We start from the raw sequence: 461,373 nt of genomic DNA, 5'->3' as shown, positions 1-461,373 counted from the left end.
GAGGAAGAAACAGGCAACAGGATTAACGTCGCCAGGACAGAGCAAGCGCTCGCAGTCAACCCATCGGTGATCAGTTCCGGCTGTCCGTACTGTCTCACAATGCTTGGGGACGGCACAAAGGCGAAGGAAGCCGAAGACCAAGTCAAAACGTACGACGTCGTCGAGCTTCTGGCTCAATCCGTTTTAGGCGCTGATCTGAAAATGGGGGAGAAGCAATGAATTTTTCATTATCAGAAGAACATGAGATGATACGAAAATTGGTGCGCGATTTTGCGAAGCATAAGGTGGCCCCGACAGCGGCAGAACGAGACGAACAAGAACGCTTCGATCGCGAGCTGTTTCGGGAAATGGCAAATCTGGGGCTGACGGGAATTCCGTGGCCTGAAGATTACGGCGGAATCGGAAGTGACTATTTAGCCTACGTCATCGCGGTGGAGGAGCTGTCAAAAGTGTGCGCCTCCACCGGTGTGACGCTTTCCGCCCATATCTCTCTTTGCAGCTGGCCGCTGTTTGCCTTTGGGACGGAGGAACAGAAGACAGAGTACTTAACACAGCTGGCCCTCGGAGAGAAAATCGGCGCATTCGCTTTGACTGAAGCAGGGTCTGGCTCTGACGCCGGCAGCATGAAAACAACTGCTGAACGAATCGGCGATGACTATGTGTTAAATGGTTCCAAAGTGTTTATCACAAACGGCGGCGTTGCTGATATTTACATTGTTTTTGCCGTCACCGATCCCGAGAAAAAGAAAAAAGGCATTACCGCTTTTATAGTAGAAAAGGATTTTGAAGGATTTTTTACAGGCAAGAAAGAAAAGAAGCTGGGCATCCGTTCTTCACCGACAACGGAAATCATGTTCGAAGATTGTATAGTGCCCGCATCAAAGCGTCTCGGAGAAGAAGGAGAAGGCTTCAAAATCGCGATGAAGACGCTTGACGGAGGAAGAAACGGCATAGCCGCACAAGCCGTGGGCATCGCCCAAGGAGCGCTTGATGCGGCGCTTCAATATGCAAAAGAGCGAAAGCAATTCGGAAAATCGATCGGCGAGCAGCAGGGCATTGCTTTTAAACTCGCGGATATGGCGACAATGATAGAAGCTTCAAGGCTATTGACCTATCAGGCTGCGTGGTTAGAATCATCAGGCCTTCCATATGGAAAAGCTTCCGCCATGTCCAAACTGATGGCTGGGGATACGGCGATGAAGGTGACGACCGAAGCCGTGCAGATTTTCGGCGGCTACGGCTATACAAAAGATTATCCGGTAGAACGCTATATGCGTGATGCAAAAATCACGCAAATCTATGAAGGCACTCAAGAAATTCAAAGACTGGTCATCTCCAGAATGCTCGCGGATTAACGGAAAACATCTCTCAGTCGGATCACTCTTGTAAAATTATTTAAATTAACGCTGTTAAGGGTAGCATATTCTGTTTTATTTTGTTTATAATGAGAGGTATGGTTTGTATAAGAACGATACAAAATCGCTTACATTATTGATAAAACAGATACATATAAGTAATAGAAAGGGAGTGTCCGACCTTGGGTATCAAACAATATTCACAGGAAGAGCTAAAGGAAATGGCTTTAGTTGAAATCGCTCACGAATTATTTGAAGAACATAAAAAACCAGTTCCTTTTCAGGAGCTTTTAAATGAAATCGCATCTTTGCTCGGCGTGAAAAAAGAAGAGCTTGGAGACCGCATCGCTCAATTTTATACAGATTTAAACATTGACGGCCGCTTCCTGGCGCTTTCTGACCAGACGTGGGGGCTTCGCAGCTGGTATCCGTATGATCAGCTTGATGAAGAAACTCAGCCGACAGTCAAGGCGAAAAAGAAAAAAGCGAAGAAAGCAGTCGAAGAAGATCTTGATCTTGACGAGTTTGAAGAGATCGACGAAGACGACCTTGATTTGGATGAAGTTGAGGAAGAACTCGATCTTGAAGCTGACGATTTTGACGAAGAAGATCTTGATGAAGACGACGATGATCTTGAGATCGAAGAAGATATTATTGATGAAGATGATGAAGACTATGATGATGAAGAAGAGGAAATTAAATAGTATCAGATTTCATCTTCAAAACGATCTTGACTTTCATAGTCGAACTATGTAGTATGTATTTTGGGCTCTTCAAAAACGAAGAGAGAACATAGTACGTTATGCTCCCTTTCAAGAAATTGAAAGGGAGCTTTCTTATTTTCACCCCTCATTTTTCTTATAAATCATTTAAAAGGCTAAATGATTTTTTATAAAATAGTACATTTTAAAAATGTAGCTAAGAGCGAAGAGAGGAGCAAACGAAATGACGAAATATATTTTTGTAACCGGGGGAGTTGTATCCTCACTTGGAAAGGGTATTGTAGCAGCTTCATTAGGACGTTTGCTGAAAAACCGCGGACTGAACGTGACGATTCAAAAATTCGATCCATACATCAACGTTGACCCGGGAACAATGAGCCCGTACCAGCACGGTGAAGTATTCGTAACGGATGACGGCGCTGAAACAGACTTGGACCTTGGTCACTATGAGCGTTTTATCGACATTAACCTGAATAAATTCAGCAACGTGACAACAGGTAAAATCTATTCAACAGTTCTTAAAAAAGAACGCCGCGGAGATTACCTTGGCGGAACCGTACAGGTCATCCCGCACATCACAAACGAATTGAAAGACCGTGTTTACCGCGCAGGGAAAGAGACAAACGCAGATGTTGTTATTACAGAAATCGGCGGTACTGTCGGAGACATCGAATCACTGCCATTCCTTGAAGCAATCCGCCAAATGAAGAGCGACATCGGCCGTGAAAACGTAATGTACATCCACTGTACGCTTGTACCTTACATTAAAGCTGCTGGCGAATTAAAAACAAAACCGACACAGCACAGCGTAAAAGAATTGCGCAGCTTGGGCATTCAGCCAAACATCATCGTCGTTCGTACAGAAATGCCGATTTCTCAAGATATGAAAGATAAAATCGCGCTTTTCTGCGACATCGATACAAAAGCGGTTATTGAATGTGAAGATGCGGACAACCTTTACTCCATTCCGCTGGAGCTTCAAAAACAAGGGCTTGATAAGCTTGTTTGCGAGCACATGAAATTGGCTTGCAAAGAAGCGGAAATGTCCGAGTGGAAAGAGCTTGTTAACAAAGTCAGCAATCTGTCTCAAACGATTACAATCGGCCTTGTCGGCAAATACGTTGAGCTTCCTGACGCATACATTTCTGTTGTCGAGTCTCTCCGCCATGCGGGCTATGCGTTTGATACAGATGTAAAAGTGAAGTGGATCAACGCAGAAGAAGTGACAGAAAACAATATCGCAGAACTCACAAGCGGAACAGACGGCATCATTGTGCCGGGCGGATTCGGAGACCGCGGTGTTGAAGGCAAAATCGTCGCGACAAAATACGCGCGCGAAAACAACATTCCGTTCTTGGGCATTTGCTTGGGCATGCAGGTGGCGTCTATTGAATACGCACGAAACGTATTGGGCTTAAAAGGCGCTCACTCAGCGGAAATTGATCCGTCAACTCAATACCCGATCATTGATCTTCTTCCTGAACAAAAGGATGTTGAGGATCTCGGAGGAACGCTTCGTCTCGGCCTTTACCCTTGTAAGCTAGAAGAAGGTACGAAAGCCTTTGAAGTGTATCAGGATGAAGTGGTGTACGAGCGCCACCGCCACCGCTATGAGTTTAACAATGAATTCAGACAGCAAATGGAAGAGCAAGGCTTCGTATTCTCAGGCACAAGCCCTGATGGACGCCTTGTTGAAATCATCGAGCTGAAAGACCACCCTTGGTTCGTGGCTTCTCAGTTCCACCCAGAGTTCAAGTCAAGACCGACAAGACCTCAGCCTCTATTCAAAGGCTTTATCGGAGCGTCTGTCGAAGCTGCAAATCAGAAGTAATAAAAAAGACTTGCCGTTTGTCAAAAGCGGGCAAGTCTTTTTTATTTGTTTCCGGTAAGTTCCAGCATGTACAATAAGATATTATGCATACTCTTGCAGAATTTCTTTTAGTGTAAACGATAAAGCGTGATAGACATACAGTGCTGTCATTAAAGAGGGAAACCCGTAACGGGTGCCGTCTTCATCGGGAACAAGCGGCATTTTTAATTTAGAATCAATATGCACATCACAATACTGTTCTAATCCCGTACTGTCTTTGGCTGCGGGCGATACGCATACGACTCCCGCACCTTTTTCATAAAGCTCTTTTGCGAGCGCCTGTTCTTCGGCTGTGCCCGTCCCTGAGCAAAACATCAGCACCCTGTCGCTTTCTGTCACTTCCTCAGCGCTTTCTGGAAAGGCTTTGACAGATGGGAAGGGTTCTTTGCTTTCGGTGGCCTCATAAAAGACGCCCTGAAGCTCATTCGCTCCGTATAAATAAATGGAATGCCCGCTGATCACCGCTTGAGCAAGCAGCCGCGCCCCATCTTCAATCGCGTCAGATTCCTTATCCTGAATGCGGGAAAAAATACCTGTTAACTGCGTCGTGAATATTTTCAACATAAGTGAATCCTCCTTTATAACGTACAATATCAGTATACAACAAAAGAGAAAATGCTCAGAAAATGTCGTAAAGTAGACTATTATAATTAAAGGAAATAGGAAAATCAAACAGAATACATACAATACTGCTTACTTTTGACGAAAATCATAATATTGGGGTGTAAAATGATGAATGAAAAAATTTTAATCGTTGATGATCAATACGGCATTCGTATTTTGCTAAATGAAGTGTTCAATAAAGAAGGCTACCAGACGTTTCAGGCTGCGAACGGCCTGCAGGCGCTTGACATTGTGACAAAAGAACGGCCCGACCTTGTGCTTTTGGACATGAAAATTCCCGGCATGGACGGAATCGAAATCTTAAAACGGATGAAGGTCATTGACGAAAACATCCGGGTCATTATCATGACGGCATACGGAGAGCTCGACATGATCCAAGAATCGAAGGAATTGGGCGCTCTGACGCACTTTGCCAAGCCGTTTGACATCGACGAAATCAGAGACGCCGTCAAAAAATATCTGCCCCTGAAGTCTAACTGACAAAAAGAAGAAACAAATGAATCATGTCATTATGTTGCCGATTTGTCGAAAAGTTGGTATCCTAGTTATGGAGAAAAAGCGATCTGAGTATTTACATATGACAGCAATATATGGGTCATGCTAGGGTGGAAAGCTTTTTTCGCTAGAAGACAATCAGGCTACATAAGGAGGACATTCGACATGCCTTTAGTTTCTATGACGGAAATGTTGAATACAGCTAAAGAAAAAGGGTATGCTGTAGGACAATTTAACTTAAACAACCTTGAGTTTACTCAAGCGATTTTACAAGCAGCTGAAGAAGAAAAATCTCCAGTGATCCTTGGTGTTTCCGAAGGTGCGGGACGCTACATGGGCGGCTTCAAAACAGTCGTTGCTATGGTAAAAGCACTTATGGAAGAGTACAAAGTGACAGTTCCTGTTGCGATTCACTTAGACCACGGTTCAAGCTTTGAATCTTGTGCGAAAGCGATTCATGCAGGTTTCACATCTGTAATGATCGACGCTTCTCACCATCCATTTGAAGAAAACGTAGCAACAACTGCTAAAGTTGTTGAGCTTGCTCATTTCCACGGAGTATCTGTAGAAGCTGAGCTTGGAACAGTAGGCGGACAAGAAGATGACGTTATCGCTGAAGGCGTAATCTACGCTGACCCTAAAGAGTGCCAAGAGCTTGTTGAGCGCACTGGCATCGACTGCCTTGCACCTGCATTAGGTTCTGTTCACGGCCCTTACAAAGGTGAGCCAAACCTTGGCTTCAAAGAAATGGAAGAGATCGGAAAATCAACTGGTCTTCCGCTAGTTCTTCACGGCGGTACTGGAATTCCGACTGCTGACATCAAAAAATCAATTTCACTTGGTACAGCTAAAATCAACGTGAATACTGAAAACCAAATTTCTTCTGCAAAAGCTGTTCGCGAAACATTGGCAGCTAAGCCTGACGAGTACGATCCACGTAAATACCTTGGACCAGCTCGTGAAGCGATCAAAGAAACAGTTATCGGTAAAATGCGTGAATTTGGTTCTTCAAACCAAGCTTAATTCAATTGGAACTTTTTATAGCCGCCTGACAGCTTGACAGGCGGTTTTCCGTCTATCTTTAGAAAGCGCAATCATATTCGCAGTTCAGAAAATTTCTTAATCAGGGAGGCTTTTTGAAAATGTTATTCTTTGTTGATACAGCCAATATCGATGAAATTAGAGAAGCGAATGAATTAGGAATTCTCGCCGGTGTAACGACGAATCCTAGTTTAGTAGCAAAGGAAGCTAACGTATCATTCCACGACCGTCTTCGCGAGATCACAGACGTCGTGAAAGGGTCTGTAAGCGCAGAGGTTATTTCTTTGAAAGCTGAGGAAATGATCGAGGAAGGAAAAGAACTGGCGAAGATCGCTCCGAACATTACGGTGAAAATCCCAATGACGTCTGACGGTTTAAAAGCGGTAAGAGCACTTACTGACTTAGGCATCAAAACAAACGTTACATTGATCTTCAATGCCAACCAGGCGCTTCTTGCTGCCAGAGCGGGGGCAACATATGTATCTCCATTCCTGGGACGTTTAGATGACATCGGCCACAACGGGCTTGACCTGATTTCAGAAGTTAAACAGATTTTTGACATTCACGGCCTTGACACGCAAATCATTGCAGCGTCAATCCGCCACCCGCAGCACGTGACAGAAGCCGCTCTTAGAGGGGCTCATATCGGCACAATGCCGCTGAAAGTCATTCATGCGCTCACTAAACACCCGTTAACAGACAAAGGAATCGAACAATTCCTGGCAGACTGGAACAAATAATGAAAGGGGCGGCAAACAGCTTTATGCCTGTTTGCCGCGGCCTTTGTATTTCACCGACTGATAAAGCGGATCTTCAGATGCTGACGTCGCTTTACAGAGAAGGAATCATTGGGCTGCAGAAGCTGATATCGGAATGAAGGGTATGCGTACTGCTTTTGCCGGATGACGACGATGTCTCTCGAGCCGGCGGGTCTCTGTGCATCTTTTGAAACCTGTACCCCCCAAAGCTTCGCTATTTTCTTCCTGATATTTTACAATGTGTTGTATTCTTTCTCTTCGAATTGGCTAGATTTTGGACATGAGCTTTATTTGCAGAGACAGAATAAAATGACATTTTATTTAGCTCCGCAGCTATCTTCTTATGGAAGGAGACTATCATGGAAAAGTTGAATATTGCCGGCGGTGACTCGTTAAACGGTACAGTACATATCAGCGGCGCTAAAAACAGCGCTGTTGCGTTAATACCTGCAACCATTTTGGCAAATTCCGAGGTGACAATTGAAGGGCTTCCAGAGATTTCAGATATTGAAACGCTGCGTGACCTGTTAAAGGAAATCGGCGGAAACGTGCATTTTGAGAATGGGGAAATGGTTGTTGATCCTACGTCGATGATCAGCATGCCGCTTCCTAACGGGAAAGTAAAAAAGCTTCGCGCGTCATATTATTTAATGGGGGCGATGCTCGGCCGCTTCAAGCAGGCGGTCATTGGATTGCCTGGCGGCTGTCACTTAGGGCCCCGTCCGATTGATCAGCATATCAAAGGCTTTGAAGCACTCGGAGCTGAAGTAACCAATGAACAAGGCGCCATTTATTTGCGAGCTGAAAGGCTCAGAGGCGCGCGGATATATTTAGATGTCGTAAGCGTTGGGGCAACGATTAACATTATGCTCGCCGCTGTATTGGCAGAAGGGAAAACGATCATCGAAAACGCTGCCAAGGAACCTGAGATCATTGACGTCGCGACATTGCTTACCAGCATGGGCGCCAAAATCAAAGGTGCGGGCACCAATGTGATTCGAATCGACGGCGTGAAGGAACTGCACGGCTGCAAGCATACGATCATTCCGGACAGAATTGAGGCCGGGACATTTATGATTGCAGGGGCTGCAATGGGCAAGGAAGTCATTATCGATAACGTCATTCCCACTCATCTAGAGTCGTTAACGGCAAAGCTCAGAGAAATGGGCTATCATATCGAAACAAGCGACGACCAGCTTCTTATTGTCGGCGGGCAGAAGAAATTAAAGCCGGTTGACGTCAAAACCCTCGTATACCCGGGGTTTCCGACTGATTTACAGCAGCCGATGACGGCGCTCCTGACAAGGGCGAAAGGGACGAGTGTCGTCACAGACACCATCTACTCGGCAAGATTCAAGCACATTGATGAGCTGAGACGAATGGGTGCCAATATGAAAGTAGAAGGCAGATCTGCCATCATCACAGGTCCTGTCGAGCTTCAAGGCGCAAAAGTGAAGGCGAGTGATCTGCGTGCCGGAGCCTGCTTGGTGGTAGCCGGACTGATGGCTGATGGCGTCACGGAAATTACGGGACTGGAGCATATTGACCGCGGATACAGCAGCCTTGAGAAGAAGCTTGAGGGGCTTGGAGCGACAATTTGGCGTGAAAGAATGACTGACGAAGAAATAGAACAGCTTCAAAATTCATAATGGTTTCTTGTGAGAGGAGATCGTGTTGAAATGGAAAGAAGTTTATCAATGGAATTGGTACGTGTGACCGAAGCTGCGGCATTGGCATCAGCAAGATGGATGGGCCGGGGAAAAAAAGATGAGGCTGATGAAGCGGCAACAAGTGCAATGAGAGACGTTTTTGATACAGTGCCGATGAAAGGGACCGTTGTAATCGGTGAAGGGGAAATGGACGAAGCGCCGATGCTGTATATCGGGGAAAAACTCGGAAACGGGTACGGCCCTCGCGTTGATGTCGCAGTTGACCCTCTTGAAGGCACAAACATCTTAGCAAGCGGCGGCTGGAACGCGTTGACGGTGATCGCGGTCGCAGACCATGGCACGCTTCTGAATGCTCCTGACATGTATATGCAAAAAATCGCAGTCGGTCCGGAAGCGGTGGGCTGCATTGACATCGAAGCACCTGTCATTGACAACCTTAAAGCGGTGGCAAAAGCGAAAAACAAGGACGTTGAGGACGTCGTTGCCACAATTTTAAACCGTGAAAGACACGAAAAAATCATTTCCGAGCTTCGTGAGGCCGGCGCCAGAATCAAATTGATCAATGACGGCGATGTCGCAGGCGCCATCAACACGGCTTTCGACCACACGGGCGTTGATATCCTGTTCGGATCAGGCGGCGCTCCTGAGGGTGTGCTTTCCGCTGTTGCGCTAAAAGCACTCGGCGGAGAAATCATTGGTAAACTTCTTCCGCAAAGCGAAGAAGAAATCACACGCTGTCACAAAATGGGCCTTGATTTAAGCAAAGTCCTTCGCATGGAAGACCTTGTGAAGGGTGATGACGCGATTTTTGCAGCTACAGGGGTTACTGACGGCGAGCTGTTAAAAGGAGTTCAATTCAAAGGCTCTGTCGGTACAACTGAAAGCTTAGTTATCCGTGCAAAATCAGGCACTGTCCGTTTCGTTGACGGCAGACACAGCTTGAAAAAGAAACCAAATCTTGTAATCCGTCCATAACAAACAGAAAAAGCGGGTGTGAGCCCGCTTTAACTTTTGCAGAAAAGCGTCAACTCTATCAATTCCGTGTCAAAACCTTATTTCAGTTGAATAATTTTTTGAAATAAGGTAAAAATAAAGAGTGCTGCGAATTTTACTGCGTAATACCTTCTTTTAAGCACTAGGAAAGTTTCAATTTCTACCGCATACAGACGATATAAGTATTGATCTTCTCATGTTTTTGTCCTCGCTTCCTTCAAAACTCATTAAGACAATCCTTTTAACAAAAGCGCCGATCATGGGTGGAAGTGTTACCGATAGAAGTTCCTTTATGTTAAAAAAAGAATGTGCTTTGGCGGATGTTGTGCAAAAGCAGCAGATGACATGTTCAGAGTAAGATATTGACTATGAAAAGCGTGGTGTTTTTATGAAAGACGTATCTATTTCCTCTTTGGAAAATATGAAATTGAAAGAGCTTTATGAACTTGCAAGACATTATAAAATCTCCTATTACAGCAAACTGACAAAAAAAGAACTCATTTTCGCCATTCTGAAAGCGAATGCAGAACAGGAAGATCTGCTGTTTATGGAAGGCGTTCTTGAGATCATCCAGTCTGAAGGTTTCGGCTTCCTGAGACCGATCAACTACTCTCCAAGCTCAGAAGACATTTACATCTCAGCTTCACAAATCCGCCGTTTCGATTTGCGGAACGGAGACAAAGTATCAGGCAAGGTTCGCCCGCCAAAAGAAAATGAGCGTTACTATGGACTTTTGCACGTTGAAGCAGTAAATGGGGATGATCCCGAATCTGCAAAAGAGCGTGTGCATTTCCCGGCTCTTACGCCACTTTATCCAGATCGCCAAATGGTGCTTGAAACAAAGCCGAACTTCTTGTCTACAAGAATTATGGACATGATGGCGCCGGTCGGATTTGGACAGCGCGGATTGATTGTTGCGCCGCCGAAAGCCGGAAAAACGATGCTGCTGAAGGAAATTGCCAACAGCATTACAGCGAACCAGCCTGAAGCAGAGCTGATCGTGCTTTTAATTGACGAAAGACCTGAGGAAGTAACCGATATCGAGCGTTCTGTAGCTGGGGATGTCGTCAGCTCAACGTTTGATGAAGTGCCGGAAAACCATATCAAAGTGGCCGAGCTTGTGCTTGAACGTGCAATGCGTCTCGTGGAACACAAAAAAGACGTCATTATCCTGATGGACAGCATCACACGGCTTGCCCGCGCCTACAACTTAGTGATTCCGCCGAGCGGAAGAACGCTTTCCGGGGGGATTGACCCAGCGGCGTTCCACCGTCCGAAACGTTTCTTCGGCGCTGCGAGAAATATCGAAGAGGGCGGCAGCTTAACCATCCTTGCTACGGCTCTGGTTGATACTGGTTCACGTATGGATGATGTCATTTATGAAGAATTCAAGGGAACAGGCAACATGGAGCTTCACCTTGACCGCTCTCTTGCCGAGCGCCGCATCTTCCCTGCTATCGATATCCGCCGTTCAGGAACGCGCAAAGAAGAGCTGCTTGTGCCTAAAGAGCATCTAGATCGTTTATGGTCTATCCGCAAAACGATGTCTGATTCACCTGATTTCGCAGAAAAGTTCATGAGAAAAATGAAAAAAACCAAAACAAACCAGGAATTTTTCGATATTCTCAATCAAGAATGGAAACAGGCAAATCTATCATCTGCAAGAAGGTAAATTGTATTTGCAAAAGAAGTAAATCACTGATATAATTTTCTCATATGCGTTTCGGACAATGCTCCGAAATAATAACTCTGTTTCCACACGGGATTCAGGGCGGAAGGAGATGGATACAATGAAAGCAGGAATTCATCCTAATTTCAAAAAAGCAACAGTTAAATGCGCTTGCGGAAATGAATTTGAAACAGGCTCAGTAAAAGAAGAGGTACGCGTTGAGATTTGCTCTGAATGCCACCCATTCTACACTGGCCGTCAAAAATTCGCTTCTGCTGATGGTCGTGTTGATCGCTTTAACAAAAAATACGGTCTTAAGTAATAATAGATTTCTCAACAGGCAAGCAGCAGTCTTGCCTGTTTTTTATATTGTTTAAAACACAGCTGGCAGAGAGAGGGGAGCGAAGCCCATGTACATAATGAAACAAAGCGGGTGGCTTGAGCTGATTTGCGGCAGCATGTTCTCGGGGAAATCTGAAGAGCTGATCAGAAGAGTGAAGAGAGCGACTTACGCCAAGCAGGAAGTCAGGGTATTTAAGCCTGTAATTGATAACCGATACAGCGAAGCTGCTGTTGTCTCCCATAATGGAACATCGATGACGAGCTATGCCATTTCGTCTGCTGCGGACATTTGGGATCACATCAGTGAAAGTACAGATGTGATTGCGGTTGATGAAGTGCAGTTTTTTGATCAGGAAATTGTTGAGGTTTTATCATCTCTTGCCGATAAAGGCTACCGTGTGATAGCAGCAGGCCTTGATATGGATTTTAGGGGAGAGCCGTTCGGTGTCGTCCCGAATATCATGGCGATTGCGGAAAGTGTGACAAAGCTGCAAGCCGTCTGTTCTGTTTGCGGATCACCGGCGAGCAGAACACAGCGCCTCATTGACGGCAAACCTGCTTCTTACGATGATCCGGTCATTTTGGTTGGTGCATCTGAATCATATGAAGCAAGATGCAGACATCATCACGAAGTCCCAGGTAAATCTAAAAAATAGTCCAAAACATGGGTATAAAGATAGAATGCACCGGCTAAAACACCGGTGTTTTTTTTATATTCTGATAATATTCAATTAAAAAATTTAATTAAGTATATTAAAAAATTAAGTAATTTTCTTCCCTTGAATTTTGATTTTGACAGGCATACAATAGCTTACGTAATGTAAATAGTTTTGAGACATTGTTCGAATAATTGTCACAAAGTCGCATAAAGATCATGATCGGTCATATTTTAGATGGGTTATTACTTAACTTGGTTAACTATTTCAAGAAAGAAGGAGATTTGCTTGAATAACATAAAAAAAACGAAAGAAGGCCACTTAGAAACAACTCTTAGAGGAAAAGAAGTTTTATCTATTCCTACTTTAAATAAAGGCGTTGCTTTTTCACTAGAAGAAAGACAAGAACTCGGCTTAGAAGGGCTTCTGCCGCCAACTGTACTTTCTCTTGATCAACAAGCACAACGCGCGTACGAGCAATTCCAAGCGCAGCCTGACCGCCTTCGTCAAAATGTTTACTTAAGTGATCTTGCAAACCGTAACGAAGTTCTTTTCTATAAATTGCTGAAAAACCATCTTCGCGAAATGCTTCCTGTTGTGTACACGCCAACAGTTGGTGAAGCGATTCAGGAATACAGCCATGAATATAGAAGACCTCAAGGAATCTACTTGTCAATCGATAACATTGACGGTATTGAAAAAGCGTTTGAAAACCTTCATGCGACAGCAGGCGATATTGATCTTATCGTTGCTACTGACTCCGAAAGCATTCTCGGTATCGGTGACTGGGGTGTAGGCGGTATTAATATCGCAATCGGTAAATTGGCTGTTTACACTGCTGCAGCTGGTATTGACCCTAGCCGTGTTATCCCGGTTGTGCTTGATGTCGGTACGAACAACGAAAAACTTCTAAACGATCCTTTATATATTGGTAACAAGCATGAACGTGTTCAAGGTGAACGCTACGAAGCTTTCATTGACGCTTATGTAAAAGCTGCATTGAAATTCTTCCCTAAAGCGCTTCTTCACTGGGAAGACCTTGGCAACAAAAATGCACGCAACATCATGAAAAAATACAATCATGAAATCCTGACATTTAATGATGATATTCAAGGTACTGGCGCGATTACACTTGCAGGTGTGCTTGCCGCTATGAAGAAAACCGGCGCTTCTATTAAAGATCAGCGTGTTGTTATCTTCGGTGCTGGTTCTGCTGGTATCGGTATTGCTGACCAAATCCGTGACACAATGGTGCTAGCCGGATTATCTGAAGAAGAAGCTAACAAACGTTTCTACACACTTGATTACAGAGGCTTGCTGACTGAAGACATCGAAGGCATCCTTGATTTCCAAAAACCTTACCTTCGCAATGCGGATGAAGTGAAAGACTGGAAGCGCGACGAAAAAGGTCAAATTCCATTCGATGAAGTGGTTCGTCAAGCGAAACCAACGATCTTGATTGGCACTTCAGGGGTTTCAGGTGCATTCACAGAGGAAATTGTAAAAGAAATGGCATCTCACGTTGACCGTCCGGTTATCATGCCGATGTCTAACCCGACTCACCTTGCTGAAGCTGTTCCTGAAGATTTGTTCAAATGGACTGACGGAAAAGTGCTTATTGCAACAGGAAGCCCATTTGACAATGTAGAATACAACGGTGTTTCTTATGAAATCGGACAATCTAACAACGCATTCGCATTCCCTGGTCTTGGACTTGGTTCAATTGTAGCTGAAGCGCGTATCATTACACCTGCTATGTTTGCTGCAACTGCTGATGCGATTGCTGAAATGGTTGATCTTGAAACACCTGGAGCAGGATTGCTTCCAAGCATTGATAAGCTTCAAGAGGTTTCTATCCAAGTTGCGATTGCCGTTGCTGAAGCAGCAATTAAAGACGGCGTGGCAAATCGTCAGCCTGAAGATGTGAAACAAGCGGTACTTGAAGCAATGTGGACACCTGAATACAAAAAAGTCATCGCGAAATAATTAGCGAGTAAATTTTTCGTCCGAGGGAAAGCTTTTTGTAAAGCTAAAGTATACGGACATAGGATTTGGAGGAGAATATTTTGAGCATCTTAGATATCTTAATCCTCCTGGCGCCGATCTTCTTTGTTATCGTGCTGGGTTGGTTTGCAGGACATTTTGGAAGTTATGATGCCAAGTCGGCAAAAGGGGTAAGTACGTTAGTAACGAAATACGCACTTCCAGCTCACTTTATCGCTGGTATTTTGACAACTTCCAGAAGTGAATTTTTATCACAAGTACCTTTAATGATTTCTTTAATTATTGGGATTGTTGGTTTCTATATCATCATTCTTTTGGTTTGCAGATTTATTTTCAAGTATGATTTAACGAACTCATCTGTATTTTCTTTGAACTCTGCACAGCCGACATTCGCATTTATGGGTATCCCGGTATTGGGAAGCTTATTCGGAGCGAATGAAGTTGCGATTCCGATCGCGGTCACAGGTATCGTGGTTAACGCGATTCTTGATCCGCTCGCGATCATTATCGCTACTGTTGGTGAGTCTTCTAAGAAAAACGAAGAGAGTGGCGACAGCTTCTGGAAGATGACAGGAAAATCAATCCTGCATGGTCTTTGTGAGCCGCTTGCAGCTGCTCCGTTAATCAGTATGATCTTGGTGCTGGTTTTCAATTTCACTCTTCCTGAGCTGGGTGTTAAAATGCTTGATCAGCTTGGAAGCACAACATCTGGTGTTGCTCTCTTTGCTGTCGGTGTTACCGTTGGTATTCGTAAAATTAAACTCAGTATGCCGGCTATCGGTATTGCGTTACTAAAAGTTGCGGTTCAGCCTGCATTAATGTTCCTGATTGCTCTTGCTATCGGACTTCCGGCTGACCAAACAACAAAAGCAATCCTTCTTGTTGCATTCCCTGGTTCTGCCGTTGCAGCCATGATTGCGACTCGTTTCGAGAAACAAGAAGAAGAAACTGCAACTGCGTTTGTGGTCAGTGCGATTCTGTCATTGATTTCACTTCCAATCATTATCGCGCTTACTGCGTAACAAAAAAAGCTCCCGTAAAGGGAGCTTTTTGCTTTAGGTTTGAAATTTGAACAGTGACAGCAGCGGTTTTTTTCTTGTTTTGGTTGTTTCAGAAGCAGCAGCGGTCTCGGGGGTCGGCTGAGCGGTGAATTCTTTCATTTGTGAGGTCAGTGATTGCAGATCTGCAAGAATATCATCGATTTCTCTGCGGTGCTGAAGCAGCTGGTAAGATACACCTTCATCGGCTTTTTGTTTCAGCTGGCGTTCCAGTTCCGACAACCTTGCCATCAATTCGCTTTCGTCCTGCCTTTGCTGTAAAAGGGTGTCCAGCTTTTGTTCAAGCTGCTCGATTCTTCGTTCTGTGTCGCTATTTGTTTTTTGGACAAGGAAGCCTGTGCGCTTTTTAGCGCTTTTCGGCAGATGAATATCCTGAATCGCCGTGCCTTCAGAGATTTGTTTTTGAACGGATTTTAGAACCTTCACGTCATCTGCCGTGAACGAATAGTGTCCGAGCTCATTGCGTTCGGCCGGAAGATTCAGCTGCTTCACCCACCGCTGCACCGTTTTTGCGGAGACGCCGAGTTCACTTGCTACCATATTTGTATTCATGATCCCATACCTCCTTTTAAGCTAGGTATTCGACCATAGAATGAGGTTCCCTTCCCGTTAGACAAAACAAGAAAAGATTCGGCAAAGAAAGTGGGTATCTCCTTTTTTTCTTCAAAAACTGTTATTGTTCATACAGTTCTAATGGAAGTCGGTCAGGATCAAAAAAGAAGGTGAAACGCTTGCCGGTCAGCGGATCTGTTCTGATTGGCTCTGTTTCGATTCCTTTTTCATGAAGCTCCTGAACCGCTTTATCCAAGCTGCCGACTGTAAAGGCGAGGTGGCGCAGGCCTGCGGCTTCAGGCCGGGTTTGTCTTTCGGGTGGATCGGGAAACGAGAACAGCTCAATGACATACGAGCCGTTAAGCGACAAATCAAGCTTATAGGAGCCGCGCTCTTCGCGGTACGTTTCTTGAATCAACTGAAAACCAAGCTTATGTACGTAGAAAGCTTTCGACTTTTCGTAATCTGAACATATGATTGCAATATGATGTATGGATTTCAGCAACATCATCCCTCCTCGAATTCCAGTATAGCAGAGGGAGCTTTTCCAGCTGGGATTGAAATGCTTTTGACTGGGGTTAATCACTATACTATAATGAGAATGTTACGCACAGGAAAACAGAGGTGAAGACCGTGTTAGACCGTTTAAAATCAATTGAAGAACGATACGAGAAATTAAATGAGCTTTTAAGCGATCCAGAAGTAGTCAACGATCCGAAAAAGCTAAGAGAATATTCAAAAGAGCAATCTGATATACAAGAAACAGTTGACGTATATAGACAATACAGAGATGCGTCAGAACAGCTGGCTGATGCAAAAGCGATGCTTGAAGAGAAGCTGGATGCTGAGATGCGCGACATGGTGAAGGAAGAGATTTCTGAACTTCAGAAGGAAACGGAAACACTGTCCGAACGCCTGAAAGTGCTCTTGATCCCGAAAGATCCTAATGATGATAAAAACGTTATTATGGAGATCCGCGGAGCCGCGGGAGGCGAGGAAGCCGCTTTATTCGCGGGCAACCTGTACAGAATGTATTCCCGTTATGCCGAGCTTCAGGGCTGGAAGACAGAGGTCATGGAAGCGAATGTAACCGGAACAGGCGGCTACAAAGAGATCATCTTTATGATTACGGGAAGCGGCGCGTATTCTAAACTCAAATATGAAAACGGCGCCCACCGCGTACAGCGTGTTCCGGAAACAGAATCAGGCGGACGCATCCATACATCCACTGCAACAGTAGCATGTCTTCCTGAGGCAGAAGAGGTAGAGGTTGACATCCATGAGAAGGATATCCGTGTCGATACGTTTGCTTCAAGCGGACCGGGCGGACAAAGCGTTAACACAACAATGTCTGCGGTTCGTCTGACTCACTTGCCGACAGGTGTTGTTGTATCATGCCAGGATGAAAAATCTCAAATTAAGAACAAAGAAAAAGCAATGAAGGTTCTCCGTGCCAGAATCTATGATAAATTTCAGCAGGAAGCCCAGGCTGAATATGATCAAACACGGAAATCAGCAGTCGGATCTGGTGACCGCTCTGAACGTATCCGCACATACAACTTCCCGCAAAACCGTGTGACGGATCACAGAATCGGTTTGACGATTCAAAAGCTTGATCAGATTCTTGAAGGAAAACTTGACGAAGTGGTTGAAGCGCTGATTGTTGAAGATCAGGCAAGCAAGCTTCAGCAGTCGGAAGGTTAAGATGAAGACGATATTCGAAGCCCTGAAATGGGCTTCTTCTTATTTAACCGAAGCGGGAAGAGAAGAAAATGCTGCCGAGCTCCTATTGCTTTATGATACCGGAATGGAGAGAAGCAAACTGCTCGCAAGCTTACAGGAACCGATTGGTGAAGACGAACTGTATCGCTTTAAGCGTCACGTTGAGATGCATAAAGAGGGCGTGCCGGTTCAATACATTATAGGAAAAGAGTTTTTTTATGGACGGGAATTTATGGTGAATGATGATGTGCTGATCCCGCGGCCGGAAACTGAAGAAGTTGTCTTTCATTTGCTTGAAAAATATCGGAGTGTCTTTTCTGAAGACGGCAAGCTCGAAGTTGTTGACGTTGGTACAGGGAGCGGCGCAATAGCCGTCACGCTTGCGCTTGAAAACCAAAGCTTTTCTGTGTCGGCGGTCGATATTTCAAAAGAGGCGCTGCAAGTCGCCTCTGCCAATGCAGAAAAACTCGGAGCGAATGTACGCTTTTATCAGGGCGATCTGCTTGAGCCTTTTATTAAGGCGGGAAAAAAAGCGGATATCATTGTCTCAAACCCGCCATATATTTCAGAGGAAGAAATGGCTGATCTATCGGAAATTGTCCGTTTTCATGAGCCGCTGCACGCTCTCACCGATGGCGGAGACGGGCTGAAATTTTATAAGCGGTTTATGGAAGACATTCCGCTTGTCATGAAGGATAAAGTATTTGTCGTTTTTGAAATCGGATGGAAACAGGGAGCGGCGGTCAAAGACCTGATCCTCAAGGCGTTTAAGGGAGCGGAAGTGGAAGTGCTGAAAGATATTAATGGAAAAGACAGAACCATATGCGCTCTGATTCATAAAAATAAATAAGCAGCTTGCTGGCGAGTGGATGGATCAAGCTGTTTAACACCAGCAAAGGGGATGTAAACATGAAAAAGGCCCTGACAGCAGGAATCCTGCTCATTGCGATTGAGAGTATGATTGGCACCATTTTTCCGCAGTCTCTTTCATATGAAGCGATTTTTGGCGTTGCGTCTCTCGTTTTAGTGGGGCTCGCGATCATTACATCGGGTTTGGCTGTAAGCGGAAGCGATCAGCGGGCAAACTACCATTCAGAAACCAAAGAAGGCCGTACATCTCGCATGAAAATGGCGGCCGCTTTCTTTGTTGCGGCGATACCTTCCATTCTATGTTATTTGCTGACGATTTTGTTTTAATAAAAAAGGAAGCCTCTTAGGCTTCCTTTTTTTGCAGTAAAACAGAGTCCCATATCCAATAGATAAGAGCTGTTAATACAGCGAAAAGATAGAAGGCTGTATTTTGAAACAAAGATTGTCCCGAAGGCTGAAGCACGCCGAAAATGATCGCGTTGGCAATAAAAGCAGCGGCAAGGTAATACAGCAGATACAAAGGGCTGAACCGTTTCGGCTTTTTATTCATCATGATTTGAAGCGGCAGTGCGAAGATCAAATAAGGAAACAGAAAATAAAATGCCATTGTGATGAGAGCGGCAATGATAAATGATTGAATATAAATTACTGAATAAAGAACGGACATCGTGAATGCTGATAAAAGCACTGTATAATTGTATTTCATCTTAAACCTCCTAAAACACTATCGTACCATAAATAAGATTAACAGCTTGCTAGATTTTTTTCACCCTGCACGTTTACCCCCGTCTCTCCTTGTCCATAATAGGGTTAGAAACAAAGCACGGAGAGGAACGGTGGGGACCGATGAAAAAAACAGTAATCATTTGTATATATATCTTTCTTTTACTATCTGGAGCGCTCGTAGGGCTGGCAAAAGAAGAGACGGCACAGAAATCGGAAAATCAGCCGGTGGTCATACCGGATCAGGCGATTCGTTTGAGAATATTGGCAAACAGCGATAGTGACCAAGATCAGCAATTAAAACGTCATATAAGAGACGCGGTGAATAAAGAAATCACAACTTGGGTAAAGGATATTACTTCTATTGAAGAAGCGCGTCGCGTGATTCGTTCAAAGCTGCCTGAAATCAAAGCAATTGCAAAGGAAACAATGGAGAAAGAAGGAGCGAATCAGTCGATATCCGTTGATTTTGACAAAATTTCATTTCCGACAAAGCTTTACGGCAACATGGTATATCCCGCTGGTGAGTATGAAGCGATTTTGATTACGCTTGGAAACGGAGACGGCGCCAACTGGTGGTGTGTGCTGTTCCCGCCTCTCTGCTTTCTTGATTTTTCTAACGGGGAAGCCGTCAAAGAACAAGAAGATAAAGAAGCCTCAAAAAAGCAGACTGAAAAAGTGCTTGAGGACGTAACCGCTAAAGCGGAAAAAGCCAAAAAAGAAGAGAACGAAGAGAAAGAAGACGGCACAGAAGTGAAATTCTTTTTAGTCGAATGGATTTCCGACCTTTTTTCCTAATCATCTGGTCTAAAAATAGATTTGCCTCATAGATTGGAAGAAAGAACGCAAAAACGGGGTGAACGGATGTTTTATCAACTGCGGGTGGCAAGGGAAAAAGACGGAGATGTGCTCGAGGCATTTTTAAAACAGGCGAAAACCAGCTATGAAGGTGTGAAAGAAGGCTTCACTCAATTTCTTATGCTGGAGGACAGTGAGAAAAACATTGCCGGATGCCTCGGTATTGAAAAAATAAGCTGTGACCAGGGGCTGCTGCGATCACTTGTCATATCGGACAAGCTTCACCAAGGCCATATCGTCACGCTTTTTCAAAGCATGGAGGTGCTGTGCGAAAAGCATCAGATCAAAACCGTGTACCTAGTAGCAAATCAGCATTCCTCTGCGGACTTTCTGACGGCCATGGGTTTTGAAAGAGCTGAGAGTGTACCGGAGGAGCTGTTTTCTTCTGATCACTTCTGTGAATCGCGGCAAACAGAAGGAGCCGTTTTGATGAAAAAAGCGTCTGGATAAGTGCAGTTTATACACATACTTATCCACTTCTTTATTAGCGTTGTCCACAATTTGTGGATAACGCTTGTTTTATTACAGGACATCTTTTATACTTTCAAAAGGATTACACGCGTAAAACAATCGTTTTATTGTTGTGAATAAGGAGTTTGGTCAGAAATGAAAACGAAAAGATGGTTTGTGGATGTAACTGACGAGTTATCCACAAATGATCCACAAATTGCACAAGCAGCCGCTTTGCTCCGAGAAAATGAGGTCATTGCCTTTCCGACAGAAACAGTATATGGCCTAGGCGCAAACGCAAAAAATACGGATGCCGTCAAAAAAATATATGAGGCGAAAGGGCGGCCGAGCGATAATCCCCTGATTGTCCACATTGCGGATATCAGCCAGCTTGAGGATTTAACGGGCCCGGCGCCGGAAAAGGCGAAAACATTGATGAAACGGTTTTGGCCGGGAGCACTTACGCTCATTCTGCCTTGTAAACCTGGTGCGCTTTCACCTCGTGTAACGGCAGGTCTTGAAACGGTTGCCATTAGAATGCCGGATCATCCGCTTGCCCTTGCATTGATTCGCGAATCGGGACTGCCGATTGCAGCACCGAGCGCCAATCTTTCAGGCAAGCCAAGTCCCACAAAAGCGGAGCATGTGGCTCACGACTTGGATGGCCGCATAGCCGGCATTATGGATGGAGGCCCTACCGGAATCGGGGTCGAATCAACTGTGCTTTCATGTGCGGACGACATCCCTGTTCTTCTGCGTCCGGGCGGCATTACGAAGGAACAAATTGAAGCGGTGATCGGGCCGATCCATGTGGATAAAGGGCTCAGCGACCAAAACGAGAAGCCGATTTCTCCAGGGATGAAATATACACATTATGCGCCGACAGCCCCGCTTGCCATTTGCGAAGGCAGCCCAGAGCGCATTCAGCACCTCATTCAAGAATATCAACAGGGCGGAAGACGGGTCGGCGTCCTGACGACAGAAGAAAACGCGGGCGTTTATTCCGCTGATTATGTGAAGAGCTGCGGAAGACGTGCTCAGCTTGAGACTGTTGCGGCAGGGCTGTATGATGCTTTGCGCAGTTTTGATGAGAATCAGGTGGATTTCATTATCTCGGAATCCTTTCCGGACACAGGTGTCGGCCTCGCCATTATGAACAGGCTGATGAAAGCCGCCGGAGGAAGAGTGATTCGCTGAAAGCAGTCAGATGTTCTAACCCTTTTTGGACACGCATAGGCTAAAAAAGCGGGCGTGTCCAAGGGGGTTATTTATGTATGTCGGATTTGTTTATAGGCGAACTGATTACATTAAGCATCATGGCGTTTGCTTTAGGGATGGATGCTTTTTCTGTCGGCCTTGGAATGGGCATGGTCAAACTTAGAAAGAAGCAGATATTCTATATTGGTTTCATCATCGGCCTCTTTCACGTCATCATGCCTCTCGCAGGGATGGCGGCCGGTAACATGCTGTCAGGGCTCCTCGGCGTGTTAGCGGTTTATATCGGTGGGGCGCTGCTTTTTGTTCTTGGGGTTCAAATGCTTATGGCCTCTTTTAAACAGTCAGAAGAACGATTTATGTCACCGGCAGGGCCGGGCTTATTGCTGTTTGCCATCGGCGTCAGCCTTGACAGCTTTTCCGTCGGCTTGAGCTTGGGGATATACGGCTCGCATCCGCTCCTCACAATTACCCTGTTCGGGCTGTTCAGCATGATGTTGACATGGCTGGGCCTGCTGGTCGGAAAACAAGTGCAGTCATGGCTTGGCACATACAGCGAAGCGCTCGGGGGCATCATATTAATCGTGTTTGGACTAAAGTTGCTTTTGCCAATTTAATATACCAATAAAAGAAACGAAGTCGCCGTTTCTTTTTTCTTCATATATAATAGAGAAAAATAAGGGGTGACTGACATGGATATTATTTTTGTCTGTACTGGAAATACGTGCCGCAGCCCAATGGCTGAGGCGCTTTTTAAATCAATTGCAGAAATGGAAGGGCTGAATGTCAATGTCCGCTCGGCAGGCGTGTTTGCTTCGCCAAATGGGAAAGCGACGCCTCATGCAGTCGAAGCGCTGTTTGAAAAACACATTGCCCTTAATCATGTGTCTTCTCCATTAACTGAAGAACATATGGAATCCGCTGATTTGGTTCTGGCTATGACCCATCAGCACAAACAGATCATTGCCAGTCAATTTGGACGTTATCGTGATAAAGTGTTTACGTTAAAAGAATATGTCACAGGCAGCCATGGTGATGTCATCGATCCGTTCGGCGGCTCAATTGACATCTATAAACAAACGCGAGATGAGCTTGAAGAGCTTCTTCGGCAGCTGGCAAAACAGCTGAAAAAAGACCGCAGATAAGTTGTCAGAAAATCTGCAAACAGGTCATTTGCAAATCCTGCGTGAAGGAGTAGAATATAGTGAAAAGCACATCATATGGTGTGAATCAAAGAGCGGACAGGCTGCGCGGTCAATAAAGCGGGCGGGCCGCATCACACACGCTGGGAGGAAAAGCAGATGAAAGTAGCCATTGCATCGGATCATGGCGGCGTTCACATTCGAAATGAAATCAAAGAGTTAATGGACGAATTGCAAATTGAATATATTGATATGGGCTGTGACTGCGGCAGCGGCTCTGTCGATTATCCGGATTATGCTTTTCCGGTGGCCGAAAAAGTGGTTAGCGGCGAAGTTGACAGAGGCATTTTAATTTGCGGGACAGGCATCGGCATGAGCATTTCCGCTAATAAAGTAAAAGGGATTCGCTGCGCGCTGGCGCACGATACCTTCAGCGCGAAGGCGACGAGGGAGCATAATGACACAAACATCCTTGCGATGGGTGAACGGGTGATCGGACCTGGTTTGGCTCGGGAAATCGCAAAAATCTGGCTGACCACTGAGTTTACCGGGGGAAGACACCAAACGCGTATTGGAAAAATCTCAGATTATGAAGAGAAAAACCTGTAGGGGTGCTGTTTAATGAATGAGTTGAAACAAACGTGGAAGACGATGCTGTCTGAGTTTCAGGACCAAGCGGAATTGAAACAAGATCATCTCTTCGTCCTTGGATGCAGCACGAGCGAAGTGGCCGGCAGCCGGATCGGAACATCGGGCAGTGTAGATATCGCTGAAAGCATCTACAGCGGACTTGCTGAGCTTCGGGAAAAAACGGGAATCCATCTGGCGTTTCAATGCTGCGAGCATTTGAACAGAGCGCTTGTCGTCGAAGCAGAAACAGCCAAGCTGTTCAGGCTTCCAACCGTTTCTGCCGTGCCCGTTCCAAAAGCGGGCGGCGCGATGTCGTCTTATGCGTTTAAGCAGATGAAGTCTCCTGTTCTTGTTGAAACCATTCAGGCTGACGCCGGAATTGATATAGGCGATACGTTTATCGGCATGCATCTGAAGCCGGTGGCTGTCCCTGTGCGTGTCTCTCAAAACAGCCTCGGTTCAGCTCATGTGACATTGGCGCGTACACGTCCGAAACTAATCGGCGGAGTGCGGGCGGTTTATGAGTGCGAATGAAAGGACTGCATAGCCAGTCTTTTCTTTTATTTTAAGACAGTGGAATAAATTCCGAACTTTAAATTAAATTTAAGTTATTAATATTCGTTTTTACCAATAAAAATTTAGATTTTTTAAAAATAATCTTTTACATCGAGCTTAAAAACCATGTACAATAGTGATGGTAAAAACAAAGAACAGGATACGGATAGGAGAGGATCTCGCTGATGAAACATTTACCTGCGCAAGACGAACAAGTGTTTAACGCCATTAAAAATGAGCGTGAACGCCAACAGACTAAGATCGAATTGATTGCTTCTGAGAACTTTGTAAGTGAAGCGGTTATGGAAGCACAAGGATCTGTTTTGACAAATAAATACGCAGAAGGATATCCGGGCAAACGCTACTACGGCGGATGCGAGCACGTCGATGTCGTTGAAGATATCGCTCGTGACCGCGCGAAGGAAATCTTTGGAGCGGAGCATGTAAACGTTCAGCCTCATTCAGGCGCACAAGCAAACATGGCAGTGTACTTCACGATTTTGGAGCAAGGCGATACTGTACTTGGGATGAACCTCTCCCACGGCGGCCATTTAACACACGGAAGCCCAGTCAACTTCAGCGGTGTTCAATATAACTTTGTTGAGTACGGCGTAGATAAAGAAACTCAATATATTGATTACGATGACGTGCGTGAAAAAGCCCTCGCTCATAAACCGAAGCTTATCGTAGCAGGAGCAAGTGCGTATCCTCGTACAATCGACTTTAAGAAATTCCGTGAAATTGCTGATGAAGTCGGCGCTTACTTCATGGTGGATATGGCACATATCGCAGGACTTGTTGCGGCAGGCCTTCATCCAAACCCGGTTCCTTATGCTGATTTCGTTACAACAACAACACATAAAACACTTCGCGGTCCTCGCGGCGGTATGATCCTTTGCCGTGAAGAGTTTGGCAAGAAAATTGATAAATCGATCTTCCCTGGAATTCAAGGCGGCCCGCTAATGCACGTTATTGCCGCAAAAGCTGTTTCATTCGGTGAAGTATTGCAGGACGATTTCAAAACATATGCACAAAACGTCATTTCAAATGCGAAGCGTCTGGCTGAAGCCTTAACGAAAGAGGGTATCCAGCTCGTTTCAGGCGGAACAGACAACCACCTTATCCTTGTTGACCTTCGTTCGCTCGGACTGACTGGTAAGGTTGCGGAGCATGTACTTGATGAAATCGGTATTACGTCTAACAAAAACGCGATTCCATATGATCCTGAAAAACCTTTCGTAACAAGCGGCATCCGTCTTGGTACAGCTGCTGTAACTAGCCGCGGTTTTGACGGAGACGCATTAGAAGAAGTCGGTGCTATCATTGCGCTTGCATTGAAAAACCACGAAGATGAAGGAAAACTTGAAGAAGCAAGACAGCGTGTAGCTGCTCTGACTGATAAGTTTCCTTTATATAAAGAATTAGATTATTAAGATCCTAAAACCCGCTTGGGCTTATGCCCGGCGGGTTTTTTGACGATGTTCTTGAAACTCAATGTCTTTTTTTGTAGAATCAATAGAAGTGTGTAATTGTTGATGGGACAATAAAAAAGGAGCTGAAACACAGTATGGGAAAGGTTTATGTATTTGATCATCCTTTAATTCAGCACAAGCTGACATATATACGGAATGAAAATACAGGTACGAAGGATTTTAGAGAGTTAGTAGATGAAGTGGCTACACTCATGGCATTTGAAATTACCCGCGATCTTCCTCTGGAAGAAGTGGATATCAATACACCGGTTCAGGCTGCGAAATCGAAAGTCATCTCGGGGAAAAAACTCGGAGTGGTTCCTATCCTCAGAGCAGGACTGGGAATGGTTGACGGCATTTTAAAGCTGATTCCTGCGGCAAAAGTGGGACATGTCGGCCTTTACCGTGATCCAGAAACCTTAAAACCCGTGGAATACTATGTCAAGCTTCCTTCTGATGTGGAAGAGCGTGAATTCATCGTGGTTGACCCGATGCTCGCTACAGGCGGTTCCGCAGTTGAAGCCATTCACAGCCTTAAAAAACGCGGTGCGAAAAATATACGTTTCATGTGTCTTGTAGCAGCGCCGGAGGGTGTGGAAGAATTGCAGAAGCATCATTCGGACGTTGATATTTACATTGCGGCGCTAGATGAAAAATTAAACGAAAAAGGTTATATTGTTCCAGGTCTCGGAGATGCGGGTGACCGCATGTTTGGAACAAAATAAAAAATGAAATCCCCAAAAGGGGGTTTCATTTTTTTATCCAGTTTTTTGCTATTCGGTGAATCTGTATACAATTATAGGTGAAAATGTGAACATTCTGTGGAGACGTAAAGTATAAAAAGTTTTTTAACTTTAAACAGATTGACACATGTTAGGGGCTATTGTATGCTAAACGAGGGTATTATGAGAAGGTTTTCATAGCTTTCATTATAGTCCTCATCCTCAATGTAAATCCTCTCAGCAAACCCGTATTATGAGGATTTATTTAAGCGAATGAAACAGCATCCCTGCAAGGCTTGCGGATGAATGATTTTTTCGAACAGGCCCGTTTTGCCGGTCAAAAAAGGTCTTCTACTAAGGGTTAACCGCTGATTTTTGCCGTATCCAAGCTATACATTATTTTTTCATCAGGAGACAGATAATTGATGGACGATCCCAAGCTTACATTTAGCAGACAACGCAAATATTTATTGTTCATTTTGGCAGTGTATGTACTGGGTTATGGTTTAACAGCGTATAAAACCGTTTTTTTAGGCCTTATTCTGGGAACTGTTTTCAGTTTGTTTAATTTTTTACTGCTCGTCAGGAGAATGAATGCTTTTGACAGAGCTGTTGAGAAAGGAAAGTCCATACGATCTCTCGGGAGCGCAGCGCGGTGGTGCAATGCGATTCTTGCTGTGGCTGTTGCCTATAAAAATCCCGAATATTTTCATATGGCAAGTACAGTTATTGGATTAATGACAATATACCCTGTCATTATGATAGATTCCTTTATCCAGCTTAAACGTTCATCAATGGAAGAGAGGTGAAAACCCTTTGAATCATGGTTACAGAACTATAGAATTTCTAGGTCTTACTTTTAATCTGACAAACATTCTGATGATTACTGTGGCGAGTGTGATTGTTTTATTGATTGCTATATTGACGACAAGAACGCTTTCGATCCGTCCCGGAAAAGCCCAGAACTTTATGGAATGGATTGTTGATTTCGTCCGCAATATTATTGGCAGTACAATGGATTTAAAAACAGGGGCTAACTTCTTGGCACTTGGTGTCACATTGCTGATGTACATATTTGTGTCGAATATGCTGGGGCTGCCGTTCTCTATTACAATCGGACATGAGCTCTGGTGGAAGTCTCCGACAGCCGATCCTGCCATTACATTAACGCTAGCCGTGATGGTTGTTGCTTTAACCCACTACTATGGTGTGAAGATGAAAGGGCTCAAGGAATATTCCAAAGACTATTTAAGACCTGTTCCATTCATGCTCCCGATGAAAATCATCGAAGAGTTTGCGAATACGCTGACTCTAGGTTTGCGGCTGTATGGTAACATCTTCGCCGGTGAGATTCTTCTCGGCCTGCTTGCGGGATTAGCAACAAGCCATTATTCGCAAAGCGTGGCTCTCGGTCTTGTCGGTACAATCGGTGCCATTCTGCCGATGCTGGCATGGCAAGCATTCAGTTTATTTATTGGTGCTATCCAGGCATTTATCTTTACAATGCTGACGATGGTGTACATGTCTCATAAAATCAGTCATGATCATTAAAACATTATATCCAAACGGATAACATTTTAAAGGAGGAACTTTTTCATGAATTTAATAGCAGCTGCGATTGCAATTGGTTTAGGCGCACTTGGTGCAGGTATTGGTAACGGTTTGATTGTTTCACGTACGGTAGAGGGGATTGCCCGTCAGCCGGAAGCAGGTAAAGAACTGAGAACTCTTATGTTCATGGGTATCGCATTAGTTGAAGCCCTTCCTATTATCGCTGTCGTTATCGCATTCTTAGCGTTCTTTGGCTAAGCATAAAAGCCTTATATGAACTAAAAATGGCGAAGATCATTCCAAGAGAACCTTCGCCATTGCTTTATGTCTGATAAGCACCCCGCCTTGCCGGCTGAAAAGAGACAAGTGCGGCTGCTGGATCAGCAAAGAAAAACCTGCAGAAGGGAGTTGCCGTAGTAGATGTCTCAATTACCACTTGAACTAGGATTGTCGTTTAACGGCGGAGATATCCTGTTCCAACTGTTAGCTATGTTAATCTTATTAGCGCTTCTGAAGAAATACGCTTTAGGGCCGCTATTAAACATAATGAAACAGCGTGAAGACCACATCGCTGGAGAAATTACGTCTGCTGAAGAAAAAAATAAAGAAGCGCAGCAGCTGATTGAAGAGCAGCGCGTTCTTTTAAAAGAAGCAAGACAGGAATCCCAAACTCTTATCGAAAACGCAAAGAAACTGGGAGAGAAGCAAAAAGAAGAGATTATTCAGGCTGCACGTGCAGAATCTGAACGTCTGAAAGAAGCAGCAAGAACTGAAATCGTGAAGGAAAAAGAACAGGCGGTTTCTGCTCTCCGTGAGCAAGTAGCGTCTCTTTCTGTCATGATTGCGTCGAAAGTGATCGAAAAAGAACTGGATGAACAAGCTCAAGAGAAATTGATCCAGGACTATCTTAAAGAGGTAGGAGAAAGCCGATGAGTGGATCAGCTGTCTCTAAACGATATGCATCAGCTCTTTTTGATATAGCCAATGAGTCGGCTCAGCTGAATCAAGTAGAAGAAGAGCTAACTGTTGTAAAACAAGTATTTCAAAATGAAAAAGCGCTTAATGATGTGTTGAACCATCCGAAGGTGCCGGCTGCGAAGAAAAAAGAGCTGATTCAAAATGCATTTGGCTCTTTGTCACAGCCCGTGCTTAATACGATTTTTCTTTTGATTGACCGCCATCGTGCCGCGATTGTGCCTGAGCTCACAGATGAGTTTATCAAACTCGCAAACGAGGCCCGTCAAACAGAAGACGCAATCGTATATTCAGTGAAACCGCTGACGGATGCGGAAATTTTACCATTATCACAAGTGTTTGCAAAAAAAGCCGGAGTCGCTTCGCTGAGAATCAGAAATGAAGTGCAGACGGATTTAATAGGCGGCATTAAAGTCCGCATTGGAAACCGGATTTATGACGGCAGCGTAAGCGGGAAGCTTCAGCGCATTGAACGTCAATTAGCCGGGGAAAATCGATAGAAGGGGTGAAACCTAAGTGAGCATCAAAGCTGAAGAGATTAGCACGCTGATAAAACAGCAAATACAAAATTATCAATCTGATATTGAAGTTCAAGACGTAGGTACAGTCATCCAAGTCGGTGACGGTATTGCACGTGTGCACGGCCTTGACAACTGTATGGCCGGTGAACTTGTCGAATTTTCAAACGGTGTTTTGGGTATGGCTCAAAACCTTGAAGAATCAAACGTAGGTATCGTCATCTTAGGACCTTTCAGTGAGATCCGTGAGGGAGACGAAGTAAAAAGAACAGGCCGCATCATGGAGGTTCCTGTTGGTGAAGAGTTAATCGGCCGTATTGTAAATCCGTTAGGCCAGCCGGTAGACGGACTTGGCCCGATCCTTACAAGCAAAACTCGCCCGATTGAAAGCCCTGCACCAGGCGTTATGGACCGTAAATCCGTTCATGAACCGCTTCAAACCGGTATCAAAGCAATTGATGCACTGATTCCAATCGGCCGCGGCCAGCGTGAGCTGATCATCGGTGACCGTCAAACAGGTAAAACATCTGTTGCGATCGATGCGATCCTGAACCAAAAAGACCAAGACATGATCTGCGTATATGTTGCGATCGGTCAAAAAGAATCAACAGTCCGCGGCGTAGTAGAAACATTGCGTAAACACGGCGCGCTTGATTATACAATTGTTGTAACGGCGTCTGCGTCACAGCCGGCACCGCTTCTGTACCTGGCACCGTATGCTGGGGTTACAATGGCAGAAGAATTTATGTACAGCGGCAAGCACGTTCTTGTTGTATACGATGATCTTTCTAAACAAGCGGCTGCTTACCGTGAGCTGTCCTTGCTTCTTCGCCGTCCGCCAGGCCGTGAAGCGTTCCCTGGGGATGTATTCTATCTTCATTCCCGTCTGCTTGAGCGTGCAGCAAAGCTTAGCGACGCGAAAGGCGCAGGATCAATTACAGCTCTGCCGTTCGTAGAAACACAAGCCGGAGATATCTCTGCTTATATTCCGACGAACGTCATTTCCATCACTGACGGACAGATCTTCCTGCAATCTGATTTGTTCTTCTCAGGCGTACGTCCAGCGATCAACGCCGGATTGTCTGTATCCCGTGTCGGCGGCTCAGCGCAAATCAAAGCGATGAAAAAAGTATCAGGTACTTTGCGTCTTGACCTTGCGTCATACCGTGAGCTGGAAGCATTCGCTCAATTCGGTTCTGACCTCGACCAAGCGACTCAGGCAAAACTGAACCGCGGTGCGCGTACAGTTGAAGTGCTGAAGCAGGATCTGAACAAGCCGCTTCCGGTTGAAAAGCAAGTAGCCATTCTTTATGCGCTGACAAAAGGATATCTCGATGATATTCCTGTGGCGGATATCAGACGTTTTGAAGAAGAGTACTACATGTACCTTGACCAAAACCATAAAGACCTGCTTGACGGAATTGCGAAAACAGGAAACCTTCCTGCTGATGAAGACTTCAAAGCTGCACTCGAAGGCTTCAAACGCACATTTGCACCAAGCAACTAACTCGAATGCTGATGAGAGAAAAAGGTTCTCTTTTTCTCTCTTTTTACGCAGATGAAGAGAAAAGGTGGTGAAATCTTTGGCCTCATTACGCGATATTAAGTCAAGGATCACGTCAACGAAAAAAACAAGTCAGATTACAAAAGCCATGCAGATGGTATCTGCGGCTAAGCTGAATCGTGCTGAAAACAATGCAAAATCATTTGTGCCATATATGGATAAAATCCAAGAGGTTGTGTCAAACGTCGGAAGAGTTTCCGGCAACGTGAAGCACCCGATGCTTCTCAGCAGAGAAGTGAAAAAAACGGCATACCTTGTCATTACGTCTGACCGCGGTCTTGCCGGCGCTTTTAACAGTTCGGTTTTACGGAGTGCTTATCAGGCCATGCAAGAACGCCATCAGTCTAAGGATGAGTATGCGGTGATTGCCATCGGAAGAGTGGGCCGTGATTTCTTTAAGAAACGTGAGATTCCCATCATTTCCGAGTTAACAGGACTTGGGGATGAAGTAACGTTTACAGAAATTAAAGATCTTGCCCGTCAAACGATCCAAATGTTTATAGACGGTGCGTTTGATGAATTGCACCTTGTTTATAACCATTTTGTCAGCGCCATAACTCAAGAAGTAACGGAGAAAAAACTTCTGCCGTTATCTGATTTGGGCAGCGGCGGCGGAAAAAGAACGGCGTCTTATGAATTTGAACCATCTGAAGAGGAGGTTCTGGAGGTTTTGCTTCCTCAATATGCAGAAAGCTTAATCTTCGGTGCGCTTCTTGACAGTAAAGCAAGCGAGCACGCTGCAAGAATGACGGCGATGAAAAATGCGACAGACAACGCGAAGGAACTTATCGATTCACTTTCGCTTTCTTACAACCGCGCTCGCCAAGCAGCCATCACACAAGAAATTACGGAAATTGTCGGCGGAGCAGCCGCTTTAGAATAGAAAGATTTTGTCAGGAGGGATAGCGATGAAGAAAGGACGCGTTAGCCAGGTATTAGGACCGGTCGTCGACGTGCGTTTTGAAGACGGTCACTTGCCTGAAATTTATAATGCGATTAAAATTTCACAGCCAGCTGCAAGTGAAAACGAAGTAGGTATTGATTTGACGCTTGAGGTCGCTCTTCATTTAGGTGATGATACAGTCCGTACAATCGCAATGGCATCTACGGATGGTGTTCAGCGCGGTATGGAAGCTGTAGATACAGGAGCGCCAATCTCAGTACCGGTTGGTGATGTAACACTTGGACGTGTATTTAACGTTCTCGGAGAAAATATTGATTTGAATGAGCCGGTTCCTGCGGATGCGAAAAAGGATCCGATTCACAGACAGGCGCCTTCATTCGATCAGCTTTCAACAGAAGTTGAAATTCTTGAAACAGGTATTAAAGTTGTTGATTTGCTTGCTCCTTACATTAAGGGCGGTAAAATCGGATTGTTCGGTGGTGCCGGTGTAGGTAAAACCGTATTGATCCAGGAATTAATCAACAACATCGCGCAAGAGCACGGCGGTATCTCTGTATTCGCCGGCGTAGGAGAGCGTACTCGTGAAGGGAACGACCTTTTCTACGAAATGAGTGACTCTGGTGTAATCAACAAAACAGCCATGGTATTCGGACAAATGAACGAGCCGCCGGGCGCACGTATGCGTGTTGCTTTGACAGGCCTTACAATGGCTGAGCACTTCCGTGATGTACAAGGACAGGACGTACTGTTCTTCATCGATAACATTTTCCGTTTCACACAAGCGGGTTCAGAGGTTTCAGCCCTTCTTGGCCGTATGCCTTCAGCGGTTGGTTATCAGCCGACGCTTGCAACTGAGATGGGTCAGCTCCAAGAGCGTATCACGTCTACGAACGTTGGATCAGTTACATCTATCCAGGCGATCTACGTGCCTGCCGATGACTACACTGACCCGGCGCCGGCGACAACGTTCGCTCACTTGGATGCGACAACAAACCTTGAGCGTAAATTAACTGAAATGGGTATTTACCCTGCGGTTGATCCGTTGGCATCTACATCACGCGCCCTTGCTCCTGAAATTGTCGGAGAAGAGCATTATGCGGTTGCACGTGAAGTACAGTCAACGCTTCAGCGTTACAAAGAGCTTCAAGATATCATTGCGATTCTCGGTATGGATGAATTAGGCGAGGAAGACAAACTTGTCGTTCACCGCGCACGCCGTATCCAGTTCTTCCTTTCTCAGAACTTCCACGTGGCTGAACAGTTCACTGGACAAAAAGGTTCTTACGTGCCTGTAAAAGAGACGGTACAAGGCTTCAAAGAAATCTTAGCCGGTAAATACGACCATCTTCCAGAAGATGCGTTCCGTCTTGTAGGCCGTATCGAAGAAGTTGTTGAGAAAGCAAAAGAAATGGGTGTAGAAGTTTAATCTGGTCCTAGGAGGGTAAAAGCATGAAGACCGTTAAAGTCAATATCGTTACTCCCGACGGCCCAGTATACGATGCGGATATCGAAATGGTGAGTGTGAGAGCCGAAAGCGGCGATCTCGGTATTTTGCCAGGCCATATTCCAACCGTGGCTCCTCTTAAAATCGGCGCTGTCCGTCTGAAAAAAGACGGGCAGACTGAAATGGTTGCCGTCAGCGGCGGATTTGTCGAAGTCCGTCCTGATCATGTCACCATCCTTGCCCAGGCTGCCGAGACAGCAGAAGGCATCGATAAAGAGCGCGCTGAAGCTGCACGCCAGCGGGCGCAGGAGCGTTTGAATACTCAATCAGATGATACTGACATTCGTCGGGCTGAGCTTGCGTTACAGCGGGCTTTGAACAGATTGGATGTAGCAGGGAAATAAGAAAAAATCCTTCTCTTTATGAGAAGGATTTTTTTATGAACGCACAAGAGAATCAAACAGCGATAACAGCGGGCGATCCTCTTTTGGACGCAGGTATAAACCATCACAGGCATTCATTGTATGCCACAATTTGCGCTGTCTTCTAAAGCCAAGTGTATAAGCGCCGTCTTTATAGGGATAAGGTTTTACAACCCATTCAGCATCTTCATGGCGGGCAATCACGCAATCTATAAGATAAACACTGATCATTTTCTCGAATTCTTCAATAGGAAGATTCCAATCAGCAAGCAAAAGCTCTTGTATACTTTGAAAATAAAGGTTTTCAAGCTCTTCAAGGCTTTCTCTCGTATAGGTAAGAGAAATGTTAAAAAACTGACACAATTCATTCAGTTCTTCAATCTGTGACTGTCTATAATCATAATAGAATGCAATTGCTTCCCATTCCTGATCAAAAATTGGCAGGTCCTCACCATATTGCTTTTCAGGCTGAAAAAAAAGAATGATTCACATTTGCCAGCTCCTTTCCAATAAAGTATACCATGTAAAAGAATCGCACTTTAAGCGGGGATTAGCCCTAGATTTGGCTGATTATTCCGTTCTGTATAAAATGTATCATCTTTATCTGTGCTTCTTATATAATAAGAAAGGGTATGAACGCAGAGAAAGGAGTGTAATAGATGAGTGTATTGGGACAGCAGGCTGCAATCGGCATTGTCGTTCACCTGATTTTTATAGCAGTGACTTGGTGGGCGTTGCAAGCCGTCAATATAGATCCGTTAATCAAAAAAGGCAAAGTCGTGCAGGCAAGACTCCTGATGATTTTGCTGACAATCGCCATTGGAACGGCCGTTGCCAATTTCTTTTTAGATTATCTCAATTATTCACAGCAGCTTCCCTATCTATTTTAATAGGTTTTGAACATTATTATCATTAAATGGTTGGGAGAAGCGGGTTGAAGCGAATAGCTCGAGTTTTGACGAAGATTTTTACGTATGGCGCCTCTTGCCTCCGGTAAAACTGGGGATAAGGGGGAGAGATGAACATGAAGAAAAAACAAGTAAGCCACGCTATTATCATTTCCGTCATGTTAAGCTTCGTCATTGCTGTTTTCCATACCATTCATGCGAGTGAATTAACGCCGTTAGCACAGATGGCAGAGGGGATGGAACGCCAAGATGTGTCAATAGATAAGTGGACATTGCATGCAAAACAAAACATGTCACTGACCGAAAAAGAATTTTATCAAAAAGTGCAACGTTTAAAATCAGAGTATCGTCAATATGATTGGACGATTGCACAGGAAGATAAAGTCGTAAAGGCAATTGGCACATATACTGACAAAAAAAATCGTACTTCTTTTAGACTGCAGCTTGTCACAACCCTCAAAAAACACAATCCAACTTCGTATTTATTATATGAGCAAATGAGTCTAGAGACACCGGATAGCTGGAATGATACATATGAACAGTTTGAACGGGAGACACTTGGGATATTCCAAGAAAAAGTAGTTATTTTTACTTGTCTAAATGGTCACTTAGATGATAATATGAATATTGTTTTGCAAAAAAAAGCAAATCAGTTATTAAATGAATTTCAAGCAAGATCAGTAGAACATGTAGTTGAGCCAAATTTCGTTTCTATTTCTGCGTTTACAGATGAGTGGGAAGAGTACATTATGACCTCGAAACATAAAATGAATTTGCAAATTGCACTTAGAAGTGCAGGAATGGGCGGAAAACATACCGTTACGGTTGGCACACCAATCGTTACGACTGAATATTAATATAGAGAATTTAGGGACGCGGAGGGGAATACCTTGGAAAAAATCATCGTCCGCGGCGGTCAGAAGTTAAACGGCACAGTCAAAGTTGAAGGCGCTAAAAATGCCGTTTTACCTGTTATCGCTGCATCTTTATTAGCAAGTGAAGAAAAAAGCGTAATTTGTGATGTACCTACGCTCTCCGATGTATATACAATTAACGAAGTGTTGCGTCATTTAGGAGCAGATGTGCATTTTGAAAATAATGAAGTGACTGTAAATGCTTCATACGCTTTGCAAACTGAAGCACCTTTTGAATATGTTCGTAAAATGCGTGCGTCTGTGCTTGTCATGGGGCCGCTTCTTGCGCGTACAGGTCATGCAAGAGTTGCACTTCCGGGCGGATGCGCAATTGGTTCCAGACCGATTGATCAGCATTTAAAAGGTTTTGAAGCAATGGGCGCAGAAATCAAAGTCGGTAATGGCTTCATTGAAGCTGAAGTAAAAGGCCGACTGCAAGGCGCAAAAATTTATTTGGACTTTCCAAGTGTAGGAGCTACAGAGAACCTGATTATGGCAGCCGCTCTAGCTGAAGGAACAACAACGCTGGAAAACGTGGCAAAAGAACCCGAAATCGTTGATTTAGCAAACTATATCAACGGCATGGGCGGAAAAATCCGCGGAGCTGGCACCGGCACCATCAAAATTGAAGGAGTCGAAAAGCTTCACGGTGTAAAACACCATATTATTCCTGACCGTATTGAAGCGGGCACATTTATGGTTGCTGCTGCAATCACTGAAGGAAACGTATTAGTAAAAGGAGCGGTTCCTGAGCACCTCACCTCTTTAATTGCAAAAATGGAAGAGATGGGTGTAACAATTAAGGATGAAGGTGAAGGTCTGCGTGTCATCGGCCCGAAAGAACTTAAACCGATTGACATCAAAACAATGCCTCACCCGGGCTTCCCGACTGATATGCAGTCACAAATGATGGCGCTTCTGCTTCGTGCAAGCGGCACAAGCATGATTACAGAAACCGTTTTTGAAAACCGTTTTATGCATGCGGAAGAATTCCGCCGTATGAATGGTGATATCAAGATTGAAGGACGTTCTGTCATCATTAACGGTCCTGTACAGCTTCAGGGAGCTGAAGTTGCAGCGACTGATTTGCGTGCAGGTGCAGCGCTGATTCTTGCGGGGTTAGTGGCTGAAGGTCACACACGTGTTACTGAATTGAAGCACTTAGACCGCGGTTACGTTGATTTCCATCAGAAGCTTGCCGCTCTGGGCGCAGACATCGAACGTGTAAATGATGAGTCTGCTTCTGAGCAAGAGAATAAAGAAGTCGTTTCTGACTTAAATGCATAAACTTACTTGAAAATCAGTATGTCACTCTGGCATACTGGTTTTTTATTTTTTGTGTATTATCATCATTATGCGCAAAATAGCAAAAAAGAATACGTAAATGACAAATAAAGTTTCTGTCCAAAACGAGAGTCATATTAGCTTGTCCCTGCCCATAGACTAGACTAGAGTCGAATCCCGAGCAGGAGGCAGCTGAATATGAAACAATTCGCAATCACACTATCCGTACTATGTGCATTGATTCTCTTGGTTCCCACACTCTTGGTTATACCATTCCAGCATAATAAGGAAGCGGGGGCCAGCGTAGAATCAGAAAAGACAGCAGTCAGCACGAAACCAGCATCGAAAGGAGCAGAAACATTGAAAGCATCACCTGTTTCTATTCCCGTCTATCGAACCGCAAATCAATCCGTAGAAGACATTCCGCTTGAAGAGTATGTGATTGGAGTCGTCGCCTCCGAAATGCCGGCAACCTTTGAATCTGAAGCACTGAAAGCCCAAGCCCTCGCCGCCAGAACATTTATTGTCAGACTGATGGTGTCGAATTCAGCGGTTGAGGCTCCTAAAGGCTCATTGGTGGATGATACACAGATGTTCCAGGTGTATAAAAACAAAGCGGAGCTGAAAAAACAGTGGGGCACAAGCTATGAGACAAAACTGAAGAAAATCACAGCTGCGGTAGCCAGTACGCAAGGCAAAATCTTAACGTACAACAACCAGCCGATTGAAGCCTCCTTTTTCTCCACAAGCAACGGCTACACAGAGAATGCAGAAGCTTATTGGACAAGTGCTATCCCATATTTAAAAAGCGTCAAAAGCCCTTGGGATAAAAAGTCTCCAAAATATATGGCAACGAAAACCTTTACAGCGGCAGAATTTCAGCAAAAGCTTGGCGTCAAGCTGGATGGATCTAGCGCAGTAGGGAAGATTACCGGCGAGACACCGGGCCACCAGGTCGCAACTGCCGTCATTAACGGCAAGACGCTGAAAGGAAGAGACATACGTGAAAAGCTGGGTCTCAACTCCGCCGATTTTGAATGGAAGCGGAATGGAGACACAATTACAGTCACGACGAGAGGATTTGGCCACGGTGTGGGGATGAGCCAATACGGAGCGAATTTTATGGCCAAAGAAGGCAAAACGGTTGATGACATTGTAAAGTACTATTACCAAGGCACACAAATTTCTGAGGCAGATGCGTTTTTGAATAAATATATGGCGAAAAAGTAGAAAAAGACGCTCATTGGGCGTCTTTTTCTGTTCCTGAATATCTTTTATCTAAGAGCAGCTGAAACGGTTTAGAGGAGCTTCTGACCGTCTTTAAGGATCAGTCCTTTTTTCCTGATTTCAGGCTTTGAGATTGTGGTAAAGTCATCCACATTTGTCGACAGACTTCGACAGACTCATATAACGAAAGCCGAAAGGCGGACAATCTTCTCTTTTCATAGGGGCGTTAGGTGGAAATCACTAATAAAAACATAGGTTTCTATGCAAAAGTAAACAACAGCAATGGGGAAGCCCGCCCTATTTATTTCTCGGTTTTTGTTGATTACGATAGATTATGTTCAGCGTTGAACATCTGCACGCAGAAACAAATTGGTAAAGGGGTACGAACATGAAGAAAAGATTTTCACTGATCATGATGACAGGATTGCTTTTTGGATTAACTTCACCTGCTTTTGCAGCTGAAAAGACAGAAACGGAGGCTAAAGCGCCGGCGAACGTGGCGGTCTTGCTTGATGCCAGCGGAAGTATGGCGAAAAGAATAGACGGTGTATCTAAATTTAATTCAGCCAAAAAAGAAATTTCAAAGTTTGCGAGCTCACTGCCAGAAGGAACTCAGGTGAAAATGAGCGTGTTTGGCTCTGAAGGAAACAATAAAAATTCCGGAAAAGTTCAGTCATGTGAAGCCATTCGCAACGTATACGGCTTCCAAAGCTTTAACGAGCAAAGCTTCCTCAATTCTCTCAATACAATTGGGCCGACTGGCTGGACGCCAATTGCCAAAGCGCTGAACGAGGCGAAATCTTCTTTTGACCAGCTTGATGCAAAAGGGGAAAAAGTGGTGTATCTGTTGACAGACGGTGAGGAAACGTGCGGAGGAAACCCGATTAAAACAGCAAAGGAACTGCAAAAAGACAATATCACTGTTAATGTGATCGGCTTTGATTATAAAGAGGGATACAAAGGCCAGCTGAACGCAATTGCGAAAGTAGGCGGCGGTGAATACTTCCCGGCTTATACCCAAAAAGATGTTGAGAAAATTTTCACTCAGCAATCACTAATGTTATCTAAATAAGAAAAAAGAGGCTGGTGATGGTCAGCCTCTTTTTGTATGTAACAAAAACTTCAAAACTAATTAGCTGTCTGCCTGTAGCATAGTAGCAGATTTCCGTTTTTCTGTCATAATCAAGGCGAAAAAAGAATGAATGATCACACAATCTGTTTATGCTTTCTGGGTGGAAATGGCTAAAAATGAACGGCATTTCAAGCGATTTTGGACAGATCGTGAAAGCAGCACAAAAGGCAGCATGTCCTATATCTTTTTGCATTTTCGTATTCTAGCATAAAGAAGAATCCAACATATAGTTGGAAAATATGAAAAAGAAAGGAAGTAATCATATGAAAAAGTTGCTGGCTGCCGGTATCATTGGATTGTTGACTGTTTCCATTGCCTCCCCGTCTTTTGCCGCTGAGAAACAGGCTGATACAAATGTAGCTGTTTTGTTTGACGGAAGCGGAAGCATGGTTCAAAAAACAGGAGGAGAGCGCAAAATAGACATTGCCAAAAAATCAGTAAAATCTTTTGCCGAACTTCTTCCGAAGGATACAAATCTTATGCTTCGCGTTTTCGGGCATGCAGGGAACAATAAACTGTCCGGTAAAGCCCTTTCGTGCAGTACAACGGAAACCATTTACGGCCTTCATCCATATGAAGGGTCTCTGTTTGACAATTCATTGAGTGAGCTCAAGCCGACTGGATGGACACCGATTGCCAAAGCACTTGCAGACACAAGAAAAGAATTTGAAGCATTTGACGCAGACGGGAAAAACGTGGTGTATTTAATCACTGACGGTGAAGAAACGTGCGGCGGAGACCCTGCGGCAGAAATCGAAAAGCTCCGTGCATCAAATGTGGATACGATTGTAAACATCATTGGCTTCAACTTTGATGTCAAGGGTAATGAAGAGATGAAACAAGCAGCTGTCGCTGGCGGCGGAGAATATATTTCAGCGAACAGTGCGGATGAGTTCGAACAGGCTTGGGAAAAAGAAGCACAAAAATTTACTGAGTAAGGAACCTAAAGATCAGGCGCTCCCCCAGGCGCCTTTTTTTATTGGTTTAAAAACAGTTTGGGCGGGAATGATACCCTAAAAAGGGGTTGAACATATGAAATTATTCGGAATGATTTTTCTTATAGCCACCGTTGCATTCATATTGCTTGGTGTTCTTCTAAAACTGGCAGCCTTCTTTTTTGTCAGCATTCTCACCTTGATCGCAGCTATTGTGCTGTTTACGGTTCTGAAAAAGAATCAGCATAATCAAACATAGAGTCCTTTATACAGAGGTGTCTCAGCGTGTCGACAAACCCCGCGTTCGTTGTCAATGCACATTGGTGCTCACGTGTTATAAAAGGAACGGCGGCTAAATGCTTAGGCGCCCTGCCTAAACACCGCCGTCATCACATCCTGTGAAAGCCCTTTATATAGAGGGCTCTTTTTGTGTCTCAGAATTCGACAAAATCCGAGGAGTGTGAAAAAATATAAAGGCAGGAACATTGCGGAGGGGAAGAGACATTGAACGATAAAGTAACTGCGGTCAGGGATGTATGGCGCTATGAACAAGGGAAAATAAGCAAAGTAGAAGACCGGATGGTGACGGAATTCCCTTTGACAGTGATACTGAATGGCAGTGAATTTGTGACGCTCGTTTGTACGCCTGAGCATATCGAAGAGCTTGTCATCGGATTTCTCGCATCAGAGGGTGTTATACGATTTCAAAAAGAAATTAAAAGGTTTACAATAGATGAAAGTCTCGGTTTTGTATATGTCGACCTCGTTCACCCTGAGACATTGGATCAAAAGGATTATACGAAACGGGTGATCGGCTCATGTTGCGGAAAGGGCCGTCATTTTTATTTTCAGCAGGATGTCAAAACAGCCAAGACGGCTGTCAGCCAAATCAAGATATCGCCTGAGGCATGTTTGGCGCTTATGAAAGACATGCAGCAAGGGAGCGGGACGTTTCAGGATACGGGAGGCGTCCATAATGCGGCGCTTTGCGACACAGAGAAGCTTCTGTTGATGCGCACCGATATCGGTCGGCACAACGCACTTGATAAACTATACGGACACTGCCTTCTAAACGGGATGTCCGTACGTGACAAACTGATTGTGTTCAGCGGCAGAATCTCATCAGAGGTCCTGTTAAAAGCGGCCAAAATCGGCGTGTCGATTGTCATTTCCAAATCGGCCCCGACGGAGCTTGCGGTTCAAATGGCTGAAGAATTGAATATCACAGCGATTGGATTTGTCAGAAACGGATCATTTAATGTATATACACACCCTGAGAGAATCAGGGGATAGGAAGGGGCTGTAGCTATGATTACAGAGTCGCGTCAGATGTTGGATAAAAGAAACAGACCGCTGAGAGACCTTCGCATTTCTGTTACAGACCGCTGCAACTTCCGATGCACGTACTGTATGCCCGCCGAATTATTCGGTCCGGATTATCCTTTTTTAAAGAAAGAGGAGCTGCTTTCATTTGAGGAGCTGGAACGGCTTGCGACATTGTTTGTCACAAGATTTGGCGTTGAAAAAATCCGCCTGACCGGCGGAGAGCCCCTCATGAGAAAGGATATGCCGGAGTTAATCAAAAAACTGGCCCGCATACCGGGTATTCGTGACATCGCGATGACGACAAACGGATCACTGCTGCCTGTTTATGCAAAGAGGCTCAAGGAGGCTGGGCTGAAAAGGGTTACGATCAGCCTTGATTCTTTAGAAGACGAGCGTTTTAAGAAGATAAACGGGCGCGGTGTTTCTGTCAGCAAGGTGCTGGAAGGCATTGAAGCGGCGAAGCAAGCGGGGCTCGGTGTTAAAATCAATATGGTCGTTCAAAAGGGCGTCAATGAAAAAGATATACTGCCTATGGCCCGTTATTTTAAAGAAAAAGGGCATATCCTGAGATTCATAGAATTTATGGACGTAGGCAACACCAACCAATGGGAAAAGAAAGACGTCATGACAAAGGCGGAAATCATAGATTTGATCAATGAACACATGCCGGTTGAGCCGATAGCGCCTAATTATATAGGCGAAGTGGCTTCCAGATTCCGCTACTTGGACGGCTCCGGAGAAATCGGCGTCATATCATCTGTATCTGATGCGTTCTGCGGATCTTGCAACAGAGCCCGTCTTTCTGCGAGAGGAGAGCTGTTTACCTGCTTATTCGCTTCAAGCGGATTTGACCTCAGAGCTCCGGTTCGCCAGGAATTAAGTGATGACGAACTATCAGAAATGATCGGGACAGTATGGAAAAATCGGATCGATCAGTATTCAGTCGATCGTACGCTATCAAAAGCATCTGGCAAAAAGAAAGTGGAAATGTCTTATATTGGCGGTTAATTTGAAGTCAAAAGCTTATCGGCACTGTCCGATAAGCTTTTTTTATTAGAATCCGAGTGCAAAAAATACGTATAAAAACCGAAATATATAAGGATAGGCATAAAGAAGGAATCATTGTAAGAAAATTTAATTCCAAAGCCATACATTATGATAAAATATAACCAATTAGAAAATAGAAAGGGTTGGAGGGGCATGGCCGCGTACGAGATCCCGTCATCTCAAGTAGGAGTGAAAATCAATAAGTGGTATAAGCACATTTTAGCATTTCAAGTGGCTGATGCCGTAAAGCTGAAAGAAGAAATTGATCTAGATATCGAACAGATGGAAGAGGATCAGCTGCTTCTCCTGTATTATCAGCTGATCAGCTACCGGCACCAAATTATGCTGGATTATGTAAAGCCTGACCTGCACGAGGAATCTCAGCTTCAATATCGTGAATTGATCAAAACGCTGGAAAGCAATCAGGACAGCATCTCCGGATTATCTGAGTATTATTTTCACTTGTTTAGAGGAATGTACGAATTTGAACAGAACAATTACATCTCGGCTATATCCTTTTATCGGAAAGCTGAGAAGATGCTTGCGTTTGTAGAAGATGAAATTGAAAGAGCGGAATTTCATTTTAAAGTGGCGGAAGTCTTTTATATTATGAAGCAGACGCACTTTTCCATGAACCACGCCGTACAGGCGCTGGAGACGTATAAGGCTAATGATTTTTACAGAGTCAGAAGAATTCAATGTCATTTTGTCATATCAGGAAACTACATTGACTACAGAAATTATGAAAAAGCGCTTGAACATTTAGATGACGCGTATCGCCTTGCTTTATTGGAAGGACAGCCCCGTTTGATCGGATCAGCCCTTTATAATATTGGGAATTGCTATGATGACAAGGGGGAGCTGGATCAGGCCGCCGAATCCTTTGAAAAAGCGCTTCCTGTCTTCGAGGATTATCAGCTGGAACAGCTTCCAAAAGCGCTCTTCAGCCTGACTCGCGTTCTTTTCAAAAAACAAGATAGCGAAGCCGCGATGCGGTACTATGAAAAAGGGATTGCCATTGCCCAAAAACGAAACGACTTCTTCAGTCTGGCAAAATATAAATTTCTGCAGGCTTTATATGTGGAATCTGTCAATTTGGATATGATTCAAGAAGTATTTAATTATATGGAAGAAAAGGGCCTGTACGTATATATTGAAGAATTTGCTTTAGATGCTGCCTCCTATTTCAGTCATCGCGAACAATATAAAGAAGCGGTGTATTTTTATGAAAAAGCGGTCAGCATGAGAGAGATGATTCAAAGGAACGATTGCTTATATGAAGTATGAGACAAAACCATCTGCTGGCAGATGGTTTTTTTTATGCAAAAAAAGGGGAGCATCGGAACGTTTATTTCCGGGGAGAACAGGAAAAATCGCTACAGCACTGTTTTTTGAACAAAAGCCGTTTTGGGATGCAGATCTGCACGTGAGGGGGAATTCAATGTTTGGTTTTAATGATATGGTGAAGTTTCTGTGGTCTTTCCTCATTGTTCTGCCGCTTGTACAGATTATACATGTTTCAGGGCACAGCTTTATGGCTTTTATTTTTGGCGGAAAAGGATCGTTGGATATAGGCATGGGAAAAACGCTGCTTAAAATTGGACCTATACGGTTCAGAACGATTTATTTTATCGATTCTTTTTGCCGGTACGGGGAGTTGAAAATTGACAATCGATTCTCACATGCACTCGTGTATGCAGGGGGCTGCTTGTTTAACCTCATCACGATTTTTGCAATCAATCTGCTGATTATACACAGTGTATTAAAGCCGAATGTGTTTTTCTATCAGTTTGTCTATTTTTCTACGTATTATGTGTTTTTTGCCCTGCTGCCGGTCCGATATTCGGAGAAAAAGTCATCAGACGGGCTGGCGATATACAAGGTGCTCCGTTACGGAGAGCGCTACGAAATCGATAAATAACATTAGAATGTTTATTGCCTCTCAGATCGGGAAGGTAACAAGTACACACATAATTGAGAGGGGAGAATTAACATGGGTAACGATAGTGTAAAAGACAAAATGAAGGGCGGCTTCAATAAAGCCAAAGGAGAAGTGAAGGATAAAGTCGGAGATATGGCTGACAGAACGGACATGCAGGCTGAAGGCAAAAAAGATAAGGCGAAAGGCGAAATCCAAAAGGATATCGGGAAAGCCAAGGATAAATTTTCAGATAAAGATTAATCGTACGGAAGAGGCAGGAAACGAAATGTTTCTTGTCTTTTTTTGTTCGCTTTTTCTGATGTGAATAAATATAACAAAAAAAGAAACTGATTTGGTCAAGGTAACTAAATTTTTTAAATATTCTTTGAATTAATAGGCCTCTTCTATATAATAATGACATAAGTTGTAAAGTTTTATAACATCATTTGGAGAAATCAAACAAAGGGGTTTTGATGACGGAATGTACTGCACCGAAGAAAGTGTCGGAAGCCAGCGGGAGTGCGAAAAAACAGTTAATATCGACACAAGCGGGATTCAGTGAAGGTCGGGATTCTTCACTCGTTAAGCCGAACGGTGGCGATCAGCGAAGTGACCGTCTATGCTGCGGAGTAAATGGCAATAGTCGGGTTCTCGGTATCGTGGAGGACGGCGCCTCAGACTGGCCTCCATGCCATGCTTCCGGTTGCGGAGCAAAACAACGGGCTGCCATCAGGAATGTAACGTCTGGTTATGATCAATCGATGGTTTAGCACAGCCTCAGCATGGAGGTTCACCCGGGGCAGATTGCCGCTGTATTAGGCCGAAATGGAGTCGGCCAATCCACTTCATAGGCCTGCTTCCGGCTAAACAGGGGGGCTATTTGTTTTAATCAAACGTTTGTTCAAAACGAAAAGGCGGTCAACAGCAGCAGCTTGCAATCGCCAGAGCGCTGATGGTAAATCCGAAAAATATTTTACTTGATTAACCATTGGAAGGAATTCAGATTTCAATTGTCGAACTAGTCAGACAAGTTATTATAGAAATTTCCAGAAAAAAAGACATTTGTTATCTTAGTCGAGCACAGTCTGGAAAACGCGTTAATCTGTGCTGACTATCTTTCTGTAATCGACAGGGGAACGGTTGTTGACCATGGCAAGGCTGATGAAGAATCGGCATGCCGCTTTGAAAGGCACCCTACCGTATGACCCCCATTCTCGAAGAAAGGGAGGTGATGTCCCGCCTGCATGCTCCACAAATTCGTAGTAACCGCATCCGCTTTGTATGACAAAAGAAGGAGGATTACAGATGAAACTGACACCGGTTGAACAAGAAAAATTGCTCATTTTTGCAGCGGGGGAATTAGCCAAACAGCGAAAGGCGCGGGGCGTTCTGCTGAACTATCCTGAGGCTGCTGCTTATATCACCTGCTTTATTATGGAAGGCGCACGTGATGGGAAGGGAGTAGCAGAGCTGATGGAAGCCGGCCGCCATGTATTAACGGAAAAAGATGTGATGGAGGGTGTGCCTGAGATGCTGGACAGCATTCAGGTGGAGGCCACATTTCCGGATGGAGTAAAGCTTGTTACGGTACATCAGCCAATTTCTGCGGAGGTGAAGTCATGAAGCCGGGAGCATTTCAAATTGCTGTGGGAACCATTACGATTAATGAAGGCCGTGAGATACGGGAGGTAACGGTAAAAAACACCGGATCACGCTCCATTCAAGTCGGTTCGCATTTTCATTTTGCGGAGGCCAACGGGGCTTTATTATTTGACCGTGAGCTGGCGATTGGCATGCGTCTTGATGTTCCATCAGGCACGTCGGTCCGTTTTGAGCCGGGAGAGCAGAAAACGGTCTCACTAGTGGAAATTAGAGGGCGCAAGACAATTAGAGGGCTGAACGGAATGGCCGACACGTTTATCGATGAACGCGGCAAAGAAAAAACGTTGGCCAACTTAAAACAAGCAGGCTGGATGGAGGGTGTAATCCGATGAAAATGTCACGGGAGGAATATGCGGAACTGTTTGGCCCGACAACGGGCGATAAAATCAGATTGGGCGACACGGATTTATGGATCGAAGTCGAAAAGGATTTCACAGTATATGGTGAAGAAATGATCTTTGGCGGCGGAAAAACAATCCGCGACGGCATGGGCCAAAACGGCAGAATCACAGGGAAGGACGGCGCTTTGGATTTGGTTATCACCAACGTCGTGCTATTGGATTACACAGGCATTGTCAAAGCGGATATCGGTGTGAAAGACGGCCGGATTGTCGGTGTCGGAAAAAGCGGAAATCCTGATATCATGGATGGAGTCGATCCGCACATGGTCATCGGAGCGGGGACAGAGGTGATTTCCGGTGAAGGCAAAATTTTAACAGCTGGGGGAGTGGACACGCACATTCATTTTATTTGTCCTCAGCAGATGGAAGTTGCGCTTTCTTCAGGTGTGACGACCCTTTTGGGAGGCGGAACAGGACCCGCTACAGGAAGCAAAGCGACAACATGTACGTCCGGGGCGTGGTATATGGCGAGGATGCTGGAAGCGGCCGAGGAGTTTCCGATCAATGTCGGCTTCTTAGGAAAAGGGAATGCATCCGATAAAGCGCCGCTGATCGAGCAGGTGGAAGCGGGCGCCATCGGCCTTAAGCTTCATGAAGACTGGGGCACGACGCCAAGCGCCATTAAAACGTGTATGGAAGTTGTGGACGAGGCTGATATTCAAGTTGCCATCCATACCGATACGATTAACGAAGCGGGCTTTTTGGAAAACACGCTCGACGCGATCGGGGACCGGGTCATTCATACTTATCACATAGAAGGGGCAGGCGGCGGCCATGCCCCGGATATTATGAAGCTCGCCTCTTACGCGAACATTCTGCCGTCATCTACAACGCCAACCATTCCTTATACCGTTAATACGATGGATGAGCATCTTGACATGATGATGGTCTGCCACCATTTAGATGCGAAAGTGCCTGAAGATGTGGCGTTCAGCCATTCCAGAATCAGGGCGGCGACGATTGCCGCGGAGGATATTCTCCATGATATCGGTGCGATCAGCATGACATCATCGGATTCCCAAGCGATGGGGCGGGTCGGTGAAGTGATCATCCGAACATGGCAGGTAGCCGATAAAATGAAAAAACAGCGCGGCGCTCTTGCCGGCGAAAACGGGAATGACAATGTGCGCGCAAAACGGTACATTGCCAAATACACGATTAATCCGGCAATTACGCACGGGCTCAGCCATGAGGTCGGCTCGGTGGAAAAAGGGAAGCTTGCTGATCTCGTTCTGTGGGACCCGGTATTTTTCGGCGTAAAACCGGAACTGGTCTTAAAGGGCGGCATGATTGCACGTGCGCAAATGGGAGATCCGAACGCGTCCATCCCGACTCCTGAACCGGTTTTCATGCGCCAAATGTATGCGTCTTACGGAAAAGCCAACCGCTCAACATCGATTACATTTATGTCTCAGGCAAGCATAGAGCGTGGTGTAGCGGAAAGCTTAGGGCTGGAAAAAAGGATTTCTCCAGTCAAAAATATCAGAAAGCTGAGCAAGCTGGATATGAAGCTGAACTCGGCTTTGCCGAAGATTGAGATTGATCCAAAAACCTATCAGGTCTTTGCTGACGGGGAGGAGTTGTCTTGCCAGCCTGTCGATTATGTCCCCCTTGGACAAAGATATTTCTTATTCTGATAAGACGCGGCCGGAGTGCATCCGGCCGTTCTATTGACTAAAAACGGTGCACAAAACAAGTGTATTTAGTGTATATTAGATGTTGACAAACGAATCAAATGTAACTATTATAGTTACAACGGTGGTGAAAAAACATGATTAACAGCCGTCTTGCTGTTGCCATTCATATTTTATCCCTCATCTCGATGGATGAAAAAACATCTTCAGAAATCATTGCTGACAGTGTCAACACAAATCCGGTAGTTGTGAGAAGAATGATCAGCCTGCTGAAAAAAGCTGATATTCTCACATCACGCGCCGGGGTGCCGGGTGCAAGCCTCAAAAAAGATCCTGCTGATATTTCTCTTTTAGAAGTGTATCGGGCTGTCCAAAAGCAAGAAGAACTCTTTGCGGTTCATGAAAACCCGAATCCGAAATGTCCGGTAGGGAAAAAAATTCAGAACGCTCTGGATGAAACGTTTGAAAGTGTGCAAAGAGCGATGGAAAATGAACTGGCAAGCAAGTCATTAAAAGATGTTATGAATCATCTCTTTTAATCAAAAGGGATGACTTCTCACCGCTAACATGTAACTAAAATTGTTACAAATAAGGAGGAAATGAAAAATGAAAATTGGTATTATAGGCGCAAGCGGGAAAGCGGGAAACGAGATTTTGAAAGAAGCGAAAACAAGAGGCCATGAAGTGACAGCCATCGTCAGAAACGCTTCAAAAGTGCAGGAGCTGGACGTAGCGATTTTGGAAAAAGATGTGTTTGAACTGACTGCGGAAGACATCAAGTCTTTCGACGCGGTCGTAAACGCTTTTGGAGCAGCACCCGGCCAAGAACATCTTCATGTTGAAGCAGGAAGAGCACTCATCAGCATCTTAAAGGACGCGAAGCACACAAGATTGCTTGTTGTTGGCGGAGCGGGAAGCCTGTTTGTTGATGAAGCCAAAACAACCCGTTTAATGGATACGCCGGAATTTCCGAAAGAATATTTGCCAACTGCATCAAATCAAGGCGAGAATCTGAAAGATTTGCAGCAGACAGACTCCATTTCCTGGACGTTCCTCAGTCCTGCGGCATTTTTTGATCCAGCAGGAAAACGGACTGGCTCTTACCAAAAAGGAAAAGACAATGTCATCGTAAATGCAAAAGGCGACAGCTATATCAGCTATGCAGATTATGCCATTGCCGTGTTGGATGAGCTTGAACATCCTGAACACAAAAATGAACGCTTCACAGTGGTAAGCGAAGCGGAATAATAAAAAACCCGGAGCCAGCTCCGGGTTTTTCTCATTAATAAGTGCTGTACGTATCGCTGAAAAGGCCGTCAGCAATCCCAAGCATTAAAAAGATGAAGAAGGCGATAATCGCAAGAATGGATACAGCAATGCTTACGATCAAATAAATCCCTTGCATCTTTACGAATTTCGCGTAATTCTCCAGCATTAAGTCTTCAGACTGTCCGCTATTGTGTTCAGCCATTTGGCCTGCTTCCCTAGCTGACCTCATCAAAAAGATACCGGAAATAATTTGCAGTACGCCTGGCACGGCACCGATTAGAAAAATGAACGCGCCTGAAAGCGCGGTAATTGCGCCCATAATAATAAATAAAATGCCTGTAGCTTTTCCCCATTTCGAAATGCTGATGAGGGTTTTGTTCATTGTTTCAGGATTCATGTATACTGGCTCCCCTTTACAAAAAAATACTCACTTTTCTTTTATACACTATTTGTGAGAAGTTTTGTATATAGAAAATAACATTTTGGGGATTGACCCTAACGTTGCGTGATTGTTTACGATAAAAAAGAGGAGGTGTTATGTATGAAATATCAAGTTAAACAAGTGGCGGAGATATCAGGCGTCAGCATTCGGACGCTTCATCACTATGACAATATTGAGCTTCTGAATCCTTCAGCGCTTACTGATGCTGGGTATCGTTTGTACAGTGACGCAGACCTGGAAAGACTGCAGCAGATTTTATTTTTCAAGGAAATCGGGTTTCGTCTGGATGAGATTAAAGAGATGCTGGATCATCCGAATTTTGACCGGAAAGCGGCACTTCAGTCGCAAAAGGAGATATTGATGAAGAAAAAACAAAGAATGGATGAGATGATTCAAACAATTGACAGGACGCTTTTGTCCGTTGATGGAGGGGAAACGATGAATAAGAGGGATTTATTTGCCGGATTAAGCATGAAAGACATTGAAGAGCACCAGCAGACATACGCTGATGAAGTCAGAAAGCTGTATGGAAAGGAAATCGCAGAAGAAACAGACAAAAGGACATCTGCATACTCGGCAGATGATTGGCGCACGATCATGGCTGAATTTGATTCGATTTACAGACGAATTGCGGCGCGAATGAAGCATGGGCCCGATGATGCAGAGGTTCAGGCCGCAGTGGGGGCATTTCGCGATCATATTTGCCAATATCATTACGATTGCACACTCGACATTTTCAGAGGACTCGGGGAAGTGTATATCACTGACGAGCGATTTACCGATTCAATCAATCAATATGGAGAAGGTCTTGCCGCTTTTTTGCGGGAGGCAATCATCATTTACTGTGACCATCAGGAAAACCCCCGGCCGTAAAGGCCGGGGGTTTTTGGCGCATCTTATAAGATCGGCGACAACAGCCGCGAGACGGATTCTTTTATTCGAATCCACAACGGGCGCTGCAGATACTCCTCATAGGTGAATTTTCTGGATACTAGCAAATCTTCTTTAAACGTTGAAACCAGTTTTTTAGCAATGGTGATATCGTAAATAAATGCATTAACCTCAAAATTCAGCCTGAAGCTTCGGACATCAATGTTCGCTGTGCCGACTGAAGCGATTTCGTCATCCACCACGATGGTTTTCGCGTGAATAAAGCCGTTATCGTAAATATAGACAGTGGCTCCGGCTTTCAGCAGATCGCCGATATACGAAAGTGTCGCCCAGTATACAAAGGCGTGATCGGGCTTGTTCGGAATCATAATGTTAACGTCAATGCCCGAAAGGCAAGCGATCCTTAAAGCATCCAGCAGGCTTGCATCTGGGATAAAATAAGGTGTTTGTATCAAAATGGAACGCTTGGCGTTCGAAATCATTTTGATGTAGCCATTTTTAATTTGTTCCCATTCCGAATCAGGGCCGCTTGTGACAATCTGCATCCCGACGTTGCCTTTTGGGCCGTAATCAGGAAAGTGATTTGGAATATATGTCAGCGTATGGTGATGAGAAGCTTGGTTCCAGTCAAGGATGAACCGTGTTTGGATGGCGTGCACGGCCGTTCCTTGCAGCCGGATATGCGTATCCCGCCAATAACCGAATTTCGGATTAAGCCCTAGATACTCATCTCCGACGTTAAAACCTCCGACATAACCGGTCATACCGTCTATGATCACAAGCTTTCGATGGTTCCGGTAATTCAGCCGCAGGTTAATCGGCCTGAGCTTTGACGGGAAAAAGACCTCCACATGCCCGCCAGCCTCGCGAAGCTCTTTAAAAAACTTTTTTCTCAGCGTTCTGGACCCGAGTTCATCATAAAGCACTCTGACCTGAACACCTTCTTTCGCCTTTTGGATGAGAGCGTCGCGCAATTTTTTGCCTAATTCATCGCCTTTATAAATATAATACTGTAAATGGATATGATCCTTAGCCTTTGAAATGTCACTCAGCAGCCGCTGAAATTTATCCCGTCCATCTGTAATGACGTCAACTGAATTATCCTCTGTAAACACAGCATGGTTATTCATAATCAGCATATAAATTAAATCTTTGTTATCAAAGGTTGCCCGGTTGTTAAACTGAAATTGCTTGGTTTCTAAATCTTCAAGCTGATGCTTCAGCAGCCTTTCAATTCCAATCTTTTTCCGGTCTTCCCATTGAAACAAATGCTTGCGTCTGAGATTATGGCCGAATAATAAGTATAAAATAAAGCCTAAAACGGGAATAAAGAAAAGAACAAGCAGCCACGCCCAAGATGCACTGGCATCGCGCCGTTCTTTGAAGATGACAATGATGGCCAAAAGAATATTTAAAATGAAAAAAAGTGATAAAAGGATGGAAGAAATACTCACTTTGTAACCCCGCTCATTCATATTTATCAAGAAGATTGCCATTAGTATTCCATGAATAACAGTGATCTGATTCCCATTACAAATTATAACACTCACATTTTAAAAGAATAAAGAGCGGCGATCCAGATTCTTCGTGAAAAATACGGGCAGATTTCTTTAAAACCAGCTTGCACCTGCGTTAAAATAAACACATATGATAACGTTCGTGAAGCTTGAAACATCAAATAAAGGGGGAGGATTATATGAACTTTTACAGAGTCGAACAAATGCCGGGGTTCATCAAAACAGAAATGCAAAAAATTCAAAAGGCCGTACAGCCTTTCATGAAAAAAACCGTCATTTACCGTTTTCTTGCTATTCCGCTTGCTGCATTCTCTCTCTTTAATTTAGCTGCTTTTCTATTTCATGCTTCAGCTGACAGGGAGTCCCTGATCAGCGCAGGCATATTCGCCCTTTTGGCGGCGCTCGGGCTCGCATTTTTTAAAGAGGCAGGCTATCAGCATAAACAAATCCAAAAAACGGTTCACATCTATATGCTGAACAGGATCAAAAAGAGCGAAATCCTTTCAGAAGAGCGGAAAAGCTCCTACGCACGACAAATAAAGGAAGAGCCTTTTGCGATGCGGAGTTTTGTTGAATTTTTGACTGAGGAAGACAGACGCAAAAAAATGTATTAAAGAAGATCTGCACCCGGATTGTTGAGATTTTTCAGACGATCCGGGTGTGTTTTTTTGTATGACTTGGGATACGGACACGAGTTGTTATTTATTTCAAGGTAACAGCGTTGCTTTGTTGATTTCCTCTACTAATGATGCCTGATCGATCCATTTAGTCGACACATCTTGATTGATCTTTGAAATGTGCCGGTTTTCTGTTAAATAATCTCTTATCCGGCTGAAATAGAGCGGTTCGTTTTTGACATCCAGGTTTTGATATATTTGTTCAAACAATTCTAAGTCTTTAGGTTCATCTAGGGTTAATCGCCAAGATGGATAATGGAGTTCTTTCGGCAAGCTGACTTGATTGATGGTGAATAGGGAAGGATTGTTTACAAAATAAAAAGAAAGATATTCTGTATGGGTTAACGGTTTTGGCTGCTGTACAAGCCGCTGAAGAGCTTCAACAGTAATAATATTCCCGGAAATTCCTGCTGAACTTGAAAGTTCCTGAGTATAATCTGCTCCTTTTTGCAAGTGCTGTTCAATTAAATATTGAAGCACTTCAGGTGAAACCGCTGGGCAATCGCCGGTCACCCGGATAATGATATCGGCTTTTGTTAACGCCGCGGCTTCAAGCATTCTTTCTGCCACATTTTCGGGGGAACCCCTTACGATTCTGACCTTTCCATTTAGAGTGAAAGCTTCAAGCGGATCGTCATCAGGAAGATTTGACGTTGCCAACACAACTTCGTCAACAGAAGGGACAGCCAGACAATTGATTAAACAGCGCTCGACAGATGGAATTCCATAAATCGGGAGCAACGCTTTTTTTGGCAAACGGGTCGATTTTAGCCGGCATATTACCGCAATCGTAATTCTTGGTTTTTTAATATCGTTGGGTGTAACAGGCTGGTTTAACGATAAATCAGCAGTTGCGACTTGAGGGAAAGCGTCTTCGGCTTGTAAAGGCATCAGTGCATTTTCATTTCCGCATCTTTTGTAACTTGTTTTTTCCAGCGTTATAATTTCTCCTTTTTTTATATCCCGGTTAGCAGTCACACGTAAAGAGGAATCGTGCAAATACTTTCTTTCAGATTCATTTACTTCAGTTGACCCCGCTGCAATTTGGGCCTGCTTAAGCTTTTCTGTCATTAGTTTGAATTCGTTTGGCTCTAGTGAAGAATAATAATCAAACCCTTTAGCTGCCCGGTTTAGGGTTATATGTTTTTCAATAACAGAGGCCCCTGAGAAAAACGCATAGACAGGAAGGTCGGCTGCAAGCGGATGCTCTGCGTCAATGTGATCCGCAAATCCAATTTGAACCTTGTATCTTTCCTTTAGATGTTGAACCCGTTTTAGGTTAATATCCTCTAATGTTGTGGGATATCCTTGGAATCCGTGCATGAGTATGAGCTGATTGTCCATATGTTGTTTTACAAGCGGCATCAACTGATCAATCTCTTCTTCATACCATCCCCCAACTCCGATGAGCACAGGCTTCTCAGTCATACCTATCGTTTTCATGATCTCCGTGGATTGAAGGATGGTTGTTGGAAGCTTAATGCCGTCAATGTCACGCTGAAGGTGCGAAAAAAGCTCTGCTCCCCATAAATCGAAAATATCCACCCATATTTCTAATCCAAGGCTTTTTCCATATGCGACACAATTTTTCCATACGTCTTCATTCAAAAACAGCTCGATATACGACTCATAAGCAAAAAAACAAGGTGTTGCAATACAGTCATATTTGAACCACTGAAATTTCACACCATCTGCTCCGCTTTCAGCTGCAGCCTTGATGAGTGCTCTGAGGTTCTCCTCTTTTCCTTGATGGGCGTTTGCGATTTCAGCTATCACTTTTACTTTTTCCGAAGGGCTGTTATTTTCCAAATGTCCCACTCCTTTATGTTTATTGAGACAAACCTGCTGATGCCGCTTTCGAGTTGAAAGACCGAGTCATTTTAATAGATTGTATGCTTGCTTCAAGACTTGGTGTTTATGCCAGCCTGCTTTGACTGATAATTTTACGGAAAATAGACAAATAAAAAAGGCATGGTTCCGTTTGATCCGGAACTCATGCCCTGTCCTGTTTCATCATTATTCAAACACCGGATCATCCTCATAATAATAAGAATCCGGATCATCATACGAAGGCGTGTTCTCAAAAGCAGCAATGCCGATTACCACCAGCACGAAAATGGCTACAATAATCCCGATCAGGACAGTAACGATACTGGATGCTGCATAAAACAGCTGCATTTTTATAAATGTCCCGTAATTTTCAAGCATGCTTTCGCCAGCGCTGCCGGCTAGATTTCCTTCGGCTTCCGCGGCTGCTTTTGCTGAGCGCATCAAAAATACGCCTGATATAATGAGCAGTACGCCCGGGATGGCGCCAATCACTGTCATCAAAACAGACAGAGTGACAAGCGATCCCATAATGATTAACAAGATGCCAGAAATTTTGCCCCACTTGGCAATGTCGGATAGCGACTTGACAGCAGAGGCACTCAGCTGGCGGGTCTCCTCAACAGGTGCAGTCTCCTCTTCAACGAGGCTATTTTCTTCATTATGATTTTCAATTTCGTTTTCATCTTTATCCAGACTAATCATGAAAGCTCTCTCCCTAAAATTTTTAAATCGTATCTTTTCCCGTCCATTTCGGCGATGCCGGGGAATAGTCCCCATTCTGCAAACCCGTGCTTTTCAAACAGCTTCAGGCTTGGTTTATTATGCCCGAAAATGAAGGCCATAAGTGAGCGGATGCCAAGATTCGGGGCAATGCGGAGCGCTTCTTGAAGCAAATATGATCCAACACCTTTGCCGCGGCATGCTTCGTCAATGTATATGCTGACCTCCGCTGTTTTATTATAGGCTGGCCTTCCATAAAATGTTTCAAAGCTGATCCAGGCAGCGACGTTTCCATTTTCGTCCTCGGCCACATAGAGCGGACGTGCCTCTGTATGTCCTAAAAACCATTCCATCCGGTCTTCAGGAGTTACCGGTTCGGTATCGGCTGTTACCATTCGAGAAGCAATCGTTGAATTATAAATCGCAACAACAGCCTCCAGATCTTTATTTTCAGCAAGGCGCAATGTCATGTTCATACGTTTTTGGCACTCCTCTCAAAAAAAAATGACATATTTTCGTAACAGTCTGCGCAAACTACATCTAAAAAAGTTTTTTGGATAGGTGTATATATTTTCAGAAAAGTGTTCAGAATGTTGCTGAGGTGATGAAACAATGAGAGAGGAAGAAAAGAAAACTTCTCAAGTCAAAAAACTTCAGCAGTTTTTTCGTAAACGCTGGGTGTTCCCTGCAATTTACTTAGTCAGTGCGGCCGTCATTTTAACAGCTGTCCTTTGGTATCAATCAGTATCAAATGATGAGGTAAAGGATCAGTTGGCTGATAACGGCGGAAACGCCGCATATGACAACAACGACGATGCAGTTGAAGTAGGAAAGTCAATGGAAAATGTCGCAATGCCGGTTGTTGATTCTGAAAACGTTTCTGTTGTGAAAAAGTTCTATGAAACCGATGCCGCAAAAGAAGAGAAAGAAGCAGCACTCGTTACCTATAATAACACGTACAGCCTAAGCAAAGGAATTGACTTAGCTGAGAAAGACGGAAAAGATTTCGATGTCTCTGCTTCTCTGAGCGGTACGGTTGTTAAAGCTGAAAAAGATCCAGTGCTGGGATATGTTGTGGAAGTAGAACATGCCGACGGTTTATCGACTGTGTATCAATCTCTTTCCGAAGTAAGCGTTGAGCAAGGTGACAAAGTAAAACAAAATCAAGTGATCGGAAAATCTGGCAAGAACCTTTACAGTGAAGACAGCGGAAACCACGTGCACTTTGAAATCCGTAAAGATGGGGTCGCAATGAATCCGTTAAACTTTATGGACAAACCAGTTTCTTCTATTGAAAAAGCAGCAGCTGCTGAAGAAAAAGCTGCCACCCAAGAAACAGAAGAATCCATTCAGCAATCTTCCGAGAAAAAGGACGGATCAACTGAAAAAGGAACAGAAGAAAAATCCGGTGAGAAAAAGGATGATTCAACTGACAAATCTGGTTCCAAAGAAAGCAGCACAACAGAAGACACTGAACAGTCTTAATGAAGAAAACGTCTATCCTTGTGATGGGCGTTTTTTTCTGTTACTTTTTGCTTTGTTTTACCGTCTATGTAGTTACATGTAGGCACGTACGCTATAAAGGAGGTTATGTCATGAACCGCCTATTGCTAGCAGGCTGGATCTTTTTTATCCTGCTTTCTGTCTGTACGGAAAGCTTCAGCGGCATGGTCGTATCGCAAACGGTGGCTTTTCATTTTCAGCCGCACCCTGATCTGTCTCAATTTTTAGTTATGGATTTTACTGAGCTTACTGTACCTGAAGCGTTTATTCAAAAAATCGGACATGCGTTTTCCTTCTTTGTGCTGACATATTTGCTGTGGAAACAGCGGGGCAGCATAAGATCAGCTGCAGCCGGCTCATTCGCGTTTGCTTTTTTCACAGAAGTTCTTCAGCTCTTCTTCAGCAGGAATGGTTGTATCCGGGATGTGCTCATCGATGCTGTTGGAATTGGGTTGTTTTATGGTTTATATGTGTTGGCGAAGCGAAGAAAACAAGAGATGTATGAGAAATATTAAAGCCGGCTGTCTTGGTTAAAGACGCCGGCTTTTGTCTTTCTTAGAAATTTTGATCGGTTGGTTTTTTCGTCAGTTTATTGATAATGGCTTCATAGATCCTCACGACCAAATCGACGAACGGGCGAAGCAGATCTGAAAATCTAAAGAAAAGGAACCCGATAATGATGGCGACAACGAGGCTGCCCAATACATCTACCGGATAGTGATGTCCCACCCAAATTCTCGAAAAGCCTGTCAAAAGCCCAAAAATGACAAGCGGCCAGCCGATTTTGCGGTTTCTGAAAAGCATCGCAATAGAAATCGCTAATGCACCTGTCGTGTGGTCACTTGGAAATGAAGCATCCGCAGCATGCGGAATCAGTGTATGCACTGTATGCGCAACGAACGGGCGCGGTTCGAAATAAACAAGCGTAATCAAATAGTTGATCACAAGGCCTGCAATTCCTGTGATGCCTGCGTATAGCACATGTTTTCTGCTTTGTGTGTTCCCGAACAGCCAGATTGCCAATAGGATAAGGGCATAGGCGACAATGGCATATTCCGTGATGAAGACCATAATGGAATCGAGAACTGAATTGTGATGAGATAGTCCATGGATTGCTTTAAAAATTTCGTAGTTCAAATAATCACCTTTTACATTTTTATATTTAGTAGACTAATCTTACTCATGAAAAGTTTCAAATAAAAATAGAGATTGTCTGAAATAACGGCGCTTGAAGAGAATTCGAAGAGGAATCGCGGTTTCTGGGGGGATTCTGTGCACAAAAAAAGAGATCCGGAGTGTCCGAATCTCGTACCGATATTAAAGTGCTTCAGGTCCTTCTTCGCCTGTGCGGATGTTGATCGTATTGCTGATTTCATAGACAAATATTTTACCGTCACCCGGTGATCCCGTTTTCAGCACCCTTTTAGCGGTCTCAGTCACTTGATCAACAGGAACCTTGCTGACCACAATTTCTATTTTTAAACGCTCGTATACATTGCTTTCTATTTTTACCCCTCGATAGAGCTCCGTATGTGCTTTTTGAAGGCCGCAGCCGTGTACATTGGAGAAAGTCAGAGAGGTCACTCCGATTTTTCCGAGTTCCTGCTTCAGCTTTTCAAAATTTGCCGGACGCGTTACAATTTCTACCTTGAACATTTGACCGCTCATAGCGTCACTCCTCACATAGAATCTTGATATGCTTTTTCCCCGTGCATCGTTAAGTCAAGCCCAAGTGACTCTTCTTCTTCAGTTGCGCGAAGGGGAAGGAAGAGGCTTACAATTTTAATAATAACGAAAGTGACAATAAATACAAAAACATAAGTGGCGGCGATGGCGACGATTTGTTTCCAGATTAAGCTTGCATCACCGTAAAATAACCCATCTGCGCCCGCTGAGTTAACAGAGGTTGTTGCGAATAATCCTGTTGCGATTCCGCCCCATGTGCCTCCGATCCCGTGCAGGCCAAAGGCGTCAAGCGCGTCGTCGTATCCGAATTTCTTTTTAAGCGAGAATACTCCCCAGAAACAAACTGCCCCGCCGATGATGCCAATAATAATGGAAGCGAACGGTGTGACAAATCCGGCAGCCGGCGTAATGGCGACAAGCCCGGCGATTGCTCCAGATACCGCTCCAAGCATTGTCGGTTTTTTGTTAATGATCCATTCTACTAAGATCCAGCCGGCGATCCCGGCTGCAGCCGCGGTGTTTGTGTTGATGAAGGCGTACATGGCTACACCATCTAAGGTCAAAGCGCTGCCGACGTTAAAACCGAACCAGCCGAACCAAATCAAAGCTCCTCCTAAGAAGGTGTAAATGAGGTTATGCGGAGAAGACGCTGTGCCGTCTTTCCGTTTGCCAAGCACAATAGCAAGAACAAGTCCTGCCACACCGGAGGAAATATGAACAACATTGCCGCCAGCGAAATCGAGCGCTCCAAGCTGGCCGATCCAGCCGCCGCCCCATACCCAGTGCGCTACGGGTGTGTAAACCAAAGAGGCCCATAAAACCGAGAATAAAAGAAAAGCGCCGAATCGCATCCGCTCTGCGAAAGCCCCGGAAATAATCGCTGTAGTCAGAACGGCAAACGTCATTTGGAACATCATAAATAACGAGTGGGGGATGGTATCGCTGTAATCTCCCGGATCAAATCCGACCCCTTTGAGGCCGGCCCACTCCAGTCCGCCGATGATTGAATTGCCTGGTGCGAAGGCAAGTGTATATCCGAACAGCACCCAAACGATGGAAACGATGGCAATGGAAGAGAAACTGTGCATGGCAGTGCTCAGCACATTTTTGCTCTTTACCATTCCTCCATAAAATAACGCTAATCCCGGGGTCATCAGCCACACGAGTAAAGCGCAAAAGAACATAAAAACTGTATCGCCCATTTGCATGTCTCATTCCTCCGTATCTTTCAGAATAAAAAGCAATTATTATATTTCTTCATTATAGAGAAAAAAGAATGATAAAACATTTTCATGTAAGATTTCCTAACATGGTTTTTAAGGAGTGTTATCGAGGGATGGAAAGAAAGGAGAACTGCATTTTTTACGATATAAGACTTTATATCTATAAAAGAAGCTATTCATATGAGCGGAAAAGGGAATTGACATTAATTAGAATACTCTATACTGTATTAAGTGTACTATATCAAATGATACACTGAGGGGGATGTATGATGAATAAAGGCGGCAGGCTGAGGAAAGCGGTACGCAAGTCGATTCCCGCGACGTTCCGATTGTTTTTAGCCTTTAATTTTTTCGTGTACGGTCTGGCGAAAGTGGTGATTGGCCAGTTTGGCGAGGTGACGCCTGAAATCGAGGCGGCTGCCGGGAAGGGGTTTACGATCGCGTGGACATTTTTCGGTTATTCTCATGTCTATGAACTGTTTATAGGTTTTGGTGAAATCCTGGCAGCTGTTTTATTACTGATTCCGCGAACAGCTGCATTAGGGGCGGTTATTTTTATGCCCATTATTGTGAACATCGTCTTGATTAACTATTGTTTTGATATTGGCGTGCAGGATCTTAGCACGATATTAATGGTTATGTGTCTCATCCTGCTTTGGATGGACCGCCGCAAATTCATAGGCATTTTCAGGCAGGAACCGATAGACAGCAGGCAGGTGATGAAGCGATGACGCCCCTTATGATTACAGTGCTGGCCGGTTTGTTCGTATGCACAACCTGTTACTACTACATAAAAGAAAAATCATGAGAAAACGCTCCTTCTGAGAATTTCACAAGCATCATAAAAGAACCTAGGCAGTGTGAAGAGTAAAATATGCAATGTGAGAAACACTAACAGTATCAGGAGGAGACGTATGATGAATACACTCAACATTGATTTTCAAAAAACAGCATTGATTATCATTGATTTACAAAAGGGAATTGTACCGATTGATCAAAGCGGCCAGGTTGTCCCGAACGCGAAAAAGCTCGTAGATGAATTTCGGAAACATAACGGGTTCATCAGCTTTGTAAATGTAGCCTTTCATGATGGAGCGGACGCCCTGAAGCCGCAAACGGATGAGCCTGCGCAGAGAGGTTCAGGGGAAATGCCGGCGGACTGGGCCGAATTTGTTCCGGAAATCGGTGTGCAGGATGGCGATTATACTGTGACAAAACGGCAATGGGGTGCTTTTTTTGGCACAGATTTAGACTTGCAGCTGAGACGCCGCGGCATTGATACGATTGTATTGTGCGGCATCGCAACGAATATCGGGGTGGAAAGCACAGCACGGGAGGCATTTCAGCTTGGTTATCAGCAGATTTTTATTACAGATGCCATGTCCACATTTAGTGATGAAGAGCATGAAGCCACACTGCGCTTTATTTTCCCGAGAATCGGTAAATCGCGGACAACGGAAGAGTTTCTGGAACAAGTGAAATGATGTTATCGAAAAAAAGCCGGGCTGTTTTTTTAACAGCGGTGGCTTCGGGAACAATGCTGAATCCGCTGAACTCGTCTATGATCTCTCTTGCGCTCCATAGCATCCAGCATGAGTTTCACCTCTCGTTTACAACGGTTTCCTGGCTGATTTCCTCGTTTTACTTGGCGAGTGCCGTAGCGCAGCCCGTAACGGGAAAGCTCGGTGATTTGATTGGGCGGAAACGCTTGTTTTTATTCGGGCTTATTCTTGTTGCGGTTTCTGCCATCGGAGCGCCGTTTGCGCCGACGTTTATGACATTATTGGTCATGCGGCTGTTTCAATCGGTGGGAAGCAGTGCGATTTATCCGTCAGGTGTTGGCTTGATTCGGAATCATATTCATGAGCGCCAAGCTTCAGCCTTGGCTGTACTCTCTATTTTTGCGTCCGCCATGACGGCGCTGGGGCCGACAGTCGGCGGGTTTTTGATTGTATGGGGAGGCTGGCCGGCGATCTTTATCGTTAATTTGCCGTTTATTATCCTCAGCTTCTTATTGGGCCTGTATATGTTCCCGAAAGATCAGAAAAAAGGGGCAGGAATCAAAACCATTATTCGGCAGCTCGACATTCTTGGAATTGTTTTATTTGCCGGAGGAATCATTTTCCTTCTATCCTTTTTGCTGTCGTTCAGCACGTCGCCGCATGCGGTTGAAGGTGTGCTTGGCTTGCTTCTGCTCTGTGCGTTTGTCTGGCGCGAGCTGAAAACGGATAAGCCATTTATTGATGTCCGTCTGTTTAAAACACAACGTAACCTGTCAGCCGTGTATGTTCAGTTTATTTTATTGAATGTTTTCTTCTATTGTTTATTTTTTGGTCTGCCAAGTTACTTTCAGGATGAAATGCATCTTTCTGTTCAAACGAGCGGCCTGTTTATGCTGTTTATGTCTGGAATGAGCATCGTTGTGTCACCTTTAACTGGCAAATGGATCGACCGATCTGGTGTCGTCAAGCCGATCTTTGCGGGAGCACTTTTGATGACGGCTGGAGCCGTGCTCTTAACCATCTTTTTTATCAATGTCCAGACCATCGGTAAAGGCCTCATTCTGTCGCTCTTGGGTATAGGCTACGGACTGGGCAATGTCGCGCTTCAGGCAGCGATGCTGAAAACGAGTCCTTCCAACATGGTAGGAACGACTTCAGGCCTGTTTCAAACCTGCCGTTACCTAGGATCGATTTTGTCTTCGGTGATCCTTGGCGTTCTTTTTGGTAAAGAAATCACGGCAGCCCATTTTGATATGATGGGAATCATTATGATCATAGCGGGCGGAGCAAGCCTGTTAATGGCTGTTAGATTTGCTGCATTAATGAAAGCTGCAACTTGAGAAAGAGACAGACTCTGAGGTCTGTCTCTTTTTCTTGTTTAAGCTGTTCAAATACAAATGGGAAAATTGTATATCATAGCCAGTGTTATTGTCTGACTCTTCAGTTATATTAAGTGACATCTAATGTCAAAAAACATAACGTGTGACGACATATAGACAATATGGAAAGGGGAGCCGGCTATGAAATTAAAAGAGAGTCAGCAGCAATTCAACAGGCTGAGCAATGAAGATCTGGTGCCTTTGGGACAGGAAAAACGGACATGGAAAGCAATGAACTTTGCCTCCATTTGGATGGGATGTATACATAACATACCGACCTACGCGACGGTGGGAGGATTAATTGCGATCGGCCTTTCGCCTTGGCAGGTGCTGGCAATCATTATTACGGCATCGCTTATCCTATTTGGCGCTCTTGCCTTAAACGGCCATGCGGGGACAAAATACGGGCTGCCGTTTCCAGTGATCATTCGGGCTTCTTACGGGATATACGGTGCGAATATCCCCGCGCTTCTAAGGGCGTTTACAGCTATCATGTGGCTTGGCATCCAGACCTTTGCGGGTAGCACGGCATTGAACATTTTGCTTTTGAATATGTGGCCGGGCTGGGGAGAAATTGGCGGCGAGTGGAACATTCTCGGCATTCACTTATCTGGTTTGCTTTCCTTTGTATTCTTTTGGGCCATTCATTTACTCGTATTGCATCACGGCATGGAGTCGATTAAACGTTTTGAGGTGTGGGCAGGGCCTTTAGTGTATCTGGTATTTGGCGGCATGGTATGGTGGGCCGTTGATATTGCCGGAGGATTGGGCCCGATATACTCTCAACCAGGAAAGTTTCATACGTTTTCAGAAACATTCTGGCCGTTTGCTGCCGGAGTTACTGGCATCATCGGCATCTGGGCGACATTGATCTTAAATATACCTGATTTTACACGGTTTGCTGAAACACAAAAAGAGCAAATCAAAGGGCAATTTTACGGTTTGCCGGGAACATTTGCGCTGTTCGCCTTCGCAAGTATTACGGTGACCTCCGGCTCGCAGGTCGCGTTCGGAGAGCCGATTTGGGATGTTGTCGATATTTTGGCGCGGTTTGATAATCCTTATGTCATCGTCTTGTCCGTGATCACGCTCTGCATCGCCACGATCTCTGTAAATGTCGCGGCGAACATCGTATCGCCCGCTTATGATATAGCGAATGCCCTTCCGAAATATATCAATTTCAAACGTGGCAGCTTTATCACAGCGTTGCTCGCTTTATTTACGGTTCCATGGAAGCTGATGGAGAGCGCGACAAGCGTGTATGCGTTTCTTGGCTTAATAGGCGGCATGCTTGGACCGGTGGCAGGCGTGATGATGGCCGACTATTTTATCATTCGCAAACGTGAGCTCTCGGTAGATGACCTGTATTCCGAAACAGGACGGTATGTGTATTGGAAGGGCTACAATTACCGTGCGTTTGCAGCCACAATGTTAGGAGCGCTGATTTCGCTGATTGGCATGTATGTTCCTGTATTGAAGAGCTTATACGATATTTCTTGGTTTGTAGGTGTGCTGATTTCCTTTCTTTTCTATATTGTTCTGATGCGTGTTCACCCGCCTGCATCGTCGGCGATTGAAACGGTTGAACACGCGCAGGTCCGCCAGGCTGAATAAGGTATCTGCCGGTATATTTTCATATTTTTGAAATGGTTTTCCATAAATAGAGCATTTATAATGGTTTTAGAAATCTATTCTAAAACGAAATGGGAATCGAAAATGAGAAAATGGTATTTTATCCTTTTGGCAGGTATTGTAACGTTGGGCATCCTCGCTTGTGTTTTTGATAAGACAAAGGCAAATGAGGAAGGATGCGAAGACTGCTTATATGTTTCTCCAAATGGCAGTGATCAAAATGAAGGAACAAAAGAAAAACCGTTTCGTACATTGGCACACGCATCTGAGAAGGCTGCTGCCGGCACAACTGTCATGATTCGGGAGGGCACGTATCATGAAATCCTTGATGTAAATCACAGCGGTACGGACGGAAAGCCTATCACATTCCGAAACTATGAAAATGAAAACGTCGTGATTAGCGGTGAATCCCTTACGGACGCTGAATATGAAACACCTCTTATTCGTATTCACGATAAACATGACATTGCCATCAGCGGTTTAACAATTCAAGATCTTTCTGTTTCATCTGAGGAAGCAACTGCTATAGGGATTTATGTATCAGGGTCCAGCAGTCATATCGCCATTAAGAATAATCACATCCGGGGTATTAAGACAACAGCGGATGAAGGAAATGCTCACGGAATCGCAGTTTATGGGACTGGCAGCATGAAAGACATCCAAATCGAGGACAATATAGTTGAGAATCTGACGCTTGGAGCGAGTGAAGCAGTTGTGCTGAACGGTAATATCGACGGGTTCACTGTTGCAGGCAATCTGGTCCGCAACAATAACAACATCGGGATCGATCTTATTGGTTATGAGGGAACCGCGGATAAAAACGATTATGTGCGAAACGGAGTCGTAGAAAACAATACAGTTTATCAAAACTCGACTTACGGCAATCCTGCTTATGGAGATGAATACTCAGCGGGCGGGATTTATGTCGATGGAGGACACGATATCGAAATTAAGAACAACACAGTTTACGATAACGATATTGGGATTGAAGCAACGTCTGAACACAAAGGAAAGTATGCAAATGCCATTCAGATCACAGACAACAAAGTGTACAACAATGCGTACACCGGTATTTCAATCGGAGGATATGACAAAAAGCGGGGCGGCACCAGCAATTCTCTGATTGCCCGCAATATTATGTACCGGAATGACACAAAGGGACTGTACGGCGGACAGCTGCTGCTGCAGTACGATACGAAAAACAACACAATTGAAAAGAATATATTGACGGCCGGTGATTCCAGATTATTTATCGGAAACGATTTTACAGAAAATGAAGGAAATACGATCAATCATAACGTGTACCACAAGGAAGCGGATCAAGACGGCATATGGATGTGGAAAAAGAAAGAATATGATTCATTTTCTTCGTATCGAAAAGCAACAAAAAACGATCAGCAATCCATTTATGCCGATCCGATGTTTCGTGATGAAGCGTCCTATGATTTTTCGTTAGATCCTGATTCACCTGCGCGGAAAGTCATTGAATAATATGCCATAAGCGGCGTTCTCTCGTTCAACCGAGAGGGACGCCGTTTTTTATATGCAAAAAAGACTGCCGGGATTTCCCGGCAGCCTGAAATTTATTCTGCAATAGACACTTTTCCTTCAGCCTCTGCAGGTTTTTTCTGGCTCCACGTGTAGAGAAGCAGGGCAATTAAAACGAACAGCCCCGCTGTTAAATAAATGGCAGAGAAGCCGGCAGATGCTACAAACAATCCGAATACATACGATCCTACAGCAATTCCGCTGTCAAAGAAGGTAAAGAATGTTGCCGTTGCAAAACCGGAGCGGTGAGCCGGAGATTTCTGAATCGCCAATGTTTGCATGCAAGGAACGATTGATCCGTAGCCAAGACCGATAACCGCCCCTGAAAGCAGAAGCATTAAGCCGCTATGTGTGAAGGACAGCATGCAGAGTCCAACAGAGAAAATCAGGATTGATGGGTAAATGACAATGCCCGGTCCGACTTTGTCGAACAATTTCCCTGTGAACGGGCGTGCAATCATCATTGTCACCGCAAAGCAAACAAAGAAATATCCGCTGATATCCGAAAGGTCAACTGATTTGGCGAATACAGACAGATATGATGTGACAGTTGAATAACAGAAAGAAATAAACAAACCGACCGTCGCAATTTTGAGTGCGCCCTTTTCAAACATATCCGAGAACGCAAAACGGAATACAGTCGTGCCGCTGTCCTTACTTTGCGGCACTTTTATCAAGAACGAAACAAGTAAGCCCGCAACCATAAACAGCGCAAAGGCTGTAAAGAATACAGGAAAGCTTACCACTCTCATCAAATTCAGACCAAGGAAAGGCCCGATCGCCATAGCGAGGTTCATAGACATGGCAAAGTATCCAAGCCCTTCACCGCGCCGTTTGGCTGGAATAATATCAGCGGCAATTGCACCTGTAACAGTCGTTAAAATGCTGAACCAAATCCCTTGGAAGAACCGCAATCCGAGCAGCAGGGAAAAGTTATGAATCGGCATATACAGAAAAGATGATAGGGCGAAGAGCGCCATTGATACAATCGCCATTCTTTTCTTCCCGAAACGCTCAACGATGGCACCGGAGAAAGGCCGTGTAATGATCGCAGACAGAAGGAACAGGCTGATTAAAAGCCCGCCTTGTGATTCTGTGCCGCCAAGCTCTTGCAGTGTATAGATCGGCAATACAGTTAAAAATGTATAAAAGAACACAAACACAAATAAATTGACAAGCAGAACCATAATAAAATCCTTGGTCCATATCGCATCCGCTTTTTTCAAATGTATGTCACTTCCTTATTTTCATTGTTGTAAAAACATGCGGAATAAATGAGAAAAAGCTTCTTTATCTTCATCTCGGAAATCTGCAAGCAGCTCTTCCTCGAATTTCAGCATTTTCACATTGATTTCTTCGTATTTTTTCTCGGCTTCTTTTGTGAGGACAACAAGTTTTTCCCGTTTGTCTTCACCTTGCCGTCTCTGAACCCAGCCGTTCTCCTCCAGGCGTTTGATCGTCCGAGTCACAGTCGGCGCTTCCACATTTAAATAGGACCAAATCTCTTTTTGAGTCATTGGTCCGATCGTACGCAAACAATATAAAACTGACCATTGAGATGAATAAAGGCCGAATGGCTCTAGCTGTTCATTGGCTTTCTTGGCAATCAGGCGGGCGCTTTGGTTGATTTGATGAATGAGGTGTCTGTTGACGTAGGACATGTCGGTCTCCTTCTAAAAAACTTACCTAAGTAACTAATTGCTTATTTCATTTTACAGGAGCGATCAATAGTTGTAAAGATGAAAATTTAGTGACGCGAAATAGTTTGCTGAATCTGAAAAAGTTCGTTTCACCCCTTGTCCTTATTGAGTTTTTAGCATATTCCCAAAAGAATGCTAATACACTGTTACAAACCTAACAAAGAGAGTGTTTGAGGTGAGGGATCGTGGGCATATTTCACAAACTTACTTTTAAAACCATACAACGAAGAAGCGGCATAATGAACGACTCTTTACAGAATACGGATCTCATTTCACACTTCTCACATCCATTTTAGGGAGGTCGAGTGGTGTGCACGATTACATCAAAGAGCGAACAATCAAGATAGGGAAGTACATCGTGGAGACAAAGAAAACCGTTCGTGTCATTGCGAAGGAATTTGGTGTTTCCAAAAGTACAGTACACAAGGATTTAACAGAGCGTCTGCCTGAAATTAACCCCGACTTGGCAAACGAAGTGAAAGAAATACTCGATTATCATAAATCCATCAGGCATTTAAGAGGAGGAGAAGCGACAAAGCTCAAATATAAAAAAGATGAAATTCTCGAAGGAGAGCCTGTTCAGCAATCGTAATCACCTGGCATTGCCTTCTTGAAATCGTTCATAAAACATCCGCAAAAATTTGTAAAGAACTTATTGTGCTTCCAACTTTTTTTCTATATTTTATGATAATATATATAATTAGGGCACAATGTGGATATTTACTGTGAAACAGATTTTCAAGGAGGATATAAATAGATGTTTGCAAGGGATATTGGTATTGACCTCGGTACTGCAAATGTACTGATCCATGTTAAAGGTAAAGGAATTGTTCTGAATGAACCTTCCGTTGTTGCACTTGATAAAAACAGCGGCAAAGTGCTGGCGGTTGGCGAAGAGGCAAGACGAATGGTTGGACGTACACCTGGGAATATTGTTGCGATTCGCCCGCTGAAAGACGGAGTTATTGCTGACTTTGAAGTAACAGAAGCAATGCTGAAACATTTTATTAACAAGCTGAATGTAAAAGGCCTGTTCTCAAAGCCGCGCATGCTCATTTGCTGCCCGACGAATATTACATCCGTTGAGCAAAAAGCAATTAAAGAAGCTGCAGAAAAAAGCGGCGGGAAACATGTGTACCTTGAAGAAGAACCTAAAGTTGCCGCTATCGGCGCGGGTATGGAAATATTCCAGCCAAGCGGTAACATGGTTGTAGACATCGGAGGCGGGACGACGGATATCGCGGTTATTTCAATGGGCGATATTGTCACCTCCTCTTCTATTAAAATGGCTGGGGACAAGTTTGATATGGAAATCTTAAATTATATCAAACGCGAGTACAAGCTGCTGATCGGCGAACGTACTGCGGAGGATATTAAGATTAAAGTCGCAACTGTTTTCCCAGACGCACGTCACGAGGAAATTTCCATTCGCGGACGGGATATGGTTTCCGGTCTTCCAAGAACAATTACAGTCAACAGTAAAGAAGTTGAAGAAGCCCTTCGTGAGTCTGTCGCTGTTATTGTTCAGGCTGCGAAACAAGTGCTCGAAAGAACACCGCCTGAACTTTCTGCTGATATTATTGACCGCGGCGTTATTATTACCGGCGGAGGCGCACTCTTAAACGGCCTTGACCAGCTGCTTGCCGAAGAGCTTAAGGTACCGGTCCTCGTTGCTGAAAATCCTATGGATTGCGTAGCCATCGGCACAGGTGTCATGCTTGATAATATGGACAAGCTTCCTAAACGCAAACTAAGCTGATTTCACAAACCTCATTCTGAAAAAGAATGAGGTTTTTTTATGAAAAAGCCTTCACGAAAAGATGTTAAATGACGATAATAGGATAAAATACTGAGTTTTTATTATAGAACGAACGTTCCTATATGACAACTGGAAAAAATGCCATTTTTAGAGGTGGGAAATTTGTTAAAAGGATTATATACAGCAACATCCGCAATGATTGCCCAGCAGCGAAGAACGGAAATGCTTTCAAATAATATTGCTAACGCAAATACATCAGGATATAAAGCTGATCAAGGCTCTATGCGCGCGTTCCCTGAGATGCTGCTCAGCAGAATAGAATCAAAATCTCCGGCCGGGACATCAAGGACGGAAATAGGTTCCGTGAATACCGGAGTATATATGCAGGAGCTCAAGCCTCTCTTTACACAGGGAAGCCTGAAGTCCACAGACCAGCCTACAGACATTGCATTGATCGAAAATCAAGTTCCGATGAATGCGGAAACCAATGAAAAAGCTGCTCTTTTTTATCCGGTTCAAACAGCGGATGGAATCCGTTATTCAAAAAGTAGCACATTTTCACTAAATGAGAACAATCAGCTGACGATCAACGGACGCCCTATTTTATCGACGGATCGCCAGCCAATCACTGTTGATAATGAGAATTTCACTGTGTCTGAAAACGGTACTGTGACAACGAACGGACGCACAGCCGGCCAGATTGATGTCAGAATGGCGGAAGATGTCCGCAATCTCAAACGGGACGGAAATGATTTGTACAGCACGGCGGACGGTAATGATCTGCCAAGCGCAGCCGGAAATAATCAGGTATCCTATTCATTAAAACAAGGCGTCTCAGAGCTTTCAAACGTGGATGTGACAAGCGCCTATACAGAAATGACTGAAGCGTACAGATCGTTTGAGGCGAATCAGAAGGTTATTCAGGCTTACGATAAAAGTATGGATAAAGCAGCAAATGAAATTGGGAAAATTTAAGATAACGGAAGAAAAAACGGGGGACATCAACTATGCTCAGGTCAATGCTAACGGCATCAACAACCTTAAACCAGCTGCAGCAGCAGATTGACACAATCAGCAGCAACCTTTCAAACAGCAACACAACCGGCTATAAGGCAAAAGATACGAATTTTTCTGAGCTTGTCAGACAGCAATTCGATCAGGTTGATGAAAAAAACGAGGAAGTGGCAAAAGCCCGAAAAACGCCGCCCGGCTTGCGCCTTGGCGTCGGGGCGATGATGAATTCACGCCTTGTCTCTGATCAAGGGAGCATTCAGAAGACGGATCGCGATCTGGACATCGCATTTACGTCTCCATACCAATATCTTCAGGTAAATGTAAATGGAAACCGCCAGTATACGAGGGACGGGGCGCTGTATGTAACGCCGTCCGCTGCGAATGCCAACCAGCTGCAACTCGTCACTGGAAATGGGTATCCCGTACTTGATGAGAACGGCAATACAGTGAACATCAACAGCTCAATGAAGAATATCACCATCAATAAGAACGGCACCTTAACCGCATCTGACGGAAACGCGGTTCAGCGGTTTAATCTTGGCGTTGTCCAAGTGAATAACCCTCAAGAGCTGAAATCCGAAGGGAATAACCTTTTCTCTATTGATAATGCGGCAGCTTTTGAAGAGCTGAACGGCGCTAATAGACAAAACATCGGCATGCAGCAGGGCTCACTTGAGATGTCCAATGTCGATATTTCAGAACAAATGACAGATTTGATCACGTCCCAGCGTTCATATCAGCTGAACAGCAGAACGATCACAATGGGAGATCAAATGCTCGGTTTAATCAATTCAGTCAGATAATAAGAAAATGGGCGTTTTTCAATCAGCCGCGCATGATAAAAAAAGCGGCTTTTTCGAAATCGTCCTTTTTTTTGTAGTATTCCGTAATATCTTCTAACAGCACTTCTAAATCCACCCACGCCTCGATTTTTTCTAATTCAAGCACATATTCGAGCAGCTGCTCATAGGGGTCTTCGGCTGATGTGTAGAGGGCTTCAAGCGTTTTTAATTTTAAATAAATGGTTTGAATGTCTACCTTTTCAGATAATTCTTTTCCTTTTTGAAGGACGGCTTTAGCTTCTGTGATGTTTCCTGTTTTAAAAAGCGCTCTGACAGACTCGTACACACAATGAAGATATGAGACTGGTGAATTCATTTCAAATTCTTGATTCTTTAATACTTTTCTAAAGTAAAGAAGCGCTTCCTGGTCTTTTTTCTCGGTCGCTTTTAAAAAGCCAAGGTTATAATAAGCGTGGCATAGCAGGTTTTCGTCATGTAGTTGCTGGGTTTTCTTAATGATTTCTTTGAAAAGCTGTTCAGCTTTTTCATAGCGTTCTTGATCAATATAATTCACGGCGAGCAAAAGCTTACAGGTGATTACCTTTTTGATATAGCCGAATTGGTGCAAATAGATGTGTAATGCTTTTTTGACGTATTGGATGGAAAGCGGCGGTGATTTCATCAAGTAATAGGCACCGGCGGTTTGATAATATAAATCAGCGGCTTCAAACGTATTTTGAATGGCGGCCAGGTACTGTTCAGCTTTTTTAAAATGATGTACTGCATGTTTCGGAGCTGTTTTTACCATCTCATATAACCCAGAGAAAAAATACAGATAATATTTCAATTCATCATCCATTTTGTCTTCCAGGCCATATAGGTCATCGAACAATGAATCGAGTCCGTTCTGGTTTTCAAAAAGCAGCTGATGGCGGGCCTGAAACAATTGATAACGCATCCAAAGTTTTGTGTTCTTTTTGATCTTCGGAAGGTGCTGATCAATTTTCTCTTTCAGTGTGCAAACGTGATTCATTTTGCGTTTGCTCATTGCGGAATACCACTCGTCTAACATGTTTAGCATTCTTTTTTCAATAAACTTCGAAATCATTTTCCTACCTCTTTGCTATTGGTAAAATCTATAATTATCATATCATAACTTTTGACGGCTCTCATTGACAGTTGGTTACATTTTAGCGCGGTTGAAAAAGAGATTAATTCATAATATACTTTTCAAATGTACAGATTGGATCTTTGATGATTGCTATACATACTAATGCAGATGAAGGAGATGTCAAGACAATGCTTGATACTCAGCAAATTAAAGAAATTATTCCTCACCGTTATCCGTTTTTGCTTGTGGATCGGATTACGGAAGTTGAAGAGGGCAAACGGGCAAAAGGCTATAAAAATGTAACCGCTAATGAAGAGTTCTTTAACGGACATTTTCCTCAGTACCCGGTTATGCCCGGCGTATTAATCGTAGAAGCACTCGCTCAAGTCGGAGCTGTTGCGATGTTGATTAAAGAAGAAAACCGCGGCAGACTGGCTTTTTTTGCAGGCATTGATAACTGCCGCTTTAAAAAACAAGTCAAGCCTGGTGACCAGCTTCACCTTGAGGTTGAAATCATTCGTGCCCGCGGCACAATCGGGCGCGGAAAAGGCGTTGCCACAGTTGATGGCGAAGTCGTTTGCGAAGTAGAACTGACTTTTGCCCTCGGAGAATAATTGAAAAAAGGCAGATGGCCAGCGGCACATTTGTCTTTTTTTCTTTACAAATATAGAAAAGCAGGTGATTGTATGTGGAGTGAATTTAAAGCCTTTGCCATGCGGGGGAATATCGTAGACCTTGCGATTGGTGTTGTGATAGGCGGCGCTTTCGGAAAGATCGTCACATCTCTAGTAAATGATATCATTATGCCTTTGATCGGTTTGCTGCTGGGAGGGCTTGACTTTTCAGGCCTGTCGTTTACGTTTGGCGATGCTGTAGTGAAGTATGGCAGCTTTATACAGACGATTGTGAACTTCTTAATTATATCGTTCTCCATTTTTATCGTCATTCGGACTTTGAATGGGTTAAGGCGCAAAAAAGAAGCAGCAGAAGAAGAGGCTGCGGAGGAAGCGGTGGATGCGCAGGAGGAGCTGCTGAAAGAAATCAGAGACCTGCTGAAGCAGCAAGCAAAGTCGCCGGAATAAAAAAGATGCCGTTGGAAACGGCGTCTTTTTTTATCTCAATTTTCGTTTAAGTTCGTTCTATGTCCTTCAGTCCCGCGGGGCTTTCCGTTGTTTCAGCGAGATGAATGAGCATTGAGACAGAGGTGCCTGCATCCGGAGTGCTGCTGATCATCAACTCGCTGCCGCAAAAATGTTTCAGCCGCTGATTGATATTTTTCAATCCGACGCTGCGATCAAAATCCGTTGATAAGAGGTCTTTTTGTTTTTCCGGAGTCATCCCGGCACCGTTATCCTCTACTTTGATGTGATACTCATTTTTGCATTGTTTTTTAGCTGTCAGTTTGATCCATCCTCCGCCTCTTTTCTTGCTGACACCGTGAAGAACGGCATTTTCCACCAAGGGCTGAATCATTAAAGGCGGAAGGATAAAGTCAATATCTTCATCTATATCGAAAAGAACCTCAAGCCGATTACCGAATCGCGTCTTTTCTATAGAAAGATAGGAATTGATAATCGAAAGCTCATGTCTGAAGGAACTGATGGCTGATGTATTTTGAAAGTCAAAACTCATTCTTAAATAGTTGGTAAATTCCTCTGTTACCTCCCGGGCCTTTTCAATATCCAAATGAGTGAGAGAAATAATTGTGTTTAATACATTATAAAGAAAATGAGGCTTGATTTGCGACTGGAGAAATGCCATTTCCATTCTTGTGGCTTGATTTGCTGTATGTTTCATCATGATCAGATTTTGAATACGCGCCATAAATTCAGAGTAATGATAAGGTTTTTGCAAAATGTCATTCGCTCCGGCATGAAAAGCCTTGTATTTGTCATGGCCGATAATGGCAGCTGTAATGATCAGAACCGGAAGATCAACCATGCTGAATCGTTCGCGAATTTTCATACAGACTTCGAAACCAGTCATATCCGGCATCATCAAGTCCAAAATAACCAAATCAAGCTTTGTGCAAGAGATGATTTCTAATGCTTCCTTTCCGTTCTTCGCAGCAATCACATTGTAGGGCACACCTTCAAGCATATCGTTTAAAATTTTTAAACTGTCAATGTTATCATCGACAATCAGAATGGTTGGAGCGTCAATACTCTCAGAGTAATAAGGCGTGCTAAATGAGATATCTGATAGATCTCTCTCGGATTGTAATTCAGGAAGACGTTTCTTTGTTTCAGAGACAGATTCATTTTGGGCGATCGGCAAGGTGAAATGGAATGCCGAACCTTTTCCTTCTTCTGATTCGACCCAAATATCTCCGTTTTGGAGCTGAACCAGCTGTTTGACAATGCTGAGGCCAAGACCGGCACCATCGTCTTTATTCTTTTCGGCTTGCTGAAAAGACTCAAAGATGGTTTGGCGATCGGCTTCTGAAATGCCGCTTCCTGTATCTGCTACTGTCACTTTGATCATGTTATCGTTCAGTCTTGAAGCAGAAAGTGTGATTTGGCCCTCTGTTGTATATTTGATTGCATTGTCTACTAAATTGGTTAATATTTGGCGGAAGCGGTTTTCATCTGTGAGCACCAAAGGAAGATCGTCTGGGATATGGTTCATGATATTTAAGTTTTTATGTCTCGATAAGAGGTTGTAGAAATTCATTTCCGAACAAACTAAAGTATAAATATCAACAGGAACCGGGTGGATTTGAAGCATGCCTTGCTTTATTTTTTCTAAATCCAGGATGTCATTTACCAGATTGGACAGCCTGTAGCCCATGCGGATGACGAGCTGCATATTTTCTTTCTCTTCTTCTATCGTTCTTTTTCCCTTGCCGGCCAGCAGGGTCTGGCATATATTAATGATGCTGTTCAGCGGTGTTTTAAATTCATGTGATGTTTTGGCAATAAATTCATCCTTTAGCCGGTCAATTCTGAGCAATTTCCACGACAGCACTTCATTTTCACGGAATGCTCCGGCAAATTGCTGCGCCATCAGCAGAACGATCGCCAGCAAAGCGATAACTGTTGGCAATGAATAAATCGAATTAAAAGAAAAGGCTGTTTTGCCGCTGTAAGCTGAAATGGTGGTTAAAATGACAAAAGCACTCATTGATATAGAGGCGATGGTCAGATACAGACTTCCTTCCATTTTGCGGATCGCAGCAATCGTAAAAATATATGTAATATAAACCAGAGTCGAGACCGCTAGCACAGAATGTAAGATGTACGAGGCATGGCCGATAAAACCGACAGTTAAAAAATCTGTGACTAAGACCAGCCCGGAAGAAACGGTGGCTATGCGAATAAAACGCTTTGAAACAATCTCTCTGTAAGCAAAATAGAGATAAAGAAAAACCGCAATGCTGACAAGCACTGTAGAGATGGCCCTCAATGAATTTAGCAATGAAAATGAAATTGACGGATAAAGGAGAAATATAATCCGCTCTTTTCCGATCATCAGAATAATGAACGAAAACAGAAGACACATAACAGAAAAAAACAACAAATGTTTATCTTTTTTTCTTTGCAGGAAAAAGCCCAGAAAATATAATCCGGTAATGAAAAAAGCTGTAATCATGATTGTATCATTAAGAAAGGAAATTTTGTTTTCCCGGACTATTTGCTCCTGGGTGCCAAAAGTAATTGGCTTTGCGATTCCCCATCCCGGCGTTTTTCCGAAGTTCGAAAATTGTACGACAAGTTCATTGTCACCCTTGTGAAGCGTAAAAAAGCTCGTATATGGGCGGTTTTGTGCCGCAAAATCAGGTTTATCTGAAGGGCTGCCGCTTTGGCCAATGAATTGTCCATTAAAATAGATGCGATTGGCACTGTAAATAAACGACGTGCTGATCCCAAAAACCTGATTGTTTTGCTTTGATCTGATGGTCAGCTTGTACGTTCCGTAATCCACATTGATACCCTGCTTGGCTAGCTTCACATTGCTGGGGACATCAACGAAGAGAGAATCTTTTCCTTTTGCTGAAGCGATCTCTTTTGGTGACAGAATCTGATTTGGATACAATGTCCATTTTCCGTTCAGCTGTACATTCCCATCCTTCTGAAAATCCCAATTCTCCAAGTTCATGACCCCATGCCTTGCCGCAGGAAGCGTTGATCCGGAAAAATGGTCAATGGCTATGAAGCCCATAAAGAATGCAGCATAACCGAAAATAATCGAAGTGAAGATCAATTTCTCTTTCATATCATGGCTCCTTTATTCAAATAGGATCATTCTAAATTCCTACTTTTTTATAAATATTGTAAGTGCAAAATTTCAAAAACTACAATAGAAAGAAAAAGAATCCAGATAAAGGGGTTATTTGTCATGATATAATAGAAGTTATTTACTGATATCTCGATTTTACATATAGGGTGGGATGTTTTGTGAAAGCGTTAATTGTTGATGATGAGCACTTGGCATTGCTTCATTTTAAGAAAATGCTTGAACGAACAAACGCCTTTCAATCTATTATGGCGTATCAAGATCCGGTTGAGGCCTTAGAGCATCCTGAGACTCCTGCTGTAGATGCGGTGTTTCTTGATATTGAAATGCCGGGGGTAAACGGCATTGAGCTTGCTGAGGCGATTCAATCGATGAATGAAAACATCCAAGTCGTTTTCATCACGGCTTATAATGAGTTTGCTATCAAAGCGTTTGAGCTGAATGCCATTGATTATTTGCTGAAGCCTGTCATATACAAGCGGCTTGAGACAACTGTTGAACGAATCAAAACGAATAATATGCTCAGACAAAATGCAGAAAATACCGAGGCGCATTTTTCCATCCAATGTTTTGGGAGCTTGCAGTTTCATCAAACCTTAAAGGATGTCAAAACAAGCATTCCAGTCAAGTGGAGAACGTCGAAAGCACGTGAAATATACTTATTTTTGCTTCACAATCAAGGCCATGTGGTCAGTAAAGACATGCTAATCGATCTTTTTTGGCCTCATTACGATGTTTCAAAAGCAAGCACCCAACTTTACTCAACCATTTATCAAATACGAAAATTATTCAGCCAGATCCCTTTCAGCCAAACTATCGAGAAGACTGATACTGGATATATTCTTCGGCTTTCAGGCGCAAAAATCGATGTTGTCGAATGGGAAAAATCACTAAAAGGGGCGCCGCCGCTCAATACGGCTACATTACATCTGCACATGGATATTTTCATGTCCTATCAAAATCATTACCTAATGGAGCACGGTTATCTTTGGGCAGAACCGGAAAAGACGCGTCTTTCCCAGCTTTGGCTTGGAAAGGCCTATGAACTGATCGATTATCATATTCATGAAATGAACGATCATCAAGCGATGGACATTTGCCTGCAAGCGGAGAAAATTGAGCCTTGCGATCATAAAATTATGCAATACAAGCTGCAGCTATTCAACAAAAACGGGAAGGTAGAAGAGGCGATAAAAGAATATCAGCGTTATAAACAAATGAAGGATCAAATTAATTAAAGAACGCCAAACCAGTATGTGTCGATTGCCTTTCGATGCACACTGGTTTTTTTGTTCACTTAAAGGGAAGGCCCTCGCCATATGTCTCCTGGGTGAAACTTCAACTCTCTCCAATTCACTTCAATCATACATGATTTCTGAGTTGTACAGAAATTGTATAGTTCCATTTCATACAATGTAGTTTGGTTCGGATGGCAAATCTTAGTTTTGAAACTCATTCGGTATTAGCAGTTCTTTTTGGAGGATGAGACATGATGTTATGGTCTCGCGGATCAATCGGCAAGTGAAAGATAGATAAGAAAGGGAGGAATGAAAAGTTGAGAACGAGGAGTTTTCCCTTAGGGCTGAAAAAAAGCGGGCGGATCGTTATGATCATAAGCCTTGCCATCTTTTTCTTCTTCAGCCAGATCGCCAGCTATACTCTTACAGCACAGGCTGTGGACGTAACGTCAAGTGACAGCCAATTCTTCGATTCGGTAACAGTTAAGGACGCCAAGGGCCAGATTGTTGACGGATCAAAAGGAAACAAACCGGCACTAACACCGGGGGACGAAGTGAAACTGACATATGAATGGTCATTGAAAAAAGACAAAAAAGCAGATAGCGAACAGGATATCAATGTGGAGATACCTAAAAGCTTTACATTTGATAAAGGTGCAGAAGGTGAGATCAAATCTGCTGATCAGGTCATCGGCAGCTATCAAGTGCCGGCGGGCAGCAGCACCATGAAGGTAAAATTAACAACTGCATCTGCGGATTCTCCTGATGCCAAGGGGACCATTACATTGTCAGCTAAATTTACTGCAGATGTAAAAGACGATGAACATACAGCAGCAGCCCTTTTTCAGCTAGGGGGAGGCAAAACTCAGCAGGTGATCATCCCTGTTAAGAAAGAGGAGACACCAGATGCCGAGGCGGAAGATCCAAAAAATGACTCTTCTGATACTGCGGGTGATCAGGAAGGGACAGATGACAAACCTGCACCTTCAGTCAGCAAGGATCAAAAAGAGGAAGAACAGCAACCGTCAGACTCTAAGAGCGGCGAATCCTCTAAGAGTGATGATTCAAAAAAAGTGTCATCCTCAAGTCAATCAGCTTTCAAAAGCTTGCAAACTGAAGAAAAACAAATCACGCAAAACATTTTAACCGGCGTGACATTGACGGACGAAAACGGAAAGCCATATGACAAGGGCAATCGCGCCAATACGAATTCTCCGGTGAAAATTTCAATTGATTGGGCTATTCCTGACGATTTAGGAAAAACGATCAATGCCGGCGATAAATATGAATTTGATTTGCCTAAAGAATTTATTATGCATAATGACATTGTGAACCTGCCGTTAGGCGCCGGAGACACCACCTACGGGACATTTTCTATTGATACGAACGGACATGTGGTGATGACATTTAACGGCGAGGTAAAAGACAGTTCTAATGTCAAAGGCACATTGGTTATCAATACGCAGTTCAACGAGAAAAAAATAACGGGTTCGACAACACAAAAGATTCCATTCCCTGTAAATTCCGATACTCCTGAAACAACAGTTTATTTTAAACCCAATGTGAGTAAAACCATTGATAAATCAGGTGTGCTGGATAAAGGCATCAACCCTGGTAAAGTAACATGGACGGTCGATGTCAATAAAAAGTTGGATCAAGTCAAAAATGCCAAACTCACGGAAAGCCTTCCAGATGGCGTAATCTACCGTTCAGTTAAAGTGTATGAACTCAATGTGAACATTGATGGTTCTGTCAGCAGAGGAAATGAAGTTTCTTCCGGCTACAGTGTTGATTCAAAAGGAAATGTCACATTTGACGGGACAATTGATTCAGCCTACCGCCTTGTATACGAAACCGACATTGACAATAGTGCGAAGCCGAGTGAAGGCGGAAATATAACGCTGACGAATAAGGCGGCATTCAGCGGAGACAACCTGGAACCCATTTCTGCAGAAGCCACTGTTGCAGCCAAGTATGGAAAAATGATCGCGAAATCATCGACCGGCTATGATGGAGAATCTCAAACATTCAGCTGGGCTCTTGCATACAACTACGGTGAGAAACAGATCGACCAATCCAAGGCCAGTATTAAAGATTCTTTTGGAACTGGTGATTTGCATCTTGTGAAAGATTCTTTGAAGGTTATTCCTATTACCTTTGGTCAGAATGGCAGTGAGCAAGCGGGCACGCCTTTAAAGGAAGGCGAGGACTACACGCTCATCGATAATGGAAGCGGATTTGAAGTCAAATTTAATAAAAACGTAACGAGCGCTTACAAAATCATATATCAAACAAAGGTCAACAGCGGAGTGATCATTGATAAATCTACAACATACACCAATAGCGTTGTGACCGGAACAGGGGATTCAAAAGAGGCTTCCGGAATAGCCATTCAGCAAAACCTCATCAAAGGATATTCAAACGTAGATTATGAGAAGAAGACGGCTGATTGGACGATTACAGTTAATAAAAATAAATACTTGATGAACAATTGGACTTTGAATGATCAATTTGAAAGCGGCGGAATGGTTCTGCTTGATGAATCGTTCAAGCTTCAAGACACAACGAACAACAAAACATTGCAGAAAGACATAGACTACACGTTAATAAAAAAACCGGATCATAAAGGCTTTACTTTGGCATTGATCGGGGATTATGCAAAAACAGACAGTCAATTTAAGATCACTTATACGACAACGTTCAATGCCGATTATTCTAACGAAAGCGTTAAGAATACAGCTCAGTCGACATGGACTGATCAAAACGGCAATGAGCGCACGAATAAGGTATCAAGCGGTTTTACGCCGAATCATCAGACTTCAAATAATGGTTTCAAAAACGGATCATATAACGCGGTTTCAAAGGAAATCACGTGGAAAATCGGTGTCAACTATAACGGCGAGCCGACGAAAAACCCTTATATCAAAGATGCCATAACAGATCCTCAGCAATTTGTGCCAGGTTCCGTTGTCGTTAAGAGTTATACGATCAATAAAAACGGCTCGATCACAGAAGGAGACGCGCTTGATCCTTCCAAGTATGATGTCGAAGAGCCTTCTGCGAAAAATGAACGCACGCTGACGGTACACCTTAAAACAGGCGATTCTGTACCATATCTGATTGAGTTTAAGACATCACTCAAAGGACAGGTCATTGATCAGAATCAGTATACAAACAAGGCAACATACTATAATGACGGTTATGCAGACCGCACGTTGACAGGCTCTGTTTCAGTTACGAACGGAGGAAGCCTGGTTTTTAAAGGCGGCAAACAAAATGGAAGCTACATCGATTGGAACATCAATGTCAACTCCAGCCAATCAACGCTGGATGACGTAAAAGTTACTGATACGCCGGATGAAAATCAAATATTAGATGCGGATTCTTTTAAAGTGTATCAAGCAAAGTATGATGAAAACGGAGTGGTCAAAGACACCAGCGGAAATCTGACCGCGGGAGATGTCGAGCTTCAAAAAGACAAAGACTACACGTTAGACATCAAAACGGACAATACAACAGGTGAACAATCATTTGTCCTGACATTTATAGGCAGCTATAAACAAATTGACCGCGCTTATGTGATCAAATACCGGTCTCTGATTAACATAGCCGGCACGAGCGGCCATGTTAAAAATAAGGTGTCCATTTCAGGAACAAATGTGAAGGAGCAGACTCAAGAAAACAGCAGCTCGATCTTTGTTGCCATTTCAAGCGGCGACGGTTCCGGATCCGGAGAAAAAGGAAGCCTGACGATTTTTAAGACTGGAGAGGACGATAAAGCTCTTGAAGGAGCAGAATTCCAGTTATGGTCTGAGGACTCCAAACAGCTCCTCCGCACTGGTACGACGGATGCCGGCGGGAAGCTTACATTCGGAAATATTCGCTACGGTTCCTATGTATTAAAAGAAGTAAAAGCGCCTGACGGATATACCATCAGTGATGCTTATGCAAAAGGAGTTTCTGTAAAGATAGACAGCAACTCCTCCAAGCAAGGAGCGCTGTACAAAGTCGTAAATCAACAGAACAAGGTGACGCTTATCAAACAAGACGAACAAAACAATCCTTTGGCGGGTGCTGTTTTCAAGCTGGAGAAAAAGTCAAATGACGGCACCTATACTCTCATACGAACAGATATAAAATCTGATAAAGACGGAAAAGTAGAAATGAACGGTTTGCCGGCGGGCTACTATCGTTTGACAGAAACACAAGCTCCTGAAGGCTTTATCGTAAACACAAAAGCGATTCACTTCTCAATCGCAAAGAATGAAAAGAATCAAGTGTCTGACGTCAATTTGGGGGCAATGACCAATTATCAAGGAAAAGTCTCTCTGACGAAGGAAAATGCTGAAGGCCAGAAACTTGAAGGCGCAGTATTCAACATTGTCGATCAAGATGGAAAGATCGTTCAAGAGAAGCTGACTTCAGATAAAGACGGAAAAATTGAGGCTTCGGGCCTTGCACCGGGCCATTACGCTTTTGTGGAAACAAAAGCGCCAGCCGGCTATGTGCTGAATACAAAGAAAAAAGAATTTACCATCTCAGAATCAGCAGCAGGAAAGCCTGAAGCCGCAGATGCCGGAATCGCCGTTAACGATAAAGGCTCTGTTGAGCTGACGAAGGAAGATGCAGATGGCCAGAAGCTTGAAGGAGCCGTCTTTAAGATTATCGACAAGGAAGGTAATACGGTTCAAGAAGGACTGACCTCAGATAAAAACGGGAAAGTCACAGCTTCAGGCCTTGCACCGGGACAATACGCTTTTGTGGAAACAAAAGCGCCATCCGGTTATGTGCTGAACACTGAGAAAATAGAGTTTGAGATTTCTGATTCCTCTGAAGGAAAGCCTGAAGCTACAGATGCCGGGATCGCCATTAATCATAAAGGCTCCGTTGAGTTGACGAAGGAAAATGCTGAAGGCAAGAAGCTTGAAGGTGCAGTATTCAACATTGTCGACGAGGAAGGAAATACGGTTCAAGAAGAGCTGACTTCCGATAAAGATGGAAAAGTAAAGGCTTCGGGCCTTGTGCCGGGACGTTACGCCTTTGTTGAAACGAAAGCGCCATCCGGTTATGTGCTAAACACTGAGAAAAAAGAGTTTACCATTTCTGAATCAGCAGCAGGAAAGCCAAAATCCGCGGATGCCGGGATCGTCGTGAACTATCAAGGATCGGTTCAGCTGACGAAGGAAGATCAAGATGGAAAAGGCTTAGCCGGCGCGGTATTCAAAATCACGGACAGCAATGGGAAAACAGTGAGAGACGATCTAGTCTCAAAAGAAGGCGGCAAAATTGAAGTTGACGGGTTAGCGCCGGGAAGCTATCAATTTATCGAAAAACAGGCGCCAGACGGGTATCTATTATCCGCCATCCTTGTGCCATTCACCATTAAGGCAGAAAACGGCGGCAAACCTAAACAAGTTGAAGTAACAGCGGTTAATACGAAGAACCGGGTTGTCCTCACAAAAGTGGATCAGCATGATCAACATAAAGTTCTGCAAGGCGCAGAGTTCAATTTGACAGACGCCAACGGCAAAGTGCTGAAGTCCGGTTTGGTTACCGATGACAAAGGACAAATCACAGTGCATGGCCTCAAAGCTGGCGATTATCAGTTTGTCGAAACAAAAGCGCCTAAGGATTATGAGTTGGACCAAACTCCTATATCGTTCAAGATCACAAATACAGACACGAAATCAGTCGAAATCACTGCGGAAAACATATTGGCACCAGGTGACGTAAATGTGAAAAAAGTGGATCAAGACGATAAAAATACCGTTTTGGAGGGCGCTGAATTCAAGTTATTGGATGAAAGCGGCAAGCCTGTAAAAACTGACGGGTATGGAAAAGAGCTTTCTAAACTCTGGAAAACAGATCAAAATGGGCAGTTCACTGTAAAAGGCCTTGCGCCGGGAAGCTACCAGTTGATTGAAACGAAGGCACCCGAAGGTTACCAACTTGACGAAACACCGATTGAATTCACAATTGAGAAAGGACAGTCAAAAGCTGTTGAGATCGTTGTTTCTAATCAAAAAGTGAAAACACCAACGCCTGATAAGCATGATCATCCTGATAAACCTGCACCGGGTGGAAATGGAAAAGACGATGGAGATCATCCGAATACCAATGGTACAGATGGCAGCTCGGATGGTCAGTCGAACACAGACAAAACCCTCCCAAAAACCGGAGATACAGACAGCATGCTGACAGCAATGATCGGTATCCTGCTCCTTATGGCAGGCGGAGGCTTAGCTGTTGCCTCAAGAAAGAAACAAAGAAAAGGATAAAGTTGAAGGCACCTGATCATCGAAGAATCGATCAGGTGCTTTTTTGAAAAGTGACACGAAGCGTTTTTAGAAGGTTGCATAAGAAAGGGTTTTTTGCATGTACAAGAAAATGATCATTACGGTGTTCATCCTTTTCGGACTGCTGCTGCTCTCTTCTCCTTATATCAAAGGTGGAATTATAGCTTATCTTAGCAAAAGCCAGAGTGAATCGGCCTTAACTGTGGAGCAGCTGAAAAAAAATAATGAGAGAGAAGCGGAATTTGAATTTGATTCAATCGAGCCGCCTGAGTTAATGGATGCTGTAAAGGCCGGCTTTGATCACGATCAAAAAGCGGTTATCGGTCGGATAACAATTAAAAGTGTTGATCTGGAGCTTCCGATCGTAAAAGGCACAACCAATGAAAATCTTTTGATAGGGGCGGCAACAATGCGCCCGGATCAAAAAATGGGTGAGGGAAATTATCCGTTGGCGGGCCATCATTTGAAGCAAAAGAATCTTCTGTTCGGACCTCTGGAAAACATAAAAACAGGTGCCCAAATTGTCATCACGGATTTTAAAAAGGATTATATCTATTCTGTAACATCGAAAGACATCATATCGGAAATGGATGCAGATGTAGTTGAGGAGACAAACAAAAAGGAGATTACGTTAATCACATGTGACAAGGCGGTCAAAACCGAAGGGCGCCTCGTTGTGAAAGGGGAATTGGTTGATTCTTTTGGCCATACAAATTAAATATGGAAAAGAAAAGCTGCCGTTTAAAACGGCAGCTTTTTTCATGCAGAACATATCTATTCTAAATGTCTATTGTGATGCTCTTCGGTTCTGAGTCTGTTTTGGGGAACATGCCCCCTCATATTTATAATTTTTGCTTAAATGCCTCAATGAGTTTTGTTCCTGTATAGCCCTCTTTTACAAGGGACTCGAGAATGGTTTCAGTGCCCTGCTGTTTTCTTGTGACCATTTGTCCGTAGAGTAAAACCTGGATGCTTTCTTCCAGCTTGACGATATTTTTCACTGCTGCTGTCAGCTGGGCGGGGCGATTGCTTTTTTTCGTGATCGTTACAAATACTTTGGCTTCAGATTGGCTGTTTTGAAGCTGTTCAAAAAAAGACAGATGTTCTTTCTGTACAAGCGCCTCAATCAGCCAGTGATTTTCACCGTCTTCTTTATTTATAATCAGTCCGTCAATAAGGGGAAACTGTTCAATTGATTGTTCTTCCTTGTCCACTCGTTCCACATTCAGGTCAACCAGTTTAAAGGTTTTCATTTCTTCTCACCCCGATTACTTCCAAAGTTTTCTTGCCTTCCATTATAACATAAACGTTTTCGAGGAAAAAATCCTGCAATGTTGGGGCTAAAGAATTTTGTATGAGCGAAACATTTAATAATTTCTATTTTTTCATTATACTGTAACTGACTATGGATTACGGAGAGATGTGGTATGAATCAATTTCGTTTAAAAGAAATTTATATTGACGGCGTTCCTTCTGAAAGTCATTTGATTCAAAAGGAAGTAACATATATGTTAAGCCGTAAAGAAGTGTTTGAGGTTCATCTGAACAAAAAAGGAAGAATAAGTTTTTTATACGAAACACAAGATGGCATGGAGCAGTATAAAATCAAGCTGTCAATGCCGGAAAAAAAATTGAGCTTTCAGTGGTTTGCGTGGGATGGCTCTTCCTATGTGCGCATGAATACGCAAAACTGGCTGACAAAGCAAATCTTTTTCCGATTTTTAAAAAGTACATATTTCTTCAAAGGAAAAAAGCAAAAGATGTTTTTAGCTGAAGGAAAAATGAAAACGAAAGATAAAAACAGAGGCTGAAAGCCATTTTTAAGCGTTTTTCTTTTCTTGTTGCATCATTTACAATACATACAACCGCAAGGAGAGGAGGAATTGCATGTTCAATCAGGTCATGCTTGTCGGACGTCTTACAAAAGATCCTGATCTTCGCTACACTTCCGCCGGTGCGGCAGTTGCACATGTTACGCTCGCGGTGAACCGCAGCTTCAAGAATGCTTCAGGTGAAATCGAAGCTGATTACGTCAATTGCACACTTTGGAGAAAAACAGCTGAAAACACGGCGTTGTATTGCCAAAAAGGTTCTCTCGTCGGCGTAAGCGGACGGATTCAGACAAGAAGCTATGAAAACGCGGAAGGCGTTAACGTGTATGTAACAGAAGTGTTGGCTGACACTGTTCGTTTTATGGACCCTAAACCCCGGGAAAAAGCTGCTGATTGACACCCCCTGCTCCTCCCGTTATCTATCCATTCACTATTATCCGGATCTTCGCATCATCCCCTCAAAATTGACCAGTCGACCAGACTGGTTCTTTCTTTTTGTCTACTTAGGAAAAATTGGTTCTCTCGACGCATTTTTACTTAAAATCACTTATTAATGTTGAATAAATTTAGATAAAAACTTATAATTGCTTATAAATGATTGCTGAGAAAAGGAATGAGGGCGTGTACCAAGAAGAAAGATTAGTAGCGATTTTGGATTTTTTAAAACAGCATAACCGAATTACAACGGAGCAGATCTGTACGCTCCTGCAAGTGTCAAGGGATACAGCGCGACGAGATCTTGTGAAACTTGAGGAACAGAATGCCATCATCCGCACAAGAGGCGGCGCCATTTTGCCGACTGCGCATCAGAAAATTCAAAGCTATTCCGGCCGCCTGAAAACAGTGTCTGAGGAAAAAAATAAAATCGGCAGGCTTGCAGCATCGCTTATTCATGATGGTGACCGGGTGATTTTAGACGCCTCTACAACTGTTCAGGCATGTGCAAAGCATTTGAATGCGGTTGATTGTACGGTAATCACCAATTCGATTAATCTTGCGGATGTGCTGTCCGATAAAGAGGGAATTGAAATTTATCTGCTGGGAGGCAAGCTGGAAAAGGAGCACCGCTTTCTGTACGGGTCCTCTGTGATTGAAAAACTCTCAAGCTACCATGTTGATAAAGCGCTGATTGGTGTGGTCGGTATTTCCGAACATGGCATTACAATTGCGCATGAAGAGGATGGCATGGTGAAGCGGAAAATGATACAGCAGGCAAAGCAGGTCATCGCGCTTGCAGACCATTCGAAGCTGGGCAGCACCAGTTTTTATCAGTATGCGGAACTGAATGAAATCGACCTCTTGATTACAGACAGGCTGCCGAATCAGGCATTTTGTGACTTGCTTGACCGAAACGGCGTTGAGCTTCTCGTGACAGAGCAGGATGAAGGAAAGGACTGACAAACGTGAAATTAATTGCGATTGACTTAGATGGAACCTTACTCAACAGCAAGCATCAGGTAAGCTTGGAAAATGAAAACGCACTGCGGCAGGCGCAGCGGGATGGCATTGAAGTGGTGGTGTCAACTGGGCGCGCTCATTTTGACGTCATGTCAATCTTTGAACCGCTGGGGATCAAAACATGGGTCATCAGTGCAAACGGCGCCGTCATTCACGATCCCGACGGCAGGCTTTATCATCACGAAACGATTGATAAGAAACGGGCGTATGATATTCTCTCATGGCTTGAGTCGGAAAACTATTATTATGAGGTATTCACAGGTTCAGCGATTTATACTCCGCAAAACGGCAGAGAACTTCTTGATGTTGAGCTGGACAGATTCAGAAGCGCAAATCCGGAAGCGGATCTTTCTGTCCTTAAGCAGGCGGCCGAGGTGCAATACAGCCAATCGGGCTTTGCTTACATTAACTCCTTTCAAGAGCTGTTTGAAGCCGATCAGCCAATCGATTTTTATAATATTCTCGGCTTTTCTTTCTTTAAAGAAAAGCTTGAGGCAGGCTGGAAAAGATATGAGCATGCCGAAGATTTGACGCTTGTCAGTTCGGCTGAGCACAACTTTGAGCTTTCTTCCCGCAAAGCTTCCAAGGGGCAGGCGCTGAAGAGGCTTGCAAAACAGCTGAATATTCCGCTCGAGGAAACCGCTGCTGTAGGTGATAGTTTAAATGACAAATCGATGCTGGAGGCTGCGGGAAAAGGTGTAGCGATGGGCAATGCCCGGGAAGACATCAAATCGATAGCCGATGCTGTCACCTTAACCAATGACGAACATGGTGTCGCACATATGATGAAACATTTGTTGTAAGTATATGTGCTGCCACAAAAGCGCATCCTGTTGATAACCGGCGTAACGGATTTTTTGGAAATTCGGCGTGACGGCTATGTACGGAAAAAAGCTGGCTCTTTTAGAGCCAGCTTTTTTAGTCATGATTATTGCGCTGTAGCGCTTAATGTAAACAGTTCTTCGAGCTCCTGTGTGGAAAGCTCGGTAATCCAGTTTTCACTTTGGATAATTTGATCGTTCAGGGTTTGCTTGGATTCAAGCATGACATCAATTTTTTCTTCGATTGTTCCCGTCGTAATCATTTTATGAACGTGGACAAAGCGCTCCTGGCCTATGCGGTATGCACGGTCAGTCGCTTGATTTTCAACCGCCGGGTTCCACCATCTGTCATAATGGATGACGTGATTGGCGGCGGTCAAATTAAGTCCGGTGCCTCCAGCTTTGAGTGAAAGAATCAGTGTCGGATATTCTTTCCTCTGAAATTTCTCAACAAGTGTATCCCGCTCTTGCTTGGAGAGACTCCCATTTAAAAATTGCACAGGTTCCCCGAACGTTTTTTCAAGCAGCCGCTTCATCATGTTCCCCATCTGAATGTATTGCGTGAAAATTAGGCAGCTTTCGTTTTGGGCGCGGATCGCTGTCATCAGTTCCAGCAATTTTTCGAGCTTGACTGATCTGCCGGCAAGCAGCTCGGTTTGCTCCTCCTTTAAATAAAGCGCGGGATGATCGCATATTTGCTTGAGCCGTCCAAGCATGCTGAGGATCAGCGCTTTTCGCTGCATGCCGGTCAGGGATGTCATATGGTCAAAAGTGTCTTTAACGAGCTGCTCATAAAGGGATGCCTGCTCGGCTGACAGCGGGATAAATTCTTTTTCTTCCAGCTTCTCAGGAAGATTAAGCGCGACCTCTTCATCCCGTTTCGTCCGGCGGAGAAGGAATGGCCGGATTAATTGCTGAAGCTGTCCGATTCTCTTTTCGTCCCGGTCTTTTTCGATCGGCAGCACATAGCGTTTATGGAAGCCGGTCAAACTGCCGAGGTAGCCTTTATTCATAAAGTCAAAAATGGACCACAGCTCAGTCAGTCGGTTTTCCATCGGCGTGCCGCTCAGCGCGATATGGTGAAGCCCCTTCAGCTTCCTGATTGCGCGTGATTGCTTCGTATGCGCGTTTTTAATATTTTGCGCTTCATCAAGGCAGATCGTGTTCCATGTCACAGAAGAAAGCTCTTCAGTATCGGCATGTGACAGTCCATATGAAGTGAGCACCACGTCTGCGTTTTCATAATGCGCGGCGAAATCATCACCCTTTGGCCGGCGCGGCCCATAATGGAGCGCGACAGACAGATCAGGGGCAAAGGTTTGAAGCTCCCGCTGCCAGTTGCCAAGTACGGATGTCGGCGCAATAATCAAATGAGGCGTTTTTTGCCGGCCGCTTTCCTTCACGTGAAGGAAATAGGCGATCATTTGAATCGTTTTCCCAAGCCCCATATCGTCAGCCAGACAGGCGCCAAAACCGCTTTCCCGCAGAAACAACAGCCAGTTCATGCCGTATTTCTGATAAGGGCGGAGCGTTCCTTTGAAAGAAGGACTGACTTCGTGTTCCGGCAGGTTTTCCGCGGCAGTGAGCTTTCGAATCAGTGACCTGAGCTGTTTAGACAGATCAAACTGAATGCCGGCGAAAGCGGATGTATCAATCAGATCCGAATCCTCAAGTCCGCCCTCCTGCTGATCCATTAGCTCGCGCGCCAGAATATCAGACATGTGGAGTCCCTCTGATTCTGCTTTTTCCATCAGGCGTTTCATCTGTTTGATAAACTGCGGATCGATTTTAACCCATTGCCCGCGGATATTAACAAGGCGCCTGTTGCTGGCGACAAGCTCATTAAATTCAGCCTCAGTCAGTTCAATTCCATTTGTCGCAAACCGCCAGTTGAAATCAAGCAGTGCATTCATGCCGACAAATGACTCGCCGCGCGGGGAGGAAGACACCTTTGCTTTCAGCATCATGTTGCTGTCTCTGACAATCTGCCACCAGGACGGCAGGAGGATTTCTACCCCCATATCGACAAGCGTCTCACTTGCTTCTGACAGGAAGATCCAGGCTTCTTCCTCCGAGATCAGCGTTGTCCCAGAATCAAACGACAGCCACGGAACCGTTCTGTGAAAGCGGTCCTGCTCACGCGCGATTTTATCGCTGTACGCCTGCCACGATTTTTTGAGGCTTTTCAGTCCGTCAAAGAATTCTACAGCGCCGCTCTTTTTATCGCGTAAAAACATCTCGATCTTCCATTCGTCTCCGTCAAAGTCTGGTTCATTTAAGCGCAAGCCGACAGTAAATGGAGATTGGTCGTCAATCCAGCCAATGCCTTCCAGAAAATCCTCTTCATCAAGAAAATGGCCGCGGAATGACGTAACCGCAGGCGATTTCTCCTTGATATGTTCCCATTTCTCCCGCAGGTCATCGTCGTATTGGATGTAATCCTGCACGGCAGCGGAAAACCATTCCGCAGTAAAGCCTTCCAGTATATTATCGCGGTCCTTCCAGCGAAAAACACCGTTTGTCCATGCGTCATAGTCAGGCAGAAAATCGCCGTCCGCGATAAATTCATAGATGGTCGATGCCGCCTCGATCAGCGGCTCCGTTTCTTCTGTAAGCTGCACGGAGCTGAATGAGTTGAACGAGTTTTTGCCGAGAAGCTCTACAGTCATCCATGGAGATAGCAGGACAGCAGTCGTCCCGATGAAGCTGACATCCTCTAGAAAGGTTCCGTAAAATGAGGATTCATGCCATTGGAACAAATGCTTTTTCATATGGCTGTAGGGAAGAGGCTGCTCATTTTCATCAAAGGCTGAGAGCGTAAATGACCCATCTTCCATTTGTTCGACGTGGATGAGAATTTCTTTAAGACTCGCCATCAATCAACTTTCCTTTCTGCAGTTCTTCTTGAAGCGCACGCAGGCGCTTGTAATGCGAGCTCAGCAGCTGAATATACCGCTCCCACACCTTCTGCTTTTTCGCTTTTTTGTACAGGGTGCGCAATTTTTTCAAATACCGGGCGGCTTCCTTGTACGAGCTGCGGTTCTTCTGATCAATGAAAAAAGCCACTTCTCTATGGTAAGCCGGTATAAGCGCCTCAGGGTCGCTCGCTGCAATTTCCTTGAGCATCATTTTATCCATTTCATTGATGGAAAAGCCGACAAGGCTATGAATTTCAATCCACTCGGCATAGCGTTTTTTTTCATATAAATGATGGCTGTATTCTGTGAACGTATACGGCAGACAGCCCGCGGCAAAGCGCTCAAACAGCGCTTGATCATTGGTTTGCTTCACATAGGCATTCAACAGAAGGAACAGCTCGCCGATCACATCGCGAATCTCTTTAAACGGCTTATCAAGCTTCGTATAACCCATCGCAATTGGCTCAATTTGCTGGTACCATTTTTTAAGCCGTTTCCAGTCCTTCTTGGCAGTCATTTCACTCAGCCATTGGAATGTATAAGGGAGCGCTTCTGGCGGGAATTGATCTGTTTCCGCAAAAATAACGTCATCATTCTTTTGCAGGAATTCCAAATGCAGGCGGCCGAATTGTAATTCAGGAGAAAAACGCCGTCCGGCTTCTTTTTTCAAAATCTCCTGTTCGCGCGCCACCCATTTTGGCCGTGGCAGAAGTGCACTCCAAATTTCACCGAAGATGCGGATGCGTTCATATTGAAAAATTTCTTCTTTCAACAGCAAGTTTCGGATAACATCCGGTGTTTTATCCAAAAACGGATCAAGCGCAAAAGACAGCGCGTATGTTTTTAATTTATCAATAGAGCTGTAGATTGTATCCATCAGCTGTTCAACGTACGGATTGAGGGAATAAAAATCTTGTTCGGGGTTCAGCTTGCCCGCTTCAATCAATGTGAACATGCGAAGCCAAACCGCAATCGCGGAATGAATCTGGTATAGGCTTTTCAGCTCCGGCTTGTTCGGCGCATGTTTTTTTAATGCGGACAGGTAGCCGTAATAGAGGCCCTGCATGTTTTGGCTGCCTTCTGGCGTACGTGCCTGCCAGAGAGAAAACTCTGAATCAAAAAAAGCAAGCCAGCTTGAAAGCGATTCTTCATTAGGCAGCACCTTTTCCTGAAACTGGCGGCGGACGAGCTCTTTGCTTTCCTCAAGCTTTTCCCTCTCCAGCCAATACTCTGTAAAAGTACCCACTCGCTCGAACATTGCATATACATATAAAAACACAGCCAGCATATGGCGGCAGATTCTTCCGGACGGACATGAACAGCCGCTTTTGACTATGACAAACAAGTTCAATGTGACCCGCACAGGCACAACATCCTGCACGTAAGCCGTAACTTCCGTCGGACTCACTGCTTGTAAACGATAGACTGAATCCTGCCGATATAAAATAAGGGCTTTTTTGATCAGCTGAACATTTTCCTCATTGTAAGGAAGAAGTTCTTTTAGCTGTTCAGCAGACGCCAGCACATCGTCTTTGGAAATCATATTCTGAAGCATGATTATCGCTCCTAACCGAGTCACGTAATAAAAAGATCCAATTTCTCTATTATATCGCAACACATCGGCCTTAAAAAGTTTTTCCTAAAAAAGGACATAAAAAATGGAATGTGTCGAATGATGTATTAGAGATTGCAAATTGATAACCAGCATCATATAATAATCGTGTTTTCAACTTAATGGAAGCTGAAAGGAAAAAAAAGATGAGTGAAAAGAAATTGAATCAAGAAGAATTTCTGAAAATTTTGATGCATGCACATGAAATTGGTGAGCAGTCATCTGAGATGACGACGAAGGAAATGCTTGAAAATTTGATTTCTCATATTAAAAATGGATATGCAACATAAAAATCCCGCACGCCTTTAGCGGGATTTTTTTATGCGAGATTACGTGACTGCACGAATAAGAGAAAAAGAGACAGCGCTGTCAACACAGTGAATATAGCGCTTACATAAAAAGTACTAACATAACGAATTGTAAAAAAATGTCGAATTATGTCACGTGAAAAGCTGGAGAAATGCGGTTTCAACGTTGTATAATCATAAATGGAAAAGGATGTTATAAGAGATTTGGAGGTATCATGGGAGAATCTACTAGCTTAAAAGAGATATTATCAACGTTAACAAAACGCATACTTTTGATTATGATTGTAACCGCAGCTGCCACTGCTGCCGGCGGACTCATTAGTTTCTTCGCACTTACACCCATCTATGAAAATTCAACTCAGATTCTGGTCAACCAATCGAAAAATGAACGAAAAGAAGTCCAATTTAACGATGTCCAAACCAATCTTCAGTTAATCAATACGTACAATGTCATCATTAAGAGCCCTGCCATCTTAGATGAAGTCATTAAAGAAATGGGCCTGTCGATGACATCCCAAGAACTGAATGACAAAATTACCGTATCCAGCGAACAGGACTCCCAAGTGGTCAACATATCAGTCAGGGATGAAAACGCGGAAACAGCGGCTCATATTGCCAATACTATAGCATCTGTTTTTCAAAACAAAATCACATCCATTATGAATGTTGACAATGTCAGCATTCTGTCAAAAGCCGAGGTTTCAGAACATCCGTCCCCTGTATCGCCAAAGCCGCTTCTAAACATTGCCATCGCGTTTGCAGCCGGATTGGCGGGAAGCATCGGACTGGCCTTCCTGCTTGAGCATTTGGATAATACGATCAAATCGGAAGAGCAGCTCGAATCCTTGCTGGACATACCTGTTTTAGGGACAGTTTCCACCATTGCGAATGAGCAGAAAACAACAAAGACCTTACAGGGTTTCCAATCTGAAAAAACGGGGAGTGGACATTTTGGCGCTTAGAAAAAGCAGAGACTCGTGGATGCGGAGAAATGTCATTGCAATGACAGAGCCGAAATCCTTGAACTCTGAACAATATCGGACGATTCGCACGAATATAGAATTTGCTTCAGTGGACCGGCAAATGAAATCAGTCATGATTACATCGGCTTGTCCGGGGGAAGGAAAATCGACAACGGCCGCCAACCTGGCTGTCGTATTCGCCCAACAGGGAAAAAAAGTGCTCCTGATTGATGCTGATTTGCGAAAACCAACAGTACATACGGCCTTTTTTCTTGAAAATACGGTTGGCTTAACATCTGTTTTATTAAAGAAAAGCTCTATGGAGCAGGCTGTACAAGCATCGAATGAAAAACATCTTGACGTGCTGACGAGCGGCCCGATCCCGCCAAACCCGGCCGAGCTTCTCTCCTCGAAGTGGATGAAGGAGCTTGCATACGAAGCGTGTGCGGCATATGATATGGTCATTTTTGATACGCCGCCTATTCTTGCCGTAGCAGATGCACAGATTTTAGGCAACGTGGCAGACGGTTCTGTTCTGGTTATTTCAAGCGGGAAAACAGAAAAAGAACAAGCCGCAAAAGCGAAAGAGGCGCTTGAAACGTGCAAAAGCAAGCTCCTTGGGGCGATTATGAACGGCAAAAAGCTTTCGAAGCACTCTGAATACGGATATTACGGAAACAAGGACAATTTCATGCAAAATAAATAACGTGCATCGTGCCCGTTATTTATTTTTGCGAAAAAAGGGGGGCTAGGACATGATCGATATTCACTGTCACATTCTTCCTGCAATGGATGACGGGGCAGGTGATTCGGCTGACAGCATAGAAATGGCAAGAGCCGCTGTTCGTCAGGGAATCCGGACGATCATTGCGACACCTCATCATAACAACGGTGTGTATAAAAACGAGCCAGCCGCAGTCAGAGAAGCAGCAGATCAGTTAAACAAACGTTTAATCAAAGAAGACATTCCTTTACATGTGCTTCCGGGACAGGAAATCAGAATCTACGGCGAGGTGGAACAAGACCTTGCCAAACAGCAGCTGCTTTCGCTTAATGATACAAAATACATCTTGATTGAGTTTCCGTTTGATCACGTTCCCCGATATGCGGAGCAGCTTTTTTATGATTTGCAGCTGAAAGGATATATTCCGGTTATCGCCCATCCTGAACGCAACAGGGAAATTCGCGAAAACCCGTCCTTGCTGTATCATCTTGTGGAAAAAGGAGCAGCATCTCAGATTACTTCAGGAAGTCTTGCGGGGACCTTCGGCAAGCAGCTGAAAGCATTTTCTCTCCGGCTAGTTGAAGCCAATTTGATCCATTTCGTAGCCTCAGATGCCCATAATGTGAAAACGAGAAATTTTCACACTCAAGAGGCTCTTTATGTTCTAGAGAAAGAATTCGGCTCGGAACTTCCTTATATGCTGACGGAAAATGCAGAGCTTCTCCTGCGGAATCAGACCATCTTCAGACAGCCTCCGCAACCGGTCAAAAGAAGAAAATTGTTTGGTCTTTTTTAACAGCCGATTCTCATTTCACCACTTTCTTTTTGAGAGCGATATAATAGTGTATTGTATGGTTGAATCACATTTCAGAAATCTGTACAGGCTGTACCCGACAGGCTATGCGGGAGATCATTCGCATTCATGATAGGATGTTCTCATACGATATTACGGAAGCTGCAAAGCAGCAATTTAACTGTTGGAGGGAAACAATGAATATAACAGTCATCGGAACAGGCTATGTCGGTCTTGTGACAGGTGTTTCTCTTTCTGAGATTGGACATCATGTAACCTGCATTGATATTGACGCTCACAAGATTGATGAAATGAGAAAGGGCATTTCCCCCATATTTGAACCAGGTCTTGAAGAGCTGATGAGAAAAAATACAGCTGATGGACGGCTGAACTTTGAAACGAGCTATGAGAAAGGCTTGGCACAGGCAGACATCATTTTTATAGCGGTCGGCACACCGCAGAAAAGCGACGGGCACGCCAATCTGGAGCAAATTACAGATGCGGCCAAACGCATCGCAAAGCATGTCAAACGAGATACAGTCGTGGTAACGAAAAGCACAGTGCCCGTTGGGACAAACGATTTGATTAATGGACTGATCACTGAACATTTAGCGGAGCCTGTCAGTATTTCGGTCGCATCCAATCCGGAATTTTTGCGTGAGGGGTCGGCGATCTATGACACCTTTCATGGTGACAGGATCGTGATCGGGACGGCCGATGAGAAAACAGCAAATACGCTTGAAGAGCTCTTCCGTCCGTTTCAAATCCCGATTTACCAAACGGATATCAGAAGCGCCGAGATGATCAAATATGCCTCAAATGCTTTTCTGGCCACTAAGATCAGTTTTATAAACGAAATTTCGAATATATGTGAAAAGGTCGGCGCCGATATTGAAGCAGTCGCATACGGGATGGGACAGGATAAGCGGATCGGGAGCCAGTTTTTAAAAGCGGGCATAGGCTACGGCGGCTCTTGTTTTCCAAAGGACACAAACGCCCTCGTGCAAATTGCCGGCAATGTCGAGCATGATTTTGAACTGCTGAAATCGGTTATCAAAGTCAACAACAATCAGCAGGCGATGCTGGTTGATAAAGCGCTGAACAGGCTCGGCGGGGTGACGGGAAAAACGATTGCCCTTTTAGGCCTGTCATTTAAACCGAATACCGACGATATGAGAGAAGCGCCGTCAATTGTTATTGCAGACCGTCTCGCTGCGCTCGACGCCCGTATCAGAGCCTACGATCCCATTGCAGTTGGCCATGCAAAGCATGTTCTCCCGCAAGCTGTTGAATATAAAGAGACGATCGAGGAAGCTGTCAAAGGGTCTGACGCCGTCATGATTTTAACCGACTGGGCTGACATTAAACAATTTCCGTTAGCGGCTTATCAGGATTTGATGGAAACGCCGCTCATATTTGACGGCAGAAACTGCTACACATTGGATGAAGCTCTGGCTTCAGGAGTGGAGTATTATTCTGTCGGTCGGAAGGCGGTTGTTCCGTCAGGTGCAATTCAATAGTTGAACAAGAAAGGCTGGTTGCGCACCAGTCTTTTTTTCATCTATTGCGGGGTGCTGAATACATTTGCTACTATTTAACTATTGTTTGGATAATTATACAGAAGTAGGGCTTCTGTAAACAATAGCTTGAGAAAGTGGAAAAAAACATTAAAGAACAAAAGAAAAACTAGAGAACAAGATCTGCCAAATTCAATTGGAGATGCCGGAAAAGGAGAGAATCTGATGAATCATCTGCCCGAAAAAATGAGACCGTACCGCGACTTGCTGGAGAAATCAGCGAAAGAATACGTGAAATTGAATGTCCGAACAGGGAAAACAGGACGATATGACAGCAAAATTGCGGGTGATCCCTATTTTCCCAAGCATGAAACATATCCGACTGACGAAAATGGACAGCCGATGAAGCTTCTGGCGCAGATTAATTTCTCGCAAATTCCCCAGCTTGACGGCTACCCTTCTTCAGGTATCCTGCAGTTCTCCATTTCTCTTCATGATGACGTCTATGGACTGAATTTTGACGATCGATGTGAACAAAAGAATTTCAGAGTGATCTATTTTGAAAATATCATAGAAAACGAAGACGAGCTTGTTTCAGATTTTTCATTTATTGGCACAGGCGAATGTGATTTTCCGATTTTATCAGAAGCGGCAGTCGAGCCTGTGAAATCTTCGGAATGGGTGCTGCCTACAGATTTTCAATTTGAGCAGTATACGGACATGGAAACAATGGAGTTCTTTAGTCAGTTCGGCGAGGATGAAGAAGACATTTATAATGAACTGGCTGAAAACGGATTTGGCCATAAAATCGGCGGATACGCTTCTTTTACCCAGCATGATCCGCGGGAATACGCATATAAAGAACACACTATCATGCTTTTACAAATTGATTCAGACGATGATATCGATTCAATGTGGGGAGACGTCGGCATCGCCAATTTTTTCATCACACCTGAAGATCTAAGGAAAAAAGATTTTTCAAACGTTCTGTACAACTGGGACTGCAGCTAATACAAGCTTTTGATCCAAAGGGTCAGAAGGGGGGAATAATAGAAGCCAAAGACAAAATCAGACGTGATCGACCTGATGAACAATAAGCTCAGCACGGTAAGAGACAGGCCAACAAAATCTGTCTCTTTCAAGTGTCTTTTTAACTATGACTTTAGGTGATTTTATTTTATAAAACGTTTTCATTAACTGTATAACGAACAAAAACAAGATCAAATACCTACATTTCAAGAGCGTTATATGCCTAAATTAAGCCATTTACCCTATTTAAGCCACCTTCTGGCTATTTTAAAATATAATATATGGAAATAAAGTATGGAAAAGTCTATCTTCATCAGCCCCTCCATACGACTTTTTGAGTATTAAGAGGTGATTCAGATGGGTTATGAAAGTATGCTAGCGGATATCAAAAGTTCGCTCAACGGAAAAATTTCCGACGTGGAAGACAAGATCGAAAAGCTGAAAAAAGCAAAAAAGGACATAGACACACTGCAAGAAGAGGCAATCACTGAAATCAAAGAAATTGTGAAACCGGAATTGGGCAAGCATTGGACGGGAACAAAAGCCGATGATTTCGACAAGGGAAGAGAAGAGGCGAAATCGGAAGCATCTAAGATTGTGAATGATAAATATAACGAGTATATGGCTTCGATTAACGGTAAAATTTTTGATCTTGAATGGGATAAAGCTCAATATGCATCGGAATTGTTCATAGCAAATGGTGCAGCAGATCTTCTGAAAAAGGGAGAAGAGTTCGCGGAAGAAGTCGGAAATACAATTAGTAAACTAAAATGGTGGTGATCTTTTTTTATGTCAGAAATTAAGCTGAAGTACGACACAGTCATCAAAACATTAGATTCTGTCAAAGATGCGCTTGCTGACGTATCAATCGGCGCCGCAGGATCCAACGGAAAAAACAGCCTCGATTATACGAAAAAATATCATGAGCGTGAGGAGAACATCAAAACCATGCTCGGAGACTATAAAAAAGCGGTACAGAAAAATATCGAGGATACAAAGGATAATGTAGATTCACTTAAAGAGCAGGACGAGGCGATAGCGGTAAAATAGAAAAGAAAGGGCAGTGCGATGAGCAAAGTATTTGAATCTAAATCTTTAATCGAAGAAGCGAAGAGCAGAAAAAAGCAATATGAGACGCTTGAGGAGCAGCTGAATACGCTGAAAAAAGCGTTTCAGGGAGTTGCAGATTTAGGCGACAATTTTAAAGGAAAAGGCGCGGATAATATTAAAGATTTTTTTCAGGGACAGGCGGAAATCGTTGACAGCTGGCTGACGCTTGTCTCTGCTCAAATTGCGTTTTTAAATGGCATTTCAGGAGATATTAAAGATCAAGAACTGAATGATTCATATGTGGAAACTTCTTTTTTAGATCATGAGCTGCCCAATGGAGACCTGAAAGCCTCAGAGATAGTCTCCGCTCATAAAGAAGAAATCGATTCTATTTTGTCAGGCATCAGCGATATTATTGATCTCGACATGTATACGCTTGACGACTATGCAGATAAGATGGGCGATGCCCAAAAAACCAGACGTGACACGATCACAGCTGTCGATAAGCTTGATGAATCCCTGACAACTGAATATCAAAATTTAGAATCTCTGGACAACGCAGTGCTCACCAAATATTCCGTTCTCATGCAGGCCACCAGCAACGGGAAGAGCGCTTCTCCTATGTACTATGACAAAAAAGCCTTCCACAGCAATGAAGTCTACAAAAGCGTCATTGAAGTAGAAAATCAAGGAACAACCTATATCGATGCAAAAACCCAGCAAGCAGAAGCAAGACGGCTCCAGGAAAAAGCCGAGGAAGAAGCAAACAAACCGTGGTACGAAAAAACATGGGATGGAGTTTGCAACTTTACTGGAGAAGTCACTGGCTATTATGATTATAAAAGAGCAACCGAAGGCGTTGATCCGGTTACCGGAGAAAAACTCTCCACCGCAGAACGTGTGACAGCAGGAGCTATGGCCGCAGCCGGATTTATACCAGTCGTCGGCTGGGCAGGCCGGGCCTTCAAAGGCGGAAAAGCCATCTACAAAACCGGAAAAGCAGCTATCGCTGCTGAACACGCATTAGACGCCTACAAAACAGGCAAATCCTTAGACATTCTCAAAATGACAGAAATGGGCGCATACGGCCTTGTTGCGTCAAACGGATTCTCAGAAGCCGTCACGGGACGGGATATGTTTGGAAACAAAGTGTCTGAGGAGAAGCGGAAAACGGGTGCGCTGGAAGCGGCATTGAGTTTGGTTGGTGCTGGTGCATTGGCGAAGTCGGTTGACAATACGCTATCGATGGGAAGAAATCTTGATAAGAGTTATTCTTTTTCTAAAATTAAGCAAAGTGGTCATATAAATAAAGAACAGATTGTTACTTCGACTGGCCATACATTTGACTTAAAGCCAGAGAAGAAACAATTATATACGAAGAAAGTAAATAATGATAAGTTACAATCAAGTAAAAAAGCTGTCGATCCTGTCGAACAATCAGTAAGTTATTACAGAGTTCAAGGAGGAGGAGCGGGAAATAAAACAAGTCAGTATAGAATTAAAGTAAATAGTGATGGAAGCATTGCTATTCCTATTAAAAATGCTGATTTAAACATAAGTGCTTACAATTTAGAACACGCTAAATATTATCGAGATGTAGCAAGACCAGGCGGAGAAATTGTAGAATTTAAGGTACCTAAAGAGGTTGATGATTTAATCAAGGAGACAGTAATTGATCAGTATGGATATACTAAAAACCCTCGTAACCAGGGGAGAACTGCTCCAAAGCTTGTTGATCCTACGACACCGGGAGTTAGTTATGAACTTCCGGCGGAACCATGGATAGAGTGGTTAGAGGAATATGGGCATTCAGCCAAAAAAATAGAATGAGAAAGTGGTGTTTTCGTTGTTATTAAAACCGGAGTATGCCCAAAATATAATAGTCGGGGTAAAGACTTCTTCTCAATTCTCATGGTATCTAACAGAAAGAGATGTTTGGATACTAGATATCATAAAATATAAAGAAGCCTATGAAAAAAACGGGTTTAGTTTTGATATGGACTTTGCTCTTTCTCTAAGAAATAACATTTCAGTTGTAAATGAAGATAATTATCGTCTTTATTTAAAAGAATATACTGACTATATTATCCCGTCTTCAGAATTAAAGAAGTTAGTTGAACATCAGGATTATGAAAGTACTATTCTAGAATTAAGGCCATCATTATATATAGACTTTAATCAAAAAATGCTTCTTTCGCTGTATCCTGAGTTATTACCTTTTGAAAATTATGTTCCTAATAATTGGACAGGGGTTCGGGAAGACTTTACTAGTTATATTCCTGAAGAGGATAGATACTGGATTTTTGATGATGTAAATTATATAGACAAAGTTTTTAATGAGAAAGAAAGAGAGTAAAGGAGAAAATAAAATGTCAAAAGATGATAGCTTGGTAATAATAAATGAAAGTTTTAAAAAGGAGGGTAGTGAAGAAGATATAGAAGGATTAACAATAATGATTGATGGGGTTATAAAGCAGGTTTTTAATAAAATTAGAAATGAAAGAAATTATAACAGTAATAATGAAGTTATGAGAGATATTATATTTGAAGGAATTAATAGTATTGTTAAAAAATCTTAAGGCATTATTAAAAACAAATAAACGCTTCGAGTTGGTTTGATTTTCTACCTTGATTGGCACTGAAGCCTTTCAAGGTTTTTTTATTAGTTTGTTGTCCACTGTTTTATATAGCGTAAATAAGTATAGGCTTTGAACGCGTCACAGTCGGCACCATGGCAGCCGGGTTTATACCAGTCGTCGGCTGGGCAGGCCGGGCCTTCAAAGGCGGAAAAGCCATCTACAAAACCGGAAAAGCAGCTATCGCTGCTGAACACGCATTAGACGCCTACAAAACAGGCAAATCCTTAGACATTCTCAAAATGACAGAAATGGGCGCATACGGCCTTGTTGCGTCAAACGGATTCTCAGAAGCCGTCACGGGACGGGATATGTTTGGAAACAAAGTGTCTGAGGAGAAGCGGAAGCAAGGGGCGCTGGAAGCTGTGCTGAGTTTGGTTGGAGCCGGTGCACTGGCGAAACATATTGATAAAGGCATCCCGCTTGCAACCCATTCAAAAGTTCAAACAGCTAACAAGACATTAGAAAAAGTAAAACAATTCAAAGTCCCAACAAACGTCCGCGTGTACGCAGAACGCCCTGTAACTCCGGATGGCTTCACATTCGGAATCCCGACAGTCCGTGTAGATGTGGAAAAGACGGCTGTTAAGGATCTTGGGATTGTGAAGATGGTTAGTGATGGCGGTCGTAAGGGAAGTTCTCATAGTCCTAACATTTCTGAAAATCACGATAAAGTAGCGCACGATGGATATTATGGTCGTAAAGAATTTAGAACGATGCTTAATAATGCTTCGTTTACTCCGCATGGCCATAAACATGTTAAGGCTAAAACACCTGAAGAAGCAAAACGTTTTAGTATGACAGGTAAAAAAGCTGCTCAATACTTACCAGATGTGAATAATAAAGCTTTAGAAAAAAAGGCACTTCTAAAAGGTCATATTATTGATAATGGAAATAACAACTATTATTTCATTTATGATGCAGGAAAAACAGTCGGTTATGATCTAGGTACGCCAACAAGCTGGATTAGAGCGGAGTTTTCTGGTGGTGAATATCATGGTCATCCGATTGCTGGAAGTCGATTAGATAAGTATTTAAAACAACTTGGTATTGATAAGTAATAGGAGGCTTTTATGAGAAAGATAAAAAAAATGCCAGAAATAAGTTTACAACCCTTAAGGATTCCAAAAGGATGGACCATAAATCAAAACAGTTTTAGAGAAATTGATCCGAAAAAACTAGCACCAGACGATGAAAAATGGTTGTTTTTTTCACAAGATTTAATGCAATTAACATACTCTCGTAAAAATTACTTACTTGATTTAGGTTGGTATCCAGATGCGGATGCTAATGGATTTTATCAACTAGTTATGATGCAAAATGAGGATTGGGATCAACCCATGTATGAATTTCAGACAAATAGCCATATTGAAATAGTTAAAAATATAGAATTTATATTAAACAAAGTTACGAATAATGAAATGTAGTTAAACATTTAATTAAAACTATTAATAAAGTTTGTAGAACCTGGAGTTGTAAGTTTTCAAACAATTTTCAAAGTGAAAATGAATACAAAGAAAAACAGACACTAGTTAACAGGAGGTAGGATTGATTTTAGATGCATGTTAAACAAATACATTCTTTCAACCTAAACAGAGAAGAATTTGTAAAAACACAACAATCCCTTATCCATAAAATCAACCTATCCCACACGATCCATCCCAACTCCATCAACACCTGCGCAGGCGTCGACCTGGCCTATTGGGAGCAGGATGGAGAACCGTACGGGGTGTGCTGTATTATCGTGATTGACGCTGATACAAAAGAAATCATTGAAAAAGTGCACAGCATGGGGAGAATCAGCGTGCCGTATGTTTCGGGTTTTCTTGCGTTTCGCGAGCTGCCTTTGATCATCGAGGCGGCGAAAAAGCTGGAGACGGAGCCGGATGTCTTCTTGTTTGATGGCAACGGATATCTGCATTACAACCATATGGGCGTTGCCACCCATGCGGCTTTTTTTCTGGGTAAGCCGACGATTGGGATAGCGAAAACCTATCTCAAAATCAAAGGCTGCGATTTCGTGACGCCTGAAAATGAAGTAGGTGAATACACTGATATTATCATTGACGGCGAGGTATATGGACGGGCGCTGCGAACGCGGCGGGATGTGAAGCCTATTTTCTTGTCTTGCGGAAATAACATTGATTTAGAAAGCAGTTATCAAATTACGTTGAGCCTGCTTAATCAAGAAAGCAGACTGCCGATTCCTGTCCGCCTGGCTGACCTTGAAACACATGTTTTGCGAACGTTTTATCAGAAAAATCACGTGTAAAACTTGCAGGCCGGAATCTGCAAGTTTTTTTAATGATTCCTATATACAGGACAATCTGTGAATGAGAGGAACCATATATCAAACGACATTTCTGGACCAAAATAAAAAAGCACCTGTCCAGGTGCTTTTTTCTATAAATGAGGGATCACAAGGCCCCCATATAAAAACGCCGCGATAATCAAAAATGCCGGATGCATTTTGAATTTTGTCATGGCAAGGAGCGAAATTCCCGCAATCACGATCGATTGGCCCCAGCCAATCGCTTTGATGCCGTCTGCGCCGATTTGCCAGGTAAGAATGAGCATCATGACCGCGATGACAGGCTGGACGGACAGCGTCATGCCTTTGATGACAGGTGATTGGCGGAAGCGCTGGATGATGCGCAGCAGGACGATCAATGCGAGCGCCGACGGTACGACGGTTGCGATCAGGGCAATTAGGAAGCCGGGCCACCCGCCTGCGCTGTAGCCGACATACGCAGCGATTTTCGTGGCGATCGGGCCCGGCAAAGCGTTCGCAAGTGCGAGCATATTTGAGAATTGATCGTTTGAGAGCCAGCTGTATCTGTTTACGACTTCTTCAAACATTAGCGGGATAGACGCAGGTCCGCCGCCATATCCCAGTAGGTTTGCGATAAAAAACGCCATAAATAAATAGATCGATATCATGACGCTGACATTCCTTTATCTTTTGAATGTTTATTTGTGATTTTGTCTTTCAGTTTAAAATGAAACGCCCCGTACGCTAAGAAAATGATAATGACAAGGCCGGGATTAACCTGTAAAGTTTGCAGGCCGATAAAAGCGATGATAAAAAACAGGATGCCGGTGAGCCAGCCGAAACCTTTTAGCACTTTTTGGCCAAACTCGTACGCCATGATACCGAGCATTACTGCAATTACCGGCGTGACGGCACCAATCATGCCTGCAACAATTGCTGAATGGCTTAACACATTTACAGCCGCAAACAAGCCCACCATCGCAAGACATGTAGGCAGAATGTGGGCGAGGGTCGCCACAATTGCACCTAATGTGCCTTTTAGCTTAAAGCCCAGATAAGCAGCCATTTTGGTGGCAATCGGTCCGGGAAGCGCATTAGCGATTGCTAATATTTCTCCGAATTCATCATCGTCAATCCATTTATACTTATTGACCGCTTCATGGCGGATCAGTGGAATCACGGAAGGTCCGCCGCCGAACCCTAATATGCCGGTGCGAACCATTGCGGCCGTCATATCCCGATAAGGATGGTTTTTCATTCGTTTCTCTCCTTTACAGCTTCATTCCCATACGGCTTTTGTATCGTTTGATCAGCATCTGGCAATCAACACTGACGACGCCTCGCAATGGATACAGCCGTTTTGTTAAAAATTCTTCCATTTCTTGATCGTTGGCAAAGATCCCATGCATATGCAGCTTGCTCGGGCCTGTCATGTGATAAAGGCTGGTGACCGCAGGCTCTTCCTCAAGCTTAAGAGCGACCTCTTCTAAAAATTGCGGTTCTACCTCGACATTGAAAAACACGGAAACATGAATGCCGATTTTAGCGGGATTGATGACAGCGGTGAATTTTTCAATAACACCGGCTTCAATTAATTGGTTGATACGGGCCTGGACGGCGACCCGTGACAAATCGACTCTTTTGCCAAGATCCGTATAAGAAATTCTGCCTTCTTCATGCAAAATCGTGAGAATTTGTTTATCAGTCTCATCAAGTACAAGGTTGGGGATTTGATATTCATGACTCAATTGCTCCACCTGCTTTCGTAGCCTTTTAGACATCATTTTACCATAAAAATTACGTTTCGAAATTATAATTTTTCATTTGTTTTCGAAATGAATGTAAAAACATCTTATCATTTGCGAAAGGAAGAAAGTTCGTCAGTTTTTCTGCCGGATCAGTAGATGTAAAAAATCAGGCTCCCTATACTGAAGAAAATTTCTTAAAAAAGGGGACTTGTGATGAACAAATCTGTCATCGGTACAAAGCAAATGGTCGTCAGTCCGCATTACCTCGCTTCTCAAGCCGGAAACCGCATACTGGATAAGGGAGGCAACGCGTTTGACGCCGCTGTTGCGGTGAGTGCTTGTCTTGCGGTTGTGTATCCGCATATGACTGGACTTGGCGGGGATTCCTTTTGGCTGACCTTTCACCAGGAAACAAAGGCAGTAAAAGTCTACAATGGCAGCGGCCGTTCAGGAAAAAACGTAACGAGAGATGTATATAAGGGAAAAAGCGCGATTCCGCTGCGGGGAATTGACAGTGCCATTACCGTGCCGGGAATGGTTGATAGCTGGGATGCGGTCCTGAAGGAGTACGGGCGTCTGTCTCTTGCAGATGTACTGGAACCCGCACGCGATTATGCCCAAAATGGGTTTCCTGTATCAGCTGATCAGTGTCGTCACACAGAAAAGAATATTGAATTGCTGGCCTCCACGTCTTACACGGCTGACATCTTCACGAGAAGGGGCAAAGCACCTGTCCCGGGAGAGCGGTTTGTGCAAAAAAAGCTTGCAGACAGTCTGAACTTGATTGCTAAAAAAGGAAGAAGCGCATTTTATGAAGGAGATCTCGCTCAGCGGATTGTCTCACATTTACAGAATAACGGCAGTTACATGACAATCGATGATTTTAAAGCGCATCGGGGTGAGTGGGCAGCGCCTGTATCAAGTGATTATCGAGGATACAGTGTGTATCAGGCGCCGCCGAATTCTCAGGGATTTACCGGTTTATTGACACTGAACATTTTGGAAAACTATGATTTCACCCAAATCGAACACGGTTCATTTGAGTATTATCATGTGCTTGTGGAGGCATTGAAAAAGAGTTTTCTAGATCGGGATGCCGTCCTGACTGATCCGGCGTTTGCAGACATTCCGCTTGAAAGGCTTTTGGACAAACGTTATGCAAAACAATTGGCAGAAGAAATCGGCTATCTCGCAGTACCGGCAGAAAGCAGGCCGGTGGGAAGTGATACGGCATATGCGGCCGTAATCGATGCGGATGGCAACGCAGTGTCATTCATCCAAAGCCTGTACTTTGAATTTGGCTCGGCAATCACTGCCGGTGATACAGGCATATTACTGCAAAACCGCGGATCATTTTTCTCACTGGATGAAAATCATGTCAACATGCTTGAACCGAGAAAGCGTACCTTCCATACGCTGATGCCGGCTATGGTCTGTAAAGGCGGAAAGCCGAAAATTCTGTACGGTACACAAGGCGGCGAAGGCCAGCCGCAGACCCAGACGGCCATCATTACCCGAATGCTGGACTACGGAATGCATCCACAGCAGGCAATCAGCGAACCGCGCTGGGTATGGGGCAGAACGTGGGGAGAGGAATACGAAGGTCTCAGAGTTGAGGGCAGATTCACAGACAGAACAATCCAAAAACTGAAAGACAGCGGACATCTCGTGGAGGTTGTCGGTGACTATGATCCGCTGATGGGACACGCGGCTGCAATCAAAGTTGATGAAGAAGGCTTTCTCCAAGGCGGAGCCGATCCTCGGGGAGACGGAGCGGCTGTGGGGATTTAAATAACTAGAGGATACAAATATAAATCAAAAGCGCAAACATTAGGGAGACCTCTACAATGTGGTACATATACTTTTTATCTTCAGGTCTATAATGCCACTCCATAAAAATTCGTATTGAGTCAATCACAATAAAAAATAAAAGAAGCAAATATTCAACTGGAAAAAAGGAGAGTGAAAACACAAACAAAATAAGTAAAGTGATTTCGATCCATTTGTGTGTATTGCTGACATGCTTATATCGCCAGCCGGATTTATCAATACCGTATTTTTTCTTTATAAAAAATTGAGAGACGAGACTGATGGTAATAGCGATCAGCATTAAAATCCAAAAGTTTGTCATTCCAATTCCTCCTAATCTACCTTTATACGAAGAAAAAGGAAAAACGTTTCACAAAAGAACACCCCGAGCTTACTCTGGGTGTTCTTTTTTTGATATTTTTTCAGTTTTTTACAGACGATATTTTGTAATCATAAGGTCTTTTTGACTAGTTTCTTCTATTTAAATAGTCCTTCTCTTCAGCTGGGACGAATCAGTGTGAATTCTTCTCCGAGCTTGGCATAGTGATTTCCCGCCAATCGTGAGGCAGGCTTTAATTCGTCCGTTAAAATATATCCCTTTTCTGCATCATACACCTTTTCATCTAGGTGGAAGCAGACAACTCTTCCGATGAGCAGATCTGCTGTAGTGACGCCATGATCATTGTCAAAGGTAATATGCCGCTCTAATTTGCACTCAAAGCGAACGCGGGCTTCCTTAATGCCGGGAACTGAAACAGCTTTGCTTTCAACAGGATGAAGCGAGGTGCGTGTAAGCTCGCTTTCATCCGGCCTTAAGCTTGCAGCTGTTTCATTGATATCTTCAATGATGGCTTCATCACTGACATGAACGACAAATTCTCCGTTCTCCACTGCGTTTCGCGCTGTATCTTTTTGGCGTCCTTCCGTCCTGTTAACAGAAATACTGAGAAGCGGAGGATCTGAGCTGACGACGTTATAAAAACTGAAAGGCGCGGCATTGACCGCTCCTCCTGAAGAAAGTGTTGTCACAAATGCAATGGGGCGGGGAATAACGGTACCTGACAATAGCTTGTATGTGTCTTTGGCACTAAGCTGATCAGCTTGAAATATGTACATAGCAACAACCGCCTTTATCGTTAGGATACCTCGATTATAACGAAATGGTTTAAAGGAAACCAAATGATGCGGGTTGCATATGTTATGTCATGACATATATCTAATACAGGGCAAATAAAAAAATAGGCTTCCGTACCTCCGCCGGCAGCCTATTGAAACAATGAAAACTTAGATTATTTGTATTTCTTTTTGACTACCCAGCAATTGCCGTCTTTCCAGTATTCTTTTTTGCTGTCATAATCATCGTGTTTTTTGTAGTCGTCGCAGTGGTGGTGCGGTTTTTTGTAGTACTTCTTATGGGAACGATAAGATTTTTTGTGTGTGCGGCATGACTTCTTATAGCTGCGAGATTTTTTCTTGTGAGAACAGTATGACTTTTTGTAGCTGCGAGATTTTTTGTAAGAACGGCAAGATTTTTTATAGCTGCGAGATTTTTTGTAGGAACGGCAAGATTTTTTATAGCTGCGAGATTTTTTGTGAGAACGGTACGATTTTTTGTGGCTGCGAGATTTCTTGTGAGAGCAGTATGATTTTTTGTGGCTGCGAGATTTTTTGTGAGAACAGAATGATTTTTTGTGGCTGCGAGATTTTTTGTGAGAACAGAATGATTTTTTGTGGCTGCGAGATTTTTTGTGAGTGCGGTGCGACTTTTTATGACTGCGTTTTTTTCCATGAGGCTCTTGGTATAAATAATCCTTTAAACCTTCTTTTTTTGCGGATTTCACCGCTTCTTTGATGTCAGAATGGGAATAGTGGCCCAATTTGAAATCCTCCTTTTAAAAATGATGTTAAGGATGAAGATCCTTACTACCCTCATAGTACGCGCGGTTTTAAAAAGTGTATAAGTGTTCCGCTGAGATCTTATAAAAAATAAAAGCCTAAAATTTGTAAGGAGGATTATGGATGAAGAATCAATCCAATTTACCGCTTTATCAGCTGTTTGTTCATCCAAAAGATTTGCGTGAATTAAAAAAGGATATATGGGACGATGATCCGGTGCCAGCTGTGATGAAGGTAAATCAAAAAAGGCTGGATATTGATATCGCTTATCGGGGATCACATATCAGAGACTTCAAAAAGAAGTCATACCATATTTCCTTTTATCAGCCGAAAACATTCCGCGGCGCGCGAGAGATTCACTTAAATGCGGAGTACAAAGACCCTTCCTTGATGAGAAACAAATTGTCTCTGGATTTTTTCTCGGAGCTAGGGACACTGTCTCCAAAAGCAGAATTTGTGTTTGTAAAGGTGAATGGGAAGAATGAAGGGGTTTATCTTGAACTTGAATCCGTTGATGAATATTATTTAGCGAAAAGGAAGCTGGCTGATGGCGCGATTTTTTACGCGGTGGATGATGATGCTAACTTTTCTCTGATGAGCGATTTGGAAAAGGAAACGAAGACGTCGCTGGAGCTTGGATATGAAAAGAAGACAGGGACTGTGGAAGATGATTTTTATTTACAGGATATGATTTTTAAAATTAATACTGTCCCTAAAGCTCAGTTTAAGTCAGAAGTGACAAAACACGTGGATGTCGATAAGTATTTGCGCTGGCTTGCCGGTATTGTATTCACCTCGAACTATGACGGGTTTGTCCACAACTACGCATTATACAGAAGCGGGGAAACCGGATTATTTGAGGTGATTCCTTGGGATTATGATGCGACCTGGGGCAGGGATATCCATGGAGAGCGGATGGCTGCCGATTATGTAAGAATTCAAGGATTTAATACACTAACCGCCCGGATATTGGATGAATCCGATTTTCGCAAGTCCTACAAGCGGCTGTTAGAAAAAACGCTTCAATCTCTTTTTACGATAGAATATATGGAACCGAAAATAATGGCTATGTATGAGCGGATTAGGCCTTTTGTCCTGATGGACCCATATAAAAAGAATGATGTTGAGCGTTTTGACCGTGAGCCGGATGTGATTTGTGAATATATTAAAAACCGTTCACAATACCTCAAAAATAATTTAAGTATTTTATGAATGTGTGAAAATAGGTATTCTACTGAAAAAGCGACAATTAGGCTATTGAATTAGTTCAACAAATAATCGTGACACGTATATATGCAATATGTTTATCATCTATGTATAAGTGACTAGGAGGAACTTGAATGAGCAAGAGGAGAATGAAGTATCATTCAAATGATGAAATATCTTATTATAACTTTTTGCATTCAATGAAAGATAAAATTGTTACTGTATATCGTGGAGGTCCGGAATCTAAAAAAGGGAAATTAACTGCTGTAAAATCAGATTATATTGCTTTACAAGCTGAAAAAAAAATAATTTATTATCAGTTGGATCATGTGAAAAGTATTACTGAGGATACCAATAATAGCACCACAGCAATTGAGACTGAGGAAATGCCCGACGCTGACGATTTTCATAGCTTAATCGGACAATTAATGAACCAATCAGTTCAATTTAATCAGGGGGGGCCGGAATCTAAAAAAGGAAGATTGGTCTGGCTGGGAGATGATTACGCTGCGTTAAACACAAATGAGGATGGGGTAGTGTATTTTAATATCCATCACATCAAGAGTATAAGTAAACATGAGCCCGATTTGAAAATAGAAGGACAGACGCCAGCGGGTGTCTTGGAAGCTGATTATTTAAGCGAGGTTTTTAAGAGTCTGACTCATAAATGGGTTTCAATTAATCGTGGAGGTCCGGAAGCCATTGAGGGTATCCTTGTAGATAATGCCGACGGCCATTATACTATAGTGAAAAATCAAGAGGTGCTTCGCATCTATCCTTTTCACATAAAAAGCATCAGCTTAGGCCCAAAAGGGTCGTACAAAAAAGAGGATCAAAAAAATGAACAAAGCCAGGAAGACAATAATGATAAGGACAGCAATTCATTCATTTCTTCAAAATCATATAGCTCATCAAAATCATCTAAACGATCACTAAAATCTTCAGATTATCAATCATCCAAATCTGGTCGTTCGTCACGTTCAAAAAGTTCATCAAAATCATCTAAACGATCATCAAAATCTTCAGATCATCAATCATCAAAATCTTACAGCTCATCAGGTTCAAAGAGTTCATCAAAAACATCTAAACGATCACCAAGATCTTCAGATTATCAATCATCAAGATCACCAGGTTATTCAAGTTCCTTAAAAAGTTCAGGAAAACAAAAGGAAGATTATAGCTATGAAACGATTGTCAGAACGATAGACTATCACTGGAAACGTAAATTTTAATAGATAATGGAGGAGCATCAGATTAAGTGATGCCCTTTTTCAGTTAAAGGAGGAGAATCGTGAAAGGTTTGAATCAATTCCTTAACACAGATGTTGAGGTTGTCATTTCAGGAGATACAAGGTTTGTCGGCACCCTCATAGATATCGGACAGGATATTTTTGTTATTTTTGATGGCTGCAATTATCTTTATATTCCCTTGTTGCATCTTCATCAAATGAACAAGGCGAAAATAATGACCAGTACTGAGAAGCCATTTTTGATCAATCCGGAAGATCCAATGATAGAGGCAGAAACTCAAGCTTTTTCATATAGAAATACATTAAACAAGGTCAAAGGCCAGTTTATTGAAGTTTATGTAACTGGGGGTCGATCGATCCATGGGTATGTTACAAATGTTTTAAACGATTATATTGTATTTTTCTCACCCGTATTTAAAATCCTTTTTATATCTATGCATCATTTAAAATGGTTTACCCCTTATTCAACTGAACAAACACCGTATACTCTTGACAACTCACAATTGCCTGTCGTGCCTTCCAAAGTTCCTCTTGTACGTAATTTTGAGGAGCAGATCAAAAAAAATATTGGTGAATTGGTCATATTTGATATGGGAGAGGTGCCAGAAAAAGTTGGTCTATTAAAGGATGTCTCTAATAATATAATTGAGCTTATTAACGCAAGTGGAGAGCCAGTCATTTGGAAGTTAAATCATCTAAAGACAATGCATCTTCCCTAGTGTATACAAAACTGCCCTCTTGAATAGCAGAAGGCAGTTTTTCGTTTCATACTGTACTAAAGAAATAACCAACTGATCCAAAAATATAAACATGTTAACGTAAAAAGAACAGTCAGCGGAATGATGATAATGGTCGTTTTTATATATTCGCCCCATGAAATACTTTCATCATGCTGTTTTAATATATGCATCCAAATAAGCGTTGCTAAGGTTCCCATAGGTAATAATAATGAACCGATATCACTGCCGATAATATTTGCCAAGTAGATGATTTTTGTGGTTGAAGGATTCAGGGTCATTTCAGTTAAGGTAAAAGTACTGATCATTAACGCTGGATGATTGTTAAAGAGATTAGAAAAAACAGAAGTAGAGATACCTGATGCGAAAGTTGCATGGGCGAGGCTTCCAGAAACCACGGGTTCAAAATAATTCACAAGTAACTCAGTGAATCCAATATTATGCAAACCATAAATTAAGACATACATAGTAAAAGCGAATATAAAAATGTGCCAAGGCGATTTATATAACAAGTCTCTTGGGGAGGTTTTGAAATAAATCCATCTCCAGCTCAACAGGATAAAAGATCCGATGACAGCGACTAGAGGAACAGAAATACCGGTATATGATGCTGCAAATAGACTCATTCTGACGAGAAAAACAAATGCAAGCACAAACAACATGATTTTTGTTTGATTTTGTTCTGGTAAAGGAGCTGATGGCGAATGAAGAGGATGGTACCTTCTATGCCGCAGAGACTGAAAATGGCTCGGTATATCTGGCAGGTTCTTGGGAAGACGTTTATAAAAGAACATAAACAGTAGACAAGTCATAAAAATGAGTCCCATCATACTAGGGACAAACATCATGGCAGTGTGAAGATATAGATCCATTCCAATTATTTTGAGAGAAATTAAATTAACAATATTACTTACGCCAATCGGTGCGCTAGAGGCTGTGGCTATTAAAACACCGCTTAATAAATATGGGGCTTTTTGATGTTTTTTTAAACCTAAATATTTTAGTACAAGCAAAAGGATTGGAGTTGTGATCAAAATGCTCCCATCATTATTCAGGAAAATGGTCATGAGAAAGCAGAGCAAATTGGTTAGCCAAAAAAGCTTGATGCCTGAACCCTTGGATTGTTGGAGCAGTTTTGCAGCCACCCAATAAAAGAAACCAAAGCTTTCTAGTGCAATGGCCATAATCATAGTGGCAAGGATTGTAACCGATGCACCCGTGACTTTTGTTCCGATTTCCCCTAAGTCTGCCAATGACACACTTCCGCACAATAAAACCATTAAAGCGCCAAATGTGGCGGGGATAGCTTCATTTAGTCCTTTTGGTCTCCAGAAAATAAAAATCATTGTTACGAAAAAAACGAGCAATGTGAATATGCCGGTGAACTCAATAATTTACTTCACCTCTCTATCTTTCATTTTTAAAATCAAACTAATGTCCTGCGCTTACTAATGTCCTTGCCAACTATTTGTACTGTATGTATACGTATACTGATATAAAGTTGTACTAAGCGATTATATTAAATTAATAAAATTTCCATAAGAAACCCAAAAGAAAAAAGAGATTGCAAGTATCGTTCATGTACCTGCATCACTCTCTTTAGTTCTTGTCTGCTGACAATTTGAAATATGAATAAAATGCTTTATAAGCGGATTATGATTGTCTTTGCGGTAAGCAATAACCCATTCTGCATTAAGCTGTATTTGGTCCATTTTTCGATAAGTAACATCCAAATTAAATAATTTTTTGGCTGAGGAAGGAACAAATGTCATACCAATTCCGGCACTGACTAAACCAATCACCATTTGATATTCTGTGGCTTCCTGGACAATGTTGGGTCTGAAGCCCGCTTGTTCACAGAACTGAATAAAATCCATGTATAGAGTAGGCCATGCTTCTTTAGCAACAGTAATAATTGGTTCATCTCTTAAATCCTCAATCGTAATTGATTCCTTAGAAGTCAATGGGTGTTGCTTAGGCAAAGCTAAAACACAAGGGCTGCTTTGGGCGGTTTCGATATGTAAAGCTGTATGCTGTAAGGGAGGATGAAGTATACCAATATCAATGTTGCCCTTTAGTAGCTCCTCCTGCTGCCTAGACGAGGATATTTCACGCAGTTCTATTTTCACAGATGGGAATTTTTTACGATATTCCCGGACAATCGGCGGCAGAAATTCATATGTAGCTGATCCGACAAAACCGATTACGAGAAGGCCTTGCTCGCCGCGGGCCGTCCGCTGTGCCAGTTCAATTCCTTGTCCGATTTGCATCAATGCCATCCGGCAATGATTTAAAAAGATTTCTCCTGCTGCGGTAAGCTCGACAAATCGTTTTGTCCTTTTCAGAAGCGTAACTCCGACTTCTTCCTCCAGCTGTTTGATCTGCTGGCTGAGAGGAGGCTGCGTCATGTTCAGCCGCCGGGCAGCCTTTCCGAAATGAAGCTCTTCGGCTACTGCGATAAAGTATTGAAGATGGCGAAGCTCCATTCAATATGCATTCCTTTCCATAGGTTAATAATTCGTATTACATATTAATCATAAGGCGAATCGATATTGGAGGTCAATTTCCAAAGAGTGTATAGTGAAACTTATCACAAGATATTTAAAATTTTACGTTTAAAATGCATAATAAGGAGTGAGGGTGTTGACAAAAGCAACAAAAGAACAAAAATCCCTTGTGAAAAACAGAGGGGCGGAGCTTGTTGTTGATTGCTTGGTGGAGCAAGGTGTCACACATGTATTTGGCATTCCAGGTGCAAAAATTGATGCGGTATTTGACGCTTTACAAGATAAAGGACCTGAAATTATCGTTGCCCGGCACGAACAAAACGCAGCATTCATGGCCCAAGCAGTCGGCCGTTTAACTGGAAAACCGGGAGTCGTGTTAGTCACATCAGGACCGGGTGCCTCGAACTTGGCAACAGGTCTGCTGACAGCGAATACTGAAGGAGACCCTGTCGTTGCGCTTGCTGGAAACGTGATCCGTGCAGATCGTTTAAAACGGACACATCAATCTTTGGATAATGCGGCGCTATTCCAGCCGATTACAAAATACAGTGTAGAAGTTCAAGATGTAAAAAATATACCGGAAGCTGTTACAAATGCATTTAGGATAGCGTCAGCAGGGCAGGCTGGGGCCGCTTTTGTGAGCTTTCCGCAAGATGTTGTGAATGAAGTCACAAATACGAAAAACGTGCGTGCTGTTGCAGCGCCAAAACTCGGTCCTGCAGCAGATGATGCAATCAGTGCGGCCATTGCAAAGATCCAAACAGCAAAACTTCCTGTCGTTTTGGTCGGCATGAAAGGCGGAAGACCGGAAGCAATTAAAGCGGTTCGCAAGCTTTTGAAAAAGGTTCAGCTTCCATTTGTTGAAACATATCAAGCTGCCGGTACCCTTTCGAGAGATTTAGAGGATCAGTATTTTGGCCGTATCGGTTTGTTCCGCAACCAGCCTGGCGATTTGCTGCTAGAGCAGGCAGATGTCGTTCTGACGATCGGCTATGACCCAATTGAATATGATCCGAAATTCTGGAATGTCAATGGAGCCCGGACAATTATCCATTTAGACGAAATTATCGCTGACATTGATCATGCTTACCAGCCTGATCTTGAATTGATCGGTGACATTCCGTCCACGATCAATCATATCGAACACGATGCTGTAAAAGTGGAATTTGCAGAGCGTGAGCAGAAAATCCTTTCTGATTTAAAACAATATATGCATGAAGGTGAGCAGGTGCCTGCAGATTGGAAATCAGACAGAGCGCACCCTCTTGAAATCGTTAAAGAGTTGCGTAATGCAGTCGATGATCATGTTACAGTAACTTGCGATATCGGTTCGCACGCCATTTGGATGTCACGTTATTTCCGCAGCTACGAGCCGTTAACATTAATGATCAGTAACGGTATGCAAACACTCGGCGTTGCGCTTCCTTGGGCAATCGGCGCTTCATTGGTGAAACCGGGAGAAAAAGTGGTTTCTGTCTCTGGTGACGGCGGTTTCTTATTCTCAGCAATGGAATTAGAGACAGCGGTTCGACTAAAAGCACCAATTGTACACATTGTATGGAACGACAGCACATATGACATGGTTGCATTCCAGCAATTGAAAAAATATAACCGTACATCTGCGGTCGATTTCGGAAATATCGATATCGTGAAATATGCGGAAAGCTTCGGAGCAACTGGCTTGCGCGTAGAATCACCAGACCAGCTGGCAGATGTTCTGCGTCAAGGCATGAACGCTGAAGGTCCTGTCATCATTGATGTCCCGGTTGACTACAGTGATAACATTAATTTAGCAAGTGACAAGCTTCCGAAAGAATTCGGTGAACTCATGAAAACGAAAGCTCTCTAGCACTCTGCGCATCACGACACTGTTTTATGAACAGCACTAAATAAAAGGAGTGAAGGGAATATGAAACGAGAAAGCAACATTCAAGTGCTCAGCCGCGGTCAAAAAGATCAGCCTGTGAGCCAGATTTATCAAGTATCAACAATGACTTCTCTATTAGACGGAGTATATGACGGGGATTTTGAACTGTCAGAGATTCCGAAATATGGAGACTTCGGTATCGGAACCTTTAACAAGCTTGACGGAGAGCTGATTGGGTTTGACGGCGAATTTTACCGTCTCCGTTCAGACGGAACTGCGACACCAGTCCAAAACGGGGATCGTTCTCCGTTCTGTTCATTTACGTTCTTTACACCGGACATGACGCACAAAATTGATGCGAAAATGACACGCGAAGACTTTGAAAAAGAGATCAACAGCTTGCTGCCAAGCAGAAACTTATTTTATGCAATTCGTATTGACGGATTGTTTAAAAAGGTGCAGACAAGAACGGTAGAACTTCAAGAAAAACCTTACGTGCCAATGGTTGAAGCGGTCAAAACACAGCCAATTTTCAACTTCGACAACGTGAGAGGAACGATCGTAGGTTTCTTGACACCAGCTTATGCAAACGGAATCGCCGTTTCTGGCTATCACCTGCACTTCATTGACGAAGGACGCAATTCAGGCGGACACGTTTTTGACTATGTGCTTGAGGATTGCACGGTTACGATTTCTCAAAAAATGAACATGAATCTCAGACTTCCGAACACAGCGGATTTCTTTAATGCGAATCTGGATAACCCTGATTTTGCGAAAGATATCGAAACAACTGAAGGAAGCCCTGAATAAAAGAAAAAAAGAAAGCCCCTTTTAGCAGGGCTTTCTTTTTATTTGGCTCTTTTCCTGATTTTAGATAAAATAACATCAAAACAGTAAAGGTGTGGTCTGATGAAAATATTGGTTTTGGCAGTGCATCCTCATATGGAGACCTCAGTTGTTAATAAGGCGTGGGCTGATGAATTGAGTAAACATGACAATATCACAGTACGGGATCTTTATAAGGAATACCCGGATGAAGAAATAGATGTTGCGAAGGAACAGCAGCTGTGCGAGGAATACGATCGGATTGTCTTTCAATTCCCGCTATATTGGTACAGCTCTCCGCCGCTCTTGAAAAAATGGCAGGATCTTGTGCTGACTTACGGCTGGGCTTTTGGTTCAGAAGGAAATGCCTTGCATGGCAAGGAGCTGATGCTGGCTGTATCAACAGGGAGCGAAGCGGAAAAATATCAAGCGGGCGGAGCAAATCATTACTCGATCAGTGAGCTATTGAAACCATTTCAGGCTACAAGTAATCTGATCGGCATGAAGTATCTGCCTCCATATGTGTTCTATGGCGTGAATTATGCAGCTGCAGAGGATATTTCTCTCAGTGCAAAACGGTTAGCCGAATACATCCAGCAGCCTTTTGTTTAAAATACAGCCCTGTCGAACATACGGCAGGGCTGTATTTGCTTAAAAATCCGGCAGCTCAGACAGGTTATTTTCCTTAATGCCGTCCGGTTCACTTCGCAAAATGTCACGCCCGTATTTATGGAAGACATCAACATGAGCGAGTTTTCCTGCTTTTGCTTCTGACAGCGCGGTAGGGTAGTCGAGCTCTCTTCCTGTATTGGTTTTCACTGCGATAATATTGTCTTCCTCATTTCTTCTAACCGCAATAATTTCTTCTTTTCCAGATGGAACATTTTCTTGATCGACAGTTGTTTGCCGGGCTTTATACGATTCATATGCTGCTTCAAATTGATCCATATTTACACCTCCGCTTTTTAGCGTGAACAAAAATGTCGATGATCATGTAAGGTTTCGACACAGCATACGACAATATTTCCTGAGAAATATCTTGGGAATGTGACAAATCCATTCATAATAAAAGGGATTCCGCATAGATACGGAATCCCTCTCAGTTATTTTGTCATGTGTAAATCCTTTGTTTTCATATAACCTGTCGCACCGCCGTAATCAACGAATACCCAATCAAAATCAAAACCGCCTTTATTCGTTTTACTCCAGCCTAAAAAAGAAACGCTTGTGTCTGCTGGAAGAGTCTTAATGCTCTTTCCATCAGCGGATGTATATACTTTTGTTTTTGTTTTGGTTTTTACCGTTGTCGCTGCTTTTACAATGTAATGAGTGGATACAAATCCTATCTTTCCGTTTTTATACTGAACCTTTGCCCAGTCAGCATTTGAGAAGGAAATCAGCTTTAGGCTATCTCCTAAGTGCAGCGTATCGGCTTTCTGGCTTGATGCGGAAGGCTTCGTTCTGACATTTAGAGCCTCTGCTGATACCAAATAAGAATCAATCGGATAACTGTATAAATCATCAATGCTTACCGTTGTTTCTGGCTGTTGGGCATGGATCGTTCCAGCGCCCCCTGCAGTAGCCGCAGTCATTCCAGCCGCAAGTGCTAATGTTGAAAATATTTTTGTTGGTTTGTTCATGCCGTTCCTCTCCTCACGTAAGAGAAATAATTCATTCTATATCCCTATTCACGTTATCGCAGGTTCCTAAACATGAAAAAGGATCAGATAAAAATCTGATCCCGTGACAATTATTTTTGTGTTTCTAGTTTGAGAGGCGCGGATATTGTTTTTTTTACTTTTTTTCCGTGCAAAATATCATCTGCTGCTTCTGTAGCCAGTTTACCGATTAACTCAGGCTGCTGAGCGACGGTGGCCGACAGCTTTCCATCTTTAATGGAAGCGAGCGCGTCTTTATTGCCGTCAAAGCCGATCACCAATATGTCTTTTCCCGAGCTGTTAATTGCCTCGAGAGCACCGAGCGCCATTTCATCGTTGTGAGCAAAAACAGCTTGGATATCAGGATGTCCCTGCAGCAGGTTTTCCATGACAGTCAGGCCTTTCGTGCGGTCAAAGTCAGCTGATTGTTTTGTGACAACTTGGAGCTTTTGGTCTGCGATGTTATGGAATCCTGAGCCGCGTTCCCGTGTGGCAGATGCGCCGGGGACGCCTTCAAGCTCTGCCACCTTTGCTCCTTTTCCAAGTTTGTCGGCAATAAACGCCGCGGCCATCTCACCGCCCTTTACATTATCGGAAGCAACGAGGGTTTCAACTTTTCCTTGTTCGGCAGATCGATCGATTGTTACGACGGGCACACCGACTGCGTTTGCAGATTCTACTGCCGTTGAGATCGCCGAAGAATCAGTCGGGTTGATTAATAATGCATCAACACCTTGCTGAATTAAATCTTCCACGTCACTCGTCTGTTTCGATGAATCATTTTGTGCATCAACAATGATGACTTTCATTCCCCGTTTTTTAGCTTCTTTTTCGATACCCTTTTTTAATGAGACAAAAAAAGGATTATTAAGCGTTGAGACGGACAAGCCAATGGTGAATTCCTTTTTGTTCCCCGAGTTTGACGGCTTTGCCCATTGGGGAGGCTCAAGCGAACAGGCGGTTAACAAAAATAATGATAACGTTAAAATGACGGATACAGCCTTTTTCATGTGAAACCCTCCTAAGCTGACTTCTTGCGGTCTAATAATACCGCAATTAAGATAACAATCCCTTTGACAACCAGCTGATAAAATGATGAGACGCCAAGCAGATTAAGTCCGTTATTAAGTGTGCCGATGATCAGCACCCCGATTAACGTGCCGACAATGCGTCCTCGGCCGCCGGAAAGACTTGTCCCGCCTAAGACGACTGCCGCGATAGCATCAAGTTCGTACGATTCCCCCGCAGTCGGCTGGGCCGAATGCAGGCGGGAAGTCAATATGGCACCTGCAAGAGCGGATAAAAGCCCGGCTAAAGAATAGATCATCACTTTCACGCGCGTCACTTTGATGCCTGAAATGAGCGCGGCTTTTTCGTTGCCGCCGATAGCGTACGTTCGGCGTCCGAATGGTGTTTTATGAAGAAGCACCCAAAGGATGACAAAGGCAAGAACCATCGTAATCGCCGGTACAGGAATGCCTAAAAAGTAACCGCGTCCGAACATCTGAAAAGCGTAGTTTGTGCCAAGTCCTGTAATCGGATTTCCATCTGTATACACTAGCGTCAGTCCGCGAAACACAGTCATGGTCGCAAGCGTGGCGATAAAGGGCGCCATTTTTCCTTTAGTAATCAATAATCCGTTGATCATGCCTAGTACGGCACCAATGATACAGCCAAGGATGATCGCGAGAACCGGATCGACACCGGACACAATCATCCCCGCAACTAAAGCACTGGAAAGGGCAAGAATAGCGCCGACAGAAAGATCAATGCCGCCTGTCAAAATGACAAAGGTCATCCCGAACGCGATTAATCCGTTAATGGCGACCTGGCGAAGCAGGTTTAAAATATTCAGCGGTTCAAGAAAGCTGGGATTTAAAATAGATACAATGATAACGAGAATAAATAAACCAAGAAACGGGCCGAGTTTTTGCATGACTCCGTCGAAGTGAATCCGTTTTTGTTCTGTTTGCAGTTGTTCCGTTTTCATATTACCGCCCTCCCGTGGCAAGTGTCATAATTCGTTCTTGTGTTGCTTCTCGTGCATGGATCTCTCCGCTGATTCTGCCTTCATGGACAACGATAATCCGATCGCTCATTCCCAGAATTTCAGGCAGCTCTGATGACACCATGATGATAGCGACGCCGCGTTCAGTCAGCTCATTCATCAGCGTATAAATCTCTCGTTTGGCGCCAACATCCACACCTCTGGTTGGCTCATCCAAGATAAGCACTTTCGGTCCGATGCCGATCCACTTGGCTATCACCACTTTTTGCTGGTTTCCTCCTGATAAATGGCGTGCGTGCGTTTCCGGTGATGCTGTTTTGATAGTGAGGCGTTTGATTAACAGATCGACAAATTCAGCCTCCCGCTTGAAATCAATGAGACCCTTTGGTGAGAAGCTGGACAGATTGGGCAGGGCAATATTTTCGCGGATCGAGGTGTCGAGCAGGAGCCCTTCATCCTTGCGATTCTCTGTAATAAAGCCGAGACCTTTTTTCACGGCTTCCTGCGGGTTCTTAATAGCCGTTTTTTTCCCAGCGATCCATATCTCACCCGTGTCCAGCCTGTCAACGCCGAACAGCGCTCTCATCATTTCTGTCCGGCCAGCTCCCATCAATCCTGAAACACCGACGATCTCACCGGAACGAACATAAAAGCTGACATCTTCAAAACTCCCTTTTACGGAGGCATTTTTCACCTCGAATACTTTGTCACCGAGAGAAGGAGTGCGTTTTGGATATCGTTCAGTCAGCTCCCGTCCGACCATTTTTTTGACGACTTCATCAAAATCAGTTTCTGAGATGTTTGTTGTATCTACCGTTTTTCCGTCACGCATGATGGTAATTCTGTCGCAAATCGCAAAAATTTCTTCCATGCGGTGCGAAATATAGACAATGGAGACGCCGTTCTTTTTTAACGCTGTAATGACCTCAAAAAGCTTGCTGATTTCGCGTTCAGTCAACGCTGCGGTCGGTTCATCCATAATGATTACCTCGGCATTTGTCATAAGCGCTTTTGCGATTTCGATCATTTGCTGCTGTCCGACGGAACATTCGCCGGCTTCTTGATCAAGAGAAAGAGAGACGGAGAGTTTGTCAAATTGCTCTTTTGCTAGCGCTTTCATTTTTCTTGTTTGTAAAACGCCCAGCTTGGAGGATATCTCTTTACCGATAAATAGATTCTCAAGAACGGTCATTTCCGGCCAGATATTCAATTCCTGATGGATAAAGGCTATTCCATGCTGTTCCGCTTCTTTTGGATTGGAAAAATACGTTTCGTTTCCGTTTATGCTGATTTGACCTTTATCTGCTTTGTGCAGGCCTGTCAAAATGTTCATAAGCGTGGACTTGCCGGCGCCGTTTTCTCCCATCAAAGCATGTACCTCGCCAGGCACGAGCTGAAAGGAAACGCCTGACAGCACCTGGTTTTTTCCGAATGCTTTATGAATGTCTTTCATTTCAATCTGCATGTTTCATCCTCCTTTCTAGAAAAGCACACCCGCCTGCAGGATGCAGTTGGCATATGGTGTGAATTCTCCTGTTCTTATGACTGCCTTTGCTTCATTTGTCAGCAGCTTAAACTCCTCATGAGAAAGGTATTCAATCTCTTGTTCAGAGAAAAGATTTTCTAGAAATCTCGCATTGTCCTGATTGGATGCTTTTATTTCAGCTGCAGCAATGACTTTTTCGACCGCCATTTCCTCAGCCAGTACTGCCGTTGTATCTTGGAAAGCCGGAAGGCCCGGCTTCAGTGAAAGATCAATTTTCAAAACACCGTCGGGAACAGGCAGTCCGGCATCCGCGATGACAATTTTATCAGTGTGGCCAAGGTCGGCTAAAATCTTGGCAAGATGGCTGTTCAGCATACCGTGTTTTTTCATGACAGCAGCTCCTCTACTTCATTTCTTGTCGGCATTCCGCCTTGGGCACCGAAGGAACAGACAGAAAGGGAAGCGGCACGGTTGGCAAACCGCAATGCGGCTTCAATGTCTTTTCCCTCAGCCAGGGCCACGGCAAATGCTGCGTTAAACGTATCACCGGCTCCGGTTGTATCAACGGGCTCAACAGGAAAGGACGGGATGAGCACTTCTTTGCTGCCAGCCGAATAGCGGACGCCTTGTTTTCCTTCTGTAATAAAGAGCTTTGCCGGATAAAGCGCCAGAGCTTCAGAAATGGTAAGCTCAGGGAATAAAATCGATGCCTCGTGTTCATTCGGCGTCAGATAGGTGGCGTGATCAATTGTTTCCTGCTTGAGCGGGCGGGCCGGTGCCGGGTTTAGCATGATCGGGATATCGTGAGAATGGCAGTATTTGCACACCTCATCAACCGTTTCTTCTGGGATTTCCTGCTGAATCAGCACCATATCGACCTTTTCAATCTGTTCGAGCGCGTTTAACGCATACGCTGGGGTGATGTCATCGTTCGCGCCTTTGACAACGACAATGCTGTTATCACCTTCAGCAAGCACAATATGAGCGGTTCCGCTTTCCGTATGTGTAACCGGTTCCATATAGTCAGTGCGAACGCCGTTAGCTTTGAGATTATTCAAAATAGCTGTTCCATAATGATCGTCTCCAACCTTGCCGACCATAAACACTTGAGCCCCAAGTCTGGCTGCGGCAACGGCCTGATTTGCTCCTTTGCCGCCCGGCACAGTCTGAAAGGACGTGCCAAGAACCGTTTCACCGGCTTTTGGGCGTTTATCCGAGGTGACTACTAAATCCATAGAACAGCTACCAACCACACAAATATTACGCATCTTAATCTTCCTTTCTTGTCGTCTTTCTTCCTATATAGGTGACAGGCATTTGAATTGCCGTTTCTGCCAGCGGCCGTTTTTTGATGATACCCAAAAGCAGTTTGGCAGCTTCTTTCCCCATATCATATGCAGGCTGTCTAATTGTAGAAAGTGGCGGGAACAGAAGTCCGCTTTGCGGAATGTCATCATAGCCGATAATTTGAATGTCCTCCGGCACGTTTTTTCCGCGCCGCAATGCTTCATGTAAAACGGCAGCGGCTTGAATATCATTACTCGCGATCACACCATCTGTCGCTGGATAAGCGGCAAACAGCTCCTTCGCCATCGATTGTGCATCTTTAATTGAAAATGAAGCCGTCTCAATGACCTGAAACTCAACTTCAGCCTGCTTTAAGATTTCCAAAGCGCCGTTAAAGCGGTCTTGAGCGGTCGGCAGGTGAGCGGGTCCTCTCAAGAGTGTAATGCGCTGGCTTTTTCCGTGAATGATAGCCTTGGCGGCTAACTTTCCTCCTTTATAACCGTCACTGGACACAGAAGGGGCTCCTTCTAGTGTTCTGTCCAGAAAAACAACTGGATAATTCATGCCGCTGTATTCCTCGAGATCCGGGTAATTCGTTGCGGCAATAATGCCTGCGACATGATTTTGTTTAAAGGTTTGAAGGTATTCAAGTTCTTTTTTCAATTCCTCGTCACTGTTGCCGAAAATAAGGCGATAGCCTTCCCGGTTCAATTCATCCTCCGCACCGCGGGCAAGCTGGGGGAAGAAAGGGTTTGTGATATCCGGGAGCAAAAGTCCGATCAGTCGGGATTCTCTTTTATATAGAGATCTGGCGACTTCGTTCGGGTAATAGTTCAGCTTCGCCATCGCCGCTATGACACGCGTTCGCGTTTCTTCGTGTACATAGCCGTTATCATTCAGGACGCGGGAAACCGTCGCAACTGAAACGCCCGCCGCTCCGGCGACATCTTTAATTGTAGCCAAAACAGCTCCTCCTTGTTTATGTAACCGTTTACATAGATAGATTATCATGAACAATCCGAAGTTGGCAATAAAAATATCAAAAGAAATCTACTTGTAAATTGTATATATAATTGAAAAATTTAAGGTTTTCACTCTTTTTTTGACAAAGTCTTCACAAATATGGATGAAGATTTCATGAACAAATATTAAGTTTTATTAAAATTGTTTCAAAGTCATGCGTTTAGACCTGTAAATGGTGAGAAACAGAAAAGACTATCATCCCAGAAAATGTTTAATTATGTTAGAGAATTCGGACTCGTATGTTTAGCGTTTTCATCTGGAACCTCCTTAGTCATTTTGGAATGGGCCTAATATTGCTTATTCCATGCAGAAAGGATGACATTATGACCTTGTCCTTAAGAAACAGGATAAAACTATTTTGTGTTCATAAGAACCGGAAACACGCATGATAGCAGGAGATGCTTGATAACACAGGCTGAAAAAAAGATTGATTTGAAATGCATATTAAATACAAACAGCAGGATGTGACTATACGTCCAGAAGGATATCAGGAGAAAAATGAAAGCGCATTCTCTTCGATTTTTTAAAAAAGTGATAAGGTATAAGTCCTGCTGTTTTCCAAAAATAGAAAACAGTTTGTAGGTATAAAATCTCTTTCAAACGAGAAGTTTGGCTTAGTCGATTAGGGAAGATTATGTTACATAATGCCGATTGAGAATTCATAGTGATTCTATATACTGATGAATGAATTTACAACAATATAGAAGGAGATGTCGAAAAGCAATGTGGTTACTCATTATAGCCTGTGCTGTCATACTGGTCATCGGAATATTAGAAAAACGACGACATCAGAAAAACATTGATGCCCTCCCTGTTCGGGTGAATATTAACGGCATCCGAGGAAAATCGACTGTGACAAGGCTGACAACCGGAATATTAATAGAAGCCGGTTACAAGACTGTTGGAAAAACAACAGGAACAGATGCAAGAATGATTTACTGGGACACACCGGAGGAAAAGCCGATTAAACGGAAACCTCAGGGGCCGAATATCGGAGAGCAAAAAGAAGTCATGAGAGAAACAGTAGATAGAGGGGCTAACGCGATTGTCAGCGAATGCATGGCTGTTAACCCAGATTATCAAATCATCTTTCAGGAAGAACTTCTGCAGGCCAATATCGGCGTCATTGTGAATGTTTTAGAAGACCATATGGATGTCATGGGGCCGACGCTTGATGAAATTGCAGAAGCGTTTACCGCTACAATTCCTTATAATGGCCATCTTGTCATTACAGATAGTGAATATACCGAGTTCTTTAAACAAAAAGCAAAAGAACGAAACACAAAAGTCATCATTGCTGATAACTCAAAAATTACAGATGAGTATTTACGTAAATTTGAATACATGGTATTCCCTGATAACGCTTCTCTGGCGCTGGGTGTGGCTCAAGCACTCGGCATTGACGAAGAAACAGCATTTAAGGGAATGCTGAATGCGCCGCCAGATCCGGGAGCAATGAGAATTCTTCCGCTGATCAGTCCGAGCGAGCCTGGGCACTTTGTTAATGGGTTTGCCGCAAACGACGCTTCTTCTACTTTGAATATATGGAAACGTGTAAAAGAAATCGGTTACCCGACCGATGATCCGATCATCATCATGAACTGCCGCGCAGACCGTGTCGATCGGACACAGCAATTCGCAAATGACGTATTGCCTTATATTGAAGCAAGTGAACTGATCTTAATCGGTGAAACAACAGAACCGATCGTAAAAGCCTACGAAGAAGGCAAAATTCCTGCAGACAAACTGCATGATCTAGAGTATAAGTCAACAGATGAAATTATGGAATTGTTAAAGAAAAGAATGCACAACCGTGTCATATATGGCGTCGGCAATATTCATGGTGCCGCAGAGCCTTTAATTGAAAAAATCCACGAATACAAGGTTAAGCAGCTCGTAAGCTAGGGGGAAATGCAGACATGTTCGGATCAGATTTATACATCGCACTAATTTTAGGTGTACTACTCAGTTTAATTTTTGCGGAAAAAACAGGGATCGTGCCGGCAGGACTTGTTGTACCGGGATATTTAGGACTTGTGTTTAATCAGCCGGTCTTTATTTTACTTGTTTTGCTAGTGAGCTTGCTCACTTATGTTATCGTGAAATACGGTTTATCCAAATTTATGATTTTGTACGGACGCAGAAAATTCGCTGCCATGCTGATAACAGGGATCGTCCTAAAAATCGCGTTTGATTTTCTATACCCGATTGTACCATTTGAAATCGCAGAATTTCGAGGGATCGGCATCATCGTGCCAGGTTTAATTGCCAATACCATTCAGAAACAAGGTTTAACGATTACGTTCGGAAGCACGCTGCTATTGAGCGGAGCGACCTTTGCTATCATGTTTGTTTACTACTTAATTTAATGTAAGGTGTGTCAAACGATGAAAAAAGAACTGAGCTTTCATGAAAAGCTGCTAAAGCTGACAAAACAGCAAAAAAAGAAAACCAATAAGCACGTATTTATTGCCATTCCGATCGTTTTTGTCCTTATGTTCGCTTTCATGTGGGCGGGAAAAGCGGAAACGCCGAAGGTCAAAACGTATTCTGACGACGTACTCTCAGCCTCATTTGTAGGCGATATTATGATGGGACGCTATGTTGAAAAAGTAACGGAGCAAAAAGGGGCAGACAGTATTTTTCAATATGTTGAACCGATCTTTAGAGCCTCGGATTATGTAGCAGGAAACTTTGAAAACCCGGTAACCTATCAAAAGAATTATAAACAAGCAGATAAAGAGATTCATCTGCAGACGAATAAGGAATCAGTGAAAGTCTTGAAGGATATGAATTTCACGGTTCTCAACAGCGCAAACAACCACGCAATGGATTACGGCGTTCAGGGCATGAAAGATACGCTTGGAGAATTTGCGAAGCAAAACCTTGATATCGTTGGAGCGGGATACAGCTTAAGTGATGCGAAAAAGAAAATTTCGTACCAGAAAGTCAACGGGGTAACGATTGCGACGCTTGGCTTTACCGATGTGTCCGGGAAAGGTTTCGCGGCTAAAAAGAATACGCCGGGCGTGCTGCCCGCAGATCCTGAAATCTTCATCCCTATGATTTCAGAAGCGAAAAAACATGCGGACATCGTTGTTGTGCAGTCACACTGGGGCCAAGAGTATGACAATGATCCAAACGACCGCCAGCGCCAGCTTGCAAGAGCCATGTCTGATGCGGGAGCTGACATCATCGTCGGCCATCACCCGCACGTCTTAGAGCCGATTGAAGTATATAACGGAACCGTCATTTTCTACAGCCTCGGCAACTTTGTCTTTGACCAAGGCTGGACGAGAACAAGAGACAGTGCACTGGTTCAGTATCACCTGAAGAAAAATGGAACAGGCCGCTTTGAAGTGACACCGATCGACATCCATGAAGCGACACCTGCACCTGTAAAAAAAGACAGCCTTAAACAGAAAACCATTATTCGCGAACTGACGAAAGACTCTAATTTCGCTTGGAAAGTAGAAGACGGAAAACTGACGTTTGATATTGATCATAGTGACAAACTAAAATCTAAATAAACGGAGTGATAAAGATGAAATTTGTCAAAGCCATCTGGCCGTTTGTTGCCGTAGCCATCGTGTTCATGTTTATGTCAGCTTTTAAATTCAATGATCAGCTGACAGATCAGGAAAAACAGAAGATTGATATGGAAATGAATAAAATCCAACAGCAGGAAGAACCGGTAAACGCCAATAAATAATTCAAAAAAGAGAGTGTCTGATGAGACACTCTCAGGCTGTCGAGAAAATCTCGACAGCCTTTATTTTTTCTTAAAATATCCATTCTTCTGTAATAAAATAAAAGAAAGACTTCAAAAGGACGGTGTCTTTCCCATGTTCCACACAAGAAATTCTTCTCAAAACGCAGCCGAATTTGTTCTTCTCGACCAACTTGTCGAAGAGGATCATCTGCTTCGAAAAATCGATAAATACATAGACTTCTCTTTTATCATTGAAAAGGTTAAGCCTTACTACAGTGAAAACAAAGGCCGCCCCTCACTTGATCCGCTGATTTTATTCAAAATGATGTTTATCGGATACCTCTATGGTATCCGTTCAGAAAGACAGCTCGAAAAAGAAATTTACTACAATATGGCGTACAGATGGTTTCTCGGATTGAACATAAACGATCCAGTTCCGCACCACTCCACCATCAGCTGGAACAGACGCACACGTTTTAAAGATACAACCATCTTCCAAGATATTTTTGATGAGATCGTTCTTCAGGCCATCAATCATGACATGGTGGGCGGACGTGTCCTATTCACCGATTCCACTCACCTTAAAGCCAATGCCAACAAGCATAAATACACAAGAAAAACGATTGAACAGGATACACAAAACTATATCAAAGATTTAAATGAAGCCATCCAAGAAGATCGAGAGGAACACGGAAAAAAGCCACTAATAGTCAAAGAGGAGGTGAAAGCTGAAAAAGAGATCCGCCACAGTACAACTGATCCCGAAAGTGGATATCTGTATCGCGAAAACAAACCAGAAGGTTTTTTCTATTTAGATCACCGCACAACGGATATGAAATACAACATTATCACCGATGCCCACGTCACACCGGGAAATCTCCATGATTCTGTGCCTTATCTTGACCGATTAGATCACCAAATCGCACGATTTGGTTTTCAAGTAGAAGCTGTCGCCCTTGATTCCGGATATTTAACAGCTCCTATCTGTAAAGGATTATCTGACCGTCATATTTTTGGCGTCATTGCCCACAGACGATATCACCCTACTAGAGGCTTGTTTCCAAAATGGAAATTTCATTACGACATTGAAAAAGACAGGTACATTTGCCCGAACCAGCAAACACTCACATACTCAACAACTGACCGAAAAGGATACAGGTCATATAAATCAAATCCTGAAACATGTTCCTCATGCCCTTTTCTTGAAAACTGCACAAAATCAAAAAAACATCAGAAAGTCATCACCCGGCATGTATGGGAAGACCACAAAGAAAAGATCAGGCAAAATCGCTTGTCTGTTTCAGGAAAAAACCTCTACAAAAAAAGAAAAGAAAAAATAGAGCGAAGCTTTGCAGATTCAAAACAACTGCACGGGCTTCGCTATTGCAGGTTGAGGGGAAAACGGAATGTGAGCGAACAAGTTCTCCTCACAGCCGCATGCCAGAACATGAAGAAGATTGCCACATACCTAGCCAAGCAGAGCTAGGTATGTGGGAGCTCTTTTTCTGTTTTTGAAATCAGCTGAAAATCTAAAGAAACAGCACACAACAAAAAAGCTTGTAGAAAAAACATCGTTTTCTCTACAAGCTGAGAGTGTCTGATGAGACACTCTCTTTTTATTTGCCCAGCATATTCATTCTGTAAAAATATTAAAAAGTCTCTTAACATATTCAAAAAAATACCGATGTTAAAACTGCAAAAAGAGGAGGAGATAGTAAAAGTGAACACACTGGCAAACTGGAAGAAGTTTTTGCTTGTGGCGGTTATCATTTGTTTTTTGGTTCCAATTATGACAAAAGCGGAGATTGCGGAAGCTGATACATCATCAGAATTGATTGTCAGTGAAGCAAAAAAACTGCTTGGATATCAGTATAAATATGGCGGGGAAACGCCGAAAGCGGGTTTCGATCCATCAGGATTGATACAATATGTGTTCAGTAAGGCTGATATTCATCTGCCGAGATCTGTAAACGACCAGTATAAAATCGGAACAGCTGTAAAACCGGAAAACCTGAAGCCGGGTGATATTTTGTTTTTCAAGAAAGAGGGAAGCACCGGCACTGTTCCGACACATGACGCCCTTTATATCGGAGACGGCCAAATGGTTCACAGTACACAGTCAAAAGGGGTTATCATCACCAATTACAAAAAAAGCAGCTATTGGAACGGAACTTATATCGGGGCGAGACGAATCGCTGCCGATCCGGCAACGGCTGATGTTCCTGTCGTTCAGGAGGCCGAAAAATATATCGGTGTCCCATATGTGTTTGGCGGAAGCACGCCGTCAGAGGGCTTTGATTGCTCGGGGCTTGTGCAATATGTGTTTCAACAGGCACTCGGCATTTATCTGCCGCGATCAGCCGAACAGCAGTGGGCAGTGGGCGAGAAGGTAGCCCCTCAGAACATAAAGCCTGGTGATGTCGTCTATTTCAGCAATACGTATAAAACGGGAATTTCACATGCAGGCATTTATGCGGGCGCAGGCAGGTTCATTCAGGCGAGCCGGTCAGAAAAAGTAACCATTTCCTATTTGTCAGAAGATTACTGGAAATCGAAGATGACGGGTATTCGACGATTTGACAACCTGACAATCCCGAAAGAAAATCCGATTGTTTCCGAAGCGACGCTTTATGTCGGTGAAGTACCTTACAAACAGGGCGGAGTAACACCTGAGACAGGATTTGATACAGCTGGATTTGTCCAATATGTATACCAGAAAGCAGCCGGTATTTCCCTGCCTCGATACGCAACAAGCCAGTACAATGCCGGAACTAAGATTGAGAAGGCGGATCTGAAGCCGGGAGACATTGTGTTCTTTCAATCAACAAGTTTAAATCCCTCCATCTATATCGGAAACGGACAAGTTGTTCATGTCACATTATCAAACGGCGTGACCATTACCAATATGAACACGAGCACATATTGGAAGGATAAATACGCAGGAAGTATACGGGTGCAATAAAAGAAAAAGACTCCAATCTCTGGAGTCTTTTCTTTATGCATATTGCCCTGAAAGAAGCTGGTCTATAAAGTAGGCCACACCATTTTCGTCATTGCTTTTTGTGACAAAGGTGCTTTTTTCTTTTAATTCATCAATCGCATTTTCCATGGCGATACGGTGTCCGGCGACTTCAAACATGGACAAATCGTTTGGACTATCGCCGATCGCATAGATATCCTGTGTTTCAATTCCGTATAGATCAGCCAGCTTTGTTAACGCGCGTCCTTTTCCTGACGAGGCCGGCAGGATTTCGATAATATGTTTTCCTGAAGAGGTTTGCGCCAGTTTTTTATGATGCTTCAGTTCTTCCTTCGCTTGTTTCAGCTTGTCCATATCAAAGGAGAAGCAAAGAAGCTTATAAATGTTTTCACCGCCGTCAAAAACCGATTCGATATGAGGGATTGGTTTAATGCCAAACTGTTTGAATTGAGTCATGGCTCCTTGCCACAATTCATCCGTCTGCTCGTTTGGGTTTGCGCTCTTTAGAATGTCAAGCTCCGCGTGCAGCTTAGCTTCGCCGTCAAAAGGAGAAAGCAGATGGTCATCTGTATATACCTCAAAGTAAATGTTTTTTGAAAGTAAGTAATCAGCAATCGCTTTACCGGCTTCCTGATCCATTAATGTCCGGCTGATCAAACGGTAACCCGTGTCATGGATCGTACCGCCATTAGCTGCAATGATAGGGATGTCCAAGTCATCCAGCAGCGCTTTTACATCAAATGTCGCTCTTCCCGTGCAAATGGTGACGAGAATGCCGGCATCAACGGCCCGCTTGATCGCCTCTCTGTTTTCCGCAGAAATGACGCTTTCTTTATTCAGTAATGTTCCGTCTAGATCAATCGCAATACATTTCATATGTAGGGGAACCTCCTTAAAAATGAAGCTGCTTCGTGTAGTATGTTCAGCTTGCCTGTGAAACATAATCCATATAAATTAAGGCTAATCGTTACTTTGATAATTTTCAATAAGGAAATATGTAAAACGGGATGGCGTAATCGCCATCCCGTTCATTATACACCTAAATCGTTTTGCAGCTCTTCTTTAACTTCCTGCAGCTTTTGCTGATTCAATTTGAAATAATAAACTCCGGCAGGTTCATAATCATAACCCGTCAGCTGAATAGACTCAACTGATTTCAATGAAGTGATGAACGGGAACAGGCCGATGGCATCTTTAAGAGATAAGTTCATTTTTAAATTTTGCCCCATCGTATCCACAATATCATCATAAGCCGGAATTGAGCTCAATGATTTTGATTTATCTATAATGGCGCTCAGCACTTCCATTTGTCTTTGCCCGCGTAAAAGGTCACTGTCCGCTTTACGTGTTCTTACGTAAGCGAGCGCTTCTTCCCCATCAAGCGTATGTGTTCCTTTTTGAAGGACGACTTTACCTTTTGTATCTTTTTTGATTTGCTGAATGACTTTATCGCTTTTTACAGTTACTTTGACGCCATTTAACTCGTTTACGACGTCTTCAAAAGCCGTGAAATTGCTTTCTACGACATAATCGACGGGAATATCCAGCATTTCTTCAACTGTTTTCACAGTCAAGTCAACGCCGCCGTAAGCGTGAGCATGTGTGAATTTATCATACCCGTGGCCTGGGATGTTTACATAGGCGTCACGCGGAATGCTCAGCATTTTAGCTGTTTTTTCTTTCCGATTAAATGTAACCAGCACATTCGCGTCACTTCTTGCCTGATCGACGGTCTCGCCGTTTTTCTCCCTGGCATCAATTCCTAAGAGCAATACAGAAAAAGAATCTTTTCCAGGATCAAATTCTTTGATCCGTTTTACAGATTGTTCTCCGCGTGCAAGGCTGACATGAGCTTCTTTAGAAGCATTGTTCAGCTTTACAAAAGCATAGGCGCCGACAGAGCCTGCCGCAATGACTAAAAAAGCCATTAATCCGGCAACGACTTTCACCCATTTTTTTAGTTTTCTTTTTTTCTTTCTGCGCTGTGATCGTTCTTCCATATATCAATACCTCACGTTTCTTTAATATTTGAAGCGTACCATTCTATTTGCCATGGGGCAACTCCCCGAAAGACATTTTTCGATAAATATTCCTATATTTATAAGTTCTTGTTTTTGAAAATTGATAACGATGATGTGCTGAATCACCTTATATTGGACGCCGCAGCAGGTAAAATGTTTCGGCGACATTGAAAAAAATACAAGTAAATGATTGGAAAACTTAAGATCAGCAAAATAAAAAGGTTTAATGGCTGGAAAAAGAGGCTAAAAGATTTCTAAAAAAATCCCACAGACAATGTCATTGCAGCTGATGGAGAAAGGGAGTCATCTTTATGAAAAAGCAGTCAAATATATGGCTTTATTTTTTCGGAGCTCTTGGAGGCGCGTTATATGGCTATGATACCGGAGTGATTTCCGGAGCTATTTTATTTATGAAAAAGGAGTTAGGCTTAAACGCGTTTACAGAAGGTCTTGTTGTCAGCTCCTTACTGGTTGGGGCGATATTAGGCTCAGGAGCGGCTGGTAAGCTGACTGACCGTTTCGGAAGAAAAAAAGCAATTATGGCGGCCGCGCTGCTGTTTTGTATAGGCGGTCTTGGTGTGGCACTGGCCCCAAATACGGGAGTCATGGTGCTGTTTCGCATCATTTTGGGACTTGCAGTCGGAACATCGACGACAATCGTGCCGCTTTATTTATCTGAACTGGCGCCAAAACATAAACGCGGGGCGCTGTCATCACTGAATCAGCTGATGATCACGGTCGGCATCCTTCTTTCTTACATTGTCAATTACATATTTGCCGATGCCGAAGCGTGGCGCTGGATGCTTGGATTGGCTGCTGTGCCGTCATTGCTCTTGCTCATTGGCATTTTGTTTATGCCTGAGAGCCCGCGGTGGCTGTTCACGAATGGCGAAGAAAGCAAAGCGAAGAAAATTCTTGAAAAATTGCGTGGCACAAAAGATATTGATCAGGAAATACATGATATAAAAGAAGCGGAAAAGCAGGATGAAGGCGGCCTGAAGGAGCTGTTCGATCCATGGGTGCGCCCAGCGCTTATTGCCGGTTTGGGACTCGCTTTTTTGCAGCAATTTATCGGAACGAATACGATCATCTATTATGCGCCAAAGACCTTTACAAACGTCGGATTTGGAAACTCCGCTTCGATTTTAGGCACGGTCGGAATCGGCACAGTCAATGTTCTCATGACATTAATAGCGATTAAAATCATCGACAAGATTGGAAGAAAGCCGTTACTGCTATTCGGGAATGCGGGCATGGTGATCAGCTTGATCGTTCTCGCTTTAGTAAATCTCTTTTTCGATAACACTCCGGCTGCCTCATGGACGACCGTCATTTGTTTAGGCGTGTTTATCGTTGTCTTTGCGGTCAGCTGGGGACCGGTTGTGTGGGTGATGCTTCCTGAATTGTTCCCGCTTCACGTCAGAGGAATCGGGACCGGTGTTTCGACCTTAATGTTGCATGTTGGGACACTGATTGTTTCACTAACCTATCCAATATTAATGGAAGCGATCGGAATCAGTTATTTATTCCTGATTTATGCCGCGATCGGTATCATGGCGTTCTTATTTGTCCGATTTAAAGTGACAGAGACAAAGGGAAAAAGCCTTGAAGAAATTGAACAGGATTTACGGGACAAAAACGGACAGGGAGTATCGGACGGAAAACAGCAGACTGTTGGAACATAAAAAAAGGTGCGCGATCATGCGCACCCTTTTGATTGCTTACTTTCCCACCGTGCCAAAGTTAATGATTTTAAAAGAAATATCGTACTTAAAATCAGCCTCAGAAAATATTTCATCCCAATGTCCTTTTACTTTATTCCAGTAGTCAGGGTGTTGAATCCTTATGTGGTCTGATAAAAAGACCGGATCGGTTTTATACTCGTGCTGCAGTTTATCCATCACCTGCTTTACATCTCGTTCAAGCTTTTTCTCAAAAATGTTCTCCAGCCTGTGCAAATATCTTTTGCTAAAGGAGTTTTCATGCGAGTTTTGGTCTTCTGTCAGGATGCCCTTCGTTTTAACAGAAATCTGAAAGACAGGCTTTCCGTTTTCAATGATCGGCTTAATTTTCGTTTTTGACTTTTTGAGTTCAAACGTAATCGGATGTCCTTTATCTGTCGTTGGCATGACACCGCCTTGGATCGTCCCCATGACCCATGTCAGTGTCTGGGTTTCATCAGCTGAAAGAAACCCAACGAGTTTATTGCTTCCTCTTTTGATAACGCCTGAACCGTCATACTTGGCTTTTCCCTTTTGGTTTTTCACGGCTTGAATAAGATAACTGTACCCGTTCTGAGAGTATATAGATGCTCTGCCGATGCGCAGCGGTATCATAATCTTACCGTTATATCCACTGTGAGTTGTCAAATCAATCAGTTTTTCTGAGGGCATCGGCTGCTGCTGATTGGGGTTTCCTTTTGTGAAAACATCAGCTGCATTCCCTCTGGCTGCCATCAAATAGCTGCTTCGCCGCAGCTCATCATCCCGGATAAAGTGGTTGAAGACTTGGTCTACATTTTGATTCCTCATCAGTTTTTCTCCCAAGAGAATCACTTTTAAATGATCGCTATAAACAGGAGGGTCCTTGATGGATACATCACTGACTGCTTCCAGGATCGTTTTCCCGTAGGACGTCACATTGACAAATTCGGGTTTTCCGGATGCTTGGCTGTCTTCGCTTTGGGGAAGAAGGTTTTGATACGTCAGTTTGTACTGGTGATCATCTGTCTCATCGATCGCCAGCCCTCTGGCGAAGGATAGTTTCTCAATATTTTTGACATCCCAGCACCCGCAGAGAACCTGCAGCATAAGAAACATGACTGCGAGTTTTGTTGCTGTTTTCATTGCAGCTGACTCCTCCCAAGTTTTTTCTGTACCCAGCTTAAAAGCCAGACGAAGAATGGAATTGCAATCACAATTAAGAAAGCATATCCAAGAAGCGTCCCGTAATAAAACACGTCATTCAAGTCCTTGGGATACATCGTTATGAAAAACGTCGCAACCAGCATTGCAGTCAGCAGCCAAGCATTGTTTTTATTTTTTAGATGAAAGATTTCCGTTAACCCGATATGGGCGCCTTTGAAGGATCCGAGCATACAGGTAAATTGCTGAGCTGTCCAGGTCAGCTGTAAAAACAGATCAAATCGTTCAATAAAAATACCCGGAACCTCTAATGCGTGGATGAGGGAAATGGTCGGCCATGTCACCGTTTTTGCCTCAGCCACAGTCATACAGCCAATCACAATGAACAAAGTAATGCTGTAGAACACTGTAGAAGTCCCGATCCCAAAAGCAACAGCCTTTTTCGCTTGCTTCGGATCTCTCATAAATGGGACGAGATAAAAAATAATTTCAAATCCTGAGAAATATAATAGTGTTTTAGGGAATAAAGAGAAAAAACTTTGATAGCCTCCCTCAAAAACAGGCCGGATAAAATCGAACTGGAACAAGCGAAAGCTGAACATCAGAAGCATCATAAAAATAATAAGGGTTATAGGAAAAATATAAGCGTATACTTTTGCAATTGAATAAACGCCTCCGCCTACATGATAGATGGCAACTGCAAGAAATATAAACACAACAACTGCCATTGGCGTGTTTTTCAACAAAAAGAATCCGACAACCTCTCCCAAAATCCGAGCTTGAAAGCAAACAATCCCAATGAAATATAGACAGATATATAAATTCAATAGAAAGCCGATGAATTTTCCAGCTACCATGCTGTTGAGCTTAAAAAGAGTTTTTTCGCTGTTTTTTTGAAGGAAAGGCAAAAAAAGCAGAACAATGATAATAAAAATAACGCCCTGCAGCAGTATCATAAGCCATCCGCTCGGACTGCCGGTTTCGGCAGCTGAGCGGGGAAGGGTTAGGACCCCGGCACCGATCAGTGTGCTGCTGATCATAATGAGCGTCTGCATAAATGTCAGTTTATGCTCTGATTTCCTCATAGCCATCACCTTTGTCTGATGTTATCTTCAGGATCGTTTCGTGTCGGTCTTCTTTTTAAAAATATAGTAGGAATGCGGATCACCGTGTCTTTTAAATCCTGTCCGGGGATTGCCAACATTGGAATAATATAATCCTGTCCAAAGCTTTTCAGGCGCATGAGATGGCCAATCACAAACAGATAAACCATTATAACGCCATACATGCCAAGCGCTGTTGCACTTATCATAACCCCGATCCGAATGATCCGCAGCGGAAAGTTATAGGCGTATGAAGGAACGGTAAAGGATGCCAGTGCTGTGACAGAAACGACAATGACCATAAGCGCACTGACAATTTGTGCCTGAACAGCTGCCTGTCCGATGACGACCCCGCCGATAAGGCCAATTGTCTGTCCAATCGGCTTAGGCAGCCTTAACCCGGCTTCTCGAATCAATTCGATCGTAAAGATCATGATAAAGGCCTCTATAAAAGGCGGGAACGGTACGTTAAGCCTGCTGCCTGCAATGGAAATGGCCATTCTAGTCGGCAATAGCCCGGTGTGAAAAGAAACGAGAGAAATATACAGACCGGGCAAATAAATGGTGATCAGGATGCTGGAATAACGAAGAAGGCGTACAAGTGACATTGGGATCCAGCGCTGGCTGTAATCATCGGGCGAATGAATAAATTCGTCAACCGTAGCCGGTACAATCAAAGCAAACGGCGTACCATCCACTAATATGGACACTCGTCCTTCTAACAGTGCAGCCTCTACACGATCTGGTCGTTCTGTGCTTAATATTGTGGGGAAAATTGAAAATGGTTCGTCTTCAATCAGCTGTTCAAGCGTCCCCGATTCCGGCAAATTATCTATATTGACTGATTTCAGCCTTTTAAACACTTCTTTGACGACATAATCGGGGGCGATATCCTGAATATAAGCGACAGCGATTTTCTTTTTCGTCCTTTTTCCGAGTGTCATTTCTTTGATGACGAGATTAGGATCACTCGTCCGTTCACGCAAAAGCGCCGTGTTTGTCCGCAGTTTTTCAATAAATCCTATTTTAGGACCGCGTTCCACGACTTCGGAGGAGGGTTCATCAAGACTGCGTGTTGTGACTGACTTAGTGTCGAAAGCTAATCCTCCGCGATAGCCATCAGCGAGCAAAATGGCTTGCCCTGAAAAAACGAGCTGCTCTATTTCTTTCATTGTAGAAACAACGCTGTGGTGAAAGCCGAAAAAAAAGGCGGATAAGTCTTCAATCGAGCATTCCTTATGGGCTAACGCCTCTTTTTGTAAAGGAGAAATGACGTATTGCGCCAGCATTTTATTCTCTGTCAGACCGTCAATATACAGTAAACACGCCTTTTGTCTGCTATCTCCGAAAGCAAATGTATAAAACATCATATCGTCGTTTTGTCCCAATGTTTTTTTCAGTGTGTCTAAATTGTTCTGGAGATCAGAGTCGATTTGCATAGTTTCTCTCCTTCGTAAACAGATTGACGGTTTTATTAATTTGTATCAAAAAAGGAGAATTATTCTTATCGAGGAAAAGGCTGAAACAAAGCTTCTTTTCGACGTGATATAATAGATAGGAAGCGTTTTCTTTGAAGGGGTAATGAAAAGATGATGCTTTGTACATATGTTGTCATCGGAAAAAGACAGCTTATACGGGCGTTTGTAAGAGGGGCGCACCGGGAAAATGATGATCAGTTATTTACAGGGGAGGGGTACGGATCATGACGCAATCACCGATTTTTCTAACGCCTGTGTTTAAAGAAAAAATCTGGGGCGGAACCGCTTTACGAGATAGATTTGGATACAGTATTCCTTCAGAATCAACGGGGGAATGCTGGGCCATTTCCGCTCATCCAAAAGGACCGAGCACTGTTGCAAATGGCCCGTATAAAGGAAAGACATTGATCGAGCTTTGGGAAGAGCACCGTGAAGTATTCGGCGGTGTAGAGGGGGATCGGTTCCCGCTTCTGACAAAGCTGCTGGATGTGAAGGAAGATACGTCAATTAAAGTTCACCCTGATGATTACTATGCCGGAGAAAACGAAGAGGGAGAACTCGGCAAGACGGAATGCTGGTACATTATCGACTGTAAGGACAACGCAGAAATCATTTATGGGCATACGGCCCGCTCAAAAACCGAACTTGTCACAATGATCAACAGCGGTGACTGGGAGGGCCTGCTGCGAAGAGTCAAAATTAAACCGGGTGATTTCTATTATGTGCCGAGCGGAACGCTGCACGCATTGTGCAAGGGGGCCCTTGTTTTAGAGACTCAGCAAAATTCAGATGCCACATACCGGGTGTACGATTATGACCGTCTTGATAGCAACGGAAGTCCGAGAGAGCTTCATTTTGCCAAAGCGGTCAATGCCGCCACGGTTCCCCATGTGGACGGGTATATAGATGAATCGACAGAATCAAGAAAAGGCATAACCATTAAAACATTTGTCCAAGGGGAATATTTTTCGGTGTATAAATGGGACATCAATGGCGAAGCTGAAATGGCTCAGGATGAATCCTTTCTGATTTGCAGCGTGATAGAAGGGAGCGGTTTGCTCATGTATGAGGACAAAACATGTCCGCTCAAAAAAGGCGATCACTTTATTTTGCCGGCTCAAATGCCCGATTTTACGATAAAAGGGACTTGTACCCTTATCGTGTCTCATATTTAAACTTAATCTCACTTCGAGATTAAGTTTTTTTATTAGAAAATGGAAGTGATTCACCTATAAATGAAGCATGCGCGTGCCGATAAATAAACTAGTTTTATATACTCATAGAATAAGAAAGAGGAGAAGGAATGAAAAAGAGACTAATCGCACCTATGCTTCTATCCGCCGCGTCCCTTGCCTTTTTTGCCATATCTGGTTCTGCCCAGGTAGCCGCGTATACCGACTACTCACTATATAAAGTAGAGCCGTCGAATACGTTCAGTACAGAAAGCCAAGCCTCACAAGCTGTCGCCAAACTGGAAAAAGATACTGGTTGGGATGCATCCTATCAGGCTTCAGGCACAACAACGACCTACCAAATTTCCGCCTCAGGCATTCATAGCGAATCAGAAGCGAAAGCAATACTGAGCGGACTCGCCAAACAGACATCGATTACAGGAACGTCAAGTCCTGTTGGAAGCAAACAGCCATATGTCACCATCTCGTCAGGTGCCATCTCCGGAGAAAAACAGGCCAACACTATCCTAGCAAAGCTGAAACAGGAGACGGGAGTGGCTGGCGCTGTAAAAGCTTACGGAGCAGCTCAGCCCTATATGAACGTCAAGACATCAGACATTGCTGATGAGACAAAGGTCAAGGCGCTTATCCAGAGCCTGGCTAAGCAAACGGGGATTAAAAGCTCGTATCAGCCCATCACACACACGGTGTCTGTCACAACCATTCAGTCTGGCACAATCGTGGGAGACAGCAGAGCTGCGCAGATCAAAAACGCCTTTCAAAAGGAATCGGGGCTGCAGGCATCATTAAAGGAAACCGTGAAAGGACAAGCCTATTATACGTTCACAACTGCCTCCATTTCAGGTGAAGCGAATGCCAAGACTCTATTGCAGCAGCTGAAACAGAGCACTGGCATCACAGGCAGCTACAAGTCCATCAATCAAAAAACAACCGTTGAGTCATACAATGTCCAATCAGCTTATTTCAAAGGGCTGAATACAGTAAAGGATGCCATCAGCCAAATCAAGAAAAACACCGGCGTATCCGGCAGTTATCAACAGGTTGGAAAAAGCACATCATATACCGTGAATATGAAGGGTATAACAAAACAGCAGCTTCAAAAAGTAAACACTTTCTTTAAAAAGAAAAAATGGCATTACACGTCATCCAGCGTCAAAAAAACGGCAACGTCTGCCGCTTATCAAATCACGACGGCAAAGATTTTAGGCGAGCAGCAAGCAAACAAAGCAGCAGCCTTCTTTGCTCAGAAAAAAGTAAAAGCTGCAAAAACAGCAGCTGGATCAACAGCAGAAAATCAATATCAGCTCATCTCAGAAGAAACATCAGATCAAGCAAAAGTCACAAAGGGTTTGAACATATTAAAGAAAAATCAGCTGAGTGCTTCTGCGAAACCCGTCAAAAAACAAATAGCTGACACGTTTAAAATCACAACCGAATCTCTGCTTGATCAAACGAAAGTCAATCAGGCACTCACGTTTTTCAAATCAAATCATATATCAGCAGCAAGCCAGAAAACCGGTCAGACAGCTGCGAGCAGCTATCAAATCACAACTGAAGCTATCATCAGCCAAGAAGAGATTGACCGCGTTTTAACATTTTTTAAACAAAATAAAATCGCAGTCACAACATCAAAAACAGGCCAGACTGCATATACACAATACAAAATCGTGACAACACAGCTCAGCAGCAAAACAGCATTGAACAATGGGTTAACCTATCTTAAATCGAAAAGGGTAACCCCCAGCTACACAACGAAAAGCAATACGCTTTATAAAATCAACGTAAATGAGCAGTTCACAGGCAATGATACAGCTGCTGCGGCATCAACAAGGTTAAAACAATTATACGGATGGACATCATCTATCGTGAAGATCAAAAATGGCCCGCAAATCATGAAAACAAATTACAATCTCTCGCTTCGTGATATGGTCCAAAAACAAATGACAGTAAGTCCGCAAACAGACGGAGCGGCTTACGTATCGCTCACGTACATTAATACAGCAACATCAACCGTTACGGCTGATGTACTAAATATCCGGTCAACGCCGGAAGTCAGCCAGGCAAACGTGATCGGCCAATTTAAAAAAGGCGATAAAGTGAAAATCATCGGACAGATAAACGGCTGGGCTAAGATCAATTTGGGCTGGCGAAACGCAAGCAGTGGTGAAGTAGTTCAATACGTGGATCCGAATAACTTTTCCAGAGACAGCAAATACTACTTCCAATTTCTCAAGCTGTCACAGACAGCGGGCCTCAGCGTTACTGAGGTCAATCAGAAAGTGCTTGCGGGTAAAGGCATCCTGACAGGGAGAGCAAAGGCATTTATCGATGCCGCCAATCAATATAGCATCAACGAACTGTATTTAATCTCACACGCTCTTCTTGAAACAGGAAACGGGACATCCGCCTTAGCCAATGGATTAACCTATAACGGAAAAACCGTATACAACATGTATGGAATTGGAGCATACGACAGCAATCCGAATTACTACGGAGCCAAATATGCGTACGAGCAGGGCTGGTTCACACCAGAAGCGGCCATTATCGGAGGAGCTAAATTCATAGGCTCATCGTATATCCACAACACAGCTTACAATCAGGACACACTGTACAAAATGAGATGGTCAGCTACAGCGACACACCAATACGCAACAGACATCGGCTGGGCGTACAAACAAGTAAACCGCATGTACAGCCTGTATTCATTGCTGGACGGTTATACACTTTACTTTGATGTTCCGGAATATCAATAAAAAAAACACCTTTTGCGGCTGCAAAAGGTGTTTTTGATTTATCTTTTAAGAACTTTATCCTCGGATGGCTCTTCTTCCTGAGGGAAAACAATTTGATCGACGACTCGCTCACTTGCTTTTCCATCAAGATCATCGAAGAAATAATGAACAAATGAATCAATTTGCTCAAAGTTATACTTCTCTTCTTTAATGATCGAAATCATTTGCTCAGACGTTTTCGCAAGAGGGCCAGGAATAAAGTCAAAGTAATCGTAATAGAAATCACGTTTGCGAATATAATCATCTACATCATAGCTGAAGAAGATCATTGGTTTATTTAATAAAGCATACTCAAAGCAAACAGAAGAGTAATCCGTTATCAGAATATCTGTTACGAGCAATAGCTCGTTAATTTCCCTGAACGAAGAGAAATCATAAAAGAAATCGCTGTACTGATAAGGAATATTGGCATCGTTTCGTACGAATGGATGAATTTTGAATAAGAAGATATATTCATCCTTTAACTCACGATACAGACGGTCAAAATCAAGCACTTCAAAAGGATAATGAGCTGATTGCTGACCGTTTCCGCGGAAGGTTGGAGCAAAAAGAATGACCTTTTTGTCCTTTAGAAACGGATATTCCGTATAAAGGCGTTCTTTTACAAATGCCTTCTTCGCTTCATCAAAGAAAAAGTCTGTCCGCGGTACGCCCGTAGCAATGACGTTTTCAATGTCTACGCCAAAGCCCTCTGCGTAGTGCTTCCGTATATTTTCAGAGCTGACAATAACCTTCGTGTAGTTTCTATGGTTTTTCGAATGCGGTGACGGTCCTCCCGGCAGACCGATTCGGCTGTAGCCGAATGTCTTAAAGGCACCGACAGCATGCCACAGCTGGACAAGGTCCGCATTTTTACGGATTTTTAACGGATAAATAATCGGATAAAAATCATCTATAAAAATGATTTTGCTTGTCGCAAAATGATAAGCCATAGACATCAGTTCAGACAGGCTTTTTCTATCTCGAATGCTGCTCTTTAAGAAAAATTTGAAATCAAAATTTTCTTCACGTTTCAGCAGCTCTTCATAAACAAATTCGAAGTTTCCTGTCATATCAAGCCGGCTGTCAGAAGCAAAGACAATTTTATTAGACTTAATTGGAAGCAGGCGGAATACATCATAAGCAAAATGGAATAAGCTTGTATTCAGCTTGCGCAAAAAGCGGTTTGCCTCTTTTCCAGTATCCAGCTCCAAAAGGCTTGGATCAATTTCCTGCAGTTTGTTGCAAGACAAATTAATCGTCTTTTCGCCCTCATCATAATTAACGATTAAATTGAACTTCATCAGCTTTTTAGCAGAATGAAATTCCATTTTTGTGGCATACACATCATTAGAGAGGAAATTACTAACATTTCCGACTGTATGCACTTCCTGATGTTTTACATTTTGATCATCTACAGCTTCAATCTCGAGAAACAGCTTATACTCGCCCTGCGGAAGAGGCTTGTCATTCATCAGCTTAGAAAAGTTAATCTGCTGTGAAAATCCTGCCCACTTATAGGCTCCAGGCACATTTGAAGTATCAATTGACAGCTTATCTACCGGAACATCCCGCAGTGAAACAGCTGTAAATAAAATACCATTGTTCACCAATAATAAACGTTTTCGAACCTGATCCTCTTTTTGAAGCGGCAGGCCCTTGATATACATATAACCCGCAATTTTTAAAATTGACCCATTCCAAGAAAACTCAGAAATCTTTCTGACAGGGACTTGCTGGTTTTCTTCAATTCGCTTCGTTTTATCAAAAAGAGAAAAAACCCTGTTATCAGCTGGATGGACAATGACAGCTGCATTTTCTTTTTGCGTTTTCTTTTTTGATCTGAAAAGTCTGTTCTTGATCTTTCTTGCCAGCTTCACTTTGTACCTCACTTTCTCCTAATCGGCACCAGATGTTAAAAATGATGAAATAAAATCGGCCACCCGCTCTGAAGATTTGCCGTCCTGATGGGTGATAAATGCCTGTGAAAAATCTTCAATACGTTTCGTATCAGCCTCGTGATCACTCTCGATATCGTATACAAGTGATGCAACGTCTTTAGAAATCGGCCCGGGTACAAACGATTCAAACGGGTAGTAGAAATCACGTTCTTCCAAGTAGTCTTCTAAATCCGGGCAGTAAAAATACATCGGACGATTCAGCAGGCTGTACTCGAAAATAACTGAAGAATAATCGGTTATCAGCCCATCAGAGATTGCCATCAAATCGTACAAAGAGTACGAATCAGTTAAATCCAGCACAAAATCATCCTCTTCCGTGTGCGCATGTTTGCGCATATACGGATGAAGATGGAGGATCACGACATAATCTTTATGGTTTAGCGCCGATTTTAATTGTAGCAGATCAAGCGGTATAGCGTCACCCTCTTGATGATGTCCGCTGCCTCGAAAAGTAGGAGCATACAAAAGCTTTTTTTTATGCTTCAGTTCAGGATAAACCCGATGAAACTCATCCAGTACAGTGCGAATATGTTCCTTATGATAAAAATAATCCGTTCTTGGAATGCCGAGCGGCAAAATCTGCTTTTGCTCCATTTGAAAGGCTTCGGCGAAATGCGGAACGGCAGCGGGTGCACTGACAATGGCATAATCATAGTTTGAATGCACGGGAACAATCTTCAAATAATCAGAAGAAGGGCCGAACGGCTTGTTCACAATGCTGTAGCCAAATTTTTTAAACGCGCCGCAAGCATGCCAAAGCTGGATGGCAACAGTTTCCTTTCGTTTTGGCACAACATACAAAGGAAAATAATAATCATCCAACAAAAGCACGCGGCATGTTGCAAGGTGATATAACGAGCTGAAAAGATGAAGCAAATATGCAGCTCGTCCGATCAGCCCTTTATCCATCTTGCGGAACAGCAGGGTGATGCGAAGAGACGGATCTTGCTTCAGCTTTTCATAGACACCTTTAAAATTATCACTTAAATGATCCTCACGATAGGAAGCTATGACAATTTTGTTGTGCTGTACTGGTAATAAAGCGCTCAATAGTTTATAAGCAGTGCCGAATACTCCTTTTACAATTCGTGTAAGGAATGTTTTCACTGTTTAAATTTCCCATTCAATAACAGTTTTTCCCCAAGATGAAGTCAAATCTGCTTCAAACGCGTTTGTAATTTCCTCAATACTGCGTACCGGGAAGCGTCCGCCAACTAATGTTTCTAAATAATCAACGACTTCAGGGTATTGAGCTAAAAAGTCTACAGTACGGGCAAAATCCTCGCGTCCGCTGCGGCTGCTGCCGATCAGCGTAATCCCTTTTTCAAGCACCATTCTTGTTTCAATTTCAACAGGGTATTCAGACACGCCTAAGAGCGCTACACACGCTTCAGGATGGACATGGGCAATGATTTGCTCAATTGCGCTTTCACTGCCGCGTCCGCCCACGCATTCAAAGGCATGATCAATTCTGACATCTTCAGGAATGTCGTTAATTTGATAAGCTGCATCAACAAAAGAAAAATGATCAAGCTTGTAAGGTGTTTTTCCGAAAATAAACACCTTGCTGTCTGGATATTTTTTCTTCAGTAGAAGCGTCATGATAAATCCGAGATTTCCGTCCCCCCAGACACCGAATGTGTCACGCTTCTTATGCGCCATGCGCTCAAAGCGGGAAAGCGCGTGAACTGCAATTGTAATAAGCTCAGTGAAGGCTGCGACATGCGGATTAATGCTGTCTGGAAGCTCAACAAGCCGATCAGGCGCCATGAACATATAATCCTGCATAAATCCATCATAACCGCTTGAACGGAATCTGCTGGACCGCAGGTAATTCTCCGCGATGACTTCATGCTCTTCAACCGGTGTATTTGGCACCATAACAACCCGGGTTCCGACTTTAAATGTGCCTGTCGGATCAAACATGACTTTTCCGATCCCTTCATGGATCAGAGCCATCGGCAGTTTTTTGTCCATCGCTTCTTTGCCGCGTGAGCCAGTATAATAACGCTGGTCTGCAGCACAGATGGATAAATGGGTAGGACGGACGACGACCTTATCTGAATGGACAACTTTATCTTTATATGTCACTTCAAATTGTCGGGCAGAAACTAAACGATATGTTTGATTAATCATTGTGAAATTCGCTCCTGTAAAATGGCATTAGCCACTTTTAAGTCATATGGTGTCGTTACTTTAATGTTAAAGACTTCACCGCGGACCAGCTTCACTTTTTCACCTGCTAACGAGCAGATCTTGCAAGCGTCAGTAAGGACAGCTTTTTGCTCATCGGACAGTTGATTATAAAGCTCGACCAATTTGCTGATCCGGAAGCTTTGCGGTGTTTGCCCCTGATACATGTTATCGCGGACAGGGATATCAGAAATAAATTCCTGGTCTTCTGAAGCAATAATTGTATCAATGGCTGAGATAACAGTATCAACCGCGCCGTATTGAAGAACAGCATCAATGTTTTCATCGATAATGCGATGAGTGAGAAACGGACGCACAGAATCGTGAGTGATGATCACGTCATCATCCTGAATACCGAATTCTTTTTCAATATAGCGGATGCCGCTCATAATAGATTCATTACGGTCGCTGCCGCCTTCAACGACAATCAGGCGATCATCCTGCCCGATAAATTTCTTTAAAATGTCTTTTGTATGGTTAATCCACTCTTTAGGGGAGACGATTAAAATCTTATCGAAACGGTCATTTAATAAAAACTTTTCAACCGTATGAATGATAATTGGGCGTTTATTTAACGGCAAAAACTGTTTTGGCATATTGACGTTCCCCATGCGGGAACCTTTTCCACCGGCTAGAATCTCAGCATAAATCATAAAATGACTCCTTCCTTACTACAACTCATAATGTTTTATAAAAGGTTTTCATATTATTTGCAATACCGATCTCTATTATATATAAAGATCAGTTTGATTTCTCATTTACATAGCTTAAAAGCAGCTTGCTGGCATTCCCTCTCGAGTACAGATTCCATTCACGTGAAAAGCGCTCCACTTCAGTTTGAAGCCTGTTCATATCTTTCAGCTGGTCCAAGAGCATTCCTGAATCACGGCAAGGAACCCCGGGGATTACCTCTGTATAATGGCGGATTAAACCGCGGGTTCTGTTGTAAGCCTCCATATCATACGTATAAAACAAAATGGGTTTGTCCAGCAAAGCAAATTCAAAAGGGACAGAAGAATAATCTGATATTAACAGATCACTCATTTTTAAAAGGTCTGCAAGAGGGAGGTCTGATACGTCTTTTATCCACGCACTATCCCCATGCAATTGAGCAGATTGCTTCATAACAGGATGAAGTTTTACTGCAAGTAAATATTCTCCTTTTAAATCATGCTGCAGCTGTTTTTCTGAAAACGGCAGCGAAAAGCTTTCAAACTGATGATCCCTAAAGGTTGGCGCATACAGGATGATTTTTTTCTCTGCCGGCAGGTGATATTTGCTTTTAAGGTCATTGCTGTTTTCCTTCACCTCATAGTAAGCATCGGTTAAAGGCACGCCAAACCGAAGAAATTTATCACCTTTTATATCGAAGAATTCCTTGAATATGTCAGCCATATGTTCAGAACCGACGACAATCCGGTCAAATGAAGCATACACTTTGCGAAAGCGTCTCACGTCAGCCCGCGAACGATTCTGTGTGTTGATATCCTTTAACCCAAATCGTTTAAACGCTCCATTCGCATGCCAAACTTGGATACACTCGATATCAGGTCTGCAGGTCAAAACGGTTGTCAAAACAAAATAGTTATCAACAATCACAGCTTTACTGCTCAGCATAGAAAAGACCGCTTTATATATATGAAGCGGGTGTTTTTCGTTAATAACTGAAACAGTAAGCTCAGGAAATTCTGTTTCCAGCGATTTGGCATGCTGGGTCAAAAGTACATGAATGGGAAATGAGTAGTGTCCCATCTGATATTCCTTTAATATTGCCCGGGCATTATCAGGAAAGGAAACAAGAAGGGTCACTTGACTTCCCGGTTTGACCCAAAACAGCAATGCGCCGATGACTTTGATGAACAAATAGTAAAAAAACGCAAACCAGGATTTCAATCTGTCATCAGCTCAAAACGGCTGCCGCGGATTGTCGGCAGGCACAGCGAAAGGTTCATGCATTTCATTACATACCATAGCTCCTTTAAGGCCCATTACAGATGGCGTGATTGATCTTTGACCTGTCCTGTATATTGCGGCTTTGCTGAAGTTCGTTCATGTTTCAGCACGGCTGTAACATACTTAGGAATGCTAAGCATTCTTCTCCAGCGCGCAGGGTTTGTGATCAGCCTGTACATCCATTCAAGGTGAAAACGGATAAAAAATGAGGGCGCTCTTTTGACATTGCCGCTGAACACATCGAAGCTTCCGCCCAGCCCTACAGAAACAGCCTGAGGGAATAGATGTCGGTATTTATGGATAAAGAACTCCTGATTAGGATAACCTAAAGCAACAAATACCATGTCAGGATTTGAGGCTGCAATCTTGTCTGCCACCTCACGTTGATTCTTCACATAACCGTCAGAATATCCGGCAATTTCAATCCCAGGATAATCACGTTTGACTCGCTCGATTGTCTGAGCAATCACATGCTTAGCTGCACCGTAAAAGAAAACCCGTTTTTTCTTTTGATCAGCCTTCTCAAGCAAAGACGTAAACAAATCATAACCGGCGATTCTGGATTGAAGCGGCTTACCAATTAGCTTGGAAACCAACACTACACCAATGCCATCCGGCAAAATAAAATCAGCAGATGAAAGAACCGCTTCATAACGCGGATTTTGCATCGCTTCAAATCCGATTTCAGGATTCGCTGTTACGATGAACGCACCTTTATTCTGGTCCAAAAATGACGTTTCTAAATGTGATACAAATGAAGTCAGTTCACCGTCTACAAAATCTAATTGATTAATGGGTTTCGTTTGCATCGTATCAACCCTCCTTTTCATCTATATGTCTATAAAAAACACGTGTCATTCGTATAGTTTGATTAAAGACTCTTTGTCTGAAAACATTTTACTCTATCTTACCACAAAAATCTTTAGGAACTTTTAACATTCACATTACAATTCCTTCACGTTTTGACGATGAATTAATATGAGGAGGGCGTACAAAATAAATGACGCAGCAGAAAGAAAATCGTTTCACTTAAAAACGCGACAAAAGATTCGATTTTTTCGAAAAAGAAAACTTGTTATAATGGGTATGGGTGAGACATTAGACCTGTAAAAATTATACATCAATACAACGATGATACCAAAAAATGCTGGTGATTGACATTTTTAAAGAGCCTTAACTTTTATAGGAACTTATGCTATTATTGTTCAATATTAATGGTACGTAAAAAATGTGTCGAAATTATAAACAATCTGTTAAGGTTTTTGGTTTTTTTCTGGTACTCTCAGTTGAAAACGGTTGGAAGGTGATGTTATCTGATGAAGAAAGTGATAACGTACGGAACATTTGATTTATTTCATTATGGACACATGAAGCTGCTGCAAAGAGCAAAAAATCTGGGTGATTACTTAATCGTAGGATTATCTACAGATGAATTTAATCTTCAAAAACAAAAAAAATCGCATCATTCCTATGAACATCGAAAATTCATTTTAGAAACAATTGATTTTGTGGATGAAGTGATTCCCGAAAAAAACTGGGAACAAAAAATTTCAGATATTCAAAAGTACGATATAGATACATTTGTCATCGGTGATGATTGGAAAGGGAAATTTGACTTCTTAAAGGAATATTGTGAGGTCATTTACCTTCCGAGAACAGAAGGCATTTCAACTACCCAAATCAAAGAAGACATGGCTAGTTTATAGAAGCACTAACTTAAAGAGGCTTGAAGTAATTCAGTTGCTTCTTTTTTTCTTGTTTGCTGAGATAAGTATTTAATTGTTCGAACATTTAAGGAGTCTAAAATGAAATCAAAGATTTTAATGAATTATAGAAGTCTATTGGTCAGAGTATACTCAATTGCTTTTAGAACAATTGGGCTTTTGCCCAGGAATGAAAAATTAATCATCTTCGAAAGCTATTCCGGCAAACAATTCAGCTGTAATCCACGAGCAATTTTTGAGTATCTTGAGGAAAATAAAGATAAATATGATTACCGATTAATCTGGAGTATAGATAAAAGAAACAAAGATTTATTTGATAATTTAGATGTGAAATATTTAAAAAGATTCTCTCTCAAATGGCTATGGTATATGGCTACAGCGAAATATTGGATAACAAACAGCCGCTTGCCGTTATGGATCCCAAAACCGAGAAAAACCACATATGTGCAGACTTGGCACGGAACTCCCCTAAAAAAACTTGCAAATGACATGGACGAAGTACATATGCCCGGCACGACGACTGAACAATATAAAAAAAACTTCCTGAAAGAAGCTAGTAAATGGGATTATCTCATTTCACCTAACGCTTACTCTACGGAGATTTTTAGAAGTGCTTTTCAGTTTAAAAAAGAAATTATTGAATCTGGTTATCCGAGAAACGATTTATTATATGCAGAAAATAGAGACGATATTAGTAAAAGGATTAAAAGAAAACTAAATATTGACGATAATAAAAAAATCATTTTGTATGCACCTACATGGAGAGACAATGAATTTTATGGTGTGGGAAAGTATAAATTTGACTTACAACTTGACTTAGAAGAATTACAAAAAGAATTTGAAGATTCTGCTGTTTTTTTATTAAGGATGCATTATTTAGTGCGAGAAAACTTTAATTTGCAAAAATATCATCATTTCATTAAAGATGTTTCTTTGTATCAGGATATCAGAGATTTGTACTTGATAAGTGACATATTAATTACTGATTATTCATCAGTTTTCTTTGATTTTGGCAATCTAAAAAAACCTATCATTTTTTATACCTATGATTTAGAACTGTATAGAGATAAATTAAGAGGCTTTTATTTCGATTTTGAGCAAAATGCCCCAGGTGAAATTGTAGTAAATAAAAAAGAACTTTATTTGAAATTGAAAAATATTATTCAAATGGGCTCTATACCAAATAAATACAATCAATTTTATAATGAATTTTGCTCTATTGAAGATGGTTTTGCTGCTAAAAGAGTAATTGAAAGGATTTTTTAGAGTCAGGAAGGAGGTTAGTATTATATTCTCATTAATTATTCCAGTTTATAATGCGGAAAAGTACTTATTAGAGACGATAAATAGTGTCATTAACCAAACGCTTGATTTTGAAAAATATGTTCAAGTCATTTTAATTGATGATGGTAGCACAGATGATAGTAAAAAAATTTGCGAAGAACTGCAAAAAAAGTACCCAAACAATATAAATTATAAAAGGATAAATAATACTGGCCCATCTGCAGCGAGAAATATGGGACTGAAACTAGTCAATGAAACATCTGAATATATTGGATTTCTTGACTCTGATGACAAAATATCTCTTGAGGCCCTCTATCAAGTAAAATCTTTTTTTGAGGCAATGGGAAGTAAGGTAAACATTGCAGTCTTACCGATACATTATTTTGGTTGTAGAGAAGGCGAACATAAATTGAATTATCGCTTTCTTAAAGGAAATAGGGTAGTTAACATTTTGAATGAATATGACGCTCCTCAATACTTTATAGGGGGAAGTTTTTTTAAAAAATCTCTTCTGCAAAAATATGGTTCAAAATTCAATGAAGATTTGGACTTTTGGGAAGACGCCCTTTTTATGAATAAATTGATATTAAACGAGTCTTGTTACGGGGTTGTAGCAAACGGAAAGTATTTTTACAGAAAAAGGTTCGAAAGCAATTCGTTAGTTGATACTTCTTGGTCATCAAAAAAACGTTATACAGATTTTTTGAAAAATTCTTATTCAGTTTTATTTGAATGGTCTAAAGAAATTTATGGTGAGATACTTCCTTATGTACAATATTTAACTGCTTATCATATTAAACTATATTTATACCCTAAAAATAGAGATCAACCTATAGATATTTTGAATACTAAGGAATTTAATCAATTTATTCTTGAGTTTAAATATATTTTAAGTGAAATAGAATCTAAATATATTCTGTGTCAAAACATGAATAGTTACTATAAAGAGCTAATGTTAGAGTTTAAGAATGAGAAATATTTATATGCTCACGGTGTTGAAAAGCTAAAAAAGAAAAATATCACTATAAATGATGTTAAATATAAAGGATACTTTTTAGTTTTAAAAGGCCATTTTATTAATGAACTTTATGAGATGAAAAAAGATGACAGAATTTATCTAAAATATTTTAATAAAAAAATATATGCCAAACAAATACAACTAGATGAAAAAATAATTATATGGGGCCATAAAGTTAGAGATTATAAATATGCAGGTTTTAGTTTAAAACTTCCCATTTGGATTTTAAAATTTTCAATCGGATTAGAGGGAGAAAATTTTTCAGTAGTACTCAATGAAGTTAATTTATTAAAAACTCTTCATAAAAAACTATTATGTATGAATAGTTTAATTGGAAAGGCGAAATGACATGAGTATATTAGATGTAAAATATGATGAGATAAAGGGAAGTTTGAAGATACTTTGCGAATTTAGTAAAGATGAAAATTTCCATGCTTTTTACTTAGAAAAAAAAGTAAATCATCGAGATACAGAGCTTCTTGAAAGAATAAGAATTGAATATGAAGAAATCAATAGTACCTCACTATGGTTAAACGTTGATCTTAACATAATTTTCACTTCCTGTAATATAAGCGAAAGTTTCTGGTCAGTATATATGATGACATCATCGGGGAAGAAATTATTAAAATTTGATCATGGCGAAAAAACTACTTTTCCCTATTTTATACCTCATCAATATTCTATATACAAAGTTAGACCTTATATTGCAAAAGATTGTTCTTTAGCATTCTTTATAAGGCCCATTGATTTTATACCGGTTTTAAATGAATTTAAACAAAACGTAAATAATCAATTTCAATTAAATATTGAATGTGTGGGAGCTGACTACAAAAGCCTTTTGAATAGTCAATTTTCGTTATCTCTTTTAAGACGGGATCAACCTGATTTATATTTTTACTCAGATGAGATAAATATAGCAAAAGACGATAATTCATCGGAAAATTTACATTTCTGTATACCAAAAGATTTATTAATAAATAATGATTTGTATGATGTATTTTTAAAAGCAGAAGTGCCCTTAAATAATGATAATGAATTATTATCCAATCAAAAAGAAGTATATTTAAAAGTTAATATAGAGAAAACTATAATAGGAGTACTCCAAGAAAATAATTATCCTATAAATGAGTTTTACTCTTTAAAGGCAAGTGAAAATGCTTTAAATCAACTTTCTTTTCAAACAGTCAAAAAACTTTCTGCAAATATTAGTAAAGTTGATAACGATGAGGACGAGCAGAAATTTACATTGGAAATAAAAGGAGTAAATCTGTTTGTAGACACTCATTCCCAGCTGTTTTTTGTGCTGAAAAGAAGAAGAAAACTTGGAAAAGAAGTTGAATATTATGACGAGATTGCACTTCCATTAGAATTTAATGAGAGTCATTTTACAGCAAAAATATTAAAATCAACTACTTTTTCTGAGTCTATTCTTAAAGGAAATGAAGTCTGGGATGCTTTTATTCGCATAAATAAAGAAAATTACTTTATAGAAAGCGAAGTTAGCGTAAATAAAGAAACAACTTATTCATTTAATTACTTTAAAACAAACTCAAAGCATTTAATAAATTCAGATGCTAAATTTTTTATAAACGGAAAATCTAATCTATCTCTTTTTATTTCAGACCGACAAACAGTAGGAACTAAACCGATCAGAATTGCTGTAATGGGCACTTGCTTCAGTAGAAACCCTTTTAACTCCAGAGATTATTTCAATCCTGGATATAAGAAGATTTATGAGTGTGTTTATACTCAATTCCACTCTTCAATAGTGAGCTTGGTTTCTGAGCCAACCCCTTTTACTCGTGATGATTTTAAAGATATAAAAGAGCAAGATATCAACTTTGTTGAAACAGATTTCAAAAAAGATTTTTTTGAAAAACTTAAAAATTCACAGCCGGATTATCTCATTATTGACCTATACTCGGACGCTGCAAAATCACTTATTCAGTTTAGCGAACAACAATTTGTCAGTGCAAGTTTTATTATAGAACAAAGCCAGTTTTTTAAGAATTTAAGAAATGTAACTATTATTAACCATACTAATAACAAAAAATATTTTGAAATATACAAAAAATCCCTTGATAATTTTATCAACAAATTGACAGAGGTCATACCCGCATCAAAAATCATTTTAAACAAAGGTCGTTTTACGAGTAAATATAAAGATAGTAATGGGGAAATTAAACCTTTTGGAGATCAGGATTTAATTAATAGGAATAATTATTTTTGGGACAAAGTTGATAATTATTTTGAATATAAGCTACCTAGCGTTAAAATTATTGACTTGACAAATACACCATTTATTGGTGATGAGAGATATCCTTTCGGAAAATCATTCTCTCATTACGAATCAGCATATTATAAAAAATTTATGGATCGTTTAAATTCGATAGTACTTGAAGATATACAAACAGAACTAAGGTGATTATAAATCATTTTAATAAGGAGAAATTAAGTTGAAACATCCATTAATCAGTGTAGTCTTACCTGTTTATAATGTGGAAGCCTATGTAGAAGAATGTCTTCAATCTATAATTGGCCAAACATTGGGTTTTGAGAAAATTGAAGTTATTTTAGTCAATGATTGTTCAACGGATGGCACAGCGGCTATTCTAGATCGATATGCCGAGCAGTTTACAAATATAAGAGTAATACATTTGGAACAAAACTGCGGAGCACCTGGAAAACCAAGAAATATTGGAATTAATAAAGCTAAAGGTGAATATATTATATTTTTAGATCCTGATGATTACATTCCAAAAGATGCTTATGAAAAATTATATAAGGTCATGGAAAAAAACAAATCAGATTTCGTTATGGGCAAAATGCTAAGCTTTAATGATGAAACTGGAAATACACATGAACATATAACATTTAAAAATTATTTTATGCATAAGCATTATAATAATGTAAATATTGAAACTGTTCCATTTTTCCTTCAAGTAAAAACAGCTGTCTACTTAAAATTAGTAAAAACAAGTTTTTTAAAAAAGCATAGTATTTTATTTCCAGAGGGTATGAGAAATGGGGAAGATAAAATTTATGATATGGCTCTCTTCACAAAAGCCGAAAAGTTCAGTTATATACCTGAGTATATTTATTATTATAGGACAAGAAATGATGCAAACAATCTATCGTTGACACAGCAAAATATTAAAAATACCTTAAAAAATGATGTAACTGCTGCATTAAAAATAAAAGAATTTTTAAATGAAGAAGAATACTTTTATTTTCAAATAAATGCTTTTAGGTCTCTATTGTGGAAAATTTGTGATCCTGATTTCAACAATATGTCTGTAACTGAGAGGCTTGAGATATTTGAAATGATTAGACCTGTTGTACAAGGATTTAACCCTGATATTACCGGAAAATATTTTTCTATTGAGAAACCTTTACTTAGTTTGATTGAAAAAAATTTCTTACTAGAAGCTTTAGAATACAATTCTATGATCGTCTCAAGAAGATGGTGGTACAATACAGGAATAGAATTGCAAAAAATGTTTAAGCGGCAGCAAGCCATCAAAAACTCACTATCTTGGAGAATAACTAAAATCTTCAGAAGCAAAATAAAAGCAACTAAGTTGAAATATAAAATTAAGGAGAAATTGGTTAGTGATTGAAACTACATTATTGATTCCTGTTGGCACCCAAGATAACAACTTAATGCAAACATACATTGATTTTGTTAAAGGTCAAAGTATGAATTGGAATAGATTGGAGATATTTTTTGTTGTAGACGACAATGATATAGCTGATCAAAATCTAGATGAGAATGTACATTTAATTAGTAGTAAAAATTTTAATATTTCATTGAGTAAAGGAAAGTATGTATTCCTTTCAAATATTGAATATCGCTACGATTCAAATTTATTGAAAAGACTTTCTGAAAAGATGAATATAAATGGGGTATCTGTAATAAAAGCATATAGATTGTTAAATAACAATTTATATGAAAATATAATTGCTTCGAGGATAATGCCAAAACAATATTTGGTTGAGACCGGTTTCTTCTCAGAAAATACTTTTAATCGTGATAATTTAGTTCAATTCTTTTTTGAGCAAGATACAAAGAATATTGAAATGGATTATTTGGGAGAGTGTTTTGTAGATAATGAATTTATTGAATATAGTTATCAATGTCATATCCAATCTTTTAAAAAAATCGTCAGCTTAAATAATGAGCAATTTCTTACGGAATTTGGAGAACTGATATTGGAAACATTAATGTCTTATGTAGATACGAATGTTTTTTTGAATAATTTACTTGATAAAGATCATAGGGATGCGTACGATACAATAAAAAAGATAAGTGAAATTGTTAAGGTAGAGGAGATTTATAACTTTAATGAAGTAGGTTATGGAACCTTTGTTAAATTGATCCAGAAAAATTGTTATTATGAAGCAACAGAGTTTATGAAATTGTTAAAGAGTAAAAGACATTGGTTCAACCAATCAAGAACTTATAAATCTTATTTTGCGAGAGTTCCGTTGTTTGAAAAATCGTTATCTTGGAAATTAACGAAGCCTTTGAGAGACTTAAAGTATCAATCCGGCCATATCAAGCAGATGCTATATAAATATCTTCTTATTTCTTTTACATATATAGTGAAGCTGTTATATAGAAAAGATGTATGGTTAGTCGGAGAGAGATTTGATCAAGCTGAAGACAATGGATACGCCTTCTTTGAGTATTGTAGAACAAATCATCCAGATAAAAAAATCTTTTATATTATTGAAAAAGGTTCCCCGCATGCTGAAAAGGTAAAACGCTTAGGAAATATACTTTATCACTCCAGTTTTAAACATAAATTATATATGTTTTTAGCTAATGCATATATAAGTGCATGGACATTTCAAGAAGGTTTGTATCCATGGCCTTTAAAGGTGTATAACAAGTATTATAAAAAAGTTTTAAGCAACAAATATAATATCTGTCTGCAACATGGTTTAATTATGTATAACATTTCACCTTATTTGCATAAAGAGAAGTATAATCAAGATCTCGTTATTAGCAGTTCAGAAAAAGAAAAAGAGATTATACTTAATACCCTAGGTTACAATAGTGATGAAGTTGTCGTAACTGGTCTTTCGAGGTTCGATAGGCTGTCAAAAAATAAATCAAATAAAGACCAGATTTTAGTTATGCCGACCTGGAGAAGAAGTTTAGTTCAAATGAATAAGCATAACTTTTTAAAATCTAAGTACTTCCTCTCTTACCAGAATTTGCTTAAAAATGAGAAGTTCCTTAATATGATAGAGGATAAGGGAATTGAAGTCAAATTTTATATACATTATCAAATGCAGAAGTATATAAAAAATTTCAATGTTGATCATCCACAGATTGAAATTTTAACCAAAAGTAATGCAATAGTATCTGATTTGATTGGAGAAAGTTCTTTATTGGTTACAGATTATTCATCTGTTTCTGCTGATTTTTTGTTTATGAATAAACCAGTTGTTTTTTATCAATTTGATCCTTATGATAATCATTCCATCAGAGTAAAGGAGATTAAATCTGAAGACATTGGAATAGTTGCATCAGAAGAAGAAACTGTTGTAAATAACATAATTGAGATATGTCATAGAAACTTTGAAATAGATAAGCAATTTAAAGAGAATTCTAAGAAGATCTTTAAATTTAAAGATGATAAAAATAATGAACGTATCTATAATACGATCTTAAACACTGTAAAAAGAGCAAATAGATAAGAACATTGTAGAAAAAACCGATGGATTAAATCTGTCGGCTTTTTCTATACATTAAATTTAGACAGCTACAATGTGAAAAAAAACTTAATATCTGTTACAATATTCACCGGTGCTTTCAAATTTCTTTAACCGAAAGATCCAAAAAATCATTTAAGTCTAAGGAAGATAAACAATGAATGCATTAGTAAGAATCGTAAAAGAGCAAGTGACATCGTTTCCTTTAATTTTGCGCTTAGCTTCGTATGAGACAAAGTCTCAGTATCAGATGAATTATCTTGGCGTATTATGGCAGTTTCTCAATCCTCTCATTCAAATGCTGGCGTATTGGTTTGTATTTGGTATGGGGATTCGTAACAGCAAGCCAGTCATAACAGGTATTGGAGAAGTGCCTTTTATTGTTTGGATGCTGGCTGGTTTGATTCCGTGGTTTTTTATTAGCCCGACGATTCTGGATGGATCAAACAGTGTATTTAAACGGATCAATATGGTGGCGAAAATGAATTTTCCGATCAGTTCACTGCCTTCTGTTGTGATTGCTTCAAATTTATTTAGTTATTTTGTAATGATGGGTGTTTATGTCATTGTCCTTTTAGCAAGCGGTATTTATCCTAGCTTGCATTGGATACAATATATTTACTATTTAATCTGCATGATTGTGTTTATGTTTTCATTTAGCTTGTTTAACTCTACAATCAGTGTGCTTGTCAGAGATTATCAATTTCTGCTGCAGGCCGTAACCAGATTATTGTTTTTTTTACTTCCGATTTTTTGGAATATCTCAGAGCAGCTCGGGAAAAACCACCCGAATCTTCTGCCTGTGCTTAAGCTGAATCCAATTTATTATTTGATAGATGGATTTAGGAACAGCTTCTTAGACGGAAAATGGTTTTTCCAAGACATGAAGTACACGCTGTATTTCTGGCTGTTCACATTCCTTTTATTGTTAGTGGGTTCTATTCTGCATATGAAATTCAGAGACAAGTTTGTTGACTTTCTTTAATACGTAAGGAGATTGTACGATGAAACTAAAAGTTTCGTTTCGAAATGTTTCAAAGCAATATCATTTGTATAAAAAACAATCGGACAAGATAAAAGGATTGTTTTTTCCGGCTAAGGATAATGGTTTTTTTGCTGTGCGGAATGTCTCCTTTGACGTGTATGAGGGAGAGACAATCGGCTTTGTAGGGATAAATGGATCAGGGAAATCAACCATGTCTAACCTGCTGGCTAAAATTATTCCGCCGACCAGTGGTGAAATTGAAATGAACGGCCAGCCGTCGCTGATTGCGATTGCTGCCGGTTTAAATAACCAATTAACGGGCCGGGACAATGTCCGGCTCAAGTGTTTGATGATGGGGTTAACCAATAAAGAAATTGATGATATGTATGACAGCATCGTTGAATTTGCCGAGATTGGCGATTTTATTAATCAGCCGGTTAAAAACTATTCCAGCGGGATGAAATCGCGTCTCGGTTTTGCGATTTCCGTGCATATTGACCCTGACATTTTAATTATTGACGAAGCGCTTTCTGTAGGGGACCAAACGTTTTATCAGAAGTGTGTAGACAGAATAAATGAGTTTAAAAAGCAAGGAAAAACGATTTTCTTTGTCAGCCACTCAATCGGTCAGATTGAAAAGATGTGTGACCGTGTTGCTTGGATGCACTATGGCGAGCTTCGTATGTTTGATGAAACAAAAACGGTTGTCAAAGAGTATAAAGCGTTTATTGACTGGTTTAATAAGCTGTCTAAAAAAGAAAAAGAGACATATAAAAAAGAGCAGACGGAAGAGAGGAAGAAAGAAGATCCTGAAGCGTTTGCCCGTTTCCGCCAAAAGAAGAAAAAGCCGAAATCATTGGCTAATGCGGTTCAAATTGCTATTTTGTCTATCCTGACTGTATTCATGGCAGGAACGATGTTCTTTAATGCTCCGCTTCGTACAATTGCTTCGTTTGGTGCTATCCCGCAAAATGAAGTGAAGAATCATCATGGCAATGCAAAGGGCAAGTCAGAGGAACGCTTAACCGCAGTCAATAAGCAAGGGTTTATAGCAAATGAAAAAGCGGCTGCTTATAAGGATCAGGGTTTGAAACAGAAGGCTGACGTTACACTGCCATTCGGTACAGAGGTGTCGGTAGCTGCAAAAGGCAAACAGGCATCGAAAATAAAGTTTAACGGACAGTCTTATTTTGTGAAAAAGAGCGCTGTTGCAGTTAACATGAAACATGCTGAATTGCATGCCGCTGCATTTACGTCTTATGTATCGCAAACCGCAGCATCTTCCTATGAATACTTTCTGAAATTCCTGGGAGACAGCAGAACCAGCATTCAATCCAAATTGAATGGATACACTGAAGGGGATACGGCTGACGGCAGAAAAACGTTAGATTTTGATTATGAAAAAATCAGCTATGTGCTGGAGAATGATAAAGCAACAGAGCTTATTTTTCATAACATTTCTCCTATCAACCCGGCGTCACTATCCTTAAGTGATAGCGATGTATTGTATGACAGCAGCAAGAAGCGTTTTCTTGTGAATACAGATGATCAGGTTTTTGCAGTTGATAATGAAGAGCATACACTGACTTTGATGTTGAAATAAAAAAAGGCTATTGGATGAATGTCCAATAGCCTTTTTGTTTAGATTTCTTCTTTGTTTAGTAATCCTTCCATAAATGGAACGAGCTGATCGCGAAGCTCTTTATCCTGCATCGCAAATTCTAGAGTTGTTGTGATAAAGCCGAGCTTTTCACCAACATCATAACGCTTGCCTTCAAAGTCGTAAGCAAACACTCTTTGAATTTCATTCAGTTTTTGAATGGCGTCTGTGAGCTGAATTTCTCCGCCGGCGCCAACCTGCTGCTCTTCTAAATACATGAAGATCTCAGGCGTGAATACGTAACGGCCTAAGATGGCAAGATTAGAAGGTGCTGTGCCTTTAGGCGGTTTTTCAACGAAGTTTTTCACCTGATAACGGCGGCCTTCACTTGTCAGCGGGTCAATAATGCCGTAGCGGTGTGTTTCTTCTTCAGGCACCTGCTGAACACCGATAATAGAAGAAAGCGTTTTTTCATATTCATCCATTAATTGGCGCAACCCTGGTGTTTCAGCCTGAACAATATCGTCTCCAAGCAGTACCGCAAACGGCTCATCGCCGATAAAGTTGCGCGCGCACCAGACAGCATGTCCGAGACCTTTAGGTTCTTTTTGGCGGATATAGTGAATGTCAGCCAGGTTAGAAGCCTTTTTCACTTTTTCAAGCAGCTCAGTTTTTCCTTTTTCTTCTAAGTTTCTTTCAAGCTCAGGAGAGTAATCAAAATGATCCTCAATCGCACGCTTGCTTTTTCCTGTTACGATAATAATATCTTCAATACCGGCTTCAACAGCTTCTTCAATTATGTATTGAATGGTAGGTTTATCAACGATAGGAAGCATTTCTTTCGGCATTGCTTTCGTAGCCGGCAAGAATCTCGTTCCGAGACCTGCGGCAGGGATTATGGCTTTACGTACTTTTTTCAATTTCAAAGCACCTTCCTTAAGAACAGATTTAGGGTCACTCTTTTGAATGCAGAGTATTTAAAATGTTTGAGTTTCTTTTCTCATCAATACCCTATTTTCATTCTGTTAAACACATTTAATCATATAAGAAAAACCAATATTAAACAAGAGTCAATTCAGTGACTTTGGGGTTGAGGAAATGCAAAAAAATATCATTAATTGATAGATAAAACAGTTTCACCTGATCCGGTATTTCAAGAAATATAACAGCTTCTTCATCTCTAGAGCCTGCTCAGCAAAAGTGATATAATGTAGTTCTGAAAATGTGACTGTACGAATTTATTCGAAAGGTAATAAATAGATGATGACGATTAAGGTTTCTACTCCAAAATTAGCATTTGTTTGTCAAGAGCTGAATGCTGCAAAAAAGTTTAGTATCAATACGATCGATTGGAATTATCCAATGGAAATTGTCACTTTACATCATGAGCCCAATGGGCCTTCTTCTTTTAAAGATACTGCTGTTATTAATATGTACAGCTACTTTAAAGGTTCTGAACCTCAGAAAGATAAAATCAAGCATCCGATTGAACAAGACGGTTTAACATATATTCAAGAACCAAATAAGCCAATTTATCGTTATTACAATAATGGACGTTATATCAAATATCAAAGGTTTACAGCATCAGGAGAACTTGCTGTCATTGATTACTTTAATGAAAGCAGGCAAAGATTTAAAAGGGAAGAATATGATTTGTCTGGATATGTACACAGCTTAATGTACATGGATCTGGACACTAACAAACCGAAGCAGCATCTTTATTTAAGGGCAGATGGCACTTGTTATATGACAAAATGGTATAAGAATGATGGAACAACTGAAAAAATTGTCATTTTTGACGAAAAAGAGAATATAGTCAGTGTATTGTATTCAGAAAATGAACTTTCCCGTTATTTTCTGAGCCGCTTGATAAAGGAAGCGGATTATTTATTTATGACTTCTGAAATTGAGTTATATACTACATTAAAAACTCTTTCAGTTGAATATTCCTCCATGTATCTAGGTTTTATAGAGACGAATGAGATGTTGGAAAACCCTGAAAAGGAAATAGGCCACCTTGATGCTTTCGTGGTTCCTTCCTTGAAGAGATATCATGACATAATTAAAAATACGGGGCCTCGCACAAATATTTATTACGTTTCTGAAGAGCCGTTTACCCGCAAGCGTTTTGTGGACAAACTAATAGATCAGGTGCCATTTAATAATCAATTGAAGGATATGAATGTTGAGCTGTTAATGGCAGAATGGCAATCAAAATCCGATTTATATTTGTCATCCAAGGTTGAATTTAAAGGCTGCATTCCTCCCCATTCTGTGGGCCGCCATAAAATGTATTGGAAGTTAAAAAATAAAAAGAGCGGCACTGAAAGCACGTTTAACGCAAAAGTAAACAGCGAGGAAGAACTAATATTTACCGTAAGCGGTACACTTCGTATTCACTCTGTATTAGATCAGTTGTCCACCATTGAATTGTATCTCTGTTCCGAGTGGGATAATAGCTTCTTTGCATCAGGTGTGCGAATAACCGATTCAAAGGAAATTCCATTATCAGAACAAAGTATTTCAGGCTGGCAAGTTACTTTAGAAAAAGAAAATAATTATTTGAGTGTTCAGACTGCCGAGGGATTTCGGAGAAAATTAATGAAACGGCTGTTTGTGAAAAAATAGCAGACAAGGTTTTACCAGAAGAAGGAGCTTGAAGATGAGAAGGATCTTTTCACTAATATATGAAATAGACATTGAAAAAGGCGGCATTACAAGCTCTATGATGTCAAGATCTTTTACATTTGCGGAGCGCGGCCATAAAATCGATTTGGTTACACTTGATTATAAAGACAATTATGATCAGATTGAGCAAGTGCTGAAGAGCGCTGGAAGGCTGCATGCTGATGTGAATATCCTCAATATTTATGATGACTATAAAAATCAGCATAAGCATATGAAAGTTGGGGAAGTGCAACAAAGTTACTATGATCAAAATCGTAATCGCTTTGAAGAACCATACGCTGCGTATCATAATAAGGAAAAATTAGAAACGGAATACTTCAAGAATGGCTTATATATAAAAAAGAAAAAATGGGATGAGTCGGATAATCTTTTATATGTAGATCATTTCAATGAAAATATGCAAATGACAAAGCGAGAATTCTTTCATGGCGGTTATGTAAATAAAACTGTGATTTTCGATACAAGAAGCGGAAAAATCAATCAAATTCACTACACAGCACCCGACGGTTTCTGTTATTTAACAGAATGGTACCATTTTAAAACAGGAGCCAGTCAAGGAGTTATGCTGTTTGGCCGTGGTGAAAAGGAAGCTGTATTTTTCAAAAACAAGCACCAGTTTCATACACATTGGCTTGAAACGTTATGTGAGAAAGAAAAGGACCCTATTATCATCTGTGATGGAGTCGGAAGTGCTTCAAAAGTAAATGAAATGCGTGCAGGATTGGCAAAACGATTTTACTGTGTTCACTCAAATCATTTAGATTATCCTTATACGTTAGGCAGCAAAGTTCGAAACAATCATCAATATGCGATGGAGCATATTAAGGATTATGACGGGCTGATCGTATTAACGAATGAACAAAAAGAAGATATCATGAAGGATTTTGAGTCGAACAATAATATTTTTGTTATTCCTCATGCACCAAGAAGGCTTGAAAAATTACAAACGTATGAAAAAAAGAAAAACGAGTTTGTCATGGTGGCCAGATATCATGAGGAAAAAGGGATCGATAAGGTCATAAAAGCAATGGGAATCGTAAAAAAATCCCGGCCGGATATTGTCCTGAATATATATGGCAGCGGTCCCGGCTATGAGGAATACCAGCAATTGATCGATGATCTTAAGTTAGATAATGTACATTTAAAAGGGTATGTCGCAAATCCCGCTCCATTTTATCAGCAGGCGCTTGCCACATTATTAACATCAAAATTTGAGGGGTTTAGTCTCGCGATTTGTGAATCGTTTTCGTGCGCAACCCCTGTTATCAGTTTTGATGTGAAATACAGCCCGAGGGAGCTCATAAAAGAACACGAAACGGGAATGCTTGTAGAACCTGATCATATTGACCTGCTTGCTGAAAGTATCATTTATTTGTACGACAACCCTGAGAGAGCCATTCAATACGGAAAAAATGCAAAGAACTTAATGGATACTGAATATAGTGAAGCCCGATTATTTGAAAGATGGGAAGAAGTATTTGAAATAACGAAATAGTACGTTTTTGCACCATTTTTGTTCATTATATGAGCTTTATGTGAAGAAATAGAAGCGGATAAGGATAGAGGTGTCATGGTGAAAATCACTGCAGCAGTACCCACATACAACTCAGAACATTTTATCTCCCGCTGCCTGGATAGTCTGGTTCAACAAACCATGCTGAATAATGAGTACGAAATTATTTGTGTAGATGATTGTTCACAGGATGGCACGGTTTCAATATTAAAAAAGTACAGTGAACAGTATTCTAATATAACGGTTATAGAACGAGAAAAAAATTCGGGAGGGCCGGGGGAGCCGCGAAACCAAGCGATACGTGCTGCGAACGGTGAATACATTTTTTTTATTGATTCCGATGATTATGTAGGAATCGAAGCGTTCGAGAGAATGTATCAATTTGCAAAACAGCATGATTCAGATATTGTGCTTGGGAAAATGGTCGGTGTAAACGGCAGATCGGTCCCGCAAGCTATTTTTAAGGAAACGAAACCTGAGGCGGATCTTGTAAAATCTCCGCTTGTTTACTCAATAGGACCGACAAAACTTTTTAAAGTTTCACTGCTTAGAATGCATGACATATATTTCCCCTCTAATATACAGGCTACAGAGGATCAGGTATTTGTCATGCAAGCTTATTTAGAAGCGGACAAAATTTCTGTCCTGGCCGATTATGATTATTACTATGCTGTACAGCATGACGGCGAGCATATGACGTTTGCATACGTTGCGCCTCAAAGCTACTATGGCGCAATGAAGGTAATCATAGATATGATTCGTAATAGCCGTCTTTCACATAATCGCAAAATGAAGTTTATGGCGAAGTTTTTGAATCGTCATTTTGATTTTTCCAGAACAACGGACTTTACCGTAACAATCGAGGACGAACGGGAGCAGCAAAAATGGATGACAGAGCTGCATCATTTTGTTGAACAAAATATACCACGGGAAATTGATAAACTTGTTCATTCTCATACGCGGTTAAAATTACACTTTGTACGCCATAATGACCTAAAGGGCTTAAAGCAGTTTGAAGCTGATAAAGAAAATATGGCACAATATACGTCAGTTAAAAATGGTCATATCATAGCAAACTATCCCAGCCTTATCTCATATCATTTGGCAGAGAATGAACGGATTGTTGATGACAGAAACAAAATCAGTCATTACGTGAGCGAATTTCAAATGAAGGACAACACTTTCACATTAAGAGGGTCGGTTACCCACACGGCTTTACAACCAGAGCATCAAGCTATGCAAACTTTATACGGCATTTGGGTGCACCGTGATAGAAAAACTGAAAAAATCATTTCCCCAGTGTATTCTAAGGACGGAGAATTTGAATTTCTCACGAAGTTTACTGATTTGGCTATTCATGAAGAAGATATTGGTGTTTGGGATTTCTTTATTGAATCGGGGATAGACGGCTATAAAAAACGCGTCCGAATTGGCAGCAGCAGAGAACCGTATCCTTATTCAAAACATGCTAAATATATTGGGAATAACGGGGAATATGCTTTCAGCGCACGGCCGTACTTTACTAAAACCTATGATAATTTGTCGGTGGATATCAGAAAGCAGGAAGTTCTGAAAGTCGAATTCAGAGATAATGATTCGGACCAGCATTTAACGTTCGTATTTCCTGGAAGCCAATTGTTTTTTCCGAAGCAATCTTTATTATTGCTCGAATGCAATAACCAAGAGTTTTTAATACCAATAAAAAATCAAATCAGTTCAGCTGATGGGACAGTGATACAGGTTGATCGGAATCTCGTTCAGCAAAAGTTTGCTCCGGCTTATTTACAAAACACCAATATTGTTTTATCCATTAATTCTTATAAAACCACATTGGTTCCGAAAAAGGATGTCAGTGTGTACTTTTGCAGTAAAAATATTGAAAAAAAGCTATGGTGCTTTAAAATAAAGAAGAAAGTAGATCTATTTATACAATCGGACCAATCGAAATTCTATCTAACAGCCCGTTAAACAAAGAAACCAGGTGACAAATATGAAAAAACTAAAAGTTATGACCGTTTTCGGGACCAGGCCTGAAGCGATCAAGATGGCACCGCTTGTGCTTGAATTGAAAAAATATCCTGAAATAGATTCCTATGTAACGGTCACTGCACAGCACAGACAGATGCTCGATCAGGTGTTAGACGCGTTTCACATCAAGCCTGACTTCGATTTGAACATTATGAAGGAGCGCCAGACACTGGCAGAGATTACGTCCAACGCACTTGTGAAATTGGATGAGCTGTTTAAAGATATCAAACCTGATATTGTGCTTGTCCATGGTGATACGACGACGACGTTTGCCGGAAGCCTAGCCGCTTTTTACCATCAAATTGCTGTCGGTCATGTGGAGGCGGGGCTCCGTACAGGGAATAAGTATTCCCCGTTTCCGGAAGAGCTCAATCGACAGATGACAGGGGCGATTGCTGATTTGCATTTTGCTCCGACAGGCCAGGCGAAAGACAATTTATTAAAAGAAAACAAAAAGGCCGCCTCTATTTTTGTAACGGGCAATACAGCGATTGACGCACTCAACACAACGGTTAGGGATGGTTACTCACATCCTGTTCTCGATCAGGTGGGTAAGGATAAAATGATTCTCTTGACCGCTCACCGCCGGGAAAATTTGGGTGAGCCAATGGAAAATATGTTCAAGGCCATCCGCAGAATTGTAGGGGAATTTGAAGATGTACAAGTCGTTTACCCTGTGCACCTGAATCCTGTTGTCCGGGAAGCGGCTCAGAAGCATTTTGGTGATTCTGACAGAGTGCATCTGATTGAACCTTTAGAGGTGATTGATTTCCATAACTTTGCAGCGAAATCGCATTTTATATTGACAGATTCGGGCGGCGTGCAGGAGGAAGCCCCATCTCTCGGGAAACCGGTGCTTGTTCTGCGTGATACGACGGAACGGCCTGAAGGAGTGGAAGCGGGAACGCTGAAACTTGCAGGGACGGATGAGGAAAACATTTATCAGCTGGCAAAACAGCTGTTAACTGATCATGATGAGTACAAGAAAATGTCCCAGGCTTCTAATCCGTATGGAGATGGAGAGGCTTCCCGCCGGATTGTGGAAGAATTGCTGTTTCATTACGGGTATCGGAAAGAACAACCGGATTCATTTACAGGCAAATAAAAAAGAAGCTTTGCACATTGTGCGAAGCTTCTTTTTGTTTTACTTTTCGAGGCTTTCCTTCAGCTCTTTTGTAATATCGGAAAGGGCGCTTTCATCAGCTTGGTAGTAGTAAATTCCATTGATTTTCGTGCCTGTACCTTTTAGTTCGTGCTGTTTAATATGTTTCCGGGCACCTTTGTAATCGGACTGGATATCCCACATGTTATCGAAGGTCAAGTTCGTTTTCACATTATCTTCAACAACTTTAAACATATCTCCGAATTTCGTGATAGAAGAAATATTAGCGCCTTTATTAATAATACCTTGGATGACTTGGCGCTGGCGGTCCTGGCGTCCGAAGTCGCCTCTCGGATCTTCTTTTCTCATCCGGGTATAAGCGAGTGCTTCTTTTCCATTCAGCGTGATTTCTCCTTTGCCGAACGAATAACCGTCATAACTAAACGCGAATGTGCTGTTAACTGTAATGCCGCCAAGTGTATCAACAACGTCTCTAAAGCTTTCCATGTTCACTTTTACAAAATAATCAACCGGGACATCGAGGAAGTTCTCAACAGTGTCTACCGTCATCTGCGTGCCGCCGAAAGCGTATGAATGGTTGATTTTATCCATTGTGCCTTTTCCGATAATTTTTGTATACGTGTCACGCGGAATGCTGACCATGTCGGTTGTATTCGTTTTTGGGTTAACGGTCATATAAATGAGCGTATCGGCACGGCCCTTATCGCCGTCGCGTTCATCCACACCCATGATTAAGACGGAAAAAGGATCTTTTTTATTGATACTGACTTCTTTATCCCTCTTTTTCGATTTATCAATGCTTTCATGAATACTTGCCACGGTTGAAGCTGCTTTATGCCATAAGTAGTATGCATAGCCGCCTGTTCCGAGTACAAATACGGCCACAATGGCTAAAATGACAAGTAACGCCTTTCTTTTTTTCTTTCTTTTTTCAGCTCTCATAATAAAGTCCTCGCTTTTTTGTAATCTAGTACGATTATAAGTTTCTTAATATTTGAAAACAACTAAAATTTGTCTGATTCTTTACAATAGACGGCTCCTTGTAACAAATGTTTCGGTATTTTAAGAAAATCCGCAAAAATTTTTCGTTGTTTTGAAAGAAATCTTAAAATAAGCTTAAAATTGTCGATAAAAAGTGGAGAGGTGATATAGGAATGAAAAAAATTGCTATTTTAATGTTCTCAATGCTGCTTCTTTTGTCTGCGTGCGGCACAGCTCAGAACTCATCAGGAGCAGAAACAAATTCAGACAGCCAGGATGCGGCTGCAGAAGAGACAGTAACGAAGGAAGGCACTTTTGCCGGTTTGGCGGACAGCCATACAATTGCAGTCACTATTGATGATAAAGAGACGTCGATTCAGGTTGGTTCAGACCTTCAGGACAAAATGAACAGCATTTCAGAAGGGCAAAAAGTTGTTGTCAAATATACAAAAGATTCAAATGGCGCTTTAATGCTTAAGGATCTTGAGACAAAGTAATAAAAAACTCTTAGGGGGTTCCATGTTTTGAAAAAAATGAAGCTCTTGCTTCTATCGTCAGTCACTGCGGCGGCTGTAGCATGTCCGGCGTTTATGCAGACTGCGAAAGCCGCTGATAAAACCATTTCGGTTAAGCTGAGTAATTATGTAGGCAGCAAATCAAGTTTGGATGTCGATATCATAGGCGGATATGAAATTCCCGGCTCAAGAATTGCGGATACGGAGCGATATGGAGGAGCAACCCGTTTTGATGTTGCCAATAATGTCGCCTCTGCCGGATGGACAAATCCAACTACTGTGGTCATTGTGAATCGGGACGCTTTTGCCGATGCGCTCTCAGCAACCCCGCTTGCCAAAAAGTACGATGCACCGATTTTATTAACAGATGCAGATTCGCTAACACCAAAAACAGAAAGCGAAATTGCAAAATTAAATCCTGACAATATTCTCATCATTGGCGGGACAATCAGTGTTTCTAAAAATGTAGAAAATACATTAAAAAAATATGGTTCTATCGATCGGATTGGAGGAGCAACCCGTTACGAGGTTTCTAAAAACATAGCCGATCGGATGGGGAATTACAGCCAGGCAGTAGTGGCCACAGGCATGGTCTTTACGGATGCCCTGTCAATCGCGCCATATGCTGCAATGAACGGTTATCCGATTTTACTTGCGGGAGACAATAACATCCGCAGTGATTACAAAATTCCAAGCAAGGTTACAATTGTCGGCGGTCCGTTGAGTGTCAGCACTGGTGTGGAAGCTGCATTAAAAAAGAAGGCAACTGTGAAACGGATTGGCGGCGTTTCCCGATATGAGGTATCTGCCAATATCGTTAAAGAATTAAATATGAAAGCAACAAAGGTATTTATGTCAAACGGCCAAACATTCGCGGATGCATTAACGGGATCTGTGCTTGCAGCAAAGCAGGGAAGCCCTTTACTGCTGGTTGAATCAGGCAGCCTGCCGTCACCAGTCGCTGATGTAGTAGCGTCAAAAGGAACTCAGTCATTTGCGCTGCTTGGAGGAAGCATTTCCATCAGTGATACGCTAAAGAACAAACTGGCAGATACTTTTGCAGGAACTGGATATACAGTCAAGTTAACCGGCGGAAACCTAGTGCTTTATAAAAACAGTACTGCAATCAAGACGCTTGGAACGTCTTTTACAGCACAGCCTAAAAAATATGCAACTGCAAATTCTATCAGTCTGAACGGAACGCCATATCTCGGAAACATGAAATTTACAATAGAGTCAGGCAAATATGTTCGGCCAATCAATGTGAATATCCCCTTTGAAGATTATTTAAAGGGTGTTGTTCCTCATGAAATGCCGGCCAGCTGGCAGAAAGAAGCGCTTAAAGCCCAAGCTGTCGCAGCGAGAACTTATTCCATCAGTTCGGCCGGAAAAGAAGTACAAGACACCACCGCTTTTCAGGTATATGGCGGATATGACTGGAATTCAAAAACTTCAGAAGTGGTCGAAGCTACAAAAGGAAAAGTTTTGAAATACAATGGGAATTTGATTTCAGCTACGTATTCCTCAAGCAACGGCGGCTACACAGAAGCGAGCGGTGAGGTGTGGAGCAGCCAGCTTCCTTATTTAATCGCCAAAAAAGATACGTACGACCCGCAAATCAGCTGGTCTCTGTCTTTAAATAAAACCCAGCTTGATAAGAGCAGTCTGAATCTGAAAAGCCCGGGTTCTTGGTGGAGCTCTAAAAATGAAACAAACTCATCATATTTGAGCGGTTTGAAAAGCTGGTTTATTAAAAATAAATACAGCAATGCCGAGTCTATCAAAATCACGAAAATATCCAGTGTGAAATTCAGCACGGAGAAAACTGCCGGTCAGCGGCCGGAAACAGCAAGCGTCACATTCTCATATTTCGTGAAAGAAAAATCAAATGGCTATATTCTGTCAAATGGAAGCCTCAGTGAAAAAACAGCAACAATTACTGTACCTGCAGCAGAGCTGAGAACGATGCTTGGCGCTTCCAATATGAAGAGTACATATGCTTCTGTCTCAAGCAATACAAACGCCTTTCTCATTAGCGGTAAAGGATACGGACACGGCATAGGCATGAGTCAGTACGGAGCCAATGCCAGAGCAGCTGCCGGACAATCTTATACAACAATTTTAAGTTTTTACTATCCGGGAACAACTCTATCAAGCTATTAAAAGATTGTTAGAGTCAAAGGAGGCGAGATGCCTCCTTTGTTCGTTATTTGATTTATGAATCATTATGAATCTTTGGAGGGACTATCTTTGCGGATCTTTCTTAAAAGCATACCTATGCTGATACTAGGAGTCGTGTTATTTGTACCAAATGCGTTTGCGGCCAACTCTGTTACAAGGCTGGATGGAGCAAGCAGATATGAGGTTGCAGTAAATGTATCAAAACAAGGCTGGAGCAGTGCAGGCACGGTTGTTATAGCAAACGGAACAGCATATGCCGATGTATTAACTGCTGCACCTTTGGCTTACAAATACAATGCCCCGATTCTATTGACGGAATCATCTAAACTGACTGCACCGACGAAAGACAGAATCAGCCAGCTTAAACCGAGCAAGGTCATCGTCATTGGCGGAACGATCAGTGTTTCTAACAACGTTGTAAGCGACATTAAAAAATTGGGTATTTCCAATGTGGAACGGATCGGCGGAAGAAGCCGCTATGAAGTTGCTCAAAATATTTCTAAAAAATTGTCTTCAAATTCAAAAGCAGTAATCGCAAATGGAACGGCATATGCTGACAGTCTGGCAATCGGTTCTTATGCTGCCCGTAATGGTATTCCAATTCTTCTGACGACTGAAAGCTCTATTCCCGAACCAACGAAAAATGCGATGAACAGCAAAGGAACAACATCGACTATTGTGGTCGGGGGAGAAATCAGTGTCTCAAAAAGCGTTTACAGCCAGTTGCCATCACCAACAAGGATCGGCGGGAACAGCCGTTTTGAAGTGGCTGCCAACATAGCGAAAAAGTATTATTCTTCATCAAAAGCTGCATTTGTCAGCAATGGCTATCAATATGCAGATGCTTTAGCGGGTTCTGTGCTGGCGGCGAAGCAAAATCGCCCAATGCTATTTACTGACGCCGGTTCATTGCCGACTGCGACAAGAACAGTCATCGGATCAAATAGCAAGAACACTTTCACAGTTCTTGGGGGAACCATTTCAGTTACCACAAATGTTGTGAATCAGCTGAAAAATGTGATTGTTGGCAAAAAGGTATTTGTGGATGCAGGACATGGTGGTTATGACAGCGGCGCGGTAGGTAATGGTTTAAAGGAGAAAGATGTTAACCTTGCCGTTGCTAAGCTTGTAAACAGCAAACTTTCCAATGGTGGAGCCATTCCGATTATGGCCAGATCTACAGATGTTTTCTTGGAGCTTTCAGAGCGGGTTGCAAAAGCAAAAAGCAATAATGCAAACCTGTTTGTGAGTATTCACGCCAATTCAGCGAGCCCAGCAGCAACCGGTACTGAAACCTACTATTATACAAAATATGAGTCAGAAAACAGCAAACGGCTTGCGACAGAAATACAAAACAGACTCTATAAAGCACTCAATACTCAAAACCGCGGCGTGAAAATCGGGAATTTCCATGTCATCAGAGAATCAACGATGCCGAGTAGTTTAGTGGAGCTGGCGTTCATTTCAAATGCGAACGACGCAAGTAAGTTAAAGAGTGCTTTGTATCAAGAAAAAGCAGCTCAAGCAATATATGAAGGAATCATTGGATATTATTAGGGGATTAAATTAGTAGACATCAATAGCGGCTTGCCGGCAGAACCTATCAGGAATTGCCGGCAAGCTTTTTTATACGATAAAATGAGAAAAATTTTAAACCACATATGCTATGTAAAAGTTTAACAAAATTTAAGGTTAGGCCTATTCTTATTGACAGATGTTTTTGATATAATTATCAGGCAAAAATATAACCGATCCATTAGGGTAGTGAGGTAATCGATGAAAATAAGCATTGTTATCCCTGTATATAATTCAGAAGATCTTATTTCCGAATGTCTTGATAGCTTAGTTAACCAAACGATGCCAAAAGAGGATTATGAGATTATATGTGTCGATGATAAATCTACGGATTCATCTTTAGACATTTTGAATCGATATAAAAAGAAATATGACAATATTGTTGTTGTTGAAAGAACCGTAAATTCAGGCGGTCCAGGTGCGCCGCGGAATGATGCAATAAAAATTGCCAAAGGTGAATACATCCTGTTTGTTGATTCCGATGACTATCTAGGCAATGAAGCATTGTTAAGATGGTACAATTTCTCAAAAGAGAATGATTCAGATATTACTTTAGGTAAGTTAAAAGGGATAAACGGCCGAGGTGTTCCCAAATCAATGTTTAAGGAAACAAACCCAGATGTTGATTTGGTTGATTCCAAAATTGTTTTCACATTGGGACCCCAAAAACTGTTTAAAGCCTCACTTTTAAAAGAAAATCAAATCATCTTCCCTACTCACATAAAAGCAGCGGAAGATCAAGTCTTCACAATGAACGCTTATTTAAAGGCAAAGAAGATTTCTGTTTCAGCTGACTATGATTATTACTATCTGGTCAAAAGAGACGGTGAACATATGAGTGTTGCTTATGTTCCCCCAGAGAACTTTTATGGAGCAATGGAAGATATTATTTCTGCTATCAAGGCTAGTGACCTGGAAGAAGGAAGAAAAATTAAACTGATGGCAGTATTTTTAAACAGGCATTTCGATTTTTCGCGGACAAAAAATGTCACAATAAAAATGAAGACCGATGAAGAAAGAGCTGAATGGTTTAAATATTTGTCTTCATTTATTCATGCAGTACCTGAAGAGGCTGATCAATTTGTGCTTCCGCATATCAAATTGCGTCTGCTGTTTATTCGGAATAATGATTTGCAGGGGTTAACCCAGTATGAGCGTGAGGAACAAGACATTAAAAAGTTCTGTGTTGTATATAACGGGGATTTAATTGCACGTTATCCGAGCTTAGAGCGATATCCAATTTCTGAAGAACTATTAAAAGTGAATTATAAAAATAAGCTTGAGCATTATCTGCAAAATATTGAATTTAACGATCGCAGCCTCAGCATTCAAGGAACCATTAAACACAAATTGGTTGATGATGAAATGAATCAAAATCAATCTCTGACAGGAGTATTTGTTCATCGCGATACAAAGGCGGAAAAATACATTTCGCCGGCTAAGTATGAAAATTCAACATTTACATTTGAGTGCAAGTTTGATGAACTGGCATCTGCAGAAGAAGATTTAGGCGTTTGGGATTTCTTTATTGAATCGTCGATAGACGGCTACAAATTAAGGGCGAGAATCGGAAACAAGCGTGCTGCGTATAAGTATTCTACAAAAACGATGTATTTAGGGCATAATGCTTTGTTTGTCTTCAGTGCAAGACCATATTTCACAATGAACTACGATAATCTTTCGATTGATATAAAGAAACATGCCTATACAGAAGCAGAACTTTCATATGAAACAGAATCAAAAGATTTATCATTTATTTTTAAAGATAAGCAAATCTGTTTGCCAAATCATTCAAAAATCATTGTGAATACCGGACAGTCTGAAATCTCATTACCGGTAAAACGTATAGAGTTAGAGCCTAATTGTACAAAATTGACGGTAAACGTGCAGAGTTTGCTTGAACAGCTAGTTCATGTAAAGAAAGAGCGATTAATTGAATTTGCGATAAATACTTCCCAAAATAAAATCAGTGCAAAAGTGGATAACCAAACAATTGTCCTGGACACACGGAACGTGGAACGAAAATCCATGTTATTCTTTAGTAAAATGGTTGAGGTTCAATACAAGCTGTTAACCTCTAAATCAAAGTTTTATTTTCAATATTAAATGCTTCTCAACGAAAAGAGACAAATCAGTAAAATGATTTGTCTCTTTTTTTAAACAATATGCTTAATTTTTAAAAAAAGTGTCTAAAACAATAAAAAGTTTACGGATAAATGTCAGAAAAAATAACAAATTCACACTTCTTAACATACCATTTACATCCAATTAACATCCGTCTGCTAAACTGACTGGCATAGGTCATCATAACATCCCAAACAAATCGTGAGGTGTGTGTCAGTGAGTGCAGAGAAAAGCATGAATGTGAGTCGTGAATTCTCAGTTCAGCAAATACATTCTTTTACATTATCTGAAAAGACGGCTCGTTATTTGGCAATAAAGCGCGTAATGGATATTTGGTTTGCGCTCATTGGGTTGGCGATTGCGCTGCCAATGATTGCGGTATTTTCAATATTGATTTGTTTGGAGACGCCGGGGCCTGCCATTTATACGCAGGAACGCGTAGGGAAAGGCGGGAAACCATTTAAGCTTTATAAGCTTCGTTCCATGAAAATAGATGCCGAGAAGTCTGGGGCGGTTTGGGCACAGAAGCAAGATCCGCGGGTGACAAGGATCGGAGCTTTTATCAGAAGAACGAGAATTGACGAGCTTCCTCAGCTGTTTAATGTGCTGAAAGGCGATATGAGTATGATTGGCCCTCGTCCGGAACGGCCTGTATTTACGGAAAAATTCCAGAATGAGATTCCAGGCTTTACACAGCGTCTGGCTGTTAAACCGGGATTGAGCGGCTGGGCTCAGGTGAACGGCGGTTACGATATGACGCCGAAGGAAAAGCTGATATTTGATTTATATTACATTCGCAATCTGACTTTCACTTTAGAATTAAAAATTATGTTAAAAACTTGTAAAGTAGTTTGGACGGGTGATGGTGCAAGATAAAACAGAATTCCATTATTTACCATCAATCTGAGCTTAAAAAGAAGTAGGGAATATGATGCCAAGTATTACAAAACAAATCATGAGCGGTGCAAAGTGGACAAGTATTTCAACCATGTGTATTACAATCATACAAATTGTTCAGTTTGCCCTGCTTGGAAATATGATGACCTTAACAGAATTTGGGCTTGTCGGCATGATCACAACGGTTACAGTTTTCGCCCAGATTGTGCTCGATATGGGTTTTGGCGCAGCATTAATTCAGAGAGACGACGCGACGGAGCGCCAGCTGTCAACATTGTATTGGCTTAACATTATGACGGGCGTTTTGCTGTTTGTTCTTTTATATGTGAGCAGTCCTGTCATTGCGGGATTTTATCAAAGAGAAGAGCTGGTGTTTCTGGTTCGGATTCTGGCGATTATGTTTTTGATCGCGCCAATTGGACAGCAATATCAGTATATGCTGCAAAAGCAGCTGCAGTTTAATACGTTAAGCAAAATAGAGATTTTTTCAAATGTATTTTCATTCGGATATTTAGCGATAGCGGTTTTTATGATGGATGCGATTTTGGCGTACGTGATTTCTCAAGTCCTGCTGCAGTCCAGTAAAGGGATTTTATATTGGGCTGTATATCGAAAAAAGTGGCATCCTGCTTTTGTTTTTGATTTGAGAGGCATGAAGGATTTCTTTTCTTTTGGAGCCTTTCAGCTTTCATCCCGTCTTGTGAACAGGCTGGGAGCAAATATCGACATGATTTTGATCGGCCGGTTTATTGGTGCTGAAGCATTGGGAATTTATAACCTCGCTTATCAGATTGTCACCATTCCGGTTTTGAAGATCAATCCGATTGTCACACGGGTGGCATTCCCTGTTTTCGCAAAAAACAAATATGAAAACAGCGTGATCAGAGAAGGCTTTCTGAATATGACAAAAATGCTGGCGCTTGTTTCGTTTCCGCTGTTAATCGGGCTCGTGTCTGTGTCAGACGCCTTTATCACAGCGGTTTTCGGAGAAAAGTGGCTTGCTGCTGTTCCGATCCTGAATGTTCTGGCCATTGTCGGGATACTAAGAGTGCTCATGAATCCAAATGGATCTGTACTGCTGGCAAAAGGAAGAGCTGACTTAGCGTTTTATTGGGATTCCGGCGTACTGCTGCTGTACGTATTATCACTGTTTGCAGCTGTACAGACGGGAAGTCTGCTGACAGTCGCATGGGTGTATGCCATTATCAGCGTTGTTAATTTCCTGATCGGGCGCTGGCTCCTGGCATATGTCATCAAGCTTAACCTTTCAGCTTATTTCCAGTCGATTATGAAGCCATTTCTGATTACTGCGGCGATGGGCATCATCGCGTTTGGTGTAAGCCTCAGTACCGAACACTTCAGTATGCAGGCAGAAATGCGGCTGGCCATTTCAGTTGCGGCCGGGGCGCTGTGCTATCTCTTTCTTTTGGTAAAAGCGTACCCTCAAACGAAAAACAAACTACTAAGAAAAGGGCGTTTGTCATGAAGATTTTGTGGATCACAAGCGTATATCCGAGCAGTATGAAACCCGGAGAGGGTGTGTTTCATGAGACACAGGTGCAAGAGCTGCAAAAACTCGGGCTTGATATCACTGTGATATGCCCACGGCCTTTTCATTCAGCACCTGTCCGCATGCTGAAAAAGACATATCGAAAAAAGGATGCCAGACCGGAGTATGAGATTAGAAAAGGGATACCGGTTTACCGGCCTTTCTATCGGGCAGTTCCCGGCCAGCTGAAGTGGGCGCAGCCTCATCGGAGAATCGCATCAGCCGTTTTAAAAACAATGAAACAGCGCGACCTATATCCGGATCTGATCCATGCTCATTTTGCCATGCCATCGGGCGGGGCTGCGGCAGTCGTGTCAGAGTCAGCGCAAATTCCTTATATCCTGACCTTGCATGGCAGTGATGTGAATGTCTATCCGCATTATAGCAAAGGAGCGTTTAAAGCCTTCAAGCGTGCCGTAGGTTCTGCGTCAGTTGTTTTAGCAGTCAGCCACAAGCTTCAGGAAGAAGCCAAAAAGCTTTCGGGCTTTGACAGCTCGGTTTTGCCAATTGGCATACAGCTCAGCCGTTTTCAGGAGAATGAGGAGACGAAAGAGGAAATCAGAGAAAGACTCGGACTCCCGCTTGATCAGCGTCTGGCTGTCTATGTCGGCCGGCTGGTCAGAGAGAAAGGCATTTTTGAACTGTCTGAAGCGATCGAATCGCTGCAGGACCCACCTCAGGCAGTCTTTGTCGGGGATGGTCCCGCAAAATCGACGCTGACGCAGAAGGGGCATATCGTCACAGGCCAAGTGCCGAATCATCATGTAAGAGACTATTTACTTGCGGCAGATCTATTCGTGCTTCCTTCTTACAGTGAGGGGATGCCGACTGTTGTGATTGAGGCGCTGGCGCTAAGGGTTCCTGTTATCTGTACGGATGTTGGCGGAGTGTCGTCTTTATTCGGAAAGCACCAACATCTGCTGATTAAACCGAAATCCGCTCAAGCCTTGGCGGAAGCGATCACTCGGTACGAACATGAGCAAATATGGAAGCCGGAAGTAGCAGATGACTTGTATGAAACCGTGCAGGCTCAATTTGACGCAGGAAAAAACGCCAAGGCTTTGCATCATCAGTATCAGACGGTCACGAAAACGTCCGTTTAATCGTAAGAAACTGCGACCAATATAAATAGGAAGATCATTTTACAGGAGAGGGATGAGCGCTGTGAAAAAAATAGCTGTCATTGGAACAGGTTATGTAGGACTCGTATCAGGCACTTGCTTTGCGGAGATCGGCAATAAAGTTGTTTGCTGTGATATCGATGAATCAAAAATCAGAAGTCTGAAAAATGGGGTAATCCCAATCTATGAACCAGGGCTTGCAGACTTAGTTGAAAAAAATGTGCTGGATCAGCGCTTGACCTTTACGAACGATATCCCGTCTGCCATTCGGGCCTCAGATATTATTTATATTGCAGTCGGAACGCCTATGTCCAAAACAGGTGAAGCTGATTTAACGTACGTCAAAGCGGCGGCGAAAACAATCGGTGAGCATCTTAACGGCTACAAAGTGATCGTAAATAAAAGCACAGTCCCGGTTGGAACAGGGAAACTGGTGCAATCTATCGTTCAAAAAGCCTCAAAGGGGAGATACTCATTTGATGTTGTATCTAACCCTGAATTCCTTCGGGAAGGGTCAGCGATTCATGACACGATGAATATGGAGCGTGCCGTAATTGGTTCAACAAGTCATAAAGCCGCTGCCATCATTGAGGAACTTCATCAGCCATTCCATGCTCCTGTCATTAAAACAAACCTAGAAAGTGCAGAAATGATTAAATACGCCGCGAATGCATTTCTGGCGACAAAGATTTCCTTTATCAACGATATCGCAAACATTTGTGAGCGAGTCGGCGCAGACGTTTCAAAAGTTGCTGATGGTGTTGGTCTTGACAGCCGTATCGGCAGAAAGTTCCTTAAAGCGGGTATAGGATTCGGCGGTTCATGTTTTCCAAAGGATACAACCGCGTTGCTTCAAATCGCAAAATCGGCAGGCTATCCATTCAAGCTCATCGAAGCTGTCATTGAAACGAACGAAAAGCAGCGTGTTCATATTGTAGATAAACTTTTGACTGTTATGGGAAGCGTCAAAGGGAGAACTATTTCAGTCCTGGGATTAGCCTTCAAACCGAATACGAACGATGTGAGATCAGCTCCAGCGCTTGATATTATCCCAATGCTGCAGCAGCTGGGCGCCCATGTAAAAGCATACGATCCGATTGCTATTCCTGAAGCTTCAGCGATCCTTGGCGAACAGGTCGAGTATTACACAGATGTGTATGCTGCGATTGAGGACACTGATGCATGCCTGATTTTAACGGATTGGCCGGAAGTGAAAGAAATGGAACTTGTAAAAGTGAAAACCCTCTTAAAACAGCCAGTCATCATCGACGGCAGAAATTTATTTTCACTTGAAGAGATGCAGGCAGCCGGATACATTTATCACTCTATCGGCCGTCCCGCTGTTCGGGGAACGGAACCCTCTGACAAGTATTTTCCGGGCTTGCCGCTTGAAGAATTGGCTAAAGACTTGGGAAGCGTCAATTTATAAAAAGAAAAAGTGTTACTTGGTTGAAGCTGCCGGCTGCTAGGCTCGGCCGCCGGCTCCTGAAACATCAGGAAAGGGGTTAAACATGTGAGTATCAAACGATCAGCGGTCCATACGCTAGCGTTACTGGCCGCTGCTATATTTGGAGTCGTCCTATTGCTGGGAGCCATCCATAAAGATATAGGTTTCATGCAGATGGCTGCTGTGCTTGCGGTGTTGGCAATTGGCCTGTTTTTACTGACGCTTGCAACCGCATTTACAACAAAAGAACGGCTCTTTATGGCTGTAATCTATATTTTGATCGCCTGCACTTTTTTAAATAATGCATTTTTCGCTATACATCTTGGATTTTTCAGTTTGTTCCTTTACCGGCTTCTGCTCATTGCAGCGGGTTGCCTTCATATTTTCGGCATGGTTCGGAATCGAACCCATATTGAAAGATGGCATGGGCTGCAAGTAAAAGGGATATTGCTCTTTTTCGCCTTTTGGTTTATATATGGCCTTGTTTCTCTGCTGTGGGCCAAGTCGGTAACAGTTGGCCTCAAGTATTTAGCCTTATTGGCAATGGGAATTTTCTTCATTTATCTTATTGTCATGTACGTGCAAAAAATGGAGCGGCTGATGATTGTTTATGCCATTTGGCTGGTGATGACGGTATTTCTGATGATCATTGGTTTTTACAATCATATCACCCACCATCATCTTGCGAGTTCCACATTGTACAGCGGACCGGAGTATAAGCAGCATTATCCGACATCGGTCTTTTTTAATCAAAATGACTTTGCGACCTTTTTATCCATCAGCTTCTTTTTTTACATCACGATGATGAAAAACATTAAGAATGGATACATCAAGGCAATTGGCCTTGTGCTCTCGCTCTGTGCGTTGTATTTAATTTTTGCCACTGGTTCAAGAGCCAGCCTTCTGGGGATTTTTGCAGGTATTGCTGTCTACATCTTCATTGTATTGCCGCCTGTTTTAAAGAAAATGGCTATATGGCTGTCGGCGGCAGGAATTGCTCTTTTCGCAGTTCTTTTCGCCAGCAAAATCTATTCAAAGTTTTGGGAGCTGTTTCTGGCCCCGCAGACGCTGCATTCATTTCATGACAGGCTTCCATCAAATGTGGCTCGGGCAAATCTGCTGAAAAACGCTTGGCATTTTTTCCTTGATTCATACGGATTCGGAGTCGGGGCAGGAAATGTATCCTATTATCTTGAGCATTATGCTGTATATGATACTGACAATGTGGCAGAGGTTCATAACTGGCTTGTTGAAATTCTTGCTAATTTTGGCTTGTTCATCATGCTGGGATATCTGTCCGTTTATGCCTACCTCATATGGGTGCTTTACAAGTTTTATGAAAGAAAATTAGAAAATCAGTCAAAACTGATCACAGAAGGACTTATTACCGCTATGGTCAGTTTCCTGGTATCAAGTATCAGCCCAAGCTCTGTTTCAAATTTATTTTTCCATTGGGTGTTTATGGCGCTCGTCATCGCCGCCGTGAATGTGTTAAGGCGGTCCAGACAAATGCCTGAGCCGATGTACAGATAAACAGACTACAAAAAGCAGGGAGACTTATATGAACGATATATTGATAAGAATAGCCCGTCGCATAAAAAAAAATATCATTTGGATCATAGCGGTGCCAATTATATTAGGTGCGGCGGGGTATATCCTGCCGTCACAGATCGCTGATCAAAAGAGCTATACAGCTGAAGATACTTTGGCTGTGGGGAGCTATGATCATCCGATTTATAACAGCACAGAAGAGATTCCGCTTCTGCTAAAGAGCGACTCTTTTTTGAAGGAGGCGCTTCCTGATGAAAAGGATGAAGATGTAGCAGAAATCAAAGAGAAGCTTACCATCAAAACGGAATCCAAATCGTTACTGACTTTAAGCTATAGCGACGAGGATAAGGATAGAACGGAATCTGTCTTAAACGCCATATCCTCCACCTTTCTCAAAAACGATCAAAAGCTGTATGCAGAAAGAGAAGCCGTCATCCGCAGCAGCATAGACGCGCTTGAAGGCGAGTCTGTGAGCGAGGATTCCAAAGTGGATAAAGAGAGATTTTTGTATGAGCTCAAAAACACACAGCTTAACCTGAAAGCGGCAAGTGTTACTGATTCCGAAACCGTAAGTGAGACAGCAGGCGGCGGAATGTCTCCGAAAAAGAAAGCAGTTCTCGGCGTTATGATTGGCCTTACGATTGCCTTTATGTTCGTTGTCATTCCTGAATTTTTCAGAGAATCCTTTTAAAATCATACGATGGAGATGTGATCATGACCAATTGGAAACCTCTCGTATCTGTCATTACACCTTCCTATAATGCGCGTGACTATATTGAAGACACGGTTCATTCGGTATTAGATCAGAGCCATCCTCATTGGGAAATGATTATCGTGGATGATTGCTCAACGGATGGGACCCGCGACATTTTACAGCAGTATGAAAAAATAGACGAAAGAATTCATGTGGTGTATTTGGAAGAGAACTCCGGAGCTGCGGTTGCTCGCAACAAAGCGTTGGAACGCGCTCAAGGGCGCTACGTAGCATTTTTGGACAGTGATGACAAATGGAAAAAAGACAAACTGGAAAAGCAGCTTGAGTTTATGATGGAGCGCTCCTGTGCGTTTTCTTTCACGGGCTACAGCTTAATGGCGCAGGACGGGACCCCACTCGATAAATTTATTCATGCGCCGGAAAGCCTGACGTACGATGACGCCCTGAAAAATACAATTATCGGCTGCTTGACGGTGATGATTGACAGGGAGCAAACGGGACAGATCCAAATGCCGAATATCAGAACGAGACAGGACTTAGCCACATGGCTGTCTCTTTTAAAAAAAGGATTTACTGCCTATGGAATGAATGAATGCCTGGCTGAATATCGGCTTGTCAATAACTCAATTTCCAGCAACAAATGGAAGGCTGCGAAAAAAACGTGGTTTGTCTACAGGGAGATCGAACGGCTTCATTTTATGAAAGCAACATGGTGTTTTGTTCAATATGCAAAAAACGCGGTAAAAAAAAGATTATAGCCGCAAACAGAGAGAATAGGTGATGAAGGTGGAAACAAAAGAAGCAATCATTCATGTCATCGTTGCCACTGCTGAATGGGGAAAAGACCAATTGAGATACAGAAGGCACCGGCTGGCAGAATTTTTAGCTGCTCAGGAGGAAACGAAGGAAGTTATTTGGGTATGTCCGGCTTCGCGTGCCCAAGGGAAAGAGTTTCAGGAAGTCCATTCTGGCATCAGGCAATTCGCTGTCAAAGACCTGCTGCAGAAAAAAATGTTTCGTTTCGGACGATATACAGATGTCTTTTACAGACATAAGCTCTCCCCATTACTCGATGAGCTTACATTAGCTTCTGCAAACGGTGAACGCTGCTGTTTATGGTACACGTTTCCCGGATTCCCGCTGCTGTCTTCGCTGTATCCTTGGGATCAGGTCATTTATGACTGCAGTGACTTATGGGCGGCGCCGATTAGCGGCCGATCAAATCTGCTGTCTGAATTCCGGCGAAAAGTCATTAAATCGGCAGAGCTGAGAATTATACAACGAGCAGATTCAATAACCTGTTCATCAGATTATCTTCACAAGGAAGTAGACAAAAAACTGACTGCAGGACGAGAGAAGGTTCATACTGTGGAAAACGGAGTGGAGTATGAGCTGTTTTCTGCAAATAAACAAGCTCCCGATCGCAGTATACTGCAGGGGAGAGAAGGAACAGTGTTAGGTTTTATCGGCGGAATTAAACCGAAGCTCGATTTTAAAATGATTGAAGAAGCCGCCCTGCAAAAGCCTGATTGGACATTTTTATGGGTTGGCCCGGATGCCACCAATGGTGACGTTTCGTTTCAAGAGCTGCTGAGGCTTCCAAATGTCATATGGACCGGCCCGGCAGATCCGAAAGAAGTTCCGCATTTTATGGAGCTTATCGACATTGGCATCATGCCTTATAAAAAATCATCGTATAATCAAGCTGTATTTCCGCTGAAACTATTTGAATTTTTAGCGGCAGGAAAACCTGTCGTCGGCTCTAATCTTCCGTCAACCTCAAAAATGCAAAAGCCGTATGTATACGAATATGTAGAAGGTGATCATCCAATTGATTTTATAGCAGCTTGTGAAAAAGTTCTCGAACAAAACGGAGACGAAACCTATAAAGAAATGCGCCGAAACATCGCTCGCACACAAGATTGGAATTGCTTATTTAGACAAATTATGAAATATACAGGGATTCAAAAACATGCGTAGTCCTATAAATTGGGATGCGCGTTTTTTGATTATACGTGTTTCTTTTTGATGAAGCTTGTTATAATAACTAAGGAGAAGGTATAATGGAAGGAACGGTTCTCTATATAAATAAAGACTTCATTTAATTCCAAAGGAGACTTCTTTATGCTTGACGAACGCATGATTCGCATTGTTGTTGCGTTTATTGTCTCGCTGCTGACAGTTTTAATCATAACCCCAATCGTAAAAAGGATTGCGATTAAAATAGGTGCAGTTGACCAGCCCAGCAATCGAAAAGTACATGACAAAATCATGCCCCGCATGGGCGGGCTGGCCATATTTATCGGGGTGGTTGCAGGCGTGCTTGCATCCGGTATTTACACAGAAACAAGGATGACGGCAATTACAGTCGGAGCATTCATCATTATTGTGTTAGGTATTCTTGACGATAAATATCAATTAAGTGCAAAAGTTAAGTTTTTGATTCAATTAGGTGTAGCCATTATGATTGTAAGCACTGGCTTAAAAATGGATTTTTTCTCAGTACCTTTTTTAACAGAACGGTTTGAGTTAGGGTGGATGGCTTATCCGCTGACGGTATTATGGATTGTCGGCATCACGAACGCAATTAACCTGATTGATGGATTGGATGGCCTTGCTGCCGGTCTTTCTGTTATCGGCCTGTCCACGATCGCTGTCATGGCGCTATCCGGCGGAAAAGTGCTCATTCTGTCACTCTCATTAGTCGTTATTGCCAGCACGCTGGGGTTTTTGTTTTACAACTTCCACCCGGCAAAAATCTTTATGGGAGATACGGGATCACTTTTTTTAGGGTATAGTATTTCGATTCTTTCATTATTAGGCCTGTATAAAAGTGTCACATTGTTCAGTATCGTTATCCCGATTATTATATTAGGCGTACCGATTTTTGATACAACATTTGCTATCATCAGGAGAATATTAAACAAACAGCCGATTTCAGCGCCTGATAAGTCGCATATTCACCATAGACTGATGGCCTTTGGCCTTTCACATCGGATGTCGGTCTTAGTTATTTATTTGATTGGATTTATTTTCAGTATCAGTGCGATTGTACTTAAAAGTGCCACAATTTGGCTTTCTTTGTTTATTATCTTCATTTTAATTATTTTTATGCAAATCATAGCAGAAGTGACAGGACTCGTGAATGAAAAATTTAAGCCGTTTACAAAGTTTTATAAACGGCTGGTGAAAAGGAATTAAAAATTCCGGCTTATGTGCCGGAGTTTTTTTCTGCGCAAAAATGCCCGATCCTCTAAAAGGACCGGGCATTTTTTAATAGGATGAATCAGTTGTTGAATTCGTTGTACTGTTGTTTGAGCTTGTGCTGCTGTCATTCGAATAGCTGCTTCCGCTCGTCGTCCCATCAGTTGTTGTGCCAGTGCTGTCAGAACTGCTTGAGCTGTCAGTCCCGTCTGTTGCATTTCCGGTACCGGAAGTGCCAGTGCTTGTATCAGGAGTATAATCTAAATGCTCTTGAAGCGTTTTTCTGACTTTCTCGAGATTTGTAGCATCAGGTTCAAAGTAATATGTGTTGTTAGGCCCTAAATACAAATCAGAACCTGTAATACTCAATGTGTCGATTTTTTTGCTGGTAAAGCCGCTGTAAATCTGCTGAAGCGCTAAACCTTCAGTAATGCGAATATTGGTTTCAACGTTTTCGCTGGCTTTTTCTGCGATTTTATCAATTTTAGCAATGTTGCTTGCACTTGACATTCGGTCAATCAGCGCGTTTAAGATTTGTTTTTGTCTGTCATTACGGCCAAAGTCTCCGCGTTTATCCTGTTTTCTCATCCGGGCATATGCCAAGGCTTCTTCGCCGTTTAAATGCATCTCGCCTTTTTTGAAGTAAATCCGTTTGCTTTCGTCTACATCACTTTTTTCATCGAAATCGAAAGGCACGTCTACATCAATACCGCCGACTTCATTAATCACATCTTTAAATCCGTCAAAATCAACTGTGACATATTTATCAATCGGGATTTGCAGGAAGTTTTCAACAGTTTCAACTGTTTCATCTTTACCGCCTTTGCTGTAAGCGGCATTGATCTTCGTCTTGCTTCCCGTTGTGTCACCAGCTAATTGCACACGTGTGTCACGCGGAATGCTCAGCATTTTCATGGTTTTATTTTTGGGATCCAGGGTAACAACAATAAGAGAGTCTGATCTCCCTTTTTGTCCTTTAGTCGCGTAATCCTCTATTCCCATAAATAAAATAGAAAACGGTTTTTTCTTCATGTCTACAACTTCGTTGCGAAGATTTGATTTATTCCCGCGGGATAGGGCATCGTACGATTCATCCGCAGCGTTAATGGTTTTATAAAGTTTATACCCGCCAAGCCCTACAACTACCAATAGTGCAAGGGCGAACAATAACATAATTCTTTTTAAAATTTTCCTGCGTTTGCTCTTTTTCTTTTTTCGCACACGCACTCTAACGCGTTCAGCCATTATTCAGTCTCCTTTATGTGATTGACGGCTTTTTCAAGATACGTCAACTCTCCCTCTTTAATATCACTCTTTCCATTTGTCAGTTCTGTCATCCATTCAGAAAAAGCGTTTGTTTCTTTTTCTTCGACGTATGTTTCGAATTCAACATTTTCTGAATAATGGATTTCCTTTAACAGAAATTGTGACTCCCTTAATTCATTTTCAATCTTGCCAAGCCATGTGTAATCTGCAGAAGTATGCATGATTCGCATAAGCTTCCGTTCTACAACACCTATATGATTTAATCCTTCAGACACTGATTTCCCATAAGCGCGAATTAATCCGCCAGCACCAAGCTTAATGCCTCCGAAGTAGCGTGTAACGACGGCGCAAGTATCTTTCAGCCTGCGTTTTTTTAAAACCTCAAGCATCGGCACTCCCGCTGTACCGCTTGGTTCCCCGTCATCATTGGCTTTTTGGATATGATCATTCTCGCCAATAACATAAGCCGAGCAATTATGAGTCGCATTCCAGTGCTGTTTCTTTATTTTCTGTATAAATTCCTGTGCCTCTTGTTCGGTAGAAACACGGCTTAAATGACAGATAAAACGCGATTTTTCTATAACAATCTCGTGTTCTCCTGCTTCTTTCACAGTAAAATAGCTGTGCAGCATGCTAGCTGACCCTCCTGCTAAGCATAAAAGACTGCCTATACAAATTCGTACAGTCTTTAGAATTTTTGTGCGTATTTTGGTATCATAAAGAGTAGATAGTATATAAAAATGTTTTTTTCTAGAATATACGCATTCTTTCATTATAATTCGACATAATTTGCAGATCAATTACATTTATAATAAAAATATATGACAACGCCGTGACGGAGGGAAATTATGAATAAAACAAAGATGGATTCCAAAGTGCTGGATTCTATTTTGATGAAGATGCTGAAAACCGTTGACGGGAGCAAGGACGAGGTTTTTCAAATTGGGGAGCAGTCACGCCAGCAGTATGAACAGCTGGTCGAAGAACTGAAACAAATTAAACAGCAGGTGTATGAAGTGATCGAGCTTGGCGATAAACTTGAAGTGCAAACCCGCCATGCGAGAAACCGTTTATCCGAGGTCAGCCGTAATTTTCATAGATTCAGTGAAGAGGAGATCCGCAATGCTTATGAAAAAGCCCATAAGCTGCAGGTAGAATTGACGATGATCCAGCAGCGTGAGAAGCAATTGCGCGAACGGCGGGACGATTTGGAGCGCAGATTGCTAGGGCTTCAGGAAATCATTGAGCGGTCAGAATCATTAGTAAGCCAAATTACAGTTGTGCTCAACTACTTGAATCAGGATTTGCGCGAAGTTGGACTGCTTCTTGCTGATGCTCAGGCAAAACAGGATTTCGGCTTAAGAATTATTGAGGCGCAGGAAGAAGAGCGAAAAAGAGTCTCAAGAGAAATCCATGACGGACCCGCTCAAATGCTGGCGAATGTTATGATGAGATCGGAATTAATCGAGCGGATTTTCCGTGACCGGGGCGCAGAGGACGGATTCCAAGAAATTAAAAATCTACGCCAAAATGTTCGGAATGCCCTTTACGAAGTGAGAAGGATTATATATGATTTAAGACCGATGGCCCTTGATGACCTAGGCCTGATTCCAACTTTAAGAAAATATCTATATACAACCGAGGAATATAACGGGAAGGTCAAAATACATTTTCAGTGCATTGGAGAAACAGAGGATCAGAGGCTAGCGCCTCAGTTTGAGGTTGCGCTCTTCAGGCTCGCACAGGAAGCTGTGTCTAATGCGCTAAAGCATTCTGAATCTGAAGAAATTACAGTCAAAGTTGAGATCACAAAGGATTTTGTGATTTTAATGATAAAAGATAACGGTAAAGGGTTCGACCTGAAGGAAGCGAAAGAGAAGAAAAACAAATCATTCGGCTTGCTGGGCATGAAAGAAAGAGTAGATTTATTGGAAGGAACGATGACAATAGATTCGAAAATAGGTCTTGGGACATTTATTATGATTAAGGTTCCGTTATCTCTTTGACTATGATTTGTAAAATAGAGCCAAAAGGCATATTGACCGAATGCTAGAGTATATAGAACAATAATACAAGGAGGCGTGGCTTGTGACTAAAGTAAACATTGTTATTATCGACGACCATCAGTTATTTCGTGAAGGTGTTAAACGGATATTGGATTTTGAACCTACCTTTGAAGTGGTAGCCGAAGGTGATGACGGAGACGAAGCGGCTCGTATTGTTGAGCACTATCATCCTGATGTTGTGATCATGGATATCAATATGCCAAACGTAAATGGTGTGGAAGCTACAAAACAGCTTGTAGAGCTGTATCCTGAATCTAAAGTAATTATTCTTTCAATTCACGATGACGAAAATTATGTAACACATGCCCTGAAAACAGGTGCAAGAGGTTATCTGCTGAAAGAGATGGATGCTGATACATTAATTGAAGCGGTTAAAGTAGTGGCTGAGGGCGGATCTTACCTCCATCCGAAGGTTACTCACAACCTCGTTAACGAATTCCGCCGCCTTGCAACAAGCGGAGTTTCTGCACACCCTCAACATGAGGTTTACCCTGAAATCCGCAGACCATTACATATTTTAACTAGGCGGGAATGTGAAGTGCTGCAGATGCTTGCAGACGGAAAAAGCAACCGCGGAATTGGCGAATCATTGTTTATCAGTGAGAAAACCGTTAAAAACCATGTCAGCAATATTTTACAAAAAATGAATGTAAACGACCGGACGCAAGCCGTTGTGGTCGCCATTAAAAATGGTTGGGTAGAAATGAGATAGTATAATAGGAGACTTGCCTTTTTCTAGGCAGGTCTTTTTTTAGGCTGCCGTTTCCCTTACAATAGAGTTATAAAGCAATAAGGCAGGTATCGAAGCTATGAATATTGCAGTCGTAACAGACAGCACGGCATATATTCCGAAAGAAATGCGTGAACAACATCAGATACATATGATCCCTCTCCAGGTTGTTTTTGGGGAGGAGACTTACCGTGAAGAAATTGAGTTGGACTGGAAAAGCTTTTACGAAGAAGTGAAAAAACATAATGAGCTCCCGACGACTTCTCAGCCGCCAATCGGCGAGCTGGTTGCGTTGTATGAAGAGCTTGGCAAGTCTTATGATGCGGTTATCAGTATCCATCTTTCCAGCGGGATCAGCGGAACATTCAGCAGTGCAGCAGCGGCTGATTCGATGGTCGACAATATTGATGTGTATCCATTTGACTCAGAGATCAGCTGCTTGGCTCAAGGCTTTTATGCCCTTAAAGCTGCTGAATTAATCAAAAACGGAGCATCATCGCCGGAAGATATTATAAAAGAACTGGAAGAAATGAAAAAAACAGTTCGAGCTTATTTTATGGTAGATGACTTAGCTCATCTTCAGCGCGGCGGGCGATTAAGCAGCGCCCAAGCCTTCATTGGTAGTCTTCTAAAGGTAAAGCCTATCCTTCATTTTGACAATAAGGTAATTGTGCCTTTTGAGAAGATTCGCACACGTAAAAAAGCAATTTCGCGTATTTATGAGCTTTTAGACGAAGATGCGAGTAAAGGGTTGCCTATGCGAGCTGCTGTTATCCACGCTAATCGAGAGGAAGAAGCAGCGAAAATCATTGAAGAGCTTTCTGCAAAATATCCTCATGTTGAATTTTATAACAGCTATTTTGGCGCGGTAATCGGCACTCATTTGGGTGAAGGTGCGTTAGGAATTTGCTGGTGTTTTAAATAATGTAAAATCTCCGTTTTTTAGAGCGGAGATTTTTTATATTCTTATTTTAATAGTTGGACAGAAAATATTCATTCAGGCATACTGTCTCGAAAGGAGGCGTGCTATGTGAATGTGCCAGTTGAAAAAAACAGTTCCTTTTCAAAAGAATTGCAGCAGACGCTTCGGAGCCGTCATTTGCTCAGGACTGAACTCTCATTTTCCGATGAGATGATTGAATGGCATATCAAGAATGGATATATCACTGCTGAAAATTCTATATCCATAAATAAACGGGGATATAGATGTAATAGGTGCGGCCAAACTGATCAGCGGTATTTTTCTTTTTATCACTCATCTGGAAAGAATAAGCTGTATTGCCGTTCCTGTGTCATGATGGGCAGAGTGAGTGAGGAGGTTCCTTTATATTCATGGGAAGAGGAAAATGAACCAAACTGGAAGTCAATTAAACTGACATGGGATGGCAAGCTTTCAAGCGGACAACAAAAAGCCGCCAATGTATTAATTGAAGCAATATCAAAAAAAGAAGAGCTCCTCATCTGGGCGGTTTGCGGCGCTGGCAAAACAGAAATGCTGTTTCCTGGTATTGAATCAGCGTTAAATCAAGGACTGCGTGTATGTATTGCAACACCTCGCACCGATGTTGTATTAGAGCTTGCTCCAAGACTCAAGGCTGCCTTTCAGGGTGCTGACATTTCAGCGCTTTACGGAGGAAGCGATGACAAAGGGCGGCTATCTCCGCTTATGATTTCCACTACGCATCAGCTTTTGCGATATAAAGATGCAATCGATGTTATGATCATTGATGAAGTTGACGCTTTTCCATATTCTGCTGATCAAACCCTTCAATTCGCTGTTCAAAAAGCAAGAAAGAAAAACAGCACCCTCGTTTATTTAAGTGCAACACCTCCTAAAGAATTAAAAAGAAAAGCACTGAACGGACAGTTACATTCAGTTCGCATCCCCGCAAGACACCACCGGAAACCTTTACCCGAACCGCGCTTTGTATGGTGTGGAAACTGGAAGAAGAAATTAAACCGAAATAAAATTCCGCCAGCGGTGAAAAGATGGATAGAGTTTCATGTAAAAGAAGGGAGGTCTGTTTTTTTATTCGTTCCTTCCGTTTCTATTCTGGAAAAGGCTGCTGCGTGCTTTAAAGGTGTTCATTGCCGAACCGCATCTGTGCACGCGGAAGACAAGCATAGAAAGGAGAAAGTGCAGCAATTCAGAGATGGTCAGCTCGATCTATTAATCACTACAACAATACTGGAAAGAGGCGTCACAGTCCCCAAGGTGCAAACGGGTGTACTAGGAGCGGAATCGCCTATCTTTACGGAAAGCGCACTTGTTCAAATTGCAGGAAGAACCGGCCGGCATAAAGAATATGCGGACGGCGATGTCATTTTCTTTCACTTCGGCAAAACAAAGAGTATGCTCGATGCAAGAAAGCATATAAAAGAAATGAATGAATTGGCAGCAAAAGTTGAATGTACAGACTAGCCATTATTTGAAAACGTGGTACAGTATACTCATATAACCGATGATGAGGAGCTGTAAAAATGCTTGTCAATTCAAAAGAAATCGTAATGAAAGAACTGCTCGACCGATATATGGACCAGCTTCATATGGCCTGTACTTGCCAAGTATGCCAAAACGATGTATTGGCACTTTCTTTAAACAAAGTGAGTCCATCCTACGTTACTGATCTTAAAAAGATCGCATATACGAAAGCTGAGCTGGTAGATAAACAAAAAAACACAGCAATGCTTGTCATTTTGGCTGAATCTGCTGCTGTAGTTTCAGAGAGTCCAAGCGATTTATGTCAAACGAAGCAGGAGGAGGCATTCATAAACTGATCTGTTTATTATGTGATTCGCAATTTTCTCAAGATGTTACATGGAGAGCCCTTTTTTTATTAAAGCCTGATGAAAAGGTTTGTTATTCTTGCAGAAGCAAATTAAAGAAAATCACAGGACATATCTGCCCCCTGTGCGGCAGACCTCAATCTGTTCATGCCGTATGCAGGGATTGCGAGGTGTGGAGAACAAGGATCAGAGACAGTTTGCTATTGCGTCAAAACCGTTCAGTTTACACATATAATGATATGATGAAAGAAACGCTCTCCCGTTTTAAATTTAGAGGAGATGCAGAAATCATAAATGCATTTAAAAGTGATTTTTCTTCAACCTTTTCTAAGGTTTACCCCGATAAGCATTTTGTTCTTGTACCTATTCCGCTGAGCAAGGAACGGGAAGAAGAGCGCGGATTTAACCAGGCACAGCTCTTGGCAGAATGTTTAGACCGGCCTTCCCACCATCCCCTCATTCGCCTGAATAATGAGAAACAGTCAAAGAAAAAGAAAACAGAACGCCTGCTGTCAGAGCGCATTTTTGATACAAAAAATAATTCAGCAGAAGGTATGAATATCATTTTAATAGACGATCTTTATACAACAGGCGCCACCTTGCACTTCGCAGCCCGCTGCTTATTAGAAAAAGGAAAAGCCGCTTCAGTGGCATCTTTTACCTTGATCAGAAGCTAAATGATTCTGTTTTTATGCCGATATAATCACTAGAAATTGACAAAGGCATATTATCTAATAAGGAGAAAAAAGATGGGAGAACTGGCGAATTGTCCGAAATGCAATGCTTTATTTTTAAAAACAAAGCTGCAAACCGTATGTCAGGCGTGTATTAAGGAAGAAGAAAAATCATTTGAGACTGTCTATAAATTTTTAAGAAAACAGGAAAATCGGCAATCAACTTTGAGCCGGATAACTGAGGAAACAGGTGTGGAAGAAGAGCTGATATTGAAATTCATCAGGCAGAAGCGAATTCAGATCACTCATCTTCCTAATTTGGCATACCCTTGTGAAAGGTGCGGGACATCGATTAGAGAAGGCAAGTTCTGCAAGGCTTGCCAGTCCGATATTAAGGATCAAATGGATCATTTGAACCACGAGGATACTTTGAAAATCGAGAAAGAAAATAGTAAAAAAGACACATACTATGCCTATAATACCAAAAACAGCTGATTCCCTAAACTAACTGAAAACGCAGTCGATAAAAGGGTTAAGATTGTTTAAAGACTGCAACGGAAAGCGAGAGGAATCCTATGAAAATCAATCAATTTGGAACACAATCCGTTAATCCATATCAAAAAAATTATGATAAGCAAGCGGTTCAAAAAACTGCTGCACAGCCTCAAGATAAAATTGAAATTTCATCACAGGCTAAAGAAATGCAACATGCATCCGACGCAGTCGCTGGTTCACGACAGGAAAAAATTGCGCAGCTTAAAGCGCAAATTGAAAACGGGTCATACAAAGTAGACGCAAATCATATCGCGAAAAATATGATTAATTTTTATAAAAAGCAATAAAAAAGGAGAAAGCCCATGTCAGCGAAGGCAATTATTGAACAATTGAAGCGACTTTGCGTTCTGCATGAGCACCTGCTCACGCTGTCTGAAGAAAAGACGGAAGCGCTCAAAGCCGGCAAAACAAAAGAGCTTTCTAACATTTTGACAAAAGAGCAAAAATATATTCAAGCGATTACGCAGACAGAAGATGACCGGATCAAAACAACTTCGGCCTTTCTCGGATATAGCGAAAATAATACTATTTCCGCATGTATCGCCAAAACCTCAGGCAGTGAAAAGGAAGAGCTGGAACAACTATACGAATCTCTTTCTCAAGTTCTCGGACGTCTGAAAAAAGTAAATGAGATGAATAGGCAGCTGACAAGAGACGCGCTGCAATTCATCTCTATTTCGTACGATATGCTGGTTCCTAAGGAAAATAACTTCAATTACAGTAAATCAATTAAAGCTGAGCTGCCGAAAAGCAGCCAAATGAAACTGTTTGATTCAAAAGCTTAGCAGAAAGGAATTCAGAAAATGACATCTACCTTTATGGGGCTTGAAACTGCAAGGCGGGCGTTAAGCGCTCAGCAGGCAGCGTTAAGCACTACTGCAAATAACGTGGCAAATGCCAATACTGATGGTTATACAAGACAGCGGGTCTCATTGGAGGCAACTGACTATTTCCCTGCTGTATCTAAAAACGCAGAAAAAACAGCGGGACAAATGGGTACGGGCGTTCAAGGAAAATCAGTTGAGAGAATAAGAGATATCTTTCTTGACTACCAATACCGTCTTCAAAACAACAGTGCCGGATACTATGACACGAAGGCCAAAGCTCTGTCCCAAATGGAAGGCGTTTTAAATGAAGCGGATGACAGCGGCTTGAACAGTGTGCTCAATTCGTTTTGGAATTCTCTGCAGGAATTATCGAATAATACAAATGAAGAAAGTGCACGTTCTGTTGTTGCTCGAAAAGGACAAGCTGTAGCTGAAACGTTTAATTATATTTCTGAATCACTTACAAATGTCCAATCGAATTTAAAAGCAGAGCTAAATACAACTGTGTTGGATGTCAATTCTCTGCTTTCTCAATTAAACAGTTTAAATAAGCAAATTGCACAAGTAGAGCCGGTCGGGCTTCTTCCGAATGGTTTATATGACCAGCGAGATTTGCTGATCGATAAATTATCCTCAATGGTTGATATCAAAGTCAGCTACAACAAATCAGGCGGGAATGCACTTGCATCTGCTGAAGGAACTGTATCAATTGAAATCCTTGATAAGAATAAACAGTCGCTAGGAACTGTTTTGGACGGTAAAAATTACGAGGTTTCAGAACTTGCAGCCAACTATGATAATGAAACTGGGTTAGTATCAAGTATTTCAATCGGAGATACAGCTGTGCAGGCGGAGTCCTTCAGCAGCAAGGGATCCCTTTTAGGATTTATAGAGTCTTACGGGTATATAACAGCAGATGGCCAAGAAAAGGGCGTATACCCGGAAATGCTTTCTGATCTTGACAATATGGCGCTTGAATTCGCGAAAGCTTTCAATGAAGTGCACAGAAATGGTGTGACCAAGAGCGGTGAACAAGGCGGAGACTTTTTTGATTTTACTGGCGGTGAAACTGAACCTGCCAAGGGCGCGGCGGGCAAGATCAAAGTGGCTGACAGCATAATAGATTCAAAAGGCGCAAACATTGCTTTCTCACTGACTGGTGCAGCCAACGATAACGCAAATGCTACAAAATTAGCAAATGTTTTAACCGGTAAAATAACCATTAACGGTAAAGAAACTAGTGTTTTAGATTATTATGCGGGTCTGATTGGCGAGCTAGGGATCGAAGCTCAAGAGGCTAATCGACTGGCGTCTAATACAGAAACACAGCTAAATGATGCTGACATAAACCGTCAGCAAATGAGCGCAGTTTCTTTAGACGAAGAAATGACGAATATGATTCAATTCCAACACGCATACAATGCAGCTGCAAGAATGGTGACTTTACAAGACGAATTACTTGATAAAGTGATCAACGGCATGGGTGTTGGAGGAAGGTAGGTAGAGTCACATGAGAGTAACACAAGGCATGATACAGCAAAACTCACTGAGATATATCGGTTCGAGCTACTCGAAGCTGGATAAACTCCAGTCGCAGATTTCTTCAGGGAAAAAAATCTCAAAAGCTTCCGACGATCCTGTAGTAGCAATGAAAAGCTTAAAGTATAATACGCAACTGTCTCAAGTGCAGCAGTACAAAAGCAATGCTTCTCAAGCCTTTACCTGGCTCGAAAACACAGAAACAAACATTACAGAAGGAATTGACATCTTGTCAAAGGTCAGAGAATTAGCGGTTGAAGCTCAGAATGATACAAACGGCGAGTCGGAGCGGCAAGCGATTGGCGTAGAGGTAAAGCAGTTAAAGGAACAGCTTTTAAATATTGCGAATACACAAGTGAACGGCAGATATATCTTTAATGGCACAAATTCAGATAAGCCTCCGGTTACAGATAACGGAGACGGAACTTATACAATTTCTGATACAGCTGATGTCGTAGTCAATATATCAAATAATATGTCATTGAAAGTGAATTCAGATCCAATCTCAGCTTTTGGAGGCACTTCTGAAAGCGGGCAGAATGTATTTGAAATGCTTGATTCTTTTGAGAAAGCACTAAATTCTGGTTCGCTAGATGGCATGGACAGTGTTTTAGATGATATTGATCATTTTTCTGACGGCATGAGCGCTGAACGATCTGATCTTGGAGCGAGATATAATCGTCTTGAACTGGTTAATACAAGACTGTCAGCGCAAGAAGAAACAGCTACCAAAGTGTTATCAGACAATGAAGATGTAGAACTGGAAGAAGTAATAACTGAATTTATTGCGCAGCAAAGCGTTCACAGGGCTACTCTGGCCGTTAATGCGCAAATTGTTCAGCCTACATTGATTGACTTTTTAAAGTAAGCGGCTCTTAGGAGTTCGCTTTTTTTATAGTTCAGGAGGTAGAGTGATGCAGATTCCCAGATTGATTATGCATAGTGTTCAAGGAAAAATTGGTTTAACAACGACGCCTGCCAGCGTAAAAATGGAGCAGCCTCAAGCAGATCTAGAGATCGAACAGCCGAGTGCGGAAATGGAAATATCGGTGACACCTGGAAAACTCACGATTGACCAGACACAAGCATGGGAAGAATTAGACAGAAAGCATGTTTTCAAGAGAATTGAAGAAGCCGCCCAACAAGGGCTTGAGGATGTAATGGAGGGAATAGCACGCACTGCAGAAGAAGGCGACGAGCTTATGAGGATTGAAAATAAGGGGAACCCAATCGCTTCACAAGCAAGGAGGAACTCTGAAATGCACCAAATTCAATTAGGCGAAAATTATGCTCCTTCTCTATCTAGGGTGAAAATACAATATACTCCGTCACAGCTTGATGTTCAGATTACGCCGCGAAAGCCTGTTATTCAGGCTGAGCCGCATAAGCCAATTGTTGAATATACGCCAGGAAATGTTAAGGTTGACATGCTCCAATACCCTGATTTAAATATAGATGTAGAATACCCGAAAGAATCACCCGAAAAGTAAAAAGAAAAGGATCGTGAACAATGATCATTCATACGAAGTACCATGGCCAAATGAACATAAAAGAAGAGCAAATCATTCTTTTTGAAAGCGGGATTCCAGGCTTTTTAGAAGAAAAACAATTTGTCATACTTCCGCTTTCAGAAGACTCTCCATTCGTGGCACTGCAGTCCGTCACTTCAGAAAATCTTGCATTCATCGTCGTAAGTCCGTTTATCTTTTTTAAGAATTATGAATTTGACCTTGATGAATCAACTGCTGAACTTTTGGATATCGATAATATTCAAGACGTAGAAGTCATGACGATATTGACTATGGCAGAGCCATTTGAAAAGTCTACTGCGAATTTATTGGCTCCCATTATTGTGAATCGCAAGAACATGATGGCTAAGCAAGTCGTTTTACACGACTCCTCATATACGACAAAGCATCCGATTGGAGGAGAATCATGCTAGTTTTATCGCGGAAAATAAACGAAGCGATTCAAATAGGTGCTGATATTGAAGTAAAAGTGATTGCGGTTGAGGGGGATCAAGTGAAGCTTGGAATTGACGCCCCAAAGCATATTGATATTCACAGGAAAGAAATTTACTTGACCATTCAGGAAGAAAATAACCGTGCAGCAGCGTTATCCAGCGATGTGATCTCCGCATTATCCTCACAAAAAAAGTGAGGATTTTTTTATTTTTGTATTAACAAAATCAGAGACAATCCGATATTAATGATGTAGCCGGAAGGAGGCGCAAATGACTCCGCCAGTTACAAAAATAAGGCACAAGGACGTGCCTAAACAACATATTCAGGGAGGAACAAAACAATGAGAATTAACCACAATATCGCAGCACTTAACACACTGAACCGTTTGTCTTCAAACAATGGTGCAGCACAAAAGAACATGGAGAAACTTTCTTCAGGTCTACGTATCAACCGTGCGGGAGATGACGCAGCGGGTCTAGCGATCTCTGAAAAAATGAGAGGACAAATCAGAGGTCTTGATATGGCTTCTAAAAACTCTCAAGACGGAATCTCTCTTATCCAAACAGCTGAGGGTGCATTGACTGAAACTCATGCGATTCTTCAACGTATGCGTGAACTTACTGTTCAAGCTGGTAACACTGGCACACAGCAACCTGAAGATTTAACTGCAATTAAAGATGAAATGGATGCTTTAACTGAAGAGATCGATGGTATTTCTCAACGTACTGAATTTAACGGAAAAAAACTTCTAGACGGTAGTGTAACAGCAGGTTTTACATTCCAAATCGGTGCAAATGCTACCCAAAATATTAATGTTACAATTGGCAACATGGATGCGACAACTTTAGGAGTAAAAGGTATTGATGTGTCATCAGCTACTTTTAGTTTTGACACTGAGATCGCTAAAATCGATACTGCAATTACAAGTGTTTCAAGCCAACGTTCAAAACTTGGTGCGGTACAAAACCGCCTAGAGCACACTATTAACAACCTTAGTGCTTCTTCTGAAAACTTAACTGCTGCTGAGTCTCGTATCCGTGACGTTGACATGGCGAAAGAAATGAGCGAGTTCACAAAGAACAACATTCTTTCTCAGGCTTCTCAAGCGATGCTTGCTCAAGCAAACCAACAGCCGCAAAACGTACTTCAATTGTTACGTTAATTTTAAAAAAGACCTTGGCGTTGCCAGGGTCTTTTAATTTATATTTCTATCTCTATCTCCGAATCATTCCTCATCCTGTCACTAACTCATGATATAATAACCGGATTCTCCACTAACTTTTTATAAATGTATTTCCAAACAAGAAATCTAAAACAGAAGATTTTTTTCCAAAAATATGTGTAATCTTATCTCCATTTAGTCGATATAAACGATAGATTGGGGCATAGGGGATGATCAATTGAACATTGAAAGGCTCACTACGTTACAACCTGTTTGGGATCGTTATGATACTCAAATACATAATCAGAAAGATAATGATAACGAGGTTCCTGTTCATCAAGTTTCATATACCAATCTTGCTGAAATGGTGGGGGAAATGAACAAGCTGTTGGAACCTTCGCAAGTTCATCTGAAGTTCGAGCTTCATGACAAGTTAAATGAATACTATGTAAAGGTAATAGAGGACTCTACAAATGAAGTGATCCGCGAAATTCCACCAAAACGGTGGCTTGATTTTTATGCGGCTATGACTGAATTTCTTGGGTTATTTGTAGATGAAAAAAAGTAGAATAGGAGTGGTTTGAGATGGTCACAAGAATAACAGGTCTGGCGTCAGGAATGGATATAGATGATATTGTATCAAAGCTGATGCAGACAGAAAGAGCGCCGCTTGATAAGCTGACACAAAAAAAGCAGACTCTTGAATGGCAGCGTGACAGCTATCGTGAAGTAAACTCAAAAATAAAAGAATTACAAGATTATATGTCTAATAATAAGCTGACATATCCGAGTACGTTTCAGAGTAAAACTGTAACAAGTTCAAACGAATCTGTTTTAACTGCTACAGGAACTGCAAGTGCAGCAAACTCTTCTTCTACTGTTGAAGTGGCGAGCTTGGCAACCGCAGCAACGTATAAGGCAAACAATTATACGGGATACACTCAAGGCGATTACAATTTGGCATTTAACGTTGTTGCGCCTGGCGAAACAACGGCAAAAACAGTGAACATTAGTGTGACGAGCGCCGATACGATTGATAATGTGATTTCTAAACTTAACAGCTCAGATCTAGGAGTATCAGCTTTTAAAGATAAAATTTGGAATGGTACAGAGTACGTAGAAACAATTGCGTTTTCTTCTAAAGCAACAGGTGCAGGAGGCAGTATACAGGCAGCAGACTCTGCTACAGCTGACTTTATGTCCGGTCAGCTTGGTTTTTCTTTGGATGCTGATAATAAGCTCACTGCTTACAAAGAAGGCACAAATGCCAAAGTCACAATTAACGGCTTTGAAATGGAGAAGCTGACAAACAACTTTACAGTTAATGGTGTTACCTACACAATTAAAAATACAACTGCAGCAACAGGCCCTGTTACCACATCTGTATCTACTGATGTTGACGGGATTTATAACCAAATCAAAGAGTTTGTAGATAAATACAATGAACTGGTTGACAGCCTGAATGGAAAGCTGAAAGAAGAAAAATACCGAGACTATGCGCCGCTGACGAGTGAACAAAAAGAAGCAATGACCGATAAAGAGGTAGAACTCTGGGAGGAAAAGGCAAAAAGCGGTTTGCTGAAAAATGATACTAGTATCAGCACTGGTACGAACCAAATGCGGACTGATTTTTATTCTCAAGTTAATGCGGATGGAAAAACCTATCAATTAACTGAATTTGGCATCACAACGTCAGGTGCTTACCAAATGCGAGGACATCTAGAGATTAATGAAGACAAACTGAAAGCTAAGATACAAGAAGATCCGCAAAGTGTCGCCGCTTTATTTACAAGTGGGTCGAACAGCAGCGCCTATAGTGATAAAGGGATTATGAAACGCATCGGTGACACCCTGAAAAGTACGGTGAAAAGCATTGAAGCAAAAGCCGGTAACTCGACAATGGGAACCAATGATTATTCAATCGGTAAAAATTTAAACACGATCAGCACTAATATTACCAAAATGCAGGACCGGTTGACCACAATAGAAAACCGCTATTATTCAAAATTCAGTGCAATGGATTCTGCGATTCAAAAAATGAACGAACAAGCGTCCTATTTATCACAGCTTCTTGTACAATAAATGTAATTTGGAGGATGACACATGGCGATCCAAAATCCATATACAGCCTATCAGCAAAATTCAGTGAATACGGCTACACCCGGGGAGCTGACGCTTATGCTGTATAATGGCTGTTTAAAATTTATAAGACTTGCCTCTCAGGCCATTGAGAATGATGATATGGAACGTAAAAATGAGAATCTGATTAAAGCGCAAAATATTATTCAGGAATTAAATTTTACACTTAACCGTAACATAGAGCTTTCCGCTTCCATGGGTGCGATGTACGATTATATGTATCGAAGATTGGTACAGGCAAATATCAAAAATGATACGGGCATGCTGGCTGAGGTTGAAGGCTATGTAACAGATTTTCGCGATGCTTGGAAACAAGCCATTCAAAGTGAACGGAAGGACCGGCACGGATCAGGCGGGATCGCATGAATAACATAGATCAACTATACACTGAGACGAAGAGTATGCTGTCACACATACAAAATACGCCGGAAAGCGATGAGCTTTTAAAACAAATTGAAGACTTTGTGGCTAAACGGTCTGAACTGATTCAGGAGATATCTCTGCCGCTTTCAGAAGAAGAGCGAAAGCAGATGAAGCTAGTGCTGACATGGGATCAGCTTATTGTGAAGGAAATGGAACGACTGAAGCAGTCAATCGCAGCAGAACTTCAGCAGATGAAAAGAAAACGTGTGATGCATACCACGTATTTAAATCCTTATAACAACATTACGATTGACGGCACATATTATGACAAGCGTAAATAGGTGAGTGCCTTGAAGAGCATTGAAGATTATACGCTTTTATCAGCTTATTATCATCTTCTTTTTACCATTGAAGAAGGGTTGTGTTATTTGATAGAGGCTGAAGAGAATTTATCAAAAACAGAAGGGGATCGGATCTACCAAGATCTGATCCAAGCCTTTTTTTATTTGGATTCAACACATTCAACACTTCTCTTCATTATGGATTCGCGGTGTGCTGAAATTTGTGTGAAAGCATTTGACCAAATTTTTGCGGAGTTTGATCAATTGGTCTCTTTCTCTTTTCCCTCTCATGAGTTCTGTGAGTATTTAAAGGAACATTTTCTGATTCATTATAGAAAATGGATGCTGTCTATTCATCAATGTATGGAACCCTTTTTAATCAATTAGGCGTGTGTGAGGTATTTGTTTCGTTCAATCAGCATATACATATACCTCCGAACCGCCAATAACAGAGCAAATACAAACAAAATTCGACAAAGTTCACTGAATTTTCACAAAAGATTTATGTTTCAGCAGGAATTGTAAAGGGTAAAAGAGAAATAGATACATATCCTTAATAAAAGGGAGGCGTTCTTTGATGAACTATAACATCAGAGGAGAAAATATTGAAGTGACACCCGCGTTAAAGGATCATGTCGAGAGGAAGATCGGCAAGCTGGAGCGCTATTTTGACCATAGCGTGGATGCTGATGTGAACGTCAACTTGAAGTTTTACAATGACAAGGAGTCTAAGGTTGAGGTTACGATTCCGATGACAGATCTGGCGCTTCGGTCCGAGGTGCATAACGAGGATATGTACAACGCAATTGATCTCGCAACAAACAAACTGGAACGTCAAATCCGTAAGCATAAAACGAAAGTAAACCGTAAATTCCGTGAGCAGGGCTCTCCAAAATATTTATTGGCAAACGGTCTTGGCTCTGATACAGATATTGCGGTTCAGGATGACATAGAAGAGGAGGAGAGCTTGGACATCGTCCGTCAGAAACGCTTTAATTTAAAGCCGATGGATAGTGAAGAAGCGATCTTGCAAATGAATATGCTCGGCCATAATTTCTTTGTTTTCACAAATGCGGAAACAAACCTTACAAATGTCGTGTATCGCAGAAATGACGGGAAATATGGCTTAATTGAACCGACTGAATAATGAAGAGAAGCCTTCCGTGATGTCCGCGGAAGGTTTTTGTTTTTCTTATTTGCAAATTCTTTGGAAATAACAAAAGGTATGATATGATAATGAGAGGTATACATGGACTAGTAAATTATTTATACATGCCTCTAAAATAGGCATGTGATGATAGAGGAGCGTTATAAATGCTTGGAATTTTAAATAAAATGTTTGATCCAACAAAACGTACGCTGAATAGATACGAAAAAATTGCTAACGATATTGATGCGATTCGCGGAGACTATGAAAATCTCTCTGACGAAGCGTTGAAACATAAAACAATTGAATTTAAAGAGCGTCTTGAAAAAGGGGCGACAACGGATGATCTTCTTGTTGAAGCTTTTGCTGTTGTTCGAGAAGCTTCACGCCGCGTAACAGGCATGTTTCCGTTTAAAGTCCAGCTCATGGGGGGCGTGGCGCTTCATGACGGAAATATAGCGGAAATGAAAACAGGGGAAGGGAAAACATTAACGTCTACCCTGCCTGTTTATTTAAATGCGTTAACAGGTAAAGGCGTACACGTCGTGACTGTCAACGAATACTTGGCAAGCCGTGACGCTGAGCAAATGGGGAAAATTTTCGAGTTTCTCGGTCTGACTGTCGGTTTGAATTTAAACTCAATGTCAAAAGACGAAAAACGGGAAGCTTATGCCGCTGATATTACTTACTCTACAAACAATGAGCTTGGCTTCGACTATTTGCGTGACAATATGGTTCTATATAAAGAGCAGATGGTTCAGCGCCCGCTTCATTTTGCGGTAATTGATGAAGTTGACTCTATTTTAATTGATGAAGCGAGAACACCGCTTATCATTTCTGGACAAGCTGCAAAATCCACTAAGCTGTACGTACAGGCAAATGCTTTTGTCCGTACGTTAAAAGCGGAGAAGGATTACACGTACGATATCAAAACAAAAGCTGTACAGCTTACTGAAGAAGGAATGACGAAGGCGGAAAAAGCGTTCGGCATCGATAACCTCTTTGATGTGAAGCATGTCGCGCTCAACCACCATATCAACCAGGCCTTAAAAGCTCACGTTGCGATGCAAAAGGACGTTGACTATGTAGTGGAAGACGGACAGGTTGTTATTGTTGATTCCTTCACGGGACGTCTGATGAAAGGCCGCCGCTACAGTGAGGGGCTTCACCAGGCGATTGAAGCGAAGGAAGGGCTTGAGATTCAAAACGAAAGCATGACCTTGGCGACGATTACGTTCCAAAACTACTTCCGGATGTACGAAAAACTTGCCGGTATGACGGGTACGGCTAAGACAGAGGAAGAAGAATTCCGCAACATCTACAACATGCAGGTTGTCACGATCCCTACCAACAGGCCAGTTGTCCGTGATGACCGCCCGGATTTAATTTACCGCACGATGGAAGGAAAGTTTAAGGCAGTTGCGGAGGATGTCGCACAGCGTTACATGACGGGACAGCCTGTTCTAGTCGGTACGGTTGCCGTTGAAACATCTGAATTGATTTCTAAGCTGCTTAAAAACAAAGGAATTCCGCATCAAGTGTTAAATGCCAAAAACCATGAACGTGAAGCGCAGATCATTGAAGAGGCCGGCCAAAAAGGCGCAGTGACGATTGCGACTAACATGGCGGGGCGCGGAACGGACATTAAGCTTGGCGAAGGAGTAAAAGAGCTTGGCGGACTCGCTGTTGTCGGAACAGAACGACATGAATCACGCCGGATTGACAATCAGCTTCGAGGTCGCTCCGGACGTCAGGGAGACCCGGGGATTACTCAATTTTATCTTTCTATGGAAGATGAATTGATGCGCAGATTCGGAGCTGAGCGGACAATGGCGATGCTGGACCGCTTCGGCATGGACGACTCTACTCCAATCCAAAGCAAAATGGTATCTCGCGCGGTTGAATCGTCTCAAAAACGCGTCGAAGGCAATAACTTCGATTCGCGTAAACAGCTTCTGCAATATGATGATGTTCTCCGCCAGCAGCGTGAGGTCATTTATAAGCAGCGCTTTGAAGTCATTGACTCTGAAAACCTGCGTGAAATCGTTGAAAATATGATCAAGTCTTCTCTCGAACGTGCAATTGCAGCCTATACGCCAAGAGAAGAGCTTCCTGAGGAGTGGAAGCTTGACGGTCTAGTTGATCTTATCAACACAACTTATCTTGATGAAGGTGCGCTTGAGAAGAGCGATATCTTCGGCAAAGAACCGGATGAAATGCTTGATCTCATTATGGATCGCATCATCACAAAATATAATGAGAAGGAAGAGCAATTTGGCAAAGAGCAAATGCGCGAATTCGAAAAAGTTATCGTTCTTCGTGCCGTTGATTCTAAATGGATGGATCACATTGATGCGATGGATCAGCTCCGCCAAGGGATTCACCTTCGTGCTTACGCGCAGACGAACCCTCTTCGTGAGTATCAAATGGAAGGCTTTGCGATGTTTGAGCATATGATTGAATCAATAGAGGACGAGGTCGCAAAATTTGTGATGAAAGCTGAGATTGAAAACAATCTGGAGCGTGAAGAGGTTGTACAAGGCCAAACAACAGCTCATCAGCCGCAAGAAGGCGACGATAACAAAAAAGCAAAGAAAGCACCGGTTCGCAAAGTGGTTGATATCGGCCGAAATGCCCCATGCCACTGCGGAAGCGGGAAAAAATATAAAAATTGCTGCGGCCGTACTGAATAGTTCGCTCCGGCAAGTTTACTGACCGCGGCGCCTGCAGGCGCCTGCGTATATTTTAATGAGGTGAATGAAATGGAATTATCAGAAATCAGAGCAGAGCTCGAAAATATGGCTTCTCGTTTAGCGGACTTTAGGGGGTCTCTTTGACCTCGAATCAAAGGAGGCTCGCATTGCTGAGCTAGATGAACAAATGGCTGATCCGGAATTCTGGAATGATCAGCAAAAAGCTCAAACGGTTATAAATGAAGCAAACGGTTTAAAGGATTATGTCAATTCGTATAAAAAATTGAATGAATCTCACGAAGAATTACAAATGACTCATGATCTTTTGAAAGAAGAGCCGGACACTGATCTCCAGCTTGAGCTTGAAAAAGAACTAAAATCATTAACAAAAGAGTTCAATGAGTTTGAGCTTCAGCTTCTTCTCAGCGAGCCGTATGATAAAAATAACGCGATTTTAGAACTGCACCCTGGTGCTGGCGGTACAGAGTCACAGGACTGGGGCTCTATGCTTCTTAGAATGTATACAAGATGGGGAGAGCGCCGCGGCTTTAAAGTAGAAACACTCGATTACCTTCCAGGTGACGAGGCTGGAATCAAGTCAGTGACATTGCTCATCAAAGGACACAACGCTTACGGGTATCTCAAAGCAGAAAAAGGTGTCCATCGTCTTGTGCGGATCTCACCATTTGATTCATCAGGCCGCCGCCACACATCTTTCGTTTCATGTGAAGTCATGCCTGAATTTAACGATGAAATTGATATTGATATTCGTACGGAGGATATTAAAGTTGACACGTACCGTGCAAGCGGCGCGGGCGGACAGCACGTCAATACGACGGATTCAGCCGTTCGGATTACTCACTTGCCGACGAACGTAGTTGTGACATGCCAAACGGAGCGCTCACAAATTAAAAACCGTGAAAGAGCCATGAAAATGCTGAAGGCCAAGCTGTATCAGCGCAGAATTGAAGAGCAGCAGGCAGAGCTGGATGAAATTCGCGGTGAACAAAAAGAAATCGGCTGGGGCAGCCAAATCCGTTCTTATGTATTCCATCCGTATTCCATGGTAAAAGACCATCGGACCAATACAGAAATGGGGAACGTTCAAGCTGTAATGGATGGTGACATTGATACGTTCATTGATGCCTACCTCCGTTCTAAGCTTTCATAAGCTGAAAAACACACCTGATGCATACGGGTGTGTTTTTTTATTCCTTATATCCTTGATTTCACTGCTGCTTTAGCATATTACCACTGTATTTGGGTGTTATTTACATCTAATCAGGGAAGGATTAAAATGCTATCGGAGAGCATTGGAAGAAACGGAGGATATATGATGGACGTACGGAATAAAACATTGTGGATTTTGCGGGATTATGTATACATATTGTTAGGAGCAGCGATTACGGCCGTGTCCTTTAATGTATTTTTGCTTCCGAACAAGATTGCCGCCGGCGGTGTCAGCGGGATCAGTACGATTTTACAATCATATGGTTTTGAAGCAGCGTATGTACAGTGGATTATTAATATCCCTTTATTTATTGCTGGCGTCATTTTGCTCGGCGGGAAATTTGGACTAAAGACACTTGCAGGTTCTGTGTTTTTGCCGCTAGTAGTGTTTTTGACAAGGGATATTCAGCCCGCCACTCATCATGAACTCTTGGCGGCGATTTTTGGCGGTGTCGGGATAGGTATCGGAATTGGTATTGTGTACTTAGGGAAAGGTTCGACGGGAGGTACAGCCTTGGCTGCACAGATCATTCATAAGTACTCCGGTCTGTCATTGGGGAAGTGCCTCGCCATCATTGACGGAATGATTGTTGTTACGGCTATGATCGTATTTAATATTGAGCAAGGCTTATATGCCATGCTTGGCGTCTATGTGTCCAGCAAAACCATTGATGTTGTGCAAGTCGGCTTTAATCGCTCAAAAATGGCACTCATCATTACAAAGCAGGAGCAGGCTGTCAAGGAGGCTGTCTTACAGAAGATTGACAGAGGCGTGACAAAAATTTCTGCAGTCGGCGGATATACTGACGATGACCGTCCGATTTTAATGTGCGTGGTTGGGCAAACTGAATTCACCAAATTGAAACAAATCGTCAAACAGATTGATGAGTCAGCTTTTGTGATTGTAGCAGACGCGAGCGAGGTGCTGGGCGAGGGTTTCAAACGCGCTTAAACGAGGTTATAATATGGAAGAGATCGTAAAGGAGTTGTGCTTCTCAACATGAAATCAAAGTTATCGATACTAATGCTTGGATTTGCGCTTTCTGTTCTGTTGGCTGCCTGCGGATCAAACGATGCAAAAGAAGAGAAGACAGACACCGGCAGCAAGACGGAAGCCACTGCATCTGAAGGAGAAGAATTATATCAGCAAAGCTGCGTAGGCTGCCACGGCAAGGATTTAGAAGGTGTGTCAGGGCCTAATCTCCAAGAGGTCGGAGGCAAATACGATGAACACAAAATTGAAGGCATTATTAAAAACGGCCGCGGCAATATGCCAAAGGGGCTTGTAGATGATAACGAAGCCGCTGTTATTGCCAAATGGCTGTCAGAAAAAAAGTAAGATAAAAACATCCTTGCTGAGTGCCGGCAAGGATGTTTTTATGCTTTGACAATATGAATGAAAAGAAACTGTAATAGTATTATGTCTAAATTTGACGTATAATGAAGTGTATTGAAAAAGGGAACTTTCAGATTTTTCATCTTTTTACAAATGAATGGGTCATAAATTGTCGAATGCATTCGAAGAGTATGACCGTGTGATAGATAAAATGATATAAAAGATTAGGTGATTTCATGATAGAGATGAAGGAAGTATATAAAGCCTATCCGAACGGCGTAAAAGCGCTCAATGGGATTTCTGTTACCATCCATCCCGGCGAGTTTGTGTATGTTGTTGGTCCGAGCGGAGCGGGTAAATCTACTTTTATTAAAATGATTTACAGAGAAGAAAAACCGACAAAAGGACAAATTTTAATCAATCATAAAGATCTCGCGACAATTAAAGAAAAAGAGATTCCTTTCGTGCGCCGCAAAATAGGCGTTGTCTTTCAGGATTTCAAGCTTCTTCCGAAACTTACTGTTTTTGAAAATGTGGCATTTGCCCTTGAAGTGATTGGAGAACAGCCGTCTGTCATTAAGAAACGGGTGCTTGAAGTGCTTGATCTCGTGCAGCTGAAGCATAAAGCGCGACAATTTCCTGACCAGCTTTCAGGCGGGGAGCAGCAGCGTGTATCTATTGCCAGATCAATTGTGAACAACCCTGATGTTGTCATTGCTGATGAACCGACAGGAAACCTTGATCCGGATACGTCCTGGGAAGTCATGAAGACGCTGGAGGAAATTAACAACCGCGGGACAACAGTCGTGATGGCGACACATAATAAAGAAATCGTAAACACCATGAAGAAACGTGTCATTGCAATCGAAGATGGTATCATTGTGCGTGATGAGTCAAGAGGGGAGTATGGTTCATATGATTAAAATTCTCGGGCGCCACTTGCGTGAGAGTTTTAAATCTCTCGGTAGAAACACATGGATGACATTTGCGTCCATTAGTGCTGTAACCGTTACGCTGATTTTAGTCGGCGTGTTTTTAGTGATTATGCTGAATTTGAATAACATGGCCACGAATGCAGAAAAGCAAGTCGAAATCAAAGTGTTGATTGATCTGACTGCAGATCAGAAGGCACAGGACAAGCTTCAGAACGATATTAAGGAACTGAAGGGTATTCAGAGTGTCACTTTTTCATCTAAAGAAAAAGAGCTTGACCAGCTGGTTGACAGTTTTGGTGACAGCGGAAAATCCCTGACAATGAAGGATCAGGAAAACCCGCTTAATGATGCGTTTGTCGTCAAAACGACAGATCCGCATGATACGCCGAACGTGGCGAAAAAGATCGAAAAAATGGATCATGTTTATAAAGTCACTTATGGAAAAGAAGAGGTCAGTCGTTTGTTTAAAGTGGTCGGCGTTTCCCGCAACATTGGAATCGCGTTAATTATCGGCCTGGTATTTACGGCGATGTTCTTAATTTCCAACACCATTAAAATTACAATTTTCGCAAGAAGAAAAGAAATTGAAATCATGAAGCTTGTCGGCGCGACAAACTGGTTTATTCGCTGGCCGTTTTTCCTTGAAGGATTGCTGCTAGGCGTATTCGGTTCTGTGATACCGATTGCACTGGTGCTGAGCACTTACCAATACGTCATCGGATGGGTCGTTCCAAAGGTTCAAGGATCATTTGTCTCTCTTCTTCCTTATAATCCATTTGTATTCCAAGTTTCGCTAGTGCTGATTGCAATCGGCGCAGTAATTGGAGTATGGGGAAGTCTGACTTCCATCCGCAAGTTTCTGCGAGTATAAAGTGAAAAAGCCGTCCCGCTTTCGGGACGGCTTTTCATTTGCCTTCTTTTTCTTCTATGATTACATGAAATCTCCATCCTTTACATATACTATCTCTAGGTTTTGGTAAAGACAGTCTGGCATACAGGAGGAGTAAAGGATGAATCAAAAAATAATGGCTGTGATAGCAGCAGGGAGCATGCTGTTCGGAGGCGCCGGTGTATATGCGGGAATCAACCTGCTTGAGATGGATAAGCCCCAGACTGCAGCAGTTCCCGCGACGGCCCAAGCTGACTCTGAACGGGATAAAGCTATGGACAAAATCGAAAAAGCGTATGAGTTAATTTCGAATGAGTACGTAGAAAAAGTAGATAGAGAAAAGCTGCTCGAGGGAGCCATCCAGGGAATGCTGTCTACGCTAAATGATCCTTATTCTGTTTACATGGACAAGCAGACAGCTAAGCAATTTTCTGATTCTCTTGATTCCTCATTTGAAGGCATCGGGGCTGAGGTTGGCATGGAAGACGGCAAAATTATTATTGTTTCCCCATTCAAGAAATCGCCAGCGGAAAAAGCCGGGTTGAAGCCTAATGATGAAATTATCAGCATCAATGGAGAATCGATGGCCGGCAAGGATTTAAACCACGCTGTGTTAAAAATAAGAGGAAAAAAAGGGTCCAGCGTTTCAATGAAGATTCAGCGGCCTGGAACGAAGAAGCAGCTGTCATTCCGGATCAAGAGAGCTGAGATTCCGCTCGAAACGGTTTTTGCATCAGAGAAAAAAGTACAGGGGCATTCTGTCGGATATATTGCCATCTCTACTTTTTCTGAGCACACCGCAGAGGATTTTGCAAAAGCGCTAAGGGAGCTTGAGAAAAAAGAAATAGAAGGACTTGTCATTGATGTACGCGGCAACCCGGGCGGATATCTTCAAAGTGTGGAAGAAATTCTTAAGTATTTCATTACAAAGGACCAGCCGTATATTCAGATTGCTGAACGCAATGGAGATAAAAAACGTTATTTTTCAACATTGACCCATAAAAAAGCGTACCCTGTCAATGTGATTACGGATAAAGGAAGTGCCTCTGCATCAGAAATTCTTGCCGGCGCATTAAAGGAAGCTGGCCATTATGATGTTGTAGGCGATACGTCTTTTGGAAAGGGAACGGTTCAACAGGCTGTCCCAATGGGGGACGGCAGCAACATCAAATTAACGCTTTACAAGTGGCTGACGCCAAATGGAAACTGGATTCATAAGAAAGGAATTGAACCGACCATTGCGATTAAGCAGCCCGATTATTTTTCCGCCGGGCCCTTACAGCTGAAAGAGCCGCTTAAAGTGGACATGAACAATGAAGACGTCAAGCATGCGCAGGTATTGTTAAAAGGTCTCAGCTTTGATCCGGGACGTGAGGATGGCTATTTCAGCAAAGACATGAAAAAAGCGGTTATGGCTTTTCAGGATCAAAACAAGCTGAATAAAACCGGTGTGATCGACACTCGCACTGCAGAGACATTAAATCAGCAGATAGAAAAGAAAAAATCAGATGAAAAAAATGATTTGCAGCTTCAAACAGCATTGAAATCATTATTTGTCAATTAAAGGAGATGGTATCCCATCTCCTGTTTCTTTGTGCTTAAAGAGATTATGGATCATAAGTCACATAAAAAATGAGTTTTTGACAAGAAATTAAAAAAATTTTCACAAATAAACATTTATAAAGGACTGTTATTACCCGATATCAATATATGAGAGAGACTTTCTAACGAGTTAATATGCATTTAAAATGAAACTTTTGCAAGTTGCCTAGTCTTTGTTTACTTCATACAATATAAGAAGGTTCTAAAAAGAACAGTAATCAGGTTAATGGCAGCTGAACGACAGGTATTTAAAGAGTAACGTTAGCGAGAATGCTTGTTAGCACTCCAGTACTGCTGCTTATACTGGCCCGTGCTTATCTGTATAAAGAAAATGGGGGTTCACAATTGAAGAGGGCAAGTATTGTGCGTGAAAAAAAATATTATGAATTAGTGGAACAATTAAAAGACAGAACACAAGACGTAACATTTTCAGCTACAAAAGCACTAAGTCTTCTTATGCTGTTCAGCAGATATTTGGTCAATTACACCAATGTCGAATCAGTAAATGACATTAATGAGGAATGCGCCAAACATTATTTTAACTACTTAATGAAAAACCATAAGCGATTAGGAATTAATCTGACAGATATAAAAAGGTCGATGCATCTAATCAGCGGGTTATTGGATGTGGATGTCAACCACTATTTAAAGGATTTTTCACTATCGAATGTCACGCTGTGGATGACGCAAGAGAGATAAACTCTCCTGAGGATATCCAAGCCATTTAATATTTGATAGAATATGAGTAACATGTTTGGCTTGAGGCGGTGAGAGATAGTGTCTGTTCAATGGGGAATTGAACTGTTAAAAAGCGCGGGCTTGTTCTTCTTACACCCGCTTTTCTGGTTTTTTATCATCATAACCCTGGCTTTCGGCTATGTAAGAATCAAACGGGAACGAAAAACCTTTCATACAAGAATAGCAGATATTTATGATGATCTGAAATTTACATATACAAAGGGACTGATTCCAGGTCTTCTTTTGTCAGTTATTTTAGGTGGACTCGGAATATCGATTCCTCTCGGTTTACTTGCGATTATTGCCGTTATCACTGCAGCGGCAGCGTTCACTCTTCGCGCAAACTGGATGTCTGCTGCATATATCGTCAGTGTGAGTATGCTGATAGGTTTTGGACTGCAAATATATCAGGCGGAGCCCTTTCTGGAGAGATTTCCGCAAGGATTTGCAGTTGTTTGGCCGGCTGTGGCTGTGTTTCTAGGTTTGCTGATTATCACTGAAGGAGCGGTTGCTTATCGTTCTGCGCATGTGAGAACATCACCGGCACTTGTCGTAAGCAGCCGCGGTTTGCCGATCGGACAGCAGCTGGCAAACCGGGTTTGGCTTTTGCCGCTGTTCCTTCTCGTGCCCGGTAATGGTTTAGAATCGCACCTTAGCTGGTGGCCCGTGTTTACTGTTCCCGGCGGCTCATTCCATTTTCTATGGGTTCCTTACTTTGTCGGATTTGGACAAAGGGTACAGGGATCGCTGCCCGAAACGAGTATAAGGGTCACAGCGAAACGCGTTTGTATTCTCGGTCTTGCCGTCGCAGTTCTCGGTGCAGCGAGCTTACTGTGGACGCCGCTTGCGGGTGCAGCGGTCTGTACTGCTTTGTTAGGGCGCATTTTTCTGTCCATAAAGCAAAGAGTGAATGATAACGCGGCTCCGTTTTATTTCTCGAAAAGGGATCAGGGCTTAATGGTGCTTGGAATTATCCCAAATACGCCGGCTGAGGATCTGGAATTGAAAATCGGGGAAATCATAACGAAAGTCAATGGCATACCGGTTAAGAACGTTTCTGATTTCTATGAAGCGCTTCAGCATAATCGTGCATATGTGAAGCTTGAAATTATCGGTTTGAATGGAGAAATTCGTTTTGACCAACGAGCTTCTTATGAAGGAGAACATCATGAATTGGGCATCCTCTTCGTAAAGGATGACCGTGAAGACGAAGCAGCCGCTTCTGGATCATAAAAGGCAGCCCGGCACCGCAGGAAGATGCGATGCCGGGCTGTTTTGTGTTACGCTGAGTTTTTTTCTATCCGTGCCGTTTCATCAGATTTGATGCCCAATGAAACAAAAACGCCGATGATGGATACAGCAAAGAGAATCATAAATAGGATGTGATATCCCGAAATCAGGCCAATTAAGGCTGATGAAATGATGCTTCCGAAATAACGGAAGGTCGAGAAAATCCCGGATGCCACTCCTGACATACCGGGGTCTACTGTGGCAAGGGATGAAACCTGCATGCTGGTCAGACCGACTCCGGAAGCGAGCCCGCCAAGGATAAGAGAGAGCATGAGGAACAAGACAGAATGCGAGCTGCTTAACAGAAAAAATAATAGATTCGCACCAGCCATCATGGCAAATGAAAGAAAAATGATTTTTTTTGCTCCCCATTTGTGATGGAGCTGCGCGCCCACCCAGTTGCTGGCTGACATGAAGATCGAAAATACAGAAAGCGCCATCCCGCTGTTAGACGTATTAAGCCCAAATTGGCTCGTCATAAATAACGGCATAATCAATAAGACGGCATACATCATCAAATTGCTTAACAAGACTGATAGATTCGCATTTGTAAAGGTTGAGCTTTTAAACAGTTCAAAGTCAATGATGGGGTGCTGGGTACGTTTTTCTCTTCTGAAAAAAAGCGGAACAAAAAGAAGTATCAATACACTGTATACCGCATATCCCCATGGAGCCTCATTTTTCGTCAGCAGGATAATTGAAACGATGCTGCCTGCAAGCAAGAGAGAGCCGATGATATCCAGCGGCGCGTCAGATTTATTTTCTTTATATTGAGGAAACATCGTTAATGCCGTAAATAAAGCAATGGCGAGGAACGGGATGTTGACCCAAAAAATCGAATGCCAGCTGAAGCTGTCAATCAGTATAGAGCCGATAAAAGGCCCGAGTGCTGCACCAAGTCCCGCACCCAGTCCGAAAAATCCAAACACTTTCGGTAGGCGTTTTTCAGAAACAACATGCCGGATAATGGCAATGCTGTTTGGCGTAAGCAATGCCCCGCCGACAGCCTGCAATGCCCGAAAGACAATTAACAGGAGCAGACTCGGTGAAAGGGCGCAGCCTAGAGATGCGATTAGAAAAAGGCCGACTCCCCATAAGTACATTGTTTTATTGCCGTACATGTCACCGAGCTTTCCTGCAATCGGCTGTGTGACTGCCATCACGATTAAATAAACGGTAACCACCCAAGTGATGCTTGCGATGGACTCGTTATACGTATGGGAGATAGATGAGAGCGCGACCGCGATCATCGTTGAATTAATGGGAACCAGAATGGCCCCCAATAATAGCGAGACGATCAGCGCCCATTCTTTTCTTGAGCTCATTGGGATCCTCCTTTTTATTATGCCAAGGAGTTAATCAGCAGAAATTCCTTTGACAAATAGAGCTGTGCTGTGCTCCAGCATTTTTTCCTGGGGCATTGATATGACCCGGTCTCCTAAGTGGAGACGGTGAATGAAATAACCGAAGATAATCGACATGAACACGTCGGCATGCTCCGCTTCATTTCCTGTCTGAATAACCCCTTTCTCACCCATCGTTTTGAGATAATCAACCAATAGCTGTTTCATAGATTGGGGATATTCAGTGACGTGGTTAATGACATCCTGAAACATGGCCGGTTCACGAAAGCTGATTTTAATGATATCTTTTCTATGTTCGAGCTCCTCCAAGAGACAGGTTCCGATATGAAGCAGGTCTTTGTACAAATCCCCTTCTGTTTGTTCCAAAATGCTGCCTCTGTTTGAAGAATGCTGAGAAAGCAAAGCCTCAACTAGTCCTTGTTTGTTTTTAAAGTTCCTGAAAATCGTCGCTTCACTTACATTTGCTTTTTCTGCAATTTCTTTTGTAGTCGTTGCGCGATATCCTTTTTTGACGAGCAGCTGCATGGCAGCGTCAAGGATTCTCTTGTTTGTCGGTCTCAATACGTTTCACCTCACGAATATACTGGCAGGACAAGTATACACCCGCCCCGCTTGTATAAGAAAGAGGGGGACGCATCAGGACCGGCTGACAACTGTGATTTTGCCGCTGCTTCCGTCAACAGTGATGATGTCACCGTCTCGCAGTCTTTCGGTTGCCGTGCGTGTGCCGAGAACGGCTGGAATGCCGTATTCACGGGCAATAATCGCAGCGTGAGACAAAATGCCGCCTGTGTCTGTAATTATTGCTTTGGCGTCTTGAAACAGGCTGGTCCATAGCGGTGTGGTCATCTTGCAAACGAGTACGGCCCCAGGCGCGAATTGAGAAAATTCATTGGCGTCCCGAATGATTTTCACCGGACCTGTCGCAATGCCGCTTGATGCCGCAATGCCAAAAATATGATTCTCTGTGTTTTTTTCATCCTCTATCACAGCGCCGACAATTTCTTCAGCAGCTTTGAGCTGTTCTTTTGTCGGGGTGCCGAGATAGGCCGGGGCTTGGGCTAGCTCATACTCATGAAAAATCTGTCTGCGTTTTTCAGCCTTTTCTTGCAGGGATACAGGGTGAAGAAGCGCTTGTTCCACTTCGTCGTCATATAAGAACCAAAGGTCCTCACGATCTTGAATGACACCGTTTTCCGCCAGCAATTCACCTATCTTCAGCAGAAAGATTCTCGCCTTGGCATCCAGCATGGCATCAATATAAAAGTGGTGATCATCTTTTATATTTGCAGAGTTCAGTGTCCATTGATAATAGCGGTCAAATTCGGTGCGTAAACCGGGATCTTCTATGTTTTCCAAGAATTCATTGTATAATTTCTCTCGTTTTTCTTTCGTTTTCTGAAATTCATTGTCAAAATGATAGCCATTACGGACATAATTTTGAATATTGGCCAGAGCGAAATACGGATTTTCCACCCAGATTTGTTCAATCAGATCATGACTTTTAACAGATCTCCATCCGTATTCTTGCAAGAATTCATGGACGTTCTTCAGGAAGTGTCTTCCCTCACCTGTTTGTTCCAATTTCTCCTGGAGCTGTTCAGGCTTGTTGTTTTCAAAAATGGCCAAAAGGTTCGGGTTCTCCTGAACTTCCACAGAAAATAACCATAAGCAACGGTCCGTTTCCAGTGATTTGTTCATTTTTCCTGTCAGCATCTCGTAAAAATGAGCGTTTTCGGACTCTCCTTGAATGTCCTGATACATCGCTTGCAGTTTGTTTGTTAAAAGGATTTGCGGGAAAACGATATTGAAGTGCTCTTCATAAGCCGTGAGATAAAAGGCCTTTAGTTTTTGAAAAGCATCCAGTGCGCTTTCTGCGGTATGCTCAGTTTGTGCGAGCTGGTCCAGTGTCCGGTAAAAAGGGAGGTATGTGTGATTGATGATGTCATACATATGCTCCGATAAAATCGGGAAAAGCTCTTTGCCACAGTCTTCAGAAGGAGGCTGCTGTCCGCCTTGGTTTTTGGAATAAATATGTCCGCGATAAAGTTTTACTTCATCAACAACTACACCAATCGGAAACTTTTGCATGCTCTTCTTCAAGCCATATTCCAATGCCGGCACGATGAAGGATGAAAATAACGGACTCACCGGACCTTCAATATTAGACTCCATGTTAAGCCAGAAATCATTCATATCAGCGTCGGTAATCATGAAGCTGCGTTTTTCTTCTGCCGCCTTTTTGTCCTGATCAATGGTTGTAATCGGACGAGCTTGCAGAAGGTATATTTGATGATCAGCAATTCCAAATTCTATATCGACAGGATATCCGTACAGGTCTTCGGTTTTTTTTGTGATTTCAGCCAATTCAATCACTTGTTCATCTGTAAGGCAAAAACGGCTGCGCATGTCTTCACTCGTTTCTTTTTCAGCAATTCCTTCTGCCGCAGACTCCATGTAGATTTCCTTTGCACCTATTTCTTTCTGAATCTCAAACGAAGATTTATTAACAATGAACGTGTCTGGGGTAACACTTCCTGAAACAACAGCTTCACCCAACCCGTAGCTGGCGCTGATTAAAAGCTCTCTATCATCATGGGTAACAGGGTTGCGGCTGAAGATAACACCTGACATTTCTGAATCGATCAGCCCCTGAACGACTATTCCCATTAACGGCTCTGCGATTTGATTGTTCATTTTTTTCTTATAGCTGCTGACCCGCCCAGAAAAAAATGAGGCCCAGCATTCTTTCACTTTAGCCAGAAACTCTTCCTCTGTTTTGATATTTAAGTAGGTTTCATATTGACCCGCGAATGAGGCGCCTTCTAAATCTTCCGAGGCAGACGAAGAACGCACGGCTACGGATCGATATGATTCTCTAAGCTTATAAAAGGAACTAGTCAGCTCATTTTTCAGCTCATCCGAAAATGTTCCGGAAATGATCTCGCTTTCGACGTTTTCGCTAGTCTCTTGAAGCTGGTTGTCCTCCATAAAACGTGCGAGCGCATTCGTTTGAATAATAAACCCGTCCGGAACAGGAAGACCGTGTTTGGTCAATTTAATCAAATTCATTCCTTTTGCTCCAGCCAGCTGGCTGGACTCTTCTGCCTGGCGAAATAAAACAGAATACATATTTGAAACCCCTCTTTCCTTCATTTTGTTTTTCTCTCTAGTTTTTATGACGGAGCCAGTGTTCAAAAATGATAGTGAACACTATCGTTCAATTGTAGGTTTTCAGGAAAATGCTGTCAAACGCAGAAAGTCCTAAATAAAATGAATAGTTAAGTTAGTTAGATTATCATGAAAAATGCGGCCGTACTGGTACTGTATGCCTATTTTCTTTTATTCTCGGAATCTGGCGGCGGACTTGATGATGTAATAAAAAAAGTGCCGCTGATTAGAACAGCAGCACCATGGAATAAGTTTTGACCGGCACCAAAATGCAAATATGGTGATTGATTTTGGCTGAAAAGGGGTATGGTGTAGCAGAGGGAGCGAATGCACGATTGTCCGATTCTTCATTTTTTACTATAATCAGATCAGATGAAGAATCCCTGAGGAGGGTTTTTGTTGATTACAAAAGCCGTTTTTGCATTGTTTTTCCCTTTTATGCTTGTTGTTCTATTTACTAGAGTCACCTTTAATCATTATGTGGCGATCGCTTTAACAGCTGCATTGCTGTTTGCCTCTTATTTAAAAGGCTATACAGAAACGTATTTTATTGTAGGATTGGATGTTGTGTCTCTTGTGGCTGGGGGACTGTATATGGCCAAAAAAGCTGCAGAGAAAAAAGAAGAATAAATCGGACATAATGAATATAAAGACTGAATACCTGCTTTTACGTTTTAAAAGCAGGTTTTTTATACACAAAAACAGCTGGAAATAAAAAACCACCGAACTTTAGTTCGTATTTTTGGTGATTTTGCTTTCCATTGTGTTACTATATCTATAGGAAGATTTCGTTAAAGAAACGGAGGCTTATTTTTGTGAAAGATCGCTTTGAGTTAGTCTCGAAATATCAGCCCCAGGGAGATCAGCCGAAAGCCATTGAAAAGCTTGTGAAAGGAATTCAGGAGGGCAAGAAGCATCAGACTCTGCTGGGTGCGACAGGAACTGGGAAAACATTTACGGTGTCTAATTTGATTAAAGAAGTCAATAAGCCGACTCTCGTGATTGCCCATAACAAAACCCTTGCTGGACAGCTTTACAGTGAGTTCAAGGAATTTTTTCCGAACAATGCTGTCGAGTATTTTGTCAGCTACTATGATTATTATCAGCCGGAGGCGTATGTGCCTCAAACGGATACATTTATAGAGAAAGACGCTAGTATTAATGATGAAATTGATAAACTGAGACACTCCGCCACATCAGCTTTGTTTGAGCGCAGAGATGTCATTATTATTGCGAGTGTGTCTTGTATATACGGCCTCGGTTCGCCTGAGGAATACCGGGAAATGGTTGTGTCACTGCGGACTGAAATGGAAATTGAGCGCAACGAGCTGCTCAGAAAACTTGTAGACATCCAATATGCCCGCAACGATATCGACTTTCAGCGCGGTACATTTCGTGTGCGCGGGGATGTAGTGGAAATCTTTCCGGCATCTCGTGATGAGCATTGTATCAGAGTTGAATTTTTCGGTGACGAAATCGAACGGATTCGGGAAGTGGATGCGCTGACAGGAGAAATTCTCGGCGACCGAGATCATGTTGCGATTTTCCCGGCTTCCCACTTCGTAACGCGGGCCGAGAAAATGGAGAAGGCGATTCAAAATATCGAGAAGGAGCTTGAGGAGCAGCTGAAGGTCATGCACGAAAACGGAAAACTCCTTGAAGCGCAGCGTTTAGAGCAGCGGACAAGATATGATCTTGAAATGATGCGTGAAATGGGTTTCTGCTCCGGCATCGAGAACTATTCAAGACATTTGACTCTGCGGCCTCCAGGTTCAACGCCGTATACGCTTCTTGATTATTTCCCAGACGATTTTATGATCGTGGTGGATGAGTCGCATGTGACAATTCCTCAGGTGCGCGGCATGTTTAACGGAGACCAGGCGCGGAAACAGGTGCTCGTGGATCACGGCTTTCGGCTTCCATCAGCGCTTGATAACCGTCCGCTTCGTTTTGAGGAATTTGAAAAGCATATGCACAATATCGTGTATGTATCAGCAACACCAGGGCCGTACGAGATTGAACATACAGATGAAATGGTCGAACAGATCATTCGTCCGACGGGGCTTCTTGACCCACTTATTGACGTACGTCCAATCGAAGGCCAGATTGACGACTTGATCGGCGAAATTCAAGCAAGAATCGAGCGGAATGAACGGGTGCTTGTGACAACTTTGACGAAGAAGATGTCAGAGGATCTGACCGATTATTTAAAGGAAATCGGCATTAAAGTAAACTATCTGCATTCTGAGATCAAAACGCTTGAACGGATTGAAATTATCCGCGACCTTCGCCTTGGCAAGTACGATGTGCTTGTCGGCATCAACCTGCTGAGGGAAGGTTTGGACATTCCCGAAGTATCCCTTGTTGCGATTTTGGATGCGGATAAGGAAGGTTTCCTTCGTTCGGAGCGTTCGCTGATCCAGACCATTGGACGGGCAGCGAGAAATGCGGAAGGCCGCGTCATTATGTACGCCGATAAAATAACGAAGTCTATGGAAATTGCGATTAATGAAACAAAACGCCGCCGCGAGCAGCAGGAGCGGTTTAACGAAGAGCACGGCATTACGCCGAAAACGATAAATAAAGAAATTCGCGATGTCATTCGTGCCACAGTAGCAGCTGAGGATAAAGCGGAATACAAAACAAAAGCCGCGCCGAAGCTGTCGAAAATGACGAAGAAAGAACGCCAGAAAGTCGTTGAACAGATGGAGCATGAAATGAAGGAAGCCGCCAAGGCGCTTGACTTTGAAAGAGCCGCGGAGCTTCGCGATTTACTTTTAGAGCTAAAAGCGGAAGGATGATGAACAAATGGCTATGGATCGGATAGAGGTGAAGGGAGCCAGGGCGCATAACCTGAAAAATATAGATGTAACGATTCCGAGAGATCAGCTTGTCGTTGTCACGGGTTTGTCCGGATCAGGTAAATCTTCCCTTGCCTTTGACACGATATATGCTGAAGGACAGAGACGGTATGTCGAGTCGCTGTCTGCTTATGCCCGCCAGTTTTTAGGGCAAATGGATAAGCCTGATGTGGATGCAATTGAGGGGCTCTCTCCCGCCATCAGCATCGATCAGAAAACAACGAGCCGCAATCCGAGGTCTACTGTCGGTACGGTAACTGAGATTTATGACTATCTGCGTCTTTTATATGCGAGAGTAGGGAAGCCTCATTGTCCGGAGCACGGAATTGAGATTACATCCCAGACCATCGAGCAAATGGTGGACAGAATTCTGGAATACCCGGAACGGACGAAGCTTCAGGTGCTGGCGCCGATTGTCTCGGGCCGAAAAGGCGCTCATGTCAAAGTGCTTGAACAGATTAGAAAACAAGGCTATGTCAGAGTCAGAATTGACGGCGAGATGGCTGAGCTTTCCGACGATATCGAATTAGAAAAGAACAAGAAGCATTCCATTGAGGTAGTCATTGACCGGATTGTCGTGAAAGAAGGCGTGGCAGCACGGCTGTCAGATTCATTGGAAACGGCGCTCCGTTTAGGTGAAGGACGGGTTATGATCGATGTCATCGGTGAGGAAGAGCTGATGTTCAGCGAGCATCATGCCTGTCCGCACTGCGGATTTTCAATTGGTGAACTTGAGCCGCGTCTGTTTTCGTTTAACAGTCCGTTCGGGGCGTGTCCGACGTGTGACGGTCTCGGAATGAAGCTTGAAGTGGATGCCGATCTTGTCATCCCCAATCAAGATTTGTCATTGAAGGAGAATGCGGTCGCCCCTTGGACACCGATCAGCTCACAATATTATCCTCAGCTGCTTGAGGCAGTCTGCACCCACTACGGGATTGATATGGATGTGCCGGTCAAAGATTTGCCGAAGCATCAACTGGATAAAGTGCTGTACGGCAGCGGAGATGACCTGATTTATTTCCGATATGAAAATGATTTTGGACAAATCCGTGAAGGTGAAATTCAATTTGAAGGCGTATTGCGCAACATTGAAAGACGATATAAGGAGACAGGCTCCGATTTCATCCGTGAGCAAATGGAGCAGTATATGTCTCAGAAATCTTGTCCGACGTGCAAAGGCTATCGGTTAAAGAAAGAGGCGCTTGCCGTACTGATTGACGGCCGCCACATTGGAAAAATTACCGAGCTGTCTGTCGCAGACGCACTTGCCTTCTTTAAAGATCTCACCCTTTCTGAGAAGGATATGCAGATCGCCAATTTGATTTTGCGCGAAATTGTGGAGCGCTTAAGCTTTCTGGACAAAGTCGGCCTCGATTACCTGACATTGAGCAGGGCAGCGGGTACATTGTCCGGGGGAGAGGCGCAGCGCATCAGGCTGGCGACTCAAATTGGCTCGCGTTTATCCGGTGTGCTTTATATTTTAGATGAGCCGTCTATCGGTCTGCATCAGCGTGATAACGACCGCTTGATCAGCGCTCTGAAAAATATGAGAGACCTCGGGAACACGCTGATTGTTGTCGAACATGATGAGGACACGATGATGGCAGCAGATTATTTAATAGACATTGGACCGGGAGCCGGCATTCATGGCGGACAGGTGACATCTGCGGGTACGCCGGAAGAAGTGATGGAAGATCCAAACTCATTAACGGGCAGCTATTTATCAGGGAAAAAGTTTATCCCATTGCCTCCTGAAAGAAGAAAGCCGGACGGACGTTACATTGAAATTAAAGGTGCTTCAGAAAACAACCTGAAAAAAGTGAATGCCAAGTTCCCGCTTGGGACGTTTACAGCAGTTACAGGTGTTTCCGGTTCAGGAAAGAGTACACTCGTTAATGAAATTTTGCATAAGGCGCTGGCGCAAAAGCTTCATAAAGCGAAAGCGAAGCCCGGCAGCCATAAAGAGATTAAAGGTTTGGATCATTTAGACAAAGTCATTGACATTGACCAGGCGCCAATCGGAAGAACGCCGAGATCCAACCCTGCGACATACACCGGTGTATTTGATGACATTCGTGATGTATTCGCGCAGACAAATGAAGCGAAGGTCCGCGGCTATAAAAAAGGCCGTTTCAGCTTCAACGTGAAGGGCGGACGATGTGAAGCCTGCCGCGGAGACGGGATTATTAAAATAGAAATGCACTTCCTTCCTGACGTATACGTTCCATGCGAGGTGTGTCACGGCAAACGCTATAACCGTGAAACGCTTGAAGTGACGTACAAAGGAAAAAGCATCTCTGATGTGCTTGATATGACGGTTGAAGATGCTCTTTCTTTCTTTGAAAATATCCCGAAAATCAAACGTAAGCTCCAAACCCTTTATGATGTTGGTTTAGGTTATATTACGCTCGGCCAGCCGGCGACGACCTTGTCAGGCGGAGAAGCGCAGCGCGTGAAGCTCGCATCAGAGCTGCACAAACGCTCGACCGGACGCACGCTCTACATTTTAGATGAGCCGACGACAGGTTTGCATGTCGACGATATCGCCAGGCTTCTTGTCGTGCTGCAACGGTTGGTAGACAACGGAGACACTGTACTGGTTATTGAGCATAACCTTGATATCATTAAGACGGCCGATTACATTGTGGATTTGGGCCCGGAAGGCGGAGCCGGGGGCGGAACCATTGTCGCGTCAGGAACGCCTGAGGAAATCACTGAAGTGGAAGAATCATATACAGGCCGTTATTTGAAGCCTGTTATCGAACGTGACAAAACACGCATGAAATCGCTCTTGAAAGCGAAAGAAACAGCTACATCTTAAAACCCTCTGTTAAGAGGGGACAGCTTGTCAGCAAGTCCATCCTTGGACTTAGCAGGCAAGCTTTTTCTTTACGGCATAATAGGTTTAGAATCGTCTTTGGGTAAAATTTCTTTGGGAAAACGCCTAAACATTTACAAATTGCTGTCGATATATGAATTGAAAGGCGGATGAAGATTTCCAAATTAAGCAGACAAACCCTATTAAGGGGCTTAAAGGCATCCTTAAGCAATAACTGAATCTACATAGGTTAGAAGCTTTATTGGAGTCTGATACGCCAGAAATCAAAGAAAAGGAAGTCTTTGATTTCAAAAACATATACACATGGAGGTATTTTTCACATGAGAATCAACCACAATATTGCAGCGCTTAACACACTAAACCGTTTGTCTTCAAACAACAGTGCGAGCTCAAAAAACATGGAGAAACTTTCTTCTGGTCTTCGCATCAACCGTGCGGGAGATGACGCAGCGGGTCTTGCGATTTCTGAAAAAATGAGAGGACAAATCAGAGGTCTTGAAATGGCTTCTAAAAACTCTCAAGACGGTATTTCTCTTATCCAAACAGCTGAGGGTGCATTGACTGAAACCCATGCAATCCTTCAACGTATGCGTGAACTTACTGTTCAAGCAGGAAACACAGGTACACAGCAAACTGAAGATTTAACTGCAATTAAAGATGAAATGGATGCTTTAACTGAAGAGATCGATGGAATTTCTCAACGTACTGAATTTAACGGAAAAAAACTTTTAGACGGTAGTGAAACAGCAGGATTTACATTCCAAATTGGTGCAAATGCTGGCCAAAATATTAATGTTACAATTGGTAACATGGATGCAACAACTTTAGGAGTAAAAGGTATCGATGTTTCAGCAGATGATTTTAGTTTTGACACTGAGATTGTTAAAATCGATAGTGCAATTACAAGTGTTTCAAACCAACGTGCTAAACTTGGTGCGGTACAAAACCGTCTAGAGCACACAATCAATAACTTAAGCGCTTCTGGTGAAAACCTGACTGCTGCTGAGTCTCGTATTCGTGACGTTGACATGGCGAAAGAAATGAGCGATTTCACAAAAAACAACATTCTTTCTCAAGCTTCTCAAGCGATGCTTGCTCAAGCAAACCAACAGCCGCAAAACGTGCTTCAATTGTTACGTTAATTTTGAACGGCTATCTCTTTCTGTTAGTTACAGCTTGCCGACAGAGTCCATTAACTGGATGTGCCGGCAGGCTTTTTTTGTTACAATCATTTTGTGACAGCCAGGGAATCACTTGTTTTTTCAAAACAAAAAAGGCAAGATATTGTCATCTAACCTTTAACTTTGTTTCAGTTATAATGAATGATATGTTTTCCGCAATTACAAAGTCTTCTTATACAGCTGCTTACTTACACTCATTAAATCTTGAACAATATGCGTGTTGCTGCTGTCGAGCAGCACTTTTATATATTGGATATCGTGAGAGATCGGGAAGGGTCCGTGAATCTGCTCAAGCTCGGCGATCATTTCACGATTCATTCTTTTTTGTTCATGAATCAGCTTTAACACTGATTCTTGTGTTACTGTATAGTCACTGGGATCTTTCTCCATTGCTTGTCCAGCCTCCTTGGTTGCCGTAAGCTTTTTACATATTGTAATCGGTATAGCCGGAAGATTCTACTTCTAAAACTTTTTAAAATCCAATTTCCGTAAATCGGAGCATGTCTAAAGAATGAATTTGAAACCTGAAGAGATTTTAAACGTATAAATAAGTAAAACGTCCCTGATCTTTTGTCATGGACAATCTACAATAGGAGTGTGGAATGAATTGAACCGTAATCAAGCTATTATTGCATCACTTTGTTATTTCAGTGTGTTCATTGCGCCAATCATTGTGCCGATTGTCGCTTATTTTGTTGTAAATGAGAAAGAAACAAAACGCCATGCGATACGCTCTCTTATTTCTCACATTGTTCCGTTTGTCGGCTGGCTGTTCCTTTTTATTGCTTTACTTGGCGGAGCCGTTGCGATTGATGGAGACAGCTTGCTTCCTGTATTTGTAATCATTGGGGGAGCGGTTATTTATTTCTTAGTTGTCATTGGCATTATCATTTGGAATGTGATTCAGGGCATTAAGGTCCTGCGTGCAGCATAAGTAGACAATGGGGAGGAGATCGTAATGAAGCAAGAAAAGGAACGAATCCTTAAGCTTGTTGAGGAAGGAAAGCTTACAGCACAAGAAGCTTTGACACTGATTGAAAAGCTTGACAGCGACTACAAGGAAAAAGAAGAGAAAATCACAGCGCTCTCAGTTCACGTTCATGACGAGGAAGAGCCATTTACAACGGCAAAAAAAGAAAGCGGCAAGCCGTCTTTAGGAGCCAAGCTGTTTGACTGGATTGATTCTGCTGTGAAAAAGGTCAAGGAAGTTGACCTTGATTTAAACTTTGGCCATGCGTATGATGTTCAGCACATTTTTCAATTTAAAGATACTGACTTTTCCAGTGTTGAGCTTCAAATTGCCAATGGCAGCGTGAATATCGTCCCTTGGGAAGATGACGATATCAGAGCGGAATGCCAGGCGAAGGTATATCGCGCTGACAGCCAGGATGCGGCGAGACACGCATTTCTTCAGCATATTGAATGTGAAATCAAAGGTAATAAATTTTTTATCCGTACTGAGAAAAAGACGATGAAAACGAATGTCACTTTGTATATTCCTCAGAAGGAGTATGATAAGATTCGAGTGAAGCTGTTTAACGGTCCGGTCAGAGGGGAACATTTACATGTAAAAGAGTTCTCAGCGAAAACGACAAACGGCGTGTTGTCGTTCTCGCACTTAACAGCCGAAAAAGCCATAGCTGAAACGGCCAACGGGCAAATTAAGCTCGCCAGCCACAGCTGCGGAACGATAGAAGCGGAAACCATTAACGGATTGATCGATCTCCGAGGGAAAAGCGAATCCATTGACGTTCAGAGCTTTAACGGAAATATTGCGATTAACGTTACAGAATCGGACTGCCGCTCCATTTATGCAAAAACAACGACTGGAAGTGTGGAGCTTGCGATTCCGGACGATCTCGCAGTGAAGGCAGAGCTGAAAAGCAATCTTGGTTCGCTGTCCCATGAATTAATGGATGTTGAGATGCTGAAGGAAAAAAATGATACCATTCAAAAAGAAATGATGTTCACTTCAAATCAGGCACATGATCAAAACATCACCGTCTTCTCAGAATCACTAACAGGCGCCATCAAACTAAAGTACTCACAGAGGTGATCGAATGAATAAGCTTTATCGCTCAGAAAAAAATAAGAAAATCGCCGGTGTTATCGGAGGTCTCGCGGAATATTTCAATTGGGACGCATCACTCCTCAGAGTCATAACTGTCATCTTAGCCATTATGACAAGTGTCTTCCCGGTTTTGCTCATTTATATCATTTGGATTTTTATCGTCCCGTCAGAAAGGGATATGAAATGACATGGTAAAATGGGCAGTCAGCATTTTAGTCAATGCATTGTTATTAATCGTCATTGATGGATATATTGACTCCATCCATATCAGCAGCATTGGGGCAGCGATTATCGCCAGCCTCATTTTATCGATCTTAAACGTGCTGATTAAACCGCTTTTAATTATCTTTACACTGCCGGTCACCATGGTGACGCTTGGACTCTTCTTGTTTGTGATTAACGCCATCACGCTTATGATGACCGCGTCCATTATGGGTGACAGTTTTCAAATCGACGGCTTCGGCACAGCGATATGGGCATCCGTTATCCTGTCGGTCTTCCATTTGCTGATTCAAAAAGGCATTTTAGAGCCTCTTAGAAAAAAATAAAAAAAGCTGCCCGCAAAGGCAGCTTTTTTACATGTTCTGCAGCCTCCTTAAAAAATTGTGAAGTGAAGTGTTCGCTTTTTGTCAGCAGTCCCGCGTATATGTCGTATACCATCTGCTTTGTCAGATTGGATATTGTTTAAAAATGAACTCATAAGCTTCCCTGTTCAGACGCAAAATACATGAAAAGGGAGGTGCTTTGATGAGGAAATACACGGTTATTGCTTCTATATTACTGTCTTTTCTTTCCGTTTTGTCTGGCGGCCATCATGAATCGAAAGCTTTTCCTGTTGTACAGCAGGAACTATTTCAAACGCCTCATTACATACCCTTGCTTGAAAATCCTCCTCAAATTGATGTGAAAGCTGAAATGAGAAACAATCTAATGATTGAGGCTCAAGTTCGCGATAATTCGTATCAAGCATTTTCCGCCTTTCTTTTTTATAAACAAAGTAATGAGCTGGGCTACAAAATGGTGCCGATGGACCCAACCCCCGGAGCGGTCCGCAAGTTTTTGGCACAAATTCCGAAACGTTTGATTTGGAACAGCGAGCTTGAGTATTACATTGTGATGTCGAATGGGAAGCAGCGGGTGAAGTCGGAGACGAAGAAACTGAAGCTTGAAGGATACCAGGCTGACCTTGCCCATATTCCGGAGCTTCTGATCACAGAGCTGGCGGTTGATACGAAGAACATAGGACGCGCAGACGGTTATGAATTTATTGAGATTTTTAATACGACTGACAGAACGATTGATTTTAAAGACTACCATATCCGTTACCGCTACCCAAAAGAAGGGCCTGACTCCGATCTGATTTGGAGGCCTGATGAAAGGATCTTGATACCATCCGGCGAAACGTTTGTCGTCTGGCTGAAGCCTGCCGGGCATCCAGAATTGACGTCAGAGGATTTCAATCGTTATTATCAGACACAACTAAAAGAAGGAAAAAATCTCGCGGTGATAGACGAGACAGAGGGTATGGCCAATACGAGGCCGCGGGCCGTTGTGATATCAACGAATACAGGAAAGGACATTTCGGTTGCGCATTATCGGAAACATGCGCTGCGCCGGCTGTCATCAGTGCTTTATAAGTATCCGCTGAACGGAACCGCAGAACTTCTGAACATTTCAATCGGGGAAAAGAATCCGTCTCCTGGAACCGTATTACAGGCACAGGTGCCCGAGCAGAAACGGAAAATCAAGCTCGATAAAGAAAAGCCGGTCATTGAGGATTTGACTGACCGCAAGCCTGTCCGCCCTGCTGAAAGCATTGAGCTGCGGGCTGACATACGGGACCGAAGTCTAGTGAAAACAGCGGCCTTTTACTACCGGACGGATGAGAACAAACCGTTTAAGCGAATTCTTGCTGAAAAAGACCGCAACGATAATCTCTACCATTATATTGTGTATTCGCCTGAATTGATCGGGAAGGATCAGCTAGAGTATTATGTGGCGGCCGGGGACGGGATCAATGAAGCGAGAACGCCGGTCAAAATGATTGATATTAAACAAACAAGCAAGTCGCACGGCCTGCGGATGAATATTGAAAACAGAGACACGCTGTCGGGAACTCAGTTTCTCAAAGCCACGACAGAAGGGCGAGCTGACCGCATTAAGCTATGGGTTGACGGGAAAAAACAAGTGACAGAGCCCGCGATGGAAAAAGAAGTATATTTTGCATTCGATACGAGGAAAACGAACCTTTATTTTAAAAACGCGGTAACGATGGAAGGCAAAGTGCTGAAGGTGTTCGATGATACAACAAATAAATACCGCACCTATTCTGTTCCATTGCCAGAGACACTGCTTCGGAAAGGGAAGCAGCTGCAGCGTATTACAATACGATCGGGTTCGAAGGTGTCTCCGTTTGATACGGCTGAAAACCGTGATGACTTCTTAGTCAAAAACGCCCGATTGGTGTTATCGGATGGAACGGTGATCAGGGATCAGAGGGTGTCCCCTGAGAAGGAACTTTTTATTGGCGATAATCAGCGCTCGAATAAAAGCTGGCAATTCCAGTTCAATCTGCCTGACGGACTGTTTACATCACAGCTGCTGGAGTGGGATACATCAAAGCTTTCTGAAGGCGCTCACCATATTCAAGCAAGCGACGGCAAGGAAAATGTCAGCCTGGTTGTACGGGTAGATAATTCAGGACCTCACATTGAGCCGAATATCACCGAGGGGCAAACGTATAAAGGAAACCTTATTCTGCAGGCGGATATGTATGATAAATGGAGCAAAATTGAGGAAGCGGAAGCGTCTTTAGATGGAGAAAGCGTTACACTCCCATATCATACGTCATCTTCTGACCTTTTGCCGGGAAAACATTCTCTAAAAGTGACAGCAACGGATCTCGCGGGCAATAAAACAGTGATTGAGAGGATATTTAAAACCGAACGAGAGCATCCGGACCAGCCGGAGGTTATAGACAGCGAAGCCGACACGCATAAGGCCAAGCTTTCTGTACGGGTGAAAGATCCGACGAATGATGCCATGGATGTTGGTTTTTATAGGGGATTTCAATATACAGCGCGCAATCATGTGAAAATATTTAAGCACGCGTCACTGACTGAACCGCCGAAAAGCTTTGTGCCGGAAAGGGAGACCCCATTTACGAATAAAGAATTGGAGCGGGTATCAGCTGTTGATGGAAAAACAGTATCGACAGAAAACAAAGAGCTTTTCCCTTATCATCGCTTTGAAGTGACGGTTGATCCATCAATTGATGAGAATGATCTGGCTGAAGCAGTCTGGAAGGGCAGTTCTTTGCCGGGGAGAAAGGTGACGATGTATGCTTGGAATTATCGGACAAACGAATGGCAGCCAGTTGACAGCTTCGTCGCGAAGGATGACAAACCGTTTACGCTGAAAGCGTCTGTGATTGCCGCCGATTTTGTACGGGAGTCGAAAATGAATGTGATTGTACAGGATGAAATTCCCCCTGCGAAGGATATGTACACATTTGTCTGGATGTCTGATACACAGTATTACGCCGAAAGCTATCCGCATATTTTTGATAAACAGACCGAATGGATAAAAGATAATCAAAAGCAGCTCAATATCAAATATGTGTTCCACACGGGTGATATTGTAGATGATTCCGCTGATATCAGACAGTGGAAAAACGCTGATCGGTCAATGTCCGTTCTGGATAAGAGCGGAATTCCTTACGGCGTGCTGGCCGGCAACCACGATGTCGGGCATAAGGACGGCTCCTACAGGGCGTTTGGCAAATATTTTGGCAGCGATCGTTTTGATAAAAAATTGCATTATGGCGGTTCCTATAAAAACAACCGCGGACATTATGACCTGATTTCTAGCAACGGCAATGATTATATCATGCTGTACATGGGATGGGGCATTACGGATGAAGACATCGCGTGGATGAATCAGGTGTTGAAGAAACACCCTGACCGGATGGCAATTTTAGCTTTTCATGAGTATTTGCTGGTCAGCGGAAACAGAAGCCCAATCGGAGAGAAAATATTCAAAGAAATCGTAAAGCCGAACCCGAATGTCGTGATGGTGTTGAGCGGGCATTATCATAGTGCGATGAGAAAAACAGATGAGCTGGATGATGATGGTGATGGGAAACCGGATCGTCTTGTGCATCAAATGCTGGCCGATTATCAGGGCGGGCCAGAAGGCGGTCAAGGGTATTTGCGTTTGCTTCAATTTGACCAGACCAATGACATGGTGCACGTATCGACGTATTCTCCGTATGTAAAGGATAAGAATTACTATGATACGGATATCTATGGCAACAAGGATGAATTTTCCCTTTCGCTTGATTTGAAGCCAAGAATCAAAAAGGTGGAAACGGATTATTTTGAATGTAACGTATATACCAATGAAGAGCTCGGAAAACGGGAGCAAGTGAAGAGCGGGGATACAGCTGAATTCCGCTGGGATCATCTTGAACCGCAGTCTGTTTATTATTGGTACATTATAGTGGAAGACAGTTTTAACGGCAAAACGAAATCACCGATCTGGAAGTTCAAGACGAAAAAAGAAACATATCGTCCGGCACCAGACCAGTTTGATTTTCGCCATGTCTCCAATCCTTAAAAAGGGTTGGAGGCTTTTTTTATGAAAGACGATCCATATAGTGGACAAATGTATAACGGTCGCCTCTGTATACGGATTTTGCATGCTCAAAAGCAGTTCCGTTCTGCAGATATGTTGTTCGTTTGATTAATAGGACCGGCGCTCCCTTTTGAATACCAAGAATGTTCGCTTCTTCCGTGGTGGCAGCGCTTGGCTCAAGCTCCTGTTTTGCACGGGAAATCGGTATGCTGTTGTACCTTTCAATATGATCATAGATCGACGACTGAAAATGCGATTCGTTCAATTCACCCGCAAGCTCAAGCGGAATATGTGAGGACTCAATCGCCATTGGAATATCATTTGCCAGCCGCACCCGAGTGATTTTATGGATAGAGGAGGGGTGCCCGCAGCCTAATATAGCCGCGAGCTCCTCAGTTGAATCAATAAGCTGATAATCAATGAGCCTGCTGCCCGGTGTCATCCCGCGGCTTTTCATATCCTCGGTAAAGCTTGTCAGCCCTTGAAGTGCTTGTTCCATTTTTGGCTTGCTGACAAAGGTGCCCCGCCCTTTCAGGCGATAGAGCAAGCCTTCATTAACTAAATTAGAAAGCGCCTGGCGAACTGTCATCCGGCTGATCCCGAATTGTTCGGCATATTCGCGCTCCGAAGGAAGAGGCATATCCGGCTGCAGCTCTCCGCTCTTAATTTGTTTTTTTAATTGCTCCATAATCTGATAATAAATTGGAATAGGCGATTGTTTATTGATATTCATAAGTCAGCATGTTCCTTTCAAGGTCTTAATGACGCGGCTTCACGATCAATCAAAACCGTAACATCGGAATGCAGGTGCAAAGCAGATGCGGGAAAATCTTCGCTTATGTTTCCTTCTAACAGCTTACGAACAGCTTCCGCTTTGCTTTTTCCAGAAATAAGCAGCAGAATGCGCTTGCTTGAGAGTATCGTTTGAATTCCCATTGTGAGCGCTTTTTTCGGCACGCTGTCTATAGAAGGAAAATATCTGGCATTCGCTTGGCGGGTTTGCTCATTTAATGTCACAACATGAGTTCGCGACTTGAAAGACGTTCCCGGTTCGTTAAAGCCGATGTGTCCGTTTCGGCCGATGCCGAGAACCTGAATGTCAGTGCCGCCGAGGGACTCGACTAGCTGTTCATACCGTCTGCATTCGGCTTCCAAATCGTCTGCATTTCCATTCGGAATAAAATGCCGGCTAGGCTTGCTATCGATATGCTGAAATAAACGGTCATTCATATAGAAGTGATAGCTGTTCGGGTCATCGCTTGAAAGTCCGGCGTACTCATCCAAATTAACTGTAGTGACGTTTTGAAATGAGAGATTCTCAGTTTGGTGCAGGCGGATCAGCTCGCGATACGTGCCTTCCGGTGTGCCGCCCGTCGCTAACCCGAGAACGGCATCAGGTTTTTCTTTGATTGTATCTGCCGTTATTCTGGCTGCTTTTTGGCTTAGCTCTTCATATGTTTGACATTCCATTACTTTCATATCTGGTCAGCCTCCTTGGATATAAATGCAATGTTTCCGCGGCAAATGGTGAGAATCACCTCGCAATCACTGCTGACAATCACCAAATCTGCATCTTTTCCCACAGTCACACTGCCTTTTCGGTCAAAGATGCCCAGCTGTTTGGCCGCGTTTGCAGAAGTTATATTAGCTATATCCGTCCAAGAGCAATTTGTAAACTCACGCATATGCCGTGCGCCTTCGTTCATTTTGAGGATCGAACCGGCAAGGGTTCCGTCTGAAAGAAGAGCTGTTCGTCCTCTTACCGTCACACTTTGGCCGCCGAACTCATATACGCCGTCTTTCAGGCCTTTTGCCCTCATGGAATCGGTAATTAAAATGAGCTTGCTGCTGCCTTTCGCCAAAAAAGCAAGCTTTGCAGCTAAAGGATGGGAGTGAATGCCATCGGCGATAAGCTCTGTCACAAACCCATCATGGGCCAGCGCCGTTCCGATCACTCCGGGCTCTCGGTGATGAAACGGGCTCATCGCGTTGTACAGATGAGTCATATGGCTCGCCCCTGCTTTTGCGGCATCCGACAGCAATGCGGAATCGGCATCCGTGTGCCCCATGGACGCGATAATCGATTCGTCTTTCAAATGGCGGATCAGTTCAAAATGCTGATCCTCCTCCGGCGCAAGTGTAACAATTTTGATCAGTCCGCCCGCCTCCTGCTGCCACTTTTTGAAAAGCGCAACATCCGAAGGCCTAATCCACTCCTTTGGCTGCGCTCCGGCTCTTTTAGGCGAAACAAAGGGGCCCTCTAAATGAATGCCGAGCAGTTCTGCACCTAATAAAGAGGACTCTTCAGCCGCTTTCCACTCTCTTGCGTTCACCAAAGCTTGAGAAATGTTCCCATGTTCCTGGGTAATCGTTGTGGCTAAAAAGCTCGTCGTGCCTTCTTCGGGAAGTCTTGACGACATGATGTCGAGCGTGGAAAAGCTTGCATCCATCGTATCTGCGCCATAGCCGCCGTGGATATGAATGTCAATCATGCCGGGAAGCAAAACGGAATCCGCAGGTGCTTGAATTTCTTTTGAATATGGCTCCTTGGGCCGTTCTGCTGAAACTGTGCTGATTTTTCCGTCATTGATTCCGACATAGCCGTTTTTAATTACTTCATTTTCTGTCACGATCGCAATGTCTTTGATAAGAAGACTCTCTGCCATAGATGATCCGCCTTTCTGGAATTTGAATACCTTTATTTTACTCTTTTTCAGACTAGTGATCTAGACCAGCTGAGGTGTTTTCCCCCCTTTTATAAAATCTGTTTTAGGTTCAAGCCCGAAAGTGATAAAATGAAAGTATTGTGAGCAAGCTCGGGGCAGCCCGGAACAGGAGGAACATATCGTGGCAAAGGTTCGCACTAAAGACGTAATGGAACAGTTCAATTTGGAATTAATCAGCGGAGAAGAAGGAATTAACCGCCCGATTACAATGAGTGACCTATCAAGACCAGGCATTGAAATTGCCGGATATTTTACATATTACCCGAGAGAGCGCGTGCAGCTTCTCGGAAAAACAGAGCTTTCTTTCTTTGAACAGCTTCCTGAAGAGGAGAAAAAACAGCGAATGGATTCTCTGTGCACTGATGTAACACCAGCTATTATTCTTTCTAGAGATATGCCCATCCCGCAGGAGCTGATTGACGCCTCCGAGAAAAATGGGGTGCCTGTCCTCAGATCGCCGCTAAAAACGACAAGACTGTCAAGCCGTTTAACCAACTTCCTTGAGAGCAGGCTGGCGCCTACCACAGCAATTCATGGCGTTCTTGTCGATATATATGGTGTCGGCGTGCTGATCACAGGAAAAAGCGGCGTCGGAAAAAGCGAAACAGCGCTGGAGCTTGTGAAAAGAGGGCATCGCCTTGTTGCCGATGATTGCGTTGAAATACGGCAGGAGGATCAGGATACTCTTGTGGGAAACGCTCCGGAATTAATTGAGCACCTTCTTGAGATCAGGGGCCTTGGCATTATCAATGTGATGACGCTATTTGGCGCTGGCGCGGTCAGAAGCAATAAACGAATCACGATTGTCATGAATCTTGAACTCTGGGAGCAGGGCAAGCAATACGACCGGCTCGGACTTGAGGAAGAGACCATGAAAATCATTGATACAGAAATTACAAAACTGACGATTCCCGTCCGTCCAGGCCGAAATCTTGCAGTCATCATCGAAGTGGCAGCAATGAACTTCAGATTGAAGCGGATGGGGCTGAATGCCGCTGAACAATTTACCAACAAGCTGGCGGATGTCATTGAAGACGGTGAACAAGGAGAATAGGAGTTGGCGTTAAATGAATGAAGCGATAGAACCACTCAATCCGATAGCTTTTCAGTTGGGGCCGTTAGCCGTCCATTGGTACGGAATCATTATCGGTCTCGGCGCTTTGCTCGGGCTGTGGATTGCGATGAGGGAAAGTGAAAAGCGGGGGCTGCAGAAAGATACGTTTATTGATCTTGTCCTGTTTGCCATTCCAATTGCGATTATTTGCGCACGAATTTATTACGTTGCCTTTGAATGGGATTATTATGCGGCACATCCGGGAGAAATCATTAAGATTTGGAAGGGCGGCATTGCCATTCATGGCGGATTAATCGGCGCCATTTTAACGGGTTATGTGTTTTCGAGAGTGAAAAACCTTTCGTTCTGGAAGCTTGCGGATATTGCCGCGCCAAGCATTTTGCTCGGCCAGGCGATCGGCCGCTGGGGGAACTTCATGAATCAGGAAGCGCACGGCGAGGCTGTCAGCAGAGCCTTTTTAGAAAACCTGCACCTGCCTGAATTTATCATCAATCAAATGTACATCAATGGGCAATATTATCATCCTACTTTTTTATATGAATCACTATGGAGTTTTGTCGGCGTCATTGTTTTACTGCTGCTGCGCAGAGCGAATTTGCGTAGAGGCGAGATGTTCTTGATCTATATCATTTGGTATTCAATCGGAAGATACTTTATTGAAGGAATGCGGACTGACAGCTTAATGCTGACTGATTCACTTCGCATCGCTCAGGTGATTTCAATCGTATTGATTGTTTTGGCTGTGGCAGCCATCATCTTCAGACGCGTCAAGGGATACTCGAAGGAGCGGTACGCGGAGTAGACGTCAACAAAGGGGGATGAGGGATGAAGAAGATCTTTCTGGCCGGTCTTGCAGCAGGTCTTCAAACAACATGGACGCTCGGTAAAGTGATTTTCCCGGTAACGCTATTGGTCACTTTGCTTCAGCATACCCCTGTCATGGATTGGCTTGTACGGCTGATCACACCGGTAATGGGTCTCTTCGGGCTTTCTGGTGAAGCGGCCATTCCGCTTGTACTGGGAAATATGCTGAATCTGTATGCGGGAATTGCCGCGATTTTGACATTGGATTTGTCTGTAAAAGAAGTCTTTATTTTAGCTGTTATGCTTTCATTCTGTCATAACTTGATTATCGAATCGACAGTTGCCGCAAAGGTTGGTATCAGAATTGGCGTTATATTGGCGGTGCGCATCGGTTTGGCCGCTGTGGCAGCCATCGTTATCAACCTCATTTGGCATGGCGGACAGGAAACGGCGCAGTACGGTTTTATCGCTGCGAAGAGCGCGGCGCCAGACAGCTGGCTGGCAATGCTGGCAGAAGCCTTAACGAAAGCCGGACTTGGTGTTTTGCAGCTGGCGGCAATTGTCATACCGCTGATGATCATCATCCAGTTTTTAAGAGATTTAGGCTGGCTGCTTCGGTTCTCCAGGTGGCTGTCTCCGTTTACGCAGCTGCTTGGCATGAATAAAAATACGTCTATGACGATGGTGGCGGGACTGACGATTGGTCTGGCCTACGGAGCGGGTGTTATGATCAAAGCTGTTGAGGATGACGGCGTGAGCAGGCGGGATATGACATTGGCATTTATATTTCTCGTTGCCTGCCACGCGGTCGTAGAAGATACACTTGTCTTTATTCCGCTCGGCATACCGGTCTGGCCGCTTCTTTTGATTCGTGTCACCACAGCAGTTCTGCTGACAATGGCTATTGCGCACACGTGGAAAAAATGGAAACCCTCAGCGGTTGGAAAGGAAGCAATATGAGTGATAAACAAGTAACGACGATTCTGTTTGATTTAGACGGAACGCTTATTAATACGAATGAATTAATTATCGCGTCCTTTTTGCATACACTGGAGCATTATTATCCGAGCAAGTATAAACGAGAAGATGTCCTTGCATTTATCGGGCCGTCTCTTTTTGAAACTTTCTCCTCGATGGATCCTGAAAAATGCGATGATATGATCGCCATGTACAGAGCGTACAATCATGACATGCATGATTCACTCGTGACTGAATATGAAACGGTATATGAGACCCTGGATGCATTAAAAAAAGCCGGCTTTACATTAGGAATTGTGACAACAAAATTAAGAGATACTGTCAATATGGGCCTCAAGCTCACGGGAATCGGCGAATTCTTTGAAACAGTTGTCACCCTTGATGATGTGACGAATGCAAAGCCTGATCCCGAGCCTGTGCTGTTAGCGCTGAAACAGTTAGGAAGCAAGCCCGAGGAAGCCATTATGGTCGGAGATAATTACCACGATGTGCTGGCAGGCAAAAACGCCGGTACAAAAACGGCAGGAGTCGCATGGACGATTAAAGGGCCGGAAATGCTGGCGAAGCATGAGCCGGATTTTATGCTTGAGAAAATGAGTGATCTATTACAAATCGTTGGAGTGAAGTAATCTGTGAGAAAAACAGATCGTCATCCGGTCTCGGGGGCCAACTCACTGTGGCATGTCTATCAAACGGTACCTTTTTTAAAGGTCGTCAAAAATTTCATTGTCATTCAAATTGCGAGATATACGCCGTTTATAGGGATGAAAAACTGGCTGTACCGTACATTTCTGCGGATGAAGGTTGGAAAACATACATCCTTTGCCCTCATGGTGATGCCAGATATCATGTTTCCGGAAAAGATCTCAGTCGGAACAAATACAATCATCGGGTACAATACGACCATTCTGGCCCATGAGTATTTGATTCACGAATACCGGATCGGCAAAGTTCTGATCGGAGACGAAGTGATGATTGGTGCCAACACGACCATTCTGCCCGGGGTGAAAATAGGAGATGGCGCAGTTGTGTCCGCCGGAACGCTTGTCCATAAGGATGTGCCTGACGGGGCATTTGTCGGCGGAAATCCGATGAGGATCATCTATACGAAGGAAGAAATGCAAGAAAGATTGAAAAAGTCCGCTGAATAAAATCAACGGACTTTTTTGGTTAAAATTGAGTGTTGTTGTTTTCGTAAATATGCTGAACACCAATCCATTTTTGACCGACATTAGAGTAGCGTGTATTTGTCATTCTGACCGTGCTTGTTTTGCTGTCCGTCCGGAATATCGCTTCCTTCATGTTTGTGATGGTGCACTTGTCGATGATCACATCAACGTGGAAGGTTGAACCGCCAAGCTGTCTAATGAACTTCCCGCCATTGTCCGCCGTGAAGTTTTTCACTGTGAATGTACTGGCTTTATTGATTTGGAATATCTTATCTGACGCTTTTTGAGCAGAACCGCCGTCGATCGTCACTTTTCCTTCCTTCTTCACCGTTAACGCATCCTCACCAACATCTTCCCATTTCACATTCTGAATGTTAACGTTTCCATAAGTGTGTACGCCATCAGCAGCAGGGGCGCCAAGCACCACATTTTTCAGGGTTGCACCATCCTCCACACGAAAAACAGGGTCTTGGTTTTCTGACTGGCTTCCGTCGCCTAATTCTTTCCCTGCCACAAGCCGCTGTCCTTTCCCGTCATATGTTGTATTTTTTGGTACGATAATTGTTTCGTGCACCACTTTGTCTGCTGCAAAAGCGGTTGATGACTGAAACTGGCTGAACACCATAACCAAACCGAACATAAATAGGATAGACACGAATTTTTTCAATGATAAATCCTCCCCGGATATCTTTCATTTTTTGCAAGAGAAGCGTCAGCGACTTGCACCGGCTTCTCTCACATAGATCGGGGCAAGGCTGAATCTGCTTTAATCATAAAAACAGATAGCCTGAAAGTAAAGACAATTCTGGATGATAAATGGAAAATGAATCGATCTTACCGATTGAAACAAAAAGCATGAATATTGTCGTATTTGCTCAGGATAGAGCATAGTGAGGCTTCAGGTGTTTACTTTTGAATAACTACGGCCTGGCTGCCCATTTGTTTCCACGCTTTTTCAAAGCTTGTTCTATCGGTTTTTCTGTTTTTATAGCCATACGGATCATTGAGATACACATATTTATCATCATATCCCGTAACGGCGACGCTGTGTTCGCTGTACGTAATCTCTATCGTTCCGTTTGGCGTTTTCCATGTCTGCATGTTGTCAACTGGCGTAAAGTTGGCTGTCGTAATAACCCAAACTGGATTGCCTTTTTCAAGCTGTTCATAAACAGCAGAAATGCTTTTTCCAGTCAGATCAGACACTTTGTCTCCCGCATAGGTTTTCGCCAGCTGATAGATCGGTCGATGGTAGACACCGAGACCAGGGCCATTCGCCATATCCCCGACAAATCCGTCATTCGGATCACCCTTTAATCCGCTGCTGTATGTCAAAGGCACTGTGGCAACCTGATTTGCCAGGGTGTTTTTTGTCACGTCGTATCCTGCGTAATTCAGCACCATCGCAAGGCTTGTTACTTCACAGCCGTTATAGAGCCGGGGTGCGTCCATTTGATTGTAAAGGATGACATCCAGCGGTTTTGCGCTTCCCTTCAGCTCCTTTTTGCTATTCGCACCTGTATCTGTATCGCTATCAGAAACCACTTTTTTAAGGCTGTTCAAAAAAGGAATATCTATATCTTTTGCATCTATTTTAAGTCCGAAAAAAATAACGCCTGAAAGAATCATCAGGACACATAGAGTTCGCAGTGTTTTCATCTTTATCTCCTTGTTCTCTATTTGATTTGTATTATAGCATGCCAAACATAAAGAATTTGAGATATTACGTACCTTTAATACATTGTTCATGATTTTTTCATAATGAGGAGAAGGATATTTGAACTAAAAAAATCCTTACTGAAGTTAAGCGTTGATTTTCACTCTTTCATCTGCTAACATATTATCATATTAGCGAACTAAAGGATTCGGAATTTTCCTTCATAAGATAACAGCGGAGGTGCTCGGGTTGATGTTTATGTTTGAAAAACCGCACGGCATGAGAGATACACTGCCCGGTTTATACGAAACGAAAAAAAAGGTGAGACGATCGTTAACCGATTTGATCAATAAATGGGGATATCAATTTATGGAAACGCCGACACTGGAGTTTTACGATACGGTTGGCGTCCAGTCAGCAATTGAAGAGCAGCAGCTGTTTAAGCTACTTGATCAGGACGGCAAGACATTGGTGCTTCGCCCGGATATGACGGGGCCGATTGCAAGGGTGGCGGCATCGAAGCTTCTGAAACACGGTCATCCGCTAAGAGTCGGCTATTCGGCAAATGTATTCAGGGCTCAGGAGCGTGAAGGCGGACGTCCGGCTGAGTTTGAGCAGGTCGGAGTGGAGTTAATCGGTGACGGCACGACGAGCGCGGATGCGGAGGTCATTGCTTTAGTCGTCGGGGCATTGAAAAACGCTGGGCTGGCATCCTTTAAAATTGCCATTGGCCATGCCGGCATTGCGGATGCTTTGTTTGTTGAGGTGCTCGGGAACGTTGAACGAGCTGATGTGCTGCGGAGGTTCTTATATGAAAAGAACTACGTCGGCTACAGAGAGCATGTCAAGTCTCTCCCGCTTTCCTCCATTGATAAAAGCAGGCTGCTTGAGCTCCTTGAACTGCGGGGCGGTATAGAAGTATGCGGACGTGCAGAGGAAATCGTCGATTCTGCGCAAGGAAAAAGCGTGGTTGATGAGCTGAAGGCGCTGTGGGACATTCTTGAGGATTACGGATGTACGGAAAATGTCCGCCTAGATCTGAATATGGTCAGCCACATGAGCTATTACACAGGAATTTTATTTGAAGTGTACGCCGAGAATGTCGGTTTTGTCATTGGAAGCGGCGGCCGTTACAACAAGCTGCTGGGCCATTTTGATTCACCTGCACCGGCAACAGGCTTCGGGCTTCGGATCGACCGGCTGATTGAAGCCCTTCATATGAAAGACGAACCTTGTGATATAGACGCTGTTATTTTCAGCAAAGAGCAGCGGGCGCAAGCCATCGCTTATGCGAATGAAGAACGCATGAAAGGGAACAAAGTGGTTCTTCAAGATTTATCGGGAATAGAAAATATCGACCAGATGACAAAATCTTTTGCAAACGTCACTTATTTTATCGGTGCCAGAAAGGAAGAGCAAAATGGGTAAGTTACTCACAATGGCGATGCCAAAGGGCCGGATATTTGAAGAAGCGGCAGGGCTGCTGAGGCAGGCAGGATACAGGCTGCCTGAGGAGTTTGAAGATTCGAGAAAACTGATCATCGATGTGCCGGAGGAAAATCTCCGTTTCATATTAGCGAAGCCGATGGACGTAACCACGTATGTGGAGCATGGCGTGGCAGACGTCGGAATTGCGGGCAAGGATGTCATGCTGGAGGAGGAACGCGATGTGTATGAGGTACTGGATTTAAAAATCAGCAAATGCCACTTAGCTGTCGCCGGACTTCCGAATACAGACTGGAGCGGCGTAGCGCCAAGAATCGCGACAAAGTATCCAAATGTGGCTTCCAGTTATTTCAGAGAGCAGGGAGAACAAGTCGAGATCATTAAGCTCAACGGTTCAATTGAACTGGCTCCGCTCATTGGGCTTGCAGATCGGATAGTGGACATTGTTTCCACAGGACAGACGCTGAAAGAAAATGGGCTTGTTGAAACGGAGCACATTTGTGACATTACCTCTCGCTTTATTGTCAATCCGGTTAGCTATCGCATGAAAGACGATGTGATTGACGAAATGGCATCCCGCCTATCTCTCGTTGTGGAAGGAGAGACGGCAAAATGAAGATCAAAACCATCAGCGGAACGGAACGGCTTTCTCTCAAGCGTTCCATCGATGCCGGAACGGAAGAGCAAAGAAAGACGGTCCGGTCCATTATTGAAGATGTTAAAGCAAACGGTGATCAGGCGGTTCGCAGCTACACGGCGAAATTTGACGGCATCGAAATAGACAGCCCGCTGGTCACAAAAGAAGAATTTGAGGAGGCATACACCTCACTGGATTCACGTCTTCTTCAGGTGATTAGGCAGGCAATCGAAAATATTAGGGAATATCACGAAAGACAGCTGCAATCCTCCTGGTTTTATCACAGAAAGGACGGCACAATGCTGGGGCAGAAAGTGACGGCGCTGGATTCCGCCGGTGTATATGTGCCGGGGGGAACGGCTGCATATCCTTCATCTGTTTTGATGAATGTCATTCCGGCGCTTGTAGCGGGCGTTGAAAGAATCGTTCTCGTCACGCCTCCGGGAAAAGACGGTCTGCTGTCTCCTGGAGTTTTGGTTGCTGCAGCCGAGCTGGGCATAAAAGACATTTACAAAATGGGCGGCGCTCAGGCGATTGCAGCGTTAGCATACGGAACAGAAACCATTGAGCCGGTGGATAAAATCACGGGTCCGGGCAACATTTATGTCGCGCTTGCCAAACGAGAAGTGTTCGGCGATGTCGATATCGATATGATTGCCGGACCTAGTGAAATCGTCGTGCTGGCTGATGAAACAGCGATTCCGAGCGAAATTGCAGCCGATCTGCTGTCACAGGCGGAACACGATAAGCTCAGCTCATGTGTGTTTGTCACAGATTCCATGGCGCTGGCCGAGGCGGTTTCAGCCGAGGTAAGTAAGCAGCTGAAAACCTTGCCGCGTAGAGAAATAGCGGAAGCTTCAGTGAGAGATTACGGTTGTATATATGTGGCGGAAACAATGGTGGAAGCGATTAATACTGTCAATACACTCGCGCCAGAGCATTTAGAAATCATCACACAGTCTCCGGAAGCTTTGCTTGGGAGTATCAAACATGCGGGTGCCATTTTCTTAGGCAGATACAGTCCCGAGCCTGTCGGTGATTATTTTGCCGGACCGAACCATGTGCTTCCGACAAACGGAACAGCCAGATTTTCAAGTCCATTAAACGTAACAGATTTTCAAAAGAAATCGAGCATTATTTCTTACAGTCAATCAGCCTTTGAAGAACATGCCGAAAGCATCGCGGCTTTTGCCAGACTGGAAGGGTTAGAAGCCCATGCCAGATCAATTGAAGCGAGAGAACGGAGGATTTCTAAATGAGAAAAGCGGAACGCGTCAGGAAAACAAACGAAACAGATATTGAGCTGGCATTTACAATAGACGGCGGGGGACAAGCGGATATCAAAACAGATGTGCCGTTTATGACACATATGTTGGATTTATTCACGAAACACGGGCAATTCGATCTTTCGATTAACGCAAAGGGCGATGTTGATATAGATGATCACCACACGACCGAAGACATCGGCATCTGCTTAGGGCAGGCGCTGCTCGAAGCCTTGGGTGATAAAAAGGGAATCAAACGCTACGGATCGGCGTTTGTACCGATGGATGAGGCACTTGCTCAAGTTGTGATTGATTTAAGCAACCGGCCGCACTTAGAAATGCGCGCTGATTTCCCGGCTGCTAAAGTCGGAACTTTTGATACGGAGCTTGTACATGAATTTTTGTGGAAGCTGGCGCTAGAAGCTCGAATGAACCTGCACGTCATCGTTCATTATGGCACAAATACCCACCACATGATTGAAGCCGTTTTTAAAGCGCTGGGACGCGCGCTTGATGAAGCGGCAACGATCGATCCGCGTGTTAAAGGAATACCGTCAACGAAAGGGATGCTGTAAATGATCGGCGTAATAGATTACGGAATGGGCAATTTATACAGTGTCTCAAAGGCGCTTGAGCGTGTCGGCGTACCGTATTTTGTTTCTGAAAAGCCGGAGGAGCTGAAAGAAGCTGATGCCTTCATTTTGCCGGGAGTCGGTTCATTTGGAGACGCGATGGACAATTTGCGCCACACGAAGCTTGATCAATTGATTCACGATATGGTCTCAGAGGGAAGGCTGCTTCTCGGGATCTGCCTTGGCATGCAGCTTTTATTTGAAGAAAGCGAAGAAAACGGCACCGCTTCAGGGCTCGGGCTGCTAAAAGGTAAAGCAGTCAGGCTAAAAGCAGAAGATGAAAAAGGAAACAAGCTGAAGGTTCCGCATATGGGCTGGAATCGTCTTTCCTTTCATAACGAATCTCCGCTGCTGTCTGAAACAGAACAAGGCTACGCTTACTTTGTTCATTCTTATTACATTGACGGGATGGAAGGGGATGCGCTTCTGGCAAGCGCCGATTATGGTGTGCGAGTGCCAGCAGTAGTCGGAAAAGGGAACGTCTTCGGCGCCCAATTTCACCCGGAAAAAAGCAGCACGGTCGGCATGTCTATTTTAACCCAATTTACGAAAATGGCAGCAGAACAGAAGGTGAAAAAATGAGTGCTTTTACATTATATCCGGCAATTGATATGAGAAACGGCAAATGTGTCCGCCTTGTTCAAGGGGATTATAATAAGGAAACGATATATGGCGATTCACCGTACGACATGGCTGAGTTATTTGCGAAAGAGGGTGCCGAATGGATCCATCTCGTTGATCTCGACGGAGCCAAAGAAGGGAAAAGAGTGAATGACCGCCATGTGATTGAGATTGCGCAAAAGCTGAACCTGAAAGTCGAAATCGGCGGCGGGATCCGTTCCGAAAAAGACGTCTATGAATATTTATCAGCAGGAGTCGATCGGGTGATCCTGGGAAGCTCAGCAGTTTCTAACCCTCCGTTTGTCAAAAAAATGCTGAAACAATATGGCGAGAAAATTGCAATCGGACTGGATGCGAGAAACGGCTTTGTTTCAACAGAGGGATGGCTGGAAACATCAACCCTTAAGGCAACTGAACTGGGCAAAGAGCTAGCCAATGAAGGAGCGGAAGTCTTTATTTTTACTGACATCGCGACAGACGGAATGCTGTCAGGCCCTAATGTTAAAAGCACGGTCGAGCTTGCGAAGGAAACGGGGAAATCGGTGATCGCTTCAGGCGGAGTCAGCTCCGTCACGGATCTCGAAGCCCTCGCCCGCTATGAGGCGGACGGCGTCTCTGGAGCGATCATCGGAAAAGCGCTGTATACCAATCAGTTTACGCTTTGTGAGGCGCTTGAAAGGGTGAAGCGCAAATGATCACAAAACGGATTATTCCATGCCTTGATGTCAAAGAAGGACGCGTTGTCAAAGGAATTCAATTTCTCGAATTGAAGGATGCCGGTGACCCAGTTGAACTCGCCGAAGTGTACGACCGGGAAGGTGCGGATGAACTTGTTTTTCTTGATATCTCCGCCTCGCATGAAGGACGAAAGACGATGGTTGACGTTGTGGAGCAGGTTGCCGCGAAGCTTGCCATTCCGTTTACAGTCGGCGGCGGCATCAATCAGCTCAGCGATATGAAAACGATACTGCGTGCCGGAGCGGACAAAGTGTCGGTGAACACGGCAGCTGTTCTCCGCCCTGAGCTGATTGCAGAAGGAGCCGAGTTTTTCGGTTCTCAATGCATCGTTCTTGCCATTGATGCCAAGTATGATAAAGAATCTGACACATATAAGGTCTATACGCACGGCGGCAGAAAGAAAACAGATTGGGAAGTCACCGCGTGGGCAAAAGAAGGCGTCAAACGCGGTGCAGGAGAAATATTGCTGACAAGCATGGACTCTGATGGTGAGAAAAAAGGCTTCGACCACACGCTGACAAAGCTTGTTTCCGAAGCTGTCCCCGTCCCTGTTATCGCTTCGGGAGGCGCGGGAAACGCACAGCATATGCTTGAGGCTTTTACAAAAGGAGAAGCCGATGCCGCGCTGGCCGCCTCAATTTTTCATTATAAAGAAACATCGATTAAAGAAGTGAAATCATACTTGAAAGAGTACGGGGTGAATGTGAGATGAAACAGGCAGATGAACTGCGTTTTAACGAGGAGGGATTAATTCCTGCCATCGTGCAGGATGCGGCAAGCAAAGAAGTGCTGACACTTGCGTATATGAACAAGGAATCGTACGAAAAAACGCTGGAAACGAAGGAAACATGGTTTTACAGCCGCTCACGCCAAGCGTTATGGCATAAAGGAGAAACCTCAGGGAACACGCAAGCCGTCAAAGGTATCCGGTATGACTGCGACCAGGACGCATTGATCGTACTTGTAGAGCCGTCCGGCCCGGCATGCCACACTGGCAGCTACAGCTGTTTTACGAAGGAACAAACAGAAGAACAGGCCGCAAGCCGATTCGACATCATGAACGAACTGGAGCGCGTGATCGCGGAACGCCAAGCGGAGATGCCTGAAGGAGCTTACACCACTTACCTTTTCCGTGAAGGCGTCGATAAGATTTTGAAAAAAGTCGGAGAAGAAGCATCCGAAGTCATCATCGCCGCGAAAAATCGGGACCGCGAGGAACTCAAATGGGAAGCGGCAGACCTGCTGTATCACCTGCTTGTCCTGCTCAGAGAACAAGCCCTGCCGCTGGATGATGTGCTTGACGTATTGAAAAAACGCCATTCTGGGAAAGAAGAGTAAAGAGCCGTATGATACGGCTCTTTTTGTTTTGTGAAAAAAGTAATAGGTATTTAGAGGTATATGAGGTGTTATACATGATTAGTTAATAAAAGGAGATCAAAACCGAGTCTCATTTCCTATTTATCCAAATTCCGCCATGATGTAACATGAAAAAGGATGAAATAATCATCCCTTAACCAGGTCAATAGAATTATTTTTGGTATAAAAATAGAATACTATTCTCACAAAACCCGTGGAGGTTCGTAATGAAAAAGATCATCTTTATTTGCTTCAGCTTATTACTTGCCCTGACAGGAGGATGCAGTATGAATGACAATGATAAAAACACCACAAATGACAATAAAACAGAAGCGGTAAAACCAAAAGACATGGATCCCAAGGATCTGCCTCAAGTACCTGCGTTTCAGGACGAGAAAACGAGAGAGTACATGGTGTCAACAAAAGAAGAGGAACCGGGGTATTATTTGCTGGAATCTAAGCTGAAAGGGTTTAGGATGCTGTTTCCGGAGGATGGGGAGTATCTCCCTGATTATTCTGCGTCAAATGGAGAAAATAGTGAATCAATTGGGTTTCAAAGCTATAATGAAAAATCAAATATTCTCTTAGATGCGCAAATAAGCTACTATAACAAATCTTCATTTATTAATGATCCAGAGACAATGCTGGACCAAATTAGTAATGAGAATGGTTACAAAGGAAATTTTAAGAAGCAACAAACTGACGGAAAAGTAGTTTACGCAGCAACAAAAAAAAGCAATTTTAAAAACAGTGATCGTAAATACAATTTTTCCTATCGTTATTTTGGATATATAAAATCCAATGAAGAAGAGTATCTAGGGATAGTATATTCTTTTATAGTCCGCTGTAAAAAAGATGATAAACCTTGTACTTTGGATGAAGCTCGAGCAAAAGAAAAAACTGATAAACTAATTAATTCTATAACCTTTTTAAGAAATAACAAGGAGGTTAGAGATGGAAAATAATAATGTTTTCGGAAATGAAAATGTAAAGCTCCGTTTAATTAACTTAGAGTATGCCTATAAAGAAAAGTTTGCATCGAACAATCCGGAAAAAGTAAAAAAAGCCAAGGAAGAGTTTGAAACTGAAATACGGAGGATCTATAAAGAAGAAACTAACTCGGAGCTTCCTAAAGAAATAGAGATATATACTTCACACGAACTTATTCAAGAAAATAAGAACATAGATAAACGGATTAGAGATTCTGGTTATGATGGTACAGCGATTTATATAAAGGAAAAGAAAAATGATATAGAGCAGCTTCATATTATTTCTGAGGGGAGTGCTGATAACGCAGATTGGTCTTATAATTTCTTTGGTTTGTTTTTAGGTATTGATGATAACCAATACAGAGCTACGAGAGAATTTGTAAAGAATTCAAAGAAAAAAGCAGGTAATTCCGAGGAATTAAGAACATTTGCGCTAGGACATTCTCTTGCTAATAATAACCAAGTATTAGCTCAATTAATTGATGGAGAATTTGATGAAGTATATGGAGTGAATGGGGCACAAATAAGTATCGACCAACTTTTATTAGCTGATAGAAATTTGGTAGATTTTTTATTAAATAAATATGATCTTAGTCGTCAAGAGCTTAAAGAGCTTCCACGAGAACAGCTAAAAAAAGCAATCACCCAATACTACAATGACAAAGGCGTCACAGCAAACATCACCCAGCGTATTTCTAAAGATGACCCGCTTTATGGCGTCAGCGGAAAGGCCGATTTTATTACATTTGGCAATGTAAAGATGAAAGATACAAATACAGATGTCAAAGGAATCAGAAGTATTATAGATAAGATTCCTGATGAGGAAGTCCGTTCTATCCAAACTTTTTTACGAAAGTATTCGGATGAATATAAAAAAGGCGGGCTAAACGGATTTATCATGGCTTCGACCGGGATAGATGCAGAGCTTGTCGGCAGTATATTTAGTGCTGATGGAAATGTGGCGAAAGGGAAAATAGTGAAAGACCGGTTTGGTGATATACAGGTAATGGTTAAAAATATCGGGGAAAAAATGCCGGCCTTTATCAAATTCTTTCATACAATCTTGAATAATAGCGGAACAGTTGTGGATCAGCTTGAAGAGAATGGGTATATTGATGAGGCGCAAAGGAAGAGTATCGAAAAACAGTTAAAAATTGTTAATAGTAAGATAGGCGATATAGAAATTCAATATCAACAGTTAAAATACGCACTTTCTACTAATAATGTAGTTGCAATTGTTTATTATGTCTGTGAGTTAATAGGCAGTGTTAATGAATTAAAAGATGCATTTGAAACACTCGACACAGAAACAAAAGACGCACTAAAACTTATCGTCGACGGCCACAGTATCGTTCAAATGCTCAACGCCTTGTCAAAGGAAAAAGGCTTCAGCTATAAAGGCTCCGATATTTATTTTACAGGGAAGAGCGGCTCGGGAGAAACGATTCAAGTCAATCTCTCATCCGCTGTCAGAATCTATCAAAACGGTATGAAAATCGTTGAAGATATGGAAGATGCGATTTCTAAGTACCAGAAGGTTTACAGCCAGGAAATCGATGAAGACTTCATAGACAAAAAGCAGGCGATCATCACGGCTATTCATCATATGGAAGAAAACCCTTCGCATTATGCCTTCGATCTTCAATTCCGGCTTGCAGCTGGTTTCAGCCACACATTCGATAAATTGGAGAAAATCTCAGTTCATGAATCATTCCACACAGGTGCGCTTCCTGCTAATGATGGAATTGTTGCTGAATTAAAAAAACAGACAACAGAAAAAAGAGATTTTATCAAAAATATCCGCGAGAGTTTTGAAAAGCTGTTTGAAAAAGAAGAAATGATTTCTCAGTTATTTGATTTTCAGCCTTAGGAGGAATATGAAGAGTGACTTCCTTATTTTCAGAAAGTGAAACAGAAATTGTATCAACGACCTATATGTTTCTTACCCAAGATGAAATGAAGGGGAAAGCGGGCACCCTCAATCAACCGATCAACGACTTTCTCAGCCTGACAAAAAAATTTGAGTCTTCATTAAAAGAGGAAATCAAAGGGCAAAAAGGGTTGATTGTAAAAAAAATAAAAAAAGAGCTTGAGTCTAAAAGCGAAAAACGAAAAGCCGCCCTTGAGATGATAAAAGAAGAACATACTGCAAAAGTTGATCGATACAAAATGATAATAGAAGACCTGCGACAGCAGGAGGTAACATTGACTTATAGAAAAAAGAAGCCTGTGAAAGATGTCTAACATAAAAATCTCCTATTCAAACAATGAGTGGGAGATTTTTATTTTGATCACCGCAAAAATATACTGAAAAAGTCTTTCTCCATTGATATGATTGAGAAAGAGTAAAAATCATCCTTTTGCTATACATTTCACCTTTCTGAACGCTGAAACAGGAGGAAAAATATATGCCAACCAAGAAACAAAAATCTAAAAGTAAATTGAAACCCTTTTTTGCATTAGTAAGACGGACCAATCCTTCTTATGGAAAGCTTGCCTTTGCGCTGGTCCTCAGTATTGTGACCACACTGGTCAGCCTGCTCATACCATTATTAACAAAGCAGCTTGTCGATGGCTTTTCTATGTCAAATCTGTCAGGCACGCAAATCGGTTTGATCGCGCTTGTGTTTTTCGTTCAGGCCGGTTTAAGCGCTTATGCCACCTATGCGCTTAACTATAATGGACAAAAAATCATCTCCGGGCTGCGGGATTTATTATGGAAGAAATTAATTAAGCTTCCTGTCTCTTATTTCGACACAAATGCTTCCGGGGAAACAGTCAGCCGTGTAACGAATGATACGATGGTGGTCAAAGAACTGATTACAACCCATATCAGCGGGTTTATTACAGGCATCATTTCTGTCATTGGATCATTGACAATCTTGTTTATTATGAACTGGAAGCTGACACTGCTTGTGTTAGTGGTCGTTCCGCTGGCCGCTCTCATCTTGATGCCGATTGGCCGGAAGATGTTTTCTATCTCACGGGAAACACAAGATGAAACGGCTCGTTTTACAGGCCTGCTGAATCAAATTCTCCCGGAAATCAGACTCGTTAAGGCTTCAAATGCGGAGGATGTCGAATATGGACGCGGGAAGATGGGGATTTCCTCATTATTTAAGCTTGGAGTTCGTGAAGCCAAGGTTCAATCGCTTGTCGGCCCGCTTATTTCACTCGTGTTAATGGCAGCGCTAGTCGCAGTGATCGGATATGGCGGCATGCAGGTCTCATCAGGCGAGCTCACAGCCGGAGCGCTCGTGGCTTTTATTTTATATTTGTTTCAAATTATTATGCCGATGGGCCAGATTACAACGTTTTTCACACAGCTGCAAAAATCAATCGGTGCAACAGAACGAATGATTGAGATTTTGGCAGAGGAAGAGGAAGATACAGTGACAGGAAAACAAATTGAAAATGCGCATTTGCCTATCCAGCTTGATCGCGTGTCTTTTGGATATAAGCCTGATCAGCTGATTTTAAAAGAGGTCAGCGCTGTCATTGAAGCAGGTAAAGTCACAGCGATTGTCGGTCCGAGCGGCGGGGGGAAAACGACGCTGTTTAAGCTGCTTGAACGTTTTTATTCTCCGACTGCAGGGTCCATTCGGCTGGGGGACGAGCCGATTGATACTTATTCGCTTGAATCGTGGCGGGAGCACATCGGGTATGTATCGCAGGAAAGCCCGTTAATGTCCGGGACAATCAGAGAAAATATTTGCTACGGGTTAGAACGAGATGTGACGGATGCTGAGATCGAAAAAGCCGCGGAGATGGCATATGCGCTCAATTTTATAAAGGAGCTGCCGAATCAGTTTGATACAGAAGTGGGCGAACGCGGCATTATGCTGTCAGGCGGACAAAGGCAAAGAATCGCGATTGCGAGAGCGCTTCTCCGTAACCCAAGCATTCTTATGCTCGATGAAGCTACCTCAAGTCTCGACAGCCAATCTGAAAAATCAGTTCAGCAGGCGCTGGAGGTGCTGATGGAGGGCCGCACAACGATTGTTATCGCTCACCGATTATCTACCGTTGTAGATGCGGACCAGCTTTTGTTTGTTGAAAAAGGGGAAATTACCGGCCGTGGAACACACCATGAGTTAATGGCTTCCCATGGACTTTATCGGGATTTTGCTGAACAGCAGCTGAAAATGAATGCGGACTTAGAAAACAAAGCCGGGTAAATTCTGGTCGAATCAGCCAATAAAAAAGAGGAGGGATTTTCCCAATCCTTCCTTTTGAACTATTGAGGGGCTTACGATTTATGGTATACTACTGACGGTAATATTGTATAAAACGGAGGGTAGTTGTGGGAAAACACACTTCTGAACATAAAAATCACGCACAAATTGTCCAGCTGCTTCAAGATGGACAATATTTTTTTCATAAAGGCTTGAAAGCGTATAAAGAGCGCAATCTAAAACGGGCAAGCAAACTGATTCAGCGCGCGGTTCATTTGGAGCCGGAGGATTCAGAGATGCTTTCACAGCTTGCGGTCATTTATTCGGAAATGGGCCAGTATCAAGAGTCGAACGATCTTCTTGACTATATCATGGCAAATCTGGAGGCCGAAATGCCGGAGTGCCATTACTTTAAAGCGAATAACTTTGCCCATCTGGGGCTCTTCCAGGAAGCTTATAAAGAAGCGGCCGCTTATTCTGATGCGGACCCGGATGGTGAATTCGCCGAAGAAAACGATAGTCTGCTTGATTTGCTCGATTTAGGAGACGACGGCATTGAGGATTCGTTGTATGACCAGGATGAACTGCTGGTGAAACAGGATCGGGCAAAGTCATTGCTGGAAAGCGGCCAGCTTGCTGAAGCGGTTGCGGCGCTTGAGGAAATCACAGCTGAATATCCGGAGCTTTGGTCAGCATACAACAATCTCGCGCTTGCCTACTTCTATTCAGGAAACGTTGTAAAAGCGAAGCAAACCGCTTATGAAGTGCTTTCTCATAATGAAGGAAATCTTCACGCCTTATGCAATCTTCTCGTTTTCTACTATTATGAAAGAGAAGATGAAAAAGTGGCGGAATTGAGTGATCAGCTCTCCAATGTCTATCCGATGCTAATGGAGCAGCGTTATAAATTGGGTGCTACTTTGGCGCTTGTCGGCCGCTACGAGATCGGATATAAATGGCTCAAATCATTATATAAAACCGGCTTTGAAGGTGACGACACCTTCTTTTACTGGCTTTCCTGCTCTGCTTATTTTACGGGACATACCGACTTTGCCGAGACGATCTGGAGAAAAGTCGAGTCGCAATATCCCGGCGAAGACCGCCCGGCGCCTTGGATAGAGCGGAGGGAAGCTCTTCCTTCATCTGTGGAGCAGCGTCTCGCAGCCTATTATATCAGCAGCACAAAGGGAGAAACGGAGCATCTTGAAGCGGTGATACGCTCAAAGAGAATCACCGCTTCTTTTGAAAATCATTTTGTAAAGCTGCTTCTAAATGGAGATTCTGGGGCTGCTGACGTTTCAGAGGATGCACTTTTCGCCTATCAAACGGTCAAACTATTAGAGCAAGCTGAAAAAGAAGAGATGAAAACAGAAGTCATGAGCTGCTGGGTTTTCCATGTCATCCAGCAAATTCGTGCAGCCGCTCCGTTGAAGAATGAGAAAGGCTGGGCAGCAGCCATCTGTTATATTTGGAAAGAAGCCCATGGCAAGCAAGACACGAAAAAAGACACAGCGGCCCGATTCGGCATCTCTCCGGCAACTTTGACGAAATATATGAAATATATTGATGATATTCTAGAATAGTAAATTTTAAAGAGTCGATTTATTTAATCGACTCTTTTTTTGTTTGATAGATTATATTAAGAAAATAATATCGACAGTTTTTTTACACGCTTAAGAAAAATGACAAATGATGTGTGACTTGACATCTGTTTGAAACATAAATGTAATAAAATTTATCGCTAATTTGTCGAAACTTGATGGTATAATGATTCTCGTACATAAGGAATTAGTGTTTTTTACATATGATGTGAAATAAACGCTATACAACCAGAATAAGAGATGCACAGAATAATTAACCATAAACAACCATCATTCCTCGTAGAGTATGAGGAACGAAACTTGATGTTCAAAATACGATTCCAAATGAGGACAGGTTCACAGTAAAAGGGAGGATATAAAAAGTGAGAAAGAGTTTAATTACACTTGGTTTGGCTTCCGTCATCGGGACAAGCAGTTTTTTGATCCCATTTACAAGTAAAACTGCATCGGCGGAAACATTAGATGAAAAGAAACAAAAAATCGAAAGCAAGCAATCTGAGGTTGCTTCCAGCATTGAAGCGAAGGAAAAAGAATTAACTGAGCTTCAGGAAAATCAATCAAAGATTGAAAAAGAACTGAAAGACATTAACGCTAAGGCGCTTGATACAAGCAACAAGATCGAAGATAAAAAAGAAGAAAATGATAAAACAAAAGAAGAAATCAAAAAACTGAAAAAAGAGATTAAAGAAACAGAAGCGCGTATCGAAAAACGCAATGAAATCCTGAAAAAACGCGTTCGTTCTTTACAGGAAAGCGGCGGATCTCAAGGATACATAGATGTTCTTCTAGGATCAACAAGCTTTGGTGACTTTATCTCTCGTGCGACTGCGGTTTCATCTATTGTGGATGCAGACAAAGATTTAATCAAACAGCAAGAGCAGGATAAAGCGAAGCTCGAAGATTCTGAAGCGGATTTGAATGAAAAGCTGAAAGAAGTTCAAGCTGCATTGGCTAAATTAGAAACAATGCAAAAAGACCTTGATAAACAGCTTAATGAAAAAGACAAGCTTTTCGACGAAGCAAAAGCAAGCCAAAAGAAAACGGCTAAAGCGATTTCTGAATTGAAATCAGAGGCGTCTGAACTTGCAAATCAAAAAGCAAATACTGAAGCTGAACAAGCACGCATCAAAAAAGAACAAGAAGCAGCGGCTGCTTTGATCAAAAAGCAGGAAGAAGCACAAAAAGCATCTGATGAAACACAAACAGATGACAGCCAAACGGCTACAACTGAATCAGCAAAAGCAAGCTCATCTGATGATTCTTCAGACAATTCTTCTAACGGTTCATCAAACAGCTCGTCTAACGGCTCATCTTCTAAGAAGAGCAGCGGCTCAAACAGCAATTCAGGCGGCACTGTTATCAGCAACTCTGGCGGAATTGAAGGCGCGATCAGCGTTGGTTCAAGCATTGTAGGACAATCTCCATACAAGTTTGGCGGCGGACGCACTCAGTCTGATATCAACAACCGTATTTTTGACTGCTCATCATTCGTACGCTGGGCATACGCTTCTGCAGGTGTTAACCTTGGACCTGTCGGCGGAACAACAACTGATACGTTAGTTGGCAGAGGACAAGCTGTCAGCGCGTCCGAAATGAAACGCGGAGACCTTGTGTTCTTTGACACTTACAAAACGAATGGACACGTAGGAATCTACTTAGGTAACGGTACATTCCTAAACGACAATACATCTCATGGTGTATCTGTTGACTCTATGAGCAATCCTTACTGGAAAAAAGCATTTAAAGGCGTTGTAAGACGTGTTGTTCAATAATAAATATGACAAGGGCCTTCTATAAACAGAAGGCTCTTTCTTTATTAACATATACCCTTTTCGAATACATTTAATCGTGTTGAGCAAAAAAATAGCGTATCACCATGAGATTTTATAGGATATGGGTAAGGAATACGTTTGATGGGGATTCTTATCATATAAGAAAGAGCCCAAACTTGAAAAGATGGTTTAAGGAGTGAATAGTGTGTCAGAAGAAAAAATTTATGACGTGATTATAATCGGCGCGGGCCCTGCTGGGATGACGGCCGCTGTATACACATCAAGAGCGAATTTATCGACATTAATGATTGAAAGAGGAATTCCTGGCGGACAAATGGCCAATACGGAAGATGTAGAAAACTATCCTGGATTCGAAAGTATCCTTGGGCCTGAGCTTTCTAACAAAATGTTTGAACACGCGAAAAAATTCGGCGCTGAATACGCTTATGGCGATATTAAAGAAGTCGTTGACGGCAAAGAGTACAAAGTAGTCAAAGCCGGTTCAAAAGAATATAAAGCCCGTGCTGTCATCATTGCTGCTGGTGCGGAATATAAAAAAATCGGTGTGCCTGGCGAAAAAGAATTGGGCGGCCGCGGTGTATCTTATTGTGCAGTATGTGACGGCGCTTTCTTTAAAGGCAAAGAACTTGTCGTTGTTGGCGGCGGAGATTCCGCGGTTGAAGAAGGCGTGTATCTGACTCGTTTCGCTTCAAAAGTAACAATTGTTCACAGACGAGATAAACTCCGTGCTCAAAGTATTCTTCAAGCGAGAGCATTTGATAATGAAAAAGTTGACTTCCTGTGGAACAAAACCGTGAAGGAAATTCATGAGGAAAACGGCAAAGTCGGTAACGTAACGCTTGTCGATACGGTAACCGGTGAAGAAAGTGAATTCAAAACAGACGGCGTATTCATTTACATTGGCATGCTTCCTCTGTCTAAACCGTTTGAAAACCTGGGCATTACGAATGAAGAAGGCTATATCGAAACAAACGACCGCATGGAGACAAAGGTTGAAGGGATTTTCGCTGCCGGAGACATCCGCGAAAAATCACTGCGCCAAATCGTAACGGCTACAGGAGACGGAAGTATTGCGGCACAAAGCGTACAGCATTATGTCGAAGAGCTTCAAGAAACGCTGAAAACCTTAAAATAAAAAGGGTTGTCATACGAGTTTCACATTACGTTACTGGGTTTTAATTCCGCTGTAACACATGTGTAATGCTTTTCGGTTATGATTAATAAAGTAATTGACCCCCTTTTTATAATGAATACACTTTTTTGGCACGGATTCTCCAGTTATCCGTGTCCTTTTTTTGTCCATAAATAAAAGATGAATGCCAGTTACAGCAAAATCATCTGAATTAAGGAATGAATATGCTGTAAAATAGAAGAAAAGATTGTCAATGTCTCTTCATTGTGGGAGGCATCTTGAAGCGGTATAATAAAGAGACGATGACAGGACGAAGGTTAGGTGACGTACTTGCAAAGAGTGACAAATTGTGTGCTTCAGACGGATGACAAAGTTCTTCTGCTTCAAAAGCCGAGACGCGGATGGTGGGTCGCGCCGGGAGGCAAGATGGAGAGCGGAGAATCAGTCAGAGACTCCGTCATCAGAGAGTACAGAGAAGAGACTGGTATCTATATCATAAATCCTCAATTAAAAGGCGTTTTTACCTTTATTATTAAAGACGGTGACCACATTGTCTCCGAGTGGATGATGTTTACGTTTGTCGCGGATTCTTATACAGGACAAAATGTATCAGAATCAGAGGAAGGCAAACTGCAGTGGCACGATGTCAATGACATTCAGAACCTGCCTATGGCCCCTGGAGACGGCCATATCCTTGATTTTATGATGAAGGGACAAGGGCTGCTGCACGGCACATTTACGTATACACCGGAATTTGAGCTGCTCAGTTATCGTTTAGACCCGCAGCACATCAAATAGAAAGACAAGTCAGGGGGGAGAAAGATGAGTGTTAGTGAATCACATGATATTCAGCTTGTCATTATAACCGGAATGTCGGGAGCGGGGAAAACTGTCGCGATCCAAAGCTTTGAAGATCTCGGCTATTTCTGCGTCGATAATCTTCCGCCTTCATTGCTTCCGAAGTTTTTAGAGCTGATGAAGGAATCAAATTCGAAAATGAGCAAAGTCGCGCTCGTGATGGATCTGCGCGGCCGCGAATTTTTTGACCGGCTGATTGAAGCGCTGGATGAAATGGCCGAAAATCCGTGGATCACACCGCGAATTTTATTCCTGGACGCGAAGGATTCCATTCTCGTCACAAGATATAAAGAAACGAGACGCTCGCATCCGCTGGCAGCGACTGGCCTGCCGCTTGAAGGCATCGCACTGGAACGAGAGCTGCTTGAGGAATTAAAAGGCCGCTCTCAAATCATTTACGATACGTCTGACATGAAGCCGCGTGATTTGCGTGAAAAAATCGTGAAGCACTTTGCGACAAACCAAGGAGAGACATTTACCGTGAATGTCATGTCATTTGGTTTTAAATACGGTATTCCAATTGATGCAGATCTCGTCTTTGATGTCAGATTTTTGCCGAATCCGTACTATATCGAAAGCATGCGGCCGCTGACTGGTAAGGATAAAGAGGTTTCCTCTTACGTCATGAAGTGGAATGAAACGCAAAAGTTCAATGAGAAATTAATTGATCTGCTGAGCTTTATGCTTCCATCTTATAAAAGAGAAGGAAAAAGCCAGGTTGTCATTGCGATCGGCTGCACAGGGGGCCAGCACCGCTCTGTGACATTAGCCGAGAATTTAGCTGATTATTTCAAAAAGGATTACTATACTCATGTTACTCACCGGGACATTGAAAAGAGAAGCCGGAAATAAGATGGGACAAAAGCCGAAAATCGCAATCTTTGGCGGCGGTACAGGTCTTTCTGTATTGCTTCGGGGCCTAAAGCATAAACCTGTTGACATCACGGCCATTGTAACAGTTGCCGATGATGGCGGAAGCTCTGGCCGTCTGCGGAATGAACTGAAAATTCCGCCTCCCGGAGACATCAGAAATGTGCTTGCCGCTTTATCCGATGTGGAGCCGCTTGTTGAAGATCTTTTTCAGCACCGCTTCAATAAAGGGAATGACTTAACAGGCCATTCTCTCGGGAATTTGATTTTGGCAGCGATGACAAATATAACCGGTGATTTTTTTCACGCTGTCACTGAAATGAGCAAGGTGCTGAATGTAAGAGGAAAGGTTTTGCCGGCTGCCAATGCCAGTGTCGTTTTGCATGCTGAGATGGAAGACGGCCGCGTGGTCTCAGGCGAGTCAACGATCCCGGAATACGGACAGCGTATTAAGCGTGTTTTTCTCACGCCTGAACAGATTGATCCGCTGCCGGAAACAATAGACGTGATCAGGGAAGCGGATTTGATTATTATCGGCCCGGGAAGCCTCTATACAAGCATTCTTCCCAATTTGCTCGTCCCAAAAATCGGGGAAGAAGTGATAAAGGCGCCGGCGAAAAAAGTATACATTTGCAACGTGATGACTCAGCCCGGTGAAACGCTCCATTACACCGCTGCTGATCATGTGAAAGCGCTCAATCAGCATATGGGCTGCGGTTTTATTGATACGATATTAGTGAACAGTGAAGACATTCCCGACGAAATAAAACGTAAGTACGAAATGGAATCTGCGCGTCCTGTTGATTTTGATATTGAAGAGCTGAAAGCGATGGGGCTTGAAGTCATCAGAGATCAAATTGTAACGTATAAAAATGACGTAATACGTCACGATACACATAAAGTGGCCTCTCTTCTTGTTGATTTACTGAAAGAATGAAGCCTTGAAATGAGGTGGCTATATGTCATTTGCATCAGAAACAAAAAAAGAATTAACGAATCTGGAAGTGAAGGACTGCTGCATTAATGCCGAGCTGTCTGCACTCATTCGGATGAATGGAGCCTTATCATTTACAAACCGCCATCTCGTACTCGATGTTCAAACCGAAAACGCGGCCATTGCCCGCCGCATCTATACATTGCTGAAAAAACAATATGATGTGTCGGTCGAGCTGCTGGTCAGAAAGAAAATGCGGCTGAAAAAGAATAACGTCTATATTGTGCGTTTTTCAGAAAATGCAAAAACGATCTTAGAGGATTTAAAAATACTCGGGGAGAACTTTGTGTTTGAACGAAGTATTTCGAAAGAGCTGGTTAAAAAGAGGTGCTGCAAGCGTTCTTATATGAGAGGAGCATTTTTGGCAGGAGGTTCGGTCAATAACCCGGAAACCTCCTCGTATCATTTAGAAATCTTCTCTCTTTATAAGGAGCATAACGATTCATTATGTGACCTGTTAAATGAGTTTCAGTTAAACAGCAAAACGCTCGAACGGAAAAAAGGCTATATTACCTATTTAAAAGAGGCTGAAAAGATTACAGAGTTTCTGAACGTAATCGGTGCTCACAATTCGCTTCTGCGATTTGAGGATGTCAGAATCGTTCGGGACATGAGAAATTCGGTCAACCGCCTCGTCAATTGTGAAACAGCCAACTTAAACAAAACGATCGGTGCATCGCTGAGACAGGTGGAAAATATTAAATACATCGATGAAAGAATCGGCCTGGAGGCGCTGCCTGAAAAACTTCGGGAAATTGCGCAGCTTCGGATTGATTATCAGGAAGTGACGCTGAAAGAGCTGGGGGAAATGGTAGCAAGCGGGAAAATCAGCAAATCAGGGATCAATCACAGGCTGAGAAAACTTGACGAAATCGCAGAACAGCTGCGGACAGGGCAAACCGTCACTTTAAAATAACCGTAAAGAAAAGGGGAGATCTTATGGTTCAACAGAAAGTGGAAGTTCGATTAAAGACAGGACTGCAAGCACGTCCTGCTGCTTTGTTTGTACAAGAAGCAAACCGGTTTACGTCAGATGTGTTTCTTGAGAAGGATGGGAAAAAAGTAAACGCCAAAAGCATCATGGGGCTGATGAGCCTTGCGGTAAGCACAGGCACTGAGGTTACCTTGATTGCCCAGGGAGAAGATGAACAAGAGGCGCTGGAGAAGCTGGCTGCTTACGTTCAAGAAGAAGTTTAGGTGATAAAAATGAGTGACTTTCTAAAAGACTGCTTTCAGAAAATCGGCTGGGAGAAAGACCATGTCAGCTTCGGCGATCTTCCCCTTTTTCTCAAAGCAATGGCATACCGTTTTCCATTCGAAAACCGTGCCGTACTTGCAAAAGAGAATTATAGGGTAACAAAAGAAGATCTATGGCGCCGTCTGGTCAAAGAACAGCACGGCGGCCTATGCTACGATTTAAATGGCTTCCTTTATTTTGTCTTGCGTGAGGCCGGGTTACATGTGAAGCTTATTCGAGGAACGGTTTATGCAGGCAATCAAGAGGGATGGGCACTAGAAGGGACGCATGCTGCTGTATGGCTGTCTGCGGAAAACGGCGATTACCTCGTTGATATCGGCTTCGGCATCAACCTGGCGCTCCAGCCGATACCGCTTTCCGGAGAAACGGTACAGTCACCAGTCGGGTCATTCCGAATCAAAAGAGAAGAGACAGAAAAGGGCAGCCATGTTCTGCTGATGGACAAGGGAGAAGGCTGGCAAATTGGGTACGCCTTTACCCTTGAAGAGAGTGATCTCGGTGATTTAGATAACATGAAGGACATCATTCACTCTCATGAAAAATCTCCTTTTAACAAATCCCCGCTTGCCTCAAAGCTGACGCCGAGCGGAAGGATGGTCATGTCAGAGCGCCATTTTACGATTTATGAAAACGGCGGTAACATTCAAAAAAGCGACATCGGCCCTTCAGGATTTGAAGAAGAATTAAATACTCATTTTTTGTAACGTGAAAAGCTTGCAGGTTATCTGCAAGCTTTTTCTTATGAACAAGTGTAGATTGCTGTATCAAATGCGTCTTCAGGGATATACAGTTTTCCCTTTTCGTATTTATAAGGAATTTCATTCTCTTTAAAGCACTCTTTGGTATAGTCAGTTAGTGTATCCCCAATTTCTATGTATTTCCCGGTATAGTTGGGCTGACATGCTGAAAGAATTGACGTCATTGCCAGAAACAGCATGATTTTCTTCATCACGACACCTGCCTATTATGAAAATTTTACCTTTATCATTCTATTATAACAAAAAGAAAAAGTCCGATTTACTATTCCGCACATGCTATAATAATTTTGGAATCTTCTAGAAAAATCATCGTGATGTACATATAAGGGGGATCAACGTGTATCGGATTTTGCTTGTGGAAGATGATGAGCGGATTGCTTCTTTGCTGGGCGGTCATCTTCAAAAATACGGATATGAAGTGAAAATTGCTGAACAGCTGAATGATATAAAATTGGAATTTGCAGAAATGAAGCCTGATCTTGTGCTGCTTGATATCAACCTGCCTTTTTTTGACGGATTTTATTGGTGCAGGCAAATCCGTACCATTTCCAATGCGCCGATTATCTTTATATCGGCACGGACCGATGAGCTGAATCAGGTAATGGCGATTGAAAATGGCGGCGATGATTATATCACAAAGCCGTTCCATCTGGAGGTAGTGATGGCCAAAATCAAAAGCGTCCTGCGCCGCACATATGGTGAATATTCGCCCTCTTTGCCGCAGGAATCTAGAATAGTGGAGCTTGGTGGGCTGACGATTTATCCTGATCAAAATGAGGCCGAATGGAACAGCTCCCGTATTCTGTTTTCCCAAAAAGAATTTCAGCTTCTCTCTATTTTTGTGAGGGAGCATAAAAAAATTGTTTCTCGTGATGAACTATTGGAGGCGTTATGGGATGACGTTGATTTTGTCGATGACAATACGTTAACGGTCAATGTCAACCGGCTGCGGAGAAAACTGGAGAATGCCGGACTGAAAGATTGCATTTCCACAATCAGAGGACAAGGCTATCAATTTCAAGTCAATCGGAAGGATGAAGCGGAGTGTTAAAGACTTACCTCATCGACCGCTTAGCCATTATTCTATTTTCATTATTAGGGATAGGATCCGCCATGCTGATTGCGTATTTAAGCATTGTAGAGAGCGGCGCAGAACCTTCCAAAGAAAATATGATGTACATATGGATTTTGCCCGGTACTCTTTTAGCCGCAGGTTTTGCTGTTGATTATGTTCGGCAATTTTCCTTTCTCACATATGTTAAAAAGCTTGCAGAACAAGCCTCTTCTTCGAATGACATCGGACAGTCTTTGAAAGCCAGAAAGCCAAGAACAGGAGAGCAAGCGCTTTGGACGAAAATGATCAACGCACTCGGGCAGCAATACGAAAGCAGGCTCTCACAATATATCAATCAGCAAAAACAGCATTATACCTTCACCAACCAATGGGTCCACCATATGAAAACACCGGTATCCGTCATATCCTTAATGATTCAGGAAGGAAAAAACGGAACCTCATCCTCTTTTCCGACGTTTTTAGAGGAGCTAGAGGATGAGAATGAGAGATTTCGCCACGGTCTTGATATGATGCTGCAAACGGCTCGGCTGGAGGAATTTGCATTTGATGTAAAACCGCAAACCTTTGATTTGGCAGAAATGGTTCGTTCACTGATCAATCAGGAAAAACGTCAGTTTATCAAGCGGCGCCTTTTTCCAACATTACATGTGCCGCCAAATGCCGTTCAGATTTCCAGTGATCAAAAGTGGCTTTCCTTTGTTGTCGAGCAAATCCTTTTCAACGCCTTAAAATATTCAAAGCAAGGTGTGGGAGACTCTATTACAATCCGGATTGAAACACAGGGACATGAGACGCGATTGTCGGTTGCCGATGAAGGAATCGGCATACCGCCGCAGGATCTGCCGCGGATTTTTGACGCGTTTTTTACCGGAGAAAATGGACGAACCATGAAAGAGGCAACTGGAATGGGCCTTTATTTAGCAAAACAGGTGTGCAGCCGTCTCGGCCATAAGCTGTATGCGGAATCAAAAGAAGGGGCTGGCACTGTGATGACCATCGTGTTTTCAAGTGACACCCTCGTGAATGTGACAGCATTGTAAGGTTGGGGAGCGGAATTGCAAGAAAGTTCGATGGGAGGATGCTGACTTCCTTTTTATAATAAAGAAAAAGGAGGAGCAGAACATGAACGTGTTGCAAACAACGAACCTATCGAAAACGTACTATTCAAATAAAGGAACAATATCATACCAAGCGCTCAGCGCCTTTGATCTCAGTGTGTCAAAAGGAGAATTTGTCGGGATTATGGGGCCGTCGGGAAGCGGAAAAACCACGCTTTTGAATTTGCTGGCTACCATTGATAAGCCGACCCAGGGCGAGATGATGATCAACGGCATTCAGCCGAAAACGTTAAAGGACCAAGAGCTGGCTTTGTTTCGCAGAAGAGAACTCGGCTTCGTCTTTCAGGATTTTAATCTGCTTGATACGCTGACGATTCGTGAAAATATTCTCTTGCCGCTCGCATTGGATAAGGTAAAGCTGAGAGAAATGGAAGCCCGATTGGATGAACTGGCGGATACGCTGCAAATCAAGCATATTCTCGATCACCGCACATATGAGGTGTCGGGCGGACAGCAGCAGCGGGCAGCCTGTGCCAGAGCGATTATTCACAATCCGGCGCTCATTCTTGCCGATGAACCGACAGGAAACCTCGACTCAAAATCGGCAAAGCAAGTGATGAACACACTGGCTCAGTTGAATGAGGAAAAGGAAGCGACGATTCTGTTGGTTACGCATGATGCGACAGCAGCAAGTTTCTGTAAACGAATTGTTTTTATTAAAGACGGACGTTTCTTTTCAGAGATTCACAGAGGAACAAACAGGCAGGTGTTTTATCAAAGTATATTGGATACCTTGAGTGTGTTGGGAGGCGATTTTCATGAATTTGAGAACTATCGCCCGTAAAAACATTCTTGGGAATCTGCAACGGTATGTGGCCTACTTTTTAAGCTGTGTGTTTGCCGTTTCGGTGTTTTTTGTCTTCACATCATTTATTTTTCATCCTGATGTCAATGAAGACAATATATATGGCGGAAGCCTTGTCAAAACATGCTTGAGCGCAGCTCTTGTCGTCATCATTGTGTTTTGTATATTTTTCATCACATATTCCAATTCAGCGTTTTTGCAGGCAAGAAAGAAAGAGTTTGGGCTGCTGACACTGTTTGGCACATCAAAGCAGCAGCTTCGCAAGATGATTTATTATGAGCAGTCACTTATTTCTCTTGCGGCGATTGCGGCCGGCATTGGAGCAGGCCTGTTATTTTCAAAACTGTTTTTTATGATCATGACATGGATGCTCAGCGTGAAGGTGCCGATTTCGTTTGCCATTGTGCCGAAAGCGTTTGTGATGACAATTGCCGGCTTTCTCATCCTGTTTCAGACGCTGCTCATTTTATCACTGGGACGGATTCGGAAGCTGGAAATCATTGAACTGATTAAATCGGCCAAAAAGCCGAAAAGCTTGCCGGTTTATTCGAAATGGCTCACTGTATTGTCTTTGCTATGTCTTGGCAGCGGTTATTATCTATCTGCAACAGCCAATGCAATTGACATGATGTTTCGGGTATTTCCAATTTTGATTTTAGTGTTAATTGGCACGTATTTCTTTTTTACACAAAGCAGTGTGGCGTTTTTCCGCATGCTGTACCGAAAGAAACACAGCTTCTACAAAGGCACAAATATCATTGTGCGTTCCAACATGATATTCAGGCTGAAGGATCATGCACGCATGCTGTTTTTAACCTCTGTCATTACAGCGGTCATACTAACAGCTACAGGTGTCATCTATATGTTTTATTCCGATTTACAAAGGCAGGAGGAGCAAAGCATTCCTCAGTCTGTTTCCTGGGTGGAAAAGGATGCTTCCCGCTTTCAGGTCATGAAGCCTGAGACGGCTGAGAATACATTGAAAAAAGCTCATGCTGTTATCAAGTATAAGGTGGATGCCACTGGGATTCCTGTCACTTTTCAGTCAGACTTGCCGTATGGAAATAAGAAGATGGAAGCGGAAGCTTTGCTGATTTCAGAAAAGGTCTATAATCAAGTCGCAAAGGAAAAAGGGTTCCCAGTTATTCATTTACAAGAAAATGAAGCATTTATTAATGTTTCTTTTCAAATGATGGTGAAAGACACATTTGGAGAAGGGGAAACAGCAGCATTTCATATGAAGTCAGGAAAAACCCTTTCCTACGTCATGAAAAAGCAGCAAAACAAAGGGATATTGATGTCTGTCGATGGAGTCAGCCGTTTATTGGTTGTCAGCGAAAAGAGCTTTGACAGTCTGTCACAGGATGTGCCGCTGAAGGAACAGATGAGAATGGTAGGTTATGAGCTTGAGCATTGGCAGGAGACGGTGGATGTCTCTGAAAAGCTTGAAAACATGGTGCCGAAAGAACATACATCTGATTTTCAAACACGTGCTCCTAGTTATCAAATTGTGAAGCAGGGAGTTGCATTAATGCTGTTTATTGGTCTGTTTGTCAGCGTGCTGTTTTTTATCGTGCAAGGAAGCATGCTGTATTTGCGGATGTTTACGGAAATAGAAGATACGAGAGTGCAGGTGTTAGCCTTAAAAAGGATAGGGGTTACGGACAAAGAGATTCACTCGATCCTTGGAAAGCAAATAGGATTTTTATTCTTCATCCCATTTATTGCAGGTGCGATTCACGCCGGCTTTGCGTATGCAGCGTTAAGTAATATGCTGAATTCCAATTTGTTTCTTGAGGCCGTAATTGTCATCTTCATTTATTTTGTATTCCAGGCTGTTTATTATATCGTCACCCGCCATATTTATAAGCGTGCTGTTCTTCAGCGTATGTAATAGAAATCCGGTCTGTTATCAGACCGGATTTTTGATTTATTGAAATTCTCTTGTGAGATTTTTCGGTGTTTGTCCTTGAATGGCTGCAATCATATTTTCGGCGGCCTGTTTGCACATGTTGAAGCGCACTTTAGCTGTTGCTGAACCGATATGAGGAAGCAGCGTGACATTATCCAGGTGCAGAAGCGGATTATCTCGGGTGACAGGCTCTTTTTCGTATACATCTAAGCCGGCTCCCCTGATCCAGCCTTCCTGAAGAGCGCAAACCAGTGCTTTTTCATCGACTGTCTTTCCCCGGGAAATATTGACGAAAATTGCTGAATCCTTCATCAACTTAAATTCACGTTCTCCTATCATGTGATAGGTTTCATCAGTCAGCGGCGTAATGAGAAGAATAAAATCAGATTGCTCCAGCAATGTATCAAGCTCTGCATATTTAACGCCGATGCTGTCTTCTGTTTCTTGTTTGCGATGTCGGTTATGATAAAGCACTTCCATATCAAAACCAAATTTGGCGCGTCTCGCTGCTTGTTCTCCAATTCTGCCCATGCCGATAATGCCTAACGTTTGATGATGAACATCAATTCCGAAAAGCGCTTCCTCTTCCACGGTTCCCCATTTTCCTGCTCTGACAAAACGGTCCAGTTCGGCAACACGTCTGGCGGAAGACAGAATCAGTGAAAAAGCCAGATCTGCAACTGTGTCATCCAGTGTATAAGGTGTATGAGTCCCGACGACTCCTCTTTCTTTCATTGCTTCTATATCGAAGTTATCGTAGCCTACTGATTGGTTGCTGACTACTTTGAGCTTAGGCGCGTGTTCCAGCAACTCACGATTGATTGACGGTCCGGACGTCCCTGATGTTAAAAGCCCCTCCGCTTCTTTTAATTTTTCAAGTAGCACGTCACTCGGAAGCGTATCCTCCTGCCATACTTCATAACGGCAATGTTCACCGATGAATGCTTCAATCTCTTCAGGAATCGGTTTTGTGATAAATACAAATGGTTTCAACAAGGCTCCCCCTTTATGGCTGTTGTCTATTTCATTATATCGGAAATAAATAGATGTTAAAAATATAGCTGCGTTTTTTAGTTTCTGGTTCTTTTGAACTTAAAATGAAGATCGAACAGCTAAATCTGCTTAAAAAAGTTTTTTAATTATCAGAATTCACCCATATTTTTTGTCAGACAAATCATCAATATGCGAGCTGCAGCCGGATTATAGGATTCATTAAATATAAATTTTATTATCTTTGAAAGATATAAATGTTTATGTTTTGATTCTACAGTCCAATTATAGTGTCTTTTTTTGAAAGCCTTTTCTTGGCTTATTCCTATGCTATAATTCCTTACTGTAAGCTGGGTAAGAAGGCTTGCAAAATCATATGGATGGGAGATGAATCAAATGGTTTCTTTAACATCAATTTTGGAACACAATCAGCGGTTTGTCAGTGAGAAGAAGTATGAACCGTACAAAACGACAAAGTTTCCTTCGAAAAAGCTCGTCATTGTCACCTGTATGGATACAAGGCTTACAGAACTTCTTCCGCAAGCAATGGGGCTTAAAAACGGTGATGCTAAAATTGTAAAAAACGCGGGAGCCATCGTTTCTCACCCATTTGGAAGCGTGATGCGAAGCATACTGGTCGCGATTTATGAATTGCAGGCTGAAGAGGTATGCATTGTCGGCCATCATGAATGCGGAATGTCAGGGCTGAATGCGTCCTCGATTCTTGAGAAAGCAAAGGAACGCGGGGTGGAGGATAGCTGCCTGAATTTGCTGACAAGTGCCGGACTCGATTTGAAAACGTGGCTGACTGGTTTTCACAGCGTGGAAGAAAGCGTTTCCCACAGTGTGAACATGATTAAGAATCATCCGCTGCTTCCGAAAAAAGTGCCGGTTCACGGACTTGTCATTCATCCTGAAACAGGAAAACTTGATGTGGTCATTAACGGTTATGAAACTGAGCTTATAAACAATCACTCATAAGGGAGGTTATAACAAAATATGCGATTCTCAGGGAGATTCAAGGGGTACAATTTGCAGAAATTTCAGAAAGACTTGATTGCAGGTATCGTAGTAGGTGTCGTGGCAATTCCTTTAGGAATGGCGTTTGCCATTGCCTCGGGAGTCGAGCCTGAATATGGGCTATACACTGTTGTTATAGCAGGGATTTGTATTTCTTTGTTTGGAGGATCAAAATATCAGATTGGCGGTCCGACGGGCGCCTTTGTCCCGATTTTATTCGGCCTTATCATGCAGTACGGCTTGGAAAATCTGCTGATTGCGGGGTTTATGGCAGGAGTGATGCTGGTACTGTTTGGGCTGTTTAAGCTCGGAAAAATAATGAAATTCGTGCCCAAACCCGTTATCGTCGGTTTTACAGCCGGAATTGCCGTGCTGATCTTTACGGAACAAATCGCTAATTTTCTCGGATTGAGAAATGTTGAAAAACATGAGAACTTTCATCACAACATGTTTGAAATTGTGCAGCAGCTCGGCACCTTTAACGTGTATGCCATTTTGACAGCTGTGATCGGGCTCGTCATTTTACTTGTATCCGCCAAGGTGATGCCTAAAGTGCCGGGCGCTTTGTTGGCGCTTCTTATTTCCACAGTGGTCGCGGTTGTCTTTTTCCCTGACCGCATGGCAACGATTGGGTCAACTTATGGAGAAATCCCCCGCCATTTGCCTGAATTTCAGTTTCCTGAGCTTACTTTGGATAAAATGGTTATGCTGTTTCCAGCTGCGCTTGTCATCGCGCTTCTTGGAGGACTTGAGTCGATTTTGTCCGCAATGGTCGCTGATAACATGAAGGGCTCAAAGCATGACAGCAACAAGGAGCTTGTCGGCCAGGGGATTGCGAATATGGCAGCGCCCCTGTTTGGCGGAATCCCGGCTACAGGAGCGATTGCGAGAACGGCGACCAATATAAAAAACGGAGCGGTTTCCCCAGTTTCCGGCGTCGTTCACGGCGTAGTCGTTCTCCTTGTCCTGCTTGTATTTGCGCCTTATGCGTCCCATGTGCCGCTCGCCAGTATGGCACCGATTCTCATGGTGGTCGCATGGAATATGAGTGAGCGCAAGGAAGTCGCAAACATGCTGAGACTGAAAAATGCTGATTCCTTTATTTTGGCGGCGACCTTCGCCCTTACGGTTCTGTTTGACTTAATCATCGGTGTGGCAACCGGATTGCTGCTTGCATTTGTGTTCTTTATCAGAAGAATGAGCGAAGCGACCCGCATCCACAATCAGGAATCGCATCCTGTTCTGGCGAAGAGAGAAGATCCATCTGTCAGCATGTATGCCATAGAAGGGCCGCTGTTTTTCGGATCAATTGATTCCCTTGAATCGTCATTGCTGGAGCATGTACAGAAAAAACCGAAAACCCTCATTCTGCTCATGAATAAGGTGCACTATATGGATACGTCAGCTGAAGCGGTGCTTGGGAACATTATGAATCGAATTAAGCGCCACAATGGAAAGCTGATGATTGTAGGATTGCAATCGCAGCCGAAGGAGCTGCTGCATAAAACAGGCCTTTTTCACAAAATAGGAAAGCAGCATTTCTTTGATCACCATGATGAAATCACAGGTTAAAAAAAGCGGCCATCGCGGCCGCTTTTTTATGCATGCTCAAATCGTTTTGTCAGTTTTTCTTGGTGGGCCTTCATGACGTCTTCTAAAGAGACACCATACATATCAGCAAGAATGGCGATATTTCCGATGACATCTCCCATTTCTTCAATCAATTCTTGTTTTAGCTCAGCGCGTGACGATTCTTTCTCATCCGGCCGGTCTCTGCCGATTTCATACGCCCTGACAGCCCGGGCCAGTTCTCCGGCTTCCTCCATTAAAAAGCCGACGCGAATAAAAGGTCCGTATTCTGTCCAGCCTCTTTTTTCGTAAAACTCTTTCATCCATTTTTCTGCATCAGCCAGTTGCAACCTCATCACTCCTGCATTCTTTATGTATTTCATATTGATATTATCACATGAAGATGGGACAATATATAGTGTGTTTTTGAATATTCAACACGATATATAGATGCGGAGATGACAAGATGAAAACCATTTGTGTATTTGCGGGATCAAACCCTGGGGGAAATGAAGCGTATAAAAGAAAAGCGGCAGAGCTTGGCGTGTATATGGCTGAGCAGGGAATCGGCCTTGTCTATGGGGGCTCCCGCGTAGGCTTGATGGGCACGATTGCTGACGCGATTATGGAAAACGGCGGAACTGCAATCGGGGTCATGCCGAGCGGTTTGTTCAGCGGGGAGGTTGTCCATCAAAATCTGACTGAGCTGATTGAAGTAAACGGGATGCATGAACGAAAGGCTAAAATGAGCGAGCTGGCGGACGGCTTTATCTCGATGCCGGGCGGCTTCGGTACATATGAAGAATTATTTGAAGTGCTGTGCTGGGCACAGATCGGCATCCACCAAAAGCCAATCGGACTGTACAATGTAAACGGATATTTTGAACCAATGATGAAAATGGTGAAATACAGCATTCAAGAAGGGTTTTCTAACGAATCGCACCTAAAACTGATTCACAGCTCGTCACGGCCGGATGAGTTAATTGAGCAAATGCAAAGTTATTCTTATCCGATTTTAGAAAAAAAGTGGACAGAAATTTAAAAAACAGACTTTCTCGTGGAAGTGGAGAGAATGAGTCTGCCACCTAGCGTATGAATTCATGAAAAATCGAGTGTTTTTAACAAATTGAGGTTTCCTTAAGGGAAATCTCTTTTTTATTTCTCTTTTGCCTGCATCGTATATTTAGCAGTAATAGAGGACTTTATCACTAGTTTGGATAATAAGCACAGATAAGGAGGGGATGAAAATGGCAACATTGTCAGATGTGGCGAAAAAAGCAAATGTTTCGAAAATGACGGTATCACGAGTGATCAATCACCCTGAGACGGTGACAGATGAATTGAAAAAGCTTGTTCATTCTGCGATGAAAGAGCTGAATTACATCCCTAATTATGCGGCGAGAGCGCTCGTGCAAAACAGAACACAGGTTGTGAAACTATTGATACTTGAGGAAATGGATACGACAGAACCATATTACATGAACCTGCTGACAGGAATCAGCAGGGAGCTGGATCGCAATCACTATGCTCTCCAGCTTGTGACAAGAAATTCTCTTAATATTGGCCAATGTGACGGCATTATTGCCACCGGCTTGAGAAAGAACGATTTTGAAGGTGTAATAAAAGCTTTTGAGAAGCCACTCGTCGTATTTGGACAAAATGAAATGGGCTATGACTTTATCGATGTGAATAACGAGAAAGGCACCTTTATGGCAACCCGCCATGTTATGGGGCTGGGGGAGCGGGAAGTTGTCTTTTTTGGCATTGATTTAGATGAGCCTTTCGAACGTGCAAGAGAACAGGGGTATATACGGGCGATGAATAAAAGCTTTAAAAAATCGAATATGTTTCGGATCGACAACAGTTCTAAGAAAAGTGAATGCCTTGCAAGAGAACTGCTGAAATCCATGGACAATCAGGCCGCATTTGTCTGCGCATCTGATCGAATCGCGCTCGGCGTCATTCGTGCGGCGCAATCCCTTGGAAAGCGAATTCCAGAAGACGTTGCGGTTACCGGGAATGACGGTGTGTTTCTTGATCGCATCTCCTCGCCGCGCTTGACTACGGTCAGACAGCCTGTTGTTGAAATGGGGGAAGCCTGTGCGAAAATGTTGCTGAAAAAAATGAATGAAGACGGTGCTGCACAAGGAAGCCTATTTTTTGAACCAGAGCTAATTGTACGACAATCAACGCTGTAAGCGCCTTATTCTGTTATCGGTAACAGGGTGAAAAGGATTGTTCCCACAATTTCATCATGATAATTTCAAACTATGAGCCGGCTTCAATATAACGGAAATCAAAGGGGGAAACATGATGGAATATGCAGCGATTCACCACCAGCCATTCAGCACCGATGCTTATTCTTATGATGGGCGGACTGTGCATATCAAGATTCGGACGAAAAAAGGTGATGCAGATCACATTCGATTCATTTGGGGTGATCCCTATGAGTACAACGACGGCAAGTGGTCGGCAAACGAGCAGCCGATGAGGAAAATTGCTGCTACAGAAATGCATGACTATTGGTTTGCTGAAGTGGTGCCGCCATTTAGGCGTTTACAATATGCGTTTGTTGTAACAGACGATCATGAAGACATCTTTTTCGGAAGTTCGGGTGTATGCCCTTATAACGAAAAAACACTGGAAACGATTCATTATTACTTTAAATTTCCGTTTGTTCACGAGGCTGATACATTTCAAGCGCCTGAATGGGTCAAGTCAACGGTTTGGTATCAAATTTTTCCGGAGCGTTTTGCAAATGGAAGAGAAGACTTGTCACCGAAGAATGCATTGCCGTGGGGGAGCAAGGACCCGGACGTCAATGATTTTTTTGGAGGGGATTTACAAGGGATTGTTGACAAGCTTGATTATTTAGAGGATTTAGGGGTGAACGGAATTTATCTGACACCGATCTTTTCCGCACCTTCTAATCATAAATACGACACGCTGGATTACTTTTCTATTGATCCGCATTTCGGGGACCCTGAGCTTTTTCGTACATTGGTCAGCCAGCTGCATCAGCGGGGGATGAGAATTATGCTTGATGCGGTTTTTAACCATATAGGAAGCGCGTCTCCGCAATGGCAGGATGTCGTCAAAAATGGAGATCAATCCCGCTATAAGGACTGGTTCCATATTCACTCTTTTCCCGTTACAGACGACAATTATGACAGATTTGCTTTTACAGCTGATATGCCGAAGCTAAACACGGCTAATCCCGAGGTGCAGAAATATTTGCTTGATATTGCTTTGTACTGGATACGCGAATTTGACATTGACGGCTGGCGTTTGGATGTCGCAAATGAAGTGGATCACGCTTTTTGGAAGACATTTAGGCAGGCTGTATCTACTGAAAAGCCTGACGTTTATATTTTAGGTGAGATCTGGCATTCTGCCGAACCTTGGCTTAGAGGGGATGAATTTCATGCGGCGATGAATTACCCTTTTACAGAGCCTATGATTGAATATTTTGCTGACCGGACGATCTCAGCCTCACGTATGGCCTACCGTGTCAATGCGCATTTGATGAATGGGATAAAGCAAGCCAATGAGGTGATGTTTAATTTACTGGATAGCCATGATACAAAGCGCCTTTTGACCAGATGCCGCAATGATGAGAAGAAAGCACGTGCGTTGCTGGCCTTTATGTTTGCCCAGACAGGCTCACCATGCATTTATTACGGAACGGAAATCGGGCTGGACGGCGAAAATGATCCTTTATGCCGGAAATGTATGGTTTGGGAAAAAGAAAAGCAAAATCAAGAAATGCTTCTATTTATGAAGCGGTTAATTGCTTTACGCAAACAGGAAAACACTTTATTGACTGAAGGACATCTTGAGTGGAATCTGCTGGATGACCAAAACGATTTTATTAGCTTTTCACGGACTCTTAATGAAAAAATACTGATTTATTTCTTTAATCAAGGGAATGCGGTTCAACATGTCAGTTTACTGGATTTGAATATTGAAAGGAATAAGAAAATCTGTGATGCATGGACAGAGCAGCAGCTTCAGCATCACGATGTCATTGCCGTTCAGCCGGGAGAATTTTTGATTTTGAGTGCTGCCGCCCCTGTATAACATTCTGTTATCGGTAACAAATCAAAAGTTGTTGTAACCGCTTTCTACAGGACAATACAATTGTTATAGTTTCGTAAATAGAAGGGGGAAAAGAGATGGTTCTTTTTAAAAAGGGGTTCGCCATATTGGCGGCATCATTCCTGGCAATCGGCCTTGCCGCCTGCTCAAGTTCAAAAAATCCAGCAAGCGCTGATGGCAAAAAGGTGCTGACTGTGTCTGTCGAAGAAACGTATAAAGAATACATTGAAAGCATAAAAACAAAGTTCGAAAAAGAGAATGATGTCACAGTAAAAATTATTGAAAAGCAAATGTTCGAACAGTTGGAGGCGCTTCCCCTTGATGGCCCGGCGGGTAATGCGCCTGATGTTATGCTTGCTGCATATGACCGGATCGGCGGTTTGGGACAGCAAGGACATTTGCTTGACATTAAGCCATCTCATACAAAAAGCTTTGGTGATAAAGAAATGCAGCAGGTGACAGTTGACGGCAAAGTGTACGGAATGCCGCTAGTCATTGAGACACTTATTTTGTATTACAATAAAGATCTTTTAAAAACAGCGCCAAAAACATTTAAAGACCTTGAAAAGTTAACGGAAGATCCTCGATTCGCGTTTGCTTCGGAAAAAGGAAAATCAACCGGATTTTTAGCAAAATGGACTGACTTTTATATGTCGTACGGCTTATTGGCTGGATACGGCGGATATGTATTTGGAAAAAACGGCACAGATTCCGGGGACATCGGCCTGAACAACAAAGGGGCTGTAGAAGCGGTGAAATATGCGGAGAAATGGTTTAAAACATATTGGCCGAAAGGGATGCAAGACAATTCAAGCGCAGACGACTTTATTCAGCAGATGTTTTTAGAAGGCAAAGCGGCTGCGATCATTGGCGGACCGTGGTCAGCTGCCAACTATAAAGAAGCTAAATTGAACTACGGAGCGGCTCCCATTCCGACATTGCCAAATGGAGAAGAATATGCCCCTTTTGCGGGCGGGAAGGGCTGGGTAGCTTCAAAATATACAAAAGAACCCGAGCTGGCTGAAAAATGGCTGGAGTATGCTGCAAATGATGCCAATGCTTACGCTTTTTATCAGGATACAAACGAAGTTCCGGCCAACACTGCCGCAAGGAAGAAAGCCGATGAGCAAAAGAATGAACTGACGTCAGCTGTGATTAAACAATATGAAACAGCGACGCCGACTCCAAATATTCCGGAAATGGCTGAAGTATGGACAGGAGCGGAAAGTTTGATTTTTGATGCAGCTTCAGGAAAAAAATCGACACAAACATCAGCGAATGATGCTGTAAACGTCATAAAGGAAAATATTAAAGAAAAGTATGTGAAATAAAACGGCGGGATAGCGTCCGGAAGAATAGAGGGCGGAAAAAAATGAATAAACATCACACACTTGCAAAGCAAAAACGAAAGGCAGGGCTTTTATCGATCATTCCAGGACTTGGGCAGATTGCGAATCAGCAATTGTCAAAGGGGCTCTTATTTCTTGCCATCACAGGCTTGTTTGCTTTTGAATTATGCGTTTTCGGTATACAGGCGCTAACCGGATTGATGACATTGGGAAGTGTTCCCGGTGAAGACCACTCGCTGTTTATGCTGATTGAAGGCACGCTGCAATTGATCGTGACGGTGATTTTCCTCATGTTCTATATCTTTAATATTCATGATTCGCGTAAGACCGCCGCCATGAAAGCGGCGGGTTTGGAAGTCAATACAACAGCCAAGGATATGATCTGTCATGCGGGCGATAAAGGGTTTCCATATCTATTTACACTTCCGGCATATATCATGATGGTGTTTGTGATTATCTTTCCGGTTTTGGTGACTCTGTTTGTTGCATGTACAAACTATGATTTTTATCATATTCCGCCTAATCGTCTGATTGACTGGGTCGGGTTTAAAAATTTCTTAAATATTTTTTTCCTTGGCTCCTATCGTGAAACATTTGTGAATGTACTGGGCTGGACGGTTATCTGGACAATCTGTGCAACAACGCTGCAAATCATTTTAGGTATTGTGACGGCACTTTTCGTCAATCAGGATTTTATAAAAGGCAAGCGGATATTCCGAATGATTTTCTTATTTCCATGGGCTGTTCCGGCTTTTATTACAATCATGAGTTTTTCTAACATGTTTAACGACAGCATAGGAGCGGTGAATGCACAAGTGATTCCACTATTCAATCACCTGCCGTTTGTTGAGCTGCCTGCGATCGCGTGGAAGACCGATCCTTTCTGGACAAAGACAGCCCTCATTATGATTCAGACGTGGCTCGGCTTTCCATATATTTATGTCATGGTAACGGGAGTGCTTCAGGCGATTCCAGGTGAATTGTATGAAGCGGCAAAGATTGACGGGGCCACATTTATTCAGCGTTTTCGGCATATTACATTTCCGATGATTTTATTTGCGACAGCACCCGTGATGATTACTCAGTATACGTTTAATTTCAATAATTTCTCGATCATCTACTTATTTAATGAGGGAGGGCCAGGCAGTGCGGGAGCCGGGGCCGGATCGACCGATATCTTAATTTCGTGGATTTATAAACTGACAACAGGCACATCACCCCAATATTCCGTTGCGGCGGCTGTGACACTGTTAATTTCTTTCATTGTCATTGGAATTTCACTGATTGCTTTCAAAAAATCGAATGCTTTTGGCAATGAGGAGGTTATGTAGGTGAACGCGAGCACTGCCAGAATGCTTAATAAAATCTGTACGTATTTCTTTTTGACGCTTTTAAGTATTGTCATTATATATCCGTTGCTGATTACGGCATCATCAGCATTCCGTGTGGGGAATTCGGCGGCTTTTCAGCTCGATTTTTCGGGTTCTTGGACATTGGGTCATTTTAAGCGGCTATTTGACGAGACGCTTTATCTCAATTGGTACAGCAATACACTTGTCATCGCGCTATCGGTCATGGTTTTGCAGGTTACAATCGTGACACTTGCCGGATACTCGTACAGCCGCTATCGGTTTGCAGGCAGAAAAAAGAGCCTGGTATTCTTTTTAATCATTCAAATGGTGCCGACAATGGCGGCGCTGACTGCTTTTTATGTCTTGGCGATGCTAATAGGCGCACTCGATCAATACTGGTTCTTAACAGCGATCTATATCGGCGGCGGAATTCCGATGAACACGTGGCTGATGAAAGGTTATTTTGATACTGTGCCGAGAGAAATTGATGAAGCCGCGCGAATTGACGGAGCGGGACATCTGAGGATTTTCGCTTCAATTGTTCTGCCGCTTGTTAAGCCAATGCTCGCGGTACAAGCGCTTTGGGCGTTTATGGCACCGTTTGGCGACTATTTGCTGGCGAAGTTTTTGCTTCGCTCACCGGAAAGGCTGACCATTGCTGTAGGATTACAATCCTTTATTTCTAATCCGCAGCAGCAAAAAGTAGCTCTATTTGCGGCTGGTGCCATCCTTGCCGCACTGCCGATATGCGTTCTATTCTTTTTTCTCCAAAAGAACTTTGTGTCCGGTTTGACAGCCGGCGGAACAAAGGGGTAATTCAATGAAGAATCTGGAGAATAAAAGCTTTATCATCCGCTGCCTGAAAGCGGCTGCATCTCCATCAGGTGTTTGCCGCTACGGGAATACCTTCAGCTGGCTGCAGCTCTCTTTTCTCTTTATGTTTTTAACGGCCTGCTTAATGGCGCCGTTAACGGTTTCGTTTGTGAAAATGGATCGCTTCAGCGTTTCATCTTTCATGCCGTCAGCGATTCAAGGGGTTAATGATCAATTTGCTGATCAATTACAGGGTTTTAAAATCAGGAACGGAAAACTAAAAGGCGGGAAGAGCTCTGAGAGGATTGAAGATGGGCAGAATGTGATGGCAGTCGATATGAAGCATGAATATGAGACAAGCGGTGAGAATGGGCGATTGAAAGTAACTGGATTTGAAAACGCCATCATATTTCAACCTGATCAACTGGTGATCACCGATCAAAACGAAACGGGGTTTTCTGTTGGCTATGCGAAAATGGACGTTAAGCTCGAGAAACCAAACGTCCATGATGTAGAGGTTTTGATCGATACATTATGGTTGGCACAGTATAAGCCGATGATCATGATGCTGGCATATACGGTGGTTTCTATGATCCAGCTTTTGTTAACGTTTGTTCTTACCGGAGGCCTCTGGATCACAAAAATATCAAACATGGTCTCTATTGCATCATTCAAGGAAGCGGCCTCTATAGCGATTTGCGCATCAGCACTGCCGGCATTTGCGGCAGCTGCTATCGGCATGGTTCATTTTGATTTGATTACTGTATTGATGATCCATTCGTGTGGCGTTACTTTGATGATCTCTTTTGCATTTAGATATTTGACCAAAACCCGCCGTGATAATGGAAACTTACATTCGGGAGGAAATGATGATAAATCAGCGGTTATTTGAGATTGATGAATGGAAAATCAAAACAAATACATTTAATAAGGAGCATACACGGCTGCTGGAAAGCCTGACGTCTCTTGCCAATGGTTATATGGGGGTCAGAGGGAATTTTGAAGAAGGCTATTCAGGCGACAGTCACCAAGGCACATATATTGCAGGCGTGTGGTTCCCCGACAAAACGCGAGTAGGCTGGTGGAAAAACGGGTATCCAGAATATTTCGGAAAAGTGATCAATGCAATGAACTTTATGGGCATAGGCTTATATGTTGACGGTGAAAAAATCGATCTCCATCAAAACCCAATCGAATCATTTGAGGTAGAACTCAATATGAAAGAGGGGATTCTGCGGCGAAGCGCTGTTGTCCGCATTCAAGATAAATCCGTCAGAATCAGGTCTGAGCGGTTTCTTAGCCTTGCTGTAAAAGAACTCTGTGCGATTCATTATGAAGCGGAGTGCCTGACGGGAGATGCTGTCATTACGCTTGTTCCTTACCTGGATGGAAATGTGGCAAATGAAGATTCTAACTACCAAGAACAGTTTTGGCAGGAGGAAGCGAAAGGTGCTGATTCTCACAGCGGCCATTTAGCGACAAAAACAATCGAAAATCCATTTGGAACACCGCGCTTCACGGTTTTAGCCGCAATGGCAAACGAGACGGAGGGTTTTGTCCATGAAAGCTTTAAAACGACTGAAATGTATGTCGAGAATCGCTACAGTTATCAAACGAAGGCATCATTGAAAAAGTTTGTGATTGTCACGACTTCCCGTGATTTTCGGGAGGAAGAGCTTTTAACGAAAGCCAAAGAGCTTTTGGCGGATGTGGTTGAGAACGGCTATGAAAAAGCAAAACGGAGGCACACTGATCGATGGAAGGAAAGATGGGCAAAAGCGGACATTGAGATTAAAGGAGATGAGGAGCTACAACAAGGAATCCGCTACAATATCTTTCAGTTATTCTCGACGTATTACGGGGGCGATGCCCGTTTGAATATCGGGCCGAAAGGATTTACTGGCGAGAAATATGGAGGTGCAGCATATTGGGATACTGAGGCGTACGCCGTTCCGATGTATTTGGCGACAGCCGAGCCGGAGGTGACGAAAAACCTGCTTTTGTATCGCTATCATCAGTTGGAGGCTGCTAAACGCAACGCGGCAAAATTGGGGATGAAGGGGGCACTTTATCCGATGGTGACGTTCACCGGTGATGAATGCCACAACGAATGGGAAATCACCTTTGAAGAAATTCACCGCAATGGCGCGATCTGTTATGCGATCTACAATTATATCAATTATACAGGCGACCGTAACTATATGGAAGAATACGGGATAGACGTTCTTGTGGCAGTCAGCAGATTTTGGGCCGACCGTGTTCACTTCTCGAAACGAAAAAATAAGTATATGATCCATGGCGTCACAGGGCCGAATGAATACGAAAACAACGTTAACAACAATTGGTATACGAATGTCATTGCGGCTTGGACGTTGGAGTATACTCTACAAAGTCTCGAAAGTATCTCAGCGGAGAAACGCCGCCTTCTGGATGTGCAGGAAGTAGAATTGAAAGTCTGGAGAGAAATCATCCAGCACATGTACTATCCATTTAGTGAAGAACTGCAAATTTTCGTTCAGCATGACACGTTCTTGGACAAAGACCTGCAAGCAGTTGACGAATTAGATCCAGCGGAGCGGCCTCTTTATCAGAATTGGTCATGGGACAAGATTCTCCGCTCCAATTTTATTAAGCAGGCAGATGTTCTCCAAGGCATTTATCTTTTTAATGACCGTTTTACAATAGAAGAAAAACGGCGAAATTTTGAATTTTATGAGCCGATGACTGTTCATGAATCAAGCCTATCGCCCTCTGTCCATGCGATTCTCGCAGCCGAACTCAAGCTGGAAAAGAAAGCGCTCGAATTATATAAGCGCACAGCAAGGCTTGATCTTGATAATTACAATCATGATACGGAAGAAGGCTTGCATATTACTTCAATGACGGGTAGCTGGCTGGCAATCGTTCATGGCTTTGCAGGCATGCGCACCGCGAATGAGACGCTGTCATTTGCTCCGTTTTTGCCGAAAGAATGGGACGAATATTCATTCAACATCAATTATCGAAATCGATTAATCAATGTGACGGTTGACGAAAAGCGCGTTATTTTTGAGCTTGTAAAAGGCGAGCCGCTGCACATGAACGTTTATGAGGAACCAGTTGTCCTACAGGGACGATGTGAAAGGAGAACGCCTAATGAGTGAATGGTGGAAAGAAGCTGTCGTTTATCAAATTTACCCGCGCAGTTTTTATGATGCCAATGGAGATGGATTCGGGGATTTGCAAGGTGTGATTCAAAAGCTGGATTACATCAAAAATCTCGGGGCGGATGTCATCTGGCTCTCCCCGGTATTTGATTCCCCGCAGGATGACAACGGATATGATATCAGCGATTACAAAAACATGTATGAAAAGTTTGGGACAAATGAAGATATGTTTCAGCTGATTGATGAAGTCCATAAACGCGGAATGAAAATCGTCATGGATTTGGTCGTGAACCACACATCAGATGAGCATGCTTGGTTTGCTGAAAGCCGCAAGTCGAAGGACAATCCTTACCGGGATTATTATTTTTGGAAAGATCCTAAACCGGACGGCTCAGAGCCGAATAATTGGGGATCGATCTTTTCAGGCTCAGCGTGGACATACGATGAAGGAACAGGGCAGTATTATTTGCACTACTTTTCGAAAAAACAGCCTGATTTAAATTGGGAAAACGAAGCCGTTCGCCGGGAAGTTTATGATGTAATGAGATTCTGGATGGATAGAGGCGTTGACGGCTGGCGGATGGATGTGATCGGCTCTATTTCTAAATACACCGATTTTCCGGACTACGAAACGGATCATAGCCGCAGCTATATTGTCGGCCGTTATCACTCTAACGGCCCACGTCTTCATGAGTTTATTCAAGAGATGAACAGGGAAGTGCTTTCTCATTACGACTGCATGACAGTCGGAGAGGCAAACGGCTCTGATATTGAAGAGGCGAAAAAGTACACAGATGCAAGCAGGCAAGAGCTGAATATGATCTTTACATTTGAACATATGGATATTGATACAGAACAAAACTCGCCAAATGGGAAATGGCAGATCAAGCCGTTTGATTTGATTGCTTTAAAAAAGACGATGACAAGGTGGCAGACCGGGTTAATGAATGTCGGCTGGAATACCCTTTATTTTGAGAACCATGATCAGCCGAGGGTTATTTCCCGCTGGGGCAATGACAGGAAACTGCGTAAGGAATGTGCGAAGGCATTTGCAACGGTTTTGCACGGCATGAAAGGAACGCCGTTTATTTACCAGGGAGAAGAAATCGGCATGGTCAACAGCGATATGCCGCTGGAGATGTATGATGATCTTGAAATAAAGAATGCATATCGTGAACTAGTCGTCGAAAACAAAACGATGTCAGAAAAAGAGTTTGTCAAAGCCGTGATGATAAAAGGAAGGGATCATGCGAGAACACCTATGCAGTGGGATGCCGGAAAACATGCGGGATTCACAGCCGGAGACCCATGGATACCGGTAAATTCCCGCTATCAAGATATCAATGTGAAAGAGTCCTTGGAAGATCAAGATTCGATTTTCTTTTACTATCAGAAGCTCATTCAATTACGAAAGCAATATAAGATTATGATATATGGCGATTATCAGCTGTTGCAGGAGAATGATCCGCAGGTCTTTTCTTACCTCCGAGAATATCGAGGGGAAAAGCTTCTTGTCGTTGTGAATTTATCGGAAGAAAAGGCTCTGTTCGAAGCGCCTCCAGAACTGATTCATGAGCGTTGGAAAGTGCTGATTTCAAACTATCCGCAGGAGCGGGCTGACTTAAAGAGTATTAGCCTCAAACCTTATGAAGCTGTGATGGTCATTAGTATATGAAAGCGGTCATTTTTGATTTAGACGGAGTGATAACAGATACGGCTGAATATCATTTTCTCGCTTGGAAGCACATCGCAGAACAAATCAATATCCGCTTTGACAGAGACATGAATGAAAGGCTAAAAGGAATCAGCAGAGAAGAGTCACTTGAAAGCATATTGATCTCTGGCGGTGCGGAAACAAAGTATACAAATGCGGAGAAACAAGAACTTATGCATCAGAAAAATCACGATTATCAAACGTTGATCAGCAAATTGACGCCGGAAGATCTTTTACCGGGGATTGGCAGGCTCCTATGTCAATTGAAAAACGAAAATATAAAAATCGGGTTAGCATCTTCAAGTCGCAATGCCCCCGAGATTTTAAGACGATTGGCAATTATCGATGATTTTGATGCCATTGTTGATCCGACGGCTCTTGCGAAGGGGAAGCCTGATCCTGACATCTTTTTAACAGCTGCAGCGATGCTCGATGTTTCCCCTGCTGATTGCGCGGCAATAGAAGACGCAGAAGCAGGCATTTCTGCAATCAAATCTGCGGGGATGTTTGCGGTTGGTGTCGGTCAAGGACAGCCGATGCTTGGTGCTGATTTGGTTGTGAGGCAGACGAATGATTTGACGCTTGAGCTGTTACATGAGGAATGGGAGCAGTATAGAATAAAAAGTGTTTAAGGGAGTCAATTCCTTGAAATGAAAAAAACCTGCAAGAGACGCAGCTCTTGCAGGTTGTGTTATTACTTTTTGTCTTCTGTGTGAGTCAAAATTTTGTCAATCAGGCCGTATTCAAGCGCTTCTTCAGCAGACTTGAAGTTATCACGGTCTGTGTCGCGTTCGATCACTTCAAGCGGCTGGCCAGTACGTTCAGCAAGGACTTTGTTTAATTTGTCGCGAAGCAAGAGAATGCGTTTCGCGGCAATTTCAATTTCTGTCGCCTGACCTTGCGCACCGCCAAGTGGCTGGTGAATCATGACTTCACTGTTTGGAAGCGCATAGCGTTTGCCTTTTTCGCCGGCTGCAAGCAGGAACGCGCCCATTGACGCAGCCATACCGATACAAATTGTAGAAACCTTCGGCTTAATAAACTGCATGGTATCATAGATCGCCATACCGGCTGTAATAGAGCCGCCCGGGCTGTTGATGTAAAGAGAAATTTCTTTTTCAGGGTCTTCTGCTGCTAAGAATAAAAGCTGTGACACGATGGAGTTCGCAACGTTGTCATCAATCGCAGATCCAAGCATGATGATACGATCCTTTAATAGACGAGAATAAATGTCATACGCTCTTTCCCCGCGGTTCGTTTGTTCAATGACTGTAGGTATTAAATTCATAATGCTCCTCCTTCACCTTTTAGGTAAGTATGTAGTTACATGATACATTTTTGGTCAATAAAGGTCAAACAAAAAGCTGGCTTGATATGCAAAGTCGTCTCTTTTTCCCATTTTCCCCAAAAATACAGGGGTTCAAACCATCGTATGTCAGATTGCCAATTAAGATGCTTTGTCTATTTAAAAAACGGCCTCTCGAAATAGAGGGTTGTTATTTGAATGGAATTATCGTATAATTAGTTGTGCTGACGTTCTCATAACGCAGTCATTCTGCGCTCGTAGCTCAGTTGGATAGAGCGGTGGTTTCCGGTACCACGTCTGTCGGGGGTTCGAATCCCTCCGAGCGCGTCCAATAGAACAACAGGAAAGACAAGGGTTTGGCGATTTGCCGCTCTTGTCTTTTTTGTGTGAAGTAATGAAAAACTAAGGATTCTGTTTCCTGTATATATTATAGGAGTAAGAGCTTTCTGATGTGTCAAATATCTTCAGCAGATGTTATAGAGTGCGTACAATCCTAATGCCCTTGAGTGCTTATATAATTTTCGAAATCATTTTTTATACGAAAAAGAGGTTAGAGATCTATAAAAAAGGTTTAAATAAGTTTAATATGAAAAAATAAATACTATCCCTTACAAGTTTAACAGCTCACTTTTCGGCAGTGGCTATCAACTAGTAGGGGATTTTTTATGGCGCGAAAAGGACAACATTTTTACCACTATATGAAAGAAATTAACATGAAAGCCGTCAACTTGCATGTAGAAGGAACTAAAGCGCTGTAACGCGTTATCTGAAGAATAAGGGCTTCAGAGTTCAAACCAGCTCAAAAAATTGGGTAAAAAACGCCGTGGTATTTTGAAGAGCAACGGGGAAAGAATAAAAAGTCAGACAACCTTTTTATAGGATGCCCTAAGACAACGTTTAAAAGCGTTGAGGAAGAACGAGATTATCTAAAGGTACAGGTTGAATAACTAAAAAAACGTTATCCGATTACATGGCTGGCGGTATCGCCAAGGTGTCAAGATAAGGATACTAAAAATGGTGCAAGACTCAAAGGGTTCGAATGGCAAGGTATCAGAGAGATCAGTTGATTAAAGAACACATTATGGCGAATCACCATTCGCGCCCCTTCTATGACTATCCGAATTACTGTAGCTGTTAAAGAAAGAAGGCTTTTCCGTCAACCATAAGCGTGTTGACAGGTTGATGAAAGAGATGAACATCCATCGATCATTCGAAAAAAAGGGACGTTATTCTGGAAGAAAGGCATCGATTGTTCAATCAAACTGACTGAACCGAGAATTTTAAACCAATCGACCTAACCAGCTATATGTAACCGGTATTACCTATATTGTAGTGGACAGCTCCACTCTCTGATCAAGGATCCCAATACACAACAAAAACATATCATAAGCGATTCGAAACCGTTTGTTTGAAGGGCAGTCATTCTCGTAAGGGTAACGGTCTGGATAATGTATGCATCGAATTGTTTTTCTCACACCATACTTTTCTTCATGCCAAATTGAAATAGAGCTACACAAGAACATTAAAGATTATTCAGTTATATCAACGATTCCAGAAAAATTTAAACCAGTGTGCTCCGATAGAATACCGTAACACACTGGTTGCTTAGTTTTTTTATGCTGTCTACTTGACAGGGGTAAGACTAACTAACCTATCGGGTATCTTTTTTACGATTATTTTTATTTTTCGGTGCTATGTAGGTTGGGCCACAAACAAATCCTACAACCATAATAACGACTCCTACCCACCGGACAGCATAAAAATCAGTATCACGTAGGAAGACGAATGAAAATAAGGTAATGATCGTCCCAATAATCACTGCAACTGCCCAGATATTACTTGATTTCCTCATTTAAAAGCTCCTTTATAACTTAATGTTTCAGCTGAGTATTGCGATGTAAAATATAACATACTGTGGATTAAATGGAAAATCCTAAAGGTAATGAATTGATAGCACTATTTTTAACGAATAACAACTCTATTGAATTAATATCTGAATAAAAAAGTTCTTAATACCCATTTTTTTTTTTTGAACTCTATTTACAATACAAAATCTAGTCAAAAAAACTTTACTTTAGTTTAATATTAAACGAATCGTAATAGAATGAATTCGTATAAATGAGGTCATTTTCACCTATAAAATAATATTTTCACATTAATTATAATAATTTGACATATTAAACTTTTATTCCTAATATTGGATTTGAATACAAATAAAAGGAGGAGTTTTGTGAAGCTTAAAAGATTTGTTATAGCTGTTACTATTGGAACTGGAATTCTGGGGTCTGTAATGTATTCGTCGGCTTCGGCAGCAACATTAGAAACAAAAAAAGTTGAACTGGAAAATGTCTCTCAGGAAGGCAAAGATGCTAATGCAGCAGGCATTGGGAACCTAGCTCAAAAAGCCTGGGTTTATGGGACTGAAGCTGCAAAGCATTATGGAGGCAAAGCTTTGAATATGTTTTTAGACAATGGAGGGTTAGGTATAGCTAAGCCTTCAAACGAAGAGGTACAAGATATGGATGTTATTTTTGACAAAAAATAATTTATAAGGAAGGGGGATTATTATAGTCCCCCTTTTTTTAATAGAGGGGATTTTGATGAATAAAAATAAAACTTTTATTATTGGTTTGTTGTTTATTTTATTAGTTACTTTCGTTGTACATTTCTTTTTAATTTTGTCTACTGTATTACCCCCTAATCCGTTAGCTCTTGCGGTCAAACCTGTTTCTGATCGTTACACAAATACTTTATTCCAACAGAATTGGCATCTATTTGCGCCGGATCCTATTACAACTAATACAAATATATATATGAAGGTTGATACTGGAAAAGCGAGGGGAAAGAACGAGTGGATTGACATTTCTACCCCCTTAAAAGACCAAAATCACACTAAAATCGTAACCCCTTACAATCGAATTGTTAGAATTATAGATGGGCTTTCTTCTGATATTTTTGGAACTAATCAAGATGATGTCATTTTTCAATACTTAAAAAAAGCAGCTGAAAATGATAAACAGGTAAAAGCTATAACAAAAGAGATAGAGAAGAGCCAAAAGATTGGCGAGGAAAATGTGTATCGTTATGCAAGTTCGTATGCTAAATCAATTTATAATCCTAAAACAATAAAAAGAATAAGAGTAAGAATAGATACAGTGAAACCGATTCCGTTTTCTCTACGGGATAACAATGATAAAGGTGAGAAATTAGAACAAAGCACTACATTTAAATGGAAAACGTTCAATAATAAAGTGGTTCCATTTTTTTAATGAGAGTGGAGGAACAATATTATGAATAACAGTATCACTAACAGAGTTATCTCCTATTTTGCAAAAGAACGTTTTTATATTGGGGTGAGCTTGCTTCGTATTGTATTTGGTTTGCTCATTTTATATTTTTATTTAATTCATTATAATCAAAGGTATTTCTTGTTCTCCGATTATGGTATCAATACATTTCATAATGTTATGAAACCAACTACATATTCATTGTATAATGTAACTTCATCCTTAAAATACTTTGATGCGATATATCACGTTGGCATTGTGTCAGCAATTCTATTTACTCTAGGTTTTAAAGGCCGGCTCATGGGCATCTTGAATTATGTTTTGTTCTATTCATTATATGTTCGTTTCTCATATATTGGGGACGGTGGCGACAATTTAATGGCAATTACACTTTTTTATCTCTTGTTTGCAAATACTACAAAGTATTTTTCTATAGATGCAGCGTTACGAAAAAAAGTGGCTTATGTATCTGACTGTAGGAAAACTACCGCTAATATTATTCAGTACTTTGTTGTTTTGTTTTGTATAATGCAAGTTTGTATTGTATATGTTACGTCTGCTATTTATCAAATTATGGGTGAAACTTGGAATAATGGAACAGCTTTATACTATATATCACAAGTTAAAACGGTTGCGATGCCTTTTCTTCAGTCAGTAGTTAGTCAACACATCTATTTAAGCGTCGTGATTTGTTATTCTAGTGTATTATTAAAAATTGCTTTTCCTTTTCTTATTATAAACAAAAAAACAAAATGGCTTGCTGTCTTAATGGTTTGTTTACTACATTTAGGTATTGCATTTGGAATGGGTTTATATTCATTCTCTATTGTCATGATTGCGATTGAATTGGTGATTTTTACCGATAAGGAGTACAATCGCTTATTCTTTAGTTATCAGCAATTGAGACATAAGCTTAATTGGATGGTAAGGAAAAAATTAATGCGAAAATTTCAAGCTCACTGGAAAATGACTGTATACTATGATGCATGGTGCCCGTTATGTACTAAAACGAAAAAACGTATCAAGAGGGCGGACTGGCTCAATTTAATTGTTTTCGAATCCTTTCGTGATGAGACATCAACTATTAATGATGAGATAGGTATAGAAGAATTAGAAAAACGAATGCATGGAAAGACGTTGGAAAAGGGCATCGTCTCTGGTGCAGATACTTTTATCGAAATAAGCAAGCGGGTTATTCTGCTATGGGTATTGTATATGATACTCCTCTTGGCTAAGTTGTTTCATGTTAGCGATAGGATATATGATTTGATTGCCTCAAAAAGAAAAATAATTCCTTATGGGCAATGTAATCATGGGGCATGCGGCCTCAATCAGAAGCAGAGAAAGGGGTAATAGTTTGTTCCTCATTGTTTTAATACTAATAGTAGCTGTTTTTATATTCGGTTTTTTTGGCCTAGCGGCATTTTTGAAAAGAAAGGATCGAAATAGAACGGTTGAGGATTTGACACGTTTTATGTTATCTCACCCTGAGCGCTTTTCGCTGACTGTTATACAAAATGATCAAATCCTTTTAAATCATAATGGAAGTAAGATGTTTCCCTTAGCCAGTACAGTGAAAATCCTTTTTTTGCTAGCATTTGTACATGAGGCAAGAAAAAATCAGATAAGTTTCAATGATACTGTCAGTATCATTGAAATAGATAAATTTTATATTCCGAATACCGACGGAGGAGCACACGATAATTGGAAGAGCAAAGAGAATATTGGTCAAATTGTGACGATGAAAGAAGTGCTCATTGGTATGATGAGATACAGTTCAAATGCATGTACTGATTATATTTACTTAAGGATCGGTAAAGACAATATCCAAAAAATAGTTGATATATATTTACCTGATAATCACACGCCTGTTTTTTCTATAAACTCTTCGATGTTAGTCGCTCCTTATCTAAAAAAATATGAAAAGAAAAAAACGAAAGAAATCTCTGGTTATATGAAAGAGATGAAGCAAAAATATTTCATGGATATTTCAGGAGAAACTTTCGATGCCCTTGTGCATGGTAAAGCTGATTCGTTAATATCCTCACTTTCTTCTGCTAATCATATTGATATACAAAGGGAGTTCACGAAGAAACTTCCATCTTCATCTAGTGAAAACTACGCCAGATTAATGTATCGTCTGGGAACCGGGGACCTTTTAAGTGAAGTGGAAAAAGGAATATTAGATGAGATAACAGGACCGCCGAACCTTCAAGAAAACCGTATTTGGTATAAAGGAGGCTCTACCTTATTTGTTATGACGTCGGCTATTTTTAAAGAAACTGCGTCAGATTCCATCTCATTGGCCTTTTTTATTGAGGACATGACTCGTTTAGATATGTTATGGATTGATCATGTTTATCAGCCATTTCTTCAAAAGATAACTAACGACCCCTTATTTCGACAACAATTAATAGCTGATTTAAAGGGAAAATTATAATAATGTTGAATAACGGTACTTTAAAATAAAACCGTCAAATTTACAGATTTAATGTAAAGGAAAATCACAATACGCAAACATTCAATTCATTTTAATTTTGGTTAAACTTGTAAATCAATATGGGTAACATAGTAATTATAACTAATGAAAATGAAACGTTTAGAAAAGTGTATTATATATTTAAGGATAATAAATATATAATATGAAGTTCTTTAATGGTTTCCGGTACCACGTCTGTCGGGGGTTCGAATCCCTCCGAGCGCGTCCAATAGAACAACAGGAAAGACAAGGGTTTGGCGATTTGCCGCTCTTGTCTTTTTTGTTTTGTTTCATAAATCTTTCTTGCTGAAACATAAATTTTCCTCCTACCGGGCACGTTATGGAATGTATGCGATATTGAATTTGCGAGGAGGATGAACATGGGTATTTTAAGCGGAAATCCGCAGGATGAACCGATGCATTATGGTGAGGTATTCGGCTTGTGGAGTTATGTGATGGCGGGCAATAAAATGGTCGGCAATTACCAAATGCTATTGAATCATGTCGGTGATGACGACCTGAAGAAGCTGCTTCGTGAGTCTATTGAAAAATGCCAAGATGAAATCAAACAGGTCAGCACGCTCCTGAAAGAAAACGGGGTGGCGCTGCCGCCGGCTTCTCCTGAACCGCCGACAGCAGATCTTAACGATATTCCGCCTGGCGCACGGTTTCTCGATCCGGATGTGGCGGCCTCCGCGGCAGCAGCAAATGCTGCAGGTCTTGTGACATGCAGCAAAATGATGGGGCAATCGATTCGTGAGGATATTGCGATGATGTTTGGGCAATTTCATATGTCGAAAGCGGCAACCGGCGCAAAATACTTAAGGCTGCTAAAAAACAAAGGCTGGCTCATCCCGCCGCCGCTTCATCTTCAAAAACATCACGAAGCTTAATAGCAAAGGCATATACAGCTGTATATGCCTTTATTTTATGAAGATGACGTAAGACGCAGGCCGATGACGCCGGCTAGAATAAGGCAAAGTGAAATCACCTGTGAAAGCTGAAACCGCTCCTTAAACCAGATGAACCCGACCGCCGAAACGCCAATGCTTCCAATGCCAGTCCAGACGGCATAAGCGACTCCGGCAGGCAGGACCATCATTGCTTGGGAAAGGCAGTAAAAGGATAAGCCGAATCCAACAGTCATCACAATGATCGGCCATTTTTTTCTTGTTCCGTCTATATATTTCATGGCAATGGCAGCTATAATTTCTTCTATGCCGGCAATCACTAATAAAAACCATGCCATTATTGTTCACCTCCCGGCTGAGATTTGCTTTCTTTCGTAAATAATTTCATTCCTAAAATGCCAGCCAGCAATAAAGCTAAAAAGAACATTTGGGCTGCTGAGAAGGATTCGCCCAGAACAATTCCAGTCAGATATGTTCCGACGGTTCCGATTCCCACAAACACAGTATACGCCGCGGCCATCGGGATTTTTTGATAAGAGCGGATCAACAGGATAAAGCTGACCGCGATTAAGATAAAAATGATGATCCAATCCAAAAGCGAATCAGCATGTTTGAGGGAAGAGGCCCAAACAACTTCTAAAAGCCCTGCAATAAAAACAAGAACCCAATTCAAATGAAACACCTCTCTATTTTATGAATGAACGTCAGTCATTTTTAGAACATTAAAAAATGAGCGGTGTTACCCAGTCATTTTTTAAGCAGTGCCTAAGCTCCGTTTTAAGAAAGTAAAAATTTCCTTTTTATACACTTCAACATTTTCATCTTGTTCAAATCCGATATAGAATCGTTCCGCAGTGTTCTCGACCAAGTTGATAATTGTTCTGGCCGTCCATTTTGAATTGATTCCTTCCGTTACCTCATGGTTTGCAATGGCCTTGTTGATAATTGTTTCAAGCCAGGAATAATAAGGCTGATAGATCGTCTCCCATTTTTCCATGGAGTGGTCGATCGCAAGCCCGGAATAACAGAGGACAATAATATCCTTATGGCGTTCTGTAATGAGAAAAGTCTCATCAATTAATATATCTAAAACGGTCCAAAAATCCTCTTCCCCATGCAGCCTACTTTTGATTTGATCAAGTGTATGGGTGAGAAGATTTTCTGCAATGGCCGGTATGAGGGCATTTTTAGATGAGAAATACAAATAGAATGTTCCTTGGGCAGTGCCGGCCTTTTTGACAATATCAGAAATAGAAGCCTTGTCGAGGCCTTTTTCAGAAATGACTTCTATGGCAGCCTGCAGAATTTTTTCATATTTGCCCGATGTTTGTTTTGGCATGAGGAACACCTCCAATAATGACTGACTCTCATTCATTTTATCGCGTGTATGTATGTTTGTAAAGAATAAAGAAGCAAGAAACCTCTTGCTTCTTTATTTATCGTAATCAATGGCGGCTTTTGGGAGCCCGGTATACTTTGCCCAGTAATAAATCGCAAGTGAGCCGATCGCGACTAAAATGAGGTCGACGGGATTGCTGATAATCCCTAAACCATGTCCGAAAGAACCGATGTAGGAAAAGATCAGCATCATAATATAAAACCCGATAAGCCACCAGGCTGATTTCAGCTGCTGAGCGAGGCTGACATCTTCTTTAGGCGTATATTTGCTGAAACAGAGATAGATCAAAAACATCACGAGCTGTGAACCGAGCAGCCAGGAGACTGTTTTCCATCCTGACCAGTACACGATAAACGCTGTAAATATAAAGGAAAGCGGCCCGATAATGCTCATTCCCTTTAAATAAAACGGCCTGTTTAAGTCCTTCGCGTTGACCCTCAGCGCAGCTGAAGAAATGGGTGCAATCGCATATGAAAGAATGAGCGCGACTGAACAGACATTGACGAGCGCGTTCCACGAAGGAAAGGGAAGTGTCCAGAAAATGGACAGGGCAAACGAAAGCCAAAGCGAAGCGCGGGGTGTCCCCGTATCTTTATTGACCTTTGAGAATATGCCAAATAATGTGCCGTTACGCGCCCAGGCGTAAACAAGGCGGGATGTCGTATTCATAAAGATATTCCCGTTTCCTCCGGGAGACAGAATGGCGTCTAAAATGACAAGCGTTGCAAGCCAGCCTAACCCGAGCATGACCGCAATATCCTTAAACGGCAATGAGAACTCCCGGCCAATTGCCGGCCAGCCATGTTTCAGTGTTTCTGTCGGGATTGCACCAATAAAGGTGACCTGCAAAACAGTATAAATGATGGTTGAAACGATGATGCAAATGATTAAAGCGATCGGGATATTGCGTTTTGGATTTTGGACTTCACCTGCTACAGATACAATCGGATGCAGGCCGAGATACGCAAACATGACGCCGCCTGTCGAGATGGCAGCCTGAATACCTGTAAATCCAAACGGTGCAAATCCTTGAACGGATAAATTCTCCGGCTGAAAATGAAAGATCAGCACAATAATGATGGTAATCGGCACAATATATTTAAAAATCGATATGATGAAATTCGCCTTAGCGAAGGTTTTGACGCTCCAATAATTCAGCAGGAAAAACAAGCATAATAGGGCAAACTGCAAGATCCAGCCGGAAATGGTCGGCGAATCAGACCCTTTAATGGTCAGGCCGGGAAACCAATAGGCCACATACTGGCGCACAGCTGTCACTTCAATTGAAATCAAGCTTGTATAAGCGACAATTGTGACAAACGAAATTAAGTAGCCGACAAGGTGGCCATGTGAATAAACGGGGTATCGAATGATGCCTCCGGTACGGGGCAGAGCGGCTCCGAGCTCCGCATATACAAGCCCGATTAACAAAATAATGGCTCCTCCGAGGATCCAGGAAAAAGCGCCGGAGGGCCCTGCTTTTGAAGCGACATTACTGACAGCGAATAGCCACGCTGATCCAAAGATGGCTCCCATCCCAATCAAAATCAGATCAAACAGCGACATTGATTTTTGAAAATTTCCTTGTTTAGACATTCGCTTCCTCCTTTGAAACCAGCCTTATATTTCTTACAATGCCCAATATGTAACAGAGAATACCGCTCCTAATAAAAAAACAGGGCAGCCTGCGCCGCCCCTGTTTTTATTCATGAATCGAATCAAAGTGTTTCACTGTTATATTTTTGAAGGAGGCTGTGCCGCCGTCAGAATAAAGGGTAATTCCTTTATCTTCAGGCTTTGGGAAGACTTCATTTGAAAAAACGGTTTTCCCGTCGCCAACAAATACTTCTATCGTTGTTTTATCGACAAGTATTTTCAAATGCACCTTACGTTTGTTTACATCATAAGGAGCTTTGCTTTCGACATAGGTATTGCTTTTGTCAGGCTGATTTGTGGCTGCTCTATTGACATAAGCATAGCCGCCTTCAGCGAAAATACCGACATCAATATGGCGTTTTTGGTCTTCTGATTCTCTGAGCCTGACGCCTGCATTCTTTAGCTCTGACCAAGAAAGATCCGTATCAAGCTGGTACGTATCACCTGTTATCGACAATGTTTTTGATCCGTTCACATCCTGATCCTCTATTTCGTCAGTTGAAACAGTCAGCTGCTCCAAAGCTTCAATCGGCTGTGAGACGAGGCTGTATGTTCCATCCTGCTCCTTCAGCCGGAGTTCGCGTATGACAGAATCTGTGCCGTTAAAGCCGTTCTTCATTGTCGGGGTGTTGTTGGCATAATCCCAATTGTTCATCCAGGCAAGCGCGTACCGCTTTTCTAATGGATCTGTGCTTTTGCTGTCTTCGAATGTCACACCGCCATACCAGTCGAAGCCATAGTCAAGCCATTGGGCTTCAGTCTGATCCGCTTTGAATTCTTTTCCGTCGAAGCTTCCGGTCCAGTAGGCGTACGTATTTGGTTTGCCCCACGGTTTGCCATTCGCGCTGGCACCGAGAACCCACTTATTCGTTCCGTCGCTTGCCCGCATCATGTAGAGGTCGGGACATTCCACCATTCCCGCCTGTTCTGGGAAGAATCCGCTTGTGTAATGCCAGTCCTTAAGATTATCGGATTCATAAAAGCCGATTTTTGATCCTTCAGCCATGACCATGACCCATTTGTTATCCTGGTCATCCCATATGACTTTCGGATCTCTGAAATCGTCTGTACCCGGATTAGGCATAATGGGGTTGCCACTGTAGAATGTAAATGATTTTCCTTTATCTGTGCTGTACCACAAATATTGCTCCTGTTTTTTGTCTTTGGCTGAGGGCTGTGTCACAATCGCGATAAGCGCATTTTCCCCGAAGCCGGCTGTGTTCTCTTTATCCACCACGACGGAACCGGTCCAAATGTCACCGTCCGGGTTCGTATATTTCGGAATCGCCACGCCTTCATCGGTCCAGTGCACCAAATCCTCTGAGACGGCATGGCGCCATTCTGTGCCGTTGCCTTTTGGGTAATCCCGGTTATATAGATAGAAATAATGATACTTGCCATCAAAATAGATCGGTTTTTGAGGGTCATTTTTCCATTTATCCGGCGTCGTAAAATGATATGCCGCCCGGTAGTCCGGCTTCTGTTTTGATTTTGTTTTTTGGTCATGTCCTTCTTTTGGAAATAAGTCGATAAACAGCAATATTCCTAAAAAGGTTAGGAATACGGTTAGCCATTTGCCTGCTTTTATATAGTTCATATGGGATTCACCTTTATGTTGATAAGAAATAAAAGAAAATGCCAATAGGATATCGGCATTTTTCTTTTGCGTTTTTATTTGTTAACTGTTAATTGTCCTTGTTCAAGGATGCTGTCTTTGACAACAGATGTTTTCTTGCCTTTGATGTTCAGCAGGAAGCTTGGCGCAAACGTTGATTGTTTGTCTGCGTAGAATCCTCTGTTTGTCATATAGCTTGTAATCACGACATTGTTTCCTTTCGCTTGAGGTACAGCGAAGTGTGAGTAAGTAAAGGTTACATCGTTAGGATCAAGATCCATTTTTAATACAAGGCCAGTTTTGTTCAGCGGCTTGTATGGGCCAGTTAAAGAATTAGAAACATAGCCAAGCATGTAAATATCGTTAGACGTGATGCCGTCAATCGTCATTTTTGACCCGCGGGAGTCAGTGAACAGATACCATTTGCCGTTCATTTTAAAGACGTTCGCGCGTTCAATTTCATCTGTTACTGTGTTAGATGCAATCAGCGGTTTCATCACTTTTTTCAGTGTGTAGTCATCGTTTAGCTCGATCATGCCGAGGGCGCCGTTTGCTAACTCAGCCGTGCGTTTTTTATCGCTTTGCAGAAGCTTTTGACTTTCTTGACGGAAGAACGATGTGCTTTTGCCATAGTATGCTTTGTTAAATAAAGATTCTTCGCCTTGGTAGCCATCTTCAGTTCCAGTGTTTGCTTCAAATACTAAGTATTTGTGGCCTTTATCTTCTACGTAGTGAGGATCTCTCAGCGTATGGTTGTCGCCTGAGCTGTAGTTGCCTTCATCGATGAACTGCTGTACATTTTGATACGTTTTGCCGTCACCGTCAAAGATTGATTTATAATCCTCTACACCGTTGATGTTCAAAGAGCTGTCTGATGCTGATACGTTAACCTGTGCAGTTGTCAGTGTTTGTTTGCCGTAATGTTTACCGGAGAAATCAGTGTAGAATAAACGGATGTGACCGTCAGATGTGAATGTCGCTGAGCCAGACCATTCTTGTGTTTGGTCTTTCAGGATTGAATCATTTGCATCGAATTTGTCGCTGTCTTTGAAGACGCGGCCAGCGTTTTTCCAGCTGTCAATAGAAGTTTCGCCGACTTTTTGATAGAACATGTAAATCGATGTGTCATCCGCGTTTTTAGGATCTCCGGCTAATGCAAAGACGATGTGGTAGCCGTGATAGTTTGCGACAGTGCCGTCAGCGTTTTGTAATGGCCAGCTGTCCCAAACGTCCAGGCCTTTTGCAGAAGAGATATTTTTAATTGTGGACGGATCGAATTCAGGTACTTGATATTTTTCATTTTTTTGCTGTTCAGGGATTTGCAGCATATCATGGCGTGTAATATGGGAAATGCCGTACGTTTCCTTATATGGTTTTTGGTTCGTTTCTTTCGCAAACGCTTGAGTAGCGCCTCCTGCCAGCAGTGCGGTAGTAAAGGTTAATACTGTTGCTTGTTTTGCAAACTTTTTGATGTTCATCGTTCATGTCTCCTTTTTTATGTACTGTGTTAGCGGTCTGCTTCTTCCAGCCCTCCTGTTTGAAGATGGCAAGTTAGTTACGCACAATAAAAAAAGACCTAAAATATGTAAGGGGTGACGCCAAAGTATACACTTTGCCCTTTACACATTTTAGGTCTTGCCTGCTTTATCAGTAACAAACCCGCGCGATTTACTTTTCGACCTCATTCTATTAGACTCTCGTTTGGATTGCAATTGGTCTATTTTCCTCTTTTGTTTGATAGTAAATCATAAAAGGATTTGCGGACTACGGGCCTAAAGAACTAAAAAATCTATCTGTTTCTTTTCATTCTCTGTATTTTTTATAGCTTCTGTTGCATGGGCATAAAGTTGCCTTTTTCATCATAATTCAGAAAATATGACAATATCTCATTTTCCTATTGATCGATTAAAAAGGATCTCTAACTGAGGTTTTTCATATAAGATTAGCTGATGCCTTGGTGAAGCATGCCTCTTGGATTAAAAAGCAGTAATTCGTTTTGGGAACATGCTGCTGTTATTTCTATTTTTGAGTACAGTCCGGGCAGATACCGTTTCAATGTCTGTAACGATCAATATAATAATGTATTAACTAGCAAAAAAAGATAGAAGCTTAAGGCTTATAAGGAGGAAAAAGTTATGCCGCCACGGCCAACTAAATGGATTATGAGGAACGATCGACCGGAACCTCTTTTATCACCAAGTGTCATGCAAGGCAGAAATGGAAATACCCCGCCAGCTCAACAAAACCAGCTCTTCGCACCAATTACGGCAAATAGTAACCAGCCTATTTCTGCTTTCCGAGCTACCAGCAATGCGAATCTGTCAGTGGCTGCAAATGCAGCTAGCGGAGTCCTTTTTCAAAATGTGCAATTTGATTTGGCGAATGAATATAATCCCGGCACATCTACATTTTCACCGAGAACAGCAGGCGTGTATTCTCTTAATGCATCAGTTGAGTTTCAACCGAATGCAATTGTTGACTTCAACTTAGAAGTCGTATTTCTCGTAAATCAAAATGTGGTAGGCGGAAATAACAAATCTCAAGCAGGGAACATCCCGGCAGTCGTAGCAATAACTGAAATTCTTCAGTTAAACGCCGGAGATACGGTGACAGTTGCAATGAGGAGTACTGCCGCCGGAGTCATTCAAGCGACTACGAGAACCCATTTTGCAGCCGCTAGAGTTCCTTCTCCGACTTCATAAAAGGGGATTTTTTGATTCATGCAGATCTAATACCGCTATATTAAAGTTGATTTTTCCTGTTTGAGGATTGATCAGCTTTTTTATTATTTTCAAAATATTTGAAACGCCAATAGCTTAGTAACGTACATAGAAATAGGAGGTGGAGGAATGAAGCAGAATAAAAGAAAGCATCTTCAGACGTTATTTGAGACATTAGGCGAAAAACATCAGTTTAACGGGACGGTTCTGGCTGCGGAGGGTGGCGATATTTTATATCATCACTCTTTTGGTTATGCGGAAATGACGGAAAAACGCCCGTTGAAAACCAACTCTTTGTTTGAGTTAGCGTCTTTGTCAAAGCCTTTTACAGCATTGGAAATCATCTTGCTGGAGGAGAAGGGGATTCTTGGCTATGAGGATAAAGTGGATCGCTGGCTGCCCGGTTTTCCGTATCAGGGCGTAACGATTCGGCATTTATTGAACCATACGTCAGGGCTTCCTGATTATATGGGATGGTTTTTTGCCAATTGGGATTCACACAAGATTGCGGTGAATCAGGAATGCTGATGAATGAGGGGCTATCTGGTTATTTTGAGCCGAATGAAGGCTGGATGTACAGCAATACGGGGTATGTGCTGCTGGCGGTTATCATTGAAAAAGCATCTGGCATGAGCTATGCGGATTTTATGAAAACAAGTATTTTTTTACCGGCCGGCATGAATGAAACAAGAGTGTATAACAGGAGGCTTTCGCCTGAGCGAATTGATCATTATGCATATGGATATGTGTATGATGTACATTCCGAAACATACGTCCTCCCTGATGATTTAGAGGAAACGGACTATGTTGTGTATCTCGATGGCATACAGGGAGACGGGACTGTGAACTCTGTCACAAGTGATTTGTTTCGATTTGATCAGGCTTTATATGAGGACGATTTAATCAGCAAGGCTTCTAAGGAATCTGCGTTTTCTCCAGTGCACCTCAACAATGGAGAAACAATTGATTATGGCTTTGGCTGGGTACTGCAAAACAGTCCTGAAAAAGGGCGGATTGTCAGCCACAGCGGAGGATGGCCCGGCTATTCGACGATGATGATCCGATATATCGATCATCGTAAAACGCTGATTTATTTGAGTAATAAGGAAGAGGATACTGAATATGAACAAGCGATTCTGAAGGCGGCGGAACATATTCTATTTGGCCAGCCATATGAGGTCCCGGAACGTCCTGCTGATAAAAAGAAAAAAGCTATTGATACGGCGATATACAGCCGCTATGTTGGCAGCTACCTGTTGCAGGATGGGACGGCTGCACAGGTGACAGCCGAGAATGAACGGCTTTATTTGGAGATCACCGGACAGCTGAGACTGGAGTTATTTCCTTTCTCGGAAACACGTTTCTTTCTGCGATCATTGTCTGTTGAAGTCGAGTTTACGTTAGGTGAGGATGCTGCGAAAAGCTTTATCCTCTATGAGGATGGCTCAGAGGAAGAAGCAGTCCGTACGAATTAGAAAGGAATGAATTTGATGATCGGAATATTAGCCGGAATGGGGCCGAAATCGACCTCGCCGTTTATTGATAAGGTGATTGATTACTGTCAGAAGCTGTATGGGGCTTCAAACGATATTGACTACCCGCACATGATGATCTATTCATGCCCGACGCCCTTCTATGCAGATCGTCCAATTGACCATGCTGAGATGAAAAAAGCGATTATCGACGGGGCGGTAAAGCTCGAGAAAACAGGCGTTGATTTCATTGCGCTGCCTTGTAATACGGCGCATGTCTACTATGAAGAGATTCAGCAGGCACTGTCGGTTCCTATGTTACATATTGTTGAGGAAACGATAAAAGAGATTCCGCAGCCTGCAAAAAAAGCGGTTGTTTTAGGAACAGAGCCAACCATCCAATCCGCCATCTACCAAAAAGTTCTGAAGGAAAATGGAAAAGAAGTTGTTCACAAGGACCATTGGCAGCAGGCTGTGAACCAGCTAATCGCCGCAATCAAACAGCCAAATCATATGCAGCATACACCAGTATTGTGGCAGACGCTATATGAAGAAATCAGTCAGCATGCAGACATCATCATTTCAGCCTGCACGGATTTAAATGCGTTGTTAAATCATATTCAAAGTGAGATTCCGATGATAGATTCCTCTGCCTGTCTTGCCAAAAGCACTGTCAGCACATATCTTGCTTATCAAAGCTAGCTTCAGCCAAGGACTGTCTTCAAACAGTCCTTGTTTTTTTATGTTCCTATTGTTTGACAGTTAACTGCAATAGTGTTAAAGTAAACATGTAAATAGTTACATGATTTTTTTCTGGAGGTGAGGTGGTTCTCGTGAAGAAGCCGGCTTTAAAACCATTCGCCTCTTTAGAAATCAAGGTTGATCCGCCTATCACGATTGGTGAGACAGGCCTGGGACTGAGACGATTCATTCCGATTCGTTCGGGAACAATAACCGGGGAAGTAAAGGGACGTATTTTGCCGGGCGGTGCCGATTCACAAATGATTCGCGCTGACGGCAGAACCGATTTATCTGCCAGGTATGTGATTGAAACAGCAGATCATGAACTGATTTACATTGAAAACAATGGACTACGGCAAGTCAGCGAGCCGTTTCGAAAACAAGCGGCAGCCGGGGAAATTATTGATCCTGAGCATGTTTATTTCCGTACGGTACCGACGTTTGAAACAGGCAGTGAAGCCTATCAATGGCTCCATGACCGCTTGTTTATCGGTTCCGCAGAAAGAACCCCTGATTACGTTCGACTAGACATTTATGAAGTACAGTAAAAGACTAAGGAGAGTGTGAAAAATGGAAAACTTTATCGGAAGCCACATGATTTATACGTATGAAAACGGCTGGGAATACGAGATTTATATTAAAAATGACCATACAATTGATTATAGAATTCATAGCGGAATGGTTGCCGGACGCTGGGTTCGAGATCAGGAAGTGAATATTGTCAAACTGACAGAAGGCGTATATAAAGTGTCTTGGACAGAGCCGACTGGCACGGATGTTTCATTAAACTTTATGCCAAATGAAAAACGCATGCATGGCATTATTTTCTTCCCGAAATGGGTGCATGAACATCCTGAAATTACGGTTTGCTACCAAAATGACCACATTGATTTGATGAAAGAATCCCGCGAAAAATATGAAACGTATCCAAAATACGTTGTACCTGAATTTGCGGAAATTACATTTCTGAAAAATGAAGGAGTCGACAACGAAGAAGTGATTTCGAAGGCTCCTTATGAGGGGATGACAGACGATATTCGCGCGGGAAAATTATAATAAACATAAAAACCCGGAAAAGAGAATTACTTCTCTTTTCCGGGTTTTCTTTTTGCTGAGTATGCGGGAACCATCACAATTCCCGTGAAAAACAGTATGATGCCAGTCCAGCGCATAGGCTGGTAATAGACTGTGTCCCGTAAACATACCACGGCCGATAAAATAATGATACAAGCGGCCACAACAATGGCAGCACCAATGTATCCTGTTTTCCCCATGTTTATTCTCCTTTTGGAGGGAATAGTTTCTGCCTTTTTTCAGATTCGGGATCGTTTTCGATCGTAATCTCTGAATCTAAAATCAGCGTCTCTCTTGTTTCTTCCTGATACGCCGGCCAATTCACAGCTTCGGTGCTTGGGTTTCCTGTTTTGGCGAATGTGATCCATGCTGTTTGTATCGAGCGAGAAAGCTGTTTCACCTCATCCGTAACCTCCGCTTTTGCCATTCGTTCTAATCCGTCCAGATTTCCAAAGACAAAAGGAAGCTCTAATGCGTGAAACGCTTTATTGTACGGCGGCTTCTCCGGGTGCCAATCGAACCGGTACATCCAGACAGGGGCGTAATGAGACTGTGCGGATGCATAGGCGACAGCAGGGCGCCAAAATAATAAATCAGTCATCATATGAATTTGGCTTTCCAAAGAACGCGGATACAAATCGGCAGCTTTCTCTGCCAGCGGCTTCCCTAGTAAATACTCGAGCGCTGCATCAAGCGTTTCCTGAGAATGAACGTCTGAATCCGGGGTGAAAAATAAATATCCTTCATCACGGGTTGTTCCGATTAATAGCGGAATGCCGGAAGCAGCCCCTTCTGCGATCGCTTTTTCTGGTTCAGCAGGAAGCGTTTTCGGATCAAGGGCGGGCTGGAAGAACAGCTGAAAGATATTTTCTTTTTCTGCGATCCGAAGCTGATCGGCCGCTTTAAGCAAATCTTCCGCTGCTACAGTATGCAATCTGTCCATCTGGCTCTCATTAATCCCAAGGACCTGTAAAAAGGCAGCCGCAGTGCTTGCCGCTTGTTCTTTTGTCATTGTTCGAGAAGCGCCGCTTTCCATGATCGCTTTCTGGAACAGGCCTTTTGCCGCAGGCATAGCGAGCAGCGCGGCAATGCTCATGCCGCCGGCGGATTCTCCAAATACTGTTACGTTATTGGGATCACCGCCAAACGCTGAGATATTCTCTCGCACCCATTTCAGTGCGGCGGCTTGGTCTAAAAGCCCAAGGTTATCGGAATACGCCTCATCAAATGAAGACAAGTGCAAAAAGCCAAACGGCCCCAGCCGATAGTTCAGTGTGACGACAATGACCTCTCCCTGCGCCGCAAGTTTTGATCCGTCATATAATGGCTCACTGCCCGCTCCAAGATAAAAAGCGCCTCCGTGAATCCACACCATGACAGGCATGTTTTGACTTGGAGTGTCAGGCGCAAATACATTGACATACAAGCAATCCTCGGACTGGCGGGGCAGCTCGGCATACGACAGTGAGAGCAAATCAGACGGCTGCGGGCAAACAGGGCCGTACGCTGTGGCATCAAGGACATCTTCCCACACTTCAGGCGGCTCAGGTGCTTTAAAACGCCATTGTCCGACAGGCGGCTTGGCATAGGGGATGCCTTTCCACTTATGCACGCCGTTTTCCGTTGTGCCTTTTATTTTGCCGTATTGAGTCGTTACTATTTGATGAGTCATTGTGCTCTCTCCCTTTTTCCCCCATTATAAACAGATTTACCCTATAGATGCGAACGTTAGCCCTTAACTGATCATCATCTTCCCATTGTTTTTAAAAAGGATTTGACTTCATGGACAGTCAAGCCGATTTCTCTTGCTTCCGCCATCAGCGCTTTCCATTCTTCTATATTGGATTCCGTCAGTTTGCGGTTGCGGTAAGAGGCAGTTTCAGGCTGTTCTTTCTTCAGCCTGTTCGTAAAAGTGAACAATTCTTCTTTTTCCATCCCGGCTTGTACGGCTTGCACTAAATGTACGCGCCATTCTTCTTCACCGCCGCTGATTTTTTCATACATCATTGTTTCTGCGTCAAATAATTCTGTTAATTCAACTTCCAGTGTGTCAGAAACCTTTTTTAAAAATTGAACGGACGGATTCGTGTGAACGCCTCTTTCAATCTTGCTTAAATAGGATTTGGATACGCCTGACTCAACAGCCAGCTGATTAATAGAATAGCCTTTTCTTTTACGGTACAAACGGATAATTCTTCCAATCATAATATAAAATTCTCCTCTATTCCTGTCATTATTTCGTTCATTATAAGGAATTTTTCGTTCTTTATAAAATTTAAAATAATAAGGGAAGTGCAGTAAATTAGAGGAAAATCATGATTTTGTTCTCTAAAGAGAACTTATTGGCTTATTTTGCAATTTTTAAATAATAACGTTTTCTTTTATAATCCAATCATTAACAGAAAGGGGCGCGGGAAGCCAGCCGCGGGAAGGCTGAAGGCTATGAATACATGAATGAGAATATGAGTTTCAAAGAATTATATGCGATTGTCAGACACAGATTCGTGCTGATTCTGCTCATCACAATCGGCGTCACCCTTATTATGGGTTTTGTGCAATTTAAGGTCATTTCACCGACCTACCAGGCGTCGACACAGGTGCTGGTTCATGAATCAGACGGTGAAGAAAACTCGAATCTCAGTGACATCCAGCGAAATCTTCAGTATAGCAGCACGTTCCAATCGATTATGAAAAGCACTGCCTTGATGGAAGAAGTTAAGGCGGAATTGCACCTATCTGAATCGGCTTCCTCGCTGAAAGGAAAAGTGGTTACCAGCAGTGAAAATGAATCAGAAATAATCAACGTTGCCGTTCAGGATCACGATCCGGCGAAAGCAGCTGAGATTGCGAACACATTAGTGAACAAGTTTGAAAAAGAAGTAGATGAAAGAATGAATGTACAAGGCGTACATATATTATCAGAGGCGAAGGCTTCTGAAAGCCCGATGATCAAGCCGGCCAGGCTGCGAAATATGGTCATGGCTTTTGGCGCTGCTGTCATGGGCGGCATTACACTGGCATTTTTTCTGCATTTTCTCGATGATACGTGCAAAAGCGCACGGCAGCTCAGCGAGAGAACCGGATTGCCATGCTTAGGCTCCGTTCCTGATGTCCACAAAGGGCGGAATCGCGGGATAAAACATTTCGGGGAGTGAAGCGAGTGATCTTTAGAAAAAAGAAAGCAAGGCGAGGTTTGGCTCAAATATCTGTTTTACACAATAAATCAGTTGTTGCGGAACAATATCGCACCATTCGGACAAACATTGAGTTCTCATCTGTCCAGACCAACTTGCGATCTATCCTCGTCACCTCCTCTGTGCCTGGTGAAGGTAAATCGTTCAGTGCTGCGAATCTTGCGGCTGTCTTTGCGCAGCAGCAGGAAAAGAAAGTACTGCTGGTGGATGCCGATTTAAGAAAGCCGACCATCAATCAGACGTTTCAGGTTGATAATGTAACCGGGCTGACAAATGTGCTGGTCGGCAATGCTTCACTCAGTGAGACGGTGCAAAAGACGCCGATCGATAACTTATATGTACTGACAAGCGGGCCGACCCCGCCAAACCCGGCAGAACTGCTGTCTTCAAAAGCAATGGGAGATTTAATATCTGAGATCTATGAACAATTCAGCCTCGTCATCTTTGATTCCCCTCCGCTTTTGGCTGTTGCGGATGCTCAGATTCTAGCAAATCAGACAGACGGCAGCGTGCTCGTCGTTTTAAGCGGAAAAACAAAAACCGATACCGTTCTAAAAGCAAAGGATGCACTGGAACAATCCAATGCGAAGCTGTTAGGCGCTCTTTTAAACAAAAAGAAAATGAAAAAATCGGAACACTATTCCTACTAGTTTTTGTAAAGGTGATGTCTCCTGACCTGTATCAATGGAGGCACTCGGCTCTGCTGTGGGCAGCTGAAGTTGCTGCCTTAGATGCTGGTCGTCGCTGGCGGGGCGTGAGGATGGGTTAAATGCCCACTTATCTGATATATACATAGGACGTATTGTCGGTTTAGCTGCTGCCGATTTTTTGGAGAGACGAAAACCGCCGCAGCTAAACCGATAAAAGAATTAGGGGGGAAAAGGTTGAGTTACCGGAGAAGACTGTCAATGATTATTGCGCTGGATACTTACCTCGTTTTAAATTCAGTTATTGCAGGATATCAATTTTTAAAAGATTCCTATCAATTTTATGACTCCGGAGCATTACTGCTTACCGCTGTCAGCTTGCTCCTCAGCTATCATGTGTGTGCTTTCCTGTTCAATCAGTATAAACAGGTGTGGACATACACCGGACTCGGCGAGCTGATTGTCCTGCTTAAGGGCATTACGCTTTCAGCCGCTGTGACCGGCGTCATTCAGTATGCTGTGTATCACACGATGTTCTTCCGTCTGTTAACCGCGTGCTGGGTGCTTCAGCTTTTGTCTATTGGAGGGACCCGTATTTTATCCAGAGTATTAAACGAAAGCATCAGAAAAAAACGCTGCGCCTCGTCCCGCGCGCTGATTATCGGGGCGGGTTCAGGTGGGACTCTGATGGTCAGGCAGCTGCTTTCGAAAGATGAACCTGATATCATACCTGTCGCTTTTATTGATGACGACCAAACGAAGCATAAATTAGAAATTATGGGGCTGCCCGTAATCGGCGGAAAAGAAAGTATCATGCCTGCGGTGCAAAAGCTCAAAATTAATTATATTATTATTGCCATTCCTTCACTCCGCACCCATGAGCTTCAGGTGTTATATAAAGAATGTGTGCGAACCGGAGTAAGCATTAAAATTATGCCTCATTTTGATGAAATGCTGCTTGGCACACGAACTGCCGGACAAATCAGAGATGTAAAAGCTGAGGACTTGCTCGGCAGAAAGCCGGTAACCCTCGACACTAGCGAAATTTCGAACCGCATCAAAGGAAAAACAGTTCTCGTCACGGGAGCGGGGGGATCAATCGGCTCGGAAATCTGCCGTCAGATCAGCGCGTTTCAGCCTAAGGAAATCATTCTGCTCGGCCATGGGGAAAACAGCATTCATTCGATTTATACAGAGCTGAACGGACGATTCGGCAAACACATTGTGTTCCATACGGAAATCGCTGATGTGCAGGACCGCGATAAAATGTTTACCTTGATGAAAAAGTACGAGCCGCATGTTGTCTATCATGCAGCTGCCCATAAGCATGTGCCTTTAATGGAACACAACCCTGAAGAGGCGGTCAAAAACAATATTATCGGAACAAAAAATGTCGCGGAAGCAGCCGATATGTCGGGAACAGAGACATTCGTGCTGATTTCATCGGACAAAGCGGTGAACCCAGCCAATGTAATGGGGGCGACAAAACGATTCGCAGAGATGATTATTATGAATCTTGGGAAAGTCAGCAGAACCAAATTTGTCGCTGTTCGCTTCGGCAATGTACTCGGGAGCCGCGGCAGCGTCATTCCGATTTTCAAAAAACAGATTGAAAAAGGCGGCCCGGTGACAGTAACACATCCGGCAATGACCCGCTATTTCATGACGATTCCCGAGGCATCAAGGCTTGTGATTCAGGCTGGGGCACTGGCGAAAGGGCGTCAAATTTTCGTTCTCGATATGGGAGAGCCCGTAAAGATAGTGGATCTTGCCAAAAACCTCATTCATTTGTCCGGCTACACGGCTGAGCAGATTCCGATTGAATTCACAGGCATTCGTCCGGGCGAAAAAATGTATGAAGAATTACTGAACAAAAATGAAGTCCATGCTGAACAAATCTTTCCAAAAATTCACATCGGTAAAGCGGTGGACGGCGATTGGCCGGTGCTGATGCGCTTTATCGAGGATTTTCATGAGCTGCCGGAAGCCGACCTGAGAGCGAGGCTGTTTGCGGCAATCAATACATCAGAAGAAATGACGGCTGCCAGCGTTCATTAGGGGGAGTGAAGATGACGAAAAAGATATTGTTTTGCGCGACTGTTGATTATCATTTTAAGGCCTTTCACCTCCCTTATTTTAAATGGTTCAAGCAAATGGGCTGGGAGGTTCATGTCGCCGCGAACGGACAAACCAAGCTGCCGTATGTGGATGAGAAATTCTCCATTCCGATTCGCAGGTCACCTTTTGACCCTCAGAACCTGGCCGTTTATAGGCAGCTGAAGAAAGTGATCGACACCTATGAATACGACATTGTCCATTGCCATACACCGGTCGGCGGTGTTCTCGCCAGGCTGGCGGCGAGGCAGGCACGGCGGCACGGAACAAAGGTGCTGTACACAGCGCACGGATTTCACTTCTGCAAAGGAGCACCAATGAAAAATTGGCTTCTTTACTATCCGGTCGAGAAATGGCTTTCAGCATATACGGACTGTCTGATTACGATTAATGAAGAGGATTACACACGGGCGAAAGGACTTCAAAGGCCGGGCGGAAGGACGCAGAAAATTCACGGCATTGGTGTCAATACCGAGCGTTTCCGGCCTGTCAGTCCGATAGAGCAGCAAAGACTCAGAGAAAAGCACGGATTCCGTGAAGATGATTTTATATTGGTTTATCCGGCTGAGCTCAATCTGAACAAAAACCAGAAGCAGTTAATTGAAGCCGCAGCCTTGCTAAAAGAAAAAATTCCTTCGCTTCGCCTTGTGTTTGCCGGGGAAGGGGCCATGGAACAAACGTATCAAACGTTAGCTGAAAAGCTTGGCGCTTCCGCCAATGTCTGTTTTTACGGCTTTTGCAGCGACATACATGAGCTGATTCAGCTTGCGGATGTATCTGTCGCATCCAGCATTAGAGAGGGCCTCGGCATGAATGTGCTTGAGGGAATGGCGGCAGAAAAACCGGCGATCGCCACAGATAATCGCGGGCATCGGGAAATCATCCGCGACGGAGAAAACGGTTTTCTGATCAAAATCGGTGACAGTGCTGCTTTTGCCCGCCGGATTGAACAGCTTTACCATAAGCCGGAACTCTGCCGAAAGCTGGGACAGGAAGGCCGAAAAACAGCCTTGCGCTTCTCGGAGGCGCGAACGGTGGAAGAAATGGCAGATATTTATTCCGCCTACATGGATATGGATACAAAGGAGAAAAGCGTATGAACTCAGGACCGAAAGTTTCTGTCATTATGGGCATTTATAATTGCGAACGCACTTTGGCAGAAAGCATAGAATCCATACTCAGCCAATCCTATAAAAATTGGGAGCTGATTTTGTGCGATGATGCGTCAACAGACGGCACGCTCCGCATCGCGAAGCAGTATGCCGCTCACTACGACGACCGCATCAAACTGATTCAAAACAAAACAAATAAGCGGCTTGCCGCATCATTAAATCATTGTCTTTCGCATGCGACAGGCGATTATATCGCACGTCAGGATGGAGATGACCTTTCGTTTCCGCGCCGTCTGGAAAAGCAGGTCGCGTTTTTAGAAAAGCACCGACATTATCAGGTGGTTGGCACCGGCATGCTTGTGTTTGATGAATTTGGCGTAAGAGGCACCCGCATTCTGCCTTCTGTTCCGGAGCCGGGCATCATGGCAAAAGGGACCCCATTTTGCCACGGCACGATTATGATGAGAGCGAGTGCCTACCGCACGCTGAAAGGCTACCGGTCGGTGCGGCGGACGAGACGAATGGAAGATATTGATTTGTGGCTTCGCTTTTTTGAAGAGGGCTTCAGGGGCTATAATCTTCAGGAAGCCTTGTATAAAGTGAGGGAAGACAGCGATGCATTCAAACGGCGGTCATTTACGTATTCAATCGACAATGCCATTCTTGTCTATCAGGCGTGTAGACGCTTGAAGCTTCCTTTATCTGATTACATATATATCGCAAAACCGTTAATCCGCGCGTTTATGCCTGCAGCCGTGATGAATCGCTACCATAAAAAAAGAGTGATGAACCAAAAGGAAGGGCTTGTCAAGCATGAATAGCAGCCAAAAGCGCGTGCTCCATGTTCTCAGCGGCATGAACAGGGGCGGCGCGGAAACCATGGTGATGAATTTATATCGGAAAATGGACAAAAGCAAAGTGCAATTTGACTTTTTAACGCATCGAAATGATCCGTGCGCTTACGATGAAGAGATTTTATCTTTAGGCGGGCGGCTTTTTTATGTCCCGAGTATTGGGCAAAGCAATCCCCTTACATTTGTGAGGAATGTGAGAAACGCGATAAAAGAAAACGGGCCGTTCAGCGCCGTTCATGCGCACACGGATTTCCAAACGGGTTTTATCGCCCTTGCGGCAAGGCTCGCCGGAGTGCCGGTCAGGGTATGCCACTCCCACAATACGTCTTGGAAGACCGGCTTCAATTGGAAGGATCGCTTGCAGCTGATGGTGTTCAGGCGGCTCATTTTGGCAAATGCGACAGCGCTGTGTGCCTGCGGAGAGGATGCGGGCAGGTTTTTATTTGGACAGTCCAACATGGAGCGGGAGCGTGTTCACCTTCTTCCTAACGGGATTGACCTTGAGTTGTTCGCCCCAAATGGGCAGGCGGCTGATGAAGAAAAAGCAGCACGCGGCATTGCAGCTGACCGGCTCATCATCGGCCATGTGGCCCGGTTTCATGAAGTGAAAAACCACGCGTTCCTGCTGAAACTTGCCGCACATCTCAAAGAAAGAGGCGTTCGCTTTCAGCTCGTTCTGGCGGGAGACGGGCCGTTGCGCGGGGAGATAGAGGAGGAGGCGCGGCATCAGAATTTGCTTTCAGACGTCCTCTTTTTAGGCACGGAAGAACGGATCCATGAACTGATGCGAACATTCGATGTATTTGTCATGCCGTCTCTGTACGAAGGCTTGCCGGTTGTGCTTGTGGAAGCGCAGGCGTCGGGGCTTCCATGCATCATTTCAGACAGCATTACAGAAAAAGTCGACGCCGGTCTCGGGCTTGTCACAAGATTAAGCCTTTCTGAGCCGGTCAGCGTCTGGGCTGAAACCATTGCGAGGGCGGCCGCCGCAGGCAGGCCGAAGCGTGAGTTCATCAAAGAAACACTCGCTCAACTTGGCTACGATGCACAGCAAAATGTAGGAGCGTTGCTGAATGTATACAACATCAGCACGGAAAAGGACCATAACCGATGATTGTATATGCCGTCAATATGGGGATTGTATTTATTTGGTCTTGGTTCGCTAAAATGTGCGGCGGCCGTGACGATTCGCTTGCCACGGGGTATCGGCCGAATAAGCTTTTGATCTGGATTCCGCTCGCTTCACTTGTGCTCGTGTCAGGTCTCCGCTATCGAGTCGGCACGGATTTTCAGACGTATACGCTGCTGTACGAATTGGCGGGCGATTATCAAAGTGTGTGGCAGATATTCGGTTTCGGCACAGCAAAAACGGCGACCGATCCGGGGTTTACCGCACTCCTTTGGCTGATGAATTTCATCACGGAAGATCCGCAAATCATGTATTTTACGGTGGCGGTCGTGACCTACAGCTTTATTATGAAGACACTCGCCGACTATGGCAGGCCGTTTGAGCTGAGTGTCTTTTTATTTTTGGGAACCTTTCATTACTACGCGTCTTTTAACGGCATCAGGCAATACATGGTCGCAGCTGCTTTGTTTTGGGCGATCCATTATATCATCAGCGGGAACTGGAAGCGATATTTCCTGATTGTGCTGGTCAGCTCGCTCTTTCATTCGTCGGCGCTAATTATGATTCCAGTGTACTTTATTGTCAGAAGAAAAGCCTGGTCACCGGCGATATTTGGCCTATCCGCTTTATTTCTCGGCATGACATTTTTATATCAAAAATTTATTTCTGTGTTTGTCGTTGTACTTGAAAACAGCTCATACAGCCATTATGAAAAATGGCTCATGACGAACACAAATGGAATGAATGTGATCAAAATCGCTGTTTTGGTTCTGCCGCTGTTTCTTGCATTTTGCTATAAAGAACGACTGCGGCGTCTATGGCCGCAAATCGATATTGTCGTAAATTTGTGCCTGCTTGGTTTTTTATTCGGCCTTTTGGCCACAAAGGACGTGATTTTTGCCAGATTCAATATTTATTTCGGTCTGTATCAAATGATCTTAGTCCCTTATTTCGTCAGGATATTTGATGAAAAATCGAATGCCCTTATCTATATTGCTATCATTGTTTGTTATTTTCTTTACAGTTATTTGCTTATGCCGGTTGATTCATCCGTTCTGCCTTACAGAACGATTTTTTCCCGGTAATTTATGCAAGAGGAGCCGGTCATTATGGAAACACCTGCGGTTAGTCTGTTAGTCGCTGTTTATAACACAGAAACATATATCAGAACGTGTCTCGAATCACTGCGGAACCAGACAGTGGACAATATAGAAATCATCATTGTTAATGACGGTTCAGCAGACGCCAGCCCGGATATCGCAGAAGAATACGCCAATATGGACAACAGGTTCAAGGTGATTCATCAAGAGAACCAGGGTCTCGGTGCGGTTCGGAATAAAGGCATTGAGGCAGCACGCGGCGAATTTATCGCGTTTATCGATTCAGACGATTGGATCGAACCTGATTATTGCGAGCAGATGCTCCGAGCAGCAGGCGATGAAACTGATCTGGTCATTTGCAATTACGCCGCAGAGTTTGAGGACACTGGCAAAACCATGGACTCAGACATTGCCCAAACCTATCAGAATCAGCCGAAGGAGCACTATATCAAGGCGTTATTCGAAGGGAAGGTCAGAGGGTTTTCATGGAACAAACTGTACAGAAGAAGCATGATTGAAGCCCATCGGCTGTCGTTTCCGCTCCGAGGCGAGCTGGAGCATGTCGAGGATCAGTTTTTCAGCTTCAGGGCTCATTTTTTCGCCCGCTCAGTATCCTACGTAAAAACGCCGCTCTATCATTACCGAATTCACCTTTCCTCCATTGTGCAGCGCTATCAGAAAAAATTGTTTGAATCAGGACTTGCGCTGTATGAGGCGAATGCGGCGTTTTTACAGGAGAATAACAAACTGGAGGAGTATCGCAAGGAGCTTGATACCTTTATCGTTCTTCACAGCAGCATCTGTATGCTGAATGAATGGAAAACGAGCGGCAGCCGCCGGCTGTTTGAAAAGCTTAGAAATGTTGGCGTGATATGCGCGGACCCGGTGTTTCAAGAAAGTCTTTCAAAAACGGGTACTGCTCCTTTTGACGCAAAACGGTCATGCCTGCTTCTGATGGCGAAATACAGAATGATTCCGTTCGTCGCTATGGCATCGGCTGTGTATCAGCGGGTGATCGAGTACAAAATGAGAAACAGAGGGTGAGGACATGTCGTTACAATCGTTGAAAATCAATTTTGCAGAATGGCTGCTGCTAAAGGTCAAATACCCGTCCCAATATTGGCTGGGACCGGCAGATCAGCCGGTAAAGGCCGCAGCACATCAGAAAAAAATCATACTGACCCTGCTGCCGTCCCATGACAATTTGGGAGATCATGCAATTGCTTATGCCAGCAAGGCATTTCTTGAGCAGGAATACTCGGACTTTGACATCGTCGAGGTCGATATGAAGGACATTTACAAATCAGCAAAAAGCCTGATCCGCTCGCGCCATCCGGAGGATATGGTCTTTATCATCGGCGGCGGAAACATGGGGGATTTATACCGTTATGAGGAGTGGACGCGCCGCTTCATCATTAACACATTCCGTGACTATCGGGTTGTCCAGCTTCCGGCAACGGCCCATTTTTCTGACACGAAAAAAGGGCGCAAAGAGCTGAAACGGGCACAGAAAATTTATAATGCGCACCCCGGCCTATTGCTCATGGCACGGGATGAAACAACGTATCAATTTATGAAACAGCATTTTCAAGAAAAAACAATTTTGAAGCAGCCGGACATGGTGCTGTATTTAGACAGAAGCAAGACCCCCGCAGAACGCGAAGGGGTTTATATGTGTTTGCGCGAGGATCAGGAAAGCGTGCTTCAGGAGGACCAGAGGAACCGGGTCAAGGCTGCGCTATTTGAGGAATTCGGCGAGATCAAATCCTTTACGACAACGATCGGCCGCCGGGTCAGCCGGGATACACGCGAACAAGAACTTGAAGCACTGTGGTCTAAGCTGCAAAGCGCAGAAGCCGTCGTCACTGACAGGCTTCATGGCATGATTTTTTGCGCGCTGACAGGAACGCCGTGTGTTGTCATTCGCTCCTTTGACCATAAGGTGATGGAGGGCTATCAATGGCTTAAAGACATCCCGTTCATGAAGCTGATAGAACATCCGGAGCCAGAGCGCGTAACAGCCGCAGTTAATGAGCTTTTAACAAAAGAAACACCCCGTGCAGGCTTTCCGAGAGATGTGTATTTTAAAGGTCTGCGTGACAAAATCAGCGGTGAAGCGCAATGACCCCGCTCGTCAGCATTATTGTCCCGATGTATAATGTTGAACCATTTATAGGGGAGTGCATTGATTCTTTGCTTCGTCAAACGCTTTCTGATATTGAAATCATCCTCGTGAATGACGGAACACCGGATCGTTCAGGCGAAATTGCAGAGGACTATGCACAACGGGATGCGAGAATCCGGGTCATTCATCAGGCAAACGGCGGGCTTAGTTCAGCGCGAAATACGGGAATAAAGGCCGCGCGGGGCACTTACATCGGCTTTGTAGACGGAGACGATTATGTATCATCCTCCATGTTCCAGAGGCTGGCTGAAGAAGCGGAGCAAAATCGGCTCGACATCGTCGGATGCGGTTTTTACAAGCAGTCATCGGACAGGCGGACATATGTGCCGCCGCAGCTTGAGGCAAACCGCGTGCTGACAAAACGAGAAATGACTGAACGGCTTAAACATGCTCACGAAACGAGATTTATCTGGTATGTATGGCGTTATCTTTACCGCCGTGAGCTTTTTGATAGGGCGAATCTGATGTTTGATGAAGACATCCGTTTTGCTGAAGACTCTCCCTTCAATTTGTCCGCTTTTTGCGAAGCGGAGCGGGTAAAAATGCTTGATGAAGGATTGTACATTTATCGTGAAAACCCGAACAGCCTGACAGAAATTCCTTATAAGCCGGCGATGGATGAACATCTTCAAAAACAATATCAGGCTAAAATCGCATTCTACAATCACTACGGCTTAGCAGGCGCATGCAAAGAAGATTTGAATGTGTACATTTGCAGGCACCAGCTTCCAATGCTTTTGGCAAATGCCTGTGCTTCTCCGAATTCGCCGAGAGACATCAAAAAGAAGATCAGACAGATTTTATCCTATGACATGGTGCGGCAGGCTGTCAGACATACACCGTTTCAGCATGAGAAATTATTAAGAGGAGAGCGTTTGGTATTAGCACTGTGTAAATGGCGGCTCACTTTTCTCATCAAGCTGTTTTTCGAGCAGCGGGGGACAATGAAAGGCAGTGCGAAGCAGGCATGAAATTCACGATAAATTTCAGCGCTAATCTCACGGCTTTTCTCTTGTCCGTTTTCCTGTCGGTTTGGATGACGCCTTTTATTGTCAAAACGCTCGGTGTGGAAGCGTTTGGCTTTGTTCACTTGACACAAAATGTGATTAATTACTTTTCGGTTATCACCGTGGCGCTCAGCTCGGTTGTCGTTCGGTTCTTTTCTGTTGCTGCCCACAGGGGAGAGCGGGAGAAAGCAAATGCGTATATCAGCAATTATTTAGCGGCCTCTGTTTTGATTTCATTGCTGCTCTTGCTGCCGCTTGCGGGTTCGGCTTTTTTTATTGACCGCGTCATGAATGTGCCGCAAGCGCTTTTGGCAGATGTGCGTTTGTCGATTTTGATCGGCAGTGTGCTGTTTATTTTAACATTTCTGATGGCCGGCTTCGGCGCTGCACCATTTTATGCCAACCGCCTTTATATCACCAGTTCCATTCAGGCGGTGCAAATGCTTATACGGGTGCTGTCTGTGCTGCTCCTGTTTGCATACTTTGCGCCGAAAATCTGGCAGATCCAGCTCGCAGCTTTAGCTGGTGCTGTTATTGCGTCTGTGCTGTCTTTCTATTTCTTCAAAAAGCTGATTCCATGGTTTTCGTTTCGTATGAAGGATCTTTCATTCCGCACTAGCAAGGAGCTGTTTCAAGCGGGCGCATGGAGCTCCGTCAATCAAATCGGCGTCCTGCTTTTTTTGCAGATTGATCTGTTAACCGCCAATTTGATGCTGGGGGCGTCCGCCTCCGGGAAATACGCGGCGATTATCCAGTTTCCGCTGCTTTTGCGCAGCTTGGCCGGAACGGTCGCATCCCTGTTTGCGCCTATCATGACTTCATATTATTCAAAAGGCGATATGGAAGGATTGATGAATTACGCAAATAAGGCAGTAAGGCTTAATGGTCTTTTGCTTGCACTTCCTGCTGCCTTATTGGGCGGATTGGCGGGTCCTTTTCTGACAATCTGGCTCGGACCGTCCTTTTCGTCGATAGCACCGCTTTTATTTATTCATGCCGGATACTTGGTTGTCAGCCTCGCCTTTATGCCGCTGTTTTATATATGGACCGCTTTTAATCAACAAAAAACACCGGCAATTGTTACCCTGCTGTTAGGTGCGGTGAATGTGGTGCTGGCGGTCACGCTGAGCGGGCCGGCTCATCTCGGTCTGTACGGCATAACATTGGCAGGGGCCATTTCTCTTATTTTAAAAAATGCCATCTTTACGCCGCTTTACGTATCCCGCATTACAGGCTACAAAAAGCACGTGTTCTTTAAAGGCATAATCGGGCCTCTTTCAGCCGCTGTATTTGCCTGGACGGTCTGTAAGGCAATTCAGTTCGTTGTGAAGATTGACGGCTGGCCGTCACTGATAGCGACGGGAGTGACAGTCAGCTTTTGTTACGCTGTTTTCGCTTTTATGCTCGTTTGTACAAAAGAGGAAAGACAGCTGGTATTAAAACGGTTTCGAAAAACGAAAGGAGCTGTGAATCTTTGATCCTGAAACGACTTTTTGATCTGACGGCCGCCATTTTTTTGTTGTGCTGTACGAGTGTGATCATTCTGTTCACCATCGCCGTTGTCAGGCTGAAAATAGGATCACCTGTCTTCTTTAAGCAAGTAAGGCCAGGCCTGAACGGCAAACCGTTCACCCTATACAAGTTCCGGACAATGACGGATGAACGGGACAGTGAGGGAAATCTGCTGCCCGATGAAGTCCGGCTGACGAAAACGGGCAGGCTGATCAGAAAGCTGAGCATTGATGAGCTTCCGCAGCTCCTGAATGTCCTGAAGGGCGATCTTAGCCTTGTCGGGCCGCGGCCGCTTTTGATGGACTATCTGCCTCTTTATACAGAAAAACAGGCACGGCGCCATGAGGTGAAGCCGGGTATCACAGGCTGGGCGCAAATCAATGGCAGAAACGCGATTTCCTGGGAAAAGAAATTTGAATTAGATGTTTGGTACGTTGACAACCGGTCATTTTTTCTCGATTTGAAAATTTTATGTTTGACGGTGCGAAAGGTCCTTGTTTCAGAAGGGATTCAGCAAACCAATCATGTGACCGCGGAACGGTTTACCGGAAGCGGAGATGTGTCCTCATGAAAAACGTGGCCATTGTGGGTGACGGCGGACACGGAAAGGTGATCAGAGAGCTGATAAACGCCCGCTCAGATACGCGCTTAGCCGCGGTGCTGGATGATAAATTCAAAACGTTCGAAGGCGGAAAAGAATGGTACACAGGACCGCCGGAAGCCGTTACTGAACTACGCAGGCTCATTCCTGATGTGCTGTTTCTGATTGCTGTTGGGAATAACAGTGTCAGAAAACAGCTGGCGGAGCGACTGGGACTGAGGAAAGATGATTTTATTACATTGATTCACCCGTCAGCCATCGTCAGCAGGTCGGCTGTCATTGGGGAAGGGACAGTAATTATGGCGGGCGCGATCATTCAGGCGGATGCGCGCATCGGCGCTCATTGCATCATCAATACGGGTGCAGTGGCAGAGCACGATAATCAAATCAGCGATTACGTTCATCTGTCCCCGCGTGTCACGCTGTCAGGAGCGGTTTCCGTTCAGGAAGGCGCTCACGTCGGAACTGGTGCATCCGTCATACCGCAGATCACAATCGGGGCTTGGAGCATTGTCGGAGCCGGCTCCGCGGTGATCCGTCCCATACCGGACAGGGTAACGGCGGCCGGTGCTCCGGCACGCATCATTTCTTCCATTCAAACATCAAACAAAGGATGATTCTATGCATAAAAAAATCTACTTATCTCCCCCTCATATGAGCGGCAGGGAGCAGCACTATATTTCAGAAGCCTTTCGCTCAAACTGGATTGCGCCGCTTGGGCCGCTCGTGAATTCATTTGAAGAACAGCTGGCAGAACGAGTCAGTGTAAAAGCAGCAGCTGCGGTCAGCTCAGGAACGGCGGCGATTCATCTCGCGCTGCGTTTACTCGAGGTAAAAGAAGGTGACAGCGTGTTTTGCCAGTCCTTCACATTTGTAGCAACCGCCAATCCGATTTTATATGAAAAAGCGGTGCCCGTCTTTATTGATTCTGAGCCTGATACGTGGAATATGTCGCCGACAGCCCTTGAAAGAGCATTGGAGGAAGCGAAAAGAAACGGAACACTGCCAAAAGCGGTTATTGCCGTCAATCTATATGGGCAGAGTGCGAAAATGGATGAAATCGTAAGCCTGTGTGATGCATACGGAGTTCCTGTCATTGAGGATGCAGCCGAATCTCTGGGTACACTCTATAAAGGGAAGCAAAGCGGAACTTTCGGGCGCTTCGGCATTTTTTCATTTAACGGGAACAAAATCATTACCACATCAGGGGGAGGGATGCTCGTTTCAAATGATGAAGCAGCAATTGAAAAAGCAAGATTTCTCGCTTCGCAGGCACGAGAGCCGGCTGTTCATTATCAGCACAGTGAAATGGGACATAATTACAGGCTAAGCAATATCTTAGCCGGCGTCGGCATTGCCCAGCTTGAGGTGCTGGATGAACGTGTGGAGAAAAGAAGGACCATTTTCACGAGATACAAAAATGCGCTTGGTCTCATAGACGGCGTCCGCTTTATGCCGGAGTACGCAGCCGGCGTATCCAATCGCTGGCTCACCACGCTCACACTTGATAACGGGCTCAGCCCATATGACGTAGTTCAACGTCTTGCTGAAGAAAACATTGAAGCCCGTCCGCTGTGGAAGCCGCTCCATACCCAGCCGCTGTTCGATCCGGCTTTATTTTATTCTCATGAAGATACAGGAAGCGTATGCGAAGATTTGTTCAAGCGGGGAATCTGTCTCCCTTCAGGGTCAAATATGACAGAAGATGAGCAAGACCGGGTCATTGATGTGCTACTGCACTTATTCCAAACTGCCGAGGTGAAGAAATGGACAGCAAGCATTCGATGATCGGCCTGAAACAGAAACTGTCCGGGCTGCTCGACGTCATTCCGAAACAATCAGAGATTATATATGCTGACTATCCTCTATATGGGAATGTAGGGGATTTATTTATTATGAAAGGAACAGAAGCCTTCTTTAAAGAATACGGGATTCGGGTCAGAAAACGCTGGAATCCTGACAATTTTCCAGTCGGGCGAAAGCTGGATCCTAATCTCATCATCGTCTGCCAGGGAGGCGGAAACTTCGGGGATCTGTATCCGTATTATCAAGGCTTTAGAGAGAAAATCGTCCAAACCTATCCGAACCACAAAATTGTGATCCTGCCGCAATCGATTTATTTTCAAGACAAAGACAACCTCAAACGGACGGCAGAGATATTTTCTAAGCATGCGAACCTTCACATCATGACAAGGGAAAAAGCCTCCTATGCTACGGCGCAGGCTTATTTTACAAGAAATCACATTCAGCTTCTGCCTGATATGGCTCATCAGCTGTTTCCCGTCGTTCCCACGCAGCAGCCGTCCAATCAAAAGCTGAGATTTATCCGAACAGATCATGAAGCAAACCAGGCGCTCCAGGAACACGCAGAAGCGGAAAGCTACGACTGGCGCACGGTCCTGTCAGCTTCAGACCGCCGGACGATCGCTTTTCTCCAAACGCTGAACGTCCTGAACAAAAAAGCGGGCAACCCTCTGCCGATCGCGTTTATATGGGAAAAATACTCGGATTATATCGTCCAAAAAGCGATTCGGTTCTTCAGCCGTTACGAATCGGTGGAAACGTCAAGGCTGCACGGACACATCTTGTCCTCTCTTCTTCAAAAAGAAAATACGGTCATTGATAATTCCTATGGGAAAAACGCCAATTATTTTCATACCTGGATGGAAGGAGTGCCAAGCACCCGGCTCATCCAGAACGCCTCAAAGAAGGAAAACCTTCCTGCTCACATGTGAGCGGAAGGTTTATTTTGATTCTCCACGTTTGACTTTGTTGTATGCTTCATCTAAATGCTGAATCCGTTTCAGGACAACTGCGTTTTTCGTCAGCTGGTCCTGCACGAGTGTTGAGACGACGGAACGGTAGTAGCTGTTCATCGCGTGGATTTTATCCTCAGACTGATTCATTTCAATATGCTGTTTTAAATTCTCAATAAAATAAGGGACGGAAAAAAGTTCAGACATTTCTTTGGCAGCTCCTTTTTCATAAATGTATACGGTGTGATCTCAATCATGTACAATGAAGAAAGGGGAGTGAGCAAGATGGATATGAAACTTCAGCAAGTACAAGTATTAAAGCCTCAACTGACACAGGAGCTCAGGCAGGCCATCACGCTGCTTGGCTATCATTCGGCAGAACTCGCCGAGTACATTGATGAGCTCTCACTGGAAAACCCTCTTATTGAACGAAAGGAAACAGACACACCGCCACTATCTTACCATAAAACAAACAAAAACAGGATGAATGCACAGGAAGCGGGCCTTCAATTAAGTGATCCGCAAAAAACATTGCAGGATGCGTTAAAACAGCAGTCACTCGATATGAATCTGACAAACACTGAAAAAAAGATTTTTAATTATCTGATTCATTCGCTTGATTCAAACGGGTACTTGGAAGAAGATATAGAGGAGGCAGCACGGCGATTATCTGTATCGGCCAAGGAAGCGGAGGCTGTTTTGGCAAAACTCCAGTCATTAGAACCGGCTGGAATCGGCGCGAGATCTTTGCAGGAATGCATCCTTCTTCAATTACAGCGGCTGCCGAACAGAAATGAACAAGCGGAAATGCTGGTTTCAGCTCATTTTGATGCTTTTGCGCAAAAAAAATGGAAAGCGCTTTCAGTGGAGACAGGAATTCCGCTTCATACCATTCAAGATATCTCAGATGATATCGCGGCTCTTCATCCTAGACCTGGTCTTCTGTTTGCCCGGCCAGAGCAAGATGTGTATATTGAGCCTGACATTTTTATCACTGTAAAAAACGGGCACATCGCAGCGGAACTGAATACCCGCTCGTTTCCCGAGATCGATTTGCATCCGCAGTACAGAACGCTTTTATCATCCGGCTCTTGTCAGGATACTGTCTCCTATTTATCTGCGAAATATCAGGAGTGGCGCTGGCTGAGCCGCGCGCTGCGGCAGCGAAAACAGACAATCACGAGAATTATCAATGAACTGATCACACGCCAAAAGGATTTCTTTATGAAAGGGCGAAGCGCAATGAAGCCGCTGACTCTCAGAGAGGTGGCGGACTGTCTAAGCCTTCATGAATCAACTGTGAGCCGGGCCATTAAAGGGAAAACAATACAAACGCCTTACGGGCTGTTTGAGATGAAACTCTTTTTCTCAGCAAAAGCCGAGGCTTCTGGAGAGGGAGATGCGTCGAATTATGCAGTCAAAATGCATCTTGAAGACCTGATCAATCAAGAGGACAAAACAAAACCGCTTTCAGATCAAAAGCTTGTCGATTTGCTGTATGAACAACACGGCATCCAAATCTCGAGACGCACCGTGGCAAAATATCGCGATCAAATGAATATTCCGTCATCGGCAGCGAGAAAGCGATATAAATAAAATCCTCCCTAGACGGGAGGATTTTTTTAAGGAATCATCCAGCTGAATACGTGATGCTGCAAAAAGGTGATGATACAAACGAGCAGCAGCAAAAACAGACTGTGTTTAATGGTAAAGCGGAAAAGATCTGACTCCTTTCCGGCGAGTCCTACGGCGGCACACGCCACCGCTATCGACTGCGGTGAAATCATTTTTCCTGTGACACCGCCTGAAGAATTGGCGGCCACAGACAGAACGGGGTCCATGCCGACTGATAATGCGGTGACTTTCTGCAGGTTGCCGAACAGCAGGTTGGCGGAAGTATCCGAGCCGGTAATGAAGACGCCGAGCCAGCCGAGAACGGGCGAAAAGAAGGTAAACATCGAACCTGTCAGCGCGAGTGTCATCCCGAGTGTCGTGCTCATTCCCGAGGAGTTGGTGACATAGGCAAAACCAACGACAGAAGCGATGGTCAAAATCGGAAGCTTCAATTCCTGGACTGTTTCTTTAAAAACGGCTCCCCAGTCTTTCCACGAAATCGCCGTGATGAACTTTGACAGCACTGCGGCAATCAATATCGCGGTGCCGGCCGAACCAAGCACCTCAAGCTTGTAAACCGCCTCAATCGGCGTACCGTCAGCATTGACAATCTGATTGTTCAAAAAAGGCACACCGGGGGCAAAAGTCAGTTTTTCTCCAACAGCATTCAGCCATTTCAAGAACACCGCAGAGCCTTCATAATGCCCGGTCAGTGCAGATTTGACAGATGGAATGCCCCATACGGAAATCATCGCCGTCAGCAGCAGAAATGGCGACCAAGCCTTAAAAATCTGTCCGCCGCTGTATGCAGGCGCTGCCGGATTTGTGCGCGCCGTTTCAATTGAGGCGGCCGACTCTTGTTCACCGGCAAACCGGAATGTTGTTTTCGGCTTCCACCATTTCAAAAACACAGCAAGCGCAGCCATTGAAACAAGAGCTGACAAAACATCGGGCAGCTCAGGCCCTAAAAAATTGGAACTGAGATATTGAACAACAGCAAAGGAAACACCGGATACGAGAATCGCCGGCCAGATCTCCAAGGCTTTCCTGAACCCGCTCATGATGATGATTAAATAAAGAGGAATAAATACGGATAAAAACGGCAGCTGCCGCCCAACCATTTGCGAAATCTCCATCGCCGGAATCCCTGTCGGCCCTTCTACGGCTGTAATTGGAATCCCAATTGCCCCAAAGGCAACCGGCGCCGTATTGGCGATCAAACAGATCCCCGCAGCATAAAGAGGATTAAAGCCGAGACCGACCAGCAGCGCGGCAGAAATGGCGACCGGCGCTCCGAAGCCTGCTGCCCCTTCTAAAAAAGCCCCGAATGAAAAAGCGATCAAGAGAGCTTGAAGCCGTCGGTCATCAGTAATCGAGAGAACAGAGCTGCGAATGATATCAAACTGTCCCGTTTTCACAGTGATTTTATACAAAAAAACAGACGTCACAATGATCCAGCCGATCGGCAACAATCCGTATACGGCTCCTTGTGTCGCGGACATCAGCGCTTTTTCCGCCGGCATCCGATAAACCAATACAGCAATAATAAGGGCGATCCCCAATGTGGCCAAGCCTGCTGTATACCCCTTCATCCGTTTAATCGCGAGTGCCCAAAAAAAGAAAATAATCGGTACAAGTGCGGCAAGCGCTGATAATAGCAAATTTCCCCCTATAGGCGTATATGCCTGTGTCCATTGCATCCCAAACCCCTCCTTGAAACATAAACTGGCGCCATATGTAAGCGGTTTCTATAGATGATATGATCATCTGATGACTGGGTAATAAGACCAGTTACCTAGCATTATATTTTGAAAAAAATCAAAGTACAAGACTTTTTGACAAAATAGTCAAAATCTTTTGGCGGCCCACAAAACAGAGTATAATAGATCGTAAACAGCCAGACCTACAAGTTACGGGGTGAATTGCATTGAAATACAAACAGATTAAAACAAAAAAAATATATGAAGAAGTAGCGGATGCACTATTAGATATGATCAAAAACGGCGAATTGAAGCCGGGGGATAAACTGGACTCTGTTCAGGCGCTTGCTGAGAGCTTTCAAGTCAGCCGTTCAGCGGTTCGCGAAGCACTTTCTGCGCTAAAGGCGATGGGGCTTGTCGAAATGAAACAGGGAGAAGGCACGTATCTGAAGGAATTTGAGCTCAATCAAATTTCTCAGCCGCTCTCAGCCGCCCTTCTGATGAAAAAAGAGGACGTCAAGCAGCTGCTCGAGGTCAGAAAACTGCTTGAAATCGGCGTGGCTTCACTAGCGGCTGAAAAAAGGACAGAAGCAGATCTCGAAAGAATTCAGGATGCACTAAAGGAAATGGGCAGCATTGAAGCGGACGGGGAGCTGGGAGAGAAAGCAGACTTTGCATTTCATCTTGCGCTTGCGGACGCTTCTCAAAATGAACTTCTTAAACACTTGATGAATCACGTGTCATCATTGCTGCTGGAAACAATGAGGGAAACGAGGAAAATCTGGCTGTTTTCCAAGAAGACCTCCGTTCAGCGGCTGTATGAGGAGCACGAACGGATTTACAATGCTGTGGCTGCCGGGAACGGTGTACAGGCGGAAGCCGCCATGCTGGCGCATTTGACGAATGTGGAAGATGTGCTTTCGGGATATTTCGAGGAAAATGTGCAATAACCAACTCATTTCCCGGGCAATTCCGCCGGTTCCGAATGATACGAACAACTGAGACTGAGCCGCAAATGGTTCAGTCTTTTTACATGAGGCAGCCAGAGAGCTTTGTGCACTTGACATTTGTGAAAAAGAAAGTAAAATATTTTACTAAATCAATGCGAGCTGAATAATGGAGGCAGATGCAATGGCGACAATTAAAGATATCGCGCAGGAAGCGGGATTTTCAATCTCAACCGTTTCCCGCGTTTTAAATAACGATGAAAGCCTTTCTGTTCCTGATGAGACACGGGAGAAAATCTATGAAGCGGCGGAAAAGCTCAATTACCGCAAAAAAACAGTAAGGCCGCTGGTGAAACATATTGCGTTTTTATATTGGCTGACAGATAAAGAAGAATTAGAAGATGTCTATTTTAAAACGATGAGATTAGAAGTAGAGAAACTGGCGAAAGCATTCAATGTCGATATGACCACTTATAAAATAGCGGATGGAATCGAGAGCATTCCTGAACATACGGAAGGGTTTATTGCCGTTGGCACATTTTCAGATGAAGAGCTGGCTTTCCTCAGAAATCTCACTGAAAATGGCGTGTTCATCGATTCAACTCCTGATCCCGATCATTTTGACTCGGTAAGGCCCGATTTGGCACAAATGACAAGGAAGACGGTAAACATCCTGACTGAGAAGGGGCATAAGAGCATCGGTTTTATCGGCGGCACATACAAAAATCCGAATACCAATCAGGATGAAATGGACATCCGTGAACAAACCTTCAGATCCTATATGAGGGAAAAAGCCATGCTGGACGAGCGCTATATTTTTTGTCATCGCGGATTCTCTGTAGAAAACGGCTACCGCCTGATGTCAGCAGCGATCGACACATTAGGCGATCAGCTTCCGACTGCTTTTATGATTGCAGCGGACCCGATTGCAGTGGGCTGTCTGCAAGCCCTGAACGAAAAAGGAATTGCCATACCAAACAGGGTAAGCATTGTGAGTATCAACAACATCAGCTTCGCGAAGTATGTCTCGCCTCCTCTGACGACGTTTCATATTGATATACATGAATTATGTAAAAATGCTGTTCAATTACTGCTTGAACAAGTGCAGGACAAGAGAAGAACGGTAAAAACATTATATGTGGGCGCGGAATTAATCGTCAGGAAGAGTATGAATGAAGGATGACTTAGGACAACTAAGTCATTTTTTATTTAGGTAAAAAAATTTACTCAAAGAGGTAAAAAGTTTGTTTACACATTTTCTCGGGCGTGCTATATTATCTTTAAAGCGCTTTCATTCCTACCGAAAGGGTGACAATCAATGAAAATGGCAAAAAAGTGTTCCGTATTCATGCTCTGCGTAGCTGTCAGTTTATCCTTGGCGGCTTGCGGCCCAAAGGAAAGCAGCAGCGCCAAATCGAGTTCAAAAGGGTCAGAGCTTGTTGTATGGGAGGATAAAGAAAAGAGCATCGGCATTAAAGACGCAGTTGCTGCGTTTGAAAAAGAGCATGATGTGAAGGTCAAAGTCGTTGAAAAACCGTATGCCAAGCAGATTGAAGATTTGCGAATGGACGGACCGGCCGGCACAGGCCCTGACGTGTTAACAATGCCAGGGGATCAAATCGGAACCGCTGTCACGGAAGGATTACTCAAGGAATTACATGTCAAAAAAGACGTTCAATCACTTTATACTGACGCTTCCATTCAGTCTCAAATGGTAGATCAAAAGCTTTATGGACTGCCAAAAGCGGTCGAAACGACTGTGCTTTTTTACAACAAAGATCTCATCTCCGAAAAGGAATTGCCCAAAACACTGGAAGAGTGGTACGGCTATTCCAAAAAGACTGCTGATGGCAGCAAATTTGGCTTTTTAGCCCTATTCGATCAAATTTATTATGCAGAAAGTGTGATGAGCGGATATGGCGGATACATTTTTGGAAAGGCCAAAGATGGGAGCTATAACCCGTCAGACATTGGAATCAATAATGAAGGAGCTGTCAAAGGTGCGGCGCTGATTCAGAAGTTTTACAAAGATGGTCTGTTCCCGGCTGGCATTATTGGAGAACAAGGGATTAACGTATTGGAATCGCTGTTCACAGAAGGAAAAGCCGCCGCAATTATTTCTGGTCCATGGAATGTAGAAGCTTTTTCGAAAGCAGGAATCAATTATGGCATTACGAAACTGCCGAAGCTGGAAAATGGGAAAAACATGAGCTCCTTTATCGGCGTCAAAAGCTACAACGTCAGTGCATTTACAAAGAATGAAGAGCTGGCGCAAGAATTAGCCGTTTTCCTGGCAAATGAAAAAAATTCTAAAACACGATATGAAGAAACGAAAGAAGTTCCTGCTGTGAAATCCCTAGCCAATGACCCGGCTATTATGAAAAGCGAGGCGGCACGGGCTGTTACTGAACAATCCCGTTTCTCAGAGCCAACACCAAATATTCCGGAAATGAATGAAATATGGACGCCGGCTGATTCAGCATTACAGACGGTTGCAACAGGGAAGGCAGATCCGAAACAAGCATTGGATCAAGCAGCTGAAACGGCCAAAGGACAAATTAAGGCAAAGCACAGCGGAAAATAAAGAGAAAGCTAGATTTGTATTGTAAGAGAGGTGAAAACGGTGCAGCATCGTCAAGTCGCTTTGTTGCTTTCTATCATTCCGGGACTCGGGCAATTTTATAACAAGCAATGGATAAAAGGTATTGTCTTTCTTTTCTTAGGCGCATCGTTTTTTGCGGTCTTTGGAGATCTGCTCAATATGGGGTTTTGGGGAATCTTTACACTGGGAACAGAAGTGCCGCGGGATAATTCCGTTTTTCTGCTGGCGGAAGGGATTATTGCTGTCATCGTGACCTGCTTTGGCCTTGCGGTGTATTACGTGAATCTTCGCGATGCGTTCCAAAGCGGAAAACAGCGTGATGAAAACAAGCCATTAAGTTCCTTAAAGGAACAATACCAGCATATCATTTCTGAGGGCTATCCATATGTCGTCAGCGGCCCATCTTTGTTTATTTTAATTTTCGCCGTGATCTTTCCTATCTTATTCAGCTTTGCATTAGCGTTTACAAACTATGATTTGTATCATTCTCCTCCTGCAAAATTAATTGATTGGGTCGGTTTTCAAACGTTCGCAAATATTTTCACAGTTGATATTTGGAGGTCGACTTTTTTTGATGTACTGGCTTGGACGGTGGTTTGGACACTTGCTGCATCCACACTGCAAGTCAGCTTGGGGATTTTTCTCGCGATCATTGTTAACCAAAAAGACCTTCGGTTTAAACGTTTTTTTCGGACGATTCTGATTTTGCCATGGGCCGTTCCCGGTTTTGTGACGATTTTAATTTTTGCGGGACTGTTTAATGATAGCTTCGGTGCGATGAATCACGACATCTTGGCTTTCTTCGGGATAGATCCGCTTCCGTGGATGACAGATGCCAATTGGTCGAGGCTTGCGTTGATTCTCATGCAGGGCTGGCTTGGGTTTCCGTACATCTTTCTCGTCTCAACAGGCGTATTGCAATCCATCCCGGACGATCTGTATGAAGCAGCTACGATAGATGGCGCTTCTGTCTTTTCAAAGCTGAGATACATCACGCTTCCGATGGTGTTCATTGCAATGGCTCCGATTATCATTACCCAGTTTACGTTTAATTTTAATAACTTTAATATTATCTATCTATTCAATGGCGGAGGTCCGGCTGTAACCGGATCAACAGCCGGCGGGACAGATATCCTCGTTTCATGGATTTATAAATTGACAATGCAGTCCAGTCAATATTCTCTTGCTGCGGCTTTAACGATTTTATTATCTGTGTTTGTCATCTCCATCGCATTGTGGCAGTTCAGAAAGACAAAGTCTTTTAAAGAGGAGGCATAAGGCATGCTGGCAGATATGAAGGTCAGGAAATATATCCGTCTCCTTTTCTCTTACTTGTTGTTAGCCTTTATGGCGGTCATCATTGTTTATCCTCTCCTTTGGACGGCAGGCGCAAGCTTTAACCCTGGCAACAGCTTAATCAGTACATCCATCATTCCGAAGCATCCAACATTCGACCATTACAAAGCATTATTTGCGGGCAAAGAAAGCCTTCAATATGTGCAGTGGTATCTCAACTCAATGAAGATCAGCCTGTTTACAATGGCAGGGTCTTTGCTCTGTGTGACGTTTACAGCCTATGCGTTTTCGCGCTTTCGCTTCAAAGGCAGGAAATACGCTTTAACGCTCTTTTTATTGCTGCAGATGATTCCTCAGTTTTCAGCTTTAATTGCCTTGTTTGTGTTGGCGCAAATCTTGGGAATGATCAATAGCCACTGGCTGCTAATCTTGCTTTATATCGGCGGCCTGATCCCTATGAATACATATTTGATGAAGGGGTACATGGATTCCATTCCGATGGATTTAGACGAAAGCGCCAAGATTGACGGAGCCAGCAGCACCAGAATCTTCTTCCAGATCATTCTGCCATTATCAAAACCGATGGCGGCAGTCGTGGCCATGAACGGCTTTACCGGTCCGCTCGGAGATTTTGTGTTGTCCTCAACCATATTGAGAACGCCTGAATCATATACATTGCCCGTCGGTCTATTCAATTTAGTGAATGATGTCATGGGGGCCAGCTATACGACATTTGCGGCCGGAGCCCTGCTTATCAGCATACCGGTTGCCGTCATCTTTATCATGCTGCAAAAGAATTTTGTGTCCGGATTAACCGCAGGCGGAACGAAGGGCTAAAAGAACAAGGAGGAGAATGTGATGTCAAAGCTTGAAAAAACGCACGTAACAAAAGCAAAATTTATGCTCCATGGGGGAGACTACAACCCCGATCAGTGGCTGGATCGGCCCGATATTTTAGCCGATGATATCAAGCTGATGAAGCTTTCTCATACGAATACGTTTTCTGTCGGCATTTTTGCATGGAGCGCACTTGAGCCGGAGGAGGGCGTATATCAATTTGAATGGCTGGATGATATTTTTGAGCGGATTCACAGTATAGGCGGCCGGGTCATATTAGCAACACCGAGCGGAGCCCGTCCGGCCTGGCTGTCGCAAACCTATCCGGAAGTTTTGCGCGTCAATGCCTCCCGCGTCAAACAGCTGCACGGCGGAAGGCACAACCACTGCCTCACATCTAAAGTCTACCGAGAAAAGACACGGCATATCAACCGCTTATTAGCAGAACGATACGGACATCACCCGGCGCTGTTAATGTGGCACATTTCAAACGAATACGGGGGAGATTGCCACTGTGATCTATGCCAGCATGCTTTCCGGGAGTGGCTGAAATCGAAATATGACAACAGCCTCAAGACATTGAATCATGCGTGGTGGACCCCTTTTTGGAGCCATACGTTCAATGACTGGTCACAAATTGAAAGCCCTTCGCCGATCGGTGAAAATGGCTTGCATGGCCTGAATTTAGATTGGCGCCGGTTCGTCACTGATCAAACGATTTCGTTTTATAAAAATGAAATCATTCCGCTGAAAGAACTGACGCCTGATATCCCTATCACAACGAATTTTATGGCTGACACACCGGATTTGATCCCGTATCAGGGCCTCGACTACAGCAAATTTGCAAAGCATGTCGATGTCATCAGCTGGGACGCTTATCCTGTCTGGCACAATGACTGGGAAAGCACAGCTGATTTGGCGATGAAGGTCGGTTTTATCAACGACCTGTACCGAAGCTTGAAGCAGCAGCCTTTCTTATTAATGGAGTGTACGCCAAGCGCGGTCAATTGGCATAACGTCAACAAGGCAAAGCGCCCGGGCATGAATCTGCTGTCATCCATGCAAATGATTGCCCACGGCTCGGACAGCGTTCTCTATTTCCAATACCGCAAATCACGGGGGTCATCAGAAAAATTACACGGAGCGGTTGTGGATCATGACAATAGCCCGAAGAACCGCGTCTTTCAAGAAGTGGCCAAGGTAGGCGAGACATTGGAACGGCTGTCCGAAGTTGTCGGAACGAAGAGGCCGGCTCAAACCGCGATTTTATATGACTGGGAAAATCATTGGGCGCTCGAGGATGCTCAGGGGTTTGCGAAGGCGACAAAACGTTATCCGCAAACGCTTCAGCAGCATTACCGCACATTCTGGGAACACGATATCCCTGTCGACGTCATCACGAAAGAACAAGATTTTTCACCATATAAACTGCTGATCGTCCCGATGCTGTATTTAATCAGCGAGGACACCATTTCCCGTTTAAAAGCGTTTACGGCTGACGGCGGTACCTTAGTCATGACGTATATCAGCGGGATTGTGAATGAGCATGACTTAACATACACAGGCGGATGGCATCCGGATCTTCAAGCTATATTTGGAGTTGAGCCTCTTGAAACGGACACCCTGTATCCGAAGGATCGAAACGCTGTCAGCTACCGCAGCCAAATATATGAAATGAAGGATTATGCAACCGTGATTGATGTAAAGACAGCTTCAGTGGAAGCGGTGTATCAAGAAGATTTTTATGCGAGCACGCCAGCGGTCACAAGCCATGAGTATCAGCAGGGCAAGGCGTATTTTATCGGCGCGCGTTTGGAGGATCAATTTCAGCGTGATTTCTATGAGGGTCTGATCACAGACCTGTCTCTTTCACCTGTTTTTCCGGTTCGGCACGGAAAAGGCGTCTCCGTACAAGCGAGGCAGGATCAGGACAATGATTATATTTTTGTCATGAATTTTACGGAAGAAAAACAGCTGGTCACGTTTGATCAGAGTGTGAAGGACATAATGACAGGAGACATGTTGTCAGGCGACCTGACGATGGAAAAGTATGAAGTGAGAATTGTCGTAAACACACATTAGGCTGATGCTCCGCTCGATATGGGCGGATTCTTTTTTCTATAGAATGAAAACGCTCACTAAGTATTAGGGGGATGAAATCATGAAAAGCAAAGTGAAAATGTTCTTTGCGGCTGCCATGGTGTGGAGTGCATGTAGTTCAACAGGATACGCCGCTGCTATTGAGAAGGAGAAGCACGTGTCAGAGCTTCGGGCAGAGGATCTTTTTGTTAAAAAAGTAGAGGGAATGAACAAGGACTTTATCAAAGGGGCAGATGTGTCCAGCGTTATTGCTTTGGAAAATAGCGGTGTCACCTTTTACAATACAAGCGGAAAACGCCAGGATATCTTTACAACTTTAAAACAGGCTGGGGTCAACTATGTTCGCGTCCGCATCTGGAATCACCCGTATGATTCAAATGGCAATGGGTATGGCGGGGGGAACAATGATGTTCAAAAAGCCATCGAAATCGGAAAAAGAGCGACAGCGAACGGAATGAAGGTGCTGGCCGACTTTCACTACTCTGATTTCTGGGCCGATCCAGCGAAACAAAAGGTGCCCAAAGCCTGGGCGAATCTCAGCTTTGAAGCAAAAAAAGCAAAGCTCTATGAGTATACGAAACAAAGCCTGCAAAAGATGATCAAGGAAGGCGTTGACATCGGCATGGTTCAGGTTGGAAATGAAACAACAGGAGGATTTGCCGGTGAGACTGATTGGACGAAGATGTGCCAATTATTTAATGAAGGAAGCCGAGCGGTCAGGGAGACAAATTCAAATATTTTGGTCGCCCTGCATTTTACCAATCCTGAAACGGCTGGAAGGTATTCATTTATTGCAGAAACACTCAGCAAAAACAAAGTGGATTATGATGTGTTTGCGAGCTCCTATTATCCTTTCTGGCATGGGACATTACAAAATTTGACCTCCGTGCTGAAGGCTGTTGCCAATACGTACGGCAAAAAAGTCATGGTGGCGGAGACATCGTACACCTATACCGCTGAGGATGGCGATGGGCATGGAAATACAGCACCAAAAAGCGGGCAGACGCTGCCATATCCAATTTCTGTTCAAGGCCAGGCAACTGCAGTAAGAGATGTAATGGAGGCAGTGGCGAATACGGGCAAAGCAGGACTTGGTGTTTTCTACTGGGAGCCGGCGTGGATTCCAGTCGGGCCGAAGACACAGATAGAGAAAAACAAAGTGTTATGGGAAACATACGGGTCAGGGTGGGCCTCCAGCTATGCTGCTGAATACGATCCTGAAGACGCCGGGAAGTGGTATGGGGGAAGTGCTGTAGATAATCAAGCTTTATTTGATTTTAATGGACACCCGCTGCCTTCCTTGCAAGTGTTTCAATATGCGGAGTCAGGACATATTCCAAAGAAACGCTGAAACAAAAAAATCCATGAGATGTAACAAATCATTGTTATGTCTCATGGATCATTTTATTTTACATCAACTAATATAAAACATTCGTCATCACTCTTATGATGAGCTTCCTTTTGATGCTGCAGTGATGTAAGGATTTTCTCCTTCAGGTCAGCGATTGGCGAATCAGGATGATCCTTTAGTAAATCAAATAAATAACATGAAGCCGTAGGATCCATCACGCCATCCGTATACAGAAGCAATCTTCCATCCTCCGTGTATGAAAGGCTGCTTGACTGAAACTCTAAGTCTTCAAACATCCCGATCGGAGGTGAAGTCGCGTGAAGCAGATGTTGAGTTCCGCTATCGTCCTGCCAAAGTGCCGGCGGATGCCCTGCGTTGACATAATCAATTCTTTGCCGTGCTATATCAATCTCGAGATAAATAGCAGTGCAATAATGTCTTGCTTCCTCATCATTTTGAAACAAGCTGTGAAGGTGCCGGTCCAATTCCTTCATAACTTTAACGGGGCTGAGACCTTGCGTGATCTGACGCTGGAACAAAGGATGAAGAGACATCGTAATCAATGCAGATGAAATTCCGTGCCCCATCACATCAAGGATAATAATGCCGTAACGGTGTTCATCGATTTGATAATATCCGTAAAGATCACCTGACAATTCACTCGATGCATTGTAATAAGAGTCAATCTGAACCTGATCGTTTACAATCGGTTCAGTCAACGAGTTTTTCTGGATCTTTCTGGCGAGTTCAAGCTCTCTTTTGGTGTTTAATTTAAATTGTTGATTTTGTTTATTGATCTCAAGAAGTTCTTCTTGTTTTGCTTTCAGCGTTTCCAAGGCAATTTCTAACTCCGCATTGGCTTTCTGTTTGGCAAGCAAAGCTTCCTGAGCCTCATTTCTGGCTATCAGCAGCTCATTTTCATATTCATTTCGCTTTCGCATTGGAATCAGAACACAATCAAAGACAGAAGCCTCGCTACCGTGTCTCGAAATAGCATTGATAAGAACGGGAATTTCTTCTCCATCTCTAGCTTTCAGGGAAATGTATATTTCTTCGATGTGATGCTCTAATTTCAAAAGCGGAAAAAAATAAAGCTGGCAGAAAAGCTGTGCGGGAATGGTCAACATCATATTCATATGCTGGCCGATAACCTGCTCCGGCTCATAATCCAGAATCTTGATAAGGGTACGGTTGGCAGCTATGATCGACCCCTCTTCTGACAAAGCGAGGAAACCGCATGGTGCATCATTCAATTGTTTGTCCATCTAAGAGGGTCACCTCTATCCCTTTCGTTCCTATATCACACGTGTGCTTTTAAATAATTGCCGATCAGCTGTATCGTCTCATCTGGATGGCTCATATGAGGGCAATGTCCGCGAGCCTCCATTTGTTTCAGACTGCTATAAGGCAGATGCTGATGCATATACTTACCTACTGTTGCAGGTGCGATGATATCATCTGCACATTGGAGAATAAGAGAGGGAACCGTTACCTTCGAAAGATCCTCTCGGTGATCAGAAAAAAACGCCGCTTTCGCGAATTGGCGGGCAATGACAGGATCAGTAGAACAAAAACGGCTTTCAAGCTCTTCCTTAATTTCAGGCCGATCTGGCTGATTCAGAACGGTTGCCGCAAATACAGTTGCCCAGCCGATATAATTTTTCTCCATCATCTCCAGCAAGCCAAGGAGCTGCTCCTCTTCAAATCCTCCGTAATACTCAGGCGGATCATTCAAATAGCAAGGAGAAGGCCCCACCATCACCAGATGGGAAAAAAGCTCCGGGCGGCGGATGGATGCAAGCATCCCAATCAAGGCCCCGACGGAGTGCCCCACAAACACGGTTTCCTTCAGATCTAAAGCTTCACAAACATCAAGAACATCCTGGGCATAGCCGTCAAGTGTCTGGTAACGATTCAGGTCATATGCGCGCAAATCTGAATGTCCCGAACCGACGTAATCAAATAAAATCACCCGATGATCTTCTTCAAAGGCAGGTGCCACGGCATTCCACACGCTTTGATCGCATCCAAAACCAGGTGCGAACATGATAGATGATTTGCCGCTGCCTTTCACCTTCACATGATTTCTAGACAAAATCGCTTCGTTCATGATTGGCTCCTTTCAGCCGGAAAGTAATATAAAGTTCAATATGTCTATCATAACACTCGGATGGTTTGAAGAGTGTATCTTTCTATGAATGTCACAGCAGTTTAAAAGAAAGAGGACATGGGAGATAGAAAAGATGGATGAATTGGAAGATGCAGGAGAAGGATTGCCTAGACACCGGCGGTGAGAAAGAAAATGACATTTGTCACTCCATCATCATGACACCCCATACTAACATCGTCTTCTCCATCATTTTACAATCAATGTAAACGATCAGGAGGTGCTCATGTGATGAAAGAAGCAGTAACAGTAAGCAACGTGACAAAACATTTCCATCGAAAAACCGCTGTAAACCACATCAGCTTCAGTATTGAAAAAGGAGAAATTGCAGCCATTCTCGGGCCAAATGGGGCAGGGAAGACGACCGTCATCTCTATGATATTAGGATTGCTGAAACCGAGTGAGGGAGAAATCAAACTATTTAACCGGGTTCCTGATGATCAACAGGTTCGTGAAAAAATAGGTGTAATGCTTCAGGAAGTGAGTGTCATGCCGGGCCTTAAGGTGGATGAAATCCTTGAACTCTTCCGGAGCTATTATCCGAATCCATTGTCCATAAAAGAACTCGTTTCGTTAACAGCACTCACCAAAGAAGATTTGAAAACAAGAGCAGAAAAATTATCCGGCGGACAAAAACGCCGTTTGAGCTTTGCTTTGGCTCTTGCCGGGAACCCGGAGCTGCTTATACTTGATGAACCGACAGTCGGCATGGACACTTCATCAAGACACCGATTCTGGCAGACCATTCACGGACTGTCGGACCAAGGAAAAACGATTATTTTTTCAACTCATTATTTACAAGAAGCAGACGATGCCGCACAGCGAATCCTATTTTTTACTGAAGGACAGCTTGTTGCAGACGACTCACCAATGCAAATCCGCTCAAGAATTCAAAAACAGTCTGTTTCCTTTACGCTTCATCCAAGTGAATCATTGGAAAGGCTGTCTTGTCACCCGGAAGTCGAGAGAGTGATCCACGAGCATGAGAGAACCATCATCCAGACATCAAATACAGACAAAGTGTTGGCGCTGATCTTTCAAGAAAACATCCCAGCACGAGATATTCGAATTGAGCAAGCGACGCTCGATGAGGCATTTCGCCAGCTGGCTGACGGCAACAGGGAGGCGATGTGAGTGAACATGCTGCAAAAGCAAAGCATCGCTGAAATGAAAAGGGTGCTTAGGAACAAGTACTTTGTGCTTTGGTCTCTGATCATGCCGATTGCCTTTTATTATTTCTTTACAAATGTAGTGAATACCAACGTCCCTGATCAACGTGCATGGGAAGCCCATTACCTGATGTCGATGACAGTCTTCAGCGTGATGGGTTCCTCTATCATGACGCTTGGCATCCGAATGGTACAAGAACGGTCACAAGGCTGGGCCGCCTTTATCCGCCTTACGCCTCTTCAGGATCATATCTATTTATCAGCTCAGATGATCGGCCAAAGTGTCATTCACGTTTTATCGATTACCGTCATATTTCTGTTCGGCGCAATCATCAATGATATTGCCTTGTCACCGTTTGAATGGATGATGAGCGGACTGTGGATTTTGTTTGGCGCATTGCCTTTTTTAGCATTAGGCACACTAATCGGCCTCATGAGAAAAGTAGAAACAGCGGCCGGAATCAGTAATGTGCTTTATATGCTGCTGGCTTTAGGCGGAGGGATGTGGATGCCATTTGAGGTCATGCCTGACATGATGCAGAACATTGGGCAGTGGCTTCCGTCTTATCATTTCGGGAGCGGAGCGTGGGAACTTGTCCGGGGTGGGAGTCCGACCTGGAAAAATATTCTGATATTAATCGCTTATATGATGCTCTTCATGCTACTATCTAAATATATAAGAAGAAAACAAGAAGCGGTGTAATACATGAAAAAGGCAATATCTATTTTCCCGAAGGAATTCGGGTTTTTCCCTTATATCTTTCTGGTGTATACGATTATGCCGTTCCTCTCTTTATTAAAAGAATCAGGTGTCAAACAGGGGATCGGATATGGCATGCTGCTCCTTTTTGTAGCGGCATATCGCCAGTTATTCTGCAGCGTGGGCAAAGCTTCGTTTACATATTGGCTTATCGTGCAAATGGCGGTTATTTTGATGTATAGTGTGTTTTACAATATCACCTATATATACTTAGGTTTTTTCCCGGCAAACTTTGTTGGTTATTATAAAGAGAAAACGAATTTTAACCGTGCGTTCTGCGCTTTAATCTTTATACTGCTTTTTCCATGCCTATACCAATTTATCGCGAATTCGGTCTCGCTCCGGGAGCTTTTTTCTGTTCTCCCGTTTCTCGTCATTATGCTCATTTCTCCATTCGGCATTCGTTCTATGTTTCGGAGAATTGAGCTTGAAAATAAGCTTGCACAAGCCAACGAACAGATAAAAGAACTCTCTAAAAGAGAGGAGCGTGTTCGAATCGCCCGTGATCTTCACGATACTCTTGGTCACACCCTGTCGCTGCTTACATTAAAAAGCCAGCTCATTCAGCGGCTGGCTGCATCTGATCCAGAACGGACCAAGCTTGAGGCAAAAGAAATGGAAACCAGTTCACGCTCCGCACTCAAGCAAGTTCGAGAGCTGGTTTCTGATATGAGAACGGTCACGATAACAGAGGAGCTCATAAACATTCAGCACATATTAAGAGCGGGGAACATTACCTTTCAATACGAAGGAGCCGACGACTTTTCAGCGATATCTCCCGTCACTCAAAATATTATCAGTATGTGTATGCGGGAAGCCGTGACTAACATTATCAAGCACAGCAAAGCAACCCACTGTGCCATCACCATTTCTCAGTTTGCTGACAAAATGAGGATCGTGATACGGGATGACGGAAAGGGAGCGCCGAAGGAGAAAATGTTTGGGAATGGCCTGCGGGGAATGGAAGAACGGCTCATGCTTATTGAAGGGGGATTAACGGTTTCAGATCATAACGGAACGGTTGTGGCACTTACGATTCCGCTTATTAAAAAAGCAGAATGATTGGAGGACGAAAAGAATGATTCGTCTGTTTATTGCTGAGGACCAGCGAATGCTTTTAGGCGCTTTGGGATCTCTGCTTGATTTAGAAGAGGATATGACAGTCATCGGACAAGCATTGAACGGGGAAGAGGCGCTACATGCTATTTTGAAGCTGGAGCCGGATGTATGCATCATGGACATTGAAATGCCGGTTCGAAGCGGGCTGGATGTGGCAGAGGAATTAATGAAAAAAGGCTGCGTCAGCAAGGTCATTATTTTAACCACCTTTGCCCGCCCCGGATATTTTGAACGCGCCGTAAAGGCCGGTGCACATGGCTATCTGCTGAAAGACGGCGAAATTGACGATCTGGCCGATGCCATTCGAAAATGTGTAAAGGGAAAACGTGTCTTCAGCCCTGAGCTGACGTTTAATATGATGCGAGACGAAAATCCGCTAACCGTTAGAGAGCAAGAAATTCTGAGGCTTGCGGCTTTAGGCAAGACAACAAAAGACATTACGCTGGAGCTCTATTTATCTCAAGGCACAGTTCGAAACTATATCTCAGAAATCATCCAAAAGCTTAATGCGAAAAATCGAACAGAAGCCGCCAGCATTGCTGAGGAAAAGGGCTGGATTTAACCATATACTGCACTCCTGGGAGATCGGGAGTGTTTTTGATATGCTACAAATGAAAATATCCCTAGAAAACTCTTTCCTTCCATTGTCAGAATAGTGTACGATATTCATATAGTCATTTTAACTCAGGTCATCAGATGACCTGATCATATATTGGGGATGAGAGAGGGGTTCATCATGAAAGTCTCACTTTTTGTCACTTGTCTTGTTGATATGTTTCAAACAAATGTCGGAAAAGCAACGGTTGAGCTGCTGGAGCGGCTTGGGTGTGAGGTTGATTTTCCGGAAGGGCAGATTTGCTGCGGACAGCCGGCTTACAACAGCGGCTATGTACATGACGCCAAAAAAGCAATGAAACGGATGATCGAAACGTTTCAGGATTCCGAATATGTTGTCAGTCCTTCCGGTTCCTGCACAACGATGTTCCAGGAATACCCGCACTTATTTGCGGATGACCCGAAATGGGCCGATAAAGCGCAAAAGCTGGCGGATAAAACGTATGAACTGACAGATTTTATCGTGAACGTCCTTGGGGTAGAGGATGTCGGCGCGACCCTTCATACAAAAGCGACCTTACATACGTCGTGCCATATGACTAGGCTGCTGGGTGTTCGGGAGGAACCGATGAAGCTGTTGAGCCATGTGAAGGGCCTGCAGTTTACAGAGCTTCCGGGCAAACATAACTGCTGCGGATTTGGAGGAACGTTCTCCGTCAAGATGGCGCAGATTTCCGAGCAGATGGTCGATGAAAAAGTCGAATGTGTGGAGGAAACGGGAGCAGAGGTGCTGATCGGTGCTGACTGCGGCTGTTTGATGAATATCGGGGGACGGCTTGGCCGAAAAGATAAAAATGTCAAAGTGATGCACATCGCCGAAGTGCTCAACAGCAGATAAAACTGGATACAGAGGGGGAAAGGATCATGGCGATGAAAATCGGTACTGACGCTTTTAAAGAGCGGGTATCACAGGGGATTGATAATGAATTTATGAGAGGCGCTGTTTCGGGTGCACAGGAACGTCTGAGGACGCGGCGCCTAGAGGCAGCAGAAGAACTGGGAAACTGGGAGGAGTGGCGCTCATTATCAGAGGAAATCAGGCAGCATGTCCTTGAAAACCTTGATTTCTATCTCGGACAGCTTGCCGAAAATGTGGCGAAAAGAGGCGGACATGTCTATTTCGCGGAAACAGCGGAAGAGGCGTCTTCTTATATTCGTGATGTCATTCAAAAGAAGAACGGGAAAAAGATTGTGAAATCTAAATCAATGGTCACAGAGGAAATCAATCTGAATGAGGTGCTGGAGAAGGAAGGCTGTGAAGTCGTAGAAACCGATCTCGGCGAGTACATTCTGCAGATTGATGATCACGATCCGCCGTCACATATCGTAGCGCCCGCCCTTCATAAAAATAAAGAGCAGATACGCGATGTGTTTAAAGAAAGACTGGACTATCAACATACAGAAAAACCGGAAGAGCTGGTGATGCATGCGCGCGCCATTCTCCGGAAAAAGTTTCTGGAAGCGGATATCGGCATTACCGGCTGTAACTTCGCCATCGCTGACACGGGTTCCGTCAGCCTTGTGACAAATGAAGGAAATGGACGGCTTGTGAGCACCTTGCCGAAAACACAAATTACCGTCATGGGAATGGAGCGGATTGTCCCGTCATTTTCTGAATTTGAAGTGCTAGTCAGCATGCTGACAAGAAGTGCTGTCGGACAGCGGCTGACAAGTTATATTACAGCTTTGACGGGTCCGAAGCTGGAAGGTGAAGTGGACGGTCCGGAAGAATTCCATCTTGTCATCGTTGACAATGGACGATCCAATATCCTTGGAACGGAATTCCAGTCTGTGCTGCAATGTATCCGCTGTGCCGCCTGTATCAATGTCTGTCCTGTGTACCGCCATGTCGGCGGACATTCATACGGCTCAATCTACTCGGGGCCGATCGGAGCGGTTTTATCGCCGTTGCTCGGCGGTTATGACGATTATAAGGAGCTGCCGTACGCATCTTCACTGTGCGCTGCTTGTTCAGAAGCCTGCCCGGTCAAAATCCCGCTTCATGAGCTGCTACTCAAGCATCGTCAGAATATCGTCGAAAAAGAAGGCAGAGCGCCGATCAGTGAAAAGCTTGCAATGAAAGCATTCGGACTTGGCGCATCCTCTTTATCGCTTTACAAAATGGGCTCAAAATGGGCGCCAGCCGCCATGACGCCTTTTACAGAGGACGAAAAAATTTCGAAAGGGCCCGGCCCGCTTAAAAATTGGACCCAGATCCGCGACTTCCCTGCACCGCATAAATCGAGATTCAGAGACTGGTTTGCGGACAGAGAAACAAGTGAACGCACGAAGGAGGAGCAGTGATGACGAAGGGAACCATTCAGAATCAAGAGAGCTTTTTAAACCGAATCGCATCCAGCCTGGGCCGTGAAAGAAGAACAGGAGGCGTGGCAGTCCCTGAATGGGCGCATCAGCCGCAATATAAAACACTTGAAGGTTACTCAGCGGATGACTTAGTCACAGTGCTCAAAAACCATTGTGTCAAAATCCATACAGAGCTGATTGAAACGGATTCAACCGGCCTTTACGATGCCCTGCGTGAGCAAGTCAGCCGCTTTTCCGGAGGCCCTGTCATCATTCCGAAGGACCCCCGCTTTGAAGAATACGGACTGAAAAGCCTGCTCAACAAGGACTGGCCGAGTGAAGGAACGCCGGTCTGGGAGTGGGATGCTGACAAAGGCGAGGACAATATCAAAAAAGCGGAGCAAGCCAATGTAGGGATTACATTCAGCGAAATGACATTGGCTGAGTCGGGGACGGTTGTCCTCTTCTCCTCAAAAGACATCGGCCGATCTGTCAGCCTTCTGCCGACGACTTATATTGCGATCGTGCCGAAATCAAGCATTGTACCGAGAATGACACAAGCCAGTGATATCATCCGCCAAAACATTGCGGACGGTGTCACTGTTCCTTCATGTATCAACTACATTACCGGACCGAGCAACTCAGCAGACATTGAAATGGATTTAGTTGTAGGAGTGCACGGACCTGTAAAGGCAGCATATATTCTCGTCTCTGACCGCTGAACTCAGGAAGCCCGGCAGGCATATGCCGGGCTTTTTGCTTGAAAAAAACTTCAACTTCCAATTTTTTGGCCGATGAGAAGAGTATGACTTGAAATAGGAGGAAATGCGATGAAAAAATGGCTGATCATAGCGGTTTCACTGGCGATTGCGATTGTTCTGTTTATGTATACAAAAACAGAAGCGAAGGCAGCCGGAATGACACTAGGCTACACGACTGGGGATACGGCTTCATACAATTCTCTTACGAAATATCATACATACATGAATGCCATCGCAACCGATACGTTTGCGTTTGAAAAAAACGGACATGTGATTGGCGATGCCCCAACTAAGCAGCTGACATATGCGAAAAAGAAAAAAATCAAGACATGGGCTGTCATTTCAAACTATAATGATGCCATTTATGATTTTGACGGAGATTTGGCGAGTCGAGTCATGAGTAATAAAACAGCGAAAAAACGATTCGCAGATCAGTTAATTACACTGGCCAAAAAGCACTCATATTACGGAATCAATATCGATTTTGAAGCAGTAAATCCAGAAGACCGCGCTGGGTACTCGAGCTTCATTCAATATGTCTCACAGGCTTTGAATAAGAAACATATTAAAACAATGGTATCCGTTCCGGCCAAAAGCGCCGATGATAAAAATGATGACTGGAGCTGGCCGTATGATTATGCGAAAATCGGCAAATATGCCGACTTCGTACAAGTCATGACCTACGACGAACATGGCATTTGGGGTGAGCCGGGGTCAGTGGCAAGCACAAACTGGATCAAAAGCTCTCTGCAGTTTTCAGTCAAAAAGATCAAAGCCAATAAAGTCATCATGGGAATCCCTGCGTACGGCTATGACTGGGATGTAAAAGACGGAAGTACCAGCACAATAAGGGAATGGAATGAGCTTAAATCCCTCATCAAAAAACAAAAAGCAAAGCCGGCATTCAACAAAAAATCAAGCTCGATGACGTTTTCTTATGTTGACAAAAAGAAGCATAAACATGTTGTGTGGTATGAAAACGAAAAAACCGTTCAAACGAAAAGCCATCTGGCAAAGCAATATAAAATAGCAGGTGTTTCAGTTTACGCATTAGGAAACGAGTCAGAATCCTTTTGGAAAGCCATTCGAAAAGGGACAAAATAACAGTTTCTTTTTTCTCTGAAGTTATTGACAGTTAAAAGAGAAGCACGTATATTATGTTAATATATTCAGATCATAAAATTTGAGTTTTTCAGAAAACTAAAACACATAGATTGGGAGCAGTAAAAGAAAGTGATCAGAACAGAGAGCTGCGGGGTGGTGCGACGCAGCCTGATTCTTCTTTGAACTCGCCCGGGAGTGGTAAGACGGAACGGAATAGATTGAATATTCCCTATGTTTTAACGGCTAACCTTCGTTACAGGTCAAAAGCAGGATTCTTCATGAAGAATCAACAAGAGTGGTACCGCGGTCAGCCGAAGGCTCGTCGTCTCTTTATCTATTAGATTAGGTAGGAGACGGCGGGCTTTTTTGTTTTTGAAAACGAGAAGGAGAGGTAGAAGAGGATGAAAAACGACAATCAAACGTTAAAACGCACGATGACGTCCCGCCATATTATGATGATGGCGCTGGGCGGAGCAATCGGCGCAGGTTTATTTAAGGGGAGCAGCTCAGCGATCGATGTGGCAGGGCCATCTGTCATTATCGCATACCTGCTCGGCGGGATTATTTTGCTGTTTATTATGCAGGGGCTGGCGGAAATGGCTGTTCGAAACCGTAACGCCAGAACCTTCCGTGATCTTGTCCAGCAGGTATTGGGAAATTACGCCGCTTACTTTTTGGACTGGATCTACTGGAAAATGTGGGTGCTTAACATTGCGGCTGAAGCTGTTGTAGCTGCGATTTTCATTCAATATTGGCTGCCGGGCTGCCCGATCTGGGTGTTGGCATTAGGAATTTCTCTTATCGTCACGATTGTAAACTTGCTTTCTGTTAAAATCTTCGCCGAAACTGAATATTGGCTGGCAATGATCAAGATTACCGTTATTATTATCTTTATTATTCTGGGATTGCTGCTCTTATTTGTATCTTTCGGTGATCATACAGCATCCGGATTTTCCAACCTGACAGACCACGGCGGATTTTTCCCGCACGGCGGCACAGGGCTGATCACGGCGATGCTTGTCGTCATCTACTCTTACGGCGGTACAGAAATTATCGGTGTAACGCTTGCAGAGACAAAAAATCCGGAAAAGGTTGTTCCGAAAGCTGTCCGCAGCACACTGACACGGATTGTCGCGTTTTACCTGCTGCCGTTTTTCATCATCGTCAGCCTGATTCCATGGAACCAAGTCAATTCCGTTCCGGAAAGTCCTTTCGTGATGGTCTTTAAAATGGTAGGCATTCCGGGCGCGGATCATATCATGAATGCAGTCATCCTGTTGGCGATCATTTCTTCTATGAATTCAGGTTTATACGGATCATCACGCATTTTGTATACACAGGCAAGTGACGGAAGGCTTCCAAAGGTCTTCTCTAAGCTTTCATCGAAAAACGTACCGATGTTTGCGATTCTGATGTGCACTTCTTCTCTCTATATTGGCGTATTGATTTCTCTGTTCGCAGGAAGCCAAACATTTAATTATTTAATGGGATCATTGGGATATACCGTTTTATTCATTTGGCTGATCATCGGATTCGCCCATTTGAAATCGAGAAAACAGCAAACGGAAACACCGGCCTATTATGTAAAATGGTTCCCGTACACGACATGGTTTGCGATTGTGGCACTACTCGCCATTCTGATCGGGGTCATCATGACAACATCAATTGTCATTACCGGCATTACTGCGGCGATCTACCTTTTGATTACAGTTGCATATTTGGTTAAAGGACGCAAGCATCAGTAAATAAGAAACCCTCTTGCCGCATCCGGCAAGAGGGTTTTTATTATTGTGCAGCTTTCTCGTTTATACCAATGGCCGCTGCTTTCTGCGCTTTTGATTTTGTATTCACGAGACAGATGCTCGTGACAATCAGCAGCAGCCCTGCCAAGAGGCTAAGGGTGAGCGGTTCATGCAGGAAAATGGAGCTGGCCACGATTGATATGAGCGGAATCAAAAAAGTATAAGATGCGACCTTGCTTGCTTCTCCTGAACCGACAAGCGTAAAAAAGACAAGCCAGCCGAGCGCGATAACGAATACGGAGATGAACAGCAGGCTCGTAATAAACGGAGCTGTCCATTGGATCGCCGAAAAGCTTTCTGTCCAAAAGCCGGATATAAGCAGAAACACGCTTCCGATCGTCAGCTGCAGAGCGACCATCCAGATGGAATCGACGCGGCTGCCTGTTTTTTTCATATATACCGTCCCGAGCGCCCAGCTGATTGCGGAGCCGAGAGCCAGCAGAACCCCAATGACAGAAATATGCCCGCCAAAGCCCGCAGCACTAATGACGGCTACTCCCGCAAAACCGAGGATGAGGCCGATCACTTTCATTACAAACATGGATTCGCCGAGCCACAGCCAAGAAAATACACCCATCAGAACAGGCTGGAAGAAGACGATTGCAGAAAACAAGCCGGCCGGAAGATAATTCAGCCCGATCGTTTGCAGGCCGTAGAATAACGTAATATTTAAAAGAGCAGAAACAAGATAAATCGGCCACGTTTCTTTTAAGCGTAATTTATGAATACGCGGCAGTGCGACAATGACTAATAAAAGCCCGCCGATCAGCGTTCGGATGCCCGCGAACAATAACGGCGGAGAATAGGCGAGCGCGGCTTTGGACAGCGGCCAATTGACGCCCCACATGATGACGAGAAATGCGAGCAGGAGAGCTGTCCGCGTTTTTGAGAGCTGCTTCATTGTTCATTCACTCCTTGTAGAACTTTTCCATCATATGATACGGTAGAACATAAGATAAATAAAATGAATCTTTTTTATAAGGAGCATAAGTAAATTGTTATGACCATTACACAATTAAAGGTTTTTGTGAAAATAGCTGAAACGGGAAGCTTTACAAAAGCGGGTCAGGCGCTGAACATGACACAGCCGGCTGTCAGCCATGCGATTTCTGCGATCGAAGCTGAGCTTGATGTAAAGCTGATCATACGTGACCGCCGCAATGGCCTGATGCTGACAGATACGGGAAAACAGATCTTAGTACACATCAGAGAAGTCTTAAAAGGCATTGAAAAAGTTGAGCAGGTAGCAGCAGCGGAAAAAGGGCTTGAACTGGGAACGATCCATATCGGCACATTCTCAACAGCTTCGGCTTATTTTATGCCGAAGCTGATCAGTGCATTTAAACAAAAATATCCGAAACTTGAGCTCGTGCTGCACGAGGGAACTGTAAATGAAGTCAAGGAATGGCTTCATACGCGGATGATAGATGTTGGGATTCTTCTGTATCCAACAGAGGAGATGGAGTACATTCATTTGAAAAAAGACAAAATGGCTGTCGTGCTCAGGGACGATCACCCGCTTGCCAGTCATTCGGCCATTACGCTGAAAGATCTTGACCATGAACCGATGATCGTCTGTGACGGAGGCTATGAATCACCATTTGTCGATATGTTCAGGCAGGCGGGCGCTACGCTGCACCCAGCTTTCACGGTCTATAACATCAACACCTCGATCAGTATGATCAGAGAAGGCTTGGGCCTGGCCATTTTATCAGAAATGTCCATGTCGGGGATGCCGCTTCCGGAGCATGTGGTGACCCGGGACTTGGACCCGCAGGTATATCGTGATGTGCAGCTTGCTGTTCCGTCGCTAAAGGAGGCTTCTCTGGCGGCTAAGCTCTTTATTGAGATGGCTAAGGAGCTGTTTGGAGCAGAATAGCGGTCCAAAGCGTTCGTTTTATATTGTTCGAATTTCATCGAATCAAATTCTTTTATTCCTGAATGCAGTTGTGTTATGGTGTGATAGAAGTTCTTTCAATCATGACCTGACAGCTTTGGGCTGTTTACTGATAACACATTTGCAAAGGAGAACAATATGTCTAACAACCAACGCAAAGATACCTTGCTTTCTGTCTTGAATTTATCTCCGGTTGTTCAGGGAGGAACGATTGCAGAATCATTCCGAAACAGCATGGACTTGGCGCGCCGGGCAGAGGAATGGGGCTATCACCGTTACTGGCTTGCTGAACATCATAATATAGAAGGTGTTGCAAGCTCCGCCACTGCAGTTTTGATTGGCCATATTGCCGGAGGCACGAAGAAAATCCGCGTCGGTTCCGGCGGCATTATGCTCCCGAACCACTCTTCATTAGTCATTGCTGAACAATTCGGCACACTGGAAACACTGTATCCCGGGCGGATTGATCTGGGGCTTGGACGTGCGCCGGGAACAGACCAATTGACAGCCAGAGCGCTCCGCAGAAACATCAACAGCGGTGAGGATTTTCCAGAACAATTAGAGGAACTGCGCAATTATTTTAAACCGTCAGGAAATGTGCGCAATCAAGTTCGCGCCATTCCCGGAGAGGGCATAGATGTGCCGATTTGGCTACTGGGCTCAAGCGGCTTCAGCGCCCGTCTGGCAGGGGAACTAGGTCTTCCGTTTGCCTTTGCCGCTCATTTCTCACCGGCGAATACGGTTCCTGCATTGGAGCTGTACCGCGATTCCTTCACGCCGTCAGACGTGCTCGACGAACCGTATGCGATGGTCGGTGTCACCATTATCGCGGCAGATACAAACGAGAAAGCGCAGCACCTTGCGACTTCGCATTATCAAAGGTTTCTTGATCTTGTCCGGGGTACGCCGAACCAGCTTAAACCGCCTGTTGAGGATATGGATCAAATCTGGAGCCCGTATGAAAAAGCGATGGTCAATGAGCAGCTGAGCTCCACGATTGTCGGGGGTCCGGAAGAAGTGAAGGCGAAGCTTGAAGATTTCGTCAAAACGACACAGGCTGACGAAATTATGGTTAACTCAGAAACCTTTGAACACGCAGACAGAATGCGTTCGTTTGAAATCATCGCTGACGTTTGGAAAAACAGATAACAGCTATAAAAAAAGCAATGTAGCGGGGAGACCCATACATTGCTTTTTTTATTCATTCAGTTTTCGTGCGGACTGGCGAATGATCAACTCAGGCTCAAATATAACATCCTCTTGCTTCGGCTTTTTATGCTCTAAGCAGTCAATGACATATTTGGCGGCTGCTTTTCCAAGCACTGATTTCGGATGTTTGACAGAGGTTAGTTTCACTTCTGAGATTTGGGCGAAATGTGAATCATCATACCCGACGATAGACATATCCTCCGGCACTTTAAGATCCATCTCCCTCAGCATATCAATCACCTTCAGCGCAATTTCATCGTTATAACAAAAAATGGCTGTCGGCATGTGCTTGCTGTTTTTCTCCAGTGTGGCTTTTACTTTCTCCAGAAGTTTTGATTCTTTTTCTTCCGTTGTAAATGTCACGATCATATCCGGAGAAGGAAACAACTCACGCTCCCGGTGCGCCTGTATAAATCCGTTCATCCGTTTCACGCCTTGTGTGTCATCAGCTTTAAAAATACCCATCATATGCGTGTGGCCGAGAGAAAGCAAATGCTCCGCCGCCATCATCCCGCCTTTCACATCATCCAAGGTAAAACTTGGCGCGGCAAGCTCGGCATATGACGCGTTAATCATCGCAAAAGGAATGCCGTTTTTCTCCAAGTTCAGATAATAGCCGATGTTTGGGGTTTGAAGGGCGCTTTTTGTCGGTTCTACGATGAGTCCGTCAATATGCTGGGACAGCAGGTTTTCTAAGCCTCTTCTTTCGTTGTCCGGGTTGTTGTTTGTGCTTGTCAAAAGCATAGAATACCCCTGCTCGCTTAAATAGGACTCGATTCCTCTGATGATGCTCGGGAAAATATAGTCTGATATGTAGGTTGTCAAAACACCGATCGTTTTATTTGAATGCAGCGCTGACTTAGCAGAGCGTGAAGCGACAAAGGTGCCTCCGCCTTGCACGCTGTACAGCAGACCTTGTGATACGAGGTCTCCGATCGCTTTGCGGATGGTATGCCGGCTGACGCCGAATTGCTGCATTAATTCGTTTTCGGTAGGGATTTTTTGATCGGGCAGTATTTTGCCTTGATTAATCCATGAACTGATTTCTTCTTTTACTTGCGCGTATTTTGGTAACATATCCATTCCTCCAAAATGTATACGGACAAATTTCAGTATATCACAGCGTTCTTTGTAAGAAAACATTGACAGAAAATGCAAACAAGATTATTCTATATTTGTACGTACTAATTAAATGTAATTTTCGTTAAATTTTAATATAAGTACGTACAATTGAAAAGTATAATGTAAACGCTTTACTCAACATTCGGGAGGGCAGGGAAATGAAGAATACTCCAACTCAATTAGAACCAAATGTTCCTGTAACAAGAAGCCATTCAATGGGATTTGTCATTTTGATCTCATGTGCGGCGGGGCTTGGCGGCTTATTGTATGGCTATGACACGGCAGTGATTTCTGGCGCCATCGGTTTTCTGAAAGATTTATACAGCCTGAGTCCGTTTATGGAGGGACTTGTCATTTCAAGCATTATGATTGGAGGAGTTGTGGGCGTCGGGATATCCGGATTTTTAAGTGACAGATTCGGCCGGAGAAAAATTTTAATGACAGCCGCTTTGTTATTTGCGATATCAGCAATCGTTTCAGCGCTTTCTCAAGACGTGTCCACCTTAATCATTGCAAGGATTATCGGGGGGCTGGGAATCGGGATGGGCTCATCGCTCTCTGTTACGTATATTACAGAAGCGGCACCGCCCGCTATACGCGGAAGTTTGTCTTCCTTATATCAGCTCTTTACGATACTGGGTATTTCCGCAACATACTTTATTAATCTAGCTGTGCAGCGGTCTGGAACATACGAATGGGGCGTGCACACCGGCTGGAGATGGATGCTTGCTTATGGAATGGTGCCGTCCGTCATCTTTTTCCTTGTCCTGCTCGTCGTCCCGGAAAGTCCGAGATGGCTGGCGAAAGCGGGCAAAACAAATGAAGCTTTAAAGATCCTGACACGTATTAATGGAGAAACTGTTGCAAAAGAAGAATTAAAGAACATTGAGAACTCTTTAAAAATAGAACAAATGGGGTCGCTCTCCCAGCTGTTTAAGCCGGGTCTCAGGAAGGCGCTTGTCATTGGAATCCTGCTGGCGCTGTTTAACCAAGTCATCGGCATGAACGCGATTACTTACTATGGGCCGGAAATCTTTAAAATGATGGGATTCGGGCAAAACGCCGGATTTGTGACGACTTGTATCGTCGGGGTTGTAGAAGTCATTTTTACCGTTATTGCGGTGTTGCTGATCGATAAAGTCGGACGAAAAAAACTGATGTCCATCGGTTCTGCTTTTATGGCTATTTTTATGATTTTAATCGGGACGTCGTTTTATTTTGAGTTAACAAGCGGGATCATGATGATCGTCCTTATATTAGGTTTTGTCGCTGCTTTCTGTGTCTCGGTCGGACCGATCACATGGATTATGATTTCTGAAATCTTCCCGAACCATCTGCGTGCGCGGGCCGCGGGCATTGCGACCATCTTTTTATGGGGAGCAAACTGGGCGATCGGACAGTTTGTGCCAATGATGATCGATTCTTTCGGGCTCGCCTATACATTTTGGATCTTTGCGGTGATTAACATCCTTTGTTTCCTGTTTGTCGTTACGATCTGTCCGGAAACGAAGAACAAATCGCTCGAGGAAATTGAAAAGCTTTGGATAAAATGAAAACGCTTTAATGAAACAGCCCTTTCTACGGGAAGGGCTGTTTATATTGGGATGCACCATTTGGCGCTTTCTGTATAAGATAAAGATATATAGGATAAAATATTGCTGGATAAAACGACGCGGCATGAAAACTCTGCGAATATTGTCGATGAATTGGCTCTTAACAGTTGAATAAACAATTCCACCCTGTTAAAATAATTAAAGAAAGCAGAAATGATTTTTTTTGGCTATGACGGGACGTTTTTTGTCATAGCGGGACATATAATGTCCAGCAAAAAAGGAAGGAACGTTTGAGTCATGAACCAGTTAATACAAGCTCAAAAAAAATTATTGCCTGATCTTCTGCTCGTTATGCAAAAGAGGTTTGAAATCTTGCAGTATATCAGGCTGACAGAACCCATCGGGCGAAGAAGCCTGTCTGCCAGTCTCGGAATCAGCGAGCGTGTGCTGAGGGGCGAGGTTCAGTTTTTAAAGGAACAGAACCTGGTCGATATTAAGACAAACGGCATGACATTGACAGAAGAGGGCTATGAACTGCTTTCTGTTTTGGAAGATACGATGAAAGATGTTTTAGGTTTGACTCTTTTGGAAAAGACATTAAAAGAACGTTTAAATCTAAAGGATGCCATTATCGTATCCGGAGACAGCGACCAATCCCCATGGGTCAAGAAAGAAATGGGAAGAGCGGCTGTCGCATGTATGAAAAAAAGATTTTCAGGCAAAAATATCGTCGCTGTAACTGGCGGTACGACAATTGAAGCTGTCGCCGAAATGATGACGCCGGATTCTAAAAACCGCGAGCTTTTGTTTGTGCCTGCAAGAGGCGGTTTAGGCGAAGACGTGAAAAACCAGGCGAACACCATATGCGCGCATATGGCGGAGAAGGCTTCAGGCACTTACCGGCTTTTGTTTGTTCCGGGACAGCTGTCACAAGGCGCCTATTCATCTATTATTGAAGAGCCTTCTGTCAAAGAGGTGCTGAACACTATTAAATCAGCGAGTATGCTGGTTCATGGAATCGGCGAAGCTAAAACTATGGCTCAGCGCAGAAACACGCCTTTAGAAGACTTAAAGAAAATAGATGATAACGACGCGGTGACAGAAGCGTTCGGCTACTATTTTAACGCGGACGGCGAAGTGGTTCACAAAGTGCATTCTGTCGGAATGCAGCTGGATGACATAGACGCCATCCCCGATATTATTGCGGTAGCGGGCGGATCATCAAAAGCCGAAGCGATCGAGGCTTACTTTAAAAAGCCACGCAACACGGTTCTCGTCACAGACGAAGGAGCCGCAAAGAAGTTATTAAGGGATGAATAATCCCTCAATATAAATATCTCTCACTTATTTAAAGGAGGAAACAATCATGGCAGTAAAAGTCGGTATTAACGGTTTTGGTCGTATTGGACGTAACGTATTCCGCGCAGCATTAAACAATCCTGAAGTTGAGGTAGTAGCGGTTAACGATTTAACAGATGCTAACATGCTGGCTCACCTTTTACAATATGATTCTGTACACGGAAAATTAGACGCTGAAGTTTCAGTTGACGGTAACAACCTTGTTGTTAACGGCAAAACAATTGAAGTTTCTGCAGAACGCGATCCTGCTAAACTTAGCTGGGGCAAACAAGGCGTTGAAATCGTAGTTGAATCTACTGGTTTCTTCACAAAACGCGCAGACGCTGCGAAACACTTAGAAGCTGGCGCGAAAAAAGTAATCATCTCTGCTCCTGCTAACGAAGAAGATATCACAATCGTTATGGGTGTTAACGAAGATAAATACGATGCGGCTAACCACGATGTTATCTCTAACGCATCTTGCACAACAAACTGCCTTGCGCCGTTTGCAAAAGTACTTAACGATAAATTCGGCATCAAACGCGGTATGATGACAACTGTTCACTCTTACACAAACGATCAGCAAATCCTTGATCTTCCGCACAAAGACTACCGTCGTGCGCGTGCAGCAGCTGAAAACATCATCCCAACATCAACTGGTGCTGCTAAAGCAGTTTCTCTAGTTCTTCCTGAACTAAAAGGTAAACTGAACGGTGGAGCAATGCGTGTTCCAACTCCAAACGTTTCTCTAGTTGACTTGGTTGCTGAACTGAACCAAGAAGTAACAGCTGAAGAAGTAAACGCAGCTCTTAAAGAAGCGGCTGAAGGCGACCTTAAAGGAATCCTTGGCTACAGCGAAGAGCCATTAGTTTCTGGCGACTACAACGGAAACAAAAACTCTTCTACAATCGATGCTCTTTCTACAATGGTTATGGAAGGCAGCATGGTAAAAGTAATCTCTTGGTACGATAACGAAAGCGGCTACTCTAACCGCGTTGTTGACCTTGCAGCTTACATCGCAAAAAAAGGTCTTTAATTTATAGCTGAAAAAGGACCTGACTTGGTTCTTTCGAATAGAAGCGCTATAATGAAAGCGGACAAGGGAAGGGGACGGACTCCCTTTCCCTTTTTCCATGAAGACCGGCTTTCAGAAAACGCTCTGTGATAGAGAAACGACCGCGTTTTAAGCAGCTTTCCGGCGCTTTCGCCTAAGGCCGCTGCCCTGGCTTTTAGACGAACTGCCCTGTGCCGAAAAAGACTGCGATCTGCCCTAGCGGAGTTATCGCTTGAACAGACGGTTTCACGTTTTTCGTGCTGTATGCAAACCATTTTGAAGGAGGATCTCCTAGGCATGAATAAAAAAACTCTCAAAGACATCGACGTAAAAGGCAAAGTTGTATTCTGCCGCGTCGACTTTAACGTTCCAATGAAAGACGGGGAAGTAACAGACGATACACGTATCCGTGCTGCGCTTCCAACAATCAAACACCTTGCAGACCAAGGCGCGAAAGTCCTTCTTGCGAGCCACTTAGGCCGCCCGAAAGGCGAAGTGGTTGAGGAGCTTCGTTTAACTCCTGTCGCTGCACGTCTCGGCGAACTGCTTGGCAAAGAAGTGAAAAAAGCGGATGAAGCATACGGCGATGCTGTAAAAGCACAAATTTCCGAGATGAAGGACGGAGACGTTCTTGTATTGGAAAACGTACGTTTCTATCCTGGTGAAGAGAAAAATGATCCTGAGCTTGCAAAAGCATTTGCTGAGCTTGCAGATGTATATGTAAATGACGCATTCGGTGCTGCCCACCGTGCTCACGCATCTACAGCTGGAATTGCCGAGCATCTGCCAGCAGTTGCAGGTTTCTTAATGGAAAAAGAGCTTGATGTACTTGGAAAAGCGGTTTCCAATCCTGACCGCCCGTTTACAGCGATCATCGGCGGAGCGAAAGTAAAAGACAAAATCGGTGTAATCGAAAGTCTTCTTGATAAAGTAGACAACCTGATCATCGGCGGAGGTCTTGCTTATACTTTCGTAAAAGCGCTTGGCTATGAAGTCGGTAAATCTCTTCTTGAAGAGGATAAAATCGAGCTTGCGAAATCATTTATGGACCGCGCTAAAGAAAAAGGCGTTAACTTCTACATGCCTGAAGATGTACTCGTTGCAGATGATTTCTCTAACGATGCAAACGTGAAAATTGTGCCGATCTCTGAAATCCCTAGTGATTTAGAAGCAATCGACATTGGTACGAAAACACGCGAAACGTATGCTGACGTCATCAAAAACAGCAAACTTGTCGTGTGGAACGGACCAATGGGCGTATTCGAAATCGACTTGTTCGCTCAAGGAACAAAAGCGGTTGCGGAAGCATTGGCAGAGGCGAAAGATACATACTCTGTCATCGGCGGAGGAGACTCTGCGGCAGCGGTTGAAAAATTCGGCCTTGCCGACAAAATGAGCCACATCTCAACAGGCGGCGGCGCATCCCTTGAGTTTATGGAAGGCAAAGAGCTTCCAGGGGTAGCTGCACTGAACGATAAATAATCTCAAAACTGCTATAAGGAAGTGGAACAGATGAGAAAACCAATTATCGCCGGTAACTGGAAAATGAACAAAACACTCGGCGAAGCTGTCAGCTTCGTTGAAGAAGTGAAATCTTCCATTCCAGCAGCAGACAAAGCTGAAGCTGTTGTTTGCGCGCCAGCACTTTTCTTAGAAAAGCTTGCTTCTGCTGTTAAAGGCACTGACCTAAAAGTCGGCGCTCAAAACATGCACTTCGAGGAAAGCGGCGCGTTCACAGGCGAAATCAGCCCGGTTGCTCTGAAAGACCTTGGCGTTGACTACTGCGTCATCGGCCACTCTGAGCGCCGTGAAATGTTCGCTGAAACTGATGAAACAGTTAACAAAAAAGCACACGCAGCTTTCAAACACGGCATTGTGCCGATCATCTGTGTAGGTGAAACGCTTGAAGAGCGTGAAGCCGGCAAAACAAATGATCTTGTTGCTGACCAAGTGAAAAAAGGCCTTGCTGGTCTTTCTGAAGAACAAGTTGCTGCTTCTGTTATTGCGTATGAGCCAATCTGGGCAATCGGAACAGGCAAATCTTCTACAGCGAAAGATGCGAATGACGTGTGTGCGCATATCCGTAAAACCGTCGCTGAAAGCTTCAGCCAAGAAGCTGCAGACAAGCTTCGCATCCAATATGGCGGAAGCGTAAAGCCTGCAAACATTAAAGAATATATGGCAGAGTCCGATATTGACGGTGCTTTGGTCGGCGGCGCGAGCCTTGAGCCACAGTCATTCGTTCAATTATTGGAGGAAGGTCAATATGAGTAAAAAACCAGCTGCACTCATCATTCTTGATGGGTTCGGATTACGTAACGAAACAGTAGGGAACGCAGTCGCTTTAGCGAAAAAACCGAATTTTGACCGCTATTGGAACCAGTATCCTCATCAAACATTGACTGCTTCAGGCGAGGCTGTAGGTCTTCCTGAAGGGCAAATGGGGAACTCCGAGGTAGGTCACTTAAATATCGGTGCGGGACGTATTGTGTACCAAAGCTTAACACGCGTAAATGTTGCCATTCGTGAAGGAGAGTTCGAACGCAATCAAACATTCCTTGACGCGATCAGCAACGCGAAAGAAAACAACAAAGCCTTGCACCTGTTCGGTCTTTTATCTGACGGAGGCGTGCACAGTCATATCAACCATTTATTCGCACTGTTAAAGCTTGCGAAAAAAGAAGGGCTGACAAAGGTTTATATCCATGGCTTCCTTGACGGCCGTGATGTAGGTCCGCAGACAGCGAAAACGTACATCAACCAGTTGAACGATCAAATCAAGGAAATCGGTGTGGGTGAAATCGCCAGCATTTCCGGACGTTACTACTCTATGGACCGCGACAAACGCTGGGACCGTGTAGAAAAAGCGTACCGCGCAATGGCGTACGGCGAAGGCCCATCTTACCGCAGCGCCCTGGATGTTGTTGATGATTCATATGCAAATGGTATCTACGATGAATTCGTGATTCCATCTGTCATCACAAAAGAAAACGGTGAGCCTGTTGCGAAAATCCAAGACGGCGATTCTGTGATTTTCTATAATTTCAGACCGGACCGCGCCATCCAGATTTCCAACACGTTCACAAACAAAGACTTCCGTGACTTCGACCGCGGCGAGAATTATCCAAAGAACCTGTATTTCGTCTGCCTGACTCACTTCAGTGAAACAGTTGACGGCTATGTAGCGTTTAAACCGATAAATCTTGATAACACAGTCGGAGAAGTATTATCTCAGCACGGATTAAAACAGCTTCGAATTGCAGAAACTGAAAAGTATCCGCACGTCACGTTCTTTATGAGCGGCGGCCGTGAAGCTGAATTCCCGGGTGAAGAGCGTATTCTCATCAACTCGCCTAAAGTTGCAACGTATGACTTGAAGCCTGAGATGAGTGCGTATGAAGTGAAGGACGCGCTTGTCAAAGAAATTGAAGCTGACAAGCATGACGCCATCATTCTTAACTTCGCAAACCCTGATATGGTCGGCCACTCCGGAATGGTTGAACCAACAATTAAAGCAATTGAAGCAGTGGACGAATGCTTGGGCGAAGTCGTTGACGCGATTCTTGCTAAAGGCGGACATGCCATCATTACCGCTGATCACGGTAATGCTGACATTCTGATTACAGAATCAGGCGAACCGCACACTGCGCATACAACAAACCCAGTCCCTGTGATTGTAACGAAAGAAGGCATTACGCTGCGTGAAGGCGGAATCCTAGGCGACCTTGCACCAACGTTATTAGACCTTCTTGGTGTTGAAAAGCCGAAAGAAATGACAGGAACATCTTTAATTCAAAAATAATTTGAAAATCAAAAGGAGAGACAAAACTCATGCCATACATTGTTGATGTTTATGCACGCGAAGTATTAGACTCCCGCGGCAACCCAACAGTTGAAGTTGAAGTATATACAGAAACAGGAGCTTTCGGCCGCGCATTAGTGCCAAGCGGAGCTTCTACAGGTGAATACGAAGCGGTTGAGCTTCGTGACGGCGATAAAGACCGTTACCTTGGAAAAGGCGTGTTAACAGCTGTTAACAACGTAAACGAAATCATTGCTCCAGAGCTTCTTGGCTTTGATGTAACTGAACAAAACGCAATCGACCAGCTTTTAATCGAGCTTGACGGTACTGAAAACAAAGGCAAACTTGGTGCGAACGCAATCCTTGGCGTATCTATGGCTTGTGCGCGTGCTGCTGCTGATTTCTTACAGATTCCTCTTTACCAATACCTTGGAGGATTCAACTCAAAAACGCTTCCTGTACCGATGATGAACATCGTAAACGGCGGAGAGCATGCTGATAACAACGTGGATATTCAAGAATTCATGATCATGCCTGTAGGTGCTCCTAACTTCCGTGAAGCACTTCGCATGGGCGCTCAAATCTTCCACAGCCTGAAATCAGTATTAAGCGCAAAAGGCTTAAACACTGCTGTAGGTGACGAAGGCGGATTCGCTCCAAACCTTGGTTCTAACGAAGAAGCGCTTCAAACAATCGTTGAAGCAATCGAAAAAGCCGGCTTCAAACCTGGCGAAGAAGTTAAACTTGCTATGGATGCTGCATCTTCTGAGTTCTACAACAAAGAAGACGGCAAATACCATCTGTCTGGCGAAGGCGTTGTGAAAACATCTGCTGAAATGGTTGACTGGTATGAAGAGCTTGTTTCTAAATACCCAATCATCTCTATCGAAGACGGACTTGACGAAAACGACTGGGAAGGCCACAAGCTTCTTACTGAGCGTCTTGGCAAAAAAGTTCAGCTTGTTGGTGACGACCTCTTCGTTACAAACACGAAAAAACTTTCTGAAGGTATTAAAAACGGCGTAGGCAACTCTATCCTGATCAAAGTAAACCAAATCGGTACATTGACTGAAACATTCGATGCGATCGAAATGGCGAAACGCGCAGGCTATACAGCTGTTATCTCTCACCGTTCTGGTGAAACTGAAGACAGCACAATCGCTGACATCGCTGTGGCAACAAACGCAGGACAAATCAAAACAGGTGCTCCGTCTCGTACGGACCGTGTTGCGAAATACAACCAGCTTCTTCGCATCGAAGATCAGTTGGCTGAAACTGCTCAATACCACGGTATCAACTCTTTCTACAACTTAAACAAGTAATAAAAAGACCGCCGGGATTTTCTCGGCGGCTTTTTTATGCAAACTTTCCTAGCCTCAGCTTTTATTCTCCGCCTATCTCATTACCTTGATTTGGTAACTAATGTTCATTTTGTTGCATTTTAAAGGAATCAAGACAGCAAAACCGAAAAGAAAGGGGTGAATAAGAGGAGGAATGTAAAAATGAAAATGATTTTGATGTCAGCGGCACTGGCTGGAAGCGTCATATGGGGATCTTCAGCTGTACAGGTGAACGGGATACAGTCTCATTCTATTTCTGAGATGGCTCCGTTGTTTGATGAGGAGCATGCATATGAAACCATTCATGAACTGAGTGAGGTCATAGGTCCGAGAGAAACAGGGACAGAGAAAGAAAAAGAAGCGGCGTCATACATATCGAAACGGATTCAAGATGAGGGATTAGCTGTTCGCATTCAGCCATTTCATGTGAAAACATATTATTCTGGTTCAGTAATGGCAGGCGATCATGAATATCCAATACGATCAGCGGATAAGAGCGCTGTGGAAAATGAAGAGAGAGTGGAGGGTGCGGTCTTAGACGGAGGCTATGGGCTCAATCTTGATGAAAAAGAAGCCAAGGGGAAAATCGCCGTTATGAGAGAGGGAAAAATATCAGTATCTCAGAAATTAAAAAGCGCCCAAGCTGCCGGCGCAAAGGCTGTCATTATTTATAACAGCAAGACAAAACCTCTCGCTATCCGACCGGTAAAACCAAAACATATCACGATACCGGCTGCCGGAATGAAAAAAGAAGACGGGGAAGCTTTACTGAAAGAAAAGCGGGCTGTCATTCAATTTAAGGACTATCGAAACCGCACTTCACAAAACATAATAGGGACACGCAAAGCGCAGCACACAAAACACCCGGATATTCTTTATGTAACTGCGCATTATGACACAGTTAAAGATGCACCTGGGGCTGATGATAATGCATCAGGCACATCCGCCGTACTAGAGATCATTGAGCAAAGCAAGCACCTTCCCAAAAACAAAGAAATCCGTTTTATCTTTTTCGGAGCTGAAGAGCTGTGGTCAGCGGGTTCCTCATATTATGTCAGTACGCTTACCTCGGATGAAATCAAACACAGCCGTGCAAACTTTAATGCTGATATGATTGCGACTGACTGGAAAGACGCAAGCCAAATGTATATAACGACCCCGGATGGCAAGGAAAATGCAAGTATTAATTATGCAGTAAATGCCGCTCACAAAGCAAAGCTTGAAGCCCCTCGTCTCACACAGCTGGGATACTCGGACCACGTGTCATTTTATGAAGCGGGCATACCTTCGGCTAATTGGATTTGGCTCAGTCCGGATACGCAAGAGCCTGGGTCATGGTATCACACCGAAAAAGACAACATCGCACATATCAGCAAAGAAAGATTGAACGAAGCGGGACAGCTCTTGTTATCTGCAGTACAAGAGGCAAATATAGATTAAAAAACAGGCCTCGGCCTGTTTTTAAAATTTTCTATATATTCTTTCAAATAGAGGAAATATTCTCATTATCCCCCTGATAAATACCTTTTCTTAGGCACAAAAAATTCCACTTAATCGTAAATCGCATCATAATGCCCTACCAAATAAAAGGAGACAAAGCCCATTTACCGTTTTTTTACTTTTGTTATAATTGCAGTATCGATCGATAATTGTTTAATTTTGTAAAAATATATCCTTTTCTATCTTATAGGGGGTCCAAAAATGAATCCTGTCACAAAAGAAGCTCGAAACCTCAGTCATAAGCGGCTTTTAGAATTGATTGAAACAAAACAGGCTGTTGTAGGTGTATTGGGGATGGGATATGTGGGTTTTCCTCTTGCATTAGAATGTGTCAATAAAGGATACAACGTCATCGGCTTTGATAGGAACAGCGAAAAAGTTTCTTTGCTGAAAGACGGGCACAGCCATATTCGAGATGTAGACGATAGCCAATTAAAAGAGGCACTTCACACAGAGCGTTTTCAAGTGAGTGAGAATATGTCTCTCATAGAACACTGCGACATTATTGTGATATGTGTTCCGACACCTTTGAACAAAAAAGATAAGATACCCGACCTTAGCTACATAGACAGTGCAGTTGACACCATGCTGGCTTACGGAAGGCCAAATCAGCTTTTAATTTTAGAAAGTACAACCTACCCGGGCACAACAAAACAAAAAATTGCTGACAGAATGGCAGCAGGGCGGCAGGTCAACATAGGCTCCGATTTCTTTATAGCTTATTCACCTGAACGAATTGATCCTGGGAACAGCCATTACGAAGTCGCCGATATCCCTAAAGTGGTCGGCGGAATGACCCGGACTTGCACAAAACTTGCCTCAGCGTTTTACAACACCATCGTTACAAGCATTCATCCAGTAACCTCACCTGAAGTAGCAGAAACAGCTAAACTCCTAGAGAATACCTACCGTTATGTAAATATAGCTCTCATCAATGAAATGGCACTCAATTGCCGAGAACTTGATATTGATATATGGGAAGTGATCAATGCGGCAGACACGAAGCCGTTCGGGTTTCAAAAATTCAGCCCGGGCCCTGGTGTAGGCGGCCATTGCATACCGATTGATCCTTTTTATTTTAAATGGATAGCTAACCAAAAGGGATTGCAGACAAAGCTGATTGATTTAGCGGATGAAATCAATTCTGAAATGCCATTTTCAGTGTCCGACTATGCCATGAAGCTGGTTGATAAAGAACACTGCAATATTTTATTAATAGGTGCTGCTTATAAAAAAAATACCAATGATTCTCGTGAGTCTTCTGCATTTGCAATTATCGATGATTTGATGAAAAAGGGATGCACGATAGATTACTATGATCCTTTTATCAGTGAAATCTGCCTGGAAGACGGCAGCATCAAGCACTCCGTCCCTTTCACCAAGGAGCAGATCAACCAATATGATGTCGTCATTATTCATACAGATCATGATGATATCAATTACAGTATATTGCAGGATACAGCTCCTATTATTTTCGATACGAGAAACATTTGCAGAGAAAAAATGGCTGACAATGCAAAACTTATCACACTATAGGAGGGAACTGTCATTAGTAAACAATTTATCTCTTTTCACAGACCTGATATGACAAACGAAGAATTGGAAACTGTAGTTGAAACGATCAAGTCGGGGTGGATTTCAAAAGGCCCGAAGGTGATTGAATTTGAGAAAAAGCTTGGCGAATGTCTGGGAGCGGAGCACGTAATCAGCTGTAATTCAGGAACTGCTGCCTTACACATGGCTTTGCTTGCACTCGGTGTAGGAGAAGGAGATGAAGTCATTGTTCCAAGCTTCACGTTTTGTTCAAGTGTAAACGTCATTTTGCATGTAGGAGCAACCCCGGTGTTTGCCGACATTTGCGAGGATGATTTATGTATAGATCCGGAAGATGTGAGACAAAAGCTTTCACCGCGGACAAAAGCGGTCATTGCGGTCCATTTTGCAGGTTATCCGGCAAATTTGGATGAGCTTAGCAGCATATGCAAGGAAAATGGACTGTACTTGATTGAAGATGCCGCACACGCGCTTGGGACAAGGTATAACGAGAAGATGATCGGCACACATGGAGATGCCGTATGCTTCAGCTTTTATGCCACCAAAAATATAACGACGGGAGAAGGAGGAGCTCTTATTCTTAAGGATGAAGAGGCTGCCGAAAGAGCAAGACTGTATGGATGGCATGGCATTACAAAAAATGCTTGGAATCGATACGGTGAAAAGGGCAGCTGGCGATATGATGTTTTACTTCCCGGCTTTAAGTACAACATGACAGATATCCAGGCTGCTCTTGGGCTCATTCAATTGAAACGGGCTGCTGAAATCCAAGAAAAACGAACCAGAATCGCAAACTATTATGCGTCTGAGCTTATCAATCATCCAGAAAGAGCAGAACTTCCTTTAACAGACATCCCTAGCCATATCACACATTCCTGGCATTTGTTCATTCTGCGGGTGAAAAAACACGAAGAAATGGACCGAGACCAGTTTATTGAAGAGATGAAAGCGAAACATATTGGGTTGAGTGTCCACTTTATCCCTGTGCATATGCATCCCTACTATAGAGAGCATTTTCCTGCAAAGCTGCCGGTAACTGAACGCATCTTTCCTGAAATTGTATCACTGCCTCTTTATAGCCAATTATCGAAGGAAGATTGTCAATACATCGTTCAATCAATTAAAGATGTTTTATCTTTAAGCCAGGAGGTCGGACAATGAAACACATTGCTATCTTAGGCGGAGCAGGTTTTATAGGAAGTGAATTAGCGGGGTTATTACAGAAGAAAGGCTATCATACGATCATCGCTGATCAAAAAAAGCCGGATTTTCAGGCAGAATTCCGCCAAACCAATATTTTAGACCGTCAATCGCTTCGGGAATCATTAAAAGGAGCAGATGCTGTCGTTCATTTAGCGGCAATGGTCGGAGTAGACAGCTGCCGCAGCAATGAAGAGGACGTAATCAAGGTGAATTTTGAAGGAACGAAAAACGTAACGGAGGTATGCAAGGAGCTGGGGATCAAGACCCTTCTTTTTTCCTCCAGCTCAGAAGTGTTCGGAGATTCGCCAGATTATCCATATACGGAATCAAGCCATAAGCTCCCTAAATCCGCTTATGGAAAAGCAAAATTAAAGTCAGAGGAATATTTGAAGGAGCAGGCATCAGCCTCACTGCATGTCAGAGTTGTCCGATACTTTAATGTGTACGGCCCGAAGCAGCGTCAGGACTTTGTCATAAACAAGTTCTTCAGTTTGGCCGAAGCTGGCGCGGAGCTTCCTCTTTACGGAGACGGCGGCCAAATCAGATGCTTCAGCTACATTAGTGATATCGTGAACGGAACATACCTGGCGCTGCTGTACAAAGGGAGTGCCTATGAAGATTTCAACATAGGAAACGATCTGCCAATCACTATAAAAGGACTGGCAGAGAAAATCAACGTGATGACTGGCAGGGAGAAAGAGCATTATACATTTAAAAAGCTGGGCGAGGATGGTGTCCGGGGGAAAGACATTGAAATTTTCAAACGTGCTCCTTCGATCGAGAAGGCAAAGCGTCTGCTTGGATATGCTCCTAAAATTAACCTAGATGAAGGCCTGAGGCTGATTAAAATTGAAAGACAAAAACAAAAACTTCCATTATCCTGAAAACCCCAAACAGATCAAGTTTCCGATTTATCCGGGGCAGCTTTCAGGCAGAAGTTTTTTCACCTACTTAATCTCAGCTAAAAGAACAACGTTGGCAGAAAAATTGGAAAAACGCTATGGAAAGAGCATCGAATTGACTTCGAGTGGAAGCGCAGCGTTGGTGCTTGCATTGACATTTTCCGGAGCGTGGCCTGGAAAAGAAGTGATTTTTTCATCATTCAGCTGTCCAAACGTAATTGACGCTGTGCTTCAAACCGGAGCTTCCCCAGTGTTTGCCAATCTGGATAATGATTTGTCCCTATCCTTTGAAGATGTGAAAAACAAAGTGACCGAGAGGACATGCGCTGTCATTTTGACACACGTTTACGGCCGGCAGGAAAACATGAAACTTATCGAGTGGGCGAAAGAAAAGCGTATTCGTGTCATTGACGATGCCGCTCAGGCCATGTTTACAAAACAAGACGGAACCTTTGCAGGCGGTTTGGGGGATTTCGGCATCTTGAGCTTTGGACCGTCAAAGCCCCTCGGCAGTATAGGAGGAGGAGCGTTAATCGCCCGAAAAGAAGTTCTGGACAAAAACGGCAGGCTGCCGATGGAACAGCGAAAGCAAGTTAATGCTGATTATGATGCTTATATGAGACAGCAGCGAATACAGGCTTTAATGAGATCTAGGACTCTATCCTTCTTATTCAGAAAAACGGGTGTTCAGACCTCTATGAAAACGAGCAAGCTTGAAGTCCTTCCGAAAAAACCTGCTACTGTCCCTTTATTGCGAATGCATCCGGTGAGGCAAGCCATTATCGAATACCAGCTGTCAAAGATGGAGCGGCTGGTGAGAGACTCATCTAGAAATTTGGAGACGGCAAAATACATTTTTGCACGGGCAGAAGAGTTATACGGGATCAAGATGATTCAGCCGCAGGAGGGAGAAAGCCTGAACTATTTGACAATCGTCTTCCCTCATGAAGGGGAAAGGTACGACTGCTCTGTTTATTTAGCGGCAAAAGGGATTCAAACCTGCTGGAACTACCTTCCGCTGCACGTTATTCCGCTGTATCAGCCTTATTCACGGCAAGAGGATGAACATTCTCTGTGGAAAAGGGTTCTTTCACTGCCGTTCAAACCGCCTCTTGGTACAGAGCAGGTGAAGTATATTGCTGAAACCGTTTTAGCGTATGCAGAGCAAAAGAATAAGAAATGAATGTTGGTGATATATCGTGCAAAAAACAGCAAATTTGGTAACTCGTCAAGCATGGGATCGAGCCGCTGGCATTTTTCAGACTGGATTGTTTCAAAGCTATGATTGGGGGAAGCTCATGGAGGAGCTCCCCAATACCTCGTTTCACCCTGTTAAGCTGACATCGGACGGCGGACAAGTGATATATGTTCCGGTGTTTGAGCAGAATGGCTTGCTCAGCGGGAATATGATAGGATACGGCGGCGTCATTTCAGACCGTCCGATATCATTTGAATGGCTGCAAAGCGAAATCAAGGCTTTATTTGGACAGAAATTATCGCGGCTCCTGCTTCCGCATGGCCAAACTTCTTTTATCGAAGAAACGGGAGAACATTGGGCAGAAAAAGACACACACATATTGCCGCTTCCCGATACATTTGAAGAGCTATGGACAAACTGTTCAGGAAAAGCCCGGACTGCCGTCAGATATGCGGAAAAGAAAAATGTGTCCGTCCGCCTAATTGGACAGGAATCGATTCATGAATTTTACGAATTGTATAAGGCGCATACAGCAGCTATCGGTGCAGCCTATATGCTGAGTCAGGATTTTTTTCAAAAGCTGCTAGAAAGCCTTGGAAGGCAAGTCTTTTGGGTAGGGGCATTTCTTGAGACTGACATGATCAGCAGCAGTATTTTTCTATATGACCATTCCCATTTCTATTATTGGCAGAATGTAAACAGCCCTGCCGGAAAAGAAACGCAGGCCTCTTATTTGCTGATGCGGAACGCTTTATCATTCGCCATCGGCAAGAAACTGCAATGGGTTGATTTTGGATATTCCCACAGTAAAGAAATTGCCAGACCGAAACGATATTGGGGAGCTGAAGAGAAACGATGTCGACATTTCACAGAAACGGAGTAAAAGTGGTAAGCGGCCATCAGTCCAGTTATCTCCCCTGGTATGGTTTTTTTGAAAAAATCCATAAATCAGATGTATTTGCCATTCACGATACAGCCCAGTTTGAGAAAAAGGGATTTCTCAATCGGAACAGAATCAAAACTTCCCAAGGCCCCATGTGGCTGACTGTTCCTTTGCAGATGAAAAATTATAAGGATATCGAGCTTCGTGATATGAAAATCGACCAAGAGCAGGACTGGCGGAAGAAACACTGGATGGCGATTAAAATGAATTATGCGAAGGCTCCCTATTTCGAGGAATATCAAATGGTTTTTAAAGATGTCTATCAGCGGGAATGGGAGTACCTTCATGATTTAAATATGTTCATCATTGATTTTTTTCTGCGGGAACTTCGCATATCGACCCCAATTTGCTATGTGTCGGAGCTCGAATGCCGGAATGAAAAAAAGAGTGATTTTGTGCTCGCGCTTTGTAAGGAACTTGGGGCTGATCACTATTATTCAGGCAGCCAAGGATCAGACTATTTAATAGAAAGTGATTTTGATAGAAGCGGAATTACAATCGAATACCAGCAAATCAGGACCATCCATTATCCGCAGTTGTTCGGAGAGCACATTCCTCATCTCTCTATGCTTGATATGCTTATGAACTGCGGCGCGGATATTTGCGAGACGTTAATCAAAGGGGGACAATATGATGAAAGTAATGGTATTTGCGGCGCACCCGGACGATGAAATTATCGGCGTCGGCGGAGCATTGGCGAAACATGTCCGTCAAGGAGACAGTGTGTCGGCTGTCATTATGGCTGAAGGAAAATCGTCTAGAAAAGAAGACTATGAAAAACCTTGTGATTCGATCATGCAGCATTCCTATAGTGAAACGGAACAAGCGCTTAGCACGCTCGGCATAAGCGATTTTGTCAGGTTAAACCTTCCTGATAACAGGCTGGATTCAATGGATTTGCTGGATGTCGTAAAAGAGGCAGAAAAACAAATTGAACGGTTTCAGCCCGATATCGTATATACACAATACGGCGGTGACATTAATATTGACCATGCTGTTGTATTCAGAGCGGTGATGACGGCAACCCGCCCGCTTCCAGGTCATTCCGTAAAACAGGTTCTGGCATACGAGACCTTATCCTCGACAGAGTGGAACTACTTGAAGAAGGATCAATTCCATGCGAATTTCTTCATTAATATAGAAGAAGAGCTTGAATTGAAGCTGAAGGCCATGGCGTGCTATGATTCGGAGCTGAGGGATTTCCCGCATCCGCGCTCCTTGCAAGCGATAGAAAATAACGCATACGTATGGGGAGCTAAATCGGGTTTTTCTGCAGCAGAAGCATTTATGCTTGTGAGAGGAACGTGGTGACGGATGATTGCGCAAATACCGTTTTTCGGGTTAGACCCGAAGCAAATTGATAAAAAGTGGGTCGAAGCAGGATACGGTCTTGAAGCCAACATCTTCGACGGAAAGTCGTTTGAAGAAACCGATTATGTGAAAACCTTCAAGCGGACACTTGATTACACAAAACAGCTTGAGCCGTCATTATTGACACTTCATTTTCCCACCGACAATGCGGATTATGTTCACGAAGCGCATATAAAGGACCGTCTGCTGCATTTTGCAGAGCTTGCGGATATGTACGGCGCTAAGGGCATAACTGTTCATGCCAATCAATTTATGTCGGTTGAAGAATTTCAAAGCTATGACTTAGAAGGAAATCGCAGAAAAGTCATTGAATTTTTTGCGGCGTTTGATGATGAGCTGAAAGGGACGGATATATGGATTGGAGTCGAAAATCTGCCGATTATCGGGAATCTGGGCGAAGACTTTGACCCGATTTTTATTTATCCTGAGGATTTTGAGGAGCTGGTTCAGCTCGGTTTAAAACATGTCGGCATTACATGGGATCTGTGTCATTGGGCCATTACCTATCAGACACATCTGTCATCATCACTTATGTTCAGGGATGAAAAGCTGAGATACCCTGATTTTTTTCAGTTTCTTTCCTTAAAGGACAGCATTAAACATTATCATTTCAGTTCGTTTCGCCAGCTAGCCTTCCCGCATGGTGATGTCCGCTGTTTTGAAGGGCGTCATCCCGCTGAAGGAACGATTAATGAACCATTGCTCAGACAAGCGGCGGAGATGTTAAAGGAGATACACCGCGGGGATGGCACGGGTATCGTATTTGAAGTGATGGAAGAGGACTATACACAAAGAAAAGAATCATGGAGAACATTAGAATGGTTCGGCGGTGCTTCTGATGAAGAAAAAAAGCGGACGTAATTCGGCATATCGAACACCAAATTATGCAAAGCTTTGGTCTGCACAAGTATTTTCTTCCGCGGCGGATGGCGTCTGGCTCATCGCGCTTCCGCTTCTAGTGCTCGATTTGACCGGAAGCAAAATATTAGTCGGGGTGATTTCTTTTATCGAGCTCGTTCCATTGACATTCGGAATGTTTACCGGACCTTTAATTGATTCAATACGAAAAAAATCCATATTGTATGTGTGTAATACTGGAAGAGCAGTCATTATGATTCTCTTGGCAGTCCTTAGTGCGAACGGTTTGTTAACTGTATGGATCATTGGTGTATGCGCATTTTGTTTATCGCTGCAATCGATGCTCTTTTCCCCGGCGAAAGTGGCGCTTATTCCGCTGCTTGTCCCTCAGAAACATCTCGATCAGGCGACTTCATTAATTAACACTAGCGAACTTATTGGTCTGATCGTCGGAAAGCTGATTAGCGGCGTTTTGATTGCGGCGATTCCGTTTGGGCTTCTGTTTCTCATAAATGGGACGGCATTTTTCGTATCCGCTGCATTGATTGCCCTTATTCACATTTCAGAATCTGCCGGCCTAAAAAGCAAAGGGGCAGAAGCCCTTAAGACAGGCTACAGAATGCTGAAGGGCAACTCATCTTGGATGACTGCTGTCGGTTATTTTTTTATCGTAAATCTTGTCATTGCCGGGTTTATTTCTGTAATGGGGCCGATTCTTGCAGTGGAACGTTTTCATGAGAACTATTCCGTATGGTTCGCTATCATGTATTCAATGTTTCAGGGCGGTATGCTCTTAGGGAATCTTGCTGTATTTTTCAAGTGGAATACGAAGCGGCTAGAACGGCTTTATCCCAGAACTTTAACAGCGGTAGGGCTGCTCATTATGTTTTTGTTTTTTCCGCTTAGCGGGCTGGAATGTGCCATTTTTTTGGTGCTGGGCGTCATCATCTCCTATATTGATGTGCAAACGGTTCTGTATTTTCAAAAGACGGTTCCGACTGAATACTTCGGAAGAATATTCGCGCTTATTTTTTCTATTGTAAAGATGGGAGAACCTCTTTCAGCAGCTGTTTACACAGTGCTTCTTGTGTTTATGGACGCTGATTATATTTTTCTGGCTGTCGGTCTGACTCTCGTCCTGACTTTTTTTATATTGTCAGTGAGGCAAGGAATGCAGCGGGATACCGGAAAAAAAGCGAATCAGTTTTTTTAATTTCTATATAAAAGAGCTGCCGATGATCATGCGGCAGCTCTTTTATTAAAGATCCAAATAAAGCCTTACCATATCGCGGCATTGAATCCCGTTTTCAAAAATGTCCTCATCATAATGTCTGACAAAGAAATCGTGGTCGATCGCCTGAAGGCGGAATCCGCATTTTTGATAGAGAGAAAGCTGATGAATGCTGGAATTCCCCGTGCCGATTTCAATCGTGTCCGCCCCCAGCTCCTTCGCTTTTTCGATGGCGTCAAGTACAAGCTGTTTGCCAAAGCCCTTCTTCTGAAGAGATTCTTTTACCGCAATATTTACAATTTCAACTGTTTGCGGCCTTGTTTTTAGCAATACATAAACACCTGCAAGCTCATCACCGGCCCAAGCTGTGTAACATTCTCCCCTCTCAAGATATTCATCTACAATGTCTTTCGATGGATCGGCGAGCAGCAATAGATCATATAATTCGTCATTTGTTTCTTTTCCTAATTCAATCCTGAGCTTTTGCATATTCGTACCACCTTTTTAGTCTGATAGACATTTAATTTTTTCATTCGTTCCCAATTTCATTCTTTTTTATTATAAAATATGAAAAGCAGTAAATGTTATCAAATTAGTAGAATAGGAGGAAAGTCATGTTTTTTTGTAAGAATTGCGGCTCCCAGAATAATGAAGGAGCCAAGTTTTGTAAACAATGCGGCACCCCGATCGGAGGGGGCAGCAAACAGGCAAATCAAGAAACAGCTAGCACTGCAGAAACAAGGCAGGTTCCGCGAAAACCGATCCGAAAGAAAACCATCATTTTATGGAGCAGCATTGCCGCGGCGTCCGTTATATTATTCGCTGCATATAAAACCGGAGCGTATTTTACTTCAAAGGATAGGTTAGTAGACAAGTTTGAACAGGCCGTAAATGATGAGGATCAGGGCCAAATCGCGACTCTGCTTACACCGGTAAATGACAATCTTAAACTCACTAAAAATAATGTAAAACCGTTTCTTACATATTTGAAGGATCATCCAGACAAAAAAGATGAACTTTTTGCATCGCTCCGTGAGGAAACAGCCCAGAAGGATATCGTATACGCAGAAAAAGACGGAAAAAGCCTGCTGGTATTTGACCATTACGACTTAAAGGTAGCACCTGTTTATTTTGAAGTGAGCAGCAATTATAAAAATACCGATCTATATGTCAATAAAGAGGAAGCCGGATCTGTAAAGAAAGCAGATCAAGCACAAACCCTTGGTCCGTACATTCCCGGCGAATATACAGTCTCAGCCAAACTGAAAAACGATGTCGTTGACCTTGTGAAAAAGGAAGACATTCAGGCGGTTGGCGATAGCAGCTTTCGTGTTGATCTCTCATTGGAAGCAGACGATGTGACATTCAGCTTAGCGGATGACATCAAGAGCGGGAAGGGAGATTTGCTGATTAACGGTAAATCAATTCATAAAGATCCGTTCAAATCCGTAACATATGGTCCGCTGCTGACAGATGGATCAATGACAGCTTCAGTCGAGGCAGAATTTCCGTGGGGAAAAACAAAAACTGCCGGCGTTCCGATCGATGATAAAGAAATGGAGTTAACGTTAATTCCTGATCAAGATACACAGGAACAGATTATGAACACGATTGTCAAAACAACAAAACAATACTCTAAAGCTCTATCCGATGGGAATACAGCCCAGATGACAGAGGCAAGTGCTAATTGGAAGGCAGAGACGAAGGACACCGTCGATTCTATGAAAAGCGCGGATTCATATTTAAAAGATAGATACTTGGAAACTGATTTTGACCTGGACACATTTGTCCTCTCTCAGAAAAACGACGGAACGTGGCAGGTATCCGTAACAGGAATAGAACTTCACCAGTCTTCTTCGTATAACGACTATACAAAATCTGAAATGACTGACGACAGTCCGAGTTATGAATATCTTCTTTCATATGATAAAAAACAGAAAAAATGGATTTTCGAAGATGCAGAATCAACATTCGAATCTGCAGGCACAAATATAAAGAAAATCAAAAATGATAAACCAGAGACATACACTTCCGCCTGGGCTGGCTCGAAAAACAAAGGCAGTGAAAGCTCTGCAAGCGGCAATGTTACAGATGAACAAGTGACATTATTTATGGGCAGTTATCTGCAAAGTCAGGCAGATGCCGTGAATCAAAATAATTTCTCACTGATGGAAGACAGCCTTGAAAAAGGAAGTTCCCTTTACTCCGACCAGCAGCATCTCGTGGCGAAACTAAATAAAGAGGGGACAACAGAAGACTTTAATAACTATGAAGTGAAAAGCTGGAGCCAAAATGGGTCGGCTGTCACGATTAAGACGTATGAAGAATTCTACATCACAAAATCAGGCGGCAGTCCAAAGCTCAGAACATATAACTGGACTTATACCGGCGTAGTGAAGAACGGAAGAATTTACTTAACGTCTATTCAATAAAACAGCCCCATCACCAGCAGGTGATGGGGTTGTTTTTAAAAGAGCATATAACGGAAAATTTCTTTGATATAGTGTTCGATAATAAGCTGAAATGTAACGCAGATGATCAGATAAATCACAATCGTTGAGTAAATGACATCAATTTTCCCTTTATATGAATGCTGGTAACTGCTCAGCATCGCAGGAGGAATGGCGAAGAATGCACCGATTAAACCAACAGCTAATATGGTAAAGCAAATGTCTGTATGTAATAAAAAGAAGAAAAGGGCAAGAATCAAAATAGCCGTAAACGGTATGAGAAACGCTCCGAATCTTGAGAATGAATCCTTGAAAGATACTTGGATTCCCGCGATTTTCAGGGCGAAAAAGATGCATGCATGCAGGCCAAATAGAAATAAAATAAAATAAATGGTTGGCTCTAAGAAGATTGCTGTAAAGCTTACGCTTCCGGGACCGTCTGAAAAAAGAATATAAAACATCAAAGGGGTCAGCAAACTGAAAAGAACCATCGTAATGATTGCGCTGATCAGCTGTTCTCCGCCTGTTGCTTTACATTCCTGATAAGGGCGTTTCAGGACGGATAAGACAAATGAACCGAACTGTTTTGCTGCTTGCTTTGCAGCGACTCCAGTTTGAGCTGCATGCTGGTGGCCTGATTGACCGGGGAGCGGTGATCCGCATTTCTCACAAAAATTTCCGCCATCTGTTTGATGGCCGCATTGAGGACAATACATAAAATAACTCCTTTATCTGTAATATAGGGAAAATAGACTAATAGTTTTATTATAAAAGAAAAAAGTTGTAAAGTAATCAATATTCATACAAAAAAAGACACGTGCCCGATAGCAGCTGTGTCTTTTTTTATCTAGTTATTCATATATTTCTCAAATACATCCCCAAAATCCTTAATATGATACTGCGAGCGAACGGATGTCAGCCAAGTAAAACCGAATTCGGTCAGCTCTTTGTATTGCGTTTCAATATTAACGTGCTCAGGGCGGGTATGGTGAAGAATCGTCACTGCTTTATCTAAGCTTTGCTCCGCTTGATTGATTAAAATGTCATTTTCATAGGTTGTTTCAGCGATGCGAAGCAGTGATTTATAAAGGTCTTTTAGCTTTTCAATCTGGTCTTTGTGGACATCAATGTCGAATTGTTCACCGCCCAGCTTGAACTTAATTTCAACATCCAAATCCACTTTTCCGGCAGTTTCAAGAAAAACGTCAGAGATTTTATATTGCGAATAAGGATAGCGTTTCAACGTACGTTTTGAGGAAGTGGCGCGTTCGCCGTCTACATGGATCAGGGCCAGGTTCGTAAAGCAATACTCGTCTGCTTTTGTTTTAATCAAGAAATAAATTTTCTCATTATCTTCATGCATGACATAATCATCTGCGTCTGTTTTGTCATAGTCCTGAGGTTCGATAATTTTTCCGATATCAGATAAGCCCAAGGCATCTGCCGCAATTTTTTTGAACATCTGTATACGTCCTTCCTATTCAATTTGTCACTTCATTGTAGCATGGCGCGTTTCTGACAGGCTATAAAGGTTTACCGGGAAATCGCCTCCGGGTAAAAGGGTGGAGAATAATTCTATTTCCTGTGCAGAGACTATCAACAAGGAGGTATATGATGTTCTCATTCATCGTTCACGTCTTTATTTCTTTATTCGCAGTATCGAATCCGATCGGAAACGTGCCGATATTTCTGACGCTGACAGAAGGCTATACTGCAGCGGAAAGAAAAGCGATTGCCCGGAAGGCAGCTACTTTATCCTTTTTTATTCTCGCGGCTTTTTTGGTTTTCGGCCATCTTATCTTTAAACTGTTTGATATCAACATTCACGCGCTCCGAGTGGCGGGCGGCATATTCATTTTCGGCATTGCCTATAATCTATTGAATGCGAAAGAATCACACGTGCAATCTCTTCACCATGATGAACATAAGGAAAGCAAGGAAAAAGCGGATATATCAGTCACACCTTTATCCATTCCGATCATTGCTGGGCCTGGAACGATTGCAACAGTGATGAGCCTTTCCGCCGGTCATAGCGGCATTGGTCATTATGTGGCTGTCATGATCGGCATAGCCGCCGTTATTGCCCTGACCTTTCTCTTTTTCCACTATTCTGCTTTTATCAGCAGCAAACTCGGAAAAACCGAGATGAATGTGATTACCAGACTGATGGGATTAATCTTAGCCGTGGTTGCGGTCGGGATGATTGGTGCCGGGCTGAAAGGCATGTTTCCGGTCTTAACCTCATGATGCAAAAAGCAGCTCTCTTATTTTAGAGAGCTGCTTTCTTTTGTTTTCGGCACATACCGAAAGACTTCCTCACTCTCAAAAAATTCAATCAACCTGCTCAGCCAATCATAGTAATGAAGCCATTCTTTTAATTCATTCAGCAGCTGATTGACTTTCTCTTCCGCTTCCGGGGTAAGCCCGTCCCTTTGTAAAAGATCACTCAGCTCCCGGTTTAATTTTTTATACAGCACTTTGTTTTTGCTCACGACCTTTGTCCAATTCGCCGCGAATAAAGAAATGAAGGTTTGATAATAATCCTGCTCGACGTCATAAAGGTCTTTTCGTACGCCTTTTTCAAACACCTTTTCGGCGATATTGGCATCGATCATTTCCCGGACAACCTGGCTCATCCGTGTTTTGCTCATGCCCGTTGCCTCAGAGAGCTCGCTTAAGGTCATTGGTTTTCGATTCATATAAATAATTCCGAGCACACGTCCGACAGTTGAAGGCATTCCAAACGTATGCATATTTTCGGCAATCTTCTCAATGAGATGCTCTTCAGCATGTTCAATGATGTCGAGAGCGGTTTTTTTCACAGCTGATCATCCCTTCAAATGGCAATTGATGGTGTCAATATATCATATTTCTTCCTGGTGTTGAAAATAGCTGAATGCAGAGGAAGTGGGAGGTATCCGGCGTAATTGTAAGAACACCCTTTCCGTCTCGGTCATAACAATAAATAATCTATAAATAACATATAATTTCAACACATTGTAAACTTTTTATTTTACAAAGTTCAAACTATAATAAGGATTATACTTTTCAGAAAATTTATAGGAAACCTGCGGAGGTGCACGGATTGCTGAAATTGGAACAAGTGTCAAAAGTATATAAAGGCGGCAAAAAAGCTGTGAACAGCATTGATTTAGATATTGCCAAAGGTGAATTTATCTGTTTTATCGGCCCGAGCGGCTGCGGAAAAACGACGACGATGAAGATGATCAACAGGCTGATAGAACCATCGTCTGGAAGGATCTTTATCGACGGAGAAAATATTATGGAACAGGACCCGGTTGAGCTGAGGAGAAAAATCGGCTATGTGATTCAGCAGATTGGTTTGTTCCCCCATATGACCATCCAGCAGAACATCTCACTCGTACCAAAGCTGCTGAAATGGCCTGAGGAAAAACGGAAAGAACGGGCGCGCGAGCTGTTAAAGCTTGTGAATATGGGCCCAGAGTATTTAGACCGTTATCCGCATGAGCTCAGCGGCGGACAGCAGCAGAGAATCGGCGTGCTGCGCGCCCTGGCAGCGGAACCCCCTCTCATTTTAATGGATGAACCGTTCGGAGCGCTTGATCCGATTACGCGTGATTCCCTTCAGGAAGAATTCAAAAAACTGCAGAGAACCTTAAACAAAACGATTGTGTTTGTAACCCACGATATGGATGAAGCGATTAAGCTTGCTGACAGGATTGTGATATTAAAAGCGGGAGAAATCGTTCAAGTCGGCACACCTGATGAGATTCTTCGAAACCCGGCAAATGAGTTTGTTGAAGAATTTATCGGGAAAGAGCGCCTGATTCAGTCAAGACCGGATATCGAGCGGGTAGAGCAAATGATGAACAGAACGCCGGTGACGGTATCTGCGGACAAAACGCTTTCTCAGGCGATTCAGCTGATGAGAGAAAAACGTGTTGACTCGCTGCTCGTTGTGGACCGGCAAAACGTGCTGAAGGGCTATGTTGATGTGGAAATGATTGATCAAAACCGCAAAAAAGCGAGCATCGTTGGCGACGTATACCGTTCAGATATATATACCGTTCAAAAAGGGGCGCTTCTTCGCGATACAGTCCGAAAAATTTTGAAGCAGGGGATCAAGTATGTTCCGGTGGTCGATGAACAGAACCATTTAGCAGGGATTGTGACAAGAGCGAGCCTCGTTGATATCGTATACGATTCCATTTGGGGCGACGAGGAAAATCAGCTCATGACGATCTGACCAGGGGAGGAGCTCTTTTAAGATGAATCAAATGATGACTTTTTTGCAAACGAACGGCGGAGAGCTGCTGTATAAAACAGGAGAGCATTTATATATTTCACTCATAGCCGTTGTATTGGGCATTATCGTTGCAGTGCCGCTCGGCGTTGCTCTTACCAGAATGAAAAAAGGCGCAGGTGCGGTAATCGGTTTCGTAAACATTGTGCAAACCCTCCCGAGTCTGGCGATTTTAGCCTTTTTTATTCCGCTTCTCGGTGTAGGAAAAGTGCCTGCGATTGTCGCTTTATTTTTCTATTCGGTGCTGCCGATCCTGCGCAATACGTATACCGGCATTAAAGGTGTAAATAAAAACCTCCTGGAATCGGGGAAAGGGATTGGCATGACCGGCTGGGAGCAGATTCGGCTCGTCGAAATCCCGCTGGCGATTCCCATCATCATGGCGGGGATCCGCACATCAACGATCTACCTAATTGGCTGGGCGACACTTGCGTCGTTTATCGGAGGAGGCGGCCTCGGGGACTATATTTTTATCGGCCTGAACCTATACCAGCCTGAATATATCATTGGCGGTGCCGTGCCTGTCACAATTCTGGCAATTATTATTGATTATGTGCTGGCTGTGACAGAACGAAAGGTGACGCCGAAAGGCTTGCAAGGGATGAAGGAAGTTTCGTAAGGAGTTGGCACTGTTGAAAATGACAAAAATCAAATGGCTTGGCGCGTTTGCTCTCGTCTTTGTCATGCTGCTAGGCGGCTGCTCTCTGCCGGGTCTAGGCGGCGCTTCTGACGATACGATCAAAATCGGGGCGCAGAGCATGACAGAATCAGAAATTGTAGCGAATATGATCGCGCAGCTTATTGAACATGATACAGATTTGAATACTGCTTTAGTGAAAAACCTCGGCTCAAACTATGTTCAGCACCAAGCGATGCTGGGCGGTGACATTGATATTTCAGCCACGCGCTATTCCGGAACAGATTTAACAAGCACCCTCGGCAAGGAAGCGGAGAAAGATCCGAAAAAAGCGCTGAACATTGTGCAGAACGAGTTTCAAAAGCGCTTTTCTTATAAATGGTTTGATTCCTACGGCTTTGATAACACATATGCCTTCACCGTAACAAAAAAGTTTGCGGAAAAGGAGCATATTAACACCGTGTCTGACCTGAAGAAAAATGCTTCCCAATATAAATTAGGCGTCGACAATGCTTGGCTGAAACGAAAAGGCGACGGGTATAAAGGCTTTGTCAGCACATATGGCTTTGAGTTCGGCACAACTTATCCAATGCAGATCGGGCTAGTCTATGACGCAGTCAAAAACGGGAAAATGGATGCGGTTTTGGCTTATTCAACGGATGGACGGATTAAAGCATATGATCTGAAAATCTTAAAAGACGATAAGCGTTTCTTTCCGCCGTATGACTGTTCACCGGTGATTCCGGAAAAGGTGCTTAAGGAGCATCCGGAACTTGAAGGTGTGATCAATAAGCTGATTGGGCAAATCGACACGGAAACGATGCAGGAACTTAATTATGAGGTGGATGGCAAGCTGAAGGAGCCGTCTGTCGTAGCAAAGGAATTTTTAGAGAAACATCATTATTTTGACTAAGAAAAGAGGTGGATCATATGGAAGTACTACAGCAGCTTGGCACATACTATTCGCAAAACGGCGGTTACGTACTGCAGGAATTTTACCGCCATTTTCTGATGTCGGTGTACGGCGTTTTATTTGCCGCCATTGTTGGAATTCCACTCGGCATCCTGATAGCCAGATACAGAAGATTAAGCGGATGGGTTTTTGCGGTCACGAACGTCATTCAGACCATCCCGGCTCTCGCCATGCTCGCCGTGCTGATGCTTGTCATGGGGCTGGGCGCTAATACGGTGATATTGTCATTATTTCTGTATTCTCTTCTGCCGATTATCAGAAATACGTATACTGGGATTATCAGTATTGAGCACGCCTATCTTGAATCCGGAAAAGCAATGGGGATGACAAAATTTCAAGTGCTGCTGATGGTCGAGCTTCCGCTTGCGCTTTCTGTCATAATGGCCGGCCTGCGCACCGCGCTTGTCATTGCCATCGGCATTACGGCCATCGGGACATTTGTCGGTGCTGGCGGTCTCGGGGACATCATCGTCAGAGGATCAAACGCCACAAACGGAACCGCGATTATATTAGCGGGAGCGATCCCCACAGCTCTGATGGCGGTGATTGCCGATTTGGTCATGGGTTGGCTTGAACGAGCGTTAAGCCCGATTAAAAAGAGAAAGAAGAAAAACTTGGCAGGTGCCGCATAAGAAAAAACGCCTTGTAATGACAGGGCGTTTTTTACGGCTTTGGCACATATTTAAAAATTTCTTCGCTCTCAAAAAACTCAATCAAACGGCTGAGCCAATTATAATAATCAAGCCATTCCTTTAATTCTTTCAGCAGTTCATTCACTTTTTCTTCCGCTTCAGGAGTAAGCTCTTCATCCAACACGCTGAGCAGCTCCCGATTGAGTTTTTTATGCATCATTTTGTTTTTGCTGACGACTTTGCTCCAGGTGGCTGAAAACAGCGTGATAAATGTTTGATAGTAGTCCTGCTCAACCTCATATAAATCTTTTCGGACGCCTTTTTCGAACACCTTCTCGGCAATGTTGGCATCAAGCATTTCCCGCACTACCTGGCTCATGCGTGTTTTACTCATGCCGGTGGCCTCAGATAATTCCGTAAGCGTCATCGGTTTTCGATTCATATAAATAATGCCCAGCACACGTCCGACGGTAGAGGGCATTCCAAATGCATGCATGTTTTCCGCGATTCTTTCTATAAAATGGTCCTCGGCTTGTTCAATGATCGTTAACGGATCTTTCTCCAACGGTTTCATCCTTTCAGCTAACAATTCCGATGTCAATATACCACATTTTTGATACGGCGAAAATGCTGTCAAAAGAGAATTTGGCAGGAAATTGGAGCAATAAGGAGATCAACACACGTCAATGCGGGTAAATCAGCGTTTACACATACTTTATAAATAATATGAACAAATTGTAAACTTTTTATTTTATAAACTTTATTCTATAATGGGAAGCATTCAATTGTCTGAAAAATTAAATTTAAACTGAACAAATTGAATAAACTTAATTTTGGAGGTGCGATGTTTGCTAACATTAGAAAATGTCTCGAAAACATACAAGGGCGGCAAAAAAGCCGTGAACAACGTAAATCTTAAGATTGCAAAAGGCGAATTTATCTGCTTTATCGGGCCGAGCGGCTGCGGAAAAACGACAACAATGAAAATGATTAACCGATTAATTGAGCCTTCCGCCGGAAAGATTTTCATTGACGGCGAAAACATCATGGACCAGGATCCTGTAGAGCTCAGGCGCAAAATTGGCTATGTGATTCAGCAGATCGGCCTGTTTCCCCATATGACCATTCAGCAGAATATCTCACTCGTCCCAAAACTGCTGAAATGGCCGGAGCAGCAGCGGAAAGAGCGGGCGCGTGAGCTTTTAAAATTGGTCGATATGGGGCCTGAATATGTAGACCGTTACCCTCATGAATTAAGCGGGGGGCAGCAGCAGCGAATTGGTGTATTACGGGCACTTGCCGCGGAGCCGCCGCTTATCTTAATGGATGAACCGTTTGGGGCACTCGACCCGATTACGAGGGATTCCCTCCAGGAAGAATTTAAAAAACTGCAAAAAACCTTACATAAAACCATCGTATTTGTTACCCACGATATGGATGAAGCGATTAAGCTGGCAGACCGGATTGTGATTTTAAAAGCGGGAGAAATCGTTCAAGTTGGAACGCCCGATGACATTTTAAGAAATCCGGCAGACGAATTTGTTGAGGAATTTATCGGCAAGGAGCGGCTGATTCAGTCATCCAGCCCGGATGTTGAACGGGTTGACCAGATTATGAACACACAGCCTGTAACGATCACCGCGGATAAAACGCTTTCTGAGGCCATTCAGCTGATGAGGCAGGAACGGGTCGATTCATTGCTGGTCGTCGATGACGAGCACGTTCTGCAAGGCTATGTCGATGTTGAAATCATTGATCAATGCCGGAAAAAGGCCAATCTCGTAAGTGAAGTTTTACATGAAGATATATACACAGTACTGGGCGGCACACTGCTGCGCGACACGGTCCGCAAAATTTTAAAACGGGGTGTCAAATATGTTCCCGTTGTGGATGAAGACCGACGCCTGATCGGAATTGTGACGAGGGCAAGTCTGGTCGACATCGTGTATGACTCCCTCTGGGGAGAAGAAAAGCAGCTCGCAGCATTGTCATAGGGAGGGACGATAAGTCATGCATCATATTGTTCAATTTTTGCAAACCAATGGGGGCGAGCTTCTTTATAAAACATACGAGCATATTACAATATCGCTCATTGCTGTGATCTTAGGCGTGCTGGTTGCCGTCCCCCTAGGGGTTGTGCTTACCAGAATGAAAAAAGGAGCCGGCACCATTATCGGCATTGTCAATATCATTCAGACGCTGCCGAGTCTGGCCATCCTCGCTTTTTTTATTCCGCTCCTTGGTGTAGGGAAGGTTCCGGCCATTGTGGCTTTGTTTTTCTATTCTGTATTGCCGATTCTTCGCAACACGTATACCGGCATTCGCGGCGTCAACAAAAATCTGCTCGAGTCTGGTAAAGGAATCGGAATGACGCCGGCTGAACAAGTCCGCTTGGTGGAGCTGCCGCTTGCCGCGCCAGTGATCATGGCGGGAATCAGGACATCGACGATTTACTTAATCGGCTGGGCCACGCTGGCTTCCTTTATCGGAGGCGGCGGATTGGGGGATTACATTTTTATCGGACTGAATTTATATCAGCCAGAATATATCATCGGGGGCGCGGTACCTGTCACGTTATTGGCAATTGTGATTGATTATGTGCTGGCAGTTGCTGAACGAAAACTGACACCTGCCGGCATGCAGAGATTGAAGGAATTGTCATAAGGAGGCGGCTCATGAAAAGAAAATATCTCAAACTAATGATAGGTTTAGCACTTGCGGCAACGCTGACGCTGAGCGGCTGTTCGCTTCCTGGTCTCAGCGCTGCTGCAGACCAGACCATTAAAATCGGCGCGCAAAGCATGAGCGAATCAGAAATCATCGCCAGCATGCTTGGCCAGTTGATCGAACACCATACTGATCTCAAAACAACAACGATTAAAAATCTTGGCTCCAACGCGGTGCAGCAGCAGGCTTTAATGAATGATGAAATCGACATTGCGGCCACAAGATATACGGGAGACGCGCTGACAGGCACGTTGAGAATGGAACCTGAAAAAGATCCGGACAAAGCGCTGGCGCTTACTCAGCGGGAGTTTAAAAAAAGATATGATTTAAAGTGGTATGACTCCTACGGGTTTGATAATACATATGCCTTTACAGTCAGCAAGGAGCTGGCCGACCAATACCATTTAGAGACCGTATCAGACGTTAAAAAATGGGCGCCGCAATTAAAGCTGGGCGTTGATAACTATTGGATGAAGCTCAAAGGAAACGGCTATCAGGATTTTACGAAAACCTACGGCATGACATTCGGCGGCACGTATCCAATGCAGATCGGCCTTGTGTACGACGCGGTGAAAAGCGGAAAAATGGACATTGTGCTTGCGTATTCAACCGATGGAAGAATCAAGTCCTATGGTCTCAAAATGCTAAAGGATGATAAACAATTTTTCCCGCCGTACGACTGCTCTCCTGTTGTTCCGGAAAAGGTGCTCAAAGAACATCCTGAGCTTGAAGGCATCATCAAGAAAATGCTCGGAAAAATCGACACAGCCACGATGCAGGAGCTTAACTATGAAGTCGACGGCAATCTCAAAGAACCGTCTGTCGTTGCCAAGGAATATTTAGAAAAACATCACTATTTCTAATCGTGAAAGGGGGAAGAGGTCAATGAACGTGTTTGAACAGTTAATGATGTATTACACGCAGAATGGCAGTTACGTCATGGATGAATTCGGCCGCCACTTTCTCATGTCGGCTTACGGCGTATTGTTTGCCGCTGTCGTCGGGGTTCCGGCCGGAATCCTCATCGCGCATTTTCGCCGTTTGTCAGCCTGGGTGTTTGCAGTAACAAACGTTATTCAAACAATCCCGGCGCTCGCTATGCTGGCCGTCTTAATGCTTGTTATGGGGCTCGGCGCAAATACCGTGATTCTATCATTATTTCTGTATTCCCTGCTGCCGATTATTCGAAACACGTACACAGGCATTATCAGTATTGAGCATGCCTACTTAGAATCGGGAAAAGCAATGGGTATGACAAAATTCCAAGTGCTCAGAATGGTTGAGCTCCCGCTCGCACTTTCTGTCATTATGGCGGGCCTTCGCACGGCTCTCGTCATTGCCATCGGAATTACAGCGATTGGCACATTTGTTGGTGCCGGAGGCCTTGGGGACATGATTGTCCGCGGCTCAAACGCAACAAACGGAACTGCGATTATTCTAGCCGGAGCGATACCAACTGCGGTAATGGCGGTAGGGGCGGATTTGCTCATGGCCTGGCTGGAGCGGGCATTAAGTCCGGTGAAGAAAAAAAGAACCGGGGCGAAACACGTTCAATCAGCTGCATAGAATAGAAAAAGAGGCTGGACTCCAGCCTCTTTTTCTATTTAAATCGTAAACTGACCCATCTTCTCATTAAGCTCCTTCGCCAGCTGCTCAAGCTCTTCAGCATTTTGAAGCACTTGATCCATCGAATGGGCGGATTGCTCGGTTATTGAAAATGTTTCTTCAATGCCGGCAGCCGACTCTTCGGATACAGAAGCGATATTTTCAATCGATTGATTGATGGTAATCGATTGGTTTGTTAACTGCTTCAGGCCATCCGTTACTTCCTTAATGCTGTCTGCAACGTGAGTGACGGATTGTTTGATATGCTGCATAGCCTGCCCGGTGTCTGTCAGGTTTTCCGTTCCTTTTTCGACTTCTGTAAAGCTGCTTTCCAAGTACGTAATGACAGTGTGGATCTCCTGCTGTGTGCCGCCTACAATCCGGGTAATATCCTGAACGGAATCAGAAACGCCGTCAGCCAGCTTTCTGACCTCATCTGCCACAACGGCGAAGCCTTTACCGCTTTCTCCTGCGCGGGCAGCTTCAATCGCGGCGTTAAGGGACAGCAAATTCGTTTGCTCGGCAATTCCGTTGATGACCTGAACGAGCTTGTTGATATCCTGAGAATGCTGTTCCAGTGATCTCACTTTATCCACGGCTTCTTGAACAATATGATGGATGGTTTTCATTTGCTGTACTGACGTAGCCATATTTTCGTTCCCGCTTACCGCGAGTTCGAGAACGTTTTGAGACGTATCGCTGATTGTGATGCCGTGATTATAGGCTTTATCAATGCTTTCGGTAAACTCATTCATCGATTCGGCAATCGTCACGGCGTCTTGGGCCTGCTGTTCAGAGCCCTCAGCCATTTCGTTCATCGTTTCAGTAATATGTTTGCTGCCGGATCTTGTTTCATTCGTTGCGGTTGCAAGCACCTGTGAAGAAGAAAGAACCCGGCTTGATATGTCTTTAGAATATCCGACAATATCTCTCAGATTCCCTACCATTTTTTGCAGCGCTTCATTCAGATCACCCAGCTCGTCTTTTGAGTTGAGCGGCTCCATATCGTTCGACAGATCGCCTTCGGCAATATGATTTGCAGATTCCTTCATGCGAATGATAGGCTTTACAATGTTTCGCGTGATATAAAGCCAGATGAAAATGCTGATGAGGATCGATGCTGCCACAAGCAAAGCGGTGTAAATGAGCCCTTTATGATAGACGGCCTTCGTTTCTTTTACCGCTGTGTTGCTGCCTTCTTGATTTAAGTCAACAAGCTGAGTGATTGTTTTTTTCATATCCTCAAAGCTGGCCTCAGTCTGAACCAATAAACCTCTTGCTTTGTCCATGTCATTCGTGCGGCCGCTTTCGATAATTTGCGCATGAATATCCATATAGGTATTCACTTCAGTTTGAAGCTGCTCGAACAGTTTCTGCTCTTTATCAGTGGAGATCGTTTTTTCGTAGTTATCGAGCTTTTGGTTAATGTCTTCCATGATTTGATTCATTTCTTGATCAAGTGTATCCATTTTGCTTTTGTCTGTATAAATCAGAAAGTCCTTTTCTTTAGAAGACAGGTGCTCGGTTACATAATTAATTGAAGTGATTCCTTTGATGCCGTCAATCCATTTTGTGTTGATTTCATCTGTTTTTTGAATGATATGCTGCATATTAAGAACGCCTATTCCGCCTACAAGTAAATTGATCAGGATCAGTGTCAAAAATACCAGGCTGAATTTGCGGGAAATCGTCAGTCGCATATAGTGGTCTCCTTTAAAAACGTAATGTGTGGATGTACTATATATCGGCTGAGAAATCGTTTTTTCACCTGGGAAAAAAATAAAAAACGGCTCTTTTCTCGTCTTTGAGATCAGAACCGTTTTAGCAATTAGTCAAGAAAGGAAGGGTCAATCCATTCAGTCGCCCATTTAGAAATCTCACCTAAAATGGGTGCTAGCGCCTTTCCTTTATCAGTCAATGAATATTCGATGCGAACCGGAGTTTCAGGGATGACATCCCGCTTCACTACTCCTTCAAGCTCAAGTTCTTTCAGCCGTTCTGACAGAACTCTGCCGCTTAGATTTGGAAGTGCTGCTTCAATTTCGCTAAATCGCTGAGACCCGTTCAAGAGCTGAAATACGATTAAAGCGACCCAGCGTTTACTTAAGATGTCGACTGCTTTTTCAAATCTAGGACACATTTCTGATTGGTTCATACTTTTCACCTCGTCTGTCACTATTATAACGCAAATAACGAGGGAGGGTATGCAAGCGTGATTGATAAAATATAGAAAGAGAAACAGGGGATTATGAGGAAGAGTCGCGTTTTTTTGCTTCTGAAGACAAAAAATCGAAGTATTTGCTGAGATTTTCTATATCCTGATTTGAGAGATGTTCCCATTTTTGACTATTGAAAATCGGGAGGTGCTCCGCTCCGCGAGTGACAGCCGTCTGGTAAATGTCATAAACGGATTGATAGCTTTCAGATGCTTCGCGGATTTCTTCAGGAAAGGCCTGAATATGACCTGCGGCGGCCATGAGGTTTTCGTACGGCACTTTCAGGACGGCTGCCAGTTTTTTAATCGTGGCGGGTTTTGGCGTCCCTCGTTTGCCGTTTTCAATTTTTGAAATGGTGGCCGAGCTGATGCCTGAGTACACCGCAAGCTGATTCACTGTCAGTTTGCGGGCGCGGCGCAGCTCCCGTAATTGCTGTCCGAACGGTGACATGGTCTATCGCCTCACATTTCTATCAAGAGTCAGTCATCAGCAGACCGTTTTTTGGCTTCGTCTGAAATAAACGAAAAATAATGATCCAGCATGAGCAAATCTTCTTTATTGAGATATTGCCACTTTTCGTTCTCAAGAAGCGCAAGGTTTTTCAGGTCATAGGCCTCCGCTTTTTCAAGCAGCTTGCACTTCGTTTCATAAGGGGCCCTGCCTTCATGCACTTCTTCGATGTAACCAGCCTTGTACATAAGCCCCTCATAAGGAATTTTTAAGGCCTCTGCCAGTTTTTTGATGGTAGCAGGTTTGGGAACGCCCCGTTTTCCGTTTTCGATTCTGGAGATGCCGGCTGCGCTTACGCCTGAATAAGTCGCCAGCTGGTTGACTGTTAACTTTCTCTCTTCACGCAATGCCCGTAATTGTTCGCCAAAGCTTTCCATATATCTCACCCCGTCCCTCACTGTTACTCATATTTTAGTATGTTTATTGACTAAAGGGAATAGGTAGACTGGAAATGTATTGACAAAAGTTAACATAAGCCGTAATGTAAAAGTATAGAAAAAAGTTTTTCAGGAATGGAAGGTGAGGAAAGTGCCAGTAGAAAAGATACAGATTAGACGTGATTATGTCTTGCAGTATATGGTTAATAACGATTATTCCCTTAATCAGCTTGCGCTGGAAATCGGAGTCTCACCCGCCACACTGAGCCGCGTGCTGAATGGAGAAAGACGGCCGGGGCAGCTTGTGATCGGTAAAATGCTTCACTATTTTAATTTGAAATTTGAGGATCTTTTTTACTATGACTTTATTGACAAAAGTCAATAAAGTAACAAAAAACGCAAGGAAGCCAAGCGTTTTCTATTCCTATGAATGATGTGTCAGCACAAACCCTGTCACCAGCTCATTGCACGTTTTCCATTGTTTTGTCGGCAATTGATGTCCCTGATATTCCAATCTGAAAAATTCGGCATGTCTGCACGCTCTTCGGTAATAGCCTGCGTTTGTAAAGGTCCAGTCCCGCAGGCCGCCATACATAAACAGCATTGGCATGTTTAGGCGGGACAGCTGTTCAATGCAGTTGTAGCCAAGCGAATCCAGATAATACTGATGCCAATGGGCCTGGTCTGCTTTTTTCATATGGTCTGTTAATATGCTGCGAAGCTGTCTGTCTTTTGTGTGGCTGCCAGCGAGGATTTTCATGAGCAAACCGGGGTTTTTTTCAAGCAGATATATTCCCAGTTTGTGCAGCTTCTGGCCGATTACGTTATGAACAGCGGGGTAGGCGCCGGACAGAATAAGGTGTGACACTTTGTCCGGGCGGGTGAAGCCGATATGCTGCGCGATTAAGCCTCCGGCAGAATACCCGAATAACACAGCTTTATCAATGTGCAAAGCGTCCATGAATTGCACGATCTCGTTTGCGTAATAGGAAATAGACGCTGGCTGATCGATGTGATCACTATCACCGTGGCCGCTTAAATCGGGAAAAATCACCCTGAAATGCTTGGATAGAAGGCGCTGATAATAAAAAACCTTGCGTCCCATGCCCGGCGGGTGGATAAAAATGATAGGGATTCCCTGTCCATATTCTTCATAAAAAAGATGTTTCCTGCTGTCTATGCTGATAAGCGGCATCGCTTTTCTCCTTTGACCTTTTCATATGAATAGGGTAACCAAGATAAAACGTCTTATCCGGCCTTTTGGCGTCTGATACAGCGTGACATGCCAACCCTTTTCATGTAAAATAGAAGTAATGTAGCCAGTGAGTCTGGAGGTGTATGGGATGCACGCAGTTTTGATTACCTTATTGGTTATCGTCAGCATTGCACTTATTATTGTCGTTTTGCTTCAATCCAGTAAAAGCGCCGGATTATCTGGTGCGATTTCAGGCGGAGCGGAGCAGCTCTTCGGGAAACAAAAAGCAAGAGGTCTTGATTTAATTTTGCACCGCATTACGGTAGTGCTGGCAGTCTTGTTTTTCGTGTTAACGATTGCGCTTGCTTATATCCTATAGGGCAATGTTTGTATAAGGTCTGATGTGAAGTCAGGCCTTTTTCACGTTTCTTGATGATATTCAAAACGTTTTTTTCTGATTAAACTGTGGAAAACTAAAATGATCGTGCAGATAGAAAGGGAGACATGAGCATGAAAGTTGTGACACCAAAACCATTTACATTTAAAGGCGGAGACAAAGCGGTGCTTTTGCTGCATGGCTTTACAGGAAATACAGCGGATGTAAGGATGCTGGGACGATATTTGAATGAACGCGGCTATACGTGCCACGCGCCTCAATATGAAGGACATGGCGTCCCGCCTGAAGAACTTGTACATACGGGGCCCGAAGACTGGTGGAAAAACGTAATGGATGGCTATGAATACTTAAAATCTGAAGGCTATGAGAGCATTGCTGCCTGCGGACTGTCGCTTGGCGGGGTTTTTTCGCTGAAATTGGGTTACACTGTACCCATAAAGGGAATTGTCCCAATGTGCGCACCGATGCATATTAAGAGTGAAGAGGTCATGTATCAAGGCGTTCTTTCATACGCTCGCAATTACAAAAAGTTTGAGGGGAAAAGCCCTGAGCAAATTGAAGAGGAAATGAAAGAATTCGAAAAAATGCCGATGAATACCCTCAAGGCGCTGCAAGACTTAATTGCTGATGTGCGGAATAATGTCGATATGATTTATTCACCGACATTTGTGGTGCAGGCCCGTCATGACCACATGATTAATACCGAAAGCGCCAATATTATTTACAACGAAGTGGAAACTGATGATAAACAGCTGAAATGGTACGAGGAATCAGGGCATGTCATTACACTCGACAAAGAACGTGACCTCGTCCATCAGGATGTGTATGAATTTTTAGAGAAGCTCGATTGGTAATCTACAGGAGGTCGGATAATGGAAAAAGAAGCATTTATGGAAAAGCTTCTCTCGTTTATGAAGGAAGAGGCGTACAAACCTCTGACCGTTCAGGAACTTGAGGAGATGTTAAATATTACGGAAGCCGAGGAGTTTAAAGAGCTCGTCAAAGCGTTAGTCGCCTTGGAAGAAAAAGGGCTTATCGTACGGACGAGAAGCGACCGCTACGGCATTCCGGAGAAGATGAATCTAATAAAAGGAAAGATTTCAGCCCATGCGAAAGGATTCGCCTTTTTGCTGCCTGAGGATACGTCGTTAAGTGATGTGTTTATTCCGCCTAATGAGCTGAATACGGCAATGAACGGCGATATCGTCATGGTTCGTCTGAATTCACAGTCAAGCGGCTCCAGGCAGGAAGGAACCGTCATAAGGATTTTAGAAAGAGCGATTCAGCGGGTTGTCGGCACGTATACAGAAACGAGAAACTTCGGCTTTGTCATTCCGGATGACAAAAAAATCACGAGTGACATCTTCATTCCGAAAAATGGGAAAAACGGAGCTGCGGAAGGGCATAAGGTTGTTGTCAAGCTGACGAGCTATCCTGAAGGCCGCATGAACGCAGAGGGTGAGGTTGAAACCATTCTCGGCCACAAAAACGACCCGGGCATTGATATTTTATCGGTCATTCATAAGCACGGCCTGCCGGGAGAATTTCCAGCTGACGCGATGGAACAGGCATCAAGTACGCCTGACACTATCGATGAAAAAGATCTGAAAGACCGCCGTGATCTCCGTGACCAGGTGATTGTCACCATTGATGGTGCGGATGCGAAGGATTTGGATGATGCAGTTACCGTGACGAAGCTTGATGATGGAAGCTACAAGCTTGGCGTTCACATAGCTGATGTCAGCCATTACGTAACCGAAAACTCGCCGATTGACAAAGAAGCGCTTGAAAGAGGGACAAGTGTGTATCTGGTTGACCGTGTCATCCCGATGATTCCGCACAGATTGTCAAACGGCATCTGCTCCTTAAATCCAAAGGTTGACCGCCTGACGCTTTCTTGTGAAATGACAATTAACAGTCAGGGACAGGTGACAGAGCACGAGATCTTCCAAAGTGTCATCAAAACAACGGAAAGAATGACATATTCAGATGTGAATAAAATTCTTGTTGACGATGATGAAGAGCTGAAGCAAAAATACGAGCCTCTTGTTCCGATGTTCAAAGACATGGAGCGCCTGGCTCAAATTCTTCGCGATAAGCGGATGGACCGCGGCGCCGTTGACTTTGATTTCAAAGAAGCAAAGGTGCTTGTTGATGACGAAGGAGCGGTTAAAGACGTTGTGATCAGAGAACGCTCTGTCGCCGAGAAGCTGATTGAAGAATTTATGCTTGTGGCAAACGAAACAGTGGCGGAGCATTTCCATTGGATGAATGTCCCGTTTATATACCGGATTCACGAAGAGCCGAATGCTGAAAAGCTGCAAAAGTTTTTAGAGTTTGTGACGACATTTGGCTATGTGGTGAAAGGAACGGCGGGAAATATTCATCCGCGCGCGCTGCAAAGCATTCTGGACGCTGTGCGTGACAGACCAGAGGAAACGGTTATATCTACTGTTATGCTCCGTTCGATGAAACAGGCGAAATACGACCCGCAAAGCTTGGGGCACTTCGGTCTGTCAACGGAATTCTATACGCATTTCACATCGCCGATCCGCCGTTACCCGGACTTAATCGTTCACCGTCTGATCAGAACGTATTTGATCAACGGCAAAGTCGATGAAGCGACACAGGAAAAGTGGGCTGAACGCCTGCCGGATATCGCCGAACATACATCATCTATGGAGCGCCGTGCAGTTGACGCCGAGCGTGAGACGGATGATCTGAAAAAAGCGGAATACATGCTTGATAAAATCGGTGAAGAGTTTGACGGCATGATCAGCTCTGTGACAAACTTCGGAATGTTCGTCGAGCTGCCGAATACAATTGAAGGACTCGTCCATGTCAGCTTTATGACAGATGACTACTACCGCTTTGACGAACAGCATTTCGCAATGATTGGCGAGCGGACAGGCAACGTCTTCCGCATCGGGGATGAAATCACAGTCAAGGTTGTCGATGTCAATAAAGATGAGCGCAATATCGACTTTGAAATTGTCGGCATGAAGGGCACTCCGCGGCGTCCGAGAGAATTGGACAGCAGCCGGAGCAGAAAACGCGGAAAGCCTGCCAGAAAACGTGTTCAAAGCACCAATACACCTGTTTCTCCAGCTCCGTCTGAGGAAAAAGGGGAGTGGTTCACTAAGCCGAAGAAGAAAAAGAAAAAACGCGGCTTCCAGAATGCTCCGAAACAGAAACGGAAAAAGAAGAAATAGCAGCTCAACCAGCAAATAGGGCCGCAGCGCTCTATTTGCTTTCTTTCGGAAACAGCTTTTCATTGTAGCAGTACGTGACATTTGGTAAAATAGAGCGTATCGCAAAAGGTGGACAGTTTTTCCTTAGAGAGAGGAGGTTCTGGCATGCCAAAAGGGTCAGGAAAAGTATTATCTCAAAATAAGAAAGCCAATCACGATTATTTTATAGAAGAAACCTATGAAACAGGCATCGTTCTGCAAGGAACCGAAATCAAATCGATTCGCGCCGGCCGCGTAAACCTTAAGGATTCCTTCGCCAAAATCGAACGGGGAGAAGTGTTTCTCCACAATATGCACGTCAGCCCATATGAGCAGGGAAACCGCTATAACCACGATCCGCTTCGGACAAGAAAGCTGTTAATGCACCGCAAGGAGATTAATAAGCTGATCGGGTTAACAAAGGAAAAAGGCTATTCTCTCGTTCCGCTGAAGCTGTATTTAAAAAACGGCTTTGCCAAAGTGCTTCTCGGCCTTGGAAAAGGGAAGAAAAACTATGACAAACGGGAAGACCTGAAGCGCAAGGACGCGAAGCGGGAAATCGAAAGAGCGTTCAGAGACAGTCAAAAAGGCTTCTAAAGGCATAGTGCTTGATTCGAAAATCAGGCCTGTGCTATACTGTGTTCACGATCAGATCACGACGTCGTTCATTTGAAGGATTTGACAATTGAAAAGAGCCGTGATCATGTTATAATAAGACTATAGCCAGTTTGAGTGAGAGCTTGATATTTTCTCCCGTATTTCCCTTATACCAAGGGGACGTTACGGATTCGACAGGGATGGATCGAGCTTGAGCTGCGAGCCGAGAGGCGATCTCGTAAACACGCACTTAAATATAACTGGCAAAACTAACAGTTTTAACCAAAACGTAGCATTAGCTGCCTAATAAGCGCAGCGAGCTCTTCCTGACATTGCCTATGTGTCTGTGAAGAGCACATCCAAGTAGGCTACGCTTGCGTTCCCGTCTGAGAACGTAAGAAGAGATGAACAGACTAGCTCTCGGAAGGCCCGCCCGCAGGCAAGAAGATGAGTGAAACCATAAATATGCAGGCTACGCTCGTAGACGCTTAAGTAATCGATGTTTCTGGACGTGGGTTCGACTCCCACCGTCTCCATACATACTGACAATAAAGCAGAACCTCTTAAGAGGTTCTGCTTTATTTTTTCTCCAAACCACAGGTACCAAAAAGTGCGTACTTCCATTTCAATCCCAGCTGTTTCATACTGATTGCAGAGCAGATGTTTCACCAATCAGATTTCTGTCAATAAATAAGAGGAATCAAAAACGGAGGGATGAATAATGAAGCTGAATTTACAAGGAAAAACCGCACTGGTGACCGGTTCGACATCAGGGATCGGAAAAGCTATTGCCTCTTCGTTAGCTGAAGAAGGTGCGGCAGTGATCATTAACGGACGCCGGGAAGAGAAAGTGAATCAGACGATAGATGAACTGAAAACACAACATGCTGAAGCGGTTCTTTATCCGGCCGCATTTGATTTGGGAACTGAAGAAGGCTGCAATGAGCTGTTTCAGGCATATCCAGAGGTTGATATTTTGGTCAACAATTTAGGGATTTTTGAACCGGCGGAGTACTTTGATATTCCCGATGATGAATGGTTTCGTTTTTTTGAAGTGAATATTATGAGCGGTGTAAGGCTGACACGCAGGTATTTGCATAATATGATAGAGAAAAAAGAAGGGCGTGTGATTTTCATTGCCAGTGAAGCAGCGATTATGCCGTCACAGGAAATGGCCCATTACAGTGCGACAAAAACGATGCAGTTGTCCATTTCCCGCAGTTTGGCGGAGCTGGCAACCGGCACGAATGTCACAGTCAACACCGTCATGCCGGGCTCTACCTTAACAGAGGGTGTGGAAACCATGCTGAACTCGCTGTATCCTGGTGAAGGTCTGACTGTTCAAGAAGCTGAGGCACGTTTTATGAAAGAAAACCGGCCGACATCTATTATTCAAAGACTGATCCGTCCGGAAGAAATCGCCCACTTCGTTACATTTTTAAGCAGCCCGCTTTCCTCTGCGATCAATGGCGCGGCACTTCGGGCGGACGGCGGTTTGGTCCGCAGTGTCTTTTAAACCTCTCCCAATAGGAGAGGTTTTTTTATATATTGTTGATTTCCATAAATTTCTGACGTATAATATTGGTACCGAAATAGTTTTCTTGGTACCGAAGGCGGGGGATTAATGTGGAAAAAAGAATTATGGCGGAAACCATCCGGCTGATCAAGCAGAAAGGATTTTCATTTACGATGAATGATTTGGCGGCAGCGCTGGGAACGAGCAAGCGGACGCTCTATGCATATTATTCATCTAAAGATCAGCTTGTTGAGGCGGTTGTCGAACAATTTATAGCTGAAATGAAGCAAATAGAAAGAGACATCTATGAAAATGAAAGTTTAAATGTGCTCCAAAAGGTGAAAAAAATGCTGATCAGCCTTCCGCAGGGGATGGAACTGCTGAACATGGGATTATTAAATGAACTAAAGAAATACCATTACGATGCGTGGCTTACATTAGACGCGTTTATTAAGGAAGAATGGGCGATTGTCCTGGCATTATTAAACGAGTGCAAACAGCAAAAGAGAATCAGAAACATCAATCCGGACCTGTTTGTTCACATGTATATAGGGAGCATCAATCAAGTGTATGACCCTGAATATCCGCTGAAACATCAGTTCACGACAGGAGAGGTTCTTGAATCAATTGTAGATGTTTTGTTTAACGGTATAACAGCTGATGAGGAGGCTGATGCGACGTGAATTGGGTGTTTCTATGCTTGGCGATTTTGTTTGAAGTTGCGGGAACGGTCAGCATGAAGCTATCGTCCGGTTTTACAAAGCTTATTCCCAGTTTGCTGTTGATTTTTTTTTATGGAGGGAGTCTTTTCTTTCTGACGCTTACGCTTAAATCCATTGATGTATCAGTTGCTTATGCTGTATGGTCAGGGATGGGAATTGTCCTGATTACAGTCGTTGGTTTTTTGTTTTTTCAAGAACATGTTAGTGTCATGAAAGTCATTTCAATTGGATTGATTATTGCAGGTGTTGTGTCTTTAAACCTGATCGAGCATGCTGCGGTGTCTGAGCCGGTACATAAAAGCGGGCAGTACAAATGAGGTATATGAAGCTGTTTTTTCTCGTGACTGATATCGGTTTTATCTTGTACTGGCTGTCAGCCGGATTTTCGCTCATACCGGAAAACTGGGCTTTTAAACATCATGACCATCCGTTTATGATCGCATGGAACTGGTCTTTTTTTCCGCTGGATATCCTGATTTCTGTCACAGGGTTGTACAGCTTGTACCTACAGCGGGTGAATCGTGCTGACTGGAAGCTGATGGCGCTGATTTCTCTTGTGCTGACCTGTTGTTCAGGTCTGCAGGCGCTATCATTCTGGACATTCAGCAGTGACTTTGATCTTGTGTGGTGGCTGTTTAATGGGTATCTATTGATTTATCCTTTATTTTTTATTCACCTGCTCTTAAAGGAAGGCAGAAGGACAAAACAGTCCTGACAGGTGCCGCTTTTATGATAATAAACTGATGTAATGAAGCAGAGACGGTATAAGTCTCTGTTTTTTTATTGGCGCACCAATTGAGAAGCTAACCGCGTTTTTGGGCATACTAAAGCGAAGAAACGGGAAAAGTTCTACACATTCATTGAAAAGGATTTTGTCAAATGAACAAAACTGCTGCGAACAATCAAAGAATCATGCCTATCGTGAAGGATGCCTTTCGCATTCATGCAAATCCATTTCCTTGGAAAAAGGCTATCGGATCAGGTTTCGCTTCAGGGTTTCCTGTGCTGGTCGGTGCATTGGCAGGTCACACGGATTACGGATTAATTGCAAGTATCGGAGGCTTTGTTTATTTATATGCGGGCGGTGAATCGTACAAAAAGCGCGCCATGAAGCTGCTCTTGGTTTCCTTTGGGATCGCCCTCTCATTTGGTTTAGGGACGCTTTTGTCTGGGACGCTTTGGATGATGTCGGCTGTTTTGGGGCTGATCGGTGCAGCGGCGATGTTTATTTTTAGCGCGCTCGGCATTCAAGGCCCTGCGCCAATGTTTTTTGTCCTTGCCTTTTTAGTCAGTTCCGGGCTGCCGGCCGATCCTTCACAAGCGCTGTTCAGAGCGGGACTGACGTTTCTCGGAGGCATTTTCGCCATGGGCATCGCTTTAATCGGCTGGTTATGGAACAAACATGGACCGGAGGGAGCGGTGCTGCAAAAAACATATCATCAGCTGGCTGCATGTCTTTCAGCCGTCGGAACGCCAGGTTTTCATAACGCACAGCATCAGACCGTGCTCATGCTTAGAACAGCTCGCCAAACGGTTCTTGGGAAAGGGAACAGACGGAAAAAATCGCGGCATGATGAACGGTTTTTCCGCCTCCTTGAAAAAGCTGACGACATATTCATTGCCATTATTCATTTTTCAGCTGAAACGCCGGACAGAGAGACTGCGCAGATTGAAAAGGCACTTCGCCAAACCGGAGATATGCTTGCGCATGCACGGGTTTCCGGTACGTTTCAGATTAATGAGAACGAATCTGAGTCTAGGCGGAAGCTGTTTGAAGAAATCAATGAGGTTTTGCATATCGCTTCAGGACGTTTTGATAAGCAGCTTGACGGGGAGCCGAGTCGCCTGCCATCCTCTTTTTACTTTTTGAGAAATGCTTTTGACTGGAAGTCTCCAGTTTTGATTAGAGCGTTAAAGTACGGAATTGTTCTGTTTGCCGCCGATATGTTTGCCCTCGCATTCGGCTTTGCACGTTCCTATTGGATTCCGCTTTCGGCAGCAGCGGTCATGCTTGGCACTACTGTGGTTTTTACGCTTCACAGGGCTATTCAGCGTTCGGCCGGAACGGTGATCGGTGTTATGCTGGCAGGCGCAATCTTGTTTTTTAAGCCGGGCGGTGTTTATATTGCGTTATGTATTGCAGCGCTGCAATGTCTTCTTGAGATGCTGATCGTCCGCAATTATGCGCTGGCTGTTCCCTTTTTAACCGCAAATGCGCTTGCTATCACAGAAAGTATGCATGGCGGCGCGGGTGCCGGTTATTTTATGATAGCGAGGCTGACTGATGTAGCTGTCGGCAGCGTGATTGGGCTGTTGGGAACAATGCTTTTGTGGCGGCGGTTTTCAACCAAGCGGCTGCCTGAACTTGTGCGGAATGTCATCCGGTTGGAAGGGCAGTTTATGGAGAAACTGTTAACCGGGCAGAATGCCGACGAACACAAGTTAAGGGGGAGTCTTGTCAGGCTTCGGGATGCGTATGACAAGGCGCTTGGAGAGTTTCCTCATGCGAATGCGGATGCGCTCTGGCCTGCCATTTCGGGTGCTCAGCACTTAGGGTACTATTTGCTCTCGGCGCAAGCTCACCGCCGTCCGCCTGCTCCGTTTTCTGATGAAGAGATCAACCAGTTGCGGGCGTTTTTTGAACTGGCTGAGCAATCCTTTATCATGAAAAGGATGCCTGCGGATATTCAAGTACCGCATGTCCCTCATTATCCTCGAATCAGTAAAGAACTGTCCGCGCTGTATTCCGGCTTGAGAACAGCTTTTGAAAAGTAAGCTGTTTGGAAAGTTAAATAATCTTTAATTCGAGATGTTTTACTTGAAAGTAAATTTCTTTGTCTCTATAATAAAGTCTAAGAGAGACAGAATAATCATTATGCATCTGTATGATAATAATTGATGTGTGATTTTTAAAAACGAAAGGGCTGGTAAAAATGGCAAAAGTATTATATATCACTGCTCATCCGCATGACGAAGCAACTTCGTACAGTATGGCAACAGGTAAAGCATTTATCGAATCTTACAAAGAAACGAATCCAAATGATGAAGTTGTACATATCGATTTGTACAAAGAAAACATCCCGCACATTGACGCAGATGTATTCAGCGGATGGGGAAAGCTTCAGTCAGGTACAGGCTTTGAAGAGCTTTCTGAAAGCGAAAAAGCGAAAGTAGGCCGTTTGGGAGAGCTTAGCGATCAATTTGCATCAGCTGATAAGTACGTATTTGTTACTCCTTTATGGAACTTCTCATTCCCGCCAGTGATGAAAGCGTATCTCGATTCTGTTGCTGTTGCAGGAAAATCATTCAAATACACTGAACAAGGTCCTGTCGGCTTGTTAACTGATAAAAAAGCAATTCATATCCAAGCGCGCGGCGGCTACTATTCAGAAGGCCCTGCGGCTGAGATGGAAATGGGGCACCGCTACATCGGCATCATGATGAACTTCTTCGGCGTACCATCATTCGATGGCATTTTCGTAGAGGGACATAATGCGGAGCCCGATAAAGCACAGCAAATCAAAGAAGACGCGATTGCGCGTGCGAAAGAAGCAGGAAAAACATTCTAATGAAAAAGCCTCCCCTTATTTGGGGAGGCTTTTGTTTTATTGCTCCAGCATAATGGTTCGTTTCTCTTTACTGCTTTTCATTGCGGCTTCAATGATGCGGATGACATCAATACCTTCCTCAGCAGTGACTGGCAGCGCAGCACCTTCCCGTATGCTTTCCGCTATTTTACGGTAATAGGTAAGGTAGGAGCCATTTACTGATGGAATCGTTTCTGTTTTTTTGTCGGAGCCATGAATGGTTGTAAGCTGTCCGTAAAACTTCGGATCATCCGCACCCCAGCTGTCATCCTCTGGTTTTCTTCCCGCTCTGAGTGCGTCTTCCTGTCCGTCAATTCCGTATTTAATAAAGCTGGAATCCTTTCCATGGATTTGATAACGAGGTCCGTTTGCCGGAACGATTGATCCTCCGTATAGAATGGCTTGAAGCTTGCCATAATCCAGGGTTAAATGAAAATAGTCAACCGTTTCGGCATTTTCCCGCTGAGCCATCACGTTTGCAGTCACGGCTTTAGGCATCCCAAATAAATGCAGGGTTTGGTCTATGATGTGGGAGCCGAGATCATATAGCGTACCAGTGGCAGTGCCTTCTTTTTCCCGCCACCGCGCTTGAATTTCAGGTCTGTAGCGGTCATAGGATACTTGATATGTATTGATATCTTCAAGGGATCCGTCAGAGATCAGCTTTTTAATCGTTAAAAAGTCGTTATCCCAGCGTCGGTTATGATATACGCTTAATAATACGCCTTTTTCATCGGCAGCCCTTTTTAATGTTTCCCCCTCCTCGGCCGTTGCTGTCATTGGTTTTTCCATCACAACATGTTTTCCGGCCTGTATGCATGCCATAGCATGCTCGTAATGAAGGCCGCTCGGGGTGGTGACAATGACAAGCTCAATGGCAGGGTCATTTGTGATTTCCTCAAGCTCATGCACAACCTCAGCATCTGGAAAATCCCGATTCACTTCTTCTGTCCGTGATGTCATGATTTTGCTGATGTGATACTCATCCAGAACAGCCAGCAGCGGCCCGTGAAAAACAGAACCGGACAATCCGTATCCTAATATCCCAACCTTTATTGTATCCACTTTTCTTCTCCCCTTTAAAAGCGTTTTCATCAGAAGTATATACCCTCCTGATCAAATGGTAAAACCAAACTGATTCATTTTTTGCGTCGGCATGCTTAGACAACCGTTTGGACAATCAGTATAATGGGAATTAATATCATTAAACAGAGGTGTACGCATGGAAAAGCATAACGAACATAAAACATTAAACCATAAAAGCTCGAAAGAAAAAGATCAGATTACAAACCGGCTAAAGCGGATTGAGGGTCAAGTCAGAGGCATTCAAAACATGGTGGAAAACGACAGATATTGTGTAGATATTCTTGTGCAGATTTCAGCTGTTCAGGCGGCAATGAAAAATGTGGCGCTTCATTTGCTTGAGGATCATGCCCATCATTGTGTAGCAGATGCCATCAAAAGCGGAGACGGGGAACAGGCCATTTCTGAGCTTTTGGACGTATTTAAAAAGTTCACAAAATCATAAAGCGTTTTTTTTATTGTAATACCCTACGGGGGTATGGTAGGATGAAAACAGAAAGAATAAACAGGAGGAATTGATATGGAACAAAAAACATTGCAAGTTGAAGGAATGTCTTGTCAGCACTGCGTCAAAGCAGTAGAAACAAGCGTAGGAGAACTGGACGGCGTCAGTGCCGTTCATGTCAATCTGGAAGCGGGTAAAGTCGATGTTTCGTTTGATGCTGACAAAGTATCAGTCAAAGATATTGCGGATGCGATAGAAGATCAGGGCTATGATGTAGCCAAGTGATTCAAGGTATCGCGCCTTTAGGGAGGCGCGATATTTCTTTCATTTTTATATACCCCCCAGGTGTATATAAAGGAGTGAGTATGTTGAGTGAACAAAAGGAAATCGCGATGCAGGTCTCTGGTATGACCTGTGCGGCATGTGCTGCCAGAATTGAAAAAGGCCTGAAGCGGATGCCCGGTGTCACAGATGCAAATGTTAATCTGGCAACGGAAACATCAAATGTAATCTACGATCCTGCTGAAACTGGGACTGCAGCGATTCAAGAAAAAATAGAGAAGCTGGGCTATCACGTCGTTACAGAAAAAGCTGAATTCGATATTGAAGGCATGACCTGTGCAGCTTGCGCCAATCGGATTGAAAAGCGGCTTAACAAAATAGAAGGCGTCGCAAACGCTCCAGTAAACTTCGCTTTAGAAACAGTTACGGTCGAATACAATCCAAAAGAAGCGTCTGTCGGCGATTTGAAAGAAGCGGTAGATAAGCTTGGATATAAGCTAAAGTTGAAGGGTGAACAGGACAGTGAGGCTGCTGCTACTAAAAAGAAAGAAGAACGGAAGCAAACGGCGAGACTGATTTTTTCAGCTGTCCTGTCATTTCCATTGCTTTGGGCGATGGTGAGCCATTTTACATTTACATCATTCATTTGGATACCGGATATATTTCTCAATCCGTGGATGCAATTTGCGCTGGCGACACCAGTCCAGTTTCTGATCGGCTGGCCGTTTTATGTGGGTGCGTATAAGGCGCTCAGAAATAAAAGCGCCAATATGGATGTATTGGTCGCCCTCGGTACGACGGCTGCTTACGCTTATAGTCTTTATCTTACTTTTCAAAGTCTTGGATCTCACGGGCATACAGACGGCCTTTACTATGAAACAAGCGCGATTTTGCTGACGCTGATTTTATTAGGCAAGTTGTTTGAAACAAAAGCAAAAGGCCGTTCCTCGGATGCGATTAAAAAGCTGATGAAGCTTCAAGCGAAAACAGCGACTGTTGTAAGAGACGGACAGGAGCAAATCATCCCGATCGACGAAGTGCTTGTTAATGACATTGTTTACGTCAAACCTGGCGAACGAATTCCTGTCGACGGAGAAGTGGTTGAAGGCCGCTCAGCGGTTGACGAATCGATGATTACAGGAGAAAGTCTTCCTGTTGACAAAAATCCTGGTGACAGCGTGACAGGTTCAACCGTTAACGCAAACGGTTTCCTGAAAATTAAAGCTGTCAACGTCGGAAAGGATACTGCGCTTTCTCATATCATCAAAATTGTTGAGGAAGCACAAGGGTCAAAAGCGCCGATCCAGCGTCTCGCTGACCAGATTTCAGGCATTTTTGTGCCCATTGTATTGGGGATTGCCGTTCTCACTTTTCTCATTTGGTACCTTTGGGCGGCTCCTGGCGATTTTGCTGAAGCGATCAGCAAGTTCATTGCGGTTCTTGTCATTGCCTGTCCTTGCGCCCTCGGTCTTGCCACTCCGACGAGCATAATGGCTGGATCTGGACGCGCTGCTGAATTCGGGATTTTATTTAAAGGCGGCGAGCATTTAGAAAAAACACATCGTCTCGATACCATTGTTCTTGATAAAACCGGAACCGTGACAAACGGGAAGCCGCGTCTGACGGATGCCATTCCATTCGGCCGTTTTGAAGAAACAGATTTGCTTCAATTTGCAGCGGCAGCCGAAACGGGATCAGAGCATCCGCTTGGCGAAGCGATTATTGCTGGCGTGAAAGATAAAGGGCTTGAGATACCGAAGCTTACCCGCTTTGAAGCAAAAGTCGGCGCAGGCATTTTGGCTGAAGCCGGAGGAAAAAGCATTCTCGTCGGCACAAGAAAATTAATGGAGAGCGAACAGGTCGAGCATGGGGCTCTTCTCGCCAAAATGGAAGAGCTAGAGGCAGAAGGAAAAACAGTTATGCTTGTATCCATTGATGGAGAAGCAGCTGGGCTAGTAGCGGTTGCAGATACGATTAAGGACACGTCGCGGAAGGCTGTTGCCCGTCTGAAAGAGTTGGGCCTTGATGTCATCATGATGACAGGAGACAATCGCAGAACCGCAGAAGCCATCGCGAAGGAAGCGGGAATTGCGAATATCATTGCGGAAGTTCTTCCTGAACAAAAGGCGGCGGAAATTGCCCGCCTGCAAAAAGAAGGCCGCCAGACAGCAATGGTAGGCGACGGAATTAACGATGCGCCGGCGCTTGCCACAGCTGATATCGGCATGGCGATTGGAACTGGCACGGACATTGCCATGGAAACAGCAGACATTACACTTATTCGCGGCGATCTAAACAGCATTGCCGACGCAATCCGCATGAGCAGATTGACAATGAAAAACATTAAACAAAATTTATTCTGGGCGCTTGGCTATAACAGCCTCGGCATCCCAGTCGCAGCACTTGGATTTTTAGCACCGTGGATAGCAGGAGCAGCAATGGCATTCAGCTCCGTCTCCGTTGTTCTGAATGCTCTTCGTCTTCAGAAAGTAAAATAAAAAACCGGCCATATGCCGGTTTTTGTTTTTTATTGACACTTTCTTGGAAAACAACATATAATAGGTATAACTTATATATGAGTATATGCTCATATATATTAAAATGAATGCAATACTCATTGATACGCTTTGAAGAGGGAACCCTAAATCGGAAGGTAAGGTGAGACTAGTGAAACAGGAATACGTTCTGGACGGTTTGGATTGCAGCAATTGTGCCCAAAAAATCGAAAATGGAGTCAAAGGCATAAAAGGCATTGACGGATGCGCGGTAAATTTTGCGGCAAGCACCTTAACTGTCTCAGCCGATGGGAAAGAAGAGCAATGGGTTACGAACAAAGTAGAGAAAAAAGTGAAATCAATTGATCCGCATGTAACGGTTCGCCAAAAGCATATAAAGAAATCAGCTGATGATGGCTATCGTAATCGAATGGTCAATATGCTGATCAGAATGGCGGCGGCTGTCATTCTCGGCGCAGCGGCATATTTGGTTCATTCGGGAACCATTGAATTTTTCCTTTTCCTCGGTGCTTATTTGATTATCGGCGGTGATATTATGATCCGCGCAGTCAAAAACATCATCCGCGGTCAGGTGTTTGATGAGCATTTCTTAATGGCTCTTGCCACAATCGGCGCCTTTCTGATTCAGCAATACCCTGAGGGGGTCGCCGTTATGCTGTTTTATCAAATCGGTGAGCTTTTTCAAGGAGCCGCGGTCAGCCGTTCCAGAAAATCAATTAGTGCGTTAATGGACATACGGCCTGATTACGCCAATCTCAAAACAAAGAACGGCATCGAACAGGTTTCCCCGGAGGACGTTCAGACAGGAGACATCATTGTGGTTAATCCGGGAGAAAGCATACCCCTGGACGGTAAAGTCGTGCAAGGGTCAGCGATGGTTGATACATCTGCTTTAACAGGTGAGTCCGTTCCGAGAAAAGCTGCGGAAGGACAAGATGTAATGTCAGGCTTTATCAATCAAAACGGCGTTCTGCATATTGAAGTCACAAAGGGCTATCAGGAATCAGCAGTATCAAAAATATTAGACTTGGTTCAGAATGCGAGCAGCCGTAAAGCCCGGACAGAAAACTTTATCACGAAGTTTGCCAAGTATTATACACCTGCTGTTGTGATCATTGCGGTATTGCTGGCCTTTGTTCCGCCGCTTGTTCTTTCTGGCGCCGCGCTTTCTGATTGGGTGTACCGCGCGCTTATCTTTTTAGTGATCTCTTGTCCTTGTGCGCTTGTTGTCTCTATTCCGCTCGGTTTCTTCGGCGGAATCGGAGCGGCCTCAAAGGCCGGAGTGCTTGTAAAGGGAAGCAATTATTTAGAAGCCTTGAATCAAGTCAAATTTGCGGTGTTTGATAAAACGGGAACACTAACAAAAGGCAGCTTTGAAGTGACGGAAATCAAACCCGCGGAAGGTTTTACAAAGGATAGATTACTTGAAGCGGCGGCATACGCTGAGCTTCATTCACAGCATCCGATTGCTGAATCTGTGCGTAAAGCTTACGGGAAAATGCTTTCCTCCGATGAGATAGAGTCATACGAAGAAATCTCCGGCCACGGCATTTTTGCAAAGGTAAATGGAACTGAGATCCTTGCTGGGAATAAAAAGCTCATGGAAAGAGAACAAATTGAGGATGTCCCGGATGAAAATGCTGGAACAATCGTACACGTTGCTGTTGATCAACGCTATGCCGGAGCAATCATCATAGCGGATGAAGTAAAGGAAGACGCAGCACAAGCGGTTGCTGATCTGAAATCGCTTGGAATCAAACAAACCGCTATGCTGACGGGTGATTCGAAACAAACGGGAGCAGCCGTCGGAAAACAGCTTGGGATTGGTGAGGTATATGCAGAGCTGCTGCCGCAAGATAAAGTCTCGCAGGTCGAAGCATTAGAAGCTAAGCTTTTGCCTAATGAAAAACTCATTTTTGTCGGTGACGGTATCAATGATACACCAGTGCTTGCCCGCGCAGATATAGGGATCGCGATGGGAGGCCTTGGCTCAGATGCCGCGGTAGAAGCCGCAGACATCGTGCTAATGACAGATCAGCCGTCAAAAATTGCGGAAGCGATTCGGATTGCGAAACGGACACGGCGTATCGTGTGGCAAAACATCGGATTTGCTTTAGGTGTGAAAGCGATCTTTCTCATTCTTGGTGCATTTGGAATTGCGACCATGTGGGAAGCGGTTTTCTCAGATGTCGGCGTTACACTGCTTGCTGTGGCGAACGCCATGCGCGTCATGCGTCTCAAAAACAAATAAATTGTCGGAGAGAATTCATTTTTTCGGGGTTTTCTTATCAGCGCTTGTCTTGTTAAAATAAAGAAGTGGGTCAATTGCGATCCGCTTCTTTTTTAATTTTAAAACGATGAGGTGTCGGAGTGAAAAAGAAACAGCAGTCTTCTGCGAAATTCGCGGTCATCCTTACGGTTGTGGTTGTTGTATTGCTAGCAGCCATTGTCATCATTAATAACAAAACGGAACAAGGCAATGATGCGGTGTCCGGACAGCCGTCTATCAAAGGGCAGCCTGTGCTTGGCAAGGACGATGCACCGGTAACTGTAGTAGAATTCGGAGATTACAAATGTCCGTCTTGCAAGGTGTTTAACAGTGACATCTTTCCAAAAATACAAAAAGACTTTATTGATAAGGGCGATGTGAAATTTTCTTTCGTGAACGTCATGTTCCATGGAAAAGGTTCAAGATTAGCGGCTCTTGCATCTGAAGAAGTATGGAAGGAAGACCCTGACTCTTTCTGGGATTTCCATGAAAAGCTGTTCGAAAAACAGCCGGATACGGAACAGGAATGGGTAACCCCAGGCCTCCTTGGTGATCTTGCAAAAAGCACCACAAAGATAAAACCTGAGACACTCAAGGAAAATCTTGATAAGGAAACATTCGCTTCTCAAGTGGAAAAGGATTCTGACCTTAATCAAAAAATGAACATACAGGCAACACCGACGATTTACGTCAATGATAAAGTGATCAAAAATTTTGCGGATTATGATGAAATCAAAGAGACAATAGAAAAAGAGCTGAAAGGGAAGTAACGATATGAAAAATAGAATCGTATTTTTATATGCTTCCTGGGTTGTGGCTCTTATCGCTATGCTGGGCAGCCTGTATTTCAGTGAAATCAGAAAGTTTATTCCATGTGAACTGTGCTGGTACCAGCGTATCCTCATGTATCCGCTCGTCCTGATTTTAGGCATCGCCACCTTTCAAGGGGACACACGAGTGAAAAAATATGTGCTCCCGATGGCGATTATAGGGGCATTCATTTCGATCATGCATTACTTAGAGCAAAAAGTGCCCGGCTTTAGCGGCATTAAGCCATGTGTCAGCGGCGTGCCGTGCTCAGGCCAATATATTAACTGGTTTGGTTTTATTACGATTCCATTCCTGGCCCTGATTGCTTTTATCCTGATTATCATTTTTATGTGCCTGCTGAAAGGCGAAAAATCTGAATAACAAAAAAAGCGCCCGCGTATGCCGGGCGCTTTTTTAATTTCGCAAACTCATGTCCATCAGCAATAGCCGTATTCCCTCTAAATTTATCTTTTTTTCTCATAAAAATGTTATTGATTTTACCCTTGAGCGATTATAAAATCTAGAGGTCGTCAGAAAATTTAACAAACATAAAAGGGAGTCATCAGAATGGCTTGGGAGCTGCTCAGTGTGATTGGCATCATTGCGTTTGCAGTCAGCGGCGCAATTGTTGCGATGGAAGAGGAATATGATATTTTAGGAGTTTATATATTAGGGATTGTCACCGCTTTTGGAGGAGGAGCGATCCGCAACTTGCTGATCGGTGTTCCGGTGTCAGCGCTATGGGAGCAGGGAGCGTACTTTCAAATCGCGCTTTTATCTATTACAATTGTGTTTCTGTTTCCGAAGCTGCTGCTGAAGCATTGGAATAAGTGGGGCAATTTATCAGATGCGATCGGCCTTGCTGCTTTTGCTATCCAAGGCGCACTGTATGCCGTCAAAATGGGCCATCCGCTTAGTGCCGTGATCGTGGCTGCGGTGCTAACGGGAAGCGGGGGCGGAATCATCCGTGACCTTCTTGCCGGGCGCAAACCGCTTGTGCTGAAGGCAGAAATTTATGCAGTCTGGGCGGCTCTCGGCGGTTTAATCGTCGGCTTGGGCTGGCTGGGGAACTCGTTCGGCTTATACGTTCTGTTTTTCGTGCTCGTTGTTTGCCGGGTTTGTTCCTATATGTTTAATTGGAAGCTGCCAAACCGTTCTTTTCGCTTAGATAGTCAGTAAAATAAAAGAAACCTCTCCGTCATGGAGATGTTTCTTTTATGGTAGCCTGCCGGGATCAAATAAAAAGTCCTTTTCGAATGCTGACCGCGCAGAGCAAAGCTATTTGAAATTAATAGGTAGCCCAAAAGGTATAGCTGATGGTTTTTTTAGTTCCTGTGTTAGTGAATTTGAATCTGTATTTTGTTTTGTAGCTTTTAGAAGCTTGTTTGTAACTTAAATTTGTAGAGCCTTTTTTCGTTGCATAAAAAGTTTTAACATTTTTCCAGCCTTTATTTGTCTTTTGTTGCAGAGTTGCTGTAATTTTCCCGCTGCCTGATCCGTTTGCTGTCATGTTGGCCCAAGTTCCTCGTCCTGGATAATAAATCTGAAATGTTGGCGAGTAAGTATAGTTTTTAAATGAGCCCGAATGGTAATGAGTACTCCATATTTGCCCTTTTTTAACCCAATCTTTAGCTTCCGCTTTGTTGTTTACTAGGTCAATAGCAGTAAAACTTGTTACGGCTACGACGAATGCCAGCAACATCATAGATAGCTTTTTCTTCACTGAGTATTTCCTCCTAACTAATTCTGGTTCTTTCTTCATGTTTATATCATAAACCAAGAGAAATAATGTAACATCGTCCTATTCTCCCAAATGAAAAACTTCAATTTGTTGAAATATGTCGAAATTGGATGAAAAATGACTATTTTACTGCGACTATAGATACGATAGCAAGGATGTAGTTGCTTTATGGAAGATGACAATAACAGCCAGTTTAGTCATTCTTCACGTTAGATGAACAGACAAACACGGTAAAGCTCTGCGGTGTTTTTAAAATGAAAAAGAAATATTATATCGAAGATTGAATGGAATAAGGAATCGATACTGATGAAAGAGAAGAGTCGCAACCTAAGAAAAGCACGTCCAACAGTGATCAATGTGAAATTTTAAAATAAAAAACCGATCTCGAGTTGAAATCGGTTTTTTAATGCATATAAATAACCCAAACCTTGAACGATATTGGGTGAATGTGCTATTATAAATTGTATTTGACAGTTTTCATCATATATTTAATATATGTATCCAATTATATTTTACAGTATTTCATCTATGTTTGTCAACTATTTTCTGGAGGTGCCGTTCATGAATCAGCAGGATAAGGAATGGAAGGAAGAGCAGTCGAGAATAGATGAGGTGCTGCAGGAGCTCGAAAAAAAAGAGCGGTTTCTGGAAACGTCTGCGGGCGGGTTGAAGCATGATGTCATCGGATTAAGAAAAAGCTTTTGGGAGGATGTTAAGGTTAATTTTGATGATGCCCATGAAGCGATTGAAACGATGGCAAGCATTAAGCAGCAGGCAGAGCTGCTGTCTGATCGGGAACACAATCATCGGCGCATGGATCAGCAGCTCAAACGAATTCATCAATTAAAAAAATCGCCTTATTTCGGCCGGATTGATTTTATTGAAAACGGCGAGGAGCAGGCAGAGCGAATTTATATCGGTTTAGCTTCCTGTTTGGATGAGAAGGAGGAACACTTTCTGATTTATGACTGGAGGGCGCCGATATCAAGTTTGTACTACAATTATTCCCCAGGAAAAGCGGAGTACGAGGTGCCCGGTGAAACGATAGAAGGGGAAATGGTGCTGAAACGCCAGTTTATGATCAAAAACGGCGATCTCAAGGCGATGTTTAATACCGATATGACGATTGGTGATGAAATGCTGCAAGAGGTATTAAGTCATCACTCCGATACCCAAATGAAAAACATCGTGTCTACGATTCAGAAAGAACAAAATCAGATTATCCGTAATGAAAAAAGCAAGATCCTGATCGTGCAGGGAGCGGCTGGCAGCGGGAAAACATCGGCTGCGCTTCAGCGTGTCGCTTATTTGTTATACAGGCACCGCGGCGTCATTGATGCCGGACAAATCGTATTGTTTTCTCCCAACTTCTTATTTAACAGCTATGTATCCTCTGTTTTGCCTGAGTTAGGAGAAGAGAATATGGAGCAGGCGACGTTTCAGGAATATATCGAGCATCGTCTTGGCCGCAAGTTCAAATGTGAAAGCCCCTTTGATCAGCTCGAATATTGCCTGACCGAAACAAAGGGAGGCGATTTTCCAACAAGGCTTGCGGGAATCACATGGAAGGCGGGTTTATCCTTTCAGCAATTCATTGATGAATACGTCACACGGCTTTCCTCTGAAGGGATGATTTTTAAAAATATCATCTTCCGCGGACACAAGCTGATCACAAAGGAGCAAATTCAATCCTATTTTTACTCATTGGATCAAAATCATTCCATTCCGAATCGGATGGAGCAAACCGCGAAGTGGCTGCTCAGTGAGCTTAACAAGCTTGAGAAGAAGGAACGGCGAAAGGATTGGGTTGTTCATGAAGCTGAGCTGCTTGACAAAGAGGACTACCTGGACGTGTACAAAAAACTGCAAGAAAGGAAACGGTTCAGCGAGAGTACGTTTAACGATTATCAAAGAGAGCAGCAGCTGCTTGCCGCCATCATTGTGAAAAAAGCTTTCAAACCGCTCAAGCAGGCAGTCAGGCTCCTTGCATTTCTTGATGTTTCACAGCTGTATTTGCAATTGTTTTCTGGCTGGGGAGGGAAATTTCAGCATGAGAAGATGGCCGCGATAGGTGAGCTGACCCGTTCGGCATTTACGGATAATAAATTGCTCTATGAGGACGCGGCACCGTTTCTTTATATGCAGGATCTGATTGAGGGCAGAAAGAAAAATACGAAGATCAAACATCTATTTATTGACGAAGCCCAGGACTATTCACCGTTTCAGATGGCTTAAATGAGAAGCATTTTTCCGGCTGCCAGCATGACAGTGCTCGGTGATATCAATCAGTCCATCTACGCGCATACCATACACGGGGATCAGCGTATGGATGCGTGCTTTGAGGATGAGCCTGCTGAGTATGTTCGTTTAAAGAGAACATACAGATCAACAAGGCAGATTGTCGAGTTTACCAAAGCGATGCTTCAAGATGGAGCGGATATTGAGCCGTTTAATAGAACCGGGGAAATGCCGCTCGTTTTCAAAACTGAAGGACATGAGAGCCTTTGCCAAAAGCTCGCGCAAGAAATTGGACGGCTCAAGAAAAAAGGGCACGAAACAATAGCCGTCATCTGCAAGACTGCGCAGCAATGCATACAGGCGCACGCCCACATGAGTGAATATACAGATGTTCGCCTGATTCATAAAGAAAATCAACCATTCCAAAAGGGTGTTTGCGTGATTCCGGTGTATTTAGCGAAGGGAATTGAATTTGACGCAGTGCTTGTCTATGATGCATCTGAAGAACACTATCATACAGAGCACGACCGCAGGCTTTTATATACTGCGTGCACCCGTGCGATGCACATGCTGGCGGTATTTTATACAGGTGCAGCCAGTCCGTTTGTAACAGCTGTGCCGTCTCGCTTATATCAGAATGCTGAATGAAGAGAAGGGAGTCCTTCTCTTTTTTTTATTTACATGAAGCATAGCCGTTTTATCATTAGGATTCTTAATAGTTATCATCATGTAAATATATTTTACTTAAGCCTAGTATTCCGGTAAAGTTCAATTAGATGCAATTTTCGATCAGTTTATAACTTTGTGAGGTGGATATGTTGCAACTTCAGGTAATGAACAGTCCGTTTAATCAGGAGCAGGCAGAGCTCCTTAACCGCCTTCTGCCGACCTTGACCGAATCCCAGAAAATCTGGCTGAGCGGATATTTATCCGCTCAATCTGTTTCCGCCCAAGAAACTGCGGGTGCGCCGGCGGCAGCTGTGTCTGCGGAAGCGGCGGCACCGGCCGTTTCAAAAGAAGTGACCGTTCTTTATGGTTCACAGACGGGAAACGCACAGGGGCTTGCAGAAAATGCCGGCAAGCAGCTTGAACAGAGCGGTTTTCAAGTGACCGTCTCATCCATGAGCGATTTTAAGCCGAATCAGCTGAAGAAGGTAAACAATCTTTTAATCGTCGTCAGTACGCATGGAGAAGGTGAGCCGCCTGATAACGCGCTGTCGTTTCACGAATTTCTGCACGGAAGACGGGCGCCTAAGCTTGAAGATCTGCGCTTTTCCGTTTTGGCGCTTGGTGACAGTTCGTACGAATTTTTCTGCCAGACAGGAAAAGAATTTGATCAGCGCTTAGAAGAACTCGGCGGAAAACGGATTTCTCCGCGCGTTGATTGCGATCTTGACTATGATGAACCGGCAGCCGAATGGCTTGAGGGTGTATTGAAAGGATTAAATGAAGCTGGGGGCGGAAGCGCCGCGCCTGCGCCGGCGGCTGTGTCTCAAACCGGTGAGTCTTCGTATTCCAGAACAAACCCGTTTCGGGCTGAAGTGTTAGAAAATTTAAATTTAAACGGCAGAGGATCAAATAAAGAAACACGCCATGTGGAGCTGTCTCTTGAAGGATCTGGCCTGACTTACGAGCCTGGTGACAGCCTCGGCGTCTATCCGGAAAACGATCCGGAACTTGTCGAGCTGCTCCTTAAGGAAATGAATTGGGACCCGGAAGAAATTGTGACGCTTAATAAGCAAGGTGATGTCCGTCCGCTGAAAGAAGCGCTGATTTCTCACTATGAGATTACCGTTCTCACAAAACCGCTTCTTGAACAGGCAGCCCAGCTGACAGGGAACGATGAGCTTAGAGAGCTTTTAGCCCCGGGAAATGAGGAGAATGTAAAAGCCTATATTGAAGGGCGCGATTTGCTTGATCTCGTCCGTGACTATGGCCCATTTAGTGTATCTGCGCAGGAGTTTGTCTCGATTTTGCGAAAAATGCCTGCCCGCCTTTATTCGATTGCAAGCAGTTTATCCGCAAATCCGGATGAAGTGCATGTAACAATCGGCGCAGTCCGCTACGATGCGCACGGCCGTGAACGAAAAGGCGTCTGCTCGATTTTGTGCGCGGAACGTCTGCAGCCGGGAGACACACTGCCGGTTTATGTACAGCACAATCAAAACTTTAAGCTGCCGAAAGACCCTGAAACACCGATTATCATGGTGGGCCCTGGGACAGGCGTCGCACCTTTCCGTTCCTTTATGCAGGAGCGTGAGGAGACGGGAGCGGAAGGAAAGGCATGGATGTTCTTTGGTGATCAGCACTTTGTCACGGATTTCCTTTACCAGACAGAGTGGCAGAATTGGCTCAAAGACGGTGTGCTGACAAAAATGGATGTGGCGTTCTCACGTGATACGGAAGAAAAAGTATATGTGCAGCACCGCATGCTTGAACATAGCGCAGAATTGTTTGAATGGCTTCAAGAAGGAGCGGCTGTTTACATTTGCGGAGATGAAAAGCATATGGCGCATGACGTCCATCACACATTACTTGAAATTATCGAAAAAGAAGGCAATATGAGCCGCGAAGAAGCGGAGGCTTATCTTGCCGATATGCAGCAGCAAAAACGCTATCAGCGTGATGTATATTGATTTGACTTGAAAGGAGTTTTTCAACATGGTGACCAAAATTCTAAAAGCACCGGACGGCTCTCCAAGTGATGTTGAACGCATTAAAAAAGAAAGTGATTATTTGCGCGGCACGCTGAAAGAAGTGATGCTCGATCGAATCAGTGCCGGAATTCCGGATGATGACAACCGCCTGATGAAACACCACGGCAGTTATTTGCAGGATGACCGCGACCTCCGAAATGAACGCCAAAAGCAGAAGCTTGAGCCCGCATATCAGTTCATGCTGCGCGTGCGTATGCCAGGGGGTGTCTCAACGCCTGAACAATGGCTTGTCATGGATGACCTGTCCCAGAAATACGGGAACGGCACATTAAAATTGACGACACGTGAAACGTTCCAAATGCACGGGATTCTGAAATGGAACATGAAGAAAACCATTCAGACGATCCACTCAGCACTTTTGGATACGATCGCAGCCTGCGGAGACGTAAACCGTAACGTCATGTGTGCATCAAACCCTTATCAATCTGAAATCCACTCAGAGGTATACGAGTGGTCTAAAAAATTAAGTGATGATCTGCTGCCGCGGACGAGAGCATATCATGAAATTTGGCTTGATGAGGAAAGAGTTGCCGGCACGCCGGAGGAAGAAGTCGAGCCAATGTACGGACCGCTCTATCTGCCGCGAAAGTTTAAAATCGGTATTGCCGTTCCGCCGTCTAATGATATTGACGTCTTTTCACAAGATCTCGGATTTATTGCGATTGTCGAGGATGGCAAGCTGATCGGTTTTAACGTGGCAATCGGCGGCGGTATGGGAATGACGCATGGCGATACTGCGACATATCCGCAATTAGCCAAGGTGATCGGATTCTGCCGGCCTGAGCAAATGTATGACGTTGCTGAAAAAACGATTACGATTCAGCGTGATTACGGCAACCGTTCTGTCCGTAAAAATGCGCGGTTCAAATACACAGTTGACCGCCTCGGTTTAGAAAACGTAAAAGAAGAATTGGAAAACCGTCTCGGCTGGAGCCTGGAAGCAGCGAAGCCGTATCATTTCGATCATAACGGCGACCGCTACGGCTGGGTGGAAGGCATCGAGGATAAATGGCATTTCACGCTGTTTGTCGAAGGCGGCCGTATAACGGATTACGATGATTATAAGCTGATGACGGGCTTGCGGGAAATCGCCAAAGTTCATACAGGTGAGTTCCGGCTGACAGCCAATCAGAACTTAATGATTGCGAACGTTTCAAGCGATAAAAAAGAAGAAATCAGTGCTTTAATTGAACAATACGGACTAACTGACGGCAAGCACCATTCAGCGCTCCGCCGCAGCTCGATGGCGTGCGTCGCTCTTCCGACCTGCGGATTGGCAATGGCTGAAGCAGAACGTTATTTGCCGACCCTGTTAGATAAGATTGAAGAGATTATTGACGAAAACGGCCTTCGTGATCAGGAAATCACCATTCGCATGACAGGGTGTCCGAACGGCTGTGCACGTCATGCACTCGGTGAGATCGGATTTATCGGAAAGGCGCCGGGCAAATATAATATGTATCTTGGCGCTGCGTTTGACGGAAGCCGTTTAAGCAAAATGTATCGTGAAAACATCGGTGAAGCAGACATTTTAAGCGAGCTGCGCGTCCTTCTTTCCCGCTATGCGAAAGAACGCGAGGAAGGCGAGCATTTCGGTGACTTTGTCATCCGTGCGGGCATTATTAAAGCAACAACTGACGGTACGAATTTTCATGATTGAGAAAACTAAGAAGAGAGACAGGGAATAGCTTCCTGTCTCTTTTTTCTGTAATTTGCTCTGCTGCAAAAAAGTTCACTGTGAGCATATCATGAGAAAAAATACCCTAAAAAGGGTACTATAAAAGAAGACAAGTGTGGAGAGAACTCCTGCGAAACCACATAGCGGATGCAAGGCCACCCTAGCTCAAGGGCTTTTAGACAAACAGATTTTTTGGCTCATCATGCCGACACACAACAGACGAAGGAGGTCATGCATTTGGACATATTTTTAGTTGTGCTCGTATTATTAACGATTATTGCGATTTCTAATATCGTGAACCGGTTTATTCCGTTTATTCCGGTGCCGCTGATTCAAGTGGCTCTTGGGATTCTTGCCGCCTCATTTCCACAGGGACTTCATTTTGAATTAAACACCGAATTGTTTTTTGTTCTGTTTATCGCGCCTCTGCTATTTAATGATGGAAAGAGGACACCGCGGGCAGAGCTTTGGAATTTAAGGGCTCCGATTTTATTGCTTGCACTCGGCCTTGTATTTGCGACTGTGATTGTAGGCGGCTACACGATTCACTGGATGATTCCTGCTATTCCGCTGGCAGCGGCCTTTGGTCTTGCGGCCATTCTTTCACCGACTGATGTCGTCGCTGTCAGCGCATTATCAGGAAGAGTGAAAATGCCAAAAGGGATTCTTCGCCTGCTGGAAGGTGAGGGGCTGATGAATGACGCATCAGGTCTGGTGGCCTTTAAGTTTGCGATTGCAGCGGCAGTGACTGGTGCATTTTCATTAGCACAAGCGGCTGTCAGCTTTGTCTTTATTTCTCTCGGAGGCTTGCTGTGCGGGGTTGTCATTTCATTTTTGATTATTCGTTTTCGCCTACTTCTGCGCCGCCTTGGCATGCAGGATGTCACGATGCATATGCTGATTCAAATTCTGACGCCGTTTGTGATTTATTTGGCAGCTGAAGAAATCGGCGTTTCCGGCATTTTAGCTGTTGTGGCTGGCGGTATTACCCATGCGGTTGAGCAGGATCGTCTGGAATCAACGATGATCAAGCTGCAAATCGTCTCCTCAAGTACGTGGAACATTATTTTATTTATTTTGAACGGCTTGGTCTTCGTTATTCTCGGCACGCAAATCCCTGATGTTATTTCTGTTATCTTTAACGACACTGCCATCAGCAACATGAAGGTGATCGGCTATATCCTAGTCATCACATTTACGTTAATGCTCCTCAGATTCCTGTGGGTGCTGTTCTTCTGGAACGGCAATTGGTTCTTTAATAAAGATCAGAACATCTATAAACCGGGTCTTCGTTCGACGCTGTTAATTTCGATTTCCGGTGTGCGTGGAGCAGTAACGCTTGCGGGTTCTTTTTCCATTCCGTATTTCCTGGAGGACGGCACGCCGTTTCCGGAAAGAAATCTGATTCTCTTTTTAGCAGCCGGCGTCATTTTATGCACGCTTGTTATTGCCACCGTTGTGCTGCCGATTCTGACTGAAAAAGAAGAAGAGGACGAGGAACGAAACAAGAAGCTGCTGACGGCGAGACGCAAATTGATCAAAACAGCCCTTCAAACGATTAAAGAGGACATGAATGAGACAAACAAAACGGCCTCTCTTGCGGTGATAGCTGAATACAATGAGAAAATGAAAAATCTTCGTTTTCAGCAGTATACATCATCTAATCGCATTAAGAAGCACGAGCGAAAAGTCCGTGCGCAGGGGGTTAAGGCTGAGCAAGAGGCGCTGATGAAAATGCTGGAGCGGGGAGACATCCCGGAAGAAACAGCAAATGTGCTGCAAGAACGATTTAACGAGTTGGAAATTTTGTATGCCAACCCGTTTAAAGTCGGATTATCAAAAACAAGGCTCAAAAGGCTGATGTATTGGATTTTCTTCGGTGAACATAAAAAGCCGGAGATGTCGATTTTAAATGAAGCGGGATTGATACGGGCAACAAGAGTGAAAACGGCAAAAGCAGCGATAGAATATCTGGAAAAACATAAGACGGAAGAGCATAAAGAAGTGTTTTTATCTGTCATTACATTCTATAAGCAGTTAATTTTCAGGCTGGAGCACAGCCATCATGAGTTAAAATCAAGTGCCCATTTTGAAAATCAGAAGCTGGAAGTGAAGCTGAAGGCTGTGCAGGCGATCAGAAATGAAATTCAAACGCTCTTTGAGGAGAGGGAAATTTCCCGGGACATTTCCCATGAGCTTCGCCAATACATTAATGATGTCGAAGCCGCCATGCTTGAAGGCGGCGAATAAATGCAGCAAAAAAGCTGGTGCGTTAGAGCGCCAGCTTTTTTTATATTAAGGGCGATGAAATGCGACAGTGCTGCCATCCCGGTCGAACCAGCCTCTGAAGGCCCAGTTGATCCAGCCGCCATCGCCTTTGTTTGTAAAGGTTCCGTCTTCAAATACCCAAATGCCATACGTAATGCCGTCGTAAACGGCTGAGCCGTAAAATTGCACACCGTTCAAATGATCTTCATATTCCTGGCTTAAATTAAAAACCATGACATTATATTTTTGGCCGGATGCGTAGAAGGAAGACTCCATAAGGTTTTTCACAAACCCATCCCTGTTCTGTGCGGATTTGATAGCATCAGCGATCTGGTTGGCAATTCCAAGTACATCCAGGTTGACGTTTAAACCTACATCAGCGGCAGTTGTTCCAGCAGTAGTTGTCTGCGACATCTTCGGAGCAGGATTTTCTTCAGCGGAAGCAAAGGACAAAGGGGCAATTGTCAAAGCGGCACCAAGAGCAAGTGTCATTGGGATACGAATACGTTTCAAGTTGTTTCCTCCTTTGTTTTCATTTGGTTACACTACACGCATACCCTGCTCAATGTATTTGTAATCTCAATATTGTTAAAATAGGAAAAAAATAGTGTTTGAATTTGCCTGTGCTGTGAAAAAAGAAGCAAAAAGAGGGTCTTAAGCGTATTATTGGTATCGGCTGAGAGGAATGTGAGATAATATAGACGCTTACATTTCAGTGAAAGGGTGGATGTTCAAGTGCCAACAAGTTTAAAAGATACTGTAAAGTTACATAACGGAGTTGAAATGCCTTGGTTCGGTCTGGGTGTTTTTAAAGTAGAAAATGGTAATGAAGCGACTGAATCAGTGAAAGCGGCAATTAAAAATGGCTATCGCAGTATTGATACAGCAGCGATCTACAAAAATGAAGAAGGCGTTGGCATCGGGATTAAAGAATCCGGTGTGGCAAGAGAAGAGCTCTTCATCACATCAAAAGTGTGGAATGAAGATCAAGGCTACGAAACAACGCTTGCTGCCTTTGAAAAAAGCCTGGAAAGATTGCAGCTTGATTACTTAGATTTATATTTGATCCATTGGCCTGGCAAAGATAAATATAAAGATACATGGCGTGCGCTTGAAAAGCTGTACAAGGACGGCAAAATCCGCGCGATCGGCGTCAGCAACTTCCAAGTACATCATTTAGAAGAGCTGTTGAAAGATGCTGAAATCAAACCGATGGTGAACCAAGTTGAATTTCACCCTCGCTTGACGCAAAAAGAATTAAGAGATTACTGCAAAGCGCAAGGCATTCAGCTGGAAGCGTGGTCTCCGCTCATGCAGGGACAGCTTTTGGATAACGAAGTACTGACACAGATTGCTGAAAAACACAATAAATCTGTGGCTCAAGTGATTTTGCGCTGGGATCTGCAGCATGAAGTTGTAACCATTCCAAAATCCATTAAAGAACACCGTATCATCGAAAACGCTGATATTTTTGATTTCGAATTGTCTCAAGAAGACATGGACAAAATTGACGCATTAAATAAAGATGAGCGTGTCGGCCCAAATCCTGATGAGCTTCTGTTTTAATCAAAAAACTCCCCGTTGCGGGGAGTTTTTTTAGTGCGTTTTTTTCTGTTGAATGAAAAACAGCATCAAAAAGGAAATGACAACAATACAGACGACCCACGCCCAGGCAAGGGTATTGTTGCCGGAATCCAATGCGACATATATCGCCGTCGGCAGTGTTTGCGTAACACCGGGGATGTTCCCTGCAAACATGAGTGTTGCGCCAAATTCTCCGAGCGCCCGCGCAAGGCTGAGGATGCTTCCGGTCAGCAATGAAGGATAGGCAAGCGGGACGGAGATATGGATAAACACTTTCCATCTGCTTGCGCCGTCTACCATTGCCGCACCTTGTATATCGGGGTCAATGTCAGCAAATCCGGTTTTGGCTGATTGATACATGAGCGGAAAGGCTACAACAGCCGAGGCGATCACAGCGGCCCACCAGGTGAAAATGACAGGCTGCTGGAAGATCCACTCGATGGCTTGTCCGATGAAGCTGTGCTTTCCGAAAATGACGATCAAAATAAAACCGACAACAGTAGGCGGAAGAACGAGCGGAAGCATAAAACATGTTTCGAGTGCCGTTTTTCCGAAAAATGATGCACGTGACATCCATGCTCCAGCAAGTGTTCCGAGAATAATGACAACAATTCCGGCAACTGCCGCCACCTGAAAGGAAAGCGCAACGGGTGTGAAAAATTCTGAAGCGCTTATGCTACTCGGCAGTAAAGCCATATTTCTCAAATACTTTCATTGCTTCATCAGATTGCAGGTATTCGTAAAATTCCTTCGCTTCCTTACGGTGTTTTGTATCTTTTACGATTCCTAACGGATAGACAATTGGGCTGTGAGTATCTGCTTTTGCCTCGTCAATAATGTTGACCTTTTTCGAGACCAGGGCATCTGTTTTATAAACAATACCTGCGTCTACATTGCCGGTTTCAACATAAGAAAGAACTTGGCGAACGTCTTTTCCATACACAATTTTATCCTTCACTTTGTCCCATAAAGACAGCTTTGTCAGTGATTCTTTCCCATAAGCTCCTGCCGGTACGGATTCCGGAGTGCCAAGGGCAATTTTTTCTGATCCAGCCAGATTGCTGAAGCTTGTCACAGGTGAATCTCCGTTTTTCGGTACGACCAGCACAATTTCATTACCGACTAATTCAGTGCTGTCTTTTTTTGCGATATCTCCATCATCTATCAGCTTTTTAAATTTATCCTCAGCAGCTGAGAAGAACAGATCTGCTCCTGCTCCTTGAGAAATCTGTTTTTGCAAGGCGCCGGATGAGCCATAGTTATCTTGGATGGTAATATTTTGATGATCTTTTTCATAATTTTTTTGGATTTCCTCAAGTGCATCCTGCGCGCTGGCCGCAGCTGAGATGGTTAACGTTACTTTTTTCTCGCTGTCAGTTGAAGACTGGTTTGAAGAACAGCCTGCTGCAAGCAGAAAAGCGGTTAAGGCTGCGATGAAAATAGAATACTTCTTAAACATGATTGCACCCCTTATCATTAGATATAACTAATTATAACTGATTATGTTTGGTTTATGTGGGTTTTTTTACATTCGACGAAAAGGTATAATAAAATAGGAGAGTGATGATGATGAATGAAACCTCTTCCTATACGATAGAAGAAGTTGCAGGTCTGCTGAAGGTATCAAAGCTGACCGTTTATGATTTGATTAAAAAAGGCGTGCTGCCTGCTTACCGTGTCGGAAGGCAGATGCGTGTGGATGAAGAAGATTTAAAGCAATATAAAACGAATATGAGAATGTCTCAGCCTATCGCTGCAACAGAAGCGCCGAAACAGATGCAGGAGGCTGAGCCGGACGGCAGACCCAATGTCATGATCAGCGGACAGGACATTTCGATGGATCTCCTCAGCAAGCATTTGGAGAATGCCATTCAGGAGACGCCGCTCCGTAAATACAAAGGAAGCTTAAACAGCCTGATTGATATGTATCAAGGAAAGTGTGACATTGTCAGCCTCCATTTGTACGATGCTGAAACGGGCCAGTATAACGCGCCTTATGTAAAACGGATTTTGACAGGTGAACCGTTTTGTCTCATCAATGTCGTTCTTCGCAAAGCAGGACTGTATGTGCAAAAAGGGAATCCGAAAAACATTCAAGGCTGGAAAGACTTGAAAAGAGCCGATATCCGAATCATCAACAGGGAAAAGGGTTCTGGCGCAAGGGTGCTCCTTGATGAACAGCTTGGCTTGCTTGGTGTGAATCCGGCTGATGTAGGGGGATATGGCGATATCGTGACTGATCATTACGCTGTCGCTTCACAAGTTTCAAGCGGACAGGCTGACGCGGGAATCGGGGCACAGCACGCGGCACATATGGGCAGTGTTGATTTTATCCCGCTCATCGACGAACAATATGATATCGTCGTTTTGAAAAAACATGAGCAGCTGCTGAAGGCCGTGAAGGAGATTTTGAATTCTGAGGACTACAAGGCGAATTTGTCTCAATTAAACGGCTATGAAACGAAGCTGACTGGCAAGGTGATGTTGGAAACGTAAAAAATCCCTCTTGATAGAGGGATTTTTTCATTCGGAAAACCTGAGCAGGTCACCATTTAAAATTTTATCAGAGAGAGAAAGCTCTTCGTTTGCTTTCTCCTTGTAAGGGAGGCACGCATCCTGATCTTCCAGCACTTTACCTGTTTTTTGGCTATAGCACGTGTTCTTTGTGTATATATAATCGTTCGTAATAAAGCTGCCGTTTCGCAGAACGGCGAATGGGGTGCGGTCGCCCGACAGCAAATCATTGCCGAATTGGATATCGCCTTTTGTCTCAACGCCGAGCAAATGCATCAGCGTCGGCCTGACGTCGACCTGTCCCCCGGCATCAGGGATGGTTTCCGGCTTTTGATCGGTGATTCCCGGGATATGTATGATAAACGGCACCCGCTGGAGCTGAACGTTGTCATACGGTGTGATTTCGTCTTTCCCTAAAAACTCAGCCATTGCCTCGTTATGGGCTTCAGAAATGCCGTAATGATCTCCCATAAATACGATCATCGAATTTTCGTATAAGCCTTCGTCTTTCAGTTTTTGGATAAAATGCTTCAATGCTTCATCCTCATAGCGAACCGTGGTCACATAGCGGTTTAACAGATCACTGCTTGAATCGAATTCATCTATCAGCTGATCCTTTTCATCAATCTCAAACGGAAAATGATTCGTTAACGTGATAAAACTGCTGTAGAACGGCTGCGGCAGGCTTTTCAGCTTTTCGGCGGACTGCTCTAAAAATTCTTTGTCTTTTAAGCCCCAGCTTGTCGATGTCCCGGGAGTGACATGAAAATCATCAACATCAAAAAAGCGGTCAATGCCAAACGTATAGTACATGACATCTCTGTTCCAAAATGTTTTATGGTTAGCATGAAAGACGGCTGAATAATAATCGTGCTGTTTCAGCGATTTATACATCGTATGAAATTGATGGTCGCTTTTCGTGAAAAAGACGGCGCCGCTAAGGGAAGGATACAGTGAGTTAGCGACGATAAATTCTGAATCTGATGTTTTGCCTTGTTCTGTTTGCTGATAGAAATGATCAAAGGAATAGCTTTTTTTAATGAGATCATTCATAAATGGGGTAATTTCTTTTCCATTTACTTTTTCATTCAGAACAAAGCTTTGGGTCGACTCAAGTGTTACAAAGATGACATTGCGCCCCTTTGCAAGACCGAATTTGCTTTGATCAGGCTTGCTGTAATCAGCCTCTGTGTAGTTTTTAATGGCAGTTATACTGTCTTCATCGGCAAAAGCTTTCGCGCTGATATTAACAGTCTGAGAAATTGTATCGTAAATATGGAACTGAAACAGACCGATGCTTTTGACTAGCATTTCCCGGTCAAAAGAATGTGCCAAAAGCTTCGGCTGCTGTACTTCTGCAAGTGCCAGTGTGCATAAAAGCATGCCGCAGGAAGCTGCATAGTACCGTTTGATCGTGCGGGGAGCGGCTTTTGTCTGTGGGTGTTTGGTTTTTCTGGCGAACAGCAGCAGAAAAACCAAGTCCACAAACAGGGCGATAAACAGAGGATGGAACAGTTCTTTTACACTGCTGCCCATATCGCTCATGTTGCTGGCCTGAAATAAAACCGGAATGGTAATAAAATCGATATAAAAGCCGTAAAAAATCGTATTGGAGATCAAGATGACAGTCAGAACCAGATTGGCAATCAGCAAAAAGGCCCGCTGCTTGTTTCCTTTCAGAAGCAGGCCGATCCCGAATAAAGGAAGAATAAAGCTGAGCGGGTTGACCAGCAGCATTAGCTCCTCCAACAGAGTATCGATTTGCAAATCAAAGCCGAGTTTATATATCACATACGTTTTGATCCACATAAATAAGATCGAAAAACATAAAAACCGCTGATTGTGAAAAAAGGTTCCTTTCATCAATATGACTCCTCACGTTTTCTTGATCATCTGCATGAAATGCTTCTTAAGTAAAACCTACTAAAAACAGCCGGTTCAGACAAGTCTCAGCACTCATGTTTAAAACATGCGCCCATGAAACAGCATATAAAAGTAGTAACATGAAGCAAGGGTCAGGCCGGCTAGCACGAGCTGCTCAGAAAAACTGCCTGTCTTCATATATAATGGAAGCCGAACGCGGATCGTTGAAGGGAATAATAATTTGATTCCGTTCACCGTCCAAGCGTCAAGAATCAAGTGGCTCGCCATTCCGATCATCAGGCCGGCTGATATGTTTTTATCTGGAATGTATGTAGAAGTGATAAAAAACATGATGAGCATAAACAGTAAGCTGTGTGTAAAGGTACGATGGCCAAAAACGGAGCTGACCACTTTCGATAAAATAGGAAATTTTCTCCCAATTTTGCTTTGTGTGTGGCAGATATCGGGTATTAATGCTCCAACCGCGCCTGACGCAGCCATAAGCACTGGATCAAATCCATAATAATAAGCCGCTGCCGTACAAGAAGCGATGCCTCCCATGATGTGTGTTTTTCCTGTCATTTGCCGCTTCTCCTTTTATCTTTTGCAAAAAATCTCTGAATTACAAATATATCAAGAGAATGTATGTTTGATCAACAGGACTTTGGACGATAAAAAATATCCCGCATAATTTTTCAGGAAAGAGGCATCTTAAACATGTACCTATTTTTTAAAAGAGGTGATACGAATGGGTTTCTTTAATAAAGATAAAGGAAAACGTTCCGAAAAAGAAAAAAACGTAATCCAAGGAGCTCTTGAAGATGCTGGTTCAGCTCTAAAAGATGATCCGCTTCAAGAAGCTGTGCAAAAAAAGAAAAATAATCGATAACCACATGCGGATAGGGCTTGGCTCTATCCGTATTTTCCATCTGTTCCCTTTGACAGATCATCCTTTCTTTGATAACCTTCTGGGAGTAACTGAATAATTAAATCCTCACTCTTTCTCAGTGAGGTAGAGGTTGCGCGGATGATGAGTCACACATGCCAGGCTGACAGGGGCTGTTAAACATGTGTAAAAGGCATCAGCGCCGAAGTGTGGAGAAAGCCGATCCTTCTCTATGCTGGGACTGTATCTGAATAAGTGCAGGACTGCCGCGTGCTTTTTCGCGGAGGGCTATCCGGAGATCAAGGGTGTGTGTTTCTTTAAGCATGGACTTTTGTTCAGGCTTTTTTTGCGTTTATATGATCTCGGGGTCTGGTCCGTACAAAGAATCATGGAGGTACTGGAATGGAACAGACAAAAAAATGGGGTTTTTGGTTATTAACGGCGTTTGTCGTTGGAAATATGGTTGGATCAGGAATTTTCTCCTTGCCGAGCTCGCTTGCTTCAATTGCGAGTCCGTTTGGAGCTACGTCCGCCTGGCTTTTGACAGGTGCCGGCGTGCTGATGATTGCACTTGTGTTCGGACACTTGTCCATTCGCAAGCCTGAACTGACAGCGGGACCGCAAAGTTATGCAAGAGCGCTGTTTTCTGACCCGAAAAAAGGCAACGCTGCCGGTTTCACAATGGTGTGGGGCTACTGGGTGGCGAGCTGGATCAGTAACGTGGCGATCATCACAAGTCTCGCCGGTTACTTGACTTCGTTCTTCCCGATCTTGGTTGATAAACGTGAGATGTTTTCGATCGGCGGGCAAGAGGTGACACTCGGCCAATTACTGACGTTTGCCGTATGTACGATCTTGTTATGGGGAACGCACGCGATTCTTGTTGCCAGCATTAACGGCGCAAGTAAATTAAACTTTGTCACAACGCTTTCTAAAGTATTAGGTTTTGTCTTCTTTATCGTTGCCGGTTTGTTTGTGTTTCAAACGACATTATTCGGTCATTTTTATTTCCCGGTTCAAGGAGAAAACGGCACAAGCATTGGAATTGGCGGCCAGGTTCATAACGCCGCGATTTCTACACTGTGGGCGTTTGTCGGAATTGAATCCGCGGTGATCCTGTCCGGCCGTGCGCGCTCTCAGCGTGATGTGAAACGTGCGACAATTACCGGCTTGCTGATTGCTTTGAGCATATATATTATTGTGACTTTAATTACGATGGGTGTTCTGCCGCATGATAAGCTTGTCGGCTCTGAAAAACCATTTGTTGATGTACTCTATGCGATTGTTGGAAACGCGGGAAGCGTGATTATGGCGCTTTTGGCTATCCTTTGTTTATTCGGAACGATGCTCGGCTGGATTTTGCTTGGCTCTGAGGTGCCATACCAAGCCGCTAAAGCAGGAGATTTCCCGGCATTTTTTGCAAAAACGAATAAAAAGGGAAGTCCGGTCATTGCACTCATTATTACAAACGTCATGTCACAGGTCTTCATTTTCTCGGTTATTTCCCGGACAATAAGTGACGCATTTACATTTTTAACGACAGCGGCTACACTTGCATATTTAATTCCGTATCTGGTATCTGCAATCTACAGCTTGAAGCTAGTCATCAAAGGTGAAACGTATGACCAGCTGAAAGGCTCCCGTGTAAGAGACGGATTGATCGCGATACTAGCGTGTGCATACTCCGTGTTTGTTATCGTAACAGGCACAGCAGATTTAACGACATTTATCCTCGGCATCGGTTTATTCTTTGTCGGCTTGATCGTTTATCCATTTGTGAGTAAAAAGTTCCAGAAAGAAAAACAAGCATAATGAAAAGACACCTGATTTGCTCAGGTGTCTTTTTTATAAAATCACAATTTCTCCTGTTAGGAATCCGTTCGTTAACCTAGCTGACAGGAAAGCTGAAATCGAAAGAAAAACCTTAAGGCACAATCGAATATGCAAAAAACGTTTTTCAGTCTCTCCAGCATAAAAAAACTGATCGCGATGAGGAGGCAGCTTAATATGAATGGCTCAAAGAAAATATCCGATATGATTCAAATTGAGCCGTTCTTATAAATCAGCAAAAGAGCCGCGGGCAGGCGGCTCTTTTGTTTATTTAGTCAAGCTTTCCGTAATAAACTTCAGTTGGCCTTCTAATGAAATCGGGTCTGTGAAATAGAAGCCAATCGGATCCATCTTGTAGACATGGCCATTTTTAACGGCGTTCAGGTTCTTCCAAATGGAGCTGTCAAATACGCCGCCATCATCACCGCCTGATTGCCATGGACCCGCGAAAATGTAATCCCCGGCGAAGTCAGGGAGCTTCTCTAGTGAAATACTTGTATAACCTGGCCCCTGGTCAATGGCTTTTTCTTTTGTCAGCTTTGTAGCCTGCAGGCCGAGGTCTTTGTAAATAATGCTTCCGCCTCTTCCAAAGTCTTTACCGAATACGTAAATGTCTTTTCCGTTCGTTTGCATAATGGAAATGGTTTTGTCACCGACCGCTTTTTTGATTTTTGTTTTAGCTGCCGCAACTTTTTTATCCCACTCAGCCAGCCATTTTTCAGCTTTATCTTCAGTTCCTGTCATTTTTGCAAATTCTTTCAGCTGTTCGATGTTGTCGAGCTTATCGTATTTTACTGCGACAGTCGGCGCAATTTTTTCAAGCTTTTTAATATCAGCGCCCTGTGTTGTCCAGACGATAATCAGGTCAGGGTTCAAATCAATGACCTTTTCAACCGAAGTGCCGTCTCCGATGTTTTCGACGCCGTCGGTTTTTCCTTTGTAGTAAGGGTTTTTAAATACATTCTCAGGCGCACCGACAACGTTGATGCCGAGTGTTTTGAAGTAGCCGTAATAGCCGTCTGCCATGACAACCACCCGTTTAGGATGCTTTGGGATTTTTACATTTCCGTTTTCAGCCTTGTATGTAAAGGTTTCTGCGCCTTTTGAATCAGAGGCAGAACCTTTGCTTTCTGAGTTATTCCCGCAGGCTGCCAGCGCTGCAATCAATAACAGGGCAAAAAACGCGGCTCCGAGTTTCTTGTATATATGTGTCATATCTCATACCTTCTTTCTAAAAGATAGATGAAAAAGAGAATCATTATCATCTGTGATTATACCACTGCAAGTGCCGGTTGACACGATATTTTTGCAAATGCATTTTCATTTTTGTTCAAAACACTCTATTAAATCAGCTGAAAAAAGTGATATACTGAAACAGCAATTGATAATCATTATCAGTAACAGAAAGGAAGTACGGCAGTTGAGTCAACATAAAAATATACAGACTGCATCAGAAGAAATCCAATGGACGTCAAGGACATATGGCGCGGTCATCGTCCTTATTGCAGGTCTATGCCTGCTTTGCCTTGGCGCATTTTTATCCATATCCCTCGGTGCAGCGGATATTCATTTGCGCACTGTATGGGACGCCATTTTTCATTATCAGCCGACAAAGACATCACACCAAATTATACATGATCTTCGACTGCCGAGAACGGCGGCTGCCGCGCTTGTAGGCGCATTGTTGGCAGTGTCGGGAGCAATCATGCAGGGGATGACGAGAAACCCTTTGGCAGAGCCTTCGATTATGGGTGTGACATCAGGCTCTGCATTTGCGGTTTCGATTGCGTTTGCCTTTTTTCCCGGACTTTCTGCAATGGGGCTTGTGCTATGGTCCTTTGCGGGAGCGGGGCTGGGGGCATCGACGGTAATGGGCATCGGCATGTTTTCAAGGGGCGGACTTACGCCTGTAAAGCTTGCTCTGGCGGGTACGGCAGTTACTTATTTCTTTACCGGCATTTCAACTGCCATTGCAATCCGCTTTGATGTCGCTCAGGATATCAGCTTTTGGTACGCAGGCGGGGTAGCGGGTGTGAAATGGTCAGGGGTCCAGCTTTTGCTTATTGCAGGGGCTGTCGGTTTAACGCTCGCGTTTTTCATCGCCCGGTCTGTGACAGTGTTAAGTCTCGGTGACGATCTGGCAAAAGGGCTTGGACAATATACATCAGCGGTGAAACTGATTGGCATGCTTATTGTAGTGATTTTGACAGGAGCTGCGGTTTCCATAGCCGGCACCATCGCATTTATCGGGCTGATCATTCCGCATATTACCCGATTTTTGGTCGGTGTGGATTATAGGTGGATCATTCCTTGCTCGGCGGTGCTCGGTGCTGTTTTGCTTGTTTTTGCTGACATAGCGGCCAGACTCGTAAATGCGCCCTTTGAAACGCCTGTCGGCGCGCTGACTTCTCTTATCGGCGTTCCCTTTTTCTTTTATTTGGCACGTCGTGAAAGGAGAGGGCTGTAATGAAAACAAAAACAAACAAACCGCTCGTTGTAATGGCTGTGACCTTTTTGCTTATCGTGGCGGTCTTTTTTATCAGTCTCAATTTGGGCGTTATCAAAATTGCACCGCTTAAAACGCTTCAGGTCTTTTTCGGTCAAGGAACGGCGCGTGATGAACTTGTCTTATTTGAGTTCAGGCTGCCCAGGATCATCCTTTCTTTGCTTGTTGGAGCAGGGATCTCCGTAGCTGGAGCCATTTTGCAAAGCGTGTCTCAAAATGAACTTGCCGAGCCTGGTATTCTCGGAATTAACGCCGGCGGTTCACTTGCTGTAGTGCTTTTTATATACTTTTTTCAAGGGTCAGCTTCAGATCTCAGCTTTTTCGGAACATTTATGCTGCCGTTCAGTGCTTTGGCAGGAGCAATCCTCGCTGCGTTTCTCATTTATATTCTGGCATGGAAAAAAGGCGTGACACCGATTCGGCTGATTTTAGTCGGCATAGGGGTGAATGCCGGATTCAATGCCCTGTTGCTGATTTTTCAGCTTAAGATGGACCCTCATGATTTTATGCAAGCCGCGGTTTGGATATCCGGCTCAATATGGGGGGCGAACTGGAATATGATCTGGGCGATTCTCCCTTGGATTGTGATCTTGCTTCTGTTTACTTTATATAAGGCGCGCTATTTGAACATTATGCAGCTCGGAGACCAATTGGCGACCGGGCTGGGCACCGCTGTTGAAAGGGAAAGACGGATTCTTCTTCTGGCAGCGGTCACTCTTGCCGCTTCATGCGTGGCAGCTGCGGGGGGCATTGCGTTTCTCGGATTGATCGCGCCGCATGTGGCTAGAAGGCTGACCGGTCCACGTCACCAGACGCTGATACCGGTCTCCGCCTTCATCGGCTCATTCCTGTTTTTGCTTGCTGATACGCTGGCGAGAAATGTATTGGCACCATCAGAAATTCCGGTTGGACTTGTCATTTCCGTGCTAGGTGCGCCTTACTTTATTTATTTATTGATGAAAGCGAATTAGAGGAGGGGGCCGAATATGAATTCATTATCAACGGAACAGCTTGGAATCGGTTATGGCGACAGGGTGATTGTAGAGGATTTAAATATATCGATTCCTAAAGGGAAAATTACCACCTTAATTGGCCCGAACGGCTGCGGGAAATCAACGATTTTAAAAACAATGTCCAGAATTATGCGTTCACATGCAGGTGCCGTCTATTTAAACGGCAAAGCGATTCATAAAATGTCTACAAAGGACATTGCAAAAGATATGGCGATTCTTCCACAGACACCTGAAGCGCCGAGCGGCCTAACAGTGCACGAATTGGTGTCGTACGGCAGGTTTCCGCATCAATCAGGATTCGGCAGATTAAATGACGAAGACCGCCGGATTATCAAATGGGCGCTTGAAGAAACAGGCATGGCTGAATATGCTGAACGGCCGATTGAGGCATTGTCAGGCGGACAGCGTCAACGCGTGTGGATTGCCATGGCGCTTGCGCAAGGGACGGAACTGCTTCTGCTGGATGAACCTACAACGTATCTTGATCTTGCACATCAGCTTGAAATTCTGCAGCTGCTTGACAGACTCAACAAAGAGCAAGGACGGACGATTTTAATGGTCATTCATGATCTTAACCATGCAGCTCGTTTTTCTCATTATATGATCGCGCTCAAAAAAGGCACGGTCATCAAGGAAGGAACTGCACTGGAGGTCATGACACCGGACATTTTGAAGCAGGTATTTCAGATTGATGCCGAAATTGTGACTGATCCCCGTACAAATAAACCTGTATGCTTGACATATGACTTGATTAAAAATGAAAAAGAGCTAGTTACTGTATGAAAAAATCCCGGTTTGAAGCCGGGATTTTTTTTATTCGGCTTTGAAAATACAATTTTTCTATTTGATTCCGTCATTTCAATAAAAAGATTGCAAGTCTTTTTGAATTAATAGATAATATTGGTTAGAATGTTTCGAAAATATTACATAGTTTACAGAAAGAGGAGATCGTTGTGTCCAAGAAGAAAAAATGGCTTATTGGCGGTGCGATATGTGCCGGTGTGCTTATATTGGCTGGGATCGGCGCTGGCGGTTTTTACTTTTTTACTCACATGAACCAAGTTGCCGTATCATCGGAGCCCTATGCTGAATCGGTAGCGGTATACATGGGAGGAGATTCAGAATCAGGCCAAACGTTTTCTGGAAAGGTTGAACCTGAGAAACAGCAGAAAGTATACATAGATTCAGAAAAAGGCAGCATTAAAAAAACATACGTCAAAGAAGGCGATCAGGTTAAAAAGGGCGATAAGCTTTTTGAGTATGAGGGCGAGGATCATTCTGATGAAGTGGAGCAAGCCAATTTGCAAATTGAAATGACAAATCTGCAAATCAACCGTTTGCAAAAATCAATAACGGAAACGGAAAAGAAGCTGAAAGCGGCAGGAAAAGAAGAGAAAACCCAGCTTCAAGATGAACTTGATCAGGCCCATTTCGATTTGAAAACAAGCCAGCTTGAACTGAAGCAGCATCAAAAAGAACTGGCTGGCCTGACGAAAAACAAAGGTTCCAATGTTATTACAAGCAAGCATGACGGAATCGTTCAAAGCGTCAATCAGGATATCGCTGACGGTGCAACAGGTGACCAGGCAACGGGCCCGTATATCCAGATTGTTTCGACGGGCAAATATCTGGTCAAAAGCCAAATCAATGAGCTGTTAATGGACACGATCAAAAAAGGCAGCAAAGTCAGGGTCACGCTGAAAACAGGCGGTGAGGGCGAGTGGAAAGGAAAGGTCACCTCGATCGGCAAGCTTCCAGCGGGAGCAGGCGAGGGTGAAGAATCAGAAAGCTTTGCTGATGAAGAAATGAATCCCCAGTCCTCTAACTATCCTTTCACCATTTTATTAGACAGCCATAAAGGTCTTGAAGTCGGCTATCATGTCAACATCGAAGTGATGAGTGATAATGCTGATGCGGATACGATCAAGCTGCCGTCCGACATGGTCATTCAGGATGACGGCGAACCGTACGTGTGGAAAGCTGATGAGAATCAGAAAGCGGTTAAGCAGCCTGTTGAAATCGGTGAGACTGATGAAAATGACATGATGGAAATTAAGAGCGGCCTGACGCCGGAAGATTATGTGATCTATCCTGATCCCGCGGTCAAGGAAGGAAAGCAGGTTACAGTCAATGCTGACACTGAATAATATTTCGAAGTCATACAAGCTGGGAAAAGAAGAAGTTCCAATCTTGAAACATATCAATCTGACTGTTCAGGCGGGGGAGTTTTTAGCTATTATGGGGCCTTCCGGTTCTGGAAAGTCAACGTTAATGAATATTATCGGCTGTTTGGACAGGCCAACCTCAGGAACCTATACGCTTGACCAGATCGATATATTGAAAGGGAAAGACGGAGCTTTAGCCGAAATTCGCAATGAATCAATCGGGTTTGTGTTTCAAACTTTCCATTTGCTGCCGCGTCTCACCGCGCTGCAAAATGTCGAGCTGCCGATGATCTACAATAAAGTGAAGAAAAAAGAGAGAAGGCAACGGGCATATGAAGCGCTGGAAAAGGTCGGATTAAAAGACAGGGTCTCCTACAAACCGCCTAAGCTGTCCGGCGGCCAAAAGCAGCGGGTGGCGATAGCGAGGGCCCTTGTCAATCAGCCGAGGTTTATTTTAGCTGATGAACCGACCGGGGCGCTTGATACCAAATCAAGTGAACAAATTTTGTCACTGTTTTCTGAACTGCATCGGGAAGGCAAGACCATTATTATGATAACCCACGACCCGGACGTCGCCAAAAAAGCTGACAGAACCGTTTTTATCAGAGACGGAGAGCTGGTATTAGATGAGAGAGGGGATATCAGCCATGCTTGAACATATTCGAATCTCCTTTCAATCCATTTTTTCTCATAAATTAAGATCCATTCTGACAATGCTCGGCGTGATTATCGGCATAGCGGCAATCATCGCGATTGTTTCAATGCTGAAGGGCCAAAGTGAGCAATTAAAGCAAAGTATGATCGGTATGGGAAACAACGCCATCAACGTTGTCTACCAGCCGTCTGGCGGAGAAGAGGAGAGCGGCGGCCCTCAGGTGTCGTATGCGTCCGCGCCGCCTGTAGCGGAAGAAACAGTAAAGGCGATCAAATCAGATCCGATGGTCAAAGGATTATCCTTATATTACTTGTCAGAAGGCGCGAGCGTTTTTCATTTAACAAACGTTTCGTATCCCCAAGTGTATGGAGTGGACGATGATTACTTCGACATGTTTCCAATCCGAATAACCGAAGGGAGAAAGCTGACGGAAAACGATTTAAACAGCACACACCAAGTAGTGATGATCAATGAAGCTGTCAGAGATGAACTGTTTCCAGACGGAGAAGCTCTGCATAAAAACATTGAGATGAATGGTGTGCCGTTTAAGGTCGTCGGTGTTTTTAAAGAAAAAAATCAACAGGAAAGCATGTTTGAAGGCGACTATGCGAACCCGGTTTTGTACGTGCCGAAAAAAGTGTGGCCGCTTATTGAAGGGTTTGACGCGCCAACGCAGATTGCCGTGCAGGCTGATTCTTCTGAGCATATCCAAGAAGCGGGTGTAATGGCTGCAGATCTTTTAAATCAGGGACTGTCAGAAGCTGAGCTGGAAAAAGCAGAGTACAGTGTAATGGATCTTCAGGAGATCGCGCAGGAAGTGGAGTCCTTTAATCAGTCATTTGCATTGCTGCTTGGCGGAATCGCCAGTATTTCACTTTTGGTGGGCGGTATCGGCGTCATGAACATTATGCTCGTTTCCGTAACGGAGCGCACGAGGGAAATCGGAATTAAGAAAGCGCTCGGTGCTAAGCGGCGTGTGATTTTATTTCAATTTTTAACTGAGGCTGTCGTGCTGACAAGCATTGGCGGAATACTCGGTGTGCTGGCGGGCTTCGGCATCGCCAAGCTGCTGACGGTCATTTTTCCGATGCCTTTTATCGTCTCTATTCCAGCTGTTGTCGGAGCACTCATCTTTTCAATGGCAGTCGGCATTATCTTCGGCTTGCTTCCGTCCATCAAGGCATCGAAGCTTCAGCCTGTAGACGCGCTTCGCTATGAATAAAAAGAACGCATCCAATTGGAATGCGTTCTTTTTTTAGCTGGGAAGAGCCGAGTTGCATTTGTCTAAAATCAAAAAAGCGGCTGCAACAATCATTTCTTCTGTGGTGGACAGCCAGATGTCGCTGATCAATTGGTCTGTTGTATGAGCAGTCATCCACAAAAACAGCAGCTGTACAATGCCGGCAAGGAGAATGAATAGACGTTTTCCTGTCTTGAAAAATGTAAAGCTATGTATCATCAGCCTTTCAAATGGTTCAAAGCATAATCCGAGAACAAGGAATACCACGGCAAAAAGCAGGACATGAGCTGCTGAGCGGTAGCTCGTTCCCGCTAAAGAAAACAATATATAGATGACAGCAAAATAGGTCAACACCACTGCTGCTGCGGCCAGCAAGTACTTTATGGAGAGCCGCAATAAGCGTTTAGAAGGGTTTTGATGTTTCACTGGTTCAGCTCCTTATGAAGGCTTGCAGAGAACGAGTGCTCTCTGCAAGCCGCAAGTCTTTTATTTACTGCATTTCTTTTTCACTACTGGGTGCTTTTCTTTTGAAAGCACATCAGTAAAGTCTTTGCCCAAGTCAAGGTGCGCTTGAACAAATTTTTCAGGAAGCATGGCAAGCCATTGGTTTAAAGATACATCAGCATAATGGTCGTCTTTGAAGATTTCTAAAAAGACAAGCGGTTCATCCCCGATATTTTCAACGTAATGACCCATTGCAAATGGTACATACCCGACATCACCGGCTTGGTAATTAAACGTTCTGGCATGGCCGTCAGATGCAAAAACGGTCATTCTAGCTTTACCGGAGATGTAGTATTGCCATTCGTGGGTATTCGGATGCCAGTGCAGTTCTCTCATGGCGCCGGGTTCTACTGTTACGAGCGCTGATGCGATGGTTTTAGACACTTTGAAGTTTGTCGAATCTGCAATGTATACTTTTCCTCCCTCAGATTCGATCGGCTCTTGTTCAAGAAGGCGGTAAGTAAATGGATAAGGCACTTCGCCGTTCGGCCCTTCCACAATATCATCTTTTAAACTGCCAGGAAGTTGGTTTTCAAATATATATTTTTCTTTGCCTGGCAAATTCGCAATCTCTTCTTTTGTCACGCCAAAGTTCGCAGCAATGACTTCTTTTGGAGTGTGGGCAAGCCAATCTGTCAGCTGGAACGTGCTGTTTTCAGAGAATGATCCATCGTCAAACACGAGCAGGAACTCAGCTCCCTCATCCAGCGCTTGGATGGAGTGCGGAAGGCCTGACGGGAAGTACCAAAGGTCTCCTTCACCTACATCGTCAATAAAGCTGCGCCCTTTTTCATCTACAATTGTGACTCTTGCACTTCCGTAAATCATGTAAGCCCATTCTGCTTCTTTATGCCAGTGAAGCTCGCGAATCGCGCCTGGCTTCAGCCGCATATTTACGGATGCAAGGTTTTCTGAAATCGGCAATTCACGTACTGTCACTTCACGGGCATATCCGCCTTTTTCTAATCGGTTATGAGTATCAGAGAACGAAAACTTCATATTGCTGACGGTGCCATGATCGGTTTCAGGCGGAACGAGCATATCAGGGTTTTGCCGGTCTCTTTCAATATTGCGCGGGATTTTTACCGTTGCTCCTTTGTCTCCTCTAATTGGCTGCGGAATGTCATTTTGTTTTTTCATGAAATGTTTCCTCCTTACATTTAAATGTGATAGCAGAAAGAGAAGGTGAAAGGCCTTTCGTTTTCCCTTCTGTTTTGTTAAGTGAAAAAAACCAGTGAAAAGTCAACTTCGATTGAAAAATTATTTTTTTGCATGATCTTTCAGTTCTGTCATTAGTTCTATTAGTTGATCAAACTTCTTTTCGAATCGGGTCAGCAGATACATTGCAATCAGCGCGGGAAACCCCAAATTGCCGATCTGTTTTACGACTTCCTCTATAAAAACCTGATCCATTGGAAAATACCTCCCTTCTTTTTCTGCAGTCATGTATGTAAGTGAAGGAAATCCGATAAAACGTAAACTGCTGCAAAGTATTTTGCAAAACACTAGTCGGAAAGTAGTAGTTTACTTTTTTTTGCTTTCCTTCATTTAATTTAGTAGGGAGGCGGTTTGATGGACTATCAAAGTCTTTTACGGTCAAAATGTAAGGAGATAATGAAGCATCCCATCGTGAAGCATTTTTTGAGCAATCCTCAGCATTACCGTTTGTTCAAAAACGTAATGGAAAGCCCTAACGAAAAAGATGCAAAATCATTGGACGAGCTATTTAAGCAGTTTTATAAAGAAATCCGCATCGTCAAGTATATGAATTCAATGATTCGCATCTTTTCTATTGATTTTGATAAGCGGGTTCGCAAAAATCAAAAACGGTATCCGCTGACGGTTGATCATCCGGAGGCAGGAGATCGGCTTCCTTCCGAAACAGGAAGCGATGCATTTGAAGAATTTTTAGACAGGCAGGATGATTTGAGCCAGCATGTTCAGGATTATCAGCTCTACCAAGCGATTCAGAATCTGACTGACAAACAAAAAAGTGTGCTGACGAAAGTGTATCTTCACGGTGCCACGATGCAGGAGATTGCAGATTCATTAGGGGAGTCCCGACAAAACATCTCCAACATTCATAAAAAGGGGCTAGAGAATATCAGAAAGCAGCTAGCGGCGCAAACAAAGGGGGAAAAGTAAGCTGTGGACGGCCAGTTTGAACAAAAAAAGAGACAAAAAGACGAGACTTATGACATTGAGCACCTGATTGCATGCTTTTCACCGATGATCAGAAAAAAACTCAGCAATACGTCCTATCAAGAAAGAGAAGATTTAGAGCAAGAGCTGAAGATCAAAATGTTTGAAAAGGCTGATATGCTTTTGTGTCAGGATGTACCGGGGTTTTGGGAGTTTATTTTGTACATGGTAGATGAGAACTCATAATATTTTTCATATGAAAGGGAGCGCGTGTTTGCTCCTTTTTTGCTGTTTTGATTTGCCAAGCTCCAATGTATTCAAAAATGTACCATAAATAAACGATATAATGATAAGATGAAAAAAACAGTGACAGAAAGGAACATAAAAGTGGAAAATGCGTCAATTTTAATCGTAGACGATGAGAAAGCGATTGTGGACATGATCAAACGCGTTCTCGAAAAAGAAGGTTATCGAAATATACTGGATGCGGCAAGCGCAGAAGAAGCGATTCCCGTTGTGAAGGCCAATAAGGTTGACTTGATTGTGCTGGATGTCATGATGGGCGGAATGTCCGGTTTTGAAGCCTGCACATTGATCAGAGAGTATTCAGACGCTCCGATTTTTTTCCTGACGGCAAGATCATCCGACGCGGACAAATTATCGGGCTTTGCGGTTGGAGCTGATGACTATATCACAAAACCATTTAATCCGCTGGAATTAGCGGCGCGGATCAGAGCGCATCTCAAGCGTACATATCAATCGAAAGAAACGAGTTCAAATCAAACCTACACATATGATTATTTTACTTTTTCTCCGCAAAATGCCGAGCTGATCGTAGGCGGGGAAGCCGTTGCCTGTTCAGCCCAGCTTCTGCAGCTTTTGCAGTATTTTTGTGAACACCCTAACGTGGTGCTTTCCAAAGATCAAATATATGAAAAAGTATGGGGCTATCCTTCCTACGGTGACAACAACACCGTCATGGTTCATATTCGCAAGCTTAGGGAGAAGATTGAGCGCGATCCGAGCAATCCGGAGTATATTGTAACCGTTCGAGGTCTCGGCTATCGTTTTATCCCAAATCCTGAAGGCAAGCGGTCATGAGGTTAAGATGGAAGTTTTTGTTTCACTTTTTCGGCCAGATGCTGATTGTGATCCTGCTGCTTACGGTTATGCTTGTTGCGTCGTTTTTCTATTTAGACGCTCGTTTTAGCGATGCGGAATCCAATTCAGGGCTGACGAAGGCAACGACCGACACACTTGAGGCGTATCTCGATGTAAACGAAGACGGGACATGGGAAGTGGATAATTTCCTGAAGAAATCTGTTGATAAACAGCACGGCTGGATGCAAATCATTGATTCGGAAGGAAACACTGATTATTCCTACGGCGTGCCAAAAGACGTGCCGGGCACCTATACCAAGAAAGAGCTTTTGTCTATTTATAAAACCAAAAAGCTTCATAACTATAAACTGAATTATTGGGCCATCAATATTGAAGATAAGTCGTATCTTCTATTGTCCGGCTGGAAATCAAAAAGTGAACAGCTCCTGACTTCCGTTGAAAAGCGCGAACAAAAGATAGACTCACTAGCGCACTATAAGTCCAGTACCATCGACTATATTAAACGGAAAAAAGGCGCCATTTACCTGTTAGACAGCAATGGAAACATTCTCGACAGCATCAACAGCACAAAAAGCGAAAGAAAAACGATGAACCAGCTGGAGCTGCTTAAATACAGCTCTAAACCTTGGAATTATAAGCGGGAAATTTCCGTTAAGATCCTCAATAAAGACAGATGGATGGTCGCTACGGTGCCGAACCCAGTCTATGTAACCGATCAGGAGTTTAACAAATCATTCCTGAAGGTTGTATTAAAAGCGATGTTTCTCGTGATGGCCGTTTTGTTCATGTATATCATTTGGATGACCGTTTGGTATATGTTCCGATTCGGGCTGCCGATTTTTCACACGATTAGATGGCTGGTCAATCTGTCAAAAGGGAAGCTTGAGGAGCCCAGAAACCGGGAAGGCCGTCCTGTCAGCAAAAATAAAAAGGGAAAAATCAAACAGCCGTACCGCTTCTTCGGTGAGATATTTGAATCAATGGATCAGCTGACTGAAACGCTGAGAAGGGATAAAAGAAACAGAGAAAAAATCCAGGCGACAAGGGAAGAATGGATTGCCGGTTTGTCACATGACTTAAAAACACCGCTCAGCAGCATTTACGGCTACAGCATGATGCTCGAGTCGAAGCAGTATGACTGGTCGCCGGAAGAAGTGAAAGAAATGGGGCAGGTTGTCAGAGAAAAATCTGAATACATGTCCAAGCTGATTGAAGATTTAAATTTAACGTATCGGCTGAAAAATGATGCTCTTCCTATTGAGAGAAAGCTCACTAGCCTTATCCCGTTTTTTAAAAATGTCATTGAGGACTTTAAGAAAAATCCGTTTTCTGAAGGCTATGATATCTCGTTTGTATCCAAAGAAGAGCATATTGAATTTGCCCTTGATGAAGCGTGGTTCAGGCGCATATTAGAAAACCTCCTTGGGAATGCCGTGAAGCACAACGGCAAAGGAACAGAGATTCAAGTCATTCTGGAGCAAACAAAAAATCATATTTCTTTAAAGGTGAAGGACAATGGGAAAGGAATGGATGAAGAAACGATCACCCATTTGTTTAACCGTTACTACAGAGGGACGAACACAAAAGATTCAACTGCCGGAACGGGTCTCGGGCTCGCGATTGCCAAGGAGCTTGTTCATCTGCATAACGGAACGATACATGTGAACAGCAGAATGAACATTGGAACAGTCATTACCATCCTTTTTAAAAAACAATAAACATCAAGTGGTTTGGACACCTCTTTGCCGGGAATAACAATATATAGACTGAAGCTAAAGAGGTGTAACACATGGATGCAGTATTGGAAGCAGACACTCGGGCAGTGATTGGAGAAGGCCCGTTATGGGATGAAGAAAACGGCCGCTTATATTGGGTTGATATCCTGGGGAGCGAGCTCCACATCTTTGACCCTGAAGAAAAAATCAACCGATCGATCAAATTCAAATCCTTTGTGACGGCGCTTGCGAAATATTCAAAGGATGAACTGATTATGACGATGAAGGACGGGTTTTACCTGTATCATCTTCGGGATGACAGCTTGGAAAAAATTAAACAGCCGAAGGACATGCATGAGAGCCTGAGATTTAATGATGCTAAATGTGACCCGTACGGAAGGCTTTGGGCGGGGACGACGAGCATGGAAGGCGAGCAAAAACAGGCGTCGCTGTACCGTTTGAATCTAGACGGCAGTCTTGTCAAAATCAAGGATCAAGTCTCCACCTCAAACGGTTTGGATTGGGACCGCGAGCGGAATTTGATGTATTACATCGACACGCCGACGCAGGAGATTGTGCGTTACAGCTATGATCCTCAAAGCGGAGATGTTTCGAATCCAGAACCTGTCTATCGTTTTGATCAGTCAGACGGATTGCCGGACGGCATGACAATTGACCAAAATGGCATGCTGTGGGTGGCGCTGTTTGGCGGCAGCCGCGTTGTTCACATTGACCCGTTTCAGAAAAAAGAAATCAATTCAATCAGCGTGCCGGCTAAATATGTCACGTGCTGCGCGTTCGGCGGCAGAGACTTAAAAACTCTTTACATTACAACGGCAACAGAACAAATGACAGAAAAAGAGAGATACGAGCAGCCTCACGCTGGAGGGTTGTTTTCAGCACAACTGGAAACAGGCGGATATCAGACGGTACCATTTGCTGGAGACGTATAAAAAAACGCATCCGATAGACGGATGCGTTTTTGCATGTTATAGAGAACGGATAATGCCGCCTTCCACACGCTGTGCAGTGCCATTAATGGCGGATGCGGCGTCAGACGCGAGGAATACGATTGTGTTGGCGACTTCTTCTGCTGTCGCGTATCTCTGAATAAGAGAGGTTGGCTCGTTGACCTTGAAATAGTCTTTGATAAATGTATCTGTATCCTGCCCGGCTGCTTGTGCGGCACCTTCCATATAGGATGCCACGCCCTCTGTCCAAGTAGGTCCCGGGAGCACTGAGTTGACCGTCACATTTGTGCCTTTTGTCATTTCAGCCATTCCTCTTGAAAGGCTGATCAGTGCCGTTTTTGTCATTGAGTATGGAATCATCGTTGGGAGCGGTTTGACGCCTGCTTCACTTGCAATATTTAAAATACGGCCGCTGTTTTTGGCAAGCATTTTTGGAAGGAAGTGACGGCTTGTCCGAACAGCGCTCATCACGTTCACTTCGAAATATTGATTCCACTCTTCATCTGTCACATCTGCAAAGTCTTTTACCTCGAAGAAACCAAGGTTGTTGACAAGGATATCGATATCACCGATTTCATTTACTTTTTCGATAAAAGCCGCTGCTTCATCTGTTTTTGACAAATCGGCAGCAGCACCGTGCACTGTTCCATAGCCAGAAAGCTCTTCAATCGTACGATCGACAGTCTCCTGTTTGCGTCCGTTGACAATGACTGCCGCACCCTCTTGCAGAAAGCTTTTTGCGGCGGCTTTCCCGATACCGGACGTCGAGCCGGTGATTAAGACGAGTTTGTCTTTTAGCTGTAAATCCATAAGAATCATTCCTTTTGATAGATGATGGTATTAAGTATACAAGATCAAATTTAGTGTTTACGAGGATTTTGCTCCCATACATAATACGGGGAAAAGTCATTCAGGACGCATATACAAGCCTGTCAGTCATATAGTATAATTACTCCGAAAAAAGGATACGAATGTCAAATAGGTGCCGGTACGTGAACAACAGCCGGCTTAATAGGGAAACCGGTAAAAGCCGGTGCGGTCCCGCCACTGTAATTGGCCAAGCGCCAAGAGCCAGGATACCTGCCTGTTTGATCAGCACGAAGTCTGCGAGGACAGATGATGTGTAAACAATAGGCTTTTTTGTGTTGTTTACAGCATCTTTACCGTCGTAGAGATGCTTTTTTTAATTCGTTTAGGAGGAAAGGTTTATGAAAAAACGAGCCGGGATATGGACTGCGCTCCTGTTGGCTGCTGTTATGCTGGCAGGCTGCGGCAATCCTGCGGATCAGAAGGATTCAAAGGCCAAACAAAAAACAGAAGCGTTCCCTGTCACCATTGATGACGCGTCAAACCAAGATGTAACCATCAAAAAAGAGCCAAAAAAGATTGTTTCATTAATGCCGAGCAACACAGAAATTACATACGCACTCGGCCTTGGTGACAAAGTGGTCGGTGTCACCACAAACGATACCTATCCAAAGGAAGTCAAAAAGGTTGAGAAAGTCGGAGATATGAATGTAAACGTTGAAAAAGTCATTTCTTTAAAACCAGATCTCGTTCTGGCCCATGAGTCTTCCATGTCAGCATCAGCGGATGCCATCAAACAGCTGAAGGACGCGGGCATTACAGTGCTGACTGTCAATGATGCACAATCATTCTCCGAGGTGTACAAATCAATCGAAATGATCGGAGAAGCTGCCGGGGCGGAGAAAAAAGCCGATCAGCTCGTGAAAAGCATGAAATCAGATCTAAAGGATATTCAAGAAAAAGCGAAAACCATTTCAAAAGACGAGGAGAAAAGCGTATTTATCGAGGTTTCTCCTGATCCTGACATTTATACAACCGGAAAAGATACGTTTATGAATGAAATGCTGAATGTCATCCATGCTAAAAACGCAGCTGCGGATCAGACAGGATGGGTGCAAATGACAGATGAGGCGATCGTAAAACTCAATCCTGATGCAATTGTTACAACGGACGGTGTGAAAGCGAAAGCTGTGGAAAAACGCGATGGCTGGAGCGAAATCAATGCTGTGAAACATCATCGTGTATATGATGTGGACCCTGATCTTGTGACACGTTCCGGTCCCCGTCTGATCGAAGGGGTCGAAGAACTTGCGGAAAGCATTTACCCGGATACGTTTAAGGAATAATCGTTATGCCGCATATATCATTGGTTTCTCATTTTTAGCCGTGAGCATCATCTTAGGAATTTCTTGCGGCAGCCTGCATATTCCTATTCCCGCTGTTTTTCGTGTCTTTTGGCATCAAGGTTTCGGCGGCTCTATCGGTTCTGATGATCCGATGTACACTAATATTATGATGAATATCAGACTGCCGAGAGTTGTGCTGGCCGCCCTTGTGGGGGCGGCTCTTTCTATTGCAGGGGCCGCTTTTCAAGGATTATTGAAAAATCCACTTGCTGATCCCTATACGCTAGGTGTGTCATCCGGTGCTTCAGTCGGAGCTGTTGTAACTCTGTTCTTAGGTCTGCACCTTCCTGTCATCGGAGGGTTTACACTCCCGGTTGTGAGTGTAGCCGCTGCACTTGCCACGATGGCGGCGGTCCTTTTCTTCAGCCGCCTCGTTCATGCTTCAATGTCTGTTTCCACCCTCATTTTGACCGGTGTCATCACTAACTCTTTTTTGGGCGCATTTATTTCTCTTATCATCGCCTTGACAGGAGACAACCTGCTTCCGATTGTGCATTGGCTGCTTGGCAGCGTCTCAATGAGGGGCTGGAGCTATGTTATTTTGTTTCTCCCGTTTTTTCTTTTGGGAACTATTTTATTGATTATAAACGGAAGGGAACTGAACGTGATGACATATGGAGAAGATAAAGCAAAGCTTCTTGGAGTCAGCGTTCAGCAGAGGAAGATGATGATTCTAATAGCCGGATCTCTTTTGACGGGAAGCGCTGTGGCAGTATCGGGTACGATTGGCTTTGTCGGCCTTGTGATTCCGCATATCACAAGGCTTTTGTGGGGAACGGACCATCGGCATTTACTGCCGCTGTCCGCCTTGCTTGGGGCAGGGTTTCTCGTTTTAGCCGATCTGCTTTCCAGAACCATCATTGAGCCGATTGAACTGCCGATCGGGATCATTACGTCCTTGGCGGGAGCGCCTGTGTTCGCTCTTATTTTAATTCGGCAGCACCGCGGGGGGAGAAACTTATGATGAAGGCAGAAGGGCTGTCGGGAGGATACGGCGACAGCCGCCTAATTAACAATGTCAGCTTAACAGTGGAGAAGGGAGAATTTCTCGGAATTCTCGGCCCTAATGGAAGCGGAAAAACCACGCTTTTGCACTTGCTGACAGGTACGCTGCCGGCCAAGGAAGGCAGCGTTTATCTGGCCGGAAAACTGCTGGCGGACTATAAACCGAAGGAACTGGCGCAAATCATGGCCGTCCTGCCGCAAAAAACGGATCAAGCCTTCACCTTTACCGTCGAAGAAACTGTAGCCTTTGGCAGATATCCATTCCAAACGGGGCTGTTCAGACAGCAGACTGAAAAGGATGAAGCCATTGTACAGGAAGCAATGGAGCAAACAGGAGTGGCCAATTTTGCGCAAAGGCCGATTCGCGAACTAAGCGGAGGGGAACAGCAGCGGGTGTATTTGGCACAAGCTTTGGCGCAGCAGCCGCGTATTTTATTTTTGGACGAGCCGACTAATTTTCTCGATCTGGCTTTTCAAAAAGACCTGCTGGATCTGATCAAACGCCTGACGAGAGAAAGCGGATTGGCAGCTGTCAGTGTTTTTCATGATCTGAACACCGCAAGCCTGTACTGTGATGAGCTCATGTTTATGAAAAACGGTACAGCCGGGCCTAAGCAAAAACCGGAATATGCTGTCACAGAACAAAGCATAAAGGCGGTGTACGATACAGATGTCACCGCCTTGGTTCATCAAAGCTCACCTAAACCGATGATTGTGATTCAGCCTGAAAAAGATAGCGTGAAGCGGCAGTCTATCCCATTTGAAGCATTGCTCCAAGCGGGGCGTGATGACATTCTTCTGCAAACGGAAATCCCGCTTCGAACATTGTCCTCGACGCCTATCGGTGCAGGGTTTTCGTGGAGCAGGACGCTGATCCATAAACGGCTGCCAGATCAGCCAGATCCGATAGAAGGACTTACGGCCTGTCTTTCAGAAAGCGGTTTTCAACTGCAGGAGACGTGTGCGATGGCTTCTCCAGAAAGACTTGACCGTTTCGTGTATCGAACATATGAAGACGGAGAGTTATCCGTTTTCATATGCGTTCAGACCGGCTTTTCGATTTGGATTTTGATTAACGGCTATGCGGCAGATCAATTCTTCATCAAGGCTCTTATGGCTGCCGAAGCAGAACGGACGAAAGTGCTGGGAGACGGAAGAGGCACAGGTGATATTCTCATCGCCGCGACTCAAACTCAGCAATCCGAAAACATAGAACAGCGGCTGAATCAATTGATAAAGAAAGGGACAGCTGAATGTGTAAAAGAGGCTGCTGAGTTGTTTGAATAAGTCTGTAAAGGAGATTCAGGGTATGAAACTATATACAAAAACAGGCGATAAGGGACAAACGGGCTTAGTCGGGGGCAGAACGGACAAGGACAGCCTACGCGTCGAAAGCTACGGCACGATTGACGAGCTTAACAGCTTTATCGGGCTTGCTTTGGCAGAGCTTTCCGGGCAGCCCGGCTTTGAAGATCTGACAGCCGAGCTGCTGACCATCCAGCATGAGCTGTTTGACTGCGGAGGCGATCTGGCAATCGTCACAGAAAGAAAAGACTATAAACTAACGGAAGAATCTGTTTCTTTTTTAGAAACGCGCATTGATGCCTATACAGCAGAAGCGCCGGAACTGAAGAAATTTATTCTTCCAGGCGGATCAAAGGGTGCTTCGCTTCTCCATATCGCCCGCACCATTACAAGGAGGGCAGAACGAAGAGTGGTGGCGCTGATGAAATCGGAGGAGATTCATGAAACAGTGCTGCGTTATCTCAATCGTCTGTCCGATTATTTCTTTGCCGCCGCCCGGGTTGTGAATGCAAGAAGCGGTATTGGCGATGTAGAATATGAAAGAAGTGCCATTGTGTTTCGGGACCGAAACAGCAGCGAATCATAAAAAGTGAAAACCGAAAGCCGGCGTGTTCAAATATATGCCGGCTTTTTTGTTTTTCACTCTGTCAATTTCCCATTTTACGACAAAAAATGAACCTTATGAATTATTGACTGAAAAATGGAAAAATGAGATATTGTAATAAATAGATGTAAAAAATAGGCAGTGGGGGGCTCTGATGGATGGTGAATTTAATTGAAAGTGATAGCATCTGGAAGAGAAATTTCAATTATCTGTTTTTCTCAAGAATAGTCAAGATATCCGGCGATATGTTCGCATTTAATTCAATATTATGGTTTTTAATTTATGACGGCAAAGGTGCGATCGGCACTGCTTTATTGATTGCGGTCACTTTTTTGCCGGAAGCCGTTCTGGCGCCTGTGACGGGGCCTTTTATGAAACAGACCACGCTGAAATTTTGGATGTACTTTTCAGATCTGACAAGGGCGGCGATTGTTTTGATTATCCCTCTATGTCATTTTGCGGGCTTCTCTCCGCTGTGGTTTGTCATGACGCTTATGATTGTGCATTCAGCCACTGGAGCTGCCTACAATCCCGCCTCTATCGCTTTGATTCCTCAAATCGTCAATGAACAGGGCATTCAAAAAGCAAACGCTGTGCTGCAATCCTCCGCTCAAATTGTCCGGCTTGGGGCTGTCACATTATGCGGCGCTTTTCTTACATTTATCAGTCCTTCTTATACCATGCTTATCGCACTTGTGCTCTATTTGGTGTCAGGTTTTCTCGTTCTTTTTATTAAGTACACTGCGGTTGAATCTCAATCAGAGTCTGCGGTTGTTACACAGAGAGGAACATATATCGGAAGACTGAAACGCGGCTTTAGGCTCGTCAGAAAACACCAGATTTTATATCCGCTCGCCATTTACTGTATCTTTATGAATTTCGCGGCTGCCCCATGGGAAGCGCTCTCTGCCGTATACGTTGCGGAAGATTTAAACGGCCAGCCGATCGTATACTCGCTTTTAAAGGCCACCACCGCCGCGGGCGCGTTTTTATTAGGGTTTGTGCTGGCGAAAGTCAAGGTAAACAGGTACGGCTTGTTATTCGTCACTGCCGGCATTATTGAAGGATTTGCTTTCTTTATTACCGGGATGAATACCTTTTTGCCGCTCGTCTTTTTCGCTGCTTTTACCTTTGGCGCCGCAGTCAGTGCTGTTAATGTTCCTGAGTACACGATTATCCAGACGTCTGTGGATAGTGAGGATCAGCCGCAGGTTTACGCCGTTATACATATGATCTCAAATATTTCGATTCCTGCCGGAGCTGTCATTTGCGGGTATGCCGCTAATGCTTTCGGCTCAGGTAAAGTGATCGCTGTCGGCGGGATTGTAGAAATTATTGCGGGTATCGGAATCTTGCTGTTTACAAAACTGGCCAAAGCAGAAAGGTCCGACCTGATTAAAGAAAGGGAAGCAAGTGTTCATCTATAAAGGGTTTTGAAACGCCATGCCTCGTGCATGGCGTTTTTTTGTGCCGATGGGTCCGGTGCCAGATACGACTCCGGTCTTATATAAAAATCAATCTCTGATTCGTTTTGCATATCTTCCAACTTGTATAAGATGAAGACAAGGAAAACGAAAGGAGGATCTGCATGAAGATAAACAAGAAAACAATAGGCGGATTCTTATTAATTGTATTTGGGATCTCTGTCTTTTTTGGAGGAGGAAGCTTCGGCTTTATCATCCCGCTCGCCATCGGGAGCTTAATGACATACGCAGGAATCAAAAGGTTTGCCGCGGGAAAAACCATCACGGGAATCATCGTGGGCGGTATCGGAGCCATTATGCTCATCTGCTCACTTCCGTTTGTCGTCGGAATCGCATTGGCAGCCGCTATGGTGTATTACGGCTGGAAGCTGATGAAAAACGGATCAGCTGATAACGGTGTATCATCTTTTGATCCTGAACCGGCTTCTGCTGCCTACCAATCTCACTTTGATGACGAATGGGAAGAATTTTTGAAGAAAAAATAATATCAATATATTAGGAGGAATTAGGTATGGTATTAAAAAGAATCAGAGACATGTTTGTTGCGTCAGTTCATGAAGGACTTGATAAAATGGAGAATCCAAAGGTGATGCTGAATCAATATGTACGCGATATGGAAAGCGACATCGCAAAAGCAAAGCAAACAATTGTGAAACAGCACACGATTGCCTATCAATTTAAGAAAAAATATGAAGAAGCCGCTGAAGTGGCTGGCAAACGGAAAAATCAGGCACAGCTCGCATTTGACGCGGGTGAAGAAGAACTGGCGAAAAAGGCGCTGACTGAAATGAAGTATTTAGAAGGGAAGGCGGCTGAGCATAAAGCTTCCTATGAACAGGCAAACAGTCAGCTGGCTGATCTGAAAGAGCAGCTGGCTGCACTTGAAACAAAGCTTCAGGACGTAAAGGATAAAAAACAGGCGCTGATTGCGCGGGCAAATGCGGCGAAAGCTAAAGAGCATATGAATACGACATTTGACAAAATTGACAGTGAAAGCGCGTATCGTGAATTTTTACGTATTGAAAATCGTATTGAAGAAATGGAAATCCGCGCGAATTATTCAAAGTCAGCGGAAGCCGGCACAGAACTTACACGTAAAGAATTCGCAGACGATGTGGAAGCGGAGATTGAAAAAATGCGGACACTTTCACTGCAAAAATCAGACCAGACACAAGCGGCAAATGAATAAGCGGAACGGGGAAGGATTTGCGGTCAAGTCCTTCCCTTCCGCACGTATCAATTCGCAAGCTTTTCCTTTATAATAGAATGAATGAGAAGGATGAAACCGAATGAAAAAAATGCTTGGCAAACTGTTGATCACTGCCGGTATTCTGGTTTTTTTCGCCGTTGTCGTAAAAGATGTGTTTGCTGCAGGCCTAGGTTTCATAAATGGCACAGAAGCCGATTCAGCCAGCGCATCGCCGCTTGACATTGACAGCATGGTCATTGAGTCGGATAGCAAGGATGTCCGGATTATAGCGGAAGAACGAAGTGACATATCGGCAGGCATTTCAGGAGACTCAGGAAAGTTATTTGTTACTGAAAACAAAAGAAAACTGGAGCTGACCGTAAAGGAAAAAGATTTTCAATTTTTGAATGGGTTTAACCGTTCAACTCTTATCGTCAGGCTTCCGTATGATTATAAAGGTGATCTGGCAGTACGAACCTCAAGCGGCGACGTGTCTGTGGCCGGGAATGACCATCTTGCGCTTTCCGGGCTGAACGCAGTATCTGCGAGCGGAAATACGAGCGTGACGGACGTCCGCCTTCAAGACCTGAAAGTGAAGGCATCATCGGGGGATGTTTCCATTTCAAATACCGTCTCCAAAACAACCGGCATTGATTTAGCTTCAGGGGACGCAAATCTGGTTCATGTATCAGGCTCTCTTGATGTGAAAATGACTTCAGGAGATTTTAATGCTGTATTGAAAAAGGTAACCGGTCCCGTATCTGTCACGCTGACAAGCGGTGATGCTAATTTAAGCCTTCCCCAAAACGGCAGCTTTGCAGTCAATGCTTTATCAGCAAGCGGTGACGTCAGTTCGCCGTATTCATTTGCTGATAAAACACATAAAGAACAGCATCACATCACAGGCACGCAAGGAAGCGGCCGGCATCCAATCGACATCAAAACGGACAGCGGGGATCTAGCGATACGGTAGCACCAGGCAGAAGAAAGGAGGCGGACACCAGGAATGACAAAAAAACAGCTTCTCGGATTGATCATTGCTTTATTCGGCATCAGTATGTTTTTGCAAATTATCGGAATAGGCGATCTGCTGTTTTGGCCGCTCTTTTTTCTGATTGCCGGCTATTTCCTTAAAAAATATTCCCGTGATTGGCTTGGCTCCGTCATGTATATCTTTGCCGCGTTTCTATTTTTGAAAAACCTCTTCAGCATCACCTTTAATTTATTCGGCTATGCGTTTGCCGCATTTCTGATTTACGCCGGCTATAGGCTTATCAAAGGGAAGCCGATATTTGAACCGAATGAGAAACAGGTCAATCTCAATAAAAAAGAACATCATGAGACGCCAAAAGATGTAAAACATCCCGACATGCGCAGCTTTTTTATCGGAGAGCTGCAAATGATGAAGCAGCCGTTTGACCTGAATGATTTAAATGTCTCTGGTTTTATCGGTGATATCAAAATCGATTTGTCTAAAGCGATGATTCCTGAGGGAGAAAGTACAATCGTCATTAGCGGAGTCATTGGAAACGTTGATATTTATGTACCATCGGACCTTGAAGTGGCTGTCAGCTCGGCTGTTTTTATAGGAGACATCAATCTGATCGGCTCGAAGAAAAGCGGATTAAGCACGAAGGTATATGCCGCGTCAACCGATTTCAGCGAGTCAAAGCGCCGGGTCAAAGTGTCCGTTTCCTTATTTATCGGTGATGTGGATGTGAAGTACGTATGAGAAAAAAAAATGCTTGCCAGCCTCCAATGGCGCGCCATCCGCATGACAACGGGAATCAGCCTGCTCCTTTTTGTCTGCCTGATTTCCTTTATGATGTTTTACTATCGGCTCGATCCGCTTGTTTTGCTGTCATCGAGCTGGTTCGGAATTCCATTTGTCCTGATTTTGCTGCTGATCAGCGTGACCGTCGGTTTCGCCTCAGGGTATATGTACGGCAATCGGTTGAAGACAAGGATTGATACATTAATTGAATCCATTTTAACCTTTGAAAACGGCAATTTCGCTTATCGGATACCGCCGCTCGGTGATGATGAAATCGGCCTGGCCGCCGATCAGCTGAACGAAATGGCGAAGCGCGTGGAGCTTCAAGTCGCATCCCTGCAGAAACTTTCCAATGAACGTGCGGAATGGCAGGCGCAAATGAAGAAGTCGGTTATCTCAGAAGAACGCCAGCGATTGGCCAGAGATCTTCACGATGCGGTCAGCCAGCAGCTCTTTGCAATATCGATGATGACATCAGCCGTGCTGGAACATGTCAAGGATGCTGATGACAAAACAGTCAAGCGGATCAGGATGGTCGAGCATATGGCAGGCGAAGCCCAAAATGAGATGAGGGCGCTGCTGCTCCATTTACGGCCTGTTACCCTTGAAGGAAAAGGGCTGAAGGAGGGTCTTACGGAGCTTTTGGACGAGTTCCGAAAAAAGCAGCCGATTGATATTGAGTGGGATATACAGGACACAGCGATATCCAAGGGTGTTGAAGACCATTTGTTCAGAATCGTGCAGGAGGCCCTTTCAAACGTATTTAGACATTCAAAAGCGTCAAAAGTAACCGTGATTCTGGGCATAAAGAACAGCCAGCTCCGTCTGAAGGTGATTGATAATGGAAAAGGCTTTAAAATGGACCAGGTAAAAGCATCCTCATACGGCTTGAATTCTATGAAAGAACGTGCAAGTGAAATCGGCGGGGTCGCCGAAGTGATTTCAGTAGAAGGAAAAGGCACCCAAATCGAAGTGAAGGTCCCGATTTTCCCGGAAGAAAAAGGAGAGAACGAACGTGATTCGAGTATTATTGATTGATGATCATGAAATGGTCAGAATGGGGCTCGCGGCTTTTTTGGAGGCGCAGCCCGATATTGAAGTCATCGGCGAAGCATCGGACGGCAGCGAAGGTGTTCGGCTTGCTGTGGAACTGTCGCCTGATGTCATTTTAATGGACCTTGTCATGGAGGGAATGGATGGCATTGAAGCTACAAAGCAAATTTGCCGGGAGCTTTCCGACCCGAAAATTATTGTGCTCACTAGCTTCATTGATGATGACAAAGTGTACCCGGTTATTGAAGCTGGCGCGCTCAGCTATCTGTTGAAAACCTCAAAAGCGGCAGAAATCGCTGATGCCATCCGCGCCGCAAGCAAGGGAGAGCCGAAGCTGGAGTCAAAAGTGGCGGGAAAAGTATTATCCAGGCTGCGCCACTCAGGTGAAAACGCGCTCCCGCATGAATCACTTACGAAACGGGAGCTCGAAATACTCTGCCTGATCGCAGAAGGAAAGACAAACAAAGAAATAGGCGAGGAACTGTTTATTACGATTAAAACAGTCAAAACACATATTACCAATATTTTATCAAAGCTGGATGTCAGTGACCGGACGCAGGCGGCGGTGTACGCACACCGAAATCATCTCGTAAATTAGGCGGTTGCTATTTGTTTGCGCCTTTCGTTCCGAAGTCTCTGACAATCACATTGACCCGGTAGTCTATTTCCGCATTGCTGAAATAATCATCATCCCATTTTCTTGAAATCTTTTTCCACTTTTGAGGATAATGAATTCTGACCTCGTTTCCCAGCCCGGTGACGTCCGCTTTGATCTCTTTCTGGAGTTTCCCTGTAATAAATGCTGTTACTGTATCGTGTACCCGTTTTTCAACTGTCTTTTCAATATTTTTGATATATGAATCCTTAAACGAATCTTCATTGGGATTCCAGTCTTCAGATAGACGCCCTTCAATATTGCGAGTGACAGTGAATTTGAACTTTCCGTCCTTATAGGCCGTCTTGATCTTCCGATTGCTCGAATATACTTCATAAGAAAAGAGATGGCCATCGCGCTTCAAGTCAATGACGCCTCCCTCGACAGTGCCTGAAAATAAGTTGATATTTTGAACCTCAATCGGGGTGAGATCCCGGTGCCATAATTTATTTTTTATAATAGTGGCTCCGTTTATTGCGAGCTTACCGTTTTCCTCACCGACATGAGGGATGAGGAATGAATCGTCAGAGGTTAAGTGTTCTGAAATCTCCCCCAATGTAACAGGCTCCATCATTCTGATCGTAACCTTATTATTCTCTGTCAGATCATAAATCACATTGGATGCGGGCTCGCCTTCATCATTCTTTTTAAATATATCCTTAGTTCGGCCGTCGGTGATAAAGACGTACGAACTCCTCCTTGTTCCGTTGTCTCTGACAAACTGGTTAATGATCGCATCCATTCCAATCTCATCCGCAATCACGCTCTTGGAAAGCAGAATGAGACGCAAATGCTGTGAAAACGTAGGGTTATGCTTTAATGCAGATGTTCTCATCATTTGATGGACAGTTTCACCCTTTGTGATAGAAAGCTGTGTCGGGTCAGAAGAAGTGCCCTCCTTGGAGCTGATTTTTTTCGGCACGAGAATTTGCTGTGTCAGCTCTAAATTGTCATCGTCAGGCTTGTCTAGCCCTACTCCGATCACTAAGCTTAATTCCTCGATATTCTCACTGTCCCAGCATCCGGACAGCAATAGGGTGCATATAAACATACATAAAATCCGGATTTTCATTTTGCTGTAATCCTCCTCTTGAGAGCTACAATGAAAAAGAGAATGAAGGGAAGCAGAAACAGGGAGACAAAAATATAGCCAAGATAATCGCTATACATCATGACTTGATTGGCGTCATCCGGCCAGAGAGAAAAATAAAAGACCGTTATGCCGATAATCACCATGCTTGTTTTAGTCGATAATCCGAATGTCTTCTTTAGCCCGTTAGCGGCAAAGTATCCGTAAATGACAAATGTGGTGAAAAACTGGATGATCCAGACCACCAGTAAAAACGATTCAAACCGTTCAATGAATATGCCTTTAAGCTCAAAGGACTGAAAGAGAGAAATAGTCGGCCAAATCAGCGTTTTCACCTCGGGAGCGGTCAAAGCTCCGACAACGATAATATACGTCAGGATATATAAGATAATCGGAATCAAAAATCCTAGAGACGCATATCTGAACGTGTATTTCTTTTTCTTCATATGTTCAGGGAGAAACAGCATCACTTCCATTCCTAAAAAAGAGATGGAAACGACAGTAAGGGAGTTTGCAATGGGGCCAAGGCCTTGGCCTAAAACAGGACGCAAATTATTGATATCAAAAATTTTAAAACTGATTCCGAATACAACCAGCAAAATAATAATGGTTACCGTTAAATAAAAGGGAAACAGCCGCGACACATCACTTAAACCTCCAATTATTAAATAAATACCGCAGCAAATAAACGTTAAAATAATGACTTGAATTGGGGTTCTCTCCAGCAGGAAAAACTTCACCATTTCAGCCATTGCCCGGGTCTCGAAGCTGGCTACGCCGAGGAAATAGCCGCAGATCAAAAGGCCAATGATGCTGCCGATCCATTTCCCAAGCCCTTCCTGCAAATACTCAAAGAGTGAAGGGTATTGATGTTTTTTCTGAATGAGCGTGTTTAAATAAATGAAGAAAATAAAAATGAAACCTTCTAATATCAGCGTGATCCAGCCGTCAGGCGTATTAGCCTTAGTGGTCAGCGCTCGCGGCAATGTTAAAAGTCCGGCCCCAAGCATTGTATTTGCAACAATAGAAATACCTTGAAAGGTATTAAGTTTCAGTGGAGTCTGTTTTTGGCTCATTTGGATTATTCGCCTCTTTTGGTTTGTTTTTAATGGGGAGACGGATAATGGAGTCACTCGTATTTTTCAGGCTGAAGAATCCATTCGGCGAAAAATACGGAGACCCAAAGCTCGTTTGTCTCGTTAAGTGCGTATATACGACAAGCATAAATAAAATAATCCCATACAGCCCTAGAATAGCGGCGGAAAACATCGAAATAAAACGCAGCACCCGGAAAGATAGACCCATTCCGTATTGAGGAACGGTAAAGGATGCCAGGGCAATGACACTGACGACAATGACCATAATCGAACTGACGAGATTCGCTTCTACAGCCGCCTGTCCGATGACTACGCCCCCGACGAGACCGATCGTCTGTCCGAGCGGATTGGGGAGACGCAGCCCGGCTTCCCTCAGCAGCTCGATGGTTACTTCCATCAGCAGGGCTTCAAATATCGGAGGGAACGGCACGTTTTCCCTGTTTGCCGAAATCGTGACGGCGAGCGCGGTTGGCAGCAGCCCTTGATGGAAGGAAACAAGTGCAATATAAATCGATGACAAAAACAAGGTGATAAAGATAGAAGCAAAGCGCAGCGACCGGATAAGAGATGCTGAAATCCAGCGTTCATAGTAGTCATCCGGGGACTGCATCAGGATGCCGAGAGAAACCGGCACCAGCAGCACAAATGGTGAACTGTCGACTAAAATTGCCACACGGCCGTTAAACAGGGCTGAAGATACTTTGTCAGGTCTTTCCGTATTTTGAATCTGCGGAAATGGTGAATATTTATTATCTTCAATGAGCTCCTCGAGCGTTCCGCTGTCCTGGATATCTTCCAGCTGGATATTTTTAAGCCGCGCCTTCACTTCTTTTATGACGGACTTTTTTGCTTTGCCTTCAATGTACATAATGGCTGCAGGCTTCAGCTTGTTTTCGCCGATCATGATTTTTTTGGTGATCAATTTGGGATGAGAGGTTCTTTGTCTGATCAGAGCGAGATTTGTATCAATATCCTCTACAAACGCAACTTTTGGGCCGCGTACCACTTTTTCAGTTGTCGGCTCTGTCAGGCTTCTTGTTTTTTTCTTTCCTGTGGTCAGAATATAGGCTTTATCCAATCCGTTGATAAACACAGCACAATTGCCGTTGAGAATCGATTCAATCGTTTTTTTTGCGGTTTCAATAGGTCTTGCGTCAAGCTGGTCAAGGCGTTTTTTGACCTGGTCAAGCGTTAAGGTCTCCTCATCTTTAATCAAAGTTTTAATGGCTTCTGACACCTTATTCTCATCAGTCAGTTCACTGAAATAGAGATAGTAAAAAACCAGTCCGTTCGCAAGCATTTTTTTGTTTTTCACCAGATCATCGTTTTCTTTTAATTTTGGCAGCACCAATGCTAAATTATCGTGTATATATTCCTTAAACTCTGTTTGTTCCAATGAGGTCACCTCTTATCCAAAACCTTAGTAGAGGTTATCTTTTCCTGTTAAAAAAATGATATACTGTGTTAGAGTATTTCATGGAGTAAGTTTTTTTATGAAAGCGGAGGATACGAAGTGGCACAGGTAAGGCTAGCTGGAAAACAAGAAGAAATTGAACAGCTCATTAGATCATTTGAAAAGCATTATGATGTCTCTTATACATCAAAGGAGTACGGTAGGACGAATCCAAAATACAAATATTCAAAGGATTCCCGCGTATATCTTGAATTAAAATTAAAATCTGCCAAGATCGAAAAATAAAAAGGATTTTTTGTGTCATTGGCGAATTATGATCTATTGAAGCAACCGTTATGGAGGGATACATAAATGGAATACAGAATTGAACGAGACACCATGGGAGAAGTAAAAGTTCCTGCTGATAAATTTTGGGGCGCCCAAACACAGCGAAGCAAGGAGAACTTTAAGATCGGTTCTGAAAAAATGCCGATGCGTGTTGTGAAGGCGTTTGCAATCTTGAAACGAAGCACTGCTCTAGCTAATAAACGCCTCGGCAATCTGGATGCTGAAAAAGCAGAAGCGATTGCAGCGGTTTGTGATGATGTGCTCAAAGGCAAGTATGATGATAACTTCCCGCTTGTCGTATGGCAGACCGGAAGCGGCACACAAAGCAATATGAACATGAACGAAGTGGTAGCCAACCGTGCGACTGCTTTATTAAAAGAGAAGAACTCTGATCAAACGATTCATCCAAATGATGACGTGAACCGAAGCCAAAGCTCAAACGACACATTCCCGACTGCGATGCATGTTGCCGCTGTTTTGGCTGTTTACGAGCAGCTTGTGCCGGCGCTTGATCAGCTTCGCAATACACTGGATGAAAAAGCAAAAGCATACAATGATATTGTCAAAATCGGACGCACGCATCTTCAGGATGCTACGCCACTGACCCTCGGACAGGAAATCAGCGGATGGGTTCACATGCTGGACCGTTCGAAGGAAATGATTTTGGAAGCGACAGATAAAATGCGTGCGCTTGCAATTGGTGGAACGGCTGTCGGAACGGGTATCAACGCCCACCCAGAGTTTGGAGAGCTTGTCTCAGAAGAGATCACTAAGCTGACCGGCCAAACGTTCAGCAGTTCACCCAATAAATTCCACGCGCTGACAAGCCATGACGAAATCACTTATGCGCATGGCGCATTAAAAGCGCTTGCGGCTGACTTAATGAAAATCGCGAACGATGTCAGATGGCTCGCAAGCGGACCTCGCTGCGGCATCGGGGAGATCGTCATTCCTGAAAATGAGCCGGGAAGCTCCATTATGCCTGGTAAAGTCAACCCGACACAAAGCGAAGCGTTAACAATGATCGCAGCGCAAATCATGGGGAACGATGCGACAATCGGCTTTGCGGCGAGTCAGGGGAACTTTGAACTGAACGTGTTTAAGCCTGTTATTATTTACAACTTCCTGCAATCTGTGCAGCTGCTCAGTGACGGCATGAATTCATTCCATGATAAATGTGCTGTCGGTATTGAGCCTAATAAAGAAACCATTCAGGAAAACCTGTCAAATTCATTAATGCTTGTTACGGCGCTGAACCCGCATATCGGTTATGAAAACGCGGCGAAAATCGCCAAGCTTGCCCATAAAGAGGGATTGACGCTCAAAGAAGCAGCTTTGAAGCTTGAGTTGCTGACAGAGGAGCAATTTAACGAAATGGTTAAGCCGGAAGACATGGTAAAACCAAAGGCGTAATAGAAAGAAAAAACGGCTGCTTTTTAAGCAGCCGTTCTTCTAAATATGTTGCTGTTTTAATAAATATTTAAGCTGCTCCGCATCTTTGGCGAGAGCTTCAGACTCCGTCAGATTATGAATCATTCCTTTTATGATCGCCAGCTTCGGTGTTTTTTTCTTCATTTCTGCTTCAAGTATGTCCAAGCTCTCCGATAATTCAAGAGAGGAGTTTGTGTTTAAGCTGTTAATTTTGTCACGTAGGCTTTTCACAATCGATTCAGTCAGCGGGTCAGGCCGTCCGTGCGTAAGAGGCCCGAATAAAGAGCTCGCCTCTTCCAATGTGATGAAAGGCTTATCGTTTCGTTCAGACATGCCTTTTACCATATCATCAATTCGATTCATAATGATATCAGCTAATTGAGACGGCTTCACAGTGTACCCTAGCAAAATCATGCATTCCAGGTAAATCTGGCTGATGCCCTCTATTAAAAAACAAAGCTCTGCAGTGTACGGTTCCGCTTTTTTTCCATAGATGTTCAGCAGGCTGTCGATATGAAATTGAAGTGAGGACTGGCGGATTTTTTTTGCGCATTGCTCCACTTCTTCTGTGTAAGGCAGAGAACCCTCCTTCAACTGCATGCTGATAAAATCTTTGTGTTCAAGAATGTTTTCATAGAGGACGGTCAGCTGTTTACGGTAAGCCGTTCTGGGGCTGTCGCCCTTCGTTTTAATATTTAAAATTCGGGTAAACGTTTTATCATAATAGTAGTTCAGCATAGAGAGAAGAAGCGCTTCTTTCGAAGGAAAATAAATATAAAAAGCGCCTTTAGATATTTTGCATTCTTTTGCGATTTCCTGAACTGATGTTGAGTTGTATCCTTTTTGGGCAAATAGTTTTAAGGCTGTTTCAATAATCAGTTTTTCTTTTTCCTTCAATGGTTCCACCCTTTCGGAGCCCGGAGGCCTGCTAGGATATGACCATATAGTCACACCGTCTGTTATAAAATTAACCTTATTGTAACTTGTTTTTTTATCATGTATTATTTATATTATAAATTGAGATGACCGAATGGTCAAAGCTCAAGCGAAAGGGTGAATCTAGAATGAGAGAATTGGACGAAATGATCAGCCGCTTGCGAAACAGAGGAATCAAAGTGGAGAAAGTCAAATATCCGAAGCAGACCTTGTCAGAGAAAAAATGGGTTCATCAATGCAAACAGCCGCTCAAAACAAATTACAGAGATTTTAACGGCTATTCTTTCACATAAAAAAATAGACTGCAAAACATCTACAGTCTATTTTGGCACTGCTATGCGGTATGTTACACCCGTTTTGTCATTTTCAATTGAGATAGATGCCTTATGAAGAGTTAAAATTCGTTTTACGATGCTTAGACCAATGCCGAATTCGCCTTTCTTCCCTTTATTAAAAGGCTCATAGAGGCTGGAGAGCATCTCATCTTCAATATGCGGACCGTCATTTTTAATGGTGATCACGATATTTCGATCATCTTGTTTCATGCTGATTTCTATTTTTGTCTCAGCATAGCGGATTTGATTTTCCAGAATGTTTTCAAGGAGTTTGTTCCATTGCTCCGGATCGCCCGGCATCAAAATATCCTCTTCAACATCAATTTCCCACGATAGTTCTTTCCGCGCCCACTTCAATCGTTCGATGACTTCTTCTGTCACTTCCACAATACTGAACATGTCGTGCTGCACTTTTTGCTTCGCTAAATAATCCAGCTTCGTTAAATATAATAAATCCTTTATTTTTTTCTCCAGCTTAAGAGCTTCGCATTCAATAACATCTACAGTGTTTTCAAGGTCTCCTTTAGGAAAAATCCCGTCTTTAATTGATTGTGTATAGCCTCTGATGACCATGACCGGCGTTTTTAAATCATGAGAGATATTTTGCAATAGAGTTCTTTCTGTTTCATCCTTTTGCACAAGCTTTTGGCGCATCTCTTCGATCGTATGGCCCAATTTGCCGATTTCATCTTTCCGATCCACTTTTACTGGGTCATCCCAATCCTGTTCAGAAATCCGTTTGACGTGTTTTTCAAATGATACAAGAGGCCTTGATAAATACTTTGCAAGCCAAATAGCCGGAATCCAGCTTAATAAAATGACCACAGCTATAATAAACAGAAGCTGTTTGAACAAGGTATAGGCCAAATCGTCCCGATAAGAATCAAGTGCGTAAGAGAGCATCATCGCTGATTGTCCATTGACGGAAAGTCCCTTTTTAATGACAAAAAACACTTTCTCTCCATTGACGTCGGCGCTGTAACGTTTCTTTTTAGCTTCCTGCTTATCAGCCAGCTTGTACACCTTGTGGATAAATGAAGATGACAGAATGCTTAAATCCTTGTCTGAAGAAGCCTCTTCATTTTCAGGAAGGAGCACGTGCTGTACGGAGCGGACAGTTGTCGGCGCCGTCGCTTCCTCGCTGTAATAGCGCCTTTCAATCGAACCTGGCAGGCGGTACTCTGTCAGAACATGCTGCTCATTTTCGATCGTCGTATACGTTTCATTAGTGAAAAAATCTCGCAGCGTGTTTGAAAATAACACAAGCAGTAAAATCGATATCGCTAACAGGATGCCGGATATGACAACCCATATCTGAAACGCGAGCGGCTTGTTTTTCATGATGACATCATCCTGTAGCCGAAACCGTAAATCGTCTCCACCTTCAATTCAGGCATCTTTCTGCGCAGTCTCCGGACGAGATCATCAACGACCCGGTCTGTTCCGAAGTAGTCATGCCCCCACACTTTTAGGAGGATATCCTCACGAGAGTACGGATGCCCTTTATGATGGATAAATAATAGCAGCAGATCAAATTCCTTTGACGTCAAATTGATGATATTCCCGTTTTCGTCATAGACCTCGCGGGCGTCTTCAGCGACCCGATACGAGGAGACGGCAATTTCATTTTTTTGTACAGGAGGAGCTTCCTTATATACGAGCTGCAGCAGCTTTTGCACACGGATAATCAGCTCCCGCGGCAGAAACGGCTTTGAAATGTAGTCATTGCTGCCAAGCTCTAAGCCAAGCACTCTGTCAATATCCGCATCTCGGGCGGAAATAAAAATGACCGGCACGTCAGGATCTTTCGCCTTGATTTCTTTTATTAATGTATAGCCGTCGGTATCCGGCAGCATGATATCGAGAATCCATAGGTGGGGAGACGGTGTCATGTTCTTTCTGGCGTCTTCACCTTTCGTAAAAGATGTAATGTTCCAGCCCTCATTCTCTAAATACTTCGTCAGCAGTTCATTCAGGTTATCCTCATCTTCAACTAGATAAATGGTGTATGACAAGGCTCTTCACATCCTTTCAACGTCATTATAAACTAGTTTTAACATACGGCAGGCAATTTTCATAATTTCACATATTCTTTTCATTTTTATCCCACAATGTTTGTTTATGATATGTATAAGGGAAGAAAGGAAGAGAAAAAGAGCGAGGAAGATGTAGGATGATCAAACATATTCTATTTTGGTGCTTTGCTTTTCTCCTCATTATTGGGACAATTGAACTTGTACATGCGATGAATATGTAACGATAAATGAATAACCGTTAAAGGAGTGGAAGAACATGGATTATCGACGTGATGGCCAAAACGATCAACATCAAACTGAACCTTCACATACAGAACAGCAGAATACAGAAAACCAGAAACTGATAGGACATTCTGAACAAGAATTGCTTGACGCGCCTGTGTCGTATGAAGCGGGACGGCAGGAAACGGCTTCTGCTTTAGAAATGGAAAAGCAAGAAACGGCTGTGAAAAAAGAAAAGAAACGGAGAGCCGCATGGCTGAGCCCGATTTTAGGCGGTATTATCGGCGGGGGCCTCATGCTTGGCATCGCGCCTTATCTGCCGTCAGACCAAAATCAGGCGACCGAGACCGCTTCTGCAAATAAACAGGTGCAGTCTGATAATTTTACAACGGCGCCGATAACGAACGCATCAAACATCGCTGATATGGTAGAGGATTTAGAGCCTACGATTGTCGGAATCTCAAATATCCAAACCTCTCAAAATAACACATTCGGCACGGGAGGAGGCTCTAGCTCAGAAAGTGAAAGCGGAACCGGGTCAGGTGTTATTTTCAAAAAAGACAGCAATAAAGCGTATATCATTACAAACAACCATGTCGTTGAAGGCGCGAACAAGCTGACTGTTACGCTATACAACGGAGAAACGGAAACTGCCAAGCTTGTCGGCAGCGATACCATTACTGATTTGGCAGTTTTGGAAATCAGCAGCAAGAACGTCAAAAAAGTGGCGAGCTTTGGTGATTCTTCACAGCTGCGCACGGGCGAAAAGGTAATCGCTATCGGTAACCCGCTCGGGCAGCAGTTTTCCGGTACGGTGACACAAGGCATCATTAGCGGATTGAACCGGACAATTGATGTGGATACAACACAAGGGACGGTGGAAATGAACGTGCTGCAAACTGATGCAGCGATCAACCCGGGGAACAGCGGAGGCCCATTAATCAATGCAAGCGGCCAGGTCATCGGCATCAACAGCTTGAAGGTGAGCGAAAGCGGCGTGGAATCACTTGGATTTGCGATCCCAAGCAATGATGTCGAGCCGATTGTTGACCAGCTGCTGCAAAACGGGAAGGTGGACCGTCCGTTTTTAGGCGTGCAGATGATTGACATGTCACAAGTTCCTGAAACTTATCAGGAAAATACGCTCGGCCTGTTTGGAGATCAATTGGGCAAAGGTGTTTATGTAAAAGAAGTTCAAGCAAATTCACCGGCAGAAAAAGCAGGTATTAAATCTGAGGATGTCATTGTTAAACTAAACGGTAAAAACGTGGAAAGCAGTGCGGATATCCGTCAGATCCTTTACAAAGACTTAAAAGTCGGAGATAAAACAACAATCCAAGTGCTGCGAAAGGGAAAAACGAAAACGTTGAACGCGACACTGACCAAGCAGACAGAAAGCCGTTCAAGCTAAGAAAAAAACAAAAAGCTGAACCCAAATAGGGTTCAGCTTTTTTTATCCTAAGTAAGAGGAAAGCATCCACACTTGTTTTTCAACTTCTTCAATTAATCCGACAAACAAGTCCGCTGTCGCATTGTCTTGATTTTCTTCAGCCAGGCCGATCACGAATTTAGATTCGCTGCTGATTTGTTTGTAGTCGTTTACCAATGCTTGTACCATTTCTGAAGCTGATGTTTCGTTTCCGCCGTCTGTGATAGATGCATGCTCAGTGTATTCTTTCACTGTGGCAACAGGCTGTCCGCCAATCGCCAGCAGGCGCTCAGCGATGGTATCGACTGTTTCAGCCGCATGGTCATAAAGTTCTTCAAATTTCTCGTGCAATGTAAAGAAATGAGGCCCTTTCACATACCAATGGAAACGGTGGAGCTTAGAGTATAAAAGAAACCAGTTTGATAATTGTGTGTTCATTGAATTCTCAACTAATGTTTGATTTGTTTTTGCGTTTTCAGTTTTCATAAGATAACGTCCTCCTTGTGATCTGTTGTTTTAATTATATCATATACTAAATAAAAATCAATACTAAATTATAATTATTATAATTTGGGTCATCTGAATAGCTTTTTCTTCAGGATAGACTCCCACGCAGACCAAGGAAAAAGCGATCGGAATAGCAGGGTGAGCCTGATGCCCTTTCCGATCGGGTATCGCAATTTCTTGATGTGCTGTTTTGTTGCCAATTGGTAAATGAGGTCGGCAACCTCTTGGGGATCTCCGCTTTCTTCTCCGTTTTTTTGAACGTAGGAAAGGATCTTTTTATAGTATTGATGATAGGCTGAATCGTCAGCAGGCACCGACATAAAATTTGATAATGACGTTGTCCAGATCGATGTCTTGTATGAGCCCGGCTCGATCAAAGCGGTTTCGATACCGAACGGAAGCAGCTCGATACGAAGGCTTTCAGAAAAACCTTCCAATGCATGCTTGGAAGAAACATATGGTGACAGCGCTGGGAATCCGGTCAGTCCGCTGATGCTGCTCACGTTTATAATCTTTGCGCCGCCATGCTTTCTTATGTAAGGCAGAACGGTTTTTGTCACATGGATCACACCGAAGACATTCGTTTCAAATTGTTGTCTGAAATGTTCCATCGGCACATTCTCGATAAATCCTCCATAAGCCGTTCCGGCATTGTTAACGAGTAAGTCGATCGGGGCGTAAGCACTAACGGCTTTTCCGAATGAGACTATAGATTGTTCATCGGTGACATCGAGAGCTGTAATGTGAATAGAATCAGACACATTGTGTGCTGCAGCCAATTCCCGAAGCTGTTCCGCTTTTTCAGGCTGTCTTGATGTGGCTATCACGAAAAATGATCGGGCAAGCTTTACAGCTGCCAGCAGACCGAAGCCGCTGGACGCTCCCGTTACGATTGCTATTTTTTTATTCATCCTAACCCTCCTATTAAACTGCTACAGCTATTGTACAATCCTGAACAGGAAATGACGTCTGTAAAAGAAATTTTTATACAACAATTCAGAATTGTTCTATAATAGAACGAAAGAAGGAAAGGGGTTTTGTGATATGGCGCTGCAAGGGGTAGGCCAAAGATGGGATCTTGATTCATTTTTTAAGGGCGGGAGCCAATCAGAAGAATTCAAAGGATATATTGAGAAGCTGTCACAAAGTCTGCGTGCATTTCAAGACAGGACTGATGCGTTTCAGGTGCCTGAATCGCCTGAAGAGGCTGAAGGGCTGACCGCGTTGCTTGATTTATTCGAACAGACATCCGTCAAGCTTCAGCAGGCCGGCGCTTTTGTTGCTTGCCTCCAGGCCCAGAATATCAATGATCAAAAGGCTATAGAGCATCAGGCACTCATGAACCGGCTTTCCGCAGATTTTCAATCGTCGCTCGTTACATTAGATCATAAACTTGTGGACATTAATCAAGACGTGTGGAATGAATTGTTAACAAAACCGGGATTGCGCGATGTATCTTACATATTAAATGAAAGAAGACAGAGGGTTGCCGAAAAGCTTAGCCCCGGTAAAGAAAAACTGATCGGAAACCTTGCGGTGGACGGATATCACGCTTGGAGTGACTTATACAATATGGTTGTCGGGAAAATGACGATCCCGTATGAGGAAAACGGTGAAAACAAGCAATTGTCTGTCGGTCAGGCGGAGAATATGATGGACCATCAAGACCGTGCTGTCAGAAAAACAGTATATGAACGTTTCCGCCAAGCTTGGGAGAGCAAGCAGGATCTTTTCAGCAGCACGCTGAATCATTTGGCGGGATTCCGGCTTGAAACCTATAAAGCGCGCGGCTGGGAGAATGTCCTGAAGGAACCGCTGCAAATTAACAGGATGAAAAAAGAAACACTTGATACGATGTGGCAGG

The 461,373-nt window shown here is 43.5% G+C and carries 445 protein-coding genes, 1 tRNA gene, 1 other RNA gene, 6 pseudogenes, 2 riboswitches and 1 other annotated feature (2 of these 456 running past the window's edge); of the genes and pseudogenes, 343 read left to right on the top strand and 110 right to left on the bottom strand.

The window, feature by feature from the left end:
- From AC0OMU_RS19845 to pyrG, 4 genes are all read left to right on the top strand, one after another.
- Positions 1-219, top strand: the final stretch of a protein-coding gene (locus tag AC0OMU_RS19845) for a heterodisulfide reductase-related iron-sulfur binding cluster (RefSeq protein WP_015384910.1). 1,899 nt of this gene lie to the left of the window's left edge; 219 of the gene's 2,118 nt are visible here — the last part of the coding sequence; the start codon falls outside the window, past its left edge; the stop codon is at positions 217-219.
- Positions 216-1,355, top strand: a complete 1,140-nt coding sequence (gene acdA, locus AC0OMU_RS19840) for an acyl-CoA dehydrogenase AcdA (protein WP_474241433.1) — start codon at positions 216-218, stop codon at positions 1,353-1,355. The genes AC0OMU_RS19845 and acdA overlap by 4 nt, the downstream gene beginning before the upstream one ends.
- 182 nt (positions 1,356-1,537) lie before the next feature.
- Complete coding sequence (rpoE, locus tag AC0OMU_RS19835) at positions 1,538-2,059, top strand: DNA-directed RNA polymerase subunit delta (protein WP_003243661.1); 522 nt, start codon at positions 1,538-1,540, stop codon at positions 2,057-2,059.
- 241 nt (positions 2,060-2,300) lie between these two features.
- Positions 2,301-3,908 (top strand): glutamine hydrolyzing CTP synthase, encoded by a 1,608-nt coding sequence (gene pyrG / locus AC0OMU_RS19830; RefSeq protein WP_003227612.1) that lies wholly within the window; start codon positions 2,301-2,303, stop codon positions 3,906-3,908.
- 81 nt (positions 3,909-3,989) lie between these two features.
- On the opposite strand, the gene AC0OMU_RS19825 is transcribed toward pyrG, so the two are convergent.
- Positions 3,990-4,511 (bottom strand): DUF2529 domain-containing protein, encoded by a 522-nt coding sequence (locus tag AC0OMU_RS19825; RefSeq protein WP_015384907.1) that lies wholly within the window; start codon positions 4,509-4,511, stop codon positions 3,990-3,992.
- A 165-nt stretch (positions 4,512-4,676) separates the two neighbouring features.
- Between AC0OMU_RS19825 and spo0F the strand changes: the two genes are divergently transcribed.
- From spo0F to AC0OMU_RS19765, 12 genes are all read left to right on the top strand, one after another.
- Entirely contained in the window at positions 4,677-5,051 is a 375-nt protein-coding gene (spo0F, locus tag AC0OMU_RS19820) for a sporulation initiation phosphotransferase Spo0F (RefSeq protein WP_003227621.1), read from the top strand.
- 180 nt (positions 5,052-5,231) lie between these two features.
- Complete coding sequence (locus AC0OMU_RS19815; protein WP_003243339.1) at positions 5,232-6,089, top strand: class II fructose-bisphosphate aldolase; 858 nt, start codon at positions 5,232-5,234, stop codon at positions 6,087-6,089.
- Positions 6,090-6,208: 119 nt separating this feature from the next.
- Positions 6,209-6,847, top strand: a complete 639-nt coding sequence (gene fsa / locus AC0OMU_RS19810) for a fructose-6-phosphate aldolase (protein WP_003227626.1) — start codon at positions 6,209-6,211, stop codon at positions 6,845-6,847.
- Positions 6,847-6,984, top strand: coding sequence for a hypothetical protein (locus tag AC0OMU_RS19805; RefSeq protein WP_181220395.1), 138 nt, complete (start codon positions 6,847-6,849; stop codon positions 6,982-6,984). Before fsa ends, AC0OMU_RS19805 begins: the two co-directional genes overlap by 1 nt.
- 240 nt (positions 6,985-7,224) lie before the next feature.
- Positions 7,225-8,514 carry a UDP-N-acetylglucosamine 1-carboxyvinyltransferase gene (locus AC0OMU_RS19800; protein ID WP_047183336.1) on the top strand — a complete coding sequence of 430 codons (1,290 nt, stop codon included), beginning with the start codon at positions 7,225-7,227 and terminating at the stop codon, positions 8,512-8,514.
- Positions 8,515-8,544: 30 nt separating this feature from the next.
- Positions 8,545-9,510, top strand: coding sequence for a class II fructose-bisphosphatase (gene glpX, locus AC0OMU_RS19795; protein WP_014481197.1), 966 nt, complete (start codon positions 8,545-8,547; stop codon positions 9,508-9,510).
- Between the two features lie 214 nt (positions 9,511-9,724).
- Positions 9,725-9,886 carry a hypothetical protein gene (locus AC0OMU_RS19790; protein ID WP_003227632.1) on the top strand — a complete coding sequence of 54 codons (162 nt, stop codon included), beginning with the start codon at positions 9,725-9,727 and terminating at the stop codon, positions 9,884-9,886.
- 30 nt (positions 9,887-9,916) lie between these two features.
- Positions 9,917-11,200, top strand: coding sequence for a transcription termination factor Rho (gene rho / locus AC0OMU_RS19785; protein ID WP_003221939.1), 1,284 nt, complete (start codon positions 9,917-9,919; stop codon positions 11,198-11,200).
- Between the two features lie 118 nt (positions 11,201-11,318).
- Complete coding sequence (rpmE, locus tag AC0OMU_RS19780) at positions 11,319-11,519, top strand: 50S ribosomal protein L31 (RefSeq protein ID WP_003151132.1); 201 nt, start codon at positions 11,319-11,321, stop codon at positions 11,517-11,519.
- An 88-nt stretch (positions 11,520-11,607) separates the two neighbouring features.
- A complete protein-coding gene (locus tag AC0OMU_RS19775) occupies positions 11,608-12,195 on the top strand; it encodes a thymidine kinase (protein WP_014478269.1) in 588 nt (195 codons plus the stop codon).
- A gap of 288 nt (positions 12,196-12,483) precedes the next feature.
- Positions 12,484-14,181, top strand: coding sequence for an oxaloacetate-decarboxylating malate dehydrogenase (gene malS, locus AC0OMU_RS19770; RefSeq protein ID WP_015384905.1), 1,698 nt, complete (start codon positions 12,484-12,486; stop codon positions 14,179-14,181).
- Between the two features lie 80 nt (positions 14,182-14,261).
- A complete protein-coding gene (locus tag AC0OMU_RS19765; protein WP_003242497.1) occupies positions 14,262-15,221 on the top strand; it encodes an AEC family transporter in 960 nt (319 codons plus the stop codon).
- Positions 15,222-15,254: 33 nt separating this feature from the next.
- Here the strand turns inward: AC0OMU_RS19765 and racA are convergent, their stop codons facing one another.
- On the bottom strand, positions 15,255-15,809 hold the full coding sequence (gene racA, locus AC0OMU_RS19760; RefSeq protein ID WP_181220259.1) for a chromosome-anchoring protein RacA: 555 nt from the start codon (positions 15,807-15,809) through the stop codon (positions 15,255-15,257).
- 121 nt (positions 15,810-15,930) lie between these two features.
- Positions 15,931-16,317: an SMU1112c/YaeR family gloxylase I-like metalloprotein gene (gloA2, locus tag AC0OMU_RS19755; protein ID WP_181220392.1), complete on the bottom strand. Its 387-nt coding sequence runs from the start codon at positions 16,315-16,317 to the stop codon at positions 15,931-15,933.
- Positions 16,318-16,442: 125 nt separating this feature from the next.
- On the opposite strand from gloA2, the gene prfA reads away from it, so the two are divergent.
- The 3 genes from prfA to AC0OMU_RS19740 are packed head-to-tail and all read left to right on the top strand — an operon-like array spanning position 16,443 to position 18,728.
- A complete protein-coding gene (gene prfA / locus AC0OMU_RS19750; RefSeq protein WP_003227645.1) occupies positions 16,443-17,513 on the top strand; it encodes a peptide chain release factor 1 in 1,071 nt (356 codons plus the stop codon).
- A 1-nt stretch (position 17,514) separates the two neighbouring features.
- Positions 17,515-18,381 carry a peptide chain release factor N(5)-glutamine methyltransferase gene (gene prmC, locus AC0OMU_RS19745; RefSeq protein WP_003227647.1) on the top strand — a complete coding sequence of 289 codons (867 nt, stop codon included), beginning with the start codon at positions 17,515-17,517 and terminating at the stop codon, positions 18,379-18,381.
- Positions 18,382-18,440: 59 nt separating this feature from the next.
- The gene (locus tag AC0OMU_RS19740; RefSeq protein ID WP_015483822.1) at positions 18,441-18,728 is read left to right on the top strand and encodes a DUF5316 family protein; all 288 of its coding nucleotides are present in this window, start codon (positions 18,441-18,443) and stop codon (positions 18,726-18,728) included.
- A 16-nt stretch (positions 18,729-18,744) separates the two neighbouring features.
- Here the strand turns inward: AC0OMU_RS19740 and AC0OMU_RS19735 are convergent, their stop codons facing one another.
- Positions 18,745-19,107 (bottom strand): UPF0715 family protein, encoded by a 363-nt coding sequence (locus AC0OMU_RS19735; RefSeq protein ID WP_063334810.1) that lies wholly within the window; start codon positions 19,105-19,107, stop codon positions 18,745-18,747.
- Positions 19,108-19,247: 140 nt separating this feature from the next.
- On the opposite strand from AC0OMU_RS19735, the gene spoIIR reads away from it, so the two are divergent.
- The 18 genes from spoIIR to AC0OMU_RS19645 all read left to right on the top strand — a co-directional run bounded on the left by spoIIR (position 19,248) and on the right by AC0OMU_RS19645 (position 33,528).
- Positions 19,248-19,922, top strand: a complete 675-nt coding sequence (gene spoIIR, locus AC0OMU_RS19730; protein WP_003227654.1) for a stage II sporulation protein R — start codon at positions 19,248-19,250, stop codon at positions 19,920-19,922.
- A 66-nt stretch (positions 19,923-19,988) separates the two neighbouring features.
- Positions 19,989-20,432, top strand: coding sequence for a GNAT family N-acetyltransferase (locus AC0OMU_RS19725; protein WP_003244265.1), 444 nt, complete (start codon positions 19,989-19,991; stop codon positions 20,430-20,432).
- Between the two features lie 156 nt (positions 20,433-20,588).
- Positions 20,589-21,629, top strand: a complete 1,041-nt coding sequence (locus tag AC0OMU_RS19720; RefSeq protein WP_322839793.1) for an L-threonylcarbamoyladenylate synthase — start codon at positions 20,589-20,591, stop codon at positions 21,627-21,629.
- Positions 21,630-21,706: 77 nt separating this feature from the next.
- On the top strand, positions 21,707-22,264 hold the full coding sequence (locus AC0OMU_RS19715) for a manganese efflux pump MntP (RefSeq protein ID WP_003227661.1): 558 nt from the start codon (positions 21,707-21,709) through the stop codon (positions 22,262-22,264).
- A gap of 75 nt (positions 22,265-22,339) precedes the next feature.
- The gene (prpB, locus tag AC0OMU_RS19710) at positions 22,340-22,792 is read left to right on the top strand and encodes a protein arginine phosphatase PrpB (RefSeq protein WP_015384897.1); all 453 of its coding nucleotides are present in this window, start codon (positions 22,340-22,342) and stop codon (positions 22,790-22,792) included.
- Between the two features lie 156 nt (positions 22,793-22,948).
- Positions 22,949-23,398 (top strand): ribose 5-phosphate isomerase B, encoded by a 450-nt coding sequence (gene rpiB, locus AC0OMU_RS19705; protein ID WP_003221910.1) that lies wholly within the window; start codon positions 22,949-22,951, stop codon positions 23,396-23,398.
- 12 nt (positions 23,399-23,410) lie between these two features.
- A complete protein-coding gene (locus tag AC0OMU_RS19700) occupies positions 23,411-23,953 on the top strand; it encodes a TIGR01440 family protein (RefSeq protein WP_181220256.1) in 543 nt (180 codons plus the stop codon).
- 206 nt (positions 23,954-24,159) lie between these two features.
- Positions 24,160-25,407, top strand: coding sequence for a serine hydroxymethyltransferase (glyA, locus tag AC0OMU_RS19695; RefSeq protein ID WP_003227669.1), 1,248 nt, complete (start codon positions 24,160-24,162; stop codon positions 25,405-25,407).
- Positions 25,408-25,541: 134 nt separating this feature from the next.
- The gene (upp, locus tag AC0OMU_RS19690; protein WP_003227670.1) at positions 25,542-26,171 is read left to right on the top strand and encodes a uracil phosphoribosyltransferase; all 630 of its coding nucleotides are present in this window, start codon (positions 25,542-25,544) and stop codon (positions 26,169-26,171) included.
- A gap of 422 nt (positions 26,172-26,593) precedes the next feature.
- Positions 26,594-26,977: an ATP synthase subunit I gene (gene atpI, locus AC0OMU_RS19685; protein ID WP_003243159.1), complete on the top strand. Its 384-nt coding sequence runs from the start codon at positions 26,594-26,596 to the stop codon at positions 26,975-26,977.
- A gap of 7 nt (positions 26,978-26,984) precedes the next feature.
- Positions 26,985-27,719: a F0F1 ATP synthase subunit A gene (gene atpB / locus AC0OMU_RS19680; RefSeq protein ID WP_003242621.1), complete on the top strand. Its 735-nt coding sequence runs from the start codon at positions 26,985-26,987 to the stop codon at positions 27,717-27,719.
- Between the two features lie 45 nt (positions 27,720-27,764).
- Positions 27,765-27,977 carry a F0F1 ATP synthase subunit C gene (gene atpE, locus AC0OMU_RS19675; protein ID WP_003151167.1) on the top strand — a complete coding sequence of 71 codons (213 nt, stop codon included), beginning with the start codon at positions 27,765-27,767 and terminating at the stop codon, positions 27,975-27,977.
- Positions 27,978-28,139: 162 nt separating this feature from the next.
- Entirely contained in the window at positions 28,140-28,652 is a 513-nt protein-coding gene (atpF, locus tag AC0OMU_RS19670) for a F0F1 ATP synthase subunit B (protein ID WP_003244051.1), read from the top strand.
- A complete protein-coding gene (locus AC0OMU_RS19665; RefSeq protein ID WP_015384896.1) occupies positions 28,649-29,194 on the top strand; it encodes a F0F1 ATP synthase subunit delta in 546 nt (181 codons plus the stop codon). Before atpF ends, AC0OMU_RS19665 begins: the two co-directional genes overlap by 4 nt.
- 16 nt (positions 29,195-29,210) lie before the next feature.
- Entirely contained in the window at positions 29,211-30,719 is a 1,509-nt protein-coding gene (gene atpA / locus AC0OMU_RS19660) for a F0F1 ATP synthase subunit alpha (protein ID WP_015384895.1), read from the top strand.
- Positions 30,720-30,795: 76 nt separating this feature from the next.
- The gene (gene atpG / locus AC0OMU_RS19655) at positions 30,796-31,659 is read left to right on the top strand and encodes an ATP synthase F1 subunit gamma (RefSeq protein ID WP_003244388.1); all 864 of its coding nucleotides are present in this window, start codon (positions 30,796-30,798) and stop codon (positions 31,657-31,659) included.
- A 25-nt stretch (positions 31,660-31,684) separates the two neighbouring features.
- Complete coding sequence (gene atpD, locus AC0OMU_RS19650; RefSeq protein WP_003227686.1) at positions 31,685-33,106, top strand: F0F1 ATP synthase subunit beta; 1,422 nt, start codon at positions 31,685-31,687, stop codon at positions 33,104-33,106.
- 23 nt (positions 33,107-33,129) lie between these two features.
- On the top strand, positions 33,130-33,528 hold the full coding sequence (locus AC0OMU_RS19645; protein WP_015483819.1) for a F0F1 ATP synthase subunit epsilon: 399 nt from the start codon (positions 33,130-33,132) through the stop codon (positions 33,526-33,528).
- A 33-nt stretch (positions 33,529-33,561) separates the two neighbouring features.
- Here AC0OMU_RS19645 and AC0OMU_RS19640 read toward each other — a convergent pair.
- Positions 33,562-34,036 (bottom strand): annotated as a pseudogene (locus AC0OMU_RS19640) (hypothetical protein).
- A 169-nt stretch (positions 34,037-34,205) separates the two neighbouring features.
- Between AC0OMU_RS19640 and AC0OMU_RS19635 the strand changes: the two are divergent.
- The 20 genes and pseudogenes from AC0OMU_RS19635 to AC0OMU_RS19540 all read left to right on the top strand — a co-directional run bounded on the left by AC0OMU_RS19635 (position 34,206) and on the right by AC0OMU_RS19540 (position 49,185).
- Positions 34,206-34,436 carry a DUF1146 family protein gene (locus AC0OMU_RS19635; protein WP_003227691.1) on the top strand — a complete coding sequence of 77 codons (231 nt, stop codon included), beginning with the start codon at positions 34,206-34,208 and terminating at the stop codon, positions 34,434-34,436.
- A gap of 134 nt (positions 34,437-34,570) precedes the next feature.
- A complete protein-coding gene (locus tag AC0OMU_RS19630; RefSeq protein ID WP_019712590.1) occupies positions 34,571-35,311 on the top strand; it encodes a YwmB family TATA-box binding protein in 741 nt (246 codons plus the stop codon).
- A gap of 33 nt (positions 35,312-35,344) precedes the next feature.
- Positions 35,345-36,655 (top strand): UDP-N-acetylglucosamine 1-carboxyvinyltransferase, encoded by a 1,311-nt coding sequence (murA, locus tag AC0OMU_RS19625; RefSeq protein WP_003227695.1) that lies wholly within the window; start codon positions 35,345-35,347, stop codon positions 36,653-36,655.
- A gap of 195 nt (positions 36,656-36,850) precedes the next feature.
- Positions 36,851-37,882, top strand: coding sequence for a stage II sporulation protein D (gene spoIID, locus AC0OMU_RS19620; protein ID WP_015384888.1), 1,032 nt, complete (start codon positions 36,851-36,853; stop codon positions 37,880-37,882).
- 385 nt (positions 37,883-38,267) lie between these two features.
- Positions 38,268-38,951, top strand: coding sequence for a vWA domain-containing protein (locus AC0OMU_RS19615; protein ID WP_003227700.1), 684 nt, complete (start codon positions 38,268-38,270; stop codon positions 38,949-38,951).
- A 130-nt stretch (positions 38,952-39,081) separates the two neighbouring features.
- The gene (locus tag AC0OMU_RS19610) at positions 39,082-39,222 is read left to right on the top strand and encodes a hypothetical protein (protein WP_015384887.1); all 141 of its coding nucleotides are present in this window, start codon (positions 39,082-39,084) and stop codon (positions 39,220-39,222) included.
- Positions 39,223-39,274: 52 nt separating this feature from the next.
- On the top strand, positions 39,275-39,949 hold the full coding sequence (locus AC0OMU_RS19605; protein ID WP_003243553.1) for a vWA domain-containing protein: 675 nt from the start codon (positions 39,275-39,277) through the stop codon (positions 39,947-39,949).
- Positions 39,950-40,043: 94 nt separating this feature from the next.
- Positions 40,044-40,205, top strand: coding sequence for a hypothetical protein (locus AC0OMU_RS19600; protein WP_003227706.1), 162 nt, complete (start codon positions 40,044-40,046; stop codon positions 40,203-40,205).
- Positions 40,206-40,450: 245 nt separating this feature from the next.
- Complete coding sequence (fdhD, locus tag AC0OMU_RS19595; RefSeq protein ID WP_015483815.1) at positions 40,451-41,239, top strand: formate dehydrogenase accessory sulfurtransferase FdhD; 789 nt, start codon at positions 40,451-40,453, stop codon at positions 41,237-41,239.
- Positions 41,240-41,254: 15 nt separating this feature from the next.
- On the top strand, positions 41,255-42,280 hold the full coding sequence (moaA, locus tag AC0OMU_RS19590; protein ID WP_015483814.1) for a GTP 3',8-cyclase MoaA: 1,026 nt from the start codon (positions 41,255-41,257) through the stop codon (positions 42,278-42,280).
- A gap of 192 nt (positions 42,281-42,472) precedes the next feature.
- Entirely contained in the window at positions 42,473-43,606 is a 1,134-nt protein-coding gene (gene rapB / locus AC0OMU_RS19585) for a response regulator aspartate phosphatase RapB (protein WP_047183329.1), read from the top strand.
- 154 nt (positions 43,607-43,760) lie between these two features.
- The gene (locus tag AC0OMU_RS19580) at positions 43,761-44,240 is read left to right on the top strand and encodes a hypothetical protein (protein ID WP_026113664.1); all 480 of its coding nucleotides are present in this window, start codon (positions 43,761-43,763) and stop codon (positions 44,238-44,240) included.
- Between the two features lie 72 nt (positions 44,241-44,312).
- Complete coding sequence (csbD, locus tag AC0OMU_RS19575; RefSeq protein ID WP_003227718.1) at positions 44,313-44,501, top strand: stress response protein CsbD; 189 nt, start codon at positions 44,313-44,315, stop codon at positions 44,499-44,501.
- A gap of 212 nt (positions 44,502-44,713) precedes the next feature.
- A pseudogene (locus AC0OMU_RS19570) lies at positions 44,714-44,926 on the top strand (urea ABC transporter substrate-binding protein); the annotation flags it as partial.
- A 302-nt stretch (positions 44,927-45,228) separates the two neighbouring features.
- Complete coding sequence (locus tag AC0OMU_RS19565) at positions 45,229-45,351, top strand: hypothetical protein (protein WP_250540415.1); 123 nt, start codon at positions 45,229-45,231, stop codon at positions 45,349-45,351.
- A gap of 194 nt (positions 45,352-45,545) precedes the next feature.
- Positions 45,546-45,863, top strand: a complete 318-nt coding sequence (ureA, locus tag AC0OMU_RS19560; protein WP_003227724.1) for an urease subunit gamma — start codon at positions 45,546-45,548, stop codon at positions 45,861-45,863.
- Positions 45,860-46,234 carry an urease subunit beta gene (gene ureB, locus AC0OMU_RS19555; protein WP_015384879.1) on the top strand — a complete coding sequence of 125 codons (375 nt, stop codon included), beginning with the start codon at positions 45,860-45,862 and terminating at the stop codon, positions 46,232-46,234. Before ureA ends, ureB begins: the two co-directional genes overlap by 4 nt.
- On the top strand, positions 46,231-47,940 hold the full coding sequence (ureC, locus tag AC0OMU_RS19550) for an urease subunit alpha (RefSeq protein WP_047183328.1): 1,710 nt from the start codon (positions 46,231-46,233) through the stop codon (positions 47,938-47,940). The genes ureB and ureC overlap by 4 nt, the downstream gene beginning before the upstream one ends.
- A gap of 134 nt (positions 47,941-48,074) precedes the next feature.
- Complete coding sequence (locus tag AC0OMU_RS19545) at positions 48,075-48,476, top strand: Rrf2 family transcriptional regulator (RefSeq protein WP_003227734.1); 402 nt, start codon at positions 48,075-48,077, stop codon at positions 48,474-48,476.
- Positions 48,477-48,543: 67 nt separating this feature from the next.
- On the top strand, positions 48,544-49,185 hold the full coding sequence (locus AC0OMU_RS19540) for an NAD(P)-dependent oxidoreductase (RefSeq protein ID WP_047183327.1): 642 nt from the start codon (positions 48,544-48,546) through the stop codon (positions 49,183-49,185).
- 34 nt (positions 49,186-49,219) lie between these two features.
- Here AC0OMU_RS19540 and AC0OMU_RS19535 read toward each other — a convergent pair whose 3' ends face one another.
- Entirely contained in the window at positions 49,220-49,603 is a 384-nt protein-coding gene (locus AC0OMU_RS19535; RefSeq protein WP_014478231.1) for a DUF5362 family protein, read from the bottom strand.
- A 144-nt stretch (positions 49,604-49,747) separates the two neighbouring features.
- Here AC0OMU_RS19535 and mta point away from each other — a divergent pair, with 144 nt between their 5' ends.
- On the top strand, positions 49,748-50,521 hold the full coding sequence (gene mta / locus AC0OMU_RS19530; RefSeq protein ID WP_327830287.1) for a transcriptional activator Mta: 774 nt from the start codon (positions 49,748-49,750) through the stop codon (positions 50,519-50,521).
- 23 nt (positions 50,522-50,544) lie between these two features.
- Here mta and cls read toward each other — a convergent pair whose 3' ends face one another.
- Positions 50,545-51,993, bottom strand: coding sequence for a cardiolipin synthase (gene cls, locus AC0OMU_RS19525; RefSeq protein WP_003243311.1), 1,449 nt, complete (start codon positions 51,991-51,993; stop codon positions 50,545-50,547).
- 242 nt (positions 51,994-52,235) lie between these two features.
- Between cls and AC0OMU_RS19520 the strand changes: the two genes are divergently transcribed.
- Positions 52,236-52,670, top strand: a complete 435-nt coding sequence (locus AC0OMU_RS19520; RefSeq protein ID WP_003244359.1) for a DUF5392 family protein — start codon at positions 52,236-52,238, stop codon at positions 52,668-52,670.
- Positions 52,671-52,763: 93 nt separating this feature from the next.
- Here the strand turns inward: AC0OMU_RS19520 and AC0OMU_RS19515 are convergent, their stop codons facing one another.
- From AC0OMU_RS19515 to AC0OMU_RS19505, 3 genes are all read right to left on the bottom strand, one after another.
- On the bottom strand, positions 52,764-54,542 hold the full coding sequence (locus tag AC0OMU_RS19515; protein ID WP_080344235.1) for an N-acetylneuraminate synthase family protein: 1,779 nt from the start codon (positions 54,540-54,542) through the stop codon (positions 52,764-52,766).
- 207 nt (positions 54,543-54,749) lie between these two features.
- Positions 54,750-55,265, bottom strand: coding sequence for a DUF5362 family protein (locus tag AC0OMU_RS19510; RefSeq protein WP_015384876.1), 516 nt, complete (start codon positions 55,263-55,265; stop codon positions 54,750-54,752).
- The gene (locus tag AC0OMU_RS19505; RefSeq protein ID WP_080030753.1) at positions 55,262-55,753 is read right to left on the bottom strand and encodes a GNAT family N-acetyltransferase; all 492 of its coding nucleotides are present in this window, start codon (positions 55,751-55,753) and stop codon (positions 55,262-55,264) included. The genes AC0OMU_RS19510 and AC0OMU_RS19505 overlap by 4 nt, the downstream gene beginning before the upstream one ends.
- 142 nt (positions 55,754-55,895) lie before the next feature.
- Between AC0OMU_RS19505 and spoIIQ the strand changes: the two genes are divergently transcribed.
- The gene (gene spoIIQ, locus AC0OMU_RS19500; protein ID WP_047183325.1) at positions 55,896-56,768 is read left to right on the top strand and encodes a stage II sporulation protein spoIIQ; all 873 of its coding nucleotides are present in this window, start codon (positions 55,896-55,898) and stop codon (positions 56,766-56,768) included.
- A gap of 110 nt (positions 56,769-56,878) precedes the next feature.
- Positions 56,879-57,301, top strand: a complete 423-nt coding sequence (locus tag AC0OMU_RS19495) for a VanZ family protein (RefSeq protein ID WP_003227753.1) — start codon at positions 56,879-56,881, stop codon at positions 57,299-57,301.
- Between the two features lie 40 nt (positions 57,302-57,341).
- Here the strand turns inward: AC0OMU_RS19495 and bcrC are convergent, their stop codons facing one another.
- From bcrC to amtB, 3 genes are all read right to left on the bottom strand, one after another.
- Positions 57,342-57,923 (bottom strand): undecaprenyl-diphosphate phosphatase BcrC, encoded by a 582-nt coding sequence (bcrC, locus tag AC0OMU_RS19490; RefSeq protein ID WP_003243362.1) that lies wholly within the window; start codon positions 57,921-57,923, stop codon positions 57,342-57,344.
- 180 nt (positions 57,924-58,103) lie between these two features.
- Positions 58,104-58,454 carry a P-II family nitrogen regulator gene (locus tag AC0OMU_RS19485; protein WP_003221829.1) on the bottom strand — a complete coding sequence of 117 codons (351 nt, stop codon included), beginning with the start codon at positions 58,452-58,454 and terminating at the stop codon, positions 58,104-58,106.
- 11 nt (positions 58,455-58,465) lie between these two features.
- A complete protein-coding gene (gene amtB / locus AC0OMU_RS19480) occupies positions 58,466-59,680 on the bottom strand; it encodes an ammonium transporter AmtB (RefSeq protein ID WP_003227757.1) in 1,215 nt (404 codons plus the stop codon).
- A gap of 281 nt (positions 59,681-59,961) precedes the next feature.
- Between amtB and AC0OMU_RS19475 the strand changes: the two genes are divergently transcribed.
- The 5 genes from AC0OMU_RS19475 (at position 59,962) to AC0OMU_RS19455 (ending at position 65,699) form a co-directional block, all read left to right on the top strand.
- Positions 59,962-60,426 (top strand): hypothetical protein, encoded by a 465-nt coding sequence (locus tag AC0OMU_RS19475; RefSeq protein WP_082090417.1) that lies wholly within the window; start codon positions 59,962-59,964, stop codon positions 60,424-60,426.
- A gap of 183 nt (positions 60,427-60,609) precedes the next feature.
- A complete protein-coding gene (locus AC0OMU_RS19470) occupies positions 60,610-61,179 on the top strand; it encodes an isochorismatase family protein (protein ID WP_174616662.1) in 570 nt (189 codons plus the stop codon).
- Positions 61,179-62,537 carry an MFS transporter gene (locus tag AC0OMU_RS19465; protein ID WP_015384868.1) on the top strand — a complete coding sequence of 453 codons (1,359 nt, stop codon included), beginning with the start codon at positions 61,179-61,181 and terminating at the stop codon, positions 62,535-62,537. The genes AC0OMU_RS19470 and AC0OMU_RS19465 overlap by 1 nt, the downstream gene beginning before the upstream one ends.
- A gap of 180 nt (positions 62,538-62,717) precedes the next feature.
- Positions 62,718-64,190, top strand: coding sequence for an allantoin permease (gene pucI / locus AC0OMU_RS19460; protein ID WP_474241432.1), 1,473 nt, complete (start codon positions 62,718-62,720; stop codon positions 64,188-64,190).
- Positions 64,191-64,292: 102 nt separating this feature from the next.
- Positions 64,293-65,699, top strand: coding sequence for a right-handed parallel beta-helix repeat-containing protein (locus AC0OMU_RS19455; RefSeq protein ID WP_474241591.1), 1,407 nt, complete (start codon positions 64,293-64,295; stop codon positions 65,697-65,699).
- A gap of 92 nt (positions 65,700-65,791) precedes the next feature.
- Here AC0OMU_RS19455 and AC0OMU_RS19450 read toward each other — a convergent pair whose 3' ends face one another.
- A complete protein-coding gene (locus AC0OMU_RS19450; RefSeq protein ID WP_003227769.1) occupies positions 65,792-66,982 on the bottom strand; it encodes an MFS transporter in 1,191 nt (396 codons plus the stop codon).
- A gap of 21 nt (positions 66,983-67,003) precedes the next feature.
- Positions 67,004-67,417 carry a MarR family winged helix-turn-helix transcriptional regulator gene (locus AC0OMU_RS19445; RefSeq protein ID WP_003227771.1) on the bottom strand — a complete coding sequence of 138 codons (414 nt, stop codon included), beginning with the start codon at positions 67,415-67,417 and terminating at the stop codon, positions 67,004-67,006.
- A 224-nt stretch (positions 67,418-67,641) separates the two neighbouring features.
- On the opposite strand from AC0OMU_RS19445, the gene AC0OMU_RS19440 reads away from it, so the two are divergent.
- From AC0OMU_RS19440 to flhP, 5 genes are all read left to right on the top strand, one after another.
- Positions 67,642-67,752, top strand: coding sequence for a protein usd (locus AC0OMU_RS19440; RefSeq protein ID WP_010886628.1), 111 nt, complete (start codon positions 67,642-67,644; stop codon positions 67,750-67,752).
- Between the two features lie 14 nt (positions 67,753-67,766).
- A complete protein-coding gene (gene spoIIID, locus AC0OMU_RS19435) occupies positions 67,767-68,048 on the top strand; it encodes a sporulation transcriptional regulator SpoIIID (RefSeq protein ID WP_003221804.1) in 282 nt (93 codons plus the stop codon).
- Positions 68,049-68,213: 165 nt separating this feature from the next.
- Positions 68,214-69,215 carry a cell shape-determining protein Mbl gene (gene mbl, locus AC0OMU_RS19430; protein WP_003227776.1) on the top strand — a complete coding sequence of 334 codons (1,002 nt, stop codon included), beginning with the start codon at positions 68,214-68,216 and terminating at the stop codon, positions 69,213-69,215.
- 162 nt (positions 69,216-69,377) lie between these two features.
- Positions 69,378-70,190, top strand: a complete 813-nt coding sequence (flhO, locus tag AC0OMU_RS19425; RefSeq protein WP_015251036.1) for a flagellar hook-basal body complex protein FlhO — start codon at positions 69,378-69,380, stop codon at positions 70,188-70,190.
- Between the two features lie 32 nt (positions 70,191-70,222).
- On the top strand, positions 70,223-71,032 hold the full coding sequence (gene flhP, locus AC0OMU_RS19420; RefSeq protein WP_047183322.1) for a flagellar hook-basal body complex protein FlhP: 810 nt from the start codon (positions 70,223-70,225) through the stop codon (positions 71,030-71,032).
- 22 nt (positions 71,033-71,054) lie between these two features.
- Here flhP and rapD read toward each other — a convergent pair whose 3' ends face one another.
- Positions 71,055-72,119 carry an aspartate phosphatase RapD gene (rapD, locus tag AC0OMU_RS19415; RefSeq protein WP_014478211.1) on the bottom strand — a complete coding sequence of 355 codons (1,065 nt, stop codon included), beginning with the start codon at positions 72,117-72,119 and terminating at the stop codon, positions 71,055-71,057.
- Between the two features lie 191 nt (positions 72,120-72,310).
- Between rapD and fabZ the strand changes: the two genes are divergently transcribed.
- Positions 72,311-72,736, top strand: a complete 426-nt coding sequence (gene fabZ / locus AC0OMU_RS19410; protein ID WP_003221796.1) for a 3-hydroxyacyl-ACP dehydratase FabZ — start codon at positions 72,311-72,313, stop codon at positions 72,734-72,736.
- A 72-nt stretch (positions 72,737-72,808) separates the two neighbouring features.
- Positions 72,809-73,204, top strand: a complete 396-nt coding sequence (gene mscL / locus AC0OMU_RS19405; protein WP_474241431.1) for a large conductance mechanosensitive channel protein MscL — start codon at positions 72,809-72,811, stop codon at positions 73,202-73,204.
- 46 nt (positions 73,205-73,250) lie between these two features.
- Here the strand turns inward: mscL and AC0OMU_RS19400 are convergent, their stop codons facing one another.
- Both AC0OMU_RS19400 and AC0OMU_RS19395 read right to left on the bottom strand, forming a co-directional pair.
- Positions 73,251-74,222 (bottom strand): histidine kinase, encoded by a 972-nt coding sequence (locus tag AC0OMU_RS19400; protein ID WP_236822454.1) that lies wholly within the window; start codon positions 74,220-74,222, stop codon positions 73,251-73,253.
- A gap of 177 nt (positions 74,223-74,399) precedes the next feature.
- Positions 74,400-75,713 (bottom strand): annotated as a pseudogene (locus AC0OMU_RS19395) (sensor histidine kinase); the annotation flags it as partial.
- Positions 75,714-76,519: 806 nt separating this feature from the next.
- Here AC0OMU_RS19395 and AC0OMU_RS19390 point away from each other — a divergent pair.
- The 3 genes from AC0OMU_RS19390 to AC0OMU_RS19380 all read left to right on the top strand — a co-directional run bounded on the left by AC0OMU_RS19390 (position 76,520) and on the right by AC0OMU_RS19380 (position 84,610).
- A complete protein-coding gene (locus AC0OMU_RS19390) occupies positions 76,520-77,596 on the top strand; it encodes a response regulator (protein ID WP_015384861.1) in 1,077 nt (358 codons plus the stop codon).
- 317 nt (positions 77,597-77,913) lie between these two features.
- Positions 77,914-83,874 carry a SpaA isopeptide-forming pilin-related protein gene (locus AC0OMU_RS19385; protein WP_474241430.1) on the top strand — a complete coding sequence of 1,987 codons (5,961 nt, stop codon included), beginning with the start codon at positions 77,914-77,916 and terminating at the stop codon, positions 83,872-83,874.
- 97 nt (positions 83,875-83,971) lie between these two features.
- Positions 83,972-84,610, top strand: a complete 639-nt coding sequence (locus AC0OMU_RS19380) for a class A sortase (RefSeq protein ID WP_181220245.1) — start codon at positions 83,972-83,974, stop codon at positions 84,608-84,610.
- 124 nt (positions 84,611-84,734) lie between these two features.
- Here AC0OMU_RS19380 and AC0OMU_RS19375 read toward each other — a convergent pair whose 3' ends face one another.
- Positions 84,735-85,145 (bottom strand): YwpF-like family protein, encoded by a 411-nt coding sequence (locus tag AC0OMU_RS19375; RefSeq protein WP_003227794.1) that lies wholly within the window; start codon positions 85,143-85,145, stop codon positions 84,735-84,737.
- Between the two features lie 174 nt (positions 85,146-85,319).
- On the opposite strand from AC0OMU_RS19375, the gene ywpG reads away from it, so the two are divergent.
- The 4 genes from ywpG to ywpJ all read left to right on the top strand — a co-directional run bounded on the left by ywpG (position 85,320) and on the right by ywpJ (position 87,985).
- A complete protein-coding gene (ywpG, locus tag AC0OMU_RS19370) occupies positions 85,320-85,703 on the top strand; it encodes a DynA interaction protein YwpG (protein ID WP_003227796.1) in 384 nt (127 codons plus the stop codon).
- A gap of 76 nt (positions 85,704-85,779) precedes the next feature.
- Positions 85,780-86,121, top strand: coding sequence for a single-stranded DNA-binding protein SsbB (gene ssbB, locus AC0OMU_RS19365; RefSeq protein WP_014478203.1), 342 nt, complete (start codon positions 85,780-85,782; stop codon positions 86,119-86,121).
- A gap of 224 nt (positions 86,122-86,345) precedes the next feature.
- Positions 86,346-87,122, top strand: coding sequence for a transcriptional regulator GlcR (gene glcR, locus AC0OMU_RS19360; protein WP_251217759.1), 777 nt, complete (start codon positions 86,346-86,348; stop codon positions 87,120-87,122).
- Positions 87,123-87,127: 5 nt separating this feature from the next.
- Positions 87,128-87,985, top strand: a complete 858-nt coding sequence (gene ywpJ, locus AC0OMU_RS19355) for a phosphatase YwpJ (protein WP_017696583.1) — start codon at positions 87,128-87,130, stop codon at positions 87,983-87,985.
- Positions 87,986-88,110: 125 nt separating this feature from the next.
- Here the strand turns inward: ywpJ and AC0OMU_RS19350 are convergent, their stop codons facing one another.
- Both AC0OMU_RS19350 and AC0OMU_RS19345 read right to left on the bottom strand, forming a co-directional pair.
- Complete coding sequence (locus AC0OMU_RS19350) at positions 88,111-90,879, bottom strand: DEAD/DEAH box helicase (protein ID WP_063334789.1); 2,769 nt, start codon at positions 90,877-90,879, stop codon at positions 88,111-88,113.
- Positions 90,866-92,476, bottom strand: coding sequence for an SWIM zinc finger family protein (locus AC0OMU_RS19345; protein WP_474241429.1), 1,611 nt, complete (start codon positions 92,474-92,476; stop codon positions 90,866-90,868). Before AC0OMU_RS19345 ends, AC0OMU_RS19350 begins: the two co-directional genes overlap by 14 nt.
- 203 nt (positions 92,477-92,679) lie before the next feature.
- On the opposite strand from AC0OMU_RS19345, the gene AC0OMU_RS19340 reads away from it, so the two are divergent.
- The 14 genes and pseudogenes from AC0OMU_RS19340 to AC0OMU_RS19275 all read left to right on the top strand — a co-directional run bounded on the left by AC0OMU_RS19340 (position 92,680) and on the right by AC0OMU_RS19275 (position 103,824).
- A complete protein-coding gene (locus AC0OMU_RS19340; RefSeq protein WP_003242876.1) occupies positions 92,680-92,823 on the top strand; it encodes a YwzD family small protein in 144 nt (47 codons plus the stop codon).
- Positions 92,824-93,056: 233 nt separating this feature from the next.
- Complete coding sequence (tkmA, locus tag AC0OMU_RS19335; RefSeq protein ID WP_474222337.1) at positions 93,057-93,803, top strand: protein-tyrosine kinase activator TkmA; 747 nt, start codon at positions 93,057-93,059, stop codon at positions 93,801-93,803.
- Complete coding sequence (gene ptkA / locus AC0OMU_RS19330) at positions 93,793-94,509, top strand: tyrosine-protein kinase PtkA (protein WP_042975530.1); 717 nt, start codon at positions 93,793-93,795, stop codon at positions 94,507-94,509. Before tkmA ends, ptkA begins: the two co-directional genes overlap by 11 nt.
- Before the next feature lie 49 nt (positions 94,510-94,558).
- Positions 94,559-95,323, top strand: a complete 765-nt coding sequence (locus AC0OMU_RS19325) for a tyrosine-protein phosphatase (RefSeq protein ID WP_047183314.1) — start codon at positions 94,559-94,561, stop codon at positions 95,321-95,323.
- Between the two features lie 194 nt (positions 95,324-95,517).
- A complete protein-coding gene (gene uglF, locus AC0OMU_RS19320; RefSeq protein WP_309530034.1) occupies positions 95,518-96,840 on the top strand; it encodes a UDP-glucose 6-dehydrogenase UglF in 1,323 nt (440 codons plus the stop codon).
- A 222-nt stretch (positions 96,841-97,062) separates the two neighbouring features.
- Complete coding sequence (locus tag AC0OMU_RS19315) at positions 97,063-97,848, top strand: YwqG family protein (protein ID WP_181220241.1); 786 nt, start codon at positions 97,063-97,065, stop codon at positions 97,846-97,848.
- A 375-nt stretch (positions 97,849-98,223) separates the two neighbouring features.
- Entirely contained in the window at positions 98,224-98,646 is a 423-nt protein-coding gene (locus AC0OMU_RS19310) for a YwqH-like family protein (protein ID WP_015483791.1), read from the top strand.
- A 9-nt stretch (positions 98,647-98,655) separates the two neighbouring features.
- A complete protein-coding gene (locus AC0OMU_RS19305) occupies positions 98,656-98,916 on the top strand; it encodes a YwqI/YxiC family protein (RefSeq protein ID WP_003221757.1) in 261 nt (86 codons plus the stop codon).
- Positions 98,917-98,934: 18 nt separating this feature from the next.
- Complete coding sequence (locus tag AC0OMU_RS19300; RefSeq protein ID WP_046340274.1) at positions 98,935-100,746, top strand: ribonuclease YeeF family protein; 1,812 nt, start codon at positions 98,935-98,937, stop codon at positions 100,744-100,746.
- Positions 100,747-100,753: 7 nt separating this feature from the next.
- Positions 100,754-101,272 (top strand): hypothetical protein, encoded by a 519-nt coding sequence (locus AC0OMU_RS19295; protein WP_046340273.1) that lies wholly within the window; start codon positions 100,754-100,756, stop codon positions 101,270-101,272.
- Between the two features lie 13 nt (positions 101,273-101,285).
- A complete protein-coding gene (locus AC0OMU_RS19290) occupies positions 101,286-101,495 on the top strand; it encodes a hypothetical protein (RefSeq protein ID WP_021480772.1) in 210 nt (69 codons plus the stop codon).
- Between the two features lie 131 nt (positions 101,496-101,626).
- Positions 101,627-102,613, top strand: a pseudogene (locus AC0OMU_RS19285) (T7SS effector LXG polymorphic toxin); the annotation flags it as partial.
- A 12-nt stretch (positions 102,614-102,625) separates the two neighbouring features.
- Positions 102,626-102,979 (top strand): hypothetical protein, encoded by a 354-nt coding sequence (locus AC0OMU_RS19280; protein ID WP_015483790.1) that lies wholly within the window; start codon positions 102,626-102,628, stop codon positions 102,977-102,979.
- 131 nt (positions 102,980-103,110) lie between these two features.
- Positions 103,111-103,824, top strand: a complete 714-nt coding sequence (locus AC0OMU_RS19275) for an endonuclease V (RefSeq protein ID WP_474241427.1) — start codon at positions 103,111-103,113, stop codon at positions 103,822-103,824.
- A 131-nt stretch (positions 103,825-103,955) separates the two neighbouring features.
- On the opposite strand, the gene chrA is transcribed toward AC0OMU_RS19275, so the two are convergent.
- The 3 genes from chrA to chrS are packed head-to-tail and all read right to left on the bottom strand — an operon-like array spanning position 103,956 to position 105,572.
- A complete protein-coding gene (gene chrA / locus AC0OMU_RS19270; RefSeq protein ID WP_015384844.1) occupies positions 103,956-104,492 on the bottom strand; it encodes a chromate resistance efflux protein ChrA in 537 nt (178 codons plus the stop codon).
- Positions 104,489-105,082: a chromate efflux transporter subunit ChrB gene (gene chrB, locus AC0OMU_RS19265; RefSeq protein ID WP_015384843.1), complete on the bottom strand. Its 594-nt coding sequence runs from the start codon at positions 105,080-105,082 to the stop codon at positions 104,489-104,491. The genes chrA and chrB overlap by 4 nt, the downstream gene beginning before the upstream one ends.
- Before the next feature lie 13 nt (positions 105,083-105,095).
- Positions 105,096-105,572 carry a chromate efflux transcriptional regulator ChrS gene (chrS, locus tag AC0OMU_RS19260; protein WP_014478181.1) on the bottom strand — a complete coding sequence of 159 codons (477 nt, stop codon included), beginning with the start codon at positions 105,570-105,572 and terminating at the stop codon, positions 105,096-105,098.
- A 213-nt stretch (positions 105,573-105,785) separates the two neighbouring features.
- Here chrS and ggt point away from each other — a divergent pair, with 213 nt between their 5' ends.
- Positions 105,786-107,363 carry a gamma-glutamyltransferase gene (gene ggt / locus AC0OMU_RS19255; RefSeq protein WP_015384841.1) on the top strand — a complete coding sequence of 526 codons (1,578 nt, stop codon included), beginning with the start codon at positions 105,786-105,788 and terminating at the stop codon, positions 107,361-107,363.
- A gap of 4 nt (positions 107,364-107,367) precedes the next feature.
- On the opposite strand, the gene AC0OMU_RS19250 is transcribed toward ggt, so the two are convergent.
- The 3 genes from AC0OMU_RS19250 to AC0OMU_RS19240 form a co-directional block, all read right to left on the bottom strand.
- On the bottom strand, positions 107,368-107,703 hold the full coding sequence (locus AC0OMU_RS19250; RefSeq protein ID WP_015384840.1) for a DUF4181 domain-containing protein: 336 nt from the start codon (positions 107,701-107,703) through the stop codon (positions 107,368-107,370).
- Between the two features lie 176 nt (positions 107,704-107,879).
- A complete protein-coding gene (locus AC0OMU_RS19245) occupies positions 107,880-108,497 on the bottom strand; it encodes a flavin reductase family protein (protein WP_015384839.1) in 618 nt (205 codons plus the stop codon).
- A gap of 173 nt (positions 108,498-108,670) precedes the next feature.
- A complete protein-coding gene (locus AC0OMU_RS19240; RefSeq protein WP_474241425.1) occupies positions 108,671-109,258 on the bottom strand; it encodes a CotG/ExsB N-terminal domain-containing protein in 588 nt (195 codons plus the stop codon).
- Positions 109,259-109,400: 142 nt separating this feature from the next.
- Between AC0OMU_RS19240 and cotH the strand changes: the two genes are divergently transcribed.
- From cotH to AC0OMU_RS19225, 3 genes are all read left to right on the top strand, one after another.
- Entirely contained in the window at positions 109,401-110,489 is a 1,089-nt protein-coding gene (gene cotH / locus AC0OMU_RS19235; protein ID WP_015384837.1) for a spore coat protein CotH, read from the top strand.
- 128 nt (positions 110,490-110,617) lie between these two features.
- The gene (locus AC0OMU_RS19230; protein WP_015384836.1) at positions 110,618-111,715 is read left to right on the top strand and encodes a hypothetical protein; all 1,098 of its coding nucleotides are present in this window, start codon (positions 110,618-110,620) and stop codon (positions 111,713-111,715) included.
- A 59-nt stretch (positions 111,716-111,774) separates the two neighbouring features.
- Complete coding sequence (locus tag AC0OMU_RS19225; protein ID WP_003227857.1) at positions 111,775-112,452, top strand: DUF2642 domain-containing protein; 678 nt, start codon at positions 111,775-111,777, stop codon at positions 112,450-112,452.
- Between the two features lie 56 nt (positions 112,453-112,508).
- Here AC0OMU_RS19225 and AC0OMU_RS19220 read toward each other — a convergent pair whose 3' ends face one another.
- Positions 112,509-113,837 (bottom strand): arsenic transporter, encoded by a 1,329-nt coding sequence (locus AC0OMU_RS19220; RefSeq protein ID WP_080109047.1) that lies wholly within the window; start codon positions 113,835-113,837, stop codon positions 112,509-112,511.
- Positions 113,838-114,047: 210 nt separating this feature from the next.
- The gene (gene alsR, locus AC0OMU_RS19215; RefSeq protein ID WP_003227859.1) at positions 114,048-114,956 is read right to left on the bottom strand and encodes an acetoin biosynthesis transcriptional regulator AlsR; all 909 of its coding nucleotides are present in this window, start codon (positions 114,954-114,956) and stop codon (positions 114,048-114,050) included.
- A 157-nt stretch (positions 114,957-115,113) separates the two neighbouring features.
- Between alsR and alsS the strand changes: the two genes are divergently transcribed.
- The 3 genes from alsS (at position 115,114) to AC0OMU_RS19200 (ending at position 118,281) form a co-directional block, all read left to right on the top strand.
- Positions 115,114-116,826, top strand: coding sequence for an acetolactate synthase AlsS (gene alsS, locus AC0OMU_RS19210; protein WP_015483787.1), 1,713 nt, complete (start codon positions 115,114-115,116; stop codon positions 116,824-116,826).
- A gap of 60 nt (positions 116,827-116,886) precedes the next feature.
- Positions 116,887-117,654 carry an acetolactate decarboxylase gene (gene budA, locus AC0OMU_RS19205; RefSeq protein ID WP_015384833.1) on the top strand — a complete coding sequence of 256 codons (768 nt, stop codon included), beginning with the start codon at positions 116,887-116,889 and terminating at the stop codon, positions 117,652-117,654.
- Positions 117,655-117,753: 99 nt separating this feature from the next.
- Positions 117,754-118,281, top strand: coding sequence for an NAD(P)H-dependent oxidoreductase (locus AC0OMU_RS19200; protein ID WP_015384832.1), 528 nt, complete (start codon positions 117,754-117,756; stop codon positions 118,279-118,281).
- A gap of 39 nt (positions 118,282-118,320) precedes the next feature.
- Here AC0OMU_RS19200 and AC0OMU_RS19195 read toward each other — a convergent pair whose 3' ends face one another.
- From AC0OMU_RS19195 to AC0OMU_RS19160, 8 genes are all read right to left on the bottom strand, one after another.
- Positions 118,321-118,617, bottom strand: coding sequence for a DUF3892 domain-containing protein (locus AC0OMU_RS19195; RefSeq protein WP_015384831.1), 297 nt, complete (start codon positions 118,615-118,617; stop codon positions 118,321-118,323).
- 155 nt (positions 118,618-118,772) lie between these two features.
- A complete protein-coding gene (locus AC0OMU_RS19190; protein ID WP_015384830.1) occupies positions 118,773-119,309 on the bottom strand; it encodes an SH3 domain-containing protein in 537 nt (178 codons plus the stop codon).
- Between the two features lie 110 nt (positions 119,310-119,419).
- Positions 119,420-120,337: a ribose ABC transporter substrate-binding protein RbsB gene (rbsB, locus tag AC0OMU_RS19185; RefSeq protein ID WP_015384829.1), complete on the bottom strand. Its 918-nt coding sequence runs from the start codon at positions 120,335-120,337 to the stop codon at positions 119,420-119,422.
- Positions 120,338-120,348: 11 nt separating this feature from the next.
- Complete coding sequence (gene rbsC, locus AC0OMU_RS19180; RefSeq protein WP_003227873.1) at positions 120,349-121,317, bottom strand: ribose ABC transporter permease RbsC; 969 nt, start codon at positions 121,315-121,317, stop codon at positions 120,349-120,351.
- Between the two features lies 1 nt (position 121,318).
- The gene (gene rbsA, locus AC0OMU_RS19175; RefSeq protein WP_181220223.1) at positions 121,319-122,800 is read right to left on the bottom strand and encodes a ribose ABC transporter ATP-binding protein RbsA; all 1,482 of its coding nucleotides are present in this window, start codon (positions 122,798-122,800) and stop codon (positions 121,319-121,321) included.
- Between the two features lie 15 nt (positions 122,801-122,815).
- On the bottom strand, positions 122,816-123,211 hold the full coding sequence (rbsD, locus tag AC0OMU_RS19170) for a D-ribose pyranase (RefSeq protein WP_181220222.1): 396 nt from the start codon (positions 123,209-123,211) through the stop codon (positions 122,816-122,818).
- The gene (rbsK, locus tag AC0OMU_RS19165; RefSeq protein WP_047183295.1) at positions 123,208-124,089 is read right to left on the bottom strand and encodes a ribokinase; all 882 of its coding nucleotides are present in this window, start codon (positions 124,087-124,089) and stop codon (positions 123,208-123,210) included. Before rbsK ends, rbsD begins: the two co-directional genes overlap by 4 nt.
- A 1-nt stretch (position 124,090) precedes the next feature.
- Positions 124,091-125,071, bottom strand: coding sequence for a LacI family DNA-binding transcriptional regulator (locus AC0OMU_RS19160; RefSeq protein WP_047183294.1), 981 nt, complete (start codon positions 125,069-125,071; stop codon positions 124,091-124,093).
- A gap of 783 nt (positions 125,072-125,854) precedes the next feature.
- Here AC0OMU_RS19160 and pgsB point away from each other — a divergent pair.
- The 6 genes from pgsB to pgdS all read left to right on the top strand — a co-directional run bounded on the left by pgsB (position 125,855) and on the right by pgdS (position 131,805).
- Positions 125,855-127,036 carry a poly-gamma-glutamate synthase PgsB gene (gene pgsB, locus AC0OMU_RS19155; protein WP_014478160.1) on the top strand — a complete coding sequence of 394 codons (1,182 nt, stop codon included), beginning with the start codon at positions 125,855-125,857 and terminating at the stop codon, positions 127,034-127,036.
- 14 nt (positions 127,037-127,050) lie between these two features.
- A complete protein-coding gene (gene pgsC, locus AC0OMU_RS19150) occupies positions 127,051-127,500 on the top strand; it encodes a poly-gamma-glutamate biosynthesis protein PgsC (RefSeq protein WP_003227889.1) in 450 nt (149 codons plus the stop codon).
- Positions 127,501-127,518: 18 nt separating this feature from the next.
- The gene (gene pgsA / locus AC0OMU_RS19145) at positions 127,519-128,661 is read left to right on the top strand and encodes a capsular polyglutamate synthetase PgsA (protein WP_003243306.1); all 1,143 of its coding nucleotides are present in this window, start codon (positions 127,519-127,521) and stop codon (positions 128,659-128,661) included.
- Positions 128,662-128,675: 14 nt separating this feature from the next.
- Positions 128,676-128,843: an extrachromosomal elements maintenance protein EdmS gene (gene edmS, locus AC0OMU_RS19140; protein ID WP_003227896.1), complete on the top strand. Its 168-nt coding sequence runs from the start codon at positions 128,676-128,678 to the stop codon at positions 128,841-128,843.
- 133 nt (positions 128,844-128,976) lie between these two features.
- The gene (locus AC0OMU_RS19135) at positions 128,977-130,329 is read left to right on the top strand and encodes an IS1182 family transposase (RefSeq protein ID WP_015483356.1); all 1,353 of its coding nucleotides are present in this window, start codon (positions 128,977-128,979) and stop codon (positions 130,327-130,329) included.
- 234 nt (positions 130,330-130,563) lie between these two features.
- The gene (gene pgdS, locus AC0OMU_RS19130) at positions 130,564-131,805 is read left to right on the top strand and encodes a gamma-DL-glutamyl hydrolase (RefSeq protein WP_322839810.1); all 1,242 of its coding nucleotides are present in this window, start codon (positions 130,564-130,566) and stop codon (positions 131,803-131,805) included.
- A 33-nt stretch (positions 131,806-131,838) separates the two neighbouring features.
- Here the strand turns inward: pgdS and ywtE are convergent, their stop codons facing one another.
- Both ywtE and tagT read right to left on the bottom strand, forming a co-directional pair.
- A complete protein-coding gene (ywtE, locus tag AC0OMU_RS19125) occupies positions 131,839-132,699 on the bottom strand; it encodes a 5-amino-6-(5-phospho-D-ribitylamino)uracil phosphatase YwtE (protein WP_015384822.1) in 861 nt (286 codons plus the stop codon).
- Between the two features lie 155 nt (positions 132,700-132,854).
- Positions 132,855-133,823, bottom strand: coding sequence for a polyisoprenyl-teichoic acid--peptidoglycan teichoic acid transferase TagT (gene tagT, locus AC0OMU_RS19120; RefSeq protein ID WP_014478157.1), 969 nt, complete (start codon positions 133,821-133,823; stop codon positions 132,855-132,857).
- A gap of 332 nt (positions 133,824-134,155) precedes the next feature.
- On the opposite strand from tagT, the gene AC0OMU_RS19115 reads away from it, so the two are divergent.
- On the top strand, positions 134,156-135,529 hold the full coding sequence (locus tag AC0OMU_RS19115) for a sugar porter family MFS transporter (protein ID WP_474241424.1): 1,374 nt from the start codon (positions 134,156-134,158) through the stop codon (positions 135,527-135,529).
- Between the two features lie 36 nt (positions 135,530-135,565).
- On the opposite strand, the gene AC0OMU_RS19110 is transcribed toward AC0OMU_RS19115, so the two are convergent.
- The 3 genes from AC0OMU_RS19110 to gerBA are packed head-to-tail and all read right to left on the bottom strand — an operon-like array spanning position 135,566 to position 139,250.
- Positions 135,566-136,690: a Ger(x)C family spore germination protein gene (locus AC0OMU_RS19110; protein WP_474241422.1), complete on the bottom strand. Its 1,125-nt coding sequence runs from the start codon at positions 136,688-136,690 to the stop codon at positions 135,566-135,568.
- Positions 136,687-137,793, bottom strand: coding sequence for a spore germination protein GerBB (gene gerBB, locus AC0OMU_RS19105; protein WP_063334767.1), 1,107 nt, complete (start codon positions 137,791-137,793; stop codon positions 136,687-136,689). The genes AC0OMU_RS19110 and gerBB overlap by 4 nt, the downstream gene beginning before the upstream one ends.
- Positions 137,794-137,798: 5 nt before the next feature.
- A complete protein-coding gene (gerBA, locus tag AC0OMU_RS19100; RefSeq protein WP_327844879.1) occupies positions 137,799-139,250 on the bottom strand; it encodes a spore germination protein GerBA in 1,452 nt (483 codons plus the stop codon).
- Between the two features lie 263 nt (positions 139,251-139,513).
- Here gerBA and manA point away from each other — a divergent pair, with 263 nt between their 5' ends.
- Entirely contained in the window at positions 139,514-140,464 is a 951-nt protein-coding gene (manA, locus tag AC0OMU_RS19095; RefSeq protein WP_474241420.1) for a mannose-6-phosphate isomerase, class I, read from the top strand.
- Positions 140,465-140,592: 128 nt separating this feature from the next.
- A complete protein-coding gene (lytD, locus tag AC0OMU_RS19090; protein WP_474241419.1) occupies positions 140,593-143,235 on the top strand; it encodes a beta-N-acetylglucosaminidase LytD in 2,643 nt (880 codons plus the stop codon).
- Between the two features lie 38 nt (positions 143,236-143,273).
- Here the strand turns inward: lytD and AC0OMU_RS19085 are convergent, their stop codons facing one another.
- From AC0OMU_RS19085 to AC0OMU_RS19060, 6 genes are all read right to left on the bottom strand, one after another.
- Positions 143,274-145,133, bottom strand: a complete 1,860-nt coding sequence (locus AC0OMU_RS19085; protein ID WP_181220390.1) for a CDP-glycerol glycerophosphotransferase family protein — start codon at positions 145,131-145,133, stop codon at positions 143,274-143,276.
- An 18-nt stretch (positions 145,134-145,151) separates the two neighbouring features.
- On the bottom strand, positions 145,152-146,321 hold the full coding sequence (locus AC0OMU_RS19080) for a CDP-glycerol glycerophosphotransferase family protein (RefSeq protein WP_181220216.1): 1,170 nt from the start codon (positions 146,319-146,321) through the stop codon (positions 145,152-145,154).
- A 3-nt stretch (positions 146,322-146,324) separates the two neighbouring features.
- Positions 146,325-147,350, bottom strand: a complete 1,026-nt coding sequence (locus tag AC0OMU_RS19075; protein ID WP_003235523.1) for a ribitol-5-phosphate dehydrogenase — start codon at positions 147,348-147,350, stop codon at positions 146,325-146,327.
- Entirely contained in the window at positions 147,347-148,060 is a 714-nt protein-coding gene (locus AC0OMU_RS19070; protein ID WP_015384812.1) for an IspD/TarI family cytidylyltransferase, read from the bottom strand. Before AC0OMU_RS19070 ends, AC0OMU_RS19075 begins: the two co-directional genes overlap by 4 nt.
- Before the next feature lie 88 nt (positions 148,061-148,148).
- A complete protein-coding gene (locus tag AC0OMU_RS19065; protein ID WP_181220215.1) occupies positions 148,149-149,300 on the bottom strand; it encodes a CDP-glycerol glycerophosphotransferase family protein in 1,152 nt (383 codons plus the stop codon).
- A gap of 95 nt (positions 149,301-149,395) precedes the next feature.
- Positions 149,396-150,169 carry a WecB/TagA/CpsF family glycosyltransferase gene (locus tag AC0OMU_RS19060; RefSeq protein ID WP_063334764.1) on the bottom strand — a complete coding sequence of 258 codons (774 nt, stop codon included), beginning with the start codon at positions 150,167-150,169 and terminating at the stop codon, positions 149,396-149,398.
- 507 nt (positions 150,170-150,676) lie between these two features.
- On the opposite strand from AC0OMU_RS19060, the gene tagD reads away from it, so the two are divergent.
- The 8 genes from tagD to tagH all read left to right on the top strand — a co-directional run bounded on the left by tagD (position 150,677) and on the right by tagH (position 161,698).
- Complete coding sequence (tagD, locus tag AC0OMU_RS19055; protein ID WP_015384809.1) at positions 150,677-151,066, top strand: glycerol-3-phosphate cytidylyltransferase; 390 nt, start codon at positions 150,677-150,679, stop codon at positions 151,064-151,066.
- A gap of 99 nt (positions 151,067-151,165) precedes the next feature.
- Positions 151,166-152,350 (top strand): CDP-glycerol glycerophosphotransferase family protein, encoded by a 1,185-nt coding sequence (locus AC0OMU_RS19050; RefSeq protein WP_181220214.1) that lies wholly within the window; start codon positions 151,166-151,168, stop codon positions 152,348-152,350.
- Entirely contained in the window at positions 152,334-153,734 is a 1,401-nt protein-coding gene (locus AC0OMU_RS19045) for a glycosyltransferase family 2 protein (protein ID WP_015384807.1), read from the top strand. The genes AC0OMU_RS19050 and AC0OMU_RS19045 overlap by 17 nt, the downstream gene beginning before the upstream one ends.
- A gap of 1 nt (position 153,735) precedes the next feature.
- Positions 153,736-155,811, top strand: a complete 2,076-nt coding sequence (locus AC0OMU_RS19040; protein WP_474241417.1) for a DUF6270 domain-containing protein — start codon at positions 153,736-153,738, stop codon at positions 155,809-155,811.
- Positions 155,812-155,842: 31 nt separating this feature from the next.
- Entirely contained in the window at positions 155,843-157,006 is a 1,164-nt protein-coding gene (locus AC0OMU_RS19035; RefSeq protein ID WP_181220212.1) for a glycosyltransferase family 2 protein, read from the top strand.
- Positions 156,999-159,095 (top strand): CDP-glycerol glycerophosphotransferase family protein, encoded by a 2,097-nt coding sequence (locus AC0OMU_RS19030; protein WP_474241416.1) that lies wholly within the window; start codon positions 156,999-157,001, stop codon positions 159,093-159,095. The genes AC0OMU_RS19035 and AC0OMU_RS19030 overlap by 8 nt, the downstream gene beginning before the upstream one ends.
- A gap of 172 nt (positions 159,096-159,267) precedes the next feature.
- The gene (gene tagG, locus AC0OMU_RS19025; protein ID WP_029318771.1) at positions 159,268-160,095 is read left to right on the top strand and encodes a teichoic acids export ABC transporter permease subunit TagG; all 828 of its coding nucleotides are present in this window, start codon (positions 159,268-159,270) and stop codon (positions 160,093-160,095) included.
- Between the two features lie 19 nt (positions 160,096-160,114).
- The gene (gene tagH, locus AC0OMU_RS19020; RefSeq protein WP_474222321.1) at positions 160,115-161,698 is read left to right on the top strand and encodes a teichoic acids export ABC transporter ATP-binding subunit TagH; all 1,584 of its coding nucleotides are present in this window, start codon (positions 160,115-160,117) and stop codon (positions 161,696-161,698) included.
- Between the two features lie 38 nt (positions 161,699-161,736).
- On the opposite strand, the gene galU is transcribed toward tagH, so the two are convergent.
- Positions 161,737-162,615: a UTP--glucose-1-phosphate uridylyltransferase GalU gene (galU, locus tag AC0OMU_RS19015; protein WP_003227944.1), complete on the bottom strand. Its 879-nt coding sequence runs from the start codon at positions 162,613-162,615 to the stop codon at positions 161,737-161,739.
- 340 nt (positions 162,616-162,955) lie between these two features.
- On the opposite strand from galU, the gene AC0OMU_RS19010 reads away from it, so the two are divergent.
- From AC0OMU_RS19010 to wecB, 4 genes are all read left to right on the top strand, one after another.
- Complete coding sequence (locus tag AC0OMU_RS19010) at positions 162,956-164,323, top strand: hypothetical protein (protein WP_474241415.1); 1,368 nt, start codon at positions 162,956-162,958, stop codon at positions 164,321-164,323.
- A 34-nt stretch (positions 164,324-164,357) separates the two neighbouring features.
- Entirely contained in the window at positions 164,358-165,878 is a 1,521-nt protein-coding gene (locus AC0OMU_RS19005; RefSeq protein ID WP_340034796.1) for a glycosyltransferase, read from the top strand.
- Positions 165,879-165,953: 75 nt separating this feature from the next.
- Entirely contained in the window at positions 165,954-167,864 is a 1,911-nt protein-coding gene (locus AC0OMU_RS19000; protein WP_181220207.1) for a glycosyltransferase, read from the top strand.
- A 22-nt stretch (positions 167,865-167,886) separates the two neighbouring features.
- Entirely contained in the window at positions 167,887-169,029 is a 1,143-nt protein-coding gene (wecB, locus tag AC0OMU_RS18995) for a non-hydrolyzing UDP-N-acetylglucosamine 2-epimerase (RefSeq protein ID WP_047183282.1), read from the top strand.
- Positions 169,030-169,068: 39 nt separating this feature from the next.
- Here wecB and tagU read toward each other — a convergent pair whose 3' ends face one another.
- Complete coding sequence (tagU, locus tag AC0OMU_RS18990; protein WP_015251104.1) at positions 169,069-169,989, bottom strand: polyisoprenyl-teichoic acid--peptidoglycan teichoic acid transferase TagU; 921 nt, start codon at positions 169,987-169,989, stop codon at positions 169,069-169,071.
- Between the two features lie 212 nt (positions 169,990-170,201).
- Between tagU and AC0OMU_RS18985 the strand changes: the two genes are divergently transcribed.
- The 13 genes from AC0OMU_RS18985 to AC0OMU_RS18925 all read left to right on the top strand — a co-directional run bounded on the left by AC0OMU_RS18985 (position 170,202) and on the right by AC0OMU_RS18925 (position 186,904).
- Positions 170,202-170,525, top strand: a complete 324-nt coding sequence (locus AC0OMU_RS18985) for a hypothetical protein (protein ID WP_015384797.1) — start codon at positions 170,202-170,204, stop codon at positions 170,523-170,525.
- Between the two features lie 27 nt (positions 170,526-170,552).
- Entirely contained in the window at positions 170,553-172,706 is a 2,154-nt protein-coding gene (locus AC0OMU_RS18980; protein ID WP_015483774.1) for a SpoIID/LytB domain-containing protein, read from the top strand.
- A gap of 87 nt (positions 172,707-172,793) precedes the next feature.
- On the top strand, positions 172,794-174,281 hold the full coding sequence (locus AC0OMU_RS18975; protein ID WP_015483773.1) for an N-acetylmuramoyl-L-alanine amidase: 1,488 nt from the start codon (positions 172,794-172,796) through the stop codon (positions 174,279-174,281).
- A 219-nt stretch (positions 174,282-174,500) separates the two neighbouring features.
- Positions 174,501-176,405: a (poly)ribitol-phosphate teichoic acid beta-D-glucosyltransferase TarQ gene (gene tarQ / locus AC0OMU_RS18970; protein WP_015483772.1), complete on the top strand. Its 1,905-nt coding sequence runs from the start codon at positions 174,501-174,503 to the stop codon at positions 176,403-176,405.
- Positions 176,406-176,639: 234 nt separating this feature from the next.
- Positions 176,640-177,299, top strand: coding sequence for a sugar transferase (locus AC0OMU_RS18965; protein WP_003242561.1), 660 nt, complete (start codon positions 176,640-176,642; stop codon positions 177,297-177,299).
- 55 nt (positions 177,300-177,354) lie between these two features.
- Positions 177,355-178,806 carry a teichuronic acid biosynthesis protein TuaB gene (tuaB, locus tag AC0OMU_RS18960; RefSeq protein ID WP_474241590.1) on the top strand — a complete coding sequence of 484 codons (1,452 nt, stop codon included), beginning with the start codon at positions 177,355-177,357 and terminating at the stop codon, positions 178,804-178,806.
- A complete protein-coding gene (gene tuaC / locus AC0OMU_RS18955; RefSeq protein WP_015483770.1) occupies positions 178,803-179,972 on the top strand; it encodes a teichuronic acid biosynthesis protein TuaC in 1,170 nt (389 codons plus the stop codon). The genes tuaB and tuaC overlap by 4 nt, the downstream gene beginning before the upstream one ends.
- Before the next feature lie 61 nt (positions 179,973-180,033).
- Entirely contained in the window at positions 180,034-181,419 is a 1,386-nt protein-coding gene (gene tuaD / locus AC0OMU_RS18950) for a UDP-glucose 6-dehydrogenase TuaD (protein WP_014478137.1), read from the top strand.
- 84 nt (positions 181,420-181,503) lie between these two features.
- Positions 181,504-182,970 carry a teichuronic acid biosynthesis protein TuaE gene (tuaE, locus tag AC0OMU_RS18945; RefSeq protein WP_032726971.1) on the top strand — a complete coding sequence of 489 codons (1,467 nt, stop codon included), beginning with the start codon at positions 181,504-181,506 and terminating at the stop codon, positions 182,968-182,970.
- A 28-nt stretch (positions 182,971-182,998) separates the two neighbouring features.
- Positions 182,999-183,679, top strand: coding sequence for a teichuronic acid biosynthesis protein TuaF (tuaF, locus tag AC0OMU_RS18940; protein WP_181220203.1), 681 nt, complete (start codon positions 182,999-183,001; stop codon positions 183,677-183,679).
- Positions 183,680-183,702: 23 nt separating this feature from the next.
- A complete protein-coding gene (gene tuaG / locus AC0OMU_RS18935; RefSeq protein WP_003242619.1) occupies positions 183,703-184,461 on the top strand; it encodes a teichuronic acid biosynthesis protein TuaG in 759 nt (252 codons plus the stop codon).
- A gap of 28 nt (positions 184,462-184,489) precedes the next feature.
- Positions 184,490-185,683 carry a teichuronic acid biosynthesis protein TuaH gene (gene tuaH / locus AC0OMU_RS18930; RefSeq protein WP_181220389.1) on the top strand — a complete coding sequence of 398 codons (1,194 nt, stop codon included), beginning with the start codon at positions 184,490-184,492 and terminating at the stop codon, positions 185,681-185,683.
- Positions 185,684-185,827: 144 nt separating this feature from the next.
- Positions 185,828-186,904, top strand: coding sequence for an MraY family glycosyltransferase (locus AC0OMU_RS18925; RefSeq protein WP_003227975.1), 1,077 nt, complete (start codon positions 185,828-185,830; stop codon positions 186,902-186,904).
- A 72-nt stretch (positions 186,905-186,976) separates the two neighbouring features.
- Here the strand turns inward: AC0OMU_RS18925 and tagV are convergent, their stop codons facing one another.
- Positions 186,977-188,152, bottom strand: coding sequence for a polyisoprenyl-teichoic acid--peptidoglycan teichoic acid transferase TagV (gene tagV / locus AC0OMU_RS18920; protein ID WP_047183275.1), 1,176 nt, complete (start codon positions 188,150-188,152; stop codon positions 186,977-186,979).
- Positions 188,152-188,805: a YigZ family protein gene (locus tag AC0OMU_RS18915; RefSeq protein WP_003227979.1), complete on the bottom strand. Its 654-nt coding sequence runs from the start codon at positions 188,803-188,805 to the stop codon at positions 188,152-188,154. Before AC0OMU_RS18915 ends, tagV begins: the two co-directional genes overlap by 1 nt.
- A gap of 216 nt (positions 188,806-189,021) precedes the next feature.
- Between AC0OMU_RS18915 and degS the strand changes: the two genes are divergently transcribed.
- From degS to minJ, 30 genes are all read left to right on the top strand, one after another.
- Positions 189,022-190,179 (top strand): two-component sensor histidine kinase DegS, encoded by a 1,158-nt coding sequence (gene degS / locus AC0OMU_RS18910; protein ID WP_003227983.1) that lies wholly within the window; start codon positions 189,022-189,024, stop codon positions 190,177-190,179.
- A gap of 82 nt (positions 190,180-190,261) precedes the next feature.
- Entirely contained in the window at positions 190,262-190,951 is a 690-nt protein-coding gene (gene degU, locus AC0OMU_RS18905; protein WP_003219701.1) for a two-component system response regulator DegU, read from the top strand.
- A gap of 97 nt (positions 190,952-191,048) precedes the next feature.
- Positions 191,049-191,894, top strand: coding sequence for a DegV family protein (locus tag AC0OMU_RS18900; RefSeq protein ID WP_003227986.1), 846 nt, complete (start codon positions 191,049-191,051; stop codon positions 191,892-191,894).
- A 105-nt stretch (positions 191,895-191,999) separates the two neighbouring features.
- Positions 192,000-193,391 carry an ATP-dependent helicase ComFA gene (gene comFA, locus AC0OMU_RS18895; protein WP_474222313.1) on the top strand — a complete coding sequence of 464 codons (1,392 nt, stop codon included), beginning with the start codon at positions 192,000-192,002 and terminating at the stop codon, positions 193,389-193,391.
- A gap of 59 nt (positions 193,392-193,450) precedes the next feature.
- Complete coding sequence (gene comFB / locus AC0OMU_RS18890; protein WP_015483764.1) at positions 193,451-193,747, top strand: late competence protein ComFB; 297 nt, start codon at positions 193,451-193,453, stop codon at positions 193,745-193,747.
- Entirely contained in the window at positions 193,711-194,433 is a 723-nt protein-coding gene (comFC, locus tag AC0OMU_RS18885) for a comF operon protein ComFC (protein ID WP_024572693.1), read from the top strand. The genes comFB and comFC overlap by 37 nt, the downstream gene beginning before the upstream one ends.
- Positions 194,434-194,505: 72 nt before the next feature.
- On the top strand, positions 194,506-194,925 hold the full coding sequence (locus AC0OMU_RS18880) for a TIGR03826 family flagellar region protein (RefSeq protein ID WP_268553282.1): 420 nt from the start codon (positions 194,506-194,508) through the stop codon (positions 194,923-194,925).
- 80 nt (positions 194,926-195,005) lie between these two features.
- Positions 195,006-195,272 carry a flagellar biosynthesis anti-sigma factor FlgM gene (flgM, locus tag AC0OMU_RS18875; RefSeq protein ID WP_015384783.1) on the top strand — a complete coding sequence of 89 codons (267 nt, stop codon included), beginning with the start codon at positions 195,006-195,008 and terminating at the stop codon, positions 195,270-195,272.
- A gap of 15 nt (positions 195,273-195,287) precedes the next feature.
- Positions 195,288-195,770, top strand: a complete 483-nt coding sequence (gene flgN, locus AC0OMU_RS18870) for a flagellar protein FlgN (protein ID WP_014481048.1) — start codon at positions 195,288-195,290, stop codon at positions 195,768-195,770.
- Between the two features lie 18 nt (positions 195,771-195,788).
- Positions 195,789-197,312: a flagellar hook-associated protein FlgK gene (flgK, locus tag AC0OMU_RS18865; protein ID WP_015384782.1), complete on the top strand. Its 1,524-nt coding sequence runs from the start codon at positions 195,789-195,791 to the stop codon at positions 197,310-197,312.
- Positions 197,313-197,322: 10 nt separating this feature from the next.
- Entirely contained in the window at positions 197,323-198,219 is an 897-nt protein-coding gene (gene flgL, locus AC0OMU_RS18860) for a flagellar hook-associated protein FlgL (RefSeq protein ID WP_100505885.1), read from the top strand.
- A gap of 46 nt (positions 198,220-198,265) precedes the next feature.
- A complete protein-coding gene (locus AC0OMU_RS18855; protein ID WP_474241414.1) occupies positions 198,266-198,841 on the top strand; it encodes a DUF6470 family protein in 576 nt (191 codons plus the stop codon).
- 20 nt (positions 198,842-198,861) lie between these two features.
- Positions 198,862-199,293 (top strand): flagellar assembly protein FliW, encoded by a 432-nt coding sequence (fliW, locus tag AC0OMU_RS18850; protein ID WP_003228007.1) that lies wholly within the window; start codon positions 198,862-198,864, stop codon positions 199,291-199,293.
- Positions 199,287-199,511 carry a carbon storage regulator CsrA gene (csrA, locus tag AC0OMU_RS18845; protein ID WP_003219727.1) on the top strand — a complete coding sequence of 75 codons (225 nt, stop codon included), beginning with the start codon at positions 199,287-199,289 and terminating at the stop codon, positions 199,509-199,511. The genes fliW and csrA overlap by 7 nt, the downstream gene beginning before the upstream one ends.
- Before the next feature lie 144 nt (positions 199,512-199,655).
- Positions 199,656-200,477 carry a flagellin Hag gene (gene hag, locus AC0OMU_RS18840; RefSeq protein WP_029725988.1) on the top strand — a complete coding sequence of 274 codons (822 nt, stop codon included), beginning with the start codon at positions 199,656-199,658 and terminating at the stop codon, positions 200,475-200,477.
- Positions 200,478-200,715: 238 nt separating this feature from the next.
- Positions 200,716-201,045: a flagellar protein FlaG gene (gene flaG, locus AC0OMU_RS18835; RefSeq protein ID WP_009968250.1), complete on the top strand. Its 330-nt coding sequence runs from the start codon at positions 200,716-200,718 to the stop codon at positions 201,043-201,045.
- A 17-nt stretch (positions 201,046-201,062) separates the two neighbouring features.
- Positions 201,063-202,559, top strand: coding sequence for a flagellar hook-associated protein 2 (locus AC0OMU_RS18830; RefSeq protein WP_015384779.1), 1,497 nt, complete (start codon positions 201,063-201,065; stop codon positions 202,557-202,559).
- Between the two features lie 21 nt (positions 202,560-202,580).
- Positions 202,581-202,982 (top strand): flagellar export chaperone FliS, encoded by a 402-nt coding sequence (gene fliS, locus AC0OMU_RS18825; protein WP_014481041.1) that lies wholly within the window; start codon positions 202,581-202,583, stop codon positions 202,980-202,982.
- Positions 202,979-203,320 carry a flagella biosynthesis regulatory protein FliT gene (fliT, locus tag AC0OMU_RS18820; RefSeq protein WP_014481040.1) on the top strand — a complete coding sequence of 114 codons (342 nt, stop codon included), beginning with the start codon at positions 202,979-202,981 and terminating at the stop codon, positions 203,318-203,320. The genes fliS and fliT overlap by 4 nt, the downstream gene beginning before the upstream one ends.
- Positions 203,321-203,329: 9 nt before the next feature.
- The gene (locus AC0OMU_RS18815; RefSeq protein WP_003244377.1) at positions 203,330-203,707 is read left to right on the top strand and encodes a DUF8042 domain-containing protein; all 378 of its coding nucleotides are present in this window, start codon (positions 203,330-203,332) and stop codon (positions 203,705-203,707) included.
- A 190-nt stretch (positions 203,708-203,897) separates the two neighbouring features.
- Positions 203,898-204,467 carry a ribosome hibernation promotion factor gene (hpf, locus tag AC0OMU_RS18810; RefSeq protein ID WP_003228031.1) on the top strand — a complete coding sequence of 190 codons (570 nt, stop codon included), beginning with the start codon at positions 203,898-203,900 and terminating at the stop codon, positions 204,465-204,467.
- A gap of 167 nt (positions 204,468-204,634) precedes the next feature.
- Positions 204,635-207,160 carry a preprotein translocase subunit SecA gene (gene secA / locus AC0OMU_RS18805; RefSeq protein ID WP_322839815.1) on the top strand — a complete coding sequence of 842 codons (2,526 nt, stop codon included), beginning with the start codon at positions 204,635-204,637 and terminating at the stop codon, positions 207,158-207,160.
- A 69-nt stretch (positions 207,161-207,229) separates the two neighbouring features.
- Positions 207,230-208,331 (top strand): peptide chain release factor 2 gene (gene prfB / locus AC0OMU_RS18800; RefSeq protein WP_010886623.1). Its coding sequence is split into 2 segments (ribosomal slippage): positions 207,230-207,301 and positions 207,303-208,331, totalling 1,101 coding nucleotides; the frame shifts between segments, so codons are not numbered across the junction.
- A gap of 165 nt (positions 208,332-208,496) precedes the next feature.
- Positions 208,497-209,342, top strand: a complete 846-nt coding sequence (locus AC0OMU_RS18795; protein WP_015483762.1) for a YitT family protein — start codon at positions 208,497-208,499, stop codon at positions 209,340-209,342.
- A 48-nt stretch (positions 209,343-209,390) separates the two neighbouring features.
- The gene (gene cccB / locus AC0OMU_RS18790; protein WP_015483761.1) at positions 209,391-209,729 is read left to right on the top strand and encodes a cytochrome c551; all 339 of its coding nucleotides are present in this window, start codon (positions 209,391-209,393) and stop codon (positions 209,727-209,729) included.
- Positions 209,730-209,962: 233 nt separating this feature from the next.
- Positions 209,963-210,649 (top strand): cell division ATP-binding protein FtsE, encoded by a 687-nt coding sequence (gene ftsE, locus AC0OMU_RS18785; protein WP_003228039.1) that lies wholly within the window; start codon positions 209,963-209,965, stop codon positions 210,647-210,649.
- A complete protein-coding gene (gene ftsX, locus AC0OMU_RS18780) occupies positions 210,642-211,532 on the top strand; it encodes a permease-like cell division protein FtsX (RefSeq protein WP_009968247.1) in 891 nt (296 codons plus the stop codon). The genes ftsE and ftsX overlap by 8 nt, the downstream gene beginning before the upstream one ends.
- Before the next feature lie 139 nt (positions 211,533-211,671).
- The gene (gene ctpB / locus AC0OMU_RS18775) at positions 211,672-213,114 is read left to right on the top strand and encodes a carboxy-terminal processing protease CtpB (protein ID WP_367147502.1); all 1,443 of its coding nucleotides are present in this window, start codon (positions 211,672-211,674) and stop codon (positions 213,112-213,114) included.
- Positions 213,115-213,497: 383 nt separating this feature from the next.
- Complete coding sequence (gene swrA / locus AC0OMU_RS18770) at positions 213,498-213,851, top strand: swarming motility protein SwrAA (RefSeq protein WP_015251121.1); 354 nt, start codon at positions 213,498-213,500, stop codon at positions 213,849-213,851.
- 78 nt (positions 213,852-213,929) lie between these two features.
- Positions 213,930-215,123 carry a cell division topological determinant MinJ gene (gene minJ, locus AC0OMU_RS18765; protein WP_015384773.1) on the top strand — a complete coding sequence of 398 codons (1,194 nt, stop codon included), beginning with the start codon at positions 213,930-213,932 and terminating at the stop codon, positions 215,121-215,123.
- 47 nt (positions 215,124-215,170) lie between these two features.
- On the opposite strand, the gene AC0OMU_RS18760 is transcribed toward minJ, so the two are convergent.
- The 3 genes from AC0OMU_RS18760 to AC0OMU_RS18750 form a co-directional block, all read right to left on the bottom strand.
- A complete protein-coding gene (locus AC0OMU_RS18760; protein WP_015384772.1) occupies positions 215,171-216,505 on the bottom strand; it encodes an MFS transporter in 1,335 nt (444 codons plus the stop codon).
- A gap of 30 nt (positions 216,506-216,535) precedes the next feature.
- The gene (locus tag AC0OMU_RS18755; RefSeq protein WP_003244088.1) at positions 216,536-217,105 is read right to left on the bottom strand and encodes a TetR/AcrR family transcriptional regulator; all 570 of its coding nucleotides are present in this window, start codon (positions 217,103-217,105) and stop codon (positions 216,536-216,538) included.
- 75 nt (positions 217,106-217,180) lie between these two features.
- The gene (locus AC0OMU_RS18750) at positions 217,181-219,676 is read right to left on the bottom strand and encodes a PEP/pyruvate-binding domain-containing protein (RefSeq protein ID WP_327830326.1); all 2,496 of its coding nucleotides are present in this window, start codon (positions 219,674-219,676) and stop codon (positions 217,181-217,183) included.
- Between the two features lie 438 nt (positions 219,677-220,114).
- Here AC0OMU_RS18750 and AC0OMU_RS18745 point away from each other — a divergent pair, with 438 nt between their 5' ends.
- From AC0OMU_RS18745 to hag (AC0OMU_RS18730), 4 genes are all read left to right on the top strand, one after another.
- Positions 220,115-220,345: a CsbA family protein gene (locus tag AC0OMU_RS18745; protein WP_003228053.1), complete on the top strand. Its 231-nt coding sequence runs from the start codon at positions 220,115-220,117 to the stop codon at positions 220,343-220,345.
- Positions 220,346-220,530: 185 nt separating this feature from the next.
- Positions 220,531-222,516, top strand: a complete 1,986-nt coding sequence (gene uvrB / locus AC0OMU_RS18740; protein WP_003228054.1) for an excinuclease ABC subunit UvrB — start codon at positions 220,531-220,533, stop codon at positions 222,514-222,516.
- Positions 222,517-222,523: 7 nt separating this feature from the next.
- Positions 222,524-225,397: an excinuclease ABC subunit UvrA gene (gene uvrA, locus AC0OMU_RS18735; RefSeq protein WP_014478114.1), complete on the top strand. Its 2,874-nt coding sequence runs from the start codon at positions 222,524-222,526 to the stop codon at positions 225,395-225,397.
- 338 nt (positions 225,398-225,735) lie between these two features.
- On the top strand, positions 225,736-226,557 hold the full coding sequence (hag, locus tag AC0OMU_RS18730; protein ID WP_046340271.1) for a flagellin Hag: 822 nt from the start codon (positions 225,736-225,738) through the stop codon (positions 226,555-226,557).
- Between the two features lie 198 nt (positions 226,558-226,755).
- Here the strand turns inward: hag (AC0OMU_RS18730) and AC0OMU_RS18725 are convergent, their stop codons facing one another.
- Entirely contained in the window at positions 226,756-226,986 is a 231-nt protein-coding gene (locus AC0OMU_RS18725; protein WP_003235419.1) for a hypothetical protein, read from the bottom strand.
- A gap of 217 nt (positions 226,987-227,203) precedes the next feature.
- On the opposite strand from AC0OMU_RS18725, the gene yvlA reads away from it, so the two are divergent.
- The 5 genes from yvlA (at position 227,204) to AC0OMU_RS18700 (ending at position 233,284) form a co-directional block, all read left to right on the top strand.
- The gene (gene yvlA, locus AC0OMU_RS18720) at positions 227,204-227,530 is read left to right on the top strand and encodes a protein YvlA (protein ID WP_003244375.1); all 327 of its coding nucleotides are present in this window, start codon (positions 227,204-227,206) and stop codon (positions 227,528-227,530) included.
- Positions 227,531-227,554: 24 nt separating this feature from the next.
- Positions 227,555-228,652 (top strand): DUF4097 family beta strand repeat-containing protein, encoded by a 1,098-nt coding sequence (locus AC0OMU_RS18715; RefSeq protein ID WP_014478112.1) that lies wholly within the window; start codon positions 227,555-227,557, stop codon positions 228,650-228,652.
- 4 nt (positions 228,653-228,656) lie between these two features.
- Positions 228,657-228,854 (top strand): PspC domain-containing protein, encoded by a 198-nt coding sequence (locus AC0OMU_RS18710; RefSeq protein ID WP_015384763.1) that lies wholly within the window; start codon positions 228,657-228,659, stop codon positions 228,852-228,854.
- A 1-nt stretch (position 228,855) separates the two neighbouring features.
- Positions 228,856-229,215, top strand: coding sequence for a phage holin family protein (locus AC0OMU_RS18705; RefSeq protein ID WP_003228066.1), 360 nt, complete (start codon positions 228,856-228,858; stop codon positions 229,213-229,215).
- Positions 229,216-229,414: 199 nt separating this feature from the next.
- The gene (locus tag AC0OMU_RS18700) at positions 229,415-233,284 is read left to right on the top strand and encodes a lamin tail domain-containing metallophosphoesterase family protein (protein WP_046340270.1); all 3,870 of its coding nucleotides are present in this window, start codon (positions 229,415-229,417) and stop codon (positions 233,282-233,284) included.
- Between the two features lie 19 nt (positions 233,285-233,303).
- On the opposite strand, the gene nagR is transcribed toward AC0OMU_RS18700, so the two are convergent.
- From nagR to nagA, 3 genes are read right to left on the bottom strand one after another with little or no spacing between them, the layout of a single operon-like run.
- Positions 233,304-234,035, bottom strand: a complete 732-nt coding sequence (nagR, locus tag AC0OMU_RS18695; RefSeq protein ID WP_322839818.1) for an N-acetylglucosamine utilization transcriptional regulator NagR — start codon at positions 234,033-234,035, stop codon at positions 233,304-233,306.
- A 17-nt stretch (positions 234,036-234,052) separates the two neighbouring features.
- Entirely contained in the window at positions 234,053-234,781 is a 729-nt protein-coding gene (gene nagB, locus AC0OMU_RS18690; protein ID WP_015483755.1) for a glucosamine-6-phosphate deaminase, read from the bottom strand.
- On the bottom strand, positions 234,778-235,968 hold the full coding sequence (nagA, locus tag AC0OMU_RS18685) for an N-acetylglucosamine-6-phosphate deacetylase (RefSeq protein ID WP_047183263.1): 1,191 nt from the start codon (positions 235,966-235,968) through the stop codon (positions 234,778-234,780). Before nagA ends, nagB begins: the two co-directional genes overlap by 4 nt.
- Positions 235,969-236,149: 181 nt before the next feature.
- Between nagA and hprK the strand changes: the two genes are divergently transcribed.
- Genes hprK through hprF form a run of 5 tightly spaced genes read left to right on the top strand, consistent with a single transcriptional unit; the run spans position 236,150 to position 240,036 of the window.
- Entirely contained in the window at positions 236,150-237,082 is a 933-nt protein-coding gene (gene hprK, locus AC0OMU_RS18680; RefSeq protein ID WP_122894771.1) for an HPr(Ser) kinase/phosphatase, read from the top strand.
- 13 nt (positions 237,083-237,095) lie between these two features.
- Positions 237,096-237,905, top strand: coding sequence for a prolipoprotein diacylglyceryl transferase (lgt, locus tag AC0OMU_RS18675; protein ID WP_003242661.1), 810 nt, complete (start codon positions 237,096-237,098; stop codon positions 237,903-237,905).
- A gap of 23 nt (positions 237,906-237,928) precedes the next feature.
- Positions 237,929-238,867, top strand: a complete 939-nt coding sequence (locus AC0OMU_RS18670; RefSeq protein ID WP_181220187.1) for a nucleoside recognition domain-containing protein — start codon at positions 237,929-237,931, stop codon at positions 238,865-238,867.
- Entirely contained in the window at positions 238,864-239,514 is a 651-nt protein-coding gene (gene ppaX / locus AC0OMU_RS18665; protein ID WP_015483752.1) for a pyrophosphatase PpaX, read from the top strand. Before AC0OMU_RS18670 ends, ppaX begins: the two co-directional genes overlap by 4 nt.
- Before the next feature lie 3 nt (positions 239,515-239,517).
- Complete coding sequence (gene hprF / locus AC0OMU_RS18660) at positions 239,518-240,036, top strand: heptaprenylglyceryl phosphate O-acetyltransferase (RefSeq protein WP_015384756.1); 519 nt, start codon at positions 239,518-239,520, stop codon at positions 240,034-240,036.
- A gap of 19 nt (positions 240,037-240,055) precedes the next feature.
- Here the strand turns inward: hprF and pelC are convergent, their stop codons facing one another.
- Positions 240,056-240,721, bottom strand: a complete 666-nt coding sequence (gene pelC, locus AC0OMU_RS18655; RefSeq protein ID WP_181220186.1) for a pectate/pectin lyase PelC — start codon at positions 240,719-240,721, stop codon at positions 240,056-240,058.
- A 239-nt stretch (positions 240,722-240,960) separates the two neighbouring features.
- Entirely contained in the window at positions 240,961-241,713 is a 753-nt protein-coding gene (locus tag AC0OMU_RS18650) for a C39 family peptidase (RefSeq protein WP_144482859.1), read from the bottom strand.
- A 250-nt stretch (positions 241,714-241,963) separates the two neighbouring features.
- Between AC0OMU_RS18650 and AC0OMU_RS18645 the strand changes: the two genes are divergently transcribed.
- From AC0OMU_RS18645 to AC0OMU_RS18545, 21 genes are all read left to right on the top strand, one after another.
- Positions 241,964-243,139 (top strand): ATP phosphoribosyltransferase regulatory subunit, encoded by a 1,176-nt coding sequence (locus tag AC0OMU_RS18645; protein ID WP_181220185.1) that lies wholly within the window; start codon positions 241,964-241,966, stop codon positions 243,137-243,139.
- A complete protein-coding gene (gene hisG / locus AC0OMU_RS18640) occupies positions 243,132-243,773 on the top strand; it encodes an ATP phosphoribosyltransferase (protein WP_015251138.1) in 642 nt (213 codons plus the stop codon). Before AC0OMU_RS18645 ends, hisG begins: the two co-directional genes overlap by 8 nt.
- Entirely contained in the window at positions 243,770-245,053 is a 1,284-nt protein-coding gene (hisD, locus tag AC0OMU_RS18635) for a histidinol dehydrogenase (RefSeq protein ID WP_047183260.1), read from the top strand. Before hisG ends, hisD begins: the two co-directional genes overlap by 4 nt.
- Positions 245,050-245,634: an imidazoleglycerol-phosphate dehydratase HisB gene (gene hisB / locus AC0OMU_RS18630; RefSeq protein WP_015483749.1), complete on the top strand. Its 585-nt coding sequence runs from the start codon at positions 245,050-245,052 to the stop codon at positions 245,632-245,634. The genes hisD and hisB overlap by 4 nt, the downstream gene beginning before the upstream one ends.
- Positions 245,635-246,273, top strand: a complete 639-nt coding sequence (hisH, locus tag AC0OMU_RS18625; protein ID WP_015384751.1) for an imidazole glycerol phosphate synthase subunit HisH — start codon at positions 245,635-245,637, stop codon at positions 246,271-246,273.
- Positions 246,270-247,007: a 1-(5-phosphoribosyl)-5-[(5-phosphoribosylamino)methylideneamino]imidazole-4-carboxamide isomerase gene (gene hisA / locus AC0OMU_RS18620; RefSeq protein WP_015384750.1), complete on the top strand. Its 738-nt coding sequence runs from the start codon at positions 246,270-246,272 to the stop codon at positions 247,005-247,007. Before hisH ends, hisA begins: the two co-directional genes overlap by 4 nt.
- The gene (hisF, locus tag AC0OMU_RS18615; protein ID WP_015384749.1) at positions 247,004-247,762 is read left to right on the top strand and encodes an imidazole glycerol phosphate synthase subunit HisF; all 759 of its coding nucleotides are present in this window, start codon (positions 247,004-247,006) and stop codon (positions 247,760-247,762) included. Before hisA ends, hisF begins: the two co-directional genes overlap by 4 nt.
- Positions 247,759-248,388 (top strand): bifunctional phosphoribosyl-AMP cyclohydrolase/phosphoribosyl-ATP diphosphatase HisIE, encoded by a 630-nt coding sequence (hisIE, locus tag AC0OMU_RS18610; RefSeq protein WP_015483748.1) that lies wholly within the window; start codon positions 247,759-247,761, stop codon positions 248,386-248,388. Before hisF ends, hisIE begins: the two co-directional genes overlap by 4 nt.
- Before the next feature lie 245 nt (positions 248,389-248,633).
- Entirely contained in the window at positions 248,634-249,371 is a 738-nt protein-coding gene (locus AC0OMU_RS18605) for a hypothetical protein (protein ID WP_015384747.1), read from the top strand.
- On the top strand, positions 249,361-251,265 hold the full coding sequence (locus tag AC0OMU_RS18600) for a DUF6792 domain-containing protein (protein ID WP_474241413.1): 1,905 nt from the start codon (positions 249,361-249,363) through the stop codon (positions 251,263-251,265). The genes AC0OMU_RS18605 and AC0OMU_RS18600 overlap by 11 nt, the downstream gene beginning before the upstream one ends.
- A 14-nt stretch (positions 251,266-251,279) precedes the next feature.
- Positions 251,280-251,639: a hypothetical protein gene (locus AC0OMU_RS18595; protein ID WP_015384745.1), complete on the top strand. Its 360-nt coding sequence runs from the start codon at positions 251,280-251,282 to the stop codon at positions 251,637-251,639.
- 164 nt (positions 251,640-251,803) lie between these two features.
- Positions 251,804-253,573: a multidrug resistance ABC transporter ATP-binding protein/permease BmrA gene (bmrA, locus tag AC0OMU_RS18590; protein WP_474241412.1), complete on the top strand. Its 1,770-nt coding sequence runs from the start codon at positions 251,804-251,806 to the stop codon at positions 253,571-253,573.
- A 125-nt stretch (positions 253,574-253,698) separates the two neighbouring features.
- Positions 253,699-255,153 carry a tetratricopeptide repeat protein gene (locus AC0OMU_RS18585; protein ID WP_015384743.1) on the top strand — a complete coding sequence of 485 codons (1,455 nt, stop codon included), beginning with the start codon at positions 253,699-253,701 and terminating at the stop codon, positions 255,151-255,153.
- Positions 255,154-255,533: 380 nt separating this feature from the next.
- Entirely contained in the window at positions 255,534-256,943 is a 1,410-nt protein-coding gene (gene cwlO, locus AC0OMU_RS18580) for a peptidoglycan DL-endopeptidase CwlO (protein ID WP_474241411.1), read from the top strand.
- Between the two features lie 205 nt (positions 256,944-257,148).
- On the top strand, positions 257,149-258,099 hold the full coding sequence (gene trxB, locus AC0OMU_RS18575) for a thioredoxin-disulfide reductase (RefSeq protein WP_003228139.1): 951 nt from the start codon (positions 257,149-257,151) through the stop codon (positions 258,097-258,099).
- A gap of 318 nt (positions 258,100-258,417) precedes the next feature.
- Positions 258,418-258,894 carry an 8-oxo-dGTP diphosphatase gene (locus AC0OMU_RS18570; RefSeq protein ID WP_010886622.1) on the top strand — a complete coding sequence of 159 codons (477 nt, stop codon included), beginning with the start codon at positions 258,418-258,420 and terminating at the stop codon, positions 258,892-258,894.
- A 24-nt stretch (positions 258,895-258,918) separates the two neighbouring features.
- Entirely contained in the window at positions 258,919-259,806 is an 888-nt protein-coding gene (rapZ, locus tag AC0OMU_RS18565; protein ID WP_003243903.1) for an RNase adapter RapZ, read from the top strand.
- Between the two features lies 1 nt (position 259,807).
- A complete protein-coding gene (mgfK, locus tag AC0OMU_RS18560; protein WP_003244450.1) occupies positions 259,808-260,761 on the top strand; it encodes a gluconeogenesis morphogenetic factor in 954 nt (317 codons plus the stop codon).
- Between the two features lie 22 nt (positions 260,762-260,783).
- On the top strand, positions 260,784-261,734 hold the full coding sequence (whiA, locus tag AC0OMU_RS18555; RefSeq protein ID WP_003228147.1) for a DNA-binding protein WhiA: 951 nt from the start codon (positions 260,784-260,786) through the stop codon (positions 261,732-261,734).
- A 23-nt stretch (positions 261,735-261,757) separates the two neighbouring features.
- Positions 261,758-262,015 (top strand): HPr family phosphocarrier protein, encoded by a 258-nt coding sequence (locus AC0OMU_RS18550; RefSeq protein ID WP_003219835.1) that lies wholly within the window; start codon positions 261,758-261,760, stop codon positions 262,013-262,015.
- Positions 262,016-262,780, top strand: coding sequence for an arylamine N-acetyltransferase family protein (locus AC0OMU_RS18545; protein WP_015384739.1), 765 nt, complete (start codon positions 262,016-262,018; stop codon positions 262,778-262,780).
- Between the two features lie 35 nt (positions 262,781-262,815).
- On the opposite strand, the gene AC0OMU_RS18540 is transcribed toward AC0OMU_RS18545, so the two are convergent.
- The gene (locus tag AC0OMU_RS18540) at positions 262,816-263,025 is read right to left on the bottom strand and encodes a lipoprotein (RefSeq protein ID WP_003243327.1); all 210 of its coding nucleotides are present in this window, start codon (positions 263,023-263,025) and stop codon (positions 262,816-262,818) included.
- A gap of 146 nt (positions 263,026-263,171) precedes the next feature.
- Between AC0OMU_RS18540 and psdR the strand changes: the two genes are divergently transcribed.
- From psdR to psdB, 4 genes are all read left to right on the top strand, one after another.
- Complete coding sequence (gene psdR, locus AC0OMU_RS18535; RefSeq protein WP_015384738.1) at positions 263,172-263,885, top strand: two-component system response regulator PsdR; 714 nt, start codon at positions 263,172-263,174, stop codon at positions 263,883-263,885.
- Positions 263,879-264,949, top strand: coding sequence for a two-component sensor histidine kinase PsdS (psdS, locus tag AC0OMU_RS18530; RefSeq protein ID WP_015483745.1), 1,071 nt, complete (start codon positions 263,879-263,881; stop codon positions 264,947-264,949). The genes psdR and psdS overlap by 7 nt, the downstream gene beginning before the upstream one ends.
- 82 nt (positions 264,950-265,031) lie before the next feature.
- Positions 265,032-265,811: a lantibiotic ABC transporter ATP-binding protein PsdA gene (psdA, locus tag AC0OMU_RS18525; protein ID WP_003228167.1), complete on the top strand. Its 780-nt coding sequence runs from the start codon at positions 265,032-265,034 to the stop codon at positions 265,809-265,811.
- Positions 265,786-267,726, top strand: a complete 1,941-nt coding sequence (gene psdB, locus AC0OMU_RS18520) for a lantibiotic ABC transporter permease PsdB (protein ID WP_015483744.1) — start codon at positions 265,786-265,788, stop codon at positions 267,724-267,726. The genes psdA and psdB overlap by 26 nt, the downstream gene beginning before the upstream one ends.
- Positions 267,727-267,762: 36 nt before the next feature.
- On the opposite strand, the gene AC0OMU_RS18515 is transcribed toward psdB, so the two are convergent.
- Positions 267,763-268,740 (bottom strand): 2-hydroxyacid dehydrogenase, encoded by a 978-nt coding sequence (locus AC0OMU_RS18515; protein WP_474241410.1) that lies wholly within the window; start codon positions 268,738-268,740, stop codon positions 267,763-267,765.
- Between the two features lie 381 nt (positions 268,741-269,121).
- Here AC0OMU_RS18515 and AC0OMU_RS18510 point away from each other — a divergent pair, with 381 nt between their 5' ends.
- Both AC0OMU_RS18510 and AC0OMU_RS18505 read left to right on the top strand, forming a co-directional pair.
- On the top strand, positions 269,122-269,715 hold the full coding sequence (locus AC0OMU_RS18510; RefSeq protein ID WP_010886620.1) for a beta-class carbonic anhydrase: 594 nt from the start codon (positions 269,122-269,124) through the stop codon (positions 269,713-269,715).
- An 18-nt stretch (positions 269,716-269,733) separates the two neighbouring features.
- Positions 269,734-271,326, top strand: a complete 1,593-nt coding sequence (locus AC0OMU_RS18505) for a SulP family inorganic anion transporter (protein WP_063334711.1) — start codon at positions 269,734-269,736, stop codon at positions 271,324-271,326.
- Positions 271,327-271,352: 26 nt separating this feature from the next.
- On the opposite strand, the gene AC0OMU_RS18500 is transcribed toward AC0OMU_RS18505, so the two are convergent.
- Positions 271,353-271,673, bottom strand: coding sequence for a MazG nucleotide pyrophosphohydrolase domain-containing protein (locus AC0OMU_RS18500; protein WP_015483742.1), 321 nt, complete (start codon positions 271,671-271,673; stop codon positions 271,353-271,355).
- A gap of 116 nt (positions 271,674-271,789) precedes the next feature.
- Between AC0OMU_RS18500 and AC0OMU_RS18495 the strand changes: the two genes are divergently transcribed.
- The 10 genes from AC0OMU_RS18495 to pgmB all read left to right on the top strand — a co-directional run bounded on the left by AC0OMU_RS18495 (position 271,790) and on the right by pgmB (position 284,427).
- Positions 271,790-272,365 carry an LOG family protein gene (locus tag AC0OMU_RS18495; protein ID WP_015384731.1) on the top strand — a complete coding sequence of 192 codons (576 nt, stop codon included), beginning with the start codon at positions 271,790-271,792 and terminating at the stop codon, positions 272,363-272,365.
- Between the two features lie 205 nt (positions 272,366-272,570).
- Positions 272,571-273,521, top strand: coding sequence for a LacI family DNA-binding transcriptional regulator (locus AC0OMU_RS18490; protein ID WP_181220178.1), 951 nt, complete (start codon positions 272,571-272,573; stop codon positions 273,519-273,521).
- A 112-nt stretch (positions 273,522-273,633) separates the two neighbouring features.
- On the top strand, positions 273,634-275,403 hold the full coding sequence (gene mdxD, locus AC0OMU_RS18485) for a maltogenic alpha-amylase (RefSeq protein ID WP_474241409.1): 1,770 nt from the start codon (positions 273,634-273,636) through the stop codon (positions 275,401-275,403).
- Positions 275,404-275,498: 95 nt separating this feature from the next.
- On the top strand, positions 275,499-276,752 hold the full coding sequence (gene mdxE / locus AC0OMU_RS18480; RefSeq protein ID WP_015384728.1) for a maltodextrin ABC transporter substrate-binding protein MdxE: 1,254 nt from the start codon (positions 275,499-275,501) through the stop codon (positions 276,750-276,752).
- Between the two features lie 41 nt (positions 276,753-276,793).
- The gene (gene mdxF / locus AC0OMU_RS18475; protein WP_015483739.1) at positions 276,794-278,101 is read left to right on the top strand and encodes a maltodextrin ABC transporter permease MdxF; all 1,308 of its coding nucleotides are present in this window, start codon (positions 276,794-276,796) and stop codon (positions 278,099-278,101) included.
- Positions 278,102-278,938, top strand: coding sequence for a maltodextrin ABC transporter permease MdxG (mdxG, locus tag AC0OMU_RS18470; protein ID WP_015384725.1), 837 nt, complete (start codon positions 278,102-278,104; stop codon positions 278,936-278,938).
- Positions 278,939-278,942: 4 nt separating this feature from the next.
- Positions 278,943-279,827 carry a DUF1189 domain-containing protein gene (locus AC0OMU_RS18465; protein WP_015483738.1) on the top strand — a complete coding sequence of 295 codons (885 nt, stop codon included), beginning with the start codon at positions 278,943-278,945 and terminating at the stop codon, positions 279,825-279,827.
- Positions 279,805-282,078, top strand: a complete 2,274-nt coding sequence (gene mdxK, locus AC0OMU_RS18460; protein ID WP_015483737.1) for a maltose phosphorylase — start codon at positions 279,805-279,807, stop codon at positions 282,076-282,078. Before AC0OMU_RS18465 ends, mdxK begins: the two co-directional genes overlap by 23 nt.
- Positions 282,071-283,756 (top strand): oligo-1,6-glucosidase, encoded by a 1,686-nt coding sequence (malL, locus tag AC0OMU_RS18455; RefSeq protein WP_015483736.1) that lies wholly within the window; start codon positions 282,071-282,073, stop codon positions 283,754-283,756. Before mdxK ends, malL begins: the two co-directional genes overlap by 8 nt.
- Positions 283,753-284,427 carry a beta-phosphoglucomutase gene (gene pgmB / locus AC0OMU_RS18450; protein WP_015384722.1) on the top strand — a complete coding sequence of 225 codons (675 nt, stop codon included), beginning with the start codon at positions 283,753-283,755 and terminating at the stop codon, positions 284,425-284,427. Before malL ends, pgmB begins: the two co-directional genes overlap by 4 nt.
- A 62-nt stretch (positions 284,428-284,489) precedes the next feature.
- Here pgmB and clpP read toward each other — a convergent pair whose 3' ends face one another.
- Positions 284,490-285,083 (bottom strand): ATP-dependent Clp endopeptidase proteolytic subunit ClpP, encoded by a 594-nt coding sequence (gene clpP / locus AC0OMU_RS18445; protein ID WP_003228214.1) that lies wholly within the window; start codon positions 285,081-285,083, stop codon positions 284,490-284,492.
- Positions 285,084-285,352: 269 nt separating this feature from the next.
- On the opposite strand from clpP, the gene AC0OMU_RS18440 reads away from it, so the two are divergent.
- The 7 genes from AC0OMU_RS18440 (at position 285,353) to AC0OMU_RS18410 (ending at position 291,760) form a co-directional block, all read left to right on the top strand.
- Positions 285,353-285,428 (top strand) — tRNA-Arg (locus AC0OMU_RS18440).
- A gap of 804 nt (positions 285,429-286,232) precedes the next feature.
- Positions 286,233-286,367 carry an IS3 family transposase gene (locus AC0OMU_RS18435; RefSeq protein ID WP_141770194.1) on the top strand — a complete coding sequence of 45 codons (135 nt, stop codon included), beginning with the start codon at positions 286,233-286,235 and terminating at the stop codon, positions 286,365-286,367.
- 964 nt (positions 286,368-287,331) lie between these two features.
- Complete coding sequence (locus AC0OMU_RS18430; protein ID WP_015483734.1) at positions 287,332-287,646, top strand: hypothetical protein; 315 nt, start codon at positions 287,332-287,334, stop codon at positions 287,644-287,646.
- Positions 287,647-287,701: 55 nt separating this feature from the next.
- Positions 287,702-288,370 (top strand): DUF5819 family protein, encoded by a 669-nt coding sequence (locus AC0OMU_RS18425; RefSeq protein WP_015384720.1) that lies wholly within the window; start codon positions 287,702-287,704, stop codon positions 288,368-288,370.
- A gap of 21 nt (positions 288,371-288,391) precedes the next feature.
- Positions 288,392-289,741, top strand: coding sequence for a DCC1-like thiol-disulfide oxidoreductase family protein (locus tag AC0OMU_RS18420; RefSeq protein WP_015483733.1), 1,350 nt, complete (start codon positions 288,392-288,394; stop codon positions 289,739-289,741).
- Between the two features lie 4 nt (positions 289,742-289,745).
- Positions 289,746-290,828, top strand: a complete 1,083-nt coding sequence (locus AC0OMU_RS18415; RefSeq protein WP_015483732.1) for a serine hydrolase — start codon at positions 289,746-289,748, stop codon at positions 290,826-290,828.
- A gap of 419 nt (positions 290,829-291,247) precedes the next feature.
- Positions 291,248-291,760: a DUF3231 family protein gene (locus AC0OMU_RS18410; RefSeq protein WP_474241408.1), complete on the top strand. Its 513-nt coding sequence runs from the start codon at positions 291,248-291,250 to the stop codon at positions 291,758-291,760.
- Positions 291,761-291,795: 35 nt separating this feature from the next.
- On the opposite strand, the gene AC0OMU_RS18405 is transcribed toward AC0OMU_RS18410, so the two are convergent.
- The 6 genes from AC0OMU_RS18405 to sacB form a co-directional block, all read right to left on the bottom strand.
- Entirely contained in the window at positions 291,796-292,116 is a 321-nt protein-coding gene (locus AC0OMU_RS18405) for a DMT family transporter (RefSeq protein WP_474241407.1), read from the bottom strand.
- Positions 292,116-292,451, bottom strand: a complete 336-nt coding sequence (locus AC0OMU_RS18400; RefSeq protein ID WP_014480966.1) for an SMR family transporter — start codon at positions 292,449-292,451, stop codon at positions 292,116-292,118. Before AC0OMU_RS18400 ends, AC0OMU_RS18405 begins: the two co-directional genes overlap by 1 nt.
- An 81-nt stretch (positions 292,452-292,532) precedes the next feature.
- Complete coding sequence (locus AC0OMU_RS18395; protein ID WP_474241406.1) at positions 292,533-293,117, bottom strand: TetR/AcrR family transcriptional regulator; 585 nt, start codon at positions 293,115-293,117, stop codon at positions 292,533-292,535.
- Between the two features lie 93 nt (positions 293,118-293,210).
- On the bottom strand, positions 293,211-294,773 hold the full coding sequence (aspP, locus tag AC0OMU_RS18390) for an aspartate/proton symporter AspP (protein WP_003228228.1): 1,563 nt from the start codon (positions 294,771-294,773) through the stop codon (positions 293,211-293,213).
- A 106-nt stretch (positions 294,774-294,879) separates the two neighbouring features.
- Positions 294,880-296,430, bottom strand: a complete 1,551-nt coding sequence (gene levB, locus AC0OMU_RS18385) for a 2,6-beta-fructan 6-levanbiohydrolase (RefSeq protein ID WP_474241405.1) — start codon at positions 296,428-296,430, stop codon at positions 294,880-294,882.
- Between the two features lie 74 nt (positions 296,431-296,504).
- Positions 296,505-297,926: a levansucrase gene (gene sacB, locus AC0OMU_RS18380; RefSeq protein WP_046340268.1), complete on the bottom strand. Its 1,422-nt coding sequence runs from the start codon at positions 297,924-297,926 to the stop codon at positions 296,505-296,507.
- Between the two features lie 657 nt (positions 297,927-298,583).
- Between sacB and AC0OMU_RS18375 the strand changes: the two genes are divergently transcribed.
- From AC0OMU_RS18375 to padC, 5 genes and pseudogenes are all read left to right on the top strand, one after another.
- Positions 298,584-299,150, top strand: a complete 567-nt coding sequence (locus AC0OMU_RS18375; protein WP_474241404.1) for a C1q-like domain-containing protein — start codon at positions 298,584-298,586, stop codon at positions 299,148-299,150.
- Between the two features lie 147 nt (positions 299,151-299,297).
- Positions 299,298-300,643 (top strand): annotated as a pseudogene (locus AC0OMU_RS18370) (serine hydrolase).
- Between the two features lie 15 nt (positions 300,644-300,658).
- Positions 300,659-301,342, top strand: coding sequence for a broad specificity amino-acid racemase RacX (gene racX, locus AC0OMU_RS18365; RefSeq protein WP_015483727.1), 684 nt, complete (start codon positions 300,659-300,661; stop codon positions 301,340-301,342).
- A gap of 131 nt (positions 301,343-301,473) precedes the next feature.
- Positions 301,474-301,929, top strand: coding sequence for a DUF3237 domain-containing protein (locus AC0OMU_RS18360; protein ID WP_047183587.1), 456 nt, complete (start codon positions 301,474-301,476; stop codon positions 301,927-301,929).
- Between the two features lie 22 nt (positions 301,930-301,951).
- Positions 301,952-302,437, top strand: coding sequence for a phenolic acid decarboxylase (gene padC / locus AC0OMU_RS18355; protein WP_003219868.1), 486 nt, complete (start codon positions 301,952-301,954; stop codon positions 302,435-302,437).
- A gap of 26 nt (positions 302,438-302,463) precedes the next feature.
- Here the strand turns inward: padC and AC0OMU_RS18350 are convergent, their stop codons facing one another.
- From AC0OMU_RS18350 to slrR, 3 genes are all read right to left on the bottom strand, one after another.
- Positions 302,464-302,655, bottom strand: a complete 192-nt coding sequence (locus AC0OMU_RS18350; RefSeq protein ID WP_014480958.1) for a hypothetical protein — start codon at positions 302,653-302,655, stop codon at positions 302,464-302,466.
- 2 nt (positions 302,656-302,657) lie between these two features.
- Entirely contained in the window at positions 302,658-304,127 is a 1,470-nt protein-coding gene (gene pnbA, locus AC0OMU_RS18345) for a para-nitrobenzyl esterase (RefSeq protein WP_474241403.1), read from the bottom strand.
- Between the two features lie 74 nt (positions 304,128-304,201).
- Positions 304,202-304,660, bottom strand: a complete 459-nt coding sequence (slrR, locus tag AC0OMU_RS18340; protein ID WP_015384706.1) for an HTH-type transcriptional regulator SlrR — start codon at positions 304,658-304,660, stop codon at positions 304,202-304,204.
- 245 nt (positions 304,661-304,905) lie between these two features.
- On the opposite strand from slrR, the gene AC0OMU_RS18335 reads away from it, so the two are divergent.
- The 15 genes from AC0OMU_RS18335 to AC0OMU_RS18265 all read left to right on the top strand — a co-directional run bounded on the left by AC0OMU_RS18335 (position 304,906) and on the right by AC0OMU_RS18265 (position 320,646).
- Positions 304,906-305,610 carry a YveK family protein gene (locus AC0OMU_RS18335; protein WP_003228247.1) on the top strand — a complete coding sequence of 235 codons (705 nt, stop codon included), beginning with the start codon at positions 304,906-304,908 and terminating at the stop codon, positions 305,608-305,610.
- Between the two features lie 5 nt (positions 305,611-305,615).
- Positions 305,616-306,299, top strand: a complete 684-nt coding sequence (epsB, locus tag AC0OMU_RS18330; protein WP_003228249.1) for a protein tyrosine kinase EpsB — start codon at positions 305,616-305,618, stop codon at positions 306,297-306,299.
- A gap of 234 nt (positions 306,300-306,533) precedes the next feature.
- Positions 306,534-308,354 (top strand): polysaccharide biosynthesis protein, encoded by a 1,821-nt coding sequence (locus AC0OMU_RS18325; RefSeq protein WP_474241402.1) that lies wholly within the window; start codon positions 306,534-306,536, stop codon positions 308,352-308,354.
- Positions 308,355-308,365: 11 nt separating this feature from the next.
- Positions 308,366-309,511: a glycosyltransferase family 4 protein gene (locus tag AC0OMU_RS18320; RefSeq protein WP_474241401.1), complete on the top strand. Its 1,146-nt coding sequence runs from the start codon at positions 308,366-308,368 to the stop codon at positions 309,509-309,511.
- Complete coding sequence (gene epsE / locus AC0OMU_RS18315) at positions 309,508-310,344, top strand: glycosyltransferase EpsE (RefSeq protein ID WP_309530063.1); 837 nt, start codon at positions 309,508-309,510, stop codon at positions 310,342-310,344. Before AC0OMU_RS18320 ends, epsE begins: the two co-directional genes overlap by 4 nt.
- The gene (locus tag AC0OMU_RS18310; RefSeq protein ID WP_474222295.1) at positions 310,337-311,491 is read left to right on the top strand and encodes a glycosyltransferase family 1 protein; all 1,155 of its coding nucleotides are present in this window, start codon (positions 310,337-310,339) and stop codon (positions 311,489-311,491) included. Before epsE ends, AC0OMU_RS18310 begins: the two co-directional genes overlap by 8 nt.
- On the top strand, positions 311,488-312,591 hold the full coding sequence (gene epsG, locus AC0OMU_RS18305; protein WP_474241400.1) for a biofilm exopolysaccharide biosynthesis protein EpsG: 1,104 nt from the start codon (positions 311,488-311,490) through the stop codon (positions 312,589-312,591). Before AC0OMU_RS18310 ends, epsG begins: the two co-directional genes overlap by 4 nt.
- 24 nt (positions 312,592-312,615) lie before the next feature.
- Positions 312,616-313,650 (top strand): glycosyltransferase family 2 protein, encoded by a 1,035-nt coding sequence (locus AC0OMU_RS18300; protein WP_474241399.1) that lies wholly within the window; start codon positions 312,616-312,618, stop codon positions 313,648-313,650.
- 4 nt (positions 313,651-313,654) lie between these two features.
- The gene (locus AC0OMU_RS18295; protein ID WP_474241398.1) at positions 313,655-314,731 is read left to right on the top strand and encodes a polysaccharide pyruvyl transferase family protein; all 1,077 of its coding nucleotides are present in this window, start codon (positions 313,655-313,657) and stop codon (positions 314,729-314,731) included.
- Entirely contained in the window at positions 314,728-315,762 is a 1,035-nt protein-coding gene (locus AC0OMU_RS18290; protein WP_309530066.1) for a glycosyltransferase, read from the top strand. The genes AC0OMU_RS18295 and AC0OMU_RS18290 overlap by 4 nt, the downstream gene beginning before the upstream one ends.
- On the top strand, positions 315,759-317,276 hold the full coding sequence (locus tag AC0OMU_RS18285) for an MATE family efflux transporter (protein ID WP_251217527.1): 1,518 nt from the start codon (positions 315,759-315,761) through the stop codon (positions 317,274-317,276). Before AC0OMU_RS18290 ends, AC0OMU_RS18285 begins: the two co-directional genes overlap by 4 nt.
- Positions 317,273-317,881, top strand: coding sequence for a sugar transferase (locus tag AC0OMU_RS18280; RefSeq protein ID WP_047183222.1), 609 nt, complete (start codon positions 317,273-317,275; stop codon positions 317,879-317,881). The genes AC0OMU_RS18285 and AC0OMU_RS18280 overlap by 4 nt, the downstream gene beginning before the upstream one ends.
- Positions 317,878-318,528 (top strand): acetyltransferase, encoded by a 651-nt coding sequence (locus tag AC0OMU_RS18275; RefSeq protein WP_014480944.1) that lies wholly within the window; start codon positions 317,878-317,880, stop codon positions 318,526-318,528. The genes AC0OMU_RS18280 and AC0OMU_RS18275 overlap by 4 nt, the downstream gene beginning before the upstream one ends.
- Positions 318,529-318,532: 4 nt before the next feature.
- Positions 318,533-319,699 (top strand): DegT/DnrJ/EryC1/StrS family aminotransferase, encoded by a 1,167-nt coding sequence (locus tag AC0OMU_RS18270; RefSeq protein ID WP_047183221.1) that lies wholly within the window; start codon positions 318,533-318,535, stop codon positions 319,697-319,699.
- Entirely contained in the window at positions 319,678-320,646 is a 969-nt protein-coding gene (locus tag AC0OMU_RS18265; protein ID WP_047183220.1) for a polysaccharide pyruvyl transferase family protein, read from the top strand. The genes AC0OMU_RS18270 and AC0OMU_RS18265 overlap by 22 nt, the downstream gene beginning before the upstream one ends.
- A gap of 9 nt (positions 320,647-320,655) precedes the next feature.
- Here the strand turns inward: AC0OMU_RS18265 and yvfG are convergent, their stop codons facing one another.
- Positions 320,656-320,874 carry a protein YvfG gene (yvfG, locus tag AC0OMU_RS18260; protein ID WP_003219905.1) on the bottom strand — a complete coding sequence of 73 codons (219 nt, stop codon included), beginning with the start codon at positions 320,872-320,874 and terminating at the stop codon, positions 320,656-320,658.
- Between the two features lie 78 nt (positions 320,875-320,952).
- On the opposite strand from yvfG, the gene rpoN reads away from it, so the two are divergent.
- On the top strand, positions 320,953-322,263 hold the full coding sequence (rpoN, locus tag AC0OMU_RS18255; protein WP_041518055.1) for an RNA polymerase factor sigma-54: 1,311 nt from the start codon (positions 320,953-320,955) through the stop codon (positions 322,261-322,263).
- A gap of 26 nt (positions 322,264-322,289) precedes the next feature.
- Here rpoN and lutP read toward each other — a convergent pair whose 3' ends face one another.
- Positions 322,290-323,981 carry an L-lactate permease LutP gene (gene lutP, locus AC0OMU_RS18250; RefSeq protein ID WP_015384690.1) on the bottom strand — a complete coding sequence of 564 codons (1,692 nt, stop codon included), beginning with the start codon at positions 323,979-323,981 and terminating at the stop codon, positions 322,290-322,292.
- 227 nt (positions 323,982-324,208) lie between these two features.
- On the opposite strand from lutP, the gene lutR reads away from it, so the two are divergent.
- The 7 genes from lutR to ganB all read left to right on the top strand — a co-directional run bounded on the left by lutR (position 324,209) and on the right by ganB (position 333,114).
- Entirely contained in the window at positions 324,209-324,931 is a 723-nt protein-coding gene (gene lutR, locus AC0OMU_RS18245; RefSeq protein ID WP_021480640.1) for an L-lactate utilization/bacilysin biosynthesis transcriptional regulator LutR, read from the top strand.
- A 181-nt stretch (positions 324,932-325,112) separates the two neighbouring features.
- A complete protein-coding gene (gene ganR / locus AC0OMU_RS18240) occupies positions 325,113-326,111 on the top strand; it encodes a galactan degradation operon transcriptional regulator GanR (protein ID WP_014480938.1) in 999 nt (332 codons plus the stop codon).
- 135 nt (positions 326,112-326,246) lie between these two features.
- The gene (ganS, locus tag AC0OMU_RS18235; protein WP_474241397.1) at positions 326,247-327,512 is read left to right on the top strand and encodes an arabinogalactan oligomer ABC transporter substrate-binding protein GanS; all 1,266 of its coding nucleotides are present in this window, start codon (positions 326,247-326,249) and stop codon (positions 327,510-327,512) included.
- Positions 327,513-327,551: 39 nt separating this feature from the next.
- Positions 327,552-328,808 carry an arabinogalactan oligomer ABC transporter permease GanP gene (gene ganP / locus AC0OMU_RS18230; RefSeq protein ID WP_015483715.1) on the top strand — a complete coding sequence of 419 codons (1,257 nt, stop codon included), beginning with the start codon at positions 327,552-327,554 and terminating at the stop codon, positions 328,806-328,808.
- Positions 328,809-328,811: 3 nt separating this feature from the next.
- Positions 328,812-329,663 (top strand): arabinogalactan oligomer ABC transporter permease GanQ, encoded by an 852-nt coding sequence (gene ganQ, locus AC0OMU_RS18225; protein ID WP_080344230.1) that lies wholly within the window; start codon positions 328,812-328,814, stop codon positions 329,661-329,663.
- Between the two features lie 18 nt (positions 329,664-329,681).
- A complete protein-coding gene (ganA, locus tag AC0OMU_RS18220) occupies positions 329,682-331,745 on the top strand; it encodes a beta-galactosidase GanA (RefSeq protein ID WP_080030693.1) in 2,064 nt (687 codons plus the stop codon).
- A 79-nt stretch (positions 331,746-331,824) separates the two neighbouring features.
- Complete coding sequence (gene ganB, locus AC0OMU_RS18215) at positions 331,825-333,114, top strand: arabinogalactan endo-beta-1,4-galactanase (RefSeq protein ID WP_474241396.1); 1,290 nt, start codon at positions 331,825-331,827, stop codon at positions 333,112-333,114.
- 53 nt (positions 333,115-333,167) lie between these two features.
- Here ganB and rsbP read toward each other — a convergent pair whose 3' ends face one another.
- A complete protein-coding gene (rsbP, locus tag AC0OMU_RS18210) occupies positions 333,168-334,379 on the bottom strand; it encodes a phosphoserine phosphatase RsbP (RefSeq protein ID WP_474241395.1) in 1,212 nt (403 codons plus the stop codon).
- Positions 334,380-334,414: 35 nt separating this feature from the next.
- Entirely contained in the window at positions 334,415-335,224 is an 810-nt protein-coding gene (gene rsbQ, locus AC0OMU_RS18205; RefSeq protein ID WP_474241394.1) for a sigma factor SigB/phosphatase RsbP regulator RsbQ, read from the bottom strand.
- Positions 335,225-335,509: 285 nt separating this feature from the next.
- Between rsbQ and AC0OMU_RS18200 the strand changes: the two genes are divergently transcribed.
- From AC0OMU_RS18200 to AC0OMU_RS18160, 9 genes are all read left to right on the top strand, one after another.
- Entirely contained in the window at positions 335,510-336,415 is a 906-nt protein-coding gene (locus AC0OMU_RS18200; RefSeq protein ID WP_474241393.1) for an ABC transporter ATP-binding protein, read from the top strand.
- Complete coding sequence (locus tag AC0OMU_RS18195; RefSeq protein WP_015384679.1) at positions 336,416-337,153, top strand: ABC transporter permease; 738 nt, start codon at positions 336,416-336,418, stop codon at positions 337,151-337,153.
- A 3-nt stretch (positions 337,154-337,156) separates the two neighbouring features.
- Positions 337,157-338,272, top strand: a complete 1,116-nt coding sequence (gene yvfT, locus AC0OMU_RS18190) for a two-component system sensor histidine kinase YvfT (RefSeq protein ID WP_181220148.1) — start codon at positions 337,157-337,159, stop codon at positions 338,270-338,272.
- 16 nt (positions 338,273-338,288) lie between these two features.
- Positions 338,289-338,891 carry a two-component system response regulator YvfU gene (yvfU, locus tag AC0OMU_RS18185; RefSeq protein WP_015251201.1) on the top strand — a complete coding sequence of 201 codons (603 nt, stop codon included), beginning with the start codon at positions 338,289-338,291 and terminating at the stop codon, positions 338,889-338,891.
- A 174-nt stretch (positions 338,892-339,065) separates the two neighbouring features.
- Positions 339,066-339,782, top strand: a complete 717-nt coding sequence (lutA, locus tag AC0OMU_RS18180; protein ID WP_327830372.1) for a lactate utilization iron-sulfur protein LutA — start codon at positions 339,066-339,068, stop codon at positions 339,780-339,782.
- Positions 339,783-339,808: 26 nt separating this feature from the next.
- Positions 339,809-341,248, top strand: a complete 1,440-nt coding sequence (gene lutB / locus AC0OMU_RS18175; RefSeq protein WP_014480926.1) for a lactate utilization iron-sulfur protein LutB — start codon at positions 339,809-339,811, stop codon at positions 341,246-341,248.
- A complete protein-coding gene (gene lutC, locus AC0OMU_RS18170; RefSeq protein ID WP_474222289.1) occupies positions 341,248-341,970 on the top strand; it encodes a lactate utilization protein LutC in 723 nt (240 codons plus the stop codon). Before lutB ends, lutC begins: the two co-directional genes overlap by 1 nt.
- A gap of 108 nt (positions 341,971-342,078) precedes the next feature.
- On the top strand, positions 342,079-343,113 hold the full coding sequence (locus tag AC0OMU_RS18165) for a glycosyl hydrolase family 18 protein (RefSeq protein WP_474241392.1): 1,035 nt from the start codon (positions 342,079-342,081) through the stop codon (positions 343,111-343,113).
- A 97-nt stretch (positions 343,114-343,210) separates the two neighbouring features.
- Positions 343,211-343,446 (top strand) — a binding site (T-box leader).
- Positions 343,447-343,514: 68 nt separating this feature from the next.
- Entirely contained in the window at positions 343,515-344,858 is a 1,344-nt protein-coding gene (locus AC0OMU_RS18160) for an amino acid permease (RefSeq protein ID WP_003228313.1), read from the top strand.
- Positions 344,859-344,898: 40 nt separating this feature from the next.
- On the opposite strand, the gene AC0OMU_RS18155 is transcribed toward AC0OMU_RS18160, so the two are convergent.
- Positions 344,899-345,816 carry a DMT family transporter gene (locus tag AC0OMU_RS18155; RefSeq protein WP_029946021.1) on the bottom strand — a complete coding sequence of 306 codons (918 nt, stop codon included), beginning with the start codon at positions 345,814-345,816 and terminating at the stop codon, positions 344,899-344,901.
- 99 nt (positions 345,817-345,915) lie between these two features.
- On the opposite strand from AC0OMU_RS18155, the gene AC0OMU_RS18150 reads away from it, so the two are divergent.
- Both AC0OMU_RS18150 and AC0OMU_RS18145 read left to right on the top strand, forming a co-directional pair.
- Positions 345,916-346,794, top strand: a complete 879-nt coding sequence (locus AC0OMU_RS18150; protein ID WP_015384672.1) for a LysR family transcriptional regulator — start codon at positions 345,916-345,918, stop codon at positions 346,792-346,794.
- Between the two features lie 156 nt (positions 346,795-346,950).
- A complete protein-coding gene (locus AC0OMU_RS18145; protein WP_015483710.1) occupies positions 346,951-347,961 on the top strand; it encodes an LLM class flavin-dependent oxidoreductase in 1,011 nt (336 codons plus the stop codon).
- A 48-nt stretch (positions 347,962-348,009) separates the two neighbouring features.
- On the opposite strand, the gene araR is transcribed toward AC0OMU_RS18145, so the two are convergent.
- On the bottom strand, positions 348,010-349,098 hold the full coding sequence (gene araR / locus AC0OMU_RS18140) for an arabinose utilization transcriptional regulator AraR (protein ID WP_015483709.1): 1,089 nt from the start codon (positions 349,096-349,098) through the stop codon (positions 348,010-348,012).
- 203 nt (positions 349,099-349,301) lie between these two features.
- On the opposite strand from araR, the gene araE reads away from it, so the two are divergent.
- From araE to AC0OMU_RS18055, 17 genes are all read left to right on the top strand, one after another.
- On the top strand, positions 349,302-350,696 hold the full coding sequence (gene araE, locus AC0OMU_RS18135) for an arabinose-proton symporter AraE (protein WP_003243899.1): 1,395 nt from the start codon (positions 349,302-349,304) through the stop codon (positions 350,694-350,696).
- Between the two features lie 297 nt (positions 350,697-350,993).
- Positions 350,994-352,016, top strand: coding sequence for a gapA transcriptional regulator CggR (gene cggR / locus AC0OMU_RS18130; RefSeq protein WP_009968188.1), 1,023 nt, complete (start codon positions 350,994-350,996; stop codon positions 352,014-352,016).
- Between the two features lie 46 nt (positions 352,017-352,062).
- Positions 352,063-353,070, top strand: coding sequence for a type I glyceraldehyde-3-phosphate dehydrogenase (gap, locus tag AC0OMU_RS18125; protein WP_003219957.1), 1,008 nt, complete (start codon positions 352,063-352,065; stop codon positions 353,068-353,070).
- A gap of 315 nt (positions 353,071-353,385) precedes the next feature.
- Complete coding sequence (locus tag AC0OMU_RS18120; RefSeq protein WP_003243051.1) at positions 353,386-354,570, top strand: phosphoglycerate kinase; 1,185 nt, start codon at positions 353,386-353,388, stop codon at positions 354,568-354,570.
- A gap of 30 nt (positions 354,571-354,600) precedes the next feature.
- A complete protein-coding gene (gene tpiA, locus AC0OMU_RS18115; RefSeq protein ID WP_003243394.1) occupies positions 354,601-355,362 on the top strand; it encodes a triose-phosphate isomerase in 762 nt (253 codons plus the stop codon).
- Entirely contained in the window at positions 355,355-356,890 is a 1,536-nt protein-coding gene (gpmI, locus tag AC0OMU_RS18110; RefSeq protein WP_003228330.1) for a 2,3-bisphosphoglycerate-independent phosphoglycerate mutase, read from the top strand. Before tpiA ends, gpmI begins: the two co-directional genes overlap by 8 nt.
- 29 nt (positions 356,891-356,919) lie before the next feature.
- Positions 356,920-358,212 carry a phosphopyruvate hydratase gene (gene eno / locus AC0OMU_RS18105; RefSeq protein ID WP_003228333.1) on the top strand — a complete coding sequence of 431 codons (1,293 nt, stop codon included), beginning with the start codon at positions 356,920-356,922 and terminating at the stop codon, positions 358,210-358,212.
- Between the two features lie 180 nt (positions 358,213-358,392).
- Positions 358,393-359,670, top strand: coding sequence for a M20/M25/M40 family metallo-hydrolase (locus tag AC0OMU_RS18100; RefSeq protein WP_322839841.1), 1,278 nt, complete (start codon positions 358,393-358,395; stop codon positions 359,668-359,670).
- Positions 359,671-359,931: 261 nt separating this feature from the next.
- Positions 359,932-361,266 carry a nucleotide sugar dehydrogenase gene (locus AC0OMU_RS18095; protein ID WP_015483706.1) on the top strand — a complete coding sequence of 445 codons (1,335 nt, stop codon included), beginning with the start codon at positions 359,932-359,934 and terminating at the stop codon, positions 361,264-361,266.
- 48 nt (positions 361,267-361,314) lie between these two features.
- Entirely contained in the window at positions 361,315-362,445 is a 1,131-nt protein-coding gene (locus AC0OMU_RS18090) for a DegT/DnrJ/EryC1/StrS family aminotransferase (protein WP_015483705.1), read from the top strand.
- A complete protein-coding gene (locus tag AC0OMU_RS18085) occupies positions 362,442-363,371 on the top strand; it encodes an NAD-dependent epimerase/dehydratase family protein (protein ID WP_015483704.1) in 930 nt (309 codons plus the stop codon). Before AC0OMU_RS18090 ends, AC0OMU_RS18085 begins: the two co-directional genes overlap by 4 nt.
- Complete coding sequence (locus tag AC0OMU_RS18080; protein WP_474241391.1) at positions 363,337-364,572, top strand: aminotransferase class V-fold PLP-dependent enzyme; 1,236 nt, start codon at positions 363,337-363,339, stop codon at positions 364,570-364,572. Before AC0OMU_RS18085 ends, AC0OMU_RS18080 begins: the two co-directional genes overlap by 35 nt.
- Positions 364,573-364,588: 16 nt before the next feature.
- Positions 364,589-365,470, top strand: coding sequence for a GNAT family N-acetyltransferase (locus AC0OMU_RS18075; protein ID WP_015384665.1), 882 nt, complete (start codon positions 364,589-364,591; stop codon positions 365,468-365,470).
- Positions 365,443-366,201, top strand: coding sequence for a WbqC family protein (locus tag AC0OMU_RS18070; protein WP_474241390.1), 759 nt, complete (start codon positions 365,443-365,445; stop codon positions 366,199-366,201). The genes AC0OMU_RS18075 and AC0OMU_RS18070 overlap by 28 nt, the downstream gene beginning before the upstream one ends.
- Positions 366,164-366,841, top strand: coding sequence for a PIG-L deacetylase family protein (locus AC0OMU_RS18065; RefSeq protein ID WP_015483702.1), 678 nt, complete (start codon positions 366,164-366,166; stop codon positions 366,839-366,841). The genes AC0OMU_RS18070 and AC0OMU_RS18065 overlap by 38 nt, the downstream gene beginning before the upstream one ends.
- Before the next feature lie 3 nt (positions 366,842-366,844).
- Positions 366,845-367,762, top strand: coding sequence for a sugar phosphate isomerase/epimerase family protein (locus AC0OMU_RS18060; RefSeq protein WP_015384662.1), 918 nt, complete (start codon positions 366,845-366,847; stop codon positions 367,760-367,762).
- The gene (locus AC0OMU_RS18055) at positions 367,740-368,972 is read left to right on the top strand and encodes an MFS transporter (RefSeq protein ID WP_015483701.1); all 1,233 of its coding nucleotides are present in this window, start codon (positions 367,740-367,742) and stop codon (positions 368,970-368,972) included. Before AC0OMU_RS18060 ends, AC0OMU_RS18055 begins: the two co-directional genes overlap by 23 nt.
- Before the next feature lie 45 nt (positions 368,973-369,017).
- Here the strand turns inward: AC0OMU_RS18055 and AC0OMU_RS18050 are convergent, their stop codons facing one another.
- Positions 369,018-369,479 carry a GNAT family N-acetyltransferase gene (locus AC0OMU_RS18050; protein WP_015384661.1) on the bottom strand — a complete coding sequence of 154 codons (462 nt, stop codon included), beginning with the start codon at positions 369,477-369,479 and terminating at the stop codon, positions 369,018-369,020.
- A gap of 125 nt (positions 369,480-369,604) precedes the next feature.
- Between AC0OMU_RS18050 and AC0OMU_RS18045 the strand changes: the two genes are divergently transcribed.
- A complete protein-coding gene (locus tag AC0OMU_RS18045; protein WP_474241389.1) occupies positions 369,605-371,422 on the top strand; it encodes a zinc ribbon domain-containing protein in 1,818 nt (605 codons plus the stop codon).
- Positions 371,423-371,457: 35 nt separating this feature from the next.
- Here the strand turns inward: AC0OMU_RS18045 and AC0OMU_RS18040 are convergent, their stop codons facing one another.
- Positions 371,458-372,156, bottom strand: a complete 699-nt coding sequence (locus AC0OMU_RS18040; protein ID WP_474241388.1) for a zinc ribbon domain-containing protein — start codon at positions 372,154-372,156, stop codon at positions 371,458-371,460.
- Positions 372,157-372,287: 131 nt separating this feature from the next.
- Positions 372,288-372,902, bottom strand: coding sequence for a PH domain-containing protein (locus AC0OMU_RS18035; RefSeq protein ID WP_474241387.1), 615 nt, complete (start codon positions 372,900-372,902; stop codon positions 372,288-372,290).
- A 149-nt stretch (positions 372,903-373,051) separates the two neighbouring features.
- Here AC0OMU_RS18035 and AC0OMU_RS18030 point away from each other — a divergent pair, with 149 nt between their 5' ends.
- Positions 373,052-373,687, top strand: a complete 636-nt coding sequence (locus AC0OMU_RS18030; protein WP_015384657.1) for an NAAT family transporter — start codon at positions 373,052-373,054, stop codon at positions 373,685-373,687.
- 17 nt (positions 373,688-373,704) lie between these two features.
- Here the strand turns inward: AC0OMU_RS18030 and opcR are convergent, their stop codons facing one another.
- Entirely contained in the window at positions 373,705-374,262 is a 558-nt protein-coding gene (gene opcR, locus AC0OMU_RS18025) for an opuC operon transcriptional regulator OpcR (protein ID WP_003228345.1), read from the bottom strand.
- A 263-nt stretch (positions 374,263-374,525) separates the two neighbouring features.
- Between opcR and opuCA the strand changes: the two genes are divergently transcribed.
- Genes opuCA through opuCD form a run of 4 tightly spaced genes read left to right on the top strand, consistent with a single transcriptional unit; the run spans position 374,526 to position 377,967 of the window.
- Positions 374,526-375,668: an osmoprotectant ABC transporter ATP-binding protein OpuCA gene (gene opuCA / locus AC0OMU_RS18020; protein WP_322839844.1), complete on the top strand. Its 1,143-nt coding sequence runs from the start codon at positions 374,526-374,528 to the stop codon at positions 375,666-375,668.
- 22 nt (positions 375,669-375,690) lie between these two features.
- Positions 375,691-376,344, top strand: a complete 654-nt coding sequence (gene opuCB, locus AC0OMU_RS18015) for a glycine betaine/carnitine/choline/choline sulfate ABC transporter permease OpuCB (RefSeq protein WP_003228349.1) — start codon at positions 375,691-375,693, stop codon at positions 376,342-376,344.
- A 19-nt stretch (positions 376,345-376,363) separates the two neighbouring features.
- The gene (opuCC, locus tag AC0OMU_RS18010) at positions 376,364-377,275 is read left to right on the top strand and encodes an osmoprotectant ABC transporter substrate-binding lipoprotein OpuCC (RefSeq protein ID WP_003228350.1); all 912 of its coding nucleotides are present in this window, start codon (positions 376,364-376,366) and stop codon (positions 377,273-377,275) included.
- Between the two features lie 17 nt (positions 377,276-377,292).
- Positions 377,293-377,967, top strand: coding sequence for a glycine betaine/carnitine/choline/choline sulfate ABC transporter permease OpuCD (gene opuCD / locus AC0OMU_RS18005; RefSeq protein ID WP_322839845.1), 675 nt, complete (start codon positions 377,293-377,295; stop codon positions 377,965-377,967).
- Between the two features lie 31 nt (positions 377,968-377,998).
- Here the strand turns inward: opuCD and AC0OMU_RS18000 are convergent, their stop codons facing one another.
- Positions 377,999-378,532 (bottom strand): GbsR/MarR family transcriptional regulator, encoded by a 534-nt coding sequence (locus AC0OMU_RS18000; RefSeq protein ID WP_014478002.1) that lies wholly within the window; start codon positions 378,530-378,532, stop codon positions 377,999-378,001.
- A gap of 283 nt (positions 378,533-378,815) precedes the next feature.
- Here AC0OMU_RS18000 and opuBA point away from each other — a divergent pair, with 283 nt between their 5' ends.
- The 4 genes from opuBA to opuBD are packed head-to-tail and all read left to right on the top strand — an operon-like array spanning position 378,816 to position 382,260.
- The gene (gene opuBA / locus AC0OMU_RS17995) at positions 378,816-379,961 is read left to right on the top strand and encodes a choline ABC transporter ATP-binding protein OpuBA (protein ID WP_063334665.1); all 1,146 of its coding nucleotides are present in this window, start codon (positions 378,816-378,818) and stop codon (positions 379,959-379,961) included.
- 16 nt (positions 379,962-379,977) lie between these two features.
- Positions 379,978-380,631 (top strand): choline ABC transporter permease OpuBB, encoded by a 654-nt coding sequence (gene opuBB / locus AC0OMU_RS17990; protein WP_063334664.1) that lies wholly within the window; start codon positions 379,978-379,980, stop codon positions 380,629-380,631.
- Between the two features lie 11 nt (positions 380,632-380,642).
- On the top strand, positions 380,643-381,557 hold the full coding sequence (opuBC, locus tag AC0OMU_RS17985) for a choline ABC transporter substrate-binding lipoprotein OpuBC (RefSeq protein ID WP_322839846.1): 915 nt from the start codon (positions 380,643-380,645) through the stop codon (positions 381,555-381,557).
- Between the two features lie 22 nt (positions 381,558-381,579).
- On the top strand, positions 381,580-382,260 hold the full coding sequence (gene opuBD, locus AC0OMU_RS17980) for a choline ABC transporter permease OpuBD (RefSeq protein WP_322839847.1): 681 nt from the start codon (positions 381,580-381,582) through the stop codon (positions 382,258-382,260).
- 38 nt (positions 382,261-382,298) lie between these two features.
- On the opposite strand, the gene AC0OMU_RS17975 is transcribed toward opuBD, so the two are convergent.
- From AC0OMU_RS17975 to rghR, 4 genes are all read right to left on the bottom strand, one after another.
- Positions 382,299-383,999 (bottom strand): methyl-accepting chemotaxis protein, encoded by a 1,701-nt coding sequence (locus tag AC0OMU_RS17975; RefSeq protein WP_322839848.1) that lies wholly within the window; start codon positions 383,997-383,999, stop codon positions 382,299-382,301.
- Between the two features lie 128 nt (positions 384,000-384,127).
- Entirely contained in the window at positions 384,128-384,454 is a 327-nt protein-coding gene (gene catR, locus AC0OMU_RS17970; protein WP_003242888.1) for a catDE operon transcriptional regulator CatR, read from the bottom strand.
- 91 nt (positions 384,455-384,545) lie between these two features.
- Entirely contained in the window at positions 384,546-384,965 is a 420-nt protein-coding gene (locus tag AC0OMU_RS17965) for a helix-turn-helix domain-containing protein (RefSeq protein ID WP_322839849.1), read from the bottom strand.
- Between the two features lie 29 nt (positions 384,966-384,994).
- Positions 384,995-385,402 (bottom strand): transcriptional repressor RghR, encoded by a 408-nt coding sequence (gene rghR / locus AC0OMU_RS17960; RefSeq protein ID WP_322839850.1) that lies wholly within the window; start codon positions 385,400-385,402, stop codon positions 384,995-384,997.
- A 151-nt stretch (positions 385,403-385,553) separates the two neighbouring features.
- Between rghR and AC0OMU_RS17955 the strand changes: the two genes are divergently transcribed.
- Entirely contained in the window at positions 385,554-385,787 is a 234-nt protein-coding gene (locus tag AC0OMU_RS17955) for a helix-turn-helix domain-containing protein (RefSeq protein WP_003220031.1), read from the top strand.
- 39 nt (positions 385,788-385,826) lie between these two features.
- On the opposite strand, the gene AC0OMU_RS17950 is transcribed toward AC0OMU_RS17955, so the two are convergent.
- On the bottom strand, positions 385,827-386,597 hold the full coding sequence (locus tag AC0OMU_RS17950) for an alpha/beta fold hydrolase (protein WP_322839851.1): 771 nt from the start codon (positions 386,595-386,597) through the stop codon (positions 385,827-385,829).
- Positions 386,598-386,745: 148 nt separating this feature from the next.
- Here AC0OMU_RS17950 and secG point away from each other — a divergent pair, with 148 nt between their 5' ends.
- The 11 genes from secG (at position 386,746) to azoRB (ending at position 396,628) form a co-directional block, all read left to right on the top strand.
- Positions 386,746-386,976 (top strand): preprotein translocase subunit SecG, encoded by a 231-nt coding sequence (gene secG, locus AC0OMU_RS17945; protein ID WP_003220028.1) that lies wholly within the window; start codon positions 386,746-386,748, stop codon positions 386,974-386,976.
- Positions 386,977-387,107: 131 nt separating this feature from the next.
- Positions 387,108-387,848: an alpha/beta hydrolase gene (locus AC0OMU_RS17940; protein WP_181220131.1), complete on the top strand. Its 741-nt coding sequence runs from the start codon at positions 387,108-387,110 to the stop codon at positions 387,846-387,848.
- An 18-nt stretch (positions 387,849-387,866) separates the two neighbouring features.
- Entirely contained in the window at positions 387,867-390,206 is a 2,340-nt protein-coding gene (rnr, locus tag AC0OMU_RS17935) for a ribonuclease R (protein WP_003228386.1), read from the top strand.
- Between the two features lie 144 nt (positions 390,207-390,350).
- Entirely contained in the window at positions 390,351-390,821 is a 471-nt protein-coding gene (gene smpB / locus AC0OMU_RS17930) for an SsrA-binding protein (RefSeq protein WP_003220025.1), read from the top strand.
- Positions 390,822-390,997: 176 nt separating this feature from the next.
- Positions 390,998-391,360, top strand: a transfer-messenger RNA (tmRNA) gene (gene ssrA / locus AC0OMU_RS17925).
- 182 nt (positions 391,361-391,542) lie between these two features.
- Positions 391,543-392,337 (top strand): SDR family NAD(P)-dependent oxidoreductase, encoded by a 795-nt coding sequence (locus tag AC0OMU_RS17920; RefSeq protein WP_100505823.1) that lies wholly within the window; start codon positions 391,543-391,545, stop codon positions 392,335-392,337.
- Positions 392,338-392,447: 110 nt separating this feature from the next.
- Complete coding sequence (locus tag AC0OMU_RS17915) at positions 392,448-393,020, top strand: TetR/AcrR family transcriptional regulator (RefSeq protein ID WP_100505822.1); 573 nt, start codon at positions 392,448-392,450, stop codon at positions 393,018-393,020.
- The gene (locus AC0OMU_RS17910; protein ID WP_003228392.1) at positions 393,017-393,376 is read left to right on the top strand and encodes a DMT family transporter; all 360 of its coding nucleotides are present in this window, start codon (positions 393,017-393,019) and stop codon (positions 393,374-393,376) included. The genes AC0OMU_RS17915 and AC0OMU_RS17910 overlap by 4 nt, the downstream gene beginning before the upstream one ends.
- Positions 393,373-393,774 carry a YvaD family protein gene (locus AC0OMU_RS17905; protein ID WP_032677045.1) on the top strand — a complete coding sequence of 134 codons (402 nt, stop codon included), beginning with the start codon at positions 393,373-393,375 and terminating at the stop codon, positions 393,772-393,774. The genes AC0OMU_RS17910 and AC0OMU_RS17905 overlap by 4 nt, the downstream gene beginning before the upstream one ends.
- Positions 393,775-393,938: 164 nt before the next feature.
- The gene (locus tag AC0OMU_RS17900; RefSeq protein ID WP_474241386.1) at positions 393,939-395,834 is read left to right on the top strand and encodes an FUSC family protein; all 1,896 of its coding nucleotides are present in this window, start codon (positions 393,939-393,941) and stop codon (positions 395,832-395,834) included.
- 158 nt (positions 395,835-395,992) lie between these two features.
- The gene (azoRB, locus tag AC0OMU_RS17895; protein ID WP_474241385.1) at positions 395,993-396,628 is read left to right on the top strand and encodes an FMN-dependent NADH-azoreductase AzoRB; all 636 of its coding nucleotides are present in this window, start codon (positions 395,993-395,995) and stop codon (positions 396,626-396,628) included.
- Between the two features lie 36 nt (positions 396,629-396,664).
- Here the strand turns inward: azoRB and iolW are convergent, their stop codons facing one another.
- Positions 396,665-397,741, bottom strand: coding sequence for a scyllo-inositol 2-dehydrogenase (gene iolW, locus AC0OMU_RS17890; RefSeq protein WP_322839855.1), 1,077 nt, complete (start codon positions 397,739-397,741; stop codon positions 396,665-396,667).
- A gap of 127 nt (positions 397,742-397,868) precedes the next feature.
- On the opposite strand from iolW, the gene csoR reads away from it, so the two are divergent.
- From csoR to AC0OMU_RS17855, 7 genes are all read left to right on the top strand, one after another.
- A complete protein-coding gene (csoR, locus tag AC0OMU_RS17885; RefSeq protein ID WP_003228404.1) occupies positions 397,869-398,174 on the top strand; it encodes a copper-sensing transcriptional repressor CsoR in 306 nt (101 codons plus the stop codon).
- A 75-nt stretch (positions 398,175-398,249) separates the two neighbouring features.
- Positions 398,250-398,459: a copper chaperone CopZ gene (copZ, locus tag AC0OMU_RS17880; protein WP_003244260.1), complete on the top strand. Its 210-nt coding sequence runs from the start codon at positions 398,250-398,252 to the stop codon at positions 398,457-398,459.
- Between the two features lie 83 nt (positions 398,460-398,542).
- On the top strand, positions 398,543-400,954 hold the full coding sequence (copA, locus tag AC0OMU_RS17875; protein WP_474241589.1) for a copper-exporting P-type ATPase CopA: 2,412 nt from the start codon (positions 398,543-398,545) through the stop codon (positions 400,952-400,954).
- Between the two features lie 160 nt (positions 400,955-401,114).
- Complete coding sequence (locus AC0OMU_RS17870; protein ID WP_327830387.1) at positions 401,115-403,223, top strand: heavy metal translocating P-type ATPase; 2,109 nt, start codon at positions 401,115-401,117, stop codon at positions 403,221-403,223.
- Positions 403,224-403,342: 119 nt separating this feature from the next.
- Entirely contained in the window at positions 403,343-404,011 is a 669-nt protein-coding gene (bdbD, locus tag AC0OMU_RS17865; protein ID WP_003228414.1) for a disulfide bond formation protein BdbD, read from the top strand.
- Between the two features lie 4 nt (positions 404,012-404,015).
- Positions 404,016-404,432: a disulfide oxidoreductase gene (locus AC0OMU_RS17860; protein WP_003228417.1), complete on the top strand. Its 417-nt coding sequence runs from the start codon at positions 404,016-404,018 to the stop codon at positions 404,430-404,432.
- A gap of 186 nt (positions 404,433-404,618) precedes the next feature.
- A complete protein-coding gene (locus AC0OMU_RS17855) occupies positions 404,619-405,230 on the top strand; it encodes a trimeric intracellular cation channel family protein (RefSeq protein ID WP_003228419.1) in 612 nt (203 codons plus the stop codon).
- A 109-nt stretch (positions 405,231-405,339) separates the two neighbouring features.
- On the opposite strand, the gene AC0OMU_RS17850 is transcribed toward AC0OMU_RS17855, so the two are convergent.
- Positions 405,340-405,774, bottom strand: coding sequence for a hypothetical protein (locus AC0OMU_RS17850; RefSeq protein ID WP_014477979.1), 435 nt, complete (start codon positions 405,772-405,774; stop codon positions 405,340-405,342).
- Between the two features lie 579 nt (positions 405,775-406,353).
- Between AC0OMU_RS17850 and helD the strand changes: the two are divergent.
- The 4 genes and pseudogenes from helD (at position 406,354) to AC0OMU_RS17830 (ending at position 414,675) form a co-directional block, all read left to right on the top strand.
- A pseudogene (gene helD / locus AC0OMU_RS17845) lies at positions 406,354-408,678 on the top strand (DNA helicase IV).
- Positions 408,679-408,848: 170 nt separating this feature from the next.
- The gene (locus AC0OMU_RS17840; protein WP_474241587.1) at positions 408,849-410,666 is read left to right on the top strand and encodes an assimilatory sulfite reductase (NADPH) flavoprotein subunit; all 1,818 of its coding nucleotides are present in this window, start codon (positions 408,849-408,851) and stop codon (positions 410,664-410,666) included.
- A 25-nt stretch (positions 410,667-410,691) separates the two neighbouring features.
- Complete coding sequence (cysI, locus tag AC0OMU_RS17835; protein ID WP_047183176.1) at positions 410,692-412,407, top strand: assimilatory sulfite reductase (NADPH) hemoprotein subunit; 1,716 nt, start codon at positions 410,692-410,694, stop codon at positions 412,405-412,407.
- Between the two features lie 255 nt (positions 412,408-412,662).
- Positions 412,663-414,675, top strand: a complete 2,013-nt coding sequence (locus AC0OMU_RS17830) for a Na+/H+ antiporter (RefSeq protein WP_474241384.1) — start codon at positions 412,663-412,665, stop codon at positions 414,673-414,675.
- 45 nt (positions 414,676-414,720) lie between these two features.
- Here AC0OMU_RS17830 and yvgO read toward each other — a convergent pair whose 3' ends face one another.
- Positions 414,721-415,206, bottom strand: a complete 486-nt coding sequence (gene yvgO, locus AC0OMU_RS17825) for a stress response protein YvgO (RefSeq protein ID WP_003243913.1) — start codon at positions 415,204-415,206, stop codon at positions 414,721-414,723.
- A gap of 222 nt (positions 415,207-415,428) precedes the next feature.
- Here yvgO and pgoN point away from each other — a divergent pair, with 222 nt between their 5' ends.
- Positions 415,429-416,259 carry a glyoxal/methylglyoxal reductase gene (gene pgoN / locus AC0OMU_RS17820; RefSeq protein WP_015483687.1) on the top strand — a complete coding sequence of 277 codons (831 nt, stop codon included), beginning with the start codon at positions 415,429-415,431 and terminating at the stop codon, positions 416,257-416,259.
- Between the two features lie 30 nt (positions 416,260-416,289).
- Here the strand turns inward: pgoN and modB are convergent, their stop codons facing one another.
- Positions 416,290-416,982 (bottom strand): molybdate ABC transporter permease subunit, encoded by a 693-nt coding sequence (gene modB, locus AC0OMU_RS17815; RefSeq protein WP_121517036.1) that lies wholly within the window; start codon positions 416,980-416,982, stop codon positions 416,290-416,292.
- The gene (gene modA, locus AC0OMU_RS17810) at positions 416,954-417,736 is read right to left on the bottom strand and encodes a molybdate ABC transporter substrate-binding protein (RefSeq protein ID WP_047183173.1); all 783 of its coding nucleotides are present in this window, start codon (positions 417,734-417,736) and stop codon (positions 416,954-416,956) included. Before modA ends, modB begins: the two co-directional genes overlap by 29 nt.
- 110 nt (positions 417,737-417,846) lie before the next feature.
- Between modA and AC0OMU_RS17805 the strand changes: the two genes are divergently transcribed.
- Positions 417,847-418,773: a substrate-binding domain-containing protein gene (locus AC0OMU_RS17805; protein WP_474241586.1), complete on the top strand. Its 927-nt coding sequence runs from the start codon at positions 417,847-417,849 to the stop codon at positions 418,771-418,773.
- 27 nt (positions 418,774-418,800) lie between these two features.
- On the opposite strand, the gene AC0OMU_RS17800 is transcribed toward AC0OMU_RS17805, so the two are convergent.
- Both AC0OMU_RS17800 and AC0OMU_RS17795 read right to left on the bottom strand, forming a co-directional pair.
- Positions 418,801-420,654: an LTA synthase family protein gene (locus tag AC0OMU_RS17800; protein WP_474241383.1), complete on the bottom strand. Its 1,854-nt coding sequence runs from the start codon at positions 420,652-420,654 to the stop codon at positions 418,801-418,803.
- A 99-nt stretch (positions 420,655-420,753) separates the two neighbouring features.
- On the bottom strand, positions 420,754-421,236 hold the full coding sequence (locus AC0OMU_RS17795; protein ID WP_003228444.1) for a metal-dependent hydrolase: 483 nt from the start codon (positions 421,234-421,236) through the stop codon (positions 420,754-420,756).
- 166 nt (positions 421,237-421,402) lie between these two features.
- Here AC0OMU_RS17795 and sspJ point away from each other — a divergent pair, with 166 nt between their 5' ends.
- Complete coding sequence (gene sspJ / locus AC0OMU_RS17790) at positions 421,403-421,543, top strand: small acid-soluble spore protein SspJ (protein WP_003221612.1); 141 nt, start codon at positions 421,403-421,405, stop codon at positions 421,541-421,543.
- A 116-nt stretch (positions 421,544-421,659) separates the two neighbouring features.
- Positions 421,660-421,839, top strand: a riboswitch (Lysine riboswitch).
- A gap of 103 nt (positions 421,840-421,942) precedes the next feature.
- Positions 421,943-423,352, top strand: a complete 1,410-nt coding sequence (locus AC0OMU_RS17785) for an amino acid permease (protein WP_015384628.1) — start codon at positions 421,943-421,945, stop codon at positions 423,350-423,352.
- 285 nt (positions 423,353-423,637) lie between these two features.
- Here AC0OMU_RS17785 and AC0OMU_RS17780 read toward each other — a convergent pair whose 3' ends face one another.
- On the bottom strand, positions 423,638-424,585 hold the full coding sequence (locus AC0OMU_RS17780) for an iron-hydroxamate ABC transporter substrate-binding protein (protein ID WP_063334649.1): 948 nt from the start codon (positions 424,583-424,585) through the stop codon (positions 423,638-423,640).
- Positions 424,586-424,790: 205 nt separating this feature from the next.
- Between AC0OMU_RS17780 and AC0OMU_RS17775 the strand changes: the two genes are divergently transcribed.
- The 6 genes from AC0OMU_RS17775 (at position 424,791) to AC0OMU_RS17750 (ending at position 430,931) form a co-directional block, all read left to right on the top strand.
- Positions 424,791-425,837 carry a FecCD family ABC transporter permease gene (locus AC0OMU_RS17775; RefSeq protein WP_041520063.1) on the top strand — a complete coding sequence of 349 codons (1,047 nt, stop codon included), beginning with the start codon at positions 424,791-424,793 and terminating at the stop codon, positions 425,835-425,837.
- Positions 425,837-426,847 (top strand): FecCD family ABC transporter permease, encoded by a 1,011-nt coding sequence (locus AC0OMU_RS17770; RefSeq protein WP_047183168.1) that lies wholly within the window; start codon positions 425,837-425,839, stop codon positions 426,845-426,847. The genes AC0OMU_RS17775 and AC0OMU_RS17770 overlap by 1 nt, the downstream gene beginning before the upstream one ends.
- A gap of 15 nt (positions 426,848-426,862) precedes the next feature.
- Entirely contained in the window at positions 426,863-427,672 is an 810-nt protein-coding gene (locus AC0OMU_RS17765; RefSeq protein WP_003243882.1) for an ABC transporter ATP-binding protein, read from the top strand.
- A 170-nt stretch (positions 427,673-427,842) separates the two neighbouring features.
- Positions 427,843-429,036, top strand: coding sequence for an efflux RND transporter periplasmic adaptor subunit (locus AC0OMU_RS17760; protein ID WP_181220123.1), 1,194 nt, complete (start codon positions 427,843-427,845; stop codon positions 429,034-429,036).
- Entirely contained in the window at positions 429,020-429,709 is a 690-nt protein-coding gene (locus tag AC0OMU_RS17755) for an ABC transporter ATP-binding protein (RefSeq protein WP_014480848.1), read from the top strand. Before AC0OMU_RS17760 ends, AC0OMU_RS17755 begins: the two co-directional genes overlap by 17 nt.
- Positions 429,702-430,931 carry an ABC transporter permease gene (locus AC0OMU_RS17750; RefSeq protein ID WP_014480847.1) on the top strand — a complete coding sequence of 410 codons (1,230 nt, stop codon included), beginning with the start codon at positions 429,702-429,704 and terminating at the stop codon, positions 430,929-430,931. Before AC0OMU_RS17755 ends, AC0OMU_RS17750 begins: the two co-directional genes overlap by 8 nt.
- Positions 430,932-430,964: 33 nt before the next feature.
- On the opposite strand, the gene rsiO is transcribed toward AC0OMU_RS17750, so the two are convergent.
- From rsiO to AC0OMU_RS17735, 3 genes are all read right to left on the bottom strand, one after another.
- The gene (gene rsiO / locus AC0OMU_RS17745; protein ID WP_063334645.1) at positions 430,965-431,375 is read right to left on the bottom strand and encodes an acid stress-sensitive anti sigma factor RsiO; all 411 of its coding nucleotides are present in this window, start codon (positions 431,373-431,375) and stop codon (positions 430,965-430,967) included.
- A 60-nt stretch (positions 431,376-431,435) separates the two neighbouring features.
- Entirely contained in the window at positions 431,436-432,593 is a 1,158-nt protein-coding gene (gene oxdC / locus AC0OMU_RS17740) for an oxalate decarboxylase (RefSeq protein ID WP_015384622.1), read from the bottom strand.
- Positions 432,594-432,713: 120 nt separating this feature from the next.
- Positions 432,714-432,866 (bottom strand): YvrJ family protein, encoded by a 153-nt coding sequence (locus AC0OMU_RS17735; protein ID WP_003244090.1) that lies wholly within the window; start codon positions 432,864-432,866, stop codon positions 432,714-432,716.
- Between the two features lie 201 nt (positions 432,867-433,067).
- Here AC0OMU_RS17735 and sigO point away from each other — a divergent pair, with 201 nt between their 5' ends.
- The 5 genes from sigO (at position 433,068) to AC0OMU_RS17710 (ending at position 437,385) form a co-directional block, all read left to right on the top strand.
- Entirely contained in the window at positions 433,068-433,598 is a 531-nt protein-coding gene (sigO, locus tag AC0OMU_RS17730; protein ID WP_181220122.1) for an RNA polymerase sigma factor SigO, read from the top strand.
- Between the two features lie 3 nt (positions 433,599-433,601).
- Positions 433,602-433,841, top strand: coding sequence for a sigma-O factor regulator RsoA (rsoA, locus tag AC0OMU_RS17725; protein ID WP_015384620.1), 240 nt, complete (start codon positions 433,602-433,604; stop codon positions 433,839-433,841).
- A 141-nt stretch (positions 433,842-433,982) separates the two neighbouring features.
- Positions 433,983-434,696, top strand: coding sequence for a two-component system response regulator YvrH (yvrH, locus tag AC0OMU_RS17720; RefSeq protein ID WP_003243545.1), 714 nt, complete (start codon positions 433,983-433,985; stop codon positions 434,694-434,696).
- On the top strand, positions 434,693-436,435 hold the full coding sequence (yvrG, locus tag AC0OMU_RS17715) for a two-component system sensor histidine kinase YvrG (protein WP_181220121.1): 1,743 nt from the start codon (positions 434,693-434,695) through the stop codon (positions 436,433-436,435). Before yvrH ends, yvrG begins: the two co-directional genes overlap by 4 nt.
- A gap of 71 nt (positions 436,436-436,506) precedes the next feature.
- Positions 436,507-437,385 (top strand): SMP-30/gluconolactonase/LRE family protein, encoded by an 879-nt coding sequence (locus tag AC0OMU_RS17710; RefSeq protein WP_014477954.1) that lies wholly within the window; start codon positions 436,507-436,509, stop codon positions 437,383-437,385.
- A gap of 36 nt (positions 437,386-437,421) precedes the next feature.
- On the opposite strand, the gene AC0OMU_RS17705 is transcribed toward AC0OMU_RS17710, so the two are convergent.
- The gene (locus tag AC0OMU_RS17705; RefSeq protein WP_015384617.1) at positions 437,422-438,213 is read right to left on the bottom strand and encodes an SDR family NAD(P)-dependent oxidoreductase; all 792 of its coding nucleotides are present in this window, start codon (positions 438,211-438,213) and stop codon (positions 437,422-437,424) included.
- 153 nt (positions 438,214-438,366) lie between these two features.
- A riboswitch (cobalamin riboswitch) is annotated at positions 438,367-438,505 on the top strand.
- 106 nt (positions 438,506-438,611) lie between these two features.
- Here AC0OMU_RS17705 and AC0OMU_RS17700 point away from each other — a divergent pair.
- From AC0OMU_RS17700 to liaR, 11 genes are all read left to right on the top strand, one after another.
- Positions 438,612-439,556 carry an ABC transporter substrate-binding protein gene (locus AC0OMU_RS17700; protein WP_124059082.1) on the top strand — a complete coding sequence of 315 codons (945 nt, stop codon included), beginning with the start codon at positions 438,612-438,614 and terminating at the stop codon, positions 439,554-439,556.
- Complete coding sequence (locus AC0OMU_RS17695) at positions 439,519-440,580, top strand: FecCD family ABC transporter permease (protein ID WP_015483679.1); 1,062 nt, start codon at positions 439,519-439,521, stop codon at positions 440,578-440,580. The genes AC0OMU_RS17700 and AC0OMU_RS17695 overlap by 38 nt, the downstream gene beginning before the upstream one ends.
- Positions 440,580-441,908, top strand: a complete 1,329-nt coding sequence (locus tag AC0OMU_RS17690) for an ABC transporter ATP-binding protein (protein ID WP_080467268.1) — start codon at positions 440,580-440,582, stop codon at positions 441,906-441,908. The genes AC0OMU_RS17695 and AC0OMU_RS17690 overlap by 1 nt, the downstream gene beginning before the upstream one ends.
- A gap of 22 nt (positions 441,909-441,930) precedes the next feature.
- Positions 441,931-442,512 carry a cob(I)yrinic acid a,c-diamide adenosyltransferase gene (locus tag AC0OMU_RS17685; RefSeq protein ID WP_017696410.1) on the top strand — a complete coding sequence of 194 codons (582 nt, stop codon included), beginning with the start codon at positions 441,931-441,933 and terminating at the stop codon, positions 442,510-442,512.
- 176 nt (positions 442,513-442,688) lie between these two features.
- Positions 442,689-443,957, top strand: a complete 1,269-nt coding sequence (locus tag AC0OMU_RS17680) for an MFS transporter (protein ID WP_003244338.1) — start codon at positions 442,689-442,691, stop codon at positions 443,955-443,957.
- A gap of 161 nt (positions 443,958-444,118) precedes the next feature.
- On the top strand, positions 444,119-444,499 hold the full coding sequence (liaI, locus tag AC0OMU_RS17675; RefSeq protein WP_003243447.1) for a cell envelope stress-induced membrane anchor protein LiaI: 381 nt from the start codon (positions 444,119-444,121) through the stop codon (positions 444,497-444,499).
- A 26-nt stretch (positions 444,500-444,525) separates the two neighbouring features.
- On the top strand, positions 444,526-445,203 hold the full coding sequence (gene liaH / locus AC0OMU_RS17670) for a stress responsive protein LiaH (protein ID WP_003228506.1): 678 nt from the start codon (positions 444,526-444,528) through the stop codon (positions 445,201-445,203).
- A 100-nt stretch (positions 445,204-445,303) separates the two neighbouring features.
- Positions 445,304-446,176, top strand: a complete 873-nt coding sequence (gene liaG, locus AC0OMU_RS17665) for a LiaG family protein (RefSeq protein ID WP_474241382.1) — start codon at positions 445,304-445,306, stop codon at positions 446,174-446,176.
- Between the two features lie 33 nt (positions 446,177-446,209).
- On the top strand, positions 446,210-446,935 hold the full coding sequence (gene liaF, locus AC0OMU_RS17660) for a LiaRS two-component regulatory system accessory protein LiaF (RefSeq protein ID WP_100505807.1): 726 nt from the start codon (positions 446,210-446,212) through the stop codon (positions 446,933-446,935).
- Between the two features lie 9 nt (positions 446,936-446,944).
- Entirely contained in the window at positions 446,945-448,015 is a 1,071-nt protein-coding gene (liaS, locus tag AC0OMU_RS17655; protein WP_474241381.1) for a two-component system sensor histidine kinase LiaS, read from the top strand.
- Complete coding sequence (liaR, locus tag AC0OMU_RS17650) at positions 447,993-448,628, top strand: two-component system response regulator LiaR (RefSeq protein ID WP_003243201.1); 636 nt, start codon at positions 447,993-447,995, stop codon at positions 448,626-448,628. The genes liaS and liaR overlap by 23 nt, the downstream gene beginning before the upstream one ends.
- 7 nt (positions 448,629-448,635) lie before the next feature.
- Here the strand turns inward: liaR and gerAC are convergent, their stop codons facing one another.
- The 3 genes from gerAC to gerAA are packed head-to-tail and all read right to left on the bottom strand — an operon-like array spanning position 448,636 to position 452,268.
- Positions 448,636-449,757, bottom strand: a complete 1,122-nt coding sequence (gerAC, locus tag AC0OMU_RS17645; RefSeq protein ID WP_015384607.1) for a spore germination receptor protein GerAC — start codon at positions 449,755-449,757, stop codon at positions 448,636-448,638.
- A complete protein-coding gene (gene gerAB, locus AC0OMU_RS17640; protein ID WP_047183155.1) occupies positions 449,754-450,851 on the bottom strand; it encodes a spore germination receptor protein GerAB in 1,098 nt (365 codons plus the stop codon). Before gerAB ends, gerAC begins: the two co-directional genes overlap by 4 nt.
- Entirely contained in the window at positions 450,820-452,268 is a 1,449-nt protein-coding gene (gerAA, locus tag AC0OMU_RS17635; RefSeq protein ID WP_015483677.1) for a spore germination receptor protein GerAA, read from the bottom strand. Before gerAA ends, gerAB begins: the two co-directional genes overlap by 32 nt.
- 117 nt (positions 452,269-452,385) lie before the next feature.
- Between gerAA and AC0OMU_RS17630 the strand changes: the two genes are divergently transcribed.
- Together AC0OMU_RS17630 and fumC are read left to right on the top strand one after the other, a co-directional pair.
- On the top strand, positions 452,386-452,571 hold the full coding sequence (locus AC0OMU_RS17630) for a YvzF family protein (protein WP_003221676.1): 186 nt from the start codon (positions 452,386-452,388) through the stop codon (positions 452,569-452,571).
- Between the two features lie 66 nt (positions 452,572-452,637).
- Positions 452,638-454,026 carry a class II fumarate hydratase gene (gene fumC, locus AC0OMU_RS17625; protein ID WP_003228523.1) on the top strand — a complete coding sequence of 463 codons (1,389 nt, stop codon included), beginning with the start codon at positions 452,638-452,640 and terminating at the stop codon, positions 454,024-454,026.
- Positions 454,027-454,065: 39 nt separating this feature from the next.
- Here the strand turns inward: fumC and AC0OMU_RS17620 are convergent, their stop codons facing one another.
- Entirely contained in the window at positions 454,066-454,941 is an 876-nt protein-coding gene (locus AC0OMU_RS17620) for a TetR/AcrR family transcriptional regulator (RefSeq protein ID WP_003243192.1), read from the bottom strand.
- Positions 454,942-455,108: 167 nt separating this feature from the next.
- On the opposite strand from AC0OMU_RS17620, the gene spxO reads away from it, so the two are divergent.
- Positions 455,109-455,273 carry an anti-adapter protein SpxO gene (spxO, locus tag AC0OMU_RS17615; protein WP_003221681.1) on the top strand — a complete coding sequence of 55 codons (165 nt, stop codon included), beginning with the start codon at positions 455,109-455,111 and terminating at the stop codon, positions 455,271-455,273.
- A 27-nt stretch (positions 455,274-455,300) separates the two neighbouring features.
- Here the strand turns inward: spxO and cssS are convergent, their stop codons facing one another.
- Together cssS and cssR are read right to left on the bottom strand one after the other, a co-directional pair.
- Entirely contained in the window at positions 455,301-456,656 is a 1,356-nt protein-coding gene (gene cssS / locus AC0OMU_RS17610) for a two-component system sensor histidine kinase CssS (RefSeq protein WP_003228527.1), read from the bottom strand.
- A complete protein-coding gene (gene cssR, locus AC0OMU_RS17605; protein WP_015384604.1) occupies positions 456,653-457,330 on the bottom strand; it encodes a two-component system response regulator CssR in 678 nt (225 codons plus the stop codon). Before cssR ends, cssS begins: the two co-directional genes overlap by 4 nt.
- Before the next feature lie 277 nt (positions 457,331-457,607).
- Here cssR and htrB point away from each other — a divergent pair, with 277 nt between their 5' ends.
- Positions 457,608-458,984, top strand: coding sequence for a serine protease Do-like protein HtrB (gene htrB, locus AC0OMU_RS17600; RefSeq protein WP_474241380.1), 1,377 nt, complete (start codon positions 457,608-457,610; stop codon positions 458,982-458,984).
- Between the two features lie 42 nt (positions 458,985-459,026).
- Here htrB and mrgA read toward each other — a convergent pair whose 3' ends face one another.
- Both mrgA and AC0OMU_RS17590 read right to left on the bottom strand, forming a co-directional pair.
- Positions 459,027-459,488 carry a metalloregulation DNA-binding stress protein MgrA gene (gene mrgA / locus AC0OMU_RS17595; RefSeq protein ID WP_014477938.1) on the bottom strand — a complete coding sequence of 154 codons (462 nt, stop codon included), beginning with the start codon at positions 459,486-459,488 and terminating at the stop codon, positions 459,027-459,029.
- An 89-nt stretch (positions 459,489-459,577) separates the two neighbouring features.
- Positions 459,578-460,420 (bottom strand): SDR family oxidoreductase, encoded by an 843-nt coding sequence (locus AC0OMU_RS17590; RefSeq protein WP_474241379.1) that lies wholly within the window; start codon positions 460,418-460,420, stop codon positions 459,578-459,580.
- Between the two features lie 133 nt (positions 460,421-460,553).
- On the opposite strand from AC0OMU_RS17590, the gene AC0OMU_RS17585 reads away from it, so the two are divergent.
- Positions 460,554-461,373 carry the 5' end (the start) of a M3 family oligoendopeptidase gene (locus AC0OMU_RS17585; protein WP_474241378.1) on the top strand. Its footprint extends 977 nt past the window's final position, so 820 of the gene's 1,797 nt are visible here — the first part of the coding sequence; it begins with the start codon at positions 460,554-460,556; its stop codon lies beyond the right edge, outside the window.

The sequence above is a fragment of the Bacillus sp. FAU18 genome (assembly GCF_056033885.1).
The sequence above is the reverse complement of the archived record's forward strand: the minus strand, read 5'-3'. Positions and strand labels throughout refer to the sequence as shown.

Excerpts from the sequence above, each read along its gene's own strand:
- rsbQ (WP_474241394.1), bottom strand. The coding sequence starts at position 335,224 with ATGAACGAAGCGATTTTGTCTAGAAATCATGTGAAGGTGAAAGGCAGC.
- slrR (WP_015384706.1), bottom strand. The coding sequence starts at position 304,660 with ATGATTGGAAGAATTATCCGTTTGTACCGTAAAAGAAAAGGCTATTCT.
- mdxF (WP_015483739.1), top strand. The coding sequence starts at position 276,794 with ATGAATAAACATCACACACTTGCAAAGCAAAAACGAAAGGCAGGGCTT.
- lutA (WP_327830372.1), top strand. The coding sequence starts at position 339,066 with ATGAAAGTCTCACTTTTTGTCACTTGTCTTGTTGATATGTTTCAAACA.
- AC0OMU_RS18490 (WP_181220178.1), top strand. The coding sequence starts at position 272,571 with ATGGCAACATTGTCAGATGTGGCGAAAAAAGCAAATGTTTCGAAAATG.
- AC0OMU_RS17950 (WP_322839851.1), bottom strand. The coding sequence starts at position 386,597 with ATGCCGCTTATCAGCATAGACAGCAGGAAACATCTTTTTTATGAAGAA.
- rsbP (WP_474241395.1), bottom strand. The coding sequence starts at position 334,379 with ATGGACAAACAATTGAATGATGCACCATGCGGTTTCCTCGCTTTGTCA.
- AC0OMU_RS18795 (WP_015483762.1), top strand. The coding sequence starts at position 208,497 with ATGGACGTACGGAATAAAACATTGTGGATTTTGCGGGATTATGTATAC.
- uvrA (WP_014478114.1), top strand. The coding sequence starts at position 222,524 with ATGGCTATGGATCGGATAGAGGTGAAGGGAGCCAGGGCGCATAACCTG.
- yvfT (WP_181220148.1), top strand. The coding sequence starts at position 337,157 with ATGAAAAAGGCAATATCTATTTTCCCGAAGGAATTCGGGTTTTTCCCT.
- tagV (WP_047183275.1), bottom strand. The coding sequence starts at position 188,152 with ATGGCTGAACGCGTTAGAGTGCGTGTGCGAAAAAAGAAAAAGAGCAAA.
- AC0OMU_RS19245 (WP_015384839.1), bottom strand. The coding sequence starts at position 108,497 with ATGTACATATTTCAAGCTGATCAGCTTAGTGCCAAAGACACATACAAG.
- AC0OMU_RS19300 (WP_046340274.1), top strand. The coding sequence starts at position 98,935 with ATGAGCAAAGTATTTGAATCTAAATCTTTAATCGAAGAAGCGAAGAGC.
- AC0OMU_RS19000 (WP_181220207.1), top strand. The coding sequence starts at position 165,954 with ATGGTGAAAATCACTGCAGCAGTACCCACATACAACTCAGAACATTTT.
- ppaX (WP_015483752.1), top strand. The coding sequence starts at position 238,864 with ATGAGTGATAAACAAGTAACGACGATTCTGTTTGATTTAGACGGAACG.
- AC0OMU_RS19600 (WP_003227706.1), top strand. The coding sequence starts at position 40,044 with ATGAAATTATTCGGAATGATTTTTCTTATAGCCACCGTTGCATTCATA.
- spxO (WP_003221681.1), top strand. The coding sequence starts at position 455,109 with ATGAGAGAATTGGACGAAATGATCAGCCGCTTGCGAAACAGAGGAATC.
- comFC (WP_024572693.1), top strand. The coding sequence starts at position 193,711 with ATGTCAAACGAAGCAGGAGGAGGCATTCATAAACTGATCTGTTTATTA.
- AC0OMU_RS18880 (WP_268553282.1), top strand. The coding sequence starts at position 194,506 with ATGGGAGAACTGGCGAATTGTCCGAAATGCAATGCTTTATTTTTAAAA.
- manA (WP_474241420.1), top strand. The coding sequence starts at position 139,514 with ATGACGCAATCACCGATTTTTCTAACGCCTGTGTTTAAAGAAAAAATC.
- AC0OMU_RS18160 (WP_003228313.1), top strand. The coding sequence starts at position 343,515 with ATGAAAAACGACAATCAAACGTTAAAACGCACGATGACGTCCCGCCAT.
- padC (WP_003219868.1), top strand. The coding sequence starts at position 301,952 with ATGGAAAACTTTATCGGAAGCCACATGATTTATACGTATGAAAACGGC.
- AC0OMU_RS18760 (WP_015384772.1), bottom strand. The coding sequence starts at position 216,505 with ATGAGCTCAAGAAAAGAATGGGCGCTGATCGTCTCGCTATTATTGGGG.
- aspP (WP_003228228.1), bottom strand. The coding sequence starts at position 294,773 with ATGTCTAAACAAGGAAATTTTCAAAAATCAATGTCGCTGTTTGATCTG.
- AC0OMU_RS17680 (WP_003244338.1), top strand. The coding sequence starts at position 442,689 with ATGGTGAATTTAATTGAAAGTGATAGCATCTGGAAGAGAAATTTCAAT.
- AC0OMU_RS18410 (WP_474241408.1), top strand. The coding sequence starts at position 291,248 with ATGGGTATTTTAAGCGGAAATCCGCAGGATGAACCGATGCATTATGGT.
- mta (WP_327830287.1), top strand. The coding sequence starts at position 49,748 with ATGAAATATCAAGTTAAACAAGTGGCGGAGATATCAGGCGTCAGCATT.
- flgK (WP_015384782.1), top strand. The coding sequence starts at position 195,789 with ATGACATCTACCTTTATGGGGCTTGAAACTGCAAGGCGGGCGTTAAGC.
- AC0OMU_RS18605 (WP_015384747.1), top strand. The coding sequence starts at position 248,634 with ATGAAAAAGATCATCTTTATTTGCTTCAGCTTATTACTTGCCCTGACA.
- AC0OMU_RS18505 (WP_063334711.1), top strand. The coding sequence starts at position 269,734 with ATGCGATTCTCAGGGAGATTCAAGGGGTACAATTTGCAGAAATTTCAG.
- nagB (WP_015483755.1), bottom strand. The coding sequence starts at position 234,781 with ATGAAAGTAATGGAATGTCAAACATATGAAGAGCTAAGCCAAAAAGCA.
- AC0OMU_RS18985 (WP_015384797.1), top strand. The coding sequence starts at position 170,202 with ATGAAAAAAATTGCTATTTTAATGTTCTCAATGCTGCTTCTTTTGTCT.
- hisF (WP_015384749.1), top strand. The coding sequence starts at position 247,004 with ATGATCACAAAACGGATTATTCCATGCCTTGATGTCAAAGAAGGACGC.
- AC0OMU_RS18030 (WP_015384657.1), top strand. The coding sequence starts at position 373,052 with ATGATGTTCTCATTCATCGTTCACGTCTTTATTTCTTTATTCGCAGTA.
- ureA (WP_003227724.1), top strand. The coding sequence starts at position 45,546 with ATGAAACTGACACCGGTTGAACAAGAAAAATTGCTCATTTTTGCAGCG.
- opuBB (WP_063334664.1), top strand. The coding sequence starts at position 379,978 with ATGCATCATATTGTTCAATTTTTGCAAACCAATGGGGGCGAGCTTCTT.
- yvfU (WP_015251201.1), top strand. The coding sequence starts at position 338,289 with ATGATTCGTCTGTTTATTGCTGAGGACCAGCGAATGCTTTTAGGCGCT.
- AC0OMU_RS17965 (WP_322839849.1), bottom strand. The coding sequence starts at position 384,965 with ATGTCACCGTTCGGACAGCAATTACGGGAGCTGCGCCGCGCCCGCAAA.
- AC0OMU_RS18275 (WP_014480944.1), top strand. The coding sequence starts at position 317,878 with ATGAAAAACGTGGCCATTGTGGGTGACGGCGGACACGGAAAGGTGATC.
- AC0OMU_RS18855 (WP_474241414.1), top strand. The coding sequence starts at position 198,266 with ATGCAGATTCCCAGATTGATTATGCATAGTGTTCAAGGAAAAATTGGT.
- AC0OMU_RS18065 (WP_015483702.1), top strand. The coding sequence starts at position 366,164 with ATGAAAGTAATGGTATTTGCGGCGCACCCGGACGATGAAATTATCGGC.
- gerAB (WP_047183155.1), bottom strand. The coding sequence starts at position 450,851 with ATGAGCCAAAAACAGACTCCACTGAAACTTAATACCTTTCAAGGTATT.
- AC0OMU_RS19465 (WP_015384868.1), top strand. The coding sequence starts at position 61,179 with ATGTTATCGAAAAAAAGCCGGGCTGTTTTTTTAACAGCGGTGGCTTCG.
- AC0OMU_RS19005 (WP_340034796.1), top strand. The coding sequence starts at position 164,358 with ATGAGAAGGATCTTTTCACTAATATATGAAATAGACATTGAAAAAGGC.
- chrA (WP_015384844.1), bottom strand. The coding sequence starts at position 104,492 with ATGATATCGATCTATTTATTTATGGCGTTTTTTATCGCAAACCTACTG.
- AC0OMU_RS17770 (WP_047183168.1), top strand. The coding sequence starts at position 425,837 with ATGAAAACAAAAACAAACAAACCGCTCGTTGTAATGGCTGTGACCTTT.
- hisB (WP_015483749.1), top strand. The coding sequence starts at position 245,050 with ATGAGAAAAGCGGAACGCGTCAGGAAAACAAACGAAACAGATATTGAG.
- AC0OMU_RS19740 (WP_015483822.1), top strand. The coding sequence starts at position 18,441 with ATGAAAAAGGCCCTGACAGCAGGAATCCTGCTCATTGCGATTGAGAGT.
- AC0OMU_RS18150 (WP_015384672.1), top strand. The coding sequence starts at position 345,916 with ATGACCATTACACAATTAAAGGTTTTTGTGAAAATAGCTGAAACGGGA.
- AC0OMU_RS17785 (WP_015384628.1), top strand. The coding sequence starts at position 421,943 with ATGGAACAGACAAAAAAATGGGGTTTTTGGTTATTAACGGCGTTTGTC.
- csoR (WP_003228404.1), top strand. The coding sequence starts at position 397,869 with ATGGAAAAGCATAACGAACATAAAACATTAAACCATAAAAGCTCGAAA.
- ctpB (WP_367147502.1), top strand. The coding sequence starts at position 211,672 with ATGAATCAAAAAATAATGGCTGTGATAGCAGCAGGGAGCATGCTGTTC.
- glyA (WP_003227669.1), top strand. The coding sequence starts at position 24,160 with ATGAAACATTTACCTGCGCAAGACGAACAAGTGTTTAACGCCATTAAA.
- azoRB (WP_474241385.1), top strand. The coding sequence starts at position 395,993 with ATGGCAAAAGTATTATATATCACTGCTCATCCGCATGACGAAGCAACT.
- AC0OMU_RS19720 (WP_322839793.1), top strand. The coding sequence starts at position 20,589 with ATGAAAACGAAAAGATGGTTTGTGGATGTAACTGACGAGTTATCCACA.
- wecB (WP_047183282.1), top strand. The coding sequence starts at position 167,887 with ATGAAAAAACTAAAAGTTATGACCGTTTTCGGGACCAGGCCTGAAGCG.
- AC0OMU_RS18710 (WP_015384763.1), top strand. The coding sequence starts at position 228,657 with ATGAATAAGCTTTATCGCTCAGAAAAAAATAAGAAAATCGCCGGTGTT.
- AC0OMU_RS19190 (WP_015384830.1), bottom strand. The coding sequence starts at position 119,309 with ATGAACAAACCAACAAAAATATTTTCAACATTAGCACTTGCGGCTGGA.
- tpiA (WP_003243394.1), top strand. The coding sequence starts at position 354,601 with ATGAGAAAACCAATTATCGCCGGTAACTGGAAAATGAACAAAACACTC.
- clpP (WP_003228214.1), bottom strand. The coding sequence starts at position 285,083 with ATGAATTTAATACCTACAGTCATTGAACAAACGAACCGCGGGGAAAGA.
- fsa (WP_003227626.1), top strand. The coding sequence starts at position 6,209 with ATGTTATTCTTTGTTGATACAGCCAATATCGATGAAATTAGAGAAGCG.
- AC0OMU_RS17750 (WP_014480847.1), top strand. The coding sequence starts at position 429,702 with ATGCTTGAACATATTCGAATCTCCTTTCAATCCATTTTTTCTCATAAA.
- gloA2 (WP_181220392.1), bottom strand. The coding sequence starts at position 16,317 with ATGTTGCTGAAATCCATACATCATATTGCAATCATATGTTCAGATTAC.
- AC0OMU_RS18285 (WP_251217527.1), top strand. The coding sequence starts at position 315,759 with ATGAAATTCACGATAAATTTCAGCGCTAATCTCACGGCTTTTCTCTTG.
- pgmB (WP_015384722.1), top strand. The coding sequence starts at position 283,753 with ATGAAAGCGGTCATTTTTGATTTAGACGGAGTGATAACAGATACGGCT.
- smpB (WP_003220025.1), top strand. The coding sequence starts at position 390,351 with ATGCCAAAAGGGTCAGGAAAAGTATTATCTCAAAATAAGAAAGCCAAT.
- fabZ (WP_003221796.1), top strand. The coding sequence starts at position 72,311 with ATGCTTGATACTCAGCAAATTAAAGAAATTATTCCTCACCGTTATCCG.
- AC0OMU_RS18295 (WP_474241398.1), top strand. The coding sequence starts at position 313,655 with ATGTCGTTACAATCGTTGAAAATCAATTTTGCAGAATGGCTGCTGCTA.
- AC0OMU_RS17920 (WP_100505823.1), top strand. The coding sequence starts at position 391,543 with ATGAAGCTGAATTTACAAGGAAAAACCGCACTGGTGACCGGTTCGACA.
- amtB (WP_003227757.1), bottom strand. The coding sequence starts at position 59,680 with ATGCAAATGGGCGATACAGTTTTTATGTTCTTTTGCGCTTTACTCGTG.
- rbsC (WP_003227873.1), bottom strand. The coding sequence starts at position 121,317 with ATGAAAACGGAACAACTGCAAACAGAACAAAAACGGATTCACTTCGAC.
- cssS (WP_003228527.1), bottom strand. The coding sequence starts at position 456,656 with ATGAAAAACAAGCCGCTCGCGTTTCAGATATGGGTTGTCATATCCGGC.
- uglF (WP_309530034.1), top strand. The coding sequence starts at position 95,518 with ATGAATATAACAGTCATCGGAACAGGCTATGTCGGTCTTGTGACAGGT.
- AC0OMU_RS18070 (WP_474241390.1), top strand. The coding sequence starts at position 365,443 with ATGTCGACATTTCACAGAAACGGAGTAAAAGTGGTAAGCGGCCATCAG.
- tagU (WP_015251104.1), bottom strand. The coding sequence starts at position 169,989 with ATGAGAGCTGAAAAAAGAAAGAAAAAAAGAAAGGCGTTACTTGTCATT.
- hisIE (WP_015483748.1), top strand. The coding sequence starts at position 247,759 with ATGAAACAGGCAGATGAACTGCGTTTTAACGAGGAGGGATTAATTCCT.
- AC0OMU_RS19545 (WP_003227734.1), top strand. The coding sequence starts at position 48,075 with ATGATTAACAGCCGTCTTGCTGTTGCCATTCATATTTTATCCCTCATC.
- AC0OMU_RS18700 (WP_046340270.1), top strand. The coding sequence starts at position 229,415 with ATGAGGAAATACACGGTTATTGCTTCTATATTACTGTCTTTTCTTTCC.
- mdxD (WP_474241409.1), top strand. The coding sequence starts at position 273,634 with ATGATGGAATATGCAGCGATTCACCACCAGCCATTCAGCACCGATGCT.
- spoIIQ (WP_047183325.1), top strand. The coding sequence starts at position 55,896 with ATGAGAGAGGAAGAAAAGAAAACTTCTCAAGTCAAAAAACTTCAGCAG.
- mscL (WP_474241431.1), top strand. The coding sequence starts at position 72,809 with ATGTGGAGTGAATTTAAAGCCTTTGCCATGCGGGGGAATATCGTAGAC.
- spoIIR (WP_003227654.1), top strand. The coding sequence starts at position 19,248 with ATGAAAAAAACAGTAATCATTTGTATATATATCTTTCTTTTACTATCT.
- AC0OMU_RS19645 (WP_015483819.1), top strand. The coding sequence starts at position 33,130 with ATGAAGACCGTTAAAGTCAATATCGTTACTCCCGACGGCCCAGTATAC.
- mbl (WP_003227776.1), top strand. The coding sequence starts at position 68,214 with ATGTTTGCAAGGGATATTGGTATTGACCTCGGTACTGCAAATGTACTG.
- AC0OMU_RS19790 (WP_003227632.1), top strand. The coding sequence starts at position 9,725 with ATGTTTTTGTCCTCGCTTCCTTCAAAACTCATTAAGACAATCCTTTTA.
- AC0OMU_RS18090 (WP_015483705.1), top strand. The coding sequence starts at position 361,315 with ATGACAAACGAAGAATTGGAAACTGTAGTTGAAACGATCAAGTCGGGG.
- AC0OMU_RS19010 (WP_474241415.1), top strand. The coding sequence starts at position 162,956 with ATGATGACGATTAAGGTTTCTACTCCAAAATTAGCATTTGTTTGTCAA.
- opuCC (WP_003228350.1), top strand. The coding sequence starts at position 376,364 with ATGACAAAAATCAAATGGCTTGGCGCGTTTGCTCTCGTCTTTGTCATG.
- tagD (WP_015384809.1), top strand. The coding sequence starts at position 150,677 with ATGAAGAAAGTGATAACGTACGGAACATTTGATTTATTTCATTATGGA.
- AC0OMU_RS19455 (WP_474241591.1), top strand. The coding sequence starts at position 64,293 with ATGAGAAAATGGTATTTTATCCTTTTGGCAGGTATTGTAACGTTGGGC.
- AC0OMU_RS19520 (WP_003244359.1), top strand. The coding sequence starts at position 52,236 with ATGAACTTTTACAGAGTCGAACAAATGCCGGGGTTCATCAAAACAGAA.
- AC0OMU_RS18095 (WP_015483706.1), top strand. The coding sequence starts at position 359,932 with ATGAATCCTGTCACAAAAGAAGCTCGAAACCTCAGTCATAAGCGGCTT.
- araE (WP_003243899.1), top strand. The coding sequence starts at position 349,302 with ATGAAGAATACTCCAACTCAATTAGAACCAAATGTTCCTGTAACAAGA.
- flgM (WP_015384783.1), top strand. The coding sequence starts at position 195,006 with ATGAAAATCAATCAATTTGGAACACAATCCGTTAATCCATATCAAAAA.
- AC0OMU_RS17690 (WP_080467268.1), top strand. The coding sequence starts at position 440,580 with ATGAAGGCAGAAGGGCTGTCGGGAGGATACGGCGACAGCCGCCTAATT.
- ssbB (WP_014478203.1), top strand. The coding sequence starts at position 85,780 with ATGTTCAATCAGGTCATGCTTGTCGGACGTCTTACAAAAGATCCTGAT.
- fliS (WP_014481041.1), top strand. The coding sequence starts at position 202,581 with ATGGCGATCCAAAATCCATATACAGCCTATCAGCAAAATTCAGTGAAT.
- AC0OMU_RS19700 (WP_181220256.1), top strand. The coding sequence starts at position 23,411 with ATGAATGAGTTGAAACAAACGTGGAAGACGATGCTGTCTGAGTTTCAG.
- htrB (WP_474241380.1), top strand. The coding sequence starts at position 457,608 with ATGGATTATCGACGTGATGGCCAAAACGATCAACATCAAACTGAACCT.
- hag (WP_046340271.1), top strand. The coding sequence starts at position 225,736 with ATGAGAATCAACCACAATATTGCAGCGCTTAACACACTAAACCGTTTG.
- lutC (WP_474222289.1), top strand. The coding sequence starts at position 341,248 with ATGACGAAGGGAACCATTCAGAATCAAGAGAGCTTTTTAAACCGAATC.
- rapZ (WP_003243903.1), top strand. The coding sequence starts at position 258,919 with ATGAGTGTTAGTGAATCACATGATATTCAGCTTGTCATTATAACCGGA.
- moaA (WP_015483814.1), top strand. The coding sequence starts at position 41,255 with ATGATTACAGAGTCGCGTCAGATGTTGGATAAAAGAAACAGACCGCTG.
- AC0OMU_RS19340 (WP_003242876.1), top strand. The coding sequence starts at position 92,680 with ATGAGTGAAAAGAAATTGAATCAAGAAGAATTTCTGAAAATTTTGATG.
- AC0OMU_RS17900 (WP_474241386.1), top strand. The coding sequence starts at position 393,939 with ATGAACAAAACTGCTGCGAACAATCAAAGAATCATGCCTATCGTGAAG.
- hisG (WP_015251138.1), top strand. The coding sequence starts at position 243,132 with ATGGGTAAGTTACTCACAATGGCGATGCCAAAGGGCCGGATATTTGAA.
- AC0OMU_RS17940 (WP_181220131.1), top strand. The coding sequence starts at position 387,108 with ATGAAAGTTGTGACACCAAAACCATTTACATTTAAAGGCGGAGACAAA.
- AC0OMU_RS18265 (WP_047183220.1), top strand. The coding sequence starts at position 319,678 with ATGGACAGCAAGCATTCGATGATCGGCCTGAAACAGAAACTGTCCGGG.
- opuCD (WP_322839845.1), top strand. The coding sequence starts at position 377,293 with ATGGAAGTACTACAGCAGCTTGGCACATACTATTCGCAAAACGGCGGT.
- spoIID (WP_015384888.1), top strand. The coding sequence starts at position 36,851 with ATGAAACAATTCGCAATCACACTATCCGTACTATGTGCATTGATTCTC.
- modA (WP_047183173.1), bottom strand. The coding sequence starts at position 417,736 with ATGTTTAAGAAGTATTCTATTTTCATCGCAGCCTTAACCGCTTTTCTG.
- ureC (WP_047183328.1), top strand. The coding sequence starts at position 46,231 with ATGAAAATGTCACGGGAGGAATATGCGGAACTGTTTGGCCCGACAACG.
- AC0OMU_RS18725 (WP_003235419.1), bottom strand. The coding sequence starts at position 226,986 with ATGGAGAAAGATCCCAGTGACTATACAGTAACACAAGAATCAGTGTTA.
- secA (WP_322839815.1), top strand. The coding sequence starts at position 204,635 with ATGCTTGGAATTTTAAATAAAATGTTTGATCCAACAAAACGTACGCTG.
- AC0OMU_RS19230 (WP_015384836.1), top strand. The coding sequence starts at position 110,618 with ATGAGCAAGAGGAGAATGAAGTATCATTCAAATGATGAAATATCTTAT.
- yvfG (WP_003219905.1), bottom strand. The coding sequence starts at position 320,874 with ATGTCTGAACTTTTTTCCGTCCCTTATTTTATTGAGAATTTAAAACAG.
- AC0OMU_RS18310 (WP_474222295.1), top strand. The coding sequence starts at position 310,337 with ATGAATAGCAGCCAAAAGCGCGTGCTCCATGTTCTCAGCGGCATGAAC.
- acdA (WP_474241433.1), top strand. The coding sequence starts at position 216 with ATGAATTTTTCATTATCAGAAGAACATGAGATGATACGAAAATTGGTG.
- hisA (WP_015384750.1), top strand. The coding sequence starts at position 246,270 with ATGAGTGCTTTTACATTATATCCGGCAATTGATATGAGAAACGGCAAA.
- AC0OMU_RS17735 (WP_003244090.1), bottom strand. The coding sequence starts at position 432,866 with ATGGATCAGGTTTTTATAGAGGAAGTCGTAAAACAGATCGGCAATTTG.
- AC0OMU_RS19725 (WP_003244265.1), top strand. The coding sequence starts at position 19,989 with ATGTTTTATCAACTGCGGGTGGCAAGGGAAAAAGACGGAGATGTGCTC.
- gap (WP_003219957.1), top strand. The coding sequence starts at position 352,063 with ATGGCAGTAAAAGTCGGTATTAACGGTTTTGGTCGTATTGGACGTAAC.
- AC0OMU_RS17780 (WP_063334649.1), bottom strand. The coding sequence starts at position 424,585 with ATGACACATATATACAAGAAACTCGGAGCCGCGTTTTTTGCCCTGTTA.
- fliT (WP_014481040.1), top strand. The coding sequence starts at position 202,979 with ATGAATAACATAGATCAACTATACACTGAGACGAAGAGTATGCTGTCA.
- hisD (WP_047183260.1), top strand. The coding sequence starts at position 243,770 with ATGAAGATCAAAACCATCAGCGGAACGGAACGGCTTTCTCTCAAGCGT.
- AC0OMU_RS19350 (WP_063334789.1), bottom strand. The coding sequence starts at position 90,879 with ATGGCGAGTCTTAAAGAAATTCTCATCCACGTCGAACAAATGGAAGAT.
- AC0OMU_RS19505 (WP_080030753.1), bottom strand. The coding sequence starts at position 55,753 with ATGACATTGCGCCTTGCTGAAAATAAAGATCTGGAGGCTGTTGTTGCG.
- AC0OMU_RS18510 (WP_010886620.1), top strand. The coding sequence starts at position 269,122 with ATGAATCAAATGGTTTCTTTAACATCAATTTTGGAACACAATCAGCGG.
- ftsX (WP_009968247.1), top strand. The coding sequence starts at position 210,642 with ATGATTAAAATTCTCGGGCGCCACTTGCGTGAGAGTTTTAAATCTCTC.
- AC0OMU_RS19280 (WP_015483790.1), top strand. The coding sequence starts at position 102,626 with ATGAGAAAGATAAAAAAAATGCCAGAAATAAGTTTACAACCCTTAAGG.
- AC0OMU_RS19715 (WP_003227661.1), top strand. The coding sequence starts at position 21,707 with ATGTCGGATTTGTTTATAGGCGAACTGATTACATTAAGCATCATGGCG.
- AC0OMU_RS18550 (WP_003219835.1), top strand. The coding sequence starts at position 261,758 with ATGGTTCAACAGAAAGTGGAAGTTCGATTAAAGACAGGACTGCAAGCA.
- AC0OMU_RS19380 (WP_181220245.1), top strand. The coding sequence starts at position 83,972 with ATGTACAAGAAAATGATCATTACGGTGTTCATCCTTTTCGGACTGCTG.
- nagR (WP_322839818.1), bottom strand. The coding sequence starts at position 234,035 with ATGAATATCAATAAACAATCGCCTATTCCAATTTATTATCAGATTATG.
- AC0OMU_RS19060 (WP_063334764.1), bottom strand. The coding sequence starts at position 150,169 with ATGCAAACGAAACCCATTAATCAATTAGATTTTGTAGACGGTGAACTG.
- tagT (WP_014478157.1), bottom strand. The coding sequence starts at position 133,823 with ATGGAAGAACGATCACAGCGCAGAAAGAAAAAAAGAAAACTAAAAAAA.
- opuBD (WP_322839847.1), top strand. The coding sequence starts at position 381,580 with ATGAACGTGTTTGAACAGTTAATGATGTATTACACGCAGAATGGCAGT.
- AC0OMU_RS18085 (WP_015483704.1), top strand. The coding sequence starts at position 362,442 with ATGAAACACATTGCTATCTTAGGCGGAGCAGGTTTTATAGGAAGTGAA.
- edmS (WP_003227896.1), top strand. The coding sequence starts at position 128,676 with ATGAAATTTGTCAAAGCCATCTGGCCGTTTGTTGCCGTAGCCATCGTG.
- sspJ (WP_003221612.1), top strand. The coding sequence starts at position 421,403 with ATGGGTTTCTTTAATAAAGATAAAGGAAAACGTTCCGAAAAAGAAAAA.
- prpB (WP_015384897.1), top strand. The coding sequence starts at position 22,340 with ATGGATATTATTTTTGTCTGTACTGGAAATACGTGCCGCAGCCCAATG.
- AC0OMU_RS18465 (WP_015483738.1), top strand. The coding sequence starts at position 278,943 with ATGAAGAATCTGGAGAATAAAAGCTTTATCATCCGCTGCCTGAAAGCG.
- AC0OMU_RS17860 (WP_003228417.1), top strand. The coding sequence starts at position 404,016 with ATGAAAAATAGAATCGTATTTTTATATGCTTCCTGGGTTGTGGCTCTT.
- AC0OMU_RS18495 (WP_015384731.1), top strand. The coding sequence starts at position 271,790 with ATGAAAACCATTTGTGTATTTGCGGGATCAAACCCTGGGGGAAATGAA.
- AC0OMU_RS19800 (WP_047183336.1), top strand. The coding sequence starts at position 7,225 with ATGGAAAAGTTGAATATTGCCGGCGGTGACTCGTTAAACGGTACAGTA.
- AC0OMU_RS18300 (WP_474241399.1), top strand. The coding sequence starts at position 312,616 with ATGGAAACACCTGCGGTTAGTCTGTTAGTCGCTGTTTATAACACAGAA.
- tuaG (WP_003242619.1), top strand. The coding sequence starts at position 183,703 with ATGACCAATTGGAAACCTCTCGTATCTGTCATTACACCTTCCTATAAT.
- malL (WP_015483736.1), top strand. The coding sequence starts at position 282,071 with ATGAGTGAATGGTGGAAAGAAGCTGTCGTTTATCAAATTTACCCGCGC.
- AC0OMU_RS18270 (WP_047183221.1), top strand. The coding sequence starts at position 318,533 with ATGCATAAAAAAATCTACTTATCTCCCCCTCATATGAGCGGCAGGGAG.
- AC0OMU_RS18100 (WP_322839841.1), top strand. The coding sequence starts at position 358,393 with ATGAAAATGATTTTGATGTCAGCGGCACTGGCTGGAAGCGTCATATGG.
- AC0OMU_RS18715 (WP_014478112.1), top strand. The coding sequence starts at position 227,555 with ATGAAGCAAGAAAAGGAACGAATCCTTAAGCTTGTTGAGGAAGGAAAG.
- catR (WP_003242888.1), bottom strand. The coding sequence starts at position 384,454 with ATGAACCAATCAGAAATGTGTCCTAGATTTGAAAAAGCAGTCGACATC.
- pucI (WP_474241432.1), top strand. The coding sequence starts at position 62,718 with ATGAAATTAAAAGAGAGTCAGCAGCAATTCAACAGGCTGAGCAATGAA.
- AC0OMU_RS18155 (WP_029946021.1), bottom strand. The coding sequence starts at position 345,816 with ATGAAGCAGCTCTCAAAAACGCGGACAGCTCTCCTGCTCGCATTTCTC.
- racX (WP_015483727.1), top strand. The coding sequence starts at position 300,659 with ATGATCGGAATATTAGCCGGAATGGGGCCGAAATCGACCTCGCCGTTT.
- hag (WP_029725988.1), top strand. The coding sequence starts at position 199,656 with ATGAGAATTAACCACAATATCGCAGCACTTAACACACTGAACCGTTTG.
- AC0OMU_RS19275 (WP_474241427.1), top strand. The coding sequence starts at position 103,111 with ATGCATGTTAAACAAATACATTCTTTCAACCTAAACAGAGAAGAATTT.
- AC0OMU_RS19345 (WP_474241429.1), bottom strand. The coding sequence starts at position 92,476 with ATGCTTCAGAATATGATTTCCAAAGACGATGTGCTGGCGTCTGCTGAA.
- pgsC (WP_003227889.1), top strand. The coding sequence starts at position 127,051 with ATGTTCGGATCAGATTTATACATCGCACTAATTTTAGGTGTACTACTC.
- AC0OMU_RS19050 (WP_181220214.1), top strand. The coding sequence starts at position 151,166 with ATGAAATCAAAGATTTTAATGAATTATAGAAGTCTATTGGTCAGAGTA.
- ggt (WP_015384841.1), top strand. The coding sequence starts at position 105,786 with ATGAACAAATCTGTCATCGGTACAAAGCAAATGGTCGTCAGTCCGCAT.
- rbsB (WP_015384829.1), bottom strand. The coding sequence starts at position 120,337 with ATGAAAAAGGCTGTATCCGTCATTTTAACGTTATCATTATTTTTGTTA.
- AC0OMU_RS19815 (WP_003243339.1), top strand. The coding sequence starts at position 5,232 with ATGCCTTTAGTTTCTATGACGGAAATGTTGAATACAGCTAAAGAAAAA.
- bmrA (WP_474241412.1), top strand. The coding sequence starts at position 251,804 with ATGCCAACCAAGAAACAAAAATCTAAAAGTAAATTGAAACCCTTTTTT.
- AC0OMU_RS19115 (WP_474241424.1), top strand. The coding sequence starts at position 134,156 with ATGAAAAAGCAGTCAAATATATGGCTTTATTTTTTCGGAGCTCTTGGA.
- liaG (WP_474241382.1), top strand. The coding sequence starts at position 445,304 with ATGAAAAAAATGCTTGGCAAACTGTTGATCACTGCCGGTATTCTGGTT.
- AC0OMU_RS17805 (WP_474241586.1), top strand. The coding sequence starts at position 417,847 with ATGAATGAAACCTCTTCCTATACGATAGAAGAAGTTGCAGGTCTGCTG.
- yvrG (WP_181220121.1), top strand. The coding sequence starts at position 434,693 with ATGAGGTTAAGATGGAAGTTTTTGTTTCACTTTTTCGGCCAGATGCTG.
- liaI (WP_003243447.1), top strand. The coding sequence starts at position 444,119 with ATGAAGATAAACAAGAAAACAATAGGCGGATTCTTATTAATTGTATTT.
- AC0OMU_RS19400 (WP_236822454.1), bottom strand. The coding sequence starts at position 74,222 with ATGCTTGAAGGTGTGCCCTACAATGTGATTGCTGCGAAGAACGGAAAG.
- fliW (WP_003228007.1), top strand. The coding sequence starts at position 198,862 with ATGATCATTCATACGAAGTACCATGGCCAAATGAACATAAAAGAAGAG.
- AC0OMU_RS17700 (WP_124059082.1), top strand. The coding sequence starts at position 438,612 with ATGAAAAAACGAGCCGGGATATGGACTGCGCTCCTGTTGGCTGCTGTT.
- rghR (WP_322839850.1), bottom strand. The coding sequence starts at position 385,402 with ATGGAAAGCTTTGGCGAACAATTACGGGCATTGCGTGAAGAGAGAAAG.
- upp (WP_003227670.1), top strand. The coding sequence starts at position 25,542 with ATGGGAAAGGTTTATGTATTTGATCATCCTTTAATTCAGCACAAGCTG.
- rho (WP_003221939.1), top strand. The coding sequence starts at position 9,917 with ATGAAAGACGTATCTATTTCCTCTTTGGAAAATATGAAATTGAAAGAG.
- AC0OMU_RS19310 (WP_015483791.1), top strand. The coding sequence starts at position 98,224 with ATGGGTTATGAAAGTATGCTAGCGGATATCAAAAGTTCGCTCAACGGA.
- eno (WP_003228333.1), top strand. The coding sequence starts at position 356,920 with ATGCCATACATTGTTGATGTTTATGCACGCGAAGTATTAGACTCCCGC.
- psdA (WP_003228167.1), top strand. The coding sequence starts at position 265,032 with ATGAACGTGTTGCAAACAACGAACCTATCGAAAACGTACTATTCAAAT.
- AC0OMU_RS18055 (WP_015483701.1), top strand. The coding sequence starts at position 367,740 with ATGAAGAAAAAAAGCGGACGTAATTCGGCATATCGAACACCAAATTAT.
- ywpG (WP_003227796.1), top strand. The coding sequence starts at position 85,320 with ATGAATCAATTTCGTTTAAAAGAAATTTATATTGACGGCGTTCCTTCT.
- opuBC (WP_322839846.1), top strand. The coding sequence starts at position 380,643 with ATGAAAAGAAAATATCTCAAACTAATGATAGGTTTAGCACTTGCGGCA.
- AC0OMU_RS19325 (WP_047183314.1), top strand. The coding sequence starts at position 94,559 with ATGATCGATATTCACTGTCACATTCTTCCTGCAATGGATGACGGGGCA.
- oxdC (WP_015384622.1), bottom strand. The coding sequence starts at position 432,593 with ATGAAAAAACAAAATGACATTCCGCAGCCAATTAGAGGAGACAAAGGA.
- AC0OMU_RS18600 (WP_474241413.1), top strand. The coding sequence starts at position 249,361 with ATGGAAAATAATAATGTTTTCGGAAATGAAAATGTAAAGCTCCGTTTA.
- AC0OMU_RS18405 (WP_474241407.1), bottom strand. The coding sequence starts at position 292,116 with ATGGCATGGTTTTTATTAGTGATTGCCGGCATAGAAGAAATTATAGCT.
- AC0OMU_RS19825 (WP_015384907.1), bottom strand. The coding sequence starts at position 4,511 with ATGTTGAAAATATTCACGACGCAGTTAACAGGTATTTTTTCCCGCATT.
- AC0OMU_RS18290 (WP_309530066.1), top strand. The coding sequence starts at position 314,728 with ATGACCCCGCTCGTCAGCATTATTGTCCCGATGTATAATGTTGAACCA.
- AC0OMU_RS19195 (WP_015384831.1), bottom strand. The coding sequence starts at position 118,617 with ATGGATCAATTTGAAGCAGCATATGAATCGTATAAAGCCCGGCAAACA.
- AC0OMU_RS17795 (WP_003228444.1), bottom strand. The coding sequence starts at position 421,236 with ATGACAGGAAAAACACACATCATGGGAGGCATCGCTTCTTGTACGGCA.
- lutB (WP_014480926.1), top strand. The coding sequence starts at position 339,809 with ATGGCGATGAAAATCGGTACTGACGCTTTTAAAGAGCGGGTATCACAG.
- cysI (WP_047183176.1), top strand. The coding sequence starts at position 410,692 with ATGGTGACCAAAATTCTAAAAGCACCGGACGGCTCTCCAAGTGATGTT.
- ganQ (WP_080344230.1), top strand. The coding sequence starts at position 328,812 with ATGCTGGCAGATATGAAGGTCAGGAAATATATCCGTCTCCTTTTCTCT.
- cggR (WP_009968188.1), top strand. The coding sequence starts at position 350,994 with ATGAACCAGTTAATACAAGCTCAAAAAAAATTATTGCCTGATCTTCTG.
- liaS (WP_474241381.1), top strand. The coding sequence starts at position 446,945 with ATGCTTGCCAGCCTCCAATGGCGCGCCATCCGCATGACAACGGGAATC.
- tuaB (WP_474241590.1), top strand. The coding sequence starts at position 177,355 with ATGCCAAGTATTACAAAACAAATCATGAGCGGTGCAAAGTGGACAAGT.
- AC0OMU_RS18035 (WP_474241387.1), bottom strand. The coding sequence starts at position 372,902 with ATGTTCAAAAAAATTGCGGCAGATGCCTTGGGCTTATCTGATATCGGA.
- AC0OMU_RS19635 (WP_003227691.1), top strand. The coding sequence starts at position 34,206 with ATGAGTGTATTGGGACAGCAGGCTGCAATCGGCATTGTCGTTCACCTG.
- AC0OMU_RS19070 (WP_015384812.1), bottom strand. The coding sequence starts at position 148,060 with ATGATTTATGCTGAGATTCTAGCCGGTGGAAAAGGTTCCCGCATGGGG.
- AC0OMU_RS18060 (WP_015384662.1), top strand. The coding sequence starts at position 366,845 with ATGATTGCGCAAATACCGTTTTTCGGGTTAGACCCGAAGCAAATTGAT.
- AC0OMU_RS19075 (WP_003235523.1), bottom strand. The coding sequence starts at position 147,350 with ATGATTAATCAAACATATCGTTTAGTTTCTGCCCGACAATTTGAAGTG.
- flhP (WP_047183322.1), top strand. The coding sequence starts at position 70,223 with ATGCTCAGGTCAATGCTAACGGCATCAACAACCTTAAACCAGCTGCAG.
- ganS (WP_474241397.1), top strand. The coding sequence starts at position 326,247 with ATGAAAATGGCAAAAAAGTGTTCCGTATTCATGCTCTGCGTAGCTGTC.
- cccB (WP_015483761.1), top strand. The coding sequence starts at position 209,391 with ATGAAATCAAAGTTATCGATACTAATGCTTGGATTTGCGCTTTCTGTT.
- AC0OMU_RS18425 (WP_015384720.1), top strand. The coding sequence starts at position 287,702 with ATGAATAAAAATAAAACTTTTATTATTGGTTTGTTGTTTATTTTATTA.
- csrA (WP_003219727.1), top strand. The coding sequence starts at position 199,287 with ATGCTAGTTTTATCGCGGAAAATAAACGAAGCGATTCAAATAGGTGCT.
- AC0OMU_RS17975 (WP_322839848.1), bottom strand. The coding sequence starts at position 383,999 with ATGCGACTGACGATTTCCCGCAAATTCAGCCTGGTATTTTTGACACTG.
- AC0OMU_RS18420 (WP_015483733.1), top strand. The coding sequence starts at position 288,392 with ATGAATAACAGTATCACTAACAGAGTTATCTCCTATTTTGCAAAAGAA.
- AC0OMU_RS18320 (WP_474241401.1), top strand. The coding sequence starts at position 308,366 with ATGACGAAAAAGATATTGTTTTGCGCGACTGTTGATTATCATTTTAAG.
- AC0OMU_RS19735 (WP_063334810.1), bottom strand. The coding sequence starts at position 19,107 with ATGAAATACAATTATACAGTGCTTTTATCAGCATTCACGATGTCCGTT.
- AC0OMU_RS18045 (WP_474241389.1), top strand. The coding sequence starts at position 369,605 with ATGTTTTTTTGTAAGAATTGCGGCTCCCAGAATAATGAAGGAGCCAAG.
- AC0OMU_RS19250 (WP_015384840.1), bottom strand. The coding sequence starts at position 107,703 with ATGACAAACTTTTGGATTTTAATGCTGATCGCTATTACCATCAGTCTC.
- AC0OMU_RS18165 (WP_474241392.1), top strand. The coding sequence starts at position 342,079 with ATGAAAAAATGGCTGATCATAGCGGTTTCACTGGCGATTGCGATTGTT.
- rpiB (WP_003221910.1), top strand. The coding sequence starts at position 22,949 with ATGAAAGTAGCCATTGCATCGGATCATGGCGGCGTTCACATTCGAAAT.
- rbsA (WP_181220223.1), bottom strand. The coding sequence starts at position 122,800 with ATGCAGATTGAAATGAAAGACATTCATAAAGCATTCGGAAAAAACCAG.
- budA (WP_015384833.1), top strand. The coding sequence starts at position 116,887 with ATGAAACGAGAAAGCAACATTCAAGTGCTCAGCCGCGGTCAAAAAGAT.
- AC0OMU_RS19315 (WP_181220241.1), top strand. The coding sequence starts at position 97,063 with ATGAATCATCTGCCCGAAAAAATGAGACCGTACCGCGACTTGCTGGAG.
- gerBA (WP_327844879.1), bottom strand. The coding sequence starts at position 139,250 with ATGCAAATCGACTCTGATCTCCAGAACAATTTAGACACACTGAAAAAA.
- spo0F (WP_003227621.1), top strand. The coding sequence starts at position 4,677 with ATGATGAATGAAAAAATTTTAATCGTTGATGATCAATACGGCATTCGT.
- psdB (WP_015483744.1), top strand. The coding sequence starts at position 265,786 with ATGAATTTGAGAACTATCGCCCGTAAAAACATTCTTGGGAATCTGCAA.
- AC0OMU_RS19805 (WP_181220395.1), top strand. The coding sequence starts at position 6,847 with ATGAAAGGGGCGGCAAACAGCTTTATGCCTGTTTGCCGCGGCCTTTGT.
- pgsB (WP_014478160.1), top strand. The coding sequence starts at position 125,855 with ATGTGGTTACTCATTATAGCCTGTGCTGTCATACTGGTCATCGGAATA.
- degS (WP_003227983.1), top strand. The coding sequence starts at position 189,022 with ATGAATAAAACAAAGATGGATTCCAAAGTGCTGGATTCTATTTTGATG.
- AC0OMU_RS19290 (WP_021480772.1), top strand. The coding sequence starts at position 101,286 with ATGTCAAAAGATGATAGCTTGGTAATAATAAATGAAAGTTTTAAAAAG.
- liaF (WP_100505807.1), top strand. The coding sequence starts at position 446,210 with ATGACAAAAAAACAGCTTCTCGGATTGATCATTGCTTTATTCGGCATC.
- lutP (WP_015384690.1), bottom strand. The coding sequence starts at position 323,981 with ATGCAATGGACACAGGCATATACGCCTATAGGGGGAAATTTGCTATTA.
- AC0OMU_RS18050 (WP_015384661.1), bottom strand. The coding sequence starts at position 369,479 with ATGCAAAAGCTCAGGATTGAATTAGGAAAAGAAACAAATGACGAATTA.
- liaH (WP_003228506.1), top strand. The coding sequence starts at position 444,526 with ATGGTATTAAAAAGAATCAGAGACATGTTTGTTGCGTCAGTTCATGAA.
- mdxK (WP_015483737.1), top strand. The coding sequence starts at position 279,805 with ATGATAAATCAGCGGTTATTTGAGATTGATGAATGGAAAATCAAAACA.
- ureB (WP_015384879.1), top strand. The coding sequence starts at position 45,860 with ATGAAGCCGGGAGCATTTCAAATTGCTGTGGGAACCATTACGATTAAT.
- rapD (WP_014478211.1), bottom strand. The coding sequence starts at position 72,119 with ATGATTTCGAAGTTTATTGAAAAAAGAATGCTAAACATGTTAGACGAG.
- AC0OMU_RS18900 (WP_003227986.1), top strand. The coding sequence starts at position 191,049 with ATGAATATTGCAGTCGTAACAGACAGCACGGCATATATTCCGAAAGAA.
- AC0OMU_RS18750 (WP_327830326.1), bottom strand. The coding sequence starts at position 219,676 with ATGTATTCTGTTTTATTTCGCCAGGCAGAAGAGTCCAGCCAGCTGGCT.
- AC0OMU_RS19375 (WP_003227794.1), bottom strand. The coding sequence starts at position 85,145 with ATGAAAACCTTTAAACTGGTTGACCTGAATGTGGAACGAGTGGACAAG.
- AC0OMU_RS18350 (WP_014480958.1), bottom strand. The coding sequence starts at position 302,655 with ATGGGGAAAACAGGATACATTGGTGCTGCCATTGTTGTGGCCGCTTGT.
- AC0OMU_RS19110 (WP_474241422.1), bottom strand. The coding sequence starts at position 136,690 with ATGAAAACAGCAACAAAACTCGCAGTCATGTTTCTTATGCTGCAGGTT.
- AC0OMU_RS19580 (WP_026113664.1), top strand. The coding sequence starts at position 43,761 with ATGTTTGGTTTTAATGATATGGTGAAGTTTCTGTGGTCTTTCCTCATT.
- sacB (WP_046340268.1), bottom strand. The coding sequence starts at position 297,926 with ATGAACATCAAAAAGTTTGCAAAACAAGCAACAGTATTAACCTTTACT.
- copZ (WP_003244260.1), top strand. The coding sequence starts at position 398,250 with ATGGAACAAAAAACATTGCAAGTTGAAGGAATGTCTTGTCAGCACTGC.
- sigO (WP_181220122.1), top strand. The coding sequence starts at position 433,068 with ATGAAGCATCCCATCGTGAAGCATTTTTTGAGCAATCCTCAGCATTAC.
- rpmE (WP_003151132.1), top strand. The coding sequence starts at position 11,319 with ATGAAAGCAGGAATTCATCCTAATTTCAAAAAAGCAACAGTTAAATGC.
- AC0OMU_RS18650 (WP_144482859.1), bottom strand. The coding sequence starts at position 241,713 with ATGAAAACACTGCGAACTCTATGTGTCCTGATGATTCTTTCAGGCGTT.
- AC0OMU_RS18705 (WP_003228066.1), top strand. The coding sequence starts at position 228,856 with ATGGTAAAATGGGCAGTCAGCATTTTAGTCAATGCATTGTTATTAATC.
- opuCB (WP_003228349.1), top strand. The coding sequence starts at position 375,691 with ATGAATCAAATGATGACTTTTTTGCAAACGAACGGCGGAGAGCTGCTG.
- comFB (WP_015483764.1), top strand. The coding sequence starts at position 193,451 with ATGCTTGTCAATTCAAAAGAAATCGTAATGAAAGAACTGCTCGACCGA.
- AC0OMU_RS17755 (WP_014480848.1), top strand. The coding sequence starts at position 429,020 with ATGCTGACACTGAATAATATTTCGAAGTCATACAAGCTGGGAAAAGAA.
- AC0OMU_RS18040 (WP_474241388.1), bottom strand. The coding sequence starts at position 372,156 with ATGTATTGTCCTCAATGCGGCCATCAAACAGATGGCGGAAATTTTTGT.
- tuaC (WP_015483770.1), top strand. The coding sequence starts at position 178,803 with ATGAAGATTTTGTGGATCACAAGCGTATATCCGAGCAGTATGAAACCC.
- AC0OMU_RS19535 (WP_014478231.1), bottom strand. The coding sequence starts at position 49,603 with ATGAATCCTGAAACAATGAACAAAACCCTCATCAGCATTTCGAAATGG.
- rnr (WP_003228386.1), top strand. The coding sequence starts at position 387,867 with ATGGAAAAAGAAGCATTTATGGAAAAGCTTCTCTCGTTTATGAAGGAA.
- iolW (WP_322839855.1), bottom strand. The coding sequence starts at position 397,741 with ATGAAAACGCTTTTAAAGGGGAGAAGAAAAGTGGATACAATAAAGGTT.
- rbsD (WP_181220222.1), bottom strand. The coding sequence starts at position 123,211 with ATGAAAAAACACGGTATGCTGAACAGCCATCTTGCCAAGATTTTAGCC.
- rpoN (WP_041518055.1), top strand. The coding sequence starts at position 320,953 with ATGGATATGAAACTTCAGCAAGTACAAGTATTAAAGCCTCAACTGACA.
- pgsA (WP_003243306.1), top strand. The coding sequence starts at position 127,519 with ATGAAAAAAGAACTGAGCTTTCATGAAAAGCTGCTAAAGCTGACAAAA.
- AC0OMU_RS17710 (WP_014477954.1), top strand. The coding sequence starts at position 436,507 with ATGGATGCAGTATTGGAAGCAGACACTCGGGCAGTGATTGGAGAAGGC.
- AC0OMU_RS18830 (WP_015384779.1), top strand. The coding sequence starts at position 201,063 with ATGGTCACAAGAATAACAGGTCTGGCGTCAGGAATGGATATAGATGAT.
- AC0OMU_RS17905 (WP_032677045.1), top strand. The coding sequence starts at position 393,373 with ATGAGGTATATGAAGCTGTTTTTTCTCGTGACTGATATCGGTTTTATC.
- pnbA (WP_474241403.1), bottom strand. The coding sequence starts at position 304,127 with ATGACTCATCAAATAGTAACGACTCAATACGGCAAAATAAAAGGCACA.
- AC0OMU_RS18120 (WP_003243051.1), top strand. The coding sequence starts at position 353,386 with ATGAATAAAAAAACTCTCAAAGACATCGACGTAAAAGGCAAAGTTGTA.
- flgL (WP_100505885.1), top strand. The coding sequence starts at position 197,323 with ATGAGAGTAACACAAGGCATGATACAGCAAAACTCACTGAGATATATC.
- AC0OMU_RS18925 (WP_003227975.1), top strand. The coding sequence starts at position 185,828 with ATGCTTGACGAACGCATGATTCGCATTGTTGTTGCGTTTATTGTCTCG.
- hpf (WP_003228031.1), top strand. The coding sequence starts at position 203,898 with ATGAACTATAACATCAGAGGAGAAAATATTGAAGTGACACCCGCGTTA.
- tarQ (WP_015483772.1), top strand. The coding sequence starts at position 174,501 with ATGAAAATAAGCATTGTTATCCCTGTATATAATTCAGAAGATCTTATT.
- csbD (WP_003227718.1), top strand. The coding sequence starts at position 44,313 with ATGGGTAACGATAGTGTAAAAGACAAAATGAAGGGCGGCTTCAATAAA.
- gpmI (WP_003228330.1), top strand. The coding sequence starts at position 355,355 with ATGAGTAAAAAACCAGCTGCACTCATCATTCTTGATGGGTTCGGATTA.
- atpD (WP_003227686.1), top strand. The coding sequence starts at position 31,685 with ATGAAGAAAGGACGCGTTAGCCAGGTATTAGGACCGGTCGTCGACGTG.
- AC0OMU_RS18335 (WP_003228247.1), top strand. The coding sequence starts at position 304,906 with ATGAATGAGAATATGAGTTTCAAAGAATTATATGCGATTGTCAGACAC.
- AC0OMU_RS18915 (WP_003227979.1), bottom strand. The coding sequence starts at position 188,805 with ATGCTGCACAGCTATTTTACTGTGAAAGAAGCAGGAGAACACGAGATT.
- mgfK (WP_003244450.1), top strand. The coding sequence starts at position 259,808 with ATGGGACAAAAGCCGAAAATCGCAATCTTTGGCGGCGGTACAGGTCTT.
- AC0OMU_RS19540 (WP_047183327.1), top strand. The coding sequence starts at position 48,544 with ATGAAAATTGGTATTATAGGCGCAAGCGGGAAAGCGGGAAACGAGATT.
- flgN (WP_014481048.1), top strand. The coding sequence starts at position 195,288 with ATGTCAGCGAAGGCAATTATTGAACAATTGAAGCGACTTTGCGTTCTG.
- hisH (WP_015384751.1), top strand. The coding sequence starts at position 245,635 with ATGATCGGCGTAATAGATTACGGAATGGGCAATTTATACAGTGTCTCA.
- AC0OMU_RS19630 (WP_019712590.1), top strand. The coding sequence starts at position 34,571 with ATGAAGAAAAAACAAGTAAGCCACGCTATTATCATTTCCGTCATGTTA.
- atpI (WP_003243159.1), top strand. The coding sequence starts at position 26,594 with ATGGACGATCCCAAGCTTACATTTAGCAGACAACGCAAATATTTATTG.
- ftsE (WP_003228039.1), top strand. The coding sequence starts at position 209,963 with ATGATAGAGATGAAGGAAGTATATAAAGCCTATCCGAACGGCGTAAAA.
- AC0OMU_RS19510 (WP_015384876.1), bottom strand. The coding sequence starts at position 55,265 with ATGATTAGTCTGGATAAAGATGAAAACGAAATTGAAAATCATAATGAA.
- AC0OMU_RS18540 (WP_003243327.1), bottom strand. The coding sequence starts at position 263,025 with ATGAAGAAAATCATGCTGTTTCTGGCAATGACGTCAATTCTTTCAGCA.
- mrgA (WP_014477938.1), bottom strand. The coding sequence starts at position 459,488 with ATGAAAACTGAAAACGCAAAAACAAATCAAACATTAGTTGAGAATTCA.
- AC0OMU_RS17590 (WP_474241379.1), bottom strand. The coding sequence starts at position 460,420 with ATGAATAAAAAAATAGCAATCGTAACGGGAGCGTCCAGCGGCTTCGGT.
- lytD (WP_474241419.1), top strand. The coding sequence starts at position 140,593 with ATGAAAAAGAGACTAATCGCACCTATGCTTCTATCCGCCGCGTCCCTT.
- AC0OMU_RS19305 (WP_003221757.1), top strand. The coding sequence starts at position 98,656 with ATGTCAGAAATTAAGCTGAAGTACGACACAGTCATCAAAACATTAGAT.
- AC0OMU_RS17765 (WP_003243882.1), top strand. The coding sequence starts at position 426,863 with ATGAATTCATTATCAACGGAACAGCTTGGAATCGGTTATGGCGACAGG.
- fumC (WP_003228523.1), top strand. The coding sequence starts at position 452,638 with ATGGAATACAGAATTGAACGAGACACCATGGGAGAAGTAAAAGTTCCT.
- tkmA (WP_474222337.1), top strand. The coding sequence starts at position 93,057 with ATGGGAGAATCTACTAGCTTAAAAGAGATATTATCAACGTTAACAAAA.
- AC0OMU_RS19445 (WP_003227771.1), bottom strand. The coding sequence starts at position 67,417 with ATGTCCTACGTCAACAGACACCTCATTCATCAAATCAACCAAAGCGCC.
- araR (WP_015483709.1), bottom strand. The coding sequence starts at position 349,098 with ATGTTACCAAAATACGCGCAAGTAAAAGAAGAAATCAGTTCATGGATT.
- whiA (WP_003228147.1), top strand. The coding sequence starts at position 260,784 with ATGTCATTTGCATCAGAAACAAAAAAAGAATTAACGAATCTGGAAGTG.
- AC0OMU_RS19610 (WP_015384887.1), top strand. The coding sequence starts at position 39,082 with ATGATCACACAATCTGTTTATGCTTTCTGGGTGGAAATGGCTAAAAAT.
- AC0OMU_RS19495 (WP_003227753.1), top strand. The coding sequence starts at position 56,879 with ATGAACCGCCTATTGCTAGCAGGCTGGATCTTTTTTATCCTGCTTTCT.
- secG (WP_003220028.1), top strand. The coding sequence starts at position 386,746 with ATGCACGCAGTTTTGATTACCTTATTGGTTATCGTCAGCATTGCACTT.
- AC0OMU_RS18645 (WP_181220185.1), top strand. The coding sequence starts at position 241,964 with ATGTTTATGTTTGAAAAACCGCACGGCATGAGAGATACACTGCCCGGT.
- atpE (WP_003151167.1), top strand. The coding sequence starts at position 27,765 with ATGAATTTAATAGCAGCTGCGATTGCAATTGGTTTAGGCGCACTTGGT.
- AC0OMU_RS19475 (WP_082090417.1), top strand. The coding sequence starts at position 59,962 with ATGATGAATAAAGGCGGCAGGCTGAGGAAAGCGGTACGCAAGTCGATT.
- lgt (WP_003242661.1), top strand. The coding sequence starts at position 237,096 with ATGAATGAAGCGATAGAACCACTCAATCCGATAGCTTTTCAGTTGGGG.
- AC0OMU_RS19135 (WP_015483356.1), top strand. The coding sequence starts at position 128,977 with ATGTTCCACACAAGAAATTCTTCTCAAAACGCAGCCGAATTTGTTCTT.
- AC0OMU_RS18145 (WP_015483710.1), top strand. The coding sequence starts at position 346,951 with ATGTCTAACAACCAACGCAAAGATACCTTGCTTTCTGTCTTGAATTTA.
- AC0OMU_RS19485 (WP_003221829.1), bottom strand. The coding sequence starts at position 58,454 with ATGAGCGGTCAAATGTTCAAGGTAGAAATTGTAACGCGTCCGGCAAAT.
- rbsK (WP_047183295.1), bottom strand. The coding sequence starts at position 124,089 with ATGCGTAATATTTGTGTGGTTGGTAGCTGTTCTATGGATTTAGTAGTC.
- ywtE (WP_015384822.1), bottom strand. The coding sequence starts at position 132,699 with ATGAAATGTATTGCGATTGATCTAGACGGAACATTACTGAATAAAGAA.
- AC0OMU_RS17800 (WP_474241383.1), bottom strand. The coding sequence starts at position 420,654 with ATGAAAGGAACCTTTTTTCACAATCAGCGGTTTTTATGTTTTTCGATC.
- cotH (WP_015384837.1), top strand. The coding sequence starts at position 109,401 with ATGAAGAATCAATCCAATTTACCGCTTTATCAGCTGTTTGTTCATCCA.
- ganR (WP_014480938.1), top strand. The coding sequence starts at position 325,113 with ATGGCGACAATTAAAGATATCGCGCAGGAAGCGGGATTTTCAATCTCA.
- AC0OMU_RS19200 (WP_015384832.1), top strand. The coding sequence starts at position 117,754 with ATGAAAATATTGGTTTTGGCAGTGCATCCTCATATGGAGACCTCAGTT.
- AC0OMU_RS19470 (WP_174616662.1), top strand. The coding sequence starts at position 60,610 with ATGATGAATACACTCAACATTGATTTTCAAAAAACAGCATTGATTATC.
- glpX (WP_014481197.1), top strand. The coding sequence starts at position 8,545 with ATGGAAAGAAGTTTATCAATGGAATTGGTACGTGTGACCGAAGCTGCG.
- alsR (WP_003227859.1), bottom strand. The coding sequence starts at position 114,956 with ATGGAGCTTCGCCATCTTCAATACTTTATCGCAGTAGCCGAAGAGCTT.
- levB (WP_474241405.1), bottom strand. The coding sequence starts at position 296,430 with ATGAACTATATAAAAGCAGGCAAATGGCTAACCGTATTCCTAACCTTT.
- AC0OMU_RS18375 (WP_474241404.1), top strand. The coding sequence starts at position 298,584 with ATGCCGCCACGGCCAACTAAATGGATTATGAGGAACGATCGACCGGAA.
- AC0OMU_RS18670 (WP_181220187.1), top strand. The coding sequence starts at position 237,929 with ATGAAGAAGATCTTTCTGGCCGGTCTTGCAGCAGGTCTTCAAACAACA.
- tagG (WP_029318771.1), top strand. The coding sequence starts at position 159,268 with ATGAATGCATTAGTAAGAATCGTAAAAGAGCAAGTGACATCGTTTCCT.
- atpF (WP_003244051.1), top strand. The coding sequence starts at position 28,140 with ATGTCTCAATTACCACTTGAACTAGGATTGTCGTTTAACGGCGGAGAT.
- AC0OMU_RS19040 (WP_474241417.1), top strand. The coding sequence starts at position 153,736 with ATGAGTATATTAGATGTAAAATATGATGAGATAAAGGGAAGTTTGAAG.
- prmC (WP_003227647.1), top strand. The coding sequence starts at position 17,515 with ATGAAGACGATATTCGAAGCCCTGAAATGGGCTTCTTCTTATTTAACC.
- AC0OMU_RS19665 (WP_015384896.1), top strand. The coding sequence starts at position 28,649 with ATGAGTGGATCAGCTGTCTCTAAACGATATGCATCAGCTCTTTTTGAT.
- chrB (WP_015384843.1), bottom strand. The coding sequence starts at position 105,082 with ATGAAAAACCATCCTTATCGGGATATGACGGCCGCAATGGTTCGCACC.
- gerBB (WP_063334767.1), bottom strand. The coding sequence starts at position 137,793 with ATGAGGAAATCAGAGCATAAACTGACATTTATGCAGACGCTCATTATG.
- epsG (WP_474241400.1), top strand. The coding sequence starts at position 311,488 with ATGATTGTATATGCCGTCAATATGGGGATTGTATTTATTTGGTCTTGG.
- mdxE (WP_015384728.1), top strand. The coding sequence starts at position 275,499 with ATGGTTCTTTTTAAAAAGGGGTTCGCCATATTGGCGGCATCATTCCTG.
- AC0OMU_RS19775 (WP_014478269.1), top strand. The coding sequence starts at position 11,608 with ATGTACATAATGAAACAAAGCGGGTGGCTTGAGCTGATTTGCGGCAGC.
- AC0OMU_RS17855 (WP_003228419.1), top strand. The coding sequence starts at position 404,619 with ATGGCTTGGGAGCTGCTCAGTGTGATTGGCATCATTGCGTTTGCAGTC.
- epsE (WP_309530063.1), top strand. The coding sequence starts at position 309,508 with ATGAACTCAGGACCGAAAGTTTCTGTCATTATGGGCATTTATAATTGC.
- ganB (WP_474241396.1), top strand. The coding sequence starts at position 331,825 with ATGAAAAGCAAAGTGAAAATGTTCTTTGCGGCTGCCATGGTGTGGAGT.
- AC0OMU_RS17705 (WP_015384617.1), bottom strand. The coding sequence starts at position 438,213 with ATGGATTTACAGCTAAAAGACAAACTCGTCTTAATCACCGGCTCGACG.
- AC0OMU_RS17685 (WP_017696410.1), top strand. The coding sequence starts at position 441,931 with ATGAAACTATATACAAAAACAGGCGATAAGGGACAAACGGGCTTAGTC.
- tuaF (WP_181220203.1), top strand. The coding sequence starts at position 182,999 with ATGAACGATATATTGATAAGAATAGCCCGTCGCATAAAAAAAAATATC.
- nagA (WP_047183263.1), bottom strand. The coding sequence starts at position 235,968 with ATGGCAGAGAGTCTTCTTATCAAAGACATTGCGATCGTGACAGAAAAT.
- tagH (WP_474222321.1), top strand. The coding sequence starts at position 160,115 with ATGAAACTAAAAGTTTCGTTTCGAAATGTTTCAAAGCAATATCATTTG.
- gerAC (WP_015384607.1), bottom strand. The coding sequence starts at position 449,757 with ATGAAAATCCGGATTTTATGTATGTTTATATGCACCCTATTGCTGTCC.
- AC0OMU_RS18395 (WP_474241406.1), bottom strand. The coding sequence starts at position 293,117 with ATGCCAAAACAAACATCGGGCAAATATGAAAAAATTCTGCAGGCTGCC.
- racA (WP_181220259.1), bottom strand. The coding sequence starts at position 15,809 with ATGAATACAAATATGGTAGCAAGTGAACTCGGCGTCTCCGCAAAAACG.
- rapB (WP_047183329.1), top strand. The coding sequence starts at position 42,473 with ATGGCCGCGTACGAGATCCCGTCATCTCAAGTAGGAGTGAAAATCAAT.
- AC0OMU_RS19605 (WP_003243553.1), top strand. The coding sequence starts at position 39,275 with ATGAAAAAGTTGCTGGCTGCCGGTATCATTGGATTGTTGACTGTTTCC.
- AC0OMU_RS19615 (WP_003227700.1), top strand. The coding sequence starts at position 38,268 with ATGAAGAAAAGATTTTCACTGATCATGATGACAGGATTGCTTTTTGGA.
- pyrG (WP_003227612.1), top strand. The coding sequence starts at position 2,301 with ATGACGAAATATATTTTTGTAACCGGGGGAGTTGTATCCTCACTTGGA.